Raw genomic sequence first — 445,594 nt, 5'->3', positions numbered from 1 at the left:
TTTGCCGGTGCGACCGCCGATGCCTTCACCCTGCTCGAACGGCTTGAAAGCAAGCTCGAACAGTATCCCGACCAGTTGATGCGCGCCTGCGTCGAGCTTGCCAAGGACTGGCGCACCGACCGTTATCTGCGCCGCCTCGAAGCGATGATGCTGGTGGCCGACAAATCCATCACGCTTGCGCTGACCGGCAATGGCGACGTGCTTGAACCGGAACACGGTATCATGGCCATCGGCTCGGGCGGCAACTATGCCCTGGCAGCCGCGCGTGCGCTTGTCGACACCGACAAGACCGCCGAAGAGATTGCCCGCAAGGCCATGGAGATAGCCGCCGATATCTGCATCTTCACCAATACGAGTGTAACGCTCGAGACGATCGATGCCGAGTGAGCCATCCTACCACTTCAGGCCGCTGGAGCCGGCCGATCTGGATCTGATTTCAGGTTGGCTGGCTGAGCCGCACGTGGCGCAATGGTGGGGCGATGATCCCAAGGAAGAGTTCAACGCCATTGCGGCGCATATGGACAGCATATCCGTCGAGCCGTTCATCATCATGCTGGATGAACGGCCCATCGGCTACCTGCAAACCTATGATCCGCATTTGGAAGATGATCATCCCTATCAGGATCAGCCAACAGGCACGCTGGGCCTTGATCAGTTCATCGGCGAACCGGATCTGCTCAATGCAGGACATGGGTCGCGCCTGATCGACGAGTTTGTTTCCCTGCTCTTCGAAGAAGGTGTGCCGCGCGTGATCCTCGATCCGGACCCGGCCAATGCGCGCGCGATCAAAGCCTATACCAAGGCGGGTTTTATCCCTTTCGATACCCGCACATCCATTTACGGCCCTGCCATGATGATGGCACGGGACAATCCAGATGAAATGAGACCATGATGACAACCTTTTCTCCCCGCGAAATCGTCTCTGAACTCGACCGGTTCATTATCGGCCAGAAGGACGCTAAACGTGCTGTCGCCATTGCCCTGCGCAACCGCTGGCGCCGCCAGCAGCTCGAAGGCCAGATGCGCGAAGAAGTCATGCCCAAGAACATCCTGATGATCGGACCCACCGGCGTCGGCAAGACGGAAATCTCCCGCCGCCTGGCCCGTCTGGCCGGCGCACCGTTCATCAAGGTGGAAGCCACCAAATTCACCGAGGTCGGTTATGTCGGCCGCGATGTTGAACAGATCATCCGCGATCTGGTTGAGGTTGCCATTGGCCTCGTTCGCGAAAAGAAGCGCGAAGATGTCAAGGCGAAAGCCCACCTCAATGCGGAAGAACGTGTTCTGGATGCCCTTGTCGGCAAGACGGCCAGCCCGGCAACCCGGGATTCGTTCCGCAAGAAACTGCGCGATGGCCTGATCGATGACAAGGAAATCGAAGTCGAAGTGGCTGACACCGGTTCGGGCATGCCCAATTTCGAACTGCCGGGCATGCCAGGCGCCAATATCGGCGTGCTCAATTTGAGCGATATGCTGGGCAAGGCCATGGGCGGACGCACCAAGACCGTCAAAACAACGGTCAAGGAGTCCTACGGCGTTCTGATCAATGACGAGTCCGACAAGCTGCTCGATCAGGACCAGATTACGCAGGAAGCACTGCGTTCGGCGGAAAATGACGGCATCGTTTTCCTCGACGAGATCGACAAGATCGCCGCCCGTGACGGCGGCATGGGTGCCGGCGTGTCGCGCGAAGGCGTGCAGCGCGATCTGCTGCCGCTCGTCGAAGGCACAACCGTTGCAACAAAATACGGTCCGATCAAAACTGACCATATCCTGTTCATCGCATCCGGTGCCTTCCACGTGTCCAAGCCATCCGACCTTTTGCCGGAATTGCAGGGCCGCCTGCCAATCCGCGTGGAACTGAGCGCCCTGACACGCGATGACATGCGCCGGATTCTCACCGAGCCGGAAGCCAGTCTGCTCAAGCAGTACATCGCCCTTCTGGCAACGGAAGAGGTGAAGCTTGAAATCACCGATGATGCGATCGATGCACTGGCCGATATCGCCGTTGATCTCAATTCAACGGTCGAGAATATCGGCGCACGCCGCCTGCAGACGGTCATGGAGCGCGTGCTCGACGACATTTCGTTCAACGCCCCTGATAAGGCTGGCGCCGAATATACCATCGACGCCAAGTATGTGCGTGAAACGGTCGGTGATCTCGCCAAGAACAGCGACCTGTCGCGGTTCATCCTCTAACCGTGTGACAGATAAGCATCGCTCCGGGCTTATTTACCGATGCCCCCTCGACTTCCGAGGGGGCATTTTTTATTTTCGCGCACCTCTGGCTGGAACCTGTTATGGGAGGTTGTGCTTAAGCATCTCCCCGGACGGGCCACCGTTCATCTGACTTGATCGAAATTCTGGGCTGACAATGAAACGACATCTGATCCTTTCCGCGACCACCTGCCTTCTTTCACTGTCCGCCGCCCTTCACCCAGCCTCGGCCGTGACCGTTGTGCCGGAAGGCAATCGCAATGCGACCCAGCCCAATATTCCCGTCGCTTCAATCAAGCGGACGGGCGAGCTGAATACAACGCATGAAGCGAAATACCAGAAAATCTACAACCTGCTGAAATCGGACCCGAAGCTGCGTTCGAAGATATCGAGCGTCGCCAGAACCTATGGCATCGATCCGGTTCATATCGTTGGCGCCCTTGTCGGCGAACACACCTATAATGTCGATGCTTACGACCGTCTCCAGACCTACTATGTCAAGGCTATTTCCTATGTGAAGCAAGGGCTTAGCTTTGATTATCAGGGTGAGAGCATTGGCGACTTCATCAAGCGTCCCCAATTTTCCTCCTGCGCGCAGTACAAGGACAGCCTGCGTCTGTGGACCTGCCGCGAAGGTGTGTGGGAATCGGACTTCCGCGGCAAGACGGCCGGCGGCAAACGCTTTCCCGATAACCGGTTCGCTGCGGTGTTCTTCCAGCCCTTCTATGCCGGCCAGACCTTTGGCCTTGGCCAGCTTAGCCCGTTGACGGCACTGCAGATGACGGACATGGTCAATCGCTATTCGGGTTTGCCGAAACTGGATGCGGACCATGCCACGGATGTCTACAAGACAATCATGGACCCGGACTTCACCCTTCCCTACATGGCGGCAACCATCAGGGAATCCATCGACGTTTACCGGCGGGTGGCGGATTTCGATATTTCAAAAAATCCGGGAATTACCGCGACGCTCTACAATACGGGCGGCGCTGATGCGCGCGCGCGGGCTCTCGCCAAGACCAATGCAGGCCGTGCCGCGGCCGGACAGCCGCCGCAACTTCCCGAAGAAAACTACTATGGCTGGCTCGTCAACAACAAGCTCGATCAGTTGAAAGCCCTGTTTTAAGGCTCAACGCCGCCGCTTGCCGGCGGATCGCTTTATCTCGCCAATCAGGGATTGAACGACATCCGCCTTGAGGTCGCGAATATGCGCCGCAACCAGGTTGGCCAATTCCGTCGATGCTGGCGGCAGGCCGGCGGTGTCAATCGTGATGCGTGGATGCGAGATCATGGCCAGCCGCTGCAATTCTTCGGCCTCGTCCCAGATGATGTTGAAATACTGGATGATGCGTTGCAGCTTGTCCCATGTCGGCTGTCCGCGCCTTCCGTGCTCCAGCGCCGAGAGATAGGCGGCCGAAACCCCGATGGCCTTCGCCATTTCTTTCTGTGAGATGCCGCGCTCGTCCCTGAGCTGGCGCAGCTTTTCACCGAACGGCGTCATGGCACCTCCGGCAGCCGGCGCATACGGACATAGATGGCACCCGTCCCGCCATGATTGCGGGCCGCATCTTCATAGCCATTGACCAGCACGCGGAACGGCGGCGTGGTAAACCAGAGCGGAACCGCCTGACGCAGAACCCCATCGCTTCCCATGGACGATCCCTTGCCGGTGATGACAAGCACATGGCGCAACTCGCGCTGGTGTGCGCGGCGAAGGAAGCCGAGAAGCAGGCCATAGGCCTCGCTCTGTGTCAGTCCGTGCAAATCGATCCGGCCTTCGATGACCACACGTCCGCGCGATATCTTCTTGTGGGTCGGACGGTCGATCGGATGCAGCCGATGCGCAGGTACCGCCGGTTTTGCCGGAGCCGGCACTGGCATTGCCTTCGACTTGATCTTTTCGGGTGCCGATGGCGTGGCTGCCGGCTGATCCTGCACCGCGTCGAGCAGAAATTCCATCTTGTCCTTCCCTTTCAGGGGCCGGGTGGATTTTGCGACTTTCTCCCAGAGAATCCGGTCTTCAATGTTGGCGAACTCGTCTCTGGACCGCTTCATGCGCGATCCGCCAACAATGACCGGGGCACAAGCGCATAAAAAACAGCGTTATGACGAATGCCGCCCGCGATGTCACCTGCCGCATCGCCGGAGCCGGCAAAAAGGTCGCCGCGCGCCGGTCCTACGATGGCGGACCCGGTATCCTGCGCAATCATCAGCCGCGCAAACCCCTCTCCCCCGAAGGCTTGCAAGGCGGGTGCCGAGATATAGAAGGGCGTACCGAAGGTATGCAGCAGCCGGTCGACAGCAAGGGAACGTCCGCCCGTTAGCGGCACCTTGGCAGCCGCAATCGGCCCCAGCGCGGCATCGTCGACCGCCGCTTCGCGAAAGAAAATATAGGATTGGTTGTTCCACAACAGGCTTTGAACCTGATCAGGATTGTCAGCAAGCCATGCGCGGATAGCCTGCATCGACATTTTATCCAGCGGGATTTCACCGCGATCCAAGAGGATTTTTCCGACGCCGGTAAATCGGTGACCGGTCTTCGCCGCGTAGGTGATGCGGCGCAGGCGACCATCGGTCATCTTCAACCTGGCGGCGCCTTGAACATGAATGAAGAAGGCATCGACCAGACTTTCGACAAAGGCTATTTCCAGATTTTGCCCGTCGAGTGCACCGCTCTCAATGGCAGCGCGGTCAAAATACTCGGCAAGCCCTGTCAGGGTTTGCCGGGCGAAAGCGAAATAGGGATCAAAACCCGCAGGCCGATTGCTGTCGTCCACATCCACCAGATCATTCGGGCGGCTGAGAAAAGGAATCGTGTAGCGTTCCGTTCGAACCGGAGAAGCAACCACCTCGGGTTCATAGAAACCCGTGACAAAACCATGTCCCGTCTCGGGATTTTCTAGGCGTGCCGGACGGAACCATTTTTCGAAAAACCGCCGTGCTTCTTCGTCACTTTCGACCAATGTTTCACGTGAATCAGCGAAAACAGGCGCGAGGGCCTCAAAAGTGATACCCAGAGATCCGCTTTTATAGGGCTTTTCCAGAACCCTCCTGGCAGAACGCACAAAGGCTTGAAACGCTTCAAGCTGGTTGTCGTTCTCCCAACCGGGGCAATCGGTGAATGCCACCGGTTTGAAGAGAGGGGAAAGCATGGTCTGGCGCTCGCGACAGGAGAATCAATCTTCGGCTTCGGTCGCGACGAGTTTCCAGTTCGGATCCTTCGAACGGGTATCCCGCGCATAGGTCCAGACATCCTTGACTTCAGCCACCGCTTCCTTGTCGCCGTCGATCACGTTTCCGTCCTTGTCCAGGGTTGCCGAAATCAGCTCGCTGACGACGCGTACCGTCACGTGCGCTTCCGTGCCCTTCATTTCAGCACCGGTAATGTCGGCCTTGTTGATGCCGACGAACGAGGATTGCACCTTTTCGCCGCGCGATTCACGATCGGCGATGGCTGAAACGAAACCATCAAATACTTCGCGGGACAGGAGCGATTTGAGCGTCTTGCGATCACCATCGGCAAAGGACATGACGATCATCTCATAGGCCATCTTCGAGCCTTCAAGAAACTTCGCCGGATCGAATGCCGGATCGGCGTTCTGGATGGCGCGAAGGCCTTCGTTCAGCGGCGTACCGGGTTTCGCCAGCGCATCCACCTTTTCAAACTGGTTTTCCTTCGGCTCGCCGCGCCGCGGCAGCGACACTACATTATCGCCGGGTTTGGCCTTGTCTTCGACCTCGGCTGTGCGCGATGATGCATACGGATTGAATGGCGGACGCTCGTTGCCGGTGCGGCGACCAAGGACCTTGCGCAGCTGCAAAAAGATCACCACTGCTGCCACGAAGAAGAAAATCGTTCCGAAGTCCAGATATTCCATGTCGCCTGCCATTCATCCCTAAATTCAGTCGGCCGTTCATTGTACAGCCATTGCGCTTTTGTCGAATTACCAAAACATATAGATTGCTGAAGGCAATCATACAAATGCTCATGTTCATACCTATATAGGCATGAAATTGACGCCGGGTATGGATTATAACCGGATATGTCCTTCGAAAGGTAAATTAGTTGCGATCCTCTCTTGTGCCCCTGTTCCTGCTTGCACTGCCATTTCTTGAAATTGCCGGCTTCATTGTGGTTGGCAGCAAGATCGGTGTTCTGGCAACGCTCGGCCTGATCATCCTGTCGATGTTCCTCGGTGTTTTTCTGTTGCGCCTGCAGGGATTTGGCATCCTGCAGAAAATCCGTTCGGAAACCGCCGCTGGCCGGACGCCGAGCCGCGAACTCGTGCACGGCGTCATGCTGTTCTTTGCGGCGTTCCTGTTGATCGTTCCCGGCTTCATCACGGACATTATCGGCCTGCTTTTGTTCATACCCGCCATTCGCGATATTGGCTGGCGTTTTGTCCGGAGCCGCGTGGTCGTGGTCAATCCTGCAGCAACGGGCCATTCCCGGCCCGTTCGCTCCGCTGATCGTGTCATTGAACTTGACCCGGAGGATTATTCCAGGAAATCCGACCCCAACTCGCCATGGGGCCCGAAAGAATAGCGTGCGTGCATCAGGATGGTTCCTCCCGGCTTGCCTCGCTGGGGCTCTCATGCTAGCCAGCCATCATTCATTCGATAACCGCCGAAGCGGACGCAACGAGAGAAGGTTTCCAGACAATGGCTCAAAAGCCTGATGAAAATGCCGAAAACGGCAATGAAGCGACCAATGGCAATGGGAGCGTCCAGCAGCAGACACTGAACATTCTTGCTCAGTACGTGAAGGATTTGTCCTTCGAAAGCCCAGGCGCGCCTCTGTCGCTGCGCCCGCGGGACAAGGCTCCCGGCATCAGCATCAACGTGAATGTCAACGCGAATCCGATTGCCGAGAACGATTTCGATGTCGTTCTGACCCTCACGGCCCGTGCCGGTGAAGGCAAGGAAGTCCTATTCAACGCGGAGCTCGTCTATGGCGGCGTTTTCCGTCTGGAAGGCTTCCCGCAGGAACATCTCCTGCCGCTGCTTTTCATCGAATGCCCGCGCCTGCTCTTCCCGTTCGCACGTCAGATCATTGCCGAAGCAACCCGCAATGGCGGCTTCCCGCCGCTGATGATCGACCCGATCGACTTTGCGCAGATGTTCCAGCAGCGTATGGCTGAAGAACAAGCCAAGTCGATGGTCAGCTAAGCCAACGGTTCTACTGGATAGCAAAAACCCGGGTTCGACCCGGGTTTTTTGTTGCCGCGATTTTTACCGTGCTGCTATCCGTTCGTTCCAGATCGCTTTCTCGCCAATCTTTTCGACCAGCTTGTCGTGCGCCTGCTTTTCCGAATCGGTGAGGCGGGATGGAAGCGGTACCTCCCGGTGCGCAATGACAACAACCGTTTCCGTATCGGCGGATTGCTTGTTGTCTGACTGTTCGGCAACGGTCAGGCCGAGGGCTGCCTGTTTTCCGCCGATCAGTTCGATATAGACTTCCGCCAGCAACTGCGAATCGAGCAACGCGCCGTGCATCGTGCGGTGACTGTTGTCGATGCCGTAACGACGGCACAGGGCATCCAGGGAATTTGGGCCCATCGGATGTTTGCGGCGCGCGAGTGCCAGCGTATCGATAACCCGGTCATTGCTGATGGGGGGGTGCCCCAGGCGGTTCAGCTCGGCATTGATGAAGCCCATATCGAATGTGGCGTTGTGGGCGATCAGCTTTGCCCCGTCGATGAATTCGAGAAAACCGTCGACGATGCCGGCAAAGACCGGCTCATCCTTCAGTCGGTCATTGCTGATGCCGTGAACGGCCAGCGCATCCGGGTGGACCTGTTTGCCATCCGGATTGATGAAAACATGAAATGTGTTGCCGGTCGGGAAACGATTGACCAGTTCCACCCCGCCAATTTCGATGATGCGATCATCCAGCCGGTCGAGCCCTGTTGTTTCCGTATCGAATATGATCTCGCGCATGGAATCTTCCTTTGACCCAGATTTCATGAATTGACCGGCCAGCGCAAGGCCGGAGCAGCGGTTTCCCCGCTTTCCGCCTGTCAGGAATCCGTGAGAATCCGGATTATCTCGTTGATCTCGGCCCGCGTCGCATCAAATGTCTGGTCCGTGTTGACGACAAAATCGGCACGGGCGCGTTTCTCGGCGTCGGGAGTCTGGCGCTCAAGAATTGCTTCGAGTTTTTCGGGGGTCATATCGGCCCTGGCCAATACCCGCCTTTTCTGCACATCTGCCGGTGCGCTGACAACAAGGATCTTGTCCACCCGCTTATCCCCACCAGTCTCGAACAGCAGCGGAATATCGATAACGGCAAGCTTCGCACCTCGGGATTGAGCGCCATCGCGGAACGCGTTCTCTTCGGAACGAACCATGGGGTGGATAATCGATTCAAGCTTCCGAAGCGCCTTGGGATTGCCAATGACCGCTGCCGAGAGTCTGGCGCGATCCACCACACCGTTTTCTGTCGTTCCGGGAAAAGCCGCCTCGATCAAAGGAGCCGCCGCGCCGGAATATAGCCGGTGAACCGTTTCATCGGCGGAATAGACCGGAACGCCCGCATCCATGAACATTTGCGCGGCTGTCGATTTACCCATGCCGATCGATCCGGTGAGACCCAGCACGATCATTTTGCTTTCCCCGCCGCCATATCGGCCAGAATGAGGTTTCGCAGCTCTGCCGTTACATCCGGCCGTTTGCCGAACCAGTGCTCGAAGCCCGGTACGGCCTGGTGCAGCAACATGCCCAGTCCATCAGCGGTTTCGAGACCTCGGAAGCGCGCTTCGCGCAAAAGCGGCGTTTCCAACGGCACATAGACAATGTCGGTCACCAGCGCATCCGAATCAGCCTCGGTGAAGTCTATCACTATCTCGTCTTTACCCGACATGCCGAGCGACGTGGTGTTTACAATCAGTGACGCGCCCTTCAGCAATTCCGGCACGGCGTTCCACCCATGGGCACCCCCGGAAATTCCAAACCGGTCTGCCAGTTCCTGGGCCCGCTCCATGGTTCGATTGACGATCCTGATGTCGGTGAAACCGCGCTGCTTCAACGCAAAGATCACCGCCCGACTTGCCCCGCCCGCACCCAGCACCAAAGCGCTCTTGCGCTCACTCCAGCCGGGGCTCAGCGAGTCCAGATTTGCCAAGAACCCGTAAGCATCCGTATTGCCGCCATGCAGAATGCCATTCTCGAACCAGAGCGTGTTCACCGCTCCGATTTCTTCGGCGGCAGAATCGCGCTTCCCGCACAGGGAAAAAGCCACTTCCTTATGCGGGATGGTGACGTTACCGCCGACAAACCCATTGTCATTCAACGTGCCGATAAAGCCGGCAAAAGCGTCCGGTGCAACCTCGACCGCCCGATAGGAGCCGTCCAATCCGAATTGCCTGAGCCAGTAACCGTGGATGAGCGGCGAGCGTGAATGACGGATGGGATAACCCGTTACGAAAGCGCTGGGATGATCAGCCATCGATCGCACCCTCCCGGCGCAGTTCATTCAGCAACGGCAATAGTGGGAGGCCGACAATGGTAAAATAATCTCCGTCCACCTTTTCGAACAGCTGCACGCCTTCGCCTTCATACTGATAGGCGCCGACACTTTGCAGAGCGACGGTACCAACCCGTGCCAGGTGCCGTCCGATGAAAGCCGGATCGAGATCGCGCAATGTCATGCGCGCCACCGAAACATGCCGCCACACCGTCTGCCCGCTCTTGACCAGAACAATCGCACTGTTCAGGTGATGAGTCCTACCGGAAAGCCTGAGCAGTTGCCGACGCGCGGCCTCCATATCAGCAGGCTTGTGCAAAACCTCGTCGCCCAAGGACAGGGTTTGATCCGAACCGATCACCAATGCATCCGGGTTACGCTCACTGACGTCGAGCGCCTTTGCTTCGGCCAGAACAAGCGCGACGTCCTCCGGCGTTGCTCCGCTCTTATAGAGAGGCGCTTCTACCGCCCGCTCATCGATATTGGCCGATTGTGCGGTAAAAGCGATGCCGGCGTTTTTCAGGAGCGTCGCGCGGAACGGACTTTTGGAAGCAAGAATAATCTGCATTTGTCTTCTTCTCTGATTAACAACGCGGTTATCGCCCCTGGGAACGCAGGGCGAGAACCGCCGCCGCCGTTTCTTCAATGGAACGGCGTGAGACGTCTATCATAGGCCAATTATAGCGATGGCAAATCTGCCGCGCATAGGAAAGCTCTTCAATAATGTTGGCCCGGTCAAGATAGTGATCCGTATCGAAGCCCGGGGTTGCCCCGAGAATGCGATGCTGGCGCACCTGTGAGATCCGCTCTGCCGAGGCAATCAGGCCAACAATCAGCGGCCGCTCCGCATTGATAATCACATCGGCAATGGGCACACCGGGAACGATGGGCACATTGGCGGTCTTGATGCCGCGATTGGCGAGATAAATGCTTGTCGGGGTTTTCGACGTCCGTGAAATGCCGATCAGAATGACATCGGCTTCTTCGATGTCGAGCGGCAGCTGGCCGTCATCATGCTCCATGGTAAAATTCAACGCGTCGATGCGGCGGAAATATTCCGCATTGAGCACATGCTGTGCCCCAACCCGCCGTCCCGCCGGAGCACCGAGATAGGACTGAAATATGCTGAGGACCGGTTCAAGAACGGACACGCAGGGAACGCCAATCGTCGCACAGCTTTCATCGATCATTGCCGCCAGCCGTTTGTCCACGATGGTATAAAGAACAATGCCAGGTTCTGCATCGATACCTTCAAGCACCTTTTTGATCTGCTTTTCCGTGCGAATGAGCGGATAGACATGTTCAATGGCGCGCGCATGCACATATTGCGCCGCGGCTGCGCGGCCCGCCGCCAGGAGAGTCTCTCCGGTCGCATCAGAAATCATGTGAAGATGGAAGTAGTTGACTGGTTTTGTCACAGAAAACTCGACTCCCTGTTGATGACTGGGGAGAATTCTCCCGGTTTTGAACAAGCAATGGCAGCCATGTGAATCATTGGCAAGTCATCCACAGCGAGCCCACTTGTGGATGACTCTTCCGGGCATAGCTGCGATCTGGGGATTGTTGCGACTCTTCGTCCGTTGTTCCCTGCATTCCCACATGGATATCCACAGATCGATGTTATTCAACAGACTGATAATGAACGGAATTTTACTTTATTACCGCTTTTCCTGAAATTTGCTTTATGGTTTTCCCTGTTTCGCATCGCTCCGGTTGCCTGTGGGAAAAAGTTGGCAATCTGGTAATTCCCGATACAAACAGACTCTAAGAATCAGAAAATCAGAAAATATCCAATTTTCTTTTTTGTAAGACAAAGCTGGAGAGAGACGGAATGGTCCGCAAAGTGATGAAAGTCCTTAGAGGCGAGACAGTTTTTCCGCCTCCCATCTGGATGATGCGCCAGGCTGGACGCTATCTTCCTGAATACCGGGAAGTCAGAAAGAACGCCGGAAGTTTTCTGGATCTCTGCTATTCGCCGGATCTCGCCGTCGAAGTGACGCTGCAGCCGATTCGCCGTTTCGGATTTGATGCGGCAATCCTGTTTTCCGATATTCTTGTCGTGCCGCATGCGCTTGGCCGTGATCTGCGCTTTGAAGAGGGCAGAGGCCCTTTGATGACGCCGATTGATGCGGATGGCATTTTCTGGCTTGAACCAAATGGGGCTGTGGAACGCCTGGAGCCTGTCTACGAGACGGTTCGGCTGCTCCGGCATCAGCTGCCACAGGAAACCACCTTGCTTGGCTTCTGTGGCGCTCCATGGACCGTGGCGACCTATATGATAGCCGGTCATGGAACACCGGACCAGGCCCCGGCCCGCCTCTTCGCCTACCGCTATCCGGATGCCTTTCAGAAACTGCTGGACGAACTCGCCGATGTTTCAGCGGAGTATCTGATCCGCCAGATCGATGCCGGTGCTGACGCGGTGCAGATTTTTGATTCCTGGTCTGGTGTTCTCGACGAAGCCTGCTTCGAGCAGTTCTGTATCGCTCCCGTGGCCAGGATCGTCAAAAAGGTGCATGCATCCCACCCGGATGTCCCGATTATCGGTTTCCCCAAGGGCGCCGGCGCGCTTTATGTGAACTATCGCGAACGCACCGGGGTGACAGCCTTGGGCCTCGACTGGACGGTGCCGCTGTCGCTGGCGTCTTCGCTTCAAGGTGGAGGAGCAATTCAGGGCAATCTTGATCCCTTGCGTGTTGTTGCTGGCGGCCGGGCGCTGGATGAAGGCGTGGATGCCATTCTTGACGGCCTGGGTCACGGCCCGCTGGTCTTCAATCTTGGTCATGGCATCACCCCCGATGCTCCCGTGTCCCATGTGGAACAGATGGTTGCGCGCGTGCGGCAGGCAACGGCCAGGAACTGATGCGCTGAAAACCGGGGATTGATTATGAGCAGCAACGAGATGCCGGTCCAAAATTCAAACAAGACAGCATCGATGGCAAAGGCGATCGGTATCGTTCCAGCATTGGTTGTTGTGGCGCTGGTCTATCTCTATCCCGACAACGCCTATCTCTGGGTGAAGGCATTGCATGTGATTGCCGTCATCTCCTGGATGGCCGGGATGCTCTATCTGCCGCGGCTGTTCATCTATCATTGTGCCGCCGAAAAAGGGTCCGTCCAATCGGAAACGTTCAAGGTGATGGAGCGCCGGTTGCTTAAAGCCATCATCAATCCGGCCATGATGGTGACATGGGCCGCCGGACTTTGGCTCGCGTGGCGAACGGTTGCCTATATGGACGGCTGGTTTCATGTGAAATTCCTGGCCGTCCTGATCCTTTCCGGCATCCACGGCTACTTTTCCAAGGCTGTCCGCATGTTCGCCGAGGATAGAAACGTAAAGCCTGCCCGTTTCTGGCGGATGATGAATGAAGTGCCAACGGTTCTGATGATCATTATCGTGATCATGGTCATCATAAAGCCATTTTGACTCATCATTTTATTTTCTGCCTGATATCAATACCACTCATGAAACCCCTTGCCCTTGCAGTCATGATTGGCTAGATAGGGGCTCTTCTCTGGAAATACCGCCATAGCGATCTTCAGCCATTCATACATGGCACTGCATTCCGGCATCGTCATTTCCCTTCCCCATTTCAAACCTATAAGATTAAGAGTTCCGCACACATGCAGGAAATGAAACTACAAGAACTCAAGAACAAGACGCCGGTTGATCTTCTGGCGTTTGCTGAAACACTGGAAGTCGAAAACGCCAGTGTCATGCGCAAACAGGAATTGATGTTTGCGATCTTGAAGAAACTGGCCTCCCAGGATGTCGAAATTATCGGCGAAGGCGTGGTCGAGATATTGCAGGATGGCTTCGGCTTCATGCGTTCTGCCAATGCAAACTATCTCCCAGGCCCCGACGACATCTATATCTCCCCATCACAGATCCGGCGGTTTTCGCTGAAAACCGGTGATACCGTCGAAGGTCCGATCCGTGGGCCCAAGGAAGGTGAGCGCTATTTCGCCCTTCTCAAGGTCAACACCATCAACTTCGAAGACCCGGAAAAAATCCGCCACAAGATCCACTTCGACAATCTGACACCGCTCTATCCGAATGAGCGTTTCAAGATGGAGCTGGAAAATCCGACCACCAAGGATTTGTCAGCCCGTGTCATCGATCTGGTGGCACCTCTCGGTAAAGGCCAGCGCGGTCTCATCGTCGCTCCGCCCCGTACCGGTAAAACCGTTCTCCTCCAGAACATTGCCCATTCCATCACTGCCAATCATCCCGAATGCTATCTGATCGTTCTTCTGATCGATGAACGTCCGGAAGAAGTCACGGATATGCAGCGTTCCGTAAAGGGCGAAGTGGTCTCCTCGACATTCGACGAGCCGGCGTCCCGCCACGTTCAAGTAGCCGAAATGGTCATCGAGAAGGCGAAGCGTCTGGTTGAACATGGCCGCGATGTGGTCATCCTGCTCGATTCCATTACGCGCCTTGGCCGCGCCTACAACACCGTGGTGCCGTCATCCGGCAAGGTTCTGACCGGTGGTGTCGACGCCAACGCGCTTCAGCGCCCCAAGCGTTTCTTCGGTGCGGCACGCAACATCGAGGAAGGCGGATCGCTGACAATCATTGCGACGGCGCTTATCGATACGGGCAGCCGCATGGACGAAGTGATCTTTGAAGAATTCAAGGGTACGGGCAATTCGGAAATCGTGCTCGACCGCAAGGTTGCCGACAAGCGCATTTTCCCGTCCATGGATATTCTGAAATCCGGCACGCGCAAGGAAGACCTGCTCGTACCGCGTCAGGATCTGCAGAAGATCTTTGTCCTGCGCCGTATTCTGGCCCCGATGGGCACCACGGATGCGATCGAGTTCCTTATCGACAAGTTGAAGCAGACCAAGACCAATGGCGAATTCTTCGATTCGATGAATACGTAACAGTCCTAGGATTACGGTTTGAGCAGCGCTGCCAGCGCCTCGGCCGTTTCCACAGGCGCCAGACACACGAACCCGCGGCAGAGATAGGCCGCGGGTTTTTTTATGGCGATTGCTCCGCTGCCGGGCACCAGCTCGATTGTGGTGTTTTCCCTAAACTCCATCCAGATGTCGGTACGGCGCGGATCCGGATAATCGTTTGCAAGCTGCAGGAGCGGATGGCTTTTGTCCGGAGTGATCAGAACAAGCTTCATCGGTTCCAGCAGCAGGCTTGCGCTGTTGAGAACACCGGCCTGGCCATAGCGCTGTTCAAGCACACGACCGAGCGCGTTTTCAGCGAGTTCCTCGACGCGCTGCTGCAATGCGTAGTCCGATGTTGCTGTTGCCAGACGCGAGATAGCTTCGATGATCTGCCCTGTAGCGCTCGGTATGGCCTCATCCTGATCACCGCGCACGCGGATGATGACATCGGTGCTGTCGGTGGCGCTGAGGGCATGATTGCCATCTTCCGTAAGATGCCAGCGATCGAGAGACTGGAGCCAAAGAGCCGCGTCGTCGAGAAACGCTTTGTCCTGCGTCGCTTCGTAGAGGGAGACGGAGGCATTGATCATGGATGCATAATCCGATGACAAGCCGGGAAAGAGGCGGGATTGTTCCAGAACGGAATGCGGCAGACGCCCATCAACCATCGATTCGGATATGGAACGATATGCGCCCAATGCCAGATCCAGCCAATCTTTGCGCTGGAATAACCGCGCCGCTTCTGCGAGCGCACGGATCATCAGCCCGTTCCAGTCGGTGAGCGACTTGTCGTCGCGATGGGAGTGGACCCGGCTTTCGCGGCGATTGAAAAGTATCTGCCTGGCCTTTGCCAAATGTGCCTCGGTGTCTGCATCTGATGAGCCGGGCGAGGTCAGGCGATTGAGAATGGTTTTGCCTTCCCAGTTTCCCTCTGGGCGGACATCGTAAACCGTGCGAAAGATATCGAAATCTGGCGTCGTCGGAATTTCATCCGCGGACCAAACGTAGAACCGGCCCTCTTCACCCTCGCTGTCGGCATCCAAGCTCGAGGCAAAGCGCTGGCCGTTCGCCAGCATTTCGCGCTCGAGCCAACCGACGGTTTCTTCGATTCGTAGGCGGAACAATTCATCTTTGGTTTCGGCATAGGCATACGTCGCGTGACGGATGAACTGGGCATTGTCGTAAAGCATCTTTTCAAAGTGCGGGACAAGCCAGCGATCATCGACGGAATACCGGGATAACCCACCGCCGAGATGATCGTAGATGCCGCCCTGCAGCATCATTTGCAGGCTCTTGAGAAAGGCATCCCGATGCTGGACATTTCCGGTGCCCAGCCAGGAAAGCCAGAGTGTGTCCATGAAAGGCGCATTCGGGAATTTGGGAGCGCCGGTCAAACCGCCTTTCTGCATGTCGATCATACCGGATATATTGGCGGAAAACTGATCAAAGATATGTTTGTCCAGCACTGCCGGACCCGCCTGGGCGTCAAGACGGGCGCTGACGTGGCTTGTCAAGGCATCGACGTTCTGGATGACGCGCGCGCGGTCTTCGCGCCATACCCTGTCGATCGACTGCAACACGTCGACAAAACCAGGCCGGCCATAGCGTGAGTTCTTGGGAAAATAGGTTCCTCCCCAAAACGGCTTTGCCTCCGGTGTGAGAAACATCGTCAGTGGCCAACCTCCCTGCTCTCCCATCGCACCAAGAGCTGCCATGTAGATCTGATCGATATCCGGCCGTTCTTCCCTGTCCACCTTGATATTGACGTAGTGGGCATTCATCAGGTCGGCAACGTCGCTATCTTCAAAGCATTCGTGTGCCATGACATGGCACCAGTGACAGGCAGCGTAACCAACGGACAGCAGAATGGGCTTGCCCATTTCTTGTGCTTCCGCCAGCGCAAGCTTTCCCCATGGTCGCCAATGCACCGGGTTGCCGGCATGCTGACGAAGATACGGGCTGGACTCGTTCCCGAGCAGATTGGCTTGCTGATACATTGGATTACTCCGCTCTTCCCGAATGCCGGCTTGAGGGTTATCAAGACATCCAGTGTAGCCGTGGATAAATGCAAATGAAACAGAACCAGAATTTCAGCGAGACTATTTTTGCCCTGTCCAGTGGGCGGCTTCCGTCTGGTGTCGCCGTGATCCGCATGTCCGGATCGAAGACTCGATTCGTTATCGAAACAATTTGTGGTAACCTTCCTCAGCCACGACAGGCTGAGCTGCGTACGTTCCGCGATGCGCTCGGTAGTCCCGTTGATCGGGGACTCGTGTTGTTTTTCTCCAATCCCCATAGCTTTACCGGTGAGGATTGTGGCGAGTTTCACCTGCACGGCGGTCGTGCTGTTGTGGATGCAATGATTTCGCTTCTCTATTCCTTTGACAATTGTCGCTTGGCCGAACCCGGTGAGTTCACGCGGCGCGCCTTTGCGAATGGAAAATTCGATCTGACGGTGGCTGAAGGCCTCGCGGATCTCATCGCCGCTGAGACCGATGGTCAACGCCGCCTGGCACTGCAGATCGCGTCCGGTTCGCAAGTTCAGCTCTACTCATCCTGGCGCACCGAGATGATCCGCGCGCGCGCTTTGATTGAAGCGGAACTGGATTTTGCCGACGAATCCGACGTGCCCGGTTCCGTATCGGATCAAGTCTGGGTATCGATGCGTGATCTTGCGGAAAAGATTGAACATCACGTAGCCGATGGAAAACGTGGCGCGATGGTGCGCGACGGCTTCCGCGTGGTGATTGTTGGTGCGCCGAACGCCGGCAAATCGAGCCTGCTGAATGCCCTGGCGGGAACCGATGTTGCGATTGTCTCCGACGAACCGGGAACGACACGTGATCTGATTGAAATCAAACTCGATCTGGGAGGCCTGCCCGTTGTTATCACCGATACGGCGGGTCTCAGGGAAACCGAGGGCAAGGTGGAACAGATCGGCATTGAACGGGCACTTGATCGCGCGCACGCCGCGGATCTGGTACTGCTGCTGACGGATATGGCGAGCCCGCTTCCAGCGCCATTTGTCGAACTGAATGCGATCGATACGCTGCGAATTGGAACGAAGCTGGATGTTGTCGAGAGAACGACATCCGATAGCTATGATCTAAAAGTTTCAATCCGCTCGGGTGAGGGTTTGAATGATCTGATAGCGACTTTGCGATCCCGGGCCGAATCTGCGGCCGGGAATCTCTCTGATCCGCTTCCCACCCGCCGCCGTCATATGGAGTTACTCGCCGAAACGAGCCGGGAGATCAATCACGCTGTGGTTGACGTAGCCGCGCCGCTGGAGGTTCGGGCTGAGTATCTACGCCGGGCCTCCCATGCATTGGGCCGGATTACCGGAGACGTGGATGTCGAGGATATTCTCGATGTGGTATTCTCACAGTTCTGTATAGGCAAATGATTCACGTGAAACATTGAAGCTATAACGGTAATTTGTGCGTGCGAATTGTTTCACGTGAAACATTGTTCTTTGACTCACACTTGACTCAGGGCGTTGATTTGCTCATCAAGACACTGAATTCGAATCTCGGAAAGTTTGGCTCGTGGAAGACAATTTTGACGTCATTGTCATTGGTGGTGGACACGCCGGCTGTGAAGCCGCAGCGGCCTCAGCACGCTATGGCGCGCGCACGGCGCTGGTAACACACAAGGCCGATACAATCGGTGTTATGTCCTGCAACCCCGCCATAGGCGGTCTTGGCAAGGGTCACCTCGTCCGGGAGATTGACGCGCTCGATGGCCTGATGGGCCGCATTGCCGATGCCGCTGGTATTCAGTTCCGACTTCTCAACCGGCGCAAAGGCCCTGCTGTGCGCGGTCCGCGCACCCAGGCGGACCGGAAGCTCTATAGGCTGGCGATGCAAGCGGCGATTGCGGAACAGCAGAACCTGACGGTCGTTGAAGGTGGCGCCAACGATCTGGTTATTCACGATGGAAAGGTTGCCGGCGTTCAATTGATGGATGGCCGCGTTTTCTCCTGTGGTGCTGTTGTCCTGACGACGGGAACATTTCTTCGCGGCTTGATCCATATCGGTGAAAAGAAGATACCAGCAGGGCGAATGGGCGAGGCCCCTGCCCTCGGTTTGTCGGATACCCTGACGAGACATGCGTTCGCTTTGGGCCGGTTGAAGACAGGCACGCCGCCGCGGTTGGATGGTCGCACGATCGATTGGTCAGGGCTTGACGTTCAATCTGCGGACGAGGACCCGCTGCCGTTCTCGTTGATGACGGATGTCATAACCAACCCGCAGATCGACTGCGGGATCACGCGCACGACACCGGAATCGCATGCCATTATCCGCGCGAATCTGCATCGCTCAGCGATGTACTCCGGGTCGATTGAAGGCATTGGCCCGCGCTACTGTCCGTCTGTGGAAGACAAGATCGTCAAATTTGGCGACCGGGATGGCCATCAGATATTCCTGGAGCCCGAGGGTTTGGATGATCATACGATCTATCCCAATGGGATATCAACATCCCTGCCCGAGGACGTGCAGCTGGAAATTCTCAAGACCATACCGGGTCTCGAGCGCGCAACCATGCTGCAGCCGGGTTACGCCATTGAATATGACTATATTGATCCGCGCGAGTTGGATCGAAGCCTGCAGGCGCGTCGCATCGGCGGTCTGTTTCTCGCCGGGCAGATTAATGGAACAACGGGATATGAGGAAGCGGCGGCACAGGGTTTGCTGGCGGGACTGAATGCGGCGCGGCTATCCGGCGGTGGTGAGCCTGTGATCATTCATCGGACCGAAGCCTATATCGGGGTGATGATCGATGATTTGACATCGCGCGGCGTGAGCGAGCCATATCGCATGTTTACGTCGCGTGCGGAATTTCGGCTTTCTCTGCGGGCCGACAACGCCGACGAACGTCTGACGCCCATGGCGGACCGATTGGGGATACTGGGTTCCGATCGCGGGGATCGCTTCGCGGCACGGATGGATCAATTGGATGCGGCGCGTCACCTGGCAAAGCGCTTGACCATCACACCAAATGCGGCAGCGGCCGTAAATCTGCATCTTAATCAGGATGGCGTTCGCCGTTCGGCCTATGAACTGCTTGCCTTTCCTGAGATAGACCTGGCGCGTTTGCGGCTAATCTGGCCGGAATTGGCTGACATTAACGGTCGTGCGGCGGAGGCTCTGGAGATCGAAGCGCAGTACGCGGTTTATCTCGAACGCCAGAAGGCCGATGTTGCCGCGATGGAACGCGAAGAAGCATTACTCATACCGCAGGGCATTGACTTTTCGACGGTTTCCGGCCTGTCCAACGAGTTGAAGCAGAAGCTGAAGCAGCGCCAGCCGCGTTCGATTGCGGAAGCCCAGCGTATCGATGGCATGACGCCGGCTGCACTTGCCCTCATTATCACCCAAATCCGTCGCAACACTGTCGCAAGAGACGTTGCGTGAGCGATTGGCGGGAGAAGAAGCTGCGTGGGGTTATCCCCAATGTTTCACGTGAAACAGTCAAGGACCTTATTGACTTCGAAGATCTGTTTCGAAAGTGGTCAAAGGCGATCAATCTCGCGTCCCCTGCCACGCTGGATGAGTTGTGGGAACGGCACATTATCGACAGCGTACAGCTCCGCCCGCTTATGCCTGAGGCCAAGCGCTGGCTGGATCTCGGTTCCGGCGGCGGTTTTCCGGGTGTTGTTCTCGCTATTCTCCTGAAGGAAACGGAGGGTGCGGCGATTGATCTTGTCGAGAGCAATGGCAAGAAGGCTGCGTTTTTGCGCACCGCTCTGGGCCAGTTTCACACTCCTGGAACGGTGCATCCAGTTCGGATTGATGCGGTTTGGTCGAAAATCGCCACACCTGATGTTGTTACGGCCCGTGCACTTGCGCCGTTGAAGGAACTTTTTGCGCTGACAGAGCCCTGGCTGACGAACGGCGCAACGGCACTTTTTCAAAAAGGCCGGGATTATCGGCGCGAGATCGAGGAAAGCCGTGACGGCTGGTCATTTGATCTGGTACAACATGCCAGTGTGGTCGATGTTGAGTCGGTGGTGTTGCAGATCAGCAATGTGCGGCGCAACCCAGCGGCGAAATAGGCCATTTTCATTTTATCGCCGATAGTAATGGTTTGCTCGGGAAAACAGTGATGAACAGTCAGACTCGTATCATTACCATAGCCAATCAGAAGGGCGGCGTGGGGAAGACTACAACTGCCATCAACCTGGCTACGGCGCTTGCGGCCATTGGCGAGAACGTCCTGATTGTCGATCTTGATCCTCAGGGCAATGCCAGCACCGGGTTGGGCATCGATCGCAAGAATCGCGAATTGTCGTCCTATGATGTTCTGATGCAAACCGCTTCCGTGGATGAGGCCGCCATTGCGACAGCCGTTCCCAACCTGTCGCTCATTCCGTCTACGCTCGACCTTCTGGGGGTTGAGATGGAGATTGCCGGTTCTGCCGACCGTGCCACGCGTTTGCGCAAGGCCTTTCGCGGCGATAGTGCAGTATCGCCCTTTACCTATATTCTGATCGATTGCCCGCCATCGCTCAATCTCCTGACCATGAATGCCATGGCAGCGGCCGATTCAGTGCTTGTGCCATTACAATGTGAGTTTTTCGCATTGGAAGGATTGAGTCAGTTGCTCGAAACCGTCAACCAAGTACGGACGGCGCTTAATCCGGCCCTGAACATTCAGGGTATTGTACTGACCATGTTTGACGGCCGAAACAATCTGGCAACACAGGTTGTTGACGATGTCCGTTCGTTTATGGGCGACAAAGTCTACCGCACAGTCATTCCGCGCAACGTGCGTGTCTCGGAAGCACCCTCCTACGGTACCCCTGCCATTCTGTACGACCTGAAATGTGCGGGCAGCCAAGCTTATCTGCAGCTGGCGTCGGAAGTTATTCAAAGGGAGCGGCACTTGCGTGCTGCTTGATCGATTCGAATACGAAACATTTATGAGAGCCTATGACAATGAATGAAGATCCGTCAAAAAAGCGCCTCGGTCGAGGTCTTGCTGCGCTCATTGGAGAGATGGACCGTCTGCCGGAAGAAAATGTTCCTCCGCGCATCGCCACTTTGGATCGTCAGGTTCCCATTGAATTTGTCACGCGCAATCCGCGCAATCCCCGGCGTTTGTTCACGGAAGCCGATCTGGAGGATTTGACCCAGTCAATCCGCGAACACGGCATTGTTCAGCCTGTCGTGGTTCGACCCATCAAGGATTCCGCGGATCGCTATGAGCTGATCGCCGGCGAGCGGCGCTGGCGTGCGGCGCAACGTGCCGGTCTGACCACTGTTCCCGTCATCATTCGCGAAGTCGATGACCGGGTCGCGCTTGAACTGGCGATCATCGAGAACGTTCAGCGCGCCGACCTCAATCCGATTGAAGAAGGCATGGGCTATCAGCAACTGATTGATGATCATGACTATACGCAGGCGGACTTGGCGCAGGTTATCGGCAAGAGCCGAAGCCACGTGGCCAATACATTGCGGTTGCTGAAACTGCCGGAAACGGTTCGCGACCACATCACGAATGGCGCCCTGTCGGCGGGACATGCACGTACGCTGATCACCGCGGAACATCCGGATGTCCTGGCCGAGCGGATCATTCGCGACGGCCTGTCTGTTCGTCAAGCGGAAGCACTGGCTCAAGGCGGCGGCAAACCGGCCGCTCCGAAAGTCAAGGCTGACAATGATGAAAACAAGGACGCGGACACGCGGGCGCTGGAAAAACTGCTGTCGGATGTGACTGGAATGCGTGTAACGGTCAATCATCAGGCCAAGGGTGGAGACGTGCGTATTCATTACGCGACGCTGGAGCAGCTGGATGAGATCTGTCGCCGCCTGCAAAGCTAAGTTGTAAGCGATAAACCGTTTTAATTCAAATGGTTATTATGCTCTTTGGTCTCGCAAGGGCGATAGGGGTGCACGTTACCTAACGGCCGCTCCGCCCTGCCCGGGCTGCTTCTGCAGCCAGAGCGATCAGTGACTGACGAATGATTGGTATGGAAAGTGTCGCGTTGCGGCGGCTTTCCAGCACGGTTTTCTGCAACCGTTCGATGGCGCGGGCGCAGCTTTGTGTTGTCCAACGCTGCAATGCCGTTTCCACCAGCCGCCGCCGCGAGAAAAACACCGGCGGACGCGCGGACGCCACAGCCGAACCGGCATTCTTGCCCTCCGTTTCCATGCCGTAACGCAGGCTTTGCAATGTCTGGAACTGGCGTATGGCGGAACTCAGGATCAGAAAGCTCGAAGACCCGGAAACGGTAACCCGATCGAATGCATGGGTAAAATCCGTCAGATTGCCCGTCATCATGGCATCGACAATTGTCTCGTAGGATGTGGCACTGACATCGCCGATGATATCACGGACATCCTCAATGGTTACCCGTTCGCGGCCGTGGGCATAAAGACAGATTTTCTCAAGCTCGGCGCGCGTGGCCAGCCGGTCTCCCCCAAGGCTTTCTTTCAGCAGATTGCGGGCATCCAGCGTGATCTGCAGCTTGTTGCGGGCAAGCATGTCATCAATGGTTGCGTCTACGCCCTTCGCATCATCGCTGTAGCAAGGCAAAGCCATGGCGCTTGCGCTCTGCTCGACAATGCCGCGCAGACCTGCACCCTTCTTGAGGTCGCCCGCCTCGATCAGGATGAATGTGTCGACGGGTGGTGTTTTGGTCAGATGCGTTACGGCATCGGCCAATCCCTTCTGTCCGGCTGCGTTACGGACCCAGATCAGGCGCTCGCCGCCAAACATGGAAATAGTGTTGGCCTCGTCGGACAGCCGTCCGGGCTCTGCCTGAATGTCATCGGCATCGAGGCGTATGACGGCAAAGGGATCGTCCTGGGCAAGCCCGGTCAGCTTGATAAAGAGGCCGGCCCGTTCGCTCACCAGGCCCTTGTCGGGGCCGTACAGCAGTACGATCGGATAAGCCCTGTCGAGCCTCTTCAGGAAGGAATCAACCTCGTGTGCTTTCTTCTGTGCCATGTCGAAGGGTTTAGCGCATTGAACGCGGATTGCAATTGCGGGCTCTTTACCGGCTGACATAAACACCCATCAAGGAGACCGCATCGTTGCCAGCTGCAGTGAATATCGCGCAATCAAAGGGTTTGGACAACAATGGCGCAGCCAGCCCGAAAAGCAAAAAGGCCCGGTAAAAACCGGGCCTTTTGAACTTCGAACAACTGGAGCGGGAGAAGGGATTCGAACCCTCGACCCCAACCTTGGCAAGGTTGTGCTCTACCCCTGAGCTACTCCCGCATGTGCCAGTTTGTCTTGCGAAGCGGGGCCTATATGACCCAAGGACAGACCAATTGCAACAGTGAATTTTTGACTTTGTGACGATATTCGAAAAAAAATTCAACGGGTGGATCGGCCCGGCAATGAAATGTCCGATTAAACCAAGGTGCGGCTGGGTTTTCGCTTGAGAGCGTGCGGTGAAGCGATTAGGACAACAAAAGCATATTTTTCGATTGCAGGTGCCGCGAGAGCCAGAATGCCCAAGACATACGCAGAATTGATGCAGAAATTCGATGATCTCGGAATCAAAGTGTCAACGATTCGGCATGCGCCGGTGTTCACGGTTGCCGAAGCGCAGGATTTGCGCGGGCAGGTTCCCGGTGCCCACACCAAAAACCTGTTCCTGAAGGACAAGAAGGACAAGTTCTTTCTCGTCACTGTGGATGAAGAGGCGCAGGTCGATCTCAAAACAATCCATACCAAGATTGGTGCATCAAGCCGCGTTTCATTCGGCAAACCGGAAAAGCTGATGGAGTATCTTGGGCTTGTTCCGGGTTCTGTCAGTGTGCTTGGCATTATCAACGACGAGGAGCATCAGGTGAAGGTCGTGCTTGATGAAGCTCTCATGCACAATGAGATCATCAATGCGCATCCGCTGAGCAACGATGCCACGACATCCATTCGACGAGACGATCTCTTACGGTTTCTCGCATCTACCGATCACGAACCCCTGATCTTGAAAATTGATGAATCCAACCCAACCTGAATGCAGGCTGTAAACCGGTCCAAGCGGATCTGGAAAACATGTAACCAGCGGATAGGGGAGAATTTTGATGAGCAATACTGATAACCCGTTCGGCGGCGGCTACGGCAGTGCAGCTGCGACAACGACGGTATCCTATGGCGGCGCGGCTCCCGCGGCCGCCTCAACCGCGGCTGGCGCATTGATCAAGGACACCACCACGGCGGGATTTGCCGCGGATGTGATCGCCGAATCGAAGAGCCAACCGGTTCTGGTCGATTTCTGGGCCCCCTGGTGCGGGCCCTGCAAGCAATTGACACCGATCATTGAAAAGGTGGTCAATGCCGCCGGCGGGCGGGTAAAGCTGGTTAAAATGAATATTGACGAGCACCCTGCCATTGCTGGGCAGCTCGGTATTCAATCAATTCCGGCGGTGATTGCCTTTGTTGATGGCAAGCCGGTCGATGGTTTCATGGGCGCATTGCCGGAATCAAAGGTCAAGGAATTCATTGATCGCATTGCGTCACCGGATGGCGGCAGGGATGCGGCCATTCAATCGGCGCTGGATGCGGCTACCCAGGCTGCAGCAGCGGGAGATATGGAGCAGGCGGCCCAGATCTATTCGGCCGTTCTGGCGGAAGTGCCCGATCATGTGGCGGCGCTTGCCGGACTTGCCAATTGCCTGATTGATCTGGGTGATCTTGACCAGGCCAAGGCCGTTTTGGAGCAGGTTCCCGCGAACAAGAAAGACGATGCCAGTGTGCGTGCGGCGGAAGCAAAGGTTGCCCTGGCTGATCAAGCGGCCAAGCTGGGTGACCCTGTTGCGCTGGCAGCAAAACTTGCGGCGAATCCCGGGGATCATCAGGCGCGGTTCGACCTTGCCATGTTCCTGAATGCCACCGGACAGCGGGATGAGGCGGCCGATCATCTTCTCGCCATCATGAAGGCCGATCGTACCTGGAATGCTGACGGAGCCCGTAAACAGCTGTTGCAGTTTTTCGACGCATGGGGTCCGGCTGATCAGGCTTCCCTGACCGCGCGCCGGAAACTGTCTTCCCTGCTGTTTTCCTGAGTAAAATAGGGCACAATAGCGATCGATCCCTGATGCTGCGGATCAATCACTGGAGCTGGTGATGCAAGCAGGCAATGTTCGTTATCGGACGCTTGACAATATTCCGGAAAGCGTGCCGATTTTCCCCCTTTCGGGAGCCCTGTTGCTTCCGGGTGGTCAGTTGCCGTTGAATATATTCGAACTGCGTTACCTGGCCATGGTGGACGCGGCTTTGAGTGGAAAGCGCGTCATCGGCATGATTCAACCACGCTTCGACGAGGGCGATACGGACGCGGATGAATTGTGTGAAGTGGGATGCCTTGGCCGGATCACATCGTTCGCCGAGACCGGTGACGGGCGCCTTCTCATCACATTGCAGGGCATTTGCCGCTTTCGGATTGTCAAGGAACTCACCACCCGGACACCGTTCCGTCAGTGCAAGATTGCGCCGCTTCTGGCGGATCTGGACGAGGCAGACGACTCGGAAGTCGACCGGCCGGCGCTGCTGCGCGTCTTCCGGGATTATCTCGATGCCAACAACCTCGAAGCGGATTGGGACGGTATTTCCCGCGCGGGCAACGAAACACTGGTCAATGCCCTCGCCATGATGTCGCCTTTCGGTGCCGCTGAAAAGCAGGCTCTGCTGGAGGCCGCCGATCTGAAAACGCGGGCCGAGACTTTGATCGCGATCACCGAAATCATGCTGGCGAAAGACCAGGATGGTTACGAGTCGAACCTGCAGTAACCCCCGAGGAAGCGAGCCATGATCGAACAAAAACGCGACCCCGCCATTGATCGCAAGCTGCTTGAACTTCTGGTTTGCCCGCTGACCAAGGGGCCGCTTGTCTACGATCAGGAGAGGTCCGAGCTGATCTCGAAGTCGGCTCATCTCGCCTATCCGATCCGGGACGGGATACCGATCATGCTGCCATCGGAAGCGCGAACCATCGAAGAATAGTTTATTTTTACTGCAATCATAGCCGAACCTGCCAAAATACGAGTCAGTTGAACAACTGATATTCGAAGGCGCTGCGATGGCCAGGCGGAACGACAAACGTGATATCCTTGTTGCCACGGCTGCCGGCTTGTTCTGGCGGCGAGGCTTCACCGTGACAAGCCTTGCCCACATCGCGGCGGAATCGGGAATTCCGCTTGGAAACATCTATTATTATTTCAAGACAAAGGCCGACCTGGCGCGCGGCGTTGCCGATATTTTCGTTGCTGAAACCGAGGATATGCTGACGGCCATTGTCGAAGCGGATCAGGATCCGCGCAAGCGTCTGCTGCAGCTGATTGAAAAGCTGTCGCATTCGCTTAAAAGCCGTGTCGAGAACGGCTGTCCGATCGCTTTGGGAATACGGGATTTTCGCCATGAATCGCCGGAAGCCGCCGAACGGGCGGCCGAAGTTTTCAGCCTCCTGATTGGATTCATTGGAAGAGAGCTGGGGCGAACCGGCGTGCGCCCGTCTGCGGCACTTGGAACCGCCCGCAATGCCCTGGCCGAATGGCAGGGCGGCATCATGCTCGCGCATGGTCTCAAAGACGCGACAGTGCTTGCTGAAAGCTTCCGGCGCATGGAGCGGCTTCTGGTACCAATGCGGGGTTAGTCTGCATGCCACTCGCATCCTTGCTGCAAAGGCACTATATGAGGCCGGAAAGTGCTCCAGGAGTTTTAATGGCCAGAAGTAATCAAACCGCCGATTGGGGCAATCGCTTGTCACCAGCCTTGAGTGAGATCGAATCACTCGCGATAGAGGCTTATGCGCATCTGCCCGACGATTTTCGCAGTTTGTGCGGCGATATCACCATTCAGGTATCGGAATTCCCCGATGATCAGATTGTCGAGGACATGGGGCTGGAATCGCCGTTTGATTTGCTTGGATTGTTTGAAGGGCGGGGTATCGGAGAACGGTTCTCGCTTCAAACCGGGGAAAGACCCAATATCATCACGATTTATCGCCGCGCCGTGCTGGATTACTGGGCGGAGTATGAGGAGGCCTTGGGGGATATCGTTACCCATGTCCTCATCCATGAAATCGGCCATCACTTCGGCCTCTCGGACGAGGATATGGAGCGCATTGAGGCAAGTGTCGAATAATCGGCCGACGGGAGCCTCTCATCAGCCGGTTTGACCGGCCTATTCCGTTTGAGGACAGGCCGGCCTCGCGCTAAGACGCCATGGCGCGTACATCAGAGCAGCAATATCAAGCGCTCAAACGGCATCCTGTGTGGAATGCCGCTACCGGTCAGTAGTCGCCGAGCTTGATACCCGGCTCATAATCGACGCCATCGACATCCTTTACAACAGCCTGACCGCACTGCATCACCCCGGTAACGGTGTTGAATGCATAGGTGGGGGAACCATAGATATGCCAGCCCTTGTTGATGGCCGCCGTCACCTTGTGGCAGAAGCTGGCATCATCCGGTCCGGTCAAAAAGCGATAAAGTTTCATGCTTTGTCTCCTGTTATTTGCGCTTTGGCCATGATCTTCTCCGCGTTGGCAAGATGCAGGCGTTCTATCATTCTTCCGTTCAGGGCAATTGCGCCCTTGCCGGCATTTTCCGGAAGGGAAAATGCCTCGATGATCGATCGGGCGGCGGCAAGGGCTGCCTTATCCGGTGAAAAGGCGTGATTTGCAGCACCAATCTGTGCGGGATGAATGAGCGTTTTGCCGTCAAAACCCATCCTTGCGCCCTGGTCGCATTCACGCGTGAAACCCGCCGCGTCGGCAAAGTCATTATAGACGCCGTCGATCACATCCAGCTTTCCGGCTTTGGCACAAAGCACGGTCTGCATCAGCCACGGGACGAGGTAAGCGCGATTGCCATCCGTGCTCACACCGGTTTCCTTGGCGATATCGTTTGTCCCGACGACAAAGCAATCCAGACGCCCGGTGGATCGCAGACCCAGCTCGGCGATCTCGTCCGCATTGAGAATACCACGCGGTGTCTCGATCATCGCCCACAGCCGAATGTTTTCGGATGCATCGGTTTCCTCAAGTATTTCAGTCACGCCAGTCACGTCCTGCGGTGTTTCCACCTTGGGGAGGAGGATGGCGTCAGGTTTGCAGGCGCGCGCGGCGAGAAGATCCTCGGCACCCCATTCGCTTGCAAGCGCATTGATGCGGATGATCCGTTCGGCCTTGTTTGCCGGATTGGCGCGAAAATAATTGCGCAATGCTTCGCGGGCATCGTCCTTGGCCTGCGGAGCGACGGCATCCTCCAAGTCAAAAATGACCGCATCCGCGTCAAGGCTCGCAATCTTGGCAAGAGCCTTGGCATTCGAGGCGGGAACATAGAGAACCGAGCGGCGAGGGCGAAATGTTTTGCGCATGGCACTTTTTTGCATTGATCGACGGGCCAAGACAAGCGCAATCATGCGGCGTGGCCTGCCCCAATCTGCCACAGGGGGAAAGTCTTTGATTCGCCGTCAAGCTGGTGTAAAGCGAAGATACTCATATTACCGAACACTACAGGCAGAGATCATGGACAAGTTTACCAAGCTCACCGGCGTTGCCGCACCGTTGCCGATCATCAATATCGACACGGATATGATCATTCCGAAGGACTACCTGAAGACGATCAAGCGCACCGGTCTTGGCACAGGGCTCTTTGCCGAAATGCGTTACAATGAAGACGGTTCGGAAAATCCGGATTTCGTCCTCAACAAGCCGGCCTATCGCAAAGCTCAGATTCTGGTGGCAGGCGACAATTTCGGCTGCGGCTCCAGCCGTGAGCATGCGCCGTGGGCATTGCTGGATTTCGGCATCCGTTGCGTCATCTCGACCAGCTTCGCCGATATTTTCTACAACAACTGCTTCAAGAACGGCATCCTGCCGATCCGCGTCAGCCATGAGGACCTGGACAAGTTGATGGATGATGCGCAGCGCGGCGCCAATGCAACGCTGACGATCGATCTCGAAGAGAAGACGATCAAGGGCCCGGATGGCGGCCAGATCAGTTTCGATCTTGATGAATTCCGCCGCTACTGCATGCTGAACGGTCTTGATGACATTGGCCTGACCATGGAAAAGGCAGCCAAGATCGACAGCTTCGAGGCAGCCAACGCCCAAAGGCATCCCTGGGCCTGAGTTCGGGCGCGGCAATTGCTTCAACGAAAAAGGGCGCAGAAACTGCGCCCTTTTCTATTTTGGCGGCATGCCGGGTTTCAGGCTGCGAGCTGCTTGGGCTGAATCAGCCCGCGCGCGACGAGAAGCTCGGCGATCTGGATGGTGTTGAGGGCCGCACCCTTGCGCAGATTGTCCGAAACAATCCAAAGCGACAGGCCATTCTCGACAGTGATGTCCTCGCGGATACGCGAAATATACGTGGCGTCTTCGCCCGCTGCTTCATAGGGGGTGATGTAGCCGCCATCCTCGTGCCGGTCGATAACCAGGCAGCCCGGTGCATCCGATAGGATCTCGCGGGCTTCTTCAGCGCTCATCGGGCTTTCGAATTCGATGTTCACGGCTTCGGAATGGCCAATGAAGACGGGTACGCGGACACACGTCGCCGTGAGCTTGATCTTGGGATCGAGCATCTTCTTGGTTTCGGCGACCATCTTCCATTCTTCCTTGGTGTAGCCGTCTTCCATGAAGACGTCGATGTGCGGGATGACGTTGAAGGCGATGCGCTTGGTGAACTTCTTGGCTTCCACCGGATCGGCAACGAACACCGCACGTGACTGCTGGAACAGCTCATCCATGCCATCCTTGCCAGCGCCGGAAACCGACTGGTAGGTGGCGATCACAAGACGCTTGATCCTGGCCTTGTCATGCAGAGGCTTCAACGCCACCACAAGCTGAGCGGTCGAGCAATTCGGGTTGGCAATGATGTTCTTCTTGGAGAAACCGACAATCGCGTCCGGATTTACTTCCGGCACGATCAGCGGCACGTTGGAATCGTAGCGCCAGGCAGAGGAATTGTCGATGACGACACAGCCCTGCGCCCCGATCTTCGGCGACCATTCCTTGGATATATTGCCGCCAGCCGACATCAGGCAGATATCGGTATCGGAAAAATCATAGGTATCGAGGGCTTTGACCTTCAGCGTGCGGTCGCCAAAGGAGACTTCGGTGCCCTGGGACCGGCGTGAGGCGAGCGCCACGACTTCACTGACCGGAAAGCCGCGCTCTTCCAGTATTGTCAACATTTCGCGGCCCACATTGCCTGTGGCGCCTACAACCGCAACCTTGAAACTCATCTGTGTTATCTCCTGTCCCTCACCGCTCTTTGCGAAAAACCCGCTGGCCATTGCGGGTCTTTTCCCCCGGGCCGGACCCGGGAGGGGGCGAGCAGGCCAAGGGAAATCAGACCGTTTTGGTGGTCGTTTTGGCCGGCATTTTGGTGGAAAGAACAGACGCGCCTGCGCATCCGGCACGAATGCCGGAACCGCTCGTCAAAAAGTGTGCAGTTGATTCGCTGCTCACGGGGCGTCTCCTTAACCTGACATGCTTGTATCCGCTTTCCAAAAAGAGTCAATTGTCCATTCAAAAGAGAAGAATATGTCGCGTTACGCACAATTTTGAACTTTTGCCGTAAAATGCGGTCTTTGCTTTCGCGAATATTTGTTCAACACTTGAGCGGTGCATGGGGTGCATGACCTTTGGGGGGAGAGTTCCGGAGGACATTCACCGGCGTAAGGTCAGTCGAAGTCCCGCAGGACTTTGCCGTTGATTCATACGCAGTGACAAATCCGAGGGACGTGAGCGGTTGCTGAGCCGATCGGGTCCCGGCGTAAATGCTGTTTTCTGGGAGGAATACAAATGGCGACCACTTCTGTGGCTGGTACTGCCAGCCGGGGTATGACGAGAGAGGAGAAGAAAGTTATCTTCGCTTCCTCACTCGGAACTGTTTTCGAATGGTATGATTTCTACTTGTACGGCTCATTGGCTGCCTTCATTGGTGCAGCGTTTTTCAGTGAATACCCTGAAGCGACGCGCAACATATTTGCGCTTCTGGCGTTTGCCGCGGGCTTTCTTGTTCGTCCCTTCGGCGCGCTGGTCTTCGGACGGATCGGCGATCTCGTCGGCCGCAAATATACCTTCCTGGTGACCATTCTGATCATGGGTCTGTCGACGTTTTTGGTCGGTATTCTGCCAGGATCAGGCAGCTGGGGCATCGCCGCACCGATCATCCTGATTGCGCTGCGCATGTTGCAGGGCTTGGCTCTCGGCGGCGAATATGGCGGTGCCGCGACCTATGTGGCTGAACACGCGCCGAACAATCGTCGCGGTTATTACACGTCATGGATCCAGACGACCGCAACGCTCGGTCTGTTCCTGTCGCTGGTGGTTATCCTCATCGTCCAGAATTGGCTTGGCAAGGACGCATTCGCCGCCTGGGGCTGGCGTGTACCTTTCATTCTCTCATTCGTTCTTCTGGGAATATCGGTGTGGATTCGGCTCTCGTTGAGTGAATCACCGGCTTTCAAAAAGATGAAAGAAGAAGGCAAGGGCTCCAAGGCTCCGCTGTCGGAAGCTTTCGGTCAGTGGAAAAATGCCCGGATTGCGCTGCTCGCCCTGTTCGGCCTTACCGCCGGTCAGGCTGTTGTCTGGTATTCCGGCCAGTTCTATGCCCTGTTCTTCCTGCAGAACGTGCTGAAGGTGGATGGGCAGTCCGTCAATATCATGATCGCAATCGCGCTCCTGCTTGGCACGGGCTTTTTTGTCTTCTTTGGCTGGCTCTCCGACAAGATCGGCCGCAAGCCGATCATCATGGCAGGTCTTGCCCTGGCAATCCTGACCTACTTTCCGCTGTTCAAGGCACTCACGCACGCTGCAAATCCGGCATTGGCCCAGGCGGAGGCAACAGTCCGCGCTACGGTGACCGCGGCACCGGGCGACTGTACCTTCCAGTTCAACCCGGTTGGTACAGCCAAGTTCAACAATTCATGTGACATTGCAACAGCGTTCCTGGCCCGCAGTTCGGTGCCCTATGAAGTGGTTGCCGGTCCCGCCGGTCAGCCCGCCACCGTCAAAATCGGCGATACGGTCATCCCATCCTATGATGCCGTGGCCGCTGGTCCCGACGCTGCTGCCAAAAACGCCGTGCTCACCCATGACCTGAACCTGGCTTTGCAGAAGGCCGGTTTCCCGCTTGTGCGGGCGCCTGCCAAGGTTGCCGATGCCAAACTTGACGGCTTCATCAAGGCCAATCCCGAATTGAGCCTTGATGCTGCCGCGGTTCGTGCTGGTGAAAAGGCGGTCACCCCGGTTGCTGATCTCGTCAAAGCAAAGCTGATCACCACGGAGCAGGCAGCCGGTGCCACGGAGATGGCGGTTTATACCATTCCCAATGGCGGTCTCTTCACCATGGTCGCTGACCCCAAGGCCGTTAACTGGCCGATGACGATCGCCATCCTGTTCGTCCTGGTGCTCTATGTGACGATGGTCTATGGCCCGATTGCCGCGATTCTAGTCGAGATGTTCCCGACCCGCATCCGGTATACCGGCATGTCATTGCCTTATCACATTGGCAATGGCTGGTTCGGTGGCCTGCTTCCGGCAACGGTCTTTGCGATGAGCGCCGCCAAGGGCGATATCTATTATGGCCTTTGGTACCCGATCGTCATTGCAGCCATGACATTGGTGATCGGCCTGATCTTCGTTCGTGAAACCAAAAACGAGGATCTGCACGACATCAAGTAGTCGACGGCTCAATAAAAAGCCCGGCGCGAGGAATCGCGCCGGGCTCTTCTTTGTCCGGATGAGTGTGATCAGGCAGCGAGCGCTTTGAATTTGGCAAGGATCGCATCACCCATCTGGGTGGTGCCAACCTTGGTGCTGCCTTCCGACATGATGTCGGCGGTGCGGATGCCATCGCCAAGCACACCGGCAATCGCCGCTTCCAGCCGGTCCGCTTCTTCCACCATGTTGAATGAATAACGCAGGCACATGGCAAAGGAGGCGATCATGGCAATCGGATTGGCGGCGCCGGTTCCGGCGATATCGGGAGCCGACCCATGCACGGGTTCGTAGAGCGCCTTGCGGCTGCCGGTTTTGCCATCTGGCGCGCCGAGCGAGGCTGAGGGCAGCATGCCGAGAGAACCGGTCAGCATGGCGGCAATATCGGAAAGCATATCACCGAAGAGATTGTCCGTGACAATCACGTCGAACTGCTTGGGCCAGCGCACGAGCTGCATGCCGCCGGCATCGGCCAGCATGTGCTCGAGCTGAACGTCGGAATAACGGGCCTTATGGGTCGCTGTAACGATCTCGTTCCACAGAACGCCCGATTTCATGACGTTGCGCTTTTCCATCGACGTGACCTTGTTTCGGCGCGTGCGGGCCAATTCAAAGGCGACGCCCGAAATACGCTCGATCTCATAGGTATCGTAGACCTGGGTATCGATGCCGCGCTTCTGGCCGTTGCCGAGGTCAATAATTTCCTTCGGTTCACCGAAATAGACACCGCCGGTCAATTCCCGCACGATCAGGATATCGAGACCTTCAACCACATCTTTTTTGAGGGACGAGGAATCGGCCAGCGCGGGATAGCAGATGGCAGGGCGCAGATTTGCAAACAGTTCCATGTCCTTGCGCAAACGCAGAAGACCGGCTTCCGGGCGAACGTCATAGGGAACGCTGTCCCACTTCGGTCCGCCGACGGCACCGAAGAGAACCGCGTCGGCGGCCATGGCCTTGGCCATGTCGGCATCTGAGATCGCCTTGCCATGGGCATCGTAAGCAGAACCGCCGACAAGGCCTTCTTCAAGTTCAAAGCCACTTTTCAGTTCAGCATTCATATAGGCGATGATCTTGCGAACTTCGGCCATTGCCTCGGGTCCGATGCCGTCGCCGGGAAGAAGAAGGAGCTTTTTCGATGCCATTTCGGGGAAACCTCTAGGAGTGTTTGAAAGGGATGGCGGTTCCTTAGCGCAAGTTCAGCAAAGATGGAAAGCTTTCTGCGAAATTTTCCGATAGCTGATACGCCCTGCAATGAATTGTGAAGCAGCGGCCAGCCCCCGCAACCCTCCGGTAATGTCGGTGCAATCTTCGCAGCCTAGTTGCCGCTCATGAATATTTTTGATGGGAATCTTCCACATGTCGACACGCAGTGCTCGTAATTGCAAGCGGGCAATCGGAGCCGGTTTCGTACTGGCTGCCGCGGTTCTGGCCGGGTGTGCGTCCGATATCATGAAGAATTATATCGGGCAGCCGCTGGAATCCGTGGTTATCGACTACGGGCCGCCGACCGAAGTTCTCGATCTGGGGCCAGGCGAGCGCGCGTACCAGTGGCGCAAGATATCGACCAATGCCGTATCCGGTACATCCACTGGTGAAGTTCGCGATACAAGACATGGCAGGCGATATATTGAAACGGAAACGCCAAGCTATGTCGAACAGAAGGAGTGTTTCTATACGTTCTATGCGCGGTCGTCGGGCGGCCGCTGGTACATCACCAACTTCCGTAAACCGAAACTGGAGTGTGAGTAAGCATCCTCGCCGGCGGCCGTGCCGAGTGAGCGACACTGCTTTTACTTGCGAGGCATGGTAGAGATTTGACCGCCACAATCGGCATTGCTGCCGACTTTCTACGAACGGAGAATTCAAATGCGCATCTTGCTGCTTGAGGACGAGCCGGAAATGGCTTCGGTCCTGAAGGCCGCGCTGGAGCGTCGCGATGTGGTCGTCGATCATGTGTCGACATTGGCCGACGCCGAGGCCATGGCAAAATTTGGCCCTTATGATGCTGTCGTGCTGGATCGGCGATTGCCTGATGGCGAAGGCCTCAGTCTGATCCCGAGACTGCGGGCGCTGCATGTCGATGCCCCGGTCATCGTGCTGACCGCCATGAGCAGCTTGAACGATCGTGTTGCCGGGCTCGATGCGGGAGCTGACGATTACATGGTGAAGCCCTTCGCAACGGAAGAGCTGATGGCCCGGTTGCGGGCATTGCATCGGCGGCCGTTCACGCTGCGCGCGGAACAAACGGTTGTCGGGCGCCTTACCTATGATTTTCGCCACCGGGAGGCGCTGATAGAAGATCAGCCGCTGGAGTTACCACGGCGCGAACGATTGGTGCTTGAGACGCTGATCCGCCGCCCCGGCCGGACAGTCCTGCGCGCGACACTTGAGGAATCCGTCTATGCCATGGACGATGAAATCGGATCCAACGCGCTTGACGCACATGTATCGCGGCTGAGGCGCAAGCTGGAGGATGTGTCGGCAGGTGTCGAGATACGGGCTATACGCAATCTCGGCTATCTGTTACGGGCAATTGTATGAAGAAAATCCGCCCGCGCTCATTGCAATGGGTTCTGGTACGCAGGCTCATTTTGCTGCAGGCGGCGACATTGCTCATCTTTATCGGCCTGTTCACATTGGTGTTATGGGTGGCCAATCCGCGGCTGCTCATCGACAATGAGGCGGCGGTTGCTATTCTGAAGAGCGCAATCGACAGGGATGCCGATGGCAAACTGATCGTTCATGAGACGGAAGAGCTGAAGACTTTTCTGCAGGAATTTCCGAAACTTTGGTACATAGCACGCGACACGAATGGTCAGGCTGTCCAACGTGGTGACGTTCCCGTCGGTTATGGCAATGATACCGGTGATCTCGTGAAAGCCGTGGATCATGCGACGCTCGGTTTTCGAGAGGGCGACCTGCGACCCGAGGCGGTGGTTTCGAAGATCGATACCAAGGCGGGACCGATACAGGTCATTACCTCAACCCGTGCATCACGGGATGAGAACGAGGGGCTGGAAGTCAATATCGACATGCAGGTCGATATGGCACGCAATCCGGATGGAACCACAGCCTGGATCAGGGTTATTCCTGTTCTGATCATCGTCATCATCGCACTGCTTCTGCCCATCATCATTGTCATGGGTGTGACGACGCTGGTGACAACGCCAGCGGTGGTGCGCCGCTCGCTGGCCGGTCTGGTTGCCATCGCCAGCCAGGCCGGACGTATCGACATCAACAACCGTGCCATGCAACTGCCGATCGAACAGGTGCCGTCGGAAATCACACCGCTGGTCCAAGCCTTCAATCACGCGCTTGCGCGCCTTGGCCAGGGATATGATCAGCACAATCGCTTCCTGACGGATGCAGCGCATGAGTTGCGAACTCCTATCGCGATTCTGCGTACACGCGCCGAGCTTCTGACAGAGGATCCGCAAAGCGCCCGTTTGCTGCAGGACATTGAGCGTCTCTCTCATCTGGCGCAGCAATTGCTCGACCGGCAATTGCTCGACCAGCCGGTGGGGCCGGGTGAAGTTGTCGATCTGGTCGAACTCACGGGGCAGATCGTGGCGGACTTCGCGCCATTGGCGATTGCCGCCGGCTACGATCTTTCATTCGAACCGGCACCCAAAAGCGTCCGCGCACAGGTCAATACCCTGCAAATCGAACAAGCCGTGGCCAACCTCATCCGCAATGCCATCGAACATTGTGACGGGACGGGAACAATCACCGTACTGGTGGACAACGCGGGTGGCATTGAGGTTCGCGATGAAGGGCCGGGTATTCCCGAGGAAGAACATGAACACGTGTTCGAGCCGTTTTATCGCTTGCGGCCGCGTTCCAGCGGTGCCGGTCTTGGTCTTAACCTAACGCGGCAGATTGCGCGGCTGCACGGTGGTCGCGTTGACATACTGACCGGGCCATGGCGCGGCGCCCGAATCCGCCTGCAATTGCCCCTCTACAGGCCGGCCTGAGACAATAGCCGGACGGCTACTTCACCTCTTCAATGCTTTCAATCAGATTGTCCCGCATAGCGATCAGTTCCGATCGCAGGGACTTTGCTTCGTCCATGGTACAGCCGAAAGCCTTGCTCATGGCGACCGGTACTGCCTCAGCGCGTGCACGCATTGCGCGCCCGTCTGCAGTCAAGCCAATCAAGACCTGCCTTTCGTCCACCGTGTCACGGCGGCGCGTGATCAGACCAGCCGTTTCCAGGCGCTTAAGCAACGGCGTGAGCGTGCCCGAGTCCAGGCTGAGCTTCTCGCCGATTGCCTTGACGGTCTGGTTTTCCTCTTCCCAGAGGACAACCATGACAAGATATTGCGGATAAGTCAGGCCCAGCGCCGCGAGGCGGGGCTGATAGGCCCGCGTCACCGCATTGGCCGTGGAATAGATGGCAAAGCACAGGAAGTTCTCCAGGCTAAGGAGGGATTCCTGATCGTCTACGCCCGTCTTCTCCATCGTCATCACTCCATTTGTATTTCCGCATACAATACACAAAGCAATTAAATTGCGCATCATTTAATTTTTCAAAATCATATGCGATTTCATATTGCGTACAATTTAATTGTGTGCAACTTAATATGCATCGAACAATCCAACTCAACCAAAGGAGCCAATGATGAGCATTCTCTACACAACCAAAGCGACAGCAACAGGCGGACGTGACGGCACTGCATCGAGTGAAGATGGCCGCCTGAAGGTAACGCTATCGACACCGAAGGAATTGGGCGGCAACGGCGCCGAAGGCACCAATCCCGAGCAGCTCTTTGCTGCGGGCTATTCCGCCTGCTTTATCGGCGCAATGAAGTTTGTTGCCGCGCAGAAGAAGATCAAGCTCGCCGATGACACATCGGTCACGGCAACCGTGGGTATCGGCCCGCGCGACGATGGCAAGGGTTTTGGCCTTGATGTGGCTCTCGCCGTATCGCTGCCGGGAATCGAGGCAGCCACCGCCCGTGAGATCGTTGATGGTGCCCATATCGTTTGTCCCTATTCCGAAGCCACCCGAAGCAATCTGAAGGTCCGTATCTCGATCAATTAAGACGCCGCAGGTGTTGGCAGAGGAATGAAGGCCATGGGCAAGACCGGACTGACATCACGCCGTTCCTTCCTGACAGCGACGGCGGCACTCGTCGCGGCTGTCAGCCTCAAGGTCGGCGACGCAGACGCAGCAGACAAGATCAGCAAAACCAAATCCAAGGAAGCCGTGAAAGGGCACAAGACCATGAGCACGTTTATCACCAAGGATGGAACCGAGATTTATTTCAAAGACTGGGGCAAGGGACAGCCCGTCGTATTCAGTCATGGCTGGCCGCTCAATGCCGATGCCTGGGAAGACCAGATGGTCTTCCTCGCCTCCAATGGCTACCGCACCATTGCCCATGACCGGCGCGGCCACGGCCGTTCCAGCCAACCTTGGAATGGCAACGACATGGACACCTATGCGGATGATCTGGCTGAACTCTTCGAGAAGCTTGATCTGAAGGACGCCATCATGGTCGGTCATTCTACGGGCGGTGGTGAAGTCGCCCGCTATATTGGCCACCACGGCACCAAGCGTGTTGCCAAGGCCGTACTGGTTGGGGCCGTTCCGCCGTTGATGCTGAAGACCGCCGCCAATCCCGGGGGCCTGCCAATGGAAGTGTTCGATGGCATTCGTGCCGGTGTGACTGCGGACCGCTCGCAGTTCTTCAAGGATCTGACAGCGCCGTTTTACGGAGCCAATCGTCCTGGCGCCAAGGTGTCGCAGGGTGTACGCGATGCCTTCTGGGCTCAGGGTATGCAGGGTGGTTTGAAGAACGAGCTCGATTGCATCAAGGCATTTTCGGAGACTGATTTCACCGAAGATCTGAAGAAGTTCGACGTTCCGACCCTGTTCGTCCACGGCGACGATGATCAGATTGTGCCGATCGATGACTCGGCCAAAATCGCCACGACACTGGTCAAGGGTTCGAAACTTACGATTTATCCGGGCGCTCCGCACGGTCTGGCAACGACCCACAAGGATCAGCTTAACAAGGACCTGTTGGCTTTCGCCAAGGCATGATCCGCTGATGTGAAAAACCCGCCGTGTTTTCAGCGCGGCGGGTTTTTACTTGGATCAGGCAAGACCGCGCTTCTCGATCATCGCATCGGGTGTCGGCATCTTGCCGCGGAAAGCCTTGTAGAGCTCTTCCGGATCGCGGCTGCCGCCAGCCGAATAGATATATTGCTTGAGCTTCCTGGCGAGGTCGGTATTGAACACGTCGCCGGTTTCCTCGAATGCCTTGAACGCATCGGCATCCAGCACTTCCGACCACATGTAGGAATAATACCCGGCGGAATAGCCGTCGCCGGAGAAGACGTGCGTAAAATGTGGGGTGCGATGACGCATGATGATCGCGTCGGGCATGGACAGACTTTTCAGCGTGTCAGCCTCGAACTGGATCGGGTCGGTTGGCGGTGTGCCGTCCGCATGGAAAGCCATGTCGACCAGCGCTGACGAAGTGAATTCCACCGTGTTGAACCCGGCATTGAAGGTGTTGGCAGCCAGCACCTTGTCGAGGAGCGCCTTGGGCATCGCCTCGCCGGTGCGGTAGTGGACCGCATACTTTTCCAGAACTGCGGGTACCGTCAGCCAATGTTCGTAGAGCTGCGAAGGCAGTTCGACAAAGTCGCGCGAAACCGATGTGCCCGACACGGCCGGCCACGTCACGTCGGACAATAGGCCGTGCAAAGCATGGCCGAACTCGTGGAAGAGAGTGCGTGCCCCGTCCAACGAAAGAAGCGCGGGCTCACCCTTCGGCGGTTTGGCGAAATTCATCACGTTGTAGATGATCGGCGTCTGGCCGCCGTCGAGCTTGTGCTGCGATTGCAATGCGCTCATCCAGGCGCCGGAACGCTTGGATTGACGGTTGAAATAATCGCCCAGAAAAACACCGCGGCGGGTGCCATCCGGATTCTGGACCTCCCACACCCGTACATCGGGATGCCAGGTCGCTATGCCGGTCTTCTCTTCAAAGCGGATGCCAAAGAGCCGGGTTGCCACGTCGAAACAAGCTTCGATGATCTTTTCCAGCTGCAGGTATGGTTTCAGTTCCGCCTCGTCGAACGCAAAGCGCTCATTGCGCAGTTTCTCTGCGTAGAACCGCCAATCCCATGGAGCAACCTTGTGGTTGCGCCCTTCGGCGGCGATCAGGCGTTCCAGATCAATCTCTTCTTCGGCAGCGCGGTTGCGCGCCTTGTCCCACACCGGTTCGAGCAGGTCCATGACGGCCTTCGGTGTCTTGGCCATGGTGTCGTCCAGCTTGTAGGCGGCAAAACTGTGATAACCGAGCAACTTGGCCTTTTCTGCACGCAGCGCCACCATCTCGGCAACAATTGCACGGTTGTCGCTTGCTCCGCCGTTCTCGCCGCGCGCGGCCCAGGCACGAAACGCTTTTTCCCGCAGGCCGCGGTCTTCAGAGAAGGACAGGAAAGGCTCGATGATCGAACGCGAAAGGGTGACAGCCCAGGCGTCCGGCCGATCGCGCTCCTCGGCAGCACCGCGCATGGCAGCACGCACGAAGTCCGGCAGGCCTTTCATCTGCGCTTCATCGGTGATGAAAAGCGCCCAGTCGGCTTCATCCTTCAGGACATTCTGACCAAACTGTGCGCCAAATCCCGCAAGCTTTTCATTGATGTCTGCAAGGCGTGCTTTGCCCTGCTCATCCAGCCGCGCGCCGCTGCGTACGAAGCCCTTCCATGTCTTCTCAAGAACGCGATCCGTTTCGGCGTCAAGGCCGAGGAAATCGCGTTGTTCGTAGAGCGAGTCGATACGGGCAAACAGCTGTGGGTTCATCATGATGGACGAATAGTGGCGGGACATCTTGGGCGCGATGATGCGCTCCAACGCCTGTATGGTGTCGTTGGTATTGGCCCCGGCCCGCATCCAGAAAATGGAAGAGACGCGGTTGAGACCTTCGCCGGATAGCTGCAAGGCCTTCAGCGTATTGTCGATGGTCGGTGCCTCGTGATGGTTGATGATCGCGTCAACATCGGCAAGATCGGCCCCAAGTGCCGCATCAAAGGCCGGGGCAAAATCGTCGTCGGTAAAGGCAGTGAAGTCGGGAAGTCCGAGCGGTCCGGTCCAGTCCGTCAGTGCGGGATTGATGGCTGGTTTCTGTGAGGACATGGGAAGGCTCCGTCATGGCTGATGAACTCTGGCTTTAACATCTAAGCTCGCAACTGAGTGATCACAAGTCGGCAGGCACAGAAAGCGCGGCACGAATGTATATCCAATGGTCAGCCAACAAAAAACGGGGCTTGCGCCCCGTTCTCAGTCGATATTTGCAGGATCAGCTGTTGCGCTTGCGGGCAGCCAGCGTGCGCAGGCGCAGGGCGTTGAGGCGGATAAAGCCCGCCGCGTCCTTCTGATCATAGGCGCCGCGATCATCCTCGAAAGTCACGAGCGCATCGGAATAAAGTGACTTTTTCGACTTGCGGCCGGATATCATGACATTGCCCTTGTACAGCTTCAGGCGCACGACGCCCTCCACATCTTCCTGGCTCTTGTCAATCATGGCCTGCAGCATTTCGCGCTCCGGCGAATACCAGAAGCCATTGTAGATCAGTTCCGCATAGCGTGGCATGAACTCATCCTTGAGGTGCGCCGCACCGCGATCCAGTGTGATCGACTCCATGGCGCGATGGGCAGCGAGAAGGATCGTGCCGCCGGGGGTTTCATAGACGCCGCGTGATTTCATGCCAACGAAACGGTTCTCGACCAGATCAAGGCGACCGATACCGTTGTCGCGGCCGAGATCGTTGAGTGTCTTCAGCAATGTTGCCGGAGAAAGCGGCTTGCCGTCGATAGCGACGGCGTCGCCCTTCTCGAAGGCAATTTCGATTTCCGTGACCTTGTCGGGCGCTTCCATCGGCGAAATCGTGCGCTGATGCACGTATTCCGGCGCTTCCTGCCACGGATCTTCCAGAACCTTGCCTTCGGATGAGGAGTGCAGCAGGTTTGCATCAACGGAGAAGGGGGCTTCGCCGAGCTTGTCCTTGGCGATCGGAATCTGGTGTTCGCGGGCAAATTCCAAAAGATCGGTGCGCGACTTGAATGTCCAGTCGCGCCACGGGGCGATAACCTTGATATCAGGATTCAGCGCGTAGGCGGAAAGTTCGAAACGAACCTGGTCATTGCCCTTGCCGGTCGCCCCATGGGCGATGGCATCGGCTCCGGTGCGTGCCGCGATCTCAACGAGGTGTTTTGAAATCAGCGGCCGCGCAATGGACGTGCCGAGCAAGTAGACGCCTTCATAGACGGCATTGGCCCGGAACATCGGGAACACGAAGTCGCGCACGAATTCTTCACGCACGTCTTCGATATAGATTTCCTTGATGCCGAGCATTTCGGCTTTTTTGCGCGCAGGTTCCAGCTCTTCGCCCTGGCCGAGATCGGCAGTGAAGGTAACGACTTCCGCACCCAGTTCCGTTTGCAACCATTTGAGGATAATCGATGTATCGAGACCGCCGGAATAGGCCAGCACGACTTTCTTGACGTCTTTCCACTTGTTCATTCTGTTTCCCTGACCGCTGTGCAGTCTCGCTATCGTTTGGTGAAGATGGAGGTTCTTTTATCAGGTGAGGGGATGTTGGCAAGATCGCCATTGGCTGCAGCGGACCTGCACAGGGAAATCAGCTGCGGATAGCCACGTAACCGTGCTCGCCATATCGCTCACGGGCCTCCTGCAACGTGCCTGTTTTCAGCGCAGAAATGAAATCCTGCATGTGAATGCGCCGCCAGCCGGCTGTAACCTCTTCCACGGCAAAACCCTGTTGGGCCAATGCATCTGCAATGTGCTTGTCTGTCGAAAGAACAACTTTCACGCCGGGATCAATCTCTGCGGGCGGAAACACGGTCGTTTGTTTGAATTGTGCATCAAAATTGGCGTGAAGCCGGATTTTCGCAGCGTCCAGCACGGGTCCGACGAAGAGGACCTGGTTCTCGGGGAGGTGCAATGTGTTGATCCTGGCCGCGAGCGGCTTGCCGATGTCCGGTACAAGCAGAGCCTTTGCAACGGGGGTAACGGCTAATGTGCTGGCCATGGCAAGCACGGCGGCGGAGGCTGCCAGACCATGCATTTTCAGGCGGGCGTTAACGACCCACAGCGTCGTCATGACGCCTGTGATCCCGGCTGCCAATCCTGCCACATATAGCGGCGACAACAATTGCATCCCCACCAAGAACACGCCGGCGATAGGGATGGCTGCAAACAGGATGATGATGCGCAAGACCTGCCGAACCAATTTTTCGAAGCGGGGATCTGTCACTTCCTGGAACCCGCAGGCGAGAAGCACGCAAAGCAGCGGTATAACGGGAATGACGTAACGGTGAGAGGGAAGGCTATTGAGGGAAAAAATAATCGAGACGGCAATGATCCAGCCGAGGAAAAAGGGGGCTATGCCGTTGAGTGAATCCCTCTCCAGTCTCAGTCCCGCTTTCCGTGCGCCATAGGAAAGCAACCCCAGCCAGACAAATGTCGGACCGATGAGGCCGGCGAAGCTGTGGATCAATCCCATGGCGATGATATCCGGATTGACATTGATCTTGTCTGAAATCTGGTCGGCAACGAAATCGGCCGAAAGCATGCTTGGTGTGTGCAGAGACTGATAGATGAACCAGATGCCGACGATGCCGAGGCACGCGGCGATTGTCAGGGGCTGCCACAGGCGATGGCGGCGCTGCCGCAGCGCCGGCACGGCCATGCAATAGATGAGGATGTAGCCGAGCATTGCCACGGGAAGGAGGCCCTTGGCCAGAATAGCCAATCCCGTACCCGCATAGGCAAGAATGCCATAGACGTGGTGATGGTCATCACGGAAGAGAAGGCCGACAAAGCCGAGCATGCCGATGAGCATGAACATGGTCAGAGGTATGTCGGGGATGGCGTTGATACAAGCGCGCAGGAAGACGGCATTCGTTGCCAGGAGCGAAGCCGCAAGCAATGCCGTCCGGTCATTGCGCGTGATAGTGCGGGCCAGGCAGAACGTGATCAGCAGCGTGGCCGCCCCGCCGATCAGCCACAGGAAGCGTGATCCGAGCACGGAGATCCCGAAGATTTTCATGCCGGCTGCGCTCATCCAGTATGTGAGTGGCGGCTTCTTCAGCCGGACGTCGCCCTCGGCCGTATGCGGTGTCAGATAATCACCGGTGTGCAACATGATGACAGCACCATTGGAGTAATGGCGCTCGTCGGGAAAATGCGTGATGAGGTTGCTGGCAAGCGGGAGAAGACTGACGATCAGGGCCAAGGCCAACATGAGAACAAAGCGCCGGCTTGCAGCCGAATCCACCGCATCGTCCGAAATGCTCAGGCTTGAATTCTTCTGAAGCATCGTCTGATTGTCGCGCTTGTTGTTGTCCCCTCAGTTTTAATAACCCGAACGAACAGTAGCGCCAATAAAAATTTATGTCTTCAACAGGGGACGTATTATGCGGGTTCGGCGGTTACTTGATTCTCTGTTTGGATGTGCCACGCCAATGCGCAGTCCATGACTCGCAAATCGTGGTCAGCACGCAGAAGACAATCACGGTTGAAAGAGACCCGAGGACGACGTCGGAGAGATAATGCCGGCCAAAAGCAACGCGAAGGAAATCGGTGGTTATGATGATAGCAGCGATGGGCCACATGAGCTTTTTCCTTGTCTGATGGGGCCACAAGGGCAAAAGGCAGACAAGCCAGGCTATCCCGGCAGCTTCCCCGGAAATAAAGGAGCAATTGTGCTGGCAGACGTGCGACCATTCAGCCGCCGCCACGAAGGGCTGCTCCCCGCCGAAAAGCCATGTGTTCGCGGGCCGCGGACGTCCGATGAATTCCTTCATGAATGCGTTGACCAACAGACCGGGGCCAATGGCCAGCGTAAGAAGTGATACGATTGATATGCGAATGCGCTCGTGATTCCAGCGGAGACCGGAGGCAACATCGCGCAGCGCGATGGTGACGACCACCGAAGCGGCGACGATGGGCAGGGCATAGAACACACGCCGCAGTGTCTTGAAAAGCGGCACCGATGCGGCAGGAAAATCCCCGCAAATTTTTGCGGTCGCAGTGGCGATGCAGTCAGAGCTCAGGAAGAAAAACGACGTAACGGCCTTGTCGATCTCAGGCGCGCGGTTAAACAGGATGGCCAGGGCCGCCCACACGAGGATAAGGCTGATCGCAAGGGCTGGCTGGCTCCAAACGCCGAAGCCATAGAGCGCTTTACCGCATGAAGCAGATGTTGTTCGGTAATAGACCATGCGGCTCTCAAAGGCTGAAAAACTTGCCTGTTCTGGCTTGCGATGATTGCAGTGTCATTACAGAGCATATTTTTCCAGTGACTGCAGAAAAGTATTTAATTAAGGCCGCGCAATGTCAGTATTTTGATGTCTTAAATGCAAATAGCGGCCATTGGGCCGCCATGGGTATGGAAAATCCATGCTTCAGATAGGGCGTGAATGCCGCCTTAGCGGGTAGCTACCATGAAAAGCCGCGGGAAAGGCAGCAAAACCGTGCCATCAGGCAGAGCCGAATAAGCTTCCGCAACCGCGTCCGTATACCGTTCGAGATAGGACGCCCGTTCGGTTTCATTGAGCGGGTCCAGATATGGCCGCAGGCCCGTTCCTTTGAACCATTCGACCACGGCTGCAGCTCCTCCGGCAAGCGGGTGGTGGTAAGTGGTTTGCCAGATATCAACCCTGGACGCGATCGGCCGCAGGATTCGGTAATACCACTCCGCGCTCTGCCGCGGCGACCTTTGCCCCGCTGATTCCGCCAGTTTGGCAGCCCATGGGCCGTCAGCGGCTATTTCCCGCATCAGACGGTGTGTGGGTTCATCCAGATTGTTCGGAATCTGGATTGCGAGGCTGCCGTCCACGGCCAGTTTGCTGACAAGGGCCGGCAACAGGGCGCCGTGGTCCGGAAGCCATTGCAGCACCGCATTGGCAAGAATGACATCATAGGGTCCCTGTGCATCCCATCGTGCGATATCAGCGACGTCGAAGCGGATTTCGGGAAGCCGTTTGCGGGCTGCTTTGACCATATCCTCGGAGCTGTCCATTCCGGTTGCGACTGCCCTGGGAAAACGGGCAATGAGGACTTCCGTGGAATTGCCGGGACCGCAACCGATATCAATCACGGATCGGGCGTATACGCCGGGTACCGCCGCCAGGAGATCACGGACCGGACGTGTCCGCTCATCTTCAAATTTCACATATTGTTCGGCTGACCAGCTCACAACGGGTTTCCTTTTTGTTGCCCGCCGGATAGGCGGGGTCGATAGGGGCAAGTCATGGCGCATCGCTTGGCCCCAAAGCAGTGCATTGGCAGAATAGGCCTTCTGCTTTATGATTTCCAATGCATGCTTTTTACAATTTCAATACTTTTAAGGTATGGGTATGATTGATCTACGGCGTCTTCGCGCTTTTGTTGTCTTGGCAGAGGAAGGCCATGTGACGCGGGCTGCCGAGCGGTTGGGTATACAGCAACCGCCCTTGACGCGGCTCCTGCAGGGGCTGGAGGCGGAACTGGGTGTACTCCTGATGCACCGTATGCCGCGCGGCGTTCGCCCTACCGAGGCTGGGAAAGTGCTGTTCGATGAAGCCAAGATCATTCTGGAGCGCGCCAATGGTGTTGCCGATATGGTTCACCGGGCCGCACGCGGAGAACAGGGCCGTCTGGCCATCGGCTTCACCAGCTCTGCTGCCCTGCATCCTTTCGTGCCGAAAGCGTTGCGGGCTTTTCACGAAAGCCTGCCGAAACTTTCCGTCATGCTTGAAGAAGCCGGTACGGCTGAGCTGGTGGATGCGCTCATGCATGAGCGGCTCGACGCAGCCTTCATTCGCTCTCCCGTCGGACGGACGCCGGGCCTGCGGATCGATGCTGTGCTGGAGGAACCGATGCTCGTCGCGCTGCCGGTGGGGCATAGGCTGGCGCGGGATACTGCCTCGCGGCTGCTGCTGACAGAATTGGCCACCGAACCCTTCATTCTCTATCGCCGCACCGCAGGGCCAGGCCTCTATGACACCATTCTGACCGCATGCCGGGAGGCGGGGTTCAGCCCGGTTGTGGCGCAGGAGGCACCGCGCTTGACCGCAACGCTGAGCTTGGTGGCTGCAGGATTCGGTATTTCCCTCGTGCCTGCATCGATGCGGCGCCTTGGCGGCGACGATATCGCCTACCGGGCGGTTGCGGGCAGTTCCAAACTGATGGCCCCGTTGCTCCTCGCCATGCGGCAGACGCATCCGGCGCCGGCGCTCGCGCAATTTCGCGGTCTCGTGCAGCGCATGACAGCGGAAATGCGTGCAGCGAATCTGGCTGATGCCGCGGCGGATCGGGGAAATCGCTAGACCCCTCAGAATCGGGTGGCCAAAAGGACGGTTCCGCGTTAGCTTCCCCCAGTTTTCGACGGAGCCTCCCATGACCTTCATTCCCGAATGGCCGATTATCCTGCAGTTCGCGATTGCAACCTTTGTTCTTTCGATCACCCCGGGTCCCGATATGACGCTTTTCGTGGGGCGGGCTCTTTCCGAGGGAAAAGCGGCCGGGTTTGCGTGTCTGTCCGGTGCCAATTGCGGAATTGTGGTGCATACAACAATGGTCGCACTCGGCCTTTCCGCATTGATTATCGCATCGCCATCCGCATTCCTTGCGCTGAAAGTCGTTGGTGCGGGTTATCTCGTGTGGCTCGCCTTTCAGGCTATCCGCAAGGGATCAGCCTTTTCTCCGGAGAAGAAGAGCGGCCAGTCGCACACATTGTTCCAGAATTGGCTGACGGGGATCGGCATCAACCTGCTCAACCCCAAGATCATTCTGTTCTTCATGACGTTTCTGCCGCAGTTCGTTTCTGCAAGCGACCCGCATGCGCCGGGCAAGCTTTTCTTCCTTGGCCTGCTGTTCATTCCACTGTCGCTGCCGGTGGTAACGCCGATGATTCTTGCGGCTGACCGGTTTGCGGGTCTCCTGAAGAAGAACCCGACGGTTACGCGGGTGACCGATTGGCTGTTTGCTGGGGTGTTTTCGGCCTTTGCCACAAAAATCCTGATGGCTCAGGCGAAGTAGGCGCCTCTATGCGGCGGGGCCGCCGGAGGAGCGCGGGGGCATCACCAGCCCGGCGCTTCGCCCGGAAACAAGCCAATAGACAAAGCCTCCGACAACGCCGGTGGCGAGGATGGCCGCGAATGTGTCGATGTCTTCAGTCTGTGGCCGCCATTTCCAGACGATGATGACAACGGCGGTCGCTGCGCCGCCAAGGGCGTAGAACAACAAGTCCCGCCACGCGGTCAGTTCAGCAAACAAGATGAGGATACAGGCGGGAATGAAGACGCTGTAGCCAATCATCGTGGCAAAGATCGGAACCGTGGAATACAGGAATGGGCCTTCGCTTCCGATGGCTTCCGAGCTGCCAAGCCAGAGAAGGTTGAGAAACAACGATGCGGCGAAGGTCGCGCAAACGAAACCGAAAACGATCAGGGCAAAGCGGAAGATATAGAAGGTGATCTGGCTCAATCTTCACCGTGCCCGGCGATCATGGCAGCCTCAAATGCCAAACGCTCTGTCTTCTTCATCCGTTCCGATTCCGACTTCAGCTGACCGCACGCCGCCAGAATATCGCGGCCGCGGGGGGTGCGGATGGGTGAAGCATAACCGGCATTGTTGACGTAGTCAGCGAATTTCTCGATCTGCTCCCATTCCGAACACTGGTAATTGACGCCAGGCCAGGGGTTGAAAGGAATGAGATTGATCTTGGCGGGAATGCCTTTCAGCATGCGTACCAGTTCCTTGGCATCAGCGAGCGAGTCGTTCACACCCCTGAGCATCACATATTCGAAAGTAATGCGCTTGGAGTTGGACAGGCTTGGATAGGCCCGGCAGGCATCCAACAGTTCCTTGAGCGGATATTTCTTGTTGATCGGCACCAGCATATCGCGCAGGTCGTCGTTCACAGCATGCAGGGAAATGGCAAGCATGACGCCGATTTCCTCACCGGTGCGGTAAATCTCCGGCACGACGCCCGATGTCGACAGCGTGATGCGCCGCTTCGACAGAGACAGGCCGTCACCGTCTGATGCAATCAGCAGTGCCTTCTTGACGTTCTCGAAATTGTAGAGCGGTTCGCCCATGCCCATCATGACGATATTGGAGACCTTGCGGCCTTCTGCCGGAACAATGGCACCGTCCTGTGTGTTCCGGTCCGGAAAATCACCAAGCCGGTCACGGGCAATCAGAAGCTGCGAGAGGATTTCCTCGGCTGTCAGGTTGCGAACCAGTTTTTGTGTGCCCGTATGGCAGAAGGAACATGTGAGCGTGCAGCCGACCTGGCTGGAAATGCACAGCGTGCCGCGGCCTTCCTCGGGAATATAAACGGTTTCAATCTCGACAGGCCGGCCAGCACCGCGCGGCGGAAAGCGAAACAGCCATTTGCGCGTGCCGTCAGTGGAGATCTGTTCCTCGACGATTTCCGGCCGGGCAATGGTGAAATGCCGGTCGAGGAGCTCGCGCATATCGCGGGAAATGTTGAGCATATCGGCAAAATCCGACACACCGCGGACATAGAGCCAGTGCCAGAGCTGGGCGACGCGCATCTTGACCTGACGCTCGGCCACGCCGATTTCGGCCAAAGCCTCGCCCATCTCGGCACGGGACAGGCCGATCAGTGTCGGCTTGCCGTTCATGGCGGCAAGCATGGCATCACGGGATTTCTCCCGGGCGAAGGACTGTGTCTCAGGCAAAACGGACATTGGGTTTTCTAACGTTCTCTAGTGAAGCGCGGCTCATATCATGTTCTGGCCGTTCCGTCACCTCCACAAGCAAAAAGGCCGGACACGTGTTGTCCGGCCTCTGCAAAAGGAGAAGATTCAGGCGGTTTACTTGCAGGTGGCGATGGCTTTGAGCGCCGCCGATACGCCCTTGAGCGAATAGGTGTAGCTGGTCTTTGTCCCGCGCTTGGAAACCGCGGCGATGGACATGGTATGGCCGGTACGCAGCGCCGCCACAAGCTGCGGCTCTTCCGCTGCGTTTTCCATCCAGCCATGGCTGCCATTGGTGAACATGGAGAAGCTGCGTGAATCGATGGTGACCGTCACTTTCGAATTGACCTGAAGGTCGTACCCGGCCTTGAATTGCGGTTCGAAGCTGACGTTCTGGCCGGGCTTCTGGCTGACCATGAAGAAGTTGTCGCCGTGATCAATCTTTGCGGGCTGCTTGTCGACCGGTACGGACAGGACATAGCAAACCTTGCCCTTGCCCTGCTGGTAGCTATAGGCGCCCCATGCGTTGAACTGGCTGATCTGACTTGGGGTCTGGGCAAGAGCCGTCCCTGTCAGCCCAAGCATGAGCACAGAGGTCGCTGCGATTGATTTTCCAAACATGTTACCTACCAGTTTTTATCGTTCATTTCATAACTGACGAACCGGCAAGAGCCGCCAGGCTCCACTGTCCAGTTCGCTTTCTCTTAATTTGACTTAATCTGGGTTACCAAACGGTGAAGACGGGGTCAAAAAAGCGATTTTGTCAGCGAGAAGATCACGTTGTCCGTGCAAAATCCCACGGTGGCACTCCAGCGGAATAAAAGCGGCGACACTTTGACAATTCATCCCATCACGCGGATGTGATGCAAAAACGGCTGGTAACGGTTCCGGATTCTCCAGACTTACCGCCCGATACCCTAGTTGTCCTTGTCCAGGTCCTCGATTGCTTTCTTTGCCGCCTCACGATGCGCTGGTGTCACATGGTTGCGAATGGCATTCAGTGCAGCCATCAGCACCGCAGCGTCGTCGGTAAAGCCAAGGCCAACAATAAAATCGGGAATGATGTCGAACGGCATGACAAAGTAGGCAAGCGCGGCAAGAAGCGTACCGCGAACCCATGTCGGAGTTGCAGGGTCCAAGGCACAATAGTACCCGGCAATCACCTCGTCGAGAAAGGGGATGGACTTGGCGGCCTTGCGCGCAGTTTTCCAGAACCGGGCTCGCACGGTTTCTTCGCGGGCACGCTGTTCATACGTGCTGCCTGGCCGCAGAATTTCACCAATCTTGACGTCGTCCATTCCTCTTCCTTCAGGTCTGTTCAGGAGACAACATGGGAAGACACGCCTGATGCTGCAAGAGTTTTGTCGATATTATCGTCAAAGGGCGGCGAAACGGTCCATCGCCCTGGCCATTGTGACATCAAGTTCGGTGACGCCGTCGGCGTCGTGGGTGGCAAGAGTGACGTCAACGCGATCGTAGACGTTGAACCATTCGGGATGATGGTCCATCTTTTCGGCGATAAGGGCCACACGGGCCATAAAGCCGAATGCCGCATTGAAATCCTCGAATTTGAATGATTTGTTGATTGCCTCGCGGTCACCGGTCCTGGACCAGCCGGTCAGCTCCTGCAATGCCTTGTCGAGTTCGCTGGGATTTAACCGGTTGCGCGCCATGCTGTGTTTCCTCATATACGGTCACTGCTTTGCTTCCAACCATAGTGCAACGGACCATGAAAACCCATCCACTTCGCTCTGTCCTTTTTGTCTGTCTGGGCAATATCTGCCGGTCGCCGCTGGCAGAAGGTGTGTTCCGGTCGGTTCTTGCAGCAGAGGGAAAAGACCAGGGCATCCATATCGATTCCGCCGGAACCAATGGCTATCACACGGGCGAGGCGCCCGATGAGCGCTCCATCCTGGCGGCCAGGCAACACGGGATCGATATCTCCGACCAGCGTTGCCGGCAGCTCAAGGCGGAGGATTTCGTAAGTTTTGATCTGATCCTTGGCATGGACCGCGCCAACGTCGCAGCCATCCAGGCCCGGCGACCCGCCAATGCGACCGCCGAGATCGGGCTCTTCAGTGAAATCGCACTTGGCGAAGCCAGTCAGATTCCCGATCCCTATTACGGCACCCAGGCCGATTTCGAACGGGTTTATCGGATGGTTCTTAAGGCCTCCAAAGGCCTCTCGAAGCGTTTCTGATAGGTGCGTGCCGATTCCAGCGGCCATGCTTCCTCGACGATGTAAGGGCCGCCGCCGACGGAATCGCGTGATGACATCAGGACAAAGCGCCCGATGGTGAAGGGCATGGTGGAAAAGTTGCCGCGCGAGGCGAGATAGTGCGCCACTTCTTCGTTGCGGGCATTGCGCAAGCGCGCCAGCGTGACATGCGGCGTGAATTTCCGCGGATCGGCCGGCAGCATCAACCGCTGGCAAATGCGCTCGATTTCCGCATGCAACGCCTGAATATCAGGGGAGGGCGAAACGGCGGCAAATACGCTGTGGGGTTTCTTGGACCCGAACGCGTTGACGCCCGAAAGCTGCAGGGTGAATTCCGGCCGCCTTATCCGATCAAGCGCGTTGGCGACCTCGTCGGCCACGTGGCCTTCGACATCACCGATGAAGCGCAGCGTGATGTGATAGTTTTCAACATCGATCCATCGGGCACCTGGCAAACCACCGCGCAAGAGCGACAGTGAGAGAGCGGCGTCCCTCGGGATCTCGAGGGCAGTAAAGAGACGCGGCATAAGGCATCCTCCCCGAATCGAGTTGTAACCTCAGGGAATCATTGAATGAGTCCAAGAGCAAGGCACAATTTCACATTCTTTTGCGCCGCGACAAATAAGACACGCAAGATGTGGTGTGAAGATGACAACAATGTGGATGGCTTGCCCTTGAGGTTAAGGGCATCGGGATGATCAAATAGGCCCTGGGCCTGTCTTGCCCAAGGGCTCTACAGAGAAAGCCTCACTGCTCGGTGTCGGATGTATCCGAGGTAACCGTTGGCTGCTTGATGGTCTTCTGCATGATGGGAAGGAACCCCTTCACCATGACCGCAACGCCTTGGGTGGTCGGGTGCATTCCATCCGCCTGCAGCAGCGAGGCCTGTGTCGCAATACCCTCCATGAAGAACGGATAAAGCGGAACATCATATTTCTTGGCGAGATCAGGGAAGATTGCGTTGAATTTCTCTTCGTAATCGCCGCCCATGTTCGGTGGGGCGAGCATTCCGGCGAGAATGATCTGAATTTTGCGCTTCTGCAGCTTTTCGATCATCTCGGCCAGGTTCTTTTCGCTGATCTCCGGCGAGATGCCGCGCAACGCGTCATTGGCGCCCAGCTCGAGGATGACGAGATCGGTGCCATCCGGGACGGACCAATCAAGGCGTGCAAGGCCCCCGGTCGTGGTATCTCCGGCGACACCGGCATTGGCGATCGAAATCTCGACGCCCTTGTCTTTCAAGGACTTTTCCAGCTGTGCGGTGAAGGAATCCTGCACGGGAAGCTCGAAACCGGACATCAGGCTGTCGCCGAACCCGACAACGGAGAGAGCGTGGCCGGACACAGGATTTTGATTGGCCAAGGTCAGAGAGGGCAGGGCAACAAGGCCGAGCGACACAACGATCTTTATCAATGGTTTGAATATCATGTTCGGGTACCCATATCTGACCGGATGCGACTTAAGTCAGTGTCGACCATAGCGTAAAGGATCTGCATTCGTGACTAAATCTGTCATCACACTCGATCACATTGAGTTGACTCTTGGGACGGGTGCTTCCTCCGTGCATGTGCTCAAGGGCATATCCCTTGCCATCGTCGGCGGGCAATCGGTGGGCATCGTCGGGCCTTCGGGCTCTGGAAAGTCGACCTTGCTGATGGTGCTGGCCGGACTTGAGCGGATCGATTCCGGCTCAGTCGAGATTGCCGGGCAAAAACTGGAAACGATGAGCGAGGATGCAACGGCAGCCTTTCGCGGCAAGAACATCGGGATCGTTTTCCAGTCCTTCCACCTCATTCCCAACATGACTGCGCTGGAAAATGTCGCTGTTCCGTTGGAGTTGGCGGGGCATCCCGACGCCTTTGAGATCGCTCGGCGTGAGCTGGCCGCGGTCGGCCTGGCAGACCGGGTCACCCACTATCCGGGCGAGCTGTCCGGCGGTGAACAGCAGCGGGTGGCCATTGCCCGTGCCCTTGCTCCGTCACCGAAAATCCTGATCGCCGATGAGCCAACCGGCAATCTTGATACGACGACCGGCCGGCAGATCGCAGATCTGCTCTTCCAGAAACAGAAGGATCTCGGTCTTACCCTGGTGCTGGTGACCCACGATCCGGCGCTTTCGGCCCGCTGCGATCGCGAGATCAAAGTCCGTTCGGGACTGATCGAGGCGGATGAAGACGCCCCGCAACTGAAGAAAACCGCATGAGTGTCAAGGGTTCCGCTGCATCGCCGTCGCTCAAGCTGGCCCTGCGTTTCGCATTGCGTGAAATGCGCAATGGTCTATCGGGGTTCTATATTTTTCTTGCCTGCATTGCGCTGGGCGTAGCCGCGATTGGCGGCGTCAATTCGGTGGCCAATTCGGTCACATCGGGCATTTCCACGCAAGGGCAGGGCATACTTGGCGGAGATATCCGCTTTCAGCTCAATCAGCGCGAGGTCAATGCGGAAGAACGTGCCTTTGTTGAAAGCAAAGGCCGTGTCGCGGTCGCTGCCAACATGCGTTCCATGGCCCGGCTGGCCGATGGTTCCGATCAGTCTCTGGTGGAGGTGAAAGCCGTCGACAGTGCCTATCCGCTTTACGGATCGCTGGATACCGCGCCGAAGCTGGATAAGAGCGCTCTCTTTGCCGAAAAGGATGGTGCATTTGGTGCTGCCGTTGCCCAGATTTTTCTCGACCGGCTCAATCTAAAGCTCGGCGACCGGGTCTTGCTTGGCTCAGCCACATTTGAATTGCGGGCGGTGATCGACAACGAGCCGGATGTATTGTCGGATGGTTTTGGGTTTGCGCCGCGTTTTCTTGTCTCGCTTGAGGGATTGCGCGCCGCCGGCCTGGTTCAACCGGGCAGTCTGGTCGAACACAGCTACAAGATTGCCCTGCCAGCGGGTGCCAGCGAGGCAGATATTGCACGCATTCGCAATGAAGCGCAGGAAAAATTCCCGCAGGCCGGCTGGACCATCCGCAGCCGCTCCAATGCCGCTCCGTCGCTGAGTGCTAATGTCGAGCGGTTCTCGCAGTTTCTGACATTGGTCGGGTTGACGGCACTGATCGTCGGCGGCGTCGGCGTGGCAAATGCGGTCCGGGCTTATCTCGACGCAAAACGCGGTGTCATTGCCACGTTCAAGTCGCTGGGTGCGCCGGGCTGGTTTGTCATCGCCGTCTATCTCATTCAGATCGTGCTGATTGCCCTGCTCGGTATCGCCGCTGGCTTGATCCTGGCTGCAATTATTCCCTATGTCGCAGGCTACGCCCTGCAGAGCGTGCTGCCCATTGCGGCCAAGGGCGGCTTTTATCCGGGCGCGCTGGCGTGGGCCGCACTGTTCGGCCTGTTGACCACATTGGCGTTTGCCATCCTGCCCCTGGGCCGGGCACGCGATATTCCGGCGACGGCCTTGTTCCGCGAACAGGGTTTCGATCAGCGCGGCTGGCCAAAACCTGTCTATATCGCGGTGGCGGCTGTTCTTGTCGCCACGCTTTGCGTCCTGGCGGTGGTGTTCGCCTATGACCGGCGTATCGCCATCACGTTCATCGGTGCGGTCGCTTTCTCGTTCCTTGTGCTACGCGCCGTCTCCAGCCTTGTGCAGTGGCTGGCGCGCCGTGCGCCACGGGTTCGCTCCACGGCGCTTCGCCTTGCTATCGGCAATATTCACCGGCCCGGCGCGTTGACGCCGTCGGTCGTCCTGTCTCTCGGATTGGGGCTGACACTGCTGGTAACGCTGGCGCTGATTGATGGCAGCTTGCGCCAGCAGCTCGCCGGCAACTTGCCGGAACGGGCACCGAACTTTTTCTTTGTCGATATCCAGAGCACGCAGGTCGACCAGTTCACCAACCTTCTGCAGAAAGCCGCGCCACAGGGCAAGATTGTCAGCGCGCCAATGCTGCGCGGCCGCATCGTTGCGTTCAACGGCACGGATGTCGGCAAGTTGACCATACCGCCGGAAGGGGCATGGGTGTTGCGTGGGGATCGCGGCATTACCTACGCCAAGAAGATACCGGAAAACTCGGTGCTGACAGCGGGTACCTGGTGGCCCGAAGGTTACACCGGCGAGCCGCTGGTATCCTTTTCGGCCGAGGAGGCGCGTAACCTTGGCCTCAAGCTTGGCGATACGGTCACCGTCAATGCGCTCGGCCGCAACATCACGGCGCGCATTGCCAACTTCCGGCAAGTGGAGTGGGAATCGCTTGCGATCAATTTCGTCATGGTGTTCTCGCCCAATGCTTTTGCCGGCGCCCCGCATGCCTGGCTTGCCACGCTCACCGATCCCTCTGCGACAACACAGGAAGAGGCCACGGTCATGCGTGATGTGACCCGGGCTTTTCCTGCCGTCACGTCCGTGCGGGTGAAGGATGCCATTAGCATTGCCAATGAGCTGGTCGGACAGCTGGCGGTTGCGATCCGCGCCGCGGCGTCGGTGGCTTTGATCGCCTCCATCCTTGTGCTCGGCGGCGCGCTTGCGGCTGGCAACCGCGCCCGCGTGCATGACGCGGTGGTCCTGAAAACTCTTGGCGCCACGCGGCGCACTCTGATCAAGGCGTTCAGTTACGAATATGTCATTCTGGGGCTGGCGACAGCAACTTTCGCGCTCCTGGCTGGCGGATTGGCGGCCTGGTATGTGGTTGTACGGGTGATGAAGCTGCCTGCATCATTCCAGCCGGAAGTGGCCGTTTCCACGCTGGTCCTGGCGTTGGTTCTGACCGTCGGATTTGGCCTTGCGGGAACCTGGAGAATCCTTGGTCAAAAGGCGGCTCCGATCCTGCGAAACCTCTGAAATCGTTAAAAAAGCGTAATATGCGAGCATTTTGCCCGCATTTGCCTGCCAAACACGCGATCTTGAGTGAAACAGGTCTTGTTATCGCCCTGCTGAATCCCCATAATTCACCGCAAGGCATGCTGGGGTCCCGCCAGCGGCGCCTGGGAATAACCCCCGACACCCGACGGGACGAAGCAATGAGGAAAACCATGGCTGACTATCGCAACATCCAGGCCCGTACATCGGCCGGAGTGCGTGTGGACGCGGGGATCGATCAAGGTCTACGCAGCTACATGCTGAAGGTCTACAATCTGATGGGGATCGGTCTCGCAGTGACCGGTCTTGCCGCGCTTGCAATTGTTTATCTCGCAACCACCAATGACGCATCACTTGCCGCGCATCAATTGCCGAATGGCAAGATGCTGACCAGCCTTGGCGTGGCGCTTTACGGCTCGCCCCTGCGTTGGGTTGTTATGCTCGCACCGCTCGCTGCGGTGTTCTTCTTGAGCTTCCGCATTGAGAAAATGAGCGTTTCGGCGGCCCAGACAACCTTCTGGGTTTATGCAGCGCTCGTCGGTGTTTCTCTGTCTTCGATCTTCCTTGTCTATACGTCGGGAAGCATCGTGCAGACATTCTTCATCACCGCTGCATCCTTTGGTGCGCTGTCGCTCTACGGCTACACGACGAAGCGCGATCTCTCCGGAATGGGTTCGTTCCTGTTCATGGGTCTGATCGGCATTCTCCTTGCCGGTGTGGTCAACATCTTCCTGCAGTCCAGTGCTTTGCAGTTTGCAATCTCTGCGATCGGCGTTCTGGTCTTTGCAGGTCTGACGGCCTATGACACCCAGAGCATCAAGGAAATGTACTATGAAGGCGACAGCTCGGACACCTATGGCCGCAAGGCGATCATGGGTGCGCTGCGCCTCTATCTCGACTTCATCAACATGTTCATGTTCCTGTTGCAGTTCCTCGGCAATCGCAACTGATCCTGGACGTTATGAACGAGTGAAAATGGGCAGCGGAAACGCTGCCCTTTTTCTTGGCGGCATTGCATTCATCCGATATTTTTGCGATCGATTGCGGTCATGACCAGCATTCATATCCGCCCGGCACAGCTCACTGACCTGCCCGCTATCACCGCAATCTATCGCGATGCGGTTCTGCACGGTACGGCCACCTACGAGATCGAGCCGCCCGCGCCGGCGGAGATGACCAAGCGGTTCCATACGATCACCAGTGATGGTTTCCCCTACAGCGTGGCCGAGATTGACGGCATCGTGAGCGGCTACGCCTATGCCAGTTATTTCCGTACCCGCCCGGCCTATTGGTGGAGTGTCGAGGATTCGATCTACATTGCGCCGCAGGCCAAGGGCAAAGGCATGGGCAAAGCCCTGCTTCAACGCTTGATCATCGATTGCACGGCGCTTGGATTTCGCCAGTTCATCGCTGTTATCGGCGATGGTCACGCTGCGTCAGCGTCTGTGCGCCTGCATACCAGTTGCGGTTTCAGGCATTGCGGCACCATTGAAGGATCGGGTTTCAAGCATGGCCGCTGGCTGGATACGGTTCTCATGCAGCTTGATATGAATGGCGGGACCACGACCCTCCCGGGGCCGGCACCTTTGAGAGGTTGAGCAGCTTTAGCTCCGCACGACCTGCAGCGATTTGTCGAATATCCTGAGTACCCTGTCGAGTTCCGTGCCGCGCTTGAGAATAAGACCGCTCGCGGCAATCACGCTATAGGCGCCTTGCTTGCGGGCCAGCCGCGGATTTTTCTCGATCCGGAACATCGGCACTTCACTGGTTCGGCGAAACACAGAAAACACAGCCCGGTCATTCAGATGGTCAATGGCATAATCGCGCCATTCGCCTGCTGAAACCATGAAGCCGTATATTCTGAGGATTTGATCAAGTTCCCGCCGATTGAATGTAACGGGGAGATCATGTGCGCCGGAGAGTGAAATGAGTTTCGCCTGCTGTTGCGATTCGTCGCCACCTGCATTGCTGTCCATCAATCAATCCGCCCTTAGATTTGCCGTATGACAACTGGATGACAGAAGGGTGACCTGTTCCGCCCGCATTTACAAGCCTGTAAGTGTCAGGGCGCGCGCAATTGAACGCAAAAATGTCGTTGCCATTGTGCCTTTCACAAAGGAATACGCCCTGTTTCCATTGGTGATGTCTGGCCACAGTTTCGCCATGTTGCACTCGCATTGCCGCCGGATTTCAGACCCACCTTCAGCCCGTTGTCTGAGACGGTTCGGTCTTGAGCGGTCCGATACCCCAAGCCCCCCGCCCAAACGGGCTGTTCTGGCCGAACCATTCAGTCTCTCAATGGCAACAAGCCCCAAGACTTCAGGCTGGTTTTACCAGCCTTTTTTCTTGCCTGCAGAAATGCTCTTTATAATCAGGGCTTTGTCATGATCGAGGCGCCAATGATAGGCCCCGGTTTGCCTTCACCAAGCATTTCCTGCAACAGGACAGCGCAGCCGGAAGCCTTCTTGCTGGCAATCTCGGTCAGCGGAATTTCGATCTTCTGCGATTTGCCATCCCACATGCCAACCGTTTCCATTGCGCGGACGCTGTTGGCGTAGCTGACATTGCGCCCGCCGTTCTCGCCATCGGGTATGGAAACAATGGTTTCCTTGTTGAAATAGGCGAGAAGAACGCGCACAGGATTTTTTGCGGCAGCCCCCTCACCAATATTGATGACCAGGCGATCCGGAGAGGTTTTTTCGATCGATACGGGAATTGTCAGTCCAGAATCACCATTGCGCATCTCATCGATTCGGCGCCGGATTTTAGCGCCGTCCTGACCGTTTACATGCTCGCGGCCATTGAGGATTGCCTGCGGTGTGTAAACACCTGTCAGTCCAAGTGCCTTGCGATAGGCATTCTGCCGCGCGGTGTTTTCGGGCAGCGCAAGATTATCCACCCACCCGCGATAATCCCAATAGTCAACATGGAAGGCCAGTGCGACGACTTTCCCTTCCGCGACCAACTGCTTGAGGACGGCATCGGCTGGTGGACATGAGCCGCAGCCCTGCGAGGTATAAAGCTCAACCACGCCATCTGGTTTCGTGCCGATGCTCCCGGCATAAACCGGCCACGTGAACCCCGCCGCTACAAGGAGCGGGCAGGCGATCAGAATGGCTTTGAGCAGGGTGCGCAGGGTCAAGGGTACGAGCTTTCTTCCCGAATTTTTCTTTGATCTTGTATGAGAGTGATTGCCAGACAATTGATAGGGATGCGTTTTATCAAGAGGAAGTCACTTTGAGGTGAATTCGATCACGTTTACAGGCAAAACCATATAATTATTGGCGAAATCGCGAAAAAAAGACCGCCGGTTGCCCGGCGGTCTCCGATTTCAGAGCTTTTCGCTGCTTTAAGCGGCGAGATCGCGCAGCACGTACTGCAGGATGCCGCCATTCTTGAGGTATTCCAACTCATCGATTGTATCGATACGGCAGATCAGCGGTACCTGCTTGACCGTACCATCCACGAACGTCACCGTGGCATGGGTCTTCTGGCGCGGCTGGATCGTGGCAAGACCTTCGATCGAAACTGTCTCATCGCCCTTCAGGCCAAGCGACTGCCAGCTCGTGCCCTCTTCCAGAACGAAGGGGACGATGCCCATTCCCACGAGATTCGAACGATGGATGCGCTCGAAGGACTGGGAAATCACTGCGCGAACGCCGAGAAGGTTCGTGCCCTTGGCCGCCCAGTCACGCGATGAACCGTTGCCGTATTCGATACCTGCAAAGATGACCAGCGGGACATTCTCGCTGCGGTACTGCATGGCGGCATCATAGATCGGCATTTCCTCTTTCGAGGGGTAATGGATCGTGTACCCGCCTTCGCGGCCATTTTCGCCAAGCATGTGATTGCGGATGCGGATATTGGCGAAGGTGCCGCGCATCATCACTTCATGGTTGCCGCGACGCGTGCCGTACTGGTTGAAGTCCAGGGGTGCCACACCGTGATCGGTCAGGTACTTGCCGGCAGGCGAGGCCGCCTTGATCGAACCGGCCGGAGAGATGTGGTCGGTGGTGATCTTGTCGCCGAAGAGTCCAAGGATACGTGCACCCTTGATATCGTTGACGATGCCGGGTGTCTTGCCCATGCCGACAAAGTAGGGCGGGTTCTGCACATAGGTCGAGTTGTCGTCCCATGCATAGGTCTGGCCAGCGGGCACCTTGACGTCCTGCCAGTTCTGGTCGCCCTTGAACACATCCGCATATTTGGATGCGAACAGCTTGCGGGTGACGTTCTTGGTGATGAACTCCTGAATCTCGTGGGAAGACGGCCAGATATCCTTGAGGAACACCGGGTTGCCGTCCTGATCTTCGCCAAGCGGCTCGGTTGTCAGGTCCTTGGTGACCGAACCGGCCAGGGCATAGGCAACAACCAGCGGCGGAGAAGCCAGGTAGTTCGCCTGGACGTCCGGCGAAACGCGGCCTTCGAAGTTGCGGTTGCCGGAAAGCACGGCTGCAGCGATCAGACCCTTGTCATTGATGGTCTTGGAGATTGGTGCAGGCAGCGGGCCGGAATTGCCGATGCAGGTGGTGCAGCCGAAACCGACCAGATTGAAGCCGAGCTTGTCGAGTTCAACCTGCAGGCCGGCATTTTCAAGATAGGCGGCAACAACCTGCGAGCCGGGCGCCAGCGACGTCTTCACCCAGGGCTTGGACTTCAAACCCTTGGCAGCGGCGTTGCGGGCGAGAAGGCCGGCGGCAATCAGCACACTCGGGTTCGAGGTGTTGGTGCAGGAGGTGATCGCCGCAATGGCAACATCGCCATGGCCGAGATCATAGTCTTCGCCTTCAACCGGATAACGGGCATCAAGCTGCGTGGTCTTCTTGTATTCCTTCTGCAGCGATTCGTGGAAACCGGAGGCAATGCCCTCGAGGGCAATACGGCCTTCCGGACGCTTCGGGCCCGCCATGGACGGCACCACGGTGCCGAGATCGAGTTCCAGCGTGTCGGTGAAAACAGGATCGGCTGAACCGGGTTCGCGCCACATACCCTGCGCCTTCGAATAGGCTTCGACCAGTGCCAGACGCTCTTCGTCGCGGCCGGACATATGCATGTAGTTGATGGTTTCGCGGTCGATCGGGAAGAAGCCGCAGGTGGCGCCGTATTCCGGACCCATATTGCCGATGGTGGCACGATCAGCCAGCGTCATGCTCTCGAGGCCGGGGCCAAAGAACTCGACGAACTTGCCGACGACGCCCTTCTTGCGCAGCATCTGAACCACGGTGAGAACGAGATCGGTTGCCGTGACGCCTTCCTTGACCTTGCCGGTCAGGCGGAAGCCGATGACTTCAGGCAAGAGCATGGAAACGGGCTGACCCAGCATGGACGCTTCCGCTTCGATGCCGCCAACGCCCCAGCCCAAAACGCCAAGGCCGTTGACCATGGTCGTGTGCGAATCAGTGCCAACACAGGTATCGGGATAGGCGACGGTGACGCCGTCTTCTTCCTTGGTCCAGACTGCCTGGGCCAGATATTCAAGGTTGACCTGATGGCAGATGCCCGTGCCCGGAGGGACGACGCGGAAATTCTTGAACGCCTGCTGGCCCCACTTCAGGAAGCGGTAACGTTCGCCATTGCGCTCGTATTCGAGATCGACATTGCGCTTGAAAGCCTGTGGATTGCCGAACTCGTCAACAATCACCGAGTGATCGATAACCAGATCAACCGGGACGAGCGGATTGATCTTTTCCGGGTCGCCGCCAAGGTTGACCATGGCATCGCGCATTGCTGCAAGGTCCACGACCGCAGGAACGCCAGTAAAGTCCTGCATCAGGACACGGGCCGGGCGATAGGCGATTTCAGCGCCGGCACTGCCGCGATCGACAAGCCATTTGGCGACGTTTTCGATGTCCTTCTTGAAAACCGAGCGATTGTCTTCAAAGCGAAGCAGGTTTTCGAGGAGGACTTTCATGGAGAAGGGGAGCTTGGAAATGCCTTCCAGGCCGTTTTTCTCAGCTTCGGTCAAGCTGTAATAGACATATTCCTTATCCCCTACGGATAGGGTTTTACGGCATTTGAAACTGTCGATTTGAGACATGTTGCGTCGTCCTTATGCTACTGGCCTCACCCGGGACGAACGCCTTTGCCGCGTTTCAAGGACGCGCTAAGGTGCGGGTGCAGTCATTTCCGCTGTCCGTCCCGCTACAGGTCCGAAAAGGCGCCCGTATTGAAGATCGGCCAAAAATGGTTTCCATGCCGACCGCTGGCATGGTTGACTGCTATATAGAGATTTTCATCGATCTGTGCCAGACCGACATTCGTCAAAATTTGAGACTGCGTCGAAATGCACATGGGTCATTCCGGGCGGCACGTCGGGGTTAACAAGAGCGGGAACTTCATGCGGTTAGTCGCCGAAAATCTGGCAGGGGAGCGGGGCGGGGAGATTTTGTTTTCCGGGCTGAACTTTGCCGTCACGGGTGGAGAGGCGCTGATGATTACGGGGCCGAACGGTGCCGGGAAATCAACGCTCCTGCGAATCATCGCCGGACTTCTGGACAAAGCCGAAGGCCGTATCCGGCTTGATGCGGCACCAGCCGGTTTCGACGGGCTTGTTTCCGCCTGTCATTATCTCGGTCACCTCAATGCCATGAAACCCGTCCTGAGCGTCGAGGAGAATCTGCGCTTCTGGCAGTCGTTCAGCGGCATCGGGAACCATACGATTGGTGAAGCGCTGGACCGCGTGCAGCTCGGCGATATCGGCCATCTACCATTCGGCTATCTCTCCACGGGGCAAAAACGGCGTGCCAGTATCGCGCGGCTCTTGATCAGCCATCGCCCGGTCTGGCTTCTGGATGAACCGACAGCGGGCCTCGACAAAGGATCGGAGGATCAGTTTGCCGGCGTCATGCGTGCGCATCTTTCCGGCGGCGGTATCGTCGTTGCCGCAACCCATCTGCCGCTGGGATTGGACGGGGCTCAGGAACTCGTGATGGGAAGGGGCGGTTTCTGATGCTTTCGCTGTTTCTCCGCGACACCCGATTGGGTCTGCGTGCCGGTGGAGGCGTGCTGATCGGGATATTGTTCTTTCTCGCCGTTATCGCCGTCGTGCCGTTCGGCGTCGGGCCGGATTTGAAGCTCCTTGCGCGAATCGGACCCGCGATGCTGTGGATCGGTGCCCTTCTGGCGACGCTGCTCGGTCTCGACCGGCTGTTTCAGGCCGACCGCGACGACGGATCTCTCGATCTGCTGATCATGGCTTCGGACCGGCACATATTGGCATTGACCGTACTGGTGAAATGTCTGGCACATTGGAGCACGTGTGTGCTGCCGCTGGTCATAGCTTCCCCTTTGCTCGGCCTGTTCATGAACATGGAGCCCGCAGCCATCGGCGCGACAACGCTGACCCTGCTCGTCGGCACACCGGCCATCACGCTGATCGGCGCCGTCGGCGCCGCGGTTGCCGTCGCATTGCCGCGCGGCGGTCTGCTCGTGTCGGTGATCATCCTGCCTTTGACCATTCCCGTGCTGATCTTCGGCGTGTCGGCAGCCTACGGAGCAGTGCAAGACCCCGCGCCTTTTGTCGCGCCCTTTCTTATTCTCGTTGCAATTACACTGTTCTTTGCGGTCATTGGACCGCTGGCAGCCGCCGCAGCGTTGAAATCGTCGGCTGATTGACATGCGCCGCGCGACGCACGATCCTTTCGGGCTTGGGAGGATCGTGTGATGGTGAATTGCGAAACAGAGCCCGGGAAGCTAAGAAATCGCCATGACTGAAGCTGTTTCAAAAGCCGGACGCTGGATCGATCTGGCCAACCCAACCCGGTTCATCAACTTTGCCGGGATCGTGCTGCCATGGCTTGTCGGGATCACATTGCTGGTTCTGGCTGCCGGATTGTGGATGTCATTTCAAGCGCCTGACGATTATCAGCAGGGTTCGACCGTCAAGATCATGTTCATCCATGTGCCTTTCGCATGGCTGTCGATGATGTGCTACACGGTCATGAGCATTTCAGCCATCGGAACGTTGGTCTGGCGCCATCCATTGGCGGATGTCTCCGCCAAGGCAGCAGCACCCATTGGCGCTGCTTTCACAGCTCTCGCACTCATTACCGGCTCGTTGTGGGGCAAACCCATGTGGGGCACCTGGTGGGTGTGGGACGCACGGCTGACTTCGGTTTTCGTGCTGTTCCTGATGTATCTCGGTATCATTGCGCTGACCCGGGCGATGGACGATCCGGCAAAATCCTCCAAAGCGACGGCTATCCTGACGCTGGTCGGCTTTATCAACATTCCGATCATCAAGTTCTCCGTCGACTGGTGGAACACATTGCATCAGCCCGCATCGGTTATCCGCATGGGAGGACCCACTATTCATCCTTCATTGCTCTGGCCGCTTCTGGTCATGGCCGTCGGCTTCACGCTCCTGTTCTTCACCCTGCACATCATGGCCATGCGCAATGAGATCTGGCGCAGGCGGGTTGTCGCCATGCGCCGTATCGCGGCACGCAGTGCGGAACGGAGGGGGGTGTAATCATGACCCATACGGCTTTTGTCCTCGCGTCCTACGGCGTGTCCATAGCGGTCCTCGCGGCGCTCGTCGGCTGGATACTGATCGATCAGCGCACGCAGCGCCTCGCGCTGCAGGAGCTGGAAACCCGCGGCGTACGCCGCCGCTCCGAGGCGCGGACGGATAACGCATCGTGAGCGGACCGGATATCAAAGGACAGGCTCCACACCGACGTTTCTCGCTGTTTGCCTTCCTGCCCCTGCTGCTCTTTGTGGTTCTGGCCGGTATCTTTGCCTTCCAGCTCGCGCTCGGGCGGGACGAAAGTGTCATCCCCTCGGCATTGATCGGTAAGCCAGCCCCGAACCTGATCCTTCCGCCTCTGGCAGGATTGACCAAGGGCGGTCTACCGGTTCCGGGTATGGAACCGTCCGCCTTCAAGGGTCAGCTGACACTGGTCAATGTCTTCGGCTCGTGGTGTGTGCCGTGCCGTGCGGAACATCCGCTGCTGATGCAGCTCGCCAAGGACAAGCGGTTTCGCATCGCCGGTCTCAACTACAAGGACAAGGACGAAAACGCGCTGAAATTCCTGGGCGAACTTGGCAATCCGTTCGACATGATCGGCGTTGATGCGAGCGGCCGGGCCGGGATCGAATGGGGCGTCTACGGCGTGCCGGAAACTTTCCTTGTCGGTCGCGACGGCACCATTCTCTACAAGCACGTCGGACCTTTCAGCGAGGCATCGATCCGCGATGATCTGATGCCTGCTGTCGAAAAGGCGCTGAAGCCTTAGAGCGACTATTTTTCCTTGCCTTGCGTATTTTTGCCGGCCAAGGGTTCAAGCGAATGTTTCATTACCAGCGGCATTTGCGCGAAGGTGAAAAGCAAGGTGATGGGCATGGTGCCCCAGACCTTGAAAGCAACCCAGAAATCCGTCGAGAAGCTGCGCCAGACCACCTCGTTCAACACGGCCAGGAACAGGAAGAATATGCCCCAGCGCAGGGTGAGTTTGCGCCAGCCTTCGGCATTGAGCTTGAAAGCGCTGTCGAAAACATAGCCGAGAAGCGATTTGCCGAAGTAGAGGCCGCCCAGCAGGATCACCCCGAACAGGGCATTGATGATGGTCGGCTTTATCTTGATGAAATTTTCGTCGTGCAGCCAAAGTGTCAGCGAACCAAACACCAGAACCACGATGCCTGAAACCAGCGGCATGATCGGCAGGCTGCGGATCAATATCCACGACACGGCCAGCGCCAGTACGGTTGCGACCATGAACAGCGCGGTGGCGATGAAAATCGGCCCGCCAATGTTCGCCAGCGCGGGAAAGCGCTCGATCAGCCATTCGCCGCGGGAATTGGCGAAGAAGAAGACCATCAACGGTCCGAGTTCCAGCACCAGCTTGAGAAGGGGTGTGACTTCCTTGCGCTTGGGATCGGATGGATCCCGTTCAAATACGGATTGGTCCATCATGCAACTCCCGCGATGGCTTTGGCAAAATCTTTGGCGGCAAAGGGCTCGAGGTCATCGACCTGTTCGCCCACGCCGATGAAATAGACCGGCAATTTGTGCCTGGCTGAAATGGCAACGAGGATGCCGCCGCGTGCCGTGCCGTCGAGCTTGGTCATGACGAGACCGTTGACGCCGGCGACATTCTTGAAAATCTCGACCTGATTGAGGGCATTCTGGCCGGTGGTGGCATCCAGTGTCTGCAGCACGGTATGCGGTGCATCGGGATCGTTCTTGCCGAGGACGCGGACAATCTTGGCAAGTTCGTCCATCAGCTCGGTCCGGTTCTGCAGGCGTCCGGCCGTATCGATGATCAGCACGTCGCTTCCTGCCTCCTTTGCCTGTTTCCAGGCATCATAGGCAAGCCCGGCCGCATCGGCACCTAGCTTCGACGAAACCACCGGTGCGCCGGTGCGTTTGCCCCAGATATGCAATTGCTCGATCGCCGCAGCCCGGAATGTATCGCCGGCCGCCAGCATGACGCTGAGACCACCCGCTGTGAGTTTGGCTGCGAGCTTGCCGATGGTCGTGGTCTTGCCGGTGCCGTTGACGCCGACAACCAGAATGACATGCGGCTTGTGCGAAAGGTCGAGCTCCAGTGGCTTGGCAACCGGCCCGAGCACCTTTTCGATCTCAGTCGCCATAATGGTGCGGACTTCCTCCGAACTGATATCCTTGCCGTAACGTGTGGCGCTCAGGGAACCGGTGATGCGGATGGCGGTTTCCATGCCGAGATCGGCCTGAATCAGCACATCTTCGAGATCCTGCAGCGTGTCTTCGTCGAGCTTGCGACGGGTAAAGATTCCGCCGATGGAATCGCCCAGCTGCTGGGATGAGCGGGCCAGGCCCTTGCGCAGCCGTTCGAACCAGGTAAGGCGTTTCTCCGGCTCGGCGGTAACCTGCTCTTCGGCCTTCTTTTCCTCTACGGTCCTGGTGACTGTTACCTTTGACGAGGCCGGCTTGGGCGCCACAACCGGCTCCACCGGTACAGGCATGTCGACAATGGGTTCCGGCACATGCACGGGCGGGGTCAGCGCTTCTGCCAGCGTCTGTTCAAACGGTTCTTCCGCTGCGTTGAACGGAATGGGCAGTTCTTCCACGACCGGCAGAACCACCGGTTCGGGCTCGGCCAACGCCGTTTCCGGAACGACTGGCGCTATGACCGGTTCGGGTTCCGGCTCGATTGCAACCGGCGCTGGTTCTTCAACGGGCGCCGGCTCAACCAGCTCGGTCTCGACAGGTTCCGCCTCAGCTGGAACGGGCAGGGCTTCCTGTGCCGTTGTGTCCTCATAAACCTGTTCGGTGGTCGGTTGAACAGGCGCCTCGAGCGCGGGGACAGGTACTTCGGCCGGAACTTCGTCGACTTCCTTCTTGCCGAATGAAAATATCTTTTTGATAAAACCCAGAGCCATGAATGCTGCTTTGCTCGTTGTGATTACGCTGCGTGCCGGTCGCTGTCTGCGGCCAGCAGCCTGTCGCCGTCATGCCCGCTGATCGGCCGTTCAATGATTTCGCCGGGTGCCCCGCCGTTCAGCCCGACGAGGGTAAACCCTTCAGTGCGGCCAAGCCCCTCGCGTTCGACGAGTATGCGCTGGTTCGTGCCGACAAGACGGTCGAGATGGGAGTGATAAGCGGCTTCGCCCGCCGCCCGCAGCCGGGCAGCGCGGGTTTTGACGATCTGCCGGTTCACCTGCGGCATGCGCGCTGCCGGCGTGCCTTCGCGTGGGCTGAACGGGAAGACATGCAGATGGGTCAGCCCGCATTCCTCGACAATCCCGATGGAGTTTTCAAACATCTCATCGGTCTCGGTGGGGAAACCGGCAATGATATCGGCACCGAACACAATATCGGGGCGGATCTTGCGGACGTTTTCGCAGAACTCGATGGAGTTCTCGCGCAGATGGCGGCGTTTCATCCGCTTCAGGATCATGTTGTCGCCCGACTGCAGCGACAGATGCAAATGCGGCATCAGCCGGCTTTCCGTCGCCAGTGCCTCCATCAGATCATCATCCGCTTCGATGGAATCAATGGAGGAGAGGCGCAGACGCTTCAGATCAGGCACTTGGCCGAGAACGGTCTTGACGAGCTTGCCGAGGCGCAAGGAGCCCGGCAGATCGGGTCCATAGCTGGTCATGTCGACGCCGGTGAGGACCACTTCGTTATAGCCGTTGCCGACGAGCCGTTTGACCTGTTCGATCACGCCGCCCATCGGTACGGAGCGGGAATTGCCGCGGCCATAGGGGATGATGCAGAACGTGCAGCGATGATCGCAGCCGTTCTGCACCTGCACAAAGGCCCGTGCCCGGCCCTCGATGGCATCGACCATGTGGGATGCGGTTTCACGCACCTCCATGATGTCGTTGACGCGCACCTTCTCGAACTGGTTCACACCGAAATCGGGCAGCATGCGGTACGAATTGGATTTCAGCTTTTCCTCGTTGCCGAGAACGAGATCGACCTCATCCATGGCGGCAAATTCGTCAGCCCCGGTCTGGGCGGCGCAGCCGGTGACAATGATGCGGGCCTGCGGATTGTCGCGGCGTGCCTTGCGGATTGCCTGCCGCGCCTGCCGTACCGCTTCGCTGGTTACGGCGCAGGTGTTGAAGATGATCGCACCATTTTCCAGCGCACCAAGCCCGGCGGCGTCGGCCTCACGCTTCATCACCTCGGATTCGTAGGTGTTGAGGCGGCAGCCAAACGTGACGACATCCACAGCCATCAGGCGGCTCCCTGCGATGGCGTTGTCTCGTCCCGCTGCCATTGACCACTCTGCGGATCAAACGAGCCGGAAAATTCCCATTCGGCGGGTCCGGTCATCATGACATGATCATTGTCCAGCCATTCAATCACCAGCGGACCACCGGGAACGGTCACCGTCACGGTTCGTTCGGTGCGGCCCGTGCGGGCACCGGACACGGCAGCTGCGCAGGCGGCCGAACCGCAGGCCCGGGTCAGCCCGGCGCCGCGCTCCCAGGTGCGCAGGGTCATGGCATTGCGGCTGGTCACGTGGGCGATCGAGATGTTGGCGCGTTCTGGGAAAATCGGGTGATTTTCAAGCAGCGGGCCAAAGCGCTCGAGATCGTAGGTCCAGACATCCTGCTCGACCCAGAAGATCGCGTGTGGGTTGCCCATGCTCGCGACGGAGGGGGAGTGCAGGACAGGCGCATCAATCGGTCCGATCTGCAACTCGATCTGGCGTGTGTCGTGGAAGGCTTCAGCCAGCGGGATTTCCTGCCAGCCGAAACGCGGCTTGCCCATATCGACGGTAATCATGCCGTCGGCATGTTCATGGGCGGTCAATATTCCGGCGATGGTTTCGAAGGTGAATTCCCGTTTGCCGGTTTCGGCGGCAAGAGCCTGCACGACACAGCGCATGCCGTTGCCGCAGGCCTGTGCCTGAGTGCCGTCGGAGTTGATGATCTCGATATAGGCTTCCGTACCCTGGGTGCGCGGTGCATGGATAGCCATGATCTGATCGAACTTGGTGGCTGGATCGCTATTGAGCGCAATGGCGGCTCCCGGCGCAACATGATCCGCACGGCCGCGCATGTCGGCAACGATTATCTCGTTGCCAAGCCCGTTCATCTTTGCAAATTGCGCGCGCACCGCCATGCTTCTGTCAGCCTGTATAGTCATTCCGATGTCGATAGAGGGCTTATATGGCGGAAAAGGTGAAGAATTGCCAGTGCCAGCCGTATCAAAGCTGTGTCACCGTCATTCAACCCTGTCCGGCGTCAGGCGACCCGGATCACCAGCTTGCCGAAATTATGCCCTTTCAGCAGCCCCATGAAAGCTTCCGGAGCGTTGGCGAGCCCATCGACAATGTCCTCGCGGTACTTGACTTCGCCGCTGCGCAACCAGCCGCTCATGGTTTCAAGGAAGACCGGACGCTGATCGATGAATTCACGCTGAATGAAGCCGCGCACGGTCAGGCTCTTCTTCAGAATGTCGCGCATGAGCGCCGGCAGTCGATCCTTGCCGGAAAGATCGAGACCGTCATATTGTGCGATCAGGCCGCAGACCGGCACACGCGCGAAGGTGTTGAGCAGCGGGAAAACCGCGTCCCAGACCGCACCGCCGACATTTTCAAAATAAACGTCGATACCGGACGGACAGGCCTGTTGCAGCTGTTCGGCAAAATCGGGTGCGCGGTGGTCAATCGCGACATCGAACCCCAGTTCGTTGCGGACGAATGCACATTTGTCTGCGCCGCCTGCAATGCCGACCGCCCGCGCCCCCTTGATTCGGGCGATTTGGCCGACCGTCGACCCCACCGGTCCACTGGCCGCGGCAACGACGACGGTTTCCCCTGGCTTGGGCTGGCCGATGGTCAGGAGTCCCGCATAGGCGGTAAAACCCGGCATGCCGAGAATGCCGACAGCCGTTGACAGCGGCGCGGCATTCGGATCGAGCTTGCGCAGACCGGCACCATCGGAGAGGGCATAGCTCTGCCAGCCGGAATGGGAAAGAACGATATCACCAGGTTTGTAGCCGGGATGTTTGCTCTCGATCACCTCCGCAACGGTTCCGCCTTCCATGACCCCGTCAATGGCAACCGGGGCGGCATAGGACACAGCATCGTCCATGCGGCCGCGCATATAGGGATCGAGAGACAGAAACAGAATCTTGAGCAGGATCTCGCCGTCGCCAGGCGCGAGAACCGGTACGGCTTCGATGCGGAAATTGCTCGGCTTTACCGGTCCTTGCGGCCTGGATGCGAGGACGATACGCGTGTTTTGCGGCTGAGACATGTTCTTGATCCTTATGGGGAGGGCATAAACCCTACCCCAGCGCCGTCAGCCCGGCAACGCAAAGATGATGTCAATGGGGCTCGTGCGCGTCCGCCACGCCGCGCAACCAGTAACCGGCCGCTTTCACCCATTCGCCGTTGAAGCCGCGCTGTTCGACCAGATGGGTTCGGATGGATTTGGATATGCTGCTTTCGCAAGCGATGAAAGCGTAGCAATCACCCTCGGGCAACGTCAGGCTTTCAATCGTCCGCAGCAACAGGTCATTGTTGCCGGCTTCCGCACCGTTGCGGTGAACCCAGACAATCCCGGCCTTGGCGCTGGACTTGAGCTCTTGTTCTTCGGCTTTGTCCTCAACCTCGATCACCGCGACGACGCGGGCCGTGGCCGGCAGTTCTTCGAGTCGGCGCCCGATAGCGGGGAGGGCCGTTTCATCGCCAGCCAGAAAATACCAGTCATAGGCATCGGGAATGATCATCGAGCCGCGTGGTCCGCCAATGACAATCTGCTGACCGGGCTTAGCCTGTGCTGCCCACGTGGATGCGGGGCCATCACCATGCAGCACGAAATCGACATCAAGGGTTTTGGATGCTGCATGATAGTTGCGCGGTGTGTAGTCCCGCATTTCCGGACGCGGCGTGTCTTCCGGAAAACTGATCCCATCGGGACCGAGAACGGGAACAATCGGCCCGCTTCCGGCAGGCGGAAAGAAAATCTTGATGTGATCGCCATAACCGGCGCTGACAAAACCTTCCAGCTGGTCGCCGGCAAGCGTGACGCGCACCATGCGCGGTGTCAGATGTTTGACGTCCTGCACATCGAGGAGGCGCAGGCGGGTTTCGTGACGAATTCGTTGAGGTGTTTTATTTATGAGTGTCATGCTCAAGAAATATCCTTGCCGTCGATGGACTTCAATGGGGCGCCTCACACATTTCCGTCATTACCGCGTATTGCCATCATAAGACTTTATTCACCTTAAAATGGTTGACTTGCGCAAGGTTATGGCTTCCAGCCAAACGGGAACGGCTCTGGATAGTGTGGCGATATTGCCAGTTCAGGGAGTTTTCGATGCTTCTGCCGCGGCGGCAGGCCGGAAACAGGCTTGTTTTGCCGCCTGGCGGGTTGAAATTTCGCCGCGATATCCTTTGTATCGTGGGTAACAATGCCAAGTCGAATCGCATTTTTTCTGTTGGATGCGTAGATGGAGAGTAAGACTATGGGGACTTTGAACGTCAATTTGCTGGCCGTTGCCGCTGTCGGCATGGTTCTGGCAGGCTGCCAGAGTACGCGCTTTGACAATGATGGTATGGACCGCGTTACGCCCCGGCCTGCGCCCTTGCAGTCTGCGCCGTCCGGATCTGTGACCCAGAGCCAATTGCCGCCACCCGGCGGAGCCAATCAGTTTCCGACCGCACCAACCACCGGTAGCGGTGCTGCGCCTACTGGCCAAGGCACGCAGGTCGCGTCGCTTCCGCCGGCAAACGCTCCTGACGTCACCGCCGGCAGTGTTGCCGGTGTCTGGAACGCCTCACTGGCCGGTCAGTCCTGCAAGATCGCAACGCCGCAGACCAAATTCGGTCAGGGTTATCGCGCCGGTCCATTGCGTTGCCCGGGTGAACTGGCAAATCTTTCGTCCTGGGCCGTGAGCGGCAAGCAGCTCACCCTTTACGATGCAGCAGGCGGCACGGTTGCCCGGCTTTACTCTTCAGGGTCTTCGCGCTTTGATGGCCAGACCTCCGGCGGGCAGAATCTGAGCCTGTCACGTTAAGCCTGAAAGGGGAGTGTGCAGCGCTAATTCAGCTGCTGCACACATCCGGAGACTGCAGTCCGCATGTCGCACGATAATCTGAAAGTGTTTCCCTCCGTGCGCGAGCGCTACGATTCGCTGGTGCAGGCGGGGGATATTGCTGTCGATCCGGCACAGGAGCATCTGGCGGATCGTTTCGACCGGCTGATACGCGAGCTTGCCACAAAGCGGCTTGCCACCAAGTCCAGTGCGCTGGGCTGGCTGTTCAGCCGCCGCTCGCCGCGGCATGAAGTGATCAAAGGTCTCTATATCTTTGGCGAGGTCGGGCGCGGCAAGACCATGCTGATGGACATGTTTCATCAGCTTGTCCCGGCCAAGCGCAAGCGCCGGGCACATTTTCTCGATTTCATGGCCGATGTGCACGAGCGCATCAATGCGCATCGCAAAGCGCACAAGAACGGTGAGACGAAGCAGGACGATCCGATCCCGCCCGTTGCCGATGCCCTGGCGGAGCAGGCTTGGGTTTTGTGTTTCGATGAGTTTACTGTCACAGATATCGCCGATGCGATGATCCTGTCGCGCTTGTTCAGGGCGCTGTTCGAGCGTGGTGTCGTGCTCATTGCCACATCCAACGTGGAACCGGACAATCTTTATCGCGATGGTCTCAACCGCCAGCTGTTCCTACCGTTCATCGACCTGCTCAAGACCCATGTCGATGTGGTCAATCTGGATGCCCGTACGGATTACAGGCTGGAAAAGCTCAACCGCATGCCGGTTTACCTCTCGCCTTTGTCCGACGATACAAAGCAGAAAATGGATGAAGCCTGGCATACGGCAACCGAAGGTGCCGCCGTTTCAGAGGAGCATTTCAAAGTCAAAGGCCACAATGTGGTGGTGCCGCGGGCAGCACGGCATGTCGCGCGTTTCGGCTTTGCCGATCTCTGCTCGAAGCCTTTGGGTGCGCTGGACTATGCGGCCATCATTTCGCGCTACCAGACCATCTTCATCGATGATGTGCCGATTCTCGATTATGCCAGACGCAACGAGGCCAAGCGCTTCATTATCCTGATCGATATTTTGTACGATCACCATGTGCATGTGGTGATTTCCGCGGCGGCATCACCGGACAAGCTTTATGAAGCCAAGCGGGGTACCGAAGCTTTCGAATTTGACCGCACCGCATCCCGGCTTTTTGAAATGCAGAGCGAGGAGTACCTGGCTGAGGCAGCGCAGGCGCAGGAAATGCCGATATCCTCGGAAGCCTGAATGGCTATCAAATGACTGTGATACGGGTCGCCCTTATTTCATCATTTTGATATGTTGCCTATGTTAGATAATGCCAGAAAAACCTTCCCCAAGCTAAATTCAATTGACGTTTACGTAAATCCCATCAAATCTAAACGATTGAATTTATTGAGGGGAAAATTTTTGGTTGAGTTATTTTTGAAAGAGGAATATTCGAACGTCCCAACGCAAAGGCGCATGATCGCGGGCTCTGCCCGACGTCGTCGATGTCCTTTGGCGTCCGTCCAGACTTCAGATCAGGGAAGTAACCAGCATGGCACGTAACAAAATCGCCCTCATCGGTTCAGGCATGATCGGTGGCACATTGGCACATTTGATCGGGCTCAAGGAGCTCGGTGACATCGTGCTCTTCGACATCGCAGAAGGCATTCCTCAGGGCAAAGGGCTCGATATTGCCCAGTCGTCACCGGTTGACGATTTTGACGCCAAGCTCGTCGGCGCCAATGATTATTCGGCGATCGAGGGTTCGGATGTGGTCATCGTGACCGCCGGCGTACCGCGCAAGCCCGGCATGAGCCGTGACGATCTGCTCGGCATCAACCTCAAGGTCATGGAACAGGTTGGCGCGGGCATCAAGAAGTATGCGCCCAACGCCTTCGTCATCTGCATCACCAACCCGCTCGACGCGATGGTCTGGGCATTGCAGAAATTCTCCGGCCTGCCGAAGAACATGGTCGTCGGCATGGCCGGCGTTCTCGACAGCGCCCGCTTCCGCTATTTCCTTGCTGATGAATTCAAGGTTTCGGTGGAAGATGTCACCGCCTTCGTTCTCGGCGGCCATGGCGATTCGATGGTGCCGCTTGCCCGTTACTCGACCGTTGCCGGCATTCCGCTGCCGGACCTCGTCAAGATGGGCTGGACCAGCCAGGAAAAGCTCGACCAGATCATTCAGCGCACCCGTGACGGCGGCGCGGAGATCGTTGGCCTGCTGAAGACCGGTTCGGCCTTCTATGCCCCGGCATCTTCCGCCATCCAGATGGCTGAAGCCTTCCTCAAGGACAAGAAGCGCGTCCTGCCTGTCGCAGCGCACCTCTCCGGCCAGTACGGCGTCAAGGACATGTATGTCGGCGTACCCGTCATCATCGGTGCTGGCGGCGTCGAACGCATCATCGAAATCGATCTCAACAAGACCGAAGAAAAGGCGTTCGAAAACTCGGTGGCCTCTGTCGCCGGTCTTTGCGAAGCCTGCATCGCCATCGCGCCGAATCTCAAGTAATTCGGCCTGAACGTTCTGAAACGATCCCGTGCACGCACCGGATTTTTCGTAGAGGAAGTTAACTGATGAATATTCACGAATATCAGGCCAAGCGCCTGCTCCACTCCTTCGGTGCGCCGATTGCCAATGGCGTTGCCGTCTATTCCGTCGAGCAGGCGGAAGAGTGGGCGAAGACGCTGCCCGGTCCGCTTTATGTGGTGAAAAGCCAGATTCATGCGGGCGGCCGTGGCAAGGGCAAGTTCAAGGAACTCGGCCCCGATGCGAAGGGCGGCGTCCGCCTTTCCAGGTCGGTCGAAGAAGTTGTTGCCAATGCCAAGGAGATGCTCGGCAACACGCTCGTTACCAAGCAGACCGGCCCGGCCGGCAAGCAGGTCAACCGTCTCTACATCGAAGACGGCGCGGACATTGATCGCGAGCTCTATCTGTCGATCCTCGTCGACCGCACGGTTGGCCGTCCGGCTTTCGTGGTATCCACGGAAGGCGGCATGGACATCGAAGCTGTCGCGCACGACACACCGGAAAAGATCATCACCGTCGCGATCGATCCCGAAAAGGGCGTGACCGCAGATGATGTAAAGAAGATCAACGATGCTTACGGCCTGACCGGCGAAGCCCGAACGGACGGTGAATCGCTGTTCCCGATCCTGTACAAGGCTTTCACCGAGAAGGACATGAGCCTGCTCGAGGTCAACCCGCTGATCGTCATGACCAATGGCCGCCTGCGCGTTCTCGACGCCAAGGTTTCCTTCGATGGCAATGCCCTGTTCCGTCATCCCGACGTGGTCGAGCTGCGTGACACGACGGAAGAGGATGCCAAGGAAATCGAGGCTTCCAAGTATGATCTTGCCTATGTTGCTCTCGACGGCAACATCGGCTGTATGGTCAATGGTGCCGGTCTTGCCATGGCAACGATGGACATCATCAAGCTGTATGGTGCAGAGCCTGCGAACTTCCTCGACGTTGGCGGCGGCGCCAGCAAGGAGAAGGTGACGGCCGCATTCAAGATCATCACGGCCGATCCGGCGGTTGAAGGCATCCTGATCAACATTTTCGGCGGCATCATGAAATGTGATGTGATTGCCGAGGGTGTGATTGCCGCGGTCAAGGAAGTGGGCCTCAAGGTTCCGCTGGTTGTCCGTCTTGAAGGCACCAATGCCGAGCTCGGCAAGAAGATCATCAATGAAAGCGGCCTCAATGTCGTTTCCGCCGATGATCTCGATGACGCCGCTCAGAAGATCGTCAAGGCAGTCAAGGGCTAAAGAGCGCGCCGATGACCACCCCATCGCCCCTTCGACCGGAGCATCAGCGCCTTCAGGCCCTTCTGGGTTCGTTTGAAGGCGAAGAGCAGGTTTCGGCGACGCCCTGGACACGTGCCGGGGCGGCCAAGGGATATCTTTCCGCTGAGACCGATCTCGGCGGATTGTTTCTGAACCAGACCTATCGTCAGGTTCGCGATGGCCAGACGACGTTCGAGGCCCGGAACATTTTCGGCTTCAATGTCAATGACGGCACCTACAAGCTGTATCAGTTCGATACCGTCGGCTTTGTCCCGCCCGCTCCGGCGACAGGGACGTGGTCCGGCGACGAACTGGTTCTGGAAAAGTCGTCACCGCGCGGCAAGGCCCGCAGCCGCTATCAATTCGAAGATCAAGACCGGTTCCGGTTGCGTGTGGAATTTGCACAGGCCGGAAGCGACATCTGGCAGGACGTTGTCAGCGGTATTTACCGCCGCACCGTGCCTGTCGATCACCAATAGAAAAGGTCTCGTATGTCCATTCTCGTCAACAAAGACACCAAGGTTCTCGTGCAGGGCCTGACCGGCAAGACCGGAACATTCCACACCGAACAGGCTCTGGCCTATTACGGTACCCAGATGGTTGGTGGTATCCACCCGAAAAAGGGCGGCGAGACCTGGGAAGGCAAGTTGCCGACCGGTGCCGGTGCCCAGCTGCCGATCTTTGCGTCGGTTGCCGAAGGCAAGGATCGCACCGGTGCCAACGCCTCGGTCATCTATGTCCCGCCGGCAGGTGCTGCCGAAGCCATCATCGAAGCGATCGATGCGGAAATCCCGCTGATCATCTGCATCACCGAAGGCATTCCGGTCATCGACATGGTTCGCGTCAAGGCCCGCCTCGAGCGTTCCGCCTCACGCCTGATCGGCCCGAACTGCCCTGGTGTCCTTACCCCGGAAGAATGCAAGATCGGCATCATGCCGGGCAATATCTTCCAGAAGGGTTCGGTGGGTGTTGTATCCCGCTCCGGCACACTTACCTATGAGGCAGTGTTTCAGACAACGAATGAAGGCCTTGGCCAGACAACCGCAGTCGGTATCGGCGGCGATCCGGTAAAGGGCACCGAGTTCATCGACATCCTGGAAATGTTCCTGGCTGACGAAGCCACCAAGTCGATCATCATGATCGGCGAAATCGGCGGCTCGGCCGAGGAAGATGCAGCCCAGTTCATCGCGGATGAAGCCAAGCGCGGCCGCAAGAAGCCGATGGCCGGTTTCATTGCCGGGCGTACGGCTCCTCCCGGACGCACAATGGGTCATGCCGGCGCGGTTATCTCCGGCGGCAAGGGCGGTGCGGAAGACAAGATCGCTGCCATGGAAGCAGCTGGCATCCGTGTGTCGCCATCACCGGCGCAGCTCGGCAAGACATTGGTTGAAGTCCTCAAGGGTTAAAACTCAAGCAGGCGGAAATCCGCCTGCAGCAAAGACCAAGACAGATCGGGGCGGCTGTTCGCCCTGATCAATTCAGGGGGATTTCCCGGCAAGGGCCGGAAACCTCAACCCAGAGTGTTCCGGGGCACGATGTCCTGGACGCTCTCATCAAGGGAGACGGAGCGGGTGCTCCGGTCACACACATGGCACGTCAAGAACAGGCCAACGACATTTTCGCGCTCACGTCATTTCTCTATGGTGGCAATGCTCACTATATCGAGGAGCTGCATGCGCAGTATGAGCAGGATCCGAATTCGGTCGGTCCCGAATGGCAGGAATTTTTCGCCAATCTCAACGACAGCAAGGCCGATGTCATCAAGAATGCGCAGGGCGCGTCCTGGGAGAAGCCGAACTGGCCGATTGCCGGTAACGGCGAACTGGTTTCGGCGCTTGACGGCAACTGGGGTGAGGTCGAAAAGCACATCACCGACAAGCTGAAGGCAAAGCCGGCCAACGGTGCGGCTGCACCTGTTGCCAAGACTGCTTCCGATGCGGACATCATTCACGCCGCCCGCGACTCGGTGCGCGCCATCATGATGATCCGCGCCTACCGTATGCGCGGCCACCTGCATGCCAAGCTTGATCCGCTGGGCCTGGCCGAGGTCAAGGAAGATTACAACGAGCTGTCGCCCGAGAGCTACGGTTTCTCGCCGGCCGACTATGACCGCAAGATCTTCATCGACAATGTGCTGGGGCTCGAATATGCGACGATCCCGCAGATGCTCGACATCCTGCAGCGCACCTATTGCTCGACCATCGGCGTCGAGTTCATGCACATTTCCGATCCCGTGGAAAAGTCATGGATCCAGGAACGCATCGAAGGCCCGGACAAGGGCGTCGCATTCACGCCCGAAGGCAAGAAGGCCATCCTTTCCAAGCTGGTCGAGGCCGAAGGTTTCGAACAGTTCATCGACGTCAAGTACAAGGGCACGAAGCGTTTCGGCCTTGATGGCGGCGAATCGCTGATTCCGGCCCTCGAACAGATCGTCAAGCGTGGCGGATCGATGGGCCTCAAGGAAATCGTTCTCGGCATGGCGCATCGTGGCCGCCTGAATGTGCTCAGCCAGTTCATGGCCAAGCCGCACCGCGCCATTTTCCATGAATTCAAGGGCGGCTCCTATACGCCTGACGATGTCGAAGGTTCGGGCGACGTGAAGTACCATCTGGGTGCGTCATCGGACCGCGAATTCGATGGCAACAAGGTGCATTTGTCGCTGACCGCAAATCCCTCGCACCTCGAAATCGTCAATCCGGTTGTCATGGGCAAGGCGCGTGCCAAGCAGGATCTCCTTGCCGGTCGCGAACGTGATGATATGGTGCCGTTGTCCGAACGCGCCAAGATCATGCCGCTGCTGCTGCATGGTGATGCTGCCTTTGCCGGCCAGGGTGTGGTTGCGGAATGTCTTGGCCTTTCCGGCCTGCGCGGACACCGCGTTGCCGGCACGGTGCATTTCATCATCAACAACCAGATCGGCTTTACCACCAATCCGCGCCTGTCGCGTTCCTCGCCCTATCCGTCCGATGTGGCGAAGATGATCGAGGCGCCGATTTTCCACGTGAATGGCGACGATCCGGAAGCGGTGGTCTACGTGGCAAAGATTGCCACGGAGTATCGCATGACGTTCCACAAGCCCGTGGTCATCGACATGTTCTGCTACCGCCGCTTCGGCCACAATGAGGGCGACGAGCCTGCGTTCACGCAGCCGCTGATGTACAAGACGATCCGCGGTCAGAAGACCACCGTACAGCTCTATTCGCAGAAGCTGATCGATGAAGGTCTGGTCAATCCGGCGGAAGTCGATGCCATGCGTTCCGCCTGGCGCGAAAAACTCGAACAGGAATTCGAAGCCGGACAACACTACAAGCCCAACAAGGCCGACTGGCTGGATGGCGCCTGGAGCGGTTTGCGTACGGCCGACAATGCCGACGAGCAGCGCCGCGGCAAGACCGGGCTCCCGTTGAAGACAGTCAAGGAAATCGGCAAGAAATTGTCCGAGGTTCCCGGCGGTTTCAATGTGCACCGGACGATCCAGCGTTTCCAGGACAACCGCGCCAAGATGATAGAGTCGGGCGAAGGGTTCGACTGGGCAATGGCCGAGGCTCTTGCCTTTGGTTCGCTGGTCATCGAAGGCCACCCGATCCGTCTTTCCGGCCAGGATGTGGAACGCGGTACGTTCAGCCAGCGTCATTCGGTTCTCTATGATCAGGAAACCGAGCAGCGCTACATCCCGCTCAACAACCTGCAGAAGGGTCAGGCCATCTACGAAGTCATCAACTCGATGCTTTCGGAAGAAGCCGTGCTTGGTTTCGAATACGGCTATTCGCTGTCCGATCCGCGCGCGCTGACGCTGTGGGAAGCCCAGTTCGGTGATTTCGCCAACGGCGCCCAGGTGGTGTTCGATCAGTTCATCTCCTCGGGTGAGCGCAAGTGGCTGCGCATGTCCGGTCTCGTCTGCCTGCTGCCGCATGGCTATGAAGGCCAGGGTCCGGAACATTCGTCGGCCCGCCTCGAGCGTTATCTGCAGCTCTGTGCGGAAGACAATATGCAGGTGGCGAACTGCACCACGCCTGCCAATTACTTCCACATCCTGCGCCGCCAGATGAAGCGTGACTTCCGCAAGCCCCTGATCCTGATGACGCCGAAGTCGCTGTTGCGTCACAAGCGTGCCGTGTCTTCCATCAGCGATTTCACCGGCGATTCTTCGTTCCACCGTCTGCTGTGGGACGATGCGCAGCTGCTGAAAGATCAGCCGATCAAGCTGCAGAAGGACTCCAAGATCCGCCGTGTCGTGCTCTGCTCGGGCAAGGTCTACTACGACCTCTACGAAGAGCGCGAAAAGCGCGGCATCGATGATGTCTATCTGCTGCGCGTGGAACAGCTGTATCCGTTCCCGGCCAAGGCGCTGATCACGGAACTGTCGCGTTTCCGCAATGCGGAGATGGTCTGGTGTCAGGAAGAACCCAAGAACATGGGTGCCTGGGCCTTCATCGACCCCTATCTGGAATGGGTTCTGGCGCATATCGATGCCAAGCATCAGCGTGTCCGCTATACCGGACGTCCTGCCGCTGCATCGCCTGCAACGGGCCTCATGTCCAAACACCTTGCACAGCTCGAAGCATTCCTTGAAGATGCCCTCGGCGCCTAAACCACAACAAACAGAAGTCATCTGAAGATCAACGGAAGAGCAAGATCATGGCAACCGAAATCCGCGTCCCAACGCTGGGCGAATCCGTTTCCGAAGCAACCATTGGCAAATGGTTCAAGAAAGTCGGCGATGCGATTGCCGTCGACGAGCCTTTGGTGGAACTCGAGACCGATAAGGTAACAATCGAAGTTCCGGCCTCCGCTGCCGGTTCCCTTGAGGAAATCACCGCAAAGGAAGGCGATACGGTCGAGGTTGGTGCCTTGCTCGGCATGATTGGCGGCGCCGGTGCCGCTTCTGCGAAAAAGGAAGAGGCCAAGCCCGAAGCCATTGCCCAGGCATCGGGTGCCGCAGGTGCGTCGTCAACGGCAGAAGCCGAGGACAAGGCTGCTCAGGTTGCCGGCAACACGCCGATCACAGAACGCAAGGAGAGCGAGATGCCCGCGTCCCCCGCAGCATCAAAGCTGCTGGCGGAAAAGGGCGTTTCGGTCTCGCAGGTCGAGGGTTCGGGCAAGCGTGGCCAGGTTCTCAAGGGCGATGTCCTTGATGCTGTCGCCAAGGGCATTGCCGCACAGCCTGCCGCTGCTCCTGCCCCGCAGGCAGCGCGTCCCGCCTCTTCGGCTGATGATGCATCGCGCGAAGAACGCGTGAAAATGACCCGCCTGCGCCAGACCATTGCGCGCCGCCTCAAGGATGCCCAGAGCACGGCTGCAATGCTGACCACTTACAATGAAGTGGACATGTCGGCGGTGATGGACCTGCGCAACCGCTACAAGGAAATCTTCGAGAAGAAGCACGGCGTCAAGCTCGGCTTCATGGGTTTCTTCACCAAGGCGGTCACCCACGCACTGAAGGAAATCCCGGCGGTCAATGCCGAGATCGATGGCACTGACATCATCTACAAGAACTTTGCCCATGTCGGCGTTGCCGTCGGTACGGACAAGGGCCTCGTCGTGCCGGTCGTGCGCAATGCCGACCAGATGTCGATTGCGGAAATCGAGAAGGACATCGGCCGCCTCGGCAGAGCTGCCCGCGATGGCGCGCTGTCCATGGCCGATATGCAGGGCGGTACGTTCACCATTTCCAATGGCGGCGTCTACGGTTCGCTGATGTCTTCGCCGATCCTCAATGCGCCGCAGTCCGGTATTCTCGGCATGCACAAGATCCAGGATCGTCCGGTTGTCGTTGGCGGCCAGATCGTCATCCGTCCGATGATGTATCTTGCCCTCAGCTATGATCATCGCATCGTTGACGGCAAGGAAGCCGTGACCTTCCTCGTGCGGGTCAAGGAAAGCCTGGAAGATCCGGAACGTCTGGTTCTCGACCTGTAAGATTGCGAAGAACGGCCTTGCCGGCAAGGCGGGGCCGTTTTTGCAGTGTGGTGAATTGCACCGGATTGACTTAGTCTTGCGGCCCAATCACAAAATGACGTGATGAAAGGCGATTCAAAATGGCTTTTGCACCGAATTTCCCACCTGTCGAACCCCATATCTGCGTGAAAGGCGGCCTCGAGGCGATCGCCTTCTACGAAAAGGCCTTTGGTGCCGAAAATACCTTCAAGCAGCTGACCGAGGATGGCAAACGCGTGCTGCATGCCAATCTGTCGCTGTTTGGCGGCTCGATCATGCTGCACGACGAATTCCCCGAGTACAAAAACCCGGACGGTGAGAACGATGTCATGTCGCCGGTCACCCGCGGCGGGGCGAGCATTGCGCTGAACATCAATCTCGCCAGGCCTGCCGATGTCGATGCGGCGGTGAACCGTGCGGTGGCGGCCGGTGCGGCACTGATCATGCCCGTCGAGGATACGTTCTGGAATGCCCGCTATGGCCGTATTCGTGATCCCTTCGGTCATGTCTGGGCCTTCAACGCCGCGCTTGAAGCGCCTGCCGGAGAATAAGCATGTCGCACTACATGTATGAGTTCCTCGGCCTGATGGCCGTCTTCTCGATCATGATCGTCTCGCCGGGCGCTGACTTTGCCATCGTTGTACGGCAGAGCATCGTGCATGGCCGCCGCAGTGCCATCATGACCAGCTTCGGCATTGGTGCCTCTTTGCTCTTCCATATCAGCTATACCATTCTTGGCCTTGGCCTCCTGGTATCCAAATCGCTGTTTCTCTTCGGCATGCTGAAATGGGCCGGCGCTGCCTATCTCTTCTATCTGGGCATCAAGGCCCTGCGTGCTCCCGGCATGGAAGCATCTGGGGAAGCACCTGGAGATATCGTCGATGACGCCGTGGAAAAGAACATTTCCGACTGGCGTTGCTTTCTCATGGGATTTGTCACCAATGCGCTCAACCCCAAGCCGGTCCTTTTCTTCCTGTCGCTGTTCTCAGCGCTGGTTAGCCATGAAACCCCGGCGCTGGTGCAGGCAACCTATGGCCTGTTCATGGCAACCGCGCTGATTGCCTGGTTTGTTGCCGTATCGACGTTCTTCACCATGCAATCCGTACGGGATCGCTTTGTTGCGTGGGGACGCTGGTTCAACCGCGTGACCGGTCTGGTTTTCATCGGCCTTGGTATCAAGCTTGCTACCCAGCAGGCGAGCTAGGAATACCGATGACCGCGTTGCTTCGCCTCCGTCCCGCAAAAAGTGTCACCCTGCTTGCAGCACTCGGCATCATCCTGTCGTCGCCAGCTTTCGCGGCGTGTTTGCAGGACCACGCGGTCTATACGGATCGGGACGATGATTACACGCTGACCTTCAAAAGCGTTCCCGACGATGGCGCAGCGGTCACCTCCGATGAATTCACGATCAAGATGAATGACAGCGATCTGAAGATGGATGGTGTTGTCATGTGGGACAAGGATGGCGGCAGGCCCAATGCCACCATCAGATACAAATGCCCGGCGGGCGATGCGACAGGTGCAGAGCTGCAACAATGCACGGTCTGGAAAGGCGTGGTTTATGCCTTGAAGGAAGGCGCCGATGCCGAGCTCCTGCCAAAGGCCAAGGAGCCTTCAGCCCAGGCATTGCTCTTGCCGGATTTTTCCGGCGCCATGAGCAGCTTCAATTTCAAACTTGAAAAACCCTTGGAGGCTTTCCCGTGGGAAGTCTTCCGTTTCAAAGAATGCGTGCCCGAACAATAGTTTCGCGTTGCGTCAGAACAGAAGGATTGAATCATGTCATATGACGTCGTCATCATCGGAACAGGCCCTGGCGGCTATGTCTGTGCGATCAAGGCTGCACAGCTCGGCCTGAAGACTGCGGTGATCGAAAAGCGCGATACATTTGGCGGCACCTGCCTCAATATCGGTTGTATCCCCTCCAAGGCACTGTTGCATGCTTCGGAAGTCTTTCACGAGGCTGGCCACACCCATGCAAAACTGGGCGTCGAGGTTGGCACGCCAAAGCTCAACCTGAAGGCGATGCTTGCCCATAAGGACGCAACGGTTGAGTCCAATGTCAGCGGCGTGGCCTTCCTGTTCAAGAAGAACAAGATCGACACCTTCAAGGGGACCGGCAAGGTTGTGGCAGCCGGTAAGGTGTCCGTCACTGGCGACGATGGCAAGGTGCAGGAAATCGAGGCGAAGAACATTGTCATTGCCACCGGTTCCGATGTCGCCGGCATTCCGGGTGTCGATGTCAAGTTCGATGAAAAGGTCATCGTATCTTCGACCGGCGCATTGGATTTCGACAAGGTTCCGGAAAATCTGGTTGTCGTTGGCGGCGGCGTCATCGGGCTTGAGCTGGGCTCGGTCTGGGCACGTCTCGGCGCCAAGGTTACCGTTGTCGAATATCTCGACAAGATTCTGGGACCGATGGATGGTGAAGTATCGCGTCAGTTCCAGCGCATGCTGGAGAAGCAGGGAATCGCATTCAAGCTTGGTGCCAAGGTGACGGGCGTCGAAAAGTCCGGCAAGGGAGCCAAGGTAACGTTCGAGCCGGTCAAGGGCGGTGAAGCCCAGACCATTGCGGCCGATGCCGTTCTCGTATCCACCGGTCGCCGCCCCTACACGGACGGTCTCGGGCTCAAGGAAGCCGGTGTTGCCGTTGATGATCGCGGACGGGTGGCAATCAATGACCATTGGCAGACCAACGTCGCGGGTATCTACGCCATCGGCGACGTCGTCCAGGGCCCGATGCTGGCGCATAAGGCCGAAGACGAAGGCATCGCCGTTGCCGAGATTCTGGCCGGACAGGCGGGACATGTGAATTTCGATGCCATTCCGAGTGTCGTCTATACGCAACCGGAAGTGGCTTCGGTCGGAAAAACTGAAGAAGAGTTGAAGGCAGCCGGCATCGAGTACAAGGCCGGAAAGTTTCCGTTCACAGCCAATGGCCGTGCCCGCGCCATGCTGCAGACGGATGGCTTTGTCAAAATCCTCGCTGATAAGGCGAGCGATCGTGTGCTTGGCGTTCACATTGTCGGCTTTGGCGCCGGCGAGATGATCCACGAAGCAACGGTCCTGATGGAATTTGGCGGTTCGTCAGAGGATCTGGCACGGACAACCCATGCGCATCCGACAATGTCAGAAGCCGTCCGCGAAGCTGCCCTGGCAACATTCGCCAAGCCAATTCATATGTAATCTCCAAGCACGAAAATGAGAAAAGGCCCGAAATTTCGGGCCTTTTTGGTTTCCAAAGCACTTTGGAACTAGTTGTTGCTTGGGGCCGAATTGGTGGGAGCGGGCGTTGCCGGCGCAGGCGCCTGCGTTGTTGGTGCTGCCGGTTCCGGGCCATCCATGGTCGAACTGTTGTTCAGATAATAATAACCGCCGATAATCAACGCTGCGATCAGAATACCTGCAATCAGAAAGCCGCTGCCGCCCGATGGAGTTGCGTTGGGCTCACGATCGGACTGCGTATCCACCGGACGCTGCAAATTGGGATCATAGGTCATCATGTCCTCCGTCACACTCTTTGCATTCAGAATAATAAACGGCTCAGAACAGCCTAGGTTCCGAAATCGCCCATCATCTGGCTGACCAGCCTTATATAAGGGCTTGGAATCACTCTGCCAGATGTGACAAAATTTAAGGTTATTGCGCCTCGACCGTAAAGCCCTTGCTGCGCAGCAGAGACACCAGCCCCTTTTCTCCGGGAAGATGCAAGGCTCCCACCGCTATGAAGGCATTGCCCTTGTCGATAATTGGAACCGCGTGCTCCGCCATGACGCGGTTGCGAGCATTGACCATCTTTTCCTCGAACGCGGCATAGTTCTCGCCGCTCGCCGTGCCATCGGGAGAGATGGACCGTATCACCGGGAAAATCATGGCTATGTCGCCCCTGGTGTAAAGCAGGGTCATGGTTTCAAACATGTCGGGTAGTTTCGGCGCAAGTGTCAGTGTCTCGACAAGTCCCTCGACATGGAATTTCAGCGGCAGGGATGCCATGGCGCTGAGCTGATCCTTGATGGTTTCAAGCCCCGTGACCGCCTTGCCCTGTGCCTTGGCGTCCTGGGCGAGCTTGACGTCGAGGAAGGCTGTGCCGCTTTTGCTGCGCGTCAGCTCGCAGGGAGGCATGGCCAGCATGCTCGTCACGATCCATGGCTGCATCTTGTTGAGCGCCGTCAACGACAGGCCGCGTGCAGCGAGGCCCGCTTTTACACCCTCGAGCTTGTCAGCTGGAATGAGCTTCTCCAGCGTGTTCTCGTCGGTGAACATCATCAATCCCGGATCCTGCGCCATGACTTTCAAGGGCGCTTTCGGATCAAGCACCTCGTCGGTTTCAATGACGACCGTTGCCGCCCCCTGATAGGCTGTTTGAGCCGCGTCTGAAAGCTTGAGCACGCGCGGATCCGTCAAATGCATGGTGCCAAAGAGCCAGGAAGGCTTGGTTCCCGGCTTTCCGATCTTCCAAAGGATGCCTTTGCCGTTCACCGTTGCCGCTGCTTCCTTGCGCAAGGCGGCCAGCTTTGCAGGGTCCGACTTGGCCATTTCAGCGACGAGATCGCGTCCGCCACAGGAGGCATCCTCCGCACGGGCGCGGGTTGCGCCAAACGCCACGACAAGAAATGAGGCGAGCAGAATCCAGCTCAGAAAAGCCAGGAGCCTCAGTGCGCTCTCAGCAATGCGATCAAGAGAAGTGGTGGGGCCAGAATGGGTCATCATCAATGCATATATGGGGTTTGACAAAAAGGCGTTAAAGCTAGTGGAACGAATTTGACATTCGCATCTCATTTGACATCACGCGCACCAAGCGAATGTCAGAATCGGACCACTAGTCTGCAGATTATTTGTAACAATCAATATGGGGCCGTTCAGGCGCGGGGATGTGCCTTGTCGTAGATTTCCATCAGTCTGTCGGTATCAACGCCGGTATAGACCTGCGTCGTTGACAGGCTTGCATGGCCGAGCAGTTCCTGGATCGTGCGCAAATCGCCGCCGCGACCGAGCAAATGGGTCGCGAAGGAATGGCGCAGGGCATGCGGCGTCGCGGTCTCCGGCAGGCCGAGCGCGCCGCGCATTTTCTGCATGTCGCGCTGGATGATGGCCGGATGCAGTTCCCCGCCCCGCGCCCCGCGAAACAGCGGCTTGCCCGCTTCCAGTTCGTAGGGGCAAAGCGTGCGGTATTCCTCCACCGCCCTGTGGACTATGGGCAGGAGCGGCACCATGCGCGTCTTGCCGCCCTTGCCGGTGATGGGGATGGAACGCGCCGAGGCATCACGCAAGGCGGCGCCGTCCAGGTTGAGTGCTTCGGAAATGCGCAGGCCGCAACCGTAGAGCAGGGTCAGCACCGCCGCATTGCGCGCGGCAATCCAGGGTTCCTCATTGAGCTGTTCGCCTTTTTCCACCACGCGGCGCGCATCGATGGCCGTCAGTGGCTTGGGCAGGGATTTCGGCTGCTTCGGCGCGCGCATGGCAATGGAAGCTGCTGCATTGGCCATGCCCTGTTTTTCCAGATGGCGCAGAAACGAACGAATGCCCGCAAGACCGCGCCCGAGCGTGCGCGCACCGGCACCGTCATTCCGCCGCCGCGCCAGATAGGATCGCAGATCGGCAATCCGCAGGGTTGCCACGTCCGTCAGGGATGGCGGTTCAGCGAGATGGCCGGTGAGAAACTGGAAGAACTGGCGGGTGTCGCGCTCATAGGCTTCCAGCGTATTGGCCGCCAGACGCCGGGTGTTTTTCAGTGATCTGAGCCATTCTTCCCGCGCCGCGATGAGGTCTGGCCGGGCCGAAACAAGAAACTCGGCATTCTGGGGCTGTGCCACCATTGCCATACTCCTTACCGTGTATCGGGGTAGACCATGCCACGACAGTCCTTACGGAGTCGTTTCGCTTTCCCTTGGGGGCTGATCCTTCGCACTTGGCGTTTGGCCAAAGACAGAGTAATTCGTCGGGAAGAGAAGATAGGAATGGAACAGCCCGATGGCAAAATTGAATGATCCAGTGCAACTCGCCGTTATCGGTGCAGCACACGGAACGCGCGGCGAAGTGCGGGTCAAGACGTTTACCGGTGATCCGCTGGCGCTTGCCGATTATGGCCTGCTTTACGATGTGACCGGCAGAAGCTTCGAGATTCTGGCTATCCGCCCGGCCAATACGGTTGTCGTTGTGCGGTTCCGCGGGGTCAATGACCGTAACATGGCCGAAGCGCTGAACGGTACGACGCTGTTTATCGACCGCTCGCAACTGCCGGAAGAGCTTGAGGAAGATGAGTTCTATCATGCGGACCTGATCGGGCTCGATGCCGTCGACGGCGCAGGCAATCCCTATGGCAAGGTTTCGGCCATGTTCAATTTCGGTGGCGGTGATCTCATCGAGCTGACAATACCGGGGCGCCGGCCGATGCTGATTCCGTTCACCCAGGCCGCCGTGCCGCATATCGACATCAAGGCTGGACAGGTCGTTATCGATCCCGCGGCCGCCGGGCTTATTCCTGATGAGAACGAAGAAGAGGACCGGCGCAGGCAGATGGGTGGTGATGGCGGGAAAGAGCGGCCATGAGCGGCAAGGCTGCCGGTTTCCGGGCGACGGTGCTGACGCTCTATCCGGAAATGTTCCCCGGGCCGCTCGGCGTCTCTCTTGCCGGAAAGGCATTGGCCGATACGGCATGGTCGCTTGAAACCGTACAGATTCGCGATTTCGCCACGGATCGGCACCGCATGGTGGACGACACGCCAGCCGGCGGCGGGGCTGGCATGGTGATGAAGGCAGATGTCCTTGCGCGTGCCGTCGATGCGGTGGCAGATGAGCGGCCGCGGCTCTTTATGAGCCCCCGCGGTAAACCGCTGAGTCAGGATCGCGTGCGCGAACTTGCTGCGGGCCCCGGTGCAATCATTCTGTGCGGCCGGTTCGAAGGCGTCGATGAACGGTTGATCGAAGCGCGCGGCTTTGAAGAAGTTTCAATCGGCGATTACATCCTTTCCGGCGGCGAGACGGCAGCTATCGTTGTTCTCGATGCGATCGTTCGCCTTTTGCCCGGTGTGATGGGCAATGCCCAGTCGGGTGAAACGGAGAGTTTTGAGACCGGGTTGCTGGAGCATCCGCAATACACCAAGCCGCAGGAGTGGGAAGGGCGCCGCATTCCCGACGTGCTTCTCTCCGGCAACCACGGGGCCATTGAGAAATGGCGCAGGGCCGAAGCGGAAAAACTGACGCAGGAACGGCGTCCGGACCTGTGGGATCGTCATCCGCAGACCAGGAAGCCGCGTAAGTAACAGGATCAGGACAATGCAGTTTCGCAGCGGTGATGCAGGGGATGTGCCTGCTGTCCAGGCCATTGAACGGGCCTCCGCGGTGCGATTCCGTACGGTCGGCATGGAAGACATCGCCAGTGACGATCCTACATCCGCGTCCCTTCTGCTTGAACGGATAAGTCAGAATCGCCTTCTTGTTGCGGTTGACAAACGGCCGGTCGCCTTCGTGATTTTTGATGTGGTTGATGATCATCTCTATATCGAACAGATCGATGTGGATCCGGCCCATGCCGGCAAACGCATCGGATCGGCGCTGATCGGGCTGGTGGAGGATCGCGCCCGGAACGAGGCCAGGATGGGGCTGCTGTTGTCCACGTTCCGGGATGTTCCGTGGAATGCGCCCTATTACCGGCGGCTTGGATTTACCGATATTCCCGACGATGCTCTCAGTGCCGCGCTGGTGCATATCCGGCAGGATCACATTGAAAGGGGCCTTGACGAGACACAACGGGTTTTCATGCGGAAACCGCTTCGTCTCGACTCGGGTGGCAATCGGCGTTAAAAAGAATCGCTGCCAGAGGTGACAAACGGACTTTTATGGTGTATCTGGCCGCGAACTCGGGAAAATCCCAAGTCCGATAATCAATGGATGGTGAATTCGCTCCTGCCTCCTCAGAGGCATAGACATGCGGCCAGGATGCTGCATTGCAAGTGTTGAGCGCTCTGGCTGTTTGAAAAAGAAAAGGATGAAGACGATGACCGTCGATATTATTCGTCAGCTCGATCTCGAACAGAGAGCAAAAATCGAAGCCAAGCGCGTGCTTCCGGATTTCAAGCCAGGCGACACAGTCCGCGTTAATGTTCGCGTGACGGAAGGTACACGTACCCGCGTTCAGGCTTATGAAGGCGTCTGCATTGCCCGCAACGGCGCTGGCATCAACGAGAACTTCACAGTTCGCAAGATTTCCTACGGCGAAGGCGTTGAACGCGTATTCCCGATCATTTCCCCGCTGGTCGAAGGCGTAGAGATCGTCCGTCGCGGCAAGGTTCGCCGCGCGAAGCTCTACTACCTGCGCGGCCTGACCGGTAAGGCTGCCCGCATTGTCGAAAAGAAGGACAACCGCAAGGGCAAAGCCGCTGTTCCGGTCACCGGTACAGCCGAAAAGGTAACGGAAGAAACCGTTGCCAAGGCACCCGCTGCTGAATAAGCGCGATTGTTTTGAGTTTGAAAAGGCGGTCTTCGGACCGCCTTTTTTGTTTCGAGCAAGGCTGTTTCCATTTCCTTGCGCGGTTGAAAAAATCGTGCTTGCGCGATAGCGAATAAAGCAGTTGCATGCCGTTCGGGGATTGACGGGGCCTTCATAAAATGAAATTTGTGCTTCGCTTGATCAAAACGCAATATTAGAGGTCTGACATGAACTTGCGATCCGTTTTTCTGGCGGGGCTAGCACTCGCCATGGTTCCATTTTCCGCGCTGGCGGCTCCCCTTCCCGATCTTGGCGGCAAGAAAGTTGCGGTTGTGACGGAAAACGCCTATCCGCCGCTGCAATTTGTCGATCCCAAAACCGGCAAGCCGGTCGGCTGGGAATATGATGCCATGAACGAAATCGCCAAACGGTTGAATTTCAAAGTGGAATATCTGAATACCAGCTGGGATGCGATGATTCAGGCCGTGGCCGACAATCAGTACCAGATCGGCATGACCGGCATCACCATCAATGACGAGCGCAAGCAGAAGGTGGATTTTTCCGAACCCTACATGCGTTCAGAGCAATTCATGCTGGTTCGCGCTGATGAAAAGCGCTTTTCTGATGCAAAGACCTTTGGTGAAATTAAAGACGGTCTCGTCGGCGCCCAGCCGGGTACGACCAATTTCTACGTGGCCGTCTACAATCTGCTTGACGGTAACGAGCAGAATCCGCGTATCAAGCTGTTCGAAACGTTTGGCGCGACGATCCAGGCTCTCAAGACCGGCGACGTTGACGTGGTCTTGACTGACAGTACGGCGGGCAAAGGGCTACGTAGACGCGTCGGGCGGCGCGCTGAAGCTCGTTGGCGGCCCGTTGGGTGCTGAGGATTTCGGCTTCATCTTCGCCAAGGGCTCGGATCTCGTCGGTCCGGTGAATGCCGCCATCGAAGTCTTGAAGGCCGACGGCACGTTCGACGCCCTCAACAAAAAGTGGTTCCTCGACTACAAGCTCGGCAAGTAGGCGGCCGGTTGTCAGTTCCCTCACAGAACAGAAGTCCTTTCGTCAGGAAGGACTTCCCCTGGTGGCTGGCCGTTGCCGCGGCCATCGCTGTTGTGCTCGGCATAGCCATCCTCGTCAGCGATATCTACGGGCAGGTGTTCTCCACGGTCTCGCAAGGCATCTGGATCACCATCTGGGTCTCGCTCCTGGCATTCCTGCTCGCATCGGGGCTCGGCCTTCTGCTCGCGCTGATGAGCCTCTCGGAACATATCGTCCTACGGCAGACCGCCCGGTTCTACGTCGAAATCGTTCGCGGAATTCCTCTGCTGGTTCTCCTGTTCTACATCGCCTTTGTCGGGGCTCCGGCAGTTGTCGCCCTGTGGAATTTCCTCACCCATCCGCTGCAGAGCGCCGGCCTGTTCGAGCCCTTGCAGGTGCGGGGTTTTTCACTTCTGTGGCGCGCGATCATTGCCCTGACACTTGCCTATGCGGCATTTCTGGCGGAAATTTTTCGCGCGGGGATCCAGGCCGTCGATGCGGGACAGATCGAGGCGGCCAAGTCACTCGGGCTGAAACGGTTCCAGCGCTTCTGGCTGATCGTGATGCCCCAGGCCTTGCGCACCATTCTGCCGCCCTATGGCAACGACTTCATCTCGATGGTGAAGGATTCGTCGCTCGTATCGGTGCTTGGCGTTGTCGACGTGACGCAAATGGGCAAGGTCTACGCCTCGGGTTCGTTCCGCTTTTTCGAAACCTATTCCGTCGTTGCCTATGTCTACCTGATCCTGACGATCAGCCTGTCCCTGGGCCTGCGTTGGCTAGAAGCGCGGCTGAATGATCGGACCTGAGCTGCGCGTGGCTCATAACGATGCCGGGAGAATCGCCTCAAAATCATGGAGAATCGGGTGCCGGTCGCGGCGCTTTGTCGCCGAAATATTACTTTTATCGCTTGTTTCTTGACGTAAGTGGGCACCGAGTGCATATGTCCACGACATAATCTTACAGCACCTACCATTGCCGAGGATATCGCGATGACTGCGCCACGTACACTCTATGACAAGATCTGGGATGATCATCTGGTTGATCAGCAGGCCGATGGCACCTGCCTTCTCTATATTGATCGTCACCTTGTGCATGAAGTGACCAGCCCGCAGGCTTTCGAAGGCTTGCGCCTTACCAACCGCAAGGTCCGGCATCCGGAAAAGACACTGGCTGTCGTCGACCATAATGTGCCGACCTCGCCGGATCGCGTCAACGGCATCAAGAACGAGGAAAGCCGTATCCAGGTCGAAGCATTGGCCAAGAATGCTGCGGATTTCGGCGTGGAATATTATTCCGAGAAGGATATCCGCCAGGGCATCGTCCACATCATCGGACCGGAGCAGGGCTTCACGCTTCCGGGCATGACCATCGTGTGTGGCGACAGCCATACATCGACGCATGGTGCCTTCGGTGCGCTTGCCCATGGCATCGGCACGTCGGAAGTCGAGCACGTGCTGGCAACGCAGACGCTGATCCAGTCAAAAGCCAAGAACATGCTGGTGCGTGTTGATGGCGTTCTGCCGGCCGGCGTCACCGCCAAGGACATCATCCTTGCCATTATCGGCGAGATCGGCACCGCTGGCGGCACCGGCTATGTCATCGAGTATGCCGGCGAAGCCATCCGCGCGCTGTCGATGGAAGGCCGCATGACGATCTGCAACATGTCGATCGAAGGCGGCGCCCGCGCAGGCCTGATTGCGCCCGACGAAACAACCTTTGCCTATGTGAAGGACAAGCCGCGCGCGCCGAAGGGTGAAGCGTTCGATCAGGCGGTCGAGTACTGGAAGACACTGAAGTCCGATGAGGGTGCCCATTTCGATAAGGTGGTCGTGCTCAATGCCGCCGACCTGCCGCCAATCGTTTCCTGGGGATCGTCGCCGGAAGATGTGATCTCGATTACCGGTGCCGTGCCTAATCCTGACGAAATCACCGACGAGAACAAGCGTACGTCGAAGTGGCGCGCACTGGACTACATGGGTCTGAAGCCGGGCACACCGATGACCGAGATCAAGCTTGATCGGGTCTTTATCGGCTCGTGCACCAACGGCCGTATCGAGGATCTGCGTGCTGTCGCCAAGGTTGTCGAAGGCCGCAAGGTTGCGGAAACCGTCGATGCCATGATCGTTCCGGGTTCGGGCCTGGTCAAGGAGCAGGCGGAAGCGGAAGGCCTCGACAAGATTTTCAGGGCTGCCGGTTTTGACTGGCGCGAGCCGGGCTGCTCGATGTGTCTTGCCATGAATGACGACCGGCTGAAGCCGGGCGAGCGCTGTGCGTCCACGTCGAACCGTAATTTCGAGGGCCGTCAGGGTTTCAAGGGCCGTACGCATCTCGTTTCGCCGGCCATGGCCGCCGCCGCCGCAATCGCCGGTCATTTCGTCGATATTCGCGAGTGGAAATAGGCTTCGCGCCATTTCCTGTGTAACTCCATAAAAAACGGGGCCACTGGCCCCGTTTTTTATAACTTTTTTACCGCGCTTTCTCGCCGGAAGGCGGATTAGCTCAACGTTGTCGTGAAGGCCGGATCGCCGCGCAGCGTGTTGCTTACGGTGCAAATCTCGTTCTCGGCGGCCTCGACGATCGCATGCTTTGTCGCGTCATCAATATCGCCGGTGATGGTGAAGGCTATATGGAAATGGTCAACGCGTGAAAGACCGTCCTTGGCCTTGTCGCCCGTAACATGCGCTTGAACCGCCTCCAGCTTGTCGGCAACGCCGAGCCGCGACGCCGCCATTTTGGCGCTGAGCACCAGGCAGGCGGACAGCGATGCGTAGAGCAGATCAAGGGGTGCAAAACCCTGCTCCGAAACCGCGTGAGCGACGTTGAGCACGCCGCCCGTATGGGATGTGACAACGGGTTGACCGCCTCGCTCCAGAACGGCCGTGGCGCCGACATCCCGTGTTCTTACCCTGAGTTCAGCCATTGGATCGTCTCCCTCTGTATCCTGGTCAGCCGCGGCCGCGATAGGTGGGCACGCCCTGGTCCGGCAGCCACAGACCCTCCGGTACCGGCCCGGTCTGCCAGAAGACATCGATGGGGATACCGCCGCGCGGATACCAGTAACCGCCGATGCGCAGCCAGAGCGGCTTGACCGCCTCCACGATGCGTTTGCCAATATTCACGGTGCAATCCTCGTGAAAGGCGCCGTGGTTGCGGAAGCTGGTCAGAAAAAGCTTCAGCGACTTGGATTCGACCAGGGCCTGGTCCGGCGCGTAATCGATAACCAGATGGCCGAAATCCGGCTGGCCGGTCACGGGACACAGCGAGGTGAATTCCGGGCAGGTGAAACGCGCCAGAAACAGCGTCCCCGCCTGCGGGTTGGGGACAGCGTCGAGCAAGGCTTCATCGGGATGATGCGGGATGGGAACATCCTTGCCCAGCATCGTTGCCTGTTCTGCGTAATGACTCATGCCGCTTCCTCCAGTGTTTCAAATTCGCCCTGATATTCACAGCCTTCACCGCAGCTGTCGCGGTAAATGCCGATCTCGGCCAGCGCCGGAAGGTCCGGAGCAATACGCCGCCACAGCCATATGGCGATGGTTTCAAGCGTCGGCAACTCCAGTCCGGCAATTTCGTTGAGATAGCGATGATCCAATGCGTCTTTTGCGCTGTCGACCGTGATCTTGACCGCGCCAAGATCGGCGATCAGCCCGGTTTTGGGGTCCGGCCGGCCCTGCAGGCTGACGCGGACGCGAAAACTGTGTCCGTGCAGGCGCTGGTTGACATGCCCGTCTGGAAAAGAGTGCGGCAGATGGTGAGCCGCTTCAAAATTGAAGTCGATAAAGATTCTCATGGTTTTTCCCGTCAGCTCTGGCGCAATACAGGCGCCCGCCAAAAAAGCCTGCCCTCAGGGCAAGCCGATCAGTTTATGTGTCTGCGTGCTCAGCCGCCAAAGCGGATGGGCGAGGCAATAGGCCGCTGCAGATGCCACATGCCGGGCGGTTTGCGCCGGATCACCGATGACGTCAAGAGGCTGCAAATAGAAATGCTGAAAGGAAAGGCGTTCGAAATAGGCCGGATCGGTCCGGGCTTCCGCCTGGGGATAGACAAGCTTGAGCTCGTGACCGCTGGTCTGGACAAGTGTGGTATCGGCCTTTGGCGACACGCAAATCCAGTCAATGCCATCAGGCGCTGCAATCGTGCCGTTGGTCTCGACGCCGACTTCGAAGCCTCTCGCGTGGAAGGCGTCGATCAACGGCTTGTCTAGCTGCAGCAGCGGTTCGCCGCCGGTGCAGATGACATAGGGCTTGCCCTTGGAGCGAGCGCTTTTTGGCCAGGCGCCGGCAACGGCATCGGCAAGCGCGTCGGCGGTTTTGAACTTGCCACCGCCGGGGCCATCCACGCCAACGAAATCCGTATCGCAGAACCGGCACTGGGCGTCCGCCCGGTCGCGTTCAAGCCCGGACCAGAGATTGCACCCGGCAAAGCGCATGAACACCGCGGCGCGGCCGGTATGGTTGCCCTCGCCCTGCAGCGTCAGATAAATTTCCTTGACGGCGTAAGTCATGCGGCTTCCGCCTTGAATTTGGACCAGCCGCCGGAACGCAGGGCGCAGGCCGGGCAGGTGCCGCAGCCATAGCCCCAGGCATGGCGGGCCGAGCGGTCGCCGAGATAGCAGGTGTGGGTGTTTTCAATGATCATATCGAGCAGCGGTTCGCCGCCTATGTCGCGAGCCAGTGCGAAGGTTTCAGCCTTGTCCAGCCACATCAGCGGGGTTTCGATGGTGATGCGGCGATCCAGTCCCAGTGAAAGGGCGACCTGTTGTGCCTTGAGCGTGTCGTCGCGGCAGTCGGGATAGCCGGAATAGTCCGTCTCGCACATGCCGCCGACGACGACGCGCAATCCGCGCCGGTAGGCGAGGGCAGCGGCAAGCGTGAAAAACAAAAGGTTGCGGCCGGGCACGAATGTGTTGGGCAGGCCGTTCTCTGCCATCTCGATGGCAATGTCTTCGGTCATCCCGGTAGCGCCGAGCTGGCCGATGACGCCTGCTTCGAGCCGGTGATCGTCGCCAAGGCGTTCCGCCCAATCGGGAAACCGGTGGATCACTTCGGCGCGGAAATCATTGCGCACGTCCAGTTCCACCCTGTGGCGCTGGCCATAGTCGAAGCCAACCGTCTCCACCCGGTCAAACCGGGAGAGCGCCCAGGCAAGACAGGTTGCAGAATCCTGCCCGCCGGAAAAAAGGACGAGTGCGCCGTCAGCATTACGAGCCATGAATGAACCTCTTCAATGAAGCGGCCCCCTTACAGGGCGCGGACCAGCGAGGCAAATCAAATGTGGGCTATTGGCAGCCTGGAAGCCCGAGAATGGGCGTTTCGCCGCGGTTGATACCATACATGTAGCCGCGACCGCGCACGACAATCGGGCCATCACAGCGTGTGTTGGGTGGCGGAATAACCCCCACGACATAGGGATCGCCGGGTGGAGAGATGATCGCCGGTCCCTTGGCCCGCTTGTAGACGGCAACCTTTTTGCGGAGTTCGCGGGCGAGCCTGTCCGATTTGGCGGCTGTCGCGCCGACAAAGATCATCTTCGGTCCATTGGGGTCCTGCACGATGATGTTGCCATATTCGTCGCCATAGGCATCACGCAGGTTGATGTCGTAGGCAGCAGCGCCGTACGTGGCTGCGACAACAGTCAGGCCCGACAACAAAAGCGCGGCCGTGTGTTTGCGGAAGGCGAACATGGACAAGCTCCTTGGTTGAATGGGCTGCAGCAGTCCAAGCATTAACCTTTTATTAACGCTTGTCATCCGTCAAAACGCCTTTGAATCGATTTTTGCTGCGGTCCGCCGGTTGACGTGCGGTGCGCAATCAACCAATCCTCAACACAGCGAGGCAGCCGGAAGTGTTGCCGGAGTGAAAGGGATGATGCGACCATGACGACAAAGAGCCCGGATGAACACGCCGTCGACATTTCTCTGCTGCATCTGAACGATGCGCACGAGTTCGCACCTCTTCTGGCCAGCTATGCCCAGGCGCTGAAGCGCGGCGCACCCCGCCGCCCGGACGATTACTACGCGGAAAACCTGCTGCGGGACCGTGCCGCGGAGATCGCCGGAGCGCGACTCGACGGCCATCTGGTGGGCTTTGTGATTTTCTATGATCTGCCCGAGCCTGTCTCCGGTATGCGTGCCGGGCAGGTGGATCATATCTACGTGCATCATGACCATCGCGGCAAGGGTATCGCCAAGGCGCTGATCGATGTTCTCGCCGACAAGGCGGAAGAACGCGGCTGGACAAAACTGTCACTCAACGCGCCGCGTCTGCCGGAAGATGGCCGCAAACTGTACGAACAGATTGCGGCGCCTGCCGACTGGACCAGTTTCATCATCCGTTTTGGCAATCAGTAGAACGGACCTGCCCCATCGCCCTGAAGATGCGCGGGACATTCTGGGAACGACTCGGAATGTCCCGTTCGCGTTGCACAATTGAGGGGTGCAACACGCTGAAACCGGTTAAACCGGACAGACTCACTCAAATAAAATTGATTGCCGATTTGACGTGAAATACGGGCCTTTGGGGCTCTCTATGGCGCTTTAAACGATTGAATTTTCTAAAGAAACCTTATGGACTTGCGTTTGTTGCCAATTCGCCGCATGAGGGGGGTGAATGGGCCTTTGACGCAGTGCAAAAACGGGACTAAAACCCTTCTAAATTTGCCTCTATCCAGCCTTTCGGCCCTGCCCGTCAATCAAGGTTCAAATGGCGCGGCGCTTATCATTGGGGACGCTATGAGCAAGACAAACCTGCATGCAAACCGGCCGCTGTCGCCGCATTTGCAAATCTACAAACCAATTCCCACCATGGTCATGTCCATCGTTCACCGCATCACCGGCGGCGCGCTGTATTTCGGCACGCTGCTGGTTGCCTGGTGGTTGATCGCGACCGCGACCAGCGAGGCGCAGTTCAACCTCGTCAGCTGGGTATTCGGTTCATGGATCGGTCTTCTCGTCCTGCTCGGCTACACCTGGGCGCTTGTTCACCACATGATCGGCGGTATTCGCCATCTCATCTGGGATACGGGCCGCGGACTCGACAAGAACACCACCACGAAGATGGCCATCGCCTCGCTCGTTGTCTCCATCGCGTTGACGATCCTGATCTGGATCGCGGCGTTCACGGTTTTGTAAAGGAGGCGGGACAATGAGTGAAATGCGCACACCGCTCAAGAAAGTCCGCGGACTGGGTTCCGCACACGAAGGGACCGAGCATTTCTGGCGCCAGCGGCTGACAGCCGTTGCCAATGTGCCGCTTATGCTGTTTTTCATCGGCCTGATCATTTACCTGCATCGCGCAAGCTATGCGGAAACCCGGGCTGCTCTTTCCCACCCGCTGACCGGGCTGGTGCTGTTGATGGTGATCATTTCGGGTCTCTATCACATGCGCCTCGGCATGCAGGTCATCATCGAAGACTACGTAACCAGCGAAGGCAAGAAGATCGCCTGTCTGATGCTCAATACGTTTTTCACCCTTGTGGTGGGCGTTGCCTGCGTCTTTGCGATCATCAAGCTGAGCTTCGGAGGCTAATCTTGGCAACTACAGACAAGAACGGGACCGCCGGCAAAGACGGCAAGGCCTATACATTCGTTGACCACAAATTCGATGTGGTTGTGGTGGGCGCCGGCGGCGCCGGTTTGCGCGCGACGCTTGGTATGGCCGAGCAGGGGTTGAAGACAGCCTGCATCACCAAGGTTTTCCCGACCCGCTCGCACACCGTTGCGGCACAGGGTGGTATCGCTGCTTCCCTGAGCAATATGGGCCCCGACTCCTGGCAGTGGCACATGTACGATACCGTGAAGGGGTCGGACTGGCTCGGCGATACGGACGCCATGGAATATCTCGCGCGTGAAGCGCCGGCTGCGGTCTACGAGCTGGAGCATTACGGCGTGCCTTTCTCGCGCACCGAAGCGGGCAAGATTTACCAGCGGCCCTTCGGCGGCCACATGATGAACTATGGCGATGGTCCGCCCGTGCAGCGCACCTGCGCGGCCGCCGACCGTACCGGCCATGCGATCCTGCATACGCTGTATGGCCAGAGCCTGCGCCACAATGCGCAGTTCTTCATCGAATATTTTGCGCTCGATCTCATTCAGGATGCGGATGGCACGATCACCGGCGTCGTCGCCTGGAATCTCGATGACGGCACGATCCATCGTTTTGCCGCCAAGATGGTGGTGCTGGCAACGGGCGGCTACGGCCGGTCCTACTTCTCGGCAACGTCAGCCCATACCTGCACTGGTGACGGTGGCGGCATGGTGGCGCGCGCTGGTCTGCCTCTGCAGGATATGGAATTCGTTCAGTTCCATCCAACCGGCATTTACGGTGCCGGCTGCCTGATCACGGAAGGTGCACGCGGCGAAGGCGGCTATCTCGTCAACTCTGAGGGCGAGCGCTTCATGGAGCGCTATGCACCATCGGCCAAGGATCTGGCGTCACGCGATGTGGTTTCGCGCTGCATGACCCTGGAAATCCGTGAAGGCCGCGGTGTTGGCAAGAACAAGGATCACATCTTCCTTCATCTCGACCATCTCGATCCGGCCGTGCTGCACGAGCGTCTGCCCGGTATTTCCGAATCGGCCAAGATTTTTGCCGGTGTGGATCTGACCAAGGAACCGATCCCGGTCCTGCCGACGGTTCACTACAACATGGGCGGCATTCCAACCAACTACTGGGGTGAAGCGCTCAATCCGACCAAGGATAATCCGGACCGCATCCAGCCGGGCCTGATGGCTGTCGGCGAAGCGGGCTGTGCTTCGGTGCATGGCGCCAACCGGCTTGGCTCGAACTCGCTGATCGATCTGGTGGTCTTCGGCCGGGCGGCGGCCATTCGTGCCGGTCAGGTTATCGATCGCAATGCCAAGATACCGACGATCAACGAGGCATCGGTTGAGAAGATCATGGAGCGCTTCGACCGCCTGCGTCATGCCAATGGCAGCACGCCGACGGCGGTTCTGCGTGAAAAGATGCAGAAGACCATGCAGGAGGACGCTGCGGTGTTCCGCACGTCGGAATCGCTGAAGTCAGGCGTCGAGCGCATGGAGAAAATCTGGAGCGAACTGCCGGATATCAAGGTCACGGACCGCTCGATGATCTGGAATTCCGACCTGGTGGAAACGCTGGAACTGGAAAACCTGATGGCCAATGCGCTGACCACGGTGGTTGCCGCCGAAGCGCGCAAGGAAAGCCGTGGTGCCCACGCCCATGAGGATTTCCCCAACCGTGACGACATCAACTGGCGCAAGCACAGCCTTGCCTGGCTCTCGCCCGAGGGTGATGTCAAGCTCGACTACCGTCCCGTTCACCTTGACCCGCTGGTCAAGGAAGAGGACGGCGGCATCAGCCTCGCTAAGATCGCGCCGAAAGCGCGTGTGTACTAAGGGATCAGAGCATCATGGTTGAACTTGCACTTCCCAAGAACTCGAAGATGCGTCCCGGCAAGACCTGGGACCGCCCGCAGGGTGCCAACAATCTTCGGGAATACCGCATCTATCGCTGGTCGCCCGATGATGGCGAGAATCCGCGGATCGATACCTATTACGTCGATCTCGACGATTGCGGCCCGATGGTTCTCGATGGCCTTTTGTGGATCAAGAACAAGATCGATCCGACGCTGACACTGCGCCGCTCCTGCCGCGAAGGCATTTGCGGCTCCTGCGCGATGAACATCGACGGAACCAACACGCTCGCCTGCACCAAGGGCATGGACGAGATCAAGGGCGCGGTCAAAATCTATCCCTTGCCGCATCTTCCCGTGGTCAAGGACCTGGTGCCGGACCTGTCGAATTTCTATGCCCAGCATCGTTCGATCGAGCCATGGCTCAAGACGGTTTCGCCGGAGCCGGCCAAGGAATGGCTGCAAAGTCACGATGATCGCGCCAAGCTTGACGGGCTCTATGAGTGCATCCTGTGCGCCTGCTGCTCGACGTCCTGCCCGAGCTACTGGTGGAATGGCGATCGCTATCTCGGACCGGCGGTTCTGCTGCAGGCCTATCGCTGGCTGATCGACAGCCGCGACGAGGCAACGGGTGAACGTCTCGACAATCTGGAAGACCCCTTCCGGCTCTATCGCTGCCACACGATCATGAATTGCGCACAGACCTGCCCGAAGGGATTGAACCCCGCCAAGGCAATCGCCGAGATCAAGAAAATGATGGTCGAACGCCGGGTCTAGGCGATTGGTCACGCAAGACGATTGCATAAAAACGGGCGCTTCGAGCGCCCGTTTTGTTTGGCACGTTTGACGTGTTGCTCAGGCCAGCTTTGCGTCGAGTGTGACCTGAATGGCGCCGAGTGTCTTTGACAGCGGGCAGGACGCCTTTGCCTGTTCGGCCAGTTTTGAAAAGGTCGCGGCGTCGATACCGGGCACATCGCCAATGAGCGTGATGGCACTTTTGGTGATTTCGAAACCGCCGCCAGCAGCTGGGTTGATGCTGACGGTTGCCTTGGCATCGAGTTTCGCGGCCGGTGTGCCGTTTTCAGCCAGGAAATGCGAAAGCTGCATGGCGAAGCAACCGGCGTGGGCGGCGGCGAGAAGTTCCTCCGGATTGGTACCCGCCGTACCGCTTGCGTCCTCGAAACGGGCCTTGAAATTATAGGGAAGCCCCTTCAGTGCGCCGCTTTGCGTATCAAGGGTACCTGCACCGTCTTTCAAGGCGCCCTTCCAGATTGCAGTTGCCTGTCTGTCCATTGAACACTCTCCCTCGGTTGATTGATTAGGTTAAGACTGCTTGCATCCTGTCCGTAACGCCGCAGGGTTGCAGCAGTTCCGCATCATAGGCCCGGCGGCGGAATTTGCCAGAATTGATCGTTTTGTCGTGCTGTCTGCGAAACGATATGGAAAAGCGGGATTTGATTGCTATGGTGGCGAGGTCCACTGGCGCCGCTCAAACCTCCCTTGCTGCGGCCAGTGTGTCCGAAAGCTGCAGCAGAAGCTCGGCTTCGAAATCGAACATTCGTGAATTCAAAACAGGAAAATCCCCGTGAAACTGAAAAAGCTTGGCCGGACGGATATTGACGTCACGGAAATTTGCCTTGGTACCATGACCTGGGGCGTGCAGAACACCGAAGCCGATGCCCATGCGCAGATCGATCATGCGCTGGAAGCCGGCATCAACTTCATGGATACGGCCGAGATTTATGCGGTTCCGCCGACCGCCGAAACCTATGGCAAGACCGAAACCTATATCGGCAATTGGTTTGAGAAGACCGGCAAGCGCGACCGCTTCGTGCTGGCGACGAAAATTGCCGGCGGCGGACGCAACAGCTGGATCCGCGGCGGCAGCCTGATGAGCAAGACCACCATCGCGGAAGCGGTCGAAGGCAGTCTGAAACGTCTGCGGACGGACTATATCGACCTTTACCAGGTGCATTGGCCGGTTCGCGGGCATTATCACTTCGGCAATGGCTGGGAATATGCGCCGCATCAGCAGAACCGGGCCGAAGTGGTTCAACAGATCGAGGAAGCGCTCGATGGCCTTGGTGACATGGTGAAGGCGGGCAAGATCCGCCATATCGGCCTTTCCAATGAAACGGCCTGGGGGATTGCGCAATGGCTGAAGCTAGCCGAGCGCAGCGACCTGCCGCGCGTTGTCTCTGTTCAGAATGAATACAGCCTCCTGCAGCGGGCATTCGACCTGGATCTGGCGGAAGTCAGCCACCATGAAGACGTCGGGCTCCTTGCCTATTCATCCCTGGCCTCAGGTGTCCTGACCGGCAAGTATCTGGATGGAAAGGTACCGGCGGGAACCCGCGGTGCGCTGCAGGATCTTTGGCGGAACAACGTGCATGCCGATCCGGCCGTCAGGGCCTATATTGCGCTCGCGCATAAGCACGGTCTTGATGTTGCGCAACTCGCGATTGCCTTTGCATTGAGCCGGCCGTTCGTCACGTCGGTCATCATTGGCGCAACATCGCTTGAACAGCTGAAGACCGATATCGGCGCTGCGGATGTAACGCTGACGCCGGGCATCCTTGGTGAAATCCAGGCCATCCATCGCACCTATCCCCGCCCGCTCTGAGCGGGGAAAGCTGCTTCAGATCGGTTGACCCTGAAGCAGCTTCGGCGATGTGGTCGACAATCCCGCGGCTTGACGGATGAAAAATCCTTTGAGCCGCGGCATGCGCTCGACAAGGCCCAGCCCAAAGTCGCGCAGGGCCCGCACCGGCACATTATCGTTGGAGAACAAACGGTTGAGGACGTCGGTGGTCACGCCCATCTGCACCGTGTCGAAACGGCGCCAGGTCTGGTAGCGCTCAAGCACCGCGATGGAGCCAATGTCGAGACCGAGGCGGTCGGCATCGACAATGGTCTCGGCGATCGCTGCCGCATCCTTGAAGCCAAGATTGAGGCCCTGACCGGCAATGGGGTGAATACCATGGGCGGCATCGCCGATGAGCGCAAAGCGCGGTTTGACGAAATCGCGTGCCAGTGTCAGGCCAAGCGGGAAGGCCTTGCGCGGCCCTTCGACCCGCAATTCTCCCAGTTTCAGGCCAAAACGCTGTTCGAGCTCGGCTTCGAACACGAAATCATCTTCCCTGATCAATCGCTCCGCGTCCGCAGTGCGCTCGGTCCAGACAAGCGAGGAACGGTTGCCGCTGAGTGGCAGAATGGCAAACGGGCCCGCGGGAAGAAAATGCTCTTCCGCACGACCATTATGCGGCCGTGCATGGGCGACCGTGCAGACGATACCCGACTGGCCGTATTCCCAGTTCACGGTTTTGATGCCCGCCATATCGCGCAGCCGCGATTTGACGCCGTCGGCTGCGAGCAGCAGGCGCGTGCGCAGCATCTTGTCATCGCCGTAGCGCACCGTGAGGTGCACGTCGCCATTGTCAAAACCATGGACGGGTGTCCCCTCGACAAAGGTGACGCCGATCTGTTCGGCTTTCGAACGCAAGGCGGCGTTGAGGTCGCGGTTTTCCACCATATGGGCGAAGGGTTCACCAGGCTCGACTTCGCCATTGAAGGTCAGGAAGACCGGGCGGACCGGATCGGAGGTGCGCGAATCCGTGACGATCATCTCGTTGATCGGTTGTGCCTTTGGCAGGATTTCCTCCCAGCAGCCGAGCCGGTCGAGCATGCGGCTCGCAGCGGCGGCGATGGCCGAGGCGCGGGTGTCTTTGCGCCAGACACCGGCCGGCGCCGCGTCGATCACCGTGACAGACAGGTGCGGCGCAGAGGATTTGAGTGCAACGGCGGTCGCCATGCCGACATAGCCGGCGCCCGCAATCACGATATCGGCGCTGCCAGGGACTTCTGATGCGTGTGTGCGGGTTCTTTCAGCCATGATTGCCTCGGGTTTCCCTTTGTTCCTGCGCCGACGTGGCGCTTGACTTGTTCACCTGTTCCTGTTGCAAGCGGATTCAGGCACTATTATGCCGACCGTACGAACAGGAGTCGCGCCCGTCATGTCTGATGCCATGAAAGAGCTTTTGTCCATACTCGACCTTGAGACACTTGAACACAACCTGTTTCGAGGTCGCAGTCCGCAGGTCGGCTGGCAGCGGGTGTTTGGCGGGCAGGTCATCGGTCAGGCTTTGGTGGCGGCGCAGCGCACGGTCGATCCCGAGCGTCACGTCCACTCCCTGCACAGCTATTTCATGCGTGCGGGCGATCCGAAAGTGCCGATCATCTACGAGGTGGATCGCATCCGCGACGGCGCGAGTTTCACCACCCGGCGCGTGGTGGCGATCCAGCACGGGCATGCGATTTTTTCGCTGGAGGCCTCATTCCAGATCGAGGAAAAAGGACTTGAGCACCAAAAGCCGATACCCCTCGATGTTCTCGCGCCGGAAAAGCTGATGAGCGACAAGGACCTCAAGGAGCAGTATCTGCAGAATGCGCCAGCCAACGTGCGCAAATATTGGGAGCAGGACCGTCCCATCGAGATGAAGCCGCTGTCCCTGACCCATTACTTCACGCGGGAAAAGCTGCCGCCGGAGCAGAACGTCTGGATCAGGACAACGGGCCCGGTTCCGGATGACCGTGCCCTGCAGGCGGCGGTTCTGGCCTATCTCTCGGATATGACATTGCTGGATACTTCGCTCTATGCCCACGGCCGCTCGATTTTCGACAAAGATTTGCAGGTCGCAAGCCTCGATCACGCCATGTGGTTCCACCGCCCCTTCAATTTCGACGATTGGCTGCTTTATACGGCAGACAGCCCCAGCGCTGCCGGTGCCCGTGGCTTCAACAGAGGCGCCTTGTACAGCCGCGATGGCACGCTGATTGCCTCGACGGCTCAGGAAGGCCTAATTCGTGTGCATCCGGCCGAGTGAAAATCGACCACGCAGATTGAAATGCCTAATTTTTAGGCATGTTGCCGGATAATGTATTGTGCACTGCCGAATTGATAAAAATATCCATATATAATCAATGCCTTAGTATTATTTTTCGAGTCTGGCACGGAACTTGAATACTCCTCACCAGTCGCCAAGGGCCATCAAGGCTTAGGGGATGGGTTCAACGCGGGTTGCTGCCGTTCAGGTAATTCCACCTGAGGGGTGCCGCGCTAGCGCAGGGGTATAGTCAATGAAAATTGTGATGGCCATCATCAAGCCGTTCAAGCTGGACGAAGTGCGCGAAGCACTTACCGCTGTCGGCATCCAGGGCCTGACCGTCACCGAGGTGAAGGGTTATGGCCGCCAGAAAGGACACACCGAGATTTATCGTGGCGCGGAATATGCCGTCAGCTTTCTTCCCAAACTGAAAGTGGAAGTGGCTGTCGCGTCAGAGCTCGTCGACACCGCCGTTGAAGCCATCACCACGGCCGCCAAAACCGGCCAGATCGGTGACGGGAAGATTTTCGTTCTCAGCATTGATCAGGCCGTCCGTATCCGTACGGGCGAAACTGACACCGATGCGCTTTGAGTCATTTGGGGTTTAAGGAGAAAATAATGAAAATTCCAACCAGTCTGACATCCGCGGTGCGCAGTACCCTTCTGGGTTCGCTGGCGCTGACCGCATTCGGTTCGCTGGCCGCACTCGCTCAGGAAGCGGCGCCTGCGGTAGCGGATGCCGCCGCAGCCGCTGCGCCGACTGTCAACAAAGGGGATACCGCCTGGATGATGATCTCCAGCGTCCTCGTCCTGTTCATGATCGTTCCGGGCCTTGCCCTGTTCTATGGCGGTCTCGTCCGTGCCAAGAACGTGCTTTCCGTCCTGATGCAGTGCACCGGCATTGCTGCTGTCGTCATGATCATCTGGGTTTTCTACGGTTACTCCTTCGCCTTCGGCGGCGGCACCAGCCCTTACTGGGGCGGTCTCGGCAAGGTCTTCCTTTCCGGCGTGACGCCGGCTTCGGTTGCCGCAACCTTTACCAAAGGCGTTGGTATTCCCGAGTATGTGTTCATCTGCTTCCAGATGACCTTTGCCGCCATTACGCCGGCACTGATCATCGGTGCTTTTGCCGAACGCATCAAATTCTCGGCAACGATCCTGTTTGTCATCCTCTGGGTCACGTTCGTCTACTTCCCGATCGCCCATATGGTTTGGGATTCCAATGGCCTGATCTACGGCTGGGGCGCGCTTGATTTTGCCGGCGGCACCGTCGTTCACATCAATGCCGGTATTGCTGGTCTCGTTGGTGCTCTCGTCATCGGCAAGCGTGCCGGTCTTGGCCGTGACATGATGGCGCCGCACTCCATGCCGCTCACCATGATCGGTGCCTCGATCCTGTGGGTCGGCTGGTTCGGCTTCAACGCCGGTTCGGCTCTCGAGGCCAACGGCATTGCGACGCTGGCGATGATCAACACCTTCACGGCAACGGCCGGTGCGATTGTTGCATGGGTTGTGATCGAAGCGCTCGCCCGCAAGACGGCTTCGATGCTGGGTGCCGCATCCGGCGTTGTTGCCGGTCTGGTTGCAGTAACGCCAGCTGCCGGAACCATCGGTCCGGTTGGCGCCATCCTCCTTGGCGCCATTGCCAGCATCATCTGCTATTACATGGTGGCCGTGGTGAAGCCGAAGCTCGGCTATGACGACAGCCTTGATGTCTTCGGCGTGCATGGTATCGGCGGTATCATCGGCGCCATCGGCACCGGCTTCTTCACCAGCACGGCGCTTGGCGGCGTCGGTTATGCGGAAGGCGTCACCATGGGCGCGCAGGTGTTCGTGCAGATCAAGGCCGTGCTCGTCACGCTGGTCTGGAGCGGCATCGGTTCGCTGATCCTCTACAAGATCGTCGATGTCGTCGTTGGCCTGCGTCCGACCGCTGAAGCCGAATCCATCGGTCTCGACCTCACCTCCCATGGTGAAGCGGCCTACCACAATTAATGGACGGCTTTTGACAGGAACTGAAAAGGGCCCGGTTTTCCGGGCCCTTTTTGTTGCGGCAGGCAAGCTTGTCGAAGCCGGGATGGCAACTCCGCCAATGTAATTTCGCTCGTGCTCGCCATGGTTAATGCCCCCTTAACCATCCGCGCCGTAACGTGGGAATCGAATCTGCGGTTACTCACGACCGCCGTGCGTGCGTTTACTTAGGGCGAGATTTCATGCGTCAAGGATATTCAGCCTCCTATGCGATCGAAGAAAACCGGCACGGGTTGACGACCCTTTTCCGCAGACAGATCCAGATTGTCTGGGGATTGGCGCTGTTTTGTTTCGTTGCCTTTGCCATTGGCAGCCTTGCGACATGGAACGTGATCGATCCGAGCTTCAGCCACGCCACTTCCAATCCGGTTCGCAATGCCCTTGGCTATGCCGGCGCGGTCTTTGCCGACCTCGGCATGCAGTTCTTCGGCCTTTCGACGGTTGTCGCGCTCATGCCGGCCCTATTCTGGGGTGGTCTGATGCTGACCGGCCGTGGCGTCGACCGTTTGCCGCGGCGGGCGATTGCCTGGTTCGGCGCATCGTTGATGGCGGCGGCCATTGCCGGCTGCTTCACCATCCCCGCAAGCTGGCCGATGCCCATCGGGCTAGGCGGTGTTTTTGGTGACATGGTTCTCAAAATCCCGGCGATCTTCACCGGAACATTTCCGCGCGGCGGTCTGGCCATGATCCTGGTCGCCGTTCTCGCTTTGCCGACGCTGTGGGTGTTCGGCTTTGCCAGCGGGCTGACCTATCGCGACAGCGAGCCGGTCGTCGCCAAGAAGTCCGGCCGTCACGTGGCGCAGGAAGAGGACTTTGACGACGAGGACGAGGATGACGAGGAAAGCGAAGGCGGCCGTTGGCTGGCGCTTGGCGCATTGACCCACTGGTTCCTCAGCATCAAGGCGCTCTTCCGCCGTCTGTTCGGGCGCAGCGCCGGGCTTTACAGCAGTGCGCGCAGTGCGGCGGCACGGCACAGTGATGACGATCTCTTCGCCGATGCCCCTGTTGCGCGGCAGAACGGGGCACGCCGCGAGCCAGGTTTTTATGACGAAGCGCCACGCATTGAGGCGCCGTCAATCGACATTGGCAATGACGGTTTCGGTCACGAACCCGATGACTACGATCCGATCGCTTTCAGCGAAGACGATGAGGTGGACGATTGGGCGCCGCAGGCCGCGCCCGCGCGCCCGACAGCTATACCCGCCGGCAAGGCGCGGATCGCCACGCCAGCCCCGGCACCCCGGACCGGCGCGCGCGTGCAGCGCGAAGCCCAGACATCCCTGATCAAATCCGACGAATTTGAAATGCCGCCGCTGCATTTCCTCAGCGAACCGAAGAACGTGGTCCGCAACCCAAGCCTTTCGAAGGAAGCGCTTGAGCAGAATGCGCGGCTGCTGGAAGGCGTGCTTGAAGATTTTGGCGTCAGGGGTGAAATCATCCATGTACGTCCCGGTCCCGTCGTAACGCTGTATGAGCTGGAACCGGCTCCGGGCATCAAGTCGTCACGTGTCATCACGCTGGCCGATGACATTGCCCGCTCGATGAGTGCCATTGCAGCGCGTGTTGCCGTCGTGCCGGGCCGCAATGCCATCGGTATCGAACTGCCGAACCAGACCCGCGAAATGGTCTTTCTGCGGGAATTGCTGGCCAGCCGGGATTTTGAGCAGACCAAGACCAAACTGGCGCTGGCGCTGGGCAAGACCATCAATGGCGAGGCGGTCATCGCCGATCTGGCGAAGATGCCGCATCTGCTGGTTGCGGGTACCACCGGCTCTGGTAAATCCGTTGCCATCAACACCATGATCCTGTCGCTGCTTTACCGCATGACCCCGGAACAGTGCCGCCTGATCATGATCGATCCGAAGATGCTGGAACTGTCGATCTATGACGGCATTCCGCATCTGCTCACGCCCGTCGTGACCGATCCGAAGAAGGCCGTCGTAGCGCTGAAATGGACCGTCAAGGAGATGGAAGACCGCTACCGCAAGATGTCCAAGGTCGGCGTGCGCAACATCGACGGCTTCAACCAGCGGGTTGAACAGGCCCAGAAGAAGGGCGAGCGGATTGCCCGGACCGTGCAGACCGGCTTCGACCGGGCAACGGGCGAGGCGGTCTACGAGACGGAAGAGCTGGATCTGCAGCCCATGCCCTATATCGTCGTGATCATCGACGAGATGGCCGATCTGATGATGGTGGCCGGCAAGGACATCGAAGGCGCTGTCCAGCGTCTGGCGCAAATGGCGCGTGCTGCCGGTATTCACGTGATCATGGCGACACAGCGTCCGTCGGTCGACGTCATTACCGGCACGATCAAGGCGAACTTTCCGACCCGCATTTCCTTCCAGGTCACCTCCAAGATCGATTCGCGCACCATTCTGGGTGAGCAGGGCGGCGAACAGCTGCTCGGCATGGGTGACATGCTCTACATGGCGGGCGGCGGGCGTATCCAGCGCGTGCACGGACCGTTTGTCGGTGACGACGAAGTGGAAAAGATCGTCAATCATCTGAAACTGCAGGGTGTCCCCGAATATCTCGATGCGATCACGGAAGAGGACGACGAAGACGATATGGGCGGTGGCCCGGCCGGGACATCCAATCTTGAAGATTCGGATGATCCTTATGATCAGGCTGTTGCCGTGGTGCTGCGCGACAAGAAGGCGTCCACCAGTTACATCCAGCGCCGCCTCGGCATCGGTTACAACAGGGCGGCCTCGATCATCGAGCGCATGGAGCAGGAGGGCATCGTCGGCCCTGCCAACCATGCGGGCAAGCGCGACATTCTCGTGCCGACACAGGACGATGATTTTTAAGCGCCGTTACGTAGCATTTTCGCCTGCGCGTCCTGTAACGGGCGCAATGAATGACTACATAACGGCATGATCTGGCGTTACGTAACCGGTGTGTACGCCGATGCGTCACGAATTTGAGGAACAAGTTGCGGTTTCCCGCCGTTTCTCGGCCATAGTCAGGTCAAACTGACCGGGTATACAGCAAGAGAATAAGACAGGAGACATAACACCATGACAACGACCAAAGCTTCGTTTCGCACGATTGGCACCTTTGCCCGGACATGTGCTGCGGCTTCCGTGGTTGGCATGGGGCTGCTTCTTGGCGCGACTGGCATTTCCGGACAGGCAAACGCTCAGGCGGCACCTGCCGCCATCAATGGCGCCCAGCAGATCGCCAACCAGTTTTCCAGCGTGAAGACGATGACCGGTGACTTTGTTCAGTTCGGTCCGCGCGGTGAGCAAACCGAAGGCACGTTCTATATCGAGCGTCCGGGCAAGATTCGCTTCACCTACAACAAGCCATCGCCGATCCGTGTCATTTCCGATGGTGAATCCGTCGTGATCAACAACCGCAAGCTCGACACGTGGGATCTCTATCCCCTGTCGAAGACACCGTTGAAGCTGCTCCTCGCCGACCAGATCGACCTGACCGGCGACCGGGTGAAATCCGTGAAGGAAGAGCCCGACATGACCACGATCGTCCTCGGCGACAAATCTGTCTTCGGCAACTCGACCATCAAGATGATGTTCGATCCGAAGACCTATGAACTGCGCCAGTGGACGATCACCGATGCGCAGGGCCTTGATACGACGGTCATGATCACCAATGTCCGCAAGGACGTGAAGTTCGCCAAGGACATGTTCACAATTGACTACACGCGCATCGCCATGAAGCGCTGACCCATTCATCGTTCCCAGGGCCGCATCGTTGCACCAATCGCGTGTGGACGAGCGGCCTTTCGATTTTCAATCGCAGCAGAGATGGTCTAGTCTCGCGTCAATCCATTCTATCGCGAGATTCCTCCCCCATGCCTTTCTCCGTTGCCACCTGGAACATCAATTCCGTGCGCCTGCGTCTTGATCTGGTCCTGCAATTCCTGCGGGATCACCAGCCGGACGTTCTGTGTCTGCAGGAGACGAAATGTCCCGATGATCTCTTTCCGCGCGAGGCCTTCCATATGGCCGGCTATGAACATATCGAGATCAGCGGCCAGAAGGGATATCACGGCGTTGCCACGCTCTCGCGCCGGCCGTTGTCGGACCCGGCGCGGGTGGGTTTCTGCAACATTGCCGATTGCCGCCATCTGAGCACGATTGTCACGGCCGGATCGAAGCGGCTTCGCATCCATAATTTCTACGTGCCTGCGGGCGGTGACGAACCGGATCCGGTCATCAATCCGAAATTCGCGCACAAGCTCGGCTTTCTCGAAGAAATGAAGGCGATGAATGCCGCTTATGGCGATGGCCATGCCTCGTTGCTCGTCGGGGATCTGAATATTGCACCGCTCGAAACCGACGTGTGGTCGCACAAGCAACTGCTGAAAGTTGTGAGCCATACGCCGATCGAGACGGAAACCTTCGAGGCCCTGCGCAAGAACGGCGGCTGGAGCGATCTGATGCGCCATTACATTCCGCCGCACGAAAAGATCTATACGTGGTGGAGCTACCGCGCCGCTGATTGGGCTGCGGCTGATCGCGGTCGCCGTCTCGATCATATCTGGGGGTCACCGGATCTGGAAAATGATCTTGCCAGCATCACCGTCCTGCGCGAAGCGCGCGGCTGGGATCGTCCATCCGATCACGTGCCGGTCATTGCCCGGTTCAATCTGGATTAAAGATCGCTTGGGCCGTTACTGGCTGCCGAACAGATGCTCATATCGGCTGATTGCCGCGATCATTTCGCTCAGGTCTGCGGAAATCTGGGTATGGAGCGCGGCGGCAATTTCCGGGTACTCCTCAAGAATACGCCGGAACAGCGAGCGATTGAGCCGGATGACTTCGGTTTCCGTGTCCGCCATCGCGCTGGTGAGGCGCTTGGTCTGAGCAATGATCGCCATTTCGCCGAGAACCGCGCCGGGGCCGACACTCTTGAGCACGACACGCCCGGACTGGCCTTCGCGGAACAGCGAAATGGTTCCCCGGTCGATCACATAGGCGCAATCGGCGGACTGGCCTTCGCGGTAGAGTTCGCGGCCTTCCCTCAGGACGAGGCGCTCTGTCCCAAAGGCAAGCAGACGCAACTGGTCGCGGGTGAATGTCCCGAACAGTCCCACTGTTTCCAGAATGCGAATATCATCTTCAATTGCCATGTAAGAACAGACATATACCTAGATTGACCTGATCGGCATCAAGGAATGAGTTTGTATCCCCCGCTTTCGGTAACAAGTATGCTTGAATTCGACGGGTCGTGCTCGATTTTTTGTCGCAACCGGTAGACGTGGGTCTCCAGCGTGTGGGTCGTCACGCCGGAATTGTAGCCCCAGACCTCTTCCAGCAGCACATCACGGGTGATGACCTTGCCGCCGGCACGGTAAAGATACTTGATAATCGCGACTTCTTTTTCCGTCAGCCTGATCTTGCCGCCCTTGGCGTCGATCAGCATTTTCTGGCCGGGTTTGAAAGTGTACGGGCCGACAACGAAGGTCGCGTCCTCGCTCTGTTCATGCTGGCGCAATTGCGCGCGGATGCGTGCCAGCAGCACGGCAAAGCGGAATGGCTTGGTGACATAGTCGTTGGCGCCTGATTCGAGGCCGAGAATCGTATCCGAATCAGTGTCGTGGCCCGTGAGCATGATCACGGGTGCCTTGAACCCGCCTTTGCGCAGAAGCTTGACCGCTTCCCGCCCGTCCATGTCGGGAAGGCCCACATCCATGATCAGGAGATCGACGACGCCATTGCGCGCGGACTGGATACCCTTGGTCGCATTGTCTTCCTCGATGATCTGGAACTCTTCATAGAGGCTCAGCTGCTCGACCAGGATGGCGCGAAGATCAGTATCATCATCGACGATAAGAATGGTGCGTGCTGTCATATGGTTTCCCGCCCGTGCAAAGAAGTGGTTGGAATTTAAGTCGAATTGTTCCGGAAAGAAAGAGGACTGGCTTGATATTGCTTATGCGGCGCATCAGTCTGACATAAAAATGCTTTTTATGAGGCAAGTATGAGTCGCACTGCGTTGAAAATGATCGATGTTCGCCGCAAACCTGGCCACCGCAGCCGGGGGCAATTGATCGCTGGCCAGATGGTTTTGCATTGCGCCTTGGGAAAGGGCGGGATCACCGCCTTCAAACGCGAGGGCGACGGGGGAACGCCATTGGCGCGCATGCGGCTGCTCTATGGTTTCAAACGCCCCGACAAACGGGTGATCGCGCCGACTGGCCTCAACTTGCACGCATTGCGCCGCACCGACGGCTGGTGCGAGGTGGGTGATGACCGCAATTACAATCGCAAGGTACGCATTCCCTACGGCGCCAGCCATGAAACCATGTGGCGCAAGGACGATCTCTATGACGTCTGCATCGTCATGGACTGGAACATCAGGCCAAGGCGGCGTTCCGGCGGCAGTGCCATCTTCTTTCATCTGGCGCGGCCCGGTTATACCCATACGGAAGGCTGCATCGCCCTGAATCGACGGGATATGGACCGGTTGCTCCCATTTCTGTCACCGGAAACGGTTATCCGGGTTTTGCGCTAGCGCCCTGCTAGCGGTGGAATCGCCAGACAGTGGTGCGTTTCACTTCTGAATCTTCGAGGATGCGCGTGACCGGCACCGCATAGACCGCCAGTTCTTCCAGCAGGTTTTTCGGGAAATATGAGCGGCCGGGATCGCCGACAATCACGGTTGCCCCGCGCGCGGCGAGCGCCGTGAACCATGGGACGAGCCGGTCCGCCAGCGGCTTTTCATAGAAGACGTCGCCGGCCAGGACGACGTCCCAATCATGGTCCGTATCGATCAGGTCGTGAATGAGGGTTTCGACCGCGACGCGGTTGGCATCGGCGTTGAGAAGGATGGCCGGGCGGGTAAAGGGGTCGATGTCGCAGGAGGTGACACGTGCCGCACCGGCCATTGCAGCGGCGATGCCGACAAGACCGGAACCGGAAGCGAAATCGAGAACGGTCCTGTTCTTCACCGTATCGGGATGATCGAGAACGTAACGTGCAACGCCCTGGCCGCCAGCCCAGGCAAATGCCCAGAACGGTGGCGGCAGGCCAATGGTCGCCAGTTCCTCTTCCGTCTTGTGCCAGAGATCATGGGCTTCATCGGCCAGATACAGGTTTATCTCCGGCACATGCGGCGGCGCCTGCAGCGTGGTGTTCGCCCGAACAAAGCGCCGGTAGCGTTCGCTGTTGGGATCAAGCGCCTGCTCATCCATGACGGGCGATCATTGGGGCGCGGGAACAAGCCCGGCCATACGGCAGACTTCCTCCCATTCGTCCGGAGTGACCGGCTGCACGGAAAGGCGCATCGAGGTGACGAGGGCCATTTTTTCCAGCTTGGGGTTTGCCTTGACGTCCTTGAGCGTCACCGGTTTGGGCACGTCCCTGACCGCACGGATGTCAACGCACTCCCAGCGGGGATCGTCCGTGGTCGAATCATGATGCACCAGCGCGCAGACTTCGACGATGCCGACGACTTCGAGACCTTCATTGGAATGATAGAAGAAACCCTTATCGCCCAATTGCATGGCGCGCATATTGTTGCGCGCGAGATAATTGCGCACGCCGGTCCATTCGGTACCCTTGGCGCCCGCTTCCTTCTGTTTCTCCCAGGACCATGCATCGGGTTCGGATTTGAAAAGCCAGAATGCCATGTTTGAACCTATTTGCTGTCTGGATTCTTGATAGCCCAATTCCATGGGCGGATATCGACCGATGCAAACAGACCAGCCTTGGCATAGGGGTCGTTTGCGGCGATTTCCCGGGCACCGGCGACATCAGAAGCTTCGATCACAACCAGACTGCCGTTGGGCTTGGAATCGTCCCCGAGGAAAGGCCCCGCGAATTTCAGGCGGTCGCCAAGACCATTGAGATAGTCAAGATGCGCGGCGCGGGTATCGAGACGCACCTGCAGATGGCCGGGCTTGTCGTTGCAAAGTAGAGCGTAGAGCATTCGGTTTCTCCGATACGGACAATCAGATTTCTAATCTTCGTTTTTCAGTGGTCTTGCAAGCAGAGCTTCGACCGCCTCGTCAATGGTAATACTGCGGTCCAGAATGCGCGCAACCGCTTCGATGATGGGAGCTTCGATAGAGTGCCGGGCGACCAGCTCCGCGGCAATAGCCGCCGTCGCCACGCCTTCCGCCAGCGGCCTGCCGGTCAAGTCATCGCCCCGGCCGAGGGCAAGGCCGTAGGAATAGTTGCGCGACTGGGAGGTCGAACAGGAGAGCAGCAGATCGCCGAGGCCGGACAGGCCCATGATCGTCTCCGGCCGGGCACCCAGTGCATGACCCACCCGCCGCAATTCGACAAAGCCGCGCGTGACAAGCGCCGCCTGCGCGCTGGCGCCAAAACCCCGGCCAATGGCCGCACCGGCGGCAATGGCAAGCACGTTTTTCAGGGAGCCGCCGATCTCGACGCCGACAAGGTCGTCCGTCGAGTAACAGCGAAATGTCGGACCCGAAAGGGCCAGCGCAATGCGGTCTGCCACGGCCTGACTTTCGGCAGCAACGGTTACGGCGGTTGGCAGGCCTCTTGCCACGTCGCTGGCAAAGCTGGGGCCGGACAGAGCGGCGATCAGCTGATCCGGGATGATCTCCCCGACCAGGCTGGACATCAGCAGCCCGCGTTTGCGATCAATACCCTTGGCGCAGATGATCAGCGGCACGGCCCTCGGGATCAGGGGCTTCAACTCCTCGAGAGCGCCTGCCATGGCCTGCGCCGGAATGACGCAAAGAATGAAATCGCTGCCCGAAAGTACGCTCGCTGCGTCCGTACTGGCAGTCAATGACGCTGGCAGGTCAATGCCCGGAAGGTAGGTTTCATTGCGATGAAGCGCGTTGATGGAATGAACGATGGCGGCGTCGCGGGCGTAAAGGCGCACATCATGTCCATTTTGCGCTGCCATGGCGCCAAGGGCCGTGCCCCAGGCACCCCCACCGAGGACTGCAATGTGATGTCTGGAACTCATGCCTTGGCTCCCCGGCGCCCGGCACCGATCAGGGGGGCGGATTGCATGTCCAGCGGCCAGCGTGAGCGCGGCGCGATATCGAGCGAATCGGCGGCCATATGTCCAGCCCGCTCCACCCCGGCCCAGGCGATCATCGCCGCATTATCGGTGCACAGCGCCATGGGCGGCGCAATGAAGCGGAAGCCGTTGCCGGAGCACAGGTCCTGCAGGCAGGTCCGCAGGACCTTGTTGGCGGCAACACCGCCGGCGACGACCAGCGCGGGTTCCTTCACATCAGGAAATCTGGCGCGGAAACGGGCAAGCGAGCGCGATACGCGGTCATTCAGCGTATCGGCAACGGCAGCCTGAAACGCGGCGCAGATATCGTTCACATCCGTCTGCGACAGCGGTTCCAGTGTGGTTGCCAGTTGGCGCACGGCCGTCTTCAGGCCGGAGAAGGAGAAGTCGAGCCGCTCCTCGCCCTTGAGCGGCCTTGGCAGGGAAAAGCGGCTGGAATCGCCGGATTGCGCCGCCTTTTCCACTTCGGGACCGCCGGGATAGGGCAAGCCAAGCAGTTTTGCTGTTTTGTCAAAGGCTTCGCCGAGGGCATCGTCAATGGTCGTGCCAAGCCGTTCATAATCGCCGAGGCCCTTGACCAGCACCATCTGGGTATGGCCGCCGGAAACAAGGAGAAGCAGATAGGGAAAATCGATCTGGTCGGTCAGACGGGGGGTCAGGGCATGACCTTCGAGATGATTGATGGCGTAAAACGGCTTTTGCGCGGCCATGGCAATGGCTTTGCCGGTCATGAGGCCGACGATCAGCCCGCCGATCAGGCCGGGACCAGCGGTTGCTGCCACCGCATCAACCTCATCCAGGGTCATGTGGGCTTCATGCAGCGCCTGTCCGATCAGCCGGTCGAGCACTTCCACGTGAGCGCGCGCGGCAATCTCCGGCACGACGCCGCCATAGGGCGCATGGTCGTCAATCTGGCTCAGAACCACGTTGGAGAGAATCCGTCCGTGACCGTTGTGGTCGCGCTCAACGACCGCAGCTGCCGTTTCGTCACAGCTTGTTTCTATGCCCAAAACCCGCATCGATGACCCTGACATCCTTCGCCGCATTGCCCGTTGCACAAAAGCCCGTTAGTTAGGGCCGGATAATTCAAACTCGCGTAACACGGACTGCGACTAATGCAAACAAAAACGCTCAAGATCGGTACACGTGGGAGTGCGCTTGCACTCGCACAAGCCCGTGAGACGTGTGATCGGCTGGTTAAAGCCCATGGCCTGCGCGAAGACGACATCGAGATCGTGGTGATTTCAACCAGCGGCGACCGGATTCAGGATCGTCCGCTGTCGGAGGTTGGCGGCAAGGGCCTGTTCACCCTTGAAATCGAAGAGCAGCTGGCGGATGGCCGCATTGATCTGGCCGTGCATTCGTCCAAGGATATGCCGACTTTCCTGCCAGAGGGGCTGCATCTCTCGGTTTTTCTGGAGCGCGAAGATCCGCGCGATGCCTTCATCGGCCGCAGCGTGAAAACGCTGGCGGAATTGCCTTTGGGTGCGGTTGTCGGCTCTGCCTCGCTGCGGCGCCAGGCCTTGATTCTCAAATCGCGGCCGGATCTGAAGGTTGTGAACTTTCGCGGCAATGTGGAAACGCGCCTGCGCAAGCTGGCCGATGGTGATGTGGATGCCACTTTCCTGGCCTATGCGGGTTTGCGCCGCCTTGGTCTTGGCGATGTCGCGACCGCCCTGATGGATGTGGCAAGCTTTCCACCAGCACCCGGACAGGGGGCGATCACGCTGGAAACCCGAATCGGCGATGCGCGAATTGACGCGCTGGTCGCGCCGCTCAATCATTTTGCAACCTCGACGGCGCTGGCCTGTGAACGCGCGTTCCTCGGCACGCTCGATGGTTCCTGCCGCACACCCATCGCGGGTCTTGCGACGATTTCCGGCAACGTCCTGACCTTCCACGGCATGATCCTGCTGCCGGATGGTTCGGAAGCCCATGAAGTGACCGGCGAGGGCGATGTGGCGGATGCAGCCGCCATCGGGCGGGATGCGGCCGCACGCGTCAGGGCAAAGGCTGGAGCGCATTTCTTTACGGATTGGCTCTGATGGAAAAAACTGTTCTGGTTACACGGCCCCTGCCAGCTGCGACCAGAACCGCCGACCGGCTGCGCGTGCAGGGTTACGTGCCCATGCTGCTGCCGCTCACGGAAATTGTTCCCCTGAACCCGGCAGCGCCTGAAGGCACATTCAATGCGTTTGTCGCCACAAGCGCCAATGCGCTGGTCCACGCCAGCGAAGCGTTGCTTGCGCCGTATCTCCAATTGCCCTGTTTCACCGTGGGTGAGGCAACCGCGGATGCGGCACGCGCCCGTGGCTTTGAGACGGTGACAACGGGGGATGGCGATGGAGAATCGCTGGCGGAAACGATCATTGAAGAGCTGTGTTCAAGTGACTCCCTGCTTTATCTGACTGGTCACGTCAGGTCGCCGGGCTTTGAGCGCGCCGTGGCGAAAGCAGGGTTCCGTTGCGCTTCGATATCGGTCTACGACACAATTTCAGTCAGTTATACAACTGAGTTTTTGACCAAAACGCTCGGCTCAAGAAATATTGATTGCTGTCTGCTCTATTCGCGCATGAGTGCAGGCGTCCTGTCAACTTTAGCCGAGGCCGCAGGATTGACGCATCTCTTTGATAATACGCTCTTTTTATGCCTGTCGCAGCGTATTGCCGATGACCTCAAGGGCTTCAACAAACCGTCGGTCAGGATCGCCCGCAGGCCGGATGAAGACGCACTGTTTGACCTCCTGGGAGGGACGCAGGACGATAGGTGAACCGCATTCGTCACTGCATGACGTTTCCGAAGCGGAACTTCCCTGCTAGCTTGGGGTTTCAGTCAACCCAATTGTTCTGAAGAGAGTGTCCATGGCCAAATCATCCGTTCCCCGTCATTCCAAGTCAGCCCGGAAGCCTGTGACGATAGAACTGGAGCCATCGGATATTGTGAAAAGTGCACCGGCTAGTACGAACGTGCCGCAGCCGGAGCCGGTCGGCTTCAGCCCGACGATGGATGCCAAGCCACAGCCGCCGAAAGACGAGCCGGCAAAAGCGGCTTCTGCGGCCAGCGCCGAAACAGCGAAGGCAGATGAGACATTGCAACAGGGCACGTCGTTTGGCCGGCCGCCATCTGCCGAAGCGTCAACACCAGCGGCTCCTGCATCCGTTGCTGCTGCGCCCAAGACGGGCGATCCGCTTGGACGTTTGACGGCCGGTCTCATCGGCGGTGTGGTGGCATTGCTTGGTGCGGCCGCGCTGCAATGGGCTGGCGTATTGCCATCGCCCAAAGCCGACCTTTCAACTGTGGAGCAACAGATTGCCGAATTGCGCGCCGCCGCTCCGGTGAAGCCCAGTCTCGATGAAGGTGCACAGGTTGCATTGAACGGCGCCGTGGAAAATGCCAAGCAGGCCCTGGGTCAAGTGTCCGGCATTGCCGCCGACGTAAAAGCCTTGAAGCAAACCCTGGCGGATGCCCAGACCAAGGCTGCCGGCACAGGTAGTTCTGTTGACACCAGTGCCATCGATGCGCGTATCGCATCGCTCGAAACGCAACTGACCGCCAGTCAGCAGAAGGCAGAGCAAGCCGCCGGCGCACTTGCGGGGGAGGCACAGACGTCAGCAGCCTTGCAGACGCGGCTCGATGCGCTGGAAACGAAGGTGCAGGACAATGCCGGCCAGAACACCATGGCACTGGCCATCGCCGCCACCGGCCTGAAGTCGGCGATCGACCGGGGCGGGCCTTTTGCGGCGGAGCTCGACACATATCTTGCTGTCGCGCCGGCCTCGGCTGATGCCGAGGGGCTGCGTACTGCCGCTTCGGCCGGCGTTCCGACCGTCAGCATGCTGGCAAGCCAGTTCGGCGACGTGGCGACAAAAATCATTGCGACGACGCGAACGGTTGATCCCAATGCGGGTATTGTCGACCGGCTATGGGCAAGCGCCAGTGCACTGGTGGAATCGCGTCCTGTGGGCCTTGTCGAGGGTGAAGGCGTTGCTGCCATCACCGCACGCATAGAGGCGCATCTCAATGGCGGTGATCTGCCTGCGGCCATTGCCGAATGGGATAAGCTGCCCGAATCGGCCAAAGCCGTCTCGACCGATTTCGCCAATGCCATGCGCACGCGTCAAAAGGCAGGCGAGATCGTTTCCAAGTCGCTCTCCAATGCATTGACCGGCATGAAGATGCCGGCTGCGGCGCAGTAAGGGAAGATGACCATGATCAAAGTTCTGTCCTTCCTTGTCGTCGTTCTGGTGCTGGGGTTTGGTTTTGCATGGCTCGCCGACCGGCCGGGTGATCTCGTCGTCACCTTTGCCGGGATGCAGCACAAGGTCAGCCTCATGGTGGCCGCGTCCGCCATCGTGGCGCTTGTGGCCGCTGTCATGCTGGTCTGGTGGATCATCAAGAGCGTTGTTGGCTCGCCTTATGCCCTGCGCCGCCATTTCCGGGCCCGCAAGCGTGATCGCGGCTATCAATCCCTGTCCACAGGTCTGATTGCAGCGGGTGCGGGAGACGGGCAAACGGCCCGGCGCATGATCAAACAGGCGGAAAAACTCCTCAACGTCGATCAGGAGCCGCTGATCAAGCTTCTGGACGCGCAGGCCGCCATGCTGGAAGGCCGTTCGGACGATGCCAGGGCGAAATTCCAGGCGATGCTGGATGACCCGGAGACCAAGCTGCTCGGCCTGCGCGGGCTTTATCTCGAAGCGCAACGCCTTGGTGCGCGGGATGCGTCGCTGCAATATGCCGAACAGGCAGCGCTTCTGGCACCCAACGTCGAATGGGCCGCCACGGCGGCCCTTGGCCAAAAAACCGCCCATGGCGATTGGGATGGTGCGCTGGAATTGCTGGAGACCCAGAAAGCCACCAAGCAGATCGACAAGGACACGGCAAAGCGGGAACGTGCCGTTCTTCTGACCGCCAAGGCGCTCGATACGTTCGAAAGTGATCCGGTCGGGTCGAAACCCATTGCCATCGAGGCGAACAAGCTTGCGCCCGATCTGATCCCGGCCGCCATTATCGCAGCAAAAGTGCTGTTCCAGCAGGCCGATCTGCGCAAGGGTTCGAAAATTCTGGAGCATGTGTGGAAGAAGCAGCCACACCCGGAAGTGGCGGAAACCTACGTGCATGCGCGCCTGGGAGATTCCGTGTTCGATCGTCTGAAACGCGCCCGTCATCTGGCTTCGCTCTATCCGCACCATGCGGAATCGAACCTGGCCATAGCCCATGCGGCGCTGGCTGCCGGTGAATTGAAGGAAGCACGCGAGGCCGCCGAGACCGTGTTGCGCACGGCGCCGCGCGAAAGTGCCTATCTGCTGCTGGCCGATATCGAGGAGGCGCAGACGGGCGATCAGGGCCGCGTGCGCCAGTGGCTGTCACGGGCCGTCAAAGCGCCCCGCGATCCCGCCTGGACCGCTGACGGCTATGTTTCGGAGCGCTGGGCTCCCGCTTCGCCGGTCACCGGCAAGCTGAATGCGTTCGAGTGGAAGGTTCCCGTCGAGCAATTGGGAACGGTAATCGATGCACGCGATGATTTCGACAGTGCGCTGGCAGCCAAACCCGCCCAGTCTGCGCCCGGGCGCGAGCCCGCCGAGCCCTTGATCCCGGCGAAGTCCGTGGTGGTATCTGCAAAAAAACCGGCGGCACGTGTCGTTGAAGCGGATGCCGATATTGTGGACGCGGAAATTGTACCCGCAGAGCCTGCGGTGAAGCCCGTGGCGGCAAGACCGGAAGAGCCGCATGCCCATGAACGCATTGCGTCCGTCCTGCCGTCTCTGGCGGAAACGGCACCTGCTACTATGCAGCGTGAGGAAGAAAAACTGGTCATTCCGGTGCCGGATGACCCAGGTGTGCTGGCTGACGACGAGGAAGACCGGCCCAACAAGAAGTTCCGTCTTTTCTAGAGCTTTTTCCGGTCGGTGTGGCCGGAAATGCTCCGGTGTGTCGATCCTAACACATTAATTTCAATAGCGGTCTTTGCGGCAAGATGCACAATGGCAGGGCCGTGTCAGCCAAGCTATCAGTTGATTCGGCTCATTGATAACAACGCTGAGAGATCTGTATTGATGCTGGACCGCCTTGTCACCTTCTTCAAAGCTTTGCCTTCAGGCGAAAGCGGGAAAGGCCATTTTTCCAGGAATGATCCGCGCCTTGCGGCGGCCGCGCTGATGTTTCATGTCATGGATGCGGATGGCGAGCGGCGCAAGGTGGAACGCAAGCGCCTGTCACAGCTGATTTCCGAAGCCTACGGGCTCAAAGGCGAAGCCTTGAAGCGTCTCCTTGAGGACAGTGAACAGGCGGATCAGGAAGCCGTCGATCTCTACAGCTTTACCAGCGTGCTCAAACGCAATCTTGACGAAGCGGCGCGAATTCACTTCATTGAACTGATGTGGGACGTGGTTTTTGCCGACGGATCCGCGCATGAGCTGGAAGAAAATGTTGTCTGGCGGGTTGCGGAACTGATCGGGGTCTCGTCCCGTGACCGGGTCACGATGAAGCAGAAGGCAGCCCTTCGCGCCAAGCAGGCGGTGCAAGAGGAATAGGATCAGAAGCATGTTCCAGACAGACTGGATGGAGAACAGGCAAATGAAGCGCCCGAAAATCCTCACGGTACTGCATCAGGAACGTTCAAGCCCCGGCCGCGTCGGCCAGTTGCTGCTGCAATCCGGCTTTGATCTCGATATCCGCCGTCCGCCGCTTGGCGATGAGCTGCCCGAGACGCTGGATGAGCATGCGGGCGCTGTCATCTTTGGCGGCCCCATGAGCGCCAACGACCCCGATGAATTCGTTGACCGGGAAACCGACTGGCTGTCCGTGCCGCTCGCGGAAAACAAGCCCTTTCTTGGCATTTGCCTTGGTGCGCAGATGCTCGCCAAGCATCTTGGCGGCACGGTCGGTCCGCATCCGGAAGGACTGGTGGAAATTGGCTGGTATGAACTCGAAGCCACCGAGGCCGGTAAGGCTCTGATGGACTGGCCACCCATGGTGTATCATTTTCACCGCGAGGGCTTTGACCTGCCGCGCAGCGCCACGCTTCTGGCAACGGCCAAGGCCTACCACAACCAGGCTTTCCGCTACGGCGAAAATGCCTGGGGGGTGCAGTTTCACGCGGAACTGACCCGCGCCATGATGCAGCGCTGGGTGGTGCGTGGCTCGGAACGCTTCACCATGAACAATGCCCAGCACGGCCGCCAGCATCTGGAAGGCCGGCTGGTCTATGACGCGGTGCTGAAAGCCTGGCTCCAGCGTTTCCTTGGCACGATCTTCGGCGCGCCGGTTCCGGCTTAGGCCGTCTATGTCCGGCCCTGCAGGTTGCGTGCCTTGCGCAATTGCGGGAACCGGTAAGCCCAAAGGCCCGCGACGGCAATCGTGCCGACACCGCCGAAGACGACGGCAGGGATCGTGCCGATCAGTGATGCCATGATACCGGCGCGGAACTCACCCAGCTCATTCGACGCGCCGACAAAGACCATGTTGACCGCATTGACGCGGCCGCGGACGTGGTCTGGGGTCCAGAGTTGCAGGAGGGTTTCCCGGATATAGACGCTGATCATGTCAGCCGCGCCCATCAGGGCCAGCAGGGCGATGGAGAGCCATGCGAGGTTCGATACGCCGAACATGACGGTGAGCAAGCCGAACAGCGCGACAAACAGGAACATGATCATGCCGGCATGGTCGCGAATGGGATGGCCGGCCAGCCAGAGCGCAGTCAGAATGGCGCCGATGCCCGGCGCGGCCCGCAGCATCCCGAGTCCCCAGGGGCCGAGCTGCAGGATATCCCGGGCATAGACCGGCAGGAGCGCTACGGCGCCGCCGAGCAGGACGGCAAACAGATCGAGCGAAATCGCGCCGAGAACAACTTTCTCTTTCCAGATGTAGTGAAAGCCCGCCAGCAACGTCTGAAGCGATTTTTTCTCGGTAAGCGTATGCTGGGCGGGTTTTGGGATGGAGAAAATGCAGATCGTGGCGGCAGCGAGCAGGACCGTCGCGATGCCGTAGGCGATGGCGGGCGACAGGCCGTAGAGCAGGCCGCCGGCCACTGGGCCCACAATCGTGGCGATCTGCCAGGCGGAAGAGTTCCATGATACGGCGTTCGAAAATACTTCGGTTGGCACCAGATTGACAACCAGCGAGGCGGAAGCCGGTCCAAGAAAAGCGCGCCCCACGCCGAAGCCGGCGAGAATGGCAAAGACTGTGAGCGGGGTGAACGTGTGGGTGAGGGTCAGCAGCAACAGCAGCGCGGCGCAGATCACTTCCGCACCCAGTGCAACCCCCATGATGAAGCGGCGGCCAAACCGGTCTGCGGCGGCACCGGTGACGAGAACCAGCAGCAGTGAGGGGGCGAACTGGACGAGCCCGACGAGGCCAAGATCAAAGGGATCGCGTGTCAGATCGTAAATCTGCCAACCGACGGACACGCTGATGATCTGGATGGCAAAGGAGCCGAAGAAGCGTGCCAGCCAGTATCGTGTGAAGGATGAATGGCGAAAGGCGGCATAGCGATCATGCGCCGCATTCGTTTCTGAGAGAGACATTGCGATGAAAGGCTCCGGAATCTGGAAACCTCTTCTAGAACAAATCTGGCCGAAGGGGGATCAATAAATATGAATTATTATATCGTTTGAGCAGGGTGAAAAAATGGGCCGGATCAACCGGCCCAAAATCACGCTTGGGGGATTGAGAATTCAGTCCTTGCCGGGAAGAACCTTCCGGGTGATTGCCGGACAACAACGCTGCCCGCGTCAGCCATGGTTGGGACCGCAAGATCAAACGCAACTCCAAGAGAGCTGCTGCCTCTTGCTCGAAAGCACGCCAATCGCTACATGTCGTGATTATCAGGAGAAACCCATGCTCGCCCTTCTCGAAACCATCAATCTGGCGCTAACGCTCTATTCCTACGTCATCATCGCCAGCGCAATTTTCTCATGGCTCCATGCGTTCAACGTGATCAATTCAAGCAATCACTTTGTCGCTTCGATTGGTGAGTTTCTGTATCGCGTGACGGAACCGGCGCTGCGCCCCATACGCAGGTTCATTCCTGATCTGGGCGGCATCGATATCTCGCCCATCATCCTCCTGCTGATCATTTTCTTCCTTCAGCGGTTTCTCGCAACGACGATTGCGCCAGCGCTGCTTTAAGTCAGCGCCTTGGCTTTGCGCGCGGGCTTCTTTCGCAAAGACCGCGATGGCATCACGCTCTTTGTCCGGTTGACGCCAAAGTCAGCCAAAGACGCGGTGGAAGGTGTTGAAGCAACGGATGATGGCAGAGCGCATCTGAAAGCGCGCGTGCGGGCAGTGCCGGAAGATGGAAAGGCCAATGCGGCGCTGGAAAAGCTGCTGGCAAAATGGCTTGGCATTGCAGCACGGGATGTTTCCATTGGCGCAGGCGCCACATCGCGGCTGAAGCAGGTAAAGATTTCGGGCGATCCCGAGGCGCTGGCAATGAAGCTGGCCGCACTTGGATCGCCCGAGGAATAATCAGGCCTTCTTGGCGTTGTGACGCTCGATGGCTTCGGTGATCAGCTTGCGGGCCGCATCTTCATCGCCCCAGTCACCGATCTTCACCCACTTGCCGGGTTCCAGATCCTTGTAGTGTTCGAAGAAATGCTGGATCTGCTTCAGGGTGATGTCGGGCAGGTCCGTGTAGTTGTGGACCTTCTCGTAACGCAGTGTCAGGTGCGGCGACGGCACGGCGATGATCTTTTCATCCTGGCCCTTGTTGTCTTCCATGACCAGAACACCAATGGGGCGCACGTTGATCACGCTCGTGGGCATCAGGGCGCGGGTGTTGCAGATCAGAACGTCAATCGGATCGCCATCATCCGACAGGGTGTGAGGCACGAAACCGTAATTGCCGGGATAGGTCATCGGGGTGTGCAGGAACCGGTCGACAAACAGGGCGCCGGAATCCTTGTCGAGTTCGTATTTGATCGGCTGGCCGCCGACTGGAACCTCGATGATTACGTTGACATCTTCAGGAGGATTATTGCCGACCGAAATGGCATCAATGCGCATATTTTCAGAGTCCTTGTTGGTTTGGGAGTGCTGTAAAGATTTTTACGGCCTGGCGCAAGAATTGCATCGCATATCTACGTCCCGAAAACGCGGGAGCAGGCTGAATTGACCGAAATAAGCGCCGGCAAGGCCACGAAGCGGCAGACAGCACAACAAATAGTGCACTTCGAAATGACGGGAGGACCCGCCGCTTCGCGGGTGGGGGGAAGCATTTCCGGTGATCAATTCCAGACGAAGGCGATTTTCTTCAGTGTCTTGCCTTCGAAACATTCGACGCCTTCGGCCACGTCCTTGCCGCCGGCGCTGGCATAGAAGCTGACCGCAAGATCATTGTCCTCAAGCGCCCAGACGACCATGCCCTTCAGCCCCTGATCGATGAGGCTGCGGCGCGAGGCGCCCAGGAGCCGTGTTCCAAGACCCAGTCCCTGATACTCGGGACGGATATAGAGTTCGTAGACTTCGCCTTTCTGCGGCAGCTGCCGCGCCCGGTTGGGGCCTAGCGTGGCATAGCCGGCGACAACGCCGCCAATGTCGGCGACGAGAATTTGCGTGGAGCGGCGAATGGCTCTTGCCCACCAGTCCGCACCGCGGCGATGCAGCATGGTATTGAGCGAACGATGCGGAATGATACCCGTATAGGCACCTTGCCAGGCAGCCAGATGCACGGCGGAAATTGCGCCCGCATCGGCCAGTTCTGCACGTCTGATCTCGGTCACATGGGTGTTCATGGTTTCTTAACCATAGACCCGGGCACTGGGACTTCGCAACTGGCTTTCAAAACGATTTTTCGTGTCGTGCACCAAAAAGAAAAAGCGGCGAAAATCGCCGCTTTCTCCGATTGTTAAGCTGTCACATCTTCGCCTTATGCGGCGCCAGCTGTCTTGTTGCTCTTTTCAAAACGCTTGCGTTCGTTTGGATCGAGGTAGAGCTTGCGCAGGCGGATGGACTTCGGCGTGACTTCCACCAATTCGTCATCCTGAATCCACGACAGGGCGCGTTCCAGCGTCATGCGGATCGGCGGTGTCAGCTTGACGGCTTCATCCTTGCCGGCAGCGCGGATGTTGGTGAGCTTCTTGCCCTTGAGCACGTTCACTTCCAGGTCGTTGTCGCGCGAGTGGATGCCGATGATCATGCCGGCATAGACCTTGACGCCGGCTTCGATAACCATCGGGCCGCGATCTTCAAGGTTCCACATGGCGAAGGCAACGGATTCACCCTGGTCGTTGGAGATCAGAACGCCGTTGTTGCGGCCGGAGATTTCGCCCTTGAAGGGCTCGTAGGCGCGGAACAGGCGGTTCATGATCGCCGTACCGCGTGTATCGGTCAGAAGTTCCGACTGATAGCCGATGAGGCCGCGGGTCGGCGCGTAGAAAACCATGCGGACGCGATTGCCGCCGGATGGACGCAGTTCGACCATTTCAGCCTTGCGCTCGGACATCTTCTGCACGACCGTGCCGGAATATTCCTCGTCGACGTCGATCAGCACTTCCTCGATGGGCTCGAGCATATTGCCGTTCTCGTCCTTCTGCATGACGACGCGCGGACGCGATACGCCAAGCTCGAAACCTTCGCGGCGCATGTTCTCGATGAGAACGGCGAGCTGCAATTCGCCGCGGCCCGATACGAAGAACGAATCCTTGTCGCCGGATTCCTCGACCTTCAGCGCAACATTGCCTTCAGCTTCCTTGAGGAGGCGGTCGCGGATGACGCGGCTGGTGACCTTGTCGCCTTCGGTGCCGGCCAGCGGAGAATCGTTGACGATGAAGGACATGGTCACTGTCGGCGGATCGATCGGCTGCGCATGCAGAGGTTCGGTGACTTCCGTCGCGCAGAATGTATCGGCAACCGTGCCCTTCTGCAGACCGGCAATGGCTACGATGTCGCCCGCATGGGCTTCGTCGATCGGCTGGCGCTCAAGACCGCGGAATGCGAGGATCTTGGAGATGCGGCCGGTTTCAAGCTGGGTGCCGTCGCCGTGCAGGACCTTGACCTGCTGGTTCGACTTGACCGTGCCGGAATGGATGCGGCCGGTGATGATGCGGCCAAGGAAAGGATCGGCTTCGAGAATCGTACCGATCATCTTGAACGGGCCTTCGCCGACCGTTGGCGCTGGCACATGTTCGAGAACCATGTCGAAGAGGGCGGACAGACCCTGGTCCTGCGGACCTTCCGGGTTGCGTGCCATCCAGCCATTGCGGCCTGAACCGTAGAGGATCGGGAAGTCGAGCTGTTCGTCGGTGGCATCCAGAGCGGCAAAGAGATCGAAGACCTCGTTGACGACTTCCTCGTAACGCGCATCCGGGCGGTCGATCTTGTTGATCGCAACGATCGGGCGCAGGCCAACCTTGAGAGCCTTGCCGACCACGAATTTGGTCTGGGGCATCGGGCCTTCGGCAGCGTCAACGAGAACGATCGCGCCGTCCACCATGCTGAGGATACGTTCGACTTCGCCGCCGAAGTCGGCGTGGCCGGGCGTATCGACGATGTTGATGCGTGCGTCCTTCCAGACAACCGAAGTGGCCTTGGCGAGAATGGTGATCCCGCGTTCCTTTTCGATGTCGTTCGAATCCATCATGCGTTCGGCAACGCGCTGGTTGTCACGGAAATTGCCGGACTGTTTCAGAAGTTCGTCGACAAGCGTGGTTTTGCCATGGTCAACGTGTGCGATGATCGCGATGTTGCGCAGTTTCATGAGTTTCTCTTTTGGAGGATTGAGGACGCACACATGCTGGCGCCGCTTTGCATTTGCGCGCTCCTTACATGTTTTTTCGCAAATGCGAAAGGGGGGATGCGCGTTTGGATGGCCGCTGTCTGCATTACAGCTATGCGGATGTAACGGTTCTCGGGCGGTCCCGCGCGCGGCAAATCCGGGAATTTGCCGCGCGATTGGTCAAAGAAGGGTGCCGGAAAGAAAGACCAGCGCAATCGAGAAATAGATCACCAGCCCGGTCACATCGACCAGCGTGGCCACGAAGGGTGCAGAGGCACTGGCAGGGTCGAACCCGATCTTCTGCAGGATGAAGGGCAGCATGGAGCCGACAAGCGAACCGAAGGTCACGATGCCGATCAGGGCGGCGCCAACGGTCGCTGCAATCAGCATCCAGTGCGGGCCGTAATTGTAAAGGCCGGCCATCTGCCATGTGGTGATGCGGATAACGCCGATCAGGCCGAGGAAAGACCCAAGCGCCAGGCCGGTCGGCAGTTCCCGCAGCGCAACGCGCCACCAATCCTTCAGACGCAGTTCCTGCAATGCCAAGGCACGGATCAGCAGGGATGTGGCCTGGGAGCCGGAATTGCCGCCCGAACTCATGATCAAAGGAATGAACAGGGTGAGAACCACGGCCTTTTCCAGTTCGCCCTCGAAATACTGCATGGCGCTGGCCGTCAGCATTTCGCTGAGAAACAGCACGCCGAGCCAGCCGGCGCGCTTGCGCAGCATCTGGACGAACCCGATCTGCATGTAGGGCTTGTTGAGCGCCTCCATACCACCGAATTTCAGGGTATCCTCGGTCATTTCCTGGGTCATGGCGTCGATCACATCATCGACGGTTACGATGCCGATGATGTGATTGTCGTCATTCACCACGGGAACGGCGAGCAGATCGTGCTTGCGGAACAGCCGGGCTACGTCTTCCTGATCGGTGAGCGGGCCAACCGTGACCGGTGCCACGTCGCGGCCGACGCTCATGATGGAGTCGTTCGGTTCACTGGTGATCAGGCGGCGCAAGGCGACGGCGCGCCGCAGACCCTTGGTCTTCGGATCGGTCACATAGATCGCGTAGATCGTTTCGCGCGAGCGTTCCACCTCACGAATGTGCTGAAGCGTTGCAGCGACGCTCCAGTTGGCGGGAACGCTGACGAATTCCGTCGTCATCAGGCTGCCCGCCGTATGGGGCGGATAATGCAGGAGTTTGCGCAGTGCTGCCTTGGTTTCCTGGCCGAGGCTGGCGGCAAGACGAATGCGGGTTTCGTCGTCGAACTGCTGGAAAATATCCGTCACGCGGTCTGCCGACATGGCATCGAGCAATTCCCGCGCAATGACGGGGGGAAGCGCGGTGATAATCTCGGCGGACGAATGGAGTTCCGGCTGATCCAGAATCAGAACCGCGTGATCCCGCGGCATTTCTGCCAGAATGCCGACTGCATCCTCGACATCGAGCTCATTGAGCAATTCGACAGCATCAGCAGCCTGCATGGACGCAAGCTGTTCAGCCACATTGGATGCCGTTGCCAAATCAGCATTGGCTGCATCCTGGTTTAAGCGAAGGTCGTTCATTTTAGCTCGCCTTTCCGTCGATCCGCCGTCATGGCTGATCGGGGCGAGCTGATCTCTTGAAATCAGGCCACGATCGCCGATGACGGCGCAAACAATCGACTGTAACTGTCGTCGCTGGGCATAAGAGATAGACTCCGGTTTGGTGATACGCGGCTGAAAATATATCAGCTGCGTGCTGCCATTTGGTCCCCTCTACGGGGAAAGTCAACCCCCCGGAAATTATGCCGCAGGGCGTTGATTTGCTACTGTTTCAGCGGGCTTGTCTGACGGGGCGCCGGACGCTTCACGCCTTCACTTTTGCGTTGCGCGGATCATAGAGCGGCTCGAGATGGATCGCGGCGGGAAAGCGCTCATTGGCGACGACAAGTTCATAGGTTCCCCCGGTCAGAAAGTCATCCGTGACACCCTCGGCATGGCGCACATAGCCGAAGCCGATGGGCTTGCCGAGCGTATAGCCAAAGCCGCCGCTGGTCAGGTACCCGACCGCCTCGCCGTTGCGCAGGACTGTTTCGCGCCCGAGGAGAACCACGTCCTCGCTCGCGACGGTAAAGCCGACGAAGCGCTTTTTGAGTGGTGCTGCCTGAATGGTCTCGCTGGCCTTCCGGCCGAGAAATTCCGTATCCTTGCGCAATTTGACTGCCCAGCCCAGTCCCGCCTCGAAAGGCGAGTCATTGGGCGTGATGTCGGCACCCCAGGCACGGTAACCCTTTTCCAGCCGCAGGGATTCCAATGCCCGGTATCCGACCGGCTTGATACCGAAATCGGCACCGGCCTGCATCAGGGCATCGAAGACGGCACCGGTCGCGGCAATCGGGATGTGCAGTTCCCAGCCGAGTTCGCCGACATAGGTGACACGCAGGGCGCGGACCGTTGCTCCGGCAATGGTGATTTCCCTGACGTGACCGAAGGGGAAGGCGCTGTTGCCGACATCGGTATCTGTGACACGGGAGAGAACATCCCGCGCCTTTGGCCCCATCAGGGAAAGCGTGCCGAAATGCTCGGTGATATCGGTGAGACGCGCCTCCAGCCCTTCGCCGATATGCTCCCTGATCCAGGCAAAGTCATGGGTGCGGAAACCGGTGCCGGTGACGATATAGAACTTGTCTTCGGCAAGCCGCGCGACCGTGAGATCGCACTCAATGCCGCCGCGCGTGTTGAGAAGCTGTGTATAGGTCAGGCGCCCGGCAGGCTTGGCGACATCATTGGCGCAGATGTAGTCCAGTGCCTTTAACGCGTCCTTGCCCGTCAGTTCATATTTGGCAAATGACGACTGGTCGAAAATGCCGACGTTTTCACGCACCAGCGCATGTTCCCTGCCGACCTGGTCAAACCAGTTCTGCCGGCCCATGGAATAGACATCAACGGGCTCTGTTCCTGCCGGGGCAAACCAGTTGGGCCGCTCCCATCCTAGCTTTGAACCAAAGACCGCGCCACGCTCCTGCAGGCGCTTGTAGAGCGGCGAGACGATGGCTGGCCGCCCGGACGTATATTCCTCGTGCGGAAAGCCGATCGTGTAATGCTTGCCATAGGCCTCCAGCGTGCGGTCCCGGACCCATTCACGGTCGCGATGCAGATTGGAAAAGCGCCTGATGTCGACGGTCCACAGATCGAGAGGCGCTTCGCCATCGATGACCCATTGCGCGAGGACCCAGCCGGCACCGCCGCCCGAGGCGATGCCGAAGGCGTTGAAGCCTGCGCCGACAAACATGTTGGAGCATTCCGGAGCCCGGCCAAGGATGAAATTGCCGTCCGGCGTGAAACTCTCAGGGCCATTGATCATCTGTTTGACGCCGACGGTTTCGAGCGCCGGAATGCGTTCGATGGCCTGCAGCATATGCTGCTCGAAATGATCGAAATCGTCGTCGAACAGCCGGAACTGCCAGTCCTCCGGCACATCGCCGGTCACCCAGCCCTGCGGATTGGGCTCATAACCGCCCATGACCAGCCCACCCACCTCCTCCTTGAAATAGGTGCGCCGATCGGGATCGCGGATTGTCGGCGCGTTTGAGGACAGGCCATCGATCTTTTCCGTGATGATGTACTGGTGCTTGACGGGCTGCAGCGGCACATTGATCCCTGCCATCGCCCCGACCTGGCGTGCCCATTGGCCGGCACAATTGACGACCTTTTCACAGGCGATGTCACCCTGGTCCGTCTTGACCTTGACGATGCGCTCGCCGTCCATCTCGAATCCGGTCACGCGGATGTTTTCGATGAGTTTCGCGCCGTTCATGCGGGCGCCCCGCGCCAGCGACTGGGTGATGTCGGACGGGCTTGCCTGCCCGTCTGTCGGCAGCCAGCTTGCGCCCACCAGATCGTCGACCCGCATCAACGGCCACATGGCCTTGACCTCCCCAGGCGAAAGCAGGTGCATCTCCATGCCGAAGCTGCCGGCGGTCGTCGCCAGCCGGCGGAACTCGGTCCACCGGTCCGGATTGGTGGCAAGGCGCAGGCAGCCGGTCATTTTCCAGCCCGTTGCCAGACCGGTTTCTTCGTCGAGACGCTTATAGAGATCGACGGAGTATTTCAGGACGCGCGTGATCGATGCGGAGGAGCGCAACTGACCGACCAGGCCCGCCGCGTGCCAGGTGGAGCCTGATGTGAGTTGCCCCTGTTCGAGCAGAACGACATCGGCCTTGTGATCTTTGGCGAGATGATAGGCGGTGGAGCAGCCGATGATGCCGCCGCCGATGACGACGATCTGGGCGTGACTGGGCAGGGTCATGATTTGTTTCCATAGGTGGTTCGAAACAGGTCGAGCGCCTGATCCAGCCGCTCCAGATTTTCGTGGGTATAGGCGACGTAATCGACGCCAGGTGCGTTGAGATACAATTCCGATACCATCGCCCACATCGCCTCGCGCAGCAGCGAGGCGCATTGCATGGCGGCATGGGCGCGTTTCAGCGCGTAATCCGGCGCAGCCCCGAAATAGGCAGTGAGAAGCACGTCCGATTCATCATCGCTCAGGCCCGCATTGGAAGCGATGCCGGCGAGATCGAACATGGCCGTGGAAAATCCGGCATATTCGAAGTCAATCAGCCAGAGGCGTTTGCCGTCACCGAGGATATTGGCGGGCAAAAGGTCATTGTGGCTGAAGATGATCGGCAAGGGCATCTGTACCGCCTCCATCTCCGTGGCTATGGCGAGGTAGCCGTCCAGGTGGCCGGCCATGCGGCTCCTGCCGTCCTTCAGGGTGCGAGCATAATCGCGGATCACGTGGAACACCCAGAACATGAAGCCGGGGCCGGTGACATGCTCGGGCATTGCCGTGTGAAACCGCCGGATCAGCTCTGCAACACCCACAATGTTGGTGCGCACGTCCTGGGAATCGTAGGTTTTCGCCCCGAGAAACGCCGATACCATGATGCCGTCATCCGCATGAAACAGTTCCGGCGCGAAACCGGCGCGATGGGCCGCCTTTGCCGTCATCGCTTCGCGGTCGCGGAAGACATGGTGAAAGGGATAATCCTTGCCGAAGCGCACCACATATTTGCGGGTGTCATCCTCGACGACATAGCTCTCATTGCTGATCCCGCCCTTGAGCATCGATATGCGGATGTTGCCATGCCAAAGCGGCAAGGCAGCAATTCGAGCTTCACTGGTCTGGGTCTGCGGCATGGGGCAATCCAGAAAACAAGGGCCCGGATTGGGCGCTCACTGCAGCAAATCTCATCCGCATGTCTGGCGTTGTCAATCCAGATTTGTGAGATTTTGTGGTTTTTATGACTGTTTTATAGAATTTATGTGGTATTAATATCGGAAAGCGCGTGAAATTGCGGGATTGAAGAGGTGTTTGATGAGTTCCAAACGGCGTGGCGAGATTGCCAGAGTGCTGCAGGACGAGGGCACAATCTCGATTGCGGATCTCGCACAAAGACTGGGTGTCTCGCTTGAAACGATCCGGCGCGACGTCAAACCCCTGACGGATGAAGGGGTGATCGTGCGCACCCACGGCGCCGTGGGATTGCCGCAGCATCTGGGGGAAGCACCGTTCGAGCGGCGCATGCGGGAGAACGCCAGCGCCAAACGGGCAATTGCCCGGTATGTGGCGGGCACGATCCGCAGCGGAGATTCGATCATGCTCGATACGGGGACGACCACCAGCTTTCTGGCGCGCGAACTCCTGCACCACCGTAACCTGACAGTCGTGACCAATTCATCCGACATTGCCCGGACGCTGGCGACCGTCAACGGCAACAAGGTGTTCATGGCGGGAGGCGAATTGCGCAGCGACAACGGAGCGGCGTTCGGTGCTTTTGCCATTGACTTTGTCAGCCGGTTCAACGTTGCCCATGCGATCATCTCCATCGGCGCCATCGACGCGACGCACGGGTTGATGGACTATAATCTGGAAGAGGCCGAGTTCGCGCGCATGGTCCTGTCGCGCGGCGGACGTTCGGTTGTGGTAACCGACGCTTCCAAGTTCGGCCGGCATGGTCTTGTTCAGGTCTGCGATTTCACCGGTTTCGACGAGTTGGTGACGGATTCATCCCCTCCTGCCGATATTCTGCAAGCGCTTGGCCGGGCCGGAGCCAAGGTCAGCATCGTCGGTGACGGCGCTCGGCAAGAAACGGGTGGCGGTCAAGTCGCGGGCGGATAAAATCACGCGGGTGAGTCGGGAGAGGATCGTGACAAAGACCCTGCGCTACAGGCATATACAGACACCCATCGGCCCCATGATCGCCACGGCGAATGACGAGGGGCTGTCTCTGCTGGAATTCGCCGACCGGCCGGCGCTGCCCGCGGAGCTCAACGAGCTGGAGCAGCGCTATCGCTACACGATCATACCGGGCGAGCATCGCTATCTCGATCAGATCGACAGGGAAATGACCGCCTATTTCAACGGCGTGGTCACGCGGTTCGAGACGCCGCTGTTTCTGCCTGCCACACCGTTTCAGCGTACGATATGGTCGATGCTTCTCGCCATTCCCTACGGCGAAACGCGGACCTATGGCGGCATGGCGCAGGCGCTTGGCAGGCCGAATTCGAGCCGGGCTGTGGGAGGAGCGAACGGGCAGAACCGCATCGCCGTTGTCGTTCCCTGTCACCGGATCATTGGCGCGGACGGATCGCTGACCGGCTATGGCGGCGGCCAGCCGCGCAAACGTTTCCTTCTCGATCTCGAACATCGGATTGCGGCCCAGACATCCGGACAACCGGTGTTTCACCCGATCACGGCGCAGGGAAGCTTTCTTTAAACAAGGATTCCGGTTGCGAAACGCGGCTCGTGCAGCAGCCGGTCGAGCAGGACCAGTGCCTGCTCCAGCCTCGGCCTGTTCGGCGCCGCACCCAGTGACAACCGCACCGCTTCGGGGTGGGTGGGTGCTATGCTGAAGGCCGAAGCGGGGACGATGCCAATGCCGGACCGGCGGGCCAATGCGGAGAATTCCGCGGCACTCCACTGAACCGGCACATCGAGCCACAGGTGATGCCCGGCGGGATGGGCGGCAAAATGCCAGTCCTTCAGCACTTTCCGTGCGATTGCCTGCCGGGCGCTGCTTTCCTCACGAATGGCCGCGGCGATCCCGTAAAGGCTGCCGTCGTTGATCCAGGCGGTGGCGATGGCCATCAGCAGCGGCGATGCGGTGGGGTTGCTGGCGCGCAGGCTGGACGCGAGTTTCAGCACATCCAGCGCGGAAGGGCAGACCACATAGGCGACACGCAACGCCGGCGTGACACATTTCGACAGCGTGGCGATGTGCCAGGTGATGTCGGGCGCTATCGAGGCGATGGCCGGCAGCGATGCGTCGAGAAGTTCCGCATAAGGGTCATCCTCGATGATCATCACGTCATTGCGCTGGGCAATGCTGACGATTATCTGCCGGCGTGAAAGCGGCATTGTCACTGTCGTCGGATTGTCGATGGACGGGCAGAGGTAGATCGCTTTCGGCTTCAGGGTTCTGCAGCAACTCTCGAACACATCGGGAATGATACCGTTCCTGTCCATGGCGAGCGGGTGCAGGGGAATATTGAGCGCCGAACACACGGATTTCAGGCCGGGATAGGTGAGGGTTCCTGCGCAGATGGAGCCACGCCCGGCCAGAAGACTGCAAATGGCAAAGAGTGCGCTTTGGGCTCCGCCTGCGACCAGCAGCCTGTCGACCGCCGGGGCTGCGCCGAAACGCGGCGCCAGCCATTTGGTCCCGGCGGCCCGCGCCGCTTCCGTCCCGGTGCTTTCCTGGTAGCTGAGAAAATGGCTTGAAGCGCCGTTGAGTAGATGATTGATACCGTGGATCAAGTGACTGTGGAGATCCGCTTCCGGGGGCTGCGGCGGAATGATCATGGTGAGGTCGAGATCCGTCAGAAGCGACGCCATGCCCTGGACCGGCGGTGTCAGGGCACCCTTTATGATCGTGCCTGACCCGACTTTCGCTTCAATGAGGTCTAGGCGGCGCGCTTCGGTCATTGCCCGTGTGACAGTGGTCAGATCGATGCCAAGCTCTTTTGCAATCGCGCGCTGCGGCGGCAGCGCATCGCCGGGTTTGAGAATGCCGGAACCAATGTCTGCGACCAGCGCATCGACAATCCCCTGATGCTTGTAGCGGGAACTGGCGGCGATACGGGGTTTCCAGGTGGTCATGATGGACTCTTTGTATGGGCTTGAGCCATACAATTACCCATGATCTGTCATTAGAACAAGGACAAATCTTCCGTGTGACAAAGCGTCATGCTTGTTTATTCGCATACAATCCGTATATTTCTTTCAGATAGTATGCTGATTGTATGTATATTTATAAAAAATAGCATACAATAAGGCTTCACTCGAAAGGCATCAGCCATGTCACAGACAGGCCATTACCACCCGACCGACAATCCGATGAAGACCGGTATTCTCGGCCGCTGTCCGCAATGTCAACAGGGGCGGCTGTTCCACGGATTTCTCAAGCTTGCTCCCTCCTGCGAGGTTTGCGGACTCGACTATGCCTTTGCCGATCCGGCAGACGGTCCGGCGTTCTTTGCCATGACCATCGTGGCTGTTCCAGCCATGCTGTTCGCGCTCTGGCTGCAGACGACCTACGAAGTCTCAATCTGGGTGCATCTGTTCACCACACTGCCCCTGACCCTGTTCGGCAGCCTTATCCTGCTGCGGCCGCTGAAGGGCTGGCTGGTGTGTTCGCAATTCTTCCACAAGGCCGAAGAAGGCCGCCTGGTGCGCAAGGGCGAGCAGTAAGAACGGCCCAGGCAATAAGGCCGGGGCCGGTCCCGTCGATCACGTGTTGGCGCCGCCGTCGATCGTCAGCGACGTGCCGTTGATGAAACGGCCTTCCTCACCGGCAAGAAATGCCACCAGACCAGCGATGTCCCTGGCTTCGCCGAAGCGCGGAATGGCCATACGGGCGCGCTGGCCTTCGGCATGATCGCCATCGGCAGGATTCATATCGGTATCCGTCGAGCCGGGATGGACGATGTTGGCGGTAATCTCCCGCGGCCCGAGATCGCGCGCCAGTGCCTTGGTCAGGCCGATCAGAGCAGCCTTGCTGGTCGAATAGGCAATCAGGCCCGGGAAGGGAACGATTTCCGCCAGGTTGCTGCCGATGCTGATGATGCGTCCGCCAGCAGGCATGAATGCTGCAGCTGCCTTTGCCGCCACAAAACTCGCGCGGACATGAATCGACATTACCCGGTCGAACTCTTCCAGTTCCAGTTTATCGACGGTGTCCATCGTATAGACCCCGGCGCTGTTCACAAGAATGTCCAGCCGCCCAAGTCTGGCGTGGGCTTCATGCACCGCACTCCCGACAGCCTTCGCATCGAGATTGTCCGCCTTGATGGCGATTGCCCGGCGTCCAAGCGTCTCGATGGCCTTGACCGTCGCATCCGCCTTGTCCGGGGCGCTGGTGTAGGTGATGGCGATATCGGCACCGTCTTCGGCCAGTTTAAGGGCAATGGCTGCGCCGATACCGCGGCTTCCGCCGGTGATGAAAGCAACTTTAGGAGAGAGGCGAGGCATCGATTTTCCTTTATGTAATGATTGATACATAAATAACTGCCACTCTTGCACCGAAGCGTCAAGCGATTTATGTATTGATTGTTACAAAAGGAGATTGCCATGTTGCCGAAGGGCCGGCCCCGCGCCTTTGACCGTGATGCCGCACTGGAACGCGCGATGCGTGTTTTCTGGCAGAAAGGCTATGACAGCGCTTCCATGAGTGATCTGACGGAGGCCATGCAGATCAATGCACCAAGCCTTTACGCGGCTTTCGGCAGCAAGGCTGGCCTGTTCAGGGCGGCGGTGGAACTTTACACGGATCAGGTGGGGCGGCGTATCAAGAACGCTTTGCCGACAGCGGCGACGGCAAAGGAAGGTATTGCCGATTTTCTCAAGCAAACCGCAATTTCCCACACGCATCCCGGCCAGCCGCATGGATGCATGGTCGTGTTGGGAGCGTTGCACGGTGAGGAGGGTGCGGACACACCGTGTTCTCTCTTGCGCGAGCGCCGCCTCGAGAATGTGATGCTTTTGCGCGAGCGGTTGGAACGCGGGGTGCGCGACGGTGAGCTTTCCGCAAAGGCCGATCTGCAGCAGATCGCCGAGTTCTACGCCACCGTACAGCATGGGATGTCGATCACCGCTCGCGACGGGGCAACGCTGGATCAGCTGGTGAAAACCGCACATGCGGCTATGGCAGCCTGGGAGGGGCTGACGTCAACCCCGGGATAGAATGATCGAAGACCGGCCTTCGTCAGGATTTAGACGGGCGCGGATGCGGGATTGTGATGCCCTTCGTGTTCTCCTCGTCCCAATTCTACGCCGGGGCGTTCGACAAACAAATGAACGGCCAGGGCCCAAAGTACCAGGCTGACAAGAACACCGAGGATGGCAATCCAAAAGTTGAGGTCAGACGCCATCGCAAAATCGCGGAAGGGCTGGACGGCAAACAGCGCATACAGAACCAGCCCCTGCATCATGTAAACCGCATAGCTGATTTCGCCGAGCCTGATGCAAGGCTTTGCAATGAGGAATCCGAATAAATCCGCGCCGCTGATCAGAAAATAAAATGCGAGGCCGAGAAGCAACGCTACCTCCGGCCGGTAAGCGCTGCCGTAAAGCAATATAATGGCAATCAGGCATACGGTGCACAGGACGGATAAGACAAACTTTGGCAATTTGAGCAGATAACCGGAGACCTCAAGCGAAGCGCTGACCATTCCACAGGCAAAGAAAACGTAAAAGACCAGGGTTGAACTGCCGCTCATGAGAACGAGAACCAGTGCCGTCAACAATGTCACGATCGCAAAAGGCAGGTGGGTGTGCGCCTGTCTGGAGAAGATGGCTAGAGCAGGCAAAGCAAAATAGAACTGCCATTCATATTGCAGCGTCCACGTAACGCCTGCCAAAATTGTTGCTGAACTTGGCTCATTGTTCATCCCGGTGAACGGAAAGATTCCGATGGCCATGTTTTGGATGATCTGAAGAAGGTATTGCGACAGCGGTATCTTCAGGACGCCGCCGGACTTCCAAAAGATAATTGCGACAGCGAGAGAAACTGCCAGGCAATAAACGGGCGCAAGTCTGAAAAATCTGCCCTTCATCAGCTCGGCAAAGTCCAGGCGTCCCTTTGAGCGGACAATTTTCGCCCAGAATAAATAGCCGGTTATCATGAAAAAACATGCAACACTGACCTGTCCGATAAGCGTGTAGAATCGTGAGGGAGGAACCTGCCATACACCCGACCGGATGAACTGATAGTAAATTACGGAATGGTGGATCGCCACTCCCAGCGCGAGAAACCCGCGGACACCGTCAATGGCATTCACACGAACCGCCGTCGATTTGAAGCCGGCCCGATCAAAGCCCGGAAGATATGTCAAAAGCATCAGTAGGGCGAGGCACACGAATGTTGGCCAAATCGAATATACGGTCATGAATGTACCCGCGTGATACTTGATCCAAGCACCCTGTGGTGGCTTGTTGTGATGCGTGAGAGATGATTGCCGTTAAACGGCAAAGAGGTGAGTAAATGATGTATCGGGCGCTCGCTGTTTTTTAAAGTCGTGTTCTTTATTTGCAAGAGCAAAAACAAAAACGGGCGGCCGTGAGCCACCCGTTTTGCAGTCTCGGCGATGCAGTAAAGCTTACTCGCTGGCAGCAACTTCTTCAGCCGGTGCTTCGGCAGCGGCCTTGGCGGCTTCTTCAGCGGCCTTTGCAGCTTCAGCTTCAGCGGCAATCTTTGCCTTCGCGTCTTCTTCGGCCTGCTTGGCCATGGCAACGCGTTCCTGAGCCTTCTTGCCCGGAAGACCCTTTTCAGGGTTGCTGCGCGTGTCGCGCTTGGCAATGCCAGCCTGATCGAGGAAGCGCAGAACGCGGTCGGTTGGCTGCGCGCCGTGGCCGATCCAATGCTGGATGCGGTCAGCGTCGAGCTTGACGCGATCGCCGTCCTTGGGAAGCATCGGGTTCCATGCGCCAACCGTTTCGATGAAGCGGCCATCGCGTGGGGCACGAACGTCAGCAATGACGATGTGGTAGTAAGGGCGCTTCTTGGAGCCGGCACGTGCCAGGCGGATTTTCAGTGACATGGGGTATTCTCCTGTTGGTTAGTTCGCGGCGTTTTCTTTGGCCGCAGTTGTTTCGTGATGTCTGATCACTTCCTTGACGATGAAGTTGAGAAACTTCTCGGCAAAATCCGGGTCGAGGTCGGCCGACTGGGCGAGGGCGCGCAGACGTTCGACCTGTTGTTTTTCGCGCGCGGGATCAGCGGCTGCGAGACCGTTTTTGGCCTTCAGCACACCCACGGCTTTGGTGCAGCGGAAACGTTCCGCCAGCATGTGGATCAGCGCCGCATCGATATTGTCGATGGAGGCACGCAGTTCGAGCAATTCTTTTGGCAGAGAGGAAGACGTCATGATTATCCCTTCTTCTTCGGCAGGCCGGGAAGCCCGCCACCAAGGCCGGGCAAGCGCGGGAGGCCGCCGCCCAAACCACCACCGAGGCCACCCGGAAGACCGGGAAGACCACCACCCTTGCCGAAGCCTGCGGCTTCCGCCTGCTTCTGCAAGGCCTCAAGCTGTTTCGGATCCATCTTCGAGAGGTCAGGCATGCCGCCCATACCACCCATGCCGCCGAGACCCATCTTGGCACCAAGGCCGCCCATCATCTGTTTCATGATGCCGCCTTTGCCCTTGCCGCCCATCGCCTTCATCATATCCGCCATCTGGCGGTGCATTTTGAGAAGCTTGTTGATGTCAGCGGCATTGGTGCCGGAGCCCTTGGCGATGCGCTGCTTGCGCGAATGTTTGAGCAAATCCGGATTGGTGCGCTCGGCCGCAGTCATGGAGGAAATGATCGCGAGCTGGCGCTTGAAGATGGAATCATCGAGGCCGGCTGCTGCCATCTGATCCTTCATCTTGCCCATGCCGGGCATCATACCCATGATACCGCCCATGCCGCCAAGCTTCTGCATCTGGCCGATCTGGTCTGCCAGATCGTTAAGATCGAACTTGCCGGACTGCATCTTCTTGGCCATCGCCGCGGCTTTTTCCGCGTCGATGTTTTCGGCTGCCTTCTCGACCAGCGAAACGATGTCGCCCATGCCGAGAATGCGGTCGGCGATACGGCGGGGGTAGAATTCCTCCAGCGCATCCATCTTTTCGCCGGTGGCGATCAGCTTGATCGGCTTGCCGGTGACGGCGCGCATCGAAAGCGCGGCACCGCCGCGGCCGTCGCCGTCCATGCGTGTCAGGACGAGACCGGTGATGCCGACGCGCTCGTCAAAGGAGCGGGCGAGGTTGACGGCGTCCTGACCGGTCAGCGCATCGGCGACGAGCAGGATTTCGTGCGGATTGGCCTTTTTCCTGATGTCGGCCATTTCGACCATCAGAGGCTCGTCAATATGCGTGCGGCCCGCAGTATCGAGAATGACGACGTCATGGCCGCCGAGCTTGGCAGCCTGCACGGCGCGTGCGGCGATCTCGACCGGTGTCTGGCCGGCGATGATCGGCAGCGTGTCGACGCCGGTCTGCACGCCGAGCTGGCGCAACTGTTCCTGGGCGGCCGGACGGCGCGTGTCGAGCGACGCCAGCAGCACCTTTTTCTTCGACCGTTCGGTCAGGCGCTTGCCGATCTTGCCGGTGGTTGTGGTTTTACCGGAGCCCTGCAGGCCGACCATCATGATGACGACGGGCGCCGGGGCATTCAGATCGATGGTGACGCCTTCGGCGCCGAGCATGTCGACGAGTTCGTCATGGACGATCTTGACGACCATCTGGCCCGGCTTGATACTTTTCAGGACTTCGGCACCAACCGCCTTGGCGCGAACCTTGTCCGTGAATGAGCGAACAACATCGAGGGCAACGTCAGCTTCGATGAGGGCCCGGCGCACTTCGCGCAAAGCCGCCGCGACGTCGGCATCCGACAACGCGCCACGGCCGGTCAGGCCATTCAAAATCGAACCTAGTCGTTCCTGTAAGCTCTCAAACATCCGTTTTCCTTTATCCTTCCGGGAACCGTTTCCCCGAGAGGTAAGCATCCTCCGCGCCAAAGCCCATAGTTAAAATGTGGCTCAAAGCAAAATTGCACCCGAGGGCGCATCGCGCTGTCGGGTGTTGACCTCCGGGATCGTCGAACCCTTGCGGGGTCCCGGTCGGCTGCTCGGAGTTTGGAACTCGTCGCGGATTGATGGGCGGCTTAAACAGGAAATGCGGCTCAAAGTCAAGACAAGGGCATTAGGCGCGCTTTTTCAATCCTGCGGCTTCACGCAGGGCATCGTCGATGCGGCTCTGCCAGCCAGGGCCGCCGGAACGGAAATAATCGAGCACATCGGGGCTGAGACGGATGGAAACCGGTGTCTTGGTGATATCCGCGACCGGCCTGCCGGGCTTGCGCCTGCTCAATTCGGTAATGAGCACCGTATCCGGGTCCGCCAGCGCAGCCTTGGTCAGCGCGGCATCTTCTTCGGGAGTGATAGACTCGGCACAGGCTTTTGCTGAATTGGGTAGCAAAGACCACCAATGGCCTATTAACCGCCTGATATAGCTAGGAATAGCCCGTTCGTTATTAACTCCTGAGTCTCTTCTCAAGGGTTCGAAACCAAAGCTTTTAGTTCCTTGCGGGCCGTTCCGAACGTTCCGAGTTGGTAGACCCATGCCTGCGTTCGACATCCTTGCAGTCGATCTTCCAGCTTCGAGAAAATCGGTATTAAGAAAAACTTTGGTTACTCTAGCCGAGTTCGAGTTCTTCCGTGCCTACCTGTAGCGAACAGTTCTTCCTCCGTTGAACATCTCTCCAATGAACAAGTGGACAGGCGTAAAGCTTGCCTGACATCACCCATCTTGGGTTCCGGATGAATGATGCTATCATATGGATTGCTTGCGCAGCTAAGGAAAGGTTGAATGAGGAAACTCAGCCCTGCCGTCGTTTTGACGATGGCGCTTGTTTCAACGTTGTCGAGCGCGCTGGCTCAAAACACTGATCCGAGCGCGCCGACGGTTGCGCCTGTTTGCAGCGACCTCATCAAGAGGCTTGAGAGCGCGATCAAGGAATATAAACGGGCGAAGTTTTCCTTGGATAGGGCAACCCAACTCATGGCATCGGCACGTTATTCCAGCAGGATCGGAAAGATGAACATCGATTTGGTAAGCAGGCGGGCTGATGTCACCGTTGCCACTGCTTCTTATGTTGAATCTATCGGCCCTGCCTACAGTTCGGTGGCAGCCCTCAACGCCGATTGTGGCCAAGATGCCTTCAAGGAATCCGGTATCAGATTCACGGAAAAGCTCAATCTGGATATTACCAGATTCATCTCCGAGGGAGTCGACAAATTGGCGGATGAACAAATGGCTGACATCAAGAAGGTTTTCGGCGACATGAAGAGTAGGCAAAAATAGCACGGCCGAGCGCTTTGAATTGCGACCTCGCCTCGTAGATGCGACGTACGGATTCTGTGAACCGAACGCTCAATTTATGTCTGCGACGCTGTCAATCAAATCAATAACTCGGTTACCTGGATCGAGCGTCCTTCACTGTGTGTCGTATGCTTTCTCACGAAGAAATATCTCCGGATCTTCTCGATCAAGGCTACTGCATGCAGGATTTTAAATCTGGTGGTTTTTGCTACCTAATTCCGGGCTTTTGCCGCTGCGATGGCTTCTTCACGGGTCTTCGGCTTATAAGTCCGATGTGAAACGGTCATTGTTACCAATCCAGTTTTCGGATCGAAAGCAATGTGAGTGCTTGATGTATCCTGTTTCTTATCGGGCATAATCATTTGCCTCCTTCCGGGACGCTCTGCGCAGCGAAATAACGCGCATGGACGTTCCTCTCAGTAATTAATGTATATACAAAAATGCAAATGGCTGGGCCGGAAAATTGCAGCCATTTTACAATGAAGGCGGAGCGATGCTGCTTATCAATACGTCTAAAGCCGGCCGCCGAATCAGGTTGTATGTAGCAATTCTAGGTTGTGACAAGTCTGGCGTTTCCGGACTTGCTCACTGTCTTCAAAATGCCTTCAAGAAGCGCCAAAAGCCCGAAACCGGGTCAAAATAAACGGAATTGGCGCGGTTTCGCCAAATGTCGCCGGATTCTGCCAGATGACAGCGGATCAGAAAAATGGCAGATAGGTTCAAAGAAGATTCAACTTTTAAGGAGATTTCCATGGCATTTGTTGCCAAAGCCAGGTTTTTTGCAGGAGTCGCCGCAGCGGTTTTTCTGACTGCGGGTGCGGCGCAGGCCGCCGCCCAGTGCGGCAACAACTCCGCCGGATTTCCGGCATGGGTTCAGCAGTTCAAGCAGGAAGCCCAGTCGCAAGGGATCGGCAGCAAAGGCCTCAACGCGCTCAACAACGTGACCTATTCCACGAAGACGATCGCGCTGGATCGCAATCAGAAGAGCTTCAAGTACTCGCTCGAAAAGTTCCTGCAGGTTCGCGGCGGTCAGACGATCGTGTCGCGCGGCAAAAAGCAGAAGGCGCAGAATGCGGCGCTCTTTGCCAGCATCGAAAAGCGCTATGGCGTGCCAGCCGGCCCGATCATTGCCATCTGGGGCATGGAAACGGGCTTTGGCGCCTATATGGGTGACCAGCACACACTGTCCGCCGTATCGACGCTCGCCTATGACTGCCGCCGCAGCGACTACTTCCGCCAGCAGCTTTATGCGGCTTTGAAGCTGATCGATCACGGTGATCTGGCACCCGATGCGCGCGGTGCTTTGCACGGCGAAATCGGCCAGACCCAGTTCATGCCCGCCAACGTGCTGAAGTACGGTGTCGATGGTGATAGCAGCGGTCACATCGACATGGTGCGCTCCAAGGCCGATGCCCTGGCATCCACTGCAAATTTCCTGGTTGGTCATGGCTGGCAGCGGGGCGCCGGCTATCAGCAGGGTGAACCGAATTTCGCAGCGATTCAGGGTTGGAATGCCGCCACGGTTTACCAGCAGGCGATCGCGATCATGGGTGCGCAGATCGACGGCAAATAAAGCCTTTCTTCCGCTCCATCACGTTCAAGAGGCCGGTGTGTTCGCACCGGCCTTTTGTTTAGAAGCCTTCACAGGTCTCGCCGATGGCGCCTTGGGCACTGGCGCTGATCTTGCCATCGCGGAAGCTGAATATCTCACGCGTATAGGTGGTGTTTTCGGGGAATTCGTAGCAGACGAGCATGGTCATCCTGCCGTTCTCCATCCCCTCAAGCCGATGCTTCACCTTGGTGTCTTTTGCCGCACTCTCCCATTCGGTGAGTGAAGCGAGGAATTCGCTTTTGTTCAGTTCGACTTCCTGGTCTTCCAGCACAATTGTTGCATCATCCGTCAGCAGATCGGCGAATTCGGCCCGGTCAACCGTTGCAAGCGCCTTGTACCAGCGCTCGACGAGAATCTCCGGTGCATCCTCGGCAAGCGAAGGCACCACGAGGCTGAAAAGCAGCACGACGGCGATCACCAGTTTCCGCATGGGCTACTACTGTCCCGGCTGCAGGTCGACCAGTTCAGGGTCCGGGCGCAGGAAATCCCCGGTTTCAGGGTTCATCACCCAAAGCTCGCCGGTCGAGATATCGAACCAGGCACCATGCAGGGTGAGGCGTCCCTTCTTTTCCAGGATATCGACACAGGGAAAGCTGCGCAGGTTCCGCAGGGAGTAACGGATGGAAATGCGCTCCAGCGCGGTCTGGCGTTCGAACGGGGTCATCAGCTCGTTGGCGGCGACCGCTTCGGCGGCGGGGGCCACGAGGCTCATCCATTTGCCGATGAAGTCACCGGGCGAAAGCGGCTTGCTTTCCGTATCGAGCGCCGCCTTGATGCCGCCGCAACGGCCATGTCCCAGAACGACGATATTTTTCACCTTGAGGCTTTGCACGGCAAATTCAAGCGCAGCCGACGTTGCGTGGTACTCGCCGTCAGGCTCATAGGGCGGCACCAGATTGGCGACATTGCGGATGACGAAAATCTCGCCGGGGCTGGTGTCGAAAATGATTTCGGGGGCGGCGCGGGAGTCGCAGCAGGCGATTACCAGCGTTTCAGGGGTCTGGCCTTGTTCGGCCAACTGGCGGTAGCGCAGGGTTTCATTGGCATAACGCTGCGCCATGAAGGTGCGATAACCGGTGAGCAGTCTCTCAGGAAGCATGGTCATGATGGTGCATTAATCCCGATTGAAGGGAAGATCAATTGGTCTTGTGTCGGTAGACGCAATGCTGAAATGCGAGACCCCAGAATAGGGCCATTTCACGGCATGTCACCGGAATTGCGGAACCACGCCCCGTGTCGAAACGGCGCAGGTCAGGCCCGGATGCCTTTGCTCGGGTGCGTAAGGCGGCGCATCTGGATCATCGCCATCGGGCTGGACAGGCTGGAAGCATCCGCTTCCAGCATCAATTCGTCGGCGCCGCGCTTGGCCGAACGCGCCATGATCTCAAAGACCGACGCGGTGGTCCGCTGCAAAATCTGCTCGTGGTCGAGGCCAGCCAGCATGCGTGCCAGGAAGAGTGCCGACGTCAGGTCGCCGAGCCCGTTCGTTGGGCCGGTGACAAGGCGGTGCTCCGCCAGCATGGCGAAGGAATGGGTGACCAGAAGATTTCCCGTGCCGCCAGCCAGCATCGGATGGGCCGAGGTTACCAGCATCGTGCCGGGACCGGCATGCAGCGCCGCCTGCATGATCGACTTGTTGTCGGGAAGGTCGGCTCCGGCGAGCCAGGCCAATTCGAAACGGTTGGGCGTGGAGATATCGGCGAGAGGCATCAGTTCATCGCGAATGCCGATGGCCGTGGCTTCGGGAACATAAAGGCCTTTCGTGTCGCCGATCACAGGATCGCAGAGGTAAAGCACATCCTTGTTCTGGCTTTTGACCTTCTTGACGAGGCGGGCGACGGATGCCGCCTGCGCGGCATTGCCGAGATACCCGGTCATGATGGCGCGCACTTCGCCCAGCCACGGCGCGCGCTCCAGATCGGTGATCAGATCGTCGAACTGCTGGGGTTCCGGCACAATGCGCTTGGCTGGCCCGTGCCCCGGATGCCATGGCAAGACGACCGTGGGTACCGCCCAGACCGGATGTCCGAGAGTCTCAAGCGCAAACACCGCCGCACGGTTGCCAACGGAACCGCGCACCACGTGGCTTGAAATGACGATGACAGCATTGGAGGAGGGAGCAACAGAACCGGTCATGGGAATACTCGTAAAGGAGTTCGGAAAAGCGGAATGAGTGCGCAGACTCAGCTTTTGCCGGTAACAGAACTGATCAACCAGATAAACATGGCGAGCAAGACAAGCAATCCCAGAAACCGGCCGATGCGTGTTCCCCAGATTTCTATCGGATCGCTGGCATCGGCATCTTGCGCGGCGAAATGCCCCTTGGTTCTGGCAACAGTGCGGTCGATCACGGTTCCGCTGCCGGCATTGGACTCGTGGTTGACGCGTTCCAGAATCCGCGCCGATTCTGTTACAGTCTGACGTTCTTTGTCATTGGCAGCCATGGCGATTCCGCTTGATCCCTGTTGCAAGGCAGCATAGCGCTTTGCCAGTTCCTTTTGCAGCAAAAAATGGCTACGCTCAGCCTGCTTCGTTCCAAAACGGCCAACCGGTCGGGAAAATGAGTATTGAGGAGAGGGTTTTATGCAGAAAATGGCGTCGTCGTCCGGCCTTTTGCCACGCAATGTTTTTTCGGTTCTGGCGCTTGCCATCCTCATGCCGCTGCTTTCCGCATGCGGCTTCAATACGATTCCGACCAATGAAGAGCAGGCCAAGGCCGCATGGAGCGAGGTGCTCAACCAGTATCAGCGCCGCGCGGACCTGATCCCGAATCTGGTCGAAACCGTCAAAGGTTATGCGGCTCAGGAAAAGGACGTGCTGACATCCGTGGTCGAGGCACGCGCCAAGGCGACGTCGGTGCAGGTGACGCCCGATACGCTGAAGGACCCCAATGCCTTCAAGGCCTTCCAGGACAATCAGGCCAATCTCACCGGTGCCCTGTCGCGGCTTCTGGCGGTTGTCGAAAACTATCCCGACCTCAAATCCAACCAGAACTTCCTGGCATTGCAATCGCAGCTGGAAGGCACGGAAAACCGCATAGCCGTTGCCCGCCGCGATTACATCGAGGCGGTGCGCGTTTATAACACCTCGCTGAGAACCATGCCGACGATCATCTGGACGTGGATCTGGTACACCGGCAGCCAGCCCTATCAAACCTTCACCATCGACGATTCCGCCAAGCAGACGCCTCAAGTCAAATTCTAGGCTTTCAGAATGCGCACCATGCGCCAAAGCGCGGTCAATACGATGCGACGTCCCATCTTGATGCGGATTTCGCATGGTCTGCTGTTGATGCCGGTTCTGCTTGGGCTGTTGCTGGGCGGCGCTTTTGCGGCCGCGCTGCCAGCCCTGACGGGACGCGTGGTCGACGGCGCAAATGTCATCGATGCGGCAACGCGGGATGCCATCACCCAGAAGCTGGCGGCATTCGAGGCGAAGTCATCTGACCAGGTCGTCGTCGTGACGGTTGCAAGCCTTGATGGAGAGGCGATCGAGCCCTATTCCAACCGGCTTTATCGCGCCTGGGCGCTTGGCCAGAAGCAGGAAAACAACGGCGTCCTTCTGGTCGTCGCTCCCAGTGACCGCAAGGTGCGGATCGAGGTCGGCTATGGGCTGGAAGGAACGCTGACGGATCTGTTGTCCCGGCTGATCATCGAGAATGCCATTATTCCGGGCTTCCGTTCGGGCGACTATTCCGGCGGCATAGCACGGGGGGTCGACGATATACTGACCGTGCTCTCCGGCGATTCCGCTGAACTCCAGGCGCGGGCAAAGCGGAATATCCAGCAGGAATCCTCCAACATCGACTGGTTCGGGGTGATTTTCATCTCGATCTGGGTGCTGATCTTCTTCGGTGGTTTCGGCATGGCGATCATGGCTTCAGTTTTCGGCCAGAAGATCGGGCCCGGCCGCTATAAATGGCTTGGCATGACCATCGATACACGATCCTCCTCGGGCGGCGGTTCCGGTGGAGGATGGTCATCGGGTGGTGGCGGTTGGTCTTCCGGCGGTGGCGGAGGCGGCGGCTTTTCCGGCGGCGGCGGTTCGTCGGGTGGCGGCGGCGCTTCGGGAAGTTGGTAGGAGAGAGCATGTCAATGATGAGCGACGAGGATCACGCCCGCATTGCTGAGGCGATCCGTGATGCGGAAAGCCGGACCAGCGGCGAAATCTACGCGGTGCTCGCCCGCCGCAGCGACAGCTATTTCTTCGTCGCCGGTTTTGTGGTCACCGTTGCTATCCTCATTGCAGCCGTCGTGGTTGCACTGGCGGCACACTGGTACTGGTTCACGATTTCACTGCCGCTGTTCGGTCTGGCCATTCTCGCGGCGTTTCTCACCGCTATCCTGCTGATCCGGCTGGTGCCGGGCCTTGGCATGCTGTTCGTGCCCAAGCGCATCCTCTATCAGCGCGCGCACCTCAACGCGGTTCAGCAATTCCTGGCGCGCAATGTTCACCTGACGGAAAAGCGCACCGGCATTCTGCTCTTCGTGTCCCTGGCCGAGCACTACGCGGAAGTCGTGGCAGATGCGGGCATCAATGCGCGTGTGCCGCAGGAGGAATGGAACGGCATTGTCGCAATCCTGACAAACCATGCGGCGCTGGATGATCATGCCTCCGGCTTTCTCAAGGCCATTCGGCATGCGGGGCAATTGCTTGAAACACACTTTCCGGCAGGTCCCGACAACGTCAACGAGCTCGATGACCATCTGGTGGAACTGTAGCCGGTCCAAATGTCATGCGAATTTTACCTCCGACGTGCAGTTTGCAGTCGAAAATGCAATTTCAGTGGCTATGATGAGCCAAAATGCCTGTTCAGGGAGAGAATCTGATGGCTTCAACAACAAAATCGGGCGCGAAAGCCGCGCTGAAATCAAAAACAGCAAAAGCCACGAAAGAAAAGAAGCAAGCACCCGGTTTGTTTGAAGAACTGCTGTTTGCGCGGGCGCCGGCAGAAGACCTTGCTGACTACGATGCAGGGGCGCTGAGAACGTCTGCCAGGCTTGCCGAGGATGCACTGAGCCGGTTCAAATCGGGAAAGACCCTGATCGACCTTTCCGATGGCAGTACCGTCTCCCGCGATGGCAGGCCGGTTACGGTCGTCACCCTGATCAATGATAACATGCCCTTCCTGCTCGACTCGGTTCTGGGTGAGATCAGCGAACGGGTGAGTTCTGTCTATCTGGTGCTGCATCCGGTGATGGATGTGGACCGGAAAAGCGGCGCGGTTATCGGTGCTGCAGGACCCGATAAGCCGGGCAAGGATGAGGCCCGCGTCTCCGTGATGCAGATTCACGTACCGGCGCTGGATGCACCCGTGCGTGAAATCATGGTCGAAGCGCTCAATCTCGTGCTCAAGCAGGTGCGCGAAGCGGTGAATGACCGCGCCGCCATGGTTGCGCGTCTCGGCGATGCGATCGAAGCCTACAAGACCGGCAAGACGCCGATGAAGAAAGCCGCCGCCGAAGAGGCGGTCGAATTCCTCGAATGGCTGCGCGACAACAATTTCACCTTCCTCGGTGTGCGCGAATATGATTATCAGGGTGACGGCAGCCAGGGCGAACTGGAGCGGTCGGGCAAACCCGGGCTTGGTATTCTGCGTGATCCCGATGTGCGCGTGCTCAAGCGCGGCAACCAGGGCGTGACGACCACGCCGCAGATCATTGCGTTCCTCACCGGTCCCGAACCGCTGATCGTCACCAAGGCGAACACCAAGTCGCTGGTGCATCGCCGCGGTTACATGGACTATATCGGCGTCAAGACCTATGACGCCGATGGCAAGGTGAGCGGTGAATTGCGCTTCGTCGGCCTTTTCACCTCCGGGGCCTATACGCGTTCCGTGCTGAAGATCCCCTATCTGCGTTCGAAGACGGAAAGCGTCATCAGCCGCCTCGGATTCAATCGCGAGGATCACTCGGGCAAGCAGCTCATCAAGGTGCTCGAGAGCTATCCGCGCGACGATCTTTTCCAGATCGACGTCAAGACACTGACCCGCAATGCCGAGATCATTCTGGCCCTGGGTGAGCGCCCGCGTGTGCGTGTCCTGCCGCGCATCGATCCTTTCGGCCGGTTTGCTTCCATCATCGTCTATGTGCCGCGCGAACGTTACGATTCCATCGTGCGCGAAAAGGTTGGCTCCTATCTCGCGGCAACCTATGAGGGACATGTTTCCGCCTATTATCCGGCATTTCCGGAAGGCAATCTGGCGCGTGTCCACTTCATCATCGGCCATGCGGAGAATGACTTCCCCAAGGTCAAGCGCGAGGCTTTGGAAGAAACCGTCCGGTCGATTGTCCGCACCTGGGAAGACGCCGTCGCCGAAGTTGGCGATCGCAGCGGCCTGGCGGAGTTCTCGTCGCTTGCCGCAGTATTCCCCGATTCCTACCGCGAAAACTTTTCGCCGGATGAAGCGCTGATCGATGCCAGCCGGATCGCCGGACTGTCGCGGACCAATCCGCTGTTTGTTGATTTCTACCGTCACCGGACCGATGGCGCCAATGCGGCGTCGCTGAAAATCTATCACTACGGCTCGGCCGTCGCCCTGTCCCAGCGCGTGCCGCTGCTCGAGAACATGGGCTTCCGCGTGATCAGCGAGCAGACGTTTGCCTTGCCTGCTGCCGATGGCAGCCCGCTTTTCGTGCATGACATGGAATTGGTCAGCACATCCGGGTCCTCCATCGATCTGAGGGACAATGGCGACCTGTTCGAAGATGTGTTCCGCAACATATGGGGCGGCGCTTCCGACAATGACGGCTACAATGCGCTCGCATTGACCGGGCAGTTGACGGCACGCCAGATCATCATCCTGCGCGCCTATGGCCGTTATCTGCAACAGGCCGGTATTCCCTATTCGCAGGATTACATCGCCATTGCGCTCAACCGCTACCCGGCGATTGCCAAGCAATTGTTCGATCTGTTCGAGCAGCGGCTCAATCCGAAAAAGGGTGCCGCAACGCAATCGCACCGCAAACAGGCAACGATTCGCGCTGCCATCGAAGAGGCACTGCAGGGTGTGCCGAGCCTTGACGATGACCGCATCCTGCGCCGTTTCCTCAATCTGATCGAATCGACATTGCGCACCAATGCCTTTGCGCCGGAAGAGGATGGCAGCGAGCGTGTGACATTGGCCTTCAAGCTCGACCCGCGCGCACTCGATGATCTGCCGGAGCCACGGCCCTATCGCGAAATCTTTGTCTATGGCCCCGAAGTCGAGGGTGTCCACCTGCGCTTTGGTCCGGTCGCGCGCGGCGGGCTTCGCTGGTCGGACCGGGCACAGGACTACCGCACGGAAGTGCTGGGCCTGGTCAAGGCACAGCAGGTCAAGAATGCCGTCATCGTGCCGGTTGGCGCCAAGGGCGGGTTCTATCCGAAGCGCCTGCCGACAGGCGGCGACCGCAACGTGATCTTCGAAGCGGGACGTTCCGCCTACATCACCTTCATCGCGACGCTGTTGTCGGTGACCGACAACCTGCACGGTGAAACCGTTGTGCCGCCGGAAAATATCCTGCGGCTGGACGGGGACGATCCCTATTTCGTCGTGGCTGCCGACAAGGGCACGGCGACGTTCTCCGACACCGCCAACGCCATCAGCCAGGCACATGATTTCTGGCTGGACGATGCCTTTGCGTCGGGTGGTTCGGCCGGTTACGACCACAAGAAGATGGGCATCACCGCTCGCGGTGCCTGGGAAGCCGTGAAACGGCATTTCCGCGAAATCGGCACGGATATCCAGAAAGTACCGTTTGTGGCGGTTGGCGTCGGCGACATGTCCGGCGACGTCTTCGGCAATGGCATGCTGCTGTCGCCGCAGACGAAACTCGTTGCCGCGTTTGACCACCGCGATATCTTCATTGATCCGGAGCCCGACGTCAAAGCCAGCCTGAAGGAGCGGCAGCGCCTGTTCAACCTGCCGCGTTCGAGCTGGCAGGACTATGACAAGTCGAAGATTTCGGCCGGCGGCGGCGTGTTCTCCCGTTCGCAGAAGTCGATTACCCTGTCGAAGGAAGCCGCCAAGGTGATCGGCCTTGCCAAGACCACGGCAACGCCGTTCGAAATCATGACGGCCATCCTGAAAGCACCGGTCGATCTCCTGTGGTTCGGCGGCATCGGCACCTATATCCGCTCCAGCTTCGAGACGGACGCCGAAGTGGGCGACCGCGCCAATGACGCCATCCGCATCACCGGGCTTGATGTGCGGGCCAAGGTGATCGGCGAGGGTGCCAATCTCGGCGTGACGCAAAAGGCGCGCATCGAGTTCGGTCTCGCCGGTGGGCGCTGCAATTCCGACGCCATCGATAATTCGGCCGGCGTGAACACCTCTGACGTCGAGGTCAACATCAAGATTGCCCTCGCGCAGGCCATGCGTTCGGGAAAACTGCAGCGCGACAAGCGCGATACGCTGCTCGAATCGATGACGGACGAAGTAGGGCATCTCGTCCTGCGCAACAATTATCTGCAGACGCTGGCACTGTCGCTGGCGCAGCGGCGTGGGTTGACCGATCTTGCCTATCAGTCGCGGTTCATGAGCGAACTGGAAGCCCGGAAGCTGTTGAACCGCAAGGTGGAAACCCTGCCGGATGACAAGGCATTGGCCGAAAGGCAGGCTGATGGCATCGCGCTCAGCCGCGCCGAACTCGGTGTCCTGCTCGCCTATGCCAAGATCGTGCTGTCCGATCAACTGCTGGCCAGCAACCTGCCGGATGATCCCTATCTGGAACGAGGGTTGCTCGATTACTTCCCGAAGCAGATGAAGGAAGGCTACGGCGAGGAAATCCGCACGCATCGTCTGCGCCGGGAAATCATTGCGACGCAGCTTGCCAATGATGCCATCAACCGGGGCGGCCCGACCTTTGTCAGCCGTCTCGCCGATCTGACGGGGCAGTCGGCACCGGATATCGTCCGGGCCTATGTGATCGTGCGTGACGGTTTCGAGGTCGATGGGGTGCTTGCCGACATCGATGCGCTCGACAATGCTCTGCCCGGCGACGTGCAGAACGGGTTCTATGCCAAGGTGGCGCAGATGCTCAACTGGACAACGGCGTGGGTTCTGCGCAACCGGACCGGCGGCATCGGCCTGGAGGCGGCAATCAAGGAAATCAAATCGGCCCGCAGCACGCTCCAGCCCAAACTGGAGAAGCTGCTGCCGCCTTCCATGAGCAGCCAGCTGCGCGACGATACGGCCTACTACGCCGGATTGGGTGCACCTGCGGCCTTGGCGGCTCAGCTCGCCCGGCTGGAAATCGCGCCCATCATTCCGGATATCGCTGCCGTCGCCCAACAGGCCGGTACCGACATTGCCAGTGCTGCCAAGGCGTATTTCGATATCTCCGAAGCGTTCCGCATCGGCCGTATCGTTGAAGCCGCCCGGGGTGTTTCCGTCGCGGACTACTATGACGGTATCGCGCTGGCCCGTGCATCCGACCTGATTTCGCAGGCGCGGCGCGGTATTGCCGTGGCGGCACTCAGCGAGCATGGCAAGAAGTCCGATCCGGCCAAGGAATGGCTGGCCGGACGCGGCACGCAGGTCGATGAGGTGCGTCAGCGTATGGCGAATATCGTCGAGGGCGGAGACCTCACGGTCTCGCGTCTCGCCGTTGCCGCCGGATTGCTTTCCGACCTGTCCTAGAACAGGCTGGGGGACCGGATCAGGGGAAGGAAACGACATGGCTGCGTCTAAACGGGGCATCTGGGGATGGATGTTCTTCGATTGGGCGGCGCAGCCATTCTTCACCGTTGTCACGACCTTCATCTTCGGTCCCTATTTCGTTGCGCGGATGGCGAGTGATCCCGCCATCGGCCAGGCCGCCTGGGGTTATGGCATTGCCATATCCGGCCTCGTCATCGCCGTGCTCTCGCCCGTCCTCGGGTCGATTGCCGATCAGACCGGCGCGCGCAAGCCGTGGATCGGCTTCTTTGCCGTCATCCAGATCATCGCCCTGTCGATGCTGTGGTTCGCCGCGCCGGGTTCAAGTCTCATTGCTCCGCTGATCTTCTTTTCCCTGGCGTCGATTGCCGCGGAATTCTCCATTGTTTTCAACGACTCGATGATGCCGCGGCTGGTGCCGGAAAAGGATATCGGGCGCATTTCCAACATGGCGTGGGGACTCGGTTATCTCGGCGGCATGATTGCCCTGATCTTTGTCGTCGCCTTCATGGCCGGCTCGCCGGAAACCGGAAAAACCATGCTGGGATCGCAGCCAATCCTGGGGCTTGATCCCGCTGCAGGCGAGGGCGACCGCGCAACCGGACCTCTGTCCGCGCTGTGGTATCTGGTTTTCGTGCTGCCGATGTTCCTGTTCACGCCCGACAGCGCAAGGGGGCTGCCCATCGGCAAGGCGGTGCGCGGGGGGCTTGCGGAGTTGAAATCCACCATTGGCGAGGTGCGCCGGCGTCCGGGCATCTTCCGCTTTCTGATCGCACGCATGATTTACCAGGATGGCGTCAACGCCCTGATCGCCCTTGGCGGGGCATTTGCCGCGATCATGTTCGGCTGGGCAACCGTGGAGATCGGCATCTACGGCATCATCCTGAATGTCGTTGCGATTTTCGGCTGCCTTGCCGCGAGCTGGCTCGATACGCGGATCGGCTCGAAGGCGGTGGTGGTGATCTCGCTGCTGCTATTGACCATCGCGGCCATCGGCATCGTCTCGACTGGGCCCGGCTACACACTGTTTGGATTGTTGCCGCTGACCGGCGCCGATACGGGCGGGCTGTTCAAGACACCCGCCGAGAAGGCCTTCATCGTGTTCGGGCTTCTCATCGGGCTTGCCTTCGGCCCGGTGCAGGCATCGTCGCGGTCCTACATGGCCCGCAGCGTGTCGATCGACGAAGCGGGCCGCTATTTCGGCATCTATGCCCTGTCGGGGCGGGCAACCAGTTTTCTCGCGCCATTCATGGTTGCCACCGTGACAGCGCTGAGCGGATCGCCACGCCTCGGCATGGCGATGATCATCGTCTTCCTGCTGGCCGGACTGGCTGTCCTGTTGCGAACACCCTATCCCGCCGCAATTCCCGTCAAACCTAGTGCCTGAAATGGCGCATGCCGGTGAACACCATGGCAATGCCGTGTTCATCGGCCGCAGTGATAACGTCCTCGTCCCGCATGGAACCACCGGGCTGGATAACGGCCGTGGCTCCGGCGGCGACCGCTGACAGCAATCCGTCGGCGAAGGGGAAGAACGCGTCGGAGGCGACGACCGAGCCTTTGGTCAGAGGTGTCGCCAATCCGGCGGCTTCAGCAGCATCTTCCGCCTTGCGGGCGGCAATGCGTGCGGAATCAACGCGGCTCATCTGACCGGCGCCGATGCCGACCGCTGCGCCATCCTTCACATAGACGATGGCGTTGGATTTGACATGCTTGGCGATGCGGAAGGCGAGCTTCAGATCGGTCATTTCCTGTTCGGTCGGGGCACGCTTGGTCACGACCTTCAGATCGAGATCGTCGACCACGCCGCTGTCGCGTGACTGGACGAGAATGCCGCCTGCAACGGTCTTTGCCGTGATGCCAGATGCACGCGGATCGGGCAGACCGCCGGTGACTAGCAAGCGAAGGTTTTTCTTGGCGGCAACGATTGCCTGCGCTTCCGGTGTTGCATCCGGCGCGATGATCACTTCGGTGAAGGTCTTGACGATTTCTTCCGCCGCATCCGCATCGAGTGTCTTGTTGAGGGCGACAATGCCGCCGAAGGCCGAAACGGGATCGCAGGCCAATGCCTTGAGATAGGCTTCCTTCAGTGTTGCGCCCTCAGCTACGCCGCAGGGGTTGGCATGCTTGATGATGGCGACGGCCGAGGTGCGGGCCGGATCGAACTCGGCAACCAGTTCGAAAGCTGCGTCGGTATCGTTGATGTTATTGTAGGAAAGCTGCTTGCCCTGCAGCTGGGTTGCCGTGGCAACGCCCGGACGCTTTTCCCCGGTGAGATAAAAACCGGCGGACTGATGCGGGTTTTCACCGTAGCGCATGACGGAATGCAGGTGGCCGCCGATGGCCCGGCGCGAGGGCGTCTCGGTCATCAGCGCTTCGGCAAACCAGCCGGAGATGGCCGCATCATAGGTTGCCGTACGGGCATAGGCCTTGGCGGCGAGGCTCTGGCGGAAAGAATAGGGCAGTGATCCCTCGTGCTTGTCGAGCATGGCAATCACCATCTCGTAGTCGCCCGTATCGGTGACCACGCCGACATAGGCATGGTTCTTTGCCGCCGCGCGGATCATGGCCGGTCCGCCAATGTCGATGTTCTCGACGATATTGGCGTAGTCGGCACCGGAATGGCGAACCTCTTCAAAGGGGTAAAGGTTGATGACTGCCAGATCGATGGCGCCGATGCCGTGCGCCTGCATGGCATCGGCATGTTCGGGGTCATCACGCACGGCCAGAAGGCCGCCATGCACCTTGGGGTGCAGGGTCTTGACGCGGCCATCCATGATCTCGGGAAAGTTGGTGATCTCGGAAACGTCAATGACCGGAATGCCTTCCGCCGCGATGGTCTTCGAGGTTCCGCCCGTCGACAGGATTTCGATACCGTGCCGGTGCAGCGCATGGGCGAGGGCTGTCAGGCCCGCCTTGTCGGAAACCGAAATGAGCGCGCGCTTGACGGGATGAAGGTTCGGGGCGGGAATGGATTTTGCAGTGACGGCCATGGGAGAATTCGTCCTCAGCGGGAAAGTTTGGGGGATTTGGACAGCCGGTTAGCACAGGCAGCCAAGGAATCCTACTTCCGATCGCATATTCAGACGAATTGGGGCGGTTTTCCCCACCACAAGGGGTCAGCCATAGGCGCCGAGGGATGTCCGGGTGAATTGCCATTCCACTTCCGGCAGTTGCGCCGCACTTAGCGAAAGCGTGATCTGGCGCGTTTTGACCGGCCCGCGGAACCCGGCGAAGAACAGCGAGTCTTCGATGAAGGGCTGAACGGTGGCGGAAAACATCCAGATATCGTCATTGTCCACCTGCAGGATGATCAGGCCGTTATCATCGACGCTGACATTGACCGCCGGATGCAGATGAAAGCGGATGACCACATTTTCGCGGCCGGTCCCGCGCAGCGGATTGCGGCCGGCAGCGAAGAAACTGTCGATGCCCTCGATGACACTGCCATTGTGCGACAGGACGATCTGGCGTTCGTGGTAGATGCCGAATGGCCGGACATAGCCATTGTGGTTGGCGACGAAGCCAGCGGCCCCCGGCCGCTCGATCCGCTCGACATTGACCTTTGTCGGCCCGGCGATAATCGGGGTGCCGATCATGGTGGAAAGCCCGGAGGTCGCGCTGAAACGGCATGACGAGGTGTCATTGATCGTCGCGGTGGAATGCGCAGCGGTGGAGCGCGCCAGCGGGCGGAATTCTTCCGGACCGTAGCGGTCGACACCGGCATTGACGATGTAGCGATTGCGCCCGGATGACATTTCGAAGGACAGGCACCCGGCATGGGCATCGCGCGACGCGGTGACCGGCGGCGCAAGGCCGGTATCGGCAATGATGGTGGTCGAATCCATCGAGAGCCGCTCATAACCCGAATGCAGCGCATGGGTCAGCGGCAGGCCGCCAATATCGTCATGGCGCAGAACGGCGATGACGCGTTCGGGCATCGTCGCGCCGACGCCGTTGAACAGGGCCAGGTTGCCGTCGTGATGGCGGAAGAACCGCAACGCGGGCAGCATGCGCTCGATGGCTTCCATCAGCGCCTTCGGCGGTGCCTCGGTGCCGCTGGCATAGGTCTGGCGCAGCGGAAGAAGGTCGGCCAGAAGTTCGAGCACCGTCAGCGGATTGCGGGAGATATGCCCGCCATCCGGCAGGATCTGGTGAATGAGCTCAAACTCGAGATTGCGACGGGCCGAGCGCGCCGTATTGGATGAAACGGGCAGCGCCAGCGCGGCAAAGGCCAGCGCAATGCGGGCGCGCAGTTTCTCTTCGCCATCGTCCATCACGGCGGCCATGGTCCTCAGATAACGCACCTGGGTGGCGAGCGAACGCATGAATTGCCGGTATGCGCGCAGGTCTGCGCCCGCCAGGATGAGGCTGGAATGCTGGAGCCAGGCGATAATGCGCTGGGCTGTGACCTCGGGAGCCCAGGCAGGGCCGCCGATCGAGCGGCCGTGGGTCGCTATCCAGTCGCTGAGCAGCGCGCGGGCATTGGCTGTTGCAAGCTCGGTGCCGGAAGCACGCATATGGCGCAGCCAGCCGAAATTGTGCAGCGCCGCCTGCCAGGCGGCATTGGGTGGCTCGACGATGAAGGGCGAGCGCCCGCCGGTCTCAACCACCCGGCCGGCAAGCGCAAAGCGGCCATGGTAAAATTCTTCTGCAAGCTGCGGGTCGGCTGGGCGCAAATCCTGCGGTGCAATGAGCACGCGTTCGGGGGTGAACCCGGTGAAACGCCAGCGAAACAGCGGCCCCATGCGCAAGCGCCTGCGAAAACGGCGCCACAATTGCGCAGTCGCAAGTCCCCAAAGTTGCGGTGTTTCGCTAAAAGCGACCATCTCGCGGCATTTCCTCGCTTCGCCGCATTCCGGCGCACTTCAGTCTGCTGTTACGCATGTTCGCGAAACATCTCCCGCACAGCGGAATCCTGTCCCGGCTCCCTGAAATCATTGCTTTGGTTTCAACCCATCGACGACAAATCGGGACTATGCAACCAAAACAGTTAAAATTTTAGTATTTGATTTTAATCTTTCCGGCGAAAACGTGCAGCGAAGAAACCATCCATGCCTGAGAGGGCCGGATCATCGTTGGCAAGGTCAGCCGGTGTGGAACGCACATAGCCCTCCGGGGTGATCAGTTCGGCAAGTCCGCCCACCTCGTTCTTGCTTACGGGCAGCAATTCGATGGACGGATTCTTGGCCAGAAGATCGTTGGCAACCTTTTCGCCTTCCAGCGGATCGAGCGAGCAATTGGAAAAGACCACGACTCCGCCGGGTTTCACCAGGGTGACCGCGTGATCGAGCAGCTTGGCCTGAAGCGTTGCCAGCTTCTGGATATCGGCCGGCGACTTCGTCCACGGAACGTCGGGATGGCGCCGCACAGTGCCGGTGGAGGAACAGGGCGCATCGAGCAGAACCGCGTCGAACGGTTCGGCTGGCGTATAGGCGGCGAGATTGGCTTCCACGGTTTCTGCCGTCAGTTGCAGGCGCTCAAGGTTGGAGCGCAGGCGTTTCAACCGATTGGCCGACAGGTCAAGCGCCGTGACATGCGCACCAGCCTGCGCCAATTGCGCGGTCTTACCGCCGGGAGCGGCACAAAGGTCGGCAACACGCTTTCCCTTGATGTCGCCGAAGAGTTTTGCAGGAAGGCTAGCTGCCGTATCCTGCACCCACCAGTCGCCCTCGGCAAAGCCTGCAAGGCTGGTCAGCGCACCATCGACCTGGGCGATGCGCACCGATCCGGTTGGGAGGGCAATGCCGCCAAGGCGCTCTGCCCATTCCTGCGGATCGCCCTTGACGGTGAGGTCAATGGGCGGTTCCTTGCTCTGTATATCCAGGATAGCCTTGGCTTTTTCCTTGCCATAGGCGGCGATCAGGCTGTCTTCGAACCATGCAGGCACATTGCTTGCGTCGGAGACAATGGTTTCTCGCTCGCGCGACAGGCGGCGCAGCACGGCATTGACCATCGAAGCGAAACGCCGGTTGCGCGGATCATTGTTGGCGGCGGTCACCGCGAGGTCGACTGCGGCGCGATCGGGGATATCGAGATAGAGAATCTGTGCAGCGGCCACGTGCAGCAGGTGACGTAGGGCAACGGCGTTTTCGGGCAGCGGCCGGTCGATCAGCTGACCGATGGCTGCTTCAATGGCGCCGCGATTGCGCAGGGCAGCACCGAGAATAGCGCGGACCAGCGACCGGTCGCGGTCGTCAAGCGCCATGTATTGCGGATGACCGTTGCTGTTGTCGGTCAGTCCATCCAGCGAGGTCTGCTTTTCAATGACGGCCCCAAGGAGCCGGGTCGCGCATTGGCGCGCCGCCAGCCCCGGCCGGTCTTCGGCCTCGTGGTAATTTGACGTGCTGTTCTTCTTGCCAGACGGCCGCTTTCTCTCCTGCCCCGCGCTCATGCCCATGGGCCTTTGCGCGAGGAACCGTCACGGCCCCAGGGGGACGGCGTCTCGTCCTGAGGCTCCTCCTGTGCGGGAGCAGATGGCGTTGCCATTGGCTGCGGTGCGGCAGGGCGCCGGCGAAACTCTTCCACCATGGCCTGCAGTGCCGCGATACGGTTTTTGGTGCTCGGATGGGTGGAGAACAAATTGTCAGCTCCTTGGCCGCTCAATGGATTGATGATGAAGAGCGACGCGGAGGCCGGGTTGCGCTCGGCTTCCTCGTTGACGATCTCCTTGGCGCCGCGGGCAATCTTGTTGAGTGCGGAGGCGAGCCACAGCGGGTTGCCGCAAATCTCCGCGCCGCGCCGGTCCGCCGAATATTCGCGCGTCCGGCTGATGGCCATCTGCACGATCATGGCGGCGAACGGCGCAACGATCATGGCAACGAGAACGCCGATGAAGCCGAGGGGATTGTTGTTGTTGCGATTGCCGCCGCCAAAGAACATGGCAAAATTACCAAGCATGGAGATTGCCCCGGCGAGGGTGGCTGTGACGGTCATGGTCAGGGTATCGCGGTGTTCGACATGCGCCAGCTCGTGCGCCATGACAGCTGCAACCTCGTTCGGTGACAGGCGGTGCAGCAGTCCGGTGGACGCAGCCACCGCGGCGTTCTGCGGATTGCGTCCCGTGGCGAAAGCATTCGGCTGATCATTTTCGATGAGATAGACCCGTGGCATGGGCAAGCCAGCGCGCGCGGCGAGATCGCGCACGATGCCGTAATATTCCGGTGCGTTGTTCTGGTCGACTTCCACGGCGTTGTACATCCGCAGGACCATCTTGTCGGAGTTCCAGTAGCTGAAGAGGTTCATGCCCGTCGCAACGACGAGGGCAATCAGCATGCCGCCGGTGCCGCCAATGAGAAAACCGACGCCCATGAACAAGGCGGTCATGAAGGCGAGCAGCATTCCAGTGCGCATTACATTCATGGTGTCATTCCCCGCATTGTGAACATTTCACGTATCAAGATCATTCCTTTTGTTCGACATCTTCCGGTATATGATGGTGTTTCACACAGCAAGCTTCAATGATGGACAGACCAGAATGACCAGCGACCAGACATCGGAGACGCCGCAGGCCGAGACCGGCGAGCAGCCGTCAGGCAAGCCTTTCGATCAACTGCCGCCTGCCGCACAGCGCGCATTGCTGGAAGCTGAGGCGCGCCGCAAGGCCGAGGAAAAACAAGCCGGACAGCCGCGGGAGATCGGCGGGCGCGGCGGCAAGGATCCCGCCCGCTTCGGCGATTGGGAAATCAAGGGCCGCACCATCGATTTCTGATCCCGCCGGCCTAGTGCCGGATGATTTCGATGCCCAGTTTTTCCCGCCGCAGCCAACGGCTCATCAGCAGAATGGCGGCGGCAGCCAGGCCGGACAACAGGCCGAGCCAGATGCCGGCGCCTTCCAGCTTCAGCCAGAAACCAAAGGCGACCGAGAGCGGCAGGCCGATGCCCCAATAGGCAATGGCCGCATAGATCATCGGTATCGTCGTGTCATGCAGGCCGCGCAGCATGCCGCTGGCAACGGCCTGCCCGCCGTCAAAAATCTGAAAAAGCGCAGCAAAGGCCAGAAACGACACTGCGAGGGATACGACCGGCGCATTAGCCGGATCGCTGACATCGATGAATGCGCGGATGAGCTGATGGGGCGCCAGGAGCATGAGGAGGGCTGTCAGAACCATGAAGCCTGTGCCGGCTGCAAACGCCACCCAGCCCGCCCGCTTGATACCATCCCGGTCCTGTGCACCGTAGGCCCTGCCAATGCGCACGGTTGCCGCCTGGCCGAAGCCCATGGGCACCATGAAGCTGATCGACGCGATCTGGATGGCAATGGCATGGGCGGCAAGGGAATCGGGCCCGATAATGCCCATCAGAAAGGCGGCCGCGTTGAAGATGGTCACTTCAAAGCTGAGGATCGCTGCAATGGGCAGGCCGAGGCGCAGGAGTTCGCGATAGCGGGCCCAGTCAGCGCGCCAGAACCGGCCAAACAGCCGGTAGCGGCGAAACTGCCGGTCGCGCAAAACGACAACGACAAGACCGATGAACATCAGCGCGGAGGACAGCGTCGTGGCAATGCCCGAGCCGACGATGCCGAGTTTGGGGAAACCGAAATGGCCGAAGATCAGGCACCAGTTTGCCAGGGCATTGAACATCACGGCGAGGACGGCGATCACCAGCGCCCAGCCTGGACGCTCCAGTGCTGCCAGGAATGAACGGACGACGATGTAGCAATAGAACGGCAGGGCCGCCCATTGCAGGGCCCTGACATAGGCGCCTGCCTCGGCCGCAAGCGCCGGATCCTGCCCCATGGCCGTCAGGATCGACTGGGTGTTCCACAGGACAAGCCAGATGGGAATGGAGATCGTCACCGCAATCCACAGGCCCTGGCGCACGGTGCGGCGGATTTCCCGTACGGTGTGTTTGTTGCGGCCAAGCTCGCGCGCCATCATCGGCGATGTCGCCAGCATGAGACCAAGGCCAAAGATCATCGGAACATAATAGAGATTGGTACCAAGTGCCCCGGCGGCCAGCGTGTGCGCGCTGACCCAGCCCATCATCATGACGTCGGTTGCCGTCATGGCGGTCTGAGCCAGGTTGGTGAGAATCATCGGCCAGCTCAAGGACAGCATTGCAATGATTTCGTCACGCCATGCACGCTTCGGTGCTGCGTTTGGGGTCGAGAGGGCGGACATCGTGGGTCTTTCCGAGGGAATTGCCTCGTATAGAGGCAGAGTGCACCATTTTCAGGCAGAAATCTTGGTATCATCAATTTTGGAAAGAGCAAAGTGCATCACAGATACAATCTGGCGTTGGTTTCATTTGGAATGTCATCCGATTAATACTTGGAGGAATTGACATTTTGTAATTTAAAAAATACATTTTTAATGCAGATCAAACAGACGGATACCTATCGGAGATGGGAGCGGAAGCTTAGAGACGACAGGGCAAGAGCTGCGATTGCTGCCCGGCTGTTCCGTTTGGCCAATGGTCTGGTCGGTGATGTTTTGTCAGTCGGACAGGGCGTCAGCGAGCTGCGTATTCACTACGGACCCGGCTATCGCGTTTATTTCAAACGGCACAATTCCGAGATTGTCATTCTCTTGTGCGGTGGGAACAAGAGCACGCAACAGCAAGACATACGCAATGCAAAACTGTTGGCTGCAGAATGGAAAGACGACAATGGCGACAAAGCTTTATGAATATGATCCAGCAGAGGCTTTGAAATCGGACGATGCAATCGAAGTGTTCCTGGCCGATGCGTTTGAAACGGGCGACGCAGGTCATATTGCAAAAGCGCTGGGTGTCGTGGCGCGCGCCAAGGGGATGACGAGCATTGCCCGTGCAACCGGCTTGGCGCGTGAACAACTGTACAGGTCTTTGAGCGAGGACGGGAATCCGACGCTTGAAACGACGATTGCCGTCATGAAGGCGATCGGTTTCCAGATTACAGGAAAACGGGCTGCCTGAACGGAAAGGGCCACTCCGAAGAGTGGCCCCGCAATTCCGTCTGGCACAAAGCTGTCGTTTGGCCTTCTTACCCCTGGACCAGCCAGGGTGCTTATTCAACGGAGAGACGATCCCCGATGGAAAGCATCAGACGCCTTGTGGCAGTTTGCGAAATCACGAGACATCGGATCACCTCCTTTTCATTCGTTGAACATAAATTGAGAATGGGGTCTGCCGCGTCAGGTTTCAAGGGAAAATTTTCAATCGCCGTTTTCAGCGGCCCGTGAAAGTGCGTTGCCAGCCGGAAACGAAGCGCATAGGTTCTGCCGGACCTTCGGCCGCAGTGTGCCGGAGCCTATGATTTGGAGTTGTTGCATGGCGGCACAAGAAAGCGCGGCGCGGATCATCCGCACAGTCCTAAACATGCTGGAGCCGCAATTTGCCGTGGAGCTATGGAATGGCGAGCGTATCGGCGACATGGACGGTCCGGTGCTTGCGATCAACGATCCGATGGCCGTGCGCCGTCTGGCGCTGAAACCCAACATCGGATCGATCGTCGAGCTGTGGATTTCGGGTCAGATCGACGTGAAGAACGGCACGCTGTTCGACCTGGTCGAGCGTGGGCCCAAAGGCAAGTTCAAGCAGAAGCTCAAGACCCTGCCCAAATGGCAACTGCTGAAGGACGTGCCGGCTTTGCTGCTCGGCGGCCGCGGGACGGATGCTTCGGGCGTCGATGGACAGAAGCCTTTCGTCAGCGGCTCCGACAAGGCGGCCATTACCCACCACTATGATGTGTCGAATGAATTCTACCAGCTCTTTCTCGACGAGCGCATGGTCTACACCTGTGCCTACTTCACCGACTGGGCCAACAGCCTCGATCAGGCGCAGGAAGCCAAGCTGGACCTGATCTGCCGCAAGTTGCGCTTGAAGCCTGGGGAAAAACTGCTGGATATCGGCTGCGGCTGGGGTGCGATGCTGATCCATGCGGCCAAGCATTACGGCATCACTGGAACCGGCGTGTCGCTTTCGGAAGCCCAGACCGCGCTTGCCCGCGAACGGATCAAGGCAGAGGGTCTGGAAGACAAGATCACGATTCACGTGAAATCCTATGAACACCTCGACGAGGAGTTCGACAAGATTTCATCGATCGGCATGTTCGAACATGTCGGCATCGCCAATTACGATACGTATTTTTCCAGCGTGCACCGTCTGCTGCGACCGGGCGGTCTTTATCTGCATCATGCCATCACCCGTCGTATGAAGCGCAACAAGAAGACGTTCCGCCGCAAGAGTGCCGAGCATCTGGCGCTGGTGAAATATATCTTCCCAGGCGGTGAACTCGACCATCTCGGCATGACTATTGAAAATCTCGAAGGCTATGGTTTCGAGGTTCACGATGTGGAAAACCTGCGCGAGCACTATGGCCGGACCTGCCGTCTCTGGGCCGATCGACTGCATGCCCGCTTTGACGAGGCGATTGCGGAAGTCGGTGCGCCAAAAGCCCGGCTCTGGCTGCTCTATTTGACCGGCTGCGCGCTGGCGTTCGAGCGCGGGACCGTACAGATCAACCAGACGCTGGCATCCAAGCGCAAGCGCGGAATTTCCGCAGTGCCACAGACAAGAGCCGATCTCTATCGCTAGAGACCGGCTCTTGTTCGGTTTTTGCAGCGGCTTGCCGCTCAGCCCTTCTTGTTCTGCCGGTTGGCGATCAGGTCGTCGACAACAGCCGGATCGGCCAGTGTCGACGTATCGCCCAATGAGCCGAAATCGTCCTCGGCGATCTTGCGCAGGATACGGCGCATGATCTTGCCCGAGCGCGTCTTGGGCAGGCCCGGTGCAAACTGGATCTTGTCCGGGGAGGCAATCGGCCCGATTTCCTTGCGCACATGGGCAACGAGTTCCTTGCGCAGCTCGTCGGTGCCTTCGAGACCGGCCATCAGCGTGACATAGCAATAGATGCCCTGTCCCTTCAGATCATGGGGATAACCGACCACTGCCGCTTCCGAAACCGTGTCATGGGAGACCAGAGCCGATTCCACTTCGGCGGTGCCCATGCGGTGACCCGACACGTTGAGCACGTCGTCGACACGGCCGGTGATCCAGTAATAGCCATCCTTGTCGCGGCGGCAGCCATCCCCGGTGAAATACTTGCCCTTGTAGGTGGAGAAGTAGGCCTCGATGAAGCGCTTGTGATCGCCATAGAGCGTGCGCATCTGTCCCGGCCACGAGTCGGTGATGCAGAGATTGCCGTCGGCTGCACCTTCCAGCACATCACCTTCATTGTCGACCAGCTGGGGCTGCACGCCGAAGAACGGGCGCGTGGCGGAACCCGGTTTCAAGTCGGTGGCACCCGGCAGCGGCGTGATGAGAATACCGCCGGTTTCCGTCTGCCACCAGGTATCGACGATGGGCGAGCGCTTGTCGCCGACCACCTGATAGTACCATTCCCAGGCTTCCGGATTGATCGGTTCGCCGACCGAACCAAGGATGCGCAGCGATTTGCGCGAGGTCTTCTTGACCGGCTCATCACCAGCGCTCATCAGCGCACGAATGGCAGTGGGGGCGGTGTAGAAGATGTTGACCTTGTGCTTGTCGATGACTTCCCAGAAGCGCGAATTGGTGGGGTAGTTGGGAACACCTTCGAACATCAGGGTTGTGGCGCCGTTGGCAAGCGGGCCGTAGACGATATAGGAGTGGCCGGTGACCCAGCCCACATCGGCCGTGCACCAGTAGATATCACCGTCGTGATAGTCGAAGACATATTGGTGCGTCATCGAGGCATAGACGAGATAACCGCCTGTCGTGTGCAGCACACCCTTCGGCTTGCCGGTGGAGCCCGATGTGTAAAGGATGAACAGCGGATCCTCGGCCTTCATCTTTTCCGGCTTGCACTCGGGCTTCACGCTGAGGATTTCCTCGTGATACCAGAGGTCGCGGTTGGGCGCCCAGCTGGTCTTGCCGCCCGTGCGGCGGACAACCAGCACGTTCTTCACCATCACATAATTCTTGGCAGCGATGTCGATGGCCTTGTCCGTGTTGTCCTTCAGCGGGACCGGCTTGCCGCCGCGCATGCCTTCATCCGCCGTGATGACGAAGGTGGATTCGCAATCGATGATGCGGCCGGCAAGCGCATCGGGCGAGAAACCGCCGAAAACGACGGAGTGGACAGCGCCGATACGCGCGCAGGCCAGCATGGCGTAGGTGGCTTCGACGATCATCGGCATATAAATCGTCACGCGGTCGCCCTTCTTGACGCCGTGCTTCTTCAGCACATTGGCAAGACGGCACACCTGCTCATACAACTCGTTGTAGGTGACTTTCTTGTCGAGGTAGGGATTGTCGCCCTCCCAGATGATGGCGACCTGGTCGCCGCGCTTCTTCAGGTGCCGGTCGATGCAATTGTAAGAGACATTGGTCTGGCCGTCTTCGAACCATTTGATCGCGACCTTGCCCTCGAAGGAAGTGTTCTTGACCTTGGTATAGGGCTTGAACCAGTCGATGCGCTTGCCGTGCTTGGCCCAGAACTTCTCCGGATCCTTGATGCTCTGCTTGTACCAGGCGAGATATGTTTCATTGTCGATAAGCGCGTTCTTCTTCGCGCTTGGCAGCACGGGATAGACCTTCTCGGACATCAATTTCCTCCAAACCTGAGCTGACGGGCCTCCACCCGGATGCCTCCCGGGGAGAGAGGCGCATGGCGTTCATTATCACCATGCAAATCGATGCGTAAATACAGCAAATGCCCCGGAGGGAACGGCGTTCCGTCGCACACAAACCGCTACGCGTTGTAATATTACGTTACATTTTGTTATGGGGCGTGATCCATTTTGGACACATTTTGCCTTAGACCGTCTCTGCCTTGACTTGGGAGGATAATGCCGGCGCGCCGTGTGGACTGAAGAGCGTGCGCCCAATCAAGGACTGATGGATGACAATGTTACCCTTGCGCGGCGTTGTGTTTCGCGCAAAATCCGCCTCTCTGGCGATTGCCCTGTTCGGGCTCATTTTTGCCAATTCCGCCACCGCCGGCACGCTGCCGGAACCGGCCAATCCCTGGAAACGGCTCGGTGCACACCTCTTTGACGAAGAGCATGCGCATCTGCTCGGCGATTCCCTGTTCGACAAGATCAATCCGCTCGTGCTTGCGGCCATGCCGCGCGGCAAATCCTATATTCAGTACAAGGCCCCGGCCAATTGCGTGCCGGAAAGGCTCAAGCATGTCTTGAACCGTGTTTCCGCAGCCTATGGCCCGATCACCGTCAATTCGACCGTGCGGTCACGCAACGCCAACCGCAGGGCAGGCGGGCGGGAAAAGTCCTACCATCTGAGCTGCCAGGCTGTTGACTTCCGTGTGCATGGAAGCGCGTCCGGCCTGCTGCAGCATCTGTCGGGCAGCAAGGAAGTCGGCGGCTTCAAACGCTATCCCGCCGGTTACTATCACATCGATACGGGACCGCGCCGTAGTTGGTGATTTGCCAGGTCGTCAGGTTCGGCTGCCGAAAATGGCCGAGCCGACGCGCACCGATGTCGCGCCAAAGCCGACGGCGGTCTCGTAGTCGCCCGACATGCCCATGGAGAGCTTTTCCACGCCGGCTTCCTGCGCGATCTTTTCCAGAAGGGCAAAGTGCGGGCCAGGGTTCTCATCCGCCGGAGGGATGCACATCAGGCCTTCGATGGCCAGTCCGTGCACCGTGCGGCAGCGCTCGACAAAGGCGACGGCTTCCTTCGGCTCGATCCCGGCTTTCTGCGGTTCGGAGCCGGTATTGACCTGAACGTAGAGCTTGGGAAACCGGTTCTGCTTCTTCATTTCGCCGGCAAGGGCTGCGGCGATCTTTTCCCGGTCAACCGTTTCAATGACATCAAACAGCGCAACGGCGTCTTCACTCTTGTTTGATTGCAGCGGCCCGATGAGATGAAGGTCTATACCCGCATAGTCCTCGCGCAAACCGGGCCACTTTGATTGCGCTTCCTGAACTCGGTTTTCCCCGAAAACACGCTGTCCGGCGTCCAGAACAGGGCGAATCTCTGCTGCGTCAAAGGTTTTCGATACGGCAACGAGTGTCACCGAGCCTTCCCTACGGTTGGCTTCCGCTTCGGCTTTCGCAATGGCTTTGCGAACGGCAAGAAGGTTTTCAACGGCGGTCGACATGGTCAAGCGTGTCCTTTTTGATGCAGTTTCGGCCAAACCCTCATTGTCAATGGTTGACGCTCTGGTCAATCCATGGTGAAGGTCCGCCCATCACTATCCTTTGCAAGAGAATCCCGTTCATGGCAACCGAACGATACAATCCCCGCGTAGCCGAGAAGCATTGGCAAAAGGTTTGGGACGAAGCCAAGCTCTTCGAAACCGACAATGACGATCCGCGCGACCCCTACTACGTGCTTGAGATGTTCCCCTATCCGTCGGGACGCATCCACATGGGGCATGTGCGCAACTATGCCATGGGTGACGTCGTTGCCCGCTACAAGCGCGCCAAGGGATTCAATGTTCTCCACCCGATGGGATGGGACGCCTTCGGCATGCCGGCAGAAAACGCGGCGATGCAGAACAAGGTTCATCCCAAGGAATGGACCTACCAGAACATTGCGACAATGCGCAGCCAGCTGAAGTCCATGGGTCTTTCGCTGGACTGGTCGCGCGAATTCGCCACCTGCGATGTCGAATATTACCACCGCCAGCAGATGCTGTTCCTCGACTTTGTCGAGAAGGGGCTGGTGACGCGCAAGTCTTCCAAGGTCAACTGGGACCCCGAAGACATGACGGTGCTTGCCAACGAGCAGGTCATCGATGGCCGCGGATGGCGCTCCGGCGCGCTGGTGGAACAGCGCGAACTGACGCAATGGTTTTTCAAGATCACCGATTTCAATGAAGAGTTGCTGAGCGCTCTGGATGGTCTCGATCAGTGGCCGGACAAGGTGCGGCTGATGCAGCGCAACTGGATCGGCAAGTCCGAAGGCATGCTGATCCGCTGGGCGCTGGACACCCAATCGCAGATCGGTGGCGAGACCGAGGTCGAGGTCTATACGACGCGGCCCGATACGCTGTTCGGTGCATCCTTCCTGGCCATTGCGGCGGATCATCCGCTGGCGAAAAAAGCGGCGGAGAACAATCCCGCCCTGGCTGAATTCAACGATGAATGCCGCCGTGCGGGTACATCTCTGGCTGCGCTGGAAACCGCGGAAAAGCGGGGTTTCGATACGGGCCTGCGCGTCAAACATCCTCTTGATGAGAACTGGACACTGCCGGTCTTTGTCGCGAATTTCGTGTTGATGGATTACGGCACGGGCGCGATTTTCGGCTGCCCGTCCGGCGATCAGCGCGATCTGGATTTTGCCAACAAGTATGGCCTGCCTGTCGTGGCTGTTGTCATGCCGGAGGGCGGCGATGCGGCCACATTCCAGATCACCGAAACCGCCTACGTCGATGATGGCGTGATGATCAATTCGCGCTTCCTCGATGGGCTGTCGCCCGCAGTGGCCTTTGATGCGGTTGCCAAGCTTCTGGAAGAACAAACACTCGGCGGCCGTCCGCAGGGCGAGCGCAAGGTGAATTTCCGCCTGCGCGACTGGGGCATCTCGCGCCAGCGCTACTGGGGCTGCCCGATCCCGATGATCCATTGCGACGATTGCGGCGTTGTTCCGGTTCCCAAGGCCGACCTGCCGGTGAAGCTGCCGGATGACGTGGAATTCGATCGTCCGGGTAACCCGCTCGACAGGCACCCGACGTGGCGGCATGTCAATTGCCCGCAATGCGGCAAGGCGGCCCGGCGCGAAACCGACACGATGGATACATTTGTCGATTCGTCCTGGTATTTTGCCCGCTTCACCGCGCCGTGGGAGAACGAACCGACCGATCCGAAAGTGGCCAATCACTGGCTGCCGGTTGATCAGTATATCGGCGGCATCGAGCATGCGATCCTGCATCTGCTCTATTCGCGTTTCTTTACCCGCGCGATGAAAGTTGCCGGGCATCTCGATATCAGCGAGCCGTTCAAGGGACTGTTCACGCAAGGCATGGTCGTGCACGAGACCTACCGGCTTGGCACGGGCGCCAATGGCAGCTGGGTCACGCCGGCCGAAGTGCGGCTGGAGGAAAGCAACGGCAAGCGCCGGGCGGTTCTGATCGCCACCGGCGACGAGGTTGAAATCGGCTCGATCGAGAAAATGTCGAAGTCGAAGAAGAACGTTGTCGATCCGGACGACATCATCGCTTCCTATGGCGCCGATACCGCGCGCTGGTTCATGCTGTCGGATTCGCCGCCTGAGCGCGACGTGATCTGGACCGAAGCGGGAGCCGAGGGTGCGCATCGCTTTGTCCAGCGTGTCTGGCGCCTGATCTCAGAGGCAGCGCCGGTCCTGCAGGGAGCGACGGCCGCACCTGCCTTCGACGGCGATGCGGCGGCGATTTCCAAGGCGGCCCACCGGACGGTCAAGGCCGTCGGCGAAGACATCGAAAAACTGGCTTTCAACAAGGCCGTTGCGCGTCTCTATGAACTCGTCAATGTGCTGGCTGCTCCCTTGCAGAAGATCGCAGCAGGCGAAGCCGATGCGACAATCATCGCTGCCTGCCGCGAAGCGACGGATATGCTGATTGCCATGATCGCGCCGATGATGCCGCATCTGGCCGAGGAGTGCTGGAAAGCCCTCAACGGCAGCGGTTTCGTTGCTGACAAAGCCTGGCCGCACCACAACGAAGCACTGATCGTCGAGAACACCGTCACGATGCCGGTACAGATAAACGGCAAGAAGCGGGGTGATTTGACAATTGCCCGCGATGCGGATCAATTGACGGTCGAAAAGGCCGCTCTCGAACTTGATTTTGTCAAGGTGGTGTTGAACGGTATTCCGCCGAAGAAAGTCATTATCGTACCGCAGAGGATCATCAATGTCGTTGCCTGATCGTTTCCAGCCGGTGTCCGGCTCCAAGCGCTTGCTGTCCGTATGCGTTCTCGGCTTGGCTCTGATCGCCGGTGGTTGCCAGGTTCGTCCGCTCTATTCCAATCCGGGTCCGGTGGCCGGGGCAGGCGCTGGCGTGAGCGGCAGCGTGCAGTCGAAACTTGCCACCGTCGCCATTGCGGAAGTGGGCAGCCGTGAAGCACAGCAGGTGCGCAACAATCTGATCTTCATGTTCAATCATGGAACCGGCCAGCCTGCGAATGCCGCCTATACGCTGCAACTCGGTGTCAGCTACCAGGATCTGTCGCTTGCACTCATCCAGAATGCAACAAACGACAAATCCGGTCAGCCGACCGCCGGTTCGATGCGCATGACTGGCAGCTATACGCTGACGCGCATTGCGGACGGCAAAGTCGTCGGCAAGGGCACCCGTCTTGTGACGGCCGACTACGATGCACCAAGACAGCGCTACGCCGTTCTCCGGGCGCAGCGCGATGCGGTCAACCGGGCGGCACGGGAAGTTGCGGAGGCCTTGAACCTCAGCGTTGCGCAGGACATGTCCAAGCTCTGAGGGCATAACGGGGCGGCCCCCATGCGTCTGATTTCCCTCTCGGCGACCGGTTACCGGTCGCTGCAATCGATCCGGTTGGATATCCGCCAGCTTGCCGTGTTCGTCGGCGAGAACGGTGTCGGCAAATCCAACCTTTACCGCGCCATGCAGATGATCAAGGCGGCGGCCGAGGGCACGCTTTCCTATGAGATAGCCCGCGAGGGCGGTATGCAATCGGCATTGTGGACCGGCAAACGCAAACCCGGGCCGGTGCGCATGGTCTTCAGCGCTTCCTTCGACGATGACGAGGAAGTGATTCGGACCGGGCATGCGGTGCGCACGGGATTTGCGCCGAGTTACAGCATTGAGATCGGATTGCGGCCTCCGGTGACGGCAGGCTTTGCCTTCGAACCGCAGATCAAGGAAGAAAGTCTGACAATCGATTCCGGCCGCCGCCCGGTCGAAATGATGGACCGCAAGGGCCCCGCGGTGTTTGCCCGCGACGACAGTGGCCGAAGAATAGAGCATCCGGTGCGCCTGCTTGATTCGGAAACCGCATTGGCGGCGCTCGGCAATGCAGGACGATATCCCGAAATCGGTGATTTGCGCGCCACCATTCTGGGATGGCGGTTCTATCACGGCTTCCGGACGGACCGCGATTCGCCGGTTAGGCAGCCTGCTCTCGCAATCACCGCGCCGATGCTGGATGAGGACGGCCGGAATCTGGCTGCCGTTTTCGCCACATTGGTGCACATCCGCGGCGATACCGTTGATCTCGACCATTGCATTGCATCGGCTCTCGGCGGTGCGGTGCTTGATGTGCCTGTTCCCCGCGAAACCGCGACGTTCGGTTTGCAGATGCCGGAATTCCCGCAGCGGATTTTCCGGCCCGAAGAGCTTTCGGACGGGCAGATTCGGTTTCTCGCCCTGGCCGGTGCGCTTCTGTCCTATCGCCTGCCGCGGCTTATCGCGCTGAACGAACCGGAGACCAGCCTGCACCCGTCCATGCTTCCCGCCCTGGCTGAAATGATCGCCAATGCAGCGGAACGGACGCAGGTCTGGATCGTCACCCATTCACGTATCCTCGCCGACGAGATTGAAGCGCGAACCGGGGCGCGGGCCCTGACGGTGGTGCGCGACCATGGTGCTACGACCATCAAGGGCGTGCGCGTGTCGGACAGCTATGCCGACGATGACGATTGAGCATCGTTCACCCCCGGATTCTCCGCGAATGCGCTGCCGGGAAAATAATTTTCTCCGTGGGATGGAAACTTGGCAGATCGTAACTCTACAATTCAGGTAGAGATGACCAGAGTTGGAACAGGATTGTTTCAACAGGTCAGGATCACCGATGTTCACCCGCCGTCATTTCCTTGCTGCGACCACTGTTCTTTTCAGTCTCGGAGCGTTTGCTTCCGCTCAGGCGGAGGATCTGAAGATCACCATCGGTTATCAAACCGTGGTCGAACCTTCCAAGGTGCCGCAGGCGGATGGTGCCTATGAAAAAGCTGCATCCGCCAAAATCGACTGGCGGAAGTTTGATTCCGGTGCGGATGTCATAGCCGCTGTTGCTTCCGGCTCAGTTGACATCGGTTATGTCGGATCCAGTCCGCTGGCGGCTGCCGCCAGCCGCGAGTTGCCGATCCAGACCATTCTCGTTGTTGGTCTCATCGGCGAATCGGAAGCACTGGTCGCCCGCAATGGCTCCAATGTCAGCAAGATTGCCGATCTGGCCGGCAAGAAAGTGGCTGTGCCCTTCGTTTCAACGACGCATTACAGTCTGCTTGCCGCATTGAAGCATGAAGGCGTCGATTCAAAGTCGGTCAATGTCCTCAACCTGCGTCCGCCGGAAATCGCCGCGGCATGGGAGCGCGGTGATATCGATGCGGCCTATGTGTGGGATCCGGCGCTTGGCCAGATCAGGACCAGCGGCAAAATCATCGTGGATTCATCCAAAGTTGCCGAATGGGGTGCGCCGACATTCGATGCCTGGATCGTCCGTACAGAATTTGCCGAAAAACACCCGGATGCCGTGCGTGATTTCGTCAAGGTGACTGGGGCGGCCTATGCCGACTATCTGGCGAAGCCGGAAGCATGGTCAGTGACATCGCCGCAGGCCGAGAAGATCAGCCGTCTGACGGGGGCAAAAGCTGACGACGTGCCGCTTCTGTTGAAGGGCTATGTTTTCCCGACCCTGACGGAACAGGCATCCTCCAGGTTCCTTGGCGGCGATACGGTCAAGGCCATTGCCGCTACATCTGAATTCCTGAAAGAGCAGGGGAAGATTGATGCTGTCCTTCCTGACTACTCGAAATATGCAACGGCAAAATTCGTGGAGGCGGCACTCGCATCGAACTGAGTTCAAAACCTTGTAACGCGGGGGTGTTCATGTGCTCTTTCCGGTCTTCGGGGTTCCCTCTCCCCCGAAGACCGGAAAGGCCGTGAACGCCGCCGTTCAATCGGTAGACCCCATGGCACATCTCTTTCTCGATTATGTCTCCGTGCACTATGACGGTCAGGCGCAGCCTGCTGTCACGCAGGCAAGCATTTCCGTCCAATCAGGCGATTTCGTCGTCCTGGTTGGCCGGTCCGGCTGCGGCAAGACCACCTTGCTCAATGTTGCGGCCGGACTGGTGCCGCCGACCAGAGGAATGGTGACCGTGGATGGGAAGACCATCACGGCGCCCGGTGCCGATCGCGCCGTTGTCTTCCAGAATGACGCGCTGTTTCCCTGGTTGAGCGTGCGGGACAATGTCAGCTTCGCCCTGAAACTGCGTGGCGTACCCGCACAGGAGAGGGATGCTGCTGCAACGCGTCTGCTCGAACGAGTCAAGCTCGATGGTATCGGCGGCAAGGCGATCTGGGAACTGTCGGGTGGTATGCGCCAGCGGGTCGGCCTTGCCCGCGCGCTGGCGGCAGAACCGGATTTTCTGCTGATGGACGAGCCGCTGGGTGCGCTTGATGCGTTGACGCGAGAACGCATGCAGACCCTGCTTCTCGATATCTGGGCGGCCAACACTGTCGGCGTTCTGATGGTGACCCACGGCATTGACGAGGCGCTGCTGCTGGCGACGCGGATCGTGGTGCTTGCCCCTGGTCCCGGCCGGGTTGTCAGGGAGATTGAGGCTGGTTTCGGCCGCCGCTATGTTGGCGGTGAACCTGTCCGGTCGATCAAGGCAGACCCGGCATTCAATCAAGCGCGTGCCGAGCTCGAAGATTCCATTTTCGAAGGAGAGGCGGCATGACGCTCTCCGTTGAAATCGGCCGGGATATTCCTGTTGAAAGCGCCACGGAGCGACCTGACGGCAAAAGGGCAAAGCTTTCGGCGAAAACGACGGCCCGCATTGCCAGCGCGGTAACCATTGCCGGCCTGGTGCTTGTCTGGATTGTCGCGGCGCATTTCAAACTGGTTTCTCCGGTTTTTCTGCCTGCGCCCTCGGCGGTGCTGTGGAAGTTCTATTCCGTCGCAACCAATGGCTTTGTCGACGCCACGCTGTGGCAGCACCTGCTTGCAAGCCTGCTGCGGGTGTTCGCGGCCCTGCTGCTTGCGCTGATAGTCGCTGTTCCCGCCGGCATCGCCATCGGTGTCAGCGCCATCGGGCGCGGTATTTTCGATCCCATCATCGAATTCATCAGACCCATTCCGCCACTGGCCTATCTGCCGCTGGTCATCATCTGGTTCGGTATAGGCGAGCCGTCAAAAATCCTGGTGATTGCCATTGCCATGCTGGCACCGATTGCCATTTCCACCGCCGCCGGTGTCAAAGGCGCATCGCTTGACCGGGTCAATGCGGCGCGCGCCCTCGGTGCCACCCGGGCGCAGGTCGTCCGCCACGTGATCTTGCCCAGTGCACTGCCCTCCATCCTGACCGGATTGCGCATTGCGCTTGGGGCGGGATGGTCGACGCTGGTTGCAGCGGAACTGGTGGCTGCCACGCGGGGGCTCGGCTTCATGATCCAGTCGGCAGCGCAGTTCCTGGTGACGGATGTTGTCATCATGGGCATTTTCGTTATTGCCATCGTCGCTTTCATTCTGGAAATCGGGATCAGGCGGCTGGAACGTTTGGTGGTGCCCTGGGCCGGTCGGGAATAGATAACTCCCGTCGGCGGAAAGGTGTTGCGGGAAACCGCTTGGCCTTTGCTTCGGCTTGCGCGAGGCCGAGAAAACCAATCCGCATGCGGCTCATTATACGAAATATATTTTCTCTATAGAAATAGTCGAGTTAATTAGCATTGGGGCCATTCCTGATCACGGGAGGGCCCTTGGTATAATCCTGACGACGCTCTCCCAAACCAAAGAATTGCGAGAGCCCATGCCCAACCTGACGCGCAGACTATTCGGTGCCCTTGTCCTTGCAGCAACGGCCATCGCGGCAACAGCATCCCATGCCGCCGAACCGCTGCAGGAGTACAAGATCGGCTTCCAGAAGACGAGCCTGCCGGTCATTGCCCAGCAACAGAAGGTGATTGAAAAAGTTCTGGAGCCCAAAGGTATCAAGGTCAAATGGGTCGAGTTTACCGCTGGCCCGCCCTTGGTCGAGGCGCTGAATGTCGGCAGTGTCAATGTCGGATGGGTCGGCGATGCCCCGCCGATCTTCGGGCAGTCCGCGGGCTCGGCCATTGTCTATGTCGCTGCCCTGCCATCCAATGGCAAAGGCGAAGCGATCTTCGTCAAGCCGGCTTCCCCGATCCAGTCCCTGGCCGATCTGAAAGGCAAGAAGGTCGGCGTCGGCAAGGGAACCAGCGCGCATAATCTGCTGGTGGCTGCGCTTGAGAAAGCACACGTCGGCTATGACGAGATTACCCCGGTTTATTTGAGCCCTGCGGATGCAGCAGCGGCCTTTGCCAGCGACAAGATCGATGCCTGGGCAGTCTGGGATCCGTTCTTTGCCATTGCCGAGACCCGCTATCAGCCGCGCATCCTCGCACGCTCCAGCGACGTGCTCGACGTTAACACCTATTTTCTGGCCAACCGCGACTTTGCCGCCGCACATCCCGATGTCGTGATCACGACCGTTGCCGCCCTGAAGGAAGCTGCTGCATGGGCCGAGGCGAACAAGGACAAGGTGGCAGCGGCACTGCATGACGTCACCGGCGTTCCGCTCGAAGCCCAAACCATCGCCGCCAACCGGTCGGTGTTCGGCATCTTTCCGATCACGCCTGAGATCATCGCGCATCAGCAGGAAACAGCCGACCGCTTCTTCAAGCTGAAGCTGATCCCCAAAGCCATCAAGATTTCCGATGCCGTCTGGGCGGCCCCCGGTAACTGAACGGAACAACAGGGGATGCGGAAATCGCCCCGTACCATGGAAAGAACTGGAACCACGCCATGACGCAGCCAGCAAACACCACACCAGCCCCGCTTGATTTCTTCTGGTTCATTCCCACCCATGGGGACGGAACCTATCTCGGTTCGGAAACGCAGCAGCGGCCACCCGAATTTGCCTATTTCAAGGAGATCGCCCAGGCCGTGGACCGGCTGGGTTTCCCCGGCGTGCTGCTACCGACGGGGCAAAGCTGCGAGGATTCATGGATTACCGCGACGGGTCTTGCCGCCCATACGGAGCGGTTGAAATTCCTGGTCGCGTTGCGTCCGGGCATTGTCTCGCCGGTTTTTGCCGCCCGGCAGACCGCTGCGCTCGACCGGCTCAGCAATGGGCGTCTGCTGCTCAACGTGGTCGTCGGCGGCAATCCGACGGAGCTGGCCGGTGATGGTGTCTTCCTGCCGCATGACCAGCGTTACGAACAGGCGGCAGAATTTCTGAAAATCTGGCAGGGCCTGGTGACCGGCGAGACCGTCGATTTTGAAGGCAGGCATTACCGTGTTCAGGGCGGGCGGCTCGATCTGCTGCCGGTGCAGACGCCGCCTCCCCTTTACTTCGGTGGCTCGTCCGATGCCGGTCAGGATCTCGCTGCCGAGCAGGTTGACATGTACCTGACCTGGGGTGAGCCCGTGGCGCAGGTCGCCGAGAAGATCGAGCGGGCGCGCAGGAAGGCCTCGCTCAAGGGCCGCAAGCTGCGGTTCGGCATAAGGCTGCATTTCATCGTGCGCGAAACCGAAGACGAGGCCTGGGCCGCGGCCGACAGGCTGATCAGCCGCGTCACCGATGCCCAGATCGAGATCGCGCAACAGCGCTTTCTCAAGGAAATGGATTCCGTCGGCCAGCGCCGCATGGCGGAGCTGCATGGCGGACGCCGTGACAGGCTGCTTGTCGGCCCCAATCTGTGGGCGGGCGTGGGATTGGTTCGCGGCGGGGCGGGCACCGCCCTTGTCGGCAGTCCCGAAAGCATTGCCGCACGCATCCGCGAATATCAGGACGTGGGTATCGATACGGTGATCGGCTCCGGTTATCCGCATCTTGAAGAAGCCTACCGCGTTGCCGAATTGCTGTTTCCGCAGATGGGACTGGGCGGAAGGAAGAATACGCTCCGCCAAGAGATCGCCAACGAGTTTGCCGTTGGTTTCCACGGTGCCAAACGGCTGCAGGCGGCCTCATGAGCAGGGCGCTTCAGTCCATTGGCCGCAGCGCCGTAGGCTGGCTTCTTCCGGCCCTTCTGCTTGTCGGGTGGGAAATTGCATCGCGTGCCGGCGTCATCTCGGCCAATGTCCTGCCGGCGCCTTCGGCCGTGGGTGCCGCCTTCTGGAAGCTGCTTCTGTCAGGTGAACTGCTGGAAAATATCCGCATATCGACGCTGCGCGCCTTGAGCGGCTTCGTTGTGGGCGGCGCCATCGGTTTCGGTCTTGGTCTTGCCAATGGCCTCTCCGCGCTCAGCCGCGGGCTCACCGATACCACCATCCAGATGATCCGCAATATTCCGCATCTGGCCCTCATCCCGCTGGTGATTTTGTGGTTCGGCATCGACGAGGAAGCAAAACTGTTTCTGGTCGCGCTTGGCGTTTTCTTTCCGATCTATATCAACACGCTCCTTGGCATTCAGGGCGTCGACCCGCAACTGGTTGAAATGGGCCGCATTTACGGCATGTCCCGTTCGCAGCTGTTCATGCGGGTTATCCTGCCGGGCGCCCTGCCGTCGATTTTCGTCGGGCTGCGCTATGCGCTGGGAATCATGTGGCTGACACTGATCGTGGCCGAGACGATCTCCGCATCCTCCGGCCTCGGCTATATGGCCATGCAGGCGCGGGAATTTCTGCTGATCGATGTGGTTGTCCTGTCGATCCTGATCTATGCGCTCCTCGGAAAACTCGCCGATGCCCTGGCGCGTTCCCTCGAGCGGCTTTCCCTGCAATGGCACCCGGCATTTCAAAACGTGTGAGGAACGACGATGACCGCAGCAACCATCACCGCCCGCCAATCCTTTGTTGAAACCACGGCCCGCGCCACCGTAACGGCACGCAAGATCGCCTTCTCGTTCCGTAACGTTACCAAACGCTTCGGTGACAAGACCGTGCTGCAGGGCATCGATCTTGACGTGCATGACGGCCAGTTCGTTGCCGTTATCGGCAAAAGCGGCTGCGGAAAGAGCACATTGCTGCGGTTGCTGGCCGGGCTCGACAAGCCGACATCCGGCGCGCTGGTTCATGCCGATGAAACGAAGGATCAGAAGCGCACGCGCATCATGTTCCAGGAGCCGCGGCTGCTGCCGTGGGCGCGGGTTGGTGCCAATGTGGATGTCGGGTTGACGGGCATTGCCCGCGGCTCGGAGGTTCGGCAGAAAAGCCTCGATATTCTTGCGGAAGTGGGACTTGCCGATCGCAGCGAAGAGTGGCCCTCTGTGCTGTCGGGCGGTCAACGCCAGCGCGTGGCCCTGGCACGTGCGTTGGTTGGCCACCCCCGCATTCTGGCTCTGGACGAGCCGCTCGGTGCGCTGGATGCCCTGACCCGTATTGAAATGCAGCAATTGCTTGAGCGCATCTGGCTCAACAAGAAATTCACGGCGGTGCTGGTGACGCACGATGTGGCGGAAGCCGTTGCGCTGGCGGATCGTGTCGTCGTCATCGATAGCGGCCGGATCGCCCTTGATCTGGCCATTCCGGTGGAACGGCCGCGGCGGCATGCCTCGCCGGAACTCGCTTTTTTCGAGCGTCAGATTCTGGACCAGCTTTACATGCAAAGAACATCTTGAAGTTGAATGCATCGGGATAGACAATCGGATTGCATACGGAGACCGGAACGATGAGCGCCCCACCCAAAACCGACACCTTGCCAACACTCGATTTCGGGCGTTATCGCGATCCCGAGGAACGGGAAGCCTTCTTCGAGGACTTGCGCCATGCAGCACGAACCTATGGCTTTTTCTATCTGAGCGGCCATGGCGTCGCCGAACAGCTGCAAAGGGATATCGTTGCTGTTTCCAAGCGGTTCTTTGCCTTGCCGGAGGAGGACAAGATTGCCGTGGAAATGGTCAATTCCCCGCATTTTCGCGGTTATACCCGTGCCGGCTGGGAACGGACCAAAGGACAGGCGGACTGGCGCGAACAGTTTGATGTGGGCGCGGAGCGGGCCGTTATCCAGCAGGATCTGACAACACCTTCGTGGTCGCGGCTGCAGGGCCCCAATCAATGGCCGGATAGCCTGCCCGGTTTTAAATCCATCGTGCTGGAATGGCAGAGCGAACTGACGCGGGTTGCTATCGAATTGCTGCAGGCCTTTGCAACGGCACTTGGGCAGGAAAAGGATGTTTTCGGGCCCATCTACGAAAAGGCGCCCAACCAGCACCTGAAAATCATCCGCTATCCCGGCCGCGATGCAACCGGCAGCGATCAAGGTGTTGGCGCGCACAAGGACAGCGGGTTTCTGACCCTGCTGCTGCAGGATGTGCAGGGCGGCCTGCAGGTGGAAAAGGATGGCGGCTGGATCGATGCCACACCGGTTCCCGGGACGTTCGTCATCAATATCGGTGAAATCTTGGAACTGGCATCGAATGGCTATCTCAAGGCCACCGTGCACCGCGTCGTCTCACCGCCATCGGGCAAGGACCGGCTGTCGGTGGCGTTCTTCTTCGGCGCCGATCTCAACGCCAATGTGCCGTTGCTGACACTGCCGGACGATCTGGCGCATGAGGCGGGCGGTGCCGATACGGACCCGGACAATCCGCTGTTTCGGGAAGTCGGGCGCAATTATCTCAAGGGACGCCTGCGCTCGCATCCCGATGTCGCGCAGCGCCATCACGCCGATCTGCTGTAGTCTCGCAGTACAGGCGGGAAGGACCGGATTTCCCAGCCTTCACCAAATCAAAACGCCCGCAGGTTCATCACCGGCGGGCGTTCCGTTTTGAAAGCAATCTGCCTTGATCAGGCGATCTTCTGACCGGTCTTGGCCCAGTCGGCGAGGAAGGTCTCGAGACCCTTGTCGGTCAGCGGATGCTTGACCAGCGCCTTCAGCGTTGCCGGCGGGATGGTGGCAACGTCGGCACCGATCAGTGCGGCTTCCTTGACATGGTTGATCGTGCGGATCGAAGCCGCCAGGATTTCCGTCTTGTAGTCGTAGTTGTCATAGATCGTGCGGATTTCGGCGATCAGGTCCATGCCGTTGATGCCGATGTCATCGATACGGCCGATGAACGGCGAGATGAATGTTGCACCGGCCTTTGCGGCAAGCAGCGCCTGGGTGGCGGAGAAGCACAGCGTGACGTTGACCATATGGCCATCGGAGGTGAGCGCCTTGCAAGCCTTCAAACCATCGAGTGTCAGAGGAACCTTGATGCAGATATTGTTGGCGATCTTGGAAAGAACCGCCGCTTCCTTCATCATCTGCTCATATTCGACAGCCGTAACCTCTGCGGAAACCGGGCCATCGACGATGCTGCAGATTTCCTTGGTGACGTCGAGGATACTGCGACCGGATTTGAGGATCAGCGACGGATTGGTGGTCACGCCGTCGAGCAATCCGAGATCATTCAGTTCGCGGATATCCTTCACATCGGCAGTATCGACAAAAAATTTCATTGGAGCAGTCCTCCTTAAATGGGGCTAAAGGGATGGTGTCCCGGAAAAGTGGCTTTTCTTTAACTGAAAGCCGCGCCAAGGTCACGAGGTTATGAAGCAAGATTCGCCTTCCGCGCAAAAAATTGTTCCGGTGCTCGTGCCTTTGCCGGCAGCGAAACCTTACAGCTATTCCGTGCCTGATGGAATGGATGTGAAAGCCGGCTCAATTGTTCGCGTTCCCCTCGGTCCCCGCGAGGTTGCAGGCATTGTAACCGAGGGCGCGACCGATTCGGTCGATGCGAAAAAGCTCCGGCCGATCTCGGAGCTTTTCGATTGTCCTCCGGTCGATGATGGCATGATGCGCTTCATGCGCTGGGCCGCCGATTATACGATCTCGCCGCCGGGCATGGTGGCCCGGATGATCCTGCGCGTGCCTGCGGCCTTCGATCCCGAGCCGCCGGTGCCGGGGTTGCGTTTTTCCGGCCAACAGCCTGAACGGATGACCGGTGCACGCTCGCGCGTGCTTGAACTGGCCGGGGATGGTCTTGCCTGGACGCGCACTGGCCTTGCCCACGCGGCCGGGGTTTCCGCAACGGTAATTGACGGGCTTTCGGCGCAGGGCGTGTTTGAGGACGTCATGATCCCGGCGCGTCCCGTCGTTGCGCCGCCCGATCCGGATTATGCGCCTGCCGAACTCTCCGGTGTTCAGGTCGATGCCGCAAGGCTGCTGGTGGATGCGGTTTCGGCGCGCGGGTTCTCCGTGTCCCTGCTGGATGGCGTGACCGGTTCCGGCAAGACGGAAGTTTATTTCGAAGCGGTGGCAAAAGCGATGGAGCAGGGAAAGCAGGTGCTGATTCTTTTGCCCGAAATCGCCCTGACACAGCAGTTTCTCGAGCGTTTCCACGATCGATTCGGCTCAAAGCCGGCGGAATGGCATTCCGATCTCGCCCCGAAGACGCGTGAGCGGGTCTGGCGGCAGGTGATGGAAGGACAGGTGCGGGTTGTCGCGGGCGCGCGCTCGGCGCTGTTCCTGCCCTTCCAGGACCTGGGTCTTATTATTGTCGATGAAGAACATGATCCTGCCTACAAGCAGGAGGACCGTGTGTTCTACAATGCCCGCGACATGGCGGTGGTTCGCGGCCATATCGGCAGCTTTCCCGTCATCCTGGCTTCCGCCACACCATCCGTCGAGAGCCAGGTCAATGCGCTGCAGGGGCGCTATACCCGCATCCGCCTGACCGGGCGTTACGCCGAAGCGGCAATGCCGGACCTGAAAGCCATCGACATGCGCCGCTCGCCGCCGCGTCCCGGTGGTTTCCTGTCCCCTGCGCTGGTCGAGGCGATGAACCAGACGTTGCAGCGCAAGGAACAGTCGCTGCTGTTTCTCAATCGCCGTGGCTATGCGCCCCTGACCCTGTGCCGGGTGTGCGGTCATCGTTTTCAATGCCCCTGCTGCTCAAGCTGGCTGGTCGAGCACCGGTTCCGCGGTCAGCTTGTCTGCCATCAATGCGGCCATCACGAAGCGCGACCGGAAGCCTGTCCCTCCTGCGGCACGCTGGATCATCTCGTCGCCTGCGGGCCGGGTGTCGAGCGTATTGCCGAGGAGGCGGAAAAAACCTTTCCCGATGCGCGGATCATTGTCCTGTCATCCGATCTGATGGGCGTGAAGCGGCTGCGCCTCGAACTGGATGCCATTGCACGCGGCGAGGCGGATATTGTCATCGGTACGCAGCTCGTCGCCAAAGGGCACAACTTTCCCAATATGACGCTGGTAGGCGTTGTCGATGCGGATCTGGGCCTTGCCAATGGCGACCCGCGGGCGGCGGAGCGGACGTTCCAGTTGCTGAGCCAGGTGACGGGCCGTGCCGGGCGCACCGGCAAGAAAAGTCTGGGACTGCTGCAAACCTACCAGCCGGATCATCCGGTCATGCGTGCCATTGTCTCCGGCGATGCGGAGGCCTTCTATGCGCGCGAAATCGAGGAGCGGGAACGGTCCGGCCTGCCGCCCTATGGCAGGCTTGGCGCGCTTATCATTTCAGCGGGAACGCGGGCGGAAGCGGAAAACCATGCGCGCGCGCTACGCCGTGCGGCACCGCACTCGCCCGAGATCAATGTTCTGGGGCCCGCCGAAGCGCCGCTTGCCCTTATCCGCGGGCGGCATCGTTTCCGGCTGCTGATTCACGGAACGCGCAAGGCTGATATCCAGAACTTCATTCGCGCCATTCTGAGTGCCGGACCAAAAGAGCGTGGATCAGTGCGCGTGCAGATTGATATCGACCCGCAAAGCTTTCTATAAGCAAACAGCGGAAATGGTTAACGCAGCGGGGACGCGGAAATGATGGAATTGTATTGGCCAGCCAGTCAGGGCGAATGGATCGCCTGGAGTTCTGCCGCCGTTACGGTTGTCTTCGGCCTGATCCTGTTCTTTGCACCGCGCATTGCATTCAGGATTCTGCGCCTGCAACCTGTTCCGGCCCATCCCGAAGCGCTGTCCGAGGCGCGTGCGACAATGGCCGGCTTCTATCTGGGGCTTGGACTTTGCGCCCTTGTCTTTGCACAGCCTTTCCTCTGGATCGCGCTCGGCGTCTCCTGGGGATTCACGGTTTTCGGCCGGCTCATCTCGATGATGTCGGACCGCGGCAATACGCTTTACAACTGGATTTCCGTTCTGATCGAACTGGCGCTGGCAGCCGGCCCATTGCTGTTCGCCTTCGGCTTTATCGCCTAGATATAGTTGAGTGGGTCATTCATAAAACTGCTGCTGCGGCAATTCTGACGCCAGTTTTCGCGGATTCGCGTGTTGCGACTCCTGCTTCTCTATGCTAGACGGCATTCAAATCTCGTCGGGGGCAGTTTCAGGGTTGTTTCCAAGGCGATAAAAAATCAATAATGCCAAAGATTTGACCGAAAATTCCTTTTGGTTTCCCGATTTTTGGCTTCAACGCAGAGAGCTTGTCGTTCGTGGCAGAAACTTCGTCGCTCATATCCGGTGTTGCCCAGCGTTATGCGGGTTCGCTGTTCGACCTCGCGCTGGAAGCAAAATCAGTCGCTGATGTGGAAAAGAATCTGGGCCAGTTTGAGGCGCTCGTCAATGGCAGCGCCGATTTGAGGCGTCTCATTCAGAGCCCTGTTTTCTCCGCGGAAGATCAGGTCAAGGCCATCTCGGCGATCCTCGCCAAAGCTAAGATCGGCGGCCTCGTTGCCAACTTCCTGCGCGTCGTGGCGACGAACCGCCGTCTGTTTGCGGTGCCTTCCATGATCCAGGCTTTCCGCAACATCGCTGCGGAGAATCGCGGCGAGGTTTCGGCCGATGTTACTTCTGCGCATGCCCTGACGGCAGCGCAGCAAACTGAATTGAAGGCCACGCTGAAAAGCGTCGCCGGCAAGGACGTGACAATCAATGTCACTGTTGATCCGTCGATCCTTGGTGGTCTCATCGTCAAGTTGGGGTCCCGCCAGATCGACACTTCACTTCGCACAAAACTTTCTTCGCTTAAGCTTGCACTGAAAGAGGTCGGCTGATGGACATCCGCGCCGCGGAAATTTCCGCAATCCTGAAAGAGCAAATCAAGAATTTCGGCAAGGAGGCAGAAGTCTCCGAAGTCGGTCAGGTTCTGTCCGTCGGTGACGGTATTGCTCGTGTATACGGTCTGGACAATGTTCAGGCTGGTGAAATGGTCGAGTTCCCGGACGGTACCCGTGGCATGGCCCTGAACCTTGAAAGCGACAACGTTGGTGTTGTTATTTTCGGTTCGGACCGTGACATCAAGGAAGGTGACATCGTCAAGCGCACAGGCGCTATCGTTGACGTTCCCGTCGGCAAGGAATTGCTTGGCCGCGTCGTTGACGCTCTCGGCAATCCGATTGACGGCAAGGGCCCGATCAAGGCGAAGCAGCGCTCGCGCGTTGACGTCAAGGCGCCCGGCATCATCCCGCGCAAGTCGGTTCATGAGCCGATGTCGACAGGCCTCAAGGCCATCGATGCCCTGATCCCTGTTGGCCGCGGCCAGCGCGAGCTGGTCATTGGCGATCGTCAGACCGGCAAGACAGCGATCATTCTCGATACGTTCCTCAACCAGAAGCCGGCGCACGATGCCGGTAACGAGAGCGAACGTCTGTATTGCGTCTATGTGGCTATCGGCCAGAAGCGTTCCACCGTTGCCCAGTTCGTCAAGATCCTTGAAGAACGCGGCGCGCTCGAATACTCGATCGTTGTGGCTGCAACCGCTTCCGACCCGGCGCCCATGCAGTATCTCGCACCGTTTGCCGGCTGCGCGATGGGCGAATACTTCCGCGACAATGGCATGCATGCACTGATCGGCTATGACGATCTGTCGAAGCAGGCCGTGGCTTACCGCCAGATGTCGCTGCTGCTGCGCCGCCCGCCAGGCCGTGAAGCCTATCCTGGCGACGTTTTCTACCTGCATTCCCGCCTTCTCGAGCGTTCGGCAAAGCTGAACGACGAAAACGGTGCCGGTTCGCTGACTGCTTTGCCGGTTATCGAAACGCAGGCGAACGACGTTTCCGCCTATATTCCGACCAACGTGATCTCGATCACCGACGGCCAGATCTTCCTCGAAACCAACCTGTTCTATCAGGGTATCCGTCCTGCCGTTAACGTCGGTCTGTCGGTGTCCCGCGTTGGTTCTGCCGCACAGATCAAGGCGATGAAGCAGGTTGCCGGTTCGATCAAGGGCGAGCTGTCGCAGTATCGTGAAATGGCTGCCTTCGCGCAGTTCGGTTCCGATCTCGATGCGTCGACCCAGCGTCTCCTCAACCGTGGTGCACGCCTTACTGAACTTCTGAAGCAGCCGCAGTTCTCGCCGCTGAAGACCGAAGAGCAGGTTGCGGTGATTTTCGCCGGTGTGAACGGCTATCTCGACAAGCTGGCTGTCAATCAGGTCAGCAAGTTCGAGCAGGGCCTGCTCACATGGCTGCGCACCGAGAACAAGGATGTTCTCGATGCAATCGCCAAGGAAAAGCAGCTGAGCGACGACATCAAGGGCAAGCTGAAGGCTGCAGTTGACGCCTTCGCCAAGTCTTTCGCGTAACCACTGACGGGATGAACGGATGCCTTCGTTAAAGGATCTGAGAAACCGGATCGCCTCGGTCAAGGCGACGCAGAAAATCACCAAGGCGATGCAGATGGTCGCCGCGGCGAAGCTGCGTCGTGCGCAGGAAGCTGCGGAAGCCGCGCGTCCCTACTCACAGCGCATGGCTGCAGTGCTGGCCAATATCGCCGCCAATGTGGACGGCGATGATGCGCCCGTGCTGATGAGCGGAACCGGCAAGGACGATGTGCATCTGCTCATCGTCTGCACGTCGGAGCGCGGTCTCTGCGGTGGTTTCAATTCGCAGATTGCCCGTCTGGCCCGCGAACATGCACGCCGCCTCCTGGCGGATGGCAAAACGGTCAAGATCATCACTGTCGGCAAGAAGGGTGCGGATATCCTGCGCCGCGATCTTGGCAAGCATATCATCGATCACGTTGATCTGCGCGATGTGAAGCAGCTCGGCTTTGTCAATGCCGATGCGATCGGGCACAAGATCATTGCGCTTTACAATGAAGGCGTGTTTGACATTGCCACGCTGTTCTATTCGGAATTCAAGTCGGTGATTTCGCAGATACCGACTGCCCAGCAGCTGATCCCCGCAAGCGCTGTCGGCGATGCCGAACCGGAAACGGCAGGCGATGCGGTTTATGAATATGAGCCGGATCCGGCATCCATTCTTGGTGATCTGATCCCACGCAATATTTCCGTCCAGGTTTTCCGCGCTCTCCTTGAAAACGCGGCATCGGAACAGGGTGCGCGCATGTCCGCCATGGACAACGCAACCCGCAATGCCGGTGACATGATCAACAAGCTGACAATGTCGTACAACCGCCAGCGTCAGGCTCAGATCACCAAAGAACTGATCGAAATCATTTCGGGCGCGGAAGCGCTCTAATCGCGAAGGTAAGGATCGATGGCAAAAGCAGCGACCCCGAAAACACCCGCAGCCGCCAAAGCAGCTGCACCCAAGGCAGCGGCTGCTCCTGCAGCAAAGACGGCCAAGGCATCGGCAACGCCAAAGACGACCGTGAAGGCAACCGGCACTGCCGGCCGCATCAGCCAGGTCATCGGCGCCGTTGTGGACGTTCATTTCGAAGGCGAACTGCCAAAGATCCTGAACGCGCTGGAAACCGACAACCTCGGCAATCGCCTTGTTCTGGAAGTTGCCCAGCATCTCGGTGAGAACACTGTTCGCACGATCGCCATGGACTCGACCGAAGGTCTGGTTCGCGGTCAGCCCGTGTACGACACCGGTTCGGCCATCATGGTCCCGGTCGGCGAAGCAACGCTCGGCCGTATCATGAACGTTATCGGCGAGCCGGTTGACGAAGCAGGCCCGATCAAGACGAAGCTGACCCGCGCTATCCACCAGCCAGCTCCGGAATATGTCGAGCAGTCGACGGAAGCCCAGATCCTGGTAACCGGCATCAAGGTTATCGATCTGCTGGCGCCTTATGCGCGCGGCGGCAAGATCGGCCTCTTCGGCGGTGCCGGTGTTGGCAAGACGGTTCTGATCATGGAACTGATCAACAACGTGGCCAAGGCGCACGGCGGCTATTCGGTATTTGCCGGTGTGGGTGAACGTACCCGCGAAGGCAACGACCTTTACCACGAAATGATCGAGTCCGGCGTGAACAAGGCCGGCGGCGGTGAGGGCTCCAAGGCCGCACTGGTTTACGGTCAGATGAACGAGCCGCCAGGGGCACGTGCCCGCGTTGCGCTCTCCGGTCTGACGGTTGCGGAACATTTCCGCGATGAAGGCCAGGACGTTCTGTTCTTCGTGGACAATATTTTCCGCTTCACGCAGGCTGGTTCGGAATTGTCGGCTCTGCTCGGCCGTATCCCGTCCGCCGTGGGTTATCAGCCAACGCTGGCAACCGACATGGGCCAGATGCAGGAACGCATCACCACGACGCACAAGGGTTCGATCACATCCGTGCAGGCCATTTACGTGCCCGCCGACGATTTGACCGATCCGGCTCCAGCGACATCCTTCGCGCATCTGGATGCGACGACGAACCTCAACCGTGCGATCTCTGAAAAGGGTATTTATCCGGCTGTGGATCCGCTCGACTCGACATCCCGCATGCTCGATCCGCTGATCGTCGGTGAAGAACACTACCAGATTGCGCGTCAGGTTCAGTCGATCCTGCAGCGTTACAAGTCCCTGCAGGACATCATCGCCATTCTCGGCATGGACGAACTGTCGGAAGAAGACAAGATCACGGTCGCCCGCGCCCGCAAGATCGAACGCTTCCTGTCGCAGCCGTTCTTCGTTGCTGAAATCTTCACCGGCTCGCCGGGCAAGCTGGTTGATCTGGCTGACACCATCAAGGGCTTCAAGGGCCTTTGCAACGGTGACTACGATCACCTGCCGGAAGCAGCATTCTACATGGTCGGCTCGATTGACGAGGCGATCGAAAAGGCACAGCGTCTGGCAGCGGAAGCTGCCTGATCTGGAACATAATGGCGGGCTCCGGCCCGCCCTTTCTTGTCAAGGCCATCCCTTCTATCAGGTCAATGACCGCAGGAATTGAGTGAATATCATGGCAGAAGCCTTCCATTTCGAACTCGTATCGCCAGAACGTCTGCTGCTCTCGGAACAGGTCACCGAAGTTGTGGTTCCGGGCACGGAAGGTTACATGACCGTGATGGCCCATCACGCGCCACTGATGGCCACCGTCAAGCCGGGCGTTGTCACCGTGAAGACGCCGGATGGCAAGCCGGACAGCTATGTCGTGTTCGGCGGCTTCGTCGATGTGACGCCGGATGGCTGCACGCTCCTCGCGGAATCGGCGGTACACGTCACCGATATAAAGGCTGATGAACTTCAGAACCGTATCAAGGACGCCCGCGAAGACTTCGAAGACGCGACGACGCGCGAGCAGAAGGCCAAGGCGGAAGATCTTCTCGGCCAGCTGACCACATTGCAGGAAGCCATCAAGGCCGCCTGACCGGTTTCAAATCACTGATACTGACGAAAGCGGGCTTTTGGCCCGCCTTTTTGTTGTTACATAGCACTTCCCTTCTTGCGTGGTTCGACAAGCTCACCATGAGGGAGATTGAGAATTGCGGGGAGCTACAACTCTGCAACGTCCAAGGTTGGCATTGCCATCCACTCAATTCCCTCATGGTGAGCTTGTCGAACCACGCACAAAGAGAGTTGCAGGCAAAAACGACAGGTCAACCTGCCAGATGCTTGAACGCAGCGATAACCTGCTCATAGACGGTGCGCTTGAACGGCACGATGAGGTCGGGCAGCTCGGTCATGTTTTTCCATTCCCAAGCGTCGAATTCAGCGGTGTGACCGCCGGGAGGCGGGTTGATCGCGATCTCGCTGTCATCGCCGGTAAATTCGTAGGCGAACCACTTCTGCGTCTGGCCGCGATACTTTCCCTTCAGGGCGATTCCGACAAGCGCGGGCGGCAGGTCATAGTTGATCCAGTTCGGCGCCTCGGCCAGCAGGGAAACGGTTTTCATGCCCGTTTCCTCGTAGAGTTCGCGGCGGGCCGCAATTTCCGCATCCTCGCCTTTGTCGATGCCACCCTGGGGCATCTGCCACAGCTGGGTCGACCCGTCCATTTCATCATTGGGTATGACAATGCGATGGCCCGCCCAGACGAGTTTATCGGCATTGAGCACCATAATTCCGACGCAGGGCCGGTAGGGGAGCGTCTCGGGGTCGACATGTTTCTTGCTCATGCGAATACTCCGCTGGATGATGGGATAGTGATGGGTGCCTAGCCCTTTTCAGGATCGCGGACAAGGGCGGAAACCGGTACGATCTCGATGCCGCGGGTCTTGGCTTCGTTGGTCCAGGCGGCCACGGCATCCACGGTCACGCTGAAGGCCGAACCGGTTCCGATCGCCGTGCCTTTGGCCCGGGCGATACGCTCCAGCTCATCCAGTTTCTTGAGGATGCTGCCCCGGTCCTGCGTGCCATCAATCAGCACATCGGCGGCAGCAAAGGGCGTTCCCTGCTGACTGGCGATGGTGTCGGCCTGGCTGCGCGCGGAGCTGCCGTCATCGAGATAGAGCAGCCCGCGTTTCGCGATATCCTGCATGACAGGCGTCATGGCCTTGGCATCGGCGGTAAACCGGGCGCCCATGTAGTTTATGATGCCGGTGTAATTGGTGATGCGGCCCATGGCCTTGTGCAGATTGTCCAGTGTCTCGGCTGCGGGCGCATCGACCGTCAAGGTGTTGCGGCCGGGATTGACCCGCGGGTAGTCAAAAGGCTCAAGCGGCACCTGCATCAGCAGTTCATGGCCATTCTGGCGGGCTGTCTGCATCCACCGGATCAGGCTGTTGCCTTCAGGCGCAAAAGCCAGCGTCACCTCCGCCGGGAGCGTTGCGATTGCCTGTTGTGTGCCGGTCTGGGACATACCGAGCCCGCCAATGACGAGGGCGATCCGCGCGCCGCGGGCGCCCGACCATGACCGCGCATAGGCATCGAGCGGCCGTCGTCCGTCCGGCCCGATGACCGGCAGGGAGCCCAGAGCAGTCGTCTCCAGCAGATCCCGGTCGGGGATATGTGCGGTCATCGGATTCTGGCTCGCTCTGGCGGGATCGCCGACAACGATGATTTTCGGGCCGCCGGGACTGGTGGTGACATTTCCCTGCGTGACGACGCCTGCCGGGGCCTTGTCGGTTGCTGGTACCGTCTTGGCCGGCGCTGGCGGAGTTACCGCTGCCTGTTCGAGCTTTTCCATTTCCGGCGGCGGATTGCGAAATCCGTGGTTGCTGGTGAACGAGATCAACAGTGCGGCACCTCCCACCCCCAGCACGGCAATGGCCGGCAAGAGCCAGCGAGCGCCAGCCTTCGGTTTGTCCTTGGGCCGTTTGCTGTTTTGTCCCAGCGGCCTGTTGATATCGGAATTCACGCGCTTTGGCCGATGAGGAGGATGAAACGGAAGGAATGATCGGTGGGAAATGAAGTGGGGACCAGGTGTGTAAGAGCCAACCTGATCCCCTTTGTCATATCAGTTCGGTACGCCCTTGGACGGATCTGCCGGGAATGCCGCATTGGCCTGTTCGCCGCGCAGCAGCTTCAGGGCTTCGATCAGCTGCAGGTCATCCTTCGGATCCGGCGGGACATAGGCAATCGAGCCCGATCCTTCCGCATCCTCCTGAACGCCCTTGATATGGCCCTTCAGGCTGGATTCGCTCATCGGCTCGGCCCGGCCCTTCAGATCGTCCGGCAGCGGCTGTTCGACCGCGATATCCGGCACGATGCCCTTGCCCTGGATCGATTTGCCGGCCGGCGTGTAGTACAGCGCCGTCGTCAGGCGCAGTGCGCCATTCTCGCCCAGCGGGATGATCGTCTGCACCGAGCCCTTGCCGAAGGACCGCGTGCCCAGCACTGTCGCCCGGCGATGATCCTGCAATGCACCGGCAACAATCTCCGATGCGCTGGCAGAACCGCCATTGATCATGACGATCATCGGCTTGCCGTTGATCAGATCGCCCGGACGGGCATCGAAGCGGGTGATGTCCTGCGGATCGCGGCCACGGGTCGAGACGATCTCACCCTTGTCGAGGAAGGCATCGGAGACGGCAACCGCCTGGTCGAGCAGGCCACCCGGATTGAGGCGAAGATCCAGCACGAAGCCCTTGAGCTTGTCGGCGGGAATCTTGCTCTGGATGTCCTTGATCGCCTTCTGCAAATCTTCAAAGGTCTGTTCGGTGAAGGAAATGACCCTGACATAGCCGACATCGTTCTCGACGCGGTATTTGACGGCCTTCACCTTGACCACGTCGCGCACGATGGTCAGCTTGATCGGCTTGTCGGCGCCCTGACGGATCAATGTCAGCTCGATGGGCGTGTTGACATCGCCGCGCATCTTGTCGACCGCATCGTTCAGCGACAGGCCACGGACATCGGTTCCGTCGATCTGCGAGATGTAATCGCCGGCAAGAACACCCGCCTTGGAGGCAGGCGTGTCTTCGATGGGGGCAATGACTTTCACAAGCTCATTTTCCATGGTGACTTCAATGCCAAGGCCGCCAAACTCGCCCTTGGTCTGCACACGCATATCCTGGGCCTGGTCGGCGTTCATGTAGGACGAATGCGGATCGAGCGACGTCAGCATGCCGTTGATGGCGCTTTCGATCAGCTTCTTGTCATCCGGCGGCGTCACATACTGGTTGCGCACGCGCTCAAAAATATCGCCGAAAATCGACAACTGCTTGTATGTGTCAGTGCCCGCAGCTTCTGCAACGGTTGTGGGCAGTGCACCCTGCACAACCACCATTGCCGTTGCACCCAACAGGGCTCCGGCCATGAGAAGCGTTAACCTACGTATCATTTGTGGTCCTTCCAGCGAGCCTATCCGCCCACCAGGGAGCGGGATTAACAGGTTTTGTATCTTTTCGGAACTCAATGTAAAGCATTGGCGCTCCATTTCCCAACGGAACGGTGCCGGTACTCGCAACAAGTTGCTCGTTCATCACACCAACCGGCTCTCCCGCCAAAACAAACTGATTCTGCGAAACATTGATTCTCTTCATTCCTGCCAAGACGACATGATAGCCATTGCCGGCATCCAGGATCAAGAGTTGGCCATAGGAACGAAAGGCGCCGGCATACAGCACCACGGCGTCCGTGGGCGCGGTAATTGTTGCGCCTGCCGGGGTTTCCAGCGTGTCGCCCTGCACGACACCGCCCAATCCGTCCTCGTCGCCAAAATGCCGAACCAGTTTTCCGGCACCCGGCATGGGAAGGTGCCCCTTCAGCGAGGCAAAATTCACCTTGGCTGACAGGCGTTCCTGGTTGGAGGCGAAATTGTCGGCCCGCTCCTTGCTGGCCGCAAGCTTCTGTTCTTCCTGCTGGTTCGCCGCGCTGGCTGCCTTGCGCGCCTCTTCCATGTCCTGTTCCATCGAGGCGATCAATTCGCGCAGGGATGTCGCCCGCCGGGCCAGTTCTTCCGCCCGCTGCTGTTCGGCCTTGCGTGTTTCCTCGGATGTTGTCTGCAGTTTCTGCTTTTCGGCCAAAAGCAGATCGAGGCGCTTCTTTTCCTCCGCCTGTCCGGACAGGGAAGCGGTCAGACGGGTCTGCTCATCGGAAATCGATGTCCTGATCCGCGAGAGCTCCTTGAGATCGGCAATCAGCACTTCCGTCTGTTCGCGCATTTCCGGAACCACAGCGCCCAGCAAGACGGCGCTGCGGACCGACGCAAGGGCATCGTCAGGGCGAACGAGGATGGCGGGGGGCGGATTGAGCCCCATGCGCTGCAAGGCGGCGAGGACCTCGGCGAGCGCCGCGCGCCGGCCCTTGAGAGAGAGCTTTATTCCGTCCTCCCGTTCATGCAGATCGGTCAGCTTGTCGCCGATAGCGGCTATATCTTCAGTCAGTTTTTTCTCGGTCTTGGCCGACTGGATCAGTGCAGCCGTCAGGGTGGTCTGATCCTTCCTCAGATCGGCAATTTCCTTGTCGAGGGAAGCCAGGCGATCAGCAGACAAACTGATCTGGCCGGTGAGTTCGTCCAGTTGTTTAACGGTTTCAGCGCGCTTTGCGTCGACCTGTTCCTGCGCGTGCACCGGCGAAACGCAGGCAAACAGCAGGACAAGGAGGCCAGCACCCATGCGGGAACTCTTCCTTGAACCAATGATTGCATCTGTAACCCGAAAATGCATATGCGGACCGAAATGAATTAAGATTAGAGCCCGACAATAGGAAGACTTCGATTAATGAACTATTAACCATAGAGCATCCACGCGGGATATTAGCGTGATGCTAGCATTTTAGTGCTGATCGGGATGGCGGAATTACGACGTCAGCTTCACTCTTGCGTGAAACCGCGGCGGGATCAGCCGGTATAAGGGGAAGCGGTTTCCGTTCGACGCGAACATTTGTTTTGCTTTCTTCTTTTGAGTGCTATGGGAACGGGCAGAGAACGTATCGAACATCCTGACGCATTGCGCCGATGCAATGATCTTTCGAAGCTGACCGGCATGGCCGGATTTTGATCGTAGTGCGGAAGGTTCACCTTGGTTTCTGGATTTTTCAAATGACCGATCTGTCAGTCGTAATTCCTGCCTATAATGAATCCGGAAACATCGGCGCCCTTGTCACCGAGATCAATCAGGCTCTTTCAGGTGTGGTCAGCTATGAGATATTGATCATCGATGACGGCTCGAATGATGGCTCAGCGGAAGAAGCGTTGAATGCGGGTCACCACGTTCGCGTGCTGCGCCATAAAAACCGTACGGGTAAATCCAGGGCTCTTGTCAGCGGTTTTCAGGCCGCAAGGGGGCAATGGATCGCGACGCTGGACGGTGACGGGCAGAACAATCCGCTGGATCTGGCGCGCCTCTGGCCGCGTATTGCGCAATCCCAGCCTGCGCTGTTTGCCGGGGTCAGAAAACGCCGCAATGACGGGGTCGTGAAGTTGCTGACATCGAAATCCGCCAATTTCATCCGCAAGCGCCTTCTCAGGGACAATTGCCGGGATGCAGGGTGCGGATTCAAAGTTCTACCGGCGTCCGTGGCAAGAGGGCTGCCCTACTTCGACAACATGCACCGTTTTCTTCCCGCCCTCTCGATCCGGGCCGGTCTGACCGTCGTCGAAGTCGATGTGGAGGACCGTCCCCGGCTGGCCGGCGTCTCCAAATACGGGTTTTTCGATCGCGCTGCGGTTGCGTTTCTCGACACTGTGGGTGTCTTCTGGCTTATCCGCCGATACTCTGATCCGGCAGGGGTAAGTGAGATGAATAACGCTGAAAGCTGAACGTCCTGATCTGGCCGTTGAAGTTTCTCAATGGGCTGTCAACGCGGGTCATGGGGCCGGCCGCGGCCGCATCGGCGGGTAGGAGTTCGAGCGTTTCTTTATCCGGTGCATCGCCGCCCTCCCAGACAAGGACGATATCGCTGGCCTTGCCGCTTGCCGGCGGCCAATGGAGCTGCACGGCGATGTTGGCGGCGTCATCCTGCCGCTTCGCTGCTATCCGCGCCGGGGTAGAATTTTGCACGCGAATGGCATTGGCAACCGCATCGAATGGTATCGACAGGCGATCGTCACCGAACAGCAGCACAATGGCGAAGGCAACGGGCGCCAATGCGTAGAAACCGCCGGATATGATCAGCAGGTTTCGTGCGCCATGCTTCTGCGGGAAGTACAGCGCCAGCAAAATGGCAGTTGGTGCCAGAATGGGTGCCATATAGCGCTCCGCGACGGAATGGTAGTCGGCAAAAAAGACGATCAAGCCAAAGGCCGTCAAACCGAGCACGACGGTACGGAACAGGACTTTCCTGACGTCAGTGTCTCCGTCCGGAGCGGGTTTTGGATCGTCCTGCCAGCGGCCAATCAAAAAGATCACAAGAGCCGGGCCTGACCAGAGGAAGGTCGAGATGAAGAGACTGAGAAGCCCGTCCACGCCAAACCCAGGAAGATCAAAAGGTTGGAGCATCGGGATCAGGTGGTTGAGCTTGACCATTCGACCGGCCGTCGCAGCCAGGGGTGCATTCAAGGAGGCCAAGGCCACCGGGCCCATGGCAAGCAGGAAAATGCCAAGGGATATCAATGCGGGCCTGCAGAAAATCTGACGGCGAATGGTCCTGTTGAGCGCGCAGGCGATCAGAAAGCTGAACAGGAACATGAAGAAGTTGTATTTTGCCAGCCCGCCAATGGCGGCCCATAGACCAAGCCAGACATAGGCGCGGTATCCTCGTCCCGACCGGATCAGAGCCAGAGCATGGATCGTGCCGATGGATGCGACGATCACCAGAAGCGTATGCGCCGTTGTCTGGATCGACATCCAGACAATCTGCGGCAGAAGGGCGGATGCCGCCAAGGCCAAAACCCCGGCGCGGTCGCCGCCCAACCGGCGTGCGGTATCGAATGAAAGCCAGTGATAGAGGCCAAGCAGGCAAAGACGGACCAGAACCGTCGCAACAACCCAGTTCCAGCCGGTAAGATCGAGGGCCAGCCGCACAAGCCAATTGTAAAGCGGCGGGTGCGAATTGCCGTAAATCCAGGAAAAATCCACGGAACCGACGAACTGTGCTTCATCGATGTCGAGGAATGGCGACAGTGCCAGCCTGAGTGCGATCAGGCCCGCTGTGTAGCATAGTATTGCAAGGGGGATTCGCCGGGCGAGGTAGGTCCAGTTGATCATCGGGCCGTCCAGTTTCAACGCTGCATGGAATTGAGAGGTGAATGCAGCCTGACCGTCAATTTCACATGTGTCGTATCCCACTACAACCAAGTGCCGGTGGCTGCAATGCCACAAATTTCCAATGAGAAACCGTGCCAATGAATAAGGCCGCCGACTTGATGCCGACGGCCTTTCACTTATTCAAATTGTTGTGACTACGCCCTACGCAGCAGGCCCGCGATCAGGGAAATGACCAGGAGCGCCAGGAAGACAAAGAAAATAATCTTGGCTATCCCGACAGAAGCCCCGGCTATTCCGCCAAAGCCAAGTGCGCCGGCCACGAGGGCAATAATAAGAAACACAACCGCATAATATAACATTATCAACTCCCTATCCTGTTGCTGCACAACGATCTCGGGGGTGCCTTTGTTCCATGCGGCAGCAGATACGAATGCTTCGCCGGCTTCTATGCCTTTGCCTTGCTGCTCTCTTTGAAGAACAGCGCCTGTGTAATCAGGGCTTTGACCATGTCAGGGTTGAAGGGCTTGGTGACAAGGAAGGTCGGTTCCGGCCGTTCGCCGGTCAGGAGCCGCTCAGGAAACGCCGTGATAAAGATCACGGGAACCGCGTCCTGGCTCAGGATGTTGTTGACCGCATCGATGCCTGAACTGCCGTCGGCGAGCTGAATGTCGGCAAGAATCATGCTCGGATGTGTTTCCGCATAGAGTTTCACGGCCTCGTCGCGGGTACGGGCGATACCGACAACCCGATGACCCAGACTTTCGACCATATGCTCGATGTCCATGGCGATCAGCGGTTCGTCCTCGATGATCATGATATCAGTGGCGATCTGCTTGGAGATGCCGACGGAAGCCTCGTCGAGGAGAGCATAAAGCTCCTGCTCGTCTATATCGAGAATATCGAGGGTTTCAGCCTGGCTGAAGCCTTCAAGGCTGATGAGAAGGAAAGCCTGACGCGCGCGGGGGGCGATGGCCGTCAGGTTAGCCGCCGCGTGCTTTTCCCAGCCGAATTCCGATTGCAATTCGAGCGGGCGGACATTGACGGAATTGAAGTGCTTGATCAGCAGCTTGTAGAGGCTGACCCGGTCAGAGGTGGCTTCAGGAAAAAGGGAGACATCGCTGATAAGGATTTCGAGCGTCGCCGCTACATAAGCATCGCCTGATGATTGCGACCCGGTAATGGCGCGGGCGAAGCGGCGAAGATAGGGCAGATGTGGAGCGATCCGAGTGGACAATGACATTATGGTGATTTCCCGTTCCCGTTTGGGCATTGAAGACTAGTACGAACCAAAACACATTGGCGAAAAAAAAGTTCCCTGGCATGGAACTTTTCCTTCTCCAGGGGATTATCGACATTAATGTGCCTGCCAAAAGCTTTTGCGACGAACGACCAGCAAAGATAGTAGAATGAACGCCAACAAAAGTATCTCAGACGGCTCCGAAAAGGGTCGTGTCCGCCGCCGCGACGTCAGAAACGCGGAATCAGAAATCGGTTTGAAGCTGCGTGCGCTTTATGCCTCCGTACAGGAGGAGGAAATACCGGCACGTTTCCTCGACCTTCTGGAAAAGCTCGACGAAGCTGAACGCAACCATGCTCAGTCGTCAAAATAACAGGCGGTCGAATGGTACATGAATCCCCTGATTTCAAGAGAAATCTGATTGCGTCCCTGCCGAAGCTGCGCGCATTCGCAGTATCGCTGATCGGCAATCCCGACCGCGCGGATGATCTTGTCCAGGACACGATCATGAAAGCGTGGGCCAAGCAGGATTCATTCGAAGCCGGCACCAATATAAAGGCCTGGCTGTTTACGATCCTGCGCAATGAATTTTATAGCCAGATGCGCAAGCGCGGGCGCGAGGTGCAGGACTCGGATGGCGTTTTTACCGAACAGCTTTCGGTGCATCCCTCGCAATACGGCGCGCTTGATCTGCAGGATTTCCGCAAGGCTCTGGAAAAGCTGCCCGACGATCAACGCGAGGCCATCATCCTTGTCGGCGCGTCCGGCTTTTCCTACGAAGAGGCGGCGGATATCTGTGGATGCGCCGTTGGGACAATCAAAAGCCGCGTCAGCCGTGCAAGAACACGATTGCAGGAACTTCTCGATGTCCAGGGAGAGGTTGATTACGGTCCTGACTCCATTGCCACGCAGGTAACATCAAACAAGTTCGCCTGACGCGCCGTCTTCTTTCGCCGGCAGTGTTCCCGCAACCATTCTGGCAAAAGCGGTGGCGACGGCTTGCAGGATCTGGGTCTTTCCATAGGGCTTCAAAACCACGGGAACATCGGCAAAACCGGCAATGCCGCTCCTTTGCTGATCATAGGCGGTGGCAAAGACGACGGGAACGCCCCGTTGCAGCATGAGGCTTGCGGCGTCCAGAGAGGAGGTGCCCCGTGCCTTGACTTCGAGAATGGCGATGTCGCATGGCGGCTGGCTCTCAATCCAGAATAGAAGCTCGGCAACGGTCGAGACGACATGAACGGATTTCGCGCCACATTCCTCCGCAATGCGCTCCAACTCGAGTGCGATCAGATATTCGTCCTCCAGAACCAGAAGTCGCTTGCCGGTCAATTCCATATCAACTGCTCCTAAAAGCAGTGCTTATGCGCTGAACGGAATAGGGTGTCATTTAACTATGACATGTCGAACGCGAAGAATTATCGGTCATTTCAACGGCAGCATGTTAGCGTGCTCAACAACTCTCGATTGAGAAATCAAATGAAAACAGCAACAGCTTCAGCGGTACGGCAATTCCCCTGCGAAAAATGCCCCTTGCAGGATTTCCCGCATTTCCAACCGCACGACAAGGACGAACTGGAGTTCCTGTCGGGCTTCAAGACGGGCGAGCTTGTTGCCGATGCCGGGACGACATTTCTGGTCGAAGGTGCCAACAGCGCGCACCTTTTCACGGTTCTGTCCGGCTGGGCGTTTCGCTACAAAACCCTGGAAGATGGCCGCCGGCAAATCCTCAACTACGTGCTGCCCGGCGACCTCATCGGGTTGCAGGGATCGCTGATGAAGGAGATGCAGCACTCCATCGAAGCCATGTCACCGGTGATTCTGTGCGTTTTCCAGCGTGACAAACTCCCCAACCTTTTCCGCACCTTTCCAAGCCTTGCCTACGATATTACCTGGCTGGCGTCCCGCGAAGAGCAGATGCTGGATGAAATCCTGCTCAGTGTCGGGCGTCGCACCGCATTGGAGCGCGCGGCGTATCTGTTTGCCTTCATTTTTCAGCGTGCCAAGTCGGTCGGCATGGTCAAAAACAACAAGCTGTTTGTACCGCTGAGACAACAGCACGTTGCCGATACGCTCGGATTGTCCATCGTGCACACGAACAAGACGCTCAAGAAACTTGCGGCGCGCGGTGCGTTGCGCTGGGTTGACCGGGGCTGTGAAGTCCTCGATGAAGCGACCCTTCTGGATATATCGGGATGGCAAGGTTTGCCGAAGGTGCCAAGACCCTTTATCTAGTTCGTGTATATGTCGGGCCGAGCATACGCGGCCTGTTTTGCCAGGAGCAGTGCAGTTGGTGCAGTGGCGCAGAGTTTTGGCAGGTTTTTCGGAAAGACCCCGGCGCGGGTTGGCCATCATCATCTCGCTTGCCCTGATCATCACCGCTGCGACATCGACCATCATCCTGACCCGCGGCTTCAACAATCAGATGGACGACGTCATTGCCACCTACCGGGTCCGGGAACAGGCGGATGGCGCACTCGCCCTCTTGAACGAAGCGCATACCAGTCAACGCGGTTATCTCCTGACCCAAAACCCCGCCTTCCTCGATCTCTACCGCGCGGCTGCATCCCACCTTGCCGAATCGTTGAATACGCTGAACGAGATGACAAGAGGCAATCCCCGGCAACAGGCCATTGTCAGCCAGATTCAGGATCTGGCGAAGCAGAAGCAGCAAAAAGTCGAAGCGGCCATATCGATGTCGCTTGCGGGGAACAACAGCGAAGCTCTGGCTTCACTCGGTTCCGATTTCGGCATCGGCCAAATGGATGACGTCAGGAAAACCATCAACAGTTTCCTGGGTGAAGAAGATCGTCGGCTAATTGCCCGCAACATAGCCATGGACAAATTGCGCTTCTGGCTGACCATTGCCTCGATCCTCGCCCTCGCAGGTGCACTGATACTCGCCTATATCCTTGCCAGCCGCACCAAGCGCTATGTGCGCAAGCTGACCGAAGGTCAATCGACGCTGCTTTCTGAAAAATCGCAACTGGAAGAAATGGTTCAATTGCGCACCGCCGAGCTCGAAAAGGCCATGCTGATTGCCAAGCGGGAGCGCGCGCGTGTGGAAACGCTCCTGCAGGATTCCGACCATCGCATCGGTAATTCGCTGGCGACCGTGTCATCGCTTCTTGGCATCCAGATGCATGGCGTTTCGTCAGACGAAATCCGAGTGGCCCTCGGCGCGGCGCGTGATCGAATCCAGACGATTTCTTCGGCACACCGCCGGCTCCGGCTGGGAAAGGATCATGAGACCGTTCGGGCCGATGAATATTTGCCGGAGATTATGGCCGACATCAAGGACGCGCATTTTCACGACCGGGATATCCGGATCGAAGCCCATTTCGAACCGATTGATCTGAGCTCCCGGGATGCCACAACCCTCGGCATCATTATCGGTGAGCTGACGATGAACGCGATCAAACACGCATTTCCGCATAATCGCGCGGGGTTGATCGAAATCGGCCTGCAGCGCGATGCCCACGGCATTATAGCCCTCACCATTGCTGACGATGGTATCGGCATCCAGAAAAAACTCCACAAGCGGGCGTCAGGTTTGGGCTCTGTGATCGTCGCACAGCTCTGCCAGCAATTTGGCGGTGCGGTGACCTATGGCGCCAAAGATGGTGGCGGCACGATCGTGACGGTCACGTTCCCCACCCTTCGCAGTGCATCTGCGCCGGAAAACGCGAAGGCGGAAGACGAATGAGTGGCAGTCAGAGCGTTGCCGCCCCGGTTTCCGGCATGTCGGCTTTCAGCTGTTCCAGCGCAAGCTCGATGTCGCGCAAGGTCCGGGTGGAGCCGTCCTCATTGTCCATTCCGCCTTCCGTCGCTGCCCGCTGCAATCCCCTGGCTTCGCTGAGCAGTTCCCGCAGCTTTTCGATTTTCACGGTCCGGTCCAGACTAGTGTCCGATAGAATGTCCTTCGCTTCGCGCATAGATTTCTCCTTTGCATTCTTCACGCAACAGAAACGACGGGCGCTATTAAATGTTCCGGGCGGGGAACAAAGGAGTATGCGTTGCGTTGATAATCGAAGCTGTTTCAACGTTAAGAGTAAGGACGGCTCGATGAGGGGCGTCATGTGACTATGAAGTCAGACCAAATTTCAGAAAACATGTCAGGATTTCTGTCAGAACCCGCTCGTCTGGACGCTGTTTCCGTGCTGAGCAGCCTTGAATTCCAGCCTGAAAGCGAGCTGCACGGACTGGCCTCTCTGGCTTTGTCATTCTCGAATGCCGATGTTGCGCTGATCGTGGCAGTCGGTGAGACGCAAACCCGGATACTGGCGCAGGCCGGAAACGCGCCGGCGGGACGCACCGATTTCTGGGTATTCGGCGCAAATGCGCTGGTCTTGCCAGAGGGAGAATCACTGGTCGTTCCCGATGTGACGGCAGACAAGCGATTTTCCGGGGGCGTGGCGGGCTCAGCCGGCAACGATGTGCGGTTTGTTGCAGCGACGCCGGTCGAGGTCGGTGGCGCGCGGGTAGCTGCGCTTATCATCGCCTCGGCGCAACCCGGACAAACGGCAAGCACGCTGCTGCAATCCCAGTTGAAGCAGGTGGCCAGGCTTGCCGGTTCCTTTCTCAAGATGAAGTGCGATGCACAAAGCAATGTTCGGTCCATCGAAACCCTGAACAGGGATGAACTGCGCCATGATATGGCGCTGGAAGTCGGGAATGTCGGCAGCTGGGTTTGGGACCTGAAGACCGGAAAATTCACCGGCAACAAGATGGCTTATTCCATGCTCGGCCTCAGCGATGACAAGCCGATAAGCGGCGAAGATGTTTTCCGCGCCATGCATCCGGATGATTTTCCATTGATGAAATCGGCGTTCACCCGCGCAATGGCACATAACCAGGATTACGTCGGCGAATTTCGCGCCGCATCCTCCGGTCAGTGGCTGCTCGGACGCGGCCGTGTTTTTGAACGGGATACCGCCGGCAGGCCGCTGGTAGCCGTTGGTGTCAATATCGATATCACCAGCACGCGAAATGCCGCCGAGAAAACCCGGCTGCTGTTGCGGGAATTGAACCACCGGGTCAAGAATACACTGGCCATGCTGCAATCGCTGGCGCGGCAGACATTGAACCGGACCTCGGATCCGGCGGAATTCATGGAGGCTTTCTCCGGCCGGCTGCGGGCGATCTCCGAGGCACACACGCTTTTGTCCGATCGTGAATGGAGCGGCATCAGTCTCGTTGACCTCATCACCAAGCAGGTCGAGCCCTATGCGATCTATGATCCGGCCCAGGTCGTGCTGGAAGGCGAGGACATGATTCTCCCGCCCGATCACGCGTTGGGACTTGGTATCGCGTTGCACGAACTTGCCACCAATGCGGCCAAGCATGGTGCGCTGTCCTCCGCGCGGGGGAGGGTGCGTGTGTCATGGCAGACGGAAACCGGGCTCGATGAATCCAGGGTTGTCATTCACTGGGTGGAATCCGACGGCCCCCGCGTCATACCTCCCGCCGCCCGAGGGCTTGGCGAGCGGCTGATTGAACGCAGCCTGGACAAGGTTCTGTCGAGCAGTGTCCGGTTGAGTTACCCCGAAACCGGCATGGAAGTTCTGATCTCGATGCCGATAAAGGAAGGGTCAGCCGCTGTCGTTGGATGATGGCTTCTTCTTGGTGAGAAGCGAAAGTCCGGCAAAGGCGATGACCGGTACGGCCAGCATCAACAGCCCCCGCGATTTCAAGACGGTTGGTGCAGCGGCAAGTGCAGCGACGGTCAGCAGGGTTGACGTATCGACCTTTGACCGCTCGCGCTGCCGCTTGCGGGCAACCGTTTCAGCAACTTTCATGATGATGTAGGCCAGAAGCGCAAGGACGATCGCGCCGCCGGCCAGGATCAGGGCGGCGTACACATCGCCGAAATGCCGAGAAAGCGCGATATAGCCCGCAACGAGCAGGAAGACGCCGGCAATCGCCAGCAGAATGCCGATCAGCGCGAGGAAGACCGCACGGCGCTTTGCCCGGCTCACAGCGGAACCGAGCTCTCCAGAAACCGCACTGGACAGAAAGGGGGCCAGCAGTTTCAGCATGTCAGCGGCGGGCGATCAGAGCCAGAAGAAATCCCACGCCCGCAGCGACGGCAACGGTTGTCAGCGGGTTCTCGCGCACGGTCTCTGTCAGTTGATCCTCGAGCGCCTTGGCCTGAGACCGTATTTCATCCAGAGCGTCTTCGCCGCGTGCTCTGGCGTTCTCGAAGGTCGAGGATGCATTGCTGCTCGCCTCTTTTGCCGAGGTCTTGCCAATCTTGGCGAGTGTTGCCGCAATGTTCGCGATGTCCTCTTTCAAAGCGGCAACCTGAGCTTGCAGATCCGGGTTGGACTCCGTTGCATCGTCCACGGCTTTGCGAACTTTCGAAGAAACTGACGCCATTAAAGGAACTCCTTGAGAAATATAAGTTTCGTAGGGATTGAAACGCACCGCATGCGGTTTGGTTCCATGCGGAAGCGCAGACAGCTGCTCACGCAGCGGTCTGCCTACATTGGGCTGCAAACACTGTTATTCGGCACTGCCGCGCAGCAGGATTTTCTCGCTGTCGGCCTTGTAGGCTTCCTCGTTATAGGCGGGATGAGCCTGCAGCTGCTGCTTCGTGAAGGGCGTGTAGACGGCGATCTTGCCGTCCTTGTCCGACAGGAGGTCGAGATTCTCGATGGAAATGGCGATGGGTTTCTTGCCCAGGCCAAGGAAACCGCCGACGTCCACGACGAAGGCTTCCACCTGACCGTCGGGGGTCATCAACGCGTCGCCCACGGAACCAAGGGTCTCGTCATCCGAGCCATAGACGGTCGTGCCGATCAATTTTTCCGCGCTGACGGCGGTTGCCGGTACAGCTTTCAGCCCGTCACGCGTCGCCATCGTGGCTTGCGGTGCCGGCTTGGCAGGCGCAAGAGACGGCTTCAGAACATCCGCCGCGGGGTGCCCGTCGAGCAAGGCCGCCTTGTCAAAGGCAGGCGCCTTTTCCAGCTCTTCCTTGCTGGTGGCGATGACGAGCCAACGCGTGCCGTCCGCCCGGTCAGCCCAGGCCAGGCCATCCAATCCAACGGCCACATCCTTCTCGCCGATGCCGACAAATCCACCAACGCCGATGATTGCCGCCTCAGCCGTGCCATTGGCGTCAAGCACCAGATCTTTGACCGCGCCGATCGAGACGGAATCGTCCTTGGCACCGTTATAGACTTTCTGACCGATCAAGCCGGAAGCCAGGATTTGCCCGGCTGCAGATTTGACATAGCGCCCGGCATTTTGTGCCGGCTTGCTTTTGTCGTGGAAAATGCCGTGCGTTGCCGCCGAACCGGGTTCCTGGGCCTGTGCGAAACCGGATGTCGCCAGGACAGTGATCAAGGCAGTGGTCATCAAGAGACGTTTGGTCATGCGAATAGGATTCCTGTATAATATCGTGATGTGAAGAAGCGCCGGGACAATGGCCGGCATGAAGGCAGCGCCGCGCAACGTTCCTACGAGAGATAGCCGAGGAACCAGAGAATAAGGATGATCGGTATTGGCAGGCCGATGAGCCAAAGTAAAACTCCACGCAGCATAATGTGTCGATCCTTTCGTCAGGTCTGATCCGGGCAATCAGAGTGCAAACAGTTCCGTTAGATGCGGCCCAAAAGCAGCAAGATGAGCAGAATCACCAGGACAATCCCAAGCAAACCGGAAGGGCCGTAACCCCATGCCCGCGCGTGGGGCCAGCTTGGAAACACGCCGATCAGCGCCAGTATCAGAATGATGATCAGGATCGTTGTCACCGGCATTCTCTGCTTCTCTCCTTTGAGCGGCCCGATGCATTGGAAACTTCCGATATCGATTTTTGTTCCGGCCGCTGCAGCGTTTCGATGCTGCTCCATGCAGTGCGAAGGAACGGGGGGGCGTCGTTTTCGCAGGTCTTGGCGGGGGGCATGCAACCAAATTCAGCCGGCTTCGTTTCAGAGTGTCATTGAACGGAGAGGGATTTTCATGAATTCGGAGAAGCGGGCTGGCTATGCCGTCTGAGAATGTAAGGGAGGCGTCGCCGCGCGCCGTCGAGCGCGTCAGTCAAAGGTCAATTTATGCGCCTGCTCCTCCCGATACCGACGGGCGAATGCAGTTCCCGCCCATCATTGTGGCCATTGCGGTGGTCGCTGCGCTGTATTTTGCCCGGGATATTTTTGTCCCGCTGGCGCTGGCACTGCTCTTGACCTTTGCCTTGTCGCCGCTGGTCACGCAGCTTCACCGCTTCGGCGTGCCGAAGATTCTTTCGGTTATCGCCGTGGTGCTGACCGCGTTTATCGCCATATTCCTGTTTGCTACGATTGTGGTTGGGCAGCTTACGGTTCTGGCGCAAAACCTGCCAAGCTACCAATACAACATTGAGGCAAAGATCAGGACCATCAAGGACGCGCAGTCCGGTAACGGTATTTTTGACCGCGGCGCGCGCATGTTCAAACGGCTCAATGAAGAAATAGGCCGCTCCGATGAAGTGGAGCGGTTTCCCGCACAAAACGGCGCGGGCACACAGGCACAACAACCTCCTGAGAATGTGACGCCGAACAATCAGGCAGAAAACAAGTCTCCCCTGGCGAAAGGTGATCAGGATAAACCCGTTCCGGTTGAAATCCGTTATCCGGCCCCGGATCCCCTGCAATTGCTGCAAACCGTCGCCGTGCCCTTGATTCAACCGCTGGCAACGGTCGGCATTGTCGTTGTCTTTGTCATCTTCATGCTGCTGCGGCGGGAAGATCTGCGTGACCGCTTCATCCGGCTTGTGGGAGCCAGCGACATTCACCGCACGACCACGGCATTGCATGATGCGGGGAAGCGGGTCGGGCAATATCTCCTGATGCAGCTTGTGATCAATATCTGCTTTGGTGTCCCGATCGGCATCGGTCTTTGGCTGATTGGTATCCCCAATCCGATGCTGTGGGGCCTTCTCGCCATCGCCCTGCGTTTCGTGCCCTATATCGGACCATTCATTGCCGCATCTTTCCCGCTCATGCTTGCGTTGGCGGTCGACCCCGGCTGGATGCTCCTGTTGTGGACCGCCGCCTTGTTCATCGTTCTCGAGTTGATCAGCAACAATGTCATGGAGCCGGTGCTCTATGGCTCGAGGACCGGGCTCTCGCCGGTGGCCATCCTGCTTGCGGCGATTGTCTGGACCTGGATATGGGGCCCGATCGGGCTGCTGCTTTCCACGCCGCTGACGGTCTGTCTCGTGGTGCTCGGGCGTCACGTGCCGCGCTTCGAGTTCCTGGATGTGCTGCTTGGCAATGAACCGGTGCTGTCACCGCCGCAACAGCTTTATCAGCGGTTGTTGTCCGGCGATCCCGACGAGGCGACGGAAAAAGCGGAAGACTATCTGCAGTCTTCGGCGATTGCGGATTACTACGCGTCCGTTGCTGTCCCTGCGCTGTTTCTCGCCGAGCATGACCGGGGACGGGGCGTGCTGGATGCTTCGCGTCGCAGCCGGGTGGCACAAAGCATGATACGCCTTGTGGAAAATCTCTCGGAACATCAGGACGTGCAAGGCGAGGATGATGAAGATCACGTCGAACCGGCCAAGAGCAGGCGCAGCAAGAGCGAAGAACCAAGGACGATCATTTCAGCGGGTGGGCGAGGCGATCTCGACGACGCGGCAGCGGTGATCATTGGCGATATCCTGGAGCGGGGTGACTTCGAGGTTCGCGACATCACGCATGACGAGCTTGAAGCCGTGAATATCGGCAAGCTCGACCTTGCCGATGCGAGTGCGATCTATATCAGCTATCTCAATATGTCTTCAGTGGCCCATGCCCGTTATCTCGTCCGCCGCATTCGCAGGCGGAATGCGCGTATCAAAATCATTGTCGGCTTCTGGGCCGAGGATGCGGGCACTGTTGAAGGTGACAAGATCGTTGGATCAAGCCGAAACTGCTATTTTGCCTCGAACATCGAAGCGGCCATCAAACAGGTTGCCGGGTGATATCCGGGATATTCGGGAAAGCCTTCCCGCGGATGGGAACCAAGATGACTCTGTGACGTTTCGCAGAAGCTGGTTACACGTTGACCGGCACATTCTGAACCCGGTGCCTGTTCCCCCGTGGGCACCGGGTTTTTGCTTTGATCTGAAGAATTATCCTTTTAATTCAATATTTTAAGTATTCTCGATTTCACGGGAACCGGAAGCGTCATCGCCCGTTTATCTCTGGTGAGTGAACATTCAAGGAGTGTACCGATGGGTAGCACAGGTGACAAGATTTCCGGGCTTGCCAACAAAGCCGCTGGCAACATCAAACAGGCAGCGGGCAAGGTAACAGGCTCCAAGAAGCTGCAGGCCGAAGGCAAGGCTCAGGAACTGAAGGGCGATGCCCAAGAGATGAAGGGCAAGGCCAAGGATGCCGTGAAGAAGGTCGTTGACCGCGCTTGACTGTTCCAATGGCTGAAGTTTGAACCGGCTCGCAATCGAGCCGGTTGCTTTTTGCGCGATAGTCTGTCGTGCTGATCTGCGATTTTCAAAAAGCGATATTCTTATAGGTTGATGGGGATGTGTTCATGAGACTGAATGTCGGGTGTGAATTGCGTTTTGATTTTGTTCAGGAAACACCCTTGATTGCCATCTTGAACGTGCACCATTCGCGCGTCGAGGACATTGAAGGCGTCGAGACATTCCAGTCGACATTCGGTTCGAGCATCGACGGCTATCACGACCAGTTCGGCAACTGGTGCAACCGCATCCTGGCTGCGCCCGGTCCGTTCATCTGTTCGACCAATGCAATTGTCCGCGATAGCGGTATGCCGGATCCTGTCGTGCTGGAGGCTGTTCAGCACCGCGTGCAGGACTTGCCTGCGGAGACACTGGTCTATCTCCTGGGCAGCCGCTATTGCGAGACAGATGTCTTGAGCGAAGAAGCATGGCGGCTGTTCGGCAATACGCCAGAGGGTTGGCAACGCGTGCAAGCCGTTTGCGACTACGTCCATAATCACATCACATTCGGCTATGCGTTTTCCAATCCGACACGGACCGCCGCATCGGGCTATGCGGAAGGCCGAGGCGTTTGCCGGGATTTTACCCATCTGGCCGTGGCTTTTTGCCGGTGTCTCAATATTCCAACGCGCTATAGCACGGGCTATATCACCGATATCGGCGTACCGCCGCCCCATTCGGCGATGGATTTCTGCGCCTGGATGGAAGTCTATCTGGGTGGGCAGTGGCATGCGTTCGATCCGCGCAACAACAAGCCCCGTATCGGACGGATCAAGGTGGCGCACGGAAGGGATGCGGCGGATGTTCCATTGACCAATATTTTTGGTCCCAATGTGCTGACAAAATTCACGGTTTGGGCTGAAGAGGCGGTGTGATATCCTGCTTTTTTCGCAACCTTCTCCGCTGCCAGCAGTTTTGACTGGTGATATACAGGAGGAAAGCATGAGCCAACGTGCGATTGATTTCGTCAATAGCTGGATAGAAGCCAATGTTCATGCCACGCGTCCGGCGGATATGGCGCATCATGATCCAAGGCCCAAACAACTGGTCGCCAAATGCACCGCCGCAGCGGAAGCCGCCGGTATTTCAAGGGAAGAGATTCTGGATGGCTTGGGCGATCTGGAAATTTGCATGATCGCCGCCATTGACCGGGCTGCATTGGCCAAGGATATCAAGCGGGCCTAGGCTGCGACTCAATGAAAATCCCGGGATTTTGGCAGAATCCGGACCTTGCGCGGATGACGGGCTCTCGGTTGATCGGGAACCGGATGGACCACTTCATCGGCATGCGATACCGGCAAGGGCGGCAGTTGTTCCGAAAGCCGATACAGATCCGCCGTGCGGTCAATCAGTTTGCGGGCAACGATATGCGTGACGTTATCGCTGCTCTGGACCGTTCCCTCGATCAGGATGAGGCGGGAACTCATCACTTCCTTGCGGTATGCCGCCATTGTCTTCGCCCAGACGATGATGTTGGCAATGCCGGTTTCATCCTCGATCGTCATGAAGACAACACCTTTGGCGCTGCCCGGCCTCTGGCGGACCGTGACCACGCCGGCAAGCTTGACGCGCCTGTTGCTGGCTAGAGCAGTGGCCTGTCTGCAGGTCACGACGCCTTCACGGCCAAGCAAGTCCCGCAGAAACTGCATGGGGTGCCCCTTGAGCGATAGCCGGAAGGATTCATAGTCGGCAATGACATGTTCAGCCATCTGCATAGTCGGCAACCGTGTCTGCGCTTCGACTGCAAGTTCGTTGGTTTCGGCAATCTGGAAGAGTGGCAGGGTTGTATTGTCGGGAAATCTGCGCACGGCCCAGAGTGCTTCGCGCCGGTCAATGGCTAACGAGCGAAACGCATCCGCATCGGCGAGCAGGACAAAGGCGCGGCGCTCCAGTCGCGTCAGACGGCGAACCTCTTCAATGTCCGCATAGGGCTTTTTCCGCTTTGCGCAAATTTCGTCGGCCCAGGCTTTCGAGAAGCCGTCGACCTGCCGAAAGCCCATGCGCATGGCAGGATTTCCACGGCTTTTCTTTTCCAGCGTGTTGTCCCATTCGCTGAAATTGACATCGACAGGACGCACTTCGACATCGTGATCGCGGGCGTCACGGATGATCTGGGCCGGGGCATAAAAGCCCATGGGCTGCGAATTCAGAAGAGCGGCGGCAAACACTTCCGGATGGTGGTATTTGATCCAGGAAGAAATGTAGACGAGAATGGCAAAACTTGCCGCATGGCTTTCCGGGAAACCATATTCACCGAAACCCTTGATCTGGTTGAAGCAGTTTTCGGCAAAGCTGCGCTCATAGCCGCGGCGTACCATGCCCTCGACCATCTGCTCCTGCATTTTGTGAATGGTGCCGCGATTGCGGAATGTTGCCATGGCGCTGCGGAGCTTGTTGGCCTCATCGGGGGTGAACCCTGCCGCTTCAATGGCAATGCGCATGGCCTGCTCCTGAAACAGAGGAACACCGAGGGTTTTTTCTAGAACCTTTTTCAGTTCGTCCTTATCGCCATGCTCGGGAGAAGGTGACGGAAAATGGATATTTTCTATGCCTTTGCGGCGCCGCAGGTAGGGATGAACCATGTCGCCTTGAATCGGACCCGGGCGCACAATGGCGACCTCGATGACCAGATCATAAAATTTCCTCGGGCGCAGGCGCGGCAGCATGTTCATCTGAGCGCGGCTTTCCACCTGAAACACCCCAAGGGAGTCCGCCTTGCAGAGCATGTCGTAGACCTTCAGATCGCCTTGCGGGACAGTCGCAAGTTCTAAGCGCTCGCCCCCCTTATGCAGATGAATGAGATCGAAAGCTTTGCGGATGCATGTCAGCATGCCGAGTGACAGCACATCGACCTTCATGATCCGGAGCGTATCGATATCGTCCTTGTCCCACTCGATGAAGGAACGGTCCTCCATGGCCGCAGGGCCGATGGGAACGGTTTCATCAAGCCGCTCCCGTGTCAGGACGAAGCCGCCGACGTGTTGCGAGAGATGGCGCGGAAAACCGAGCAGTTCCGTTGCCAGTTTGACGGCACGGCGGATCATGATGTTGTCGGGGTCAAGACCCGCCTGCCGCACATGCTGCCGGTCCACGGTGGAGCCCCAACTGCCCCAGACCGTATTGGCAAGCGCCGCCGTCACATCTTCGGTCAGCCCCAGGGCCTTGCCGACATCGCGGATGGCGCTGCGCGGGCGATAGCTGATCACGGTCGCGACGATGGCTGCGCGGTCCCGGCCGTAGCGCTTGTAAACCCATTGCATGATTTCCTCGCGGCGCTCGTGTTCGAAGTCGACATCGATATCGGGTGGTTCCTTGCGCTCGGCCGAGAGAAAGCGTTCGAACAGCGCATTGCCGTTCGTCGGATCGACAGCCGTGATGTGCAGGCAATAGCAGACGGCTGAATTGGCGGACGAACCCCGGCCCTGGCACAGGATATTCTGCGACTGCGCATAGGTGACGATATCATGCACCGTCAGGAAATACGGCGCATATCCCAATGTTGCGATCAGTGTCAGTTCCTTGTTCAGGAGGTCGCGGACCATTTCCGGAATGCCGTCGGGATACCGTTTCGCCGCGCCCTTCCATGTCTCGTCAGCCAGATGCTGCTGCGGGGTTTTGCCCGGCGGCACGGGTTCATCGGGATAATGGTATTGCAGTTCACCAAGGGAGAAGGTGACCGGCGCGGTGAAACGGCGGATTTCCTCAATGGCTAAGGGAAAATGCCGGAAGAGATGCTGCATTTCTTCCGCTGATTTCAGATGCCTTTCCGCGTTCTTCTCCAGCCTTCGCCCGGCCGTATCAATGGTGACGTGGTCCCGGATGCAGGTCAGCACATCCTGCAGGGGGCGGCGGGAAGCTGTGTGGTAGAGCACATTGTTGACCGCCAGCAGCGGAACACCGGCTGTAGTGGCGATACGCTCCAGCTTTTCGCCATGACGCCGGTCAGCGCCTTCGTAAGACATGGCAAGACCAAGCCAGACACATCCCGACGCGACGACGCTTAGTTTTTTCAGTACAGGTCCGAGATCTTCATCCGGCTGTCCTGATGGCATGACCACCGTCTGGAAATCCTTGGCGCGGAAAAGGAAGTCCTCCAGCACCAGATGGCACTCGCCCTTGATCTCAGCCCGCGTCTTCCCCTCGCTCAAAAGGCGGCACAGCTGCCCATAAGCCGGGCGGTCGCGCGGATAGACGACCAGATCGGGCGTGCCATCGATGAACGTCAGCCGGCAGCCGATAAAGAGGTTGAGCTTTATTCCCTGCTCCTCCGTCAGTTCCTGATGCGCCTTGTAGGCCCGGACAACCCCAGCAAGCGTGTTGCGGTCGGCGATGCCAATGCCTTCAAGGCCGAGCAATGCTGCTGTCTGCACCAATTCCTCCGGCTGCGAGGCGCCTTCGAGAAAGGAGAAATTGCTGGTGACGGCAAGTTCCGTGTAGCCGGGCATCAGGCAAAAAGCCCATGCAGATACCAGCGCGGGGTGGTCTGCCCGCGCTCATACAGGCCTTCGCGGAAGACCCAGAAACGATGCCCCTGATTGTCTTCGAGGCGATAATAATCCCGTGTCAGCGCGCCGGCATGTTCCCGCCACCATTCCGGCGCGATGCGCTCCGGCCCTTCGGCCAGGACGATATTGTGCCGGACCCGCCGCCAGACGAATTGTGCCGGGGCGCCGTCGGGAATTCCTGCCGTGGTTTCAATCTGTTCCGGCGGCTGGAACAGCCGGACCGGGCGCTCGGGCGGCTCGCCCGGGTGCTGAACGGGCGCCCATTCGACCGGCAGATTTGCGGTGGTCTGAACAGCCGGTTCCAGTGAAACGGCGCGCTCGGGAATATGCGTGTCGACGGGGTGCGGACGCAGAACCCGGCTGGTGCCGAGACGAATGGACAGGCGGTCGATCAGCCCGCCGATCTCTTCGGTTTCCTGAACAGTGCTGTCGAGGCTTTTCTGCATGGTTTGGGTTCGCTCGGCCCGCACCGCCGCAAGACGGATGATGTCAAAGCCGTAACCGGCATCAAGCGGTTCTGCGAGGGTGGTGAGCCGCTCCTTCAGCAGCCTGAACAGGGTTTTGGTGTCGGTCAGCGGCCGGCCGGCCTGAATGCCGATCCGCCTGACCTCACCATCGACGCGGAAAAACGAAGCCTCGACTTCCCGCGCGCCCTCGACACGCTGCTGCAGCTGCCGGAAAAGTTCATCGCCAAGCGCATGCAGCACCAGCTCAACGCTGTCCATGACAATCAGAGGCTCGGCCATGCGCCGCTCGACCATGCAGGCGGGTACGATGCGCCGGGGGGAGATCGGGTGGTGCGCATAGCCGAAAAGAGCATCGAGGCGATCGACCAGCCCGGCGCCGAAACGCGCGGCAAGGGCGGCGCGGGGAAGCACTTCGACATCGCCGACCGTGCGCAGTCCGGCCCTCTTCAGACCGGCCAGATGAACATCCTCGATCTCGAGGCTGACGAGGCGCAACCGCCGCAATTTTTCCTTGAGCGCGGAATCCCCGATCACATCTCCCGGTGAATGACGGGCAAATGCGTGGGCTGCCGCAGCATTGCCAGCAATGGCCGAGCGGACCACAACGCCATGCTGGCTCAAGCGCTGGTGGATGTCCCGGCGCAATTGATGCTCGTCACCGAAGAGATGCACGCAGCCGGTGATATCAAGCATAAGCCCATCGGGGCCGTCGAGTGCGACCAGTGGCGTGTAGCGGTCGCACCAGTCAGCGAGTTTCTCCAAGAGGGCGGCGTCCTTGCGCGGTGAAGCGAAGGCAATATCGAGATTTTCAAACTGCGCCCGGGCGTCGGTCAAAGCCATGGTCTTGAACAGGCCTGCCTTGGCGGCACGTTCGTCAAGGGCTGTCAGGCGCAAGGCATTGGCGACTTTGTCGACGACAATCAGGAACTGTCCGGACTCAGCCCGTTGCGGATTTTCGCGTTTGAGGCGGTCGGTGGGCAGGTGTGGAAACCACAGCGCCAGAAACCGGTTCGATCTGTCTGAAAACATGATTGTCACTCTCCCATTGCAGGATCCAATGGCCTGTCATGCCCTGCCTGTTGCGTATAAGGGTGGCGTCAAACACCGGGTGACCCGGCGCATTGGCGCCGCTCGACCGCGACGCGTTCGAGCGGATCATCCAGCGGGTCACGGCGGAATTGTCGATTGGAACGGCACCGAGCCGCAGCAGGAAGGCGGGCGCGCCCGTCTGCTGGGCGGTCAGCAGCAATTTGCGCGTGGCTGTCAGGTCGAGGCATTTCGGATTGCTCCACGGCGCTATGATGACCGCGCCCGTTCCGCGGATGCCAAGGCTGTCCGATGCGGCTTTCAGCACATCCTGCGGCGACGAACAGCGCACGATGACGAGCCGCTGCGGATCAAGCCCGAGATGCTTCAACCCCGGCGCATAGGGAAAACCATGTTCCTGCGCGGCAAAATCCTCTTCCAGCCAGATAAGAGGGCTCCGGGCGCTGGATGAGCGCAGGGCAAGGGCGATGACGAAGCCCGTCGCTGCGCCCGCATCGTGCATTTCCGCCGAAAAAACCTCATGCAGCGCGCCGCGTTGCAATCCCTTGCCAAGCACCCTGTCGATGCTTCTGTCGCCAAAACCAAAGGCACTGCGCGGCGCCTGCGCTTCCAGCGCATTCCGCTCGCTTAAAGACGCGATGTCGCGCCGCAACGCCGTAAGGTCGACGGTTGTCACCACGGTTTCCCCTGAATGTTCATGATATGTTCTATTATGGAATCCATTCGGCCAAAGAGTCAAGCGGAGTCCATGGAGGGACGTAATATATGACTCAGCGGTCGATGCGCGTGGAAAGGATGATGGACGAAATGGTGCGTTCCACGCCTTCCAACGCGCCGATCCGATCCAGCAATGTATCGAGCTCGCTGATGGAGGGTGCTTCCAGGATGACGATCATATCGTACTGTCCGCTGACCGAATGCAGGGTCCGCACCCAGGCAATCTCGCGCAATGCCGCTTCAACCCGCTTGGCAAATTTCGGCAGGGCCGTGACCAGCACATGCGCCTTGACCAGATCCCGCTCATATTCGGGGGAAAGCAGCACGCTGTAACCGCGAATCATGCCGCGCTTTTCCAGCCGTTCGATGCGGCTTTGTACGGTGGTGCGCGACACGCCGAGCTTGCGGGCAAGGTCGGCGGTCGAGGCGCGGGCGTTCTCGCGCAGCAGGGAAAGCAGGGCGTGGTCGGCATCTGTCAGCATAATGTCAAACTCATACGGCGTATTGCCAAAAAATAGGGTATTATATCGTCAGTTTACACACTTCATTTCGACGAACAAGGGTGAGAAAATAATGAAAGTTCTGAAATCCTGAGGGGAATCACATGAAAGAGATCGTCATCGTCGGTGCAGGCAAAATCGGCGGAACAATCGCCAACCTGCTCGCAAACACCGGAGACTACCGTGTAACGGTCGTCGACCGGGCCCAGGCACAGCTTGATGCCCTGGACGTTTCCCCGCTTGTCGTTACCCGTTGCATCGAGATTGCGGAAGAGGGCGCGCTTGAAAAGGTTCTCGCCGGCAAATTCGCCGTGCTCAGCGCCGCTCCCTTCCACCTGACCACGCGGATTGCGCAAGCCGCTGCGTCGTCGGACGTGCATTATCTCGACCTGACCGAGGATGTTGCCAGCACCCGCATCGTCAAGCAGCTTTCGGCGACGGCAAAGACAGCCTTCATTCCCCAGTGCGGTCTGGCCCCGGGCTTCATCTCGATTGTCGCCAATGATCTGGCCAAGCGCTTCGATACGCTGGAAAGCGTGCGCATGCGCGTCGGTGCACTGCCGCAGTACCCGTCGAATGCGCTCAACTACAACCTGACCTGGAGCACGGACGGCGTCATCAACGAATATTGCGAGCCTTGCGAAGCCATCGTCGACGGTGAGCTGACCGAAGTGCCGCCGCTGGAAGAGCGCGAGGAATTCTCGCTCGACGGCGTAACCTACGAGGCTTTCAACACGTCGGGCGGTCTTGGCACCCTGTGCGAAACGCTGCTCGGCAAGGTCCGTACGCTGAACTACCGCACGATCCGTTATCCCGGGCATGCCGCCATCATGAAGGCCCTGCTCAACGATCTTGGCCTGCGTGACCGCCGCGACGTGTTCAAGGACATCCTGGAAAACGCCCTGCCTTCGACCATGCAGGACGTCGTGGTGATTTTCGTCACGGTCAGCGGCCGCAAGAAGGGCCGTCTCTTGCAGGAAACCTATGCCAACAAGGTCTATAGCGGCCATATCGGCAACGTGCTCTACAGCGGTATCCAGATCACCACGGCATCGGCCATCTGCGCCGTTCTCGACATGCTGGCCAATGGCGACCTGCCGCAGCAGGGCTTCCTCAAGCAGGAGGATATCGCGCTTGATGCCTTCCTCGCCAACCGTTTCGGCAAGGCCTATGCCCAGACCGAAACGGCAGGGCGCCTCGTCGCCTGATCGTTCCGCTTGTCGGCTAACCTTTAAAACAACGCGCCGGATCCCGCATCCGGCGCGTTTTTTGTTGCGGTGTTTCGTCCATTTCCTTGCCTTGCGCTTCCGGAATCCGGGTGGTAGCGTTTTGAAAACATGTGAAAACAGTAAACATCACGCGGCTCACCAGGGCGTTTCTATGTCTTGCTGAACGGGAGGTGATGCCGGGAGGAAGACAATGGAACGGCGTGAATTTCTTGTGGGTGCAGCGGCCCTGTCCATGCTGGCTGCATCGAACACGGGACTGATGGCACAGACAGGCGGGGCGCTGGAAAAGACCAGCCTGACGCTGGGTGTCGGCGGAAAGCCGCTCCTCTATTATCTCCCGCTGACCATTGCCGAGCGCCGCGGCTTTTTCAAGGATGCCGGTCTTGATGTGACGATCAACGATTTCGGCGGCGGGGCAAAATCCCTGCAGGCGCTGGTGGGCGGCTCCGTCGATGTGGTGACCGGTGCTTACGAGCACACGATCCGCATGCAGGCGAAGGGACAGGATGTTCGTGCACTGTGCGAGCTCGGGCGTTTCCCGGCCATCGTTATTGCCGTGCGCAAGGAACTGGCCGACAAGGTCAAGTCTCCCGCCGACTTTGCCGGCCTGAAGCTTGGTGTCACCGCCCCCGGTTCGTCGACGGCCCTGACTATCCAGTATGCCATGGTAAAGGCGGGCTTGAAGGCCAACGATGCGCCGCTGATCGGCATTGGTGGTGGTGCCAGCGCTGTCGCTGCGATCAAGCAGGGCCAGGTGGATGTGATTGCGCATCTGGATCCCGTCATTGCCAAGCTTGAAGCGGACGGCGATATCAAAATCCTCATCGATACGCGTACGGAGGAAGGCACGCGCGCCCTGTTCGGCGGCTCCAATCCGGCGGCGGTTCTCTATGTGAAAAAGGACTTCGCCGACGCGAACCCCAACACCTCGAAGGCGCTGGTGGGTGTTTTCGTCAAGACGCTGAAATGGCTGCACGGCGCTACGCCGGAAGAGATCGCCGACAGCGTTCCCGCCGAATACCAGCTGGGTGACAAGCCGCTTTATCTCAAAGCCATTGCCAATTCGCTGCCGACCTACTCGCTGGACGGGGTTCTTCCCATGGAGGGCATGCAGTCGGTTCTCAATACGCTGAAAATCCTCGACCCCGAATTCGCCAATGCGACGATTGACCTTGCCGCGACCTATGATGACCGTTTCATCAAGGGGTGAGGCATAAGGGCCAATGATCATTGCACGGAAGACCATGCGGGACCTGAATGAGGCCCAAGATGTCAATGCCGTTGAGCTCAACGGCATCCATATTGCGTTTCCCTTGCAGGGCGGCGGCACCTATGAGGCTGTCGGTGAGACGAACCTCGTGGTCAGCGACCGGGAGTTTGTGGCGATTGTCGGTCCCACCGGCTGCGGAAAATCGACACTGCTCAATGCCACGGCGGGTCTTCTCAAGCCGGCGCAGGGGCAGGTCCGCACGTTTGCCAGGCCGCTGTCGGGCTTGAACAAACATGCAGGCTATCTTTTCCAGCAGGATTCACTGATGCCCTGGAAGACCGCGATTGACAACGTGGCCATCGGGCTGGAGGTGGCGGGCACGCCGCGCCGCGACGCCCTGGAGCAGGCACGGGTCTGGCTCGGCAAGGTTGGTCTGGGATCTTTCGCCGACCGCTATCCGCACATGCTGTCGGGCGGCCAGCGCAAGCGCGTCGGGCTGGCGCAGGTGCTGATCCGTCATCCCAAGATATTGCTCATGGATGAGCCGTTCGGGCCGCTCGATGCCCAGACACGGCTGATCATGGGTGACCTCCTGCTTGATCTGTGGTCGGCGGACCGCAAGGCGGTGATGTTCGTCACCCACGACCTTGATGAGGCCATCGGTCTTGCCGATCGGGTGATCATCATGTCGGCGGGACCCTCATCCCGTATCATCGGCAATTACACGATCCCGCTGGCGCGGCCGCGCAACATGGCCGACATCAAGTCCGAGCCGCAATTCCACGAGGTGCATCGGGAAATCTGGAATGCCTTGAAAGAGGAAGTTCTGAAGGGGTATCGGCAGACGGAAGAGGTCCGGCCATGAACAGGCTTACACTGATCAGCCTGCAGGTGCTTGTGGCGGTTGTCACCTTGGTGTTCTGGCACATCGCCTCGACGACAACCCTCATCGGCAACCCGAAAACCATCAGCTTTTTCTTTGCCGAACCTCTCGCCGTCGGCAAGCGCATGATCCAGTGGTTCATGGAAGGATCGATCTGGTACCACCTCGGCATCACGCTGACCGAGGCGGCGCTTGCCTTCATCATCGGTTCGCTCGGCGGGGTCATCATCGGGTTCTGGTTTGCCCGCAAGCCCTTGCTCGCTGCCGTGTTCGATCCCTATGTCAAGGCGGCCAATGCCCTGCCGCGCGTCGTGCTCGCGCCGATCTTTGCGTTGTGGCTGGGGCTCGGCATCTGGTCCAAGGTGGCGCTGGGCGTGACGCTGGTGTTCTTCATCGTCTTCTTCAATGTCTATCAGGGCGTCAAGGAAGTCAGCCCCGCGGTTCTTTCCAACGCCCGTATGCTTGGAATGAACGAGCGCCAACTGCTGCGGCATGTCTACATGCCGTCGGCCCTTTCATGGATGTTCTCGTCGCTGCACACATCCGTGGGTTTTGCCGTGGTCGGTGCGGTGGTAGGAGAGTATCTGGGATCCGCTGCCGGTCTCGGCTACCTCATACACGAGGCCGAAAGCGTGTTCGATGTCACCGGCGTTTTCGCGGGGATGTTCGTGCTGATGGGCTTTGTCATACTGGTGGACTGGCTGGTGACGCTGGTCGAAAACAGGCTGCTCGTCTGGCGGCCCAAAACCTCGGTCATTACCAACAGATAAGAGACCGCCACCGGCATTCCGGTGACGGTCTTTGCTCAGATAGCCGTCAGATCCGCTCCGCGCGTTTCCTTCGACAGAAGCACGCAGACAATGCCCGGTATGACCATGACCGCCGCGTAGATGATGACCGCATGCGGCGTGCCGGTTGCGTTGAGGAGCAGCGTTGCAATCAGCGGTGCAACAGAGCCACCGACCACCGAAGCGACCTGATAGCTGATCGACATGGCGGAATAGCGTACATGGGTCGGAAACAGCTCCGTGAAGAACGGGGCCATGCTGCCGACGATTATGCCGTGGAATGTCAGGGTGAGCAGGGTTGCCTGCAGGACCAGACGCGGATCGGCCCCGTGCGGCAGGCTGAACAGATAGGCACCCGCAGCAAGGCCGCCAACCAGTCCCAGCAGCATCAATGGCTTGCGGCCAAAACGATCCGAGGCGTAGGCTGCGGCCATGATGACGATGACTTCAAGGATCGAGCCCCAGAACAGGGCGCCCACGCCGACGGACCGCGCCAATCCAAGGAACTGGACGGTGAGAACGAGAAAGAAGGTCGTGAACAGATAGAACAGGGTGTTTTCGGCTGTTTTGACCAGAAACACCTGGCCCATGGGCTTGCTGAAATGCTTGAAGGCTTCCGACAAGGGGGCGGCCGGTACGGATTTGCGCTTCTCGACCAGTTCGATAAAGGCAGGGGATTCCTCCACCTTGCGGCGCATCCAGAAACCAAGGACAACCAGAACGATCGAGAACAGGAACGGCAGGCGCCATGCCCAGTCGACAAAGGCCTGCTCGCCGAAGCGCAGGGTCAGGAAGCTGATCGTGGCTGCAGCCAGCACGTTTGCGGCGGGGCCGCCGATCATCGGGAAACTGGTCCAGAAGCCGCGCTGTTTGCCCGGCATGGATTCGGCGACGATGAGCAGCGCTCCGGTGGCTTCACCGCCCACGGCAATCCCCTGGAAAATGCGCAGCAGCACCAGCAAGGCGGGTGCCAGAACGCCAACCGAGGCATAGGTCGGCAACAGACCCATGGCAAAGGTTGAACCGCCCATCATGGCAAGGCTGACCACAAGTGCATTCTTGCGGCCGATGCGGTCGCCCAGCACGCCGAAAATGATGCCGCCGAGCGGGCGGGCAATAAAACCAATGGCAAAGGTGCTCAGGCCGAGCAGAATGCCGATTGCCGGGTCGGCGGTCGGAAAAAACGCCTTGTCGAAAACCAGCACCGCGCAGGTGGCGAAAACAAAGAAGTCATACCATTCGATGATGGTGCCCACCGCGCTGGCAAAAAGCAGCCGCGCGCGTTTTCCGAATCCGTCCTGAGCCATGAATTTTCCTCCCAATGGCATGGTTGACCCCGGGAGGCGTTCTACTGGCTCATTTTGTAACCATCAACGCATGCGTTTCAGGTGTTTTTCAGGCCCATTCTCCCCGGCGCATGACGGGGACTGTGCTGCCGTCCGCATTGACGCCATCCACATCGATCTCGCCCGATCCGATCATCCAGTCGATGTGAATGAGGCTCTTGTTGCCGCCGCGTGCAGCAACCTCTTCGGGTGAAAGCGTGTCGCCGTTGACGAAGCACTTGGAATAGCACTGGCCGAGCGCGATATGGCTCGCGGCATTTTCATCAAACAGGGTATTGAAGAACAGAAGGCCGGAAGCAGAGATCGGCGAGGAATGCGGCACGAGCGCCACTTCGCCGAGACGTCGCGCCCCGTCATCGGTGTTCAGCACTTTGTTGAACACCTCTTCGCCGCGCGAAGCCTTGGCCTCGACGATCCTGCCGCCTTCAAAACGCACCGAGATATCCTCGATCAGCGTGCCCTGATGGGACAGAGGCTTCGTGCTGGAAACTCGGCCATCCACGCGCAGGGCATGCGGCGTGGTGAAAACCTCTTCCGTCGGGATGTTCGGGTTGCAGGTGATGCCATTCTTGGCGGTCGAGGCACCGCCCTGCCACCGGTGCTCGTCGGCAAGACCGACAACCAGATCGGTACCCGGGCCCTTGAAGTGCAGGGAGGCGAAGTTGAGGCCATTCAGCCATTCGCGGCGCTTGGCAAGCACGGCATTGTGCTCCCGCCATGCGGTGACGGGATCATCAATGTCAACGCGCGACGCGGCAAAGATGGCGTCGGCCAATTTGGCAACCGCTGCGTCCTCGGAAAGATCCGGGAAAACCTGCTTCGCCCAGGATGGATTCGGATACGAAACGATGTTCCAGTTGACGTCGAAACCGGCAATTTTCTCCAGTGCCGGCTGATAGGCCTTGGAGGTTGCCCGGTTGGCGCGGGCGACCTTTTCCGGGTCTTCCGCCGAGAGCAGCATCGGATTGTCACCGGCTATGGCAAGCCGCGCTGTGTTCGATGAAAAGGCCTTGGCCATTCCCTCGAAGAGCCACGTGGCGGCGTGGTCGAAACTCTCCGCCGGCGCGTGGCGATAGCGCATCAGCGTCGCTTCTTCGTCCGCATAGAAGGAGGTGACCAGACCGGCGCCCGCCTTGTAGGCGTGCTCGGTGATGCGGCGCACCAGCGGCAGGGCAGCCAGCGGCGCGGTGATCAAGAGGTCTTGCCCCGCTTGCAGTTGCAGGCCGATTTTGACGGCAACTTCGGCCAGACGGTCGAGCTTTGCGGAATCGATGGAGGTGGTCTTTGCGGATGTGGTCATGGCGGTTCCAGAGTGACGGCGGAATGGAAAACGGGAGATAAGGCGGGGTCGCGCAACAGTCTGCTTCCCCGCCTGTCTGATCAATCCTCGTGGATCAGGCTGTGGTCGCGGCTGTCGCGCATCTTGATATAGACGATCAGGGACAGGCCGATCATGATGGTGACATACCAGAAGAACCAGGTTTCGTGACCCTTCTCCTTGAATTTCAACGCCACCCATTCGGCAGTGCCGCCAAAGAGCGTGTTGGCAAGCGCATAGGGCAGCGCAACGCCAAGCGCCCGGATATGCGCAGGGAAAAGCTCAGCCTTCACGACAGCGTTGATGGATGTATAGCCCGTCACGATCAACAGACCGACCAGCGACAGGGCAAAAGCGGTATAGGGGTTGGTTGTGACCGCCAAAGTCGAGAAGATCGGATAGGTGAAGAGAACGCCGAGAATGCCGAAGCCGACCATCAGCGGCTTGCGGCCGATCTTGTCCGAAAGAGCCCCGGCAATCGGCTGGCACAGCATGAAGATCAGCAGGGCAAGCGCGGTGATCTCGGTGGAGGATTCCTTGCTGAAACCGGAGGTGTTGACGAGGAATTTCTGCAGGTACGTGGTGTAGGCATAGAAGGCGAGCGTACCGCCCGATGTCAGTGCCAGAACGGTGAACGCTTCTTTCGGATAGTGCCGGAACAGGGCAAAACCGCTGGATTTCGGCTTGTCATCGTTCTTGGCGTTGTGAAAGGACTGGGTTTCGGCAAGGCCGCGACGAATGTAGAAAACCGCGATGGCCAGGAAGCCGCCAATGGCGAAAGGAATGCGCCAGCCCCACGCTCCAAGCTGTTCCGGTGTCAGGATGCGCTGCAGGATAAGCAGAACCACAAGGGCAACGAGCTGTCCGGAAATCAGCGTCACGTACTGGAAGCTTGAATAGAAACCGCGGCGGTTCTTGCCGGCCATTTCGCTGAGATAGGTTGCGCTGGCGCCATATTCGCCGCCGACGCTCAGGCCCTGCAGCAGGCGTGCCAGGACCAGAAGGGTTGGAGCCAGAAGACCGATCGATTCGTAACCCGGCGTGATGGCAATCAGCAGCGAGCCCAGGCACATCAGCGTCACGGATAGGGTGAGGCCAGCCTTGCGGCCCTTGCGGTCGGCATAGATGCCCATGACCCAGGCACCGATCGGACGCATCAGGAAGCCGACGGCGAAGACCGCTGCGGCGCTCAGAAGCTCGGCGGTCTGGTTGCCGGAAGGGAAAAAGACGGGGGCGAAATAAAGCGTGAAAGCGGCATAGACATACCAGTCATACCATTCGACAAGATTACCCGCTGAGCCGCCGATGATGGATTTCAGTCGGGTTTTAACGTCGGGTGCAACGGCAATGGGTGCGGTTTCGGCAATATCGCTCATGAAAATTCCTACCTTTGATTGTGGCTGACCGTCTGCGCGGCGCTGATTTCCGGCATGGCGTTTCTTCGGTGTGAAACAGGGACTCCCTGCCTCCAAGTCTTAGGGCAGCCCCCGCCAGAATTCAAATCCTTATCTGCCCGGCCGATTTTGACGCGATCCGCTGACGCGCAACTGCACCAAAGCGTGATCGCAAAGATCAGAAAATTGCCATGATCCGGGAACTCCCTCTGGCCGGTGCCGTTTTTCACATTGGGAAGGACGCGAGACAAGACACGTTGCACTCGAATACCCCCTGTCATTTTGCCGGCAACAGTCCTCAGGAGAAGAAGATGGATCTCAACAGACGCGATATGCTCGTCCTCTCGGGCGCCGTGGCAGCCACAACGCTCTTTGCTCCAAACATCCAGGCGCGTGCGGCCGCCCCTTTCAAGCAGCCGGAACTGCCCTATGCTGAAGACGCCCTAGCGCCTGTCATCTCCGCGCGCACGGTCGGCCTGCATTATGGCAAGCACCATGCGGGCTATTTCAAGAAGCTGAACACCCTGGTGGAAAAGACGCCCTATGCCGATCTTTCGCTCGAAGAGGTGGTGGTGCGGGCGAAGAAGGAAGGCAATGCGCCGGTCTTCAACAATGCGGCGCAGGCATGGAACCATAACCTGTACTGGCAGCAATTCCAGGGCGGGTCCGCGCCCGCCAGGGGTGCCTTTGCAACGGCGGCAGAAAGCGGCTTTGGCGGGCTTGATGGCCTGAAGAAGAAGATCGTTGCCGAATCAGACAATGTCTTCGGGACAGGCTGGGTCTGGCTGGTCAGGGATGGCGACAAGCTTGCCGTTGCAGGCATGAAAGACGCTGGCGATCCGCTGGCTGAAGGCGGGAAGGCCGTGCTTGGCATCGACGTCTGGGAGCATGCCTATTATCTCGACTATGAAAACCGCCGTGCCGAGCATGTGGCAGCGGTTCTCGACAAGCTGGTTAACTGGCAGTTCGTTTCCGACCGGTTTGACGCCTGATCCGGTTCTTTGCCGCGATGGCTCGGAAAATAGCCTAGCCGAAATTCGGGACGCGGATATAGTGTTCGAGCGGGCTGATGTGTCCTTGCGGTTCATCATCCTCTTCGTCATCGGCCGCTTCCTGCGCCAGCGCCGCATCCTTCTCCAGGCGCGCCTCGCGGATTTCCTTTTCCGAACTTTCGCCCATGCACAGGGCGCCAAGCAGGATCATGCGCGCCTTGCCGGCAAGGCCGGAATGGTCTTCGTCCAGGGCGATATCGAGAATGACCCGGCTGAAATCGGTTGGCTCCGGCGCAGCTCCAGCGGTGCGGCGGAGCCGGTCGCGGCGCATGTTCTCGGCATTGATCAGGCTGTAGAGCTTTTCGCGCAGGTCCGCGCCGACGTTCTCGTATTGAGCTGCCAGGCCCGGTGCAGCCGCGGCGAGCTTCTGCTTTTGCCGCTCCCGGTGCCGTTTCTGTCTCTCTGCGTTGGATAGTGCCATGGGTATGTCTGTGCCGTAACGAACGCGAATCACTTGCATGAACTTGATAGGGGTGCGTGCCCTAACGGGCAACATTATGGTCACGTAACACACAGACTGTGGATAACAATCGTTACGATTGCGTGCGTTACGTAACGTGAGCCGTTATGGCATTGGGCCTCGCCGTAACGCCTGTGACGGAACCATAAGAACGTGGTGGCGTTCTTTGACGCGCAGGGTTAGGGATATTGCACGATAAGGTTGCAAATCTGTCGGCCTGAATGAATGGAATTGTAAATGGAAACCAAGGCCAATTATCTTGTGGTCAGTATTTTCACCCTGCTGGTGAGCGCGCTGGCCCTTGGTTTCGTCTACTGGATCGAGCGTTTGGGCGACACGCGGCCCACGGCAATGCTTGAGATCCGCATTCCGGGCTCAGTTACGGGACTGGCCGTGAAAAGCCAGGTTCTGTTCAACGGTCTGAAGGTCGGCGACGTGACCCGGCTTTTCGTCGATGCCAGCAATCCCGATGTGGTGATCGCCCAGACGCAGATCGATGCAACCACGCCAATCACGCGGTCGACCCAGGCGCAGCTGGCTTTCGTCCTGTTGACCGGGCAAGCCTATATCGAGCTGAAGGGCGGCAAGAGTTATGAACCGAAGCTCCTTGAAGAAGCGGAAAAGGAAGATACGGTCGCGCGTATCGATATCGACCCGTCATCCCTGAAAACCCTTGTCCAGACGGTGCAGGATGTGCTGCAGCGCGTGGATCGTGCCATGGATGCCACCGAAAACTATCTGGACGAGATGAAAGGGCCGGCGCTCGACCGGGCGCACGAAGCCAAGGCGTTTACCCAGCAGCTTGCCGACAGCACGGATATGATCAACCGTTACGGACAGCGGGCGCAGGATGTGCAGGCGGTGATACAGGATGCGCGTGAAACCATGTCGCGGATCAACCAGGCGTCTGTCAAAGTCGACGATGCGCTGACGAAGCTGGACAAGGAACTTTCCGAAGACAAGGGCAGCACGGTCGCCAATATCCGCGAGCAGCTGCAATCCTATCGCGATACGGCTGACAGCCTGCAGGCCCGGCTGGCGCCAATCCTGAAAACACTGGGAACCTATACCGGTGAAAAGCTGCGCAACGCGCAAAAGTTCATTTCCGACAGCCGGCGCTCGGTCGAGTCAATCGAACGGGCGATTTCGAACTTTGACAGCAATCCGCGGGACGTTCTGTTCGGTGGAGACAGCAAGGTTCCGGAGTATAACGGGCGGCGCTGAATCCGGGATCGCCGCCGCATGGGCGTTCAAGGTAGTGCTCGACACACCGGCATTCGATGGATAGCGTTGCAACCCTGTATGGGGGATATGATGCGGTTCAATGTGATCGGAACGGGACTTTTGATTGCGGCACTTGCGGGCTGCACAACGCCATCCGGCGGCAGGAGCGGCGAAGCCGCGCTTGTGGCGGATGTCAAACAACTGGTGACCACATCCTATCAGTGCCAGAATGCGCTTGGCCGCGAGCCGCACTACTCCGCCATTGAAAGCAGCGAGACGATCCTCAAGGCGCTTGGCCGCTCACCTGAGGAGGCTGACCGGACCGTTCGCGGTTGGCTGAAAGGCCTGATCGCGTCACCGAGGCAGCCAACGGATATGGACCGCAAGTCGTGCAAGGATACGCTGCTGAAACTGGCGGAGAAAGTCAGGGTCGAATTCGAGGCGCGCAAAACCAGGGGATGATGCATGGCTGAGCCGGAACCCCCGCAATCTGCCTCCCTGTCACCGGTATTGTTTGTTCTGGTGCTTGTGTTCGCTGCCGGTGTGAGTTCGGTTTTGTTCTATCCGGCGATGTCTCTGCTGGGCGGCATTGTCGGGCTGTTCCGGGCGACGGGTTAGCTCCCACATTTCAAACGGTCTTGACGCGTTGCGGACATGTTGCCGTAATCCGTGCGATGTATATTGCCGCGCCTATGGAGGCTTCGTAATGGCTCGCATGTCTGGCATGTTTCTGATTGTTTTGTTTTTCATTGCTCTGGTTTCCTTCGAGATTCTCAAGAAAGAGCAGATCGCCGGTTCGGGACATGTCATTGCCAAGACGATCGATATCGAGACATTCGATGGGATTACGCTGGAAGGTATCGGCAATATCCAGATGAAGCAGGGCGACGGCGAGAGTCTCGTCGTCACGACGGACGACAATATCCTCCCTCTGTTGGACATCGGTGTTCGCGGCGGCGATCTCGTGCTTGGCACCCGGGGCAGGATTGAAATCGTGCCGTCGAAAACGGTAGCATATGACATTACGGTCAAGGACCTCAGCCGGGTCACATTGTCCGGTTCCGGCAGCATCCGCGCCGGCGCGTTCAAAGGCAGCACGGTGAAGATCGATTTGTCCGGCTCCGGCGACATCCAATTCGACGCGCTGAGCGCTGAGCAGATTCTGCCCCGGGTGACCGGCTCGGGCAGCGTAAAGCTGGACAACATAGCGGCCGGCGATGTCGCTGCCGCGATCACCGGATCGGGGCAGATCAGCCTTGGCGGCAAGGCGCAGACGCAGGAACTCGATCTGGATGGCTCGGGCGCCTATAACAATGGCGACCTGGCCACCGATGCCACGAAGGTGGATATTTCGGGAAGCGGCAGCGCCTTGGTCCAGGCAAAGAACACGCTGGATATTTCGGTGAACGGCAGCGGCAGGGTGGAGTATTACGGCCAGCCGGCGGTCGAACAGCGCGGCCATGGTTCGATGCGCGTCACGCCGCTCGGGGAGAGGTAGGCATTTCGCTGTTTGCGTGGATGTGGTTGAACTGTCCGGCGAAGCGGACCGGGCTTAAGTCTGGAGACGCGTCTTCAGGAAAGTAATGGCGGAGAGGGAGGGATTTGAACCCCCGATGGAGTTGCCCCCATGCCGCATTTCGAGTGCGGTGCTTTCAACCACTCAGCCACCTCTCCGCGTAAAAGCGCCTGTCGTGGACAGGCGCCTGATAAAGCCGGGATGTTCTCCCTGCCGGTGCCGCGATGTCCCGAAGGACTTGGCTTGAGCGTGCGACGCGCTAGATAGCGGGCAAAGCGCAAGGATACAAGAGCAATTTTGCGTTAAATTTCTTGACTCTCGCATAATCCTCACCTTATAAGCGCCCGACGACTGGCGTGGGGGATTCTCCGCGCCGTTTGTTTTTGAGTCCGGATGCCCGGATCCCTAGGGGTTGCAGGCATCTTTCGATTAATATGTCACGACTGACAAAAAGACGGTTAGCGCCCTTCAAACGGCAAAAAACCGAACCGAACGCCGAAAGGGCATAAAATGTTCGCAGTCATCAAGACCGGTGGTAAGCAGTATCGCGTTGCCGCCAATGACCTTCTGAAGGTCGAGAAAGTTGCCGGCAATGCCGGTGATATCGTTGAATTTGCCGAAGTTCTGATGGTTGGCGTCGGTGCAGACGCTACGATCGGTGCTCCGACCGTTGGCGGCGCGCTGGTCACAGCCGAAGTCGTCGAGCAGGGCCGGGCACGCAAGGTCATCGCTTTCAAGAAGCGTCGCCGCCAGAACTCCAAGCGTACACGCGGTCATCGTCAGGAACTGACGACGATCCGGATCGCCGAGATCCTGACGGGTGGTGCCAAGCCTTCGAAGACTGCCGCTGACAAGCCGGTCAACAAGAAGCCTGCTCCGAAGGTGGAAGCTGCCGCTGCGGAAGCAACCGAGACGAAAGCCGCCCCGAAAGCCAAAGCTGCGCCGAAGAAGGCTGCTGCCAAGGCCGAAAAGCCCGCTTCGGGCGAGTAAGAACAGGTTTAAAGGAGCAATCCCATGGCACACAAAAAAGCTGGTGGTTCGTCGCGCAACGGTCGTGATTCCGAATCAAAGCGTCTTGGCGTGAAGAAGTTTGGCGGCGAGCGCGTGCTTGCCGGCAACATCCTCGTTCGTCAACGCGGCACCAAATGGCATGCGGGCGTCAATGTTGGCATTGGCAAGGATCATACACTCTTCGCACTTGAAGCCGGTGTTGTATCTTTCCGTACCAAAGCCAACGGCCGTAGTTTCGTGTCGATCGTGAACCCGATCGCCGAAGCAGCAGAATAGCTGGTCCTGCTTGAAGCACCGGCGTCCCCATCGGACCCGGTGACTGGCATCCAAGCCAAGAGATCAAAGGGGAGATGGGGTTTCACCCATCTCCCTTTTCGCATCTGGAGGATAGCAAAATGGTTGCCGAATTACTGGAAGACGATGAAGACAGGCTGGATCTGATAGACTGTCCGGTCCTCGTGACCGAACGCCTGGTCCTGCGCGCGCCGCACACCGAGGACGTTGACGCAATTGCCCGTCTCGCCGACAATCTCCGTGTGGCGGAAATGCTTTCCCGCATGCCCCATCCCTACACGCAGGATCATGCGGTGGACTTCGTGCGCCGCGCCAATGCGGGCGAGATCGGCAAATGCGTCTACGCGATTACCCTTGCGCAATCCGGCACCTTCATCGGCTGCTGCGGCATCAATTACCGCCGCAGCAAGGACTTGCGGATGAGCGAGCCTCGCCGGGATGAGCTGGAGATCGGCTATTGGCTGGGCGAACCTTACTGGGGCAAGGGCTATGCCACGGAAACCGCGCATGCGCTGGTGGATCTCGTGTTCCGCGCCACGCAGGTGGAAAAGCTGCATGCGTCGTGCCGGGTCTCCAACATCGGTTCGCGGCGCGTGCTCTACAAGAGCGGGTTCCAGTATGCCAATACCGGCATGATGGACTCACTCGCTGCAGGCAATGTGCCCGTCGAACGCTATATGCTGGATCGCCGGACATGGATCGGGCTTCGCAGCTGGAACGCATAAATTACAATTGGCCGCCGCGATCTCTTGCGACGGCCAGTTTTCTTCCCGCGTATTTTCCTGTAATGGCTCGGGACATCAAAAAGGACTGAACTTCCATGAAATTTCTCGATCAGGCGAAAGTCTATATCCGCTCCGGCGATGGTGGTGCCGGCTCGGTATCGTTCCGCCGTGAAAAATTTCTGGAATTCGGCGGTCCCGATGGCGGCGACGGCGGGCGCGGCGGTGACGTCTGGGCCGAGGCCGTGGACGGTCTCAACACGCTGATCGACTATCGCTACCAGCAGCATTTCAAGGCCAAGACCGGCATGCACGGCATGGGCCGCAACATGACGGGCGGCAAGGGTGCCGACGTGGTGCTGAAGGTTCCCGTGGGAACGCAGATCTTCGAAGACGACAATGAAACCCTGATCTTCGATTTTACCGCTGTGGGCCAGCGCTACCGTCTTGCCAAGGGCGGCAATGGCGGCTTCGGCAATCTGCACTTCAAGACATCGACCAATCAGGCGCCGCGCCGCGCCAATCCGGGACTCGAAGGCGAAGAGCGCAATCTGTGGCTGCGGCTGAAACTGATCGCCGATGCCGGTCTTCTCGGCAAGCCGAATGCCGGCAAGTCGACATTTCTTGCCAGCGTGACGGCAGCCAAGCCGAAAATCGCCGATTATCCCTTCACCACCCTGCATCCGAATCTGGGCGTTGCCCGCGTCGATGCGCGCGAGTTCGTCATTGCCGATATTCCGGGATTGATCGAAGGCGCGCATGAGGGCGTCGGTATCGGTGACCGGTTCCTTGGGCATGTCGAGCGCACACGGGTTCTCCTGCATCTGGTTTCGGCGCAGGAAGAGAATGTGGCCGAGGCCTACAAGACCGTGCGCACCGAGCTTGAAGCCTATGGCCACGGGCTTGCCGACAAGCTGGAGATCGTGGCGCTGAGCCAGATCGACACGCTGGATGCCGCGGCGCGCAAGAAGAAAGTGACTGCGCTGAAAAAGGCCGCGGGTCGCGAGCCGATGCTGCTGTCTTCGGTCAGCCGCGAGGGTGTCGAGCAGGTGCTGCGGGCCCTGTCTGCGATCATCCTTGAATCGCGCCAGTCAGAGGCCCCGGCAGAGGTCGATACCCGCTTCAAATATTGAGTGCATCATGTCCGCGCAGAACGAGCTCGCTTCTCCCGCCACCCTCAAGCTTTCCGCCTATCGGCGGATCGTGGTCAAGATCGGTTCGGCATTGCTGGTGGACCGCTCCAAAGGACTGAAGCGCGACTGGCTGGAAAGCCTCGGTGCCGATGTGGCAAAGCTGGTGCAGGCAGGCGTCGAGGTGATGATCGTCTCCTCCGGTGCCATCGCCCTCGGCCGGACGGTGCTTGGACTGCCGAAGGGCGCGCTGCGGCTGGAGGAAAGCCAGGCTGCGGCTGCGGCGGGTCAGATCGAACTTGCCAAAGCCTATTCCGAGGTGCTGGGCGGGCATCAGCTGCGCGCCGGCCAGATCCTGCTTACCCTTTCCGACACGGAAGAGCGCCGCCGTTATCTCAATGCCCGCGCCACGGTCGGCACCCTGCTGCGGCTCAAGGCTGTGCCCGTCATCAATGAGAATGACACCGTGGCGACCACGGAAATCCGTTATGGCGACAATGACCGCCTTGCTGCGCGTGTGGCGACGATGATGGGGGCGGACCTTCTGATTCTCCTGTCCGACATTGACGGGCTCTATACCGCGCCGCCGCATCAGAATCCCGATGCGCAGTTCCTGCCGGTTGTCGACGCCATCACCCCTGACATCGAGGCCATGGCCGGCGCGGCCGCGTCGGAATATTCGCGCGGCGGCATGAAGACCAAGCTCGATGCCGGCAAGATTGCCAATGCGGCGGGTACGGCGATGATCATTGCCTCCGGCACGCGCATGCATCCGCTGGGTGCCATCGATGCGGGCGAGCGGTCGACGCTGTTCAAGCCGAGCCTCAATCCGGTGAATGCATGGAAGACGTGGATATCGGGCAATCTCGAGCCGGCCGGGCGGCTGGTGATCGACGAGGGTGCGCTTACGGCGCTTAAATCCGGCAAATCGCTTCTGGCTGCCGGTGTCCGTGACGTTGCCGGTCAATTCACCCGCGGCGATACGGTTGCCGTGGTCGGTCCGGACGGACGCGAAGCCGCGCGCGGCCTTATTGCCTATGATGCCGCAGATGCCGTAAGGATTGCAGGTCGCAAGACCAATGAGATTGCCGCGATCCTCGGTTACGATGCCCGGTCGGCGATGATTCACCGGGATGATCTGGTTGTACGCGCAGCAAAACGTGCTGCGAAGGAGTGAGAAATGCTGGGACGGGTCGAACCGATTGACGACGTTGCTGAATTGATGGCCGGAATCGGCCGCAAGGCCCGTGCCGCTGCCCAGCCGCTGTCCATCGCTTCGCCGGAACAGAAGATGATTGCCCTGATCGCCATGGCGGATGCGGTGGATCGCCGTGCCCCGGAGATTCTGGACGCCAACCGGCAGGATATGGCCGATGGGGAAAAGGCCGGTATGGCCGCCTCGCTGCTCGACCGGCTGAAGCTGGATGCCGGCCGTATCGCCGCGATCTCGGAAAGCATCCGCACCATTGCCGCCCTCAAGGATCCGGTTGGGGACATCATTGCCGAATGGGACCGTCCCAACGGCCTGCACATAGAGCGCGTGCGCACGCCGCTCGGTGTTATCGGCGTGATTTACGAAAGCCGCCCGAATGTAACAGCCGATGCGGGTGCCCTTTGCCTCAAGTCGGGCAATGCCGTCATCCTGCGCGGCGGGTCGGATTCCGCCCATTCTTCCCGCGCCATCCATGCGGCGCTGGCCGAAGGGCTCGAAGCGGCGGGTTTGCCCAGGGATGCCATCCAGCTCATCCCGGTGACGGACCGCGCCGCGGTCGGCGAAATGCTGAAGGGGCTGGACGGCAATCTCGACGTCATTATTCCGCGTGGCGGCAAAAGCCTCGTGGCCCGGGTGCAGGCGGAAGCGCGCGTGCCGGTCTTTGCCCATCTGGAAGGGCTCTGCCACGTCTATGTCGACGCCTCTGCCGATCTCGACATGGCGCGCCGGATTATCGTCAATGCCAAGATGCGCCGGACCGGCGTCTGCGGTTCGGCCGAGACACTGCTGCTCGACCGGCTGATCGCCCCCGTCCGTCTTTTGCCGCTGCTTGAGGATCTGCAGGCAGCAGGGTGCGAAATTCGCGGTGACGCCACAGTGGTCCAGCTGTTTGCCGAAGCAAAACCGGCGACGGAGGAAGATTGGTCGACGGAATATCTCGATGCCATCATATCCGTGAAGCTGGTTGACGGTATTGGCGACGCGATCGCGCATATCAATCACTATTCGTCCCACCATACGGAAGCGGTGATTGCCGAGGACATGCATGTGGTTGAGCGGTTCTTCAACGAAATCGACTCTGCCATCCTGCTGCACAACGCCTCGACACAATTTGCCGACGGCGGTGAATTCGGCATGGGCGCGGAAATCGGCATCGCGACGGGCAAGATGCACGCACGGGGCCCCGTGGGTGTGGAGCAATTGACATCCTTCAAATACCGCGTGCGCGGCAATGGCCAGACCCGCCCGTGACATCCGTCGATGCGTTACGTCACGATTTTCCCGGCGTGAGCGATGCGCATCTGCGCATGCCTTTCGTTGAAAAGGGCATGACCGTCGGGCTGTTTGGCGGATCGTTCAATCCGCCCCATGCGGGCCACGCGCTGGTGGCGGAAATCTCGCTGCGCCGGCTGCAGCTCGACCAGCTCTGGTGGATTGTCACGCCGGGCAATCCGCTGAAGGACACGCGCCATCTGGCTCCTCTGGCGGAACGGCTGAAATTGTGCGAGCAGCAGGTGCATGATCCGCGCATCAAGGTGACGGCGTTCGAAGCAGCCTATAATGTGCGCTACACGGCCGACACGCTGGCTTTGATCAAGGCGCGCAATCCGGGTGTGAATTTTGTCTGGATCATGGGAGCGGACAATCTTGCCGATTTTCACCGCTGGCAGCGCTGGCAGAAGATTGCCATGACGTTTCCCATCGCCGTGATCGACCGTCCGGGCTCGACCCTGGCTTTCCTCTCGTCGCGCATGGCCAAGACGTTTGACTATGCCCGTTTCGATGAGGATGACGCCCCGCTGCTGGCACGGGCACCCGCGCCGGCCTGGACTTTCATCCACGGGCCGCGTTCATCGCTGTCGTCGACGGCGATACGCAACGGAGCCGTAAAACGGCAGGAATGAAAACGTGAACAAAGGCCGTGTCGCGACGTCTTGAAAGTGTCATGCGACTCTGCCTATCTTAATAACGTGCAGCAAGATTAAAGGCTGCGGCGCGTTGTTCTTATTGGAAAGGAAATACACTGAGAACAGCAATTCAGAAGAAGGATGCCTTGGCACCTTCAACGGCGGAGATGAACGGTGCAACTTCCGTTTCTCTTGCCCTCCAGACGGTCCTTGCCAGTCTCGATGACTCCAAGGCTGAAAAAATTGTCCCCATCGATCTTCGCGGAAAATCTGTCATCGGCGACCATATGGTCATCGCATCGGGCCGTTCGCACCGTCACGTAACGGCGGTGGCTGATCAGCTCCTGCGTGCGCTGAAGGAAAGCGGTCACGGAAACAATGCGAAGGTTGAAGGTCTTTCCAGCGGTGACTGGGTGCTGATCGACACGGGCGATATCATCATCCATATTTTCCGTCCTGAAGTGCGTGAGTTCTACAACATCGAAAAGATGTGGCAGGCTCCCGAACTTGACGGGGAAACCGTACATTAGAGCAAGGTGTGCCGTTACGGCACGCGGGGCCTGGTGTGAGAAAGTTCTGACGGATCGGGGCATCCCGGCATAACGCCAGCGGGATGCTTCGGGCGGCTTACTGGATATGGACCGGTCATGCGCCGGAGATGTATTCTTCGCGCCAAGTGACAAAGGACTGGACGTGCCATGCGTATCACCGTTTTTGCCGTGGGCCGGATGAAATCTGGCCCCGAACGGGAACTGGCAGACCGTTATTTCGACCGGTTGAAGAAAACCGGTTCGCCGCTCGGTCTCGAATTCAACTCCGTCACCGAAATCACCGAAAGCCGCGCCCAGCAGCCGGACCTGCGCAAACAGGAAGAGTCCGCCAAGGTGCTGGAAGCGCTGGATCAGGGTGGCGTGCTCGTTCTTCTCGACGAGCGCGGCAAGACCATGCCATCGGAAGACTTCGCCAATGCAATCGCCCGGTTTCGCGATGACGGTAAACGCCAGCTGCTCCTGGCGATAGGCGGGCCCGACGGCCACGATGCGGATTTAAGGAAGCGTGCCAATCTTGTGCTGGCGCTCGGTGCCATGACCTGGCCGCATCAGATTGTCCGGATTCTCGTGGCGGAACAGCTCTACCGCGCGACCACGATCCTTTCCGGGCACCCGTATCACCGGGTGTGAAGTGTTTTCGCCACCTCCGGCCGGAGATGGCGAAAAACGAGGCCTATAATGCCGATCAATAATCGTCCGGCTGGTAGTAACGGTCATCGCGGTATTCACGCCGGTAGTCGCGGCGGGGATAGCGATCATCCCGCCAACGCGGGCGATCATTCTGATCCCGCCAGCGCGGACGCTCGGCACTGTCGGCAAAGACCGCCGAGCAGCCCTTGTCCACCCAGATGGTGCCGCGGCTGAAGCCCCAGCTCTGGCCGGGAATGCAGGCCGAACCCGAAAGCTGCCGGATGATCCGCGGCCGACGCATGTCGGTCTCGCACTCATTGTAGCGGAAGCTGCGTGATTCGCATCTGATGGGCCGTTCCTGCGCCTGTGCGGCTGGAACCGTTACGAACTGCATACCCCCCAGGGTTACAGCCAAAGCTAGTATATATCGGTACATTTTCCCTCTCCGATATGATGTCAACACACGCTGAAAGCGCATGTGTTCAAGGCGCAATTGTGGTGTTTGTTCCGTGCTCGTCAATCACATTTCCACCGCTGCCTGTTATGCTTTGTCAGGTGAATCGTCCAGTCTCGCTGTTCACGAGATCGGAGATGAAGCTGGAGACCGCCGTGATGCGGCGCAGGGTGCGTACGGATTCGTGGTAGGCAAGCCAATAGGACCGGTGAATCGTCCGTTCCGGCAGGACCGGCACAAGGTCGGGATATTCCCGTGCGATGAATGTATGCAGAATGCCGATGCCCGCCCCGGCCTTCACCGCTTCCACCTGCCCGATGGCACTGGAAATCTCGAAAGCGGGGCGCCATTCGCGGGTGATTTCAGGCGCATAATTCAGCGAAGGGCTGATGACCAGATCATCGACATAACCGACCAGCCGGTGCGCCGCGAGATCTTCGATGCTGCGGGGTGCCGGGTGCGCAGCCAGATAGGACCGGCTGGCATAGAGGCAGAGCGTGTAGTCGACGAGCTTTTTCGCCACGAGGCGGCCCTGATCGGGCCGGTCGACCGTGATGGCTATGTCAGCCTCGCGCCGCGACAGCGAGAAGGAACGGGGAACCGGAACAAGCTGGATCTTGAGATCGGGATAGCGGGCGGTGAGGGTGGCAAGGCGCGGCGCAAGGAAGGAGACACCGAAGCCATCCGGCGCGCCAATGCGCACCGACCCGGAAATGGACACATCGGCATCGCCAAGCGAGGAGCGGATCGACAGCATTTCCGCTTCCATGCGCTCGGCTGACAGGAGGAATTCTTCGCCGGCATGGGTCAGCTCGCAGCCATTGGTGCGGCGGGTCAGCAGCTTGGTGTTGATGTCATTCTCCAGCGCGGTGAGACGGCGCGCCACGGTCGCATGGTTGACGCCAAGCCGTTTGGCCGCGCCGAGTATTTGACCCGAACGCGCGACAGCCAGAAAAATCCGCACATCGTCCCAGCTCATCGTTTGACCTCCTGCGCTATTCGTACTTCAATTTTTGCACAACGGATACGCTTTCGCTCGGCTTGCAATAAAAAATTTGAAGCGCGATGATAGGGTAACGAAATTCAGTCAATCCCAGGGAGGTTGCTCGCAATGCGTGAAGTCGGACATTTTATCGGTGGCAAGCATGTCGCCGGAACAAGCGGTCGCACGACCGAAATTTTCCAGCCCATGGACGGCACCGTTCAGGGCCGCGTGGCGCTCGCAACCCCCAATGAAGTGCGCGCTGCCATTGCCAATGCCAAGGCGGCTCAGCCGGCATGGGCCGCAACCAACCCGCAGCGCCGTGCGCGCGTGTTGCGCAAGTTCCTTGATCTCGTCGAAGCCGAATACGACTCGCTCGCCGAACTTCTGGCGCGCGAGCATGGCAAGACCATTCCCGATGCCAAGGGCGATATCCAGCGCGGTCTGGAAGTGGTCGAGGTTTGCCTCGGCTCAGCCCACATGCTCAAGGGCGAGTTCACCGACAATGCCGGCACGGGCATCGATGTTTATTCCATGCGCCAGCCGCTCGGCGTCGTTGCCGGCATCACCCCATTCAATTTCCCGGCAATGATCCCGCTGTGGAAGGCCGGTCCGGCGATTGCATCGGGCAATGCCTTCATTCTGAAGCCTTCCGAGCGCGATCCGGGCGTGCCGATGCGCCTGGCCGAACTCTTCATCGAGGCCGGTTTGCCGGCGGGCATCTTCAACGTCGTCAATGGCGACAAGGAAGCTGTAGACACCATTCTGGATGATCCGGATATCAAGGCTGTCGGCTTTGTCGGCTCGACGCCGATTGCCCAGTACATCTATTCGCGCGCCACGGCCAACGGCAAGCGTGCCCAGTGCTTCGGCGGTGCCAAGAACCACATGATCATCATGCCCGATGCGGACATGGACCAGACGGTTGATGCCCTCATCGGTGCCGGTTACGGATCCGCGGGCGAGCGCTGCATGGCGATCTCCGTTGCCGTTCCCGTCGGCAAGGATACCGCGGATCGTCTCGTCGAGCGCCTGATCCCCCGGGTTGAAAGCCTGAAGGTCGGACCCTCCACCGATGCGTCGGCGGATTACGGCCCGGTTGTGACCCGGCAGGCGCTGGATCGCATCAAAGGCTATGTCGATCTGGGCATCCAGGAAGGTGCGAAGCTCGTCGTCGATGGCCGCGGCTTCAAGATGCAGGGCTATGAGAACGGCTTCTACATGGGTGGTTGCCTGTTCGATCATGTCACGCCTGACATGCGCATCTACAAGGAAGAAATTTTTGGTCCGGTTCTGGGCATTGTCCGCGCCGATACCTATGAGGATGCGATCCGTCTGCCGAATGAACACGAATACGGCAATGGCGTTGCGATCTTCACCCGTGACGGCGATGCTGCCCGGGATTTTGCCTCGCGCGTTCAGGTCGGCATGGTCGGTATCAATGTGCCAATTCCGGTTCCGATCGCCTATTACACCTTCGGCGGCTGGAAGGGTTCCGGTTTCGGCGATCTGAACCAGCATGGCCCGGATGCATTCCGCTTCTACACCAAGACCAAGACCGTCACGTCGCGCTGGCCGTCGGGCGTCAAGGACGGGGCCGAGTTCGTCATTCCGACGATGAAGTAAATTGCTTTGAACCTTGAAATCGCCGTCCGGTTCCGCACCGGGCGGCGATTTTCTTTTGGGCCAAACCCGATTTACGGGGCCATTGTCCGGAGATAGCCGATCAGCCGGGTCGCTTCGTCGGCGGCCTTGTCCGGTTCGCGGGCGATGATCGCCTTGATCAGCGCGGTGTGCGCCCCGGCGGATTGTTCGAGGCTGCCGGGCCGCTGCAGGCGGAACCAGAACCGGCGGCTATGGGTTTGCAGCGGGGACGCCAGACGGGCCGCATAGGGGTTTTCCGCCGCCTGTCCGAGCACCGTATCGAAAATCTTGTCGGCGTTGAGAAAGCTGATCACATCGTTGCCGGAGCTTGCAGCCATCATTGCATCGGATGCCGCTTTCAGCCTTTCATGATGCAGCGATGCGCCATAGAGCGCCGCATCGCGTGCAAGAACCCGCTCGACACCCTCGCGCGCATCGAGAACCTTGGTAAAGTCCTGCGGATTGAGCGCGGCAATGGCAATGCCCGAGCGGGGGCGAATTTCCATCAAGCCTTCCCAGGCCAGCTTCTGCACCGCTTCGCGCACCGGCGTGCGGCCCATATTGGTAACGTCCGTGAGGGTGCGCTCGTTGACGACCGCGCCAGGCTCAAGCTTCAGCGTGACGATCATCTCTTCGATCTGGCGATAGGCCAGTTCAGCAAGACTTTCGCCCGTCTGGGCCATGGTGTGGACTGCGGTTTGATCCATCAGATAAACTTTCTGTTCAAGGCAATTGACAGCCACACGTCCTATAGATATATTTCTGATATATCAAGAAGGAGAAGAGACATGTGGTCAGGCGTTTTCCCTGCGGTTACAACCAAATTCACTGAAGATGATAAACTCGATCACAAGGAAATGGAACGTTGCTTCTCGCTCCTGATGGATGCGGGTTGCGATGGTTTGATTGTTGCAGGTTCGCTCGGCGAAGGCCCGATGCTGAGCCACGAGGAAAAACTCGCGGTGCTGAAAACGGCGCAGGGTGTTGCCAAGGGCAAGCCGGTGCTTCTCACCATCAATGAAGCGGCAACCCGCGATGGCGCCGCGCTTGCCAAGCAGGCGGCCAAGGCTGGTGCCGACGGCCTCATGCTGGTTCCAAGCCCGATCTATCATACGGACCCGGAAGAAACGGTCACCACCCTGAAAGCCGTTGCAGCTGCCGGCGATCTGCCCGTGATGATCTATTCCAACCGCATTGCCTATCGCGTCGATGTGACCAGCGAAATCCTGGCGGAACTTGCGTCCGACAAGCACTTCGTGGCGATCAAGGAATCCTCCGACGACGTGCGCCGTACCACCGATATCATCAATACGTTCGGCAAGCGTTACGACCTCTTCACCGGTGTCGACAACCTCGCTTTCGAAGCGCTGACTGCAGGCGCCATCGGTTGGGTCGCCGGGCTGGTCACGGCCTTCCCGAAAGAGACGGTTGCGATCTACAAGCTCATCGGTGCCGGCCGCTATGCCGAGGCACTGGATATCTATCGCTGGTTCCGCCCCTTGCTTGACCTCGATGTCTCCACCTATCTTGTGCAGAACATCAAACTGGCGGAAGTCCATGAAATCGGAACCAATGATCGCGTTCGTCTGCCGCGCCAGCCTTTGCGCGGTGCGCGCCGGGCGGCTGTCGACAAGATCGTCAGGGATGCCATGGCGTCGCGGCCGAAGCTGCCTGTTCTCTGAGGCTGCGCCATGAGCGCCGCTCCGGAAAAGCACGATATTGTCATTGTCGGCGCCGGTATCATCGGCGTCGCCATCGCGGCTTTTCTGGGCGAAGCCGGGCGCAGGGTTCTGGTGATCGATCATCAGGGCATCTGCGAAGGGACGAGCTCCGGCAATGCCGGGGCCCTGGCTTTTTCCGACATACTGCCGATGGCCTCGAAAGGGGTCATGGCCAAGGTTCCGGGCTGGCTGATGGACCCGCTCGGGCCGTTCACCATCCGGCCGTCCTACCTCCCCAGGCTGGCGCCATGGCTCTACCGGTTCTGGCGCGCCAGCCGGCCGGACGTGCTGGAACATACCACGGTGGCGCAGGGCGCGATGATGCGCCTCGCCGAGCCGGCAATGCTGGATCTGATGCAGCGCGCCGGTATCCGCCATATGGTGCGCGAGGATGGTTCGCTTGAGCTTTACGAGAGTGAACACGAGCTCAATCTCTGTCTGCCCGGCTGGGCGGCACGGGAGAGGGCGGGCATCGCCTTCGAACATTTGCGCGGCGAAGCACTGGCCGCATGTCAGCCGGGTCTGGCACGGCGCTTTGTCGCCGGAACGTTCGTTCCGGGATGGAAGACAGTCAGCGATCCCAAACATGTCGGCAAAGGGCTATGGGCCCATGCGGAAAAACTGGGCGCCCGCTTCGAGCGTGCAGACGTCGTCTCCATCGGCGCGAACGATGCGGGTGGTACAGTCAGGTTTGCCGATGGGCGGGCAGTCGAAACAGGCAAGCTCATCATTGCGGCCGGAGCCTGGTCACACCGGCTGGCGCGGCATCTTGGTGACCATATTCCGCTGGATACGGAGCGCGGCTATAACACCACATTGCCTGTCGGGGCCTTTGATCTGAAACGCCAGTTGATTTTCTCCGGTCACGGATTCGTCGTAACACCGCTCGAAACCGGGGTGCGCGTCGGCGGAGCCGTCGAACTGGGCGGCCTCGATTTGCCCCCCAATTACAAGCGCTCGGACGTCATGCTGCAGAAGGCCAAGGCTTTCCTGCCGGATCTCGATGTATCCGGCGGCCGGCAATGGATGGGATATCGTCCGTCGATGCCCGATTCCCTGCCGGTTATCGGCTATTCCAGGCAAAGCAAAAATGTTCTCTATGCCTTTGGTCACGGGCATCTGGGATTGACCCAGTCCGCCGCCACGGGACGACTGATCTGCGATCTCATCGAGGGCCGGCGGCCGTCGATTCCGATCGATCCCTTTAATCCGCAACGCTTTTAGGACCCTGTACATCATGGCGCGTCATTCCTTCTTCTGTGTCGACGGTCACACCTGTGGTAACCCGGTACGTCTCGTGGCAGGGGGAGGGCCAAACCTCACCGGCTCGACCATGATGGAAAAACGCGCGCATTTCCTGCGCGAATTCGACTGGATCCGCACCGGTCTGATGTTCGAACCGCGCGGCCACGACATGATGTCCGGTTCCATTCTCTATCCGCCGACCCGCGAGGATTGCGACGTGGCGGTGCTGTTCATCGAGACGTCGGGCTGTCTGCCCATGTGCGGTCACGGCACCATCGGCACGGTGACGATGGCGATCGAACACGGCCTGATCACCCCGAAGACACCGGGCATATTGAGGCTGGATACTCCGGCCGGTCTGGTGGTCGCCGAATACACGCAGGAAGGCCAGTATGTCACCAGCGTGCGCATCACCAACGTTCCGGCCTTTCTCTATGCGGAAGGGCTGGAAGTGGAATGTCCGGATCTCGGGACACTGCATGTGGATGTTGCCTATGGCGGCAATTTCTATGCAATCGTCGATCCGCAGAAAAACTTCCGGGATATGGCGGATTACCGGGCGCTCGATCTTATCGGCTGGAGCCCGGTTTTGCGCGAGCGTCTGAACGAGCGATATACGTTCCAGCACCCGGAAAAGCCAGATATCAACACACTCAGCCATATTCTGTGGACCGGGGCGCCGACCAAGCCGGAAGCGCATGCGCGCAATGCCGTATTCTACGGTGACAAGGCGATTGACCGCTCCCCCTGCGGCACGGGTACATCGGCCCGCATGGCGCAACTGACGGCAAAGGGAAAATTGAAGCCTGGAGACGACTTCGTGCATGAATCGATCATCGGCTCGCTGTTTCATGGCCGGGTGGAATCGGCCACCCATGTCGGCGATCGCGATGCAATAATACCCTCGGTCGCGGGGTGGGCGCGGATGACCGGTTACAGCACGATCTTTATCGATGACCGCGATCCCTTCGCTCACGGCTTTGTGGTCAAGTGAGCCTTGCCCGGCTCGTTCCGACAATAAGGCGGGGATAGGTAATTCAGTTAAATCAGAGGCATTAGCTGTAAATTTCGTCAACAAATGACGAAAATTTGGTGAAAAATTTCGCACGGAGTATGCAAGCAAATGTGATGCCGCTGTTTGTGCTAAAAAAGCTGTTGCTTTCTTTAACGCAGACGTTACGTGTAAAGAGGTTGGGGTAAACGGGAACCGGATAAAAAAACCGGATAAGAAACTTCCCAATGAAAATGAGGGGTATCGTTGCGATGGAGTACTTCATCCAGCAATCGATCAACGGTCTGACACTCGGTTCAATCTACGGACTGATCGCAATCGGCTATACGATGGTCTACGGGATCATCGGCATGATCAACTTTGCCCATGGCGACGTTTTCATGCTTGGCGCGTTCATGGCGATGATCGTTTTTCTTGCTTTAACCACGTTTATTGGCGGCGTCCCTGTTGTGCTGGCGCTGCTCCTGATGATGCTTGTCGCCATGCTGCTGACAGGGTTGTGGAGCTGGACAATCGAGCGTCTTGCCTACCGGCCGCTACGCGGATCGTTCCGTCTCGCGCCGTTGATCACGGCGATCGGCATGTCGATCGCGCTGTCCAATTTCGTGCAGGTCACACAGGGCCCGCGCAACAAGCCGATCCCGCCGCTCGTCAATGGCGGTGTGACAATCTACGGCACGGGCATCACCATCGCCTACAAGCAGATGGTGATCGTTATCGTCACCGCGATCCTGCTTGCCGCATTCTGGTATCTGGTCAACCGGACCACGCTCGGGCGGGCCCAGCGTTCCTGCGAGCAGGACCGCAAGATGGCCGCGCTCCTCGGTATCGACGTGGACAAGACGATTTCCATGACCTTTGTCATGGGCGCCATGCTCGCTGCAGTCGCCGGAACGCTTTACCTCATGTTCTACGGTGTCATCTCCTTCACCGATGGTTTCACACCCGGCGTCAAGGCGTTCACGGCCGCGGTGCTCGGCGGTATCGGCTCATTGCCCGGTGCGGTGGTCGGCGGCCTGCTGATCGGGCTGATCGAAGCGTTGTGGTCTGCCTATTTCTCCATCGATTACAAGGATGTGGCTGCATTTTCGATCCTTGCAATCGTCCTGATCTTCCTGCCCTCCGGCATTCTTGGTCGGCCCGAAGTCGAAAAGGTCTGAGCTTATGGCTGATATCCAATCTTCAGGACAGGATTCCGTCTACGTGAAAGCCGTCAGGGAAGCGGTGATTGCCGGAATCATCGCGTTCGGCCTGTTCTTCCTTGTCATTGGTTTCCGCACCGACCAGAACATCAACAATGAACTGGTTCTCGCCCAGCGCTGGGGCCTGCTGGCGATCTTCGTGGCCGTGGCTGCCATCGGGCGCTTCATCTTCGCAGCGTTCATTACGCCGTCGCGGGAACAGGCGAAGCTGGCCAAAAGCAAGGTGCCAGCCGCTGCCAAGATCGACCGCCGCTCGCTCAAGGCGACGGTGTCGCGGTTTGGCCTTGCCCTGCTTTTCACCTACCCTTTCGTCGTCATCCTGATCCTGGCGCTGATTCAGTTCGCGGTGACCGGACAATGGTCGTTCCAGAGCGGTGTGCAGGGCTCGCTCAAATATGTCGACAATTTCGGTATCCAGATCCTGATCTACGTCATGCTGGCATGGGGTCTGAACATCGTCGTGGGTCTCGCTGGCCTGCTCGATCTTGGGTATGTCGCCTTCTACGCGGTCGGCGCCTATTCCTACGCCCTGCTCTCCGCGCATTTCGGCCTGTCCTTCTGGCTGCTCCTGCCGATGGCCGGTATCTTTGCCGCCACGTGGGGCATTGTGCTCGGCTTTCCGGTGCTGCGGCTGCGGGGTGACTATCTTGCCATCGTTACGCTGGCCTTTGGTGAGATCATCCGTCTTGTGCTGATCAACTGGACCGTTGTGACCAAGGGTACATTCGGTATCTCCGGTATTGCCAAGGCCACCATGTTCGGCATTCCCTTCACGCCGGGCCCCACCGGTTTTGCCGCCATGTTCGGCCTGCCGAACTCCGGCGTCTACTACAAGATTTTCCTCTATTATCTCATTCTGTTCCTTGCTCTCCTGACCGCCTGGGTGACGATCCGCCTGCGCCGCATGCCGATCGGCCGCGCCTGGGAAGCGTTGCGCGAGGACGAGATCGCCTGCCGGTCCCTCGGCATCAACACGACGACCACCAAGCTGACGGCTTTTGCCACCGGCGCGATGTTCGGCGGGTTTGCCGGATCGTTCTTCGCTGCCCGCCAGGGTTTCGTCAGTCCCGAGTCCTTTGTGTTCCTCGAATCGGCGATCATTCTTGCCATCGTCGTGCTCGGCGGCATGGGGTCGCTCATCGGTATCGCCATCGCCGCGGCGGTGATGATCGGCGGCACGGAACTCCTGCGCGAACTGGAATTCCTCAAGCTGATCTTCGGCAACGATTTTACGCCGGAACTCTATCGTATGCTGCTGTTCGGTCTCGCCATGATTGTCGTCATGGTGTGGAAGCCGCGCGGATTTGTCGGTAACCGGGAACCGAGTGCCTTCCTGCACGAGCGCAAGATGATCTCCAGCGAGTTTACGAAAGAAGGGCACGGCTGATGGTTTCGGAAGTGCGTAACAATCCCAGCGCCGTGCTGCGCGTTGAACATCTCTCGATGAAGTTTGGCGGGCTTATCGCCATCAACGACCTGAACTTCGAAGCCAAGCGCGGGGATATCACCGCCCTGATCGGCCCGAACGGTGCAGGCAAGACCACGGTGTTCAATTGCATCACCGGATTCTACAAGCCGACCGAAGGCATGCTGACCATGACCCGCCAGAATGGCGAGGAATATCTTCTGGAGCGCATGGCCGACTTCGTCATCACCAAGAAGGCGAAAGTGGCACGCACGTTCCAGAACATCCGGCTGTTCTCGGGGCTGACCGTTCTGGAGAATCTGCTGGTCGCCCAGCACAATCCCCTGATGCTGTCGTCGGGTTATACGATCCTCGGTCTTCTCGGCTTTCCCACTTACAAGAAGGCCGCCGCCGACGCGGTCGAGAAAGCCCGTTTCTGGCTGCAGAAGATCAACCTCATCGACCGTGCCGACGACCCGGCAGGCGATCTGCCCTATGGCGCCCAGCGGCGTCTCGAGATCGCCCGAGCCATGTGCACCGATCCGGAGCTTCTCTGCCTGGACGAACCCGCCGCTGGTCTCAACGCGCGTGAATCGGCGGAGCTGAACCAGCTGCTGCTCAGCATCCGCGATGAAACAGGAACGTCGATCATCCTGATCGAGCATGACATGTCCGTGGTAATGGAAATCTCCGATCACGTTGTTGTACTCGAATACGGCACCAAGATTTCCGACGGAACGCCGGAGAGCGTGAAGAATGACCCGAAGGTCATTGCCGCCTATCTCGGTGTCGAGGATGAAGAGGTGGTCGAACTGATCGAGCACGTCGTGGCGACCGGCAATGATGATATCACGGCGGCCGTTGATCTTTTATCCACGGAGGCCATCCAGGAAATCACCGAGACGCACCCGGAAGCGCCGGTCGCTGCAACGGCCGAAGCCGCGGCAAAGCCCGCCGGTCCGGCAATCAAGGCGGGAGCAACCGCCAATGCGCTCGCCGCACCGCGCGGCGGCACGCCCGACAATCTGACCCTGATCAAGGGGATTGGCCCGGTCAACGAGCGCCGGCTCAACGAACATGGCATTTTCCATTTCGACCAGATCGCGGCCTGGAAGAAGGCCGATGTGATCGCCGCCGAAGCCTATCTGGCGTTTGACGGGCGCATCGCGCGCGAAGACTGGATCGGCCAGGCCAAAAAGCTGGCGAAAGAGAGCCAGGGCAAACCGGCTGCGAAGAAGACCGGAGGGGCGAAGTAATGTCGGAAACACAAACTCTTCCGAGGACCGGGGCCCTTCTCAGTGTCGAGAACGTTGAAACCTATTACGGCAATATCCGCGCGCTCAGCGGTGTCAGCGTCCATGCGGATGCCGGTGAAATCGTCACGCTGATCGGCGCCAACGGCGCCGGCAAGTCGACGCTGATGATGACCATTTTCGGCATGCCCCGGGCCCGCAAGGGCCGGGTGATGTTTGCCGGCCAGGACATCACGCAATTGCCGACCCATGAGATCGCGCGCCTGCGCATCGCCCAGTCACCGGAAGGCCGCCGGATATTCCCGCGCATGACTGTGCAGGAAAACCTGCAGATGGGCGCCAGCCTCGACAATCTGGAGTTTTATGACGAGGACGTGCGCAAGGTTTTCGACCTGTTTCCGCGCCTGAAGGAACGCATCAACCAGCGCGGCGGTACCCTGTCGGGCGGTGAGCAGCAAATGCTGGCCATCGGCCGCGCATTGATGGCGCGTCCGCGCCTGCTGCTTCTGGACGAGCCGTCGCTGGGTCTTGCGCCGTTGATCATCAAGCACATTTTCGAGGCGATCAAGGAACTGAACAAGTCCACGGGCCTGACGGTGTTTCTGGTTGAACAGAATGCCTTCGGCGCGCTGAAACTGGCGGATCGCGGCTATGTGATGGTCAATGGTATCGTGACGATGAGCGGATCGAGCAAAGATCTTCTCGCCAATCCGGAAGTGCGCGCGGCCTATCTCGAGGGCGGGCGTCACTGACAAAAATAGGACCGGCTTTCCAGCGGGTCTGGAAAATCCGGTGCTGCAAGGGGAATACTGCCATGCAAGGCATTCTGTACGAAGAACCCTCATTCTGGCTGTTTGTGCTGGTAACCTGCGTCATGGGTGGCTGGGCCGCATGGATGGCGGGCCGCGCCTGCGCCAAGACATGGCGTTCCCATACAATCCTGATCTTCTATATGCTGCTTCTCGGCATCGGCGTCCGCTTCATCCACTTTGCGCTGTTTGAGGGCACGATGGTGACGCTGCACTACTACGTCGTCGACACGATCGTGCTGATCATCATCGGTACATTGGGCTATCGCTACACCCGGACAAACCAGATGGTTCAGCAATATCACTGGCTCTATGAAAAAGTTTCCCCCTTCTCGTTCAAGGAAAGAAAAGGGGCCTAAGCAATCTCGCTGACGCGAAATGAATCAGCGTGACAACCGCCGGAAAATCGGCAAATGTGGTCTTCAAGCGATGGGAAGATTTCATCGTTAGGGGTTTCGTAAGTACCTAGAAAATGGGAGTTTTCAAATGAAGAAGTCACTGTTCTCGGGTGTTGCTGTTGCAGCAATGCTCGCTTTGGGCGGTCACGCCTATGCTGATCTTCTGGTCGGTATTGGTGCTCCGTTGACCGGCCCCAATGCCGCTTACGGCGCGCAGATCCAGAAGGGTGCCGAAGCGGCCGCAGAGGTGGTCAATGCGGCTGGCGGCGTGAATGGCGAAAAGATCAAATTCGTTCTGGGCGATGACGTTTCCGACGCCAAGCAGGGCGTTTCGGTTGCCAACAAGTTCGTTGCCGATGGCGTGAAGTTCGTTGTCGGTCACTTCAATTCCGGCGTATCCATTCCGGCATCCGAAGTCTATGCGGAAAACGGCATTGTTGAAGTAACACCAGCCGCGACAAACCCTGTGTTCACCGAACGCGGCCTGTGGAACACATTCCGCACATGCGGTCGCGATGACCAGCAGGGTGCCATTGCCGGTGCCTATATCGCCGAGCATTACAAGGATGCAAAGATCGCGGTCATCCATGACAAGACGCCTTATGGTCAGGGTCTTGCCGATGAAACCAAGAAGACGATCGAAGCAAAGGGCTTGAAGCCTGTTCTTTATGAAGGCGTCAACGTTGGCGACAAGGACTTCTCCGCACTGATCGCCAAGGCAAAGCAGGCCGGCGTTACCGTCCTTTATTGGGGTGGTCTGCATACCGAAGCCGGTCTGATCATCCGCCAGCTGGCTGATCAGGGCCTGAAGGTCAAGTTCATCTCCGGCGACGGCATCGTCACCAACGAGCTCGCAGCGATTGCCGGCGACGCCGTGGTCGGTACGCTCAACACATTCGGTCCCGATCCGCGCAACAACCCGGCCAACAAGGAACTGGTCGAGAAGTTCCGCAAGGCCGGTTTTGAGCCGGAAGCCTACACCCTCTACGCCTATGCAGCCGTGCAGGCCATCGTCGAAGCAGCAACCGCTGCTAAGTCGAACGATCCTGAAACCGTTGCCAAGGCTCTGAAGGGAAAAGGCCCGTTCAAGTCGGTTCTCGGCGATATCTCCTTTGACGAAAAGGGCGATCCGAAGCTTCCAGGCTACGTCATGTACGAATGGAAGAAGGACAAGGACGGCAAGTACACCTACATCCAGCAGTAAGCCTTTTCGCTTGCTATCTCATGCGAAATGCCCGGCTCTCATGCCGGGCATTTTGCCGTTGGACATTTCACCGTCTTGTGATCAATATGCATTGTTTGCAGTGCAGCAATCACCGCGCCAATAGGGTTTTACCACTCATATTGCCTTTATGAGATTTCGGAGTTTTCGCCTTGCCTATCAAGAAGATCCTCGTCGCCAATCGATCAGAAATCGCCATCCGTGTTTTCCGCGCCGCCAATGAGCTTGGCATGAAAACCGTGGCGATATGGGCGGAGGAAGACAAGCTGGCGCTGCACCGTTTCAAGGCGGATGAGTCCTATCAGGTTGGGCGCGGGCCGCATCTGGCCAAAGACATGGGGCCGATCGAAAGCTATCTGTCGATCGAGGAAATCATCCGGGTGGCAAAGCTGTCGGGCGCTGACGCCATCCATCCGGGCTATGGCCTCTTGTCCGAAAGTCCGGAATTTGCCGAGGCCTGCGGTGAAGCCGGAATTATCTTCATCGGGCCGAAGCCGGAAACCATGCGCCGCCTCGGCAACAAGGTTGCTGCCCGCAATCTCGCCATCGAGATCGGCGTTCCGGTCGTGCCGGCAACCGACCCGCTGCCCGACGACATGGACGAGGTGAAGAAGCTTGCCGAGACGATCGGCTACCCCGTCATGCTGAAGGCATCCTGGGGCGGCGGCGGGCGCGGCATGCGCGCCATCTTCTCGCCGGATGATATTGCCCGCGAGGTCACCGAAGGCAAGCGCGAGGCCAAGGCCGCCTTCGGCAAGGATGAAGTTTACCTTGAAAAGCTGGTGCAGCGCGCGCGCCACGTCGAGGTGCAGATTCTTGGCGATACGCACGGCAACGCGGTGCATCTGTTCGAGCGCGATTGTTCGATCCAGCGCCGCAACCAGAAGGTCGTCGAGCGCGCGCCTGCGCCTTACCTCAACGAGGCGCAGCGCAAGGAGATTGCCGATTACGGCCTGAAGATTGCCGCGAAAACCGCTTATATCGGTGCGGGCACCATCGAATTCCTGATGGATGCCGACACAAACCAGTTCTATTTCATCGAGGTCAATCCACGTATTCAGGTGGAACACACGGTGACCGAGGAAGTCACCGGCATCGATATCGTCAAGGCGCAGATCCGCATTCTGGAAGGCGCGACGATCGGAACGCCGGAATCCGGCGTTCCCGCGCAAAAGGATATCAAGCTGAACGGCCACGCGTTGCAGTGCCGCATCACCACGGAAGATCCCGAACAGAACTTCATTCCGGATTACGGCCGTATCACCGCCTATCGCGGTGCAACCGGTTTCGGCATCCGGCTGGACGGCGGCACCGCCTATTCGGGCGCGGTCATCACTCGCTATTACGATCCGCTTCTGGAAAAGATCACGGCGTGGTCGCCGACGGCCGACGAGACGATCCAGCGTATGCACCGCGCCTTGCGCGAGTTCCGCATCCGCGGTGTTGCCACCAACCTGACCTTCCTTGAAGCCATCATCACCCATCCGAAGTTTGCCGATAACAGCTACACGACGAAGTTCATCGATACGACGCCGGAGCTGTTCGCACAGGTGAAGCGCCAGGATCGCGCCACCAAGCTTCTGACCTATCTGGCCGACGTCACCGTCAATGGTCATCCGGAAACCAAGGGCCGCGCCACGCCGCCGGCCGAAGCGGCGCTGCCGCGGGTGCCGTTCATTGAGACACCGATCCCGGATGGCACCAAGCAGCTGCTGGATCAGTTGGGGCCGAAGAAGTTCGCCGAATGGATGCGCAATGAAAAGCGCGCCCTGTTCACCGATACGACCATGCGCGACGGTCATCAGTCCCTGCTCGCAACGCGGATGCGCACCTTCGATATCGCCCGGGTCGCCGGTACCTATGCGCGCGCTTTGCCGCAGCTGTTCTCGCTGGAGTGCTGGGGCGGCGCGACGTTCGACGTGGCCATGCGCTTCCTGACGGAAGATCCATGGGAGCGGCTTGCAGACGTGCGCGAAGCGGCACCGAACATCCTGTTGCAGATGCTTCTGCGCGGCGCCAATGGTGTGGGCTACAAGAGCTATCCCGACAATGTGGTCAAGTATTTCGTACAGCAGGCCGCCCGCAACGGCGTCGATGTGTTCCGCGTGTTCGACAGCCTCAACTGGGTCGAAAACATGCGCGTCACCATGGATGCGGTGCTTGAGGAGGACAAGCTGTGCGAGGCCGCCATCTGCTACACCGGCGATATCCTGAATTCCGCCCGGCCGAAATACGACCTGAAATATTATGTCGATCTGGCGCAGGAAGTGGAAAAGGCCGGCGCGCATATCATCGCGGTCAAGGACATGGCCGGGCTGCTCAAGCCGGGCGCTGCCAAAGTGCTGTTCAAGGCATTGCGCGAGGCGACCGACCTGCCGCTGCATTTCCACACGCATGACACGTCTGGCATCTCAGCGGCAACCGTGCTTGCCGCCGTGGATGCGGGAGTCGACGTGGTCGATGCTGCCATGGATGCTCTTTCCGGCAATACCTCGCAGCCCTGTCTCGGTTCGATCGTCGAAGCCCTCAAGGGCACGGAGCGCGATCCCGGACTTGATCCGGAATGGATCCGCCGCATCTCGTTCTACTGGGAGGCGGTCCGCACCCAATATGCGGCATTCGAAAGCGATCTGAAGGGACCGGCATCGGAAGTCTATCTGCACGAGATGCCGGGCGGCCAGTTCACCAACCTGAAGGAACAGGCACGCTCGCTCGGCCTTGAAACGCGCTGGCACGAAGTGGCGCAGGCCTATGCCGACGTCAACCAGATGTTCGGCGATATCGTCAAGGTCACGCCGTCATCCAAGGTCGTGGGCGATATGGCGCTGATGATGGTCAGCCAGGACTTGTCCGTCGCCGACGTGAAGAACCCGGACAAGGATATTTCCTTCCCGGATTCGGTGGTTTCGATGATGCGCGGCGATCTCGGCCAACCCCCGAAGGGCTGGCCCAAAGATATCCAGAAGAAGATCCTGAAAGCAGAAAAGCCTTTCACCGATCGGCCCGGCTCACTGCTGGCACCGGCCGATCTCGTGGCCGAGCGCAAGGACATTGAGGAAAAGCTGGAGCGCAAGGTCAGCGACCAGGAATTTGCCTCGTATCTGATGTATCCAAAAGTGTTCACCGATTTTGCCGTGACGCACGGCACTTACGGTCCGACCAGTGTGCTGCCGACACATGTCTATTTCTACGGGCTGGCGCAGGAAGAGGAAGTTTTCCTCGATATCGAGCGTGGCAAAACCCTGGTTGTACGCAATCAGGCGGTGGGTGAACCGGATGAGAAGGGCATGGTTACCGTGTTCTTCGAAATGAACGGCCAGCCGCGCCGCGTGAAGGTGCCTGACCGCACCCGTGCGGGCAGCGTCGGTGTCCGCCGCAAGGCAGAGCTTGGCAATGACAAGCATGTCGGTGCGCCGATGCCGGGTATTGTGTCCACGGTCGGCGTCTCGGTTGGCCAGAAGGTCAATGCGGGTGACGTGCTTCTCTCCATCGAGGCGATGAAGATGGAAACGGCCCTGCGTGCCGAGCGGGATGGGACGCTGGCTGAAATTCTGGTCCGCGCCGGTGACCAGATCGATGCCAAGGATCTGCTCGCCGTCTACGAGTAAGGCCATCTGGTCCGCATAGCCGGCCGCGTCGTGCCCTTAAGTTCAATCTTGGGGCACGACGCGATGGATGCGTGCTGATGGCAGTTTTGTGCGTGGTTCGACAAGCTCACCATGAGGGAGGTGGTGCATTGCAGGGAGCTTGTTCTGCAACGCTCCCAATTGGCTTTGCAGCCCTCTACTTCCCTCATGGTGAGCTTGTCGAACCACGCACAAAGCTGCCGCCCATCACCCGATGTAACATGTTTATGCCGATATGTGCGCATATCGGCATAAACAGGCATTGAATAGTGCGCATATGCGAAGTATGGTCGGGTCGTTGAGTTCCGCAGCCGATGCGGGATATGAGCGCGCATGTGCAGGGTGTTCCCACAATGACCAAAGACCTGTCGCCGGAAGAGCGGAAGAGCATGATCCTCAAACGGGTCAATGAATCCGGCCGCGTCCTGGCGAATGCCGTTGCGACGGAATTCGGTGTTTCGGAAGATTCCATCCGCCGGGATTTGCGCGAGTTATCCGAAGCAGGGCTTGTCCAGCGCTTCCATGGCGGTGCGGCGCGCAGCAGTTCGAGCTTTCGCAGCTTTCAGCAGCGCGCCAAGGACGAAACCGCCGGGAAAAAGGCGGTTGCCGCCGTTGCCACTGAACGAATTGCCCCGAATTCCACCATGCTTCTCGATTCGAGCACGACCGTGCTTGAGTTTGTGCGCGCCCTGCCGGTCAACCTGCAGATGCGCATCATCACCAGTTCGCCGGATATTGCCTCGGCCGCTCTCGACCATCCCCTGTGCGAGGTTATTCTCCTCGGCGGCACGCTGAATCGTTTCACCCGCAGCGTCATCGGGCAGTCGCCGCTTGCCGAAGTGCAGCTCATGCATGTCGATTACTGTGTGCTCGGCGCCTGCGCCATCGACGAGAGCCTGACACTGCGCGCCGAGAACTACGAGGACGCGCATCTGAAACTGGCCATGAGCAAGGCGAGCAATGAAGTGATGCTGCTAGCCACGGCTGAAAAGCTGCTGAAGCAGGCGCCCTTTGCCATCGCGCCCATCTCGGCCATATCGACGCTGATTACCGACAGAACCGCCGACCCGTCGATTGTTGAGCGGATTCGCGCCGTGGGTGTCGAAGTCGTCATCGCCGACAGACGCGGTGCGTGATGTCCATCCTGTCCGAAATTCAAGCTGGTGATAAAACTATGGATGCCTCCGTCTACAGGAAGAAAGCCGTCTATGGCCGCTGGGCAGTTGCCAGCGCTTTCTTTTTCAATGGATTTCTGATCGGCAGCTGGGCGCCGCAGATCCCCGTGTTCATGACCCGCCTGCACATCAGCGAGTTCACGCTCGGCCTGATGATCCTGGTGTTTGGCCTTGGCGCCCTGGCGGCAATGCCCTGGTGCGGCTACCTCATCGGCCGGTACGGCTCGCGCGCGGTGGTGAAGGGCTTTGCCGTCTTCTGCAGCTTTTCCCTGCTCTTGGTGGCGCTGGCTCCGAATGTTTATATCGCGGCGCCCGCGCTTTTCCTCTTCGGTGCCGTCATCGGCGGCATGGATGTGGCCATGAACGCCAATGCCGTCGAGGTGGAGAAAAAGCTGTCGCGCGCCGTCATGTCATCCTCGCACGGGTTCTGGAGCCTTGGCGGCTTCGCCGGCGGCGCCCTTGGCGGCTTGCTGATCGAAGCACAGGGCCATCTGGTTCATGCGGGGGTGGTCACCGCCATTGCGGTTGCTCTGGGGCTAGCCGCGTTCCGCTACATGATCACTGAAGATGCGCCGGTGGTGCACGAGAAAAAGGGCAAGCTGGCTTTCCCCACCAACCCGCTGATTTACCTAATCGGTATCATGGCGCTTTTCTCCATGGTTCCGGAAGGGTCGGTTCTCGACTGGGCGGCGCTTTACCTCAAGCAGGAGCGCGGTGCCGATATTGCCACAGCCGGATTTGCCTTCGCCGCATTTTCGGGAACGATGTCCGTCATGCGCTTTCTCGGCGACGGCGTGCGCAACCGCTTCGGTGCGGTGAAGACATTGCGCATTTCCGCGCTCATTGGTGCATCGGGCATGCTGGTTGCAAGCCTTGCGCCAAGCCCCTGGATCGCCATTTTTGCCTTTGCATTTGCGGGGCTGGGCATTGCCAATATGGTGCCCATTGCCTTCTCGGCTGCTGGCAACCAGAAGGGAACGTCTTCGGGCGTCGCCCTCAGCCTCGTTACGCTGATGGGCTATTCCGGCATTCTGGTCGCGCCCTCAGCCATCGGCTTTGTCGGCGGGCGCACGGGGTTCGGCCCGGTCTATATGGTGCTGGCCTGCCTGCTTGTCGTGGTCTTCCTGATGGCCAATCTTGCCGCCAGTGCCGACCGCAACGAAAACCCGGGCACCTGATCTATGCCCGGCGGCTTGCCGCGACCGCCGGTTTCTTGCGCTGCAGCAGAAAGTCGGTCACCCGCCGTCCGGCCTTGTGGGCTTTCAATCCGACATTCATTTCGGGAGAAAGCTCACCGGAGAGATCGAGTGTCGCGTGTTCGCCCACCGCATCGAAATGCTCTTCCAGCCAGTCATCGGCTGCGGCCTGGCCGAGGTCGCGCAGATATTCGAGAAAGGCCCATTCCGCGTTGATTTTCGATGAGGCCGCCAGGCCAGCCAGCGCCACATCGGCATCGATACGGTGCATGCGGATATGCTTGTATTCGCCGTGTTCGATCCGGCCTGCGTCGATCAGCGAATTGACGAAGGCAATCGAACGGAACTCACGCAGCAGCGCTGCATTGAAGGTGATCTCGTCGATACGGTCGGTGATTTCGCGGGCGGTCTTCGGCGCGCCGCGCCGTTCGATCGGGTTGATCTGGATAAGCAGCAGGTCTTCGCTCTTGGTCGAATAGAAGAAGGGATAGAGCGCCGGGTTGCCGCCATAGCCGCCATCCCAGTAGGGTTCACCTTCAATCTCCACCGCCTGGAAAATATAGGGCAGGCACGCGGATGCCATTACCACATCGGCATTGAGCTCCGACTGGGAAAAGACCCGCAGGCGGCCGCTTTCCACATTGGTTGCCGAGATGAACAGCTTGAGCGCCGAACAGGCTTTCACCCGGTCGAAATCAATTTCACGCTCGACCACATCCCGCAGGGGGTTAAGGTTGAACGGGTTGAACTCATAGGGCGAAAACATGCGCGAGAACTGCTCGAACAGATTATACCCGACGCCGTTCTCGACGGACCAGTTGCCGAAAAAGCGGTCCCAGGGCGTGCGCTGAACCGGGCTGAACTGCCCGGTGCGGCCCACCGCCCGCCAGAATTCATAGAGCTTTTCGCGGGCGCCATCAGGACCGTTGCGGCTCCAGCCATCAGCCAGCGCGACGGCATTCATGGCACCGGCGCTGGTGCCGGATATGCCCTCGATGGTCAGCCGGCCATCTTCCAGAATGCGGTCGAGAACACCCCAGGTGAAGGCGCCGTGCGAGCCGCCGCCCTGCAGCGCGATGTTGATGACTTTGGGTTTGTGGTTCATCACTGCGCCGTCCAGCCGCCATCGACGGAGATGGATGTACCGGTGATCTGCGCCGCCGCATCGCTGGCGAGAAACACCACCGTCGCGCCGATCTGGTCGACCGTGGCGAATTCCTTGGTCGCCTGCCTGTCGAGCATGACTTCGCGGATGACGGTTTCGCGGTCCATGTTGTGCGCTTTCATCTGGTCGGGGATCTGAGCCTCGACGAGCGGTGTCAGGACATAACCGGGGCAGATGGCGTTGCTGGTGATATGCTTTTCGGCCACTTCCAACGCGACGGTTTTGGTCAGTCCGAGAATGCCGTGCTTGGCCGCCACATAGGCCGACTTGAACGGCGATGCACGCAGGCCATGTGCCGAGGCGATATTGATGATGCGGCCCCATCCGGCCTTCTTCATATAGGGAAGCGCGGCAGCGGTGGTGTGGAACGCCGAGGTCAGGTTGATGGCGATGATCGCATCCCATTTTTCCGTCGGGAATTCATCGACCGGCGCGACAAACTGGATGCCGGCATTGTTGACCAGTACATCGACGCTGCCGAATGCGGCAGCAGCCTGGTCGATCAGGGCACGGCATTCGTCACCCTTGGACATATCGGCCTTGATATAGGCGACGCCGGTGGAATGCTGTGCGGCGATCTCCTTGGCAAGATCGTGGTCTTCCGGGCGGTCCGTGAAGGAATTGATCACCACATTGTAACCCGCCGCTGCGAGGGCGTGGGCGGAACCCAGTCCGATGCCGGAGTTGGAACCTGTGACGACTGCGGTCTTCTTGGCCATGAGAAACTTCCTTTGGTTTAACAACCGTGTTGAAGGCGTCTGGAATATATTGCATTGCAGCAAAAATACCAGCTTTGGAACGTGAACACTTTGTCATACGGTTCACTGTGGCGTGATCGGCAAGAGCATTTGCTTTGAATTTGCCGCGTTCATGTCACATGGTGTTGACACAAGGCGTTCCCTGCGCCACGTGAAGGGAATATCTGGAGTTTGACAATGTCTGACTATTATTCGCAGCCCTTTGCCCGCCGCGCCTCCGTTGGCGTCGATGTGGGCGGGGTCATGGTTGGCGGAGGCGCACCCGTCGTCGTGCAGTCGATGACCAATACGGATACAGCCGATGTGGACGGCACCGTTGCACAGGTGGCAGCCCTTTCCCGCGCGGGATCGCAGATTGTCCGCATCACCGTTGACCGGGATGAATCCGCTGCCGCTGTGCCGAAAATCCGCGAAAGGCTGGACCGGCTTGGCCTGAATGTGCCGCTGGTTGGCGATTTCCATTATATCGGCCACAAACTGCTGGCGGACCATCCGGCCTGCGCCGAAGCGCTGGCGAAATACCGCATCAATCCGGGCAATGTCGGCTTCAAGGACAAGAAGGATGCGCAGTTCGGCGCCATCATCGAAATGGCGATCCGCTATGACAAGCCGGTGCGCATCGGTGTCAACTGGGGCTCGCTCGATCAGGAACTGCTGACGGCGCTGATGGATCAGAACCATGCGGCGGGCGCACCCCTGACGGCGGAACAGGTCATGCGCGAGGCTATTGTCCAGTCGGCGCTGATTTCCGCGCAGCTGGCTGAAGAAATCGGCCTGCCGCGCTCCAGGATCATTCTTTCCGCCAAGGTCAGCCAGGTGCAGGACCTGATCGCGGTTTATGCGGAGCTGGCGCGGCGCTGCGATCATGCGCTGCATCTCGGCCTTACCGAAGCCGGCATGGGCTCCAAGGGCATTGTCGCTTCCTCGGCGGCGCTGGGCATCCTCCTGCAGCAGGGTATCGGGGATACGATCCGCATATCGCTGACACCGGAACCGAACGGTGACCGGACACGCGAAGTGCAGGTGGCGCAGGAATTGCTGCAGACCATGGGCTTTCGCCAGTTCATCCCGATTGTCGCGGCCTGTCCCGGTTGCGGGCGCACCACATCCACCGTGTTTCAGGAACTGGCGCAGTCGATTCAGAGCGATATTCGCGACAACATGCCGGTCTGGCGCGAGAAATATCCCGGCGTTGAAGCGCTCAATGTCGCGGTGATGGGCTGCATCGTCAACGGGCCGGGCGAATCCAAGATGGCGGATATCGGCATTTCACTGCCGGGAACTGGCGAAACGCCGACGGCCCCGGTCTTTGTCGACGGCAAGAAAGTGGCAACCCTGCGCGGTGCGGGCATCGCCAAGGAATTCCAGAAGATGGTTGCCGACTATATCGAAAACCGCTTCGGCCAGGGCGCAGGCTCGCACGCGGCCGAATAGATTCAGCTCTGCCGCTCGGCGATGAACCGTGCGGCCTGCTTGAGCAGGGCAGCCTTTTCGCCGAAGGGCGCAAGCAATTCCTCGGCCTGTGCCACCAGCCCGCTCAACTGGCGCTTGGTCCAGTCGATCCCGTGCAGTGAAACCAGCGTGGCCTTGCCCGCCGCCGCATCCTTGCCGGTGGCTTTGCCCATATGGGCAGCATCGGCGGTGACGTCGAGCAGGTCGTCGGCCAGCTGAAAGGCAAGGCCAATGGCCGAGCCGTATTCCGCCAGCCGTTCGCGATCCGCGGAGTTGGCATTGCCGATCATGGCACCGGCCTCGCAGGCGAAACGGATCAGCGCGCCGGTCTTCATGGCCTGCAGGCGGATGATGCCTGCCTCGTCGGGCTTGACCTTTTCCGCTTCCAGATCGAGCGCCTGGCCGCCGGTCATGCCGCCGATACCGGCAGCGCGTGCCAGAGCCGTCACCAGTGCAACCTTGGCGCCGGGATCAAGCTCCGTCGCCTCGGCTGCGATCAGCTCGAACGCGTAGGTCAGGAGGCTGTCCCCTGCGAGGATTGCCGCTGCCTCGTCGAATTTGCGGTGCACCGTCGGCTGGCCGCGGCGCATATCGTCATTGTCCATGGCCGGTAGATCGTCATGGACGAGCGAATAGCTATGGATGCATTCCAGCGCCGCCGCTACCCGCAAAGCCGCGGGGGTGTCGGCACCGAAGAGCGCGGCGCTTTCCAGGACGAGGAAGGGGCGCAGACGCTTGCCGCCATTGAGAACGCCGTGCCGCATCGCTGCCATGAGGCGGGGCGGACGGCTGATCTCGCCGTCTTGCGGCTGATCCGAGAGCAGGCCCGTCAGCAGCGTTTCCACCGAGGCGGCGCGATGCAGCAATGTCATCTGAAACAGGGAAGTGTCTTGATCTGTCATCATGATCTGGCAATGAGCGAAAAATCGGCGCCCGGTCAATGATTAGATGCGCTGCTTTTGCATTTTTGCCTTGTTGTCATTGTGAACATGGCCGGAATGGCATGGAAATGGTTCCCTTTGGCGGATGGTTGCTCTATGTCCATGATGGGCTTTCAACGCAGGCGGCGGGTGTGACACGGGTTCTGGTCAGAAACAAAAGAGGCGGAGGCTATCTGGTCAGTCCGGGCGGCTCGCCTTTGGGGCGCATCGTGCGCTACCTGATTCTGGCGGGCGTCCTCCTGATGATGATCCCCATCATCCTGCTCAGCCTGTACCGGCTGCCGTTCGTGCATCCGGTTTCCACCTTGATGGTGAAGGACCTCGTGACTTTTTCCGGTTATGACCGGCGCTGGGTGTCACTGGACGAGATTTCCCCGGTGCTGGTGCATTCCGTCATGATGTCGGAGGATGCGCGGTTCTGCTTTCATTCCGGCGTCGACTGGGATGCGATGAATCTGGTTGTGTCCGATGCCATGGATGGCGAGCAGACGCGCGGTGCGTCGACGATCACGATGCAGACCGCCAAGAACCTGTTCCTGTGGAACAGCCGGTCTTTCATCCGCAAGGGCCTGGAAATGCCGCTGGCGATGATGACCGATCTGATCCTGACCAAACGGCGCGTGATGGAAATCTACCTGAATATTGCCGAGTGGGGCCCAGGCATCTATGGCATCGAGGCGGCGGCGCAGCACCATTTCAAGGTGAGTGCGGCAAGGCTGACACCGCGGCAGGCGGCCTTTCTCGCAGTGACCCTGCCCAACCCGATCGCGCGCAATCCGGCGCGGCCGGGGCAGGGGTTGCAAACGCTGGCAAGGCTCAATGAACGGCGTGCGCGGGGCGCTGGTGCGTATATTGGTTGTGTCAAATAGACCCTCTATCGGCGCAAATCCCGGCATATCGGCATTTGCGACAAAAAATATGCGACTCATGCTGGTCAAAAGCTCTCAAGCCGTGTATAGCCCCAGCCGAACTTTCCGGAATTTTGTCCATTGTGACAGGCTCGATCGGGCCAGCGCCGGATTTTGACTGATTACTGGAGCAGGAACAATGGCTGTACCTAAAAGAAAAACTTCTCCGTCGAAGCGCGGCATGCGCCGTTCCGCCGACGCGTTGAAGGCCCCGACTTACGTCGAAGACAAGAATTCAGGCGAACTGCGCCGTCCGCACCATGTCGATCTGAAGACCGGCATGTATCGCGGCCGTCAGGTTCTGACGCCGAAAGAAGGCTGATCCCTTCCTGGATTTCGTGATAAAGAGGACCGGCCTTGTGCCGGTCTTTTTTTGTTTATGACATGCTGATGGGAGACAGATGCCGTGATTTCCAATATTCCATTGATGATCGTGCCGCTTGTTGTGTTCAATCTGGTGGTCGCCGGATTGACGGGTATTGGCGGCGCCGATCCGTGGGCCACGCAGCTCTATTCCATGCAGATGCTGTCGGGCGGCGTATGGCGGATGACACTGGGCGACCTGATGATCGTGCTGTCGCTGGCGTTGCTGTTCTTCGAGATCATGAAGTCAACGCGCACGAGCAATGCCTCGGTGGTTGACCATCTCCTGTCGACCTTCGTGTTCGTGGCGTTTCTGGTGGAATTCCTGCTGGTTCCCAGCGCCTCGCATTCGCTGTTCTTCATTCTGATGGCAATGGCGTTTTTCGATATTCTGGCGGGGTTCACCGTTTCGCTGCGCTCTGCCGGGCGCGACGTCAACTTCCGCTGACATCATGCAAAAACCCCGGCAGAGGAGGCCATCTGCCGGGGCTTGATGTTGCCGGGCCGGTGATCAGCCCTGGCCGCCGTCGGCGATGAAACCGGCCGCCTGAATACCGGCGATGGCAGCAATCTCGTCATTGTCGGAAGTGTCGCCGGTGATGCCGACCGCGCCGAGAAGCTCCCCCTTGGCATTCCTGATGAGAACGCCGCCTGCTACCGGGATGACGCGCCCGCCGGACGCTGCCACCAGCCCCTCGACGAAATGCGGGCGTTCCTTGGCGAATTTTTCAACGGTGCGCGAGCCCGTGCCGATGGTCAGGCCGCCGAACGCCTTGCCGAAGGCGATCTCGAAGCGCAACAGGGAAGCGCCGTCCTGCTTCTGGAAAGCCTTGAGGTGGCCGCCGGCATCGAGCACGGCGACGGAGAGCGGCCGCATGCCGGCCTCGGTGCCCTTGGCAAGCGCTGCCTTGATGATGGTGTTGGCTTTGGAAAGTGAGAGTTGGGCCATGGTATCCTCTTGGGTTCGTATGGTCATGGAATGCAAAAGCCGATCCGCCGCGCGAGCCGGATATTCAGTCAAAAACGGATGTGACCTGGATTATTTGTCGAGGGAGTCCAGCTTGCGCTGCATGGCGGCGATCTGTTCTTTCAGTTCGTCCAGCCCGGTATCCTTCTTGGCGGTTTCGGCGGCGGGCGTTTCGTCGGCCTCGGCTGCTCCGGCCGTCTTGTTGAGCGGGAATGGCGTGAACATGCGCATGGCGTGCTGCAGCATTTCCGTGTTGCGGCGAACCTGCTCCTCGACGAGCTTGACCGGCGCACTGATGTTCATCATGTCGATCGGCGATTTGCCGAAGGCGGCGGAAAGCTGCTCGCGCATGCGCTCCTGTTCCTTGGCAAAGGCACTCATGGACTGTTCGAGGAATGTTGGCAGCACCACCTGCATCTGGTCGCCGTAATAGGCGATGAGCTGGCGCAGGAATGGGATCGGCAGCATGTTCTGCCCATCCTTGTTTTCCAGTTCGAAGATGATCTGGGTCAGGACGGAATGGGTGATGTCTTCGCCGGTCTTAGCGTCCTGAACGGTGAAATCCTCATTGCGCTTCACCATCTCGGCGAGATCTTCCAGCGTCACATAGGTGCTTGTGCCGGTATTGTAGAGGCGCCGGTTGGCATATTTTTTAATGACGACGTCGCCGGTTTTTGCTGCCATCAGAGAACTCCCCAACTCATGTCATCAGACTCAAATGGTCTGAATTTGCGTGCCCGCTTACTGATATATCCGCGAGGATAGGGGGAAAGCAGCACAAATCAAAGTGATTTGTGCGCCGCATCCATCGCGCAGAGCATTCCAGCCTTTCTCTGCCTTGCAGGCGATAAATTTGGCTTCGCGGCGAATGCCCCTTGTCAAACTGCCGCAGGGAGGGAATTCTGTCCGGGAAGCCAAGCTGAATGAATTCAGCATCTCAATGATAAGGAGACGTCTATGACCCAATCCATCGTTATCGCCAGTGCAGCGCGAACCCCCGTGGGGTCGTTCAACGGTGCTTTTGCCAACGTCCCGGCCCATGAACTTGGCGCTGCGGTGATCAAGGAAGTGCTGAGCCGCGCCGGTGTCGATGGTGCCGATGTCGATGAAGTGATCATGGGCCAGGTGCTCAGCGCCGGCGAAGGGCAGAACCCGGCCCGCCAGGCCGCCATGGAGGCAGGCATTCCGCAGGAGGCGACAGCCTGGGGGCTCAACCAGCTCTGCGGTTCCGGTCTGCGCGCCGTGGCCCTCGGCATGCAGCAGATCGCAACCGGCGATGCCGATATCATCGTGGCGGGCGGACAGGAATCCATGTCGATGGCGCCGCATTGCGCGCATCTGCGCAGCGGCGTGAAGATGGGCGATTTCAAGATGATCGATACAATGATCAAGGATGGCCTGACCGACGCTTTCCATGGCTACCACATGGGCAATACCGCCGAAAACATCGCCCGCAAGTGGCAGTTCACCCGCGAAGATCAGGACAAGTTCGCCCTTGGCTCGCAGAACAAGGCGGAAGCCGCGCAGAAGGCGGGCAAGTTCAAGGATGAAATCGTGCCGTTCACGGTCAAGACCCGCAAGGGCGACGTGATCGTTGCGGATGACGAGTATATCCGTCACGGCGCGACACTCGACTCCCTTGCCAAGCTGAAGCCCGCTTTCGACAAGGAAGGTACCGTTACCGCAGGCAATGCCTCCGGCCTCAATGATGGCGCGGCTGCCGTGGTGCTTATGAGCGAGGACGAGGCCAAGCGCCGCAACGTCAAGCCGCTGGCCCGCATCGTTTCCTGGGCAACGGCCGGTGTCGACCCTGCCATCATGGGCACAGGTCCAATCCCCGCGTCACGCAAGGCCCTGGAGCGGGCCGGATGGAAGGTGGAGGACCTTGATCTGGTCGAAGCCAACGAAGCCTTCGCGGCGCAGGCGCTTTCCGTCAACAAGGATCTCGGGCTCAATCCCGACATCGTCAATGTCAATGGCGGTGCCATTGCCATCGGTCATCCCATCGGCGCATCCGGTGCCCGGGTGCTCAACACGCTGCTTTATGAATTGAAGCGCCGCAACGGCACAAAGGGCCTTGCCACGCTGTGCATTGGCGGCGGCATGGGCATTGCCCTGTGCGTTGAGCGCGTCAAGGACTGATCTGCAAGAATGAACACGGGTTCGGCCTTTGTCGAACCCGTGTTCCGGCAGCACTAAATTTCCAGGCTGCTGCCACGTCTCTTTTTCAACAACACTAACTTTGATCCAACATGAATTAGGGAGGGGAAATATGACCAAAACGGCAATCGTTACGGGCGGAACACGTGGTATCGGCGCAGCCATATCCGTGGCCCTGAAAGCGGCAGGGTACAAGGTCGCGGCAAATTACGCCGGCAATGACGACGCGGCGAAGAAATTCACGGAAAAGACCGGCATTGCCACCTACAAGTGGGATGTTTCCAACTATGAAGAATGCGCTGCCGGTATTGCCAGGATCGAGGCCGATCACGGCCCCGTCGCCGTGCTGGTCAACAATGCGGGCATCACCCGTGATGCCATGTTCCACAAGATGACCCCAGGCCAATGGGGCGAAGTGATCAACACCAATCTGACCGGCCTGTTCAACATGACCCATCCGGTATGGACGGGCATGCGTGACCGCAAATTCGGCCGCGTGATCAATATTTCCTCGATCAACGGACAAAAGGGCCAGGCCGGGCAAGCCAATTATTCCGCGGCCAAGGCCGGGGATATCGGCTTTACCAAGGCGCTGGCGCAGGAGGGTGCACGCGCCGGCATTACGGTCAATGCCATCTGTCCCGGTTATATCGGCACGGAAATGGTTCGGGCCATCGACGAGAAGGTGCTCAACGAGCGCATCATTCCGCAAATCCCGGTCGGACGCCTGGGCGAACCGGAAGAAATCGCGCGCTGCGTGGTGTTCCTCGCCTCTGACGATGCCGGCTTCATCACCGGCTCGACGCTGACAGCCAATGGCGGGCAGTATTTCAGCTGATCGGAAGCAAATCAAAAGACGCCGCGGGCTGGAAACGGTCGGCGGCGTTTTTGTTTTGTGCGGCGGCGATTGCTGATATTCGCGGCCAAAGGTTAACGGCGTTTCCTGAATCTTGTCCTATTTCCTGCCCATGCGTTCGGGGATTGGTGCGACTCCCGCGCCTTCAGCACAAGATGTAGCCGTGAACAAAACAGGAAAATGGACAAAGCGCTGATTCGTCGCTGATTCGTTCTTCCTTTGATCGGAGTGTTAATGAAACGGGGCGCCCGGGCCTTGGATTCCTTAACTAACTATAAGGAAATATTGCGATTTTCTTAACAGGGCAAAAAATCGGTTGACGGCGGACTGCCCGCTTTTGCGCGGAAAAGCCAAAGGTTAACGGTGATGAGCCGATTCGTTGAAATCCTGTTCCCGCTGATTCAGCATCTTGTGCGACTCGCACCCGGGAAAGCTAGATGTGGCCGTGAACAAAGCAGGAATCTGATCCTATAGCTGATTCGTCGCTGATTCGTTCTGCTCGCGTTCTGTTTCTTAATGGAACACTCCGTGAATCGGTTCGCAATTGTTTATCTTGAGGTCGCCGCATACTTTCTGTCTGATGCCGATAATGCTATCGGATAGTGCATGCCCGGCATGCCTTGCTGGTTCTGGTAAGGCCGTCGTGCCGGTGTTGGATATTTTTGATGAACCTTATGCCTACTCCCGAACTTCCCTTGATCCTGAGCGGTCGTGACGTCACCGCCGTTCTGGGGCCGACGAACACGGGGAAGACTCACCTCGCCATTGAGCGGATGCTGGCGCACCAGACGGGTATGATCGGCCTGCCGCTGCGCCTGCTGGCGCGCGAAGTCTACAACCGTGTTGCCGAACGGGTGGGGCTTGCCAATGTCGCGCTGATCACCGGTGAGGAAAAGATCATGCCGCCCGGCGCGCGCTATGCGGTGTGCACCGTCGAAGCCATGCCGCGCCAGACGGATATGGATTTCGTTGCCATCGACGAGGTCCAGCTCGCCAACGATCTGGAGCGCGGCCACATCTTTACCGACCGCATCCTGCATCTGCGGGGCCGTCAGGAAACCTTGCTGCTTGGTGCGGCCACCATGCGCGGCATACTGGAAAAGCTGCTGCGCGGCATCTCCGTCGTCACGCGTCCGCGCCTGTCGAATCTGACCTATGCCGGCTCGAAGAAGATCACGCGCCTGCCGCCACGCACCGCCATCGTGGCCTTTGCCGCGGACGAGGTCTATTCCATCGCCGAACTGATCCGCCGCCAGAATGGCGGTGCCGCCGTGGTCATGGGGGCCTTGAGCCCGCGCACCCGCAATGCCCAGGTGGATCTCTATCAGTCGGGCGATGTGGATTATCTGGTCGCCACCGATGCCATCGGCATGGGGCTCAACCTCGATGTCGATCACGTGGCTTTTGCGCAGGACCGCAAGTTTGACGGTTATCAGTTCCGTGATCTGTCGCCGGGCGAAATCGGTCAGATCGCCGGGCGCGCCGGGCGGCACCTGCGCGATGGCACGTTTGGCGTTACAGGTCAGGTCTCCGGTTTTTCAGAAGAACTGGTGCAGCGCGTGGAATCGCATGCCTTCGATTCCGTCAAGATCTTGCAATGGCGCACCGCCCGGTTTGATTTCTCCAGCCTCGATGCACTGAGACGGTCGATCGACACGCCCGCACCGGTGGAAGGATTGACCCGCGCACTGCCGGCCGTGGATCAGCAGGCGCTCGAATATCTGTCGAAAGACCCGGATATCGCGCCGCTGGCCAACACGCCGGAACGGGTGGCCCTCCTGTGGGATGCCTGTGCGTTGCCGGACTACCGCAAAATTGCGCCGGCGCAGCATGCGGATATTATTGCATCGATCTATACAGATCTCGTCGAACATGGTCATGTTAACGAAACATACATGGGCGAACAGGTGCACCGGGCTGATACGACCGATGGCGATATCGATGCTTTGTCGCGGCGGATTGCCCAGATCAGAACTTGGACTTTTGTGTCGCATCGGCCGGGATGGCTGGCAGATCAGGCACATTGGCAAGAAAAGACGCGTGAAATTGAGGACAGATTATCAGATGCACTGCATGGACGGTTGACGAAACGCTTCGTAGACCGCAGGACAAGCGTGCTTATGAGGCGCCTGAGAGAGAATACAATGCTAGAAGCCGAAATTAGCCCTGCCGGGGACGTTGTTGTCGAAGGGCACCATGTTGGACGTTTGGATGGATTCCGTTTCACCACGGACAGCCAGATCGATGGAACCGATGCAAAAGCCGTGAAGGCCGCTGCACAAAAAGCCTTGGCGACAGAGTTCGACAATCGCGCCGAGCGCTTTGCCGCTTCCGCGAACGGCGACTTTGCCCTGGGATCGGACGGGACGCTGCGCTGGATTGGCGCTCCGGTCGCCTCGGTCGTCTCGGGCGAGCAGCCATTGAAGCCCCGCGCGGTGTTGCTGGCCGACGAGCAACTGACGGGACCGGCACGCGACAAGGTCGCTGCGCGGGTTGACCGTTTCCTCGCCCATCATGTGGATACGGTGCTCAAGCCGCTGGTTGATCTTGCCAATGCGGATGCGCTGGTCGGGATCACGCGGGGACTGGCGTTCCAGCTCGTCGAAAATTTTGGCGTGCTGCAGCGCCGCGACGTGGCTGACGATGTCCGCGGCCTCGATCAGGATTCGCGCGCGGCCCTGCGCCGTCTGGGCGTGCGCTTCGGCGCCTACCACGTCTTCCTGCCTGCATTGCTCAAACCAGCGCCTGCAGGTCTGCTGACGCTGCTGTGGGCACTCAAGGAAGATGCCAAGGATCGTCCCGGCTATGGCGATGTGGTGCAGGTGCTGTCCGCAGGCCGCACGTCGGTTGTCACCGATCCGGCCTTCGATCCGGCCTTCTACCGCCTTGCGGGCTACCGGCTGCTCGGACGTCGCGCCGTGCGCATCGATATTCTCGAGCGTCTGGCCGATCTCATCCGTCCAGCACTGGCATGGAAGCCGGGAAGCGGAACACGGCCCGACGGTGCCTATGACGGCACGCGTTTCGTCGTCACCCCGGCCATGATGTCCATTCTCGGCGCAACAGCCGACGATATGGAAGAAATCCTGAAGAATCTCGGCTACCGCTCGGAAGCAACCGATGCAGCCGTTGTGTCGGCCAAGGTTGCCGAACTCGATGCGGTTGCCCCGCAGGAAACGGCTGCCGTTGCGCCGGAAGGCACCAAATCCGTGCCGGCTGCCGAACCGGTTGGTGATCCCATCGTCAAACCGGTTGTCGAGGCTGTGGCAGCCGTTGCGGCTGCCGAAGAAGCGCCTGCGGCTGTTGCTGAAACCGCAACTGCTCCAGCGGCGGAAGAAGCACCCAAGCCGGTGCTGCTCTGGCGCCAGGCTCCCCGCTTCGAAGGCCGCAACAATAACCGCCGTCCACAGGGCGGGCGCGAGAATCAGCGTGAACCGCAAGCCCGCAATGGCAACAGCCAGGGCGAGGAGCGTCAAAGCCGTCCGAACCGCAACGCCGGTCCGCAGGGCGAGCGTGGTGAGCGCAAGGATTTCCGTGGCAAGGGCGGCAAGCCCGGCGGCGGCGACCGCGCCCGGCAGGAAGGCGGCAAGCCCTCCGGCAAGCCGCAGAATCACGGCAAGCGTCCGGAGCGGGAAGAACGCCCGGTCAAGATCGACATGGACTCCCCCTTCGCCAAGTTGCTGGCGTTGAAGGAGCAGATGAAGAAGTGAGGGTTTGACCCTAAATGACGGGAACCGACAGGCAGCGCATCGACAAGTGGCTGTTTTTCGCGCGGGTGGTCAAATCCCGTTCCCTCGCTGCAAAGCTGGCATCGGGCGGCAACGTCCGGGTCAACAAGGACAAGATCGACCAGCCATCACACGGGGTCAAACCCGGTGATGTGCTGACGATCACGCTGGACCGGCGCATTCTCATTTACAAAGTCCTGTCCGGCGGCACCCGGCGCGGACCCGCCGAGGAGGCGCGGACGCTGTACGAGGACATTTCTCCGCCCCCACCGCCGAAGGATGCCATGAGCCGCTTCGACATGCTGCCCAGACGCGATGCGGGCAGCGGTCGTCCCACCAAGCGCGAACGGCGAGACGTCGACCGGCTGATGAAGGGCCGGGACAACGGCTCCGATGATTGACGCATCCGCGTTGTGGTTTGCGGGGCAAAACGCGGAAACATCGAAATTATCTCCAAATTCGTCGGTGGGGCTAAAATATTATTTCCGCAACACCTATATTAGAGCACAATGGTTGCTTGTCGGCAGGTCATCGCGATGCGATGAATGGCACGCTGCGGACTTGGACAATGGCTCGGTCCTGATGTGATGAAGACAATCCTTTTACACGTCGAGATTTTTCGGGCCGCGTTCTGGTGCCGCAGTCCGTTTTCCCCTCTTGTCAGGCCGGTGCCAAATCGTTACCTCAACCGCTGACACGCTGACTATGGTGTCTTCAGGAGCCAGTAAATGACATATGTTGTGACCGACAATTGCATCCGCTGCAAATATATGGATTGCGTTGAGGTCTGTCCGGTCGATTGTTTTTACGAAGGTGAGAACATGCTCGTCATCCACCCGGATGAGTGCATCGATTGCGGCGTGTGTGAACCGGAATGCCCTGCGGAGGCCATCAAGCCGGACACCGAGCCGGGCCTCGACAGCTGGCTGCAGCTGAATTCGGAATATGCGGAAAAATGGCCGAATATTTCGGCGAAGAAAGATGCGCCCAGCGATGCCAAGGAAATGGACGGCGTCACCGGTAAACTCGAGAAATACTTCTCCCCGGAACCGGGCGAAGGCGACTAAACTTATTCGGGGTATCGCAGTTGCCCGCAAGACTGATTTGCCCTGAAAATCAAGTCTTGCAATGCGTTTAGTTTGCGCTTGTGCAGCAAAAAGTTGATTCTGATCACTTTTCGTGTTATGGTGCTGCGATATGTTGATCATTGGACGTCAATTTCGTGGCGCTAAAGCATAAATCACCAATCGGCTAGATTTTTTCCGGACTTAACAGTTCAGGTTGAGGTTCTTTGATTGTGACCCGTCCTGCTGTTTGGTCCGGATTGCTTTGCGTGAAAATATTGGCGGCCGACAAACCGGGTTCCGGTTTCCAGTGATTGGTTTAACCGGTGCGTTTTGCCGGGCGCAGCAGGGAGTAATGAAGCGCATGACAGCAGTTCCGCAGAAAAAGACCGCCCAGCGTATCGGATTCAAGACGGGTGAGTTTATTGTATATCCGGCTCACGGCGTAGGCCAGATCGTCAATATCGAAGAACAGGAAGTTGCGGGCCACAAGCTCGAACTTTTCGTGATTGACTTTCAGAAGGACAAGATGCGCCTGAAGGTACCGGTTGCAAAGGCAACCGCCATTGGTATGCGCAAACTCTCAGAAACAGATTATGTCGACCGTGCGCTGAAGGTAGTTCAGGGACGGGCCCGTATCAAGCGCACCATGTGGTCCCGCCGGGCGCAGGAATATGATGCGAAGATCAACTCGGGCGATCTGATTTCCATTTCGGAAGTTGTCCGCGATCTTTTCCGTGCCGACAATCAGCCGGAACAGTCCTATTCCGAACGCCAGCTCTATGAAGCAGCGCTCGACCGCATGGCCCGTGAAATTTCCGCCGTCAACAAGATGTCGGAAACCGAAGCCGTCCGTCTGATCGAAGTCAATCTCGCCAAAGGTCCCAAGCGCGGCGCGAAGACTGAAGAAACCGAAGCTGATGCGGACATTTCCGTTGAAGACGAACAGGAAGAAGCCGCGTAACAGCGGGTTCATCCCTTTCAACAAACAGCCCGGTTCTACCGGGCTTTTTGTTATTCGCTGATGATCTTCATCTTGTCGCCGACGGAAACCGTGCCGCCGGGCGGCAGGGCGTTGATCAGCCGGAAGAGATCCAGCTTGCGGTCCGTGCCCATGATCTGGCTGGAGAGGCTGGCAAGCGTATCGCCCGCCTTGACCGTGACAACGCGGATCCGCAGCGGCTTGATGTTGGCCTTTTCCTGCGCCGTCAGCAAATGGAAGCTCTGCGTCACCGTTTGCGCTGCCGGCATCAGTGCCGTGCTGCCCGTGGGCGCTGCCGTCAGGAAGCGATAGATGCGGTCACCGGAATTCACGACGAAAATATCAAACTCCCAGCGGTCCGCCTTGGCTTTTGCCGTGGCGGCGGGCATGCCGTTGAATGTCGTCGCCTTGACGCTGGCATTGTCCAGGCCGGTTACCCAGCCGCTGCGCATGTAGTCAACCATCGATGTCTTGCCGGAAACCTGGGTTCCGTCAAAGCGGATCGCGACTTCGCCGGGTCCGGTTGCCATGACCGCGGCTGCGGAATTGTCGATGACAAAGCCGTCCGGCACGGTGAAGCTGACGCCGAGCAGCGGGTGCACGAAGGTGCGGCCGCGGACATAGCCTTCTTCCGGCGTGTCGCCATAGAGCAGCCCGTCGATCCCTTGCAGGAAGGAATCGCGGTCCGTCGTGCCGACACCGGGCGCACCGATCTTGCGGGCATGGCCGCGCGCCAGCTCGATGCGCTGCGGCGCGGAGGGGTGGCTGGCAAGGAAGTCGAGGCTGGCATCGGTGGCGCCGGAGACGTTGCGGAAGTCCGCATAGGAGGCCATCGACTGCAGGAAGCGCGCAGCTGCAAACGGATCATACCCGGCTTCGCCGATCATCTTGATGCCGATGGCATCCGCCTGCAATTCCTGATTGCGCGAGAACTGCGCCATGCGCAGCTTGCCGCGAATGAGCGCCTCGCGGCCCGCCTGGTCGTCCTGCAGCACTTCCGACACAACGCGGCCGGCGATGACGGCTTCCGCTTCGCGCTGCTGGCGTTCGATGCCGTGATTGGCGATCACATGGCCCATTTCATGGGCAATGACAGCGGCAAGTTCCGCGCTGTCATTGGCCAGCGCAAGCAGGCCGCGGGTGACATAGAGATAGCCGCCCGGCAGTGCGAAGGCATTGATGTTGGGCGAATTGAGGATGGTGATGCGATAGGTATGAGTCGGATTGTCCGATACGGTGGTCAGATTGCCGACGACCTTGGCAACCATGCGTTCGAGCTTCGCGTCCTTGTACTCGCCGCCATAGGTGGCCAGGATGCGGGGATGCTGTTCGGCGCTCAGTTTGGCCAGCCGGTCATTCTTCGAGACATTGTCGACGATGACAGGGCTTGAGGACGGGCCGAGCGCATCTTCCTTGGTAACGTTGAGCACCTGGCAGCCCGACAGAAAGGCGAGCAGCAGCGTCGTCGAAACCACGGTCGTGCTTCGTACTGCCGGATGGAACCGTCGATTGCCGATGGGGAGAATGTGCGAGCCCAGAATCATGTCCTCATGTCGTGCGGCGCCAGTGCAAACGCTAAAGCCAAGTTCCCACTCGTCTTTTGCCTGCGGAATCGGTGTGCTTACTTTCTAGCTAGCCCGTTGAGCAGGCTGGGGCAAGAATTACATTGATTTCTTATGAGACCCATTGAGTACAAAATATGTCAAAGTGATAACTCTTGCGAGCCGAGATATTTTCGCAACAGGGAGGGGCCTTTGGCCGAGAGCAATTCGCCCGCGGGCCCCGATGCTGCCACATGGCCATTTTCGAGAAAGAACAGCGTTGATGGTAAACGCAAAGCATCGTCCGGATGATGGGTGACCATCACAACAGTCATTCCAGTATCTTTTTGCAGTTGTCCGACCAGATCAAGCATTTCATGGCGCAATGCTGGACCAAGTGAAGCAAAGGCTTCATCAAGCAGCAGTACAGGCCGGTTGCGCACCAGCGCCCGGGCGATGGCAACGCGCTGGCGTTCCCCGCCCGACAGTGCCGCCGGTTTGCGCGTCTCCTTGCCCGCAAGCCCGACTTTGGCGATGGCGTCGTGGACCGCCTGCTGATCCGCCGCGTCGAGGCGCAGGCCCGGCCTGCGGCCAAGACCGACATTGGCGGCAACGTCGAGATGGGCAAAGAGATTGTTGTCCTGAAACACCATGGAAACCGGGCGCCGGGATGGTTCGGCATGCGTGACATCGGCATCGCCGATCAGCACGCGGCCGGAGAGCGGTGCCTCGAAACCGGCAATGAGATTGAGAACCGTGGATTTGCCCGCGCCGCTCGGCCCGATGATGGCGGCAATGGACGACGGTGCGATGGCAAGGTCGAAACGCATGGCCATGTCGCCGTAATCAAAGCGTACGGCATCAAGCCGGATCGCGGCCCCGCCGGTTGTGATCTTTTCCGTTTGTTCAGCCATCTCTTGCATTGTCCTGTCGGGCGAGGCTGGCCGCACCGCGGTCGGCTGCGAACATCAAGAGCAGGCACAGGACCCCAAGGATCAGCGCCAGTCCCGCTGCATCCTGTGTGCGATAACTTCCCATGCGCTGCAAGAGCAGGAAAGGCAGGGTCTGGATGGAATCATTGCCGAACAGCGCGATGGTTCCAAGATCGCCCAGCGACAGGGCCATGGCAAAGGCGAAGGCAACACCCATGGGCAGGCGCAAAGCCGGCCAGTCGATCAGGCGCAGCCGGTCCCAGCCGGTGATGCCGAGCTGGAGGCAAAGCCGGTTGTGGCGGCTTGCGGCCGTATCCCAGGCCGGGCGCAGGATGCGGAAGGCGAAGGGCACGGCCATGGCGGCATTGACGCCGATGACCATGACGGGTGCAAGGCTGAACGGGTTGATGGCGTGGCGCGAGAGGATGAACCAGCCGGCGCCGATGACAATGGGCGGCACCACCATGATCAGGCTCGCCCCCAGATCCAGCGACCGTTCGAACAGACCCGGTGAAACCGTTCGCCGCCGGCTCTGCTGATACTCCCGGGCGATGACAAGCGACAGTGACAGCGCGAGGGAGAGCAGGGCCGCGGCGGCGCCAAGCACGATGCTTGTGGCAATGGCGCGCCAGACGATGGATTCGCTCATCAGGCGCGCCAGGTCGGCGCCAAGCCCGGAGACAACGGTTCCGCCCATGGGCAGGCCGACAAAGAGCAGTCCGAGGAGAATGATCGCCGTATTGACACATTGCGCTGCACGGCCCGGCCGCTCGAAGCGCCGCGTGGTCGTCTGGAGACTGAAGCCTTCGTCCGCCGGTTTGCCCGTCAGGCCGAGCAGCAGCAGCACGGCAATGGTCAGGCCCAGTTGCAACAGTGTGAGCGAGACGGCGCGGGCAATATCGAAGTCGAAATGCAGGGACTGGTAGATCGCCACTTCCAGCGTGGTGGCGCGCGGTCCGCCGCCCAGGGTCAGCACGATCGTGAACGAGGTGATGCAGAGCATGAAGATCAGCCCGGCAATACCGGACAGATTGCGGCGGATGACCGGCCATTCGATCAGGCGGAAGCGTGCCCAGCCGCCCATGCCGAGCTGCGCGGCGAGTTTCCAGTAATCCGACGGAATGGAATCAAGGCTTGCAAGCACGAGCCGGGTCGCCAGCGGCAGGTTGAAAAAGACGTGGGCGAGAAGGATGCCGGGAAGCCCGTAAATATTGGGTATGGTGTCCATGCCGAGGCTGCTGAAAGCAAAGGCCAGCAGGCCGTTGCGGCCATAGATGCTGGTGATGCCCAGCACCGCAACAAGCGCGGGCAAAGCCAAGGGCAGGGCAAACAGGCGCAGAATCAGCGCGCGGCCGGGAAAGGCGGGATGTTCATGCAAGGCGCGCGCGAGTGGAATGGCAAGGGCAACCGCAAGCAGCATGGACAGGAGCGCCTGCACCAGCGTGAACCGCGCCACCCGCCACAGATAGCTGTCGAATGCGGCAAAACCTTCCGTGCCGTCACGCAGCGCTTCAGATGCGAGACTGAGCAGTGCGCCACCCGCAAGTGCCGCCAGAAAGGCGAGGGCGCATGCCCCCGCCCATGGTCTGAAACTGCGGATGGCAATCACAACGCTACAGGCTCATGGCCGCGAGCCACTCATCGATCCAGGCTTTACGGTTCTTGGCGACCTCCTCGGAGGGGAAGGCCAGGGTCTTGACGGGTTGAACAAGGGTTTCGAAGGCCGGGTTCAGCGCGTCGGTGGTTTTCGCAGCCGGATACATCCAGTTGTTTTCAGGGATCGCATCCTGAAACGCCGGGCTGGTCATGAAGGCAAGAAACTGCGCCGAGAGCGGGTTTTTCGCCCCGTTGACGGTCTGGGCAGCGACTTCGACCTGCAGGTAATGGCCTTCGCTGAACGAAATGGCCTTGTAGCGGTCCACGCGCTCGGCGATCAGGTGATAGGCCGGCGACGTCGTGTAGGACAGCACCAGCGGCGCTTCGCCCTTGGTGAAGAGACCATAGGCCTCCGACCAGCCCGGCGTGACGGTCAGCACCCGGTCTTTCAGCTTGGCCCAGGCTTCCCCGGCCTTGTCGCCATAGACCGACTTGACCCAGAGCAGCAGGCCGAGACCGGGCGTCGAGGTGCGGGGGTCTTCGATGACGATCTTCTGCTTCGGGTCGCCTTCGACCAGTTCCTTCAGGCTTTCCGGCGGGGTCTTCAGCTTCTCGGAATCATAGATGACGGCGAAATAGCCGTAATCGTAGGGAACGAAGGTATCATCGGTGTAGCCGCCGGGGATGCTCACAGCGGAGGTGTCGATGCCATGGGGGGCAAACAGGCCGGTTTGCCTGGCCTCATAGGTCAGGTTGGTGTCGAGGCCGAGCACCACATCCGCCTTGGTTGACCCGCCTTCCAGCTTGACCCGGTTGAGCAGGGCAACACCATCGGCAACCGCCACGAATTCGACAGTGCAGGCACATTGCTTTTCGAAGGCTTGCTTGACCTTCGGGCCGGGGCCCCATTCGGCGGTGAAGCTTTCATAGGTGTAGACGGTGAGTTTGCCGTCGGCATGCGCGGTGCCAAGGGGAATGACGGCGAACAGAGCGGTCACCATGGCCGCTGTTTTTACAATAGTCTCGAATGGCCGCATCGGCGCCTCCTATCAGCAGTGTTCAAAAGGATTGGTGCGCCGGCAAATCTGCCGCGTCTAATCCCTCCGCCGGTACAAACCGGATCAGGTTCCGCGGGTTGGCAGGGTTTCCCCGTGCGCCTCTCAGCCGGTCCATGCGACCGGCACCCCGTTAGAGCGTGACAAGGATAGAGGTTCGGCCGGAGCCGTGCAAGCGGTCGATGCTTATGAAATCTTTATGTTTTGCCGGTTCTGCCAAATCGAAAGCTGATACTGGCGCGCCTATTGTCCCCAGCGAAAACATCCCGTGCGGCTGTTTTCCGATGGAAAGGGTCAATCATGTTTCGTGGTCACGGTTTTTATCATTCCCATGTCAGGGTGCAGCAGAACCAGGCTTCCCAAAACGCCCGCCGCAAGGCGATCCTCCTGCGTCCGCGCCGGCAGAAATTCATCCCGGAGCTTTATCCGAGCCTGTTTCTGGCCATCGGCGTGGCGATTGCCGGCATGGCCGCGATTGCACTCGGGCGCTTCGTTTAACCTCGAATCACGGATGCCCTGTGCGACCGGCTTGTGCCATGCTATGGCCGGTGCATGAGCAAATTCGTCCTTCTTCTTGGTGGAACCGTTCACGTCACCGACCGTCTCCGGCATCTCATTGCCGGGGCGCGCGTTCTTGCCGCCGATGGCGGCATTGCCCATGCGCAGGCGCTGGGCGTTGAACCCGAGTTGTGGCTGGGCGATTTCGATTCGACATCGCCTGAACTTGCCGAACGCTATGCGCATGTGCCGCGTTCGGTTTTTCCGGCCGCCAAGGACATGACCGACGGCGAACTGGCACTCAACGAGGCCTACCGGCTGGGCGCCACCGAAGTGATCCTGTGCGGCGCCTTTGGCGGTGAACGCACCGACCACACCCTGCTGCACCTGACCATGGCCACCCGCCATGCGGCGGAAGGCCGGAAGATCATTCTCTCCAGCGGAAGCGAGGAAGCGCATCCCCTGGTTGCAGGAGACTATGCGTTCGATTTTGCCGATGGAACGGTATTCAGCATTGTGGCCTTTACGTCCCTGCGCGGATTATTTATCCATGGTGCGCGATGGCCGCTGGAAAATATGGAACTTTCTTTCGGTTCATCGCTTACAGTGTCGAATGCCGTGTGTGGAAATCTCCACGTATCGCTTCGTTCAGGCAATGCAGTCCTGATTGCTGCGCCGTAAAATTGCGAACCGCTTGTAAAACAACGCGGAAAGTGCAATTCTTGCGGCACAGCATTGGGGACGCAAGCTGGTTAGTTTAGTTTTGAAACGGGAGAGGTCTTCCATGTTGAAAAGTTTGTCGACAGTAGCAGTTGCCGCACTTCTGGCATTTTCGGTAGCCGGTTGCACAACAAGTGAGCAGCGTACGGCGGGTTATGGCGTTGGCGGTGCAGCACTTGGTGCTTTGGCTGGTGGTGCAATCGGTGGTGGCCGTGGCGCACTGGCTGGTGCTGCCATCGGTGGTGTTGGTGGTGTGGCTGTTGGTGCCGCAACGGCCAACAATGATGGCCGCCGTTACTGCACATATGAAAACCGTTACGGCGAGCGTTATCGCGCGCCTTGCCGCGGTTACTAATCCTTCCCCATCAGGGAAAGCGGAACAGGCCGGGAAACCGGCCTGTTTTTGTTTGAGGCTGCCGGGGTGCATGGGCTGATCTTTGTTCTGCCGCATTAAGCCCGCACGATATGGCCGCTATATTCATGTTGAGAGGATTGACTAATGAGTTTTCGTTTGACCGCCATTGCGGTTTCCGCGCTTCTGGCCATGTCATTGGCCGGTTGTGAAACGAGCGAACAGAACCAGCGGGCCGGGACGGGCGCGTTGATCGGCGGCGGTGTCGGCGCACTCGCCGGACAGGCACTCGGACACAACACCAAGAGCACCGTGATCGGTGCGGCCGGCGGCGCGCTTCTCGGTGCTGCTGTCGGCACGGCAACGACGCCAAGCGGTGGCGGCAACGGCAATCAGAATCTTTGCCGTTATCAGCGGCCCGATGGCAGCATCTACAACGCCCCCTGCGAAGGCAATGGCGGCCGCGGCGCTGCCTATGGCGGATACAACAACAACGGTTACAACAACGGCGGCTACTGAGCGGCGCGTTGCTGAACGGATCCAGACAGGCCGGTTTTCCGGCCTGTTCTGTTTTATGCCATAAAGATATTTGACAGCGGCGCCAATCTCGCCGACAAGCGCCCGTCGGCACTGATGTCCGGCAATTGCGCTCCTTTTCCAGAACTGAAAAACCCATGGCTCCACCCCTTCTTCGTCTTGACCGGATTGCATTGACGTTTGGCGGCACGCCGCTCCTCAGCGATGCGGCGATTTCCGTCAGCGAGGGCGATCGCATTGCCCTTGTCGGCCGCAACGGGTCCGGCAAGTCGACGCTGCTCAAGATCGCAGCGGGCTTCATCACGCCGACCGACGGTGAAGTGTTCCGCCATCCCGGCGTCACCGTCCGCTATCTCGCCCAGGCGCCCGACATGGAGGGTTTTGCCAATGTCCGCGACTATGTCGAGGCAGGTCTGGGACCGGCGGACGATCTCTACCGCGTCAGCTACATTCTTGAACATCTCGGCCTGACCGGCGAGGAAAAGCCGGACAATCTGTCGGGCGGCGAGGCGCGGCGTGCGGCGCTGGCCAAGGTTCTCGCCCCCCAGCCCGATATCCTGCTTCTCGACGAGCCGACCAACCATCTCGACCTGACGACGATCGAATGGCTCGAAGGTGAATTGCGCCAGATCCGCTCCAGCATCGTGGTCATCTCCCATGACCGGCGGTTTCTGGAAAACATCAGTCGCTCGACCGTCTGGCTTGACCGCGGCGTTACGAAACGGCTCGACCAGGGCTTTGGCGCCTTCGAGGAATGGCGCGACAAGGTGCTGGAGGAAGAAGAGCGTGATCTGCACAAGCTCGGCCGCCAGATCGTGCGCGAGGAACACTGGTTACGTTACGGCGTTACGGCACGGCGCAAACGCAACATGCGGCGTCTCGGCGAACTCCAGTCCATGCGCGGGGAATTCCGCAATCATCGCCGTGCGCAGGGAACCGCCGTCCTGAAGGCCAGCGATGCCAGGGAATCCGGCAAGCTGGTGATCGAGGCCGAGCATCTGGTCAAGGCCTATGGCGAGCGCGTGCTGGTCAAGGATTTCTCCACGCGCATCCAGCGCGGCAACTGCGTCGGCTTTGTCGGTCCGAACGGTGTCGGCAAGACCACGCTTCTCTCCATGCTGACGGGTTTGCTCGCACCGGACAGCGGTTTCGTGCGCCTTGGCACCAATCTCGAAATCGCCTTTCTGGACCAGAAGCGCGACAGTCTTAACCTTGACCAGACCCTGTCCGATTATCTGACCGACGGGCGCGGCGAGAATGTCATCGTCAACGGCGAACAGCGCCATGTGGCGTCCTACATGAAGGACTTCCTGTTCCAGCCGGAGCAGTTGCGCACGCCGATCCGCGAACTGTCGGGCGGTGAGCGGGCGCGGCTCATGCTGGCGCGCGTCCTGGCCCGTCCGGCCAATCTGCTGGTGCTCGACGAGCCGACCAACGATCTCGACATGGAAACGCTCGACCTCCTGCAGGAGCTGGTGTCCGGTTTTGCTGGAACCGTGCTCCTGGTCAGCCATGACCGCGATTTCCTCGACCGTACCGTAACATCGGTGATTGCGCCGGAAGGCGACGGGCGCTGGCTCGAATATGCCGGCGGCTATACGGACATGCTGGCACAGCGCAAGGAAGCGCTGGCGACGCGCAAGGAGCTGAAGACGGCCAGGTCACCGGCCGCAACCGAAGCCGCCGGAGAGAAAACCGCAGTGCAGCGCGAGGAAAAGCGCAAACTGTCGTACAAGCAGAAATTCGCGCTGGAAAACCTGCCGGGCAAGATGGAAGCGCTGCACGCCGACATCCACAAGCTCGAGGCAAAACTTGCCGATCCGAACCTCTTTGCCAAAAACCCGCAGGTCTTCAACAAGACCGTCGAGGAAATAGGCAAGAAGCGGCACGATCTTGAGCGCTTTGAGGAAGAGTGGCTCGAGCTGGAAATGCTGCGCGAGGAAATCGAGGGCTAGAGCCTCACCTGTTCAGCCAACGCGGCAGGATCAGGTCGCCTTGGGCGCGATCTTGGCAGCGAGGTTTTCGATCCGCGTGGTGACTTCGGAAAGAACGCCGGTAATGGCCGTGTCGTTCTTGTCTGCCCTCTGCAAGGCTTCGTCGCGGCTCTTGCGCAGGGCGTCCGCCTCGTTTTCAAGCCCCTTCACCCGCATCTGCAATTCATGCAGCTCGTCCGTGATCATGATGCCGGCCATGACGGTCAGGCGCAGGTCGCCGATCTCACCGAACGACGATTTGAGGTGCGTCACGTAACGGTCGAACCGCTCGGCCAGACCGGTCAGATGCTGTTCCTGGCCTTCGTCACAGGCCATCCGGTAGGCTTTGCCGTCAATCGTAACTGTTACAGTGGCCATGGGCGTCTCTTTCAGCTGATAGCGGTATTACCGGTCCAGTACGGTGCGAATGGATTCCATCGCCGTTACGAGACGGCGGGAGACTTCCTTGTTGGCGGCTTCCAGACGTTCCGCACGTCCTTCCGATGCGTCCAGCTCCTGGGCCAGCCTGCGCCGGTCCATGTTCATGCGCTGGACTTCTTCCTCGGCTTCGGCAAAGTCACCCTCCTGCTCAAGGCGCATATCAACCGCGTCCTCGAGATGAGCCAAGGCTTTTGCCAATCGTTCCAGAACCTGCTTGAGGGTGGCTTCCGGTGCCATTTTCGCGTTTCCCCTGTGTGTCGCTCTTTTACGCGAATCGCAAAAAGAAGAACAGCTTATGCGCCGAAGTCTAGAGGGCACATCAACGTCGCGTCAATCAATCCGCGTTGTCACAGTCCAGTCATGCACCGATAATAAGCGTCTGCGACGAAAGAGCCTGCTTTTCGAACGCCTCAATTTGACTTAGGTTTTATTGACTCCCTGATGACACCTGCTATGTGTCGCGTGCCTTTTGGATCTTGTCTGAACCGGCGTCCAGAAACGGCATTTCCTATCCTCTTCGAAAGACGGTACACATGACCAATTCTGATAAATCCAACCAAATGGCCAATGCAATCCGCTTTCTGTCGGCCGATGCAGTGGAGAAGGCCAATTCCGGCCATCCCGGTCTTCCCATGGGCGCAGCTGATATTGCGACCGTTCTTTACACCCGTTTTCTCAAGCACGATCCGAAGGCGCCGCATTGGCCCGACCGCGATCGCTTTGTCCTTTCCGCCGGACATGGCTCGATGCTGCTCTATTCGGTGCTTTACCTCTCGGGTTACCAAGACATCACCATTGACCAGATCAAGAATTTCCGCCAGCTCGGCTCGCGCACGGCCGGTCATCCCGAATATGGCCACGCCGCCGGCATCGAAACCACCACGGGCCCGCTCGGCCAGGGCCTGGCCAATGCCGTGGGCATGGCACTGTCCGAACGCATCATGAATGCCCATTACGGCGACAAGCTCGTCGATCACCATACCTATGTGATCGCCGGTGACGGCTGCCTCATGGAAGGCATCAGCCAGGAAGCCCTCGCGCTTGCCGGTCATCTCAAGCTGAACAAGCTCATCGTTTTCTGGGACCACAACAACATTTCCATCGACGGCCCGGTGTCGCTGGCCGACAATACGGATCAGTGCGCCCGTTTCGAGGCTTCCGGCTGGAACTCGATCAATGTCGACGGTCATGACCAGGATGCGATTGCTGCCGCGATCGAAAAGGCCCACAAGTCCGACAAGCCGACCCTGATCGCCTGCAAGACGACCATCGGTTTCGGTGCGCCGACCAAGGCCGGCACCAACAAGGTGCACGGCTCGCCGCTCGGTGCGGAAGAACTCGCCGGTGCACGCAAGGCACTCGGCTGGACATCCGAGCCTTTTGTCGTTCCTGCCGACATTCTCGATACCTGGCGCGCCTCCGGTCAGCGCTCCGCCAAGGAGCATGCGGCATGGGAACAGCGCCTTGCGGCGACCGATGCGGAAACCCGCTCGGAGTTCGAGCGCCGTATCCGCGGCGATCTGCCCGGCAATTTCGAAGCCACGATCACGGCCTACAAGAAGAAGCTTTCGGAAGACAAGCCGAAGGTCGCGACCCGCAAGTCATCGGAAATGGCGCTTGAGGTCATCAACGGTGTCGTTCCCGAAACCATCGGCGGTTCCGCCGATCTGACCGGTTCCAACAACACCAAGACCAGCCAGACCCAGAACATCAGCCCCGATGATTACGGCCAGCGTTATGTGCATTACGGCATCCGCGAGCATGGCATGGCCGCTGCGATGAACGGCATGGCGCTGCATGGCGGCCTCATTCCCTATTCCGGCACATTCCTGACCTTCTCGGACTATGCCCGCGGCGCCATGCGCCTTTCCAGCCTCATGGGCATCCGCGTCATCTATGTGATGACGCATGATTCCATCGGTCTCGGTGAAGATGGCCCGACGCACCAGCCGGTCGAACATCTGGCAGCCCTGCGCGCCATTCCGAACAACTATGTGTTCCGTCCTGCGGATGCCGTGGAGACGGTGGAATGCTGGGAACTGGCGCTGAAATCCCGCAAGACGCCGTCGACATTGGCGCTGACACGCCAGAACCTGCCGACGGTCCGCACCGACCACGTCGACGAGAACAAGTGCGCCTACGGTGCCTATGAACTGGCTCCGGCCAGCGGCAAGGCCGCGGTGACGATTTTCGCGACCGGTTCTGAAGTCGAAATTGCTCTGGCGGCCCGTGCGCAGCTGGAAAAGGACGGTCATCCGGCCCGCGTCGTTTCCGTGCCCTGCTTCGAACTCTTCGAACAGCAGAGCGAAGACTACAAGCGCGCGCTGATCGGCGATGCTCCGGTCAAGGTTGCGGTGGAAGCTGCGATCCGCCTCGGCTGGGACCGTTTCATCGGCCTCGATGGTATCTTTGTCGGCATGACCGGTTTTGGTGCCAGCGGCCCGATCGAAGAGCTTTACAAGCATTTCGGCATCACCGCGGAAGCCATCGTCGCGGCTGCGGAAGGCAAGTTGAAATAATCGGCGGATCTACCGCTTCACACCATTCATCAAGGGCTCCTCACTACCCCCAAGGAGAAACTAAAAAATGACAGTTCGCGTTGCAATCAACGGGTTTGGCCGCATTGGCCGCAATGTTCTTCGCGCCATTATCGAATCCGGCCGCACCGACATCAAGGTTGTCGGCATCAACGATCTGGGTCCGGTCGAGACCAATGCCCACCTGATGCGTTACGACTCCGTGCACGGCCGTTTCCCCGGCACTGTAACGGTTTCCGGCGATACCATCGACGTCGGCCAGGGCCCGATCAAGGTCACTGCCGTGCGCAATCCGGCAGAATTGCCGTGGAAAGAGCTCAACGTTGATATCGCGCTGGAATGCACCGGCATTTTCACGGCGCGTGACAAGGCGGCAGCCCATCTTGAAGCCGGCGCCAAGCGCGTCATCGTGTCGGCGCCTGCTGACGGTGCCGACCTGACGGTTGTGTTCGGTGTGAACCATCACAAGCTGACCAAGGAACACCTGGTTATTTCCAATGCGTCCTGCACCACCAACTGCCTTGCCCCGGTTGCATTTGTGCTCAACGAAGCTGTTGGCATCGATCATGGTTTCATGACCACGATCCACAGCTATACCGGCGACCAGCCGACGCTTGACACCATGCACAAGGATCTCTATCGCGGCCGTGCGGCTGCGCTGTCGATGATCCCGACATCGACCGGTGCCGCCAAGGCTGTTGGCCTCGTCCTGCCGGAACTCAACGGCAAGCTCGACGGCAGCTCGATCCGCGTCCCGACGCCCAATGTCTCGGTTGTGGACTTCAAGTTCGTTGCCAAGCGCGCGACGACGGTCGCCGAGATCAACGATGCCATCAAGTCTGCCGCCAACGGCAAGCTGAAGGGTATCCTTGGCTATACCGACGCTCCGAATGTCTCGATCGACTTCAACCACGACCCGCATTCATCCGTGTTCCATCTCGACCAGACCAAGGTCATGGAAGGAACATTCGTGCGCGTCCTGTCGTGGTACGACAATGAGTGGGGCTTCTCGAACCGCATGGCCGACACGGCCGTCGCGTTCAGCAAGGTCATCTGAGACGCTTGCTCCGATATGAGTTGAACGGCAGGCGTTTACACCCCCCTCTGTCCTGCCGGACATCTCCCCCACAAGGGGGGAGATCAGCTTTCAGATTTGTTGATGCACATCATCGAATGTGACGATGAGCGATAACACCAATGCCAATGTGATCTCCCCCCCTTGTGGGGGAGATGGGCGGTAGCCCAGAGGGGGGTGCTGGCAAATTCAGATGAGGGGTAATCACCATGCCAGCTTTCAAGACACTCGATGATGCCGATGTTGCGGGAAAACGCGTTCTTCTGCGCGTCGACCTCAACGTACCGGTTGCCAATGGCCACGTGACCGATGCCACCCGGATCGAGCGTGTCGCTCCTACCATCCTTGAATTGTCGAAAAAGGGCGCCAAGGTCATCCTGCTCGCGCATTTCGGCCGTCCGAAGGATGGGCCGACGCCGGAATTCAGCCTGAAGCCCATCGCGCATGCGGTGGCCAAGGTGATCGGCCAAAACGTGCATTTCGCCGAGGACAGCATCGGCGCGAAGGCGGCCGAAGCCGTCGCCAAGCTCGGGAACGGCGATATCCTGCTTCTGGAAAACACCCGTTTCCACAAGGGCGAGGAAAAGAACGATCCGGCCTATGTCAAGGCACTGGCCGTCAATGGCGATGTCTACGTCAATGACGCGTTTTCTGCCGCGCACCGCGCCCACGCCTCGACCGAGGGTCTGGCGCACGTGCTGCCGGCCTATGCGGGCCGTACCATGCAGGCGGAGCTCGAAGCGCTGGAAAGCGGTCTCGGCAATCCGAAGCGTCCGGTGGTTGCAGTTGTCGGCGGTGCCAAGGTGTCGTCCAAGCTCGATCTCCTCGGCAATCTCGTCGAGAAGGTCGATGCGCTGGTGATCGGCGGCGGCATGGCCAATACATTCCTGGCGGCGCAGGGCGTCAAGGTCGGCAAATCGCTGTGCGAGCATGACCTCGCCGACACGGCCCGCGAGATCATGGGCAAGGCGCAGGCGGCCAACTGCACCATCATCCTGCCGGTCGACGCGATCGTTGCCTGGCATTTCGAAGCCAATGCACCGTTCCATGCCTACGGTCTGGATGCCATCCCCGAGGATGGCATGATCCTCGATGTCGGCCCCCAGTCGATCGAGCGCATCAAGGGTGCCATCGACGATGCGGCAACTCTGGTGTGGAACGGTCCGCTGGGCGCGTTCGAGCTGACACCGTTCGACAAGGCAACCGTTGCAGCGGCGCGGCATGTGGCCGAGCGCACCAAGTCGGGCCATCTGGTTTCGGTTGCCGGCGGCGGCGACACGGTGGCGGCGCTCAACCATGCGGGCATTGCCGATGATCTGACCTATGTGTCGACCGCAGGCGGCGCCTTCCTCGAATGGATGGAAGGCAAGCCGCTTCCGGGCGTCGACGTCCTCAAGCGTTGATGGCCTGTTCAAGGCGTGATCCGGGGTCCTTGCGGGGCCCCGGATTAACGAAGAACAGAAAATGTTATCCTGTTAAATCGGTTGAAAAAATTTCAATCGTTTCAAAGGCTTGAACTGCCATTCCGTTTGATATGAGCTTCTGGTATGGGCCAGACCACTAGAAACGGAGTGCATGATCTATGAGCGAACGCCTGGAAGATATCGCGATTGCAATGGTTGCCAGCGGCAAGGGCCTGCTTGCTGCGGATGAAAGTACCGCAACGATCAAGAAGCGGTTCGATACGATTGGGCTGGAATCGACAGCCGATAGCCGCCGCGACTATCGCGAAATGCTGTTCCGCTCGGACGATGCCATGAAGAACTACATCTCCGGCGTCATTCTTTACGATGAAACCCTGCGTCAGAACGCCAAGGACGGCACGCCTTTCGTGCAGATCCTGAAAGCGGCTGGCAGCATTGCGGGCATCAAGGTCGATGCCGGTGCCAAGAACCTCGCCGGTTTTGCCGACGAGACCATTACGGAAGGCCTTGATGGCCTGCGTGAGCGGCTGGCTGAATATCACAAGCTGGGCGCGCGCTTTGCCAAATGGCGCGGCGTCATCAATATTTCCGATGCCCTGCCAAGCTGGGGTGCGGTCAAGCAGAATGCACAGGCTCTGGCCCGTTATGCCGCCCTTTGCCAGGAAGCCGGCATCGTGCCTATCGTCGAACCGGAAGTGCTGATGGATGGCAAGCCGGGCACCCACACGATCGAGCGCTGCTACGACGTGACCGAATGGGTGTTGAAGACCGTTTTCACTGAGCTCTACGATGCCCGCGTCGTGCTGGAGGGCATGATCCTCAAGCCGAACATGGTCATCGACGGCAAGAATGCCCGCAAGGCGTCGGTTGAACAGGTTGCCGAGCAGACCCTGCGTGTCTTGAAGTCGACGGTTCCATCCGCCGTGCCCGGCATTGCCTTCCTCTCCGGCGGCCAGTCGGACGAAGAAGCAACGGCGCATCTCTCGGCGATGAATGCCGCCCATGGCCTGCCATGGAAGCTGACATTCTCCTATGGCCGCGCCCTGCAGGCTGCTGCGTTGAGCGCCTGGAACGGCAAGTCGGAAAATGTTGCAGCCGGTCAGCGCGCCTTCACGCACCGCGCCAAAATGAATAGCCTTGCCGCAACCGGCGGCTGGAAAAAGGACCTGGAAAAGGCCGCTTAAGCGTTTTTTATACAAAAACAGCTCTCATAGAGCCCGGGCCGGAATCAGGTCCGGGTTTTTTGTGTGCTGTGAGGACCGTTTGACCAAACCATCGGCTTTCCATCCGCTTGTCAGCTGGCTGCTGTTTCCGGTCTATGCGTGGCAGGGCATTGCCGTGCGGCTGAAGACCGAACGCATGCTGCCGCCGCCAGCCTTTCCCGTGGGCGAGATTGCAGGCAAAGAGCCGGCCATCCGCCTGCTGGTGCTGGGCGATTCCTCCGCGGCCGGTGTCGGGGTGAGCGATGTCTGGCAAAGTCTCTGCGTGCGGCTTGCCGTGTATCTGCAGGGGCGAACCGGGCGCAAGATCATCTGGCGCGCCGCCGGGTTCAATTCGGCGACGTCAGGCCAGCTGCGCGATCATGTGGTGCCCAATATCGAGCGGGGCATGTGGACCCATATCGTTCTGACGACCGGCACCAACGACACCAAGAATTTCCACTCTGTCGCCCGTTTCAAAAGGGAATTCGGCGGGTTGCTCTATGCGCTGAAGGCAAAGTGGCCGGAGACCTCGGTCGTCTGGTCGCCGGTCATCGATTTCCGCGACGTGCCGGCGATGCCGCCGCTGCTCGGGCGCATTCTGGAAGGGCGGGCCAGTGCCATCAACGCCATGGGCGAGCGGCTCTGCCGCGAACGTTCGGCAATAGCGGCGCCGCGCCTGCCGGTGGAAGGGCCGGCAGGCTTTTCCAGCGACGGTTTCCATGCCTCCGCCCACGGCTACGACGCCTGGGCGAAACATCTCGTGCCCTATGTGCTTAATCTTTCGAATGGCGAGAAGGCGGCGGGCTAAGTTCGTCCGCAGCCGCAGAATCGAGCAGGAGCAGCGGCGCGATCCGGCCGGTCTGCGGCACGTGGCTGACGATATGAACGCGATTGTCGGTATCGCGATGGATCGAATAGACCAGCTCGCCTTCTCGGCTGTGGTCCGACGGGCTGCGTTCGATACGAAACCACAGTGTCAGCGCCACCAGCCCTAATACGAAAGCAGGCGGAACGACGAGCCACAGCACTTTCAACCAATCGGACAGCGATTGGTACGTGTCAAAAAAATCTTGCCAGAAGTTGTAATCTTGCATTGCGCACTCCTGCGCTTCAAATAATTCGGGCTAAAAACTTTACTCATAGTCTATGGTATTCTCATATCGTTCATTGCCCGTTGATGCAATGAATCTTGAGAAGAAATTTGGCCAAAACGTACGATACTGGCGTAAAAAACGCGGACTCTCACAAGAAGAGTTTGCTGATCGGGCACATCTGCATCCCACCTATGTGAGCGGGATCGAGTCCGGACACAGGAATCCGACCATAAAGGTTATTGAACGCATTGCCGATGCGCTTGACGTCGAGCCCGCAGCGTTGCTGTCTCTTCTCTTGGATGAGTGACCTGACGGACTCGAGGCTTGCCATTGGCAAACATACTGGAAGCTGGCATTCCCATCGTGCGTGGTTCGACAGGCTCACCATGAGGGAGTGCGAGGATTGCAGGGAGTTCCATCCTGCAACGTTTCCGATTGGCCTTGCAGCCCATACAACCTCCCTCGTGGTGAGCCTCCTGAGCTTGTCGAAGGGCGAACCACGGCATGACAGTTTTGCAGAATGAAGAAGCAAACCCAGTTTGAATGGGCATGGTGTTGTCACTTAAGGGAACAAAACTCATAACCCGCTGTGGCTCAGCACCACGACGACCAGCATCGCAAATATCGCTCCGGCGGCGATTTTCCAGAAATCCCCGCGCTTCTTCATGCCGGGCCAGCCCAATGGCTTGATCAGATGCAGCGCCATCAGGAGGATCAGCAGCAGCGGCAGAATCTTGAGCATCGTCGTTACAAAGCCTGCCGCCTGAGGGGAACGGGTGAGTGGGGATTCGACAAGTGTGTGATCCCGCACCAATTGTCAAATCCGCCTTTGACTCCGGGGCGCACATTGGGGAAGGTACGCCATCTGGGAGGATATTCATGACATCACGCTATGCACAGGTCTACCGGGATTGGCAGTCCGATCCGGAGGGATTTTGGGCCAAGGCCGCCGAGGCCATCGACTGGTCGCGGCCGTGGGAACAGGTCTTCGATGCCACGCATCAGCCCTATGGCCGCTGGTATCCGGGAGCGGAGTGCAACACCTGCTATAACGCCGTCGACCGTCACGTGGAGCGCGGCCGGGGTGATCAGGTCGCCCTGATCTATGACAGCGCGGTGACCGGCACGGGACGCAAGATCACCTATGCCGCCTTGCTCGACGAGGTGAACGCGCTGGCGGCGGTGCTGACCGACAGGGGCGTCGCCAGGGGCGACCGCGTCATCATCTACATGGCGATGGTGCCGGAAGCCGTGGTGGCCATGCTGGCCTGCGCACGCATCGGCGCGGTGCATTCCGTTGTTTTCGGCGGGTTTGCCGCCCACGAGCTGGCCACGCGCATCGACGATGCCAAGCCGGTGATGATCATTGCCACCTCCTGCGGCCTCGAACCGGGCCGGGTGGTGGCCTACAAGCCGATGCTGGACAAGGCCATCGAGCAGGCGGCGCACAAGGTTACCTCCTGTCTCATTCTCGTGCGTCCGCAACAGCCGCACGAACTGGTGGCCGGGCGCGATGTCGACTACGCCGCAGCTGTCGCGGCCGCCAGCGGGCGGAAAGTCCCCTGCGCGCGCGTCAAGGCAACGGACCCGCTCTACATCCTCTATACCTCGGGCACCACGGGGCAGCCCAAGGGCGTGGTGCGCGACAATGGTGGCCATCTCGTTGCGCTGGCATGGTCGATGGGCGCGGTCTACGACACGGCTGCGGGCGAGGTGTTCTGGGCCGCCTCCGATATCGGCTGGGCGGTCGGTCACTCCTATATCGCCTATGCCCCGCTGTTCATCGGCGCGACAAGCGTCCTGTTCGAAGGCAAGCCGGTGGGAACGCCCGATGCCGGCACATTCTGGCGGGTGATTGCCGACCACAAGGTCAAGGTGCTGTTCACGGCGCCGACAGCGTTCCGTGCCATCAAGAAGGAAGATCCGAAGGGCGAGTTCATCGGCAAATATGATCTGTCCTCGCTGCGATATCTGTTTCTGGCGGGCGAGCGGGCGGATACGGATACGATCAAATGGGCCGAGGAAAAGCTTGGCATTCCCGTCATCGACCATTGGTGGCAGACGGAGAGCGGCTGGCCCATGGCGGCCAATCCGGCAGGTCTCGGCATGCTGCCGGTCAAATACGGGTCGCCGACCGTGCCCATGCCCGGCTATGACGTGCAGGTGCTGGATGACGCCGGGCACCCGGTCAAGCGCGGCGAACTCGGCAATATCGTGGTCAAGCTGCCCCTGCCGCCCGCCTGCCTGCCGACGCTGTGGAACGCCGACCAGCGGTTCCGCGACGCCTATATGGCGGAATTCCCCGGCTATTACAAAACCGCCGATGCGGGGATCATCGATGAAGACGGCTATATCTACATCATGAGCCGGACCGACGACATCATCAATGTCGCCGGACACCGACTGTCGACGGGGTCGATGGAGGAGGTGCTATCAAGCCATCCGGATGTGGCGGAATGCGCCGTCATCGGCATTGCCGATCATCTGAAGGGCCAGGTTCCCTGCGGTTTCATCGTGCTCAAATCGGGTGTTACCCGGGCGGCTGCTGATATCGAGCAGGAATGCGTCGCCCTGATCCGCGAGCGGATCGGCCCGGTTGCGGCCTTCAAGATCGCGGTGACGGCCAAGCGGCTGCCGAAAACCCGGTCCGGCAAGATCCTGCGCGGGACGATGCAGAAGATTGCCGATCAGGAGCCGTGGAACATGCCGGCCACCATCGACGACCCCGCCATCCTCGACGAGATCAAGGCCGTGCTCAACGCCAGGGGTATCGGCATTCCCGCCGGTTGACCGCCCCCAAACGATCCTGTTCCGGTCAAATCCATGCCCGCATCTTTCTCGCTTCTGCTGACAGGCTCCTGACAGAAGGTTGTCAGGAGGGGTGTGCGATAGTGTCTTCGTAAGCAAAGGAGACAGGGTCATGAATATGGTTGATTTTGGAATCATCGGAACGGTCAGCCGCCTGTGGTCGCGGTATGCATATCTGCGTGACGAAATGCGGACTGAACGCTCCGTCAGCGCACTCCCGGACTATCTGCTGAAGGACATCGGCTGGCCCGATGCCTATGCGGAACGTCTGGCACGGCGCAATTCAATGAAGGACGCCGCCGGCAATGACAATGCCGGCGCCGTTCGCCAATCCGGCCGTTCGCGGCGTCCGGCCCATGCGGCAGCCGGAAAAACAAGCCAAAACGGACATTTCAAGCTAGAATACTGATCAGTGACGCCGAAAGGGAGCATCGTGATGGACCAGAAAAAGACGATCGGCCTCGTATTCATCGATGAGTTTGCCGATTGGGAGTTCGGTCTGCTTTCCGGATCAGCCGTCGAATGGTTTGGTGTGCGGGCGGTTGCTCTGGCCCCGACGGCGGGTCCCCTCAGGTCCATTGGCGGATTGCATCTCGTGCCGGACCGCGGACTTGATCCGCAGGAGAACGCGGATCTGGATGCGGTTGCGGTGATCGGCGCCAACACCTGGCCGTCGGAAGATGCTCCTGACATTGCACCCCTGCTGCATTCGGTTTTGTCACGCGGCGGCATTGTGGGCGGCATCTGCGGCGGGACGCTGGCTCTTGCCCGCGCGGGTGTCTTCGAAGGGCGCAGACACACCAGCAACGGTGCGGGCTGGATACAGTCCCAGATCGGCGACTATGCCGGTTCCTCGCTGTATCAGGACGTGCCCCATGCGGTGCGCGACGCGCAGATTGTCAGCGCGGCCGGATCGGCGCCGGGCACTTTTGCCATGGAATTTCTCGAAGCGTTCCTGCCGGAGCAGGCGGAACAGATTGCCGGGATGCGCAGCTTTATTGCGCGCGAGTACCAGGCAGGCTTGAAGGATTAAGCAGCATGCGGCGTGCAGATCGTCTCTTTCAGATCGTACAGAAACTCCGGGGCGGGCGGCTGGTTACCGCGCGCCAGCTGGCGGAAAAGCTCGAAGTGTCCGAGCGCACCATCTATCGCGATATTGCCGACCTCCAGTCGACCGGCGTGCCGATCGACGGCGAGGCGGGGGTGGGCTATATCCTGCGGGAAGGCTTTGACCTGCCGCCGCTGATGTTCACGCGCGACGAGGTGGTCGCGCTGGTTGCCGGCGCCCGGCTGATAACGGCCTGGGGCGGCGCCTCCATGGCGCGTGCAGCGGAAGAAGCCATCATCAAGATCGGGGCTGTTCTGCCCAAGGATGACCGGCCGCGCATTGCCAACACGCATATTCATTCGTCCGGAACCAATATCAGCAGCCATGACCGGGCGATGATCGATCTTGCCGAGAATGCGGCGGACCAGTGCCAGGTGCTGTCCGTGGCCTACAAGGACATGGACGGCAAGGAAAGCATGCGGGACATCAGGCCGCTCGGACTGTGGTTCTGGGGCAAGGTCTGGACCGTGATCAGCTGGTGCGAATTGCGCAATGATTTCCGCACATTCCGCATCGACCGGATCACCAGGGCCGAGAAGGCCCAGCGCATCTTCCGGCAGGAGCGCGGCAAGACGCTGGCCGATTTCTACCGGCGGATGGAACTCAGCGAAGCGCCCGATGCCAAGAAGGCGTCTTAACCAGCTGTCTGGCCCGTCATGAGCGAGGCGGCAAAATCCTCCCGGTTCAAGGCAAAGTATCTGTATGGGGCGCCGTCGTGCGTGGCTGTGAGGCCGATCTTTTGCGCCACACGAATGGACGCCGCATTGTCCGGATGGATTGCGGCAACGATGCGCTTGATGCCAGCCTGCCCGAAGGCGTGCACGACGAGCGGCCGGGCAGCTTCCGTCGCATAGCCCTTGCCCCAGGCGTGGCGATTGAGCCGCCAGCCGATTTCAATGTCCGGCCCCACCGCATCGTCCGGGATCAATAGGACCCAGCCGAGAAACCGTTGCGGCTTGTCGCGCGCAAAGATCGACCAATAACCGAGATCCGGGCCGAAATCCGCCTCCATGCGCGCGGTGATGAAACGGCGATGCGCATCGGGATTCGTCCAGGGCCCCGGTATGAACCGGGTCACCTCCGGATCGCGATCCATGGCCATGCAGTCTTCCAGATCAGCCATGGTGCGCGGGCGCAGGAAAAGCCGTTCCGTCTCGAATGTCGGCAGCAAGGCTGTATCTCCCGTAAAAGAAAAAAGCTCCACCGGAGGAGGAGCTTTCTCGATTCAGGGACTACCCGTCAAGGCAATCAAATGGCTTATTCTTCCTCGTCTTCGTCCGTATTGCGGCCCTTGAGCGAGGAAAGCTTGGCGAAAACCTTGTCCGCATCGAGCTCTTCGTCCTCTTCGCGGACGGCTGGCTGGATATCCAGGTTTTCCGTGGCCGACGCCGGCAGCAATGTATCGCCGCCTTCGCCGGGCTGGACCGGGCGGTTGCGGGAAGAACGCTCGACCTCGAGGTCAAGGTCGATCTGCGAGCACAGGCCGAGGGTGACCGGGTCCATCGGCTGGAGATTGTTGGAATTCCAGTGGGTGCGGTTGCGGATCTGCTCGATGGTCGACTTCGTCGTGCCGATGAGGCGCGAAACCTGCGCATCCTTCAGTTCCGGATGGTTGCGCACCAGCCACAGGATGGCGTTGGGACGATCCTGGCGCTTGGACAGCGGCGTGTAGCGCGGTCCTTTGCGCTTGGCTTCGGGCACGCGCACCTTCGGCTCAAGAATCTTCAATTTGTGATTGATGTCGGCTTCGCCCCTGGCGATTTCCTCACGCGACAGCTGGCCGGTCATCAGCGGATCCAGTCCCTTGATGCCCTGGGCCGATTCACCGTCGGCAATCGCTTTCACCTCAAGCGGGTGCAGTTTGCAGAAGGCGGCAATCTGGTCAAAAGACAGAGCGGTGTTGTCGACAAGCCAGACGGCCGTTGCCTTTGGCATGAGAAGCTGGGTGGCCATTGAATATAGTCCTCTCGTTCGTCCGCTCCGGTGAGGCGGGACGTGGGTTCAACCACAATTTCCGGGAATTCGAGGCGTTATATAGCGGTAAATTCTCGATTGGGCAAGAATCGGTTTTCGTCGCAACCGAATGCAATTACCGGTTTCACCAAACTGTCATGAATTTGTCATGCCGCTGCAACGCCCGCGGGCAACTGATCCCTTGTAAACAAGAGGAGATTCAACAATGCCGCGCAAAACCCTTTGCATCGGACTGTGGACCGCCCTGGTCGCTTCCGTCGCCCTGCCAGCCGCCGCCGAACCGGTTTTCAACCGGATCGCCAGCTTCCCGGTTGTTGACAATCTGCCCAAGGATGCAGACAAGTCAAAGCCGACATCGTCGGAAATCATCACGGCCTCGGAAGACGGCAAGACGCTGGTCTATTCCGACAGCCCCTACGGCGCCATCGGCTTCATCGATATCAGCGATGCCGCCAGGCCCAAGGCCGCCGGCCTGCTGAAGGTCGAAGGTGAGCCGACCTCCGTTGCGGTTGCCGGCGCCATGGTGCTGGCTGCGGTCAATACCTCCAAGGATCACAAGAATCCCTCCGGCCGGCTTGACGTGATCGACCTTGCATCGCGCACGGTGCTGACGAGCTGCGATCTCGGCGGTCAGCCGGACTCGGTCGCCGTCTCTCCCGACAGGACCATTGCCGCCGTTGCCATCGAAAACGAGCGCGACGAGAAGCTCAATGATGGCGAACTGCCGCAGCTTCCCTCCGGCGATCTCAAGATTTTCTCGCTGAAGAACGGCGCTCCGGATTGCACAAGCATGAGGACCGTCGTTCTGACCGGCCTCGCCGACATCGCCCCGGAGGATGCCGAGCCGGAATTCGTGTCGATCAACGCGAACAACCAGATCGCCGTTACCCTGCAGGAAAACAACCATATCGCGATCATCGATGCGGCCAGCGGCAAGATCACCTCGCATTTCTCCGCCGGCACGGTCGATCTCGACAAGATCGACGTCAAGAACGACGGCGCGCTGAAGTTCGACGGCAGCATGAAGGGTGTCCTGCGCGAGCCGGATACCGTGAAATGGCTGGGCGATGACCGCATTCTCACAGCCAATGAAGGCGACTACAAGGGCGGTTCGCGCAGCTTCACGATCTTCTCCACCGACGGCAAGGTTCTCTATGAATCCGGCCCCTCGCTGGAACACAGGATTGCGGCAGCCGGTCACTATCCCGACAAGCGCAACAAGAAGGGCGTGGAACTCGAAGGCGCCGAAGTCGCGCAGTACGGCGATACCAACTACATCTTCGTTGCCAGCGAGCGCGCTTCTGTCGTCGGCGTCTACAAGGATACCGGCAAGGACCCGGAATTCGTGCAGCTCCTGCCATCGGGCATCGCCCCGGAAGGCATTCTTGCCATTCCCTCGCGCAATCTGTTCGTCACCGCCAATGAATCCGATCTGGTCGCGGATGGCGGCGCGCGCTCCCATGTCATGATCTATGAGCTGAAGGACCAGGAACCGGCCTATCCGAAGATCGTGTCGGCATCGAAGGATGATGGCACGCCGCTGGGCTGGGGTGCCCTGTCGGGCCTGGTTGCAGACCTGAAGGAACCGGGCAAGCTCTATGCGGTCTCGGACTCGTTCTATTCGGTCGCGCCCACCATCTTCACCATCGATGCCAAGCAGACGCCGGCGAAGATCACGCGGGCACTGGTGGTCACGCGCGGCGGCCAGCCGGCCCAGAAGCTCGATCTCGAGGGCATCACCACCGATGGCGCGGGCGGCTTCTGGCTTGCCAATGAGGGCGACCAGTCCAAGCTGGTGCCGCATGCGATCTTCAACGTCAACGAGAAGGGCGAGATCAAGAAGGAAATCGCGCTTCCCGAAGAGCTGCTGCCGCATCAGACCCGTTTCGGGCTGGAAGGGATCACCCGCGTCGGCGAAGGCGATGCCACCGTTCTGTGGATGGCCGTGCAGCGGGAATGGAAGGATGACGAAAAAGGCTTCGTCAAGCTCCTGAGCTACAACATCAAGGACAAGAGCTGGGGTGCCGTCTCCTATCCGCTGGACAAGAAGAGCGGTGACGGCTGGGTCGGTCTTTCCGAAATCACTGCCCATGACGGCCAGCTCTACATTGTCGAACGCGACAATCTGATCGGCGACAAGGCGGTCAACAAAAAGCTCTATCGCGTGGCGCTGGACGGCCTCAAACCGGCAAAGCTCGGCGAAAAGCTGCCGGTTGTCGAGAAGACGCTGGCACGCGACTTCATCGCCGATCTGAAGAGCACGAATGGTTATGTCGTCGACAAGCTGGAAGGCTTTACCGTCGACGTCGCCGGCAACGGCTATGCGGTCACCGACAATGACGGCGTCGACGGGTCATCCGGCGAAACGCTGTTCTTCGGCATCGGCAAGGTCAGCACGGCAAACTGAGCCGTCCGCAACGTTTGCAGGAGGCCGCGCTTGCTGCGTGGCCTTTTGCTTGACGCTTGTCAGCTGACGTCGAGGACGATCTTGCCGACATGCTTGCCTTCTTCCATGCGCTCATGCGCCCGCCACGCCTCGTGGAACGGATAGACCATGTCGATGACCGGGGCGACGCGGCGCTGCACCAGGAGAGGCCAGACTTTCAGCTCCAGTTCCCGCGCAATACCGGCCTTGAACTCGACCGGCCGTGCCCGCAGGGTCGATCCCGTATGGGTCAGCCGCTTGATCATGATTTTGGATATGTCGACCGTGACCTTCGCGCCATTGAGATGGGCAATCTGCACGATCCGCCCGTCGATGGCGGCAGCGTCGTAATTGCGCCCGGTATAATCGCCGCCGACCATATCGAGCGTCAGGTTGACGCCCTTGCCGCCGGTGGCCTCCTTCACCGCCTCGACAAAATCGTGCGTGCGGTAGTTGATCGCCCGGTCGGCGCCAAGTTTCAGGCAGGCTTCGCATTTGTCGTCGGAACCGGCCGTGGTGATGACATAGGCGCCGAACGCGCTGGCAAGCTGGATCGCCGTGGTGCCGATGCCGGATGTGCCGCCATGCACGAGGAATGTCTCGCCGCTCTTCAGGCCGCCGCGTTCGAACACATTGTGCCAGACGGTGAAAAAGGTCTCGGGCAGGGCGGCGGCTTCGATGAACCCGTATCCCGCCGGGATCGGCAGGGCCGTGGTCTCGTGCACGGTGCAATACTGGGCATAGCCGCCGCCTGCCACCAGTGCCGTCACCCGGTCGCCCACGCGGAAGCGCGTGACACCGCTGCCCACGGCAACGACATCGCCGGCAATTTCAAGGCCGGGAATGTCCGATGTGCCTGATGGCGGCGGATAATGACCTTGGCGCTGCAGCACGTCAGGCCGGTTGACGCCGGCCGCATGCACCTGAACCAGAAGTTCGTTCGGCCCTGCTTCCGGAACGCCGCGCTTTCCCGGCTTGAGGACCAGCGGACCGCCCGGCTGGGTGATCTCGACCGCGGTCATCGTCGTCGGAATTTTACTGGCCATGGGTAGCTCCTTCAGTTGATTCGCTTGAATGATTTGCAATTCGAAGCGGGTGGACTGTATCCTTTCAGCACAAAGCGGCAAGTGGAGGACATGATGTCACTTTTCGACGAGGAACCGAAACGCAGGGTTGCCCACGAGATCGGGCAGGAACTTTCTCTGCTTTCCGTCGCCGAGCTGGACGAGCGCATCGGCATCCTGCGGGCGGAAATCACCCGGCTTGAGGAAGAGCGCACGCGCAAGGGCAGCAGCAAGCTGGCGGCGGAAGCACTTTTTCGCTGAAACGGAACGTAAATGATGCGGATGTCATGATGTCTCCGCATTGCTGATCGAGACGGGCCTGTACCGGCTTGTTGCCGGCATCCGTCCAAGCATTGGGGTATCGCTGTGTTCCGTTCGTTCGTACAGGTCTTTGCCCTCTTGTGTGGCACGTCATTCCTGGTCATGGCCTCGGGCCTGCACGGGCTCCTGCTGCCGCTGCGCGGCGGGGCGGAAGGTTTTTCCACCACGTCCCTCGGTCTTCTCGGTACCGCCTGGGCCGGCGGGTTCATAACCGCCTGCCTGCTGGCGCCGCGCCTGGTGCGCCGCGTCGGCCACGTCCGGGCATTCAGCGCCTTTGCCGCCATTGCCGCCATTGTCGCGCTGATGACCGGTATTCTGGTGCATGCCACGGCCTGGATTGCGCTGCGGGCGCTGACCGGCTTTGCCATGGCCGGCGCCTACATGGTGATCGAAAGCTGGCTGAACGAGCGGGCGACCAATGCCAATCGCGGTCAGATCTTCGGCCTCTACATGGTGGTGAACTTTGCCTCCATCACGGCGGGCCAGATGATGATCGGCTTCGGCGACGTGCACAACGGTACCTTTTTCATGCTGACCGGCATCCTGTTCTGCCTGGCGCTGATTCCGACGGCCATTTCCACCGCCAGCAGCCCGAAACCGCTGACGGAAGTGCAGCTCGACCTCAAGGCGCTCTACCGCAATTCGCCGGTTGCCTTCGTCGGCTGCATGCTGATCGGCGTTGCCAATGGCGCGTTCGGCACGCTGGGCGCCGTCTACGGCGCGGCAACAGGCATCACGACGACCGAGATCGCCCTGATGATGAGTGCCTCCGTCATGGGCGGTGCCCTGATGCAGATTCCGGTGGGCCGCATGTCCGACCGTACCGACCGGCGCTATGTCCTGGCGTTCGTCGCCGGTGCCGCGGCGATCATCGGCATCCTGATTTTCCTGATCGGCTCGCGTCAGGCAACGGTCATCCTGTTCATGACGGCGATCTATGGCGGACTGGCCTATACGCTCTATCCGGTGGCCGTGGCCCATGCCAACGACTATTCGGACTCGCAGAATTTCGTCAAGGTAACCGGCGGCCTGCTGCTGCTCTATGGCTTCGGCACCATGGTCGGGCCGATCCTCGGGGCCTGGGCCATGGAATATGTTGCGCCCGAAGGCCTGTTTGCGATCACGGCGCTGGCACATGTCTCGATCATGACCCACGCCATTATCCGCTCGCGCATGCGGGCAGCCATGCCGATTGCGATGCGGGACAATTTCCAGACCGTTCCCTCGGAGCGGGCAACACCCGAGGGCATCAAGCTCGATCCCCGGGCGGAAGCCCAGCCGGACTGAGGTTCGCAAGGTTTTTCGTACAAAATGCGTTGACATTGACGGCAGTTTAAAACGACTATTCGGCATGGCCGAAACCGACGCATTTGCCGCCATTTCCGATCCGAACCGCCGCTATCTGCTGGAAGAGTTGCGGCGCGGTCCCAAGACCGTGAATGAACTGGCGCTTGGCCTGCCCATTTCACGCCCGGCGGTATCCCAGCACCTGAAGGCGCTGCTGGATGCGCAACTGGTCAAGGTCAAGTCCGAGGGGACACGCCGGATTTATGCCGTCGACGACAGCGGCTTCTTTCACCTGAATTTATGGCTGGATCAGTTCTGGAGCGAATGATGGCCGCATGGCGTCCGGCCAATAAAAAAACCCGGTCGCAGACCGGGTTTTTGTTTTAGTGCCAGCCCAGCCGCCTCTCCGGCAACCGGCTGAAATTCTTCTTCTGTCGGCCAAAGGCTCTAATGGCGCGTGGCGGTCGATCTCAGTTTTTCGATTTGCTCTTTCAGCATGAGCTTGCGACGTTTCATATCGGTAATCTTCAGGTCGTCGGTGGCAGGACTTGCCAGCGCTTCGGAGATTTCCTTCTCGAGTGCACCATGCTTACGTTCAAGCGTTTCAAGATGAGACTCAATGGCCATCCGGCTTCTCCCTTGGTTGGTTTCCTACTCGTTCATGCTCTGCCGGCCAAAGGGCGAGATTATGACAGAGCCGTGACACTCTGCCACCACTTGAAGCAATTGTCGAATTTGTTTCGTAGGATTTTCTTGTCATGTAAAATATGGTATTGCCACGTGCTGATCCGGTATTCTCGAACGCCGGACCAGACATTGGATTCTTCTAAAGCAAAATACCGGGAATCACTGCATGTCCGACCAGGATCAGGCTGACATTCGATTGGCAGTCGCACGATTGAAACAGGAGCATCTGGATTTTGATGCCGCCATACAAGCGATGATCCAGGTTGGTTGTGACCAGCTTCGAATCCAGCGGATGAAAAAGAAGAAGCTCATCATCAAAGACAAGCTCATCGAGCTTGAAGACAAGATCATCCCGGACATTATTGCCTGATTTTCAACAGCTTGTGACCGGCGGGCTGCCGATAACTTGCAGCGTCCCCACTTTTCCGTTAATCCCTGCACGCTCCGCTGATCAGAGGATGTTCAATGGCCGATAAACGCGCTGACGTCGCAATCATCATGGGTAGCCAGTCCGATTGGGCAACCATGCGCCACGCCGCCGAGACGCTTGATGCGCTCGGCATTTCCCACGATGACCGCATCGTTTCCGCCCACCGCACGCCGGACCGCCTGGTTGCTTTTGCCAAGGGCGCGCGCGATGCCGGTCTCAAGGTTGTGATCGCCGGTGCCGGCGGTGCCGCCCATCTTCCCGGGATGGCCGCTTCCATGACGCCGCTGCCGGTGTTCGGCGTGCCGGTGGAATCGAAAGCTCTCTCCGGGCAGGATTCCCTCCTGTCCATTGTCCAGATGCCGGCCGGCATTCCCGTCGGCACCCTGGCGATCGGCCGTGCCGGTGCGGTCAATGCCGCTCTTTTGGCCGCGGCTGTTCTGGCACTGAACGATGCCGCACTGGCAAAACGGCTTGACGACTGGCGCACGGCGCAGAGCGAAAAGGTCGCCGAACGGCCATCTGACGAGGCATGAGATGATTGCAGCAGGATCGACTATCGGCATTATCGGCGGGGGACAGCTCGGCCGCATGCTTGCCATGGCAGCGGCGCGTATCGGCTATCGCACCGTCATTCTCGAACCGCAGGCGGACTGTCCGGCCGCGCAGGTTGCCAATGAACAGATCGTGGCGGCCTATGACGATCCCGATGCGCTGGAGCGCCTGGCTGAGCTGAGCGATGTCATCACCTACGAATTCGAAAATGTGCCAGTCGATGCGGCCGAGACATTGAATGAAAGCACGCCGGTCTTTCCGCCGCCCGAGGCGCTGAAAGTATCGCAGGACCGGGTGACCGAAAAGCGCTTCCTCAACAAGGCCGGCATCCCGACAGCGCAATGGCGCATTGTCGAGAATGAGGGCGATCTGGAAGCAGCGCTTCTCGCCTTCGAGGGCAAGGGTATCCTCAAGACCCGCCGCTTCGGCTATGACGGCAAGGGCCAGGTCAAGTTTTCCGGCGCCAAGGGCGAAGATGCCAAGGCGGGCTTTGCCGCCATCGGCAGCGTCCCGGCCATTCTGGAAGGTCTGGTCGATTTCACCCGCGAGATTTCGGTGATCGCAGCGCGCGACGAGGCAGGCAATATCCGCATCTACGACATTGCAGAGAATGTGCACAGGGACGGTATCCTGGCGACCTCGACCGTGCCGGTATCCGTATCGTCGACGATTGCAGGCCTTGCGGCCGATTCGGCGCGCAAGCTGCTCGAGGCTCTCAATTATGTCGGTGTTCTCGGCATGGAGTTCTTCGTGCTGGCCAACGGGACACTGCTGGCCAATGAATTTGCCCCGCGCGTGCACAATTCGGGTCACTGGACGGAAGCCGCCTGCGCGGTCTCGCAGTTCGAACAGCATATCCGTGCGGTTGCCGGGCTGCCGTTGGGCGATACGCGGCGCCATTCCGATTGCGTGATGGAAAATCTCATCGGTGACGACGTGGCCAAACTGCCGGCGATTCTGGCGGAAAGCGGGGCTGTCGTGCATCTCTACGGCAAGGCCGATGCACGTCCCGGCCGCAAGATGGGCCACGTCACGCGCATTACAAAGCGGCTGTAGGGGCAAATAAATTCACTCCCGATGCATGAATCGCCATATGAATCATGAGTCGGGAGTTGACAATCGGGGCAATCCTTGGCTATTTCCCCGCAACGTGTTTCCGGCGCGCTCCAGAGGCGCGCTTTATTATTGGTGCCCGGTTTCGGGCGTAAAGATACCGGTGCTGAAATGAAGATCAAGAATTCGCTCAAGGCTCTCAAAGGCCGTCATCGTGACAATCAGCTGGTGCGCCGCAAGGGCCGCATCTACATCATCAACAAGACTGCGCCGCGTTTCAAAGCGCGCCAGGGCTGATTTACCGTTTCACGGTTATTTGCATTTGACGTTTCGCTGATACGGGCTACGATCCGTATCATGCGGAATGTTTTTGCGTTTTTTATCGGATCTGTCCTGATGATGTCGCCGGCGCTGGCACTGGCGCAGGAGACGTCCGGGACTGACGTCCCTGCGGCTGCACCGCAGGCAACCGCGCTGCCGGGCAAGACCCTGGCCGAAAAGCGCGCCGCCCGCCTCGATGAGCTGTTCTTTGCCCTGAAGCGCGAGCGCAATGAAGCCAAAGCCACCCGCATCGCCGAACAGATCCAGGCGCAGTGGCAGAATTCCGGCAGTGCGACCGTCGATCTGATGATGCAGTGGGCGGCCCTCGCCATGACGGAAAAGAAATATGCCGTCGCGCTGGATTTTCTCGATCAGGTCACCGTGATGAAACCGGATTTTGCCGAGGGCTGGAACCGGCGTGCCACGGTCAATTTCCTGATGAATGATTACGGGCGGTCGATGGCCGATATCCAGAAGACGCTGTCGCTGGAGCCGCGTCATTTCGGGGCGCTGGCGGGGCTGGCGGCCATCCTGAAGGATACCGGCAACAAGGAAGGCGCCCTGCATGCCTTCGAGCAGGTTCTTGCGGTCTATCCGATGATGCGGGAGGCGCAGAAGCAGGCGGGCCAATTGGCCGAGGACCTGACGGGTCAGCGTACCTGATTTTTTCGGTGTTTCCGGGCCGGCGGCTGATCACCGCCAACCCGAATGATCTTTTTCAGATCCCTGTCAGCCCATCCGAGCCGATATAGGCAATGCGCAGCATGTTGGTCGAGCCTGGCGTGCGCAGCGGCACACCGGCCGAGATGATGATGCGGTCACCCGGATTGCCGAATTCTTCCTGATAGGCGATGTGGCAGGCGCGGTCGACCATGTCGTCAAGGTCCGTTGCATCTTCCGTGACAACGCAGTGCAGGCCCCAGACGAGCGAGAGCTTGCGTGCCGTCTCGACAACCGGCGACAGGGCGATGATCGGCAGCAATGGCCGTTCACGCGCTGCGCGCAGGCCCGTGGTGCCCGATGCCGTATAGGTGACGATGGCGGACAGGTTGAGCGTTTCGGCGATCTGCCGGGCGGCAAGCGAAATGGCGTCCGCGCCGGTGGCGTTCGGCTCGGGGCGCTGCGCATGGATGATGCCGGGATAGTTCGGGTCGCGTTCGACCTCTTCGGCGATGCGGGCCATGGTGGAGACCGCTTCGACCGGGTAGTCACCGGCGGCCGATTCGGCCGATAGCATCACGGCATCGGCGCCTTCGAACACGGCCGTTGCCACGTCGGACACTTCGGCGCGGGTCGGGACCGGCGCGGTGATCATCGATTCCAGCATCTGCGTGGCGACGACGACCGGCTTGCCGGCGCGGCGGCAGGCGCGGATGATCTGTTTCTGGATGCCGGGAACGGATTCCAGCGGCATTTCAACGCCAAGATCGCCACGGGCAACCATCAGCGCATCGGAGAGCTCGATGATCTCAGCAAGACGGGTGACGGCCTGCGGCTTCTCGATCTTCGAGAGCAGGGCAACGCGGCCGCGCGAGATCTTGCGCACTTCGGCAAGATCCTCCGGCCGCTGGATAAACGACAGGGCCACCCAGTCGACCTCTTCCTGCAGCACGGCATCGAGATCGCGGCGGTCCTTTTCCGTCAGGGCGCCGACGCCCAGCGTGGTATCGGGCAGGCTGACGCCCTTCTTGTCGGAAATCTTGGTGCCGGACACGACGCGGCAGGTGATCGACTTGCCATCGGACGATTCGGCGACCAGCGCCAGCTTGCCGTCATCGATCAGCAGGCGGTGGCCCGCTTCGACGGCTTCGAGAATTTCCGGATGCGGCAGGAACACGCGGGTGTTGTCGCCCAGCGCTTCATTGTTGTCGAGGGTGAAGATCTGGCCGGGAACGAGGTCGACCTTGCCCTCGGCGAACTTGCCGACGCGCAGCTTTGGTCCCTGCAGATCGGCGAGAATGCCGATCGGGCGGCCCACTTCCTTTTCGACATTGCGCAGGCGGCGCACGAGTTCGCGCATGAGATCATGGCTGGCATGGCTCATGTTGATGCGGAACACGTCGGCACCGGCTTCGAACAATTTGCGAATCATCGCTTCGTCGGATGAAGCGGGACCCAGTGTGGCGAGGATTTTGACCTTACGGCGGCGTCTCATCGAGGAGGGGTATCCGTTACAATTGGAGCTGAGGGAGGATTTTCTTCCGTAAGCTGGACCATCCAGCTTGATTGTTCGCCGGTATCATACTCCTGAAATCCCGCCCGCTGAAACCCGCGTGCAAAACAATCATTGATACCGGTAATCTTGAATTGGTTTTCCGCCACGCACATGTTGACCTTGCCATCCCAGCGGCCGCCGCTCTGGGCGTCCTCGGCATAGAGGTAATAATAGCGCGACGTCAGCGGACCGACGACCAGCGTGGTGCAGGAGGATGCGTTGACATGCCACCAGCCCTCGGTGATCCAGCCGGTCTTCGCCCGGTAGCCAAGCGCAACGCCCACCAGATTTTGCGTGGTGTTGCACACGCGGAAATCCGCATGGGCCTCATCCGGCGCAAAGACACTGCCTGCTGCGAAAATGAATAAAAAAGCCGCTAGAAAGCTGCTCCATCGCGTCCGCTGATGCTGGTCAGCGCGGAAAATGATGCCCCTGCGCAATATTGCCTCCGTCCGTCTTAGACTCCTTTTCCGCAGTTTCACATGCATTGTCAACGCGCTAATGGGCGGAACATGCCGTTCCTGCTGACCTGTGACAAAAGATTGATGGTTGCATTCCCGATCAGGGCATGAAACACAAAAAATTCTCCCGAATAATCGCGCAAGAGAACGTTCCAATGCCGTTTTCCCCCTTTCATCTCGTCCATGGCAGCAATGACAGAGGACTGGTGCTTCTGGCCGATCATGCCCACCGGGATCTGCCGGAGGAATACGGCTCCCTCGGGCTGCCGCCGCAGCAGTTCGAACGGCATATCGCCTATGATATCGGCGTCGAGCCGTTGACGCGCAAACTGGCGGCAATGCTCGGTGTTCCGGCTGTGCTGGGCGGGTTTTCCCGCCTGCTGATCGATCCGAACCGCGGCGAAGACGATCCCACCCTGATCATGCGCCTCTCCGACGGAGCGATCATTCCGGGAAACAACCCGATGCCGGACGCCGAGCATCAAAGACGCGTGAATGATTTCTATCGCCCCTATCACACGGCTGTTTCGGACATGATCCAGGCGGTTGCCGGGGCGAGCGGCAAGGCGCCGCTGGTCATTTCCATCCATTCCTTCACCGCCTTCTGGAAAACGACGCCGCGGCCATGGCATGCGGGCATTCTCTGGGATAGCGATCCGCGCGCGGTTCTGCCGCTCATAAAAGCCCTGGAAGCCGATCCGCAACTGGTGGTCGGTGACAACGAACCCTATGACGGCGCGCTGCGCAATGACACGATGTTCAAGCATTGCATCGTGCCGGGGCTTGCCCATGCGCTGATCGAGGTGCGGCAGGATCTGATCGCCGACGAGAAGGGTGTCGATGAATGGGCAGACCGGCTTGCCCCGATCCTTGACGCGATCAACGCCGATCCCGATATACATGTTATCAGGCAATACGGCTCGCGCACCGGCCCACTGGAAGAGGTTTGATCATGAGCAATGTCAGCGAAGAACAGCGTATCGCCCTTGAAGCCGCCGCGTTCCGGCGGCTGCTGGAGCATCTGCGCGCGCGCAGCGACGTGCAGAACATCGACCTGATGAATCTGGCCGGTTTCTGCCGCAACTGCCTGTCCAACTGGTATCGGGAAGCGGCGGATGCGGCGGGCGTGCCCCTGTCAAAGGATGAATCGCGTGAGATTATCTATGGCGAACCCTACGCGGAATGGCAGGCCAAGCACCAGCGCGAGGCCAGCGATGCGCAGAAGGCCGCCTTTGAGGTCAATAAGCCTTCGCATTGACGAACCACGCCGCAGCGGCGGCCGAAACCGCCCTGCTCCCGACTCTATTGTCTTGACTCATTGCGCTGTGGTCGGGCATCGGAACCGCAGAGGCGGCATTCGCGAGTCGCACAATCAATTTTTACGGAGCAAGATATGAGCATGGATGATGTAGCGCCACAGGGCGGTGTCGAAGGTGTTGCGGCTGCGGAATTGCGGCAGTTCATCGAGCGCATCGAGCGCCTTGAGGAAGAAAAGACCACGCTTCAGGACGACATCAAGGAAGTGATGGCGGAAGCCAAGGGCCGCGGCTACGACACCAAGATCATCCGCACGATCGTCCGCCTGCGCAAGAAGGATGCGAACGAGCGCAAGGAAGAGGAAGCGATCCTCGAGCTGTACATGAACGCCCTCGGCATGGTCTGAGCCTTCAGGACAAACGACAGCTGAAACGGGATTGGATGTGCAGACAGCGCTGCACCCCATCCGATCCCGTTTGGTCGGCTGCTCGCTCTAGACTACCCCCGCGAAGTCCTGCCCGCGGGATTTTCCCCCAGAAGATATCCAAGCAGTTCAAGCATGTTCGCCCGGACATCGGCGAGGCCCTGCGATGCCAGAATTTCCAGGCCGATCAGCGCGCCGTAGAGAATCCGGGCATTTGTTCCGCTCCGGTCTGCGGACTGGCCGCACGTCCGGAAAAGCTGCACAAGATAGGCCAGGCGCCGTTCATCCACCGATTTGAGGATTGCCGCAGTCGTGGCATCATGGCGGGCCCATTCGCGGATGGCGCTTTCCGTCCGGTCGCCGCCATAGGCCGAACTTGGCACGCCGGTTGCCTCGATCACCAGTGCCTGCAGTTGCTCCCGGGGCGTTGTCCCGATGGCTTCGACATCGCTGATGATGGCATCGGTCGCCAGATGCTGCCAGTGCGCCAGCATCTGCGCCTTCAGTGCCGGCACATCCCTGAAATGCCAGTAGAACGAGCCCTTGCTGACCTTGAGATCGCGGGCAATCGCCTCGGCTCGGATCGCCTGCGCGCCGCCCTGGCTCAGGGCGCGGAAGGCGGCGCTGATCCAGTCTTCGGCTGAGAGGGTCTTTCGGGTCGGCATTGCCATTCCATACGCTGCCGTATTGACCAGGGCAAGCGGCAATGTTTATATACGCCACCGTATGGTCGACTGGATTGAAGGACGTATCATGAGCAAATGCACTGCCACCGCTGCAATCGTGTCCCCGGTCACGCTCCACGTCCGGGCGGGCAGGCGATGATGCACACTCTGGCATGGCTCGTGTTCATCGCGCTGACCATCGTCGCGGCGCTGCATCTCTACTGGGGGTTCGGCGGTTTGTGGCCGGCGCGCGATCAACTGTCCCTGGCTCGGACCGTGGTCGGGTCGAAGGGGATTTCCACAATGCCGTCACGCGGGGTGACCGTTGTCGTTGCCGTCCTGATCTTCACCGCCGGTGTTCTCGCCCCGATGCAGTTGTCCATCATTCCGGCGCTGTTGCCGGCCTCGCTGCTCCGTCTCGGCATGCTGGTGCTGACGGTCATATTCCTTGCGCGCGGCGGCCTCAGCTTCACTGCGTTTTTCCGCAACCGGCAGGCCGAGGAGCCCTTCCTGACACTGGACCGCCGCTATTACGGCCCGCTGTGCCTCGTCATCGGGGCGGGTTTCGGTGTGTTGCTGTTCGCCTGAATGCGCCCCGCTTTTTTGGTTTTGAACGTTTGACGGGCATTGCGCGATATTAAACTTCACATGAAGCATCGCGAACGGCTTTAAATTTCTTGAACTGGCCCGGCGACGGGTATAATCGTCTCGCTGCCCACCTATCTTTTCATGATCCATTTCTCTTCCGACTGATGTGATCTGCCGGCATTCGCGTTGGGGCAGCCGCCTCAGCCGTCAGGGAGTAAAATCAATGTCCGTATCCACAGCACAGCTGTCCATCAAGGCGCCCGCCAATTCGCGGTCCCGCGTCATTCTGGCCAGCCTGATTGGCACCACCATCGAATTCTACGATTTCTACGTCTATGCGACCGCCGCGGTGCTGGTTTTCCCGCATCTGTTCTTTCCGCCGGGCAACGAAACGACGGCTCTGTTGTCGTCCTTCGCCATTTTCGGCGCCGCCATGGTGGCGCGCCCGCTCGGTGCGATCTTCTTTGGCCATCTCGGCGACAAGCGCGGCCGCAAGATCACGCTGGTCGGCGCGCTTCTGACCATGGGTATCGCTACCTTCCTCATCGGCGTCCTGCCGACCTTCGCAACGGTGGGCTGGTTTGCCCCGGCCATGCTGGTCGTGCTGCGGCTGGCGCAGGGTTTTGCGCTCGGCGGTGAATGGAGCGGTGCGGCGCTGGTCGCCACCGAGAACGCACCCGAGGGAAAGCGCGCGATCTTTGGCACGTTTCCGCAACTGGGTGCGCCCATCGGCTTCATCATCGCCAATGGCCTGTTCCTGATCATCGCCGCCATCCTGCCGTCGGATGATCCGTCGCGGCCCTCCCTCGCATTCCTCGACTGGGGCTGGCGCATTCCGTTCCTGTTTTCCGCCGTCATGGTGATCGTCGGCCTGTGGGTCCGGCTCAACCTGGTCGAAAGCACCGCCTTCGAGAAAACCGTCAGCAAAGGCGAGATCAAGAAGGTGCCGCTGGTGTCCGTGTTCCAGTCGCATTGGAAGCAGCTCGTGCTCGGCACATTCTACATGCTTGCCACCTATGTGCTGTTCTACCTGATGACCACGTTCTCGCTCAGCTATGGCCGCGCCGCCGCGGCCGGACCGATTGCGGGTCTCGGCTATGACTACACGACCTTCGTCCTGATGATGATTGTCGGCGTGGTGTTCTTCGGCATCTTCACCCTGGTGTCCGGACCATGGGCGGACCGCTGGGGCCGCCGCAAGACACTGATCTGGGTGACGCTCGCCATTATCGTGTTCGGCCTCCTGTGGGTGCCGATGCTGTCTCTGGGCAATGTTGGCGTCATGGCCTGGCTGATCCTCGGCTTCACCCTGATGGGAATGACGTTTGGTCCGATGGGCGCCCTGCTGCCGGAACTGTTCCCGGTGAGCATGCGCTATACCGGATCGGGCATTTCCTACAATGTCTCGTCGATCCTCGGCGCCGCGGTTGCCCCCTTCATAGCGATTGCCTTGTGGAAGCTCGGCGGCGGCAGCCCGTTCTGGGTTGGCGTCTACCTCTCGGCCATGGCCGTGCTGACATTGATAGCGCTGATCATCGGCAAGGAAACCAAGGACGTCGATATCGAGGCCTAGTTTTCCGGTCGCGGAATACAAAAAGCGCGGCCCGCTGAAAAAGCGGGCCGCGCCTTGTTTTTATGATGACTCATTTAGTAGTTCGGATCGTAGACCAGGCGGTCGCGGCTTGCCGGGCGGTCATAGACCGGCGCGCGGTTCTGATTCTGCTTGGCAAGCGATCCGATGATCACGGCACCGAGCGCCAGTCCGGCAACACCGGCAATGATGGCCGTGTCGCGGTTCTTGTGACGGTCGGAACGCTCGGACCGATAGTCCCGGTTGCGGTAGTAATCCCGTTCGCGATAGTAGTCATCGCCGCGGTCGCGGTAATAGCTGTCGCGATAGGAGCGCTCGCCGGACCAGCCGCCATCATCGTAGGAAGAATAGTAGTCACCAGCCTGAGCCGGAGCCGATTGGAGGCTGATTGCGCTGATCGAAACGGCAGCAACCAGAAGAGCAGCGAGTATCTTTTTCATCATGCGGTCCTCAACGTTAATTCGTTGAGCACAGATATAGAGCCCGCCGGCTGAACCGGCGATGAATGCTGCCGTTAGCTGTCGTTCACAGGGTGATGGTCCGGGCCCGCACCTGCAGGGCGCGGCCGGCACCCCAGCCGAAAATGGCAACGCCAATGCCGAGCAGCACAAACAGGATGGCGGTTGCCGCATAGCTTTCCGTGACGCTGTGGATCAGGCCGACAAGCAGCGGACCGATGGCGGCGAGCATGTAGCCGACGCATTGGGCCATGCCGGAGAGATGCGAGGCGACATGCGAGTCGGGCGAGCGCAGCACGATCATGGTCATGGCGATGGCAATGAGCCCGCCCTGGCCGATGCCCTGGACGACCGCCCACAGCCAGACCGTGGAGAGCGGCGCAAACAGCAGGCCGAGCAGGCCGGCAACGGCAATCGTGACCAGCGCCACATTGATGAGGCTCTGATTGCGGCAACGCACGGCAATCGACGGCACGAGCAGGCAGGTGAAGACCTGCGCCATGACCGACACGGAAACCACGACACCGGCGGTCGTCCCATCAAGGCCGCGATCGCGCAGGATGGGCGCCAGCCAGCCGAAGACGCAGTAGGCGAGTGCCGACTGCAGGCCCATGAACAGGGTGACCTGCCATGCCAGACGGTCGTTCCAGAGGCCGATCACCTTGAAGCCCGCATGTTTGGTGCGGACCTTGCGGGCGAGGGCCTGCGGCAGCCAGATCGCGGTGACAACCAGCGCCGGCAAGGCCCAGGCGCTGAGCGCCAGCGACCATGATCCGCCCAGCATCTTCTGCACCGGCAGGGTCAGGCCGGCGGCACTGGCCGCACCCGCGCACAGCGCCATGGTGTAGAGGCCGGTCATCATGCCGGTGCGGCTGGCGAAATCGCGCTTCACCAGACCGGGCAGCAGGACATTGCCGATGGCGATGCAGCCGCCCGCCAGCGCCGTGCCGATGAACAGCAGCGGCAGGGATTGAAGCCCGCGCAGGGCAGTGCCGAGCGCCAGCAAAAGGAGAACGCCGAGGAGCGTACGCTCCGCGCCGATGCGCTGGGCGAGACGCGGCGCCAGCGGGGCAAACAGGCCAAGGCAGAGCACCGGCAGTGTGGTGAGCACGCCCGCGCCGAAGGATGACAGTCCGGTCTGGGCGATGATTTCCGGCAAAAGCACCGACGCGCTGGAGAAGACCGGGCGCAGATTGTAGGCGATGAGAACGAGGCTGAGGCCGAACAGGATCTGCGCGCCAGGGGTTTTGAAATCCGGCACGCGCGGCTGGGGAACGCTGTCCACCTCGGCATCGACAAGCTGTTCGGCGGCAATGTTCAGATCCGCTGCCAGGCGGCTGGGGTGTTCAGGCGGAAGATGCTGGTTCATGATGCGAGCAACCGATCGAGTTCGATGAGAAGGGGGGCCATGAAGGCGCGGGCGGTGGATGCCGCCTTGTCCGGATCGCCGGATTCAATCGCGTCGATGATGGCCGCATGGGCCGCCATGTCCGGTTCGGGCAGTTCGCCCGTGACCGTGGCCCGGATGACTTCCTGGGTGGAAACCGAGAAGAATTCATAGACTTCGATGAGGGCCAGATTGTTTGATGCGGCCACCACCGCCTTGTGGAACGCGAGATCGTGCTCGACATAGTAATCGTGCCGGGCCGCAGCGTATTCGCCGCGATCGGCCAGCAGCTGGCGCAGGTCGGCGACGACCTCCGGAGTGTGGCGCAGGGCCGCCAGCCGCGCTGCCTCGACCTCCAGGGCGCAGCGCGCCTCGACCTGGTCGCGCAGGCCGGTGCGCCTGATCCGCAACAGGCTTTCGTCCGGGTTGATGATCGAGCGGACATAGGTGCCGGAGCCCTGCTTGGTCTCGAGAAATCCCTGCGCGACGAGAACCCGCACCGCTTCGCGCACGGTCCCGCGGCTGACGCCGAGCATGTCGGCGAGGGCAGCCTCGTTGGGGATGCGGTCGCCGACCGGCCAGCGATTGCTGACGATTTCGGCGCGTATATTGTCAATCGCCGTATCGGCAAGATTGGTGCGGGCGGCAGGCTGCATCGAGCGGAAGTCCCAAAGTCATCTGATGACTTGATAACTAAGGGACTGCAGGGCGCCTGTCAAGGCGCCCCGGATGGACAGAGACTGGCGACGTCTGGCGTCTCAGCGGTAGATCACGATCGGCCGGCGATGAACAATGATGGGAGCCGGGCGTTCGATGATCACGGTTCTTGGCCCGAATGCTTCGAGCGGGAACCAGTAGCCGCGATAGAAGCGGTAGCCCGGCCGGTAATAGCCGTAGCCGCGGTGGCCATTGTAGTAATAGCCGTCGTGCCAGCCGTAATAGCCGTGCCGCCAGTAGACGGGCTCGGCCTGGGATTGCAGGTGTTCGCCCTGTACCGGCAGGAGCGGCAAGGCGTTGGCGCTTTGTGCTCCGGCAAGCGTGGCAATGGCGACAAGACCGCCGGTAATCATGCTCAGGATGGTTCTCATGATAGCCTCTTCAAAGGGTTGGTTGGTGGTTCACGTTCTGATCAGCCCTTGCAGGGACCGGTCAAAGGGGCGGTTCGGAAAGAGCGTTTGCATGGTGCGCTCGGGTTCGAGACCAAAAGTTTCCGCGGCAAGCGCCGCGATCAGCGCGTCGAGATCCATGGTGGGTTTCAGGTCGCGGTTTTCATAAAGTGCGTTCGGGGCAAGGCCCGGCCAGTCGGCCAGGATGCGGCCGCCGTTGACCGCGCCGCCGAGGATGAGCGCGGTCGTCGCCGTGCCATGGTCGGTCCCGCCGGTGCCGTTGGCGGTGGCGGTGCGGCCGAATTCGGTAGCCACCAGCACGGTCGTCTGCTGCCAGACGTCGCCAAGCCCGTCGCGCATGGCATCGATCATGGCATCGAGCGCCTTCAACTGGTTGGCGAGCCGGTTCTCCTGGCCGCTATGGGTATCCCAGCCGCTGGTTTCGATCATGGCGATGCGCGGGCCGTCAGGCCGCACAAGCGCCTCGGCGGCGGTTCTGCCTGCGGTGGCGGGATTCTGGCGGGTTTCCATGTCGTGAAACAAGCCGCGTGCCTCCATCGCCGCGCTCCAGACCGGATGAAACTGCTGGTCCCGGTCGTAGAGCTGCGCCACCCGCAGCAGGAGATCGTCGGATGCTTCCGGCAGGGTCGAGGGCGCATAGGAAGTAACATCCGCCGGGCCGCGCAGGGCAGCCGGTATGGTCGGGGCGAAGGCAATGGCCTTGTCGGCCGATTTCGGCAGCAGCGTCACCAGCCGGTTCAGCCAGCCATCCCGGATCTGGTAGGGGCTGGTGCCGCCGGTCTCCAGGACGTTCTGGCCGTCGAAGTGCGAGCGCTCGCGGTAGGGCGAGGCGACGGCATGCACGAACAGTGCCTGCCGGTTGCCGTAGAGCGTGCCCATGCCGGTGAGTGCGGGATGCAGGGCGAACATGCCGTCGAGCTTGATGGCGTCGGCCGTCTGGATTGCAAGGCTGCCGCGCAGCTGCGCATAGGCAGGGTCGGCATAGGGCACGACGATGTTGAGGCCATCGGCCGCACCGCGCTGGATGATGAAGACGAAGCGGCGGTCGCTCGCCACATTGGCAAAGACGATACGCGGCGCCACGAGCATCGATCCCGCCCCGATGGCGGCCAGACGCAGAAAATCCCGGCGGTTGGTCATGCTCATCTCCGTTGAAAATCAGGTGAAACAAGCAGAAGGGCGATGCCCGTCTGGGCGGATTCGGCGCGGTTGATTTCCGTTGCCGTGCTGTCGGTCAGCGCGTTTCCGAGCAGGTTGTTCGCCAGCTCTTCCGGTTTCAGCGACCGGTCCGCCCTTGCCGCCAGCCTTTGCGAAACCTCCACCCGCCGCACCAGCGCATCGGGAGCCAGCCAGCTCCCCGCGATATCGTCGTAACCGGCGGGTGAACGCGGCAGCCAGACCGGTTGGCCCAGCTGGTTCAACAGGTTGGCGGCGTTGGCTTTGCCAAGGTCGGGATAATCCAGCCCGCGCATGGCTGAAACCAGCCATTCCCAGGGAGTCTTGATCTTGGTAGACGGCACGGCCCATGCCTCCGGTGCTTCGACGAGCGCTCGATACACCGCCGGCAAATCACCGCCGGAGGCAAGAAACGCCTTGCTGACCCGGTTCACGGCGCCCTGGGGCGGGGTGTCGGCGATGAAATGGCGGCAGAGCTTTGTGGCGATGTGGTTTGCCGTTGCCGGATCGCTGGCCAGATCTTTCAGGACTGCACCTGCCTGATCCTCACCGGTCGCGCCGTAGACGCGGCGGCGGATCAGCCGCTTGCCCGGCTGATGCAGGCCGGGGCGATACTGAAATACACCGGCCTGACTGGCATCGGCCTTGCCGCCCATGCGTCCGGCGGACCAGCCGGTGAGGGCAAGGGCAAACTCCGTGACATCCTTCTGCGTATAGCCGGACCCGACGCCGACCGTGTGCAGTTCCATGATCTCCCGGGCCAGATTCTCGTTGATTCCCGGCAGTTTGTCGGCATTGCGCCGCTTGGCGCGCGTGGCGAGGGGGCTGTCGGGACCCGCCGAACGGATCTGGTCGAGATAGATCAGCATGGCCGGATGCTGCTCGACGGCAAACAGCAGGTCGGTGAAGCGCCCGGTGACATGGGGGCGGATCGCGTCCCGCTCGAAGGCGCCGGCAAGGCTCAGCATCGCGGGATTGTCGGCCGACACGGCAAAATGGTTCGACCAGAAATGCACGAGCGCTTCCAGGAAGGGCGTGGGCGTTGCAAGGGCATTGCGGCTGCGCGCGTCGATCTCGCCGCGGTAAAGCAGGCGGGCCGCCTTGTTCAGCTCCTTGCGCAGGGCGATTTTCTCGTCGCCGTCGAGTGCCTGCAGCTTTTGCCGGTCACTGGCATACTGCATCGCGATTTCGGGTGTGGTCTGGAGCTGGGCAAACGCCGCCGGGCGCGGTTCGTAGCGGCCGATCTGATCGAGCAGCCAGTGCCTGGGGTCGGCTGGGAGCGGTTCGCTAGCCCGCTTTCCCAAACCGAAGCGATTGACCGCAATGGCCGCCGTCGCATCTGTTGCCGTTGTAACCATGGTCTTCTCCGTTCGCAGCCTGTCTGGCATTGACAGTCATTGAACGGGGGAGCAGGAAAATTCCGTCGCGGGCATTCATTGTTTTTTTGCCGGCGTCTGCCGCAAAATGACATTGCGCTTTTTCAAACCCTCGACAAGCGTCTTGCGGTCCTCCGGCGACAGGCTTTCGGCAAAGGCGACGATGGTCTGCTCGATGCGGGTCCGCAGGGCGAAATCGGCTTCGCGGGCTTTGGTCAGTTCCGCGTTGACCGCAGCGGGATCGATGGCGTCCTGTGCCAGCAGCCGGGCAATCTCGGCACGGCTTGCCCGCCCGGCATCGGCCAGCGGTCCATTGTCCTTGCGGGCCGCTGCCAGATTTTGCCGCAGGGTCTTTTGTTGCTCCGGCGTCAGATATTCGGCGGCAAAGCGAACGCCGCGCCGGTTCTCCGTCGTCCAGGAATGACCGAATGTGTGCCAGATGTAGCCGCCGCCGATCACGCCGCCGGCAATGAAAACATTGAGGGCAAGCGAAGCGACGAGAAGGATGTTGCGTGACCGTTCACTCATTTACTCGTCCAGTTCATCAGAGATGTTGAAGGCGGTGACCGCATAGGCCTGGTCCTCATATCCGCGCGATTCGGCGGAATGGATGACGCCGATGAGAAGGGCGCCGGTGATCGCGCCCGCCAATCCGATGCCGGCGAGCCCGGTGCCCTGCCACCAGAGCCGGGCGCGCTTCCAGCCGGACCAGGACCTGCCGGAGGAGGCGATGATGCGTTCGCGCAGCGCGGCCTCCGCCGGGGCGGTCCGGTACTGCGCCAGCATCCCGTCGAGTTCCGCCGCCAGCCTGAGGGCCGGCTGGGCGATATCGGGATGCTCCCGGATGAAGGCGACGGCACCGGCCTGTTCGGGCGGCGGCCAGCGCCGCACCTCGGCACCATAGATCTCGGTCAGTTCCTGAAAGCGTTGCGGGGTCATTTTGCCTTCTCCTGTTGGGCAGTCTCTTCCAGGGCTGTCCGCAAATTGCGCCGGGCACGGGCCAGAAGGCTCTCCAGGGCTTCAATGCTGATATCCATGATCTGCGCTGCCTCGATATTGCTGAACTCCTGATAATATTGAAGCACGATGGCCTCCCTCTGCCGGTCGGGCAGGGAGGCGAGGGCCCGTTTGATCCGGTCGCTTTCGTCCCGGGTTGAAAGCGACTGTTCCGGATCGGGGGCTGGATCTGCCCTTTCGGGCGTCTCGGCCACCGGCTGTTCCCGGTGCCGGCGCAGGCGGTCGTAGCAGAGATTGAGCGTGACCCGGTGCAGCCATGTATCGAAGGTCGCCCGGCCGCCCTGCCAGCTGCCCGCCTGCCGCCACAGCCGGATAAAGGCTTCCTGGGCGACATCCTCGGCTTCATTCCGGTCGCCAAGCATCCGCGCCGCCAGGGCGAGCAGGCGCGGCAGCTTGCGTGTCACCATGGTTCGGACGGCCGCATCGTCATGCTGGCCGATCTTCACCAGCAGTTCTTCATCCGTGTTGCGATTGTCCAAGGTTTTGCACGCTTGCCGTTACTCCTGTGAACTGTCGGTGGCGCCCTTCCTGTGTCCGCGGCGTTCCTCTTTGGTCAATTGGCCATCGGAATTCGTGTCGAGGCGCTCAAACCGCTTCTTTGCTACAGTATCCATTTCCGCCGTATCGATGAAGCCGTCATGATTTGTATCGATCCGGTTGAACACCGCCGTGGGATCGCGCTTGGCATTCTTTGCAGCGGGGCGCTTCAGCCACTCCTCGAGCGAGAGTTTGCCGTCGCCGTCGGTATCGAATTTGAGCAGCCGCGCCCTGGCGGCGGCCTGATATTCGGCCAGTGAAATTGTGCCGTCGCCATTGGTGTCGGCCTTGGGTGCCGCCATCGCCAGGGTTGCGGGCAGGGACAGTGGCACCATGGCAAGAAGAACCGCAGCTACTCTCGATTTCATCAAACTTTTCCTTTCAGCAGACTGTCATTTGTCGTGACTTAAACGGCGGGAGCGGGACAATCCGTCGCTTGCGCGGAATTTTTTTGAAACCGCGGTGGGGGGACGGTATTGTCCCCCTGCGGCCTATGGCAGGGATGCCTGCGCGAGTGTCGCAATTGAGCGTCATGAACCCACTGGAATCGTTGAGCTTATCTTCACTGTGCCAAGCTGTGCAAAATCCATAGACGGTTAACTTGATGGTTTTAGAAGGAATTTTGATTCCGCCGCGGGCGCGGCTCATGCACAGGCCGCGCTACAGAACTGTAACAATAGTGTCATATGACTGTTATATTGGTTCTATAGACGGCAGACGACGTCGGAGGCGTCACACAGTTAATCCAACAGGAGCTGCTCCTATGAACAAGCTTATTTCCACCACTGCTCTGATTGCGATCTCGGTGATTGCCACGACAGTTGGCGCATCCGCTCGCGACCAGATTCAGGTCAGCGGTTCATCCACAGTGCTGCCATATGCCAAGATCGTCGCCGAAGCTTTTGGCGAAACATTCCCCAAGTTCAAGACCCCGGTCGTTGAATCCGGCGGTTCGGGTGCCGGCATCAAGGAATTCTGCAAGGGCGTTGGTGAAAACACCATCGATATCGCCAATGCCTCGCGTCCGATCAAGGACACTGAGTTGAAGTCCTGCGTTGACGCCGGCGTCAAGGACGTTGAAGAAATCCGCATCGGTTATGACGGCATCGTGTTCGCGACCGACATCAAGGGCCCGGATTGGGCGCTGGAGCCAAAGGACGTCTATACCGCTCTTGCCGCGCAGGTCGTTGTCGACGGCAAGCTGGTTGCCAATCCGAACACCAAGTGGAACCAGGTTAACCCGAAGCTGCCCGATTGGGACATCGCCGCCTACATTCCTGGCGAAAAGCACGGCACACGTGAAGTTTTCGAAGAGAAGCTGATGACTGGCGGTTGCAAGGCCACCGGTGCAGCCGATGCGATCAAGGCTGCCGGTCTTGACGAAAAGGCCGCTGCCGCCGCCTGTATCGCTGTCCGCAAGGACGGCAAGGCCATCGACATCGATGGCGACTATCCGGAAACACTGGCTCGCATCGATGCCAACAAGACCGGCGTTGGCGTCTTCGGTCTGGCCTTCTACGAAAACAATGCGGACAAGCTGAAGGTTGCAACCGTCAACGGCATCAAGCCAAGCACGGAAACCATTGCCACCGGCAAGTATCCGGTATCGCGCCCGCTGTTCTTCTACGTCAAGAAGGCGCATCTCGGCGTCATCCCCGGCCTGAAGGAATATGTGGACTTCTTCCTTGCTGACCAGATGGTCGGTCCGGATAGCCCGCTGGTAGAATACGGCCTGGTTGCTGCACCGGATGCAGAGCGTGAAGCTCAGCGCTCCGCATTCGCCGCCGGCAAGACCATGGCTGGCAAGTAAGCCGATAACCGGCGCGGACAGAACCCTGTCCGCGCCGGATATTTCTCGGGGCCTATGCTCTCGTTGCAGGACAGATCGGGGAAGCGTTGATGTCCACCTTGTTGGTTTTAGTGATTGTCGTTGCGATTGGTCTTGTCGGGTTCTTTCTTGGACGCCAGCGCGCCATCAGCAAAGATGACAGAAGTGTCAAAGCCCATTCCTTGCCGCATTATCACGGCTGGTGGGTTTTTCTGGTTTCCGTATTGCCAGCAATTATCTTCATCCTGGTCTGGGCCGTCGGCTCGAGCTTCTATATCGAGCGCCAGGCCATCAACAGCCTGCCGGTGCACAACAGCGAAAGCGTCATTGCCAGCCAGAGCCTCGAGCTTGGCATGGTCGGCGGCATCGCGCGGGGTCTCGACAAGCTGACGGACCAGGAACGGGCGAACCTTCCAACCACTTTCTCCGAATTGCGGCCGCTGCTGTCGAGCAAGGGCGTGGCCCTGGCGACGGAAGGCCAGGACTTCATGATCCCCGTTGCCGTGCAATGGAACAAGAGCACGGCGCGCGCGCATAATATCGGCGCGGTGGTCGCCATTGTCCTTGCCGTTGCCGGTGCGATCTTCGGTCTGTCCGGCGTCAACGTCCGCACGCGGGCCCGCAACAATGTCGAGCGGATCATCCTCTGGGGACTGCTCGCAGCCTCGACCATCGCCATCCTGACGACGGTCGGCATCGTTTTGTCGATGCTGTTCCAGACCATCACCTTCTTCCAGTCCGTAACCCCGTCGAGCTTCTTCTTCGGCACGGTGTGGGATCCGCGCTTCTCCGCAGCCGGCGGCAATGGGGCGCAGGGTCAGTTCGGTCTCATTCCGCTGCTTGCCGGCACGCTCTATATCGCGCTTGTCGCCATGCTGTTTGCCGTGCCGGTCGGCTTGTTCGCCGCCATCTACATGGCCGAATATGCCAGCCGGAACGTGCGGTCGGTGGTCAAGCCGCTGCTTGAAGTGCTGGCGGGCATCCCGACGATCGTCTACGGCTTCTTTGCCCTTGTCACCGTCGGACCGTTCCTGCGCGATATCAGTGCGGCCATATCGGGCGGCTATCCCTTCATCATGGCGCAGAGCGTGCTGACCGCCGGTATCGTGATGGGCGTGATGCTGATCCCTTTCGTTTCCTCCCTGTCGGACGACATCATTACCGCCGTTCCGGGGTCGCTGCGTGACGGCTCGCTCGGGCTTGGATCGACGCGTTCGGAGACGATCCGCCGCGTCGTGCTGCCTGCCGCGTTGCCCGGCATCGTCGGTGCGCTGCTGCTCACCGCGTCGCGCGCCATCGGCGAAACGATGATCGTGGTTCTGGCGGCCGGTGTTGCGGCGAACCTCAACATCAATCCGTTCGACGCCATGACGACCATCACCGTAAAGATCGTCAACCAGCTGACAGGCGATCTCGAATTCAATTCACCGCAGACGCTGGTGGCATTCGCCCTTGGCCTCACCCTTTTCTTCATCACGCTGGCGATGAACATTTTCGCGCTTTACATCGTGCGTAAGTACCGGGAGCAGTACGAATGACCGACACAACACTCAATCCTGCTGCAGTTGCTCCGGCAAAGGTCGTCCGGCGCGACATCGGTCTGAAGCGCCGCTATGCCGCCGAGCGCCGGTTCAAGATTTACGGCATCACCGCGATTGCCATCGGCCTGTTCTTCCTGGTTGCGCTGCTCTACTCGGTGATTTCCAACGGCTACACGGCGTTCTGGCAGACGGAGGTCAGCCTCTCGGTCAAGCTCGACGAGAAGGTGATCGACCCCACGAACAAGCGTGCGACCGACCCGACCGTTCTGCTGACCGCGAACTATCCGATCCTCGTGCGCAATGCCCTTGCCGAAAAGCTGGGCGTCAGCCTTGACGACAAGCCGGCGATCCGCGAACTGAGCAAGCTCGTCTCCGACGGCTCGCGCAGCCAGCTGCGGGAACTGGTTTCAGGAAATCCGGCACTGATCGGCACGACGCAGAACCTCTGGGTGCTGACCGGCGGCGACATCGACTCGGCCTTCAAGGGCCAGATCGACCTGAGTGTCGATCAGGCAAACCGCAAGGTATCGGACCGCCAGGTTGCCTGGATGAACACGCTGGCCAAGGAAGGCGCCATGGCGCAGCGCTTCAACAGCGGCCTGTTCACCTTCGGCGCATCGAGCCGTCCGGAAACGTCGGGTCTCGGTGTCGCGCTCATCGGCTCGCTCTACATGATGCTGATTGTCCTCTGCCTTTCCCTGCCCATCGGCGTGGCCGCATCGATCTATCTGGAAGAATATGCCAAGAAGAGCCGCCTGACCGATATCATCGAGGTCAACATCAACAATCTGGCCGCGGTGCCGTCCATCGTCTTCGGTCTGCTTGGACTGGCCGTGTTCATCAATTTCTTCGGCCTGCCGCGCTCCGCATCGCTGGTCGGCGGCCTGGTGCTGACGCTGATGACGCTGCCGACGATCATCATCGCCACCCGTGCGGCCCTGCGCGCCGTGCCGCCATCCATCCGCTCGGCGGCGCTGGGCATCGGTGCCTCGAAGACGCAGATGGTGTTTCACCATGTACTGCCGCTGGCCGCACCCGGCATCCTGACCGGCACGATCATCGGCCTTGCCCACGCGCTGGGCGAGACCGCACCACTGCTGCTGATCGGCATGGTGGCCTTCGTCGCCAACTATCCGGTCACGCCGCTTGATCCGTCAACGGCCCTGCCGGTGCAGATCTACATGTGGGCGAACGAAGCGGAGCGGGCCTTTGTCGAGCGCACATCCGGCGCTATCATCGTGCTGCTTCTGTTTCTTGCAGTCATGAACATTGGAGCCATCATTCTGCGTCGCCGCTTCGAGCGGCGCTGGTAAACGGGAGCGAATTATGAATCTCATGACAGAACGATCTCTCGAAAAAGCGGTAAACGACAAAATGAGTGCACAGGTCAATACGATCAAAATGCAGGGCAAGGATGTCACCGTTCACTACGGTGAAAAGCAGGCCCTGTTCGGTGTCAGCCTCGATGTGCCGGAAAAGATGGTGACGGCGCTGATCGGCCCGTCCGGTTGCGGCAAGTCGACCTTCCTGCGCTCGCTCAACCGCATGAACGACACGATCGAAGGCTGCAAGATCGGCGGCAAGATCACGCTCGATGACGAGGATATCTACAATCCGAAGATCGACGTGGTCGAGCTGCGCGCTCGCGTCGGCATGGTTTTCCAGAAACCCAATCCGTTCCCGAAGTCCATTTTCGAGAATGTGGCCTATGGCCCGCGCATCCATGGTCTTGCCAAGAACCGGCATGAGCTGGAGGAAATCGTCGAGAAGAGCCTGCGCCGCGCCAGCCTGTTCGACGAGGTCAAGGACCGCCTGCATGAAGCCGGTACCGGCCTTTCCGGTGGCCAGCAGCAGCGCCTGTGCATCGCCCGCGCCATTGCCGTCAGCCCGGAAGTCATCCTGATGGACGAACCCTGCTCGGCGCTCGATCCGATTGCCACGGCAAAGGTCGAGGAACTGATCGACGAACTGCGCCAGAACTACACCATCGTCATCGTCACCCATTCGATGCAGCAGGCGGCCCGCGTTTCGCAGCGCACCGCCATGTTCCATCTCGGAAACCTCGTCGAGGTGGGCGATACGGAAATGATGTTCACCAATCCGACGGAAAAGCGCACGCAGGACTACATCACCGGACGCTTCGGCTAATCACGGGAAACAGGGATAAGAATATGACCGAGTCGCAGCATACCGTCCGTTCCTATGACGACGAACTGAAGTTCCTGACGCACAAGATCGCCGAAATGGGCGGCCATGCCGAGCGCATGGTCGAACAGGCCGTCACCGCCATGGTGAACTCCGACAACGCGCTGGCCCAGCGCGTCATTTCGGACGATCTCATCCTCGATGCCGGACAGCGCGAGATCGACGAAAAGGCCATCACCATCATCGGCAAGCGCCAGCCCATGGCGATCGATCTGCGTGAGATCATCGGCGCCATCCGCATTTCCTCCGACCTCGAACGGGTCGGCGACCTCGGCAAGAACATCGCCAAGCGCGTTGTCGCCGTCACCGATACGCGTCAGACGCTGTCGGTCTATCGCGGCCTGCAGACCATCGCGGAACTCGCCCTGACGCAGCTGAAGGACGTGCTCGACGCCTATGCGACACGCTCCGTGCAGCAGGTCAACATCGTGCGTGAGCGCGATGATGAAATCGATGCGCTGTACACATCGCTGTTCCGCGAACTCCTGACCTACATGATGGAAGACCCGCGCAACATCTCCGCCTGCACGCACCTTCTCTTCTGCGCCAAGAATATCGAGCGCATCGGAGACCATGCGACGAACATTGCTGAAACGGTCTACTACATCGTGACGGGTGCCCAGCTTCCGGCCGAACGGCCCAAGGAAGACCAGACCCACAGCATCATCGTCGATGAAGCCAGACAGCCTTAATTAGGATTCCAGCAATGGCGATCGCTCCCAAAATCACTGTTGTCGAAGACGAGGAAGCGCTCAGCGTCCTTCTCCGGTACAATCTTGAAGCCGAAGGTTATGTCGTCGAGACAATCGCACGCGGTGACGAGGCGGAAATTGCGCTGCGTGAAAAAGTGCCGGATCTGCTCATTCTCGACTGGATGCTGCCGGGTCTTTCCGGCATCGAACTCTGCCGCCGTCTGCGGGCGCGGCGCGAGACCGAAATCCTGCCGATCATCATGCTGACGGCGCGCGGCGAAGAGAGCGAGCGGGTGCGCGGCCTTGCCACCGGTGCTGATGACTACATGGTCAAGCCGTTCTCGACCCCGGAACTGCTTGCCCGCATCAAGGCCATGCTGCGCCGGGTCAATCCGAGCCTGCTGTCGCATGTGCTCAGCTTCGGCGATCTGAAGCTCGACCGCGAGCAGCACCGCGTGTTCCGCAAGGAGCGCGAGTTGAAGCTCGGGCCGACCGAATTCCGCCTGCTGGAATTCCTGATGCAGTCCCCCGGCCGGGTGTTCTCGCGCGGCCAGCTCCTGGACAATGTCTGGGGCGCAGACATCTACGTGGACGACCGTACCGTCGACGTGCATGTCGGGCGGCTGCGCAAGGCCATCAATATCGGCCGCTCGATCGATCCGATCCGCACCGTGCGCGGTGCGGGGTATTCGTTCGGGTAGTCAGTGCCTGCGCGAGAGTTCGCGCGTCGCCCCCTCGATACCCGCCAGGGTCATGGGATACATGCGATGCGCGAAAATCTTGCGGATCATTGCCGTCGAGGCGGTGTAGTCCCAATATTGTTCCTTTGACGGATTGAGCCACGCGGCGTTCTTCCAGTGGTCGAGCACCCGGCCGAGCCAGACCGCGCCCGCCTCCTGGTTCCAGTGCTCGACCGATCCGCCCGCATGGGAAACCTCGTAGGGCGCCATGGCGGCATCCCCGACGAAGATGACCTTGTAGTCCGGTCCGTATTTATGGATGAGATCGAGCGTCGGTATGCGTTCCGCATGGCGGCGGCGGTTGTCCTTCCACACACCCTCGTAGAGGCAGTTGTGGAAGTAGAAATATTCCATGTGCTTGAATTCCGAGCGGACGGCGGAGAACAGTTCCTCGGCGATCCGGATATGCTCGTCCATGGAGCCGCCCACATCGAAGAACATCAGCAGCTTGACATGATTGCGCCGTTCGGGCCGCGTCTGCACGTCGAGATAGCCGTGTTCGGCGGTTGACCTGATGGTGCCGGAAAGATCAAGCTCGTCATCGGCGCCTTCGCGCACCCAGCGGCGCAGCCGTTTCAGAGCAACCTTGATGTTGCGGGTGCCCAGCTCGACACTGTCGTCAAAATTCCTGAATTCACGCTTGTCCCAGACCTTGACCGCCCGGCCGTGCCGGCCCTCGTCCTGGCCGATGCGCACGCCTTCGGGATTGTAGCCATAGGCACCGAAGGGTGAGGTTCCGGCCGTGCCGATCCACTTCGAGCCGCCCTGATGCCGGCCCTTCTGCTCCTCAAGCCGCTGGCGCAGGGTTTCCATCAGCTTGTCGAAACCGCCCAGCGCCTCGATCAGCTTCTTCTCTTCTTCGGTGAGGTGCTTTTCGGCGAGCCGGCGCAACCATTCCTCAGGCAGATTGGCAATGTCGACACCGCTCTCGCCGCCGAGCAGTTCCAGCCCCTTGAACACGTGGCCGAAGACCTGATCGAAACGGTCGAGATGGCGCTCGTCCTTCACCAGGGCGGAACGGGCGAGATAGTAGAACCCTTCCACATCATAGGTCACCAGCCCCGCATCCAGCCCCTCAAGCAACGTCAGATATTCCCGCAGCGATACGGGAATCTTGGCCGCCTTGAGCTCGAGGAAGAAGGGGAGGAACATGGCTAAACCCGCTTATTGTCGTCGATGAACGGCGTCAGTTCGCCGATCCGGCCCTTTGTGCCGGGGCGGACGGAGAGCATCATCCCTGCCTCCTCGCCATGAAGGCCAGCCGCTCGAACAGGTGTACGTCCTGCTCGTTCTTCAGCAGGGCGCCGTGCAGTTTCGGCAAGGCGTTCTTCGGGTCGGCGCGCAAATCTTCCGGGGCGATGTCGTCGGCAACCAGCAGGCGGATCCAGTCCAGCGCTTCGGAGGTCGACGGCTTCTTCTTCAGGCCGGGCACATCGCGGATCTCGTAGAACTGGGTGAGGGCGGCGCGCACGAGGTTCTGCTTGATGCCGGGATAATGCACCTCGACGATCCGGGTCAGCGTATCGACATCCGGGAAGCGGATATAGTGGAAGAAGCAGCGGCGCAGAAAGGCGTCGGGCAGTTCCTTCTCGTTGTTGGAGGTGATGATGACGATTGGCCGGTGTACGGCGCGGATCGTTTCGCCGGTTTCGTAGACGTGAAATTCGTTGCGGTCGAGCTCCTGCAGGAGATCGTTGGGAAACTCGATATCCGCCTTGTCGATCTCGTCGATCAGCAGCACGACTTTCCTGTCGGTCGTGAAGGCATGCCACAGCTTGCCGGGCTTGATGTAGTTGGCGATGTCGTTGAACTTGGCATCGCCGAGCTGCGAATCGCGCAGGCGGCTGACGGCATCATATTCGTAGAGGCCCTGCTGCGCCTTGGTGGTGGATTTGACGTTCCATTCGACCAGTTCCAGATCGAGCGCCGCCGCGATCTGCCGGGCAAGCTCGGTCTTGCCGGTGCCGGGTTCGCCCTTGACCAGCAGCGGCCGTTCAAGCGCAATCGCCGCATTGACCGCCACCATCAGATCCTTGTCGGCCACATAGGCCGCTGTACCTTCAAACCGCATCGCATTCCCTTTCGTGATCGACGAAGATTAAGGGGCGTGCCGGAGGAGGGCAAGAGCCGTCGGGGAATGCGGCGATATGGTTTTCCCGTTGCCACGCCCGCTGTCGCGTCTGGCTGTTTAAAGGTGGGAAAGACGGGCGGTCCCTGGAACGCGGGTCTTGGGGTATGTGGTATGCAATGCTTGCGATCCAAGGACCACCCGCCCCGGCGTTTTCAAGTTTTTGCCCAATGCGCATCCATTGGGTAAAACCTCCCCGGCTTCACAGGTTTTCCTCCCTGTGAAGCCGAAGCGCCGGTCCTTTCCCGACTTGCGAAAGTTTCCGGAAGCATTCCCGCCGGAAAGGACAGGGATGAGAATAACGTGGGTTGGGAAGTGGTGGATAAGTTGGTGTGGTTTTTTGTGATGGAGGTCTTTCACCCCCCTCTGTCCGGCAGCCCAGAGGGGGTGTCCCACGCCTCCACGATGATTATGCGACAAAGATTGTGCGGGGAGGGAAAATCGTTTGCCGCGCACTGGTGCAATGCCTGCATCCGTCCTATATTCGGATCGGCGCTCTGCGCTTCTCGACAGGAGAGACATATTCCCCGGGGCCTTAATGATCCCTTAGGGAGCTGTCCCTGAGGAGGCCCGTGGGCTTCTTCACACGGCACCCACCTACTTTGTAGGTTCCCGGGATCGACTTCTCCATCGGTTGTGTGGACGCCACTTTTGTTTCATCCCGAGCCGGTTCGCATGCCGGCGCCCCATGAAATCAAGCCCGTGCAGCACCACTCCCCCATCAAAGAGCTGAAGAAGAAACTGCGCCTGGAGGCCCTTGGCCGCCGCGATGCGCTGACGACGGAATTCCGCATCGAAGCCTCGATGCGCATTGCCGATTTCGGTCTGGCGGCGCTTGCCGTCGATGCGGGCACCATTGTTTCGGGCTTCTGGCCGATCCGCTCGGAGGTGGATCTGCGTCCGCTGCTGTTCGGCCTGCGCGAGCGCGGTGCACGGCTTTGCCTGCCTGCCATCATCGACAAGCAGACGATCCTTTTCCGCGAACTGGTGCGCGGCGCGCCGATGATCGATACGGGCTTCGGCACGGCGGGGCCGCCGCACGACGCAGCGGTGCTCGATCCATCCTTCATGCTGGTGCCGCTGGCGGCCTTCGATGTCAGGGGGCACCGCATCGGCTATGGGGCGGGCTACTATGACCGGGCCATCGCGCATCTGCAGATCAAGGGCGTGAACCCGCGCCTGATCGGCGTGGCGTTTGACTGCCAGCAGGTTGAAACCGTACCCGATGAGCCGCATGATGTGCCGCTGGAGGCGATCCTGACGGAAAGCGGGTTGCGCCGCTTCGGCTAGACAGATAAATCGATCATTTCAGGCCCCGGCAAGGACCGGGCTCTCTTTCAGGATGTGCGCGTGAGATTACTGTTTCTTGGGGATATGGTGGGGCGTTCGGGCCGGACGGCGGTCTATGAGCAATTGCCGGGACTGATATCCGACCTGAAGCTCGATTTCGTCATCGTCAACGGCGAGAACGCGGCGGGCGGCTTCGGCATCACCGAGGAAATCTTTCACGACACGATCAATGCCGGGGCCGATGTGGTCACGACAGGCAATCACGTCTGGGACCAGCGGGAAGCACTGGTTTTCGCCTCGCGCGAACAGCGGTTCCTGCGCCCGGCGAATTTCCCGCTTGGCACGGCCGGCAAGGGCTCCGGCGTGTTTCTCGCCAAGAACGGCGCGCGCGTGCTTGTGTCCAACATCATGGGCCGCGTGTTCATGCATCCGGATCTGCATGACCCGTTCACCATCGGCGAAGAGATTCTCGCCGCCTGTCCGCTCGGCGAACAGGCCGATGCCGTGGTGTTCGACTTCCATGCGGAAGCCACCAGCGAAAAGCAGTGTTTTGGCCATTTCGTCGATGGCCGCGCCAGCCTCGTCGTCGGCACGCACACCCATGTGCCGACCGCCGATGCGCAGATCCTCAATGGCGGAACGGCCTATATGTCCGATGCCGGCATGTGCGGCGATTACGATTCATCGCTCGGCATGGACAAGGAAGAACCGCTGAACCGCTTTCTGTCGAAGGTGCCGAAAGGCCGGTTTGAAGCCGCCAGCGGCAAGGCGACGATCTGCGGTGTCGGCGTTGACATTTCAGACCGGACCGGACTTGCCGAAAGGATTTCTCCCCTGCGCATTGGCCCGCGGCTGGAAGAAACCATTCCCGCCTTCTGGAAATAGCTCGATACAACCCGGCGCAACCAATCACGCCCGATTCTGCAACACCCGTTTGAGGATAGACCTTCCATGACCCAGACTGTATTTCCCACCGCTTTCGTCCCGCTGAGGCTGGCGGACCGCTCCATTGCCTTCAAGGCTCTGGCCGTTCTGATCGGCACGGCCTTCCTTGCCGTCAGCTCGTGGATCGAAGTGCCGATGTTTCCCGTGCCCGTCACCATGCAGACATTTGCCGTGACGATGGTCGGCGCGCTTTACGGCTGGCGTCTGGGCGGCCTGACCGTGCTTGCCTGGCTGGGTGAAGCAATGATCGGCATGCCGGTTCTGGCCGGCGGCGCCGGCGGGTTCCTTTATTTCGCCGGACCGACTGCCGGTTACCTCGCGGCCTTCCCGGTCGTTGCCGCCGCCGTCGGCTTCCTGGCGGAACGCGGCCTGACGCGCAACGCGTTCGTATCGGCTGCGGTCATGCTGTTCGGCAACCTGCTTTGCCTCGTCCTCGGCGCCTCGTGGCTGGCGCATCTCTTCGGTTTCGAAGCGGCCTGGGCTTCCGGCGTTGCGCCATTCCTGATCGGTGCGGTGCTGAAGTCGGCCCTGGCTGCGGCTGCGATCGAAATGCTCCGCCGTTCGGGCATCGTAGCGCGCCTGTTTTGACCATCCGCCGGCGTGCACATCACCTTCTGTGCACGCTGATTGCTATCGGCAAAGGCCATACACCGGCCTTTGCCGGCAATGACGATAAAATCATCGCGCCGCTGTTTCCAAAGCCGGCTATGGCGATACACGGCTGCAACTTCCCCCATTGTGATCGCGCGGGTGCTGGACGAGACGCCGGTTTTTACCTATAAGGGCGCCATTCCAGACGCCTGTTTCCGCCTGAACAGCCTGCAGACTTGGTTCGCAGGCTTCCGAGGGAAACGGCAGAACCATATCTAAGCACGCAGGGGTGCCATGGCAGGCCATTCACAGTTTAAAAACATCATGCATCGCAAAGGGCGTCAGGACGCCGTTCGGTCGAAGATTTTCTCCAAGCTCGGACGCGAAATCACCGTGGCCGCCAAGCAGGGTCTGCCGGACCCGGCGATGAACCCGCGTCTGCGTCTTGCGGTGCAGAACGCGCGCGCCCAGTCGATGCCGAAGGACAACATCGAACGCGCCATCAAGAAGGCCGCGGGCGGCGACGCCGACAATTACGAAGAAGTGCGCTATGAAGGCTACGGCCCGGGCGGCGTTGCCGTCATCGTCGAAGCGCTGACGGACAACCGCAACCGCACCGCATCGAATGTGCGGGCCGCATTCACCAAATCAGGCGGTGCGCTGGGCGAAACCGGTTCGGTCGGCTTCATGTTCAGCCGCGTCGGCGAAATCACCTACAAGCCGGAAGCCGGCAGTGCCGACAAGATCATGGATGCGGCGATCGAGGCCGGTGCGGATGACGCGCAGACCGATGAAGACGGCCACACCATTCTTTGCGCATTCGAAGACATTGGCGATGTGTCCAAGGCGCTGGAAAGCGCGCTCGGCGAAGCCGAGTCCATCAAGGCCATCTGGAAGCCGCAGACCACGGCGCCGGTCGATGAGGAAAAGGCCCAGTCCGTGCTGCGCCTGATCGCAACACTCGACGACGACGATGACGTGCAGAACGTCTACGCCAATTTTGAAGTCAGCGACGAAGTTCTGGCCAAGCTCAGCGCCGCCTGATTGTCTGACGAGGTTCCCAAAAAAGCCCGCTGGTTGCAGACCAGCGGGCTTTTTATTTGCGCTCAAGGCGAGCGACGCGGAAGAAGAACTCAGGCGTAGCGGGGGATGGGCTTGCTCATATGCACGGCGATGCCGCCCAGGAAGGGTTCCTCACGGTCGATGGTGTAGCCAAGCTTCAGGTAGAGCGCGACGTTCTCGGCAAACATCTTGTTGGTGTAAAGCCGCAGTTTGCGCAAACCGAGCGAGCCGGCAAGCGCTTCCGCGTGGGTGAGGAGCAGTCTGCCATAGCCGCGGCCCTGAAAGGCCGGCGCGACGGCGACGTTCTCGATCAGGAGACAACCGGATTCCCGGATCATTTCGATGAGGCCCGCCAGTTCGCCGTCGGCGTAGAGAAGGTCGACAAGATGGTGCTGGACGGCATGTTCGTAGTTGGCACCCATCGGCTTGGGTTCACGGCCGATCACCGGTATCCACTTGGCATAGGACGCGCGAACGAGGTTGCGGACGGCGTCTGCATCGTCAATGGTTGCCCGTACGAGTTTTTCGTGTCCGTTCCGCATGATGTTCTCCGCGCCAGATGGTGGGGGCAGCAAACATGGTTTCCGGCGCGGGGACAAGGACATGGATGCAATCTTTGTGCAAAGACAGGACGGACCGCAACCGCATGCTGGATGATATCTATACCAATGGTGAACTTGCCGCGCTTTATGACGGCCTGAACCCGGCAGGAGAGGACAGCGCATTCTATCTGCGCAGCGCCGGAACGCCGAAGCGCGTGCTCGATCTTGGCTGCGGCACGGGCCTCCTCGCCTGCATGCTGGCGGCGCGCGGCCATGCGGTCACGGGCGTCGAACCGGCGCGGGCAATGCTGGATATCGCGCGGAGCAGGGAAGGCGGCGGAGCCGTCGCCTGGATCGAGGCGGATGCGCGGTCGCTTGATCTGGGCGCGCGTTTCGACCTGATCATCATGACCGGCCACGTTTTCCAGGTGTTCCTCAGCGATGACGACGTGCATGCCGTCCTGAGGGCTGCCCATGCGCATCTGGCAAAGGAGGGGCGACTGATATTCGAAAGCCGCAATCCAGCGGTGAAGGCATGGGAAAGCTGGACGCCGGAGCAGACGGCCCGGACAGTGTCAGTCGCCGGCGTGGGAGAGGTCGGTGTCCAACACCGGCTGATCGCGGTGAATGGCGATCGGGTTGCTTTCGAGACGGATCATGTTTTTCACGGAACGGGCAAAACGCTGGCCAATGCCAGCACCCTGCGCTTTCTGTCCCAGGCGGAAATCGGCACGCATCTGCGGGACGCGGGATTTACGCGAACCGCCTGGTATGGCGACTGGGTCGAAGGCCCGGTTCTGCCGGAAAGCCGCGAACTTGTCATTGTCGCGGAGCGGGACTGATCGCGCACAAAGCAAAACGGCCCCGCGTGAGCGGAGCCGTTTTGAAATCCGGTATGCCGAAGGGATTAAATACCCAGATTGGCGAAACGGCTCTTGAACTTGGAAACGCGGCCGCCACGGTCGGTGAGCTGCTGCGAACCGCCGGTCCATGCGGGATGCGTGGTCGGATCGATATCGAGGTTCATCGTATCGCCTTCCTTGCCCCATGTGGAACGGGTCAAGTATTCGGTGCCGTCTGTCATCACAACCTTGATGGTGTGGTAGTCTGGATGAATATTGGCTCTCATCTGTCTTATCCTGAACTTAAGGGGCACAAAACCAGAGCCACACAGGGTGCGGAGGGCCGGTTCGGAGCCGATTGGTAGAGATGAAGCCAAACGTCACAGAAACGTGGGCTTCCAAAACTGTTGGCGAGCCTATACATCAGCCTTAAAACAATAACAAGGCCATCCGGCAGCAAAGTCACGATGCGATACAGGAAGACTTGAAAAATATGGCCGACACGGCTTACGCAGAAGCAGAAAAGAAACGGCGCTCGCTCAAGCCGCTGCAGCGCATCTTCCCCTATATGTCCCGTTACAGGGGTATGGTGATCGGCGCTCTCATCTCGCTCAGCATTGCAGCGGTGACGACGCTCATCCTTCCGCTGGCGGTGCGCCGGATGATCGATCACGGCTTTTCCGGCTCGAACGGCGCCTTTATCGACAATTATTTCGGCATGCTGATCGTTCTGGCGGCCGCACTCGCCGTTGCATCCGCCGGCCGCTATTATTTCGTCATCACGCTGGGCGAGCGCATTGTCTCGGATCTGCGCCGCGATGTTTTCGCGCACCTCACCAAATTGTCACCGGCCTTTTTCGACAGCACGCAGTCGGGTGAAATCGTCTCGCGGCTGACGGCCGACACCACGCAGATCAAATCGGCCGTAGGCGCCACCGCCTCCATTGCCCTGCGCAACCTCATTCTGGCCTTCGGCGCGATCGTCATGATGGTCATCACCAGCGCCAAACTGTCCGGGCTGGTGATCGCCGCCATTCCCGTCATCATCATCCCGCTGGTCGCCTTCGGCCGGTCGGTGCGCCGCCGTTCGCGCAATGCCCAGGACACGCTGGCCAACGCCACGGCCTATGCCAGCGAATCCATCATCTCCGTGCGCACCCTGCAGGCCTTCACCAACGAGGCGCTGGCGACGGGGCGGTTCGGTTCCGCCGTCGAGGATGCCTTTGCCGCGGCCCGTTCCTCGGTCAAGGCGCGCGCCGTGCTGACCGCCTTTGCGATCTTCATGATCTTTTCCAGTGTCGTGGCCGTGCTCTGGTTCGGCTCGCGCGACGTTTTGGCCGGAACCATCACGCCGGGCACGCTCGGTCAGTTCCTGCTCTATGCGGTGTTTGCCGCCGGGGCGCTCGGGGCGCTGTCCGAGGTCTGGGGCGAGCTGTCGCAGGCATCCGGCGCGGCGGAACGGCTGATGGAAATCATGGCGGAAAAGCCCGCCATTGCGACGCCGCTCAACCCCGTGGCGCTGCCGGAACCGCCGGTCGGTTCCGTTGTTTTCCGGGATGTCCGCTTCAATTATCCGACGCGGCCTGATGCCCCGGCATTGCGCGGTCTCGATTTCGAGGTCAAGCCGGGCGAGACTGTCGCCATTGTCGGGCCCTCCGGCGCCGGCAAGAGCACGGTGTTTTCGCTGCTGCTGCGCTATTACGACCCGATGTCGGGCAGCATCCGGGTGGATGGCGTCGACCTGCGCGAAGCCGATCCTGCGGTGGTGCGGTCGCGCATTGCCATCGTGCCGCAGGATACGACCATCTTTGCCGCGACGGCGCGGGAGAATATCGGCTTCGGCCGGCCCGGCGCCAGCACCGCCGACATCGAGGCGGCGGCCAGGGCGGCGCTCGCCCATGACTTCATCGAAGCGCTCGACCACGGCTATGCGACGCAGGTCGGCGAGCGCGGCGTGACGCTGTCCGGCGGTCAGCGCCAGCGAATCGCCATTGCGCGGGCGATCCTGCGCGATGCGCCGATCCTGCTGCTGGATGAAGCCACGTCGGCTCTCGATGCGGAAAGTGAAATTCTGGTGCAGAAGGGTCTCGAACACCTGATGCAGGGGCGCACGACGCTGGTCATCGCGCACCGGCTGGCGACGGTCCTCAAGGCGGACCGCATCCTTGTCATGGATGACGGCCGCATCGTCGAAGAAGGCACGCACCAGAGCCTCGTCAAGAAGAACGGGATCTACGCAAACCTTGCCAAGCTGCAGTTCGAAGCAGGTGCGGACGCATTCAAAGGCGCAGCCGAGTAAATTTCAGCCTCTGCCTGCCGCCGCCCGACCGGCGGACCGGCCGGAAAAGATGCAGCCGCCGAGAAACGTGCCTTCCAGCGCGTTGTAGCCCTGATAGCCGCCGCCGCCGAAGCCGGCGGCTTCACCTGCGGCGTAAAGGCCGGGAACAGGCACACCAGCCGCATCCAGCACCTGTGACTTCAGATTGGTGTGCAGGCCGCCGAGTGTCTTGCGCGTCAGGATATTGAGCCGCACGGCAATCAGCGGACCGGCCTTCGGATCGAGTATCCGGTGCGGCTTGGCGATGCGGGTCAGCCGGTCGCCGATATAGTTCTGCGCCCCGCGCATGGCGGTGACCTGCGCATCCTTGGAATATTTGTTGCCGATCTCGCGGTCGCGCGCCTCGATCTGGTATCGGAGATGGTCGCGGTCGATCAGGTTGTCGCCGGTCAGCGCGTTCATGCCCTTGACCAGTTCCTGCAGGTTGTCGCGCACCACAAAGTCCTCACCGTGCTGCTTGAAAGCTTCTACGGGCGGCGGTGCGCCCTTGCCGAGGCGGTTCTTCAGGAGCAGCTTCCAGTCCTTGCCCGTCATGTCGGGGTTCTGTTCGGAACCGGACAGGGCAAATTCCTTCTCGATGATTTTTTGCGTCAGCACGAACCAGGAATAGTCGTATCCGGTCGACAGGATGTGCTTGAGCGTTCCCAGCGTATCGAAACCCGGAAAGTAAGGCGCCGGGAAGCGATTGCCCCTGGCGTCGAACCACAGCGACGAGGGGCCGGGCAGAATGCGGATGCCGTGGTTCGGCCAGATCGGGTTCCAGTTCCTGAGGCCCTCGGTGTAGTGCCACATGCGGTCCGCGTTGATGACGCTGCCGCCGGCTTTCACCGTGATGTCGATCATCCGGCCGTCCACATGGTGCGGCACGCCGACAACCATATTCTCGGGCGGATTGCCAAGCCGGTCGCGCGGCCAGTTGCGCTTGACCAGCTCGGGATTGCCGCCGATACCCCCCGACGTGACGATCACGGCTGGCGCGGACAGCGCGAAACTGTCTGCCGCCTCGCGTCCTGACTGCTGGCCGCGTTCCACCGTCGACGGCTCCAGCACATCGCCGCTGACGCCCGTCACGGCACCGTTGGTCGTCACCAGTGCATTGACGCGGTGGCGGCATTTGAGCGTGATCAGGCCCTTGGCAATGGCCTCGCGCAGCAGGCGTTCGAACGGCGCAACGACGCCGGGGCCCGTGCCCCAGGTCAGGTGAAAGCGCGGGACGGAATTACCGTGACCGTTCGCCAGCGCGCCGCCGCGCTCGGCCCAGCCGACAACCGGGAACCAGCGCATGCCGAGCGAATGCAGCCAGCTGCGCTTTTCACCGGCGGCGAATTGCAGATAGGCATCGGCCCATTGTTTCGGCCAATGATCTTCGGCGCGGTCGAACTGTGCCGAACCCAGCCAGTCCTGCCGTGCGAGTTCGAAAGAATCGCGGATGCCGAGCCTGCGCTGTTCCGGGCTGTCGATGAAGAACAGGCCACCGAGCGACCAGAAGGCCTGCCCGCCGACGGAGTTCTCGCCTTCCTGTTCGAGGAGGATGACTTTCTTGCCGGCCTGTACCAGCTCGTTTGCGGCCACAAGCCCCGACAATCCGGCCCCAACGATGATCGCATCGGCATCCATTGCCATTCGCCCCTCCCAGTGGTCCGATTCTGACATTTGCAGCCCTTTGATACAGCTATTCAGGCAAATGTCAGAATCAAAGGACCACTGATAAATATGAGATTCTAGTGGAACTTTGAATTTGACATTCGCATGTTGCGCGTGATGTCAAATGGGAGGCGAATATCAAATTCGTTCCACTAGTGCTTTGCTCGTGGCATGATTGCGCGGCTCAGGTTGGCGCGCAAGGGTGGAAAGCGGGACACCAGGGAGTGATAAGGGGACAGGGATGATTGCGAACATTCTCATCGGGCTGGTTGCCCTGCTGCACGTCTATTTCATGTATCTGGAAATGGTGGTGTGGGATAAGCCGCTGGGGCTGAAAACCTTCCGGCTGACGCCGGAATTCGCCGCCGCATCCAGGGCGCTGGCGCTCAATCAGGGCCTCTACAACGGGTTTCTCGTTGCCGGATTGATCTGGGGGTTGTGGCTGGGCCAGGCGGGCTTTGCCATCAAGGTCTTCTTCCTCGGCTGCGTTGTTGTCGCCGGGATCGTCGGTGCGCTCACCGTCAACCGCCGCATCTTCTTCGTGCAGGGCGTGCCGGCGATCGTCGCGCTCGCAGCCCTCATCCTTCTGTAGGGATCAGCGCTCTGTCAGCTTGAGCTCGATACGGCGGTTGCGCGACCGCACTTCCGGCGTATCGCCCGGCTCCAGCGGCTGGAATTCGCCAAAACCCGCCGCCACGAGGCGGTTGGCGGAAACGCCATTGGCGATGAGGAATTTCACCACGGAAATGGCGCGCGCGGCGGAAAGGTCCCAATTGTCCTTGAACTGGCCGGTGCCCGAGAGCGCCACATTGTCCGTGTGGCCGTCGACGCGCAGAACCCAGTTGATATCGTCGGGGATTTCCTTCTGCAGGTCGATCAAGGCCAATGCCAGCTTCTTCATTTCCTCGCTGCCAGCGTCGTTCAGCACTGCCTGACCCGATGGGAACAGCACTTCGGACTGGAAGACAAAGCGGTCGCCGACGATGCGGATATTCTCACGGTCGGACAGGATTTCACGCAGGCGGCCGAAGAAATCGGAGCGGTAACGGTTGAGCTCCTGCACGCGCTGGGCGAGCGCGACGTTCAGCCGTTTGCCGAGATCGGCAATCTTGGCATTGGATTCCTTGTCGCGGGATTCCGAGGCGTTGAGGGCTTCCTCCAGCGCGCCGATCTGCTTGCGCAGTGCCAGTATCTGCTGGTTGAGAATTTCCACCTGCGACAGGGCGCGCGCGCTCAGCTGCTTTTCGTTTTCAAGGCCGGCGGTGAGGTCGCTGATCTTGCCTTCCGCAGCCGCACCGGCGCCCGCACCCTGCGACAGCATCGACTGCAGCCGCGACTGCTCGCTCTGCGCCTTGGTCAGCGATGCCTGCAGGTTGGCGATGGTGTCTTCCAGATCCTGCTTGTTGCCCTGTTCGAGCGACAGCATCTGGGTCAATTCATTGATCTGCGAATTCAGGCGGTTGAGCACGGCATCCTTGCCGGTGATTTCCTGGCTGAGCAGGAACTGCGCCAGCACGAAAACCGACAGCAGAAACATGATCGCCAGCAGCAATGTCGACAGGGCATCGACGAAGCCGGGCCAATAATCCACATGACGGATAGCGCGGCGGGTGCGACCGAGCGCCATTCTCAGTTGTCCCTGCGGCGGGCGACGGAGTCGCTGAGCTTGGCGAGGGTTTCGCGCATGGATTTCTGTTCTTCAGCCTGTTTTTCCACCCAGTCGCGCATCATCTGCTGTTCGGAGCGCATGTTCTTGACCAGGCCCTGGATACCTTCGGCGAGGCTGGCCAGCGCGGCGGTCGTGCGCTGGCTGGAGCCGCCGGTCTCCTGGATGTTCTGCAGGCGCTCGGAGAGCGAGCGCAGTTCGTCCGACGTGCCGCTGTTGACGCCATCGAGCGCATGCAGGTCCGATCCGAGATCGGTGACGCTGGACAGCCAGTTTTCCAGTTCGGTGTAGAAGCGGTTCTGGGCGCGGCCTGCCTGCAGATCGAGAAAACCGAGGACAAGCGAGCCGGAAAGGCCGAACAGCGAGGACGAGAACGCGGTGCCCATGCCCTTGAGCGGCGATTGCAGGCCGGCCTTGAGCGCATCGAGGACGCCGTTCGCGTCGCCGGCGCGCGGATCGAGCGACTGGATGGTCTGGCCGATGGAGCCGATGGTTTCCAGAAGGCCCCAGAACGTGCCGAGCAGGCCGAGGAACACCAGAAGGCCGATGAGATAACGCGAGACATCGCGCGTTTCATCGAGGCGGGTGGCGATGGAATCGAGCATGGAGCGCATGGCATTGGTCGACAACGCCATGGACTGGCGCCGTCCGATCAGCGCGCGCATGGGAGCCAGCATCACCGGCTTGGAATTGGGATCCGAATTGCCCTGCCGGAAGGAATTGACCCAGCGCACCTCCGGAAACAGCCGGATCACCTGACCGAAGCCTAAGAGAATACCGACGATCAGCACGCCGATGATCAGGCCGTTGAGGCCGGGATTGGTGGTGAAGAACACGGAAATCTGGCGGAAGAGAATGGCGGCGAGAAAGGCGACAATGGCCAGGAAGATCGCCATCGACAGAAGCACAAGCCGCGGGCTGGACAGCCGGTACGGGTCATAATCGTCACCGTCCATGACCCGGCGGGTTGAACTGAAATCAGCCATTGCATCGTCTCCGCATTCGCCACGCACCAAGCAACCTCGTTCGCGTCACTGGACGAACGGAAATCGCACAAACCCAAATCGGTTTGTGCGACCCTAACCGAAATCAAGGTAAAAATGGAAGGTGCAATGCGGCCGGCGGGCCGGATATTGTTCAGATCGGCTTCTTGAGTGTCTTCAGGAGCGCCCGCTGGATGGCTTCATTGCCGGCGACGATCGATTTGCTTTCGACCACATCCTGGCTGCCGTTGAAATCGGTGACAAAGCCGCCCGCCTCGCGCACCATGATGATGCCTGCGCCCGTATCCCAGGGGGACAGGCCGTCTTCCCAGAAACCGTCGAAACGGCCCGCCGCGACGGCGGCCAGATCCAGCGCTGCCGCGCCCATGCGGCGGATGCCGGAGACTTCGCCCATGACATTGCGCAACTGCACGAGATAATCGCCGTGATGACCGCGGCCGAGATGCGGCACGCCCGTGCCGATGACGGAATCGACCAGCTTGATGCGGCCGGAGACGCGCAGGCGGCGATCGTTGAGGAAGGCGCCGCCGCCGCGTTCGGCGGTGTAAAGCTCATCCATGGCAGGATTGAAGATCACGCCGGCGACGATCTGGCCCTGACGTTCCAGGGCGATGGAAACCGCGAACAGCGGAATGCCGTGCAGGAAGTTGGTGGTGCCGTCGAGCGGATCGACCAGCCAGCGATGCTGGCTGTCGGTGCCTTCGATCGTACCGGTTTCTTCCATCAGGAAACTGTAGTCGGGACGGGCCCGGCGCAGTTCGGCATAGATGATTTCTTCGGCCTTGCGGTCGGCCTGGCTGACATAATCGCCGGGACCTTTCAGCGAAACCTGCAGATTCTGCACTTCGCCGAAATCGCGCGCCAGGGAGCGGCCAGCCTTCATAGCTGCCTGCACCATTACATTGAGGATCGCTGAACGCGCCATTTCAGGTCATTCTCCGTCTGAATTCGTTGATGCGGGCGCCATTCTTAAGCGGCGCCCGATAAAGCCCGCTTAGTCAGCGCGGCGGACGTAGGTCAGTTCGTTGGTGTCAACGATGATGCGCTCGCCCGACGAGATGAATGGCGGAACCAGAACGCGAATGCCGTTTTCAAGCACGGCCGGCTTGTAGGATGAAGCCGCCGTCTGACCCTTGACGACCGGGTCTGCCTCGGTGATGGCGAGCGTGACGTAATCCGGCAGGGAAATACCGATCGGACGTTCGTCGTAAAGTTCGACTGTGACCATCATGCCGTCCTGCAGGAACGCCGCGCGGTCGCCGACGAAATCCTTCTGCAGCTCGAGCTGCTCGTAGCTGGCGGTGTCCATGAATATAAGCGCGTCGCCCTGCTCGTAGAGGAAGGAGAAATCCTTCTGTTCAAGGCGAACCTTTTCGACGGTTTCAGCGGCGCGGAAGCGCTCGTTGAGCTTGGTGCCGTTGAGGAGGTTCTTCAGTTCGACCTGGTTGTAGGCGCCGCCCTTGCCGGGCTTGACTGCGTTCGTCCTGACGGCGACCCAGAGGCTGCCATCATGCTCGATCACATTGCCAGGACGGATTTCATTGCCGTTGATTTTCATTTGTTTATCCGGATTGGTGTTGGAAACCGGGCGCCGACGTCTCGGCGGCAGCCGATATTGGCGCCTCCAAGACCACAAAATCGCGCGATAGGCAAGAGAAAGCGCAAAAAGAGCCGGGTAAGGCCCTTTTCGCGGCTAAGCCTCCGGAACTAGGCGGCGAGCGCCGTTTCCGCCACGGAAACCCAATAGCTGATGCCGTAGGGAATGGCATCGTCGTTGAAATCATAGGCTGAATTGTGCAGGGCCGCCGTGTCGCCATTGCCAAGGAAAATGAAGGCGCCGGGCCGCTTTTCCAGCATATAGGAAAAATCTTCGGCACCCATGACCGGCGGCATGTTGGTGTTCACCGCGCTGTCGCCGGCAATCAGCTGTGCGACACCCGTGGCAAAATCCGTCTCGCGGTCGTGGTTGAACGTGACCGGATAGCCCTGATCATACTTGACTTCCGCCCGGGCGCCGAAAATGGCAGCCGTGGCTTCGGCCACTTCGGTCACGCGCTTGCGGGCGAAGTCGCGCACGTCAGGCATCAGCGTGCGCACGGTGCCCGAAAGGGTCACGGCGTTCGGAATGACATTGGTCGCATCGCCGCCGTGAATCATCGCCACCGAGATGACCAGCGACTTGAGCGGGTCGGTTTCACGCGACACCAGTGACTGCAGGGCGAGAACCGTATGAGCGGAGACGACCACGGGATCGACCGTCGTATGCGGCTTGGCGGCATGGCCGCCGCGGCCGATGACCTTGATTTCGAATTCGTCTGTGGCCGCCATGATCGAGCCCTTGCGCAGGGCGAACTGGCCGACGGGCAGGCCTGGCGCATTGTGCATGCCATAGACTTCCTTGATCGAGAACCGGTCCATCAGGCCGTCATTGATCATGGCCAGCGCGCCCGCACCACCTTCTTCGGCGGGCTGGAAGATGACCGCGACCGAGCCCTTGAAGTTACGGGTCTCGGCGAGATACTGCGCCGCGCCGAGCAGCATGGCGGTGTGCCCGTCATGGCCGCAGGCGTGCATCTTGCCCTTGGTCTTCGAGGCCCACGGCTTGCCGCTGGCTTCAAGAATCGGCAGGGCATCCATATCGGCGCGCAGGCCGATCACCGGTCCGTCGCCATGGCGGCCGCGGATGATGCCGACCACGCCGGTCTGGCCGATGCCGGTATCGACACTGTCGCAGCCGAAGGAGCGCAGCTTGTCCGCGACAAAACGGGAGGTTTCATGCACGTCGTAAAGGATTTCCGGATTCTCATGCAGATGCCGGCGCCATTCGGCGACATTCGGTTGCATTTCATGAACTCGGTTGATCAACGGCATGGTGAAGTTCCCTTTCTGATCGTGTCGCGCACTGCAAGTCCGGCTGCCGGTCAGCGCATCCTGTTGGCTTCCGTCAGGGCGGCCTTTATCTGGTCGTCGTCGAGGCCGTCCATGAAAGAGTCAAGTTCGGGGTCGGTCAATCCGGCCCGTCTGGCGACCATGTACCAGGCGGCTGCCTTGACCGAGTCACCTTCCACGCCGAGGCCCTGATAGTAAAGCTTTGCCAGCTGTGCCTGTGCTGCGACATTACCGCCTACGGCGGCGCGCAGGGTCCAGCCGAAACCCGACACATAATCGCGCGGCCCGCCGCGCCCCTCGACCAGCCAGCGGCCAAGATCGAGCTGCGCCGTATCGTAACCGCGATTTGCCGCCTTGGCGAGATATTCCCGGGCCTTGGCGTCGTCGCGCGGAACGGCGAGCGTGCCGTTGGAAAGGATCTGGCTGACCGCATAGCTGCCATCGGGCAAGCCCTGTGCCGCTGCCTTCAGGAACCAGGGATAGGCATTGTCGATACCGGTGTCGCCGGGATGCTCCTGCAGCAGGATCTGGCCGTAATTGAACTGGGCCATGGCGTTGCCGCCATCGGCGGCAGCCTTCATGAGCGTTTTGGCCTTGGCCGGGTCCTTGGGGGCATACTTGCCCTGGAGCAGGATCGCGCCATAGCGGAACTGGGCTTCGGGAACACCCTGATCGGCGGCCTTGCCATACCATTTGGCCGATTCGGGCAGGTTGACCGGTATGCCGAGGCCGCGGGCCAGCATATCGGCCACCAGCACCTGGGCGGCGCCATCGCCATTTTCCGCGCGCGGCAGGGCTAGATTGTAGGCCGTTTTGTACAGGCCGCGCTGGTAAGCGCCGAACGCCTCGTCTACCGCTCCCTTGCCGAAGCGCGTCGGGTTGACGATGTCGACCGCCGGATCGCTGGCGAGTTTCGGCCTGTCATGCTTGGGGGTTGTCTGCGGCGTTTCCAGGTGCTGGGGCGCGTCGGTCGGCGCGGATGTCACCGAAGGCGCCTGGCTTGTTGCGGGCGCCGGCGATTCCTGGGCGGCGGGCGCCGGAGCCGTCTGGGCCGTGGCGCCATGCGTCAGGACCGGGAAGGCTGCAAGCACGGCCGCGACGGCGCAAACGAGGTTTGCGGATTTTGCTCCCATGGGCCTATTCCTCAAATCGCGGCGCGTGCTCGTCGAGCAGCCGGTTCGCTTCCTTGATGGCGTCCGCCGGTTTGTCGTTGCCGAAAACCGCCGCACCAAGGGCAATGAACTCCGCACCGGTTGCGGCCGCGTCGGTGATGCTTTCCAGCGTGTTGCCCGCCTGGACGATGCAGGGAATCTCGATCATCGATGCCCACCAGTCCGCCAGTTCGACATTGCGCGGATGGGCTTCGGGTGTGGTATCCGCGCCAATTTTGCCGAACAGGACATAATCCGGCTGGGCTTCGCCGATTTCCAGCGCCGTGTGCCGGTTCTTGATATTGCCGGTCCCGACGATGAGTTTGGGGGAAAAGCGCTCGACATTGGCGGCAAGATCGCTGGCCGGGCCTTCGAGATGCAGGCCGTCGGCCTTGACCCGTCCGGCAACCTGCGTGTTGCCGACGATGATGGCGGCAGCGCCTGCATTCTGAATGATCGGAACGGCGGCTTCTGCCATGGTCTGGAACAGGGTTTCGTCCGTCTCGTAGGCGGGCAGAAGCACGGAGGCGACATCGCCGCCGGACAAGGCTTCGCTGAGTTTCCTGGCCAGTTCGTCGGCAGTCGCGGCGGGAGGCGCGATCAGAACGATACGGCAGCGTTGGGGTGTTTGTTCGTTGTTCATGGGCTGCAACCTTACAATCGTTCTCTATAGAATGGGCAATCGTGATGGAATTCGGGCATAGAGGATGGCCGTTCATTTGAACAGCCTTTTCGATGATCCAAGCCATCACACCCTGTTGCATATTAGTCTTACGACGTAATTACTTAGTAGCAAACAGGCACATGTTGCCAAAAAGCATTTTTCAAATGCCGCGGCGATCGGCTAGAGATGGAAGGCCCTCCTTGTGGATTTCCATCATGCACGATCTCCTGTTGAACCCATGGTTCTATGCTGCCGCCGTTCCAGCCACGATCCTGATCGGGCTGTCGAAGGGCGGGCTTGGCGGGGCCATGGGGCAGGTGGGGGTGCCATTGATGGCGCTGGTGATGCCGCCGGTGCAGGCGGCCGCCATCATGCTGCCGATCCTCATCATCATGGATGTCGCCAGCCTGTGGAGCTGGCGTGGCTACCGCGATGCAAAAACCCTCAAGCTGATGCTGCCGGGTGCATTGCTGGGTGTCGGAATAGGCTGGCTGACCGCATCGGTGGTGACCGATGACATGGTCAAGCTCATTGTCGGTGCCGTCGCGATCATCTTTTTTGCCCGCTATGTCTTTGCCAGTGCCGCCAAACGCGCCACCGCACAACCGCACAATGCCGGCGCTGCAACCTTCTGGTCGACCATCGCCGGGTTCACAAGTTTCGTGGCCCATGCGGGCGGCCCGCCCTATCAGGTCTACGCCCTGCCGCTGCGTCAGGATCCGAAGGTTTACAACGGCACGAGCGTGATTTTCTTCGCGATCGTCAACGCCGTGAAGGTCATCCCTTATTTTGCCTTGGGGCAGTTCGACGCCGAAAACCTCAAGGCGGCGGCGGTTCTGGTGCCCATCGCACCGCTGGCCACCTTTGCCGGCGCGTGGATCGTCAAACGCATGCGGCCGGAGGTGTTCTATCCCTTCATGTACATCATGATCCTATTGATGGGATTGAAGCTTTCCTACGATGGATTAGCCGCCTTGTTATAATTATGAACGAAAGTTGATCAGGCGAATCGCAACTTTCGGACTATGTAAACATTATCAACTGCAACCGTCGGACCAACCGCTCCCTCACGAGGCCGGGAGTGCTGTGATTGAATATTGCATGACAGGAATGGGTGAACGCTATGACACAGACGCAGCTCAAACAGCGGGATACCCGCATTGATGTCTTCCGGGCTTTGGCACTGCTGACCATCTTCATCAATCACGTGCCTGGAACCGTTTTCGAACATCTCACCCACAGGAATTTCGGATTTTCCGATTCGGCCGAGGCCTTTGTGCTGATCTCCGGCATTTCCGTCGGTCTTGCCTATGGGGCCAAATTTGAACCGGGCAGCCGCTTCCTGATCACGCTGAAGGCATGGCGCCGGGCGGCGGCGCTGTACAGCGCCCATATCCTGACGACGGTCGCCACGCTGGCGATCTTCTGCGCCGCCGGGCTTTATCTCAACCGCCCGGAATTCATGTCCTTCATCAATATCGGGCCGTTGATGGACAGCCCGGCCGAGGCACTCATCGGCCTTGCGACGATGGGGCATCAGCTTGGCTACAACAATATCCTGTCGATGTATGGCGTGCTGCTGCTCATGCTGCCGCTGTTCCTGTTCCTCGCCAATATCAACCTGTCGCTGATGGTTGGGGTGTCCGGGCTCCTGTGGCTGGTGTCGGGTGTCTACCGGATTGCACCGCCGAATTACCCGACCGAAGGCGTCTGGTTCCTCAACCCGTTGTCATGGCAGTTCCTGTTCGTCATCGGCATTGCCGGCGTGATGCATGTGCGCCGGGGCGGGCGAATCCCGTTCAACAAATACCTGTTCGGTGTCGCGGTCGGCTATATCCTGCTGGCGTTGATCTGGGTGCGGGTACCGCTGTGGGGCGTCAATACATCGATGGGATTGCCGATGGTGATCACCGGTTTCGACAAGACGTTCCTGTCGCTGACCCGCCTGGCGCATATCCTGGCGATCGCCTATGTCATTGTCTCGGTGCCAGCCATTTCCAATCTGGCGCGGACGCCGGAAGATCACCCGCTCGCCATCCTCGGCAAGCATTCGCTGCCGGTGTTTGTTGCCGGCACGATCCTTGCCATGGTCGCGCAGATCGTCAAGGTGATGAACCCCGGCGACGAGCTGGATGACACGCTGCTGATCGCCAGCGGAATCATGGCGCAGTTTGCCCTGGCGCATTACCTGGAATGGCTGCCGAGCATCGGATGGGGCAACACGCGTCCTGCCCTGCCGCAGGCGCAGCCGGCGAAATCGAAGCTGGTGATTGCCGGCCGGCCGGTCAATGCCGCTGCGATGAGTTCGGGCATGAAATCGGGAACCGCCAAGTCGGCGGTCTCCTGACCGCACGCACCGGCTTTTGCCGGGTAGCCCGGAAAAACCGATAGCCATCGTTTGCTGGCTTGGTCTAAGCTTTACCCATGGAAGCGTTGGGAGGCGTGCATGGGTGGAATCTTTGATCGTGATCTTGAGCGCAATGCGGCCAATTACCAGCCGCTGACGCCGCTGACCTATCTGGAACGGGCAGCGCGGGTCTATCCGTCGAGAACGGCGATCATCCACGGTGCGCAACGCTTCGATTACGGCACGTTCTACCGCCGCACCCGGCAGCTGGCATCGGCACTGTCGCGCCGCGGCATCGGCAAGGGCGATACGGTCACGGTGATGCTGTCCAACACGCCGCCCATGCTGGAGGCGCATTTCGGCGTGCCGATGACGAAGGCCGTGCTGCATTCGATCAACACGCGCCTCGACGCGGCAGTCATCGCGTTCCAGCTCGATCATGCGGAAACCAGGATCGCCATTGTCGATACGGAATTTTCCGGCGTTTTCCGCGAGGCGCTGGCACTCGCCAGGGTCAAGCCGCTGGTCATTGATTTCGTCGATACGCAATATCCCGCCGATGCGCCCTATCAACAGGGTGAGCCGTTCGGCACGGTGGACTATGAGGCCTTTGTCGCAGACGGGGACCCGGATTACGCCTGGGCGATGCCCGATGACGAATGGGATTCGATCACCCTCAACTATACATCCGGCACGACAGGCGATCCGAAGGGGGTTGTCTATCACCATCGCGGCGCGGCGCTGATGGGCTATGGCAATGTGGTCGCCTCCGGCATGGGGCGCTATCCCGTCTATCTGTGGACCCTGCCGATGTTCCACTGCAACGGCTGGTGTTTTCCATGGACGCTGGCCCTGCAGTTCGGCACCCATGTCTGCCTGCGCTGGGTACGGGCAAAGCAGATCTACGATGCCATTGCCAATCTGGGCGTTACGCATCTGTGCGGGGCGCCGATTGTCATGTCGGTGCTGATCAACGCGGCGGAAAAGGACAAACGCGATTTTCCGCAAACGGTGACGTTCAACACGGCTGCCGCACCGCCGCCGGAATCCATTCTGGCCGGCATGGCTGAGGCGGGATTTGCGGTCACGCATCTCTATGGCCTGACAGAGACCTACGGCCCTGCCGTCGTCAATGAATGGCAGGATGAATGGGATGCGCTGGAGGCATCCTCGCGCACCGCCAAGAAGGCGCGGCAGGGCGTGCGCTATACGGCGCTCGAAGATCTGACGGTGCTCGATCCCGAAACCATGCAGCCCGTGCCGGCCGACGGCGAGACGATCGGCGAGGTGATGTTCCGCGGCAATATCGTCATGAAGGGGTACCTGAAAAATCGGCCGGCCAGCGATGCAGCCTTTTCAGGCGGCTGGTTCCACTCCGGCGATCTCGGCGTGATGTATCCGGACGGTTATATCCAGTTGAAGGACCGTTCGAAGGACATCATCATTTCCGGCGGCGAGAACATTTCGTCCATCGAGGTGGAGGACGCGCTCTACAAGTTCCCGGCCGTGGCCGCCTGCGCGGTCGTGGCGCGGCCGGACGACAAGTGGGGTGAGACGCCGCTTGCCTTCGTCGAGCTGAAGCCGGGCCATGCGGCGACGGAAGAGGAGTTGATCGCCCATTGCCGCACCCTGCTGGCGCGCTTCAAGGTGCCGCGGCACGTGCTGTTCGAAGACATACCGAAGACATCGACCGGGAAAATCCAGAAGTTCGAGCTGCGCAAACGCGCCAGGCTGATGCAGGATTGAGGCGTTGCGGGGCGGATTGATTGCAACTGCGCTGTCGGCATTAACCACTTGTTAAGCATTACAAGCTATAAATTGATCATCCAGTTTTCTGGATTCTTACCAAGTGGTTTGGCCACTTTGTTTGACGCCTCCCTGTTAGACTCCTGAGAGCCGCCACGTTTTGCGGCTCTTTTTTTATGTTCATATCTCTGCGGCGGCCCTGACGTTAACCCTTTATTAAGGATAAACTTGCGCTCATGTGTGCATACGGGCAGGTTGATGGGGAATACTACCCGTTGGCCGTTGTGGTGATCCGCTTGCTGTCCCAGTAAGAGAGCGCTGCTTTGAGAATCAGCGGATTTTTAATGACAGGGCATGACATGGTTGAACAGGAATACCACGCTGACAATACAATCCGGCTGGCCGACCGCATGGTCCGCTCGGAAACGTTCAATCATATCTATGACGAAGGCATGGGTCTGGTCGAGGAGGCGGCTGCCTATCTCGACGGCGAAGGCCGAGCGGAAGCCAAGCGGCTGAGCCGCGTTGCCGCCACGCTCTATGCGGCCGAATCCATGCGGCTGACGACGCGTCTCATGCAGGTTGCCTCGTGGCTGCTGTTGCAGCGGGCATCGCGCAGCGGAGAAATGACCCAGGAACAGGTGCTGTCCGAAAAGGCGAAAGTGCGGCTCGATACGGATTCCGCCCCGGAAACCGTCGAAGGCTGGGACGAGATTCCCTTTGATTACTGCGATCTGGTGCACCGTTCGCTGCGCCTGCAGGCCCGCGTCCGCCAGATGGATGACGAGATCTACAACGAAGGCGCCAGCACGGCCCACAGGCGGATGCTGACCACCAACCCGGTCTCGGATCAGATCAGCCTGCTGGCCACCGCCTTCGCCCATCGCTGATGACTGCACGATAATCGTGCATAACAGGGCGGTTTGTTTCTCTTTTGTTCACCTTTCTGCTGTCAAGTTCCCTGACAGCTCGATAAGGTCCCGACATGAAAGAAGCGATTCGCATCATTGGCATTGATCCCGGCCTGCGCCGCACCGGCTGGGGCATCATCGAGACGCTCGGCAATTCGCTGCGCTTTGTCGCCTCGGGTACGATCCTTTCCGACGCCAAGCTTGATCTCGCTTCGCGCCTTTGCCAGCTGCATGACGGCCTTGCCGGAATCATTCATGGCCAGATGCCGCACGAGGCGGCGGTCGAACATACCTTCGTCAACAAGGATGCCACGGCGACGCTGAAACTTGGTCAGGCGCGCGGTATCGCCCTGCTTGTTCCCGCGCTGGCGGGATTGCCCGTTGCCGAATATGCCCCCAATGCGGTCAAGAAAGCGGTGATCGGCGTCGGGCATGGGGAAAAGAAACAGATTCACATGATGGTCAAGGTTCTGATGCCCAAGGCAACGTTCGATACGGACGATGCGGCGGATGCGCTGGCGGTTGCCATCTGTCACGCGCATCACCGGCAAAGCGCCATCGGCCGCATTGCCATCGAACGGAAACTGGCGGCACAGCTATGATCGGAAAACTCAAGGGCACTGTCGATGAAATCGCCGAGGATCACGTGATTCTCGATGTGCACGGCGTCGGCTACGTCGCCTATTGCTCGGCGCGGACGCTGTCGAACATGCCGGGGCCGGGTGAAGCGGCGGTACTGCTCATCGAAACCTATGTGCGGGAAGACCTGATCCGCCTGTTTGGCTTCGGCACGGCGCTGGAACGGGAATGGTTCCGCCTGCTGCAGAGCGTGCAGGGCATCGGTGCCAAAGTCGCGCTGAGCGTTCTGGGAACCCTGTCGCCCTCCGATCTCGCCAATGCGATTGCGCTGCGTGACATCGCCATGGTCAGCCGGGCACCGGGTGTCGGCAAGAAAGTGGCGGAACGCATCGTCATCGAACTGAAGAACAAGGCGCCAGCCTTTGCCGGCGAGGCGATGGGCACCATCGGCCTCAAGCAGGAACTGGGCGAGGGCGTTGCCCCGGCGCCGGTTGCCGATGCCGTGTCGGCGCTGACCAATCTCGGCTATTCGCGCGATCAGGCCGCCAATGCCATCAGCGCCGCCCTGCGCGATGCGGGCGAGGAGGCTGATTCCGCCAAGCTGATCCGGCTTGGCCTGAAGGAACTTTCCCGGTGACATGGTTGCCTGATACCGCACACTGTGCGAGGACATCCGCATGAGTGATGTCAGCCGATTGATAACCCCCGACAAGCGCGGCGAAGACGCCGACACGTCGCTGCGCCCGCAGACGCTTAATGATTTTGTCGGGCAGGCAGCGGCGCGCGCCAATCTGAAGGTCTTCATCGAAGCCGCCAAATCACGCGGCGAGGCGCTGGATCACGTGCTCTTCGTCGGGCCGCCCGGTCTGGGCAAGACGACGCTGGCACAGATCATGGCCAAGGAACTCGGCGTCAATTTCCGCTCCACGTCCGGGCCAGTGATTGCCAAGGCTGGCGATCTGGCTGCGCTGTTGACCAATCTGGAAGAAAACGACGTTCTCTTCATCGACGAAATCCATCGTCTCAATCCGGCGGTGGAGGAAATCCTCTATCCGGCCATGGAAGACTACCAGCTTGACCTGATCATCGGCGAGGGGCCTGCGGCACGTTCGGTCAAGATCGATCTGGCCAAGTTCACGCTGGTGGCGGCGACGACCCGCCTCGGGCTTCTGACAACGCCGCTGCGGGATCGTTTCGGTATTCCGGTCCGGCTGAATTTCTATACGGTCGAGGAGCTTGAGCATATCGTCCGGCGCGGCGCGCGCATCATGGGCATCGGCATGACCGATGACGGGGCGCTTGAGGTGGCACGGCGCGCCCGCGGCACACCGCGCATTGCCGGGCGGCTTCTGCGCCGGGTGCGCGACTTTGCCATTGTCGACGGCAAGGATTCCATCGACCGCCAGACGGCCGATTCCGCGCTGCTGCGTCTCGAGGTGGATGCGCTGGGGCTCGATCAGCTCGACCGGCGCTACCTCTCGATGATTGCGCACAATTTCGGCGGCGGACCCGTCGGCATCGAAACCATCGCCGCGGGGCTTTCCGAACCGCGCGATGCGATCGAGGATATCATCGAACCCTACCTGATCCAGCAGGGCTTTATCCAGCGCACGCCGCGCGGACGCATGCTGACCGCCAATGCCTGGAAACATCTGGGCCTGAATGCACCGTCCGACACCATCCAGCAGATCAGCCTGTTTCAGGAAGACGAGGATTGACGGGGCCTGTCCCTGGAACGCGCATGCGGCACCGCGCATAATCGCACTGGACAAAACGCTGGCTGTACCGGCAAAAGGAGGGATCATGAGCGAAAACAATCCTTCCCTGCCGCCCCTCGGCGGCCTTGCCGGTGAACTCACTTCCTTCGGCCACCGTCTCCTGGCGCGGGTCTATTATGCCGACACGGATTTCTCCGGCATTGTCTATCACGGGCGCTATCTGGAATTTCTCGAGCGCGGCCGCACCGATTATCTGCGCCTGCTTGGCGTTCACCACTCGGAACTTGCCGACGGCAAGCATGGCGAAAGCATTGTCTGGGTGGTGCGGCGCATGGAAATCGATTTCCGGGGCGCTGCCCGCATCGATGACGTGCTGACGATCGAAACGCGCACGGCGGAAATCTCCGGCGCGCGGGTCAAGATGGCCCAGACCATCAAACGGGGCGATGATCTGCTGATTTCAGCGGCTGTCGAAGCGGCGCTGATCAACAATGCCGGACGACCACGCCGGTTTCCTGCGGAATGGATCAAACTTTTTCAGCCGGAATCCTGATGCCATGGCGTTTAGAGCGGTTTGCGACCATATTGAATCGTTCTGCCCGATGGAATTGGGCCAAATTCACCCGGCCCTCCGGGTTTCCGGCTGGCGGACACCCACTTTGTCTGGCAGCTTCGTCCGATGGATGAACATCGGCCTCGCTACCTTCCGCGTGGATTGTCTCGCCATCCGGGAAACAGAACTGATCCAATATGGCCGCAAACCGCTCTAAATGACGCACAGGCGCTGAATCATAACTGATCCTTAACCATAACAAACCATGAATAAGGCCATGAAACGGGGTGTTTTGCGTTAACGCCTTCGTTTTACCAAAATTAACCGTGAGAAGCCGCGGTATGAATACTGGAAAAAGTCCGGTCTCAGAACGTGGCTTTCGAAATTTAGTGAGCGACGATGGATGCCGGTCAGGCGTTCGGCCGGGTTCCAAAGAAATAAAGTGGCGCGTGGTCGTATTGCCGGACCATTTATACTTCGGTGGACCAAGCACGGGTATGAGAGACGATTGCAGCCCGGTTGAAATACCGGGTTTTCGGATTCGAGGGTAGTGGATATGGAAAATTTAGCGGTTGCTGTTCAGACATCGGACGTCTCCCTCTGGGGATTGTTCTGGCAGGCCGGATTCATCGTCAAGCTGGTCATGATCGGCCTTCTGGGTGCTTCCATCTGGACCTGGGCGATCATCATCGACAAGGTACTCGGCTATGGTCGCGCCAAGCGCGCCTTTGACCGTTTCGAGCAGGTTTTCTGGTCCGGCCAGTCGCTGGAAGAGCTTTACCGCAACCTGGGCGAAAAGCGCACGACCGGCATGGGCTCCATTTTCATTGCCGCGATGCGCGAGTGGAAAAAGTCCTTCGAAAAGGGCGCCCGTTCCCCCATCGCCCTGCAGATGCGTATCGACAAGGCGATGGATGTCGCCCTTTCACGCGAAAGTGATATTCTTGCCGCCCGCCTCGGCTTTCTGGCGACCATCGGTTCGGCCGGCCCCTTCATCGGCCTGTTCGGCACGGTCATCGGCATCATGACATCGTTCATGGGCATTGCCGGTTCGAAGTCCACCAGCCTCGCGGTTGTCGCACCCGGTATCGCCGAAGCGCTGCTGGCGACGGCCATTGGCCTGGTTGCCGCCATCCCGGCGGTTATCGCCTACAACAAACTGTCAAGCGATGCGGGCAAACTGACCGCACGCATGGAAGGCTTTGCGGACGAGTTCTCCGCCATACTCTCGCGGCAAATCGATGAGAAGCTGGCGCCGCGTTCTTAAGCAACTGATTTTACAAGTGCGGGATTGAATGCCATGGGCATGTCTGTTGGTAACAAGGGTTCAGGGGGACGCGGCCGGCGCGGCCGTGCCAGCAAGGCGTTGATGAGTGAAATCAACGTGACGCCGCTGGTCGACGTCATGCTCGTGCTCCTGATCATTTTCATGGTGACGGCACCGATGATGACGGTGGGCGTGCCCATCGACATGCCGGAAACCCAGGCCAAGGCGCTGAACAGCGAAACCAACCCGATCTATGTGACGATCAATCAGAAGGGCCAGGTCTTCCTGCAGGAAACCGAAATCCCGATCGAGGAAATCGTCCCGAAACTCCAGGCGATTGCCAAGACCGGCTATGAAGAGCGCATCTTTGTCAAAGGCGACAAGGCTGCCGACTATGGCACGATCATGAAGGTCATGGCGCGCATTTCCGGTTCAGGATTCAAGAATATCGGTCTCGTCAGCCTTCCGGAAGGCAGCTGATAAGTCATGAAGACGAGTGTTGCATCCTCCGCCATTATCCACGCCGTTATCCTCGGCTGGGGGCTGTTGACCTTTTCTGCGCCAAAACCGATGGATTTGGCCAATTCCGAATCGCTGCCAATCGAAATCATCTCCGATACAAGCCAGTTGCAGAAGGGTGACGTAAAGGCGCCGAAGGCCGAAAAGGCAACGCCGAAGCCGACGGAAAAGCCGCAGACCAAACCGGATGCGCAGATCATCGGCGACGCTGAAACAGATGTCGAGACCAAGCCGATCCCTTCGACCAAGCCAAAGGTCGTGGAGTCGGCCGAGGCCCCGAAGCAATCGGACGTGCCTGTTGCCAAGCCGGATCCGAAGCCTGAAGTGAAGCCGGAAACCAAACCGGTTCCGGTCCCGGCGACGGAAATAGCGCCGGAGGCAAAGCCGAAGCAGGACGTCACGCCGGACCCGATCACCGCCGCGATCAATGATTCCAAGCCGGCACCGACCCCGGATGCGCCGAAGGTCGAGCCAACGCCGCAGGCGGAAAAGCCGGCCGAGGAAGCCTTCAAGCTGCCGCAGAACGTGGCGAAGCCTGAGGACAAGCCCAAGCCTGCCCAGGCACAGACCGCGACGACGCCGGAGCGCAAGGAAACCAAGGAAACGCCAAAACCCACCAAGACCGCGCCGACACCGTCCAAAGACAAGAGCGGGATTGCCGATCAGGTTGCCGAATTGCTCAATCACGAGAAGCCTTCCGGCGGCGGTGCCAAGCGTTCGACAGAGCAGGCATCGCTCGGCGCCACCAAATCGACAGGCGGCGCCAAGCTCAGCCAGAACGAGATGGACGCGCTGCGCGGACTTATCTCGAAGAACTGGATCAAGCCGGTCGGAGCGCCTGACTTCCCGGACATGGTCGTGGTGGTCAAGTTCCGCCTCACCAAGACCGGCGAAATTGACGGCACGCCGACCGTCACCGGCAGCGGCGGTGACGCTGCGGTGCTGAGTGCGGCAAAGAGCAGTGCGCTGCGGGCGGTGATGCGCACCGCTCCGTACAATCTGCCGCAGGACAAATATGCAGGTGGCTGGGACGTTGTCGAACTGACGTTCCATCCCGCTGTAGATGACTAATAGGCCAGCCAAAAGAGGGCCCTGAACTTATGCTGAAAATTACCCGGACTATTTTCCCAATCTTCGTGACGCTTGTTGCGACATTGGCAATCGCGATACTGCCAGCACGGGCTGAGCTCAAACTCGATATCACCAAGGGTGTTGTCGAGCCGATGCCCATCGCCATCACGGATTTCCTTTCCGGCGATCAGCTTGGTGCCAATATTACGGGCGTCATTGCAGCCGATCTGGAACGGTCCGGCCTTTTTGCCCCGATCGACAAGGGCGCGTTCATCGAGAAGATTTCCAATCCCGATGCCGCACCGCGTTTCGAGGACTGGAAAGTGATCAACGCGCAGGCGCTTGTCACCGGCCGTGTCACCAAGCAGCCGGACGGCAGGCTCAAGGCGGAGTTCCGTCTCTGGGATACCTTCGCCGGCCAGCAGCTTGACGGGCAGCAGTTCTTCACCTCGCCCGACAGCTGGCGCCGCGTCGCCCATATCATTGCCGACGCCATCTACCAGAAGCTGACGGGTGAAAAAGGCTACTTCGACACGCGCGTCGTGTTTGTCGATGAATCCGGCACCCGGGAAAAGCGCGTCAAGCGTCTGGCCATCATGGATCAGGACGGTGCCAATGTGCGCTATCTGACCAATGGCAAGGACCTGGTGCTGACACCGCGGTTTTCGCCGAGCCGCCAGGAAATCACCTATATGTCGTTCGAAGGCGCCAAGCCGCAGGTTTATCTCCTGCAGCTGGAAACCGGACAGCGTGAACTCGTCGGCAACTTCCCCGGCATGACGATTGCGCCGCGCTTCTCCTCCGACGGGCAGAAAGTGGCCATGAGCCTTCTGCAGGATGACGGCAGCGCCAATATCTATGCGATGGATGTGCGCAGCCGCACGACGACCCGCCTGACCAGCACCAGCGCCATCGATACCGGTGCATCCTATTCGCCCGACAGTTCGCAGGTTGTGTTCGGATCCGACCGTGGCGGCCGGCCGCAAATCTACAAGATGGGCGCGGATGGTTCGAACCCGCAGCGCATCTCGTTCGGCGACGGTTCCTACTCCACGCCGGTCTGGTCGCCGCGCGGCGATCTGATCGCCTTCACCAAGCAGTCGGGCGGACAGTTCTCCATCGGCGTGATGAAGACGGACGGTTCGGGTGAGCGCATCTTGACCAGCGGCTATCACGATGAAGGCCCGACCTGGGCTCCCAACGGCCGCGTCCTGATGTTCTACCGCTTCCCTCCCGGATCGAACAGCCCGCATCTGTTCACGATCGACCTGACGGGCCGCAACCTGCGCCAGATCCAGACACCCAATCTGGCATCGGATCCGGCATGGTCACCGCTTCTCGAGTGATCGCATCCTGATCAATCGATGATTTAAGACCATTCGCGGCGATGTTATCTCAACATTGCCGCGAATGTCGTTTTTCCGCCGCATTGTTTGCATTAAGGATGCAGGACATTCACTGATTTCGCTGTTAATCCTGGTGTTAAGAGTGGATTAACCCTGTTTCTTGAACTGGCCTTAACCTCGATATGGTTACTGCTTGTTCACCGAAACAATTCAATTCTTAAGGAGTCCAGGCTATGCGCCGCTTCGAAATGATCGCCCGCAGTCCAGTTGTCGTCGCCCTTTTCATGGCTCTCGCTATTGCGGGCTGTGCGAAGAAACCTATCAACAGCGCCGGTGATCTTGGCCTGAACGGTGCCGGTAGTGCCCGCCCGGGTTCGACCCAGGACTTCACGGTCAATGTTGGCGATCGCATTTTCTTCGATGTCGACTCCTCCGTCATCCGTGCGGATGCCCAGCAGACCCTCTCCAAGCAGGCTCAGTGGCTGCAGCGCTACCCCAACTACACCATCACCGTTGAAGGTCATGCGGACGAACGCGGCACACGCGAATACAATCTGGCTCTCGGCCAGCGCCGTGCGGCTGCGGCCCGCAACTTCCTCGCGTCGCGCGGCCTGCCGGCTGCCCGCATCAAGACCATCTCCTATGGTAATGAACGTCCGGTTGCCGTGTGCGATGCCGACTCCTGCTGGTCGCAGAATCGCCGTGCCGTTACCGTTCTCGGCGGTGCTGGCAGCTAAGCCATACATCTCTGATGTGACTGCAGAAAAGCGGCCTTCGGGCCGCTTTTTTTGTCTCACCCGCGATCACAACAAAATTTGGCCGAAGTCGCGTTGCTCGTGTTAGATAGGTTCGCCGTAAATCGTTGCGGTGGTTAAATTCCCATATCAGGGGCGGTAAAGGAATGAACAAACGACTGAAAAGATTGGTTATGGCTGTGGCGGTTCTGCCTTTTCTGGCAACCGGCGCCAGCCATGCCTCGAACCTTGATGGCAGCTTTTTTCCCGCTGCGCCGAAGGCAAATGTCGGGAAAAGTGATGCGCCGATCCTTATGGCTCAGGCAGGCGATCCGCGTGTCAGCCAGCTGGAGGAGCAGATCAGGCAGCTGACAGGCAAGATCGAAGACCTTAATTTCCAGTTGCTGCAAATGCAGGAGCAGATGCGCAAGGTTCAGGAAGACAATGAGTTCCGTTTCCAGGAACTGGAAAAGAAGGGCGGCGGTAAGAAAACCGATGCCGGCGGCAAGGGCGACCGTACGGTTGCCGGTGCCGCGCCTTCTCGGACAACAGGGGAGGCATCGCCAGATGCCTCCGCTTACCCCGCGGCTCCGTCGCGGACATCCCCATCCGACAGCACCGATTCCGCTGCTATTGACCCTCAGCCCAATGCTCCGCAGTCTCCGCAGGTCGGCGAACCGCCGCGCGCGCTTGGACAGATTGAGTTCGATGCCAATGGCAACGTAATCGGTGAAACAAGGAACGATACCGCTCCGGCAGCCAATCCCAGCCTTGCGTCGTTGCCGCAGACGGATGATCCCAATGCGCTGTACCGGCAGGCCTATCAATTGTTCCTGTCCGGCGATTATCGCAATGCCGAAGCTGCCTTCCGCAGCCATATCGAGCGATTCCCGAAAGATCCCTCCGATCCCGACGCGCGCTACTGGCTCGGCGAATCGCTGTATGGTCAGGAACGCTACCAGGAAGCGGCATCGGTCTTCATCGACAACCATAAGCAGTTTCCCGATTCCAAGAAGAGCCCGGAAAACCTGCTCAAGCTCGGCATGACGCTGGCGAAGATGAAGGACCACGATGTCGCCTGCGCCACCTTTGCAACGGTGAGCTCACGCTATCCCAGCCTCTCGGTCGCGCTCAAAGAGCGCGTGAAGAATGAACGTGCCGCCAACAAATGCTGACCATCGCCTCGATCCGGAAGAGATTTTCGCTGGAATCGATTTCGACCGTCTGACGGCGGTCGTCGTTGCCGTTTCCGGCGGCAGCGATTCTCTCGCTCTGCTTTTCCTGCTTGATGATCTGCGCAGAAGCCGGGCCGCCTTTCCCCGTATCGTTGCCGTCACCGTCGATCATGGGCTGCGGGCGGAATCAGCGGAGGAGGCCCTGTATGTCGCCGACCTGTGCAAGGCGGCGGGTCTCGACCACCATATTGTCAACTGGGCCGGAGCCAAGCCCGCCACCGGGCTGTCCGCCAAGGCGCGGGAGGCCCGCTACCGGCTGCTTCGCGACGCCGCCGGCGAAGCGGCAACCGATGTGATCCTGACCGGGCATACGCTGGACGATCAGAACGAGACCTTCATGATGCGCGCGGCGCGCGGCGGCCAACGCGGCCTTGCCGGCATGGCGCGGTTCACCCTGCTCGAGCGGGTGACGTGGCTGGTCAGGCCGCTGCTCGGAATCCGGCGCGAAGACTTGCGCGGCTATCTGCGCGCGCGGGGGATAGTCTGGCGCGACGATCCGTCCAATGCCAATCCGCAGTCCGAACGGGTGCAGGTCAGGACGGCGCTGCAGGAACAGGGCAGCGGCGACATTCCAGCGCGCGTTGCCCGCAACGGCGCGCAGCGGCTTGCCGTCAACAGCGAGGCGGCGAAGCTCTTGCTGGGTCATGTCACGGTGACGGACGGCGTCAGGGCCGAGGTGAACACTGCGGGCTTCGATCAATACGGCGATGCTGCCCAGCGTCTCGCCATGGGTGTTCTGCTCACCGTCATGGGCGGCCTGTCGTTTCTGCCGTCCGTGCAGGAATGCGGCAAGGCCGTCCGCCATCTCACCGGCGCAGATGGCCCCCGCCGCATGAGCCTTGGCCGCTGCATAATCCAGCGGGTTAAGACGGGCGTAACCATGTACCGCGAAATGCGTTCGATTCCCGATGCCGTCATCGCACCCGGTTGCACCATCGTCTGGGATGGTCGTTACCGCGTGTCGAATGGCGCGCCGATTGCGCTGCGGATCAGGGCGGCGGGCGATGACGGGGTGGTGTTTTTGCAGGAGGGCGGCTGCGGGAATGTCCACCGCGCTTCGATCGCATCCAGCCCGGCCTTGGTGGCCGAGGGCCGGATTGTTGCCGTTCCGGCATTGCCGTATCCGGGGCCGCATCACGGGAATGTGCCTGCGGGGGTCGAGGTGACACGACACGTCGCCCTGTTCGATCATATCCTTTCAGGCTATGATGAAAACCTTGCCGCCAGCGTGGCAAAATTGTTTGGTTTGCAGGATTACAAGCGATTTTCTGTAAACCAGATTGATAAGAATTGATCTCAGTTTGATTGCCAGCCTTGGCAAGGCCACGCTTCGAACCTATGTTACGTGTAAATTCCGCGTCCTTGCGGTTGTGATTGATGGGACCCGATAATGAATCCTAACTACCGGAACTTCGCACTGTGGGCGATTATCGCTTTGCTTCTGATCGCGTTGTTCAACCTTTTTCAAAGCCCTTCCCAGCGTTCGGCATCCAGTGATGTGCCCTATTCGACGTTCATAACGGACGTGAATAATGGCCGCGTGAAAACGGTGACGATCGCCGGCAACCGCATCACGGGCACCTATGCCGACAATAACGCAACGTTCCAGACCTATTCGCCTGGAGATGCCGGCCTCGTCGGCCGCCTCGAGAGCAAGAATGTCCAGATCGCCGCCCGGCCCGAGACGGATGGCTCTACATCGTTTGTCGGCATGCTGATCAACTGGCTGCCGATGATCCTGATCGTCGGCGTGTGGATTTTCTTCATGCGCCAGATGCAGGGCGGCTCGCGTGGCGCCATGGGTTTTGGCAAATCGAAGGCCAAGCTGCTGACCGAGGCGCACGGGCGCGTGACGTTCCAGGACGTGGCCGGCGTTGACGAAGCCAAGGAAGATCTGGAAGAAATCGTCGAATTCCTGCGCGACGCGCAGAAATTCCAGCGGCTTGGCGGACGCATTCCGCGCGGCGTGCTGCTCGTCGGTCCTCCCGGTACCGGTAAGACGCTTCTGGCGCGCGCCATCGCCGGTGAAGCCAATGTGCCGTTCTTCACCATTTCCGGTTCCGACTTCGTTGAAATGTTCGTCGGTGTCGGTGCATCGCGTGTGCGTGACATGTTCGAACAGGCGAAGAAGAATGCGCCCTGCATCATCTTCATCGACGAAATCGATGCGGTCGGCCGTCATCGCGGCGCCGGTCTGGGCGGCGGCAATGACGAACGCGAACAGACGCTGAACCAGCTGCTGGTCGAGATGGATGGTTTCGAGGCCAATGAAGGCGTCATCCTGATCGCTGCGACCAACCGTCCCGATGTTCTCGATCCGGCCTTGCTGCGTCCGGGCCGTTTTGACCGTCAGGTCGTCGTGCCCAATCCGGACGTTACCGGCCGCGAAAAGATCCTGAAGGTTCATGCCCGCAATGTTCCGCTGGCACCCAATGTTGATCTGAAGATTCTGGCCCGCGGTACCCCCGGTTTCTCCGGTGCCGATCTGATGAACCTCGTCAACGAAGCCGCCCTGATGGCAGCGCGCCGCAACAAGCGCCTCGTCACCATGCTCGAATTCGAAGACGCCAAGGACAAGATCATGATGGGTGCCGAGCGCCGCTCGACAGCCATGACCCAGGCGGAAAAGGAACTGACGGCCTATCATGAAGCCGGTCACGCCATCGTGGCGCTGAACGTGGCAATGGCCGATCCCCTTCACAAGGCGACGATCATTCCGCGCGGTCGTGCGCTTGGCATGGTCATGCAGCTGCCGGAAGCCGACCGCTATTCCATGAGCTACAAGTGGATGATCTCGCGTCTGGCGATCATGATGGGCGGCCGTATTGCCGAAGAACTGAAATTCGGCAAGGAGAACATCACCTCCGGCGCATCGTCGGATATCGAGCAGGCCACCAAGCTTGCCCGGGCGATGGTGACCCGCTGGGGCTTCTCTGACAAGCTCGGCCAGGTTGCCTATGGCGAAAACCAGGAGGAAGTGTTCCTCGGTCACTCCGTTGCCCGGACGCAGAATGTATCCGAGGAGACGGCGCAGCTGATCGATGCGGAAGTGCGCAAGCTGATTGACGATGCCTATACGCAGGCGCGCGCCATTCTGACGAAGAAGAAGAAGGAATGGATCGCCATTGCCGAAGGTCTGCTCGAATACGAGACGCTGACCGGCGAAGAGATCAAGGCCCTGATGGCAGGCAACAAGCCAGCCCGCGATCTTGGCGATGATACGCCGCCGTCACGCGGTTCGGCTGTTCCGAAAGCCGGTTCAGCCAAGAAGCCGCGCAAGGGCGATGAGCCTGACAAGGGGTTGGAACCCCAGCCGCAATCCTGATTGCGGCACATGCCAACAAGCAACGGCCGGTATTCACCGGCCGTTTTTGCACGGATTGTTCACGGATTGAATGATAGTATAATCGCCACATAATTTGTGAAATGCGCAGGAAAAGGTCTTCTGCAATAAGCGTGAAGATCAGGCACAAGCACAACAGGCTGAACACCGGCGCCGCCGGATAAGAGTTGGCCGCACAGTTTGGATAGACATTATGGCTCGAAAATATTTCGGCACCGACGGTATTCGCGGACAGGCAAATGCCTACCCCATGACACCGGATATCGCGATGAAGGTCGGCATGGCTGTCGGCCTCGCCTTCAAGCGCGGCAATCACCGCAACCGGGTGGTGATCGGCAAGGACACCCGTCTTTCCGGCTACATGATCGAGAACGCGCTGGTCGCCGGCTTCACTTCCACCGGCATGGATGTCTTTCTGCTCGGGCCGATACCGACGCCCGCCGTGGCGATGCTGTGCCGCTCGCTGCGTGCCGATATCGGCGTGATGATTTCCGCCTCGCATAATCCCTACCATGACAACGGTATCAAGCTTTTCGGCCCGGATGGCTTCAAGCTCTCCGACGAGATCGAGCTTGAGATCGAACGGCTGATGGACGAGGACCTGTCGGGGCGGTTGTCGAGCTTTGAAGCCCTCGGACGGGCCAAGCGCGTCGATGGCGATATCTATCGCTATATCGAGTTCGCTAAGCGGACGATGCCGAAGAACATCTCGCTCGCCGGTTTGAGGGTCGTCGTGGATTGCGCCAACGGTGCGGCCTACAAGGTTGCGCCCGCTGCCCTGTGGGAGCTTGGCGCCGATGTCGTGACGATCAACGACAAGCCAAACGGCACCAACATCAACGAGGATTGCGGCTCGACGCATCCGCTGAGCCTGATCAAGAAGGTGCACGAGGTGCGGGCGGATATCGGCATCGCGCTGGATGGCGATGCGGACCGTGTGCTCATCGTCGATGAGAAGGGCTCGATCATCGATGGTGATCAGCTGATGGCGGTGATCGCGCAGTCCTGGCAGGAATCGGACCGGCTTGTCGGCGGCGGCGTTGTCGCAACGGTCATGTCCAACCTTGGCTTTGAACGCTTTCTCGGCGATCGCGGCCTGACCCTGGCCCGCACCAATGTCGGCGACCGCTACGTGGTCGAGCATATGCGCAATCATGGCTTCAACATCGGCGGCGAACAGTCCGGCCATATCGTCATTTCTGATTTCTCCACCACCGGTGACGGACTTGTTTCTGCCCTGCAGATTCTGGCCGTGGTTCAGGAGGAGGGGAAACCCGTCAGCGAGGTCTGCCGCAAGTTCGAACCGGTGCCCCAGGTGCTCAAGAACATCCGCACGGCGGGCGGCAAACCGCTCGAGGACAAGAAGGTCAAGACGGCCATCGATGATGCCCGCGACCGTCTTGGGACATCTGGCCGTCTGGTCATCCGCCCGTCGGGAACGGAGCCCTTGATCCGTGTCATGGCGGAAGGGGACGACAGCCAGCTGGTCGATACCGTCGTCAATGATATCATTTCGGTGATCTCGTCGGTCAAGTCGGCAGCCTGATTGCCGCCAGCCGCATCGCGCTGAATGGGCCCCTTTGCGGGCCCATTTTTACATCTGCCCGGCGGTATTGGGTTTGTTAACGTTAATGATCATGGTGAACAAACACGGTTAAGCGGGATTTAACTTTTTCCCTCCATATTCCCTTCTAGAACCTTAGTAGCATTCGCTGCGTTTCGATTTTTGGGCCTGACGAGGGATATGAAATGGGCATTATCAATAAATATGCTGCAGCGAGTGCAGCTCTGCTATGCCTGGGGGCAATCCCGGCTTACGCTGCGGATCCGGTGGAAGTACCGGTGGTCGAAGTGCAGCAGTTCGGCGGATGGTATCTGCGCGGCGATATCGGCATGAGCAACCAGCGCCTCGGCAATCTGGACTATGTCGGCTTCGGCGACGCAGCGCAGCACGGCTTTCTGGAGGACGGTACGTTCGATGCCGGGATCACCGGCCAGATTGGTGTCGGTTATCAGTTCAACGATTGGCTTCGTGCTGACGTAACCGGCCAGTATCGCGGCAAGACCGAATTCAGTGCCCTTGATTTCTATTCCAATCCCGCGCTGGGACAGTATGGAACCAATCAATACCATGCGAAGAAATCCGAATGGCTGTTCCTGGCCAACGCCTATGCGGATCTTGGCACATTCAGCGGCATAACCCCCTATGTCGGTGGTGGTATCGGTGCGTCGCGCAATACGATCTCCAACTTCACCGATGACAACATACTCAATGGCGGCGGCGGTTATGCCGACAGTGCCTCCCAGTGGAACTTCGCGTGGGCACTGCATGCCGGTGTCGGCATCAAGGCAACGGACCGCATGACCATCGATGTCGGGTACAGCTACGTCAATCTTGGCGATGGCCAGACTGCCAATGCACATAATTATGATGATCGTTTCACACGCGCCAATCCTGAGCCGTTCAAATTCAAGGACATCACGTCGCATGATTTCAAGGTCGGCGTACGCTACGCTTTCTGATTGAAACGACTTGGTTTTTCGAACGGCAGGAGCATTGCTCCTGCCGTTTTCGTTTGTGTTGCAGTCTGCCGGTCCTTGCAGATTTAATGTCGCACGCAAACATATTTCTTGACTGTGAACGACATTTCTCCTAGTTCCCGGAGTGGGCCACCTCTCCCCAACGAGAGGCGTGCTATCTGTGAGGATAGGAGAAAACATGACGACGCTTATAAAGCCGGCGCAGCGCCCGGCTAACCCGAATTTTTCATCAGGTCCCTGTGCAAAACGTCCCGGATGGTCGCTTCAAGCGCTTTCCGACGCACCGCTTGGCCGCTCGCATCGCGCCAAGGTCGGCAAGACGAAGCTGAAACAGGCGATCGATCTTACCCGCGATATCCTGCAAGTTCCCGCCGATTACCGTATCGGCATTGTTCCGGCGTCCGATACCGGCGCTGTCGAGATGGCGCTGTGGTCGCTGCTCGGCGAGCGCGGCGTCGACATGGTTGCCTGGGAAAGCTTTGGCGCAGGCTGGATCACCGATGTGGTCAAACAGCTGAAGCTTGGCGATGCCCGGACCATCGAGGCCGGCTACGGCGAACTGCCCGACCTTTCAACAGTCGATTTTGACCGCGACGTCGTCTTCACCTGGAATGGCACGACCTCGGGCGTGCGTGTGCCCAATGGCGATTTCATTCCGGCGGACCGCAAGGGCCTGACCATCTGCGACGCCACCTCGGCGGCGTTTGCGCAGCGTCTTGATTTCGACAAGCTCGATGTCGTCACCTTCTCCTGGCAGAAAGTGCTCGGCGGCGAGGGTGCGCACGGCATGCTGATCCTCAGCCCGCGCGCCGTTGAACGGCTGGAAAACTACAAGCCCGCCTGGCCGCTGCCGAAGATTTTCCGCCTGACCTCCGGCGGCAAGCTGATCGAAGGTATTTTCTCCGGTGAAACCATCAACACGCCGTCGATGCTCTGCGTCGAGGACTACATCGATGCGCTGAACTGGGCAAAATCGCTCGGCGGTCTGGATGGACTTGTCGGCCGTGCCGACCGCAACTTTGCCGCACTCGATGCCTTTGTCGAACGTACGCCATGGATTGCCAACCTGGCAAAGGTCCCGGCAACCCGGTCCAACACGTCCGTGTGTCTGACCATCGTCGATCCCGAGATCACGGCGCTCGACAAGGATGCCCAAGCCAATTTCGCCAAGAACCTGGTTGCGGTTCTGGAGAAGGAAGGCGTTGCCTATGATATCGGCGCCTATCGCGATGCTCCGTCGGGGCTGCGCATCTGGGCAGGTGCGACGGTCGAAACGGCCGATCTCGAAGCGCTGATGCTGTGGCTCGACTGGGCATTCCAGTCGCAAAAGGCCGCGCTGAAACAGGCTGCCTGATTTCACCGGCTTGACGTGACCGCAGCGGATGCGGTCACCCCCATTCAAAGTTTCACCGATTCAACGATGGAGGCCATGATGGCACCGCGCGTACTCGTATCCGATAAACTCTCCCCGACTGCCGTTCAGATCTTCAAGGATCGTGGCGTGGAGGTCGATTACCTGCCTGATCTCGGCAAGGACAAGGAAAAGCTGGCCGAAGTGATCGGCCAGTATGACGGTCTTGCCATCCGTTCGGCCACCAAGGTCACGGAAAAGCTGATTGCCGCCGCCACCAACCTGAAGGTCATCGGCCGCGCCGGTATCGGCGTCGACAATGTCGATATTCCCGCCGCGTCCCGCCGGGGTATCATCGTGATGAACACGCCTTTCGGCAATTCCATCACCACGGCCGAACATGCCATCGCGCTGATGTTCGCGGTTGCCCGCGAACTGCCGGAAGCCGACGCTTCCACCCGTGCAGGCAAGTGGGAAAAGAACCGCTTCATGGGCGTCGAGATCACCGGCAAGACGCTGGGTATCATCGGTTGCGGCAATATCGGTTCGATTGTCGCCACGCGCGGCGTTGGCCTGAAGATGCACGTCATCGCCTTCGATCCGTTCCTGTCGGAAGGCCGGGCCGAAGAGCTGGGCGTCGAGAAGGTCGAGCTTGACGAACTGCTGGCACGGGCCGATTTCATCAGCCTGCACACGCCGATGACCGACAAGACCCGCGGCATCATCAATGCGGGTACCATCGCCAAGATGAAGGACGGCGTGCGCATCGTCAACTGCGCCCGCGGCGGCCTGATCGTCGAGAAGGATCTCGTCGCGGCCCTGAAGGCGGGCAAGGTTGCCGGTGCCGGCATCGACGTGTTCGAGGTGGAACCGGCGACGGAGAACGAGCTGTTCAACCTGCCGAACGTCGTCTGCACGCCGCATCTTGGCGCGTCGACAAGCGAAGCGCAGGAGAATGTCGCGCTGCAGGTTGCCGAGCAGATGGCGGACTACCTGATCAAGGGTGCGGTTTCCAACGCGATCAACATGCCGTCGATCACGGCGGAGGAAGCGCCGCGCCTGAAGCCGTTCGTCAAGCTGGCGGAAGTGCTGGGCGCCTTTGTCGGCCAGGTCACCGACGAGCCGATCCAGGAAGTGGAAGTGCTGTTCGACGGCTCCACCGCCGCGATGAACACCCGGGCGCTGGTCAGCGCGGCCCTGGCCGGGCTGATCCGCCCGCAGGTGGCGGATGTGAACATGGTGTCGGCACCGGTCATGGTGAAGGAGCGGGGCATTATTCTCTCCGAAGTGCGCCGTGACAAGTCGGGTGTGTTCGACGGCTATATCAAGCTGACGGTCAAATCCGCTTCATTGACCCGTTCGATTGCCGGTACCTGTTTTTCCGACGGCAAGCCGCGTTTCATCCAGATCAAGGGCATCAATCTCGATGCCGAAGTTGGCCAGCACATGCTGTACACGACCAACAACGACACACCAGGCATGATCGGCATGCTCGGCACGATCTGCGGCAAGAACGGCGTCAACATCGCCAACTTCTCGCTGGGCCGTGACAATCCCGGCGGCAACGCCATCGCCATGCTCTATCTCGACGAGCGGATTCCGGATCATGTTCTGGAAGAACTGCGCGTGAACAAGGCAATTGTTTCCGCCAAACCGCTGGAATTTGACATCGGCTGATTGTAGGGATGGCGTATGTCGACATCCCAAACGCACACACTGAACTGGCGCCGGATGGAAGCGGGGGACCTCGCTTCCGTCATCGCCATGGCCGCCGTCATCCATACGGATTTTTTCGAGGATGATGCGATCTATCTGGAACGCATGCGCCTTTACGGCAAAGGCTGCTTTGTCCTCGAGGGGCAGGGCGGTGAACTTTTTGGCTATGCGATCACGCATCCGTGGCAGCTCTTTGCCACGCCGGCCCTGAACAGTCTGCTCGAGCGCCTGCCGGATCATCCGACGACCTATTATCTGCACGATATCGCGCTTCTGCCCGCATCGCGCGGCAGCGGTGCGGCGCCGCGCATCGTGTCGATCCTTGCCGATCAGGCGCGTGCCGAGGGGCTGGAAACCATGTCGCTGGTCTCGGTCAACAATTCCGCCGGCTTCTGGCAGAAGCAGGGTTTCGCGGTGGTGCACCGGCCGGAACTCGATGCAAAACTCAAATCCTATTCGGATGATGCCTGTTTCATGCTGCGCAGGCTTGCCTGATCAGGCAGCGGCGTGCTTGCGCCCGCTGATTTCGGCAATGCCGATGCCGCCGAGAACCAGCACCAGGGCGACGGCGTGATAGAGGTGAAACGCCTCGCCCAGCAGGATCACGGCCAGCAACGTGCCGAAGATGGGCACCGCATTGATGAACAGGCCGGCGCGATTGGCGCCGATATATTCGACCCCCTTGATGAACAGCACCTGCGCGGCAAGCGACGGCAAAAGCGCGGTGTAAAGCACGACCATCGTGCCGGTGAAATCCGGTGCGACCAGCGCGCCGTCCAGCCATTCCCAGATCGTGAACGGGATGGCGGTGGCAAAGGCAAAGAACGTCATGACCGTCATCAGGCTCTGCCAGTGAATGGCCGGGCGAAGCCGCAATGCCACGGTATAGCCACTGTAGAACAGCACGGCGAGCAGCATCAGCGCATCACCCTGGTTCACCTCGAGTTCCGCCAGCTTGAGGAAGCTGCCATGCCCGGCGGTCAGGGCCACGCCGACGAGCGACAGGCTGAAGCCGAAGATCTGGCCGGGGCGCACGGCCATGCCGAACAGCAGCAGGTTGGCAACGAAGATCACCATCGGCATGCCGGCCTGTTCGATGGTGACGTTGATGGCCGAGGTATAGTTCAAGGCGGTGTAGAGGGCCATGTTGAAAAAAGTGAAGCCGAACCCGCCCAAGGCGGCGAGCAGCGGCAGATGGGCGCGCAGCACTTTCCAGTCCCGCCTGACCTGGCTGCCGCTGATTGCGGCGACGACCGCGAAGGCGATAAGCCAGCGCAGCATGGTCAAAAGCATCGGTGATATATGGCCGACCGCGAGCTTGCCCGCCACGGCATTGCCGCCCCACAGGAGGGCGGTCACGAGCAGAAAGATGTACGCGGTGCGATTCATGGCGGGCTGCTTATACTTTGGCGGGAGAAGTGTTGCGGTGTCGCCAGAACAATAGGTTTATTCGTTTAATAATGGCAAATTGGCCACGCTTCAGTCGAAAGAATTGTCGCGCTTTTATGAACCAGCCTGTATAGAAGCACCGCATTTAGCAAAAAATGCATGACGAGGTTATGACTCGAGGAGTTTTGAATGGCAAATGTTGTGGTGATCGGCTCCCAGTGGGGTGACGAGGGCAAGGGCAAGATTGTCGATTGGCTTTCCGAACGGGCCGATATCATTGTCCGCTTTCAGGGCGGGCACAATGCCGGCCATACGCTGGTTGTCGATGGTGTCACCTACAAGCTGTCGCTGTTGCCATCGGGCGTGGTGCGCAAGGGCAAGCTCTCGATCATCGGCAACGGTGTTGTCTTCGATCCGCATGCATTCATTGCTGAAAAGAAAAAGCTCGAGGCGCAGGGTGTCGTCATTACGCCCGAAACGCTGAAGATCGCCGAGAACACGACGCTGATCCTGTCGATCCATGGCGAGCTTGACCGCCGCCGCGAGGCTTCCAATTCCGGCACCAAAATCGGCACGACCGGCCGCGGCATCGGTCCGGCCTATGAAGACAAGGTCGGCCGCCGCGCCATTCACGTGCTTGATCTGGCTGACCCCGAGACGCTTCCGGCGAAGATCGAACGGCTGCTGGCCCATCACAATCCGCTGCGCCGCGGTCTTGGCATCGAGGAAGTCGATGGGTCCAAGCTGCTGGCCGAACTGCTTGAGGCCGCGCCGCACATCATCCCGTTCATGGACCGCGTCTGGTATGTTCTCGACCAGAAGAAGCGGGCTGGCGAGCGCATCCTGTTCGAAGGCGCGCAGGGTACCCTGCTCGATATCGACCATGGCACCTATCCGTTCGTAACATCATCGAACACCGTGGCCGGCCAGGCATCTGCCGGTTCCGGCATCGGACCCGGCTCGCTGCACTATGTTCTCGGCATCACCAAGGCCTATACGACCCGCGTCGGCGAAGGCCCGTTCCCGACCGAACAGCAGAATGAAGTTGGCGAATTCCTTGGCCAGCGCGGCCATGAATTCGGCGTCGTCACCGGGCGCAAGCGCCGTTGCGGCTGGTTCGATGCGGTGCTGGTGCGCCAGGCCGTTGCCAACAACGGCATCAGCGGTATCGCGCTGACCAAGCTCGACGTGCTTGACGGTCTCGATGAGATCAAGGTCTGCACCAGCTATGAACTCGATGGCGAGGTCATCGATTACCTCCCGGCCAGCCAGGGCGCGCAGGCGCGCGTCAAGCCGATCTATGTGACGCTGGAAGGCTGGAAAGAGACAACGGCCGGGGCACGTAGCTGGAGCGAACTGCCGGCGCAGGCGGTGAAATATGCCCGCTATCTGGAAGAGCTGATCGGTGCGCCGATCGCGTTGCTTTCGACCAGCCCGGAACGGGACGACACAATACTTGTTACCGACCCGTTTCATGATTAGACTCACAAACGAGTTTCGATGTTAATCTCACAACAAAACCATAGGTTTGGGTGAATGGCTGATTTCGTTGCAGTATTGAGAAAGACAATTGACGGGCTCGCGGACCCAAGGCCCGAGCTCCGTCAACGTGTGTATGCAAAGGCTCGCGCAACGATTGAGCAAAAGCTTGCGACGCTGAATGCGCCGGAAGCTGTCGCCGTTCGCCAGAAACAGGCGCTGGAAGATGCGATCACCGAAGTCGAGTCGGATTTCGCGCCTGCTCTCGACGATCTGATGCATGTCCCGGACCCGGTTCCCGTTGCGGCCCCCGTTCCGTCGCCGCCACCGCCGGTCGCCCCGGCACCGGTCGTGGCAAAGCCGGAACCCGCTGCGGCGATGCCGCCAAAGCCGGCACCTGTCGCCACGCCTCCGGTCGTGCCCGCGCCTTCCTTTACCAAGCCCATCGCCCAGTCCGATGCGCTCGAGGATTTTCTGACCACCCACACGCCGAGCGGTGCCAAGCCAATCGAGCACCGGGAGGACGGGTTCCACAACGAACGATCGGATGAGCGCCCCCTTGCCGGATCTTTTTCCGGTATGGCCGGCAAGCTGAAATCCGGACGCGGACCGGAAGAGGAGCTTGACGACGAGCCGGAACTGAAACCGGAGGATCGCGGGCCCACGGACTATGGCGTTTACTCGCGCGGACCGCTGAAGCAGCCGAAACAGAAGCGTTCGCTGGTTCCCCTGGTCAGCCTTCTCGGCCTGCTCGTCCTCATTGGCGGCGGTGCCTATGCCGGCTGGACCTACAAGGACCAGATCGCTGCACGGGCCGCATCGGTCAAGACCTATCTTGCCAGCCTGACAGGCGGCGGCGACAAAGCCCCGGCGAAACCGGCCGAGACTGCCGGCAACCAGCCGGCAACACCGCCGGCAAAGACAGAGCAGCCCGCGCAACCTGCGGCACAGCCTGCAACGCCAACGGCACCGGCGGGCGAAGCAAAGCCCGAAGCGAAATTGACGCAGCGGCTGTTGCCGGACGGACAGGAAATCAATCCGGGCCCGGCCAACGACACGCCGTCGCTGGGCGAGGGCACATCGGTTGCCGCGTCGACGCCGGATCAGCAGCCTGCAACACAGCCGCCAGCGCAGGGACAGCCGACGGCTCCAGCCGGACAGACAACGCCCCCGCCAGCGGCGCTGCCGATCGGCCAGAAGGCATTTTTCTATGAGGAGCGTTCCGGACAGGATGCCGGCACGGCGGATGCGGGCGGTGTCGTCTGGTCCGTGGTGCAGGAATCGCCGGGCAACGACCTGCCGCCCGAACCGGCAATCCGTGCCGAGGTGACTATCCCGGACCGTGGCATCAAGCTGCGTATGGTCATCCGCCGCAACGGTGACAAGACGCTGCCGGCCAGCCATCTCGTCGAAATGATCTTCACGGTTCCCGAAGGGTTCCCCGGCGGGTCCATCGATGCGGTGTCGCGCATGACGCTGAAGGATACCGAACAGGCTCCCGGCAGCCCGCTCGTCGGCATCCCGGCCAAGATTGCCGACAACTTCTTCATCATTGCGATGAATGACGCGAAAACCGCGGTTGATACCAACATGGCTCTGCTGCGCCGTCAGTCGTGGATCGATATCCCGATTGCCTACAAGACCGGTCGCCGTGCGCTGCTGACGCTGGAAAAAGGCTTGCCGGGCGAGAAGGCCTTTGACGACGTGCTGAAGGCATGGGCTGCCAAGGCGGGCGGCTAGTCCGTCGCACCCCTAAGACCGATGAAAAAGGCTCCGTGGAAAACGGAGCCTTTTTTCATCGCAATTGTTTCTCCATGGGTTGCCCGCCAACCCTGCGGGCTGGTTCCGCAGGCTCGCTGTCCGCATAGCCGCAGGCTTGATAGAAGCGGTGTGCGGTGCGTGTGCTCGTTAATCTGCTGAGCGTGTTTCCCCGTCCGTGGAGATAATTTTCAAGACCAAGCAGGATTGCTTTGCTGACCCCGTGAAAACGTGCATCTGGAGAGACATAATTGAGCAGGATCTGGCCGGAACTATCAGCGGCTCCCACTCCCAATATAGTCTTGCCAGTCACAGCGATCAGCATGTGCTGCCCTGGGTCGCTGATCCATTTCAAGACATTCTCCGGCGTCTTGTTGAAGAGCCATGCACCGAGGATGTGGGCGTCGCGCTTGTGATCCTCAATGCACAGTTCCTTGATTGAACGTCGCAGCACTTCGCATATCCCGTCGCTGTCGTCAGCGGTAGGCTGCCGGATCGTCATGTTCGGCTGTCCGGCGTCCGTTCGCGGCGGGCGCCGGTAATAGACATCCCATTCGTCCTCGCCCGTCTGCGTAAAGCCGTGGCGGGCATAAAAGCGTCCGGCGTCGCTTTGCTGGAGCACGCTCAGGCGGATCGGCAGGCCGGCGGCGTCGGCTTCGCCGAGCAGCCGCTGCAGAACCGCGCTGCCAAGACCTTTTCCCTGCTGCTCGGGCGCGATGTAGAAATGCTCAAGCAGCAGATCTCCGTCTGCCGGCCCCATCGCCACGCATCCGGCCAGTTCCCCCTGGGGCCGCATGATGAGCCTTGTATAATGCGGGCGGTATGAATTGCGAAAGCGGTCATAGGCGCGCCATTCGTCGAACCGCCCAATCCGTTCCAGGCTTTCACGCATGCAACGAAGGCGTAATTGCAGAAGCCGGTCGAAATCTTCTACGGTGGCGGGTTCTAGGGTGAACATGGAAAGCTGCCTGTGGTGAATCGTTTGCCTACAGGCTGGTTTTAGCGCAAGTCTTTGTCAATATTGTCATGGGTCCGCAGGGGGATTTGGAGGAGACGGGGATGATCGGCTACACGATGATCGGAACGAATGACCTGGAAAAATCCCTGCGTTTCTATGATCCGCTCATGGCGGCGATGGATCTTGATCAATGCTGGCGCGATGAGCAGTCGGTTTCATGGGGCAAGCGCGCGGATGAGTCTGTTCCGCGATTCTTCGTCGGCTATCCTTTTGACGGCGGGGCTGCAACGGTGGGCAATGGCAGTATGACCGCCTTCCTGTTCGACAATGCGGGGATCGTCGACCGGCTCCATGCGCTGGCGATGCAGAACGGCGGAAGCGATGAGGGCGCGCCGGGGCCAAGGCCGCATTACGGCGCGGGTTTTTACGGCGCTTATGCGCGCGATCCCGACGGCAACAAGCTGGCTTTCGTCTGCTACAACGCCGGATGAGAGGGACGGCGCAGGGGCTGATAATGCAAAAGGCCCCGGATATCCGGGGCCTCTTGTCTCATTCGCGATGCGCTTGTCAGCGCGCGTCGGAACCGGTTGAAACCAGCGCCTTCAATTGTTTGCTGGCTGCTGCTTTCACCGCATCCTGCACCTTCTCGAAAGCACGCACTTCGATCTGGCGCACGCGCTCGCGGCTGATGCCGAACTCGGTCGACAGGTCCTCGAGCGTTACCGGATCGTCGGCCAGGCGGCGGGCCTGGAAAATGCGCCGTTCGCGGTCATTGAGCGATGACATCGCGCCGGAGAGCATTTCGCGCCGGTTCTCCAGTTCGTCCTGTTCGATCAGCATGTCTTCGGCGCTGTCGTGGTCGTCGACCAGCCAGTCCTGCCAGTCACCGCCGGCTTCGCCGTCGGAAGAGCGGATCGGGGCGTTCAGCGATGCATCACCGGACAGCCGGCGGTTCATCGATACGACCTCGTCCTCGGACACGCTGAGACGGGTGGCTATTTCCTTGACCTGTTCAGGGTTGAGGTCGCCGTCGTCCAGCGCCTGAATCTTGCTCTTCACCTTGCGCAGGTTGAAGAACAGGCGCTTCTGGTTGGCTGTCGTGCCCATCTTGACCAGGCTCCACGAGCGCAGGACATATTCCTGGATCGAGGCCTTGATCCACCACATGGCATAGGTCGCCAAACGGAAGCCGCGTTCCGGCTCAAACCGCTTGACCGCCTGCATCAGGCCGACATTGCCTTCGGAAATGACCTCGCCGATCGGCAGGCCGTAGCCGCGATAACCCATGGCAATCTTGGCGACGAGCCGCAGATGGCTGGTCACGAGTCTATGGGCCGCTTTCGGATCGGCATGCTCCAGATACCGCTTGGCGAGCATGTACTCTTCCTGCGGTTCGAGCATGGGAAAACGGCGAATCTCTTCGAGATAACGGGTCAGTCCCCCGTCACCGGCAACAATACTTGGAAGATTTTGGGCCACTGAGCACCCCTCCTCATTGTGAGATGAACCCCCATTATCGGCGGGTTCGCAGCAACCGGCCGCCCGCATTGCGCGGCACGACCGGACCAGTGCTATCCATATATAGGTAGCATTTTGTCAAAAACACGATGCATTAAGAACCGAAACAATTTGTCACATAAACGTGAACAACAGAGTCAAGATTTCCGTCTGCGTTCTATAACGTACGGTATGAAATAAAGTTCCGCAAGTGTTTTCGATTTTTTCTGCGGGGATCCCTAAAGCGGAGTTGTCCGGAATGCGGTCAGCAGTTCGGCCATATCCTCCGGCACATCCGCTTCGAAGCGCATGACCTCGCCGGTGGACGGGTGTTCGAATGCCAGCACCTGCGCATGCAGCGCCTGCCGTGAAAAGCCCTTGACCACGCTCTGCAGCGGTTCCGCCAGCTTGTTGGCCTTGGTCTTGTAGGCGCTGCCATATTCCACGTCGCCCACCAGGGGGTGGCCGATATGGGCCATGTGCACGCGGATCTGATGGGTCCGTCCGGTTTCGAGGCGGCATTCGATCAGCGAGGCGACCGCGGTCGAATCTTCCTTTGCGCCGAAGCGTTCCTGCACGTCGAAATGCGTGACGGCATGGCGGGCGTCGTCGCGTTCCTCATGCACGACCGCCTGCTTGGTGCGGTCGCGGTGCGAGCGGCCGAGCGGCGCGTCGATGGTGCCAGTCTTGCGGTCGGGCGTGCCCCAGACAAGCGCGAGATAGGCGCGTTCCAGATCGCCGGTGCGGCCGTGATCGGCAAACTGGGCGCTGAGGTGGCGGTGGGCGAGGTCGTTCTTGGCCACGACCATGACGCCGCTGGTTTCCTTGTCGAGACGGTGCACGATGCCCGGACGTTTCACGCCGCCGACGCCGGACAGCGTATCGCCGCAATGGTGGATCAGCGCATTGACCAGCGTGCCGGTCCAGTTGCCGTTGCCGGGATGAACCACGAGACCGGCGGGCTTGTTGATGACGATCAGGTCGGCATCCTCGTAGAGAATGTCGAGCGCGATGTCTTCGCCCGCGGGCGTCGCATCTTCCGGTTCGGGAATTTCAACCGTGATGCTGATGCCTTCGCGCAGCTTGTGTTTCGTCTCGCGCACGACCTTGCCGTCGACGCTTACCTGCCCGTCGCCGATGAGCGCCTGGATGCGGTTGCGGGACAGATCCGGTGCCAGCCGCGCCGAGAGCCATGCGTCAAGTCGCTTGCCCGTTGCCTCGTTATCGGTAATTAGCTCTTTCAAAGACCGCGTCCCTTCGTTACAGAGGCTTGGTTTCGAAACCTCGGAGAATGCCATACATGGCCAATATCAATGCTGATACGGAAACGGAAGAGCAGCCGCTCGATCCAGCAATGGAACGGGTGCGCCGCAAGATGATCCGGCTTCTGGCTGTTTCCATCGGCATCATGGTGATTGGTCTTATGGCGGTGCTTGCGGCCATTGTCTACAAGATTAACCAGCCGGTGGGCGGCGCGGCCAAGCCGGCAGCGGTCCGTTCCGAGGCGCCGGGGCAGCCGATCGGCGATGCGCTGGTGGGTGAAGCCATCACGCTTGATCCCGGCACGCGCGTGCTGTCGCACAATCTTTCCGGATCGATGCTGTCGCTGGAAACGCGGCTGGCAAACGGTACGCGGCAGATTCTCGTCTATGACGTGGCGACAAAACGCGTCGTGGCGCGCATTTCGGAAGCGGCCAATTAGATATTGCAGACCGCTGCAATGACCATTCTCTTGCAAATGGTCATTGCACTTTTCGATTTGCTTGATTATACCCGCGCAATCGACTGCGCGCCCATCGTCTAGCGGTCAGGACGGCGCCCTCTCACGGCGCAAACAGGGGTTCGATTCCCCTTGGGCGTACCACTCACCTGAATTGCGAAGAAGAATGTCTGGCCGGTTTGCACCGGCCATTGATCGTATCAGGCACGCTTTTTCCTGGGTGCGGCCGCGCGCGGCCTGGTTTCGAGGCCGCTCTTGTAAAGATTGTTGCGGTCAAGGTTCTTGACATCGCGTTCGCCGCACAGCGCCATGGTGACGTCGAGCTCGTTGCGGATGATCTCCAGAGCTTGCGTGACGCCCTGCTTGCCGCCCGCACCCAGCCCATAGAGGAAGGCGCGGCCGATGAAGGTGCCCTTGGCGCCGATGGCGAGCGCCTTCAGCACATCCTGACCGGAGCGGATGCCGCCATCGAACAGAACTTCGATCTTGTCGCCGACCGCGTCGACGATATCGGCGAGCGCTGAGATCGAGGAGGGAGCGCCATCCAGCTGGCGGCCGCCGTGATTCGACACGATAATGGCATCGGCGCCGGTCGAAACCGCCATGCGCGCATCCTCGACATCGAGAATGCCCTTGAGGATGAGCTTGCCGCCCCAGCGTTCCTTGATCCAGGCGACATCGTTCCAGGACAGGCGCGGGTCGAATTGTTCATCCGTCCATGTGCCGAGCGAAGAGAGATCGCCGACACCCTTGGCATGGCCGACGATATTGCGGAACGTGCGGCGCTCGGTCTTCAGCATGCCGAGGCACCATTGCGGGCGGGTGGCCATCTGCCAGATGTGCTTGGCGGTGAATTTCGGCGGGGCGGACAGTCCGTTGCGCACATCCTTGTGGCGCTGGCCGAGAATCTGCAGATCGAGTGTCAACACCAGTGCGGAGCATTTGGCCGCCTTGGCGCGGTCGATCAGGTCTTTGACGAAGTCGCGGTCGCGCATGACATAAAGCTGGAACCAGAATGGCTTCTTCGTTACCGAGGCGACGTCCTCGATGGAACAGATGCTCATGGTCGACAGGGTGAACGGCACGCCGAATTCCTCGGCCGCCTGCGCCGCCAGCATTTCGCCGTCCGCATGCTGCATGCCGGTCAGGCCGGTCGGGGCGAGGGCAACCGGCATGGAGACCGTCTGGCCCGCCATGATGCTTTCCAGGGTCCGGTCGCTCATATCGACGGCCACGCGCTGGCGCAGCTGGATCTTGCGGAAATCCTCCTCGTTGGCGCGGTAGGTGCTTTCCGTCCAGGCACCGGAATCCGCATAGTCGAAAAACATTTTCGGCACGCGGCGCTGGGCAATTCTCTTCAAATCGGCAATTTCAACGGTCTTGGGCATGGGTTCCGTCCGGAGGTTTCTGTTTTTGATTTTCGACAATAGCAAGGTTGGGAAGACAAGCACGAGAATTGTCAGAACGTGCCAAAAAGTCATATACGATCAATTGCTTTACAGGTAAATTCTTATTGAAGGTTTGGCATAAGCCCGGCGATCTGGCTATGATCGCGCTCCTGCCTCGTTATTTTCCGAAGGATATCCATTCATGACAAAACAACCGGTTCTCGTGCTCGGCCCCCTCATGCCCTATCTGCTGGCGGAGCTGGAGAAAAGATATGCGGTGGAGAAACTCTACGCGGAAAAGGATGCGCTGAAATTCCTGCAGGAGAATGCCGGGCGTTTTCGCGCTGCGGTGACGAGCACGTTCACCGGCATCACCGCCGATATGATCGACCTGTTGCCTCAGGTGGAGATCATTTCGTCTTTCGGTGTCGGAACAGACTCGCTGGATGTCGCCTATGCCAATACCAGGGGAATCCGGGTCGCCAATACGCCCGATGTGCTGAATGAAGACACGGCGAACATGGCGCTGCTGCTGCTGCTCGCCGCGACGCGCGATCTGGTCAAGAACGATCGTTTCGTGCGCGAGGGGCGCTGGGCCAGGGGCGAAAGCGCACCGCTGGCGCTGGGTATCGAAGGCAAGCGCGTCGGCCTTGTCGGGCTCGGGCGCATCGGCAGCGTCATCGCCAAGAAGCTTCTGGCATTCGGATGCGACGTTGCCTACCACACCCGCAGCAGGAAGGCTGACGCGCCCTATGCCTATTACGACAATCTCGTCGAGCTTGCCCGCGACAGCGCCGCGCTCATCGCCATCCTGCCGGGCGGCGAGGCAACACGGGGCGTGATTTCCCGCGAGGTCCTGCAGGCGCTCGGTCCAGACGGAACATTCGTCAATGTGGCACGCGGTACGGTGGTCGACGAGGCGGCGCTGGTGGAACTGCTGCAATCGGGCGAACTTGGCCGCGCCGGACTTGATGTGTTCGCCGATGAGCCGTCCGTGCCGGAAGCCCTGTTCAAGCTCGACAATGTCGTGCTGCAGCCGCATATGGGCAGCGCCACGCTGGAGACGCGCCGCGCCATGGCGGATCGCGTCGTCACCAATCTGGAACACTATTTTGCGGAAAAGCCCTAGCCGAACACCACGGTCTTGTGGCCGTTGAGCATGACGCGGGATTCGAGGTGCTTCTTGACGGCGCGGGCGAGCACCCGGCTCTCGATATCGCGGCCGGTGGCGACAAAGTCCTCGGCGCTCATGGCATGGCTGACCCGCTCGGTCTCCTGTTCGATGATCGGGCCCTCGTCGAGGTCGGGCGTGACATAATGCGCCGTGGCGCCGATCAGCTTCACCCCGCGCTCGAACGCCTGGTGATAGGGCTTTGCCCCCTTGAAGCTCGGCAGGAATGAATGGTGGATGTTGATCACCTTGCCGAACAGCCGTTTGGACAGAGTGTCCGACAGAACCTGCATGTAGCGGGCGAGGATGACGAGATCGGCGCCGGTGTCCTTGACGATCTTCAGCAGCGCCTCCTCCTGCGCCGTCTTGTTGTCCTTCGACACGGGCAGCACATGGTAGGGGATGCCCTCATGCTCGGCAAAGCGGCGGCTGTCCTCGTGGTTGGAGACGATGGCGGCCACTTCCGCATCGAGCCAGCCGACCTTGATCTGGTAGAACAGGTGCAACAGCGCATGGTCGAACTTCGACACCATGATGACGATCTTCGGCTTCTTGGCCTGGTCGATCAGCGTGGTCTTCATGCCGAAGCGCTCGATGGCCGGCTTCAGCGCCCGCTCGACATCGTCCTTGGAGGTTTCTTCCGAGGCGGCAAAGGCGATGCGCATGAAGAAGCGGTTGGTCTGCCGGTCCCAGAACTGGTTGCTCTCGGCGATATTGGCATCCAGCGCCGCCAGCTCCGTCGTCACCGATGCCACGATCCCAGGCTTGTCTTCGCACGACAGGGTGAGGACATAGTTCTTGTTTGGCATGGGAAACTCCAGGGATACGGGCGACAATGGACGGCGATCATAGTGAGGGCGGAAGAAGCGCGTCGACACAAATGCGAAGCGCTCAGTCCTTTTTCCGGCATTCGGGTGCCCGGTCAAATGATCTTTCGTCACCGGGCGATGAGATTCCCTTCAACCGGCGGGCTTGGTTCCGTACCAGCGCGGGGTATAGACCCACTGGCCGCCATCCACCCGGTCAAAGTTCCGGGTGAGGGATGATCCCACGAGAATGACCGTGCGCATGTCGACCTGCTCGGGTGTGAGGTCCGCCAGGGTGATGACGCGCAGGGTTTCCGCCGGACGGCCGATGTCGCGGCCAAGCACGATGGGCGTTTGCGGCGCCCGGTGCTGGCGCAGGATTTCGATGGCGCGCGGCAATTGCCAGGGGCGCGGTTTGGAGATCGGATTGTAAAAGGCCATGGCGAAATCCGCTTCGGCCGCCAACGCGATGCGCTTTTCAATGATGTCCCACGGTTTCAGATTGTCGGACAGCGACAGGATGCAGAAATCATGGCCGAGCGGTGCGCCGCTGCGGCTGGCGGCCGCCATCGCGGCGGAAACGCCGGGAAGAATCTGCAGGTCGACCCCGTGCCAGGCCGGATTGTCGGATTCGTGCAAGGCCTCGACCACGGCGGCAGCCATGGCGAACACACCGGGGTCGCCGGATGAAATCATCACCACCGAGCGGCCTGACGCGGCAAGATCGAAGGCGTGGCGGGCACGCTGCATTTCCTCGCGATTGTCCGTCATGTGAATGATTTGATCGGGCCGGAAAGACCCGGCCATGCGCACATAGGTCTCGTAGCCGAGAACGTCCTCAGCACGCTGCAGTTCCTGCCTGACGGCCGGGATCATGAAGTCAGGGTCACCGGGTCCAAGCCCGATGACCGCAAGGCGGCCGCGCCGATGTCCGGCGCGTGTCACGTCATCGGGCGTGGCCGCAACGGCGATGGCAAGCCTATCGTTGCCGCTTTGGCGTACCGGCTCCTTGATGAAGGCCGATAGGATATCTCCGGCACTATTTCTGTTTGCCGGAAGCAGCCGCAGCGGCAGGCCAAGCTCAGCCGCAAGATGGTGGAGCGGGGCGCTTGCACTGCGTTCTTCGCTGGCGGCAAGGCAGACGACGGAAGCAAGCGCGATATTCTCCGCCGCAAGCGCGGCCCGCACCTCTTCAGCACTGAAATCACCGGCAATGCCGACAACCGCCACTTTGGGATGAAAGACCAGCTCGTTCTTCTGCGGGGTACTATCCGACGGCGTGATGCGGATATGCATCGTGCCGTTATCGTCGACCGGCAGGCGCGCCTCTTCCAGCCACGGCGCCGGACCATCGATCCGCACGGTCTGGCCGGCGAGAAGATCCGCGATGAAGCGCTTGCCGTCCTCGGGGTTCTGCAGATGGAATTCCGCCGGCGGATTGAGCAGGCAGGTGCCGAAGCGCAATTCGCCCGATGTGGTGATCGCAGGCGATACGTCGAGAATTTTTGACAGCTGCCGCGCCAGCACATTGACGCCGGTGGTTCCGCCGAGCAGTGGCACCACGGCGCTGCCATCGTCGGCAATGGCGAGTACCGGTGGTTCGCCGCCCTTGTTTTCCAGCAACGGTGCAAGCGCGCGGATTGTAATGCCGGCGGAGCACAGGGCGGCAATGGCGTTGCCGCTGCGGTAATGGGTGCGCAGCGTTTCGCCGAAATTGGTATAGGTGTGGTCGGCACCCTGCACGCGGCCTTCCAGCCCGTGAATGGCCGCTTCGGGATAACCGGCCTTGATCCGCAGCGCTGTTTCCATGCCCTGCGCGCTCAAAACCATCAGGACAAGCGGGGCTGTCATTCGCCGCCACCCTGCCATTTCTCGCCAGGCACCAGGATGAGCGAGAAATAGGGTGAGGACTCCGGATCGACATCGCGCAACGGCACAATGCGCTGGGCGTCCATGGTGGCGCGCTCGACGTAAAGGGCGCGGTCCATCAGCCCGAGGTCGGCGATGACATCGCGCACCTTCGCCAGATTCTTGCCGAGCTTCATGATGGCGGCCGCTTCCGTTGCGGCGAGGCGGGTTTTCAGCTCATGGGCCGGAAGCACGCCGGAGAGCACCGTCAATGTCTGGTTGCGGTAGACCAGCGGCGCACCGAGCACGGCCGCGCCACCCAGAATGGAGCAGACGCCGGGCACGACTTCCGTCTCATACTGTTCGGCCAGCCGGTCGTGGATATACATGAAGGAGCCGTAGAAGAACGGATCGCCCTCGGCAATGACGGCGACATCCTTGCCCGCATCCAGATGCGTTTTGAGACGTTCAGTGATCTCGCCGTAGAAATCGCTGACGATGGCTTCATAATTCATGTGCGCCGGCAGCTTTTCCGTGGTGACCGGATAGATCAGCGGCACAAGCAACTGTTTGTCGTTGAGATAGGTCTCGACGATGGTCAGCGCATTGCCCTTCTTGCCCTTGGCCGCGTGATAGGCGACGACCGGCGCCGCCTGCAGCAGCCGCAGGGCCTTGAGGGTAATGAGTTCGGGATCGCCGGGACCAACGCCCAGTCCGAAAAGCCGTCCAGGCTGCGGCATTATTCTTTCTCCGAAGCGAGTGCGTTGAGTGCGGCTGCGGCCATGGCGCTGCCGCCCCGCCGCCCGTGCACGACGACGAAGGGAACGCCGCGGCTGTTTTCGGCCAGCGCCGCCTTCGATTCCATCGCGCCGACGAAGCCGACGGGAAAGCCAAGGATGAGCGCGGGTTTCGGCGCGCCTTCATCGAGCATTTCGAGGAGACGGAACAGGGCGGTCGGTGCATTGCCGAAGGCCACCACGGCACCGGCGAGATGCGGGCGCCACAGTTCGAGTGCCGCCGCCGAACGGGTATTGCCCATGTCGCGGGCGAGAGCGGCGACGGACGGGTCCGAGAGCGTGCAGATGACGTCATTGTTGGCGGGCAGGCGCGCGCGCGTCACCCCTTCGAGCACCATGCGGGCATCGCACAGGATGGGTGCGCCCCCGGCCAGGGCGGCAACACCCGCTGCACCCGCGCCTTCGGAAAAGGCGAGGTCCCCGATCACATCGACCATGCCGCAGGCATGGGCGACGCGCACGGCCAGCTTTTCCAGATCGGCGGGAATGCGGCTGAGATCGGCCTCGGAGCGGATGATGGCGAAGGAGCGATCATAGATCGCCTGACCGTCGCGGATATAGTCAAGCATGCGGTGGCCCCCCAGAGCCGGAAGTGAGCGGCCTTTGGGTCGATGGCCGGGAATTCAACGGAAGGTTGCCGATCCAGTCGGCAGCTTCCTCGATAGTAACATGTGCAGCCAATAGCTTGCCAAAACGCGACGGTCCATTGGTCGCACGCAGAAATATGTTGTAGTACCCCGGTTCGGTTGCAACCAGCGTGACCGGTTTTGCCGAAGGCGAGGCGCAGGATTTGGCGCAGCCGGTCAGGTGAACCGCCATATCAGGAGCCGTGTTGCGCAGCAATGCGCCGAGCTTGAGGCCATCGGCCTGCGTTGCGCCGAGCGCCGATCCGCAACCGGCGGAGCCGGAACAACTGATCATGGTTGCAAGCGGACTATCCGGCCGGGCGGCGAACCCAAGGGCTTCAAGCTCCCGCACTGTTTGCGATGCCATGGCTTCGGGCACTTCAGGCAACATTATGCTCTGCCACGGCGTTATCAGCAGCTTTCCATTGCTGTTTTTTGCAGCCAGTGCCGCCACGGCGTCCAGCCTGTCGGGATCAAGGCGTCCGAGCGCTGGCATGGCGCCGGCAAGGCGGTGGTCGCTGCCGCGTTCCGGCAGCAGGCCGTGATGACCGTGCGGGCGGGGCAAGGACCGGCGCCATTGATCGGCCTGTTCATTGCGTATTGAAAAATTCAGACGCTTTTCCAGCTGGGCGGCGAATGCGTCGCGCCCGATGGCTGCGATCATGTGGCGGAGCCGCGAGGCCGCCGGGTTGGCCGCATTCCAGTCGATGAACACATCGAGAATCGCCGTGACCAGCTGCATGGCCCGGGATGCGCCGACACTGCCGAGGGCGGGCATGTCATCTGTCTTCGCAGGCGGTGTTCCTGCAACGCCAAAAGCAAATCGTGGATGATCACTGTCCGCGTCGATGGCGCTCAGCCAGATGTCATGGGGATGCTCCACCATGGCAACGCTTTCGCCGCCGTCGACGAGAATGGAAAATTTCGGCGACAGGCGCTGGTAGGAGGCATTGGTCTGCAGGATTTCCAGCAGCTGCAAGGCCAGCGGCCGCACGTCGAAACTGCCCGGCACGACACCGGCGATCGGGCTGACCATGACATTGCGCACATCGTCGCCCCGGTCGGTCAATGGCCCGAGCCCGGCGGCCAGCAGCGCTGCGATCAGCGGATTTTCCGTATCGGGCCGCACGCCGCGAATCTGCAGGTTGGCCCGGTTGGTGATCTCGATGACGCCATTGCCGAACTGCCGGGCTGCATCGGCAACGCGGCGCGCCTGTTCGGCACTCAGCGTGCCGAATGTCAGCTTCACCCGGCATATCGCGCCATCAAGCGCCTTGGCCATGCGAAACAATCCGGGGCAGGCGGACCGCCGGTCTTCAATTCTGTTCGGGACTGCGTCCATGGTGCTTAACTGGCTCATCGGATCAGGGTTTTACAGGATGGCCGGTGCGGAGGAAAGAATTATGATCCGCAATCGCAACGGGCATGCTGTTTGAGCTTCGTTGACCCTTCCGGCGCTTTCGGGCATGCATAGCCTCTGCAATCAACGGGACATGACATGACGCCTTGGCTGACGATTATCGGGATTGGTGAAGACGGTTATGGCGGACTGGGTGCCAATGCCCGCGCCGCGCTGGACCATGCCACCACGGTTTTCGGCGGCAGGCGGCACCTCGAATTCCTGCCGGAAACACTTGGCGCAAAGCGGATCGCGTGGCCGACGCCCTTTTCCGATGTCTATCCCACCCTGACGGCGTTGCGCGGCACCCAAGTGGTGGTGCTTGCCAGCGGCGATCCCATGCATTTCGGCATGGGGGCAACGCTGACGCGGTTCATCGACCGGAGTGAAATGCGCATTCTGCCCGCGCCGTCCTCCTTTTCCCTTGCGGCGGCGGCGATGGGCTGGCCGGTGCAGCAAGTCCAATTGCTCAGCGTGCACGGGCGGCCCGTGGAAACCCTGTTCAGATCGTTCACGCCGGGAGAAAAGCTGCTGATCCTCAGCAATGATGGCGGCACGCCGGCACAGGTGGCGCAGATGCTGACGGCCAATGGCTTTGGTTCTGCCCGGCTTACGGTGCTCGAACATATGGGCGGGGCGGCGGAACATCGCGTCGAGGGATCGGCCGGGGAATGGCATCACCCCCGGGGCGCCGATCTCAATGTTCTCGCGGTGGATTGCGGACCGGCCGAACCGGAGGCGCGGTCCTATTCCATCCTTTCGGGCCTGCCTGACGAGGCCTATGAGAATGACGGCCAGTTGACCAAGCGGGATGTCCGCGCCGTCACCCTGGCGCGGCTCGGGCCGCGTCCGGGAGAGTTGTTGTGGGACGTCGGGGCCGGATGCGGCTCCATCGGCATCGAATGGATGCGGAGCGATCCCTCCTGCCGGACAATCGCCGTGGAGGCCAATGACGGGCGGCAAGGCGTCATCGAGCGCAATGCCCGCGCGCTGGGTGTTCCAGATCTGCAGCTGGTCCGGGGGGAAGCCCCGGCAGCACTTTCCGGTCTGGCCAGCCCGGACGCCATATTCATCGGCGGCGGCGTTACCGACAGCGGTGTGATGGAGGCCTGCTGGAACGCGCTGAAGCCGGGCGGGCGGCTTGTGGCCAATGCCGTGACCCTGCAGAGCGAGGCGGCACTGATCGGCTGGCGCGGCAGGTTCGGCGGCGAGCTGACAAAACTTGCCGTTGCGCAGGCGCAGCCGCTCGGTTCCTTTGATGCGTGGCGCTCCGCCTTGCCCGTGGTGATCTATTCGGTCCGCAAACCTGCAGATTGACAGCCGGACCGGCGCCGCGACAGGATTGCGACAGGATTATGCAGTCTAAGGGGGGCGGGTGATTGCTATTGCGCGCGAATTCATATTCAACCGGTACACAAGTTCCGATCTCTCGGTCGTGACCGCCGTTTTGATTTCCGGCCCCGATAGCAATCTGGGAGACTCTAGCAGGAATTAAATATGGCAACTTACAAGTACTTCACCTGGCCGTTTCTGTTCACGGCGGTTGGGCTGGCGCTCGGTGCGTGGATAGGGTTCGTCTATTCGGGCACGGTCGAAGGCACATTATCAGTCCTCTTCATCTGTGCGGTGCTGGGCATTCTTGAAATTTCGCTGTCCTTCGACAATGCGATTGTGAACGCCAGGATTCTCCGGGACATGACGCCGGTCTGGCAGCGACGGTTTCTGACCTGGGGCATCATCATCGCCGTGTTCGGCATGCGGATCATCTTCCCGCTGGCGATTGTCGCGATCGCCGCGTGGATCGATCCGATTTCGGCGCTGAAGCTGGCCATTTCAAATCCGGAGCAATATGCGCGGATCATGCAGGACGCCCATGTCGGCATTTCCGCCTTTGGCGGTACGTTTCTCCTGATGGTCGGCCTCAAGTTCTTCTTCGATCATGAGAAAGACGTGCACTGGATTCGCGTCGTTGAAAGCCGCGCGTCCCGCTTTGCTTCGGTGCAGGGCATCGAGGTCGGCGTGGTCCTGGCATTGATCATCTTCTTTTCCAGGCAGCTCGAGGGTGCGGAGTCGGTGACGTTCCTGACGTCGGCCATTTACGGCCTGCTGACCTTCCTCGTGGTGGAGGGGCTTGGCGCGATTCTCGATGCCTCGCAGGAACAGATGGACACGGTCCACAAGGGCGGGCTTGGCGCGTTCCTGTATCTGGAAGTGCTCGATGCGAGTTTTTCGTTCGACGGTGTCATCGGTGCGTTCGCGCTGTCGACCAATCTGTTTGTCATAGCGATCGGTCTGGGCATCGGTGCGTTCTACGTGCGCGCGCTGACCATCATGATGGTGGAGAAGGAAACGCTCGGCCAGTACCGCTATCTCGAGCACGGGGCATTCTACGCGATCCTTGTGCTTGCGGTGATCATGTATTGCCAGACCTTGTTTCATATTCCCGAAGTGATCACCGGTTTCATCGGCGCGGCACTGATCATCTTCTCGCTCTGGTCGTCGATCCGCTACCGGCGCCGGCATCCGGATGAGGCGGAACACGCCTGATCCGCTTCAATGTCCCGACAAAAAGCCATCCGGGTTCCGGATGGCTTTTTTGCAGGTGAAATGAAGGGGTTTAGAGCCTGGCAGCGAGGGCTGCGAGCTGGTCGGTGCACAGACCCCAGCCTGCATGAAAGCCCATTTTTTCGTGGGCTTCCCGGTCGGCCACCGTCCAGTGCCGGACAAGCGCGGTGTATTTCGTCTTGCCGCCGCCGGCATCTTCCAGCGTGATGATGCCGGTCATGAACGGTTTCTCCGACGGCTTCCAGTCGCTGGTATAGGCATCGGTGAAGACGAGCCGTTCGTTTTCCACGACTTCGAGATAGACGCCTTGATTGGGAAACTCGGTGCCATCTGGTCCGCGCATGACGATGACGCTGGTGCCCCCGGCGCGCACGTCAAGCTCGGCGTGCGGTGTGGTGTAGGGCAGCGGCGCGAACCACTGCTTGAGAAGATCGACCTCGGTCCAGGCCCGGAATATGTTTGCGCGGGGTGCATCAATGATGCGGGTGATAACGAGGTCGCGGTCGGTAATTTCGCTGGTGGATTTCATGATGGTCTCCTGCGTGAATGGTTTCGATGCAAGGACGAATGGCAATCGGCGAGACCGACACGGTATCGGAATTTTTCCTATTTTTCCGTGATCAGTTCTGGCTGAGGCGGTCGAGATGCATGCGGATATGGGCGGCTTCCGCCGGTGTATTGGCAAGGGCTATCGCGCGGTCGAAGGCAATGCGTGCCTCCCGGCTGCGGCCAAGCTGCATCAGCAGCCCGCCCTTGACGCCGAAGAAGTGAAAATAGCCGGAAAGCCTGTCTTCCAGCGGCTCGATCAGCAGCAGCGCCGCCTCGGCACCATGCACCTTGGCCACCGCTATGGAGCGATTCAGCGTGACAACGGGTGAGGGGCTTATCCGTTCGAGCGCGGCATAGAGCTGATCGATTTCCAGCCAGTCCGTATCCTGCGGCTGCCGGGCCCGCGCATGCAGGGCGGCAATGGCCGCCTGCACCTGATAGGCGCCCGGCTGCCGGTGGCGCATGGCCTTGTCGATCAGGGCAAGACCTTCGGCGATCATCGTCAGGTTCCACAGGCCGCGGTCCTGATCGTCCAGCAGAACGACCGCGCCTTCCGCGTCGAATCGGGCTTTGGCACGGGCATGCTGCAGCAGCAGAAGGGCGGTCAGCCCCATGATTTCCGGTTCCGCGGGGAAAATGCGCAGGAGCAGGCGCGCCAGCCGGATCGCCTCGTCGCAGAGCGGAAACCGCGCCGCCACCTCAGTGCTGCCTGCTGAATAGCCCTCGTTGAAGATCAGGTAGATCATTGCACTCACGGCTGAAAGCCGTTCTGCCCGCTCGAAGGCATCGGGTGTGTCGAACGGGATTTCGCCGGAGGAAATCCGCCCCTTGGCTCGGGTGATGCGCTGCTCCATGGCGCTTTCGCCGACAAGAAACGCCCGGGCGATCTGGCGGACCGAAAGTCCCGACACGATGCGCAGTGCCAGCGCAATCTGCTGCGTGGCCGGAAGATCGGGATGACAGCAGATGAACAGCAGCCGGAGGATATCGTCGCGGTAGTCGGCGCTGTCGATCTTCTCGGCGATGGCCGATTCGGCATCTCCGAGGTCGGACAGCAGGTCTTCGGGCGGCAGCGGCTGCTGCTTGGCCTGACGCCGTACGGTATCGATGGCGCTGTTGCGGCCGACAAAGATCAGCCACGCCGTGGGGTCACGCGGCGGGCCGTTCTTCGGCCAGTTTTTCAGCGCGCGCAGACAGGCCTCCTGGAAGGCTTCTTCCGCCGTGTCGAGATTGCGGAAATAGCGCAACAGGGCACCCACCGCCTGCGGGCGCGCGGCTGTCAGCGCGGCATCGATCCAGGCCGGGTCGGTCATTGGGAACCCGATCCGGGTCTGAACAGGGCGATCGGGCGTATCTCGTAGGACCCCTGTCCGGGATTGGCCTGCGCCAGATCGCGGGCGATATCGAGTGCCTCGTCGAGCGATTCGCAGTCAACCACGTAGAATCCGAGAAACTGTTCCTTGGTCTCGGCAAAGGGGCCGTCGATGACGAGGGGCTCGCCGCGGGATTTGCGCAGCGTTGTCGCAGCGGTCGTGGGCAGCAGCCGGGCGACAGGCCCCAGCTTGCCTGATTTGGCGAGCTTGTCCTGCACGACACCAAGCCGTTCCATGACAAGGTCGTCTTCCTCCTTGGACCACGAACCGACCACGTCCTCCATGTTGTAGCAAAGTATGGCGTAAAGCATCCCGTTACTCCTTCTTCCTCAAGACGAACCACTATCGCTGATCCCGACATGAGGTCGAGAAAAATTGCAAGCCTGCCTCGGCTCGCCTTGCGGAGTGAAATTCGTTGGCAACCAGCGGTTGACGCTGGAAACGAAACTGCTCTCTAATGCCTGGCAGGCGAACATGCACAGCCAGCCGGCGGTTAAAGAATCAAGTGACGGGGTAATGAATGGGACACAGTATGCGCAATGCGGCCATGTACGGGATCGGCATTGTTTTCCTCGCTCTGGCCTGGGCAAAAAACAAGCTGCAGGGCTATACGACGCCCAACAAGGTCGACCGCTCCGACACCGATGGCCGCATCGACTATGTCTACGACACAGTCGCCTCGTGGAAGCGGTATCTGCCCGCCGGCTTCGATCTGGAGGGCAAGGACGTCCTTGAGCTGTGTCCGGGGTCGTCGCTCGGCACCGGCGCCATCCTGCTCGGCTATGGCGCCAAGTCCTATCGTGCCGTTGACGTGTTCGAACTCGCGGGCTCGGAGCCAGCCGCCTATTTTGCCAGACTTTTCGACCGGTTTCCGGAGCGCGAAGCCTATGCTCCCAGTATCGACCGGGCGAAACAACTGACCGAAGGCCCCGATTCCGACCTGTTCAGCTATCGCGTCGGCCGGGATTTCGACATTCCACGGCTGGCGGACAACAGAAAGTTCGACCTGATCCTGAGCTGTGCTGCATTCGAACACTATGACGACATCGAAGCGACGATTGCCAATATCTCCAAGGTTGCCCGCAGCGGCTGCATCGCCGAGCACATCGTCGATTATCAGACACACTCCCGCTGGATCCGCGAGCAGGATCCGAACAATATCTATCGATACTCGGAAGGTCTTTACCGGCTGTTTTCCTTTCCCGGACAGCCCAACAGGCGCCGCCCGCTGGACTATGTCAGGGCATTCGAAGCCAATGGCTGGAAAAATGTCCGCGTCATCAATGCCCGCGCAATCCCGCGGGAGCATCTGGCCCGTTCCGTTTCGGGAATGGCGCCGCCTTTCGACCGGCCTGATATGCAGATGGACATGCTGTCCGGCGTGGTCATTGCGGAATGGCCGTGAACGGAAATCCCGACACGCCGCGACTTATTTGGGTGCCGGTGACCGCAGCTGCTTGACGGTGGCGCGCACCACATAGCGCGCACGGCCCAGCGTGTTGCTGCGCAACCGCCGCAATTTCCAGCGCATGCCAAGGTCGGTTTTGATCTTCTTCGCGTCGAAACTCATCTTCATTGCCGAAGCGTCCCGGGCTGTCTTGATGGGGTCGGTGTAAAATTCATGGATTTTTGCCTTGGACATGCCTGCACTTTTGAACCAGCGCGGAATATATGTGTTGCACAGCCGGTCCACGTCGGTGAGGGCTTTTTCAATCCCCGTGCCGGTGATCGGGCAGACGACGCAGAAGGCGTCCCCGATGAGAACAACCCCATCCTGTTCGTGATTGTGCACCTGTACCAGGTCAATGGGGCGGGCAATGACCGGACCGGCAATGGTAATTTCGCCAAACACCTTTTCCAGACCCGGCATCACTGTGCGCAGACCCTGCGCGGGCTGATCCCGGAATGTGCGGGTCCATTCCTCCGACGATGTCCGATAAACGAAGAAGTTGGCGCGAATTTTATCGCCTATGGGAAAGAGCGTCAGGTAGGACACGCGGTCATTGAATTTTGCCCCGTTCCACACAAGGGATGGAAAGGGAAAATGCGATCGCGGCTGTACCAGATCGAAACCGCAGCACAGCGAATGCTGCGGGCTTATGATGTCCCGTTCGATCCCGAGCTTCTTGCGGATCGTATCGCCGAGCCCCGTGGCAACGATCAGGAGCCGTGCGGTGAATTTCCGGCCATCGGACAATGTCACGCGCTGCAGGTTTTCGCTGGTCGCAATGTCATCGACCCGGCCGACAATGGAACGCACGCCCGCAGGGATGGCACGGCGCACTGTATTGACCAGATCGGAATAATCGCCGCCATATTCGGGCGTCGTGGTTCGCTCGAACCGGCCGAATCGGTGGAGCCATACGCCGTCAAAAGCGGTCACCTCGGCACGCACGACATCGCCAAGACCGATGCGCTCGAACAGCTCCATCTGGGTTTGCGCGACTTTCTCGGCGCGAAAGTCCGGCGGATGACGCTCGTGACTGCTGATCAGGGTCACATCGTAGCCCTGACGGAACAGCGCGGTGGCGGCACTGGCTCCCGCCAGCCCGCCTCCGATGATCACCACGTCGGTCTGGATGGGCTGTGCCTCCGTCCCTTGAATTGCCAATTCCGGTTCAACCATGCATGCTCCGCAGACCTGTAGACAGCTCGATCAATCAATGTGAAGCCGGATAATACAGCGTAAATAAGATGTATGTTAAACAATCGATTATGCTGGTTGTGGATAGAGTGTTCACGTATGCGTCTGTCGTGAAGGGGTGAATGTTTGTGATTCCAGAATATGATATCCGGGTTTACAGCCATCCCGATCAGCTCTCGCCCCAATGGCCGGCGGCCGGTACGGCCACGGATGCAAGGCAGTATATTTTCCAGACGACCACATTCCTGCAGACGTGGCTGGCATCCTATGGCACCCGGCCGGGCAATCGGCTTTGTCTGGTCGAGGTCTGGGATCTCTCCGGAAATCCGCTGTGCTTTCTGCCGTTCAGCCTCTCGTCCCGGCATGGCGGGCGCGTCCTCACCTTCGTCGATGATGGCGTGGCGGATTACAACGCGCCGATCCTGTTTCCCAACGGCGATGAATGGACGCGGACATCCGCCGAACAGCTGTGGAACAGGATTGCGAAAGCCTTGCCGCCGTTCGACATGGCGATCTTCGACAAAATGCCGGAGCAAATCCGCGACCGCACGAATCCGCTGTTCCTGCTGGCTGAAGACTTGAACGGCGAGTCGTGCCACCTGACAAATCTCAAGCGCAGCTGGCCGGAGGTCGATCAGTCGCAGCCGGGGTCGAAGAACCTGCGGAACCGGCATCGGGCGCTGGAGCGGCTGGGCGAATGCCGGCTGCTGATTGCCGGGACGCCGGAAGAACGCGCCTTTGTTCTGGAGACGCTGCTTGCCCAGAAACAGCGCCGGTTTGAAGAAACGCAGGTGCCGGGTTTCGACAAGGAGCCGGAGAAGCAGAGCTTTTTCACACTGGGAACCGACAATTTTGCCGCGGCAAATGCGCTGCACCTGTCGGCGCTTGTCGTGAACGGCCAGGTTATCGCGGCGATGTGGGCGCTGGTCGAAGGCAGGCACTATTACGGGCTGGTGTTCACGTTTGAATCCGGCGAATGGTCCAAATATTCTCCGGGGCGGGTGCTGCACTATCTGCTGCTGCGCCATTTGCTCGATAGCGGCTATGATTGCCTGGATCTCGGCATCGGCGACGAGCCATGGAAGCTGAACTGCTGCGACGTCACCATCGACCTGAAGAAGATGACGCTTGTCCGCACGGCGCGGGGACGGGTCATTGCTACGCGGTTGCGGGTGATGGAGAGGCTGCGTGCGACGCCCTTGTGGCAGAAACTCAGGCCGCTCAAGTGGAAAGTCTTACGCGCGTTGCGCTAATGCCATAAGAGATACGATAGTGAATACGCCATTGCGGGATGGCGGTGCAGTGTAGCGGTTTCCAGACTGGGGCAGGACTTGATTGATGACCGTTTCGATTATCATGAAAACGCTGAACGAAGAAAAGCGCATCGCAGCGGCGATTGAAAGCGCGCTGGAGGCCTTGCCGGGCGGCACGGTCGAAGTCATCGTAGCCGATAGCGGGTCCACCGACCGGACGGTCGAAATCGCCATGCGCTATCCGGTGACCGTGGCGCAGATCGTCAATCCGGCCAAGCCCAGCTGTGGCATCGGCCCGCAATTGGGCTTCCAGTACAGTCATCACGATCTTGTCTGCCTCATGGATGGCGACATGCTGCTCGACAAGGATTTCCTCGCTGCGGCCATTGCGTTTCTCGAGGCCAATCCCCGGGTTGCCGGGGTGACGGGACATGTGGTGGAAATGAACGTCGACAATCTCGAATTCACCCGCCGGGTGCGCCGGGTGTCGCCGGAAAACCGGACGGGATCGATCGACCGCATGAATGGCGGCGGCCTTTACCGCCGCGCCGCCATCGCTGAGGCCGGCTATTTCTCCGACCGCAATCTGCACGGCTATGAGGAATTCGACCTGGGTGTGCGCCTGCGGTCGCTCGGATGGGAACTGCACCGGCTTGACCGCCGTTTCGTCGCGCATTTCGGCCACTCCATCAATGCCTACACGCTGCTGGTGCGGCGCTGGCGGTCGAAATATCTGCGGGGCGTCGGCGAATTGCTGCGTGCCGCGCTTGGCCGCCCGCATTGGAACAAGCTGGTGCACGAACTGCCGGAACTTCGCCTGTGGGCCGGCGTCTATCTGTGGTGGCTGGCGATGATCGGGCTTCTGGTTTTCCTGCCCGACAAGAAGACGGCCCTATTGATCGATGCTGCTTTGATCGTTCTCGTCGTTGCCGCGATGAGCCTGAAACAGCGCAGCCTGTCGCTGGGCGTCTATGCCGTTGTTGCCTGGTGTTTCCATGCCGCCGCCCTGCCGCTCGGCTTTTTCCATCCCCGCCGCCAGCCGGATGACTGGATCGAGAGTAAGGTCGTCTCCAAGGACCACTAGGCTGCCCTCAAAGACACAGGATTGCACCACATCATGTCCACGACGAGATTGGCCGCCTTCGCTCTCGGTTTCCTGCTCGTCGCGGGCGCGGCGAGGGCGGGCGATGTCTGGTCGCCGGTCCGGGAGGTGTCGCTCGAGCTGCAAAGCGGCAGTCCTCTCGATTTTTCCACGCTGCTGCCCAATCCGCCGATCAGCGAGCAGAGCCGGATCGTCATCAATGGAGACGGCCGGCTGGCCCGTGCGGATGCGGAGACGAGCCCCGTGCGGTTCCTGTGCGCATCGCTGGGCTGGAGCCCGGCCTCAGGTGGCTTTCCCGACCATGACGGGGCTGACCGCTATGCCCGCCAACTGAAAATGCATGGCTACAACATCGCGCGCTTTCATTTTGTCGATGCGGCGCTGATGTTCGGCCGTGCCGCCGATTTCGATTTCGATCCGGAAACCATGGACCGTTTCCGCTATCTGATGGCGGCGTTGAAGCGCAACGGCATTTACTGGATGATGGACGGTCTGAGTTCCACCCGCGGCGCCTATGGCGGATATGACGATCGCTGGAATCTTACCGGCGACATGAAGCTCGAGGTGCAGATCGATGAAAAGACTTTTCAGCACTGGCTGAAATTCCAGCAGCTGGTGCTGGCAACGGTCAATCCCTATACGGGAATCGCGCCGATCCGCGATCCGGCTCTGGTGGCGATCATCCCGTTCAACGAAAACAGCATCGAGTTTGACAGCATCCTGCATCAGCGCGATGGCCAGCCGCAATATTCACGGCTTCTACAACCTCCATTCAATGCCTGGTTGCAAAAACGGTATGCCTCGACGGCAGCGCTTTCCCGTGCATGGGGCGCGGTCGAGGCTGGCGAGCGGCTGGAGGACGCAACGGTCGGCCTGCCGGCCAATCGTTATGAAAAGACGCCGCGCATGCGCGACCTGCAGGCCTTCTTCGTCGATGTGGAAACGCGTTCCGCCGAACGGATGACGGCAGCGCTGCGCGATCTCGGCTACCGGGGCGTGGTGGCGCCCTACAACAACTGGCCGAGTGTCCAGACAAGCCTGACACGGGCAGGGCAGCAGGCGGTGTCGATGAACACCTATCAGGATTGGGTCGGGGGCTACGAGCCGGGCAGTTCGCTCGGTCAGAAGAGCTCGATCGCCGACGGGGCGGCTTACATGCGGATGATGGCGGCGGCGCGTTGGTTGAACCGCCCCTTTATCGTCACGGAATATGATCACCTCTTCTGGAGCCATTATCGTTACGAGGCGGGCATTGTCATGCCCGCCTACGCGGCATTGCAGAATTGGGATGTGCTGTGCCGCCATGGGCATGGGCCCATCGTGCTGGCCTATGGCGAGGATTTTGCCCATAAACGCCAGATGCTGCCCTATGCCATTGCGCTCGATCCGGTTGCGCGTGCGGGCGAAACGCTGGCGGCCCTGCTGTTCAGGCGCGGCGATGTGCAGGGCTCGCCGGTTTCCATCCCCTTCCGCATCCGGGGAATGGAGGATTTGACGCAGAACATGTATGAGCGGGAACCCGACGCATTGACGACGCTCGCCCTGCTTGCGGCAATCGGGTTGCAGAAGGATGCGCCATCGGCACCAGCCCACGGTCTGGTAGCGGCATCGCCCCGCGACCCCGCGTCGGGTAGCAAACTCATCGCTGCCATGCGCGACAGCAGGCTGCTTGCGCCCGAAAACAGCACGGATGCCGGCAAGGGTATCTTTGAGAGCGACACGAATGAGATCAGCCTGGACCAGAACAAGCTGCGCATGACAGTGAAAACCGGGCGAACCGAAGCCATTGCCTTCGCCGACCTTGCCGATACGGTCACGCTCGCCAACCTGACCGTCGGCAATGCCACGGGCAAGGGCCTGTTTGCCGTTTCAGCGCTGGATGACCGGCCGGTTGGCAGCAGCCGCCGCCTGCTGGTCATCTACGCGACCGATGCCCAGAACACCGCCATGCGCTTTTCGGATGGAGAAGAACGGATCATCGCCGATTTCGGCCGCCTGCCCGCCCGCGTCAAGGTGGGAAGCGTCGATTTCTCCCTGCCCGGGAAAGGACGCTGGACCGTCTCGCCGGTGGGGCTGGATGGCCGGGTGCGGCCTGCGATTGCCCGGGGAAGCGGCGCGGTCGCAACGCGGCTTTCCAACGACGGACCGGAGGGACCCACCACCTATTTCCTTATTGAACGGCAAGAGTTCTAGAAGAAGTCCGATACGAGCCGGCTCCACGATTCACCGGCCAGTCCGCCAATATACATGTCATTGCGGTCGATGGCGTTGAGGACGCCGGCATGACGCGTGCTGACGCAGGTATGGGCGCGATGCTTGTAATACATTGCCCTTTGCCGGGACAATGCGTCGAGTTGCCGGGGCTGCACATGGCCGCGGGCCGCCACAAGCCCGGCCTGTTCCAGATGATACATCATCCGGTTGATCACGAGCGCATCCTTGCCCTTCTGGGAAAATATGTTCATCACCTGGGCAATCATTCCGGGGCGTCCGAAATAGACAAAACAGCCGATCAGCTCGGCATTCTGATCCCAGACCGAGCGGATGTTGAGATCTCCGAGGCTTGCATTCAGTCTGGCGACATCCAGAATCCAGTTCAGCTCCGGCCCCGACCAGACAGGACGGACCGGATAGTCGGAGAGAAAGTCCTGGACGGTTGCCACAAACAGCTCCGGCGCCATGTCTTCGTCATGCATTCCCGCGCCCGGCTCGACATGCAGCCCCGGTATCATCCGTCTGATGATATGGTCGACCGGCCGTGCTATCGGCAGCCGGGCGGCATGGCGGCCAAGGGTTGACCGGCTGGCCGCCGACCGGGCAAAAAAACCGGCCGGCTGGAAAACCCGGCACCAGTCCAGCCCGTGGACCGGCAACAGGGCGGCGCGTGCCGCCTTGAACGCCCCGGCGCTGGCGGGGGAGGCGCTGTCGGTGAAACAAAGATCCTGATTGCGCGGCCGCATGGTCAGCGCGAGCTCGGCCGCGCCATGGCAGGGCATGTCGGGGTCCGTCATGAAAGCGCAGAGAAGACGCGCCGTTATGATCCCGCCGTCGACCATGTATTGCATCGGCACGGCCGAAACGACGCTGCTGATGTGCCCTGCCGAAGTCTCGTGAACGATGCTGCCATATTGCTGCTGGTAGATCGGGCTGCCGAAAAACAGCTGTTGGAAATAATCGTTGAAGGCGTTGCTTGAATTGCTGGCCCGGTTGCGGAACGTTTTATAGAATAGGCGTCCGACCTGAGGAATATCGTCCACAGTCATCGGACGTATCTGTCTTCCCCGCTTCATCTCCATCCCCATGCAGACGTATATCCCGACTAAGAGTCTGCACTATCTCGATGTTCGAAGCATATAGTCAATGCAACCAGGGCGCGATTCTTCAATTCTGACGGCAAGATGTTCTACGTGGTAAACGATCTTTCCTGTGCAGCGACACGGCTGTTGCGCGCCAGACGAAGCAGGACCAGCCATGCGGCGATCATGATGGCGATCTCGATGACATATATCGAGACGAATGTTCCGAGCGGCGGCGCGACCCAGGTGGCCCAGGCAATCAGTCCCGCGCCAACCGCATTGGCGGTGTTGAGAATTGCCGCCCGGGGACCGTGATATCCCGCCGCCCCAAGCGCATCGATTGCCACCGACCAGATGGCAAGAAAGACCACCGTTCCGCTCAAAATCCGGCAGAACGAGACCAATGACACATATTCCCGGCCGAAGAGAATGGGCAGGAACGGGGCAATGATGAAGATGGCAAGGGCCGAGCCGACGCCGATCCCCAAGGCGGCCAGCAATATCTTCTTGGTCCGCCCGATCGCGTTGTGAATGCCATCGATGCTCAGGCGGGCAAGGCCCGGATAAACCAGCCGGTTCATGGCGTCGATGGAGAGATAGCTGCTGTCAACGATACGGCGCACGACACCGTAGCTGCCGACGACCTCGGGATTGGCCATGATGCCGAGCATGAGAAGATCGACATTCTGGCGGATGGCGCGGAAGATGAAGGGGGTTGCAAAGAGAATGCCGAGGCGGATTTCCTCGCGCACGATCCGGTATTGCGGCCGGCCCAGTTTGCGCAATGACCACATATAGACGATCAGGACCAGCACATGGGCTGTGAATTGCCATATGGCCCAGTCAACCAGGCTGGTCACGCCGAACACCAGACAGGCAAGCGCGGCGGCGGCCGTCCGGGCAAAGGCAAAGCCGACCACGGAGCGGTTGGCCGCGGGAAACTGCGAATGACCAATAAAGATCTGTTCGGTCAGCAGAATGATGCGGACCAGGATGATGTTGGTGATGAGGATCAGCAGGATCGCGATGACATTCTCGGTGGGATCGGGCGAAAGCTTCATCCAGAAGGGCAGAATGGCGATGCCGAGCAGCACCAGCACGACGCCGCTTGTCAGGGTCAGAATCAGGTTGTGCCCCATCATGACGGGGTACATGGCATGGTCGCGGGCGACGCGCCGCACCAGGCATTCAGAGGCGCCGAGGCCGCACAGATGCACGGCGATGCTGGTCACCGCCGTTACGGAAACGAAGACGCCGAATTCGACGGCGCCAAAGGAGCGGGCAAGAATGGCGAACGTCACCAGCTGTGCCGCATTGGCGATCAGCAGGCTGCCGCTCGACGCCGCATAGGACATGATCATCGGCAGGAGCCGCGGCAGTCCAGCGATGATTTCCGCAGCACTCAACTTCTTCATGTTCTACGACCTGGGCGGAGGGCTGGCATTTTCATCTTTATTGTTCAGCAGGCCAAAGGGAGATAGCCATTTATTAACCAAAATTTGCAATCTATCGTTTAGATATACATTACCGTTAAACCGTTACGGTTTGATTGATGCTTACAGAGTATTGTTGAATGTACAAACTGCGTGACGCGACGGGTAAACTGCAGCCGGCAGCTCCTATCAAGGGACCTGTCGTCGAGCCTCCTGTGCGTGACGAGCGGAAACCGGCCCCGGCCGCTGCCTTTTCCCTGCCGCACATCGATGTGAGTTCGCTGATTTCCTGGCTGCTTGCCCGCTGGTATTGGGTTTTGATCGGGGCCGTCGTTGGCGCCTTGATCGGCATCGGTTACGGGATGGGCGCGAAGCCGCGTTATACCGTCTATACGGACCTGCTCGTGCCGCCGGCCAATCTTCAGGTCCTGCCGAACGACATCTATGTGCAGAACCAGCAGGGCGACACGCAGCTGCTCGACGTTGAAAGCAAAATGCTGGTGCTGACCTCCGGCAATGTGTTGCGGCGCGTCGTCAACGAGCTTGGCCTTGCCAGCGATCCGGAGTTTGTCGGCACGGATGGTCCGGGCTTCAGTCTCGGTTCATTGTTCGGCAGCAAGCCGGCGGTCGCCGACAAAACGCTGGCAGCCATGCGCAGCCTGTCCGAGAGAATAACCGCACGCCGCCAGGAACGCTCCTACATGGTGACCATCGCGGCCTGGGCCAACAATCCCGATACGGCGGTGCGCATTGCCAATGCACTGGCCAAGGCCTTCCAGGAGGAAGTCGCCCAGGCGGAGGCCGACGGTGCCGGACGCGCGGCCTCAGCCCTGACCGACCGCCTGGCGGAGCTGAAGCAGGGCGCTTCCGATGCGGAGGCCAAGGTGGCTGAATTCAAGCGCGATCATGGTCTCCAGACCAGCGCCGGGGAGCTGATCAGTTCGCAGTCCATGGCGCAGATCAACGTGAAGCTGGTGGATGCCAATGCCCGGCTGGTCGAAGCACAGTCGCGCTACAACGAGCTGACAGCCTCGACACCCAATCAGACGAGCCCGTCGGCGACATTGCAGTCGCCCACGCTCGCCAGCCTGCGCGCCCAATATGCGACGGTCAAGCAGACGGTCGATTCCATGTCGATCACCTACGGGCCGCGTTATCCCGGACTGATCCGCGCCCGGTCGCAGCTCGGCGGCCTGGAACAGCAGATATCGCAGGAAACCGGGCGCATCCTGCGGGCGGCGCAGGTCGATCTGGACCAGGCGAAATCCGTGGTCGATGCGCTCAAGCAGCAGGCGGCAAGCGCGCGCTCCTCCGTTTCCATGGACAATGATGCACAGGTGCGGCTGAACGATCTGGAACGCGACATGGCGACGAAAATCGCCATCTACCAGACTTTCCTGACGCGCGCCGGTGAAACGACGGAGCGCCAGCAGCTCAACAGCACCAATATCCGGGTGATCTCGTCCGCCATACCGCCCCTGCGCCGCAGCTGGCCGCCGCGCACGGCGTTGCTTGCCGCCGGCGGAACATTTGCCGGATTGGGCCTGGGCGCCTGCCTTGCCATCGCCACCGGCCTGCTTGGGGTCATGCGCGCCGAGCGCAAGGCGAAGAACAGTTAAGCAGGATACGTTCTTTTATGGGAACAATCGAAACCAGAACTGCGCCCACGACCTCTGCAGCGGGTGGTGTCGGCGCATTGCTGTTCGTGGCGATTTTCCTGTTTTTCTGGATCACCACCACGCCCTATGTCGATCTGACGGGCGCGGCTTCGGTCGATCCGAGCGCTGGAAACTCCAACGTGGTCAATCAGCTTGTCACACTGGTTCTCTCGGCAGGATTGATCGCCTTCGGGTTGAGCAGCCCCATGCGCCGGACGATCATGCAGCCGCGCGGGCTGCTCGTCCTGCTGTTCGCCTGGTTCATTCTGGTCTCCGCGCTCTCCGCGCATCCCGATATCGCCCTCAAACGCATCGTCCTTGCCATTCTGGTTTGCGTGAACGCCAGCGTCTTCCTGCTGCTGCCGCAGTCCGACCGGCATTTTGGCAGGCTGCTTGGCCTGGCGACGCTCATCATGCTGGGCTTTGCCTATTTTGGCGTCATCGCCCTTCCCACACGGGCCATTCACCAGGCATCGGAAATCCGCGAGCCGATGAATGCGGGTTTCTGGCGCGGTCAATTTCCCCACAAGAACGTCGCGGCCGCCGTCATGGTGATGGCAGTGTTCTTCGGACTGTTCGTCCATAGCGCAGGCCAGAGACTGGCGGGCATTGCCATCATTGTCCTCTCGGTGGTGTTTCTGTTGCACACCGGCGGCAAGACATCCACCGCCGCATTGCCGGGTGTTCTCATTCTTGCCTGGATATTCGAGCGCTGGAAGTGGACGCGGGCGCTGATCGGCATTGCCGGGATTGCAGTGTTCAACATTCTTGCCGTGGGAGCGGCGGTGTTCGAACCGATACGATCCCTCATCACCGCTGCCGGCATCGATGCCACCTTTACCAACCGGACGGACATCTGGCGTTTCGCCTTTTCCGCCATCGCCCAAAAGCCCTTTACCGGTTATGGATTCCAGTCGTTCTGGCAAACCGAGGAACTGGTCTACAGCGGCGGCAATGTCGAGACGTGGGCCGTTGCCGCCTATAACGGCCACAACGGCTATCTCGACACGCTTTTGACAACCGGGATACCGGGGCTGGTTCTCACGCTTATATGGTTGCTTTTTCTGCCGCTGCGCGACATAGGCAGGGCGGATAAAGCAGCCAACAATCCCGCCCTCACACGGCTTTTTGTTCGCGTCTGGCTGTACGGGATCTACACAGCCTGTGTGGAAAGCATGTTCTTCCAGAGCGGCAGCCCGTTATGGTTCGCATTCCTCTTCGCCGTGTTCGGCCTGCGCCTGCAAGCAAATGCCAGCATTGTCAGCCCAACACCTTCACAAGGTAGATTGACGGTCGCCCATGTCTGACATTCTGAAAAAACTGGACTATTGGTCGGACCGCATCACCGACAGGCTGATGCGCCGGATGCCCGGACCGCGCCTGCACATACCCGTATCGCGACCGGTCGTGTCCTTCACCTTCGATGATGTGCCTGACACGGCGCTGACCAACGGCGCACGGATATTGGAAGGCCATGGCGTGCGCGGCACGTTTTATATCGCCGGGTCGCTGGAAGGACAGATCGAACCCGGGCGCACGCTGATTTCCCGCGAGGGATGCCGGGCCCTGGCGCAGCAGGGTCATGAGATCGGCTGCCATACCTTCTCCCACACGAAGGTGTCTCATATGGGCAACCGGCGGCTTGCCGCGGATCTGCAGCGGAACAAGGCCTATCTCGACAGTGTTGCGCCGCAGGAGGGGCGTCGCAATTTCGCCTATCCCTACAATGCCGGTTCGTTCTGGGGGCGCGGCATTTTCGGCAGCCGTTTCGAAACCTGCCGTGCCGGCGGCGAGCGCATCAATCGCGGCGCCGTCAATCCGGCCTTTCTCTGGGGCGTGGAAATCCGGCAGCCGGAAAGCCATGCGCGCGGCCTGACCCATTGGATCGATCGTCTGATCGCGGAGCCCGGCTGGCTCATCTTTTTCACCCACGATATCGCGCCGCAGCCGACGGATTTCGGGTGCACGGCGGAGACGTTCGAACGCCTCGTCGCCCATACGCTGGCGCTGGGATGCACGGTCCTGCCGGTGCGGGATGCGCTGGAACAATTCGGCGCGGGGAGGCATCCGTCGTGAACGTCTCCACGCCGTCGAAGCGCCTGCTCGCGATCAACAATTATTTCTATCGGCGCGGCGGCGCCGAAGCGATATTCCTCGAGCACATGCAGCTCTTTGCCGAGATTGGCTGGGAGGTCATTCCCTTTGCCATGCAGCATCCGGACAATGATGCCTCTGCCTGGTCGGAGCATTTTGTCTCCGAAATCGAATACGGGCGGGAAAGCAGCCTTTTGACCAAAGTCGCCCAGGCCGGCAAGATCATCTATTCCTTCGAAGCGCAGCGCAGCATCGAAGCGCTGATCGAGCAGGCCCGGCCCGATATCGCCCACGCGCACAATGTCTATCATCACCTCTCGCCCTCGATCTTTGCCACGCTGAAAAAGGCGGGCATTCCGACCGTGATGACCGTGCATGACCTGAAGCTGGCCTGTCCCGCCTACAAGATGCTGGTTGACGGCCATGTCTGCGAGGAGTGCCGCGGCGGCCGGATCTATAATGTCGTGCGGCACCGCTGCATCAAGGGCTCGCTCGTCCTTAGCGGCCTGGTGTTCCTGGAGACCATCGTGCATCGCGGGCTGGGGCTTTACCGGAACAAGGTGGACAGGTTCGTTGTACCGAGCCGGTTCTATCGTGAAAAACTGATCGAATGGGGTTGGCCGGCGGAACAGCTGGTCTATATCCCGAATTTTGTCGATACGCAGGAATTCGCCACCGGCTGGAACGAAGGCGACTATTTCGTCTTTGCCGGGCGTCTCGCGCCGGAGAAGGGGCTGGTTACCCTGATCCGCGCTGCGGCGCAGGCAAAACAGCGGCTGGTGATTGCCGGAACCGGCCCGGACGAGGCCATGCTCAAGGCCCTCGTTGCGGAGCTGGGTGCGGATGTCACGTTCGCCGGATATGTCTCGGGCGGCAATCTGCGCCGCCTGATCGGCGAAGCCAAGGCACTGATCCTGCCCTCCGAATGGTATGAAAACGCTCCCGTCAGCATTTTGGAAGCCTATGCGCTCGGCCGGCCGGTCATCGGCGCGGCCATCGGCGGCATTCCGGAAATGATCCGCGAGGGCAAAACGGGCATGACCGCCATTGCCGGCGATGCGGATGACCTGGCGCGTGCCATCGGTGCCATGGCGGACATGACCGCCGCCGCCCGTTCGCGCATGGGCATGAATGGCCGCGAGTGGATCGCCCGCGACTTCTCGGCAGCGGCCTATCGCGACCGCATGGTCGATCTCTACGCCACGCTTGGAGTATCCTGATGGCTGACGGACGCGGTGCAGCAAAGCAACCCACGGTGATGATGCTCGGCCTGCGCGGCATCCCCGAGGTGCAGGGCGGTGTGGAAAAGCATGTCGAGGAACTCAGCCGGCATTTTGTCGACAAGGGCTGGGATGTCACGGTTCTCGGCCGCAGGCGGTACCTGCTGACGCCCGATCCCTATACGTGGAAACGGGTGAAGGTGCATCCGCTGTGGTCGCCCGGTTCGGTGAAATTCGAGGCGATCGCCCATACGGCGCTCGGCGTGCTGTTTGCCGCCTATCATCGTCCGGATATTCTGCACATCCATGCCATCGGCCCGGCGCTGATGACGCCACTGGCCCGCCTCTTCGGCCTGACGGTTATCGTTACCCATCACGGCTATGATTATGACCGGCAGAAATGGGGCGGCCTTGCCAAGCTCATGCTGAAACTGGGCGAGAAGGCCGGCATGCGCTTTGCGCGCGGGCGCATTGCCGTGTCCAACGACATCGCGCGGACAATGGAAAGCCGTTACGGCGTGCCGGTGCACTATGTGCCGAACGGCGTGACGGTCCGCCGGAGCCAGACGGATACGGGCATTCTCGGGAAACTCGGGCTCACGTCGCGGCGCTACATCATGCTGGTTGCGCGCATCGTGCCGGAAAAACGCCAGCACGATCTGATCGCGGCCTTTGCCAAACTGGCCGATCCCACGGTCAAGCTGGTTCTGGTGGGATCGGCCGAATACATGGCGCATTATTCGCAGGACGTTGAAAAGCTTGCCGCTGATGTTCCTGGCGTGGTTCTCGCCGGTATGCAGACGGGCGACGATCTCTCCATCCTCTACGAGAATGCGGGGTTGTTCGTGCTGCCTTCCAGCCACGAAGGCATGCCGATTGCCTTGCTCGAGGCTATGGGTGCCGGGCTGCCGGTGCTTGCCAGCGACATCACGGCCAACCTTGCAATCGGCCTGCCCGAGCAGGACTATTTCCCGCTTGGTGATATTGAGCAACTGGCCGCGGCCATGCGGTCAAAACTCGCCGTGCCGTTCGATTCCCGCAAAGCGGCGGAACAGGGCGCTCTTGTGGCAGAACAATATGGCTGGCTGAACATCGCGGACCAGACGCTCGGCGTTTACGGCACGGTTTTGAAGCGCAAAACGCCCTGATCTCTTAGGAAAGGGTGGTGATCCCGACTGGATTCGAACCAGTGGCCTACAGATTAGGAATCTGTCGCTCTATCCTACTGAGCTACGGGACCATGCGGCCAGACATACTGTTTTTCTGCCGCGACGCCAAGTCTGAAGATGCGCGAAATGCACGCATCTTCAGGAGCCGTGTCTCAAAATGTCAGGATGCGGCGGGAAGGGCGCTTTCGGCCAGCTGCACCCAGTAGCTGATGCCGTGCGGAATGACATCGTCATTGAAATCATAGGCCGGATTGTGCAGCGAGGCGCTCTCGCCATTGCCGATGAACATGAAGGCACCGGGGCGCGCTTCCAGCATATAGGAGAAATCTTCCCCTGCCATCATCGGGGCGACCTCCAGATTGACCGCCTTGCTGCCAGCCACGCTCTGCGCCGTGCGCGCGGCAAATTCCGTCTCCTGGTCGTGATTGAAGGTGACGGGGTAGTTGCGGTCGTAGTCCACCCTGGCGACAGCGCCGAGAGCCGTCGCCACGCCCTCGGCCACTTCGCGCAGGCGCTTCTCGGCAAAGTCGCGCATTTCGGAGCGCAGGGTGCGCACCGTGCCGGCGAGCTCGGCCTTCTGCGGGATGATATTGTGTGCATCGCCCGCATGGAATTTTGTCACGGACAGAACGACCGAATCCAGCGGATCGGTGCCGCGCGAAACGATGGTCTGCAGCGCGTTGACCAGCTGGGCGCCGATCACCACCGGATCGATCGTGCGGTGCGGCTGGGCCGCATGGCCGCCGCGGCCCTCAATGGTGATGTTGAATTCATCCGTTGCGGCCATGATCGGCCCCTTGCGGATGGCGAACTGGCCGACGGGCAGGCCGGGCGTATTGTGCATGCCGTAGACTTCGGAGATGGCGAAGCGCTCCATCATGCCCTCCTTGACCATCTCGCGGCCGCCGCCGCCGCCTTCCTCCGCCGGCTGGAAGATCACCGCGACCGAGCCCTTGAAGTTGCGCGTTTCGGCGAGATACTGTGCCGCCCCGAGCAGCATGGCCGTATGGCCGTCATGGCCGCAGGCATGCATCTTGCCGGCGTTTTTCGATGCATAGGGCTTGCCGGTGATTTCATTGAGGGGGAGCGCATCCATGTCGGAACGCAAGCCAACCGTCTGTCCTTCGCCGTGGCGTCCGCGAATGATGCCGACAACGCCGGTCCGGCCGATGCCGGTGGCAACCTCGTCGACGCCGAAGCTGCGCAGCTTGTCGGCGACAAATTTCGCGGTCTCGTGGACATCGAACATCAGTTCCGGATTCTCGTGCAGATGGCGCCGCCACCGGGAGACTTCTTCCTGCATTTCGATGGCGCGATTAAGCAAGGGCATAGTGTTGAAACTCCAAACGTGCGGACTACATCTGACAATTCAGTGAACAGTTCAAAGGTGTTTTGCCTTTTGCCTGCCACATAGGATAGATAAGGCCATTGCGACCCGGCGGGAAGCCCGGCAATGAAATCACAAGGCCATTTCCCTGGTTCTTTATACAGACAGGCTGGATATCTGGAATGCGGAAAACTGTAGCACTCTTTCTCTCGGGCTGCGTGGTGTCAACCACCGCAGGCCTGGCAACAGCGGCACTTGCGGGCCCGAACATCACCGTCGATGTCGGTACCGGCGAGGTTTTGTCGCAGGAAGATGCGTTCCAGCGCTGGTATCCGGCGTCCCTCACCAAGCTGGTGACCGCCTATGTGGCCTTCCGCATGATCGAATCGGGGCAGATCACCCTGGACACGCCGATCAAGATGACGGCACGTGCGGCAAAGGAGCCGCCGAGCAAAATGGGCTACAAGCCCGGCGCGCAGCTCACGCTGGATAACGCGTTCAAGATCCTCATGGTCAAATCGGCCAATGATGTGGCGATGGCTGTCGGCGAGACGCTCGGCGGCTCATCGGAAAAATTCGCCGTGCTGATGAATGCCGAAGCCAAGCGTCTGGGCATGTACGGCTCGCATTTCGTCAATCCCAACGGCCTGCATTCGGACGATCACTATACGACGGCGCGCGACCTGGCGATCCTGACGGTGCAGATGCGGCGCGAATTCCCGCAATACATGCACTATTTCGATATTGAGGCGATTGATTCCGGCAACAAGATCCAGGCCAATTTCAATGCACTGATCGGCCGGTTCCAGGGCGCGAACGGCATGAAGACCGGTTTTGTCTGCCCGTCCGGTTTCAATCTGGTCGGCTCGGCCACCCGTGATGGCCGCAACATCATCACCGTGGTTCTGGGTGAGTTGAAACAGCAGGGGCGCGCGACGAAGGCGGCCGAGCTGCTGGCAAAGGGGTTTGAGACGCGCGGAACCGGCAAGACGCTGGAGGCCCTGCAGCCCTACGGCCCGGCCACGCGCGATGTCGCCGTCAACATGCGCCCGACCGTCTGCTCCAAGGAGGCCGCCGCCTCCGACAGCTGGGATGGCAAGGACGTCGAGGGGCATATCATCGAGGGTTCGCCCTATATGTACCGGATGGATCATGAACCGCAGGCGGAACTCGTTGCCTTGCTTCCTTCCAAGACCATTGCGAAGGGCAAGGACATGAGCCGCATCCCGATCCCGGTTCCGCGGCCCGACCGTGCATCGATCACCGATGCGGCCAACACGGCAAAAACAGTGAATTAACGCAGCAAGATAGGATGTCATCATGAGTGGCCTCAATGCCCCCATTCCGGTTTCTGTACTCACGGGATTTCTGGGGTCGGGCAAGACCACCTTGCTGAACCGCCTGCTGAAAGATCCGGCATTGGCCGACACGGCCGTCATCATCAACGAATTCGGCGATGTCGGCATCGACCATCTCCTGGTGGAGACGGCGAGCGAAGGCGTCATCGAGCTTTCCGACGGCTGCCTGTGCTGCACCGTGCGGGGCGAACTCGTCGATACGCTGGCCGACCTGATCGACCGTCTGCAGACGGGCCAGTTGAAGCGGCTCAAGCGGGTCATCATCGAAACGACCGGGCTGGCCGATCCTGCGCCCGTCCTGCATGCGATCATGGGGCATCCGGTGCTGCTGCAGGCATTCCGGGTGGACGGGGTAATCACAACCGTTGATGCCGTCAACGGCATGGCGACGCTCGATGCGCATGAGGAAGCGGTGAAACAGGCGGCGGTTGCCGACCGCATTGTCGTGACCAAGACCGATATGCCGCAAGCCGCGCAGGGGCTGCCAGCGCTGCGTGCCCGGCTCGCCGCACTCAATCCCGGTGCGGATATCATCGATGTCGGCGATGCGCGCACCGGCTATGCCGCCCTGTTCGAATGTGGTGTCTACAATCCCGAGACGAAAACCATCGATGTGCAGCGCTGGCTGAAGGCGGAAGCCTATCGCGATCGTGAGCACGAGCGTGAAGCGGTTGAGCATCACGCGGATCATCACCATCACGATCATGGGGAGCATCATCACCATGACCACGATCACCACCACCATCATCACGATGTGAACCGCCACGATGCGGCGATACGCTCCTTCTCGCTGACACACGATGCGCCGGTACCGCGCGCCGGTTTCGAGATGTTCCTCGATCTCCTGCGCTCGGCCCATGGCGAGAAACTCCTGCGCATGAAAGGCATCGTGCAACTGGCCGATGATCCGGAGCGTCCGCTGGTCATTCACGGCGTGCAGCAGATTTTCCATCCGCCGGCGCGGCTTGCCGCATGGCCGGAAGGGCGGCGCGAGACACGGCTGGTTCTGATCGTCAAGGATCTGCCGGAAAGCTACGTGACCCAGCTGTTCAGCGCCTTCCTCAACGAGCCGAAGATTGATACGCCGGACCGTGCAGCGCTGTTCGACAATCCGCTGGCGATCCCGGGATTGAAAGTCTAGGCTTCAGCAAGCTGCAGTGGACGTTGTGCGTGGTTCGACGAGCTCACCATGAGGGAAGTGGTTTGGCTGCAATGCTAATCGCAAAAGTTGCAGAATATAGCTCCCTGCGATCCTCCACCTCCCTCATGGTGAGCTTGTCGAACCACGCACTGGTCTTGCTGCAAATCTGCGAATGGTGCGTTAGCTGCGCTCGATGTGAAAGCGGTGGCCGCCCTCGATGGTCACCGTCTCGATCAGCCGGTGGCCGTCGTTCAGGCAGAAATTCGGCATGTCGATGACGGCGAGAGGATCGCTGGTTTCGACCCAGAGACGGCTGCCTCCGGGCATGGTTTCCAAGCGTTTGCGGGTTTTGAGCACCGGCAGCGGGCAGTTCAGACCACGCAGATCATAGATGTCAGCCGACATGGCGGGCTCTCCAGGCAGGCAAATAGACGTGGCTCAATTGCCGATGATTTTCCACCAGGCCTTTTTTGCCGGCTGTTCCGCCACCGTGGCTGTCACGTCCTGTGGGGCCTGGACGGGCGCTGCCGCCGGTGCCGGTACGCGTGCGATTGTCTGGCGTACCGGGGCAACGACATTGGCGGCGACCTGATTGGCGGTGGAAGCCGGTGCCGTGGTTGCGGCCGGGATGGCGGCAACCGTCATGCGGTGCCGTTTGCCGGCCTCGCGCTCGTCGCGGGCCTTGTCGGCGGCGACAGCGGAAGCGAGGCGGACCATGACCTGCGGCTTCAGCGCGGCGTCCTTGTCCTGCGGCGATAGGGATGGCGGCTCCTGGGTGACGCGTTCACCGCGGGCGCGGCGGGCGCTCCATTCGGCGATGATCTTGGCTTCGTTCAGGCCCTGGATGGAACGGCTCGGCGCCTGGATGCTGCTCTTGCCGGCCATGGAGGAGAATGCGGCCTCATAATTGGTCTGATAGCTCTGATAGGCCATCTTCAGCGTTTCAGGCTGCTGCATGGGCGGGCATGTGGCGGTTGCGGCAATCGGCGCGTTCGGGTCGGTGGTGTTGTTGAAGACATATTTCTTCTCGCACACATCCACTTTCGGCGGCACCTTGGTGATCTCGAAGTGATCGTAGCCTTCCTTCAGGTTTTTCCAGAAGGGATAGTTCGGATCATCCTTGTAGCGCGCCATGTTGGCTGCGGTCATGCGGAACGGAAAGGCCTGGAGCTGGATCGAATCCTGCCCGCCCTTGAACGCGTCGCGGGCAAAGGCGTAGATTTCCTGGACCTGCGCATCGGTCATCGAATAGCAGCCTGACGACGAGCAGGCGCCGTGCACCATCAGATTGGCGCCGGTGCGGCCGAGCGCCTGGTCGAGCGCATTGGGAAAGCCCGTGTTGAAGGACAGGTAATAGCTGGATTTCGGATTCATCTGCCCGGGGCGCACGGCATAGAAGCCTTCCGGTGCCTGGCGGTCGCCCTCGATGAACTTCGGACCGAGCTTGCCCGACCATTTGCAGATCTGGTAGCTCGTGACGATATCGTAGCGGCCGTTGTCCTTGCGTTTCCAGACTTCAAGAACGCTCTCTTCCTTGAAGATGCGGACCATGATCGGCGCGGTCATGGTCATGCCCTTGGTCTTCATCAGCTTGACCAGCTTTTCGGACAATTGCTTTTCGGATTTTGGTGCAAGGTCGGACACCGACGCGCCCTGGCAACCCGCCAGAAACAGGGTCAGCAATAACGGAGCAAGGATATGTGTCGGTATTTTCATCTTCGCAGCTGTTACCAGTTCGCTTCGCCGAAATTGTGTGGATTGAAATCCACAACCCCCTATTTGCATCCGGTATAGTTGATAAAGCCTTACTGCAATGAGTCAAATTGCTCAATCATGCAATTGTCACCTGCAATGAAGACAGGGCGGATTTATGGCGAAATACACTGTTTTTCCAAGATGATCCATCCGTTGCAGCACGTACTTGCCCTGTAATACGCCATTGACAGGAAGCATTCGCCCTCATCAATTGTTGGTGTCCGGCCCGTGAGCGGCCGCGTTGCGTGCCCGTTTCGTCAGCAGTGCAGGGAGGAACAGAATGGCAATTGCACCCTTTTTGACGCTCAAACGCCATCTGAAAGCGCCGCCACGGCTGGTGTGGGCCGCCTGGACCGATCCCTCGATGATCGTGCGCTGGTGGGGCCCCACGGGAGCCAGAACCCTGAAGGCGGAAGCCGATCCGCGCCTTGGCGGCCGCTATCACATCGTCTTCGTCACCTCCGACGGCGAGCAGCACGATGTCAGCGGTGTCTATTGCGAGGTGCTGGTCGAGCAGCGCCTGGCCTTTACCTGGATGTGGATTACCCTGCCGGACCGGGAGTCGCTGGTAACGCTGGTGCTGGAACGGGTGGATGACGGCACATTGCTGACACTCATCCATGAGAAGTTCTACGACGAGGCGGCGCGGGATCGTCACAGGCAGGGCTGGAGCGGCGCGCTCGACAGTCTTGAGACTTTTATCAATCAACAGGCGGTGGATCATCGTGACTGAACATTCTGCAATCACATTTCGCCCGGCCTCACTGTCCTATCTGCCATTGATGGCGAAATGGCTGATGATGCCGCATATGCGTGACTCCTATCAGCCGGACCCGATAACCCCGCGCGAGGTTGCGGAGGAATATGGCCCATTGTTCACCGGCGAGACGCCGGATATCTGTCACATCGCCTATTATGGCGAGCAGCCTTTCGGTTATCTGCAATGCTACCGCAACGCGGACTATGAGGACGAGCTGCCCGCGCTCGACTACGGCATCAGCGTCGATCTGTTCATTGGCGAGCCGGACTATATCGGGCGCGGCATCGGTTCGCTGATGCTGCGGGAATATCTTGCGCAAATCGCCTTCCCGCATTTCACCGATGAGCGGTTTGCCTATATCACGCACGAGGCGGGCGATCTCGATGCGATCAGGGCATCGGAAGCGGCAGGTTTTCGGCCGGTTGACGAATTTGAAGAGGATGGCGACAGCGTTATTCTTTTCAGGTTCGAACGCAGCAGCAACGACAATAAAAAAGGCGGCGCCTGAGCACCGCCTTTCATGAAATCAGCACAAACGGTGATTAGCCGTTGAGGGCATCCTTCAGAGCCTTTGCAGGCTGGAAGGCAACCTTCTTGGAGGCTGCGATCTTGATCGTTGCGCCAGTTGCAGGGTTACGGCCTTCGCGAGCAGCGCGCGACTGTACCTTGAACTTGCCGAAGCCTGGCAGCGAAACTTCGTCGCCTGCGACGACGGCATCGGTGATGCCCTTAAGAACGCTATCAACAATCGCCTTGGACTGAACCTTTGTAAGACCCTGATCAGCGACGAGCTTCTCGATAAGATCGGACGTATTCATGTTGGCGGTTTCCTCAGTATATTCGTTGATCGAAGGCGTCTGTATGGCATGCGTTGCCGCCTCTGTCATCAGGAATAGGACGCATTTTCGGGGTTTATACCCAGTGTTTATAGGGTTTTTTGCAAAACCGGCTATGATTTTTCAGATCGGAGCCGGATGACGCCTGCAAATTCAGTCCGGTGATTCGGCCTGTGATTCCGCCGGTTCAGGGCTGCCGGTCTGTAGAGCGTCGGGCCTCTGCCAGATCGGAGGGTTGCCGATATGGCGCGCCACGTGGTCGATAAAGGCGCGCACCTTGGCCGAGACATGCCGGGTCGGCGGGTAGACCGCATAGATCCTGTAGGGCAGAGGCCTCGCCTCCGGCAAGACCGGGATGAGCGTGCCGCGCCGCAGCGCTTCGGCGGCGATGAACATGGGCAGGAGCACCAGGCCCAGTCCGGCGATGGCCATGTCGCGCATGGCTTCGCCATTGTTGGCCACGATGCGCCCGTGCATGGCAACCGAAATGGGTTCGCCGGGAGCCGCCGGGTTTTCGAACTGCCAGAGCTGGCTGGTGTTGACGTTGGAGTAATCGATGCACGCGTAGGAGCCGAGTTCGCCGAGGTTTTGCGGCAGGCCGTTGGCTGCGGCAAAAGCCGGGCTGCAGCATATGACGCGCGGGTCGGTGCACAGCTTGCGCGCGATCAGGCTGGAATCCCTCAGGATGCCGATGCGGATACCGGCATCGAAGCCGCCTTTGACGAGATCGACCATGCGGTCGTCGAACTCAACGGCGATTTCGAGATCGGGATACTGCCGGGCGAAATCGGCAATCAGGCGGCTCAGGTAAAACGTGCCGAAGGTCATCGGCGCCGTGACGCGCAAGGTGCCGCGAATGGCGCTGTAGCGCTCCCCGACGGTGTCGGCCGCTTCGGTGAGCTCGCGCACCAGCGGCCGGACACGTTCGACAAAGGCGCGGGCATTGTCCGAGGCGAGCAGTTTGCGCGGCGAGCGCTGGAACAGTTCCGTACCGAGCGCCGCTTCCAGATCGGTGATACGCTTGCTGACCACGGATTTCGACAGATTGAGCCGGGCGGCAGTCATGGTGATGCTGCCCGTCTCCATCACGTCGAGAAAAGTTAAGAGATCGTCGAAGCGCCATTTCATGGTTCTCTTATAGAGGACAGCAGCGCAACAACAAAGACGGTTCCGGGAAAATCGTTCTGCCCTGCCGAACATGGGTTGCATCGAAGCGGGCTTTATATCGGCGCCTGTCGCGCAGATATTCACCCCAACGGCGCATGAGCGCCAGGCAACATCATTCAGGAGGCTTTCATGTCCCTACAATTGACAGGTATCCATCATCTGACCGCCATCACGGCGAATGCCCCGGAAAACCTGCGTTTCTACACGCAGACCCTCGGTTTGCGGCTCGTCAAGAAGACAGTCAACCAGGACGATACCAGCGCCTATCACCTGTTCTATGCCGATGGCGAGGCAACGCCCGGCACCGACCTGACCTTCTTCGACTGGCCTGTCGGCCCGGAACGGCGCGGCACGCACAGCATTGCGCGCACGGGTCTGCGCGTCGGCAGCAAGGCCAGCCTTGTCTGGTGGAAGGCACGCTTCAACGAACTTGGCGTCAAGTCGGACGAAATCGTCGCAATCGGCGGCCGTGACTCGCTCGATTTCGAGGACGGCGAAGGCCAGCGTTTCCGGTTGATCGATGATGGCGGCGCGGGCCCGTCGCATCCCTGGGACAAGAGCCCGGTTCCGGCCGAACACCAGATCCGCGGTCTTGGCCCGATCACGATCAGCGTGCCTGATATCACCAACACGGAAGCCATTCTCCTGCATGTGATGAACATGCGCCAGACCAGCACCTATCCGTCTCCCGACGGGGCCGGTCATGTCCACGTCTTTTCCATGGGCGAGGGCGGACCTGCTGCCGAACTGCATGTTGCCGTCCAGCCGGATCTTCCCGTGGCCCGTCAGGGTGCGGGTGCGGTGCATCACGTGGCGTTCCGGGCGCCGGATGTGCAGCAGCTGCACGAATGGACGGAACGGCTGAAGAGTTTCCGCATGCCGTCCAGCGGCGAGGTCGAGCGCTACTACTTCCGCTCGCTGTATTTCCGCGAGCCCAATGGCATTCTGTTCGAGATCGCCACGGATGGTCCCGGCTTCACCGTTGACGAACCGCTGGAAACGCTGGGCGAAGGATTGTCCCTGCCGCCGTTCCTCGAGGGCAAGCGGGCGTCCATCGAAGCAAATCTGAAGCCTCTGGTCTAACCGGAGGCATTTGGTGGTGCGTGGTTCGACAAGCTCACCATGAGGGAGGTTGAGCGTTGCAGGGGTTATATTCTGCAACGCTTATAATCGGTTTTGAAGCCAACCCAGTCCCCTCATGGTGAGCTTGTCGAACCACGCACCATGCTTTTCCGAAGTCAGGCCGGGCGATTCGCTGCAATCCACTGCCGCACGGCATCGATGTCATGCTGCCCGGTTTCGTGCCCGGCATGGACACGCTGGACGGTAAGGTCCGCTCCGGCCTGCCGCAGCAGCGCCTCGAGATCGGGCGTCTTGGCGCCGAACAGGTCGTGGTCGCCATTGACCATCAGAATTTTCGCATGGCTCAAATCCGCCTGCGGTGTCTCCTCAAGAACATTCATCGCGCGCAGGAGAATCACATTCGTGACAAGTCCGGGATGCAGCAGCATGGTTGCCACCAGCATGTTGGCGCCGTTGGAATAACCCAGAAACACCGTGCGTTCGAGATCGAGACGATAGGCTTCGGCTGCCCCTTCGATGAAGGCCGCCAGTGCTTCGGCCTCCGAACGGATATCCTGCTGGTCGAAGCTCAGGGGGCCGAAGCGGCGGAACCAGCGGCCGATGCCCTCCTCGTTGCTGCGCCCGCGTAAACCAATGAGGGTGGCATGCGGCGCGGCATTGGCGGCAAGCGGCAGCAGCGTGGTCTCATTGCCGTCGGAGCCATGCAATAGCACAAGCGTCAGGCCATCGTTGTGGTCAGGCGTATAGACACGGTGCACGAAAGGCAGCTCGCGGTAGAGGAACCGCTCCTCGCCGGGCAGGCCGAACTGCGGCAGCATCACTTTGAGATTGCCGGCCTCTTCGGCAAAATGCGGCGGAATGAACAGTTGCGTGCCGAGCGTTTCCAGCGGCTCGTCCACAAGCATGCCGGGACCGTCGGTCGCCATCTCGAACAGCGTGCCGCCGGGCTCGCGCACATAGATCGAGTGAAAATACTTGCGGTCATGCATGGCGGTCGCGTCCGACCCATCCCTGATCAGGCTGTTATAGGTCTCCTGGACATGGGCGATATCGGGCGAGCGGAAGGCGATGTGATCGACCGTTCCGGTGCCGGGCGCCGAACTCCAGAAGCCGCTGGCATCGCGCACATCGACGCAATCGCCGGTATCCGAAACCATCCGTACAATCGTGTCGGTGCGCTCGCCGGCGTGAAAGCCGAAATAGGTTTCGAGAAAGGCGCAGGTGGCCTGTGGCTGTTCGGTGAGGACCGTGGCGCCGCGGATGCGCCGGATGGCGTCGGCCGCGGCAATGCCCCGGGCGGTCCACGGCGCGGTGCCCGTTACCCCTGATGTTCCGACGAGTTTCACGATCACGCCGTCGGGGTCTTTCAGCCGCAGGACCGTTTCGCCGAACTCCTGTGCGGGGCCGGTGACGGCAATGTTGTGCTGGAGCGCGCGGGTCAGCCAGAAGCCGATGGCGTCCGGGGCGATGGCAAGCGCGATTTCGCTCGGCTGCCCGTAACCCACCCGGCCGAGCGATCCGTCTTCCCAGACGAGAAAGGTGATCAACGAACCGGGGGTTGCCGATGTGTCGCCATAGAGGAGGTGAAGCTGGGTCGCGTCTTCATAGCCGCCGGTGCGCTTGACGAGGCGAAGGCCGAGAAAACCGGCATAGAAGTCCACATTTGCCTGAACGCTGCGGGTGATCAGGGTGATGTGGTGGATGCCGCTTGTCATGAAGTTCCTCCGCCTGTGGATCATGCGACCAATATGCGGCGATCAATACGGGGAAAGCCAGCGGGCGGCAATCAGGCAGGACCTGAAAAAACAACACCCACCGCGGGAGGAGGTGCGGTGGGTGCTATTTGTAAAGGCCGGCTGGGAGGAGGAGTGCCGGCCTTTGAACGTTCGGAACCTGGGAGGAGGTCATCCCGAACGTTAACTTTGAATTCGATTAGCGCGCAGCTGCGGCCTTCTTGGCAACGAAGGCGATATCGCCACGGGAGATGCCGAGGTCGTTCAGTTCACGTGCGGACAGGCGGTTCAGTTCCGTGACCGTGTCACGATAACGGCGCCAGTTGTTGTAAGAGCGGATCAGGTTCATTTCACTCACCTTGGTAACTTATTGTTTGTTGGATCATTTCTTGATCGTGACCTGCATATAGTCGATGCCCGGCGAAACTTGCAGTGACAAGAATGCATAGCTGCTTTGCAGGAAGTGCGGAGTGGATGGCCAAATTGGGGCGGGTCGAATCACGTCAATCATGACGGCCTTGAAGGAGTGCAGAAACCCGCCTTCTTCTTGTCGCGGCGCCGCCCCGCCCGGCATGGCCGCGACGCCTGTCCGGTTATCGCTGCCCGTGACTGCGGACCTTTTGAACGACCCTTCGCAGCGGCTGCGTCATCCGCCACGAGGTGCTCGATCGGATGGCGGTCAGTTCCTCCTGCAGCCGCTGAATAATCTGCGCCTGTTCCCGTGACATTTGCTCAAGGGCGCTGTGGTCCGGATTGTGCCTGTCCATGGCTGTGGCATGAAGAAGCCGCATCTTCTTGATCTCGCGCCGCAGGGCAATGTTGTCGAGCTGTTCCAGCGACGGGAAGTCATCCGATGCCGCCGCCGGGAGTTTTGGCAGGGTTTGCACGGCAATTTCCGATTCCACCCGTACTTTTTCAGGATCTATCAGGCTCTTGTGCAGCGGCAGAATGGATTCGAGGCTCGCCGACGGGGGCAGGCATCCCCGGAGCGTGGAAAAGAGATATTCGGGTTCCTGGGTGAAACGCGGAAAGGCGATGAGGTAAATCGGTATTCCCGCCCGCGTCAGGCGCTCGACAAGGTGATGGAATCCCACGGCCAGCAGCCGGGCCTGATCGACGGGATCGAGCGCATACACCGCGCCTCCGGGCGTTTCTCCCCAGTGGTCCCAGGTCCGTGCCTCGTCGGCCATCCATTCCTGGGTGTGATGGAGTCTCTGCAGTTCGAGAATGATCCGGCTGCTTGCCGCTTCCGCCAGATTGCGTATGGGAATGATGACGCCGTCAATCGTAATGTCGGTGCGCTTGAGCACCTCGTCGATGAATTGGTACAGCCAGGGGGATTTGACGACGTAGGGAAGGTTCGCGCCGCCATGGAGAACCAGATCCTCCAAACCGGCATTGGCGTCCTCTATCAGATGGGTCTGTCCGTTGGATCTGGTGATGTGTGTGGTCAGTCCCAGGGCATCGAGATATCGGACGAGAAGGCTCGTTCCGGCCCGGCCTGTACCCGCGATGAGGAGATGATTTGCCATGCGTGTCTCGTATTATCTGGCAAACAGATACACCCGGCCTTGGGCGGAAAACAGTTACAAGTTGTTAAGTTTGTTGATCGCGAAAAAGCCCGTTTTCTGGGCATGGGGACGCCGCCTGCGGGCAGACTTTTCGGCGCCGCGGCAGGGAGGGCAAATCGAAATCCCCGATTGAACCGGTATTGAGCATGGCCTTGCTGTCGGTTCGCCGGGGCTTGGGCCAAGATCGGGCTCCTGATCCCCACGCGAGAACGAAGCCGTGTACGACGAGTATGACGACAAACAGCACCTGCATTATACGACACCGGTCTGGGTGCACCTGCTGGCCTTTGGCGTCGTGGTGGGGATTGCCGTGCTGATCTGCGAACTCTGCCAATCCCTGGCCTAGAATCAAGGTTGCCGGTCTCGGACCCGCCGGCTGGCGGAAAAGCCTGCAGGATTGCCGCGTCATCGGCCAATACCGGTCGCGCCAACAGCGATATCGATTTTCGTCGGGAAGGAATGGCGCGCCCGAAAGGATTCGAACCTCTGACCCCCAGATTCGTAGTCTGGTGCTCTATCCAGCTGAGCTACGGGCGCGTGCCACACTTGCGCGTTCGTCTGCGCAGGCCGGTTCGTAATCGGTTGGGCTGTGAATTGCAAGCAGCTTTGGCAAAAAAACCGCAACAATTTTTTGCCGGAACGTCGCACCCCGGTTTATTCGGCGGCTTAGCGCCTTTCCGGCCGCGTGCACCCGCGTCTTTCCGGCAGAAAAGAAAAGGCCCGGAGAATGTCCGGGCCTTTGTGCAGGTCTTAAAGGTTGCGCCCGATGGCGAGGAACTTGTCGCGCCTGTCTTTCCTGAGCGCTTCGCCGTCCATCGATGCCATGGATTTCAGAGCAACGTTGATGATGTTGCCCGTCGCCTCGATCACCGCATCCTTGCCGCGATGGGCGCCGCCCGTGGGTTCGGGAATGATGCCGTCGATGATTTTCAGCTCGTACAGGTCCTGTGCGGTGATGCGCATGTTGGTTGCCGCATCCTTGGCGCGGGTTGAATCGTGCCAGAGGATCGATGCCGCGCCTTCCGGCGAGATCACCGAGTAAATCGCATGTTCGAGCATGTAGACCCGATTCGCCGTGGCAATGGCGATGGCGCCGCCGGAGCCGCCTTCGCCGATGATGACGGAAACCATCGGCACTTTCAGGTTCAGCGATGCCGCGGTGGACCGCGCAATGGCTTCCGCCTGTCCGCGCTCTTCCGCGGCGATGCCCGGAAAGGCGCCGGCCGTATCGACGAGCGTGATGACCGGAAGGTTGAAGCGGTCGGCCAGGTCCATGACGCGCACGGCCTTGCGGTAACCTTCGGGCATGGCCATGCCGAAATTGTGCTTGAGGCGGGACTTCGTGTCGTTGCCCTTTTCCTGGCCGATCACGGCGACGGCCTGGCCGTTGAAACGGGCAAGACCGGCCTGGATGGCCTCGTCTTCGGCAAAGTTGCGGTCACCGGCGAGCGGCGTGAAGTCCGTGAACAGCCTGCCGATGTAGTCGACGCAATGCGGACGGTCGGGATGGCGGGCGATCTGCGCCTTCTGCCAGGGGGTCAGCTTGCGGTAGAGATCGCGCAAAGCCTCGGCCGACCGCTTTTCCAGACGGGCGATCTCGTCATTGGTGTCGAGTGCGCCGCCTTCTTCCGCAAGCTTCTTCAGTTCGAGAATCTTGCCATCGAGATCAGCAACCGGCTTTTCGAAATCGAGATAGTTGTACATGGACGACGTGTCTGCCTGCATAACGGTGGATTTTTCACGACCTAACTGGCTGTTGCGGACGCTCATGTCAAGGAAGCATGGCGGACAAGGCGCGTTCGCGGCGCCAGTTATAGGAATAATTCCGGCGAAGGTGTGGTGGAAACCCGTGGATAAGGACGAAGTTCAAGGCCTTGCCTGCGTGGCGTGCCTGCCGGAAGAGCCGCCGCGGGCGCCGCTCATGCATCCGGCTTCCTGGTCGATGCCCGGGGTTTGCCCGGTGCCGCCTTGCGTTTCGGCGCCGGCTTCTGTGCCTGTCTCGCCCGCTTGGCAGGTTTTGGGCGCTGCCAGCCGATCCATTCGCCTTCGCCGTCGTAATAGTGAAAGCCCTGCGATGCATTGTGCAGGCCCTTGCGCAGCTCGTCGATGTCGAGACCGGGCATGTTCTGCAGAAGGGCGGGCGGAAGATGGTCGATGTTCAGCCAGTCCGCGTGGAAATAGATGTGTTCGGGAGCCTTTTCGTTGTCAACGATGATGAACCATTCGCTCTCCATGTAGTCGCCGAACCAGGGGTCGGGAAACATGGCCTGTTTGAAGGAGAAACCGAAACCGTCGATCTCGTCCCAATCCCAGTGTTCCCGCCAGCCCATGGAGCGGATCAGCTGGCTGGACCGCGTGAACCCGGTTTCGTCGAAGCGCATCACTTCGCTATCGGCTTCGACAGGCGCCGGTTCTGGTCTCGAAAACAGCTTTTTCAACAGCCGCCACATAGAGAGTCCCGCCAAGTCTATGGTCCCGCCTGTTTCGCGGGGGAATGGGTTCAGTCTGCCAGAGGGTGGTGCTCCGTGACAAGGCGGTGCAACCGCTCCTCCATGACATGGGTATAAATCTGGGTCGTTGAAATATCCGAATGACCCAGCAATTGTTGGACCGCCCGCAGGTCCGCGCCATTCTGCAGGAGATGGCTGGCGAAGGCATGCCGTAACACGTGCGGCGAGATTGCTGAAGTCACAAGTCCGGCACGAGCAGCTAAGCCTTTCAATTCGCGCGCGAAAACCTGCCGCGCCAGAAAGCCGCTTTCGGAGATTGCCGGGAAAAGCCAGGGATTGCCGGCAAGGTTCGGCAAGGCATCGCGCACGGCGAGATATGTGGTCATTGCCGTGCGGGCCTTGCCGGAGAGCGGAACCATGCGGTCTTTCGAGCCCTTGCCGCGCACCATCAGAAAGCGGTGATCGGAGCGGGCAACCGTCACCGGCAGCCCGACCAGCTCGGAAACGCGCAAGCCCGTCGCATAGAGAATTTCCAGCAGCGCATGCAGGCGCAAGGCGCGCAGATGATCGCCCGCCGGGGCCGCCGCGTCCAGGGTTTCCAGTTCGGCCCGCCCCAGCAGTTTCTCGACATCCGCCTCGCTGAGGATTTTTGGCAGCGAACGGTCCTTCCTTGGCGCGTCCAGTGTGCCCGTCGGGTCGTCGGTGCGGATATTTTCCGTATAGAGAAAGCGGAAGAACTGGCGCAGGGCCGAGAGCCGCCGTGCCTGCGATGTCGCGGCATAGCCGCGTCCGGCGATATCGTCGAGATAGGCGCGGATTGTTGCGGGCTCCGCCATGGTCAGCTGCACGCCGGTGGCGCTGGCAAAACCCGCCGCATCCTCGAGGTCGCGGCGATAGGACTCCAGTGTGTTCTGCGCCGCGCCCCGTTCGGCGCTCATCATCTCAAGAAATGTCTCTATCGCTGCTGCTGCACGCATGGCTCTACTTCGGATTGCCGGGTTTGACATTAAGCTTTTCTGCGGGAATGCGGATGGTCAGTTCCGTCTGTGTCGGATGCACGAAGGTCACGAGCGCCAGCATTCCCGCATAGACGAGCCCGGCGAGAACCGCGAGGGTGATGATCAATCGGGTCAGTGTGGGCATCAAATCGACTTTGCAAGCTGGCTTTGCGTGTTCCATAATCCTGCAACGGAAACTCTTATGAATTGATGAAGGCCAGACATAAGGACAACCCCACACTTTGCTTGACGAAAGCCCGGTTTTCCTGTCGAAACGCATTTATGAACAGCATTGACGATATTCTTGGCACAGCCCAGGTTCCGGAGTTGGCCCGATCCATCCGGGAGCGCCTGGGGCACCGGTCTATTGTGCTCGTCGGTTTGATGGGCGCAGGCAAATCCACCGTCGGTAAAAAACTGGCTTCGCTGGTCGAGCTGCCGTTTTTTGACGCCGACAACGAGATTGAAAAAGTCTCGACCATGACCATTCCCGAACTGTTCGAGGCCTATGGCGAAGCGGAATTCCGCGATCTGGAGCGCCGGGTTATCGCGCGCATGCTCGAAGACGGCCCCATCGTTCTGGCGACCGGCGGCGGCGCCTATATGAACGAGCAGACGCGCGGTGCCATCGCATCCGAAGGCATATCGATCTGGCTGAATGCGGAACTTGACGTGCTGATGAACCGCGTGGTGCGCAAGCAGAACCGGCCGCTCCTGAAAAGCGACAATCCGCGCGCCGTCATGGAACGGCTGATGAGCGAGCGCTATCCGGTCTACGCGCAGGCGGATCTGACCATTCTCTCACGCGAGGAAAAGAAAGAAATCATCGCGCTTGAAGCGATGCAGGCCGTATCGCAGCATCTGGACAACAAGGAATCCCCGCGATGAGCGCCCTGACGACAGTTCCGGTCAAACTTGGAGACCGTTCCTACGACATTCTCATCGGCGCTGGCCTGATCGAGCGCGCCGGGCAGGAGATTGCCGGGCGCACCGGCGCGGGGCGGGCGGCCATCGTCACGGACGAGAACGTTGCCGCGCTGCATCTGCAGCGCCTGGTGGACAGCCTGAAGGCCGCCGGCATCGAATCGACGCCGGTTCTTGTCGCGCCCGGTGAAAAGTCGAAAGGTTTTGCCACGCTCGAAACCGTCACCAACGCCATCCTGGCCGCCCGGCTGGAGCGGGGCGATATCGTCATCGCCTTTGGCGGCGGCGTGATCGGCGATCTCGCCGGCTTTGCCGCAAGCATTGCCCGGCGCGGCATGGGCTTCGTGCAGATACCGACCTCGCTGCTGGCTCAGGTGGATTCATCGGTTGGCGGCAAAACCGGCATCAACACGGCACATGGCAAGAACCTGGTCGGTGCGTTCTACCAGCCGCAACTGGTGCTGGCCGACACGGATGTGCTCGACACGCTCAGCCCGCGCGAATTTCGCGCCGGCTATGCGGAAGTCGCCAAATACGGGCTGATCGACCGGCCGGATTTCTTCGCTTGGCTGGAGACGAACTGGCAGGGCATTTTCGCCGGTGGGTCGGAGCGGACCCATGCCATCGCGGTATCCTGCCAGTCAAAGGCCGATGTCGTGGCGCGCGACGAGCGCGAAACCGGCGACCGGGCGCTGCTCAATCTCGGCCACACATTCGGCCACGCGCTGGAGACAGCCACGCAATACGATTCCGCCCGTCTCGTGCATGGCGAAGGCGTTGCCATCGGCATGGTCCTCGCCCACCAGTTTTCGGTTAAGATGAATCTGGCGAGCGCCGACGATGCCCGGCGGGTCGAAGCGCATTTGCGGCAGGTCGGGCTGCCGGTTTCCATCGGCGATATTCCCGGTGCCTTGCCGCCAGCGGAGAGGCTGATGGAGTATATTGCCCAGGATAAGAAGGTGACGCGGGGCACGCTGACCTTCATTCTCACCCGCGGTATCGGCCAGTCCTTTATCGCCCGGGATGTACCGCCATCCGCCGTTCTCAGCTTTTTGCAGGAGAAACACCCAAAATGAACCTGGAACTCTGGATCTTTTGCGGAATCATTTTCCTTCTGATCCTGATGTCTGGTCTTTTTTCAGGATCCGAAACCGCGCTGACCGCCGTGTCGCGCGCCCGGATGCACCGGCTCTCGAAGCGCGGCGATGACCGTGCAACGGTTGTCGAAGGTCTCATCGAAAAGCGTGACCGGCTGATCGGTGTCATGCTGATCGGCAACAATCTCATCAATATTCTTGCGTCATCCCTGACCACGAGCATGCTGCTCAACCTGTTCGGACAGGCGGGCGTTGCCTATGCCACCGCGATCATGACCGTGCTTCTGGTGATTTTTGCCGAGGTGCTGCCGAAATCCTGGGCGATTTCCAGCCCCGACCGCAATGCGCTGGCGCTGGTGCGGTTCGCACAGGTTGCCGTGTTCATCTTCGGCCCGCTGTCGGACCTCATCAACTGGATCGTGCGCCGTATCCTCGGTCTGTTCGGCATCGATCTCGGTTCGGTGAAATCGATGCTGTCGGCGCAGGAGGAACTGCGCGGCGCCGTCGATCTCCTGCACCGGGAGGGTTCGGTGGTGAAGCGCGACCGCGACCAGATCGGCGGTCTGCTCGATCTGCGCGAGCTCGAAGTCTATGACGTCATGATCCACCGGACGGATATGGATTCGATCAACGCCGATGATCCGATCGAGGAGATCATCGGCCAGATTCTGGCGAGCCACCATACCCGCATTCCGGTCTGGCGCGGTGACAACGACAATATTGTCGGTGTCGTGCATGCCAAGGACCTGGTGCGGGCCATCCGCGATTCCAACCGGGATTTCTCCAAGATCAACATCATGAAGGTGGCGACCAAGCCCTGGTTCGTGCCCGATACGACAACCCTGCAGGATCAGCTCAATGCCTTCCTGCGCCGCAAGGCGCATATCGCCATCGTCGTGGATGAATATGGCGATGTGCAGGGCCTGATCACGCTCGAAGACATTCTCGAGGAGATCGTCGGCGATATCGCCGACGAGCATGACATCGACGTTCAGGGCTGCCGCCCCCAGCCGGATGGTTCGGTATTGGTTGATGGCTCCGTCCCGATCCGCGACCTCAACCGGGCGCTCGACTGGAACCTGCCGGATGCGGAGGCCACGACCATTGCCGGTCTCGTCATCCACGAAACCCAGAGCATCCCCACGGAAAAACAGGCATTCACCTTCCACGGCAAGCGCTTCACCGTGCTGAAGCGGGAAAAAAACCGCATTACCCGGCTTCGTATTCGACCTTTGGAGGATGACGAAAAGGGCAAAACCAGTTAAGCTGCCGCCACTGGTTCGATTATTTTAAGATATTGTTTTTTCAAACGCTTTCCTGCGCATAAGCTAGGAGCTGCATGCATATTGTTATTGCCATTTTAAGTGGAATTGCCGCGATTTTTTACTGGATGTTCCGGCTGCAATGGGCCGCTCGTTCCATTCGGGATCTGGACAGAAATACGCCTCGTCTGAGAAACAGGAGCAAGCGGGCATTTGACCGTCTCGTTGGTTCGCGTCATAGCCGGATCCGTGATCCGCGGCTGGCGGCAACCGTGCTGATGATCCAGCTCGTGCGCACCGGTGCGCCGCTGACCCAGGCTGAAAGACGGCAGATCATCGCGCTGGTGGCCGGTCCGCTGGGGATCGGCGATCCGGATGCGATGTTTCGCAAAGCCTGGCGCTATACCAGACGCCGGGGTTCGTTCCCCTCGATGGCTGACGATATGGTGCCCATGCTGCGGGTGCGCCTGAGCGTGGACGAGCGTTTTCAGCTGATCGGCATGCTGTGGCAGACTGCCGCCGCCTATGGCGGGGAGAGCGAGCTGCAGGCGCAGATGATCGCCCGCCTGCAACGGCAACTGATGCAAAGCGAGGATGTTTAGGCAGGAAAGCCTCTAGCGGCGTGTCGCTTCGCCGGGAGCCGCCGGTTCCAGTGCGAGCGCGTGGACACTGCCGGCCAATTCGTCCTTCAGCACCTCGTTGATCGCCCTGTGCCGCGCGACGCGCGACAGGCCGGCAAAAGCTTCTGCGACAATGCGCACGCGAAAATGCGTTTCACCCGAACCGTCGAATGTGGCATGATGCCCGCTGTCTTCATGATGGTGGCCGGCATGAAGGTGGCTCTCGTTGATAACGGTCAATGAAACAGGATGAAAAGCCTGCGTCAGTTTGTTTTCGATCGCTGACTGAGTGGACATTTCGTTCTCCTGCGCCCATATGGTAGTTTCATTTGGCAAACCCGTACATGATCACAAATTTACCGCCATTTCAGGCGTTAGGTTGATCCATGGGCAATTGTCAATTCTTGTCTTGTAAACCAATCCGTTGATAATCGTACGCAATGACCTCAAATTCGAAATATTTTGACAGCATCCGCATCCGCCCGAAAAAGGTGGAAGAGGAGAAATCGCGCATTCCCGTGTGCCAGTGGGATGGCTGCGACAAGCCGGGTCCGCACCGTGCACCGGTTGGGCGCATGAAGGAAGGCGAGTTCTTTCATTTCTGCATCGATCATGTCCGTGAATACAACAAAGGCTACAACTATTTTTCCGGTCTCTCCGACGCGGAAGTCGCGCGTTATCAAAAGGAAGCCCTGACCGGCGACCGGCCGACCTGGACCGTCGCGGGCCTGCCCGGCAGCGGCGCTGGCGCCAGCGCGGCGGCTGCCGCGTCCGGCGGTGCCAAGACGTCGCCGGACTTTTCCAAGCTGCGCTCGGGCCGGGCCGCCTATCAGAACCGTTTCCGTGATCCGAACAGCGTGTTCGGTGATGCACGGCCGAGTGCGCGCCTGCGCAAGGCCAAGCCTTTGGAGGCAAAAGCGCTGGATACTCTCGGTCTTGATGTAAAAGCCACTGGCGAAGACATCAAGTCGCGCTATAAAGAACTGGTGAAGCGCCATCATCCCGATGCAAACGGCGGTGATCGGGCTTCCGAGGATCGTTTCCGCGACGTTATCCAGGCTTATCAATTGCTCAAACAGGCTGGTTTTTGCTAAGGACCATGTTTGGCTGAATTCGAAGCCTCCCGTCGAGGCTTCATGGGTGTGACTATCTTATTGCGTCTGCGCGTGCAGTCGCGCTGGAGGCATGATGAATAAGGTTGATCGCGATATTGCGAATTTGCCGGATACTACGGTTTCTGCCGCAAAGCTTTTCGGATTTGATACCGACATGATGGTCCCTGCCTACAAGGCAGGCGATGCTTACGTGCCGGAGACCGATCCGGATTATCTGTTCGACAAGCAGACCACGCTGGCCATTCTGGCCGGGTTTGCCTTCAACCGGCGCGTCATGGTGTCCGGCTACCACGGAACAGGCAAGTCGACCCACATCGAACAGGTCGCCGCCCGCCTCAACTGGCCGTGCGTGCGCGTCAATCTCGACAGCCATGTGAGCCGTATCGATCTCGTCGGCAAGGATGCCATCGTCGTCAAGGACGGTATGCAGATCACGGAATTCCGCGACGGTATCCTGCCATGGGCCTATCAGCACAATGTGGCGCTGGTGTTCGACGAGTATGATGCCGGCCGTCCGGACGTGATGTTCGTGATCCAGCGCGTGCTGGAATCGTCCGGCCGCCTGACCCTGCTCGACCAGAGCCGCGTGATCCGTCCGCATCCGGCCTTCCGCCTGTTCGCGACAGCCAACACCGTCGGTCTCGGCGATACAACCGGCCTCTACCACGGCACGCAGCAGATCAACCAGGCGCAGATGGACCGCTGGTCCATCGTGACGACGCTCAACTATCTGCCGCATGACAACGAAGCCGCCATCGTTCTGGCCAAGGCCAAGCACTACCAGAACAAGGAAGGCAAGGAGATCGTCTCGAAGATGGTCCGCGTTGCCGACATGACCCGTGCCGCCTTCGTCAATGGCGATCTCTCCACGGTGATGAGCCCGCGTACGGTCATCACCTGGGCTGAAAATGCCGATATCTTCAAGGACGTCGGTTTCGCCTTCCGCCTGACCTTCCTCAACAAGTGCGATGAACTGGAACGTCCGATCGTTGCCGAGTTCTATCAGCGTGCGTTCGGCAAGGAACTGCCGGAGTCGACGGCCAATGTGGTCATAGGCTGAGCGTCATCAGAGCATGGCGGGCCCGGGAGACAATTCACGCACAAATCCGAAAGGCCCGGTTGATTCCGAGCCTTTCAAGCGCGCGGTTACGGCCTGCATGCGGGCCATTGCCGGTGATCATGAAATGGAAGTCGGGTTTGGCAATGATCGCCCGGCCCTGACGGGGCATCGGGCGCGTCTGCCCGACCTGCCCAAGCGTCCGACGGCGAACGATATCGCGGTTACCCGCGGCATCGGCGATTCCATGGCGTTGCGCAAGGCATGCCACAACGACCGCATTCATGCGACGCTGGCGCCGGAAGGCAAGCAGGCGCGTGCCATTTTCGATGCGGTCGAACAGGCGCGCGTCGAGGCAATCGGTGCCCTGCGCATGGACGGCATGGCCGAGAATCTCAGTTCGATGCTGTCGGACAAATATTCCCGCGCCAATTTTCCGGCCATCACCGACAAGGCCGAAGCACCGCTGGAAGAAGCGATTGCGCTTGTGGTGCGCGAGAAGCTGACGGGCCGCAAGGCGCCTGAATCCGCAGGCAACGTCGTCGACCTCTGGCGTGACTGGATCGAGGAAAAGGCGGCGGCCGACCTCGAGCATCTCGGCGACAAGATCAACGACCAGAATGCTTTCGCCCGCGTCGTCCGCGAAATGCTGGCCTCCATGGAGATGGCCGAAGAGCTGTCGCAGGAAAGCGAGCAGGACGAGGACCAGGAAAACAACGAGGACACACCGGAGCCCGAAGAGAACAACGAGGGCGGTTCCGACGAAGACCAGGGCAGTGATGCATCCGAGGATGATGATTCGGAAAGCTCCAGCGACGACAGCCAGTCGGGCGAGACCGAGGCGGCTGATGCTTCCTCCGATGAGATTGACGACGATGCGGATACGGATGCGGAGATGCCCGGCGAGGCACGCCGTCCGAACCAGCCGTTTTCCAATCTCGGCAGCGAAAGCGGCTACAAGGTCTTCACCCAGGAATTCGACGAGACCACCGATGCGGAAGAACTGTGCGACGATGCGGAGCTGGAACGCCTCAGGGCTTTCCTCGACAAGCAGCTCGCCAATCTTTCCGGTGTCGTGGGTCGGCTGGCCAACCGCCTGCAGCGGCGCCTGATGGCGCAGCAGAACCGTTCCTGGGATTTCGATCTGGAAGAGGGTTATCTCGATTCGGCGCGTCTCGTGCGCGTGGTCATCGATCCGACGCAGCCGCTGTCCTACAAGCAGGAGCGCGATACGGATTTCCGCGATACGATCGTTACCCTGCTGATCGACAATTCCGGTTCCATGCGCGGCCGTCCGATCACGGTCGCGGCGACCTGCGCCGACATTCTGGCGCGCACGCTTGAGCGCTGCGGCGTGAAAGTCGAGATTCTCGGCTTCACCACCAAGGCGTGGAAGGGCGGGCAGGCGCGCGAGGCGTGGCTGGAGCGCGGCAAGCCCGCCAATCCCGGCCGCCTCAACGATCTGCGCCATATCGTCTACAAGCGTGCCGATGCCCCGTGGCGCCGTTCCAGGCGCAATCTCGGGCTGATGATGCGCGAAGGGCTGCTGAAGGAAAACATCGACGGCGAAGCCCTGATCTGGGCGCATCAGCGTCTGTTGGGCCGGCCGGAGCAGCGCAAGATCCTGATGATGATTTCCGACGGCGCGCCGGTCGACGATTCCACCCTGTCGGTCAACCCCGGCAATTATCTCGAACGGCACCTGCGCGCCGTGATCGAAGAGATCGAGACGCGCTCGCCGGTGGAACTGATCGCCATCGGCATCGGCCATGACGTGACGCGCTATTACCGGCGCGCGGTGACCATCGTCGATGCGGAAGAGCTGGCGGGCGCGATGACCGAGCAGTTGGCATCGCTGTTTGAAGAGCAGGAACAGCGCCGCGCCGCGGGCAAATCTGCCGCCCGCAAACATTGAGATGAACCGTATGACGCTGCTTGCTCGGCGCATACGGTTCATTCTTCTTCCGGTTCTGGGGCCCGCGGTCGTCGCGGCGGCCGATTCGATCCCGCAGAGAAATCTTTATCTGGAGTCCCGGTTGGCCGAATAGATCGCCGGCGCGAAGACGGCAAGAATGGCGCCATAGGGCACCAGCATCACCACGGCCATGACAATCTTCACCATCAGGTCGCCGAAGCCGAGCGACATCCACAGCGGGATATCCTTGCCGAGGAAAGGCACCAGCACGGCGAGCGACGAGTCGGCACGTCCCGTCGCCAGGTCGATCCAGGCGAACTGGGCGGCAAAGGCGATGGAGAAAAACAGCAGCGTATCGAGCAGCGAACCGAACACGGCGGACGCGAACGGCGCTTTCCACCAGGTCAGCTGGCGCAGCTTGCTGAAAACGGTGACATCCAGTAGCTGGGCGCAGAGAAACGCCGAGCCCGAGGCGATGGCGATGCGCGGCGTTGCCAGCCAGACCGACAGAATCACCGCGATGACGAAACCGGCATAGACGACCTTGCGGGCGAATTGCGGTCCGAAACGGCGATTCGACAGGTCATTGACGAGGAAGGCAACGGGATAGGTGAAGGCGCCGTAGGTCAGGATTTCGCTCAATCCAAGGTGATTGAACGGGTACTGCACCAGAATATTGGAGGCAGCCACGACCAGGCACATGGCGAGGACGGGGAAAATGAAATCCGACAGGGAATAGGCGCGCGAAAGCGGCATTTTTTTATCCTGGGTAATGGAACCAGCAACAATAAGGCCAGCATGCGCTGGCCTCAAGCGATTAGGATGTCAGAGCCGTGCTGGCCGATCAGGCAGCAACAGGCGCTTCAGCCGACTTCTTGGCAATCTGGCGCTTCAGGAGGCGGGCACGCTGTGACAGCTCCTTCTCGTCAGCCTTGTTCAAGAATGCATCCAGACCACCGCGATGTTCAACGGTGCGCAGGGCATGGGCCGAAACACGCAGACGGAAGCTCTGACCGAGAGCTTCGGAGATCAGCGTAACGTGGCAAAGGTTCGGCAGGAAGCGGCGGCGCGTTCTGTTGTTCGCGTGGCTCACATTGTTGCCGTACTGTACCGATTTAGCGGTCAATTCACATGTGCGGGACATTGGGTCTCACCTTCAAAATTCATTACCTATAGCCCGAATGTTCTTGTTACCATCACACGTCGCCGTGCAGCGGCGCGCATATCGGACAGGCGGCCTATTGGGAAGTCGCGTTTCTATAGTGATATGAGCCGCGCGCGTCAAGTGTGCTTCTGCTCCGGTTTTGTGTATTTAACGGACTTGTCGCAATGTTTAACACAACTTTGCCTGCTTTGTACGGTCTCACCACAGGCAATTCACACGTGCGTGATGCAATTTGAAGGAGCGGGACATGACTGGTCTCATTCGGCGGCCCGGCTGCGGATATGCTGCGATTGCCGCAGGGATACTGCTCTTTGCGGGGGCGCTTCCGGCGCGCGCCGAGGAAGTCTACAAATCCGATTACCGGGTTTCGCTGCTCGGCCTGACGATTGCCAAGGCAAATTTTTCAACCAGTGTTTCGGGCGGCGCCTATACGGTATCGGGCGGCCTGAGAAGCTCGGGCCTCGTGACCGTCTTCGACGACACCAAGGGCAATATCGATGTCAAAGGCCAGTTTGGCAAAACCGGCCCGCTGCCGAACTCCTATCTGGTCAAGTACCGGCACGGCAAGAAAGACAAGAGCACGTCGATTGCCTTCGCCAATGGCAATGTGACGGAAACAACCAATGTCCCGCCGGTCAGGAAGAAGGACAAATGGGTGGAGCTTGAGCCAGCGGCACTGCAGGGCGTGACCGATCCGATCTCCGGCGTCATGGTTGCGGCGGACAGCATCGGCCAGGTCTGCACCCAGACCCTGCATCTCTACGACGGACAGACGCGGGTCGACCTTCAGCTCTCGCCATCCGGGAGCCCGCAGCCGTTCTCCACCAAGGGTTTCAAAGGGGATACGATCACGTGTTCGGTCAAGTTCATTCCGGTCGGCGGCTACCAGGCTGGGCGCGACGCGATCGAATATCTGAAAAACAAAAGCAAGATCAGTCTCACCTTTGCATCCCTCGGCAAGTCCGGTATCTATTCGCCGGTGCAGGCGAAGATCGGCACGCAGATCGGAACGGTGACCGTTTACGCGACCCGTTTTGAAAAAATGCAATGATGCGGCAGGGGCGCCGCTCTTTCGAATGGGGGCGGCGCGTGGCTACATCTGTCGGGTTTCTTGCGGTTATCATGTGGGCGATGCTCGCGCTGTTTACCGATGTCTCCGGCAAGGTGCCGCCGTTTCAGCTGACGGCCATGACCTTCGCCATCGGCGCCTGCCTTGGCCTGTTGTCCTGGCTCTGGCGGCCGGGTGCGGCGCAGCACCTGCGCCAGCCGGCAAAGGTCTGGGCTCTCGGCGTTGTCGGCCTGTTCGGCTATCACTTCCTGTATTTCACCGCCCTGCGCAACGCGCCGGCCGTTGATGCCAGTCTCATCGCCTATCTCTGGCCGCTGTTCATCGTGGTCGGCTCGGCGCTGATGCCGGGCGAGCGCCTGCGCTGGTTCCACGTACTGGGAACCCTTTTGGGACTGGCCGGCACGGTGCTGATCGTCACCAAGGGCGGCAGTGTCGGCTTCGAGGCGCAGTATGCCTTCGGTTACGCCATGGCCGGGCTTTGCGCCCTGACCTGGTCCGCCTATTCGCTGCTGTCGCGGCGTTTTGCCAGCGTGCCGACCGATGCGGTGACCGGTTTTTGCGTCGCGACATCGGTTCTGTCGCTGATTTCGCATCTGGCGCTGGAGCAGACCGTCTGGCCCGAATCGCTGATGCAGTGGCTGGCCGTGCTGGGGCTCGGGCTTTTCCCGGTGGGCGCGGCCTTCTATGCCTGGGATTTCGGCGTCAAGCGCGGCAATATCCAGGTGCTGGGTGCATCGAGCTACGCGGCGCCGCTGCTGTCGACGCTTGTCCTGATCGCGGCGGGGGCCGCCGAACCGACGGTGCGCGTCCTTCTCGCCTGCCTGCTGATCACCCTTGGCGCCGTGCTGGCCGCCAAGGAGATGATTTTCCGGAAACGGGTTTAGGTCCTGACCCTAGGGCTCCCAACCCGGCTCGGCCAGCTCGAACTGGGCGAAGTCGAAGCCCGGTGCAACCGTGCAGCCAACCAGCGTCCAGTCGCCAAGTGATTTGGCTGTCTGCCAGTGTCCGGCGGGGACAATGCCCTGCGGCCGCTCGCCGGCTATGATATCCATGCCGAGCCGGTGGACCTCATGCGGCGCGCCTTCGGTTGCAATGGTCAGTTGCAGCGGTGCCCCACCATACCAGTGCCAGACCTCGGCCGCGTCTTTTACCCGGTGCCAGGCGGAAACCTCGCCTTTTTCCAGGAGGAAGTAGATGGCGGTGGAATGGCCGCGCCCGCCCACCGGCCAACCGTTCTGGTTGTCGCGAAACATCTGGATATAGGCGCCGCCCTCAGGGTGCGGCTGCAGCCCCAGCGCGGCGCGGATCTGCTCAGCGGTCAACGTCATCAGAAATTGTCCTTGCGCTTGCGGATTTCGGTGAAAACGGCCTCGTCGCTGGCGTTCTCCAGCTTCAGGTTGCGGCGGATCGCCGGGTCATGCCAGCGCAGGAACGGGTTGGTTGCCATTTCGCGCAGCAAAGTGGTGGGTAATGTCGGCAGGCCGGCCTCGCGCAGGGCAAAGATTTCCCTGGCGCGTTCCTTTAGCGCCGAATTGTCCGGATCGATCGACAGGGCAAACCGCGCATTGCTTTCGGTATATTCGTGCCCGCAATAGATCTGCGTGTCGACCGGCAGCTTGATGAGATGGTTGAGCGACCGGAACATGGTTGCCGGGGTTCCCTCAAACAGGCGCCCGCATCCGAGCGAGAACAGCGTGTCGCCGGTGAAAACAACCTTGGCTTCGGGGATATGGTAGGAAATCTCGCCGGCGGTATGGCCGGGCGTGGAAATGACGAACACGTCGAAATTGCCGAAGCGGAAGCGGTCGCCATGTTTCAGCGTGCGGTCGATGCCGGGAATACTGGCCTTTTCCGCGTCCGGGCCGAGGATTTCGAGCTTGAACCGCTTTTTCAGCGCAAGGTTGGCGCCGACATGATCATTGTGGTGATGGGTCGAGAAAATATGAGTCAGTGTCCAGCCGCGGCGCTTGAGCGCGTCGAGCACGGGCTTTTCCTCCGGGGCATCGATGGAAGCGGTGAGATTGGCATCGGGGTCGTGGATCAGCACGCCGAAATTGTCGCTGAGCGCGGTGAACTGTTCTATCTGCAGATTTGACATGGGGCCGGTCCGGTTTGTGCGTTGCGATCAGGATAGCCAGCTGTCCGGCAGGCGCAACCCGTCTCCAAGCCATTTTCTTGATGTTATGATTTGCCGTGTTAGGTTGAATGCATGCATCTCGATATCATCGACCTCCGCGCCTTCTATGCTTCCACCCTCGGCCACCTGACCGAGCGGGCGATTACCATGGCCCTTGCGCCGATCTGGCCGAAACTGCCGGGCGAACGGCTTGTCGGTCTTGGCTATGTCGTGCCCTATCTCGACCGGTTTCGCGGCGACACGGAGCGGACATTCGCCTTCATGCCTGCGGGGCAGGGCGCGGCGAGCTGGCCGCCGGCGGAAGCGTCGTCAACGGCGCTGGTGTTCGAGGAAGACCTGCCGCTGCCGGATTCGGCGGTGGACCGTATTTTGATGGTGCATGCGCTGGAGCATGCGGAAGACCCGCGCGAGACACTCAAGGAAATGTGGCGGGCGCTTGCCCCGAACGGGCGGCTCGTCATCATCGTTCCCAACCGGCGCGGCCTGTGGGCGCGCTTCGAGCACACACCCTTCGGCAGCGGACGGCCCTACAGCCGGGGGCAGTTGATCCGCCTTCTGCGGGAAACCAATTTCACGCCGGGTCCGTGGGCCGAGGCACTGTTCTTCCCGCCATCGTCGCGGCGCTGGATCATGCGCCCGTCCAGCCTGTTCGAGCGCGTGGGACGGCGTTTCTGGCCGGTGTTCTCCGGCGTTCTCATCGTGGAGGCGCAAAAGCGCATCTATCAGGGATTGCCGGTCGCCCAGCGGTCATCGCGGCGTGTCTTCGTGCCGGTGCTCTCGCCGCAGGGCACGGCCATGCGGCGGGACGGCCCGGACGGGAATTGAGCCGCCGGCGGGTTGGTGCGTGGTTCGACAAGCTCACCATGAGGGACGTTGTTGATGACGAAGCCAGTCGGATATGTCGCAGAATATGACTCCCTGCAATCCACTCCCTCCCTCATGGTGAGCTTGTCGAACCACGCACTGTCTAACCATCTGCAATGAGAGGGTTCAGCGCCGCAGCAGGAACACCGCCTGCTGGCCGAAGAGGTTCCAGAAACCCCAGGGCATGTTGAAGCCGATTCTCTGGCCGAAGGCATTGAGTGCCACGGCCGTTTCCACCTGCGCGCCGATCTCCCTCGTCATGTCGACGAAGTCGTTGATGGTGCAGAAATGGATGTTGGGCGTATCGTACCAGCTGTAGGGCAGCTCTTCCGTCACCGGCATGCGGCCGTTGACGAGCAGCGAGGCGCGCATGCGCCAATGGCCGAAATTCGGGAAGGAGACGATGGCCTTCTCACCGATGCGCAGCAGTTCGGTCAGGACATTCTTCGGGTTGCGCGTCGCCTGCAATGTCTGCGACAGGATCACATAGTCAAAACCCGCATCGGGATAGTATTTCAGGTCGCTGTCCGCATCGCCCTGGATGACCGAGAGACCGCGCGCCACGGATTCGTTGACGCCCTTCTGCGACAGCTCGACGCCGCGTCCGTCGACATTCTTGGTGTTCTGCAGGAGTTCCAGCAGTTCGCCGTCGCCGCAGCCGACGTCGAGCACCCGCGCGCCGGGGTTGACCAGCGAGGCGATGACGTCGAAGTCGACGCGCGAAGTGGTGTTCACGCTCATGGCTGCAGGAGCCCCCTGGCACGCGCCGCGGAGCGGATGAAGCCATTGATGGCCGAGAACATTTCCGGCTCGTCGAGCAGGAAGGCGTCATGGCCGCGGTCCGTTTCGATCTCGACGAAGGAGACGGAGGCACCGGCGGCATTCAGCGCATGGGCAACGGTGCGGCTTTCGCTGGTCGGAAACAGCCAGTCGCTGGTGAAGGAGACAATGCAGAACCGTGTCTTCGATCCGGCGAAGGCATCGGCCAGCCGTCCCTCATGCTCCGCCGCCAGGTCGAAATAATCCATGGCGCGGGTCATGTAGAGGTAGGAGTTGGGGTCGAAGCGCTCGACGAACGACATGCCCTGATGGCGCAGGTAGCTTTCGATCTGGAAATCCGCGTCGAAACCGAAGGTCACATTCTGCCGGTCCTGCAGGTTGCGTCCGAATTTGCGGTGCAGGGCGGTTTCGGAGAGATAGGTGATATGCGCCGCCATGCGGGCCACGGACAGGCCCTTGCGCGGAATGGTACCTTCTTCCAGATAACGGCCTTCCCGCCACTCCGGGTCCGCCATGACGGCCTGGCGGCCCACTTCATGGAAGGCGATGTTCTGCGAGGAGTGGCGCGCGCCCGTGGCAATGGCGACGGCGGCAAAAACCCGGTCGGAATGGCTCGATGCCCATTCCAGAACCTGCATGCCGCCCATGGAGCCGCCGACCACGGCAAAAAGCTGTTTGATGCCGAAATGATCGACCAGCATGGCCTGCGCCCGCACCATGTCGGCAATGGTGATGATCGACAGGTCGAGCGCGTAGGGTTTGCCGGTTTCGGGATTGATCGAAGCCGGGCCGGTCGAACCGAGGCAGCCGCCGAGCACATTGGAGCACAGAACGAAGAAGCGGTCCGTATCGATGGGCTTGCCCGGGCCAACGAGGGTTTCCCACCAGCCGTTCTTGCCGGTCACGGGATGCACGTTGGCAACGTGCTGGTCGCCGGTCAGCGCATGGCAGATCAGGATGGCATTCGACTTGTCGGCATTGAGCGTGCCGTAGCTCTGATAGGCGATGCGGAACGGGGAAAGCACGACGCCGCTGTCGAGATGCAACGGCTTGTCGGCGCCAAACTCCACCACGGGGCTGTGGGGATTTGTCGCTTCCTGGCTTCTCTGATCGGGACTGGCGGACGGGCTGCTGAATTTCGTCATTTTCGCGCGATTTTAGCTTTGTGGGCGGTAGCTATGGTCGCGCAACCGGCAAAGTCAATGGTTTCTTTGATTTTCTGGACTTGGCGCCACAAGTTTGGCTCGACATCGCGCCTGTTGGCGGCTATGCCCCGTGGCTTGAGCCATTGCCTGCGATGACCATCGATTTCAACGATGTTACGGATCTTGTGAATCATGACAACGACATTGAAAGACACGCGCCCCACACCAAAACCCGGTGTTCTCGACATTGCCGCCTACGTCCCCGGCAAGGAATCGGCCCCCGGCGTTGCCAAGGTCTACAAGCTCTCTTCGAATGAAACCCCTCTGGGCGCGAGCAAGCACGCGACCGAGGCCTATCACGCCGCTTCCGCGCGCCTTGAAATCTACCCCGACGGCCAGGCCACCCAGCTGAAGCAGGCGATTGCCGACGTGCATGGACTGAATGCCGACAACCTGCTGTGCGGCAACGGCTCGGACGAACTGCTCGGCCTGTTGTGCCAGACTTACCTCTCGCCCGGCGACGAGGCTGTTTACACCGAGCACGGATTCATGGTGTACAAGATCTACATCATGGCAGCCGGTGCGACGCCCGTCGTGGCCAGGGAAAAGAATGAGCAGGCGGACGTCGATGCCATTCTCGCCGCTGTCACGCCGCAGACCAAGATCGTGTTCCTGGCCAACCCGAACAATCCGACCGGCACCTACATTCCCTTCGAGGAAGTGCGCCGACTGCATGCGGGCCTGCCGAAGAACGTCCTGCTTGTTCTCGATGCAGCCTATGCGGAATATGTGCGCCGCAACGATTACGAAGCGGGTATCGAGCTCGTCTCGTCGTTCGAAAATGTCGTGATGACCCGCACCTTCTCGAAAATCCATGGCCTTGCCGCCCTGCGGATCGGCTGGATGTTCGCGCCGGCGCATGTCATCGACGCGGTCAACCGCATCCGCGGGCCGTTCAACCTGAATTCCGCCGCCATTGCGGCCGGTGCTGCCGCTGTCCGCGACCGTGCGCATGTCGACAAGGCTGTTGCCTTCAACGATACATGGCTGCCGTGGCTGACAGAACAGCTGTCGGGGCTGGGCCTGCGCGTCACGCCGTCGGTCGGCAATTTCCTGCTCGTGCATTTCCCGGACGATGCGGCGAAATCGGCCGACAAGGCAGACGCCTATCTGACCAGCAGGGGCTATATTTTGCGCCGTGTTGCGGGCTACGGATTCCCCAACGCGTTGCGCCTTACCATTGGATCCGAGGAAGCCAATCGCGGCGTAGTCGCTGCACTCTCCGAATTCTTGAAGTAAACAATGTCCAAAATCCATTTCGATACCATTGCGCTGATCGGCATTGGCCTGATCGGTTCGTCGCTGGCGCGCGTCATCAAACGCGAAGGCCTGGCAGATCACATCGTCATCTCGACCCGCAGCGAAAGCACGCTGCAGCGCGCCGAAGCGCTGGGTCTGGGCGACAGCTATGTCCTCGACAGTGCGGAAGCGGTCAAAAACGCCGATCTGGTCATCATCTCCGTGCCCGTCGGCTCGTCCGGCGATGTTGCCCGGCACATTGCCGGATCGCTGAAAGCCGGCGCCATCGTCACCGATGTCGGCTCGACCAAGGGATCGGTCATCGCGCAGATGCAGCCGGAACTGCCGGCGCATGTGCATTTCATCCCCGGCCATCCGCTCGCCGGTACGGAATATTCCGGACCGGATGCGGGTTTTGCCGAGCTCTTTGCCAACCGCTGGTGCATCCTGACACCGCTGGACGGCACCGATCCGGTTGCCCTCGACCGGCTGACGAAATTCTGGGAAGCCTGCGGCTCGCGGCTCGATACGATGGACCCGGTGCATCACGACCGGGTGCTGGCCATCGTCTCGCACCTGCCGCACATCATCGCCTACAACATTGTCGGCACGGCGAGCGACCTGGAAGAAGTGACCAATTCGGAAGTGATCAAATACTCCGCCTCCGGTTTTCGCGATTTCACCCGTCTTGCCGCGTCGGATCCGACCATGTGGCGTGACGTGTGCCTGCACAACAAGGATGCGATCCTTGAAATGCTGGCGCGGTTTTCCGAGGATCTCGCCTCGCTGCAGCGGTCAATCCGCTGGGGCGATGGCGATGCGCTGTTCGATCTCTTCACCCGCACCCGTGCCGTCCGGCGCGGGATCATCGATGCGGGTCAGGAAGTGGACGCCCCCGATTTCGGACGCCAGAAGGCGGGTGCCAAGAGCGCCTGACCGCACTGTACCGGCTATACTTGCCCTCACAGCGAGGGCAGGCGGCCGATGCTGATGAAGCCGACCGACATCTTGCCGTTCTTGACCGAGACGGGAAGTGTCGGCGCGCCGCTTGCATCCTTCGGTACGAAGGCCATGGCCTGCACGACGGATGAAATGATCTTGTCCTGACCGGGGAAGATGCTCTTTGCCGTATTGGCAACGCTTTCCGGGTTGCGCAGGGTGATCTTGAAATCGCCGCTGATACGTCCGTCGTCCGCCACGGAGAAGGGCCCGGATATGGCGATGCCGCTGCCGTCGGGCAGGGCGAGATCCACATTGCGCAACAGGCCGGACTGTCCGCGCAGGATGCTCAGATCACGTTCCGTCTTGCCGATCAGGGCAAAGCCGTTTGCCATCTGGATATCGGCGGCGCCGGTCAGTTCGGGCAGCGGCTTGTCGTAGACCGTGTTGTCGGCAACCTTCAGGCTGCTGAACGACAGGGCGATATCCATGACCGGCTCCATGGCGCGGAAATGCAGCTGGCCGTCCTTCAGGGTGGCAAACGGCGTGCCGGCACCGGACGGGTTGTGCTGGGTGACGACGATATTGCGGCCCTGCACCGACAGGCGTTGCGGAATGGGCTTGTCCAGCCGTACGCTGGATTTCAAATTGTCCCAGTTCAGGTCCAGCGGCGGCATGCCGGGAGCGCTGACGGCAGCCGGGCCGTCGATCTCGCTGACGATGTGCAAGGGTGCATAGACCTGCGCGGCGGAGCGGAAGGCACCGGCACTGACGGAAACATTTTTCGCCTGGTCGACCCATGACACCTTGGAGCAGTTGAGGCCGAGGCGGAACGGGTAGCCGCTGGCCGCCGCATTGTCGCAGGCGGCGTTGATGCCCTTGGCCTGCAGCCCGGCGATATTGGCGGCAACCCGCGTTTCCAGCATGTTGGCTACGTAGTACCACCCGCCCGTATAGAGCAGGCCGACGAGGACGATACCTGCGGCCAGGAAGCGGATACGCCGTCCGGCATTGTAGGGTTTGTCGGCAGTGCTTGACGTCATGGTCCGGGTCTCGCTATCGGTCAGGGAAGAAGCTTCGCAATGAAGTACAGCTATCAGGACGGATATGGGCGATTTTTGGGTCTTTGGCTACGGTTCTCTGATGTGGAAGCCAGGCTTTGCACATGTTGAAACCATGCATGCGCGCCTGCACGGCTACCGGCGGGCGTTGTGCGTGCATTCCTACGTGCACCGCGGCACGCCGGAACGGCCGGGGCTTGTGCTCGGTCTCGATCATGGCGGTTCCTGCCTCGGCCTGGCCTTCCGGGTTCCCGGCGAGCTTGAAGACGAGGTCGTCGCCTATCTGCGCGAGCGGGAACTGGTCACCAATGTCTATCTGGAAAAGCGGCTGGCCGTCCATCTGAGGGATGGCCGCAGGGTCGAGGCGCTGACCTATGTGGTCGACCGCAGGCATGTGCAGTATGCGGGGGCGCTGACGGTTGAACAGGCCGCCGCCACGGTGCGCGGCTCGGTCGGCCAGTCCGGCCGCAACGAGGATTACGTGCACAATACGCTGGAGCACATGCGCAAGATGAATATCCGCGACCACTGGTTTGAAACCCTGGTCGCCGCCATCGACCGCAATCCCGGCTAGGGATCAGGTCGTAATTTTACCAGTTGCAGCAGCTGCCGTGCGTGGTTCGACAAGCTCACCATGAGGGAGGTGGTTTAGCTGCATTGCTAATCACAAACGTTGCAGAATGCAGCTCTCTGCAACCCTCACCCTCCCTCATGGTGAGCTTGTCGAACCACGCACCATGGGTGTTGCGGACCCCGGAAATCTCAGACCGTTACCCCGAGCTCCTTCAGCCGCTGCACCGCCGTCGGCGGCAGGGGCGGCGGGTTTTCGGAGCGGGCCGCCTCGATCAGCAGTTCATCACACGCGGCTTCCGTCACTTCCTGCAATTTTTTCAGGAAGCTCTCGGCGTCGAGGCCCGGCTGGATCGGCGGCAGGATGCGGCAGCGGATCGTGCCGGGAAAGCGGCGGAACTTGCGGCGCGGCCAGTACAGACCGGCGACATGGGCGATCGGCAGGACCGGCACGCCAAGCTCGGTATAGATATGCGCCACGCCGTATTTGTAGGCGGGCGGTGCACCCGGTGCGGTGCGGGTGCCTTCCGGATAGATCATCAGCTGGCGGCCCTGGGAAACGGCGTCCCGCGCCCCCCGGATCGCCGTCTTCATGGCGACCGAGCGTTTGCCCCTGTCGATCGGCACCATCTTCATCTTGAGGATGTACCAGCCGAACAGCGGAATCCACATCAGCTCGCGCTTGAGAATATAGACGGGATCGGCGATCTGCGGCAGGAAGGCATAGGCATCCCAGAACGATTGATGTTTGGGCGCGCAGATGTAGGGACCATCGGGTATGTTCTCGATACCCTCGATCACGTGATCCGTGCCGGCCAGAACCTTCTGCAACCAATGGTTGGACCTTGCCCAGTTCTTCGGCACGCTCCAGGCATTCCTGCGGGAGCTGAGGAAGTAATAGGGCGTGAAGATGATCATCTGGATGATCAGGTTGAGATAGAAGGCGATATTGAAGACAATTGATCGGATGATCGTCATCGGGGTCCCGGTCATGGCGGTTGGTCAGGCCTTCGTTATACCAACTTGCCCGCGCCGTGAACTCCCAATCAGCCGCCCCTGATCCATCGAACAAAGGTTTGTGTCCCCGCCGACAGGCTGTCGGGCAGCGCCGAGCGTATGACAGCGCCGAGATATTTCACATATTCGACGACAAGCACGCGCACCACCTGACCGCGGGCCAGCCAGTCGCCGTTGCGCAGATCGCTGTTGACGATGGGGTAGGGGATGAACTCGATCTCCTGCGAGGCGCGCCGCAGCTCCACCAGTGTCCGGGGCATGTGGTAATTGTTGGTGACGACGATGATGCGCGTGTAATGGTTGGCCTTGGCCCACTTGATGCTTTCGGAGGCATTGCCGATGGTGTCGAGCGCCGAGCGGTCGATGTCGACACAGCATTCAAACAGCGTGGCATCGCCGCGCGTTACCCGCTGCAGCTCGCCGCGCTTGGTCGAAGGATGGACCCCGCTGATGAAAAGCCGTTTGCCACGCTTGTTCTTGAGCAGGTCAAGCGCGCCTTCAATGCGCGAATAGCCGCCCGTCAGGACGACGATGCCATCAGCCGGTTCAACCAGCTCAGGCGTCTGCATGGTGCTGACATGATCGCTGAAGACAATGAACCCGCCGAGGAACAGGCCGAGCGCCAGAACGCCGAGCAGGAAAAACGGGCGGGCAACACGCTTGCGCAATGCAGACGCAAGTCCGCGCGGGCGGGCTTCGACGCCTGCCGGCGGTTGGTTGCTGCTGTCGTCCGTGCCGTCCATTTTCTGATCACGCGTTGCCTTGTTCGAGAGTCGTGTCGCCGGGAGTGTATAAGCCTTGCCGGCAAACCTCCCATGAATTTTATGCCGTCAAATTGAATCGAAATCGCTCAGGTATCGTGACTGTCGCCTGCGCGCCCGTCGACCTGGCGTAAATGCGCTATGACTGTCATTCGTGTTGTAATCATGGTCAAAACACTGACTGCGAGAATGATCAGCACGACGCCGGTATAGCCGCCTGACCCGATGGAAAAATTGCCGAACAGGGCTGTGGCCTGATCGGCTTCCGGCGTTGCCAGATTGCGGGACGACCACCAGCCGATGAGCAGAAAGATCAGGATGGCCAGCGCGCCGCCGCACAATGCGCCTTTCAGGGCGGTCCAGAAAAAGTGCCGCTCAAACTGCCGGGCGACGAATTTCTGTTCCGCACCGATAAAATGCAGCACTTCGATGATGTGACCATTACCGGCCATGGCGCCGCGCGTGGCAAAAATCACCGTGAGAACTGTCGCCGCGATCACCAGCCCGAGCACCGTCATGCCGATCAGCACGGTGGAACGGGCCATGGACACGAGCCGGTCGACCCAGGTGCGGTGATCGTCGAAACTGGCACCCGGGATATTCTTCACGAGTTCGCTGCGCAGCAAGGCGAAATCCGGCGGGGAGGCCTCGTCGAGCGTAACCACGACCAGCCGCGGCACCGGCAAATCATCGATGTTGAGCCCGGTGCCGAGCCATGGCTCCAGCAGACGGGCCGTGGCCGCCCGGTCGATGACGCGGGTGGATTTGACCCCGGAAAAGCCCTGTGCAAGCTTGCCGGCCTGAACGAGCAGTGCTTCCATGTCCTGGCCCTCGACCGGACGGATCTGGATGGTGGCTTCGGTCGAAATCTGGCTCTGCCATGTCGCCGCGGTCGACTGGACGAGACTGACTGCCCCGATGGTCAGGCAGGCGAGGAACGTCATGATGGCGATCACGATCATCAGGGCATGGCCGACGACATTGCCGGCGGGCACGATGGGCGCCTGGCCGTTCTTGCCGCGCACAAGCTGGATGGCGCGACTAGTCAGATCCGCGGCCAGCTCCCTGAGGCGGGCGGCGTCAATCATAGATATCGAGCCTCCCCTGATCGAGAATCATGCGGCGCGCATTGACCTGATCCATCAGGGTAAGATCGTGGGTGGCGATGACCACGGCGGTACCGGAACGGTTCAGCTCGCCGAACAGGCGCAGCAAGCGCCGGGCAAGGGGCGGATCGACATTGCCGGTCGGCTCGTCGGCCAGCAGGATTTCCGGCTGGTCGATCAGGGCGCGGGCAATTGCGGCGCGCTGCTTCTCGCCGCCTGACAGAACCGGCGGCAGCACGTGCATGCGTTCGCCCAACCCAACCCAGTGCAGCAATTCCTCAACTTCCGCGCGATAGGTGGCTTCCTCCTTGCCGCGCACCCGCAGCGGCAGGGCGACATTCTGGTAGGTCGTCATGTGATCAAGCAGCCGGAAATCCTGGAACACCACGCCGATACGGCGGCGCAACAAAGGCATTTCCTTGGAGGAGATGGTCGCGATGTCCTTGCCAAAGACGGTGATGAGACCGCGCGTCGGCTTCAGCGTCATGAACAGCAGGCGCAGCAGCGATGTCTTGCCCGCGCCCGACGGGCCGGTCAAAAACTGAAACGAGCGGGGTGAAATATGGAGGCTGACGTCACGCAGAACCTCCGGGCCCATCCCGTATCGCAAACCGACATTCTCAAAACGAATCAAGCTGACTTTCCAAGTTTCTTGTCCACGCGTGTTTTATTCAGCGCGGACGGATTTGACCACCCATCAATCGCTGCATCCGTTCGGCGAAACATTAATTATTGGGCGATAGGCTGCCACAATGATTCGGAGGATCATGACTGCAACATGGCAGAACGACCGGAAAACACGTGATTGCACGGTTTAAAACGATGAGCGGCGAAACTGTTTCGCATATTGTCCCGGCGCCCCACTTCGACAAGGGCGGGGCGGAAGACGCAATCTATGAATCCATGTCACCTCCTTCCTCCCGGCAAAGCCTGACCCCACACTTCCCCGTAAACGCACGCATGACAATTCTCCAAAAGTCGCAGGAGGCGCAGGGGCGCATGCCCGGCTTCGCCTATTGGCTGCTGGTGCTTCTGGTTGCGGCGTCGACGTTCTGGATCTGCGGCGGGCATGTGCTTTTCAGCCAGCGGCATGCCGCCGGTCCCCACATGCCGGGCACAAGCGTGTCCGCGCCCGCAGGCAACGTGATCCGCTGACCGGCGCCGATTGACCGGTCGAAAAAACGCTGAGGTTTTGCTTTTCCGGCCGATATCGGGCTATAGAGCCTTTCAAACAGGAAAGGCTCCAGGAGCCTTGCTTACCGGAAAATCAGGAAGAGTTGCATGCCGAAAGTAGGCGAGAAGAATATCGATGTTCTGTTCAGTGCGCAGGAGATCGCCACGCGCAATCTGGAACTGGCGCAGGACATTGTGGCAAAACGGTTCGACAACCTGCTGGTGATCTCGATCCTCAAGGGATCGTTCATCTTCGCGGCGGACCTGATCCGCGCCATGCACGATGCGGGCGCCGAGCCGGATGTCGAGTTCATCACCGTGTCCAGCTATGGCAAGGGCACCGAGAGCAAGGAAGTGCGGCTGCTGCGCGACATCGACAGCGATGTGCACGGCCGCGACGTGCTGTTGATCGACGATATTCTGGAATCGGGCAGGACGCTGAAATTCACCCGCGAACTGATGTTGGAGCGCGGCGCGCGCAGCGTGTCCATCGCCGTATTGCTGGACAAGAGCGTGAAGCGGAAAACCGATATCGAAGCGGATTTCAAGGGCTTCGAATGCCCCGACTATTTCGTCGTCGGCTATGGCATGGATGTCGGGCATTCCTTCCGGCAGCTGCCCTATGTCGGTGTCGTCCGGGACTGAGGCTCTAGTGGAACGAATTTCACATCACGCGCAGCATGCGAATGTCAGAATCGGGCCACTAGCCTCAGTTGAATTTCAGCAGGCGTTCCAGATAATCCTTTTCCATCTGCGGGCTCAGCGCATTGCCGAGCCGCTCGCGGATGGCATCGAGGATTTGCCGGGCGCGCTGGATATCGGCCTGCCCCGGCAGCATGTTCCGGTCCGGCCCGAAATCGGTGCCGCTGTTGGATTTGGACGGCCGTCCCAAGGGGTCGCGGTCACTCTGCTGCGGACCGCCCGGCT

The 445,594-nt window shown here is 59.5% G+C and carries 452 protein-coding genes, 5 tRNA genes, 1 other RNA gene, 1 pseudogene and 1 riboswitch (2 of these 460 only partly in view); of the genes and pseudogenes, 266 read left to right on the top strand and 193 right to left on the bottom strand.

What is annotated here, in order from left to right; translation table 11 throughout:
* The 4 genes from hslV to ACZ5FP_RS02545 form a co-directional block, all read left to right on the top strand.
* Positions 1–387, top strand: the 3' portion of a protein-coding gene (gene hslV / locus ACZ5FP_RS02560; RefSeq protein WP_105734132.1) for an ATP-dependent protease subunit HslV. The gene continues 168 nt to the left of window position 1, outside the view; 387 of the gene's 555 nt are visible here — the last part of the coding sequence; the start codon falls outside the window, past its left edge; it ends in the stop codon at positions 385–387.
* Positions 377–892, top strand: coding sequence for a GNAT family N-acetyltransferase (locus ACZ5FP_RS02555; RefSeq protein ID WP_464661954.1), 516 nt, complete (start codon positions 377–379; stop codon positions 890–892). The genes hslV and ACZ5FP_RS02555 overlap by 11 nt, the downstream gene beginning before the upstream one ends.
* Positions 892–2,199 (top strand): ATP-dependent protease ATPase subunit HslU, encoded by a 1,308-nt coding sequence (gene hslU, locus ACZ5FP_RS02550; RefSeq protein ID WP_464663146.1) that lies wholly within the window; start codon positions 892–894, stop codon positions 2,197–2,199. The genes ACZ5FP_RS02555 and hslU overlap by 1 nt, the downstream gene beginning before the upstream one ends.
* A 175-nt stretch (positions 2,200–2,374) precedes the next feature.
* Complete coding sequence (locus ACZ5FP_RS02545) at positions 2,375–3,343, top strand: DUF1402 family protein (RefSeq protein ID WP_464661952.1); 969 nt, start codon at positions 2,375–2,377, stop codon at positions 3,341–3,343.
* A gap of 3 nt (positions 3,344–3,346) precedes the next feature.
* Here ACZ5FP_RS02545 and ACZ5FP_RS02540 read toward each other — a convergent pair whose 3' ends face one another.
* The 4 genes from ACZ5FP_RS02540 to ACZ5FP_RS02525 are packed head-to-tail and all read right to left on the bottom strand — an operon-like array spanning position 3,347 to position 6,095.
* Positions 3,347–3,718 (bottom strand): helix-turn-helix domain-containing protein, encoded by a 372-nt coding sequence (locus ACZ5FP_RS02540; RefSeq protein ID WP_288191891.1) that lies wholly within the window; start codon positions 3,716–3,718, stop codon positions 3,347–3,349.
* Entirely contained in the window at positions 3,715–4,272 is a 558-nt protein-coding gene (locus ACZ5FP_RS02535) for a Smr/MutS family protein (RefSeq protein ID WP_464661951.1), read from the bottom strand. Before ACZ5FP_RS02535 ends, ACZ5FP_RS02540 begins: the two co-directional genes overlap by 4 nt.
* Positions 4,269–5,369, bottom strand: coding sequence for a murein transglycosylase A (gene mltA, locus ACZ5FP_RS02530; protein ID WP_464661949.1), 1,101 nt, complete (start codon positions 5,367–5,369; stop codon positions 4,269–4,271). The genes ACZ5FP_RS02535 and mltA overlap by 4 nt, the downstream gene beginning before the upstream one ends.
* A 24-nt stretch (positions 5,370–5,393) precedes the next feature.
* Positions 5,394–6,095 carry a Tim44/TimA family putative adaptor protein gene (locus ACZ5FP_RS02525; RefSeq protein ID WP_223614141.1) on the bottom strand — a complete coding sequence of 234 codons (702 nt, stop codon included), beginning with the start codon at positions 6,093–6,095 and terminating at the stop codon, positions 5,394–5,396.
* Between the two features lie 188 nt (positions 6,096–6,283).
* Between ACZ5FP_RS02525 and ACZ5FP_RS02520 the strand changes: the two genes are divergently transcribed.
* Together ACZ5FP_RS02520 and secB are read left to right on the top strand one after the other, a co-directional pair.
* Entirely contained in the window at positions 6,284–6,763 is a 480-nt protein-coding gene (locus ACZ5FP_RS02520) for an FxsA family protein (protein ID WP_464661948.1), read from the top strand.
* 116 nt (positions 6,764–6,879) lie between these two features.
* Positions 6,880–7,386 carry a protein-export chaperone SecB gene (gene secB, locus ACZ5FP_RS02515; RefSeq protein ID WP_223613951.1) on the top strand — a complete coding sequence of 169 codons (507 nt, stop codon included), beginning with the start codon at positions 6,880–6,882 and terminating at the stop codon, positions 7,384–7,386.
* A 63-nt stretch (positions 7,387–7,449) separates the two neighbouring features.
* Here secB and dnaQ read toward each other — a convergent pair whose 3' ends face one another.
* The 5 genes from dnaQ to ACZ5FP_RS02490 all read right to left on the bottom strand — a co-directional run bounded on the left by dnaQ (position 7,450) and on the right by ACZ5FP_RS02490 (position 11,100).
* The gene (gene dnaQ / locus ACZ5FP_RS02510) at positions 7,450–8,157 is read right to left on the bottom strand and encodes a DNA polymerase III subunit epsilon (protein ID WP_464661947.1); all 708 of its coding nucleotides are present in this window, start codon (positions 8,155–8,157) and stop codon (positions 7,450–7,452) included.
* Positions 8,158–8,237: 80 nt separating this feature from the next.
* Positions 8,238–8,822 (bottom strand): dephospho-CoA kinase, encoded by a 585-nt coding sequence (gene coaE, locus ACZ5FP_RS02505; protein ID WP_464661946.1) that lies wholly within the window; start codon positions 8,820–8,822, stop codon positions 8,238–8,240.
* Positions 8,819–9,664 carry a shikimate dehydrogenase gene (locus ACZ5FP_RS02500; protein ID WP_464661945.1) on the bottom strand — a complete coding sequence of 282 codons (846 nt, stop codon included), beginning with the start codon at positions 9,662–9,664 and terminating at the stop codon, positions 8,819–8,821. Before ACZ5FP_RS02500 ends, coaE begins: the two co-directional genes overlap by 4 nt.
* Complete coding sequence (locus ACZ5FP_RS02495; protein ID WP_288191898.1) at positions 9,657–10,250, bottom strand: Maf-like protein; 594 nt, start codon at positions 10,248–10,250, stop codon at positions 9,657–9,659. The genes ACZ5FP_RS02500 and ACZ5FP_RS02495 overlap by 8 nt, the downstream gene beginning before the upstream one ends.
* Before the next feature lie 28 nt (positions 10,251–10,278).
* Positions 10,279–11,100 (bottom strand): pyruvate, water dikinase regulatory protein, encoded by an 822-nt coding sequence (locus tag ACZ5FP_RS02490; protein ID WP_223613946.1) that lies wholly within the window; start codon positions 11,098–11,100, stop codon positions 10,279–10,281.
* 413 nt (positions 11,101–11,513) lie between these two features.
* Here ACZ5FP_RS02490 and hemE point away from each other — a divergent pair, with 413 nt between their 5' ends.
* From hemE to rho, 3 genes are all read left to right on the top strand, one after another.
* Positions 11,514–12,545: a uroporphyrinogen decarboxylase gene (hemE, locus tag ACZ5FP_RS02485; protein ID WP_464661943.1), complete on the top strand. Its 1,032-nt coding sequence runs from the start codon at positions 11,514–11,516 to the stop codon at positions 12,543–12,545.
* A gap of 39 nt (positions 12,546–12,584) precedes the next feature.
* A complete protein-coding gene (hemJ, locus tag ACZ5FP_RS02480; protein ID WP_464663145.1) occupies positions 12,585–13,109 on the top strand; it encodes a protoporphyrinogen oxidase HemJ in 525 nt (174 codons plus the stop codon).
* Positions 13,110–13,306: 197 nt separating this feature from the next.
* On the top strand, positions 13,307–14,572 hold the full coding sequence (rho, locus tag ACZ5FP_RS02475) for a transcription termination factor Rho (protein ID WP_091879370.1): 1,266 nt from the start codon (positions 13,307–13,309) through the stop codon (positions 14,570–14,572).
* A gap of 11 nt (positions 14,573–14,583) precedes the next feature.
* Here the strand turns inward: rho and ACZ5FP_RS02470 are convergent, their stop codons facing one another.
* Entirely contained in the window at positions 14,584–16,587 is a 2,004-nt protein-coding gene (locus ACZ5FP_RS02470; RefSeq protein ID WP_464661942.1) for a thioredoxin domain-containing protein, read from the bottom strand.
* A 74-nt stretch (positions 16,588–16,661) separates the two neighbouring features.
* Here ACZ5FP_RS02470 and mnmE point away from each other — a divergent pair, with 74 nt between their 5' ends.
* The 5 genes from mnmE (at position 16,662) to ACZ5FP_RS02445 (ending at position 22,416) form a co-directional block, all read left to right on the top strand.
* Positions 16,662–17,996, top strand: coding sequence for a tRNA uridine-5-carboxymethylaminomethyl(34) synthesis GTPase MnmE (gene mnmE / locus ACZ5FP_RS02465; RefSeq protein ID WP_464661940.1), 1,335 nt, complete (start codon positions 16,662–16,664; stop codon positions 17,994–17,996).
* A gap of 142 nt (positions 17,997–18,138) precedes the next feature.
* Entirely contained in the window at positions 18,139–20,007 is a 1,869-nt protein-coding gene (gene mnmG, locus ACZ5FP_RS02460) for a tRNA uridine-5-carboxymethylaminomethyl(34) synthesis enzyme MnmG (RefSeq protein ID WP_464661938.1), read from the top strand.
* Positions 20,004–20,648: a 16S rRNA (guanine(527)-N(7))-methyltransferase RsmG gene (gene rsmG, locus ACZ5FP_RS02455; protein WP_464661937.1), complete on the top strand. Its 645-nt coding sequence runs from the start codon at positions 20,004–20,006 to the stop codon at positions 20,646–20,648. The genes mnmG and rsmG overlap by 4 nt, the downstream gene beginning before the upstream one ends.
* A gap of 50 nt (positions 20,649–20,698) precedes the next feature.
* Positions 20,699–21,493: a ParA family protein gene (locus tag ACZ5FP_RS02450; protein ID WP_464661935.1), complete on the top strand. Its 795-nt coding sequence runs from the start codon at positions 20,699–20,701 to the stop codon at positions 21,491–21,493.
* A gap of 38 nt (positions 21,494–21,531) precedes the next feature.
* A complete protein-coding gene (locus ACZ5FP_RS02445) occupies positions 21,532–22,416 on the top strand; it encodes a ParB/RepB/Spo0J family partition protein (RefSeq protein ID WP_464663144.1) in 885 nt (294 codons plus the stop codon).
* 79 nt (positions 22,417–22,495) lie between these two features.
* Here ACZ5FP_RS02445 and holA read toward each other — a convergent pair whose 3' ends face one another.
* Both holA and ACZ5FP_RS02435 read right to left on the bottom strand, forming a co-directional pair.
* On the bottom strand, positions 22,496–23,545 hold the full coding sequence (gene holA / locus ACZ5FP_RS02440; RefSeq protein WP_464661933.1) for a DNA polymerase III subunit delta: 1,050 nt from the start codon (positions 23,543–23,545) through the stop codon (positions 22,496–22,498).
* Between the two features lie 198 nt (positions 23,546–23,743).
* Positions 23,744–23,818: transfer RNA gene (locus ACZ5FP_RS02435), tRNA-Gly, on the bottom strand.
* A 235-nt stretch (positions 23,819–24,053) separates the two neighbouring features.
* Between ACZ5FP_RS02435 and ACZ5FP_RS02430 the strand changes: the two genes are divergently transcribed.
* From ACZ5FP_RS02430 to ACZ5FP_RS02405, 6 genes are all read left to right on the top strand, one after another.
* Positions 24,054–24,563, top strand: coding sequence for a prolyl-tRNA synthetase associated domain-containing protein (locus ACZ5FP_RS02430; protein WP_223613938.1), 510 nt, complete (start codon positions 24,054–24,056; stop codon positions 24,561–24,563).
* Positions 24,564–24,630: 67 nt separating this feature from the next.
* On the top strand, positions 24,631–25,611 hold the full coding sequence (gene trxA / locus ACZ5FP_RS02425; RefSeq protein ID WP_464661931.1) for a thioredoxin: 981 nt from the start codon (positions 24,631–24,633) through the stop codon (positions 25,609–25,611).
* A 61-nt stretch (positions 25,612–25,672) separates the two neighbouring features.
* Positions 25,673–26,335, top strand: a complete 663-nt coding sequence (locus tag ACZ5FP_RS02420; protein WP_464661929.1) for an LON peptidase substrate-binding domain-containing protein — start codon at positions 25,673–25,675, stop codon at positions 26,333–26,335.
* A gap of 18 nt (positions 26,336–26,353) precedes the next feature.
* Complete coding sequence (locus ACZ5FP_RS02415) at positions 26,354–26,548, top strand: Trm112 family protein (RefSeq protein ID WP_464661927.1); 195 nt, start codon at positions 26,354–26,356, stop codon at positions 26,546–26,548.
* A gap of 76 nt (positions 26,549–26,624) precedes the next feature.
* The gene (locus tag ACZ5FP_RS02410; RefSeq protein ID WP_464661925.1) at positions 26,625–27,197 is read left to right on the top strand and encodes a TetR/AcrR family transcriptional regulator; all 573 of its coding nucleotides are present in this window, start codon (positions 26,625–26,627) and stop codon (positions 27,195–27,197) included.
* A gap of 68 nt (positions 27,198–27,265) precedes the next feature.
* Positions 27,266–27,688 (top strand): metallopeptidase family protein, encoded by a 423-nt coding sequence (locus ACZ5FP_RS02405; protein ID WP_223614138.1) that lies wholly within the window; start codon positions 27,266–27,268, stop codon positions 27,686–27,688.
* A 148-nt stretch (positions 27,689–27,836) separates the two neighbouring features.
* Here ACZ5FP_RS02405 and ACZ5FP_RS02400 read toward each other — a convergent pair whose 3' ends face one another.
* Entirely contained in the window at positions 27,837–28,043 is a 207-nt protein-coding gene (locus tag ACZ5FP_RS02400; RefSeq protein ID WP_105734156.1) for a DUF1737 domain-containing protein, read from the bottom strand.
* Complete coding sequence (locus tag ACZ5FP_RS02395) at positions 28,040–28,924, bottom strand: HpcH/HpaI aldolase/citrate lyase family protein (RefSeq protein WP_464661924.1); 885 nt, start codon at positions 28,922–28,924, stop codon at positions 28,040–28,042. The genes ACZ5FP_RS02400 and ACZ5FP_RS02395 overlap by 4 nt, the downstream gene beginning before the upstream one ends.
* A gap of 151 nt (positions 28,925–29,075) precedes the next feature.
* On the opposite strand from ACZ5FP_RS02395, the gene leuD reads away from it, so the two are divergent.
* The gene (leuD, locus tag ACZ5FP_RS02390; protein WP_105734158.1) at positions 29,076–29,681 is read left to right on the top strand and encodes a 3-isopropylmalate dehydratase small subunit; all 606 of its coding nucleotides are present in this window, start codon (positions 29,076–29,078) and stop codon (positions 29,679–29,681) included.
* A 77-nt stretch (positions 29,682–29,758) separates the two neighbouring features.
* Here leuD and ACZ5FP_RS02385 read toward each other — a convergent pair whose 3' ends face one another.
* Positions 29,759–30,793 carry an aspartate-semialdehyde dehydrogenase gene (locus tag ACZ5FP_RS02385; RefSeq protein ID WP_223613932.1) on the bottom strand — a complete coding sequence of 345 codons (1,035 nt, stop codon included), beginning with the start codon at positions 30,791–30,793 and terminating at the stop codon, positions 29,759–29,761.
* A gap of 562 nt (positions 30,794–31,355) precedes the next feature.
* Here ACZ5FP_RS02385 and ACZ5FP_RS02380 point away from each other — a divergent pair.
* Positions 31,356–33,239 (top strand): MFS transporter, encoded by a 1,884-nt coding sequence (locus ACZ5FP_RS02380; protein WP_464661923.1) that lies wholly within the window; start codon positions 31,356–31,358, stop codon positions 33,237–33,239.
* Positions 33,240–33,307: 68 nt separating this feature from the next.
* On the opposite strand, the gene leuB is transcribed toward ACZ5FP_RS02380, so the two are convergent.
* Positions 33,308–34,420, bottom strand: coding sequence for a 3-isopropylmalate dehydrogenase (gene leuB, locus ACZ5FP_RS02375; protein ID WP_464661921.1), 1,113 nt, complete (start codon positions 34,418–34,420; stop codon positions 33,308–33,310).
* Between the two features lie 214 nt (positions 34,421–34,634).
* On the opposite strand from leuB, the gene ACZ5FP_RS02370 reads away from it, so the two are divergent.
* The 3 genes from ACZ5FP_RS02370 (at position 34,635) to ACZ5FP_RS02360 (ending at position 37,252) form a co-directional block, all read left to right on the top strand.
* Positions 34,635–35,027 (top strand): hypothetical protein, encoded by a 393-nt coding sequence (locus ACZ5FP_RS02370; RefSeq protein ID WP_464661919.1) that lies wholly within the window; start codon positions 34,635–34,637, stop codon positions 35,025–35,027.
* 117 nt (positions 35,028–35,144) lie between these two features.
* Positions 35,145–35,819 carry a response regulator transcription factor gene (locus ACZ5FP_RS02365; protein ID WP_346306696.1) on the top strand — a complete coding sequence of 225 codons (675 nt, stop codon included), beginning with the start codon at positions 35,145–35,147 and terminating at the stop codon, positions 35,817–35,819.
* The gene (locus ACZ5FP_RS02360; RefSeq protein ID WP_464661917.1) at positions 35,816–37,252 is read left to right on the top strand and encodes a sensor histidine kinase; all 1,437 of its coding nucleotides are present in this window, start codon (positions 35,816–35,818) and stop codon (positions 37,250–37,252) included. The genes ACZ5FP_RS02365 and ACZ5FP_RS02360 overlap by 4 nt, the downstream gene beginning before the upstream one ends.
* Before the next feature lie 16 nt (positions 37,253–37,268).
* On the opposite strand, the gene ACZ5FP_RS02355 is transcribed toward ACZ5FP_RS02360, so the two are convergent.
* Complete coding sequence (locus tag ACZ5FP_RS02355) at positions 37,269–37,745, bottom strand: MarR family winged helix-turn-helix transcriptional regulator (protein ID WP_464663143.1); 477 nt, start codon at positions 37,743–37,745, stop codon at positions 37,269–37,271.
* Between the two features lie 154 nt (positions 37,746–37,899).
* On the opposite strand from ACZ5FP_RS02355, the gene ACZ5FP_RS02350 reads away from it, so the two are divergent.
* Positions 37,900–38,322: an organic hydroperoxide resistance protein gene (locus ACZ5FP_RS02350; protein WP_346306693.1), complete on the top strand. Its 423-nt coding sequence runs from the start codon at positions 37,900–37,902 to the stop codon at positions 38,320–38,322.
* A gap of 183 nt (positions 38,323–38,505) precedes the next feature.
* Entirely contained in the window at positions 38,506–39,327 is an 822-nt protein-coding gene (locus ACZ5FP_RS02345) for an alpha/beta fold hydrolase (protein WP_464663142.1), read from the top strand.
* A 54-nt stretch (positions 39,328–39,381) separates the two neighbouring features.
* On the opposite strand, the gene ACZ5FP_RS02340 is transcribed toward ACZ5FP_RS02345, so the two are convergent.
* The 5 genes from ACZ5FP_RS02340 to tam form a co-directional block, all read right to left on the bottom strand.
* Positions 39,382–41,433, bottom strand: a complete 2,052-nt coding sequence (locus ACZ5FP_RS02340) for a M3 family metallopeptidase (protein WP_464661914.1) — start codon at positions 41,431–41,433, stop codon at positions 39,382–39,384.
* A 163-nt stretch (positions 41,434–41,596) separates the two neighbouring features.
* Positions 41,597–42,820 (bottom strand): argininosuccinate synthase, encoded by a 1,224-nt coding sequence (locus tag ACZ5FP_RS02335; protein WP_288191916.1) that lies wholly within the window; start codon positions 42,818–42,820, stop codon positions 41,597–41,599.
* Positions 42,821–42,938: 118 nt separating this feature from the next.
* Positions 42,939–44,639 (bottom strand): ArnT family glycosyltransferase, encoded by a 1,701-nt coding sequence (locus ACZ5FP_RS02330; RefSeq protein ID WP_464661912.1) that lies wholly within the window; start codon positions 44,637–44,639, stop codon positions 42,939–42,941.
* 112 nt (positions 44,640–44,751) lie between these two features.
* Complete coding sequence (locus tag ACZ5FP_RS02325; protein WP_464661910.1) at positions 44,752–45,543, bottom strand: phosphatase PAP2 family protein; 792 nt, start codon at positions 45,541–45,543, stop codon at positions 44,752–44,754.
* A gap of 206 nt (positions 45,544–45,749) precedes the next feature.
* Positions 45,750–46,583, bottom strand: coding sequence for a trans-aconitate 2-methyltransferase (gene tam, locus ACZ5FP_RS02320; RefSeq protein ID WP_464661908.1), 834 nt, complete (start codon positions 46,581–46,583; stop codon positions 45,750–45,752).
* 97 nt (positions 46,584–46,680) lie between these two features.
* Between tam and ACZ5FP_RS02315 the strand changes: the two genes are divergently transcribed.
* A complete protein-coding gene (locus tag ACZ5FP_RS02315; protein WP_464661906.1) occupies positions 46,681–47,631 on the top strand; it encodes a LysR family transcriptional regulator in 951 nt (316 codons plus the stop codon).
* 70 nt (positions 47,632–47,701) lie between these two features.
* Positions 47,702–48,343, top strand: a complete 642-nt coding sequence (locus tag ACZ5FP_RS02310; RefSeq protein ID WP_346306687.1) for a LysE family translocator — start codon at positions 47,702–47,704, stop codon at positions 48,341–48,343.
* Between the two features lie 6 nt (positions 48,344–48,349).
* Here ACZ5FP_RS02310 and ACZ5FP_RS02305 read toward each other — a convergent pair whose 3' ends face one another.
* The 5 genes from ACZ5FP_RS02305 to ACZ5FP_RS02285 all read right to left on the bottom strand — a co-directional run bounded on the left by ACZ5FP_RS02305 (position 48,350) and on the right by ACZ5FP_RS02285 (position 51,704).
* Positions 48,350–48,790 carry a hypothetical protein gene (locus ACZ5FP_RS02305; RefSeq protein ID WP_464661904.1) on the bottom strand — a complete coding sequence of 147 codons (441 nt, stop codon included), beginning with the start codon at positions 48,788–48,790 and terminating at the stop codon, positions 48,350–48,352.
* A complete protein-coding gene (rlmN, locus tag ACZ5FP_RS02300; protein WP_464663141.1) occupies positions 48,787–49,968 on the bottom strand; it encodes a dual-specificity RNA methyltransferase RlmN in 1,182 nt (393 codons plus the stop codon). The genes ACZ5FP_RS02305 and rlmN overlap by 4 nt, the downstream gene beginning before the upstream one ends.
* 180 nt (positions 49,969–50,148) lie before the next feature.
* Positions 50,149–50,652, bottom strand: coding sequence for an invasion associated locus B family protein (locus ACZ5FP_RS02295; protein ID WP_223613917.1), 504 nt, complete (start codon positions 50,650–50,652; stop codon positions 50,149–50,151).
* Positions 50,653–50,948: 296 nt separating this feature from the next.
* Entirely contained in the window at positions 50,949–51,329 is a 381-nt protein-coding gene (locus ACZ5FP_RS02290; protein ID WP_464661902.1) for a YkvA family protein, read from the bottom strand.
* Positions 51,330–51,407: 78 nt separating this feature from the next.
* The gene (locus ACZ5FP_RS02285; RefSeq protein WP_464661900.1) at positions 51,408–51,704 is read right to left on the bottom strand and encodes a 4a-hydroxytetrahydrobiopterin dehydratase; all 297 of its coding nucleotides are present in this window, start codon (positions 51,702–51,704) and stop codon (positions 51,408–51,410) included.
* Positions 51,705–51,760: 56 nt separating this feature from the next.
* Here ACZ5FP_RS02285 and ACZ5FP_RS02280 point away from each other — a divergent pair, with 56 nt between their 5' ends.
* Positions 51,761–52,231, top strand: coding sequence for a low molecular weight protein-tyrosine-phosphatase (locus tag ACZ5FP_RS02280; RefSeq protein WP_464661898.1), 471 nt, complete (start codon positions 51,761–51,763; stop codon positions 52,229–52,231).
* Here the strand turns inward: ACZ5FP_RS02280 and thpR are convergent.
* The gene (gene thpR / locus ACZ5FP_RS02275; protein ID WP_105734179.1) at positions 52,183–52,776 is read right to left on the bottom strand and encodes an RNA 2',3'-cyclic phosphodiesterase; all 594 of its coding nucleotides are present in this window, start codon (positions 52,774–52,776) and stop codon (positions 52,183–52,185) included. The genes ACZ5FP_RS02280 and thpR overlap by 49 nt on opposite strands.
* Positions 52,777–52,996: 220 nt before the next feature.
* Positions 52,997–53,677 carry an arylesterase gene (locus ACZ5FP_RS02270; RefSeq protein WP_464661896.1) on the bottom strand — a complete coding sequence of 227 codons (681 nt, stop codon included), beginning with the start codon at positions 53,675–53,677 and terminating at the stop codon, positions 52,997–52,999.
* Between the two features lie 70 nt (positions 53,678–53,747).
* Here ACZ5FP_RS02270 and ACZ5FP_RS02265 point away from each other — a divergent pair, with 70 nt between their 5' ends.
* The 4 genes from ACZ5FP_RS02265 to ACZ5FP_RS02250 all read left to right on the top strand — a co-directional run bounded on the left by ACZ5FP_RS02265 (position 53,748) and on the right by ACZ5FP_RS02250 (position 58,629).
* Complete coding sequence (locus ACZ5FP_RS02265; protein ID WP_223613912.1) at positions 53,748–54,452, top strand: ABC transporter ATP-binding protein; 705 nt, start codon at positions 53,748–53,750, stop codon at positions 54,450–54,452.
* Positions 54,449–57,013, top strand: a complete 2,565-nt coding sequence (locus ACZ5FP_RS02260) for an ABC transporter permease (protein ID WP_464661894.1) — start codon at positions 54,449–54,451, stop codon at positions 57,011–57,013. The genes ACZ5FP_RS02265 and ACZ5FP_RS02260 overlap by 4 nt, the downstream gene beginning before the upstream one ends.
* A 191-nt stretch (positions 57,014–57,204) precedes the next feature.
* Positions 57,205–57,981: a Bax inhibitor-1/YccA family protein gene (locus ACZ5FP_RS02255; protein ID WP_223613910.1), complete on the top strand. Its 777-nt coding sequence runs from the start codon at positions 57,205–57,207 to the stop codon at positions 57,979–57,981.
* Between the two features lie 99 nt (positions 57,982–58,080).
* Positions 58,081–58,629 carry an N-acetyltransferase family protein gene (locus ACZ5FP_RS02250; RefSeq protein WP_464661892.1) on the top strand — a complete coding sequence of 183 codons (549 nt, stop codon included), beginning with the start codon at positions 58,081–58,083 and terminating at the stop codon, positions 58,627–58,629.
* A gap of 6 nt (positions 58,630–58,635) precedes the next feature.
* Here ACZ5FP_RS02250 and ACZ5FP_RS02245 read toward each other — a convergent pair whose 3' ends face one another.
* The 3 genes from ACZ5FP_RS02245 to acnA all read right to left on the bottom strand — a co-directional run bounded on the left by ACZ5FP_RS02245 (position 58,636) and on the right by acnA (position 63,068).
* The gene (locus tag ACZ5FP_RS02245; RefSeq protein ID WP_464661891.1) at positions 58,636–59,007 is read right to left on the bottom strand and encodes a DUF2794 domain-containing protein; all 372 of its coding nucleotides are present in this window, start codon (positions 59,005–59,007) and stop codon (positions 58,636–58,638) included.
* A 395-nt stretch (positions 59,008–59,402) separates the two neighbouring features.
* Complete coding sequence (locus tag ACZ5FP_RS02240) at positions 59,403–60,173, bottom strand: DUF1223 domain-containing protein (RefSeq protein WP_464661889.1); 771 nt, start codon at positions 60,171–60,173, stop codon at positions 59,403–59,405.
* 207 nt (positions 60,174–60,380) lie between these two features.
* Complete coding sequence (acnA, locus tag ACZ5FP_RS02235; protein WP_464661887.1) at positions 60,381–63,068, bottom strand: aconitate hydratase AcnA; 2,688 nt, start codon at positions 63,066–63,068, stop codon at positions 60,381–60,383.
* A 300-nt stretch (positions 63,069–63,368) separates the two neighbouring features.
* On the opposite strand from acnA, the gene ccmA reads away from it, so the two are divergent.
* The 5 genes from ccmA to ACZ5FP_RS02210 all read left to right on the top strand — a co-directional run bounded on the left by ccmA (position 63,369) and on the right by ACZ5FP_RS02210 (position 66,267).
* Positions 63,369–63,980 (top strand): heme ABC exporter ATP-binding protein CcmA, encoded by a 612-nt coding sequence (gene ccmA / locus ACZ5FP_RS02230; protein WP_464661885.1) that lies wholly within the window; start codon positions 63,369–63,371, stop codon positions 63,978–63,980.
* Positions 63,980–64,645, top strand: coding sequence for a heme exporter protein CcmB (ccmB, locus tag ACZ5FP_RS02225; RefSeq protein ID WP_346307066.1), 666 nt, complete (start codon positions 63,980–63,982; stop codon positions 64,643–64,645). The genes ccmA and ccmB overlap by 1 nt, the downstream gene beginning before the upstream one ends.
* 91 nt (positions 64,646–64,736) lie before the next feature.
* Positions 64,737–65,501, top strand: a complete 765-nt coding sequence (locus ACZ5FP_RS02220) for a heme ABC transporter permease (RefSeq protein WP_464661883.1) — start codon at positions 64,737–64,739, stop codon at positions 65,499–65,501.
* A gap of 2 nt (positions 65,502–65,503) precedes the next feature.
* Positions 65,504–65,674 (top strand): heme exporter protein CcmD, encoded by a 171-nt coding sequence (ccmD, locus tag ACZ5FP_RS02215; protein WP_464661882.1) that lies wholly within the window; start codon positions 65,504–65,506, stop codon positions 65,672–65,674.
* Positions 65,671–66,267 carry a DsbE family thiol:disulfide interchange protein gene (locus ACZ5FP_RS02210; RefSeq protein ID WP_464661880.1) on the top strand — a complete coding sequence of 199 codons (597 nt, stop codon included), beginning with the start codon at positions 65,671–65,673 and terminating at the stop codon, positions 66,265–66,267. Before ccmD ends, ACZ5FP_RS02210 begins: the two co-directional genes overlap by 4 nt.
* Before the next feature lie 5 nt (positions 66,268–66,272).
* Here the strand turns inward: ACZ5FP_RS02210 and ACZ5FP_RS02205 are convergent, their stop codons facing one another.
* From ACZ5FP_RS02205 to ACZ5FP_RS02180, 6 genes are all read right to left on the bottom strand, one after another.
* Positions 66,273–66,941, bottom strand: a complete 669-nt coding sequence (locus tag ACZ5FP_RS02205; RefSeq protein WP_464663140.1) for a septation protein A — start codon at positions 66,939–66,941, stop codon at positions 66,273–66,275.
* On the bottom strand, positions 66,941–68,392 hold the full coding sequence (ftsY, locus tag ACZ5FP_RS02200; protein ID WP_464661878.1) for a signal recognition particle-docking protein FtsY: 1,452 nt from the start codon (positions 68,390–68,392) through the stop codon (positions 66,941–66,943). Before ftsY ends, ACZ5FP_RS02205 begins: the two co-directional genes overlap by 1 nt.
* A 23-nt stretch (positions 68,393–68,415) precedes the next feature.
* Positions 68,416–69,699 carry a tRNA (N(6)-L-threonylcarbamoyladenosine(37)-C(2))-methylthiotransferase MtaB gene (mtaB, locus tag ACZ5FP_RS02195; RefSeq protein ID WP_464661876.1) on the bottom strand — a complete coding sequence of 428 codons (1,284 nt, stop codon included), beginning with the start codon at positions 69,697–69,699 and terminating at the stop codon, positions 68,416–68,418.
* Positions 69,699–70,592 (bottom strand): diaminopimelate epimerase, encoded by an 894-nt coding sequence (dapF, locus tag ACZ5FP_RS02190; protein ID WP_464663139.1) that lies wholly within the window; start codon positions 70,590–70,592, stop codon positions 69,699–69,701. The genes mtaB and dapF overlap by 1 nt, the downstream gene beginning before the upstream one ends.
* Positions 70,593–70,714: 122 nt before the next feature.
* A complete protein-coding gene (locus ACZ5FP_RS02185; protein ID WP_464661875.1) occupies positions 70,715–71,731 on the bottom strand; it encodes an NADP-dependent oxidoreductase in 1,017 nt (338 codons plus the stop codon).
* Between the two features lie 70 nt (positions 71,732–71,801).
* A complete protein-coding gene (locus ACZ5FP_RS02180; protein ID WP_464661873.1) occupies positions 71,802–72,608 on the bottom strand; it encodes a siderophore-interacting protein in 807 nt (268 codons plus the stop codon).
* A gap of 336 nt (positions 72,609–72,944) precedes the next feature.
* On the opposite strand from ACZ5FP_RS02180, the gene ACZ5FP_RS02175 reads away from it, so the two are divergent.
* The 12 genes from ACZ5FP_RS02175 to lpdA all read left to right on the top strand — a co-directional run bounded on the left by ACZ5FP_RS02175 (position 72,945) and on the right by lpdA (position 86,393).
* The gene (locus ACZ5FP_RS02175) at positions 72,945–73,496 is read left to right on the top strand and encodes a protease inhibitor Inh/omp19 family protein (RefSeq protein WP_464663138.1); all 552 of its coding nucleotides are present in this window, start codon (positions 72,945–72,947) and stop codon (positions 73,494–73,496) included.
* A 63-nt stretch (positions 73,497–73,559) separates the two neighbouring features.
* On the top strand, positions 73,560–74,741 hold the full coding sequence (zapE, locus tag ACZ5FP_RS02170; protein ID WP_464661872.1) for a cell division protein ZapE: 1,182 nt from the start codon (positions 73,560–73,562) through the stop codon (positions 74,739–74,741).
* Between the two features lie 292 nt (positions 74,742–75,033).
* The gene (mdh, locus tag ACZ5FP_RS02165; protein ID WP_130271272.1) at positions 75,034–75,996 is read left to right on the top strand and encodes a malate dehydrogenase; all 963 of its coding nucleotides are present in this window, start codon (positions 75,034–75,036) and stop codon (positions 75,994–75,996) included.
* Between the two features lie 65 nt (positions 75,997–76,061).
* Positions 76,062–77,255: an ADP-forming succinate--CoA ligase subunit beta gene (gene sucC, locus ACZ5FP_RS02160; RefSeq protein WP_223613895.1), complete on the top strand. Its 1,194-nt coding sequence runs from the start codon at positions 76,062–76,064 to the stop codon at positions 77,253–77,255.
* A gap of 11 nt (positions 77,256–77,266) precedes the next feature.
* The gene (locus ACZ5FP_RS02155) at positions 77,267–77,752 is read left to right on the top strand and encodes a DUF1579 family protein (RefSeq protein WP_464661869.1); all 486 of its coding nucleotides are present in this window, start codon (positions 77,267–77,269) and stop codon (positions 77,750–77,752) included.
* 12 nt (positions 77,753–77,764) lie between these two features.
* Positions 77,765–78,679: a succinate--CoA ligase subunit alpha gene (gene sucD / locus ACZ5FP_RS02150; protein ID WP_105734202.1), complete on the top strand. Its 915-nt coding sequence runs from the start codon at positions 77,765–77,767 to the stop codon at positions 78,677–78,679.
* Between the two features lie 182 nt (positions 78,680–78,861).
* Positions 78,862–81,864 carry a 2-oxoglutarate dehydrogenase E1 component gene (locus tag ACZ5FP_RS02145; RefSeq protein ID WP_464661867.1) on the top strand — a complete coding sequence of 1,001 codons (3,003 nt, stop codon included), beginning with the start codon at positions 78,862–78,864 and terminating at the stop codon, positions 81,862–81,864.
* 47 nt (positions 81,865–81,911) lie between these two features.
* On the top strand, positions 81,912–83,192 hold the full coding sequence (odhB, locus tag ACZ5FP_RS02140) for a 2-oxoglutarate dehydrogenase complex dihydrolipoyllysine-residue succinyltransferase (RefSeq protein WP_346306098.1): 1,281 nt from the start codon (positions 81,912–81,914) through the stop codon (positions 83,190–83,192).
* A gap of 119 nt (positions 83,193–83,311) precedes the next feature.
* A complete protein-coding gene (locus ACZ5FP_RS02135; RefSeq protein ID WP_464661865.1) occupies positions 83,312–83,761 on the top strand; it encodes a VOC family protein in 450 nt (149 codons plus the stop codon).
* 2 nt (positions 83,762–83,763) lie between these two features.
* Complete coding sequence (locus tag ACZ5FP_RS02130) at positions 83,764–84,414, top strand: LysE family translocator (protein ID WP_464661863.1); 651 nt, start codon at positions 83,764–83,766, stop codon at positions 84,412–84,414.
* Positions 84,415–84,422: 8 nt separating this feature from the next.
* The gene (locus ACZ5FP_RS02125) at positions 84,423–84,953 is read left to right on the top strand and encodes a hypothetical protein (protein WP_464661862.1); all 531 of its coding nucleotides are present in this window, start codon (positions 84,423–84,425) and stop codon (positions 84,951–84,953) included.
* Positions 84,954–84,986: 33 nt separating this feature from the next.
* Positions 84,987–86,393 carry a dihydrolipoyl dehydrogenase gene (lpdA, locus tag ACZ5FP_RS02120; RefSeq protein ID WP_464661861.1) on the top strand — a complete coding sequence of 469 codons (1,407 nt, stop codon included), beginning with the start codon at positions 84,987–84,989 and terminating at the stop codon, positions 86,391–86,393.
* A gap of 68 nt (positions 86,394–86,461) precedes the next feature.
* On the opposite strand, the gene ACZ5FP_RS02115 is transcribed toward lpdA, so the two are convergent.
* The 3 genes from ACZ5FP_RS02115 to ACZ5FP_RS02105 all read right to left on the bottom strand — a co-directional run bounded on the left by ACZ5FP_RS02115 (position 86,462) and on the right by ACZ5FP_RS02105 (position 89,023).
* Entirely contained in the window at positions 86,462–86,710 is a 249-nt protein-coding gene (locus ACZ5FP_RS02115; protein ID WP_464661859.1) for a hypothetical protein, read from the bottom strand.
* Positions 86,711–86,846: 136 nt separating this feature from the next.
* Positions 86,847–87,917, bottom strand: a complete 1,071-nt coding sequence (locus ACZ5FP_RS02110; RefSeq protein ID WP_464661858.1) for a TraB/GumN family protein — start codon at positions 87,915–87,917, stop codon at positions 86,847–86,849.
* Positions 87,918–88,066: 149 nt separating this feature from the next.
* Positions 88,067–89,023, bottom strand: coding sequence for a tyrosine recombinase XerC (locus ACZ5FP_RS02105; protein ID WP_463013362.1), 957 nt, complete (start codon positions 89,021–89,023; stop codon positions 88,067–88,069).
* Between the two features lie 154 nt (positions 89,024–89,177).
* Between ACZ5FP_RS02105 and rimM the strand changes: the two genes are divergently transcribed.
* The 7 genes and pseudogenes from rimM to leuC all read left to right on the top strand — a co-directional run bounded on the left by rimM (position 89,178) and on the right by leuC (position 95,078).
* Positions 89,178–89,756, top strand: a complete 579-nt coding sequence (rimM, locus tag ACZ5FP_RS02100; RefSeq protein ID WP_464661857.1) for a ribosome maturation factor RimM — start codon at positions 89,178–89,180, stop codon at positions 89,754–89,756.
* Positions 89,753–90,469 (top strand): tRNA (guanosine(37)-N1)-methyltransferase TrmD, encoded by a 717-nt coding sequence (gene trmD / locus ACZ5FP_RS02095; RefSeq protein WP_464661856.1) that lies wholly within the window; start codon positions 89,753–89,755, stop codon positions 90,467–90,469. The genes rimM and trmD overlap by 4 nt, the downstream gene beginning before the upstream one ends.
* Before the next feature lie 13 nt (positions 90,470–90,482).
* Complete coding sequence (locus ACZ5FP_RS02090) at positions 90,483–91,010, top strand: GNAT family N-acetyltransferase (protein ID WP_464661855.1); 528 nt, start codon at positions 90,483–90,485, stop codon at positions 91,008–91,010.
* Between the two features lie 193 nt (positions 91,011–91,203).
* Positions 91,204–91,656, top strand: a complete 453-nt coding sequence (gene rplS / locus ACZ5FP_RS02085; protein WP_105734617.1) for a 50S ribosomal protein L19 — start codon at positions 91,204–91,206, stop codon at positions 91,654–91,656.
* A 206-nt stretch (positions 91,657–91,862) separates the two neighbouring features.
* Positions 91,863–92,658: pseudogene (locus ACZ5FP_RS02080) on the top strand (basic amino acid ABC transporter substrate-binding protein).
* 8 nt (positions 92,659–92,666) lie between these two features.
* Complete coding sequence (locus ACZ5FP_RS02075) at positions 92,667–93,485, top strand: amino acid ABC transporter permease (protein ID WP_464661854.1); 819 nt, start codon at positions 92,667–92,669, stop codon at positions 93,483–93,485.
* 183 nt (positions 93,486–93,668) lie between these two features.
* Positions 93,669–95,078: a 3-isopropylmalate dehydratase large subunit gene (gene leuC, locus ACZ5FP_RS02070; protein WP_464661852.1), complete on the top strand. Its 1,410-nt coding sequence runs from the start codon at positions 93,669–93,671 to the stop codon at positions 95,076–95,078.
* Positions 95,079–95,173: 95 nt separating this feature from the next.
* On the opposite strand, the gene ACZ5FP_RS02065 is transcribed toward leuC, so the two are convergent.
* From ACZ5FP_RS02065 to ACZ5FP_RS02040, 6 genes are all read right to left on the bottom strand, one after another.
* On the bottom strand, positions 95,174–95,599 hold the full coding sequence (locus tag ACZ5FP_RS02065; protein ID WP_464661850.1) for an OsmC family protein: 426 nt from the start codon (positions 95,597–95,599) through the stop codon (positions 95,174–95,176).
* A 25-nt stretch (positions 95,600–95,624) separates the two neighbouring features.
* Entirely contained in the window at positions 95,625–96,059 is a 435-nt protein-coding gene (gene queF / locus ACZ5FP_RS02060) for a preQ(1) synthase (protein WP_374042705.1), read from the bottom strand.
* 23 nt (positions 96,060–96,082) lie between these two features.
* On the bottom strand, positions 96,083–96,469 hold the full coding sequence (locus tag ACZ5FP_RS02055; RefSeq protein WP_464661848.1) for a 6-pyruvoyl trahydropterin synthase family protein: 387 nt from the start codon (positions 96,467–96,469) through the stop codon (positions 96,083–96,085).
* 54 nt (positions 96,470–96,523) lie between these two features.
* Positions 96,524–97,183, bottom strand: a complete 660-nt coding sequence (gene queE, locus ACZ5FP_RS02050; RefSeq protein ID WP_464661846.1) for a 7-carboxy-7-deazaguanine synthase — start codon at positions 97,181–97,183, stop codon at positions 96,524–96,526.
* Positions 97,180–97,890 carry a 7-cyano-7-deazaguanine synthase QueC gene (gene queC / locus ACZ5FP_RS02045; protein WP_464661844.1) on the bottom strand — a complete coding sequence of 237 codons (711 nt, stop codon included), beginning with the start codon at positions 97,888–97,890 and terminating at the stop codon, positions 97,180–97,182. The genes queE and queC overlap by 4 nt, the downstream gene beginning before the upstream one ends.
* Positions 97,891–97,957: 67 nt before the next feature.
* Positions 97,958–98,362: a hypothetical protein gene (locus tag ACZ5FP_RS02040; protein WP_464661842.1), complete on the bottom strand. Its 405-nt coding sequence runs from the start codon at positions 98,360–98,362 to the stop codon at positions 97,958–97,960.
* Positions 98,363–98,554: 192 nt separating this feature from the next.
* Here ACZ5FP_RS02040 and ACZ5FP_RS02035 point away from each other — a divergent pair, with 192 nt between their 5' ends.
* From ACZ5FP_RS02035 to ACZ5FP_RS02015, 5 genes are all read left to right on the top strand, one after another.
* The gene (locus tag ACZ5FP_RS02035; protein WP_105734225.1) at positions 98,555–99,028 is read left to right on the top strand and encodes a GNAT family N-acetyltransferase; all 474 of its coding nucleotides are present in this window, start codon (positions 98,555–98,557) and stop codon (positions 99,026–99,028) included.
* A 381-nt stretch (positions 99,029–99,409) separates the two neighbouring features.
* On the top strand, positions 99,410–99,808 hold the full coding sequence (gene sdhC / locus ACZ5FP_RS02030; protein WP_464661840.1) for a succinate dehydrogenase, cytochrome b556 subunit: 399 nt from the start codon (positions 99,410–99,412) through the stop codon (positions 99,806–99,808).
* 13 nt (positions 99,809–99,821) lie between these two features.
* The gene (gene sdhD / locus ACZ5FP_RS02025) at positions 99,822–100,205 is read left to right on the top strand and encodes a succinate dehydrogenase, hydrophobic membrane anchor protein (protein ID WP_223613870.1); all 384 of its coding nucleotides are present in this window, start codon (positions 99,822–99,824) and stop codon (positions 100,203–100,205) included.
* Between the two features lie 2 nt (positions 100,206–100,207).
* Positions 100,208–102,055: a succinate dehydrogenase flavoprotein subunit gene (gene sdhA, locus ACZ5FP_RS02020; protein ID WP_464661838.1), complete on the top strand. Its 1,848-nt coding sequence runs from the start codon at positions 100,208–100,210 to the stop codon at positions 102,053–102,055.
* A 14-nt stretch (positions 102,056–102,069) separates the two neighbouring features.
* On the top strand, positions 102,070–102,849 hold the full coding sequence (locus ACZ5FP_RS02015; RefSeq protein ID WP_105734229.1) for a succinate dehydrogenase iron-sulfur subunit: 780 nt from the start codon (positions 102,070–102,072) through the stop codon (positions 102,847–102,849).
* Positions 102,850–102,927: 78 nt separating this feature from the next.
* Here the strand turns inward: ACZ5FP_RS02015 and ACZ5FP_RS02010 are convergent, their stop codons facing one another.
* Positions 102,928–103,365 (bottom strand): OsmC family protein, encoded by a 438-nt coding sequence (locus ACZ5FP_RS02010; RefSeq protein WP_464661836.1) that lies wholly within the window; start codon positions 103,363–103,365, stop codon positions 102,928–102,930.
* Positions 103,366–103,657: 292 nt separating this feature from the next.
* Between ACZ5FP_RS02010 and ACZ5FP_RS02005 the strand changes: the two genes are divergently transcribed.
* Positions 103,658–104,695 carry an aldo/keto reductase gene (locus ACZ5FP_RS02005; protein WP_464661835.1) on the top strand — a complete coding sequence of 346 codons (1,038 nt, stop codon included), beginning with the start codon at positions 103,658–103,660 and terminating at the stop codon, positions 104,693–104,695.
* Positions 104,696–104,710: 15 nt separating this feature from the next.
* Here the strand turns inward: ACZ5FP_RS02005 and ACZ5FP_RS02000 are convergent, their stop codons facing one another.
* Positions 104,711–105,964 carry a ubiquinone biosynthesis hydroxylase gene (locus ACZ5FP_RS02000; protein WP_464661834.1) on the bottom strand — a complete coding sequence of 418 codons (1,254 nt, stop codon included), beginning with the start codon at positions 105,962–105,964 and terminating at the stop codon, positions 104,711–104,713.
* A gap of 121 nt (positions 105,965–106,085) precedes the next feature.
* Here ACZ5FP_RS02000 and tesB point away from each other — a divergent pair, with 121 nt between their 5' ends.
* The 6 genes from tesB to ACZ5FP_RS01970 all read left to right on the top strand — a co-directional run bounded on the left by tesB (position 106,086) and on the right by ACZ5FP_RS01970 (position 113,610).
* Complete coding sequence (gene tesB, locus ACZ5FP_RS01995) at positions 106,086–106,955, top strand: acyl-CoA thioesterase II (RefSeq protein WP_288192798.1); 870 nt, start codon at positions 106,086–106,088, stop codon at positions 106,953–106,955.
* 253 nt (positions 106,956–107,208) lie between these two features.
* The gene (locus ACZ5FP_RS01990) at positions 107,209–107,547 is read left to right on the top strand and encodes a P-II family nitrogen regulator (RefSeq protein WP_105734234.1); all 339 of its coding nucleotides are present in this window, start codon (positions 107,209–107,211) and stop codon (positions 107,545–107,547) included.
* Between the two features lie 26 nt (positions 107,548–107,573).
* Complete coding sequence (locus ACZ5FP_RS01985) at positions 107,574–108,950, top strand: ammonium transporter (RefSeq protein WP_464661833.1); 1,377 nt, start codon at positions 107,574–107,576, stop codon at positions 108,948–108,950.
* A 218-nt stretch (positions 108,951–109,168) separates the two neighbouring features.
* Positions 109,169–111,796 carry a DNA translocase FtsK gene (locus ACZ5FP_RS01980; protein ID WP_464661832.1) on the top strand — a complete coding sequence of 876 codons (2,628 nt, stop codon included), beginning with the start codon at positions 109,169–109,171 and terminating at the stop codon, positions 111,794–111,796.
* 210 nt (positions 111,797–112,006) lie between these two features.
* Complete coding sequence (locus tag ACZ5FP_RS01975) at positions 112,007–112,675, top strand: outer membrane lipoprotein carrier protein LolA (RefSeq protein ID WP_464661831.1); 669 nt, start codon at positions 112,007–112,009, stop codon at positions 112,673–112,675.
* Positions 112,676–112,803: 128 nt separating this feature from the next.
* On the top strand, positions 112,804–113,610 hold the full coding sequence (locus tag ACZ5FP_RS01970) for an exodeoxyribonuclease III (RefSeq protein WP_464661829.1): 807 nt from the start codon (positions 112,804–112,806) through the stop codon (positions 113,608–113,610).
* 15 nt (positions 113,611–113,625) lie between these two features.
* Here the strand turns inward: ACZ5FP_RS01970 and ACZ5FP_RS01965 are convergent, their stop codons facing one another.
* Together ACZ5FP_RS01965 and ACZ5FP_RS01960 are read right to left on the bottom strand one after the other, a co-directional pair.
* Entirely contained in the window at positions 113,626–114,084 is a 459-nt protein-coding gene (locus ACZ5FP_RS01965) for a cyclic nucleotide-binding domain-containing protein (protein ID WP_464661827.1), read from the bottom strand.
* A gap of 38 nt (positions 114,085–114,122) precedes the next feature.
* Positions 114,123–114,806 carry a response regulator transcription factor gene (locus ACZ5FP_RS01960; RefSeq protein ID WP_091879514.1) on the bottom strand — a complete coding sequence of 228 codons (684 nt, stop codon included), beginning with the start codon at positions 114,804–114,806 and terminating at the stop codon, positions 114,123–114,125.
* A 129-nt stretch (positions 114,807–114,935) separates the two neighbouring features.
* Here ACZ5FP_RS01960 and ACZ5FP_RS01955 point away from each other — a divergent pair, with 129 nt between their 5' ends.
* Positions 114,936–115,469, top strand: a complete 534-nt coding sequence (locus tag ACZ5FP_RS01955; RefSeq protein WP_464661825.1) for a L,D-transpeptidase family protein — start codon at positions 114,936–114,938, stop codon at positions 115,467–115,469.
* A 7-nt stretch (positions 115,470–115,476) separates the two neighbouring features.
* Here the strand turns inward: ACZ5FP_RS01955 and ACZ5FP_RS01950 are convergent, their stop codons facing one another.
* From ACZ5FP_RS01950 to tsaD, 5 genes are read right to left on the bottom strand one after another with little or no spacing between them, the layout of a single operon-like run.
* Positions 115,477–116,148, bottom strand: coding sequence for a class I SAM-dependent methyltransferase (locus ACZ5FP_RS01950; protein WP_464661823.1), 672 nt, complete (start codon positions 116,146–116,148; stop codon positions 115,477–115,479).
* Between the two features lie 9 nt (positions 116,149–116,157).
* Positions 116,158–116,586: an EVE domain-containing protein gene (locus ACZ5FP_RS01945; protein WP_105734242.1), complete on the bottom strand. Its 429-nt coding sequence runs from the start codon at positions 116,584–116,586 to the stop codon at positions 116,158–116,160.
* Positions 116,587–116,594: 8 nt separating this feature from the next.
* A complete protein-coding gene (locus ACZ5FP_RS01940; RefSeq protein WP_346305192.1) occupies positions 116,595–116,885 on the bottom strand; it encodes a YciI-like protein in 291 nt (96 codons plus the stop codon).
* A 30-nt stretch (positions 116,886–116,915) separates the two neighbouring features.
* Positions 116,916–117,902 carry an NAD(P)H-dependent glycerol-3-phosphate dehydrogenase gene (locus ACZ5FP_RS01935; protein ID WP_464661821.1) on the bottom strand — a complete coding sequence of 329 codons (987 nt, stop codon included), beginning with the start codon at positions 117,900–117,902 and terminating at the stop codon, positions 116,916–116,918.
* Positions 117,899–118,978, bottom strand: a complete 1,080-nt coding sequence (gene tsaD, locus ACZ5FP_RS01930) for a tRNA (adenosine(37)-N6)-threonylcarbamoyltransferase complex transferase subunit TsaD (protein ID WP_288192806.1) — start codon at positions 118,976–118,978, stop codon at positions 117,899–117,901. The genes ACZ5FP_RS01935 and tsaD overlap by 4 nt, the downstream gene beginning before the upstream one ends.
* A 96-nt stretch (positions 118,979–119,074) precedes the next feature.
* Here tsaD and hemC point away from each other — a divergent pair, with 96 nt between their 5' ends.
* From hemC to ACZ5FP_RS01900, 6 genes are all read left to right on the top strand, one after another.
* Positions 119,075–120,004 carry a hydroxymethylbilane synthase gene (hemC, locus tag ACZ5FP_RS01925; protein WP_464661819.1) on the top strand — a complete coding sequence of 310 codons (930 nt, stop codon included), beginning with the start codon at positions 119,075–119,077 and terminating at the stop codon, positions 120,002–120,004.
* Positions 120,004–120,729: a uroporphyrinogen-III synthase gene (locus ACZ5FP_RS01920; RefSeq protein WP_464661817.1), complete on the top strand. Its 726-nt coding sequence runs from the start codon at positions 120,004–120,006 to the stop codon at positions 120,727–120,729. Before hemC ends, ACZ5FP_RS01920 begins: the two co-directional genes overlap by 1 nt.
* Positions 120,730–120,820: 91 nt before the next feature.
* The gene (locus ACZ5FP_RS01915) at positions 120,821–122,155 is read left to right on the top strand and encodes a COG4223 family protein (RefSeq protein ID WP_464661815.1); all 1,335 of its coding nucleotides are present in this window, start codon (positions 120,821–120,823) and stop codon (positions 122,153–122,155) included.
* 6 nt (positions 122,156–122,161) lie between these two features.
* Entirely contained in the window at positions 122,162–123,853 is a 1,692-nt protein-coding gene (locus ACZ5FP_RS01910) for a heme biosynthesis HemY N-terminal domain-containing protein (RefSeq protein WP_464661813.1), read from the top strand.
* Between the two features lie 162 nt (positions 123,854–124,015).
* On the top strand, positions 124,016–124,492 hold the full coding sequence (locus ACZ5FP_RS01905; protein WP_105734250.1) for a tellurite resistance TerB family protein: 477 nt from the start codon (positions 124,016–124,018) through the stop codon (positions 124,490–124,492).
* 10 nt (positions 124,493–124,502) lie between these two features.
* On the top strand, positions 124,503–125,237 hold the full coding sequence (locus ACZ5FP_RS01900) for a glutamine amidotransferase (RefSeq protein ID WP_464661812.1): 735 nt from the start codon (positions 124,503–124,505) through the stop codon (positions 125,235–125,237).
* 5 nt (positions 125,238–125,242) lie between these two features.
* Here ACZ5FP_RS01900 and ACZ5FP_RS01895 read toward each other — a convergent pair whose 3' ends face one another.
* Positions 125,243–126,484: an MFS transporter gene (locus ACZ5FP_RS01895; RefSeq protein WP_464661811.1), complete on the bottom strand. Its 1,242-nt coding sequence runs from the start codon at positions 126,482–126,484 to the stop codon at positions 125,243–125,245.
* 313 nt (positions 126,485–126,797) lie between these two features.
* Here ACZ5FP_RS01895 and ACZ5FP_RS01890 point away from each other — a divergent pair, with 313 nt between their 5' ends.
* Positions 126,798–127,088: a YggT family protein gene (locus ACZ5FP_RS01890; RefSeq protein WP_223613847.1), complete on the top strand. Its 291-nt coding sequence runs from the start codon at positions 126,798–126,800 to the stop codon at positions 127,086–127,088.
* A gap of 15 nt (positions 127,089–127,103) precedes the next feature.
* Positions 127,104–127,427 (top strand): DUF167 family protein, encoded by a 324-nt coding sequence (locus ACZ5FP_RS01885; RefSeq protein WP_464663137.1) that lies wholly within the window; start codon positions 127,104–127,106, stop codon positions 127,425–127,427.
* On the opposite strand, the gene ppa is transcribed toward ACZ5FP_RS01885, so the two are convergent.
* From ppa to ACZ5FP_RS01855, 6 genes are all read right to left on the bottom strand, one after another.
* A complete protein-coding gene (ppa, locus tag ACZ5FP_RS01880; RefSeq protein WP_105734254.1) occupies positions 127,428–127,964 on the bottom strand; it encodes an inorganic diphosphatase in 537 nt (178 codons plus the stop codon). It lies immediately after the preceding gene.
* 221 nt (positions 127,965–128,185) lie between these two features.
* On the bottom strand, positions 128,186–128,692 hold the full coding sequence (locus ACZ5FP_RS01875; RefSeq protein WP_223613846.1) for a GNAT family N-acetyltransferase: 507 nt from the start codon (positions 128,690–128,692) through the stop codon (positions 128,186–128,188).
* A 134-nt stretch (positions 128,693–128,826) separates the two neighbouring features.
* On the bottom strand, positions 128,827–130,656 hold the full coding sequence (typA, locus tag ACZ5FP_RS01870) for a translational GTPase TypA (protein WP_105734256.1): 1,830 nt from the start codon (positions 130,654–130,656) through the stop codon (positions 128,827–128,829).
* Between the two features lie 198 nt (positions 130,657–130,854).
* A complete protein-coding gene (gene mgtE / locus ACZ5FP_RS01865) occupies positions 130,855–132,240 on the bottom strand; it encodes a magnesium transporter (RefSeq protein ID WP_346305183.1) in 1,386 nt (461 codons plus the stop codon).
* A gap of 283 nt (positions 132,241–132,523) precedes the next feature.
* Positions 132,524–134,965 carry a GcvT family protein gene (locus ACZ5FP_RS01860; RefSeq protein ID WP_464661808.1) on the bottom strand — a complete coding sequence of 814 codons (2,442 nt, stop codon included), beginning with the start codon at positions 134,963–134,965 and terminating at the stop codon, positions 132,524–132,526.
* Positions 134,962–135,858 carry a phosphotransferase gene (locus tag ACZ5FP_RS01855; protein ID WP_464661806.1) on the bottom strand — a complete coding sequence of 299 codons (897 nt, stop codon included), beginning with the start codon at positions 135,856–135,858 and terminating at the stop codon, positions 134,962–134,964. Before ACZ5FP_RS01855 ends, ACZ5FP_RS01860 begins: the two co-directional genes overlap by 4 nt.
* 175 nt (positions 135,859–136,033) lie before the next feature.
* On the opposite strand from ACZ5FP_RS01855, the gene ACZ5FP_RS01850 reads away from it, so the two are divergent.
* Both ACZ5FP_RS01850 and ACZ5FP_RS01845 read left to right on the top strand, forming a co-directional pair.
* Positions 136,034–136,840, top strand: coding sequence for a DeoR/GlpR family DNA-binding transcription regulator (locus ACZ5FP_RS01850; protein WP_464661804.1), 807 nt, complete (start codon positions 136,034–136,036; stop codon positions 136,838–136,840).
* A 28-nt stretch (positions 136,841–136,868) separates the two neighbouring features.
* Complete coding sequence (locus tag ACZ5FP_RS01845; RefSeq protein ID WP_464661802.1) at positions 136,869–137,438, top strand: methylated-DNA--[protein]-cysteine S-methyltransferase; 570 nt, start codon at positions 136,869–136,871, stop codon at positions 137,436–137,438.
* Here the strand turns inward: ACZ5FP_RS01845 and ACZ5FP_RS01840 are convergent.
* Entirely contained in the window at positions 137,435–138,820 is a 1,386-nt protein-coding gene (locus ACZ5FP_RS01840; RefSeq protein ID WP_464661800.1) for an aminotransferase-like domain-containing protein, read from the bottom strand. The two genes, ACZ5FP_RS01845 and ACZ5FP_RS01840, sit on opposite strands and share 4 nt — an antisense overlap.
* A gap of 198 nt (positions 138,821–139,018) precedes the next feature.
* Here ACZ5FP_RS01840 and ACZ5FP_RS01835 point away from each other — a divergent pair, with 198 nt between their 5' ends.
* Positions 139,019–139,411 (top strand): DUF983 domain-containing protein, encoded by a 393-nt coding sequence (locus ACZ5FP_RS01835; protein ID WP_223613838.1) that lies wholly within the window; start codon positions 139,019–139,021, stop codon positions 139,409–139,411.
* A gap of 39 nt (positions 139,412–139,450) precedes the next feature.
* Here the strand turns inward: ACZ5FP_RS01835 and ACZ5FP_RS01830 are convergent, their stop codons facing one another.
* Entirely contained in the window at positions 139,451–140,191 is a 741-nt protein-coding gene (locus ACZ5FP_RS01830; protein WP_464661798.1) for an SDR family oxidoreductase, read from the bottom strand.
* Between the two features lie 99 nt (positions 140,192–140,290).
* Between ACZ5FP_RS01830 and ACZ5FP_RS01825 the strand changes: the two genes are divergently transcribed.
* Entirely contained in the window at positions 140,291–140,902 is a 612-nt protein-coding gene (locus ACZ5FP_RS01825; RefSeq protein WP_464661796.1) for a TetR/AcrR family transcriptional regulator, read from the top strand.
* Positions 140,903–140,931: 29 nt separating this feature from the next.
* Here ACZ5FP_RS01825 and ACZ5FP_RS01820 read toward each other — a convergent pair whose 3' ends face one another.
* From ACZ5FP_RS01820 to ACZ5FP_RS01800, 5 genes are all read right to left on the bottom strand, one after another.
* Complete coding sequence (locus tag ACZ5FP_RS01820; RefSeq protein WP_464661795.1) at positions 140,932–142,107, bottom strand: acyltransferase family protein; 1,176 nt, start codon at positions 142,105–142,107, stop codon at positions 140,932–140,934.
* Between the two features lie 210 nt (positions 142,108–142,317).
* Complete coding sequence (gene rpsP, locus ACZ5FP_RS01815) at positions 142,318–142,758, bottom strand: 30S ribosomal protein S16 (protein ID WP_464661793.1); 441 nt, start codon at positions 142,756–142,758, stop codon at positions 142,318–142,320.
* A gap of 18 nt (positions 142,759–142,776) precedes the next feature.
* Positions 142,777–143,085 carry a chorismate mutase gene (locus ACZ5FP_RS01810; RefSeq protein ID WP_223613835.1) on the bottom strand — a complete coding sequence of 103 codons (309 nt, stop codon included), beginning with the start codon at positions 143,083–143,085 and terminating at the stop codon, positions 142,777–142,779.
* 2 nt (positions 143,086–143,087) lie between these two features.
* A complete protein-coding gene (gene ffh / locus ACZ5FP_RS01805) occupies positions 143,088–144,659 on the bottom strand; it encodes a signal recognition particle protein (RefSeq protein WP_223613834.1) in 1,572 nt (523 codons plus the stop codon).
* Between the two features lie 244 nt (positions 144,660–144,903).
* A complete protein-coding gene (locus ACZ5FP_RS01800; protein WP_464661791.1) occupies positions 144,904–145,179 on the bottom strand; it encodes a BrnA antitoxin family protein in 276 nt (91 codons plus the stop codon).
* 390 nt (positions 145,180–145,569) lie between these two features.
* Here ACZ5FP_RS01800 and ACZ5FP_RS01795 point away from each other — a divergent pair, with 390 nt between their 5' ends.
* Both ACZ5FP_RS01795 and ACZ5FP_RS01790 read left to right on the top strand, forming a co-directional pair.
* Positions 145,570–146,064, top strand: a complete 495-nt coding sequence (locus ACZ5FP_RS01795; RefSeq protein WP_464661789.1) for a hypothetical protein — start codon at positions 145,570–145,572, stop codon at positions 146,062–146,064.
* Positions 146,065–146,833: 769 nt separating this feature from the next.
* Positions 146,834–147,655, top strand: coding sequence for a lytic murein transglycosylase (locus ACZ5FP_RS01790; protein ID WP_346305172.1), 822 nt, complete (start codon positions 146,834–146,836; stop codon positions 147,653–147,655).
* Positions 147,656–147,713: 58 nt separating this feature from the next.
* Here ACZ5FP_RS01790 and ACZ5FP_RS01785 read toward each other — a convergent pair whose 3' ends face one another.
* The 4 genes from ACZ5FP_RS01785 to ACZ5FP_RS01770 all read right to left on the bottom strand — a co-directional run bounded on the left by ACZ5FP_RS01785 (position 147,714) and on the right by ACZ5FP_RS01770 (position 150,318).
* Positions 147,714–148,124, bottom strand: coding sequence for a Cif family virulence factor (locus ACZ5FP_RS01785; protein ID WP_464661787.1), 411 nt, complete (start codon positions 148,122–148,124; stop codon positions 147,714–147,716).
* 6 nt (positions 148,125–148,130) lie between these two features.
* A complete protein-coding gene (locus ACZ5FP_RS01780) occupies positions 148,131–148,799 on the bottom strand; it encodes a carbonic anhydrase (RefSeq protein ID WP_223613829.1) in 669 nt (222 codons plus the stop codon).
* Between the two features lie 146 nt (positions 148,800–148,945).
* The gene (gene pdxY, locus ACZ5FP_RS01775; protein ID WP_464661785.1) at positions 148,946–149,830 is read right to left on the bottom strand and encodes a pyridoxal kinase PdxY; all 885 of its coding nucleotides are present in this window, start codon (positions 149,828–149,830) and stop codon (positions 148,946–148,948) included.
* Between the two features lie 47 nt (positions 149,831–149,877).
* Entirely contained in the window at positions 149,878–150,318 is a 441-nt protein-coding gene (locus ACZ5FP_RS01770; RefSeq protein WP_464661783.1) for a hypothetical protein, read from the bottom strand.
* On the opposite strand from ACZ5FP_RS01770, the gene ACZ5FP_RS01765 reads away from it, so the two are divergent.
* The 5 genes from ACZ5FP_RS01765 to ACZ5FP_RS01745 all read left to right on the top strand — a co-directional run bounded on the left by ACZ5FP_RS01765 (position 150,278) and on the right by ACZ5FP_RS01745 (position 158,721).
* Positions 150,278–150,898: a LemA family protein gene (locus ACZ5FP_RS01765; RefSeq protein WP_464661781.1), complete on the top strand. Its 621-nt coding sequence runs from the start codon at positions 150,278–150,280 to the stop codon at positions 150,896–150,898. The genes ACZ5FP_RS01770 and ACZ5FP_RS01765 overlap by 41 nt on opposite strands.
* An 87-nt stretch (positions 150,899–150,985) precedes the next feature.
* A complete protein-coding gene (locus ACZ5FP_RS01760; RefSeq protein ID WP_464663136.1) occupies positions 150,986–151,774 on the top strand; it encodes a TPM domain-containing protein in 789 nt (262 codons plus the stop codon).
* Positions 151,775–151,782: 8 nt separating this feature from the next.
* Positions 151,783–152,415 (top strand): TPM domain-containing protein, encoded by a 633-nt coding sequence (locus tag ACZ5FP_RS01755; protein WP_223613826.1) that lies wholly within the window; start codon positions 151,783–151,785, stop codon positions 152,413–152,415.
* 107 nt (positions 152,416–152,522) lie between these two features.
* Complete coding sequence (locus tag ACZ5FP_RS01750) at positions 152,523–157,316, top strand: NAD-glutamate dehydrogenase (RefSeq protein WP_464661779.1); 4,794 nt, start codon at positions 152,523–152,525, stop codon at positions 157,314–157,316.
* A 37-nt stretch (positions 157,317–157,353) separates the two neighbouring features.
* The gene (locus ACZ5FP_RS01745) at positions 157,354–158,721 is read left to right on the top strand and encodes an MFS transporter (protein ID WP_464661777.1); all 1,368 of its coding nucleotides are present in this window, start codon (positions 157,354–157,356) and stop codon (positions 158,719–158,721) included.
* On the opposite strand, the gene purH is transcribed toward ACZ5FP_RS01745, so the two are convergent.
* The 4 genes from purH to htpX form a co-directional block, all read right to left on the bottom strand.
* Positions 158,711–160,327 carry a bifunctional phosphoribosylaminoimidazolecarboxamide formyltransferase/IMP cyclohydrolase gene (gene purH / locus ACZ5FP_RS01740; protein ID WP_464661775.1) on the bottom strand — a complete coding sequence of 539 codons (1,617 nt, stop codon included), beginning with the start codon at positions 160,325–160,327 and terminating at the stop codon, positions 158,711–158,713. The genes ACZ5FP_RS01745 and purH overlap by 11 nt on opposite strands.
* A 126-nt stretch (positions 160,328–160,453) precedes the next feature.
* Positions 160,454–162,163 carry a heparinase II/III family protein gene (locus tag ACZ5FP_RS01735; RefSeq protein ID WP_346305164.1) on the bottom strand — a complete coding sequence of 570 codons (1,710 nt, stop codon included), beginning with the start codon at positions 162,161–162,163 and terminating at the stop codon, positions 160,454–160,456.
* Between the two features lie 185 nt (positions 162,164–162,348).
* A complete protein-coding gene (locus ACZ5FP_RS01730) occupies positions 162,349–163,728 on the bottom strand; it encodes an RsmB/NOP family class I SAM-dependent RNA methyltransferase (RefSeq protein WP_464663135.1) in 1,380 nt (459 codons plus the stop codon).
* A complete protein-coding gene (gene htpX, locus ACZ5FP_RS01725) occupies positions 163,725–164,696 on the bottom strand; it encodes a zinc metalloprotease HtpX (RefSeq protein ID WP_464661772.1) in 972 nt (323 codons plus the stop codon). The genes ACZ5FP_RS01730 and htpX overlap by 4 nt, the downstream gene beginning before the upstream one ends.
* Before the next feature lie 115 nt (positions 164,697–164,811).
* Here htpX and ACZ5FP_RS01720 point away from each other — a divergent pair, with 115 nt between their 5' ends.
* The gene (locus tag ACZ5FP_RS01720) at positions 164,812–165,045 is read left to right on the top strand and encodes a DUF1674 domain-containing protein (protein WP_464661771.1); all 234 of its coding nucleotides are present in this window, start codon (positions 164,812–164,814) and stop codon (positions 165,043–165,045) included.
* 10 nt (positions 165,046–165,055) lie between these two features.
* Here ACZ5FP_RS01720 and ACZ5FP_RS01715 read toward each other — a convergent pair whose 3' ends face one another.
* On the bottom strand, positions 165,056–166,456 hold the full coding sequence (locus ACZ5FP_RS01715; RefSeq protein WP_464661769.1) for an MATE family efflux transporter: 1,401 nt from the start codon (positions 166,454–166,456) through the stop codon (positions 165,056–165,058).
* A gap of 150 nt (positions 166,457–166,606) precedes the next feature.
* Between ACZ5FP_RS01715 and ACZ5FP_RS01710 the strand changes: the two genes are divergently transcribed.
* From ACZ5FP_RS01710 to ACZ5FP_RS01700, 3 genes are all read left to right on the top strand, one after another.
* On the top strand, positions 166,607–166,963 hold the full coding sequence (locus ACZ5FP_RS01710) for a type II toxin-antitoxin system RelE/ParE family toxin (RefSeq protein ID WP_464661767.1): 357 nt from the start codon (positions 166,607–166,609) through the stop codon (positions 166,961–166,963).
* Entirely contained in the window at positions 166,944–167,231 is a 288-nt protein-coding gene (locus ACZ5FP_RS01705; protein ID WP_464661765.1) for an addiction module antidote protein, read from the top strand. Before ACZ5FP_RS01710 ends, ACZ5FP_RS01705 begins: the two co-directional genes overlap by 20 nt.
* Positions 167,232–167,585: 354 nt before the next feature.
* Positions 167,586–168,851 (top strand): class I SAM-dependent methyltransferase, encoded by a 1,266-nt coding sequence (locus ACZ5FP_RS01700; protein ID WP_464661763.1) that lies wholly within the window; start codon positions 167,586–167,588, stop codon positions 168,849–168,851.
* 38 nt (positions 168,852–168,889) lie between these two features.
* Here ACZ5FP_RS01700 and acs read toward each other — a convergent pair whose 3' ends face one another.
* Complete coding sequence (gene acs / locus ACZ5FP_RS01695) at positions 168,890–170,842, bottom strand: acetate--CoA ligase (protein WP_464661761.1); 1,953 nt, start codon at positions 170,840–170,842, stop codon at positions 168,890–168,892.
* 296 nt (positions 170,843–171,138) lie between these two features.
* Here acs and ACZ5FP_RS01690 point away from each other — a divergent pair, with 296 nt between their 5' ends.
* Entirely contained in the window at positions 171,139–171,681 is a 543-nt protein-coding gene (locus ACZ5FP_RS01690; RefSeq protein ID WP_464661759.1) for a YcbK family protein, read from the top strand.
* 12 nt (positions 171,682–171,693) lie between these two features.
* Here the strand turns inward: ACZ5FP_RS01690 and ACZ5FP_RS01685 are convergent, their stop codons facing one another.
* Positions 171,694–172,359 (bottom strand): YggS family pyridoxal phosphate-dependent enzyme, encoded by a 666-nt coding sequence (locus tag ACZ5FP_RS01685; protein WP_464661757.1) that lies wholly within the window; start codon positions 172,357–172,359, stop codon positions 171,694–171,696.
* A gap of 119 nt (positions 172,360–172,478) precedes the next feature.
* Between ACZ5FP_RS01685 and leuS the strand changes: the two genes are divergently transcribed.
* From leuS to ACZ5FP_RS01630, 11 genes are all read left to right on the top strand, one after another.
* Positions 172,479–175,109, top strand: coding sequence for a leucine--tRNA ligase (gene leuS / locus ACZ5FP_RS01680; RefSeq protein ID WP_464661755.1), 2,631 nt, complete (start codon positions 172,479–172,481; stop codon positions 175,107–175,109).
* Positions 175,096–175,677 (top strand): LPS assembly lipoprotein LptE, encoded by a 582-nt coding sequence (locus ACZ5FP_RS01675; protein ID WP_464661753.1) that lies wholly within the window; start codon positions 175,096–175,098, stop codon positions 175,675–175,677. The genes leuS and ACZ5FP_RS01675 overlap by 14 nt, the downstream gene beginning before the upstream one ends.
* Before the next feature lie 21 nt (positions 175,678–175,698).
* The gene (locus ACZ5FP_RS01670; RefSeq protein WP_464661751.1) at positions 175,699–176,859 is read left to right on the top strand and encodes an AAA family ATPase; all 1,161 of its coding nucleotides are present in this window, start codon (positions 175,699–175,701) and stop codon (positions 176,857–176,859) included.
* A 148-nt stretch (positions 176,860–177,007) separates the two neighbouring features.
* Positions 177,008–178,015 (top strand): taurine ABC transporter substrate-binding protein, encoded by a 1,008-nt coding sequence (gene tauA, locus ACZ5FP_RS01665; protein ID WP_464661749.1) that lies wholly within the window; start codon positions 177,008–177,010, stop codon positions 178,013–178,015.
* Positions 178,016–178,127: 112 nt separating this feature from the next.
* Complete coding sequence (locus ACZ5FP_RS01660; RefSeq protein ID WP_464661748.1) at positions 178,128–178,901, top strand: taurine ABC transporter ATP-binding protein; 774 nt, start codon at positions 178,128–178,130, stop codon at positions 178,899–178,901.
* Positions 178,898–179,749, top strand: coding sequence for an ABC transporter permease subunit (locus ACZ5FP_RS01655; RefSeq protein ID WP_464661747.1), 852 nt, complete (start codon positions 178,898–178,900; stop codon positions 179,747–179,749). The genes ACZ5FP_RS01660 and ACZ5FP_RS01655 overlap by 4 nt, the downstream gene beginning before the upstream one ends.
* 220 nt (positions 179,750–179,969) lie before the next feature.
* Positions 179,970–180,926: an aliphatic sulfonate ABC transporter substrate-binding protein gene (locus ACZ5FP_RS01650; RefSeq protein WP_464661746.1), complete on the top strand. Its 957-nt coding sequence runs from the start codon at positions 179,970–179,972 to the stop codon at positions 180,924–180,926.
* Between the two features lie 59 nt (positions 180,927–180,985).
* Positions 180,986–182,155 (top strand): FMNH2-dependent alkanesulfonate monooxygenase, encoded by a 1,170-nt coding sequence (ssuD, locus tag ACZ5FP_RS01645; RefSeq protein ID WP_464661744.1) that lies wholly within the window; start codon positions 180,986–180,988, stop codon positions 182,153–182,155.
* Entirely contained in the window at positions 182,152–182,931 is a 780-nt protein-coding gene (locus tag ACZ5FP_RS01640) for an ABC transporter permease subunit (RefSeq protein ID WP_464661742.1), read from the top strand. The genes ssuD and ACZ5FP_RS01640 overlap by 4 nt, the downstream gene beginning before the upstream one ends.
* A gap of 9 nt (positions 182,932–182,940) precedes the next feature.
* Positions 182,941–183,741, top strand: a complete 801-nt coding sequence (locus tag ACZ5FP_RS01635; RefSeq protein ID WP_464661740.1) for an ATP-binding cassette domain-containing protein — start codon at positions 182,941–182,943, stop codon at positions 183,739–183,741.
* Positions 183,742–183,791: 50 nt separating this feature from the next.
* The gene (locus ACZ5FP_RS01630; RefSeq protein WP_464661738.1) at positions 183,792–184,802 is read left to right on the top strand and encodes an isopenicillin N synthase family dioxygenase; all 1,011 of its coding nucleotides are present in this window, start codon (positions 183,792–183,794) and stop codon (positions 184,800–184,802) included.
* Between the two features lie 107 nt (positions 184,803–184,909).
* Here the strand turns inward: ACZ5FP_RS01630 and fsa are convergent, their stop codons facing one another.
* Positions 184,910–185,563 (bottom strand): fructose-6-phosphate aldolase, encoded by a 654-nt coding sequence (gene fsa, locus ACZ5FP_RS01625; RefSeq protein WP_223613800.1) that lies wholly within the window; start codon positions 185,561–185,563, stop codon positions 184,910–184,912.
* A 91-nt stretch (positions 185,564–185,654) separates the two neighbouring features.
* Here fsa and ACZ5FP_RS01620 point away from each other — a divergent pair, with 91 nt between their 5' ends.
* The 7 genes from ACZ5FP_RS01620 (at position 185,655) to ACZ5FP_RS01590 (ending at position 193,550) form a co-directional block, all read left to right on the top strand.
* Positions 185,655–187,838, top strand: a complete 2,184-nt coding sequence (locus ACZ5FP_RS01620; protein WP_464661736.1) for a primosomal protein N' — start codon at positions 185,655–185,657, stop codon at positions 187,836–187,838.
* A gap of 42 nt (positions 187,839–187,880) precedes the next feature.
* Entirely contained in the window at positions 187,881–188,270 is a 390-nt protein-coding gene (locus ACZ5FP_RS01615; RefSeq protein WP_223614129.1) for an AGROH133_08824 family phage infection protein, read from the top strand.
* Between the two features lie 233 nt (positions 188,271–188,503).
* The gene (locus ACZ5FP_RS01610; RefSeq protein WP_223613798.1) at positions 188,504–189,064 is read left to right on the top strand and encodes a F0F1 ATP synthase subunit delta; all 561 of its coding nucleotides are present in this window, start codon (positions 188,504–188,506) and stop codon (positions 189,062–189,064) included.
* Positions 189,064–190,593 (top strand): F0F1 ATP synthase subunit alpha, encoded by a 1,530-nt coding sequence (gene atpA / locus ACZ5FP_RS01605; protein ID WP_182548638.1) that lies wholly within the window; start codon positions 189,064–189,066, stop codon positions 190,591–190,593. Before ACZ5FP_RS01610 ends, atpA begins: the two co-directional genes overlap by 1 nt.
* A gap of 19 nt (positions 190,594–190,612) precedes the next feature.
* Entirely contained in the window at positions 190,613–191,491 is an 879-nt protein-coding gene (locus ACZ5FP_RS01600) for a F0F1 ATP synthase subunit gamma (RefSeq protein ID WP_346308057.1), read from the top strand.
* A gap of 18 nt (positions 191,492–191,509) precedes the next feature.
* Entirely contained in the window at positions 191,510–193,051 is a 1,542-nt protein-coding gene (gene atpD, locus ACZ5FP_RS01595; RefSeq protein ID WP_464661734.1) for a F0F1 ATP synthase subunit beta, read from the top strand.
* A gap of 91 nt (positions 193,052–193,142) precedes the next feature.
* Positions 193,143–193,550: a F0F1 ATP synthase subunit epsilon gene (locus tag ACZ5FP_RS01590; protein ID WP_346308055.1), complete on the top strand. Its 408-nt coding sequence runs from the start codon at positions 193,143–193,145 to the stop codon at positions 193,548–193,550.
* 229 nt (positions 193,551–193,779) lie between these two features.
* On the opposite strand, the gene ACZ5FP_RS01585 is transcribed toward ACZ5FP_RS01590, so the two are convergent.
* From ACZ5FP_RS01585 to ACZ5FP_RS01570, 4 genes are all read right to left on the bottom strand, one after another.
* Positions 193,780–194,298, bottom strand: a complete 519-nt coding sequence (locus tag ACZ5FP_RS01585) for an RNA pyrophosphohydrolase (protein ID WP_464661732.1) — start codon at positions 194,296–194,298, stop codon at positions 193,780–193,782.
* Between the two features lie 38 nt (positions 194,299–194,336).
* The gene (locus ACZ5FP_RS01580; protein ID WP_464661731.1) at positions 194,337–195,479 is read right to left on the bottom strand and encodes a divergent polysaccharide deacetylase family protein; all 1,143 of its coding nucleotides are present in this window, start codon (positions 195,477–195,479) and stop codon (positions 194,337–194,339) included.
* A 99-nt stretch (positions 195,480–195,578) separates the two neighbouring features.
* Positions 195,579–196,904, bottom strand: coding sequence for a S41 family peptidase (locus tag ACZ5FP_RS01575; protein WP_464661730.1), 1,326 nt, complete (start codon positions 196,902–196,904; stop codon positions 195,579–195,581).
* Positions 196,894–198,231, bottom strand: coding sequence for a murein hydrolase activator EnvC family protein (locus ACZ5FP_RS01570; RefSeq protein ID WP_464661728.1), 1,338 nt, complete (start codon positions 198,229–198,231; stop codon positions 196,894–196,896). Before ACZ5FP_RS01570 ends, ACZ5FP_RS01575 begins: the two co-directional genes overlap by 11 nt.
* 374 nt (positions 198,232–198,605) lie before the next feature.
* Between ACZ5FP_RS01570 and ACZ5FP_RS01565 the strand changes: the two genes are divergently transcribed.
* Positions 198,606–199,325 (top strand): glycosyltransferase family 2 protein, encoded by a 720-nt coding sequence (locus tag ACZ5FP_RS01565; protein WP_464661726.1) that lies wholly within the window; start codon positions 198,606–198,608, stop codon positions 199,323–199,325.
* Here the strand turns inward: ACZ5FP_RS01565 and ACZ5FP_RS01560 are convergent.
* From ACZ5FP_RS01560 to ACZ5FP_RS01550, 3 genes are all read right to left on the bottom strand, one after another.
* Positions 199,267–200,712, bottom strand: coding sequence for an ArnT family glycosyltransferase (locus ACZ5FP_RS01560; RefSeq protein WP_464661724.1), 1,446 nt, complete (start codon positions 200,710–200,712; stop codon positions 199,267–199,269). The two genes, ACZ5FP_RS01565 and ACZ5FP_RS01560, sit on opposite strands and share 59 nt — an antisense overlap.
* A gap of 194 nt (positions 200,713–200,906) precedes the next feature.
* On the bottom strand, positions 200,907–201,071 hold the full coding sequence (locus ACZ5FP_RS01555) for a DUF1328 domain-containing protein (RefSeq protein WP_105734311.1): 165 nt from the start codon (positions 201,069–201,071) through the stop codon (positions 200,907–200,909).
* Positions 201,072–201,157: 86 nt separating this feature from the next.
* Positions 201,158–201,952 carry a response regulator gene (locus tag ACZ5FP_RS01550; RefSeq protein ID WP_223613787.1) on the bottom strand — a complete coding sequence of 265 codons (795 nt, stop codon included), beginning with the start codon at positions 201,950–201,952 and terminating at the stop codon, positions 201,158–201,160.
* A gap of 166 nt (positions 201,953–202,118) precedes the next feature.
* Between ACZ5FP_RS01550 and ACZ5FP_RS01545 the strand changes: the two genes are divergently transcribed.
* Positions 202,119–202,322, top strand: coding sequence for a NepR family anti-sigma factor (locus ACZ5FP_RS01545; protein ID WP_223613786.1), 204 nt, complete (start codon positions 202,119–202,121; stop codon positions 202,320–202,322).
* Between the two features lie 11 nt (positions 202,323–202,333).
* Positions 202,334–202,885 carry an RNA polymerase sigma factor gene (locus ACZ5FP_RS01540; protein WP_464661721.1) on the top strand — a complete coding sequence of 184 codons (552 nt, stop codon included), beginning with the start codon at positions 202,334–202,336 and terminating at the stop codon, positions 202,883–202,885.
* Here ACZ5FP_RS01540 and ACZ5FP_RS01535 read toward each other — a convergent pair.
* Complete coding sequence (locus ACZ5FP_RS01535; protein WP_464661719.1) at positions 202,868–203,287, bottom strand: response regulator; 420 nt, start codon at positions 203,285–203,287, stop codon at positions 202,868–202,870. The genes ACZ5FP_RS01540 and ACZ5FP_RS01535 overlap by 18 nt on opposite strands.
* A 141-nt stretch (positions 203,288–203,428) precedes the next feature.
* Between ACZ5FP_RS01535 and ACZ5FP_RS01530 the strand changes: the two genes are divergently transcribed.
* Positions 203,429–204,184 carry a Crp/Fnr family transcriptional regulator gene (locus ACZ5FP_RS01530; protein ID WP_464661718.1) on the top strand — a complete coding sequence of 252 codons (756 nt, stop codon included), beginning with the start codon at positions 203,429–203,431 and terminating at the stop codon, positions 204,182–204,184.
* Between the two features lie 109 nt (positions 204,185–204,293).
* Entirely contained in the window at positions 204,294–205,655 is a 1,362-nt protein-coding gene (locus ACZ5FP_RS01525; RefSeq protein WP_464661717.1) for a sensor histidine kinase, read from the top strand.
* A 7-nt stretch (positions 205,656–205,662) separates the two neighbouring features.
* Here ACZ5FP_RS01525 and ACZ5FP_RS01520 read toward each other — a convergent pair whose 3' ends face one another.
* Positions 205,663–205,884 carry a hypothetical protein gene (locus ACZ5FP_RS01520; RefSeq protein WP_464661716.1) on the bottom strand — a complete coding sequence of 74 codons (222 nt, stop codon included), beginning with the start codon at positions 205,882–205,884 and terminating at the stop codon, positions 205,663–205,665.
* Between the two features lie 222 nt (positions 205,885–206,106).
* Between ACZ5FP_RS01520 and ACZ5FP_RS01515 the strand changes: the two genes are divergently transcribed.
* A complete protein-coding gene (locus ACZ5FP_RS01515) occupies positions 206,107–207,561 on the top strand; it encodes an HWE histidine kinase domain-containing protein (RefSeq protein WP_464661714.1) in 1,455 nt (484 codons plus the stop codon).
* On the opposite strand, the gene ACZ5FP_RS01510 is transcribed toward ACZ5FP_RS01515, so the two are convergent.
* From ACZ5FP_RS01510 to ACZ5FP_RS01495, 4 genes are all read right to left on the bottom strand, one after another.
* Positions 207,541–207,987 (bottom strand): hypothetical protein, encoded by a 447-nt coding sequence (locus ACZ5FP_RS01510; protein WP_464661712.1) that lies wholly within the window; start codon positions 207,985–207,987, stop codon positions 207,541–207,543. The two genes, ACZ5FP_RS01515 and ACZ5FP_RS01510, sit on opposite strands and share 21 nt — an antisense overlap.
* Before the next feature lies 1 nt (position 207,988).
* Positions 207,989–208,327: an ElaB/YgaM/YqjD family protein gene (locus tag ACZ5FP_RS01505; RefSeq protein WP_223613778.1), complete on the bottom strand. Its 339-nt coding sequence runs from the start codon at positions 208,325–208,327 to the stop codon at positions 207,989–207,991.
* A 126-nt stretch (positions 208,328–208,453) separates the two neighbouring features.
* Positions 208,454–209,326 (bottom strand): PRC-barrel domain-containing protein, encoded by an 873-nt coding sequence (locus ACZ5FP_RS01500; RefSeq protein WP_464661710.1) that lies wholly within the window; start codon positions 209,324–209,326, stop codon positions 208,454–208,456.
* A gap of 224 nt (positions 209,327–209,550) precedes the next feature.
* On the bottom strand, positions 209,551–209,709 hold the full coding sequence (locus ACZ5FP_RS01495) for a DUF3309 family protein (protein ID WP_346306306.1): 159 nt from the start codon (positions 209,707–209,709) through the stop codon (positions 209,551–209,553).
* Between the two features lie 227 nt (positions 209,710–209,936).
* Between ACZ5FP_RS01495 and ACZ5FP_RS01490 the strand changes: the two genes are divergently transcribed.
* From ACZ5FP_RS01490 to ACZ5FP_RS01475, 4 genes are all read left to right on the top strand, one after another.
* Positions 209,937–211,892, top strand: coding sequence for an AI-2E family transporter (locus ACZ5FP_RS01490; protein ID WP_464661707.1), 1,956 nt, complete (start codon positions 209,937–209,939; stop codon positions 211,890–211,892).
* A gap of 252 nt (positions 211,893–212,144) precedes the next feature.
* The gene (locus ACZ5FP_RS01485) at positions 212,145–212,336 is read left to right on the top strand and encodes a CsbD family protein (protein WP_223613774.1); all 192 of its coding nucleotides are present in this window, start codon (positions 212,145–212,147) and stop codon (positions 212,334–212,336) included.
* A 125-nt stretch (positions 212,337–212,461) separates the two neighbouring features.
* Positions 212,462–213,268 (top strand): transglutaminase-like domain-containing protein, encoded by an 807-nt coding sequence (locus ACZ5FP_RS01480; protein WP_464661705.1) that lies wholly within the window; start codon positions 212,462–212,464, stop codon positions 213,266–213,268.
* A gap of 67 nt (positions 213,269–213,335) precedes the next feature.
* Positions 213,336–213,578, top strand: coding sequence for a hypothetical protein (locus ACZ5FP_RS01475; RefSeq protein WP_464661704.1), 243 nt, complete (start codon positions 213,336–213,338; stop codon positions 213,576–213,578).
* Between the two features lie 8 nt (positions 213,579–213,586).
* Here ACZ5FP_RS01475 and ACZ5FP_RS01470 read toward each other — a convergent pair whose 3' ends face one another.
* The 4 genes from ACZ5FP_RS01470 to ACZ5FP_RS01455 all read right to left on the bottom strand — a co-directional run bounded on the left by ACZ5FP_RS01470 (position 213,587) and on the right by ACZ5FP_RS01455 (position 219,611).
* Complete coding sequence (locus tag ACZ5FP_RS01470) at positions 213,587–216,838, bottom strand: error-prone DNA polymerase (RefSeq protein ID WP_464661702.1); 3,252 nt, start codon at positions 216,836–216,838, stop codon at positions 213,587–213,589.
* Positions 216,838–218,394 carry a Y-family DNA polymerase gene (locus tag ACZ5FP_RS01465; protein WP_464661700.1) on the bottom strand — a complete coding sequence of 519 codons (1,557 nt, stop codon included), beginning with the start codon at positions 218,392–218,394 and terminating at the stop codon, positions 216,838–216,840. The genes ACZ5FP_RS01470 and ACZ5FP_RS01465 overlap by 1 nt, the downstream gene beginning before the upstream one ends.
* Positions 218,303–219,088, bottom strand: coding sequence for an ImuA family protein (locus ACZ5FP_RS01460; RefSeq protein WP_464661699.1), 786 nt, complete (start codon positions 219,086–219,088; stop codon positions 218,303–218,305). The genes ACZ5FP_RS01465 and ACZ5FP_RS01460 overlap by 92 nt, the downstream gene beginning before the upstream one ends.
* Positions 219,089–219,182: 94 nt before the next feature.
* Positions 219,183–219,611, bottom strand: a complete 429-nt coding sequence (locus ACZ5FP_RS01455) for an Lrp/AsnC family transcriptional regulator (protein WP_223613768.1) — start codon at positions 219,609–219,611, stop codon at positions 219,183–219,185.
* 122 nt (positions 219,612–219,733) lie between these two features.
* Here ACZ5FP_RS01455 and ACZ5FP_RS01450 point away from each other — a divergent pair, with 122 nt between their 5' ends.
* From ACZ5FP_RS01450 to ACZ5FP_RS01435, 4 genes are all read left to right on the top strand, one after another.
* Entirely contained in the window at positions 219,734–220,837 is a 1,104-nt protein-coding gene (locus ACZ5FP_RS01450) for a saccharopine dehydrogenase family protein (RefSeq protein WP_223613767.1), read from the top strand.
* 211 nt (positions 220,838–221,048) lie between these two features.
* Positions 221,049–222,068, top strand: a complete 1,020-nt coding sequence (locus ACZ5FP_RS01445; protein ID WP_464661696.1) for an ABC transporter substrate-binding protein — start codon at positions 221,049–221,051, stop codon at positions 222,066–222,068.
* A gap of 34 nt (positions 222,069–222,102) precedes the next feature.
* Positions 222,103–222,933 (top strand): ABC transporter ATP-binding protein, encoded by an 831-nt coding sequence (locus ACZ5FP_RS01440; RefSeq protein WP_464663134.1) that lies wholly within the window; start codon positions 222,103–222,105, stop codon positions 222,931–222,933.
* Complete coding sequence (locus tag ACZ5FP_RS01435) at positions 222,930–223,721, top strand: ABC transporter permease (protein WP_464661694.1); 792 nt, start codon at positions 222,930–222,932, stop codon at positions 223,719–223,721. Before ACZ5FP_RS01440 ends, ACZ5FP_RS01435 begins: the two co-directional genes overlap by 4 nt.
* 35 nt (positions 223,722–223,756) lie before the next feature.
* Here ACZ5FP_RS01435 and ACZ5FP_RS01430 read toward each other — a convergent pair whose 3' ends face one another.
* The 3 genes from ACZ5FP_RS01430 to ACZ5FP_RS01420 all read right to left on the bottom strand — a co-directional run bounded on the left by ACZ5FP_RS01430 (position 223,757) and on the right by ACZ5FP_RS01420 (position 227,779).
* Entirely contained in the window at positions 223,757–225,046 is a 1,290-nt protein-coding gene (locus ACZ5FP_RS01430; protein ID WP_464661692.1) for an MFS transporter, read from the bottom strand.
* Between the two features lie 88 nt (positions 225,047–225,134).
* Positions 225,135–226,385, bottom strand: coding sequence for an aminopeptidase (locus ACZ5FP_RS01425; protein ID WP_464661691.1), 1,251 nt, complete (start codon positions 226,383–226,385; stop codon positions 225,135–225,137).
* Positions 226,386–226,465: 80 nt separating this feature from the next.
* Positions 226,466–227,779, bottom strand: a complete 1,314-nt coding sequence (locus tag ACZ5FP_RS01420; RefSeq protein WP_223613761.1) for an MFS transporter — start codon at positions 227,777–227,779, stop codon at positions 226,466–226,468.
* A gap of 329 nt (positions 227,780–228,108) precedes the next feature.
* Here ACZ5FP_RS01420 and ACZ5FP_RS01415 point away from each other — a divergent pair, with 329 nt between their 5' ends.
* Positions 228,109–228,789, top strand: a complete 681-nt coding sequence (locus ACZ5FP_RS01415) for a superoxide dismutase (RefSeq protein WP_464661689.1) — start codon at positions 228,109–228,111, stop codon at positions 228,787–228,789.
* A 34-nt stretch (positions 228,790–228,823) separates the two neighbouring features.
* Here the strand turns inward: ACZ5FP_RS01415 and ACZ5FP_RS01410 are convergent, their stop codons facing one another.
* Complete coding sequence (locus ACZ5FP_RS01410) at positions 228,824–229,270, bottom strand: hypothetical protein (protein WP_464661688.1); 447 nt, start codon at positions 229,268–229,270, stop codon at positions 228,824–228,826.
* 276 nt (positions 229,271–229,546) lie between these two features.
* On the opposite strand from ACZ5FP_RS01410, the gene ACZ5FP_RS01405 reads away from it, so the two are divergent.
* The 4 genes from ACZ5FP_RS01405 to ACZ5FP_RS01390 all read left to right on the top strand — a co-directional run bounded on the left by ACZ5FP_RS01405 (position 229,547) and on the right by ACZ5FP_RS01390 (position 232,031).
* Positions 229,547–230,533: an MlaD family protein gene (locus ACZ5FP_RS01405; protein ID WP_288192943.1), complete on the top strand. Its 987-nt coding sequence runs from the start codon at positions 229,547–229,549 to the stop codon at positions 230,531–230,533.
* Positions 230,534–230,620: 87 nt separating this feature from the next.
* Complete coding sequence (locus ACZ5FP_RS01400; protein ID WP_464661685.1) at positions 230,621–230,995, top strand: hypothetical protein; 375 nt, start codon at positions 230,621–230,623, stop codon at positions 230,993–230,995.
* A gap of 3 nt (positions 230,996–230,998) precedes the next feature.
* On the top strand, positions 230,999–231,151 hold the full coding sequence (locus ACZ5FP_RS01395) for a hypothetical protein (RefSeq protein WP_346307708.1): 153 nt from the start codon (positions 230,999–231,001) through the stop codon (positions 231,149–231,151).
* An 88-nt stretch (positions 231,152–231,239) separates the two neighbouring features.
* Positions 231,240–232,031, top strand: coding sequence for a head GIN domain-containing protein (locus ACZ5FP_RS01390; protein WP_464661684.1), 792 nt, complete (start codon positions 231,240–231,242; stop codon positions 232,029–232,031).
* Positions 232,032–232,117: 86 nt separating this feature from the next.
* Here ACZ5FP_RS01390 and ACZ5FP_RS01385 read toward each other — a convergent pair.
* Positions 232,118–232,207 (bottom strand) — tRNA-Ser (locus tag ACZ5FP_RS01385).
* Positions 232,208–232,559: 352 nt separating this feature from the next.
* Here ACZ5FP_RS01385 and rplU point away from each other — a divergent pair.
* The 9 genes from rplU (at position 232,560) to rlmH (ending at position 239,507) form a co-directional block, all read left to right on the top strand.
* On the top strand, positions 232,560–233,039 hold the full coding sequence (gene rplU / locus ACZ5FP_RS01380; protein ID WP_223613754.1) for a 50S ribosomal protein L21: 480 nt from the start codon (positions 232,560–232,562) through the stop codon (positions 233,037–233,039).
* A gap of 24 nt (positions 233,040–233,063) precedes the next feature.
* Positions 233,064–233,336, top strand: coding sequence for a 50S ribosomal protein L27 (gene rpmA, locus ACZ5FP_RS01375; protein ID WP_223613753.1), 273 nt, complete (start codon positions 233,064–233,066; stop codon positions 233,334–233,336).
* Between the two features lie 119 nt (positions 233,337–233,455).
* Positions 233,456–234,079: a GNAT family N-acetyltransferase gene (locus tag ACZ5FP_RS01370; RefSeq protein WP_464661683.1), complete on the top strand. Its 624-nt coding sequence runs from the start codon at positions 233,456–233,458 to the stop codon at positions 234,077–234,079.
* A 95-nt stretch (positions 234,080–234,174) separates the two neighbouring features.
* Entirely contained in the window at positions 234,175–235,209 is a 1,035-nt protein-coding gene (gene obgE, locus ACZ5FP_RS01365; protein WP_464661682.1) for a GTPase ObgE, read from the top strand.
* A gap of 7 nt (positions 235,210–235,216) precedes the next feature.
* A complete protein-coding gene (gene proB / locus ACZ5FP_RS01360) occupies positions 235,217–236,383 on the top strand; it encodes a glutamate 5-kinase (protein ID WP_464661681.1) in 1,167 nt (388 codons plus the stop codon).
* A 3-nt stretch (positions 236,384–236,386) separates the two neighbouring features.
* Positions 236,387–237,670 carry a glutamate-5-semialdehyde dehydrogenase gene (locus ACZ5FP_RS01355; protein ID WP_464661680.1) on the top strand — a complete coding sequence of 428 codons (1,284 nt, stop codon included), beginning with the start codon at positions 236,387–236,389 and terminating at the stop codon, positions 237,668–237,670.
* Positions 237,671–237,726: 56 nt separating this feature from the next.
* Positions 237,727–238,323, top strand: coding sequence for a nicotinate-nucleotide adenylyltransferase (locus ACZ5FP_RS01350; RefSeq protein ID WP_223614128.1), 597 nt, complete (start codon positions 237,727–237,729; stop codon positions 238,321–238,323).
* A 149-nt stretch (positions 238,324–238,472) separates the two neighbouring features.
* A complete protein-coding gene (rsfS, locus tag ACZ5FP_RS01345) occupies positions 238,473–238,856 on the top strand; it encodes a ribosome silencing factor (RefSeq protein WP_223613748.1) in 384 nt (127 codons plus the stop codon).
* Between the two features lie 168 nt (positions 238,857–239,024).
* Positions 239,025–239,507 carry a 23S rRNA (pseudouridine(1915)-N(3))-methyltransferase RlmH gene (gene rlmH / locus ACZ5FP_RS01340; protein ID WP_464661677.1) on the top strand — a complete coding sequence of 161 codons (483 nt, stop codon included), beginning with the start codon at positions 239,025–239,027 and terminating at the stop codon, positions 239,505–239,507.
* A gap of 55 nt (positions 239,508–239,562) precedes the next feature.
* Here the strand turns inward: rlmH and ACZ5FP_RS01335 are convergent, their stop codons facing one another.
* Together ACZ5FP_RS01335 and ACZ5FP_RS01330 are read right to left on the bottom strand one after the other, a co-directional pair.
* A complete protein-coding gene (locus ACZ5FP_RS01335) occupies positions 239,563–239,901 on the bottom strand; it encodes a DUF3011 domain-containing protein (RefSeq protein WP_464663133.1) in 339 nt (112 codons plus the stop codon).
* 157 nt (positions 239,902–240,058) lie between these two features.
* Positions 240,059–240,940 (bottom strand): LysR family transcriptional regulator, encoded by an 882-nt coding sequence (locus tag ACZ5FP_RS01330; protein ID WP_288192953.1) that lies wholly within the window; start codon positions 240,938–240,940, stop codon positions 240,059–240,061.
* A 132-nt stretch (positions 240,941–241,072) separates the two neighbouring features.
* On the opposite strand from ACZ5FP_RS01330, the gene ACZ5FP_RS01325 reads away from it, so the two are divergent.
* Complete coding sequence (locus ACZ5FP_RS01325; protein WP_223613744.1) at positions 241,073–242,569, top strand: CoA-acylating methylmalonate-semialdehyde dehydrogenase; 1,497 nt, start codon at positions 241,073–241,075, stop codon at positions 242,567–242,569.
* Between the two features lie 71 nt (positions 242,570–242,640).
* Here ACZ5FP_RS01325 and ACZ5FP_RS01320 read toward each other — a convergent pair whose 3' ends face one another.
* Positions 242,641–243,294, bottom strand: a complete 654-nt coding sequence (locus tag ACZ5FP_RS01320; protein WP_464661675.1) for a GntR family transcriptional regulator — start codon at positions 243,292–243,294, stop codon at positions 242,641–242,643.
* An 81-nt stretch (positions 243,295–243,375) separates the two neighbouring features.
* Between ACZ5FP_RS01320 and ACZ5FP_RS01315 the strand changes: the two genes are divergently transcribed.
* The 12 genes from ACZ5FP_RS01315 to ACZ5FP_RS01260 all read left to right on the top strand — a co-directional run bounded on the left by ACZ5FP_RS01315 (position 243,376) and on the right by ACZ5FP_RS01260 (position 258,833).
* Complete coding sequence (locus ACZ5FP_RS01315; RefSeq protein WP_464661674.1) at positions 243,376–244,269, top strand: dihydrodipicolinate synthase family protein; 894 nt, start codon at positions 243,376–243,378, stop codon at positions 244,267–244,269.
* A gap of 9 nt (positions 244,270–244,278) precedes the next feature.
* Positions 244,279–245,532, top strand: coding sequence for an NAD(P)/FAD-dependent oxidoreductase (locus tag ACZ5FP_RS01310; RefSeq protein WP_464661673.1), 1,254 nt, complete (start codon positions 244,279–244,281; stop codon positions 245,530–245,532).
* A 13-nt stretch (positions 245,533–245,545) separates the two neighbouring features.
* Complete coding sequence (locus ACZ5FP_RS01305) at positions 245,546–246,547, top strand: 4-hydroxyproline epimerase (RefSeq protein WP_223613740.1); 1,002 nt, start codon at positions 245,546–245,548, stop codon at positions 246,545–246,547.
* A gap of 269 nt (positions 246,548–246,816) precedes the next feature.
* Entirely contained in the window at positions 246,817–247,725 is a 909-nt protein-coding gene (locus ACZ5FP_RS01300; protein WP_105734358.1) for a branched-chain amino acid ABC transporter permease, read from the top strand.
* 4 nt (positions 247,726–247,729) lie between these two features.
* Positions 247,730–249,154, top strand: a complete 1,425-nt coding sequence (gene livM, locus ACZ5FP_RS01295; protein WP_464661672.1) for a high-affinity branched-chain amino acid ABC transporter permease LivM — start codon at positions 247,730–247,732, stop codon at positions 249,152–249,154.
* Positions 249,154–250,428, top strand: a complete 1,275-nt coding sequence (locus tag ACZ5FP_RS01290) for an ATP-binding cassette domain-containing protein (RefSeq protein WP_464661671.1) — start codon at positions 249,154–249,156, stop codon at positions 250,426–250,428. Before livM ends, ACZ5FP_RS01290 begins: the two co-directional genes overlap by 1 nt.
* Complete coding sequence (locus tag ACZ5FP_RS01285; protein ID WP_223613737.1) at positions 250,428–251,177, top strand: ABC transporter ATP-binding protein; 750 nt, start codon at positions 250,428–250,430, stop codon at positions 251,175–251,177. The genes ACZ5FP_RS01290 and ACZ5FP_RS01285 overlap by 1 nt, the downstream gene beginning before the upstream one ends.
* Before the next feature lie 62 nt (positions 251,178–251,239).
* Complete coding sequence (locus tag ACZ5FP_RS01280) at positions 251,240–251,593, top strand: DUF6867 family protein (RefSeq protein WP_464661669.1); 354 nt, start codon at positions 251,240–251,242, stop codon at positions 251,591–251,593.
* 127 nt (positions 251,594–251,720) lie between these two features.
* Positions 251,721–252,836: a branched-chain amino acid ABC transporter substrate-binding protein gene (locus ACZ5FP_RS01275; RefSeq protein ID WP_223613735.1), complete on the top strand. Its 1,116-nt coding sequence runs from the start codon at positions 251,721–251,723 to the stop codon at positions 252,834–252,836.
* 170 nt (positions 252,837–253,006) lie between these two features.
* On the top strand, positions 253,007–256,462 hold the full coding sequence (gene pyc / locus ACZ5FP_RS01270) for a pyruvate carboxylase (protein WP_464661667.1): 3,456 nt from the start codon (positions 253,007–253,009) through the stop codon (positions 256,460–256,462).
* 371 nt (positions 256,463–256,833) lie between these two features.
* Positions 256,834–257,616 carry a DeoR/GlpR family DNA-binding transcription regulator gene (locus ACZ5FP_RS01265; RefSeq protein WP_464661666.1) on the top strand — a complete coding sequence of 261 codons (783 nt, stop codon included), beginning with the start codon at positions 256,834–256,836 and terminating at the stop codon, positions 257,614–257,616.
* A 38-nt stretch (positions 257,617–257,654) separates the two neighbouring features.
* On the top strand, positions 257,655–258,833 hold the full coding sequence (locus tag ACZ5FP_RS01260) for an MFS transporter (RefSeq protein ID WP_464661664.1): 1,179 nt from the start codon (positions 257,655–257,657) through the stop codon (positions 258,831–258,833).
* Between the two features lies 1 nt (position 258,834).
* Here the strand turns inward: ACZ5FP_RS01260 and ACZ5FP_RS01255 are convergent, their stop codons facing one another.
* Positions 258,835–259,956, bottom strand: coding sequence for a patatin-like phospholipase family protein (locus ACZ5FP_RS01255; RefSeq protein ID WP_223613731.1), 1,122 nt, complete (start codon positions 259,954–259,956; stop codon positions 258,835–258,837).
* Positions 259,956–260,735, bottom strand: coding sequence for a 3-hydroxybutyrate dehydrogenase (locus ACZ5FP_RS01250; RefSeq protein WP_223613730.1), 780 nt, complete (start codon positions 260,733–260,735; stop codon positions 259,956–259,958). Before ACZ5FP_RS01250 ends, ACZ5FP_RS01255 begins: the two co-directional genes overlap by 1 nt.
* A gap of 216 nt (positions 260,736–260,951) precedes the next feature.
* Here ACZ5FP_RS01250 and ispG point away from each other — a divergent pair, with 216 nt between their 5' ends.
* Positions 260,952–262,208, top strand: a complete 1,257-nt coding sequence (gene ispG / locus ACZ5FP_RS01245; RefSeq protein WP_464661661.1) for a flavodoxin-dependent (E)-4-hydroxy-3-methylbut-2-enyl-diphosphate synthase — start codon at positions 260,952–260,954, stop codon at positions 262,206–262,208.
* A 2-nt stretch (positions 262,209–262,210) separates the two neighbouring features.
* Here ispG and ACZ5FP_RS01240 read toward each other — a convergent pair whose 3' ends face one another.
* On the bottom strand, positions 262,211–263,128 hold the full coding sequence (locus ACZ5FP_RS01240) for a polyprenyl synthetase family protein (RefSeq protein WP_464663132.1): 918 nt from the start codon (positions 263,126–263,128) through the stop codon (positions 262,211–262,213).
* Between the two features lie 170 nt (positions 263,129–263,298).
* Between ACZ5FP_RS01240 and mtgA the strand changes: the two genes are divergently transcribed.
* From mtgA to ACZ5FP_RS01225, 3 genes are all read left to right on the top strand, one after another.
* Positions 263,299–264,036: a monofunctional biosynthetic peptidoglycan transglycosylase gene (gene mtgA, locus ACZ5FP_RS01235; RefSeq protein WP_464663131.1), complete on the top strand. Its 738-nt coding sequence runs from the start codon at positions 263,299–263,301 to the stop codon at positions 264,034–264,036.
* Positions 264,037–264,214: 178 nt separating this feature from the next.
* Positions 264,215–264,397, top strand: a complete 183-nt coding sequence (gene rpmF / locus ACZ5FP_RS01230) for a 50S ribosomal protein L32 (protein WP_008121851.1) — start codon at positions 264,215–264,217, stop codon at positions 264,395–264,397.
* Positions 264,398–264,481: 84 nt separating this feature from the next.
* Entirely contained in the window at positions 264,482–264,886 is a 405-nt protein-coding gene (locus ACZ5FP_RS01225; protein ID WP_105734368.1) for a hypothetical protein, read from the top strand.
* Positions 264,887–264,949: 63 nt separating this feature from the next.
* Here ACZ5FP_RS01225 and ACZ5FP_RS01220 read toward each other — a convergent pair whose 3' ends face one another.
* Positions 264,950–265,387, bottom strand: a complete 438-nt coding sequence (locus ACZ5FP_RS01220; RefSeq protein ID WP_464661658.1) for a GlcG/HbpS family heme-binding protein — start codon at positions 265,385–265,387, stop codon at positions 264,950–264,952.
* 90 nt (positions 265,388–265,477) lie between these two features.
* A complete protein-coding gene (gene phaR, locus ACZ5FP_RS01215; RefSeq protein ID WP_105734372.1) occupies positions 265,478–266,089 on the bottom strand; it encodes a polyhydroxyalkanoate synthesis repressor PhaR in 612 nt (203 codons plus the stop codon).
* A 273-nt stretch (positions 266,090–266,362) separates the two neighbouring features.
* Between phaR and ACZ5FP_RS01210 the strand changes: the two genes are divergently transcribed.
* The 6 genes from ACZ5FP_RS01210 to ACZ5FP_RS01185 all read left to right on the top strand — a co-directional run bounded on the left by ACZ5FP_RS01210 (position 266,363) and on the right by ACZ5FP_RS01185 (position 274,177).
* Positions 266,363–267,547 (top strand): acetyl-CoA C-acetyltransferase, encoded by a 1,185-nt coding sequence (locus ACZ5FP_RS01210; protein WP_464661656.1) that lies wholly within the window; start codon positions 266,363–266,365, stop codon positions 267,545–267,547.
* Between the two features lie 130 nt (positions 267,548–267,677).
* On the top strand, positions 267,678–268,403 hold the full coding sequence (gene phbB / locus ACZ5FP_RS01205) for an acetoacetyl-CoA reductase (RefSeq protein WP_105734374.1): 726 nt from the start codon (positions 267,678–267,680) through the stop codon (positions 268,401–268,403).
* A gap of 683 nt (positions 268,404–269,086) precedes the next feature.
* On the top strand, positions 269,087–272,131 hold the full coding sequence (locus ACZ5FP_RS01200; protein WP_464661654.1) for a helicase-related protein: 3,045 nt from the start codon (positions 269,087–269,089) through the stop codon (positions 272,129–272,131).
* A 14-nt stretch (positions 272,132–272,145) separates the two neighbouring features.
* Complete coding sequence (locus ACZ5FP_RS01195) at positions 272,146–272,550, top strand: RNA-binding S4 domain-containing protein (RefSeq protein WP_223613723.1); 405 nt, start codon at positions 272,146–272,148, stop codon at positions 272,548–272,550.
* A gap of 327 nt (positions 272,551–272,877) precedes the next feature.
* Positions 272,878–273,216, top strand: coding sequence for a ferredoxin FdxA (gene fdxA, locus ACZ5FP_RS01190; RefSeq protein WP_105734377.1), 339 nt, complete (start codon positions 272,878–272,880; stop codon positions 273,214–273,216).
* A gap of 352 nt (positions 273,217–273,568) precedes the next feature.
* Entirely contained in the window at positions 273,569–274,177 is a 609-nt protein-coding gene (locus tag ACZ5FP_RS01185) for a CarD family transcriptional regulator (RefSeq protein WP_223613722.1), read from the top strand.
* A gap of 50 nt (positions 274,178–274,227) precedes the next feature.
* Here ACZ5FP_RS01185 and ACZ5FP_RS01180 read toward each other — a convergent pair whose 3' ends face one another.
* The 4 genes from ACZ5FP_RS01180 to thiB form a co-directional block, all read right to left on the bottom strand.
* A complete protein-coding gene (locus tag ACZ5FP_RS01180) occupies positions 274,228–275,655 on the bottom strand; it encodes a M48 family metalloprotease (RefSeq protein ID WP_464663130.1) in 1,428 nt (475 codons plus the stop codon).
* A 242-nt stretch (positions 275,656–275,897) separates the two neighbouring features.
* Complete coding sequence (gene thiQ, locus ACZ5FP_RS01175) at positions 275,898–276,650, bottom strand: thiamine ABC transporter ATP-binding protein (protein WP_464661652.1); 753 nt, start codon at positions 276,648–276,650, stop codon at positions 275,898–275,900.
* Complete coding sequence (gene thiP, locus ACZ5FP_RS01170) at positions 276,643–278,277, bottom strand: thiamine/thiamine pyrophosphate ABC transporter permease (RefSeq protein WP_464661650.1); 1,635 nt, start codon at positions 278,275–278,277, stop codon at positions 276,643–276,645. The genes thiQ and thiP overlap by 8 nt, the downstream gene beginning before the upstream one ends.
* 4 nt (positions 278,278–278,281) lie before the next feature.
* Positions 278,282–279,265 (bottom strand): thiamine ABC transporter substrate binding subunit, encoded by a 984-nt coding sequence (thiB, locus tag ACZ5FP_RS01165; protein ID WP_464663129.1) that lies wholly within the window; start codon positions 279,263–279,265, stop codon positions 278,282–278,284.
* An 80-nt stretch (positions 279,266–279,345) separates the two neighbouring features.
* Positions 279,346–279,462, bottom strand: a riboswitch (TPP riboswitch).
* Between the two features lie 157 nt (positions 279,463–279,619).
* Here thiB and ACZ5FP_RS01160 point away from each other — a divergent pair.
* From ACZ5FP_RS01160 to ACZ5FP_RS01140, 5 genes are all read left to right on the top strand, one after another.
* On the top strand, positions 279,620–279,817 hold the full coding sequence (locus ACZ5FP_RS01160; RefSeq protein WP_464661649.1) for a hypothetical protein: 198 nt from the start codon (positions 279,620–279,622) through the stop codon (positions 279,815–279,817).
* Positions 279,818–279,871: 54 nt separating this feature from the next.
* Positions 279,872–280,498, top strand: a complete 627-nt coding sequence (locus tag ACZ5FP_RS01155) for a thiamine diphosphokinase (RefSeq protein WP_464661648.1) — start codon at positions 279,872–279,874, stop codon at positions 280,496–280,498.
* Positions 280,499–280,601: 103 nt separating this feature from the next.
* Positions 280,602–280,892 carry a hypothetical protein gene (locus ACZ5FP_RS01150; RefSeq protein ID WP_223613717.1) on the top strand — a complete coding sequence of 97 codons (291 nt, stop codon included), beginning with the start codon at positions 280,602–280,604 and terminating at the stop codon, positions 280,890–280,892.
* Positions 280,893–281,036: 144 nt separating this feature from the next.
* Positions 281,037–281,408, top strand: coding sequence for a YMGG-like glycine zipper-containing protein (locus ACZ5FP_RS01145; RefSeq protein ID WP_223613716.1), 372 nt, complete (start codon positions 281,037–281,039; stop codon positions 281,406–281,408).
* A 155-nt stretch (positions 281,409–281,563) separates the two neighbouring features.
* Positions 281,564–283,381, top strand: a complete 1,818-nt coding sequence (locus tag ACZ5FP_RS01140; RefSeq protein ID WP_464661647.1) for an ABC-F family ATP-binding cassette domain-containing protein — start codon at positions 281,564–281,566, stop codon at positions 283,379–283,381.
* Between the two features lie 30 nt (positions 283,382–283,411).
* On the opposite strand, the gene ACZ5FP_RS01135 is transcribed toward ACZ5FP_RS01140, so the two are convergent.
* Both ACZ5FP_RS01135 and ACZ5FP_RS01130 read right to left on the bottom strand, forming a co-directional pair.
* Positions 283,412–283,777 (bottom strand): cell division protein ZapA, encoded by a 366-nt coding sequence (locus ACZ5FP_RS01135; protein ID WP_223613714.1) that lies wholly within the window; start codon positions 283,775–283,777, stop codon positions 283,412–283,414.
* A 27-nt stretch (positions 283,778–283,804) separates the two neighbouring features.
* Positions 283,805–284,077: a DUF4164 domain-containing protein gene (locus tag ACZ5FP_RS01130; protein WP_223613713.1), complete on the bottom strand. Its 273-nt coding sequence runs from the start codon at positions 284,075–284,077 to the stop codon at positions 283,805–283,807.
* A gap of 296 nt (positions 284,078–284,373) precedes the next feature.
* On the opposite strand from ACZ5FP_RS01130, the gene tkt reads away from it, so the two are divergent.
* From tkt to ACZ5FP_RS01105, 5 genes are all read left to right on the top strand, one after another.
* Positions 284,374–286,359 (top strand): transketolase, encoded by a 1,986-nt coding sequence (gene tkt, locus ACZ5FP_RS01125; RefSeq protein WP_464661645.1) that lies wholly within the window; start codon positions 284,374–284,376, stop codon positions 286,357–286,359.
* 67 nt (positions 286,360–286,426) lie between these two features.
* A complete protein-coding gene (gap, locus tag ACZ5FP_RS01120; RefSeq protein ID WP_105734389.1) occupies positions 286,427–287,434 on the top strand; it encodes a type I glyceraldehyde-3-phosphate dehydrogenase in 1,008 nt (335 codons plus the stop codon).
* Positions 287,435–287,661: 227 nt separating this feature from the next.
* On the top strand, positions 287,662–288,855 hold the full coding sequence (locus ACZ5FP_RS01115) for a phosphoglycerate kinase (RefSeq protein WP_464661644.1): 1,194 nt from the start codon (positions 287,662–287,664) through the stop codon (positions 288,853–288,855).
* 179 nt (positions 288,856–289,034) lie between these two features.
* Positions 289,035–290,060, top strand: a complete 1,026-nt coding sequence (locus ACZ5FP_RS01110; RefSeq protein WP_464661643.1) for a class I fructose-bisphosphate aldolase — start codon at positions 289,035–289,037, stop codon at positions 290,058–290,060.
* A gap of 79 nt (positions 290,061–290,139) precedes the next feature.
* Positions 290,140–290,886 (top strand): SGNH/GDSL hydrolase family protein, encoded by a 747-nt coding sequence (locus ACZ5FP_RS01105; protein WP_464661642.1) that lies wholly within the window; start codon positions 290,140–290,142, stop codon positions 290,884–290,886.
* Here the strand turns inward: ACZ5FP_RS01105 and ACZ5FP_RS01100 are convergent.
* A complete protein-coding gene (locus tag ACZ5FP_RS01100) occupies positions 290,852–291,172 on the bottom strand; it encodes a hypothetical protein (protein WP_464661640.1) in 321 nt (106 codons plus the stop codon). The two genes, ACZ5FP_RS01105 and ACZ5FP_RS01100, sit on opposite strands and share 35 nt — an antisense overlap.
* A gap of 88 nt (positions 291,173–291,260) precedes the next feature.
* Between ACZ5FP_RS01100 and ACZ5FP_RS01095 the strand changes: the two genes are divergently transcribed.
* Positions 291,261–291,479: a helix-turn-helix domain-containing protein gene (locus ACZ5FP_RS01095; RefSeq protein ID WP_403180480.1), complete on the top strand. Its 219-nt coding sequence runs from the start codon at positions 291,261–291,263 to the stop codon at positions 291,477–291,479.
* Positions 291,480–291,749: 270 nt separating this feature from the next.
* On the opposite strand, the gene ACZ5FP_RS01090 is transcribed toward ACZ5FP_RS01095, so the two are convergent.
* Positions 291,750–291,983, bottom strand: coding sequence for a hypothetical protein (locus ACZ5FP_RS01090; RefSeq protein WP_464663352.1), 234 nt, complete (start codon positions 291,981–291,983; stop codon positions 291,750–291,752).
* A gap of 68 nt (positions 291,984–292,051) precedes the next feature.
* Here ACZ5FP_RS01090 and ACZ5FP_RS01085 point away from each other — a divergent pair, with 68 nt between their 5' ends.
* From ACZ5FP_RS01085 to ACZ5FP_RS01070, 4 genes are all read left to right on the top strand, one after another.
* A complete protein-coding gene (locus tag ACZ5FP_RS01085; RefSeq protein WP_464661638.1) occupies positions 292,052–293,962 on the top strand; it encodes a propionyl-CoA synthetase in 1,911 nt (636 codons plus the stop codon).
* A 130-nt stretch (positions 293,963–294,092) separates the two neighbouring features.
* Positions 294,093–294,389, top strand: a complete 297-nt coding sequence (locus ACZ5FP_RS01080; protein ID WP_464661636.1) for a DUF1127 domain-containing protein — start codon at positions 294,093–294,095, stop codon at positions 294,387–294,389.
* 27 nt (positions 294,390–294,416) lie between these two features.
* Entirely contained in the window at positions 294,417–295,013 is a 597-nt protein-coding gene (locus ACZ5FP_RS01075) for a DJ-1/PfpI family protein (protein WP_464661635.1), read from the top strand.
* A gap of 5 nt (positions 295,014–295,018) precedes the next feature.
* Complete coding sequence (locus ACZ5FP_RS01070) at positions 295,019–295,726, top strand: helix-turn-helix transcriptional regulator (RefSeq protein WP_223613704.1); 708 nt, start codon at positions 295,019–295,021, stop codon at positions 295,724–295,726.
* Here ACZ5FP_RS01070 and ACZ5FP_RS01065 read toward each other — a convergent pair.
* Both ACZ5FP_RS01065 and ACZ5FP_RS01060 read right to left on the bottom strand, forming a co-directional pair.
* Complete coding sequence (locus tag ACZ5FP_RS01065; protein ID WP_464661632.1) at positions 295,723–296,259, bottom strand: GNAT family N-acetyltransferase; 537 nt, start codon at positions 296,257–296,259, stop codon at positions 295,723–295,725. The genes ACZ5FP_RS01070 and ACZ5FP_RS01065 overlap by 4 nt on opposite strands.
* Before the next feature lie 86 nt (positions 296,260–296,345).
* A complete protein-coding gene (locus ACZ5FP_RS01060) occupies positions 296,346–297,041 on the bottom strand; it encodes a DUF1013 domain-containing protein (RefSeq protein ID WP_223613702.1) in 696 nt (231 codons plus the stop codon).
* 226 nt (positions 297,042–297,267) lie between these two features.
* On the opposite strand from ACZ5FP_RS01060, the gene ACZ5FP_RS01055 reads away from it, so the two are divergent.
* Positions 297,268–299,469: an esterase-like activity of phytase family protein gene (locus ACZ5FP_RS01055; protein WP_464661631.1), complete on the top strand. Its 2,202-nt coding sequence runs from the start codon at positions 297,268–297,270 to the stop codon at positions 299,467–299,469.
* A gap of 59 nt (positions 299,470–299,528) precedes the next feature.
* Here the strand turns inward: ACZ5FP_RS01055 and ACZ5FP_RS01050 are convergent, their stop codons facing one another.
* Positions 299,529–300,533, bottom strand: coding sequence for an NAD(P)H-quinone oxidoreductase (locus ACZ5FP_RS01050; RefSeq protein ID WP_464661629.1), 1,005 nt, complete (start codon positions 300,531–300,533; stop codon positions 299,529–299,531).
* 93 nt (positions 300,534–300,626) lie between these two features.
* On the opposite strand from ACZ5FP_RS01050, the gene ACZ5FP_RS01045 reads away from it, so the two are divergent.
* From ACZ5FP_RS01045 to ACZ5FP_RS01035, 3 genes are all read left to right on the top strand, one after another.
* Positions 300,627–300,812: a DUF1192 domain-containing protein gene (locus ACZ5FP_RS01045; protein ID WP_105734400.1), complete on the top strand. Its 186-nt coding sequence runs from the start codon at positions 300,627–300,629 to the stop codon at positions 300,810–300,812.
* 105 nt (positions 300,813–300,917) lie between these two features.
* Entirely contained in the window at positions 300,918–302,159 is a 1,242-nt protein-coding gene (locus tag ACZ5FP_RS01040) for an MFS transporter (RefSeq protein WP_223613698.1), read from the top strand.
* A gap of 64 nt (positions 302,160–302,223) precedes the next feature.
* Complete coding sequence (locus ACZ5FP_RS01035; protein WP_223613697.1) at positions 302,224–302,487, top strand: ArsR/SmtB family transcription factor; 264 nt, start codon at positions 302,224–302,226, stop codon at positions 302,485–302,487.
* 119 nt (positions 302,488–302,606) lie between these two features.
* Here the strand turns inward: ACZ5FP_RS01035 and ACZ5FP_RS01030 are convergent, their stop codons facing one another.
* Complete coding sequence (locus tag ACZ5FP_RS01030) at positions 302,607–302,786, bottom strand: YdcH family protein (RefSeq protein WP_105734402.1); 180 nt, start codon at positions 302,784–302,786, stop codon at positions 302,607–302,609.
* A gap of 226 nt (positions 302,787–303,012) precedes the next feature.
* Here ACZ5FP_RS01030 and ACZ5FP_RS01025 point away from each other — a divergent pair, with 226 nt between their 5' ends.
* The 5 genes from ACZ5FP_RS01025 to ACZ5FP_RS01005 all read left to right on the top strand — a co-directional run bounded on the left by ACZ5FP_RS01025 (position 303,013) and on the right by ACZ5FP_RS01005 (position 305,865).
* Positions 303,013–303,216 (top strand): YdcH family protein, encoded by a 204-nt coding sequence (locus ACZ5FP_RS01025; protein WP_008128260.1) that lies wholly within the window; start codon positions 303,013–303,015, stop codon positions 303,214–303,216.
* Between the two features lie 95 nt (positions 303,217–303,311).
* Positions 303,312–303,809 carry a 5-(carboxyamino)imidazole ribonucleotide mutase gene (gene purE, locus ACZ5FP_RS01020; protein ID WP_223613696.1) on the top strand — a complete coding sequence of 166 codons (498 nt, stop codon included), beginning with the start codon at positions 303,312–303,314 and terminating at the stop codon, positions 303,807–303,809.
* A 1-nt stretch (position 303,810) separates the two neighbouring features.
* Positions 303,811–304,884, top strand: coding sequence for a 5-(carboxyamino)imidazole ribonucleotide synthase (locus ACZ5FP_RS01015; RefSeq protein ID WP_464661625.1), 1,074 nt, complete (start codon positions 303,811–303,813; stop codon positions 304,882–304,884).
* Positions 304,885–305,052: 168 nt separating this feature from the next.
* Positions 305,053–305,178 (top strand): type B 50S ribosomal protein L36, encoded by a 126-nt coding sequence (ykgO, locus tag ACZ5FP_RS01010; protein WP_091880250.1) that lies wholly within the window; start codon positions 305,053–305,055, stop codon positions 305,176–305,178.
* Positions 305,179–305,238: 60 nt separating this feature from the next.
* A complete protein-coding gene (locus ACZ5FP_RS01005; RefSeq protein WP_226904672.1) occupies positions 305,239–305,865 on the top strand; it encodes a tetratricopeptide repeat protein in 627 nt (208 codons plus the stop codon).
* A gap of 55 nt (positions 305,866–305,920) precedes the next feature.
* Here the strand turns inward: ACZ5FP_RS01005 and pyk are convergent, their stop codons facing one another.
* A complete protein-coding gene (gene pyk, locus ACZ5FP_RS01000; protein ID WP_223613694.1) occupies positions 305,921–307,357 on the bottom strand; it encodes a pyruvate kinase in 1,437 nt (478 codons plus the stop codon).
* On the bottom strand, positions 307,354–307,845 hold the full coding sequence (locus ACZ5FP_RS00995) for a DUF1036 domain-containing protein (RefSeq protein WP_464663128.1): 492 nt from the start codon (positions 307,843–307,845) through the stop codon (positions 307,354–307,356). The genes pyk and ACZ5FP_RS00995 overlap by 4 nt, the downstream gene beginning before the upstream one ends.
* Before the next feature lie 188 nt (positions 307,846–308,033).
* Between ACZ5FP_RS00995 and ACZ5FP_RS00990 the strand changes: the two genes are divergently transcribed.
* The 3 genes from ACZ5FP_RS00990 to ACZ5FP_RS00980 all read left to right on the top strand — a co-directional run bounded on the left by ACZ5FP_RS00990 (position 308,034) and on the right by ACZ5FP_RS00980 (position 309,541).
* Positions 308,034–308,828, top strand: a complete 795-nt coding sequence (locus ACZ5FP_RS00990; RefSeq protein WP_464661623.1) for an N-formylglutamate amidohydrolase — start codon at positions 308,034–308,036, stop codon at positions 308,826–308,828.
* A 2-nt stretch (positions 308,829–308,830) separates the two neighbouring features.
* Positions 308,831–309,136, top strand: coding sequence for a DUF1244 domain-containing protein (locus tag ACZ5FP_RS00985; protein ID WP_288194956.1), 306 nt, complete (start codon positions 308,831–308,833; stop codon positions 309,134–309,136).
* Positions 309,137–309,271: 135 nt separating this feature from the next.
* Positions 309,272–309,541, top strand: coding sequence for a DUF2312 domain-containing protein (locus ACZ5FP_RS00980; protein ID WP_175540565.1), 270 nt, complete (start codon positions 309,272–309,274; stop codon positions 309,539–309,541).
* A 92-nt stretch (positions 309,542–309,633) separates the two neighbouring features.
* Here the strand turns inward: ACZ5FP_RS00980 and ACZ5FP_RS00975 are convergent, their stop codons facing one another.
* Positions 309,634–310,224 carry a TetR/AcrR family transcriptional regulator gene (locus tag ACZ5FP_RS00975; RefSeq protein ID WP_464661621.1) on the bottom strand — a complete coding sequence of 197 codons (591 nt, stop codon included), beginning with the start codon at positions 310,222–310,224 and terminating at the stop codon, positions 309,634–309,636.
* Positions 310,225–310,380: 156 nt separating this feature from the next.
* On the opposite strand from ACZ5FP_RS00975, the gene ACZ5FP_RS00970 reads away from it, so the two are divergent.
* Positions 310,381–310,812 (top strand): DUF3995 domain-containing protein, encoded by a 432-nt coding sequence (locus ACZ5FP_RS00970; RefSeq protein ID WP_464661619.1) that lies wholly within the window; start codon positions 310,381–310,383, stop codon positions 310,810–310,812.
* A 223-nt stretch (positions 310,813–311,035) separates the two neighbouring features.
* Positions 311,036–312,385: an MFS transporter gene (locus tag ACZ5FP_RS00965; RefSeq protein WP_464661617.1), complete on the top strand. Its 1,350-nt coding sequence runs from the start codon at positions 311,036–311,038 to the stop codon at positions 312,383–312,385.
* A 74-nt stretch (positions 312,386–312,459) separates the two neighbouring features.
* On the opposite strand, the gene ACZ5FP_RS00960 is transcribed toward ACZ5FP_RS00965, so the two are convergent.
* From ACZ5FP_RS00960 to ACZ5FP_RS00915, 10 genes are all read right to left on the bottom strand, one after another.
* Positions 312,460–312,846 (bottom strand): hypothetical protein, encoded by a 387-nt coding sequence (locus tag ACZ5FP_RS00960; RefSeq protein ID WP_464661615.1) that lies wholly within the window; start codon positions 312,844–312,846, stop codon positions 312,460–312,462.
* Positions 312,847–312,928: 82 nt separating this feature from the next.
* Positions 312,929–314,230 carry a CynX/NimT family MFS transporter gene (locus tag ACZ5FP_RS00955; RefSeq protein WP_464661613.1) on the bottom strand — a complete coding sequence of 434 codons (1,302 nt, stop codon included), beginning with the start codon at positions 314,228–314,230 and terminating at the stop codon, positions 312,929–312,931.
* Positions 314,227–314,904 (bottom strand): FadR/GntR family transcriptional regulator, encoded by a 678-nt coding sequence (locus ACZ5FP_RS00950; RefSeq protein ID WP_464661611.1) that lies wholly within the window; start codon positions 314,902–314,904, stop codon positions 314,227–314,229. Before ACZ5FP_RS00950 ends, ACZ5FP_RS00955 begins: the two co-directional genes overlap by 4 nt.
* A gap of 102 nt (positions 314,905–315,006) precedes the next feature.
* Positions 315,007–315,336: a hypothetical protein gene (locus ACZ5FP_RS00945; RefSeq protein WP_464661609.1), complete on the bottom strand. Its 330-nt coding sequence runs from the start codon at positions 315,334–315,336 to the stop codon at positions 315,007–315,009.
* Positions 315,337–315,366: 30 nt separating this feature from the next.
* Entirely contained in the window at positions 315,367–316,515 is a 1,149-nt protein-coding gene (locus ACZ5FP_RS00940) for a DUF1501 domain-containing protein (RefSeq protein WP_464661607.1), read from the bottom strand.
* A 2-nt stretch (positions 316,516–316,517) separates the two neighbouring features.
* Positions 316,518–317,909: a DUF1800 domain-containing protein gene (locus ACZ5FP_RS00935; RefSeq protein WP_464661605.1), complete on the bottom strand. Its 1,392-nt coding sequence runs from the start codon at positions 317,907–317,909 to the stop codon at positions 316,518–316,520.
* A gap of 75 nt (positions 317,910–317,984) precedes the next feature.
* Complete coding sequence (locus ACZ5FP_RS00930; protein ID WP_464661603.1) at positions 317,985–318,455, bottom strand: periplasmic heavy metal sensor; 471 nt, start codon at positions 318,453–318,455, stop codon at positions 317,985–317,987.
* Entirely contained in the window at positions 318,456–318,866 is a 411-nt protein-coding gene (locus ACZ5FP_RS00925) for a hypothetical protein (RefSeq protein ID WP_464661602.1), read from the bottom strand.
* Positions 318,863–319,423 carry an RNA polymerase sigma factor gene (locus ACZ5FP_RS00920; protein ID WP_464661601.1) on the bottom strand — a complete coding sequence of 187 codons (561 nt, stop codon included), beginning with the start codon at positions 319,421–319,423 and terminating at the stop codon, positions 318,863–318,865. Before ACZ5FP_RS00920 ends, ACZ5FP_RS00925 begins: the two co-directional genes overlap by 4 nt.
* Before the next feature lie 18 nt (positions 319,424–319,441).
* Positions 319,442–319,849: an EF-hand domain-containing protein gene (locus tag ACZ5FP_RS00915; protein WP_464661600.1), complete on the bottom strand. Its 408-nt coding sequence runs from the start codon at positions 319,847–319,849 to the stop codon at positions 319,442–319,444.
* Between the two features lie 395 nt (positions 319,850–320,244).
* On the opposite strand from ACZ5FP_RS00915, the gene ACZ5FP_RS00910 reads away from it, so the two are divergent.
* The 6 genes from ACZ5FP_RS00910 to phoB all read left to right on the top strand — a co-directional run bounded on the left by ACZ5FP_RS00910 (position 320,245) and on the right by phoB (position 326,448).
* Positions 320,245–321,291, top strand: coding sequence for a substrate-binding domain-containing protein (locus tag ACZ5FP_RS00910; RefSeq protein ID WP_223613681.1), 1,047 nt, complete (start codon positions 320,245–320,247; stop codon positions 321,289–321,291).
* Between the two features lie 89 nt (positions 321,292–321,380).
* Complete coding sequence (pstC, locus tag ACZ5FP_RS00905) at positions 321,381–322,847, top strand: phosphate ABC transporter permease subunit PstC (protein WP_464661599.1); 1,467 nt, start codon at positions 321,381–321,383, stop codon at positions 322,845–322,847.
* Complete coding sequence (gene pstA, locus ACZ5FP_RS00900) at positions 322,844–324,163, top strand: phosphate ABC transporter permease PstA (protein ID WP_223613679.1); 1,320 nt, start codon at positions 322,844–322,846, stop codon at positions 324,161–324,163. Before pstC ends, pstA begins: the two co-directional genes overlap by 4 nt.
* 61 nt (positions 324,164–324,224) lie before the next feature.
* Positions 324,225–324,998 carry a phosphate ABC transporter ATP-binding protein PstB gene (pstB, locus tag ACZ5FP_RS00895; RefSeq protein ID WP_223614121.1) on the top strand — a complete coding sequence of 258 codons (774 nt, stop codon included), beginning with the start codon at positions 324,225–324,227 and terminating at the stop codon, positions 324,996–324,998.
* 23 nt (positions 324,999–325,021) lie between these two features.
* On the top strand, positions 325,022–325,747 hold the full coding sequence (gene phoU / locus ACZ5FP_RS00890) for a phosphate signaling complex protein PhoU (protein WP_105734424.1): 726 nt from the start codon (positions 325,022–325,024) through the stop codon (positions 325,745–325,747).
* 14 nt (positions 325,748–325,761) lie between these two features.
* Positions 325,762–326,448, top strand: coding sequence for a phosphate regulon transcriptional regulator PhoB (phoB, locus tag ACZ5FP_RS00885; RefSeq protein ID WP_162700294.1), 687 nt, complete (start codon positions 325,762–325,764; stop codon positions 326,446–326,448).
* On the opposite strand, the gene ACZ5FP_RS00880 is transcribed toward phoB, so the two are convergent.
* Positions 326,449–327,639 carry a vWA domain-containing protein gene (locus tag ACZ5FP_RS00880; protein WP_464661598.1) on the bottom strand — a complete coding sequence of 397 codons (1,191 nt, stop codon included), beginning with the start codon at positions 327,637–327,639 and terminating at the stop codon, positions 326,449–326,451.
* Between the two features lie 79 nt (positions 327,640–327,718).
* Positions 327,719–328,558, bottom strand: a complete 840-nt coding sequence (locus tag ACZ5FP_RS00875) for an AAA family ATPase (protein WP_464661597.1) — start codon at positions 328,556–328,558, stop codon at positions 327,719–327,721.
* A gap of 548 nt (positions 328,559–329,106) precedes the next feature.
* Between ACZ5FP_RS00875 and ssrS the strand changes: the two genes are divergently transcribed.
* The 5 genes from ssrS (at position 329,107) to ACZ5FP_RS00850 (ending at position 332,485) form a co-directional block, all read left to right on the top strand.
* A non-coding RNA gene (gene ssrS / locus ACZ5FP_RS00870) (6S RNA) lies at positions 329,107–329,263 on the top strand.
* Between the two features lie 27 nt (positions 329,264–329,290).
* Positions 329,291–329,905, top strand: a complete 615-nt coding sequence (locus ACZ5FP_RS00865) for a 5-formyltetrahydrofolate cyclo-ligase (protein ID WP_346305060.1) — start codon at positions 329,291–329,293, stop codon at positions 329,903–329,905.
* A 60-nt stretch (positions 329,906–329,965) separates the two neighbouring features.
* On the top strand, positions 329,966–330,790 hold the full coding sequence (locus ACZ5FP_RS00860; protein ID WP_223613676.1) for a TIGR00282 family metallophosphoesterase: 825 nt from the start codon (positions 329,966–329,968) through the stop codon (positions 330,788–330,790).
* A 66-nt stretch (positions 330,791–330,856) separates the two neighbouring features.
* A complete protein-coding gene (locus tag ACZ5FP_RS00855) occupies positions 330,857–331,438 on the top strand; it encodes a biotin transporter BioY (protein ID WP_464661596.1) in 582 nt (193 codons plus the stop codon).
* A gap of 297 nt (positions 331,439–331,735) precedes the next feature.
* Positions 331,736–332,485, top strand: a complete 750-nt coding sequence (locus tag ACZ5FP_RS00850; protein ID WP_223613674.1) for a YebC/PmpR family DNA-binding transcriptional regulator — start codon at positions 331,736–331,738, stop codon at positions 332,483–332,485.
* A gap of 89 nt (positions 332,486–332,574) precedes the next feature.
* Here ACZ5FP_RS00850 and ACZ5FP_RS00845 read toward each other — a convergent pair whose 3' ends face one another.
* Entirely contained in the window at positions 332,575–333,045 is a 471-nt protein-coding gene (locus tag ACZ5FP_RS00845; RefSeq protein ID WP_463013587.1) for a GNAT family N-acetyltransferase, read from the bottom strand.
* Between the two features lie 104 nt (positions 333,046–333,149).
* On the opposite strand from ACZ5FP_RS00845, the gene ACZ5FP_RS00840 reads away from it, so the two are divergent.
* Positions 333,150–333,887, top strand: coding sequence for a class I SAM-dependent methyltransferase (locus ACZ5FP_RS00840; protein WP_464661595.1), 738 nt, complete (start codon positions 333,150–333,152; stop codon positions 333,885–333,887).
* A 65-nt stretch (positions 333,888–333,952) separates the two neighbouring features.
* Here ACZ5FP_RS00840 and rpmE read toward each other — a convergent pair whose 3' ends face one another.
* Positions 333,953–334,174, bottom strand: coding sequence for a 50S ribosomal protein L31 (gene rpmE / locus ACZ5FP_RS00835; protein ID WP_130271002.1), 222 nt, complete (start codon positions 334,172–334,174; stop codon positions 333,953–333,955).
* A gap of 206 nt (positions 334,175–334,380) precedes the next feature.
* Between rpmE and ACZ5FP_RS00830 the strand changes: the two genes are divergently transcribed.
* Positions 334,381–336,186 carry an ABC transporter transmembrane domain-containing protein gene (locus ACZ5FP_RS00830; RefSeq protein ID WP_464661594.1) on the top strand — a complete coding sequence of 602 codons (1,806 nt, stop codon included), beginning with the start codon at positions 334,381–334,383 and terminating at the stop codon, positions 336,184–336,186.
* Positions 336,187–336,189: 3 nt separating this feature from the next.
* Here the strand turns inward: ACZ5FP_RS00830 and ACZ5FP_RS00825 are convergent, their stop codons facing one another.
* A complete protein-coding gene (locus tag ACZ5FP_RS00825) occupies positions 336,190–337,842 on the bottom strand; it encodes an FAD-binding dehydrogenase (protein WP_464663127.1) in 1,653 nt (550 codons plus the stop codon).
* A gap of 268 nt (positions 337,843–338,110) precedes the next feature.
* On the opposite strand from ACZ5FP_RS00825, the gene ACZ5FP_RS00820 reads away from it, so the two are divergent.
* Positions 338,111–338,461 carry a DUF1304 domain-containing protein gene (locus ACZ5FP_RS00820; RefSeq protein WP_464661593.1) on the top strand — a complete coding sequence of 117 codons (351 nt, stop codon included), beginning with the start codon at positions 338,111–338,113 and terminating at the stop codon, positions 338,459–338,461.
* Positions 338,462–338,464: 3 nt separating this feature from the next.
* On the opposite strand, the gene ACZ5FP_RS00815 is transcribed toward ACZ5FP_RS00820, so the two are convergent.
* From ACZ5FP_RS00815 to ACZ5FP_RS00785, 7 genes are all read right to left on the bottom strand, one after another.
* Entirely contained in the window at positions 338,465–339,496 is a 1,032-nt protein-coding gene (locus ACZ5FP_RS00815; RefSeq protein WP_464661592.1) for a peptidoglycan -binding protein, read from the bottom strand.
* A gap of 2 nt (positions 339,497–339,498) precedes the next feature.
* Positions 339,499–340,521, bottom strand: coding sequence for a MotA/TolQ/ExbB proton channel family protein (locus ACZ5FP_RS00810; RefSeq protein WP_346305051.1), 1,023 nt, complete (start codon positions 340,519–340,521; stop codon positions 339,499–339,501).
* Between the two features lie 151 nt (positions 340,522–340,672).
* On the bottom strand, positions 340,673–341,464 hold the full coding sequence (locus tag ACZ5FP_RS00805) for an inositol monophosphatase family protein (RefSeq protein WP_464661591.1): 792 nt from the start codon (positions 341,462–341,464) through the stop codon (positions 340,673–340,675).
* A gap of 69 nt (positions 341,465–341,533) precedes the next feature.
* Positions 341,534–342,097 carry an elongation factor P gene (gene efp / locus ACZ5FP_RS00800; protein WP_223613664.1) on the bottom strand — a complete coding sequence of 188 codons (564 nt, stop codon included), beginning with the start codon at positions 342,095–342,097 and terminating at the stop codon, positions 341,534–341,536.
* 149 nt (positions 342,098–342,246) lie between these two features.
* The gene (locus tag ACZ5FP_RS00795) at positions 342,247–343,410 is read right to left on the bottom strand and encodes a M20 aminoacylase family protein (protein ID WP_464661590.1); all 1,164 of its coding nucleotides are present in this window, start codon (positions 343,408–343,410) and stop codon (positions 342,247–342,249) included.
* A gap of 50 nt (positions 343,411–343,460) precedes the next feature.
* Positions 343,461–344,561: a tetratricopeptide repeat protein gene (locus ACZ5FP_RS00790; protein ID WP_464661589.1), complete on the bottom strand. Its 1,101-nt coding sequence runs from the start codon at positions 344,559–344,561 to the stop codon at positions 343,461–343,463.
* A gap of 4 nt (positions 344,562–344,565) precedes the next feature.
* Positions 344,566–345,222: a thiamine phosphate synthase gene (locus ACZ5FP_RS00785; RefSeq protein ID WP_223613661.1), complete on the bottom strand. Its 657-nt coding sequence runs from the start codon at positions 345,220–345,222 to the stop codon at positions 344,566–344,568.
* Between the two features lie 236 nt (positions 345,223–345,458).
* On the opposite strand from ACZ5FP_RS00785, the gene ACZ5FP_RS00780 reads away from it, so the two are divergent.
* From ACZ5FP_RS00780 to ACZ5FP_RS00680, 21 genes are all read left to right on the top strand, one after another.
* On the top strand, positions 345,459–346,226 hold the full coding sequence (locus tag ACZ5FP_RS00780; RefSeq protein WP_223613660.1) for a sulfite exporter TauE/SafE family protein: 768 nt from the start codon (positions 345,459–345,461) through the stop codon (positions 346,224–346,226).
* A 140-nt stretch (positions 346,227–346,366) separates the two neighbouring features.
* Positions 346,367–347,590 (top strand): OpgC family protein, encoded by a 1,224-nt coding sequence (locus ACZ5FP_RS00775; RefSeq protein ID WP_464661588.1) that lies wholly within the window; start codon positions 346,367–346,369, stop codon positions 347,588–347,590.
* Positions 347,591–347,689: 99 nt separating this feature from the next.
* On the top strand, positions 347,690–349,336 hold the full coding sequence (locus ACZ5FP_RS00770) for an acyl-CoA synthetase (RefSeq protein WP_464661587.1): 1,647 nt from the start codon (positions 347,690–347,692) through the stop codon (positions 349,334–349,336).
* Between the two features lie 359 nt (positions 349,337–349,695).
* The gene (rcdA, locus tag ACZ5FP_RS00765; protein ID WP_426136507.1) at positions 349,696–350,226 is read left to right on the top strand and encodes a protease adaptor protein RcdA; all 531 of its coding nucleotides are present in this window, start codon (positions 349,696–349,698) and stop codon (positions 350,224–350,226) included.
* A gap of 95 nt (positions 350,227–350,321) precedes the next feature.
* Entirely contained in the window at positions 350,322–350,849 is a 528-nt protein-coding gene (gene ruvC, locus ACZ5FP_RS00760; RefSeq protein WP_105734445.1) for a crossover junction endodeoxyribonuclease RuvC, read from the top strand.
* Complete coding sequence (ruvA, locus tag ACZ5FP_RS00755) at positions 350,846–351,463, top strand: Holliday junction branch migration protein RuvA (RefSeq protein ID WP_223613656.1); 618 nt, start codon at positions 350,846–350,848, stop codon at positions 351,461–351,463. Before ruvC ends, ruvA begins: the two co-directional genes overlap by 4 nt.
* 40 nt (positions 351,464–351,503) lie before the next feature.
* Complete coding sequence (gene ruvB / locus ACZ5FP_RS00750; protein ID WP_223613655.1) at positions 351,504–352,544, top strand: Holliday junction branch migration DNA helicase RuvB; 1,041 nt, start codon at positions 351,504–351,506, stop codon at positions 352,542–352,544.
* Positions 352,545–352,629: 85 nt separating this feature from the next.
* The gene (ybgC, locus tag ACZ5FP_RS00745) at positions 352,630–353,097 is read left to right on the top strand and encodes a tol-pal system-associated acyl-CoA thioesterase (RefSeq protein ID WP_223613654.1); all 468 of its coding nucleotides are present in this window, start codon (positions 352,630–352,632) and stop codon (positions 353,095–353,097) included.
* A gap of 556 nt (positions 353,098–353,653) precedes the next feature.
* Positions 353,654–354,364 carry a protein TolQ gene (gene tolQ / locus ACZ5FP_RS00740; RefSeq protein WP_105734448.1) on the top strand — a complete coding sequence of 237 codons (711 nt, stop codon included), beginning with the start codon at positions 353,654–353,656 and terminating at the stop codon, positions 354,362–354,364.
* Between the two features lie 33 nt (positions 354,365–354,397).
* Positions 354,398–354,844, top strand: coding sequence for a protein TolR (tolR, locus tag ACZ5FP_RS00735; protein WP_105734449.1), 447 nt, complete (start codon positions 354,398–354,400; stop codon positions 354,842–354,844).
* Between the two features lie 6 nt (positions 354,845–354,850).
* The gene (locus tag ACZ5FP_RS00730) at positions 354,851–355,954 is read left to right on the top strand and encodes a cell envelope integrity TolA family protein (RefSeq protein ID WP_223613653.1); all 1,104 of its coding nucleotides are present in this window, start codon (positions 354,851–354,853) and stop codon (positions 355,952–355,954) included.
* Positions 355,955–355,983: 29 nt separating this feature from the next.
* The gene (gene tolB, locus ACZ5FP_RS00725; protein WP_223613652.1) at positions 355,984–357,300 is read left to right on the top strand and encodes a Tol-Pal system beta propeller repeat protein TolB; all 1,317 of its coding nucleotides are present in this window, start codon (positions 355,984–355,986) and stop codon (positions 357,298–357,300) included.
* A 233-nt stretch (positions 357,301–357,533) separates the two neighbouring features.
* Complete coding sequence (pal, locus tag ACZ5FP_RS00720) at positions 357,534–358,037, top strand: peptidoglycan-associated lipoprotein Pal (RefSeq protein ID WP_223613651.1); 504 nt, start codon at positions 357,534–357,536, stop codon at positions 358,035–358,037.
* 164 nt (positions 358,038–358,201) lie between these two features.
* Positions 358,202–359,209 (top strand): tol-pal system protein YbgF, encoded by a 1,008-nt coding sequence (gene ybgF / locus ACZ5FP_RS00715; protein WP_464661586.1) that lies wholly within the window; start codon positions 358,202–358,204, stop codon positions 359,207–359,209.
* Positions 359,190–360,563: a tRNA lysidine(34) synthetase TilS gene (gene tilS, locus ACZ5FP_RS00710; RefSeq protein WP_464661585.1), complete on the top strand. Its 1,374-nt coding sequence runs from the start codon at positions 359,190–359,192 to the stop codon at positions 360,561–360,563. Before ybgF ends, tilS begins: the two co-directional genes overlap by 20 nt.
* A gap of 96 nt (positions 360,564–360,659) precedes the next feature.
* Positions 360,660–362,594, top strand: coding sequence for an ATP-dependent zinc metalloprotease FtsH (ftsH, locus tag ACZ5FP_RS00705; protein WP_464661584.1), 1,935 nt, complete (start codon positions 360,660–360,662; stop codon positions 362,592–362,594).
* A gap of 211 nt (positions 362,595–362,805) precedes the next feature.
* The gene (gene glmM, locus ACZ5FP_RS00700; protein ID WP_403180631.1) at positions 362,806–364,158 is read left to right on the top strand and encodes a phosphoglucosamine mutase; all 1,353 of its coding nucleotides are present in this window, start codon (positions 362,806–362,808) and stop codon (positions 364,156–364,158) included.
* Between the two features lie 203 nt (positions 364,159–364,361).
* Complete coding sequence (locus ACZ5FP_RS00695; RefSeq protein WP_464661583.1) at positions 364,362–365,135, top strand: outer membrane protein; 774 nt, start codon at positions 364,362–364,364, stop codon at positions 365,133–365,135.
* Positions 365,136–365,331: 196 nt separating this feature from the next.
* Positions 365,332–366,507 (top strand): phosphoserine transaminase, encoded by a 1,176-nt coding sequence (locus ACZ5FP_RS00690; RefSeq protein WP_464661582.1) that lies wholly within the window; start codon positions 365,332–365,334, stop codon positions 366,505–366,507.
* A gap of 78 nt (positions 366,508–366,585) precedes the next feature.
* The gene (gene serA / locus ACZ5FP_RS00685) at positions 366,586–368,181 is read left to right on the top strand and encodes a phosphoglycerate dehydrogenase (protein ID WP_464661581.1); all 1,596 of its coding nucleotides are present in this window, start codon (positions 366,586–366,588) and stop codon (positions 368,179–368,181) included.
* 15 nt (positions 368,182–368,196) lie between these two features.
* A complete protein-coding gene (locus tag ACZ5FP_RS00680; RefSeq protein WP_464661580.1) occupies positions 368,197–368,715 on the top strand; it encodes an N-acetyltransferase family protein in 519 nt (172 codons plus the stop codon).
* Here the strand turns inward: ACZ5FP_RS00680 and ACZ5FP_RS00675 are convergent, their stop codons facing one another.
* Positions 368,716–369,609 (bottom strand): DMT family transporter, encoded by an 894-nt coding sequence (locus ACZ5FP_RS00675; protein WP_223613642.1) that lies wholly within the window; start codon positions 369,607–369,609, stop codon positions 368,716–368,718.
* Between the two features lie 189 nt (positions 369,610–369,798).
* Here ACZ5FP_RS00675 and ACZ5FP_RS00670 point away from each other — a divergent pair, with 189 nt between their 5' ends.
* Positions 369,799–371,091, top strand: coding sequence for an adenylosuccinate synthase (locus ACZ5FP_RS00670; protein ID WP_464661579.1), 1,293 nt, complete (start codon positions 369,799–369,801; stop codon positions 371,089–371,091).
* Positions 371,092–371,145: 54 nt separating this feature from the next.
* A complete protein-coding gene (locus ACZ5FP_RS00665; RefSeq protein ID WP_464661578.1) occupies positions 371,146–372,828 on the top strand; it encodes a hypothetical protein in 1,683 nt (560 codons plus the stop codon).
* A gap of 55 nt (positions 372,829–372,883) precedes the next feature.
* Here ACZ5FP_RS00665 and ACZ5FP_RS00660 read toward each other — a convergent pair whose 3' ends face one another.
* A complete protein-coding gene (locus ACZ5FP_RS00660; RefSeq protein ID WP_464661577.1) occupies positions 372,884–373,804 on the bottom strand; it encodes a GNAT family N-acetyltransferase in 921 nt (306 codons plus the stop codon).
* A gap of 101 nt (positions 373,805–373,905) precedes the next feature.
* Between ACZ5FP_RS00660 and ACZ5FP_RS00655 the strand changes: the two genes are divergently transcribed.
* Positions 373,906–374,295, top strand: coding sequence for a VOC family protein (locus tag ACZ5FP_RS00655; protein WP_403180656.1), 390 nt, complete (start codon positions 373,906–373,908; stop codon positions 374,293–374,295).
* Positions 374,296–374,371: 76 nt separating this feature from the next.
* On the opposite strand, the gene rpoH is transcribed toward ACZ5FP_RS00655, so the two are convergent.
* Both rpoH and ACZ5FP_RS00645 read right to left on the bottom strand, forming a co-directional pair.
* Positions 374,372–375,283, bottom strand: coding sequence for an RNA polymerase sigma factor RpoH (gene rpoH, locus ACZ5FP_RS00650; RefSeq protein WP_223613638.1), 912 nt, complete (start codon positions 375,281–375,283; stop codon positions 374,372–374,374).
* A 257-nt stretch (positions 375,284–375,540) separates the two neighbouring features.
* Entirely contained in the window at positions 375,541–376,599 is a 1,059-nt protein-coding gene (locus ACZ5FP_RS00645; RefSeq protein ID WP_464661576.1) for an RluA family pseudouridine synthase, read from the bottom strand.
* 2 nt (positions 376,600–376,601) lie between these two features.
* Here ACZ5FP_RS00645 and ACZ5FP_RS00640 point away from each other — a divergent pair, with 2 nt between their 5' ends.
* Positions 376,602–377,003, top strand: coding sequence for a fimbrial protein (locus ACZ5FP_RS00640; RefSeq protein ID WP_319025543.1), 402 nt, complete (start codon positions 376,602–376,604; stop codon positions 377,001–377,003).
* 87 nt (positions 377,004–377,090) lie between these two features.
* Positions 377,091–377,165: transfer RNA gene (locus ACZ5FP_RS00635), tRNA-Glu, on the top strand.
* 56 nt (positions 377,166–377,221) lie between these two features.
* Here the strand turns inward: ACZ5FP_RS00635 and ACZ5FP_RS00630 are convergent.
* Complete coding sequence (locus tag ACZ5FP_RS00630) at positions 377,222–378,409, bottom strand: alpha-hydroxy acid oxidase (protein WP_464661575.1); 1,188 nt, start codon at positions 378,407–378,409, stop codon at positions 377,222–377,224.
* A 202-nt stretch (positions 378,410–378,611) separates the two neighbouring features.
* On the opposite strand from ACZ5FP_RS00630, the gene ACZ5FP_RS00625 reads away from it, so the two are divergent.
* Positions 378,612–379,538 carry a 2-hydroxyacid dehydrogenase gene (locus ACZ5FP_RS00625; RefSeq protein ID WP_223613635.1) on the top strand — a complete coding sequence of 309 codons (927 nt, stop codon included), beginning with the start codon at positions 378,612–378,614 and terminating at the stop codon, positions 379,536–379,538.
* Here the strand turns inward: ACZ5FP_RS00625 and purU are convergent.
* The 5 genes from purU to cobG form a co-directional block, all read right to left on the bottom strand.
* Positions 379,535–380,389 carry a formyltetrahydrofolate deformylase gene (purU, locus tag ACZ5FP_RS00620; protein WP_464661574.1) on the bottom strand — a complete coding sequence of 285 codons (855 nt, stop codon included), beginning with the start codon at positions 380,387–380,389 and terminating at the stop codon, positions 379,535–379,537. The genes ACZ5FP_RS00625 and purU overlap by 4 nt on opposite strands.
* Before the next feature lie 150 nt (positions 380,390–380,539).
* Positions 380,540–382,237, bottom strand: a complete 1,698-nt coding sequence (gene cobJ / locus ACZ5FP_RS00615) for a precorrin-3B C(17)-methyltransferase (RefSeq protein ID WP_464661573.1) — start codon at positions 382,235–382,237, stop codon at positions 380,540–380,542.
* On the bottom strand, positions 382,234–382,974 hold the full coding sequence (locus ACZ5FP_RS00610) for a precorrin-2 C(20)-methyltransferase (protein WP_464661572.1): 741 nt from the start codon (positions 382,972–382,974) through the stop codon (positions 382,234–382,236). Before ACZ5FP_RS00610 ends, cobJ begins: the two co-directional genes overlap by 4 nt.
* Entirely contained in the window at positions 382,974–383,600 is a 627-nt protein-coding gene (locus ACZ5FP_RS00605; protein WP_403180685.1) for a precorrin-8X methylmutase, read from the bottom strand. Before ACZ5FP_RS00605 ends, ACZ5FP_RS00610 begins: the two co-directional genes overlap by 1 nt.
* The gene (gene cobG, locus ACZ5FP_RS00600) at positions 383,593–384,999 is read right to left on the bottom strand and encodes a precorrin-3B synthase (protein ID WP_464663126.1); all 1,407 of its coding nucleotides are present in this window, start codon (positions 384,997–384,999) and stop codon (positions 383,593–383,595) included. The genes ACZ5FP_RS00605 and cobG overlap by 8 nt, the downstream gene beginning before the upstream one ends.
* 156 nt (positions 385,000–385,155) lie before the next feature.
* On the opposite strand from cobG, the gene cbiE reads away from it, so the two are divergent.
* Together cbiE and ACZ5FP_RS00590 are read left to right on the top strand one after the other, a co-directional pair.
* Positions 385,156–386,373, top strand: a complete 1,218-nt coding sequence (gene cbiE / locus ACZ5FP_RS00595; RefSeq protein WP_464661571.1) for a precorrin-6y C5,15-methyltransferase (decarboxylating) subunit CbiE — start codon at positions 385,156–385,158, stop codon at positions 386,371–386,373.
* A 180-nt stretch (positions 386,374–386,553) separates the two neighbouring features.
* Positions 386,554–387,603, top strand: a complete 1,050-nt coding sequence (locus ACZ5FP_RS00590; RefSeq protein ID WP_464661570.1) for a DUF475 domain-containing protein — start codon at positions 386,554–386,556, stop codon at positions 387,601–387,603.
* 70 nt (positions 387,604–387,673) lie between these two features.
* On the opposite strand, the gene ACZ5FP_RS00585 is transcribed toward ACZ5FP_RS00590, so the two are convergent.
* The 3 genes from ACZ5FP_RS00585 to ACZ5FP_RS00575 all read right to left on the bottom strand — a co-directional run bounded on the left by ACZ5FP_RS00585 (position 387,674) and on the right by ACZ5FP_RS00575 (position 389,854).
* Positions 387,674–388,150 (bottom strand): SRPBCC family protein, encoded by a 477-nt coding sequence (locus tag ACZ5FP_RS00585; protein ID WP_464661569.1) that lies wholly within the window; start codon positions 388,148–388,150, stop codon positions 387,674–387,676.
* A 91-nt stretch (positions 388,151–388,241) separates the two neighbouring features.
* The gene (locus tag ACZ5FP_RS00580; RefSeq protein WP_464661568.1) at positions 388,242–389,483 is read right to left on the bottom strand and encodes an RNA polymerase sigma factor; all 1,242 of its coding nucleotides are present in this window, start codon (positions 389,481–389,483) and stop codon (positions 388,242–388,244) included.
* Positions 389,480–389,854: a YciI family protein gene (locus ACZ5FP_RS00575; RefSeq protein ID WP_223613625.1), complete on the bottom strand. Its 375-nt coding sequence runs from the start codon at positions 389,852–389,854 to the stop codon at positions 389,480–389,482. Before ACZ5FP_RS00575 ends, ACZ5FP_RS00580 begins: the two co-directional genes overlap by 4 nt.
* Before the next feature lie 209 nt (positions 389,855–390,063).
* Between ACZ5FP_RS00575 and ACZ5FP_RS00570 the strand changes: the two genes are divergently transcribed.
* Positions 390,064–390,948 carry a methyltransferase domain-containing protein gene (locus ACZ5FP_RS00570; RefSeq protein WP_464661567.1) on the top strand — a complete coding sequence of 295 codons (885 nt, stop codon included), beginning with the start codon at positions 390,064–390,066 and terminating at the stop codon, positions 390,946–390,948.
* Positions 390,949–390,972: 24 nt separating this feature from the next.
* Here the strand turns inward: ACZ5FP_RS00570 and ACZ5FP_RS00565 are convergent, their stop codons facing one another.
* Positions 390,973–392,169, bottom strand: coding sequence for an FAD-dependent oxidoreductase (locus tag ACZ5FP_RS00565; RefSeq protein ID WP_464661566.1), 1,197 nt, complete (start codon positions 392,167–392,169; stop codon positions 390,973–390,975).
* Positions 392,170–392,309: 140 nt separating this feature from the next.
* Here ACZ5FP_RS00565 and ACZ5FP_RS00560 point away from each other — a divergent pair, with 140 nt between their 5' ends.
* From ACZ5FP_RS00560 to ACZ5FP_RS00550, 3 genes are all read left to right on the top strand, one after another.
* Positions 392,310–393,440: a GNAT family N-acetyltransferase gene (locus ACZ5FP_RS00560; RefSeq protein WP_464661565.1), complete on the top strand. Its 1,131-nt coding sequence runs from the start codon at positions 392,310–392,312 to the stop codon at positions 393,438–393,440.
* An 85-nt stretch (positions 393,441–393,525) separates the two neighbouring features.
* Entirely contained in the window at positions 393,526–394,524 is a 999-nt protein-coding gene (locus ACZ5FP_RS00555; protein WP_464661564.1) for a glycosyltransferase family 2 protein, read from the top strand.
* Between the two features lie 33 nt (positions 394,525–394,557).
* Positions 394,558–396,735 carry a glycoside hydrolase gene (locus ACZ5FP_RS00550; RefSeq protein ID WP_464661563.1) on the top strand — a complete coding sequence of 726 codons (2,178 nt, stop codon included), beginning with the start codon at positions 394,558–394,560 and terminating at the stop codon, positions 396,733–396,735.
* Here ACZ5FP_RS00550 and ACZ5FP_RS00545 read toward each other — a convergent pair.
* Both ACZ5FP_RS00545 and ACZ5FP_RS00540 read right to left on the bottom strand, forming a co-directional pair.
* The gene (locus ACZ5FP_RS00545; RefSeq protein WP_464661562.1) at positions 396,732–397,805 is read right to left on the bottom strand and encodes a GNAT family N-acetyltransferase; all 1,074 of its coding nucleotides are present in this window, start codon (positions 397,803–397,805) and stop codon (positions 396,732–396,734) included. The genes ACZ5FP_RS00550 and ACZ5FP_RS00545 overlap by 4 nt on opposite strands.
* A gap of 140 nt (positions 397,806–397,945) precedes the next feature.
* Positions 397,946–399,253: a lipopolysaccharide biosynthesis protein gene (locus tag ACZ5FP_RS00540; protein WP_464661561.1), complete on the bottom strand. Its 1,308-nt coding sequence runs from the start codon at positions 399,251–399,253 to the stop codon at positions 397,946–397,948.
* A gap of 158 nt (positions 399,254–399,411) precedes the next feature.
* On the opposite strand from ACZ5FP_RS00540, the gene ACZ5FP_RS00535 reads away from it, so the two are divergent.
* Genes ACZ5FP_RS00535 through ACZ5FP_RS00515 form a run of 5 tightly spaced genes read left to right on the top strand, consistent with a single transcriptional unit; the run spans position 399,412 to position 405,391 of the window.
* Positions 399,412–400,890, top strand: coding sequence for a GumC family protein (locus ACZ5FP_RS00535; protein ID WP_464661560.1), 1,479 nt, complete (start codon positions 399,412–399,414; stop codon positions 400,888–400,890).
* A gap of 17 nt (positions 400,891–400,907) precedes the next feature.
* Positions 400,908–402,236, top strand: coding sequence for an O-antigen ligase family protein (locus ACZ5FP_RS00530; protein WP_464661559.1), 1,329 nt, complete (start codon positions 400,908–400,910; stop codon positions 402,234–402,236).
* On the top strand, positions 402,229–403,005 hold the full coding sequence (locus ACZ5FP_RS00525; RefSeq protein ID WP_464661558.1) for a polysaccharide deacetylase family protein: 777 nt from the start codon (positions 402,229–402,231) through the stop codon (positions 403,003–403,005). The genes ACZ5FP_RS00530 and ACZ5FP_RS00525 overlap by 8 nt, the downstream gene beginning before the upstream one ends.
* Positions 403,002–404,243, top strand: a complete 1,242-nt coding sequence (locus ACZ5FP_RS00520) for a glycosyltransferase family 4 protein (RefSeq protein WP_464661557.1) — start codon at positions 403,002–403,004, stop codon at positions 404,241–404,243. Before ACZ5FP_RS00525 ends, ACZ5FP_RS00520 begins: the two co-directional genes overlap by 4 nt.
* Positions 404,243–405,391, top strand: a complete 1,149-nt coding sequence (locus ACZ5FP_RS00515; protein ID WP_464661556.1) for a glycosyltransferase family 4 protein — start codon at positions 404,243–404,245, stop codon at positions 405,389–405,391. The genes ACZ5FP_RS00520 and ACZ5FP_RS00515 overlap by 1 nt, the downstream gene beginning before the upstream one ends.
* Before the next feature lie 15 nt (positions 405,392–405,406).
* On the opposite strand, the gene ACZ5FP_RS00510 is transcribed toward ACZ5FP_RS00515, so the two are convergent.
* Both ACZ5FP_RS00510 and ACZ5FP_RS00505 read right to left on the bottom strand, forming a co-directional pair.
* Positions 405,407–405,483, bottom strand: a tRNA-Arg gene (locus tag ACZ5FP_RS00510).
* 89 nt (positions 405,484–405,572) lie between these two features.
* Positions 405,573–406,742, bottom strand: coding sequence for a M20 aminoacylase family protein (locus ACZ5FP_RS00505; protein WP_426136435.1), 1,170 nt, complete (start codon positions 406,740–406,742; stop codon positions 405,573–405,575).
* A gap of 179 nt (positions 406,743–406,921) precedes the next feature.
* Here ACZ5FP_RS00505 and ACZ5FP_RS00500 point away from each other — a divergent pair, with 179 nt between their 5' ends.
* Positions 406,922–408,037 carry a D-alanyl-D-alanine carboxypeptidase family protein gene (locus ACZ5FP_RS00500; protein ID WP_464661555.1) on the top strand — a complete coding sequence of 372 codons (1,116 nt, stop codon included), beginning with the start codon at positions 406,922–406,924 and terminating at the stop codon, positions 408,035–408,037.
* A 22-nt stretch (positions 408,038–408,059) separates the two neighbouring features.
* A complete protein-coding gene (locus ACZ5FP_RS00495) occupies positions 408,060–409,238 on the top strand; it encodes a CobW family GTP-binding protein (RefSeq protein ID WP_464661554.1) in 1,179 nt (392 codons plus the stop codon).
* Between the two features lie 180 nt (positions 409,239–409,418).
* Here ACZ5FP_RS00495 and ACZ5FP_RS00490 read toward each other — a convergent pair whose 3' ends face one another.
* Both ACZ5FP_RS00490 and ACZ5FP_RS00485 read right to left on the bottom strand, forming a co-directional pair.
* Complete coding sequence (locus ACZ5FP_RS00490; protein WP_464661553.1) at positions 409,419–409,643, bottom strand: sulfurtransferase TusA family protein; 225 nt, start codon at positions 409,641–409,643, stop codon at positions 409,419–409,421.
* Positions 409,644–409,676: 33 nt separating this feature from the next.
* A complete protein-coding gene (locus ACZ5FP_RS00485; protein WP_403180759.1) occupies positions 409,677–410,954 on the bottom strand; it encodes a hypothetical protein in 1,278 nt (425 codons plus the stop codon).
* 319 nt (positions 410,955–411,273) lie between these two features.
* On the opposite strand from ACZ5FP_RS00485, the gene ACZ5FP_RS00480 reads away from it, so the two are divergent.
* The gene (locus ACZ5FP_RS00480; RefSeq protein ID WP_464661552.1) at positions 411,274–411,726 is read left to right on the top strand and encodes an SRPBCC family protein; all 453 of its coding nucleotides are present in this window, start codon (positions 411,274–411,276) and stop codon (positions 411,724–411,726) included.
* Positions 411,719–412,261 carry a GNAT family N-acetyltransferase gene (locus tag ACZ5FP_RS00475; protein ID WP_346305807.1) on the top strand — a complete coding sequence of 181 codons (543 nt, stop codon included), beginning with the start codon at positions 411,719–411,721 and terminating at the stop codon, positions 412,259–412,261. Before ACZ5FP_RS00480 ends, ACZ5FP_RS00475 begins: the two co-directional genes overlap by 8 nt.
* Positions 412,262–412,295: 34 nt before the next feature.
* On the opposite strand, the gene ACZ5FP_RS00470 is transcribed toward ACZ5FP_RS00475, so the two are convergent.
* Positions 412,296–412,571 (bottom strand): HU family DNA-binding protein, encoded by a 276-nt coding sequence (locus tag ACZ5FP_RS00470; RefSeq protein WP_091880272.1) that lies wholly within the window; start codon positions 412,569–412,571, stop codon positions 412,296–412,298.
* A gap of 171 nt (positions 412,572–412,742) precedes the next feature.
* The gene (locus ACZ5FP_RS00465; RefSeq protein WP_464661551.1) at positions 412,743–413,717 is read right to left on the bottom strand and encodes a LysR family transcriptional regulator; all 975 of its coding nucleotides are present in this window, start codon (positions 413,715–413,717) and stop codon (positions 412,743–412,745) included.
* Between the two features lie 168 nt (positions 413,718–413,885).
* Between ACZ5FP_RS00465 and ACZ5FP_RS00460 the strand changes: the two genes are divergently transcribed.
* On the top strand, positions 413,886–414,839 hold the full coding sequence (locus tag ACZ5FP_RS00460) for a ring-cleaving dioxygenase (RefSeq protein WP_464661550.1): 954 nt from the start codon (positions 413,886–413,888) through the stop codon (positions 414,837–414,839).
* A 155-nt stretch (positions 414,840–414,994) separates the two neighbouring features.
* Here the strand turns inward: ACZ5FP_RS00460 and ACZ5FP_RS00455 are convergent, their stop codons facing one another.
* From ACZ5FP_RS00455 to ACZ5FP_RS00440, 4 genes are all read right to left on the bottom strand, one after another.
* Positions 414,995–416,554, bottom strand: a complete 1,560-nt coding sequence (locus tag ACZ5FP_RS00455) for a VOC family protein (protein ID WP_464661549.1) — start codon at positions 416,552–416,554, stop codon at positions 414,995–414,997.
* A 217-nt stretch (positions 416,555–416,771) separates the two neighbouring features.
* Positions 416,772–416,921 (bottom strand): DUF1127 domain-containing protein, encoded by a 150-nt coding sequence (locus ACZ5FP_RS00450; RefSeq protein WP_091879951.1) that lies wholly within the window; start codon positions 416,919–416,921, stop codon positions 416,772–416,774.
* Between the two features lie 33 nt (positions 416,922–416,954).
* The gene (locus ACZ5FP_RS00445; protein WP_464661548.1) at positions 416,955–417,146 is read right to left on the bottom strand and encodes a hypothetical protein; all 192 of its coding nucleotides are present in this window, start codon (positions 417,144–417,146) and stop codon (positions 416,955–416,957) included.
* A 19-nt stretch (positions 417,147–417,165) separates the two neighbouring features.
* The gene (locus tag ACZ5FP_RS00440; RefSeq protein ID WP_464661547.1) at positions 417,166–418,104 is read right to left on the bottom strand and encodes a hypothetical protein; all 939 of its coding nucleotides are present in this window, start codon (positions 418,102–418,104) and stop codon (positions 417,166–417,168) included.
* A gap of 256 nt (positions 418,105–418,360) precedes the next feature.
* Between ACZ5FP_RS00440 and ACZ5FP_RS00435 the strand changes: the two genes are divergently transcribed.
* The gene (locus tag ACZ5FP_RS00435) at positions 418,361–418,489 is read left to right on the top strand and encodes a hypothetical protein (protein WP_346305802.1); all 129 of its coding nucleotides are present in this window, start codon (positions 418,361–418,363) and stop codon (positions 418,487–418,489) included.
* Between the two features lie 114 nt (positions 418,490–418,603).
* Here ACZ5FP_RS00435 and ACZ5FP_RS00430 read toward each other — a convergent pair.
* The 5 genes from ACZ5FP_RS00430 to ACZ5FP_RS00410 form a co-directional block, all read right to left on the bottom strand.
* Positions 418,604–418,680: transfer RNA gene (locus ACZ5FP_RS00430), tRNA-Arg, on the bottom strand.
* 213 nt (positions 418,681–418,893) lie between these two features.
* Positions 418,894–419,847, bottom strand: coding sequence for an acetyl-CoA carboxylase carboxyltransferase subunit alpha (locus ACZ5FP_RS00425; RefSeq protein WP_464663125.1), 954 nt, complete (start codon positions 419,845–419,847; stop codon positions 418,894–418,896).
* A 215-nt stretch (positions 419,848–420,062) separates the two neighbouring features.
* Positions 420,063–420,608: a hypothetical protein gene (locus ACZ5FP_RS00420; protein WP_464661546.1), complete on the bottom strand. Its 546-nt coding sequence runs from the start codon at positions 420,606–420,608 to the stop codon at positions 420,063–420,065.
* Positions 420,609–420,643: 35 nt separating this feature from the next.
* A complete protein-coding gene (gene xerD, locus ACZ5FP_RS00415) occupies positions 420,644–421,570 on the bottom strand; it encodes a site-specific tyrosine recombinase XerD (RefSeq protein WP_464661545.1) in 927 nt (308 codons plus the stop codon).
* Positions 421,571–421,574: 4 nt separating this feature from the next.
* Positions 421,575–421,736 carry a histidine kinase gene (locus ACZ5FP_RS00410; RefSeq protein WP_223613573.1) on the bottom strand — a complete coding sequence of 54 codons (162 nt, stop codon included), beginning with the start codon at positions 421,734–421,736 and terminating at the stop codon, positions 421,575–421,577.
* 137 nt (positions 421,737–421,873) lie between these two features.
* Between ACZ5FP_RS00410 and ACZ5FP_RS00405 the strand changes: the two genes are divergently transcribed.
* The 4 genes from ACZ5FP_RS00405 to ACZ5FP_RS00390 all read left to right on the top strand — a co-directional run bounded on the left by ACZ5FP_RS00405 (position 421,874) and on the right by ACZ5FP_RS00390 (position 425,476).
* Positions 421,874–422,479 (top strand): shikimate kinase, encoded by a 606-nt coding sequence (locus tag ACZ5FP_RS00405; protein WP_464661544.1) that lies wholly within the window; start codon positions 421,874–421,876, stop codon positions 422,477–422,479.
* Positions 422,476–423,591: a 3-dehydroquinate synthase gene (gene aroB, locus ACZ5FP_RS00400; protein WP_464661543.1), complete on the top strand. Its 1,116-nt coding sequence runs from the start codon at positions 422,476–422,478 to the stop codon at positions 423,589–423,591. Before ACZ5FP_RS00405 ends, aroB begins: the two co-directional genes overlap by 4 nt.
* Complete coding sequence (locus tag ACZ5FP_RS00395; RefSeq protein ID WP_223613570.1) at positions 423,588–424,877, top strand: HlyC/CorC family transporter; 1,290 nt, start codon at positions 423,588–423,590, stop codon at positions 424,875–424,877. Before aroB ends, ACZ5FP_RS00395 begins: the two co-directional genes overlap by 4 nt.
* 74 nt (positions 424,878–424,951) lie before the next feature.
* On the top strand, positions 424,952–425,476 hold the full coding sequence (locus ACZ5FP_RS00390; protein ID WP_464661542.1) for a TerB family tellurite resistance protein: 525 nt from the start codon (positions 424,952–424,954) through the stop codon (positions 425,474–425,476).
* 12 nt (positions 425,477–425,488) lie between these two features.
* Here ACZ5FP_RS00390 and ACZ5FP_RS00385 read toward each other — a convergent pair whose 3' ends face one another.
* Entirely contained in the window at positions 425,489–425,791 is a 303-nt protein-coding gene (locus tag ACZ5FP_RS00385; protein ID WP_223613568.1) for a BolA family protein, read from the bottom strand.
* Between the two features lie 143 nt (positions 425,792–425,934).
* On the opposite strand from ACZ5FP_RS00385, the gene ACZ5FP_RS00380 reads away from it, so the two are divergent.
* The 3 genes from ACZ5FP_RS00380 to cobT all read left to right on the top strand — a co-directional run bounded on the left by ACZ5FP_RS00380 (position 425,935) and on the right by cobT (position 429,581).
* Positions 425,935–426,588 carry a J domain-containing protein gene (locus ACZ5FP_RS00380; protein WP_105734507.1) on the top strand — a complete coding sequence of 218 codons (654 nt, stop codon included), beginning with the start codon at positions 425,935–425,937 and terminating at the stop codon, positions 426,586–426,588.
* A gap of 94 nt (positions 426,589–426,682) precedes the next feature.
* Complete coding sequence (cobS, locus tag ACZ5FP_RS00375; protein WP_464663124.1) at positions 426,683–427,669, top strand: cobaltochelatase subunit CobS; 987 nt, start codon at positions 426,683–426,685, stop codon at positions 427,667–427,669.
* Between the two features lie 13 nt (positions 427,670–427,682).
* On the top strand, positions 427,683–429,581 hold the full coding sequence (gene cobT, locus ACZ5FP_RS00370; protein ID WP_464661541.1) for a cobaltochelatase subunit CobT: 1,899 nt from the start codon (positions 427,683–427,685) through the stop codon (positions 429,579–429,581).
* 105 nt (positions 429,582–429,686) lie between these two features.
* Here cobT and ACZ5FP_RS00365 read toward each other — a convergent pair whose 3' ends face one another.
* Together ACZ5FP_RS00365 and rpmB are read right to left on the bottom strand one after the other, a co-directional pair.
* Positions 429,687–430,337, bottom strand: a complete 651-nt coding sequence (locus ACZ5FP_RS00365) for a VUT family protein (protein WP_464661540.1) — start codon at positions 430,335–430,337, stop codon at positions 429,687–429,689.
* An 88-nt stretch (positions 430,338–430,425) separates the two neighbouring features.
* Positions 430,426–430,725, bottom strand: a complete 300-nt coding sequence (rpmB, locus tag ACZ5FP_RS00360) for a 50S ribosomal protein L28 (RefSeq protein WP_091879976.1) — start codon at positions 430,723–430,725, stop codon at positions 430,426–430,428.
* Between the two features lie 268 nt (positions 430,726–430,993).
* Between rpmB and ACZ5FP_RS00355 the strand changes: the two genes are divergently transcribed.
* Complete coding sequence (locus tag ACZ5FP_RS00355) at positions 430,994–431,797, top strand: DUF3108 domain-containing protein (protein WP_464661539.1); 804 nt, start codon at positions 430,994–430,996, stop codon at positions 431,795–431,797.
* A 71-nt stretch (positions 431,798–431,868) separates the two neighbouring features.
* Positions 431,869–432,699: an aromatic amino acid exporter YddG gene (yddG, locus tag ACZ5FP_RS00350; RefSeq protein ID WP_464663123.1), complete on the top strand. Its 831-nt coding sequence runs from the start codon at positions 431,869–431,871 to the stop codon at positions 432,697–432,699.
* Positions 432,700–432,708: 9 nt separating this feature from the next.
* Here the strand turns inward: yddG and ACZ5FP_RS00345 are convergent, their stop codons facing one another.
* Both ACZ5FP_RS00345 and gloB read right to left on the bottom strand, forming a co-directional pair.
* Complete coding sequence (locus tag ACZ5FP_RS00345) at positions 432,709–433,143, bottom strand: cupin domain-containing protein (protein ID WP_464661538.1); 435 nt, start codon at positions 433,141–433,143, stop codon at positions 432,709–432,711.
* On the bottom strand, positions 433,143–433,913 hold the full coding sequence (gene gloB / locus ACZ5FP_RS00340; protein WP_464661537.1) for a hydroxyacylglutathione hydrolase: 771 nt from the start codon (positions 433,911–433,913) through the stop codon (positions 433,143–433,145). Before gloB ends, ACZ5FP_RS00345 begins: the two co-directional genes overlap by 1 nt.
* A 111-nt stretch (positions 433,914–434,024) precedes the next feature.
* On the opposite strand from gloB, the gene ACZ5FP_RS00335 reads away from it, so the two are divergent.
* Positions 434,025–434,777 carry a class I SAM-dependent methyltransferase gene (locus ACZ5FP_RS00335; protein WP_464661536.1) on the top strand — a complete coding sequence of 251 codons (753 nt, stop codon included), beginning with the start codon at positions 434,025–434,027 and terminating at the stop codon, positions 434,775–434,777.
* Positions 434,778–434,942: 165 nt separating this feature from the next.
* On the opposite strand, the gene metW is transcribed toward ACZ5FP_RS00335, so the two are convergent.
* Both metW and metX read right to left on the bottom strand, forming a co-directional pair.
* Positions 434,943–435,557 (bottom strand): methionine biosynthesis protein MetW, encoded by a 615-nt coding sequence (gene metW, locus ACZ5FP_RS00330; protein ID WP_223613559.1) that lies wholly within the window; start codon positions 435,555–435,557, stop codon positions 434,943–434,945.
* A complete protein-coding gene (gene metX / locus ACZ5FP_RS00325) occupies positions 435,554–436,741 on the bottom strand; it encodes a homoserine O-acetyltransferase MetX (protein WP_464661535.1) in 1,188 nt (395 codons plus the stop codon). Before metX ends, metW begins: the two co-directional genes overlap by 4 nt.
* A gap of 192 nt (positions 436,742–436,933) precedes the next feature.
* Between metX and hisC the strand changes: the two genes are divergently transcribed.
* Together hisC and ACZ5FP_RS00315 are read left to right on the top strand one after the other, a co-directional pair.
* Positions 436,934–438,040 carry a histidinol-phosphate transaminase gene (hisC, locus tag ACZ5FP_RS00320; protein WP_464661534.1) on the top strand — a complete coding sequence of 369 codons (1,107 nt, stop codon included), beginning with the start codon at positions 436,934–436,936 and terminating at the stop codon, positions 438,038–438,040.
* Between the two features lie 3 nt (positions 438,041–438,043).
* Positions 438,044–438,976, top strand: coding sequence for a prephenate/arogenate dehydrogenase family protein (locus tag ACZ5FP_RS00315; RefSeq protein ID WP_403180816.1), 933 nt, complete (start codon positions 438,044–438,046; stop codon positions 438,974–438,976).
* Positions 438,977–439,002: 26 nt separating this feature from the next.
* Here ACZ5FP_RS00315 and ACZ5FP_RS00310 read toward each other — a convergent pair whose 3' ends face one another.
* The gene (locus ACZ5FP_RS00310; RefSeq protein WP_464661533.1) at positions 439,003–440,022 is read right to left on the bottom strand and encodes a DUF2125 domain-containing protein; all 1,020 of its coding nucleotides are present in this window, start codon (positions 440,020–440,022) and stop codon (positions 439,003–439,005) included.
* A 64-nt stretch (positions 440,023–440,086) separates the two neighbouring features.
* Between ACZ5FP_RS00310 and ACZ5FP_RS00305 the strand changes: the two genes are divergently transcribed.
* A complete protein-coding gene (locus ACZ5FP_RS00305) occupies positions 440,087–440,614 on the top strand; it encodes a gamma-glutamylcyclotransferase (protein WP_464661532.1) in 528 nt (175 codons plus the stop codon).
* A 188-nt stretch (positions 440,615–440,802) separates the two neighbouring features.
* On the opposite strand, the gene ACZ5FP_RS00300 is transcribed toward ACZ5FP_RS00305, so the two are convergent.
* From ACZ5FP_RS00300 to ftsE, 4 genes are all read right to left on the bottom strand, one after another.
* Positions 440,803–441,588 (bottom strand): lysophospholipid acyltransferase family protein, encoded by a 786-nt coding sequence (locus ACZ5FP_RS00300; protein ID WP_346305833.1) that lies wholly within the window; start codon positions 441,586–441,588, stop codon positions 440,803–440,805.
* 68 nt (positions 441,589–441,656) lie between these two features.
* A complete protein-coding gene (locus ACZ5FP_RS00295) occupies positions 441,657–442,370 on the bottom strand; it encodes a YdcF family protein (protein WP_464661531.1) in 714 nt (237 codons plus the stop codon).
* Positions 442,371–442,477: 107 nt separating this feature from the next.
* Positions 442,478–443,476: a cell division protein FtsX gene (locus ACZ5FP_RS00290; protein WP_464661530.1), complete on the bottom strand. Its 999-nt coding sequence runs from the start codon at positions 443,474–443,476 to the stop codon at positions 442,478–442,480.
* Positions 443,469–444,092, bottom strand: coding sequence for a cell division ATP-binding protein FtsE (ftsE, locus tag ACZ5FP_RS00285; RefSeq protein ID WP_245421113.1), 624 nt, complete (start codon positions 444,090–444,092; stop codon positions 443,469–443,471). The genes ACZ5FP_RS00290 and ftsE overlap by 8 nt, the downstream gene beginning before the upstream one ends.
* A gap of 362 nt (positions 444,093–444,454) precedes the next feature.
* Here ftsE and ACZ5FP_RS00280 point away from each other — a divergent pair, with 362 nt between their 5' ends.
* Positions 444,455–444,649 carry a hypothetical protein gene (locus ACZ5FP_RS00280; RefSeq protein ID WP_464661529.1) on the top strand — a complete coding sequence of 65 codons (195 nt, stop codon included), beginning with the start codon at positions 444,455–444,457 and terminating at the stop codon, positions 444,647–444,649.
* A gap of 126 nt (positions 444,650–444,775) precedes the next feature.
* Positions 444,776–445,312 carry a hypoxanthine phosphoribosyltransferase gene (gene hpt, locus ACZ5FP_RS00275; RefSeq protein WP_223613550.1) on the top strand — a complete coding sequence of 179 codons (537 nt, stop codon included), beginning with the start codon at positions 444,776–444,778 and terminating at the stop codon, positions 445,310–445,312.
* A 64-nt stretch (positions 445,313–445,376) separates the two neighbouring features.
* Here hpt and ACZ5FP_RS00270 read toward each other — a convergent pair whose 3' ends face one another.
* Positions 445,377–445,594, bottom strand: the 3' portion of a protein-coding gene (locus ACZ5FP_RS00270) for a TIGR02302 family protein (RefSeq protein WP_464661528.1). Its footprint extends 2,332 nt past the window's final position; only the last 218 of its 2,550 coding nucleotides appear in the window; the start codon falls outside the window, past its right edge; it ends in the stop codon at positions 445,377–445,379.

The sequence above is a fragment of the Phyllobacterium sp. T2-21 genome, assembly GCF_055378485.1.
Note: the sequence above shows the minus strand (reverse complement) of the source record. Positions and strands in the feature narration are given on the sequence as shown.

Coding starts and splice junctions, on each gene's coding strand:
- ACZ5FP_RS02555 (WP_464661954.1), top strand. CDS start 377: ATGCCGAGTGAGCCATCCTACCACTTCAGGCCGCTGGAGCCGGCCGAT.
- hslU (WP_464663146.1), top strand. CDS start 892: ATGACAACCTTTTCTCCCCGCGAAATCGTCTCTGAACTCGACCGGTTC.
- ACZ5FP_RS02545 (WP_464661952.1), top strand. CDS start 2,375: ATGAAACGACATCTGATCCTTTCCGCGACCACCTGCCTTCTTTCACTG.
- ACZ5FP_RS02540 (WP_288191891.1), bottom strand. CDS start 3,718: ATGACGCCGTTCGGTGAAAAGCTGCGCCAGCTCAGGGACGAGCGCGGC.
- ACZ5FP_RS02535 (WP_464661951.1), bottom strand. CDS start 4,272: ATGAAGCGGTCCAGAGACGAGTTCGCCAACATTGAAGACCGGATTCTC.
- mltA (WP_464661949.1), bottom strand. CDS start 5,369: ATGCTTTCCCCTCTCTTCAAACCGGTGGCATTCACCGATTGCCCCGGT.
- ACZ5FP_RS02525 (WP_223614141.1), bottom strand. CDS start 6,095: ATGGAATATCTGGACTTCGGAACGATTTTCTTCTTCGTGGCAGCAGTG.
- secB (WP_223613951.1), top strand. CDS start 6,880: ATGGCTCAAAAGCCTGATGAAAATGCCGAAAACGGCAATGAAGCGACC.
- dnaQ (WP_464661947.1), bottom strand. CDS start 8,157: ATGCGCGAGATCATATTCGATACGGAAACAACAGGGCTCGACCGGCTG.
- coaE (WP_464661946.1), bottom strand. CDS start 8,822: ATGATCGTGCTGGGTCTCACCGGATCGATCGGCATGGGTAAATCGACA.
- ACZ5FP_RS02500 (WP_464661945.1), bottom strand. CDS start 9,664: ATGGCTGATCATCCCAGCGCTTTCGTAACGGGTTATCCCATCCGTCAT.
- ACZ5FP_RS02495 (WP_288191898.1), bottom strand. CDS start 10,250: ATGCAGATTATTCTTGCTTCCAAAAGTCCGTTCCGCGCGACGCTCCTG.
- hemE (WP_464661943.1), top strand. CDS start 11,514: ATGGTCCGCAAAGTGATGAAAGTCCTTAGAGGCGAGACAGTTTTTCCG.
- hemJ (WP_464663145.1), top strand. CDS start 12,585: ATGCCGGTCCAAAATTCAAACAAGACAGCATCGATGGCAAAGGCGATC.
- rho (WP_091879370.1), top strand. CDS start 13,307: ATGCAGGAAATGAAACTACAAGAACTCAAGAACAAGACGCCGGTTGAT.
- ACZ5FP_RS02470 (WP_464661942.1), bottom strand. CDS start 16,587: ATGTATCAGCAAGCCAATCTGCTCGGGAACGAGTCCAGCCCGTATCTT.
- mnmE (WP_464661940.1), top strand. CDS start 16,662: ATGAAACAGAACCAGAATTTCAGCGAGACTATTTTTGCCCTGTCCAGT.
- ACZ5FP_RS02450 (WP_464661935.1), top strand. CDS start 20,699: ATGAACAGTCAGACTCGTATCATTACCATAGCCAATCAGAAGGGCGGC.
- ACZ5FP_RS02445 (WP_464663144.1), top strand. CDS start 21,532: ATGAATGAAGATCCGTCAAAAAAGCGCCTCGGTCGAGGTCTTGCTGCG.
- holA (WP_464661933.1), bottom strand. CDS start 23,545: ATGGCACAGAAGAAAGCACACGAGGTTGATTCCTTCCTGAAGAGGCTC.
- ACZ5FP_RS02430 (WP_223613938.1), top strand. CDS start 24,054: ATGCCCAAGACATACGCAGAATTGATGCAGAAATTCGATGATCTCGGA.
- trxA (WP_464661931.1), top strand. CDS start 24,631: ATGAGCAATACTGATAACCCGTTCGGCGGCGGCTACGGCAGTGCAGCT.
- ACZ5FP_RS02420 (WP_464661929.1), top strand. CDS start 25,673: ATGCAAGCAGGCAATGTTCGTTATCGGACGCTTGACAATATTCCGGAA.
- ACZ5FP_RS02415 (WP_464661927.1), top strand. CDS start 26,354: ATGATCGAACAAAAACGCGACCCCGCCATTGATCGCAAGCTGCTTGAA.
- ACZ5FP_RS02410 (WP_464661925.1), top strand. CDS start 26,625: ATGGCCAGGCGGAACGACAAACGTGATATCCTTGTTGCCACGGCTGCC.
- ACZ5FP_RS02405 (WP_223614138.1), top strand. CDS start 27,266: ATGGCCAGAAGTAATCAAACCGCCGATTGGGGCAATCGCTTGTCACCA.
- ACZ5FP_RS02400 (WP_105734156.1), bottom strand. CDS start 28,043: ATGAAACTTTATCGCTTTTTGACCGGACCGGATGATGCCAGCTTCTGC.
- ACZ5FP_RS02395 (WP_464661924.1), bottom strand. CDS start 28,924: ATGCGCAAAACATTTCGCCCTCGCCGCTCGGTTCTCTATGTTCCCGCC.
- leuD (WP_105734158.1), top strand. CDS start 29,076: ATGGACAAGTTTACCAAGCTCACCGGCGTTGCCGCACCGTTGCCGATC.
- ACZ5FP_RS02385 (WP_223613932.1), bottom strand. CDS start 30,793: ATGAGTTTCAAGGTTGCGGTTGTAGGCGCCACAGGCAATGTGGGCCGC.
- ACZ5FP_RS02380 (WP_464661923.1), top strand. CDS start 31,356: ATGGCGACCACTTCTGTGGCTGGTACTGCCAGCCGGGGTATGACGAGA.
- leuB (WP_464661921.1), bottom strand. CDS start 34,420: ATGGCATCGAAAAAGCTCCTTCTTCTTCCCGGCGACGGCATCGGACCC.
- ACZ5FP_RS02370 (WP_464661919.1), top strand. CDS start 34,635: ATGTCGACACGCAGTGCTCGTAATTGCAAGCGGGCAATCGGAGCCGGT.
- ACZ5FP_RS02365 (WP_346306696.1), top strand. CDS start 35,145: ATGCGCATCTTGCTGCTTGAGGACGAGCCGGAAATGGCTTCGGTCCTG.
- ACZ5FP_RS02360 (WP_464661917.1), top strand. CDS start 35,816: ATGAAGAAAATCCGCCCGCGCTCATTGCAATGGGTTCTGGTACGCAGG.
- ACZ5FP_RS02355 (WP_464663143.1), bottom strand. CDS start 37,745: ATGACGATGGAGAAGACGGGCGTAGACGATCAGGAATCCCTCCTTAGC.
- ACZ5FP_RS02350 (WP_346306693.1), top strand. CDS start 37,900: ATGAGCATTCTCTACACAACCAAAGCGACAGCAACAGGCGGACGTGAC.
- ACZ5FP_RS02345 (WP_464663142.1), top strand. CDS start 38,506: ATGAGCACGTTTATCACCAAGGATGGAACCGAGATTTATTTCAAAGAC.
- ACZ5FP_RS02340 (WP_464661914.1), bottom strand. CDS start 41,433: ATGTCCTCACAGAAACCAGCCATCAATCCCGCACTGACGGACTGGACC.
- ACZ5FP_RS02335 (WP_288191916.1), bottom strand. CDS start 42,820: ATGAACAAGTGGAAAGACGTCAAGAAAGTCGTGCTGGCCTATTCCGGC.
- ACZ5FP_RS02330 (WP_464661912.1), bottom strand. CDS start 44,639: ATGCTTCAGAAGAATTCAAGCCTGAGCATTTCGGACGATGCGGTGGAT.
- ACZ5FP_RS02325 (WP_464661910.1), bottom strand. CDS start 45,543: ATGGTCTATTACCGAACAACATCTGCTTCATGCGGTAAAGCGCTCTAT.
- tam (WP_464661908.1), bottom strand. CDS start 46,583: ATGCGCCATGACTTGCCCCTATCGACCCCGCCTATCCGGCGGGCAACA.
- ACZ5FP_RS02315 (WP_464661906.1), top strand. CDS start 46,681: ATGATTGATCTACGGCGTCTTCGCGCTTTTGTTGTCTTGGCAGAGGAA.
- ACZ5FP_RS02310 (WP_346306687.1), top strand. CDS start 47,702: ATGACCTTCATTCCCGAATGGCCGATTATCCTGCAGTTCGCGATTGCA.
- rlmN (WP_464663141.1), bottom strand. CDS start 49,968: ATGCTTGCCGCCATGAACGGCAAGCCGACACTGATCGGCCTGTCCCGT.
- ACZ5FP_RS02295 (WP_223613917.1), bottom strand. CDS start 50,652: ATGTTTGGAAAATCAATCGCAGCGACCTCTGTGCTCATGCTTGGGCTG.
- ACZ5FP_RS02290 (WP_464661902.1), bottom strand. CDS start 51,329: ATGGACGACGTCAAGATTGGTGAAATTCTGCGGCCAGGCAGCACGTAT.
- ACZ5FP_RS02285 (WP_464661900.1), bottom strand. CDS start 51,704: ATGGCGCGCAACCGGTTAAATCCCAGCGAACTCGACAAGGCATTGCAG.
- ACZ5FP_RS02280 (WP_464661898.1), top strand. CDS start 51,761: ATGAAAACCCATCCACTTCGCTCTGTCCTTTTTGTCTGTCTGGGCAAT.
- thpR (WP_105734179.1), bottom strand. CDS start 52,776: ATGCCGCGTCTCTTTACTGCCCTCGAGATCCCGAGGGACGCCGCTCTC.
- ACZ5FP_RS02270 (WP_464661896.1), bottom strand. CDS start 53,677: ATGATATTCAAACCATTGATAAAGATCGTTGTGTCGCTCGGCCTTGTT.
- ACZ5FP_RS02260 (WP_464661894.1), top strand. CDS start 54,449: ATGAGTGTCAAGGGTTCCGCTGCATCGCCGTCGCTCAAGCTGGCCCTG.
- ACZ5FP_RS02255 (WP_223613910.1), top strand. CDS start 57,205: ATGGCTGACTATCGCAACATCCAGGCCCGTACATCGGCCGGAGTGCGT.
- ACZ5FP_RS02250 (WP_464661892.1), top strand. CDS start 58,081: ATGACCAGCATTCATATCCGCCCGGCACAGCTCACTGACCTGCCCGCT.
- ACZ5FP_RS02245 (WP_464661891.1), bottom strand. CDS start 59,007: ATGGACAGCAATGCAGGTGGCGACGAATCGCAACAGCAGGCGAAACTC.
- acnA (WP_464661887.1), bottom strand. CDS start 63,068: ATGTCTCAAATCGACAGTTTCAAATGCCGTAAAACCCTATCCGTAGGG.
- ccmA (WP_464661885.1), top strand. CDS start 63,369: ATGCGGTTAGTCGCCGAAAATCTGGCAGGGGAGCGGGGCGGGGAGATT.
- ccmB (WP_346307066.1), top strand. CDS start 63,980: ATGCTTTCGCTGTTTCTCCGCGACACCCGATTGGGTCTGCGTGCCGGT.
- ACZ5FP_RS02220 (WP_464661883.1), top strand. CDS start 64,737: ATGACTGAAGCTGTTTCAAAAGCCGGACGCTGGATCGATCTGGCCAAC.
- ccmD (WP_464661882.1), top strand. CDS start 65,504: ATGACCCATACGGCTTTTGTCCTCGCGTCCTACGGCGTGTCCATAGCG.
- ACZ5FP_RS02205 (WP_464663140.1), bottom strand. CDS start 66,941: ATGGACCAATCCGTATTTGAACGGGATCCATCCGATCCCAAGCGCAAG.
- ftsY (WP_464661878.1), bottom strand. CDS start 68,392: ATGGCTCTGGGTTTTATCAAAAAGATATTTTCATTCGGCAAGAAGGAA.
- mtaB (WP_464661876.1), bottom strand. CDS start 69,699: ATGGCTGTGGATGTCGTCACGTTTGGCTGCCGCCTCAACACCTACGAA.
- dapF (WP_464663139.1), bottom strand. CDS start 70,592: ATGGCGGTGCGCGCGCAATTTGCAAAGATGAACGGGCTTGGCAACGAG.
- ACZ5FP_RS02185 (WP_464661875.1), bottom strand. CDS start 71,731: ATGTCTCAGCCGCAAAACACGCGTATCGTCCTCGCATCCAGGCCGCAA.
- ACZ5FP_RS02180 (WP_464661873.1), bottom strand. CDS start 72,608: ATGACACTCATAAATAAAACACCTCAACGAATTCGTCACGAAACCCGC.
- ACZ5FP_RS02175 (WP_464663138.1), top strand. CDS start 72,945: ATGGGGACTTTGAACGTCAATTTGCTGGCCGTTGCCGCTGTCGGCATG.
- zapE (WP_464661872.1), top strand. CDS start 73,560: ATGTCGCACGATAATCTGAAAGTGTTTCCCTCCGTGCGCGAGCGCTAC.
- mdh (WP_130271272.1), top strand. CDS start 75,034: ATGGCACGTAACAAAATCGCCCTCATCGGTTCAGGCATGATCGGTGGC.
- sucC (WP_223613895.1), top strand. CDS start 76,062: ATGAATATTCACGAATATCAGGCCAAGCGCCTGCTCCACTCCTTCGGT.
- ACZ5FP_RS02155 (WP_464661869.1), top strand. CDS start 77,267: ATGACCACCCCATCGCCCCTTCGACCGGAGCATCAGCGCCTTCAGGCC.
- sucD (WP_105734202.1), top strand. CDS start 77,765: ATGTCCATTCTCGTCAACAAAGACACCAAGGTTCTCGTGCAGGGCCTG.
- ACZ5FP_RS02145 (WP_464661867.1), top strand. CDS start 78,862: ATGGCACGTCAAGAACAGGCCAACGACATTTTCGCGCTCACGTCATTT.
- odhB (WP_346306098.1), top strand. CDS start 81,912: ATGGCAACCGAAATCCGCGTCCCAACGCTGGGCGAATCCGTTTCCGAA.
- ACZ5FP_RS02135 (WP_464661865.1), top strand. CDS start 83,312: ATGGCTTTTGCACCGAATTTCCCACCTGTCGAACCCCATATCTGCGTG.
- ACZ5FP_RS02130 (WP_464661863.1), top strand. CDS start 83,764: ATGTCGCACTACATGTATGAGTTCCTCGGCCTGATGGCCGTCTTCTCG.
- ACZ5FP_RS02125 (WP_464661862.1), top strand. CDS start 84,423: ATGACCGCGTTGCTTCGCCTCCGTCCCGCAAAAAGTGTCACCCTGCTT.
- lpdA (WP_464661861.1), top strand. CDS start 84,987: ATGTCATATGACGTCGTCATCATCGGAACAGGCCCTGGCGGCTATGTC.
- ACZ5FP_RS02115 (WP_464661859.1), bottom strand. CDS start 86,710: ATGATGACCTATGATCCCAATTTGCAGCGTCCGGTGGATACGCAGTCC.
- ACZ5FP_RS02110 (WP_464661858.1), bottom strand. CDS start 87,917: ATGATGACCCATTCTGGCCCCACCACTTCTCTTGATCGCATTGCTGAG.
- ACZ5FP_RS02105 (WP_463013362.1), bottom strand. CDS start 89,023: ATGGTGGCACAGCCCCAGAATGCCGAGTTTCTTGTTTCGGCCCGGCCA.
- rimM (WP_464661857.1), top strand. CDS start 89,178: ATGGCAAAATTGAATGATCCAGTGCAACTCGCCGTTATCGGTGCAGCA.
- trmD (WP_464661856.1), top strand. CDS start 89,753: ATGAGCGGCAAGGCTGCCGGTTTCCGGGCGACGGTGCTGACGCTCTAT.
- ACZ5FP_RS02090 (WP_464661855.1), top strand. CDS start 90,483: ATGCAGTTTCGCAGCGGTGATGCAGGGGATGTGCCTGCTGTCCAGGCC.
- rplS (WP_105734617.1), top strand. CDS start 91,204: ATGACCGTCGATATTATTCGTCAGCTCGATCTCGAACAGAGAGCAAAA.
- leuC (WP_464661852.1), top strand. CDS start 93,669: ATGACTGCGCCACGTACACTCTATGACAAGATCTGGGATGATCATCTG.
- ACZ5FP_RS02065 (WP_464661850.1), bottom strand. CDS start 95,599: ATGGCTGAACTCAGGGTAAGAACACGGGATGTCGGCGCCACGGCCGTT.
- queF (WP_374042705.1), bottom strand. CDS start 96,059: ATGCTGGGCAAGGATGTTCCCATCCCGCATCATCCCGATGAAGCCTTG.
- ACZ5FP_RS02055 (WP_464661848.1), bottom strand. CDS start 96,469: ATGAGAATCTTTATCGACTTCAATTTTGAAGCGGCTCACCATCTGCCG.
- queE (WP_464661846.1), bottom strand. CDS start 97,183: ATGACTTACGCCGTCAAGGAAATTTATCTGACGCTGCAGGGCGAGGGC.
- queC (WP_464661844.1), bottom strand. CDS start 97,890: ATGGCTCGTAATGCTGACGGCGCACTCGTCCTTTTTTCCGGCGGGCAG.
- ACZ5FP_RS02040 (WP_464661842.1), bottom strand. CDS start 98,362: ATGTTCGCCTTCCGCAAACACACGGCCGCGCTTTTGTTGTCGGGCCTG.
- ACZ5FP_RS02035 (WP_105734225.1), top strand. CDS start 98,555: ATGACGACAAAGAGCCCGGATGAACACGCCGTCGACATTTCTCTGCTG.
- sdhC (WP_464661840.1), top strand. CDS start 99,410: ATGAGCAAGACAAACCTGCATGCAAACCGGCCGCTGTCGCCGCATTTG.
- sdhD (WP_223613870.1), top strand. CDS start 99,822: ATGAGTGAAATGCGCACACCGCTCAAGAAAGTCCGCGGACTGGGTTCC.
- ACZ5FP_RS02015 (WP_105734229.1), top strand. CDS start 102,070: ATGGTTGAACTTGCACTTCCCAAGAACTCGAAGATGCGTCCCGGCAAG.
- ACZ5FP_RS02010 (WP_464661836.1), bottom strand. CDS start 103,365: ATGGACAGACAGGCAACTGCAATCTGGAAGGGCGCCTTGAAAGACGGT.
- ACZ5FP_RS02000 (WP_464661834.1), bottom strand. CDS start 105,964: ATGGCTGAAAGAACCCGCACACACGCATCAGAAGTCCCTGGCAGCGCC.
- tesB (WP_288192798.1), top strand. CDS start 106,086: ATGTCTGATGCCATGAAAGAGCTTTTGTCCATACTCGACCTTGAGACA.
- ACZ5FP_RS01990 (WP_105734234.1), top strand. CDS start 107,209: ATGAAAATTGTGATGGCCATCATCAAGCCGTTCAAGCTGGACGAAGTG.
- ACZ5FP_RS01985 (WP_464661833.1), top strand. CDS start 107,574: ATGAAAATTCCAACCAGTCTGACATCCGCGGTGCGCAGTACCCTTCTG.
- ACZ5FP_RS01980 (WP_464661832.1), top strand. CDS start 109,169: ATGCGTCAAGGATATTCAGCCTCCTATGCGATCGAAGAAAACCGGCAC.
- ACZ5FP_RS01975 (WP_464661831.1), top strand. CDS start 112,007: ATGACAACGACCAAAGCTTCGTTTCGCACGATTGGCACCTTTGCCCGG.
- ACZ5FP_RS01970 (WP_464661829.1), top strand. CDS start 112,804: ATGCCTTTCTCCGTTGCCACCTGGAACATCAATTCCGTGCGCCTGCGT.
- ACZ5FP_RS01965 (WP_464661827.1), bottom strand. CDS start 114,084: ATGGCAATTGAAGATGATATTCGCATTCTGGAAACAGTGGGACTGTTC.
- ACZ5FP_RS01960 (WP_091879514.1), bottom strand. CDS start 114,806: ATGACAGCACGCACCATTCTTATCGTCGATGATGATACTGATCTTCGC.
- ACZ5FP_RS01955 (WP_464661825.1), top strand. CDS start 114,936: ATGAGTCGCACTGCGTTGAAAATGATCGATGTTCGCCGCAAACCTGGC.
- ACZ5FP_RS01950 (WP_464661823.1), bottom strand. CDS start 116,148: ATGGATGAGCAGGCGCTTGATCCCAACAGCGAACGCTACCGGCGCTTT.
- ACZ5FP_RS01945 (WP_105734242.1), bottom strand. CDS start 116,586: ATGGCATTCTGGCTTTTCAAATCCGAACCCGATGCATGGTCCTGGGAG.
- ACZ5FP_RS01940 (WP_346305192.1), bottom strand. CDS start 116,885: ATGCTCTACGCTCTACTTTGCAACGACAAGCCCGGCCATCTGCAGGTG.
- ACZ5FP_RS01935 (WP_464661821.1), bottom strand. CDS start 117,902: ATGAGTTCCAGACATCACATTGCAGTCCTCGGTGGGGGTGCCTGGGGC.
- tsaD (WP_288192806.1), bottom strand. CDS start 118,978: ATGCGGGTTTTGGGCATAGAAACAAGCTGTGACGAAACGGCAGCTGCG.
- hemC (WP_464661819.1), top strand. CDS start 119,075: ATGCAAACAAAAACGCTCAAGATCGGTACACGTGGGAGTGCGCTTGCA.
- ACZ5FP_RS01920 (WP_464661817.1), top strand. CDS start 120,004: ATGGAAAAAACTGTTCTGGTTACACGGCCCCTGCCAGCTGCGACCAGA.
- ACZ5FP_RS01915 (WP_464661815.1), top strand. CDS start 120,821: ATGGCCAAATCATCCGTTCCCCGTCATTCCAAGTCAGCCCGGAAGCCT.
- ACZ5FP_RS01910 (WP_464661813.1), top strand. CDS start 122,162: ATGACCATGATCAAAGTTCTGTCCTTCCTTGTCGTCGTTCTGGTGCTG.
- ACZ5FP_RS01905 (WP_105734250.1), top strand. CDS start 124,016: ATGCTGGACCGCCTTGTCACCTTCTTCAAAGCTTTGCCTTCAGGCGAA.
- ACZ5FP_RS01900 (WP_464661812.1), top strand. CDS start 124,503: ATGTTCCAGACAGACTGGATGGAGAACAGGCAAATGAAGCGCCCGAAA.
- ACZ5FP_RS01895 (WP_464661811.1), bottom strand. CDS start 126,484: ATGTCTCTCTCAGAAACGAATGCGGCGCATGATCGCTATGCCGCCTTT.
- ACZ5FP_RS01890 (WP_223613847.1), top strand. CDS start 126,798: ATGCTCGCCCTTCTCGAAACCATCAATCTGGCGCTAACGCTCTATTCC.
- ppa (WP_105734254.1), bottom strand. CDS start 127,964: ATGCGCATTGATGCCATTTCGGTCGGCAATAATCCTCCTGAAGATGTC.
- ACZ5FP_RS01875 (WP_223613846.1), bottom strand. CDS start 128,692: ATGAACACCCATGTGACCGAGATCAGACGTGCAGAACTGGCCGATGCG.
- typA (WP_105734256.1), bottom strand. CDS start 130,656: ATGAAACTGCGCAACATCGCGATCATCGCACACGTTGACCATGGCAAA.
- mgtE (WP_346305183.1), bottom strand. CDS start 132,240: ATGAACGACCTTCGCTTAAACCAGGATGCAGCCAATGCTGATTTGGCA.
- ACZ5FP_RS01860 (WP_464661808.1), bottom strand. CDS start 134,965: ATGACCCTGCCCAGTCACGCCCAGATCGTCGTCATCGGCGGCGGCATC.
- ACZ5FP_RS01855 (WP_464661806.1), bottom strand. CDS start 135,858: ATGCCGCAGACCCAGACCAGTGAAGCTCGAATTGCTGCCTTGCCGCTT.
- ACZ5FP_RS01840 (WP_464661800.1), bottom strand. CDS start 138,820: ATGACCACCTGGAAACCCCGTATCGCCGCCAGTTCCCGCTACAAGCAT.
- ACZ5FP_RS01835 (WP_223613838.1), top strand. CDS start 139,019: ATGTCACAGACAGGCCATTACCACCCGACCGACAATCCGATGAAGACC.
- ACZ5FP_RS01830 (WP_464661798.1), bottom strand. CDS start 140,191: ATGCCTCGCCTCTCTCCTAAAGTTGCTTTCATCACCGGCGGAAGCCGC.
- ACZ5FP_RS01825 (WP_464661796.1), top strand. CDS start 140,291: ATGTTGCCGAAGGGCCGGCCCCGCGCCTTTGACCGTGATGCCGCACTG.
- ACZ5FP_RS01820 (WP_464661795.1), bottom strand. CDS start 142,107: ATGACCGTATATTCGATTTGGCCAACATTCGTGTGCCTCGCCCTACTG.
- rpsP (WP_464661793.1), bottom strand. CDS start 142,758: ATGTCACTGAAAATCCGCCTGGCACGTGCCGGCTCCAAGAAGCGCCCT.
- ACZ5FP_RS01810 (WP_223613835.1), bottom strand. CDS start 143,085: ATGACGTCTTCCTCTCTGCCAAAAGAATTGCTCGAACTGCGTGCCTCC.
- ffh (WP_223613834.1), bottom strand. CDS start 144,659: ATGTTTGAGAGCTTACAGGAACGACTAGGTTCGATTTTGAATGGCCTG.
- ACZ5FP_RS01795 (WP_464661789.1), top strand. CDS start 145,570: ATGAGGAAACTCAGCCCTGCCGTCGTTTTGACGATGGCGCTTGTTTCA.
- ACZ5FP_RS01790 (WP_346305172.1), top strand. CDS start 146,834: ATGGCATTTGTTGCCAAAGCCAGGTTTTTTGCAGGAGTCGCCGCAGCG.
- ACZ5FP_RS01785 (WP_464661787.1), bottom strand. CDS start 148,124: ATGCGGAAACTGGTGATCGCCGTCGTGCTGCTTTTCAGCCTCGTGGTG.
- ACZ5FP_RS01780 (WP_223613829.1), bottom strand. CDS start 148,799: ATGACCATGCTTCCTGAGAGACTGCTCACCGGTTATCGCACCTTCATG.
- pdxY (WP_464661785.1), bottom strand. CDS start 149,830: ATGACCGGTTCTGTTGCTCCCTCCTCCAATGCTGTCATCGTCATTTCA.
- ACZ5FP_RS01765 (WP_464661781.1), top strand. CDS start 150,278: ATGCAGAAAATGGCGTCGTCGTCCGGCCTTTTGCCACGCAATGTTTTT.
- ACZ5FP_RS01760 (WP_464663136.1), top strand. CDS start 150,986: ATGCCGGTTCTGCTTGGGCTGTTGCTGGGCGGCGCTTTTGCGGCCGCG.
- ACZ5FP_RS01755 (WP_223613826.1), top strand. CDS start 151,783: ATGTCAATGATGAGCGACGAGGATCACGCCCGCATTGCTGAGGCGATC.
- ACZ5FP_RS01750 (WP_464661779.1), top strand. CDS start 152,523: ATGGCTTCAACAACAAAATCGGGCGCGAAAGCCGCGCTGAAATCAAAA.
- ACZ5FP_RS01745 (WP_464661777.1), top strand. CDS start 157,354: ATGGCTGCGTCTAAACGGGGCATCTGGGGATGGATGTTCTTCGATTGG.
- purH (WP_464661775.1), bottom strand. CDS start 160,327: ATGGCCGTCACTGCAAAATCCATTCCCGCCCCGAACCTTCATCCCGTC.
- ACZ5FP_RS01735 (WP_346305164.1), bottom strand. CDS start 162,163: ATGGTCGCTTTTAGCGAAACACCGCAACTTTGGGGACTTGCGACTGCG.
- ACZ5FP_RS01730 (WP_464663135.1), bottom strand. CDS start 163,728: ATGAGCGCGGGGCAGGAGAGAAAGCGGCCGTCTGGCAAGAAGAACAGC.
- htpX (WP_464661772.1), bottom strand. CDS start 164,696: ATGAATGTAATGCGCACTGGAATGCTGCTCGCCTTCATGACCGCCTTG.
- ACZ5FP_RS01720 (WP_464661771.1), top strand. CDS start 164,812: ATGACCAGCGACCAGACATCGGAGACGCCGCAGGCCGAGACCGGCGAG.
- ACZ5FP_RS01715 (WP_464661769.1), bottom strand. CDS start 166,456: ATGTCCGCCCTCTCGACCCCAAACGCAGCACCGAAGCGTGCATGGCGT.
- ACZ5FP_RS01705 (WP_464661765.1), top strand. CDS start 166,944: ATGGCGACAAAGCTTTATGAATATGATCCAGCAGAGGCTTTGAAATCG.
- ACZ5FP_RS01700 (WP_464661763.1), top strand. CDS start 167,586: ATGGCGGCACAAGAAAGCGCGGCGCGGATCATCCGCACAGTCCTAAAC.
- acs (WP_464661761.1), bottom strand. CDS start 170,842: ATGTCCGAGAAGGTCTATCCCGTGCTGCCAAGCGCGAAGAAGAACGCG.
- ACZ5FP_RS01690 (WP_464661759.1), top strand. CDS start 171,139: ATGACAATGTTACCCTTGCGCGGCGTTGTGTTTCGCGCAAAATCCGCC.
- ACZ5FP_RS01685 (WP_464661757.1), bottom strand. CDS start 172,359: ATGTCGACCGCCGTTGAAAACCTTCTTGCCGTTCGCAAAGCCATTGCG.
- leuS (WP_464661755.1), top strand. CDS start 172,479: ATGGCAACCGAACGATACAATCCCCGCGTAGCCGAGAAGCATTGGCAA.
- ACZ5FP_RS01675 (WP_464661753.1), top strand. CDS start 175,096: ATGTCGTTGCCTGATCGTTTCCAGCCGGTGTCCGGCTCCAAGCGCTTG.
- ACZ5FP_RS01670 (WP_464661751.1), top strand. CDS start 175,699: ATGCGTCTGATTTCCCTCTCGGCGACCGGTTACCGGTCGCTGCAATCG.
- tauA (WP_464661749.1), top strand. CDS start 177,008: ATGTTCACCCGCCGTCATTTCCTTGCTGCGACCACTGTTCTTTTCAGT.
- ACZ5FP_RS01660 (WP_464661748.1), top strand. CDS start 178,128: ATGGCACATCTCTTTCTCGATTATGTCTCCGTGCACTATGACGGTCAG.
- ACZ5FP_RS01655 (WP_464661747.1), top strand. CDS start 178,898: ATGACGCTCTCCGTTGAAATCGGCCGGGATATTCCTGTTGAAAGCGCC.
- ACZ5FP_RS01650 (WP_464661746.1), top strand. CDS start 179,970: ATGCCCAACCTGACGCGCAGACTATTCGGTGCCCTTGTCCTTGCAGCA.
- ssuD (WP_464661744.1), top strand. CDS start 180,986: ATGACGCAGCCAGCAAACACCACACCAGCCCCGCTTGATTTCTTCTGG.
- ACZ5FP_RS01640 (WP_464661742.1), top strand. CDS start 182,152: ATGAGCAGGGCGCTTCAGTCCATTGGCCGCAGCGCCGTAGGCTGGCTT.
- ACZ5FP_RS01635 (WP_464661740.1), top strand. CDS start 182,941: ATGACCGCAGCAACCATCACCGCCCGCCAATCCTTTGTTGAAACCACG.
- ACZ5FP_RS01630 (WP_464661738.1), top strand. CDS start 183,792: ATGAGCGCCCCACCCAAAACCGACACCTTGCCAACACTCGATTTCGGG.
- fsa (WP_223613800.1), bottom strand. CDS start 185,563: ATGAAATTTTTTGTCGATACTGCCGATGTGAAGGATATCCGCGAACTG.
- ACZ5FP_RS01620 (WP_464661736.1), top strand. CDS start 185,655: ATGAAGCAAGATTCGCCTTCCGCGCAAAAAATTGTTCCGGTGCTCGTG.
- ACZ5FP_RS01615 (WP_223614129.1), top strand. CDS start 187,881: ATGGAATTGTATTGGCCAGCCAGTCAGGGCGAATGGATCGCCTGGAGT.
- atpA (WP_182548638.1), top strand. CDS start 189,064: ATGGACATCCGCGCCGCGGAAATTTCCGCAATCCTGAAAGAGCAAATC.
- ACZ5FP_RS01600 (WP_346308057.1), top strand. CDS start 190,613: ATGCCTTCGTTAAAGGATCTGAGAAACCGGATCGCCTCGGTCAAGGCG.
- atpD (WP_464661734.1), top strand. CDS start 191,510: ATGGCAAAAGCAGCGACCCCGAAAACACCCGCAGCCGCCAAAGCAGCT.
- ACZ5FP_RS01590 (WP_346308055.1), top strand. CDS start 193,143: ATGGCAGAAGCCTTCCATTTCGAACTCGTATCGCCAGAACGTCTGCTG.
- ACZ5FP_RS01585 (WP_464661732.1), bottom strand. CDS start 194,298: ATGAGCAAGAAACATGTCGACCCCGAGACGCTCCCCTACCGGCCCTGC.
- ACZ5FP_RS01575 (WP_464661730.1), bottom strand. CDS start 196,904: ATGATACGTAGGTTAACGCTTCTCATGGCCGGAGCCCTGTTGGGTGCA.
- ACZ5FP_RS01570 (WP_464661728.1), bottom strand. CDS start 198,231: ATGCATTTTCGGGTTACAGATGCAATCATTGGTTCAAGGAAGAGTTCC.
- ACZ5FP_RS01565 (WP_464661726.1), top strand. CDS start 198,606: ATGACCGATCTGTCAGTCGTAATTCCTGCCTATAATGAATCCGGAAAC.
- ACZ5FP_RS01560 (WP_464661724.1), bottom strand. CDS start 200,712: ATGATCAACTGGACCTACCTCGCCCGGCGAATCCCCCTTGCAATACTA.
- ACZ5FP_RS01555 (WP_105734311.1), bottom strand. CDS start 201,071: ATGTTATATTATGCGGTTGTGTTTCTTATTATTGCCCTCGTGGCCGGC.
- ACZ5FP_RS01550 (WP_223613787.1), bottom strand. CDS start 201,952: ATGTCATTGTCCACTCGGATCGCTCCACATCTGCCCTATCTTCGCCGC.
- ACZ5FP_RS01545 (WP_223613786.1), top strand. CDS start 202,119: ATGAACGCCAACAAAAGTATCTCAGACGGCTCCGAAAAGGGTCGTGTC.
- ACZ5FP_RS01540 (WP_464661721.1), top strand. CDS start 202,334: ATGGTACATGAATCCCCTGATTTCAAGAGAAATCTGATTGCGTCCCTG.
- ACZ5FP_RS01535 (WP_464661719.1), bottom strand. CDS start 203,287: ATGGAATTGACCGGCAAGCGACTTCTGGTTCTGGAGGACGAATATCTG.
- ACZ5FP_RS01530 (WP_464661718.1), top strand. CDS start 203,429: ATGAAAACAGCAACAGCTTCAGCGGTACGGCAATTCCCCTGCGAAAAA.
- ACZ5FP_RS01520 (WP_464661716.1), bottom strand. CDS start 205,884: ATGCGCGAAGCGAAGGACATTCTATCGGACACTAGTCTGGACCGGACC.
- ACZ5FP_RS01510 (WP_464661712.1), bottom strand. CDS start 207,987: ATGCTGAAACTGCTGGCCCCCTTTCTGTCCAGTGCGGTTTCTGGAGAG.
- ACZ5FP_RS01505 (WP_223613778.1), bottom strand. CDS start 208,327: ATGGCGTCAGTTTCTTCGAAAGTTCGCAAAGCCGTGGACGATGCAACG.
- ACZ5FP_RS01500 (WP_464661710.1), bottom strand. CDS start 209,326: ATGACCAAACGTCTCTTGATGACCACTGCCTTGATCACTGTCCTGGCG.
- ACZ5FP_RS01495 (WP_346306306.1), bottom strand. CDS start 209,709: ATGCCGGTGACAACGATCCTGATCATCATTCTGATACTGGCGCTGATC.
- ACZ5FP_RS01490 (WP_464661707.1), top strand. CDS start 209,937: ATGCCGTCTGAGAATGTAAGGGAGGCGTCGCCGCGCGCCGTCGAGCGC.
- ACZ5FP_RS01485 (WP_223613774.1), top strand. CDS start 212,145: ATGGGTAGCACAGGTGACAAGATTTCCGGGCTTGCCAACAAAGCCGCT.
- ACZ5FP_RS01480 (WP_464661705.1), top strand. CDS start 212,462: ATGAGACTGAATGTCGGGTGTGAATTGCGTTTTGATTTTGTTCAGGAA.
- ACZ5FP_RS01475 (WP_464661704.1), top strand. CDS start 213,336: ATGAGCCAACGTGCGATTGATTTCGTCAATAGCTGGATAGAAGCCAAT.
- ACZ5FP_RS01470 (WP_464661702.1), bottom strand. CDS start 216,838: ATGCCCGGCTACACGGAACTTGCCGTCACCAGCAATTTCTCCTTTCTC.
- ACZ5FP_RS01465 (WP_464661700.1), bottom strand. CDS start 218,394: ATGTTTTCAGACAGATCGAACCGGTTTCTGGCGCTGTGGTTTCCACAC.
- ACZ5FP_RS01455 (WP_223613768.1), bottom strand. CDS start 219,611: ATGCTGACAGATGCCGACCACGCCCTGCTTTCCCTGCTGCGCGAGAAC.
- ACZ5FP_RS01450 (WP_223613767.1), top strand. CDS start 219,734: ATGAAAGAGATCGTCATCGTCGGTGCAGGCAAAATCGGCGGAACAATC.
- ACZ5FP_RS01445 (WP_464661696.1), top strand. CDS start 221,049: ATGGAACGGCGTGAATTTCTTGTGGGTGCAGCGGCCCTGTCCATGCTG.
- ACZ5FP_RS01440 (WP_464663134.1), top strand. CDS start 222,103: ATGCGGGACCTGAATGAGGCCCAAGATGTCAATGCCGTTGAGCTCAAC.
- ACZ5FP_RS01435 (WP_464661694.1), top strand. CDS start 222,930: ATGAACAGGCTTACACTGATCAGCCTGCAGGTGCTTGTGGCGGTTGTC.
- ACZ5FP_RS01430 (WP_464661692.1), bottom strand. CDS start 225,046: ATGGCTCAGGACGGATTCGGAAAACGCGCGCGGCTGCTTTTTGCCAGC.
- ACZ5FP_RS01425 (WP_464661691.1), bottom strand. CDS start 226,385: ATGACCACATCCGCAAAGACCACCTCCATCGATTCCGCAAAGCTCGAC.
- ACZ5FP_RS01420 (WP_223613761.1), bottom strand. CDS start 227,779: ATGAGCGATATTGCCGAAACCGCACCCATTGCCGTTGCACCCGACGTT.
- ACZ5FP_RS01415 (WP_464661689.1), top strand. CDS start 228,109: ATGGATCTCAACAGACGCGATATGCTCGTCCTCTCGGGCGCCGTGGCA.
- ACZ5FP_RS01410 (WP_464661688.1), bottom strand. CDS start 229,270: ATGGCACTATCCAACGCAGAGAGACAGAAACGGCACCGGGAGCGGCAA.
- ACZ5FP_RS01405 (WP_288192943.1), top strand. CDS start 229,547: ATGGAAACCAAGGCCAATTATCTTGTGGTCAGTATTTTCACCCTGCTG.
- ACZ5FP_RS01400 (WP_464661685.1), top strand. CDS start 230,621: ATGATGCGGTTCAATGTGATCGGAACGGGACTTTTGATTGCGGCACTT.
- ACZ5FP_RS01395 (WP_346307708.1), top strand. CDS start 230,999: ATGGCTGAGCCGGAACCCCCGCAATCTGCCTCCCTGTCACCGGTATTG.
- ACZ5FP_RS01390 (WP_464661684.1), top strand. CDS start 231,240: ATGGCTCGCATGTCTGGCATGTTTCTGATTGTTTTGTTTTTCATTGCT.
- rplU (WP_223613754.1), top strand. CDS start 232,560: ATGTTCGCAGTCATCAAGACCGGTGGTAAGCAGTATCGCGTTGCCGCC.
- rpmA (WP_223613753.1), top strand. CDS start 233,064: ATGGCACACAAAAAAGCTGGTGGTTCGTCGCGCAACGGTCGTGATTCC.
- ACZ5FP_RS01370 (WP_464661683.1), top strand. CDS start 233,456: ATGGTTGCCGAATTACTGGAAGACGATGAAGACAGGCTGGATCTGATA.
- obgE (WP_464661682.1), top strand. CDS start 234,175: ATGAAATTTCTCGATCAGGCGAAAGTCTATATCCGCTCCGGCGATGGT.
- proB (WP_464661681.1), top strand. CDS start 235,217: ATGTCCGCGCAGAACGAGCTCGCTTCTCCCGCCACCCTCAAGCTTTCC.
- ACZ5FP_RS01355 (WP_464661680.1), top strand. CDS start 236,387: ATGCTGGGACGGGTCGAACCGATTGACGACGTTGCTGAATTGATGGCC.
- ACZ5FP_RS01350 (WP_223614128.1), top strand. CDS start 237,727: ATGCCTTTCGTTGAAAAGGGCATGACCGTCGGGCTGTTTGGCGGATCG.
- rlmH (WP_464661677.1), top strand. CDS start 239,025: ATGCGTATCACCGTTTTTGCCGTGGGCCGGATGAAATCTGGCCCCGAA.
- ACZ5FP_RS01335 (WP_464663133.1), bottom strand. CDS start 239,901: ATGCAGTTCGTAACGGTTCCAGCCGCACAGGCGCAGGAACGGCCCATC.
- ACZ5FP_RS01330 (WP_288192953.1), bottom strand. CDS start 240,940: ATGAGCTGGGACGATGTGCGGATTTTTCTGGCTGTCGCGCGTTCGGGT.
- ACZ5FP_RS01325 (WP_223613744.1), top strand. CDS start 241,073: ATGCGTGAAGTCGGACATTTTATCGGTGGCAAGCATGTCGCCGGAACA.
- ACZ5FP_RS01320 (WP_464661675.1), bottom strand. CDS start 243,294: ATGGATCAAACCGCAGTCCACACCATGGCCCAGACGGGCGAAAGTCTT.
- ACZ5FP_RS01315 (WP_464661674.1), top strand. CDS start 243,376: ATGTGGTCAGGCGTTTTCCCTGCGGTTACAACCAAATTCACTGAAGAT.
- ACZ5FP_RS01310 (WP_464661673.1), top strand. CDS start 244,279: ATGAGCGCCGCTCCGGAAAAGCACGATATTGTCATTGTCGGCGCCGGT.
- ACZ5FP_RS01305 (WP_223613740.1), top strand. CDS start 245,546: ATGGCGCGTCATTCCTTCTTCTGTGTCGACGGTCACACCTGTGGTAAC.
- ACZ5FP_RS01300 (WP_105734358.1), top strand. CDS start 246,817: ATGGAGTACTTCATCCAGCAATCGATCAACGGTCTGACACTCGGTTCA.
- livM (WP_464661672.1), top strand. CDS start 247,730: ATGGCTGATATCCAATCTTCAGGACAGGATTCCGTCTACGTGAAAGCC.
- ACZ5FP_RS01290 (WP_464661671.1), top strand. CDS start 249,154: ATGGTTTCGGAAGTGCGTAACAATCCCAGCGCCGTGCTGCGCGTTGAA.
- ACZ5FP_RS01285 (WP_223613737.1), top strand. CDS start 250,428: ATGTCGGAAACACAAACTCTTCCGAGGACCGGGGCCCTTCTCAGTGTC.
- ACZ5FP_RS01280 (WP_464661669.1), top strand. CDS start 251,240: ATGCAAGGCATTCTGTACGAAGAACCCTCATTCTGGCTGTTTGTGCTG.
- ACZ5FP_RS01275 (WP_223613735.1), top strand. CDS start 251,721: ATGAAGAAGTCACTGTTCTCGGGTGTTGCTGTTGCAGCAATGCTCGCT.
- ACZ5FP_RS01265 (WP_464661666.1), top strand. CDS start 256,834: ATGACCAAAGACCTGTCGCCGGAAGAGCGGAAGAGCATGATCCTCAAA.
- ACZ5FP_RS01260 (WP_464661664.1), top strand. CDS start 257,655: ATGGATGCCTCCGTCTACAGGAAGAAAGCCGTCTATGGCCGCTGGGCA.
- ACZ5FP_RS01255 (WP_223613731.1), bottom strand. CDS start 259,956: ATGAACCACAAACCCAAAGTCATCAACATCGCGCTGCAGGGCGGCGGC.
- ACZ5FP_RS01250 (WP_223613730.1), bottom strand. CDS start 260,735: ATGGCCAAGAAGACCGCAGTCGTCACAGGTTCCAACTCCGGCATCGGA.
- ispG (WP_464661661.1), top strand. CDS start 260,952: ATGTCTGACTATTATTCGCAGCCCTTTGCCCGCCGCGCCTCCGTTGGC.
- ACZ5FP_RS01240 (WP_464663132.1), bottom strand. CDS start 263,128: ATGACAGATCAAGACACTTCCCTGTTTCAGATGACATTGCTGCATCGC.
- rpmF (WP_008121851.1), top strand. CDS start 264,215: ATGGCTGTACCTAAAAGAAAAACTTCTCCGTCGAAGCGCGGCATGCGC.
- ACZ5FP_RS01220 (WP_464661658.1), bottom strand. CDS start 265,387: ATGGCCCAACTCTCACTTTCCAAAGCCAACACCATCATCAAGGCAGCG.
- phaR (WP_105734372.1), bottom strand. CDS start 266,089: ATGGCAGCAAAAACCGGCGACGTCGTCATTAAAAAATATGCCAACCGG.
- ACZ5FP_RS01210 (WP_464661656.1), top strand. CDS start 266,363: ATGACCCAATCCATCGTTATCGCCAGTGCAGCGCGAACCCCCGTGGGG.
- phbB (WP_105734374.1), top strand. CDS start 267,678: ATGACCAAAACGGCAATCGTTACGGGCGGAACACGTGGTATCGGCGCA.
- ACZ5FP_RS01200 (WP_464661654.1), top strand. CDS start 269,087: ATGAACCTTATGCCTACTCCCGAACTTCCCTTGATCCTGAGCGGTCGT.
- ACZ5FP_RS01195 (WP_223613723.1), top strand. CDS start 272,146: ATGACGGGAACCGACAGGCAGCGCATCGACAAGTGGCTGTTTTTCGCG.
- fdxA (WP_105734377.1), top strand. CDS start 272,878: ATGACATATGTTGTGACCGACAATTGCATCCGCTGCAAATATATGGAT.
- ACZ5FP_RS01185 (WP_223613722.1), top strand. CDS start 273,569: ATGAAGCGCATGACAGCAGTTCCGCAGAAAAAGACCGCCCAGCGTATC.
- thiQ (WP_464661652.1), bottom strand. CDS start 276,650: ATGGCTGAACAAACGGAAAAGATCACAACCGGCGGGGCCGCGATCCGG.
- thiB (WP_464663129.1), bottom strand. CDS start 279,265: ATGGTGACCGCTCTGTTCGCCGTCATTCCCCTTGGCACCGCGCATGCC.
- ACZ5FP_RS01160 (WP_464661649.1), top strand. CDS start 279,620: ATGTTTCGTGGTCACGGTTTTTATCATTCCCATGTCAGGGTGCAGCAG.
- ACZ5FP_RS01155 (WP_464661648.1), top strand. CDS start 279,872: ATGAGCAAATTCGTCCTTCTTCTTGGTGGAACCGTTCACGTCACCGAC.
- ACZ5FP_RS01150 (WP_223613717.1), top strand. CDS start 280,602: ATGTTGAAAAGTTTGTCGACAGTAGCAGTTGCCGCACTTCTGGCATTT.
- ACZ5FP_RS01145 (WP_223613716.1), top strand. CDS start 281,037: ATGAGTTTTCGTTTGACCGCCATTGCGGTTTCCGCGCTTCTGGCCATG.
- ACZ5FP_RS01140 (WP_464661647.1), top strand. CDS start 281,564: ATGGCTCCACCCCTTCTTCGTCTTGACCGGATTGCATTGACGTTTGGC.
- ACZ5FP_RS01135 (WP_223613714.1), bottom strand. CDS start 283,777: ATGGCCACTGTAACAGTTACGATTGACGGCAAAGCCTACCGGATGGCC.
- ACZ5FP_RS01130 (WP_223613713.1), bottom strand. CDS start 284,077: ATGGCACCGGAAGCCACCCTCAAGCAGGTTCTGGAACGATTGGCAAAA.
- tkt (WP_464661645.1), top strand. CDS start 284,374: ATGACCAATTCTGATAAATCCAACCAAATGGCCAATGCAATCCGCTTT.
- gap (WP_105734389.1), top strand. CDS start 286,427: ATGACAGTTCGCGTTGCAATCAACGGGTTTGGCCGCATTGGCCGCAAT.
- ACZ5FP_RS01115 (WP_464661644.1), top strand. CDS start 287,662: ATGCCAGCTTTCAAGACACTCGATGATGCCGATGTTGCGGGAAAACGC.
- ACZ5FP_RS01110 (WP_464661643.1), top strand. CDS start 289,035: ATGAGCGAACGCCTGGAAGATATCGCGATTGCAATGGTTGCCAGCGGC.
- ACZ5FP_RS01100 (WP_464661640.1), bottom strand. CDS start 291,172: ATGCAAGATTACAACTTCTGGCAAGATTTTTTTGACACGTACCAATCG.
- ACZ5FP_RS01095 (WP_403180480.1), top strand. CDS start 291,261: ATGAATCTTGAGAAGAAATTTGGCCAAAACGTACGATACTGGCGTAAA.
- ACZ5FP_RS01085 (WP_464661638.1), top strand. CDS start 292,052: ATGACATCACGCTATGCACAGGTCTACCGGGATTGGCAGTCCGATCCG.
- ACZ5FP_RS01080 (WP_464661636.1), top strand. CDS start 294,093: ATGAATATGGTTGATTTTGGAATCATCGGAACGGTCAGCCGCCTGTGG.
- ACZ5FP_RS01075 (WP_464661635.1), top strand. CDS start 294,417: ATGGACCAGAAAAAGACGATCGGCCTCGTATTCATCGATGAGTTTGCC.
- ACZ5FP_RS01070 (WP_223613704.1), top strand. CDS start 295,019: ATGCGGCGTGCAGATCGTCTCTTTCAGATCGTACAGAAACTCCGGGGC.
- ACZ5FP_RS01060 (WP_223613702.1), bottom strand. CDS start 297,041: ATGGCCACCCAGCTTCTCATGCCAAAGGCAACGGCCGTCTGGCTTGTC.
- ACZ5FP_RS01055 (WP_464661631.1), top strand. CDS start 297,268: ATGCCGCGCAAAACCCTTTGCATCGGACTGTGGACCGCCCTGGTCGCT.
- ACZ5FP_RS01050 (WP_464661629.1), bottom strand. CDS start 300,533: ATGGCCAGTAAAATTCCGACGACGATGACCGCGGTCGAGATCACCCAG.
- ACZ5FP_RS01045 (WP_105734400.1), top strand. CDS start 300,627: ATGTCACTTTTCGACGAGGAACCGAAACGCAGGGTTGCCCACGAGATC.
- ACZ5FP_RS01035 (WP_223613697.1), top strand. CDS start 302,224: ATGGCCGAAACCGACGCATTTGCCGCCATTTCCGATCCGAACCGCCGC.
- ACZ5FP_RS01030 (WP_105734402.1), bottom strand. CDS start 302,786: ATGGCCATTGAGTCTCATCTTGAAACGCTTGAACGTAAGCATGGTGCA.
- ACZ5FP_RS01025 (WP_008128260.1), top strand. CDS start 303,013: ATGTCCGACCAGGATCAGGCTGACATTCGATTGGCAGTCGCACGATTG.
- purE (WP_223613696.1), top strand. CDS start 303,312: ATGGCCGATAAACGCGCTGACGTCGCAATCATCATGGGTAGCCAGTCC.
- ACZ5FP_RS01015 (WP_464661625.1), top strand. CDS start 303,811: ATGATTGCAGCAGGATCGACTATCGGCATTATCGGCGGGGGACAGCTC.
- ykgO (WP_091880250.1), top strand. CDS start 305,053: ATGAAGATCAAGAATTCGCTCAAGGCTCTCAAAGGCCGTCATCGTGAC.
- ACZ5FP_RS01005 (WP_226904672.1), top strand. CDS start 305,239: ATGCGGAATGTTTTTGCGTTTTTTATCGGATCTGTCCTGATGATGTCG.
- pyk (WP_223613694.1), bottom strand. CDS start 307,357: ATGAGACGCCGCCGTAAGGTCAAAATCCTCGCCACACTGGGTCCCGCT.
- ACZ5FP_RS00990 (WP_464661623.1), top strand. CDS start 308,034: ATGCCGTTTTCCCCCTTTCATCTCGTCCATGGCAGCAATGACAGAGGA.
- ACZ5FP_RS00985 (WP_288194956.1), top strand. CDS start 308,831: ATGAGCAATGTCAGCGAAGAACAGCGTATCGCCCTTGAAGCCGCCGCG.
- ACZ5FP_RS00980 (WP_175540565.1), top strand. CDS start 309,272: ATGAGCATGGATGATGTAGCGCCACAGGGCGGTGTCGAAGGTGTTGCG.
- ACZ5FP_RS00975 (WP_464661621.1), bottom strand. CDS start 310,224: ATGCCGACCCGAAAGACCCTCTCAGCCGAAGACTGGATCAGCGCCGCC.
- ACZ5FP_RS00970 (WP_464661619.1), top strand. CDS start 310,381: ATGATGCACACTCTGGCATGGCTCGTGTTCATCGCGCTGACCATCGTC.
- ACZ5FP_RS00965 (WP_464661617.1), top strand. CDS start 311,036: ATGTCCGTATCCACAGCACAGCTGTCCATCAAGGCGCCCGCCAATTCG.
- ACZ5FP_RS00960 (WP_464661615.1), bottom strand. CDS start 312,846: ATGATGAAAAAGATACTCGCTGCTCTTCTGGTTGCTGCCGTTTCGATC.
- ACZ5FP_RS00955 (WP_464661613.1), bottom strand. CDS start 314,230: ATGAACCAGCATCTTCCGCCTGAACACCCCAGCCGCCTGGCAGCGGAT.
- ACZ5FP_RS00950 (WP_464661611.1), bottom strand. CDS start 314,904: ATGCAGCCTGCCGCCCGCACCAATCTTGCCGATACGGCGATTGACAAT.
- ACZ5FP_RS00945 (WP_464661609.1), bottom strand. CDS start 315,336: ATGAGAACCATCCTGAGCATGATTACCGGCGGTCTTGTCGCCATTGCC.
- ACZ5FP_RS00940 (WP_464661607.1), bottom strand. CDS start 316,515: ATGACCAACCGCCGGGATTTTCTGCGTCTGGCCGCCATCGGGGCGGGA.
- ACZ5FP_RS00935 (WP_464661605.1), bottom strand. CDS start 317,909: ATGGTTACAACGGCAACAGATGCGACGGCGGCCATTGCGGTCAATCGC.
- ACZ5FP_RS00930 (WP_464661603.1), bottom strand. CDS start 318,455: ATGAGTGAACGGTCACGCAACATCCTTCTCGTCGCTTCGCTTGCCCTC.
- ACZ5FP_RS00925 (WP_464661602.1), bottom strand. CDS start 318,866: ATGACCCCGCAACGCTTTCAGGAACTGACCGAGATCTATGGTGCCGAG.
- ACZ5FP_RS00915 (WP_464661600.1), bottom strand. CDS start 319,849: ATGAAATCGAGAGTAGCTGCGGTTCTTCTTGCCATGGTGCCACTGTCC.
- ACZ5FP_RS00910 (WP_223613681.1), top strand. CDS start 320,245: ATGAACAAGCTTATTTCCACCACTGCTCTGATTGCGATCTCGGTGATT.
- pstC (WP_464661599.1), top strand. CDS start 321,381: ATGTCCACCTTGTTGGTTTTAGTGATTGTCGTTGCGATTGGTCTTGTC.
- pstA (WP_223613679.1), top strand. CDS start 322,844: ATGACCGACACAACACTCAATCCTGCTGCAGTTGCTCCGGCAAAGGTC.
- pstB (WP_223614121.1), top strand. CDS start 324,225: ATGAGTGCACAGGTCAATACGATCAAAATGCAGGGCAAGGATGTCACC.
- phoU (WP_105734424.1), top strand. CDS start 325,022: ATGACCGAGTCGCAGCATACCGTCCGTTCCTATGACGACGAACTGAAG.
- phoB (WP_162700294.1), top strand. CDS start 325,762: ATGGCGATCGCTCCCAAAATCACTGTTGTCGAAGACGAGGAAGCGCTC.
- ACZ5FP_RS00880 (WP_464661598.1), bottom strand. CDS start 327,639: ATGTTCCTCCCCTTCTTCCTCGAGCTCAAGGCGGCCAAGATTCCCGTA.
- ACZ5FP_RS00875 (WP_464661597.1), bottom strand. CDS start 328,558: ATGCGGTTTGAAGGTACAGCGGCCTATGTGGCCGACAAGGATCTGATG.
- ACZ5FP_RS00865 (WP_346305060.1), top strand. CDS start 329,291: ATGCCGGCGCCCCATGAAATCAAGCCCGTGCAGCACCACTCCCCCATC.
- ACZ5FP_RS00855 (WP_464661596.1), top strand. CDS start 330,857: ATGACCCAGACTGTATTTCCCACCGCTTTCGTCCCGCTGAGGCTGGCG.
- ACZ5FP_RS00850 (WP_223613674.1), top strand. CDS start 331,736: ATGGCAGGCCATTCACAGTTTAAAAACATCATGCATCGCAAAGGGCGT.
- ACZ5FP_RS00845 (WP_463013587.1), bottom strand. CDS start 333,045: ATGCGGAACGGACACGAAAAACTCGTACGGGCAACCATTGACGATGCA.
- ACZ5FP_RS00840 (WP_464661595.1), top strand. CDS start 333,150: ATGCTGGATGATATCTATACCAATGGTGAACTTGCCGCGCTTTATGAC.
- rpmE (WP_130271002.1), bottom strand. CDS start 334,174: ATGAGAGCCAATATTCATCCAGACTACCACACCATCAAGGTTGTGATG.
- ACZ5FP_RS00830 (WP_464661594.1), top strand. CDS start 334,381: ATGGCCGACACGGCTTACGCAGAAGCAGAAAAGAAACGGCGCTCGCTC.
- ACZ5FP_RS00825 (WP_464663127.1), bottom strand. CDS start 337,842: ATGGATGCCGATGCGATCATCGTTGGGGCCGGATTGTCGGGGCTTGTG.
- ACZ5FP_RS00820 (WP_464661593.1), top strand. CDS start 338,111: ATGATTGCGAACATTCTCATCGGGCTGGTTGCCCTGCTGCACGTCTAT.
- ACZ5FP_RS00815 (WP_464661592.1), bottom strand. CDS start 339,496: ATGGCGCTCGGTCGCACCCGCCGCGCTATCCGTCATGTGGATTATTGG.
- ACZ5FP_RS00810 (WP_346305051.1), bottom strand. CDS start 340,521: ATGGCTGATTTCAGTTCAACCCGCCGGGTCATGGACGGTGACGATTAT.
- ACZ5FP_RS00805 (WP_464661591.1), bottom strand. CDS start 341,464: ATGGCGCGTTCAGCGATCCTCAATGTAATGGTGCAGGCAGCTATGAAG.
- efp (WP_223613664.1), bottom strand. CDS start 342,097: ATGAAAATCAACGGCAATGAAATCCGTCCTGGCAATGTGATCGAGCAT.
- ACZ5FP_RS00795 (WP_464661590.1), bottom strand. CDS start 343,410: ATGCCGTTGATCAACCGAGTTCATGAAATGCAACCGAATGTCGCCGAA.
- ACZ5FP_RS00790 (WP_464661589.1), bottom strand. CDS start 344,561: ATGGGAGCAAAATCCGCAAACCTCGTTTGCGCCGTCGCGGCCGTGCTT.
- ACZ5FP_RS00785 (WP_223613661.1), bottom strand. CDS start 345,222: ATGAACAACGAACAAACACCCCAACGCTGCCGTATCGTTCTGATCGCG.
- ACZ5FP_RS00780 (WP_223613660.1), top strand. CDS start 345,459: ATGCACGATCTCCTGTTGAACCCATGGTTCTATGCTGCCGCCGTTCCA.
- ACZ5FP_RS00775 (WP_464661588.1), top strand. CDS start 346,367: ATGACACAGACGCAGCTCAAACAGCGGGATACCCGCATTGATGTCTTC.
- ACZ5FP_RS00770 (WP_464661587.1), top strand. CDS start 347,690: ATGGGTGGAATCTTTGATCGTGATCTTGAGCGCAATGCGGCCAATTAC.
- rcdA (WP_426136507.1), top strand. CDS start 349,696: ATGGTTGAACAGGAATACCACGCTGACAATACAATCCGGCTGGCCGAC.
- ruvC (WP_105734445.1), top strand. CDS start 350,322: ATGAAAGAAGCGATTCGCATCATTGGCATTGATCCCGGCCTGCGCCGC.
- ruvA (WP_223613656.1), top strand. CDS start 350,846: ATGATCGGAAAACTCAAGGGCACTGTCGATGAAATCGCCGAGGATCAC.
- ruvB (WP_223613655.1), top strand. CDS start 351,504: ATGAGTGATGTCAGCCGATTGATAACCCCCGACAAGCGCGGCGAAGAC.
- ybgC (WP_223613654.1), top strand. CDS start 352,630: ATGAGCGAAAACAATCCTTCCCTGCCGCCCCTCGGCGGCCTTGCCGGT.
- tolQ (WP_105734448.1), top strand. CDS start 353,654: ATGGAAAATTTAGCGGTTGCTGTTCAGACATCGGACGTCTCCCTCTGG.
- tolR (WP_105734449.1), top strand. CDS start 354,398: ATGGGCATGTCTGTTGGTAACAAGGGTTCAGGGGGACGCGGCCGGCGC.
- ACZ5FP_RS00730 (WP_223613653.1), top strand. CDS start 354,851: ATGAAGACGAGTGTTGCATCCTCCGCCATTATCCACGCCGTTATCCTC.
- tolB (WP_223613652.1), top strand. CDS start 355,984: ATGCTGAAAATTACCCGGACTATTTTCCCAATCTTCGTGACGCTTGTT.
- pal (WP_223613651.1), top strand. CDS start 357,534: ATGCGCCGCTTCGAAATGATCGCCCGCAGTCCAGTTGTCGTCGCCCTT.
- ybgF (WP_464661586.1), top strand. CDS start 358,202: ATGAACAAACGACTGAAAAGATTGGTTATGGCTGTGGCGGTTCTGCCT.
- ftsH (WP_464661584.1), top strand. CDS start 360,660: ATGAATCCTAACTACCGGAACTTCGCACTGTGGGCGATTATCGCTTTG.
- glmM (WP_403180631.1), top strand. CDS start 362,806: ATGGCTCGAAAATATTTCGGCACCGACGGTATTCGCGGACAGGCAAAT.
- ACZ5FP_RS00695 (WP_464661583.1), top strand. CDS start 364,362: ATGGGCATTATCAATAAATATGCTGCAGCGAGTGCAGCTCTGCTATGC.
- ACZ5FP_RS00690 (WP_464661582.1), top strand. CDS start 365,332: ATGACGACGCTTATAAAGCCGGCGCAGCGCCCGGCTAACCCGAATTTT.
- serA (WP_464661581.1), top strand. CDS start 366,586: ATGGCACCGCGCGTACTCGTATCCGATAAACTCTCCCCGACTGCCGTT.
- ACZ5FP_RS00680 (WP_464661580.1), top strand. CDS start 368,197: ATGTCGACATCCCAAACGCACACACTGAACTGGCGCCGGATGGAAGCG.
- ACZ5FP_RS00675 (WP_223613642.1), bottom strand. CDS start 369,609: ATGAATCGCACCGCGTACATCTTTCTGCTCGTGACCGCCCTCCTGTGG.
- ACZ5FP_RS00670 (WP_464661579.1), top strand. CDS start 369,799: ATGGCAAATGTTGTGGTGATCGGCTCCCAGTGGGGTGACGAGGGCAAG.
- ACZ5FP_RS00665 (WP_464661578.1), top strand. CDS start 371,146: ATGGCTGATTTCGTTGCAGTATTGAGAAAGACAATTGACGGGCTCGCG.
- ACZ5FP_RS00660 (WP_464661577.1), bottom strand. CDS start 373,804: ATGTTCACCCTAGAACCCGCCACCGTAGAAGATTTCGACCGGCTTCTG.
- ACZ5FP_RS00655 (WP_403180656.1), top strand. CDS start 373,906: ATGATCGGCTACACGATGATCGGAACGAATGACCTGGAAAAATCCCTG.
- ACZ5FP_RS00645 (WP_464661576.1), bottom strand. CDS start 376,599: ATGGCATTCTCCGAGGTTTCGAAACCAAGCCTCTGTAACGAAGGGACG.
- ACZ5FP_RS00640 (WP_319025543.1), top strand. CDS start 376,602: ATGGCCAATATCAATGCTGATACGGAAACGGAAGAGCAGCCGCTCGAT.
- ACZ5FP_RS00630 (WP_464661575.1), bottom strand. CDS start 378,409: ATGCCCAAGACCGTTGAAATTGCCGATTTGAAGAGAATTGCCCAGCGC.
- ACZ5FP_RS00625 (WP_223613635.1), top strand. CDS start 378,612: ATGACAAAACAACCGGTTCTCGTGCTCGGCCCCCTCATGCCCTATCTG.
- purU (WP_464661574.1), bottom strand. CDS start 380,389: ATGCCAAACAAGAACTATGTCCTCACCCTGTCGTGCGAAGACAAGCCT.
- cobJ (WP_464661573.1), bottom strand. CDS start 382,237: ATGACAGCCCCGCTTGTCCTGATGGTTTTGAGCGCGCAGGGCATGGAA.
- ACZ5FP_RS00610 (WP_464661572.1), bottom strand. CDS start 382,974: ATGCCGCAGCCTGGACGGCTTTTCGGACTGGGCGTTGGTCCCGGCGAT.
- ACZ5FP_RS00605 (WP_403180685.1), bottom strand. CDS start 383,600: ATGCTTGACTATATCCGCGACGGTCAGGCGATCTATGATCGCTCCTTC.
- cobG (WP_464663126.1), bottom strand. CDS start 384,999: ATGGACGCAGTCCCGAACAGAATTGAAGACCGGCGGTCCGCCTGCCCC.
- cbiE (WP_464661571.1), top strand. CDS start 385,156: ATGACGCCTTGGCTGACGATTATCGGGATTGGTGAAGACGGTTATGGC.
- ACZ5FP_RS00590 (WP_464661570.1), top strand. CDS start 386,554: ATGGCAACTTACAAGTACTTCACCTGGCCGTTTCTGTTCACGGCGGTT.
- ACZ5FP_RS00585 (WP_464661569.1), bottom strand. CDS start 388,150: ATGAAATCCACCAGCGAAATTACCGACCGCGACCTCGTTATCACCCGC.
- ACZ5FP_RS00580 (WP_464661568.1), bottom strand. CDS start 389,483: ATGACCGACCCGGCCTGGATCGATGCCGCGCTGACAGCCGCGCGCCCG.
- ACZ5FP_RS00575 (WP_223613625.1), bottom strand. CDS start 389,854: ATGCTTTACGCCATACTTTGCTACAACATGGAGGACGTGGTCGGTTCG.
- ACZ5FP_RS00570 (WP_464661567.1), top strand. CDS start 390,064: ATGGGACACAGTATGCGCAATGCGGCCATGTACGGGATCGGCATTGTT.
- ACZ5FP_RS00565 (WP_464661566.1), bottom strand. CDS start 392,169: ATGGTTGAACCGGAATTGGCAATTCAAGGGACGGAGGCACAGCCCATC.
- ACZ5FP_RS00560 (WP_464661565.1), top strand. CDS start 392,310: ATGTTTGTGATTCCAGAATATGATATCCGGGTTTACAGCCATCCCGAT.
- ACZ5FP_RS00555 (WP_464661564.1), top strand. CDS start 393,526: ATGACCGTTTCGATTATCATGAAAACGCTGAACGAAGAAAAGCGCATC.
- ACZ5FP_RS00550 (WP_464661563.1), top strand. CDS start 394,558: ATGTCCACGACGAGATTGGCCGCCTTCGCTCTCGGTTTCCTGCTCGTC.
- ACZ5FP_RS00545 (WP_464661562.1), bottom strand. CDS start 397,805: ATGACTGTGGACGATATTCCTCAGGTCGGACGCCTATTCTATAAAACG.
- ACZ5FP_RS00540 (WP_464661561.1), bottom strand. CDS start 399,253: ATGAAGAAGTTGAGTGCTGCGGAAATCATCGCTGGACTGCCGCGGCTC.
- ACZ5FP_RS00535 (WP_464661560.1), top strand. CDS start 399,412: ATGTACAAACTGCGTGACGCGACGGGTAAACTGCAGCCGGCAGCTCCT.
- ACZ5FP_RS00530 (WP_464661559.1), top strand. CDS start 400,908: ATGGGAACAATCGAAACCAGAACTGCGCCCACGACCTCTGCAGCGGGT.
- ACZ5FP_RS00525 (WP_464661558.1), top strand. CDS start 402,229: ATGTCTGACATTCTGAAAAAACTGGACTATTGGTCGGACCGCATCACC.
- ACZ5FP_RS00515 (WP_464661556.1), top strand. CDS start 404,243: ATGGCTGACGGACGCGGTGCAGCAAAGCAACCCACGGTGATGATGCTC.
- ACZ5FP_RS00505 (WP_426136435.1), bottom strand. CDS start 406,742: ATGCCCTTGCTTAATCGCGCCATCGAAATGCAGGAAGAAGTCTCCCGG.
- ACZ5FP_RS00500 (WP_464661555.1), top strand. CDS start 406,922: ATGCGGAAAACTGTAGCACTCTTTCTCTCGGGCTGCGTGGTGTCAACC.
- ACZ5FP_RS00495 (WP_464661554.1), top strand. CDS start 408,060: ATGAGTGGCCTCAATGCCCCCATTCCGGTTTCTGTACTCACGGGATTT.
- ACZ5FP_RS00490 (WP_464661553.1), bottom strand. CDS start 409,643: ATGTCGGCTGACATCTATGATCTGCGTGGTCTGAACTGCCCGCTGCCG.
- ACZ5FP_RS00485 (WP_403180759.1), bottom strand. CDS start 410,954: ATGAAAATACCGACACATATCCTTGCTCCGTTATTGCTGACCCTGTTT.
- ACZ5FP_RS00480 (WP_464661552.1), top strand. CDS start 411,274: ATGGCAATTGCACCCTTTTTGACGCTCAAACGCCATCTGAAAGCGCCG.
- ACZ5FP_RS00470 (WP_091880272.1), bottom strand. CDS start 412,571: ATGAATACGTCCGATCTTATCGAGAAGCTCGTCGCTGATCAGGGTCTT.
- ACZ5FP_RS00465 (WP_464661551.1), bottom strand. CDS start 413,717: ATGAAATGGCGCTTCGACGATCTCTTAACTTTTCTCGACGTGATGGAG.
- ACZ5FP_RS00460 (WP_464661550.1), top strand. CDS start 413,886: ATGTCCCTACAATTGACAGGTATCCATCATCTGACCGCCATCACGGCG.
- ACZ5FP_RS00455 (WP_464661549.1), bottom strand. CDS start 416,554: ATGACAAGCGGCATCCACCACATCACCCTGATCACCCGCAGCGTTCAG.
- ACZ5FP_RS00450 (WP_091879951.1), bottom strand. CDS start 416,921: ATGAACCTGATCCGCTCTTACAACAACTGGCGCCGTTATCGTGACACG.
- ACZ5FP_RS00445 (WP_464661548.1), bottom strand. CDS start 417,146: ATGCCGGGCGGGGCGGCGCCGCGACAAGAAGAAGGCGGGTTTCTGCAC.
- ACZ5FP_RS00440 (WP_464661547.1), bottom strand. CDS start 418,104: ATGGCAAATCATCTCCTCATCGCGGGTACAGGCCGGGCCGGAACGAGC.
- ACZ5FP_RS00425 (WP_464663125.1), bottom strand. CDS start 419,847: ATGTACAACTATCTCGATTTCGAAAAGCCGGTTGCTGATCTCGATGGC.
- xerD (WP_464661545.1), bottom strand. CDS start 421,570: ATGCGTGCAGCAGCAGCGATAGAGACATTTCTTGAGATGATGAGCGCC.
- ACZ5FP_RS00410 (WP_223613573.1), bottom strand. CDS start 421,736: ATGCCCACACTGACCCGATTGATCATCACCCTCGCGGTTCTCGCCGGG.
- ACZ5FP_RS00405 (WP_464661544.1), top strand. CDS start 421,874: ATGAACAGCATTGACGATATTCTTGGCACAGCCCAGGTTCCGGAGTTG.
- aroB (WP_464661543.1), top strand. CDS start 422,476: ATGAGCGCCCTGACGACAGTTCCGGTCAAACTTGGAGACCGTTCCTAC.
- ACZ5FP_RS00395 (WP_223613570.1), top strand. CDS start 423,588: ATGAACCTGGAACTCTGGATCTTTTGCGGAATCATTTTCCTTCTGATC.
- ACZ5FP_RS00390 (WP_464661542.1), top strand. CDS start 424,952: ATGCATATTGTTATTGCCATTTTAAGTGGAATTGCCGCGATTTTTTAC.
- ACZ5FP_RS00385 (WP_223613568.1), bottom strand. CDS start 425,791: ATGTCCACTCAGTCAGCGATCGAAAACAAACTGACGCAGGCTTTTCAT.
- ACZ5FP_RS00380 (WP_105734507.1), top strand. CDS start 425,935: ATGACCTCAAATTCGAAATATTTTGACAGCATCCGCATCCGCCCGAAA.
- cobS (WP_464663124.1), top strand. CDS start 426,683: ATGAATAAGGTTGATCGCGATATTGCGAATTTGCCGGATACTACGGTT.
- cobT (WP_464661541.1), top strand. CDS start 427,683: ATGGCGGGCCCGGGAGACAATTCACGCACAAATCCGAAAGGCCCGGTT.
- ACZ5FP_RS00365 (WP_464661540.1), bottom strand. CDS start 430,337: ATGCCGCTTTCGCGCGCCTATTCCCTGTCGGATTTCATTTTCCCCGTC.
- rpmB (WP_091879976.1), bottom strand. CDS start 430,725: ATGTCCCGCACATGTGAATTGACCGCTAAATCGGTACAGTACGGCAAC.
- ACZ5FP_RS00355 (WP_464661539.1), top strand. CDS start 430,994: ATGACTGGTCTCATTCGGCGGCCCGGCTGCGGATATGCTGCGATTGCC.
- yddG (WP_464663123.1), top strand. CDS start 431,869: ATGTGGGCGATGCTCGCGCTGTTTACCGATGTCTCCGGCAAGGTGCCG.
- ACZ5FP_RS00345 (WP_464661538.1), bottom strand. CDS start 433,143: ATGACGTTGACCGCTGAGCAGATCCGCGCCGCGCTGGGGCTGCAGCCG.
- gloB (WP_464661537.1), bottom strand. CDS start 433,913: ATGTCAAATCTGCAGATAGAACAGTTCACCGCGCTCAGCGACAATTTC.
- ACZ5FP_RS00335 (WP_464661536.1), top strand. CDS start 434,025: ATGCATCTCGATATCATCGACCTCCGCGCCTTCTATGCTTCCACCCTC.
- metW (WP_223613559.1), bottom strand. CDS start 435,557: ATGAGCGTGAACACCACTTCGCGCGTCGACTTCGACGTCATCGCCTCG.
- metX (WP_464661535.1), bottom strand. CDS start 436,741: ATGACGAAATTCAGCAGCCCGTCCGCCAGTCCCGATCAGAGAAGCCAG.
- hisC (WP_464661534.1), top strand. CDS start 436,934: ATGACAACGACATTGAAAGACACGCGCCCCACACCAAAACCCGGTGTT.
- ACZ5FP_RS00315 (WP_403180816.1), top strand. CDS start 438,044: ATGTCCAAAATCCATTTCGATACCATTGCGCTGATCGGCATTGGCCTG.
- ACZ5FP_RS00310 (WP_464661533.1), bottom strand. CDS start 440,022: ATGACGTCAAGCACTGCCGACAAACCCTACAATGCCGGACGGCGTATC.
- ACZ5FP_RS00305 (WP_464661532.1), top strand. CDS start 440,087: ATGGGCGATTTTTGGGTCTTTGGCTACGGTTCTCTGATGTGGAAGCCA.
- ACZ5FP_RS00300 (WP_346305833.1), bottom strand. CDS start 441,588: ATGACGATCATCCGATCAATTGTCTTCAATATCGCCTTCTATCTCAAC.
- ACZ5FP_RS00295 (WP_464661531.1), bottom strand. CDS start 442,370: ATGGACGGCACGGACGACAGCAGCAACCAACCGCCGGCAGGCGTCGAA.
- ACZ5FP_RS00290 (WP_464661530.1), bottom strand. CDS start 443,476: ATGATTGACGCCGCCCGCCTCAGGGAGCTGGCCGCGGATCTGACTAGT.
- ftsE (WP_245421113.1), bottom strand. CDS start 444,092: ATGGGCCCGGAGGTTCTGCGTGACGTCAGCCTCCATATTTCACCCCGC.
- ACZ5FP_RS00280 (WP_464661529.1), top strand. CDS start 444,455: ATGACAATTCTCCAAAAGTCGCAGGAGGCGCAGGGGCGCATGCCCGGC.
- hpt (WP_223613550.1), top strand. CDS start 444,776: ATGCCGAAAGTAGGCGAGAAGAATATCGATGTTCTGTTCAGTGCGCAG.